Raw genomic sequence first — 453874 nt, forward strand, 5'->3', positions numbered from 1 at the left:
GGGAGATGACCCTGCTCGTCGACGAGGCCGGCTGGACCCTCGACGACCTGCGCACGGTCACCGTCAACGCCCTCAAGAGCGCCTTCGTCCCGTTCGACGAGCGCAACGCCCTCATCGAGGACGTCGTCCTGCCGGGCTACGCCTCCGCCTCCTAGAGGCCTCCGGAGGTCCTCGGAGGTCTCCGGACGGGTTCCTGACCGCCCTCGCGCCGGACCAGCCCTCGTACGTACGCCGCCTGGCCGACATGCTGAAGGTCGTCGGCCAGGACACTGACCAGGCGTACGCCGAGGGTGACGGCCGGCGTCCACCGCTCGTCCACGATCCGGTCGAGGGCGTCGGCATCGACGCCGCGCACGAACTCCCCCGTCTGTTCGTGCACGGCGTCGAGGTATCCGGTGAGCAGGTCACCCGAGCCGACCCGTACCTGCGCCACCTGCGCCGGGCTGTGCCCGTAGCCCGTGTCCCGGGCCGGCAGGGCCAGCCCGAAACGCTTCTCCCAGCCCTGGGACAGCCAGACCTGCTCCCGTCCGGCGGCGTCGGCCACATGGTCGTCCTGGATCCGGGTGAGGTGCCACACCAGCCAGGCGACGGAGTTGGCGTCGGGGGCGGGCCGGGCGTGGAGGTCGGCCTGGGCCAGTCCGTCCACGACGGCGTGGACCTCCTCCCTGATCCGGCCGAACGCGTCGATGAGAACGTCCTTCACATCCATACGTCCACCATCGAGCATCCGGGCCGCGCCCGCACCGCCCCCGCCGTTCACGGTGCCGTGGTCGGTGACCTTCCACCGCACGGGGACGGCGCGTGTCCGGTCGTGCTCAGTAGAGCTTGTTGACGGCGGTGGTGGTCGTCTTCTTGAACGCCTTCACCGGCGCGTCCTTGAAGCCGCCCATCTGGCCCCAGTCCACGACGGTGACGGTCCGGCCGTCCCGGCCCACCGACAGCAGCCGGATGTCCATGGCCCCCCAGGACGTGACGGTGGCGACGCCGTGGACATGGGCGCCCTCCTCGACGGGCAGCGTCCCGAGGTCCCGGTACTCGGCCTCGACGTCCGGGTCGGAGGACTCGCTGACACAGTCCCGGAAGTCCTTGTCCAGCCGGGCGGCGAGCGCCTTGGCCTTGCCGGCGCTGCCGGCGACGACGACGAGCTGCCGGGCACTGGTCTCCAGGTCCGTCCGGAAGGAGCGGTGGTTGACGTCGTAGGCCAGGAGCGCGTCGCCCAGGCAGTACCGCAGCTCCTCGGGGACGCCGTCCTCGATCTTGCCCGCCGTCCACGAGGAGGAGGGGTGCGGCGGGAGCTGGGACGCCGACAGGTACTTCGGTGCGCCGCTCGCCTGGGCCGCGGCCGCCGGGAAGGCGCCGGCGGCCAGTGCGGAGCCCGCGGTGAGACCCGCGACGAGGAGTGCGGTGAGCATGTTCGCTCGGGTGCGCTTGGGCATGGGTGTCCCCCGTGAACGTGTACCTCGACGGGTACGTGGATGTGGGTGTGGTGCCGTCGCGCCGACGACGCCGGATGGTCCGTCCGGCCCTGGTCGGTGCGACACCAGGAGCATCGGCCGTCACGGGGTGCGGGCGCAACGGCCGACGAACCCTCGGCGCCCATGGAACCATCCCAGCCCTTCTGACGTGCACGTATAGGGAGTGCCTGGGATACCGCCCGGGTCGGGGAGAACACGGGGGAACAGTGTCGGCAGCACGGGACGACGTCCAGGCGTTCGCGGCGTCGCTCACGCGTCTCAAGGAACGCACGGACCGCAGCTACGGGCAGCTCGCCCGGCGCCTCAACATGAACACCTCCACGCTGCACCGCTACTGCGCGGGCGACACCGTGCCGCTCGACTTCGCACCCGTCGAGCGCTTCGCCGTCCTGTGCGGGGCGACGGGGGAGGAGCGGCTGGAACTTCACCGGCTGTGGCTGTCGGCGATGGTGACACGCCAGCGGGTGCGGGGGGCCGGGTCGGACGCTGCCGGGGCCGGGGCGGCGGGGCCGGAGGCTGGCCGGCCGGGGGTGTCTGAGCCCGGAGCGACCGCGTCAGGAACGGCCGCGTCGGGGGTCGGCGCGCCGACGCCGGAAGCAGGCGCGCCGGTCGAGGCGGCGGGGTTGACCGAGGCCGCCGGGGGGTCGGTCGCGGCCGCGGGGCCGTCCCGAGCTGGGGGGACCGGCTCTGGCGCCGGGCCGTCCGCAGCCGACGGGGCGTCCGAGTCCGTCCAGCCGTCCGCAGCCGGCGGGGCGTCCGAGCCCGTCGAGGCATCAGATTCGTCCGACCTGTCCGACCCGTCCGACCCGTCCGAACCCGCCGAACCGTCCGGGGCCGCAGAGTCGCCCGATTCCGCGCAGGCGGCGGACCCGGGACGGTCCGACACCCCCGCCGGGGCGGGGCAGACGCCCCCGGAGCAGGAGGGAGCCTCGCTGACCCCACCGGACGTGCTCTCGGCCCCGGCCCCCGATCCGGCCCGCCGCCCCTGGCACCGTCGTCGACGTACGCTCGTCAGCGGGGCCGTCGTCGCGGTGCTCCTCGTGACCCTGGGCGGCATCGCCGCCCTGCCGTCCGGGCGTCCCCCGGCGGACAGCGCCGCCCCGGGCGGCGGCCCGGCACCCGGGCGTACGACATCGGGTGCCCAGCGCCCGTCGACCGCGCCCACGAGCCCGTCGCCTTCCCCGCAGGGCACCAGGAGCCCTTCCGGCACGGCCTCGCCCACCCCCACCGAGCCCCGGAGCAGCCCCACCAAGGGCGGCGAGACCGGCAAGGCGCGGCCCCGGGCCACCGGGGTGCCGCTGACCTGGACGGCCGACTCACAGGTCTGGAACCTCGGCTGCGGGCACGACTACGTCATCGCCAAGCCGCCGAAGGAAGTTCCCCCGCCCCCGCCGCCGCAGGACGCGGGCGCCTGGGCCGCGACGCAGGGGGCCGTGCACGGGCGGAACACCATCGTGGACATCACCGTGCAGGGGCGGAAGTCCGCGGCCGTCGTCCTGACGGCGTTGCGGGTGCGCGTCGTCGGACGCACCGCTCCCGCCGCGGGCACCGCCTACGCGATGGACCAGGGCTGCGGAGGCCGGGTCAGCCCCCGGTACTTCGACGTCGACCTGGACAAGAACCGGCCGATCGCCCGCCCGGTCGACGGCGCCGACCTGGACATCCCGCTGCCCGCCGTGCGATTTCCGTACAGCGTGTCCGCCGATGATCCGGAGGTCCTGATGGTCAGCGCTCAGACGGAGACCTGTGACTGCCAGTGGTACCTGGAGCTGGAGTGGTCCTCCGAGGGCCGTACCGGCACGGTCCGGATCGACGACGGCGGCCGGCCGTTCCGCACGACCGCGATCAAGGGACTGCCGCGCTACACGTACGCCACCGAGAACCACCGGTGGGTGCCCCTCACGGACTGATCCGGGCGCAGTCGACCGGCGGGTCCAGCAGTTCCAGCAGGGCCCGCGCCGCCGGACTCGTGGCCTGCGCGGGCGGCAGCAGGGCCACCGTCTCGTACACGCTCTCGCCGGTGCCCTTGACGGGGAGGGCGACGAGCGAGTCGCGTTTGTGGCGGAAGTGGCGCGGGACGACGGCGACGCCGAGGTTCTCGTCGACGAGGTCCAGCAGGCTGTGCACGTCGTTGACCTCCAGGGCGACGGACCGGCGGACACGCGCGGCGGCGAACACCGCGTCGGTGGCGCGGCGCGGGCCCCAGTCCGGGTGGAAGTCGACGAAGACCTCGCCGCCAAGGTCCTCCGGGCTCACGGCGGCGCCGACGGCCGCGAGGCGGTGACCGGGATGGCACAGGACGGTCATCGGCTCGCTGGACAGCGGGACGACTCGCAGCTGGTCGGTGTCCTCCTGCGCCGTCCGCACGGCGAACGCCAGATCCAGGCGTCCGCTCGCCACCTCCTCCGCGAGCGCGCCCGAGCCCGCCTGCCGCAGACAGATCTCCACATCCGGGTGCAGCCGCCGGAAGGAGGCGAGCAGTCCCGCCACATGCAGGCCGGCCACACACTGTTCCGACCCGAGCGCGAGCATGCCCCGCAGGACGCCCTGCACGGCGGCCACCGCCTCCCGGGCCGACCGCACCTGCGCCAGGATCCGCTCCGCCTCGGTCAGCAGCGCCCGCCCGGCCGGGGTGAGCGTCACCCGGCGGGTCGTCCGGACGAACAGCGGCGTCTGCAGCTCGCGCTCCAGGGACCGTACGGAGGCGGACAGACCCGACTGGGAGACCAGCAGCCGCTCGGCGGCCCGGGTGAAGTGCTCCTCCTCGGCCACCGCGACGAAATGCTGGAGGTGACGCAGTTCCATGACTGAGAAGCGTAGACGCTGAATCCCATCGGATTCTTCTGTTGGACCAATGCCCCCAGGTCGCGAAAGAGTGGGCCCCGGTTCTCAGGGACTCCGCTCCCACCGTGCCGACCTCTGGAGTCGCGTTGTACACCGCACACCCCGACCGCTACGCGGACATGCCCTACCGGCGCACCGGACGCAGCGGTCTGAAACTTCCCGCGCTGTCGCTCGGCCTGTGGCACAACTTCGGCCCCGACCGTTCCGTGCAGACGCAGCGCGCGATCCTGCGCCGCGCCTTCGACCTGGGCGTCACCCACTTCGACCTGGCCAACAACTACGGCCCGCCGCCCGGCTCCGCCGAGTCCGCCCTCGGCGAGGCCCTGCGGTCCGACTTCGCGCCGTACCGCGACGAGCTGGTCATCTCCACCAAGGCGGGTTACCTGATGTGGCCCGGCCCGTACGGCGAGTGGGGCTCCCGCAAGTACGTGCTCTCCTCGCTGGACCAGAGCCTGAAGCGCATGGGCCTGGACTACGTCGACATCTTCTACTCGCACCGCCCCGACCCGCAGACTCCGCTGGAGGAGACGATGGGTGCGCTGCACACGGCGGTCCAGCAGGGCAAGGCGCTGTACGTCGGCGTCTCGAACTACTCGGCCGAGCAGACCCGGGAGGCCGCCCGCATCCTGGGCGAGCTGGGGACCCCGCTCCTCATCCACCAGCCCCGCTACTCGATGCTCGACCGGCGCCCGGAGAGCGAGGGCCTGCTCGACGCCCTCGACGAGCTCCAGGTCGGTTCCATCGTCTTCTCCCCGCTGGAACAGGGCCTGCTCACCTCCCGCTACCTCGACGGCATCCCGGAGGACTCGCGCGCCGCGAGCGACAGCCCGTTCCTGCGGTCGGACGCCGTCACCGAGGACCTGGTGGGCAGGCTCCGCGCCCTGGACGAGGTCGCCAAGTCCCGCGGCCAGACACTGGCGCAGCTCGCCCTCGCCTGGACGCTGCGCGGCGGCCGGGTCACCTCCGCCCTCGTCGGCGCGAGCAGCGCCCGCCAGATCGAGGACAGCGTCGGCGCCATCGCCAACCTCGACTTCGAGGCGGACGAACTGGCCCGTATCGACGCGATCATCGAGGGCGAGGGCTGACCTCGCTGGTGCCGCGGACCTTCACCGGACCGCGCGTACCGAAGAAGGCGGCGGACCGGGGCCGTACGAGGTAGGTCCAGCCGCCTTCGACGGGGCTCCTGCGCAGCCCGCGGTTCGGGGGCTACGCCACCGATCGCCGGGGCTACGCCGCCGGCACCCGGTCCAGGAAGCCGTACACGCTCCGGATGCGGTCCTGCGCGTCGAGCGTGATCACGTCGAAGCCGGCGACCGGCGCCCCGCCGCCCGCCTCGTCCACCAGTTCCCAGGCGAAGCGGGCGGTGTCGTGGTGTCCGTCCACGGCCGTGGACGGACGGAAGGCGAGGCCGGGGAACTGTTTCCGGGCCGCCGTGATCAGTGCGGCGATATCCTCGTGGCCGCGCACGTCGGCCAGCGGATCGGTGTAGCCGCCGTCGGCGGCCCAGGCGGCGGTGACCGCCCGTGTCCGGTCCTCCTCGCCGTCCGCGTTCCAGGCCTCGAAGTAGCGGGCGACGGCGGCCTCGTAGCGGTCCGGGCTCTGCTGATTCGCGGGCATGATCATTGAACCCTCCATCGGGGATCTGCGTAGGAAACGGTGACCGGATCCGCGGCTGTCCGCGGCCTCCTCGGGATCCGGCACCGCACACGATGCCCCGGACGTGCCGCAGGCGTCGATTACCTCGGAGGTCATCCCGAGGAAGGCCCGGTCGGAGGGCCCTGCGCATCGTTTCGGCCACGCGCGCGCTCGCATATGCCAAGAGACTGGCCGAATTGGCATGGTGACAGAGTGTCAGCCGTGGCGATACTCGACTGACAGGGCGATTGAGTCATGAACGAACGCGCACCCGTGCGCGTACATCGCGTCACTGTGCGTGACTCTCGGATCGCCGGATGTGTACGGCCGGCAAATCTGTGAGGCGGGAGCAAGTCCGCGCGGCGAGCGAGGTCGGGCGGAACGGCATGCGATCGGGGGAGCGAAGCGTGCACGACGAATTCCTGTGCCATGTCACCGCGTACGGGTGGTGCGGCGGCCGGCGTGTCGGCGTGCCCCTCGGAACCTACCGCGCCCCCACGTTGGCGCTGGCGCTGTGGTGGATGCGCGACCGCGCGTTATGGATCGCCGAACGCCTCGATCCGCGCCCCGAGAACCCGAACTTCCCCCCGAACGCGGTCGTTCCGGTCGCCGACACCGTGCCGGACGTACCGGCCCTGCTGCGTGCCTGGTCCACCGACGAAGCGCAACAGGGCCTGGTGGCCGACGAGTTGGCGGCCGGGAACCTGGTCCGGATCGCGACCAACGACGACACCACGGAGTACGAACTGCTCGCGGAGTCCGTCGACGCCGTGCGCATGCAGCGCATCGCCCAGCGCATCGCCGCTCCCGCCGCCTGACCCCGGGACCGCCCGGCGATCGCGCCCCGGAGTCGAGATTCACCGCCGTCACCCGGCCCCGCTGCGGCGGCCGGGCGCATATCCGGGTGAATCGGTAGAATTTCCTGCATGGCAGAGCGGTCCATCGCACCGACCGCGCCCGAACTCGTTCTGGAAACCGAGTCGGGCTCCACGGTGATGACCCCGAACCACGCGTACCACGTGGGACGCGACCCGCTCAGCGACGTCGTGCTCGACGACGACCGGGTCTCGTGGCACCACGCGGTGCTGCGGGCCGAGGCCGGTCACTGGACGATCGAGGACGAGCACAGCACCAACGGCACGTACGCCGACGGCCACCGCGTCCGCGAGTGGGACGTCGGCCCCGGCACCGTCATCCACTTCGGGAGCCTGCCCGACGGCCCCCGAGCGGTGCTCACCGGTCTCGCCCCCGAGCGCCCCTCCGGCATCTTCCGACCCGCCTCCACCGGCACGTTCCGTCGGCCCACCAGCGTCCGTCCGCTGCCCGAGCGGACCGTCCGAATCGGCCGCGCCTCCGACAACGACCTGGTCATCGACGACCTCATCGTCTCCCGCCGGCACGCGGAACTGCGGGCGCGGCCGGAGGGCACGTACGAGATCGTCGACCTCGGCAGCCACAACGGCACCTTTCTCAACGGAACGCCCGTTGACCAGGCCATGGTCACTCCCGGTGACATCGTTGGCATCGGGCACTCCGCGTTCTGCCTGGTCGGGGACCAACTGCAGGAGTACGTAGACACCGGCGAGGTCTCCCTCGATGTCCAGGAACTCACCGTGGCCGTCGACCGCGGCCGCAAGACGCTCCTGGACAAGGTGTCGTTTCCGGTCGGCGAGAAATGCCTTTTGGCCGTGGTCGGCCCCAGCGGCGCCGGCAAGTCCACGCTCCTGAACGCCCTGACCGGGCAGCGCCCGGCCGACAGCGGCACGGTCCTCTACGACGGGCGCGACCTCTACCGCGACTACGCCGAACTGCGCCAGCGCATCGGCCTGGTCCCGCAGGACGACATCCTGCACGCGCAGCTGACCGTCCGCAGGGCCCTGTCCTACGCCGCCGAACTCCGCTTCCCGCAGGACACCGCGAAGGCCGAGCGACAGGCCCGGGTCGACGAGGTGATCCGCGAACTGGGCCTCGAACAGCGGGCCGGCCAGCCCATCCACAGCCTCTCCGGCGGCCAGCGCAAACGGGTCAGCGTCGCCCTGGAACTGCTGACCAAGCCCTCCCTGCTGTTCCTCGACGAACCGACCTCCGGTCTCGACCCGGGCATGGACCGCTCGGTGATGCACATGCTGCGCGGCCTCGCCGACGACGGCCGCACGGTCATCGTCGTCACCCACAGCGTCCTCAGCCTCGACGTCTGCGACCGGCTCCTCGTCCTCGCGCCCGGCGGCAAGGTCGCCTACTACGGCCCGCCGGACGACACCCTCGCCTTCTTCGGGTTCGAACAGTGGCCGGAGGCCTTCGAGGCCTTCGAACGCGACCAGGAGCGGGACTGGGCGGGGGAGTACCGGGACTCGCCCTTCCAGCGCCAGTACGTCACCGCCTCCATGGGCCGGCCGTATCTGCCCGACGACCCCGAGCCCGTCGCCGTGGCACCGCCGCCCAAACCGCAGAGCTGGGGCGCCCAACTGGGCACGCTGGTACGCCGGTACGCGGCCGCGCTCGGCGCCGACCGCACCTTCCTCGCCATCATGATCGCGCTGCCGTTCGTGATGGGCGCGATGGCCAGGGCACTCGCGGGGAGCACGCTGGACCGGGAGACCGCCATGAACGCGCTGCTCATCCTGTGTGTGGGCGGGGTTCTGACGGGTGCGGCGAACGCCGTGCGGGAACTGGTCAAGGAACGGGTGATCTACCGGCGAGAACGGGCCGTCGGCCTGTCCAGATCCGCGTACCTGATGTCCAAGGTCGTCGTCCTCGGCACGATCACCGTCCTCCAGGCGGTCGTCCTCACCCTGGTCGCCCTGCTCGGCGTCGATCTCAACGCCCCGGGCGGCGAAGGGGTGCTGATGCCGCCCCTGGTCGAGATCACGGTCGCCGTGGCGCTGCTCTCCTTCACCGCGATGATGCTCGGCCTGGTGGTCTCCGCACTGGTGCGCAAGGAGGAGGTCACCATGCCGCTGCTGGTGCTCCTCGCGATCGTCCAGGTCGTGTTCTGCGGCGCGCTGCTGGACGTCAACGGCACGATCGTCCTCGAACAGCTGGCCTGGCTGGTGCCGTCGCGGTGGGCGTTCGCCGCGATGGCCGGCACGATCGACCTCGAACGGATCGTCCCCGACACGACGGACCCGCTGTTCGCGCACTCGGCGGGCGTGTGGCTGCTCGACGTGGGGATGCTCGTCGTCCTGTCGCTGCTCTGCGGCTGGCTCGTCGCCCGGCTGCTGCGCCGCCGCGAACCCGCGGTGATGCGGAAGTAGCCGCGATGACGACCACCGGTTTCCTTCCCACCCATGTCGTCCCGCCGGGCGGGCTGCCCGCCTGGGAACTCCCCGATCCCTCCCGCCCCACCGCGGCCCTCGACGCGCTGCTGCCCGTCCAACTGCTGGAGCGGCGCGGCGACTGGGGTCACGCCCTGTGCGCCAACGGCTGGTCCGCCTGGATCGACGCCCGTCTCCTCGTCGCCGTACCCCAGGACCCGCCCGCGGCCGGCGCGGACGTCGCCCGCACCGCCGACCCGCGTCCGCTGCTGGCCCGGGCCGAGGAGGCCCTGTCGCGTTACCGGACCGAGGCGGAGGCGCTGGCCGCGGGACATCGCGACGGGGAGGCCTTCCGCGACCGTACGAAGGGGCTGCGGATCGGCGTGGTCGTCGACGGCGAGTCGCTGTGGCTGTTCGACGCCGCGCACGAGCGGTGGGTGTACTGCGACGGGACCCGGCTGAGCACCTTCGCCGTGGGCGACACCCCGCAGGCGACGCCGGCCGCCCCGCACCCCCCGCCCACCGCCGCTCCCGCCCCCGAGGCGACGCGCGTCGTCGCGGAACCCGGTCCCGGGCCTGCGCCCGACCGCGCGACCGACCGGCCGCACGATCACGAACCCACCCGGCTGGTCCCGCCGGTGACCCGCGATGAGTGAGACACAGCCGTACGCGGGGCGCCCCTCCGAGCTGGTCGGACGGCAGATCGCCGGCTACCGCATCGAACGCGAGATCGGCCGGGGCGGTATGGCCGTCGTCTACCAGGCGCTGGACCTGCGCCTGGAACGGACGGTCGCGCTGAAGCTGCTCGCCCCGGAACTGGCCCGGAACGACACCTTCCGGCGCCGTTTCACGCACGAGTCACGGGTGGCCGCGGCGATCGACCACCCGCACATCGTGCCGGTCTTCGAGGCGGGCGAGACGGACGGGGTCCTCTACATCGCCATGCGGTACGTCGCGGGCAGCGATCTGCGGCATCTGCTGGACCGAGAGGGCCCCTTGCCGGTCACGACCGCCACCCGGATCGCCGCCCAGGTCGCCTCCGCGCTCGACGCGGCGCACGACCACGGGCTGGTGCACCGGGACGTGAAGCCCGGCAACATCCTGGTCGCGCAGGGCACCGACAGCGACCATCCCGAGCACGTCTACCTCACCGACTTCGGTCTGACGAAGAAATCCCTGTCCCTGACCGGGTTCACCAGCGTCGGCCAGTTCGTGGGCACCCTGGACTACGTGGCCCCGGAGCAGATCTCCGGCAAGCCCGTCGACGGCCGCTGCGACGTCTACAGCCTCGCCTGCGTCGTCCACGAGACGCTCTGTGGCCGGCCGCCGTTCCAACGGGACGACGACATGGCCCTGTTGTGGGCCCACCAGTACGACGAGCCGCCCCCGCTGACCGCCGAGCGCCCCGATCTGCCGCCGGCCGTGGACGGGGTGCTGGCGACGGCGCTGGCCAAGTCCCCGGACGACCGCTACGACTCCTGTCTGTCCTTCGTGGCCGCGCTCCGGGCCGCCGACGCCGCACGCGGCTTCCCGGCGGGGCACGCGCCGACCCGGTCGGTCGCGCCGAAGGCCTCCGGGCCGCCCGAGGCCCCGCCGCGACCGCCGCCGTGGGCCGCGCCCGTCTTCATCCGCTCCGGCCGGTACCCCGGCTGACGTCGAGACGCTCGACGAGGGCCACGTTCTCCCGGTCGTCGGCGTCCTGTCCGGCCTCGGCGGCGAACCAGGCGTCGAGGATCTCCCTCAGCAGCGGCTCGGAGGTCAGCCGCAGCCCGATCGCCAGGACGTTGGCGTCGTTCCAGCGCCGGGCGCCGTCGGCCGTGTAGGCGTCCGCGCACAGGGCGGCCCGTACCCCGGGCACCTTGTTCGCGGCGATGGACGCGCCGGTGCCCGTCCAGCAGCACACGACGGCCTGGTCCGCCCTCCCGGCGGCGACATCGCGCGCCGCCGCCTCCGAGCAGGCCGCCCACCTGGGGTCGTCCCCCACGCGCAGCGCGCCGTGGGTCAGCACCTCATGGCCCCGGTCGCGCAACTCCGTGAGAAGGAGGCGGGCGACGGGCTCGTCCATGTCCGAGGAGACGGAGATCCGCATGCCCCCGAGGCTACCCGGCCCCCGGCTACGGGCGCGGCCATGCCTTTCCGTGCAGCCGCTCGATGCTGGTGTTGAACCGCTGGAGGTAGTCGGCGAATCCGGCGATGTCCTCCTCGGACCAGCCCTCCAGCACCAGGGCGAGGCTGCGGACGTTGCCCTCACGCTCCTCGTCCAGCCGGCGCCCGCCCTCCTCGGTGATACGGAACTTCCGCGCCACGCCGCCCTCCGGGTCGAGGGCGTACTCGACCAGTCCGGCCCGCAGGGCGGCGGCGGTCTGCCGGCGCAGGGTGGAGGCGTCGAGACCGAAGGCGTCGCTCAGCTCGCTGATCGACATCGGCCCCTCGACGCGGATGCGGCTGAGCAGGATGTACGCGCTGCGCTCCAGCGTGGAGTCCTTGCGGCGCCCCTTGCTCTGGCTCAGATGCTGGTAACGCCCGAGCAGCATGTTCTCGTACTCGACCCGGCGCGTCGGCTCTTCCACGGTCGCCCACCTTCTCGTTGCGGATACCGCCACGGCGATCTTTCCATCCCGGCGGCGGGGCCCGCCCGGACGGACGTCGGCTTCGCGATGTGCATCATGCATGAGGCGTGCATCGAGCATGCTACGTGAGCAATGCATAGAACGTGTGCCATGCACGTGACAGGTATGCTGCACGCCAGGTGCATGACGTATGCCCCGTCGTCGGTACATCGCACGGAGGAATCCCTTGACGGCCAACCCCCCGCCCGCCACCCGTCCGGGCGGTGTCATCGCGACGCTGGCGCTGGCCGGCATCGTCGCCGCGATCATGCAGACCCTGGTGACCCCGCTCCTCACCGACCTGCCCACGATCCTCGACACCAGCGCCGCCAACGCCTCCTGGGTCATCACCGCGACTCTGCTGACGGGAGCCGTCTTCGGTCCGATCGGCGGACGCCTCGGCGACCTTCACGGCAAGCGCCGCATGCTGCTCGTCTGCTGCGCCCCGCTGATCCTCGGCTCCGTGGTGTGCGCGCTGTCCTCGACCGTCGTGCCGATGGTCGTGGGCCGGGGGTTGCAGGGCATCGGCATGGGCGTGGTGCCGCTCGGCATCAGCCTGTTGCGTGACGTCATCGCGCCGGAGAAGCTCAGTGGCTCCATCGCCCTGGTCAGCGCATCCCTGGGCATCGGTGCCGGTCTCGGCCTGCCGATCGCCGCCGCGGTCGCCCAGTACGCCAGCTGGCGCGTGCTGTTCTGGGGCGCCGCCGGGCTGGCCGTCGCCGTCACCGCCATGATCTGGTTCCTGGTTCCCGAGACCCCCGCCGGGGCCCGGGGGCAGCGCTTCGACTTCGTCGGCGCCCTCGCCCTCGGCGGCGGTGTGGTGTGCCTGCTGCTCGCGGTGTCCAAGGGGGCGGACTGGGGCTGGGGCTCCGCGACCACTCTCGGTCTGTTCGCCGGAGCAGTCGCCCTGCTGGTCTTCTGGGGCGTGTGGGAACTGCGCACCCGCGAGCCGCTGGTCGACCTGCGGACCACCGCCCACCCACGCGTGCTGCTCACCAATGTCGCCTCCGTCCTCGTCGGCTTCGGCATGTACGCGCAGTCGCTGATCACTCCGCAGCTGCTGCGACTGCCCGAGGCCACCGGCTACGGTCTGGGCCAGTCGATGCTGGCCATGGCGCTGTGGATGGCCCCGGCCGGGCTGATGATGATGGCGCTCTCTCCGCTCGGCGGAAAACTCACCAACGCCCGCGGGCCCAAGTTCACGCTGGTCACCGGGTCCTTGGTGATCGGCACTGGCTACGGCCTCACGCTCGTGCTGATGGGCTCCACCTGGGGTCTGCTGATCGTCTCCCTCGTCGTCAGCTCCGGCGTCGGCCTCGCGTACGGCGCCATGCCCGCGCTGATCATGAGCGCGGTGCCGTTGTCCGGGACGGCCTCCGCCAACAGCTTCAACACCCTGATGCGCGCCCTCGGCACCTCCACCGCGGCCGCCGTGGTCGGTGTGGTCCTTGCCCAGATGACCACCACGCTCGGCGGCTTCAGCCTCCCCTCGGAGGACGGCTTCCGCACCGGCCTGCTGATCGGCTGCGGCGCCGCGCTGCTCGCCGCCGCGGTCGCCGCGTTCATTCCCGCCGCCCGGGTGACCACCACCGACCCGGGCCCCGAGGAGCGGGAACCGAACGCGGCGCAGGCTCCGGCTCCGGCCGCGTAGCACCTCCGCGGAAGCCCTCGGCTCGACCGGGTGGGACCATGCGCCTCCCGAGGCGGGCGATGAGGTCATGCCCGGAACGCGTAACCGATGAGTTACGCTTCTGGGGTGGATGAACTCAGCGAGGTGGCCCAGGCCGTCGCCGATCCGGTGCGCCGGGAGATCCTGCTCATGTTGCGCCACACCCCACTGACGGCGGGCGAGATCGCGAGCAGATTCCCCATCAGCAGGCCGGCGGTGAGCCGTCACCTGCGCGTGCTGCGTGAGGCCGGTCTGGCCGTGGACGAGCAGATCGGGCGCCACCGCCGGTACTCGCTCGTGCGCGCCCCGCTGGGCCCACTCGCGGCGTGGCTCGCCCTGTTCGACAGCCGGCAGCCCGGCTGGTCGCAGCGTCTCGCGGCACTGGAGACCGAGGTCCACCGGACCCGCAGGGACCGCAGACGTGCCGAGCCGGGCCCCGCATCGCCCACCGCGCCCCACCCCAGGGAGGAAACGGCATGACCCTCGAACCGACCGGGCAGCTCGTGCCCACGCCGTCCGGACACGACCTCGTCCTCACCCGCACCTACTCCGCCCCCGCGCGCGACGTCTGGGCGAGCGTCACCGAACCGGAGCGCACCGCCCGTTGGTTCGGCCCCTGGCGCGGCGAAGCCGCGCCGGGCCGCACCGTCGAGGTGCAGATGGCCTTCGAGGAGTCGGCGCCCTGGTGCCCGATCCGCATCGAAGCCTGCGAGCCGCCGCACCGTCTCGCCGTCTCGATGGACGACGAGGCAGGCTCCTGGTCGCTGGAGCTGCTGCTGACCGAGACGGAAGGCGCCACCGAACTCCGGCTGATCCACCATCTCGCCTCCCCGGAGGCCGTCGGCTCGATCGGCCCCGGATGGGACTACTACCTGGACATGCTCACCGCCGCACGCCGGGGCGGGCCCCGGCCCGACTTCGAGGACTACTACCCGGCGCAGAAGGCGTACTACGAGTCCCTCGCCTGAGACGTCGTCGGCATCATCGACCCCACTGCTCCAGCGGCCGGACGGTGATCGACCACGGGCCGTCGGAGCGGGCGTGGATGAGGCAGGGGCCGGCCAGGGGGGCCTCGCCGTGCCAGGGGCCCACGTGGTTGGCCAGTTCGTCGAGGAAGGCGGTGCCGTCGGGCTCGAAGGTGTCGACGAGGAAGTAGCCGCCGTCCTCGGACCGCGGATCGCCCTCGTACCGGAGGGTGGCGATCCCCGGGCCACCGGTGTGGCGCAGTACGTCCGAGGCGGGACGTACGGTGCGGCCCTCGCAGGGGAGCGCGCTCGACACCGGGCTCACGTCGACCGCCCACGGTCCGTCCGCCTGGATCCGCAGCGCCCGCACCGGCCGGTCGTCGGCGTTCACCAGGGCACGGCACGAGAAGGGCCCGTCGGTGTAGACGAGTTGGCTCTGGGAGTGCAGCCGCCCGTCCAGCGCGTCCACGACGAAGTGCCCGGCCCCCGTGTGCGTGATGTCGAGGATGACCGGGCCCCTCCCGGTGGTCAGCCGGGTGACCTGGTCGCCCACGCCGCCGATCCGCTGGAGCGGCGGGCCGCCCGCGGTGAGCGGCGGGGGTGCTTGCCGAGGGGGTTCGTCGCTCTTGCCGGGCCCGGTCGACAGCGGTGCCACGACTGCCTGTTGTCCGGCACGCTCGCGCTGGAACCACTTCATCTCGCGCCCCCTGACGACGTCTGCGCACAGTATTGGGCGTCCGACTCTCCGCGTACACAACTCCGGTGACTTCCCGTGCGGCCCGGGGCCCCGACCACACATGGCGGGAGCCTGGGGGCTCGGTGGGGGAAATCCGGGTGCGCTCGTCTTCGACCTGAGGCCACCCTTGCCCGGTGCCCGAGCTGCGGTGGGATGACGTGAAGGCCTTCTTCGACCTTGAGTGGGAGGGATATCTGCCGGACGTGTGGGTCACGGGAACCACGGTCCAGGACTGGCAGACGGTGCTCGATCTGATCGTTTCGAGTGGCTGGCGGAGTGAGTACTCCGCAGGCGGGGTGATCATGCCGCTGCCACGGGCCGAAGAGGTGTTCTCGCGGCCCGCTGATGCCGGGTGCGCGGATCTGTGGGTCTGGCCGGTGCCGGATGTCCTGGCGATCTTCCGGTTGGAGTCGGCGGACGAGATCGGTTTCGACGTGGACCTGCGGGAGTTGCGAGGGCAGGAACGACTGGAGCTCCTGAGCGGACTTCTCTGTGCGATCGGGCGCCGACTGGGCAAGCCGGTGGTGCTGATGTCCGAGGGCGACCGAGACCAGGGGCATCCGGTACTGGGCTTCGACGTCGCGTCCGACCGGGTGCTGTTGCTGGCAGAACCGCGGATCGGCTGACGAGTTGCGGGCGCGGGCGATCCGATTGAGCCGGACAAGGCGACGGGGCACGACCTGCCCCGAGCACGCCGCGCCGAAGCAGCCGTACGGGCCGGCGACGACGGCGCCGCCGACCCTCGAACCGGCTGTCCGTCAGTGGCCGCCGTTCGCTCTTCCCCGGACCGATGGGCCGCGATCCCGTAGCCCAAGCCCCCTCACCCCGTCAGTACGTGTCCTCACCCTCGACGAACGTCCGCACTACCTCGATCTCCCCGATGCGTGACACCTCCACCCGGCGTGGATCGTCGCCCAGCACCACGAGGTCGGCCCGCTTGCCGGGGGTGAGGGTGCCGGCGTCGCTCTCCCAGCGGCAGGCGCGTGCCGCCTCGATCGTGTACGCGCGCAGGGCCTCCTCGACGGTGACCGCCTCGTCCGCGCCGATGAGGCGGCCGGACTCCGAGGCCCGCTCCACCATGAACCGGATCGCCCGCAGCGGGGCGCCGTCCGCGACCGGGCGGTCCGAGCTGCCGGCGACCCGGACGCCGTGGTCGAGGAAGCCCCGGCCCCGGTACAGCCAGCCGGCCCGGTCCTCGCCCATGATCGTGGCGTAGTCGTCGCCGTAGTGGCGCAGGAAGTTCGGCTGGATGACGACGGTGACGCCGAGCGCGGCCAGGCGGGGGAGCTGGTCGGGGCGGACCAGGCCCGCGTGCTCGACACGGTGGCGTGCCTCCGGGCGGGGGCTCAGCTTCTGTGCCTTCTCCAGCGCGTCCAGGGCCACGTCGAGGGCCCGGTCGCCGATCGCGTGCACCGCGAGCTGCCAGCCGGCGAGATGGCCCTCCACGATCGTGCTCTCCAGCACCTCGGGCTCGTGCATGAGCTGCCCGGAACCCTCGGTGCCCAGATAGGGGCTGGTGAGCGCCGCCGTACGGGCCATCATGCCGCCGTCGGTGAAGATCTTGAGTGCGCCCAGGGAGAGCGCGCCGTCCCCGAAGCCCGTGCGCAGACCGAGGTCGATCGCCCGGCTCGTGGTGTCCTCGGCGGCCGCGCCGACCGGCCGCAGCGCGTCGGCGGCCACCATCAGCCGTACCCGCACCGGCAGTCGGCCCGACTCGTGGGCCAGCTGGTAGGCGGCGCCCTCGATGGGGCTGTGTCCGAACAGCCGGGCCCCGACCCCCGCCTCGGCGCACCCCGTGATGCCCTCGGAGCGGCAGGCGCGCGCCGCGTGCTCGACCGCCGAGGCCAGTTCGGTGAGCGAGTGCGGTGGCCGGGTCGCGAGCGCGGCCCCCATGGCGCCCTCCGCGAGGAAACCGTCGGGCCGCGCGACCTGCGCGGGCAGACCGTTCAGCACCGCCGAGTTGACCAGGCAGGCGTGTCCGGACAGATGGCCCAGGGACACCCTGCGCCCGGCGCTGACGGCGTCCAGATCGCTCGCCGTCAGCGGGCGGTCGAGGGTGCGCTGGTCGTAGCCGCCGAAGTCCACCCAGCCGCCGACGGGGGCCGCGGCGACCGCGTCCGCCACCACGCGGAGCACGTCGTCGACGCGACGGCTCGGCGCGACACTGGGCGCCGCCGCCTTCAGGCCCGTCCATGCCAGGTGCACATGGGCGTCGATGAAGCCGGGAAGCAGCGTGGCGCCGTCCAGGTCCAGCGCGCGCCGCGCCGGGAGCCCCGCCACGTCCTCGTCCAGGCCGACGATCCGCCCCCGCCAGATGCCGAGTTCCCGGGCGGCGGGGCGGTCCGGGTCCATCGTGATGATGTGGGCGTTGGTGATCCGGGTGCTGAGCACGGACAGGTCCTTCCGGTCGGGGCGGTCGCCCGGTTCGTGGTCTCGTCTCGGTGAACTGGCCCGCAGAGTGAGCAAGTCGGCGTGTCAGTCGGATGACGCACGGGCCTCGGGGAAGCGCGTTCAGGTCTCGAAGACGTCTCGGGGCTGGTCACGGGAAGGCACATGTAGTTAGCCTTACCTAAGTTTCTTGTACTTCTTCTGTGTAGGCGAAACCGGTCCGGAGGGGCACGTGAGGAAGGCGGACCCGCCGGGACGGAACGTCCTGTGGCGCGCGGTCGGCGGACAGCGTCGGGATGTCCTGGTGGGCGCGGTCCTCGGGATGGGCCACCAGACGGGCGAGGCCCTGGTGCCGGTGCTCATCGGACTGGCCATCGAGCGCGGAGTCGTGGACGGCGACGTCCCCGGACTGTTGCTGTGGCTCGCCGTTCTCGCCGTCGTGTACGTCGGACTCTCCTTCAGCTTCCGCTTCAGCGCGAGGGCGGGTGAGCGCGCCGCCGTCACGGCCGCCCACCACCTCAGGACCGAACTCGTCGGCCGCGTCCTGGCCTCCGAGGGCGGTGCCGAGGAGGGGCGGCTGCCGGGCGAGCTGACGAACATCGCCACCGAGGACGCCAAACGCGTCGGTGCCGTCGCCATGGCCCTCATTGTCGCCTTCGCGGCCACCGCGGGTCTCGTGGTCGGCGCGGTCGCGCTGCTGCGGGTCTCCCTCGCCCTGGGACTGCTCGTCCTCCTCGGCACCCCGCTGCTGCTGTGGCTGGGACATCTGCTGAGCAAGCCCCTGGAACGGCGCAGCGAGACCGAACAGGAACGTGCCGCGCAGGCCTCCGGCGTCGCCGCCGACCTGGTGGCCGGACTGCGCGTCCTCAAAGGCATCGGAGCCGAGCGGGCGGCTGTCTCCCGTTACCGGCGTGTCAGCCAGGACTCCCTCGCCGCGACCCTGCGCGCCGCCCGCGCCGAGGCCTGGCAGAACGGTGTCGTCACCATCCTCACCGGCGCCTTCATCGCCCTGGTCGCCCTCGTCGGCGGACGCCTCGCCGCGCGCGGTGACATCGGCCTCGGCGAACTCGTCTCCTCCGTCGGGCTCGCCCTGTTCCTCGTCGGCCCGCTCGGCGAATTCGCCTGGGTCAACGCCGAACTGGCCCAGGGCCGCGCCTCCGCCGCCCGGATCGCGGAGGTGCTCGAAGCCCCCGGTGACGTGTCCGACGCCCCCTCCGCCGACGGCCTCCCCGCGGACGGCGTCGAGGGACGGCTGACGCTGCGCGCCCTCACGTACGGCACCCTGCGCGGCCTCGACCTCGACATCGCCCCCGGCGAGATCGTCGGCATCGCCACCACCGACCCCGCCGACGCCGCCGCCCTGCTCCGCGTCCTCGGCCGCCGCGTCGACCCCGTCGAGGGCGCCGTGGAACTCGACGGCACGGCACTGTCCTCGCTGGGCCTGGCCGACGTACGCGCGGCGATCCTCGTCGCCGAGCACGACGCGGACCTGTTCGAGGGGACGGTCCTCGACAACATCACGGCGGCGGTCGGCGCCCCCGCACCGGCCGCACCGGCGACGCTTCCTTCGGCGCGGGCCACCGCCGACTCACCCCGCGTCACCGCCGTGATGGTGGCCTCCGGCACCGACGAGGTCGCCCGCGCGCTGCCCCACGGCGTGGACACGCCCGTCACCGCACGCGGCCGTTCGCTCTCCGGCGGCCAGCGTCAGCGCGTCGCCCTGGCCCGCGCCCTGGCCGCCGACGCGCCCGTCCTCGTCGTGCACGAGCCCGCGACCGCCGTCGACGCCGTCACCGAGTCCCGGATCGCCGCCGGGATCAGGGACGTCCGCGGCGCACGCACCACGCTCCTGGTGACCAACAGCCCGGCCCTGCTCGCCGTCACCGACCGCGCGGTCCTCCTCCGCGACGGCCGGATCACCGCGACCGGCCACCACGAGCGCCTCGTCCACGCGTGCGCCGACTACCGTACGGCGGTACTCACATGACCGAGCCATCCGACGACGTCGAAGCCTCTCCCCGCGACGACGACCGCACCGGACCCGAACTGCTGCCCGTCGCCACACCCGCCCGCACCCGCGCCGCCGTCGCCGAACTGCTGCGCCCGCAACGGCGACTGGCGCTGTCCGCCTTCACCGTCATGCTCGCCTCCACCGCCGTCGGCCTGCTCGTCCAGCCCCTGCTGGGCCGGATCGTCGACCTGGCCGCCGACCGCGGGTCCGCCGACGCCATCACGGTCACGGCCACTCTCCTGGTGGCCGTCGCCGTGGTCCAGGGCGTCACCGTCGGGTTCGGGCTGTCGCAGATCGCCCGGCTGGGCGAGACGACCCTGGCCCGGCTGCGCGAACGCTTCGTCGAACGGGCCCTCGCGCTCCCGCTGGAGCGCGTCGAGAAGGCCGGCGCCGGCGACCTGACCGCCCGGGTCACCGCCGACGTCTCCCTCATCGCCGACGCCGTCCGCAACGCGCTGCCCGCGCTGGGCGGGTCCCTGCTCACCATCGTCCTCACCCTCGGCGCCATGGCCCTGCTCGACTGGCGGTTCCTGCTGGCCGCGCTGCTCGCGGTCCCCGTCCAGGCGGCCACCGCACGCTGGTACGTCAGCCGCGCCATCCCGCTCTACGCAGAGCAGCGGGTGGCCGCCGGCGCCCAACAACAGCAGATGCTGGACACCCTCGGCGGCAGCTCCACCGTGCGGGCGTTCCGGCTGGACCGCGAGCACACCGAGCGGGTCACCGAACGCTCCTTGTCCGTGGTGGCGCTGACGATGCGGGGCGTACGGCTCGTCCTCGGCTTCTACAGCCGACTGCACATCGCCGAGTACATCGGTCTCGCCGCCGTCCTGGTCACCGGCTACTGGCTGGTCCGCGACGGCTCGGCCAGCATCGGTACGGCGACCGCCGCGGCCCTGTACTTCCACAACCTCTTCGGCCCCGTCAACGCGGCTCTGGCCCTCCTCGACGACGCCCAGTCGGCCACGGCGGGCCTCGCCCGGCTCGTCGGCGTCACCGACGAGCCCGTGCCCCCGGCGCCGGCGCACACCGTGCGGACCGGCGGCGCCGACGTCACCGTCCGCGGTCTCGGCCACGCCTACCGGCCCGGCCACCCCGTCCTGCACGACATCGACCTGACCATCCGCCACGGCGAACGCGTGGCCCTCGTCGGCGCCAGCGGAGCCGGCAAGACCACCCTGGCCAAGCTCGTCGCGGGCATCCAGCCCCCCACCACCGGCAGCGTCCTGGTCGGCGGCATCCCACCCACCGAACTCGGCTCCGCGGCCTCCCGCACGATCGCCCTGATCACCCAGGAGACCCATGTCTTCGCGGGCCCTCTCGCCGACGACCTGCGGCTCGCCAAACCCGACGCCGGCGACGACGAACTGCGTGCCGCCCTCGACCGCGTCGACGCCCTCGCCTGGGCCGAGGCGCTGCCCGACGGGCTCGCCACGGTCGTCGGCGACGGCGGCCACCGGCTCAGCGGCGAACGGACCCAGGCCCTCGCCCTGGCCCGGCTGATCCTCGCCGACCCGCCGCTGGTGATCCTCGACGAGGCCACCGCCGAGGCAGGCAGCGCCGGCGCGCGCACGCTGGAGAAGGCGGTCGCCCGCGCGGTGGACGGCCGGACCGCGCTGATCGTCGCCCACCGCCTCAGCCAGGCCGCCACCGCCGACCGGGTCGTCGTCATGGAGGCCGGCCGGGTGGTCGAGAGCGGCACCCACGACGAACTCCACGCCGCGCGGGGCCCCTACGCCGCCCTCTGGTCGGCCTGGTCCGACGCCCGCGACACCGGCCCCCGGCCGGCCTCCGAGACCCCCACACGTACCGCTCCGCAGAACCCCGAACCGAAGGACCTCTGATGTTCCGCTCCCGCAGAGCGCCACGGCTCGCCGTCGTGCTCGCCTCCGCCACCCTGCTCCTCGCCACCGCGTGCGGTGGCGGCGATTCGGACTCCGACACCTCGGGCACCGGCGCGGAGGCGAGCACGTCCTCCGGCGGGTCCGCCTTCCCGGTCTCCATCGACCACAAGTACGGCAGTACGACCATCGAGTCCGAGCCCGAGCGGATCGTCACCGTCGGCCTCACCGACCAGGACGCGGTCCTCGCCCTCGGCAAGGTCCCCGTCGGCACCACCGAGTGGCTCGGCGGCTACAAGGGCGCCATCGGCCCCTGGGCCGAGGACGGGCTCGGTTCCGCGAAGGCCCCGACCGTCCTCAAGGACACGGGCACCGGCCCGCAGGTGGAGAAGATCGCCGCCCTCAAGCCCGATCTGATCCTCGCGGTGTACGGCGGACTCACCAAGGACCAGTACGAGTCGCTGTCCAAGTTCGCGCCCGTGGTCGCCCAGCCGAAGGCGTACAACGACTACGGCGTGCCGTGGCAGGAGCAGACCGAGACGATCGGCAAGGCGCTCGGCAAGGAGAAGGAGGCCACCGAGGCGGTCGCCGACACCGAGGCGAAGATCAAGGCCGCCGCCGACGAGTACCCGGCGTTCAAGGGCGCGACGGCCGTCATGGCCACCCCGTACGAGGGCATGTTCGTCTTCGGCAGCGAGGACGCCCGCTCACGGCTCCTGACCGGCCTCGGCTTCTCCCTGCCGGCGGACCTGGACAAGGCGATCGGCGACCGGTTCGGGGCGAACATCAGCAAGGAGCGCACCGACCTGCTGGACCAGGACGTCATCGTGTGGATCGTCGGCGACCCGGCCAAGGACGCCGCGAAGCTGCACAAGGACGCCTCGTACAAGGACCTGGGGGTCGTGAAGGAGGGCCGCGAGGTCTTCGTGAACGAGAGCAGCGACTACGGCAACGCCACGTCCTTCGTCTCCGTCCTCAGCCTGCCCTACGTGGTCGAGCGGCTGGCCCCGCAGCTGGCGGCGGCCGTCGACGGCAAGACGGACACCGAGGTGGAGCAGCCCGCGTCCTGACGCGGCGGAAGGTACGGGAAGGGGGGCCGGTCGCCGACCGGCCCCCCTTCCGTGTCCCTCGTGTCAGCCGTCCATCGACTCGGCCAGGCTCCGCGGCCGCATGTCGGTCCAGTGGGTCTCGACGTGGTCCAGGCAGGACTGCCGCGAGTCGGGTCCGTGCACCACCCGCCAGCCGGCCGGCACCTCCACGAAGTCCGGCCACAGGCTGTGCTGGTTCTCGTCGTTGACCAGCACCAGGTAGGTGCCCGCGGGGTCCTCGAACGGATTGCTCATCGCATTCCTCTTTCTCGCTTCGGGTGCTTACTCACTTCGGGTTCCGCTCCGCCCACGCGACGAGCCCCTTCAGGGCCCGGAACCAGGTCTCGGCGAGATCCTGGACCGTGTCGCGCGGCAGCAGTCCTTCCAGGTACGACCAGTGCGCGGCCAGCACGGGCCCGTCCGCCCGGTCCTCGGTCACCACGTTGATCTCCAGCGCGTGGCCCTCCCGCATCGAGCCCTCCGACCCGATGTCCGCCGCGTCCTCCTCCGGCGCGTACGACCAGTCCGTCTCCTCCGGGATGCCGAACCGGCCCAGGTAGTTGAACTCCACGCGCGGCGGCTCGTGGGCCGCCAGCACCTCACGGGTACGGGGGTTGAGGTGCCGCAGCAGCCCGTACCCGACGCCGTTGGCGGGCAGCGCCGCCAGATGCCCGCGCACCCGCCGTACGGCCTCCTCGGCGGCCGGACCGCCGGCGAAGGCGTCGGCGGGGTCGGCCGGGCCCGCGTCGAGACGGACCGGGTGGACGCTGGTGAACCAGCCGACCGTACGGGAGAGGTCGACGCCGTCGCCGCCCAGCTCCTCCTCGCGGCCGTGGCCTTCGAGGTCGACCAGCACCGAGGTGTCCGTGCCGCTCTCGCGCCGCCGCCGGTCGGCGAAGGCGAGGGCGAGTCCGGTGAGCAGCACGTCGTTGACGGCGGCGCCGAACGCGGCGGGCACGGCCGACAGCAGCGGTCCGGTGTGCTCGGCGGGCAGCCGGAGCACGACCTCGCGCTGGGTGGCGGTGGTGTCGCGGTCGGGATCGCGCTCCCGGGTGAGCGGCAGCGACTCCGCGCCGCCGTCGAGGATCGCCTCCCACACGGGCAGTTCGGCCTCCCGTTCCGGTGCCTGGGCGAGGTCGCTGAGCAGCCGGGACCAGCGGGCGAACGACGTCTCGACGGGCAGCAGGCCGACGGGCCGGCCGGCCGAGACGTCCCGCCAGGCCGCTTCGAGGTCGGGCAGCAGCACCCGCCAGGACACCCCGTCCACGACGAGGTGGTGGCCCATCAGCAGCAGCCGGCCGGGCGCGTCGCCCGCGTCGAACCACACGGCCCTGACCATGATCCCGGCGTCCGGGTCGAGCGAGGTCCGTGCCGCGGTGGTGTGCCGCCGTACGGTCTCGCCGAGCGCGGCGGCGTCCAGACCGGAGACGTCGACCCGGTCGATCCAGCCGGCCGCGTCGACCGCGCCGACGGGCGGCACGTGCAGCGACCAGTTCTCGGTGTCCTCGCGGGAGGGCCGGACCAGGGCGGCGCGGAGCAGGTCGTGGCGGTCGGCGAGCGCCTGGAGCACGGTCGTCAGACCGGGCAGGTCCAGCTCCGCCGGGGTGCGGACCAGGGCCGCCTGGTGGTAGGCGGCGAAGGGGCCGCCCAGTTCGCGCAGCCAGTGCATGACCGGGGTGAGCGGCACGCTGCCGGTGCCGTCGTCCGCCGGGCGCGGCGCGCCGACCTCGGCCGCCTCCGCGACGGTACCGAGCGCGGCCACCGTGCGGTGCCGGAACACCAGCCTCGGGCTGATCCGCAGACCGGCCGCGCGGGCCCGGCCCACGAGCTGCATGGCGACGATGCTGTCACCGCCCAGGGCGAAGAAGTCGTCGTCCACACCGACCTGTTCGAGCCCCAGCACCTCCGCGAAGACCGTGCACAGCAGCTCCTCCATGGGGGTCGCGGGCGCCCGTCCCAAGGACAGGGCGGAGAAGTCGGGCGCGGGCAGCGCGGACCGGTCCACCTTGCCGTTGGCCAGCTGCGGGAACCGCTCCAGGGCGACGACGGCCGCCGGGACCATGTGGTCCGGGAGGAGGCCGCCGACATGGGCGCGCAGCCGTGCCGGGTCGGGCGCGGTGTCCGGGGCCGGTACGACGTAGGCCACGAGCAGCTTGCGCGGGCCGTCCTGGTGGACGGTCACCAGGGCCTGTCCGACCTCCGTATGGGAGGTGAGCGCCGCCTCGATCTCGGCGGGCTCGATACGGAACCCGCGGATCTTGACCTGGTCGTCGGCGCGGCCCAGGTAGTCGATCCGGCCGTCGGCGGTCCAGCGGGCCAGGTCGCCCGTGCGGTACAGCCGGGACCCGGCGGGACCGAACGGGTCGGCGACGAACCGCTCGGCCGTCAGGGCGGGGCCGCCCAGGTAGCCGCGGGCGAGACCGCCGCCCGCGAGGTACAGCTCGCCGGGGACAGCGGGTGGCAGCGGCTGCAGGCGGTCGTCGAGGACGTACGCCCGGGTGCCGGCCACCGGCCGTCCCACGAGCGGGCGTTCGCTGTCGCGGACGCGTCCCACGAGGGCGTCCACGGTCGACTCGGTCGGCCCGTACAGGTTGAACGCCTCGGTGCCGGGCAGCTCGGCCAGCCGCTTCCACAGGGCGACGGGGACGGCCTCGCCGCCCACGCCGACCACCGCGAGCGGGCAGTCGCCGCCCCGCAGCAGACCGCTGTCGGCCATCTGCGTGAGGAACGACGGCGTGACCTCCAGGAAGTCGAAGCGGTGCCGGAGCACGGCCTCGGTGACCAGTTCGGGATCGCGGCGGACCTCTTCGGACAGCACATGGACGCAGTGCCCGTCCAGCAGCCACAACTGCGGCTGCCAGGAGGCGTCGAAGAAGAACGACCAGGCGTGGCCGACCCGCAGATGCCGCCGCCCGGCCGCCTCGATCGCGGGCGCGTGGAGCGTCTCGCGGTGACTGTGGAACAGGGTGCCGAGGGTCTCGTGGGTGATCACGACGCCCTTGGGGCGGCCGGTGGAGCCCGAGGTGTAGATGACGTACGCCGGGTGCCGTGGCGTCAGCGGGGCGTCGCGGTCGGCGTCGGTGAGGTCGGCGGGGTCCTGGGCCGCGAGGCGGTCCCGGGTGCCGGGGTCGTCCAGCAGCAGGGGCGTCGTGCCGGGCGGCAGCGTGGCCGCCAGGGCGCGGGTGGTCAGGGTGAGGACCGGTCCGGCGTCGGCGAGGACGCCGGCGGTGCGCTCGACCGGGGCGTCCGGGTCGAGCGGCAGATAGCCGGCGCCCGCCTTGTGGACCGCGAGGACGGCCGTGAGGAAGTGCGCGGTGCGGGGCAGCGCGAGCGCCACGAACCGTTCCGGGCCGGCGCCCGCCTCCACCAGCAGCCGCGCCAGCCGGTTGGCGGCCGCGTTGAGTTCGGCGAACGTCAGTTCCACCCCGTCGGACGCGGCGGCGGGCAGGTCACCGTGGAGGCGCACCCGCTCCTCGAACAGCGCGGGCACCGTGGTCGGCGCGCCGGCCGCGGGCCTGCTGTGCCAGCCGCCGACCAGACGGGCCCGCTCGTCCGCGCCGAGGATGTCGACGCGGGTGAGCGCCGTGTCCGGGTCGGCGGTCACGGCCCGCAGGACGCGCAGCAGCCGGTCCGCGAACGACTGCGCGGTGGCGTGGTCGAACAGGTCGGCGCTGTACTCCAGTACGCCGTCCACCCCGCTGCCGTCGCCGCGTTCGACGAAGTCGAAGGACAGGTCGAACTTGGCGGTCGTCTGCGCCACGTCGTCGCGGCGGGTGTCCAGTCCGGGCAGTCCGGTGTCGTCGCCGCCCGACGCCAGGTACACGACCATCACCTGGAACAGCGGGTGCCGGGCGAGCGACCGGGCCGGGTTGACCACCTCCACCAGCCGCTCGAAGGGCACGTCCTGGTGGTCGAACGCGGCCAGGTCGGCCTCCCTGACCCGGCCGAGCAGTTCCCGGAACGTCGGGTCGCCGGAGGTGTCGGTGCGCAGCACCAGCGTGTTGAGGAAGAACCCGACCAGGTCGTCCAGCCCGGCGTCGGTGCGCCCGGAGATCGGGCTGCCGATCGGGATGTCGTGCCCCGCACCGAGCCGCGAGAGAAGGGTGGCCACGGCCGCCTGGAGCACCATGAACACACTGACCCCGTTGTCGCGGGCCAACGCGTGCAGGGCGGCGGCGAGTTCGGCGTCCAGCGACAGGTCGGCGGAGCCGCCGCGGTAGGTCGCCTCCAGCGGGCGGGCCCGGTCCACGGGCAGTGCCAGCTCCTCCGGCAGTCCGGCCAGGGCCTGCTTCCAGTAGGCGAGCTGGCGGGCGGCGAGGCTGTCCCCGTCCCTCTCGTCGCCCAGGACCTCCCGCTGCCACAGCGTGTAGTCGGCGTACTGCACCGGCAGCGGCTCCCACTCGGGGGCGTGTCCGGCCGTGCGGGCGGCGTAGGCGAGCGCGAGGTCCCGGTGGAGCGGTCCCTCCGACCACTCGTCCCCGGCGATGTGGTGCAGCAGCAGCAGGACGGTCCAGTCCTCCTCGCCGGTACGGAACACCTGTACCCGCAACGGGAGTTCACGGTCCAGCGCGAAGCCGTACGCACCGGCCTCCGCGAGCAGGTCCGGCAGCAGTTCGTCGTCGGTGTCGACGACCTCGAACGGGACGCGGACCTGCTCGGGCGTCAGCACCACCTGGTGGGCCCGGCCCTCGTCGTCGGGGAAGACCGTGCGCAGTGTCTCGTGCCGGACGACCACGTCGTGCACGGCGGCCCGCAGCGCCGCCACGTCCAGCGCGCCCGTCAGCCGCCAGGCCGAGGGGATGTTGTACGTCGCGCTGGGGCCCTCCACCTGGTAGAGCACCCACAGGCGCTGCTGGGCGGAGGACAGCGGCAGCCGCTCGGGACGCGCCCGGACCGTCAGGGCCGGTCGGGTGGTGCCCGTGGCGTCGGCGGTGTCGGCGAGGTGCCGGGCCAGCCGGGCGGGAGTCGGCGCGTCGAAGACGGTGCGCAGCGACACCTCGACGCCGAGCGCCGTCCGGACGCGCGCGGTCAGGCGCATCGCGAGCAGCGAGTGGCCGCCGAGCGCGAAGAAGTCGTCGTCGACGCCCATCTCGGGCACGGCCAGGACGGCGGCGAACGCCTCGCACAGCAGGTCCTCGCGCGGGGTGCGGGGCTTGCGGCCGGAGAGGGGCGCGGCGAGGTCGGGCGCGGGGAGCGCCTTCTCGTCGAGCTTGCCCGCGACCGTGCGCGGCAGGGCCGCGACCGTGACGAAGGCGGACGGCACCATGTGCGCGGGCAGGGCGCCGCCCGTGTGGCCGCGCAGCTCCGCCGGGTCCGGGACGCGCCCGGCGGCCGGGAGGACGTAGGCGACGAGCCTGCGCACGCCCGGGGTGTCCTCGCGGACCACCACGGCGGCCGTGGCCACGTCGGGGTGGCCGGCGAGCAGCGCCTCGATCTCCCCGAGTTCGATGCGGAAGCCGCGCAGCTTGACCTGTCCGTCGGCGCGGCCCAGGAACTCCAGGGAGCCGTCGCGGCGGCGTCGTACGAGGTCGCCGGTGCGGTACATCCGGGTGCCGGGCGCGCCGAACGGGTCCGCCGTGAACCGCTCGGCGGTCAGTCCCGGTCGGTTGAGGTAACCCCGCGCCAGGCCCTCGCCGGCGAGGTACAGCTCACCGGTGACACCCACGGGGACGGGCCGCAGCAGCTCGTCCAGGACGTGGGCGCGGATGTTGTCCAGGGGCGCGGCCCAGCGGCCGGCGCTGTCGTCGTGCCAGCCGTAGGCGTCGACCGCGCTCTCTGTGGGTCCGTACAGGTCGTGGACCTGGGTGCCGGGCAGGGCGCACAGGCGCTCCCAGAGCGGGGCCGGGGTCGCCTCGCCGCCCACCGCGATCACACCGGGGAGGTGGGCGCCGGGCTCCAGGAAGCCGTGGTGGATCAGCTCGCGCAGGTAGGTCGGGGTGACGTCGAGGAAGTCGATGTCCTCCCGGCCGAGGTAGGTGAGCAGGGCGGCCGGGTCGGCCATCACGGCCTCGTCGGTGACGTGCAGTTCGTGGCCGGCGAGCAGCCAGATCAGCGGCTCCCAGGAACCGTCGAAGCTGAACGAGGCCGCGTGCACGGCCCTCAGCCGGTCGCGGCCGAGGGACCGCTCGGCGGGCCGGATCAGGTCGTCGCGGTGGGCGGCGAAGAAGTTGCTCAGGCCGCGGTGGGTGCCGACGACGCCCTTGGGAGCACCGGTGGAACCGGAGGTGAAGATGAGATAGGCGGAGCCGGCGGGGGCGGGCGGCAGGGCCGTCGGCGCCTCCTCCACGTCCGGGATCCGGTCGTCGATCAGGACGACCGGGCACCCCGGCGGCAGCTTCGCCGCCAGCTCCGCCGTGGTGAGCACGCACAGCGGGGCCGCGTCGCGGAGCATGAACTCCAGCCGTTCGGCGGGATGTTCGGGGTCGAGCGGCAGATAGGCGGCGCCGGACTTCAGCACGCCGAGGAGCGCCGGGACCATCAGGTGCCGGGGCAGGGCGAGCCCCACCACGCGTTCGGCGGCGGCGCCCCGGCGCAGGAGCAGCCGCGCGACCGCGTCCACCCGCTCGCCCAGCTCCCGGAAGGTGAGCCGGGACGCCCCCGTGACGAGGGCGGGCGCGTCGGGCCGGGCGCGGACGACGTCGTCGAGGATCTCCGGGACGGACCGGGTCTCCAGGGGCCGGGCGGTGTCGTTCCAGACGCCCGCGACGGCCGTCTCCTCCGCGTCGGTGAGGACGTCGAGGGAGCGCAGCGGCCGGGACGGCTCCGCGACGACCCGCTCCAGCAGCCGCAGCAGCCGCTCGGCGAGCCCGGCGGCGGTCTCCTCGTCGGTGAGATCGGTGGCGTACTCCAGCAGCAGGGCCATGTCCTGGCCGGGGCCGTGGTCGACGAAGGTGAAGTCCAGGTCGAACTTCGCCATGCCGTTGTCCATGTCGAACCACTCGGTGGGCAGCCCGAAGAGGTCCGGGTCGCCGTCGGGCCGGTGGTGGTAGCCGAGCATGACCTGGAAGAGCGGGTTGCGGTCGGCGCTCCGGACCGGGTTGACGGCCTCGACGACCCGGTCGAACGGCACGTCCTGGTGCTCGAACGCGGCCAGGGCCACCTCCCGCACCCGGCCGAGGAGCCCCTCGAAGGAGGGGGTGCCGGACAGATCGGTGCGCAGCACCAGCGTGTTGACGAAGAAGCCGACCAGATCGTCCACCGCGCTGTCGGTGCGGCCCGCGATGGGCGCGCCGAGCGGGATGTCGTCCCCGGCGCCCAGCCGGTGCAGCAGCGCCGCCGTGGCGGCCTGGAACAGCATGAACATACTGACCTGGTGGGTGCCGGCGAGGTCGCGCAGCGCGTCCCCGGTGGTGCCCGGGAGCGTGGCGCGGACGACCGCCCCGCGGCCGGTGGCGCGGGCCGCCCCCGGCCGGTCCAGAGGCAGCGGGATCTCCTCCGGGAGCCCGCTCAAAGCCTGCTTCCAGTAGGCGAGCTGTCCCTCCTCCACCTCGGCGAGCAGCCGCTCCTGCCAGAGGGTGTGGTCGGCGTACTGCACCGGCAGCGGAGCCCACTGGGGCCTCCCGCCCGCGGCGCGGGCCGCGTACGCGCGGTGCAGGTCGGCGAGGAAGGGACGGTCGGACCACTCGTCGGTGGTGATGTGGTGCAGGACGACGGCCACCACGTGGTCGTCGTCGGCCAGCCGCAGCACCTCGGCCCGCACCGGGAGATCGCGGCCCAGGTCGAACGGGCGGCGCTGGGCCTCCTCGATCCACCCCGCGAGTCCTGCCTCGGTGCCTTCGGAGAACAGGAACGCGGGCTCGGCCTCACCGGGCGCCGCGATCCACTGGTACGGCTCACCGTCCGCCTCCACGAACCGCGTCCGCAAGGTTTCGTGACGGTCCGTCACATCACGCAGGGCGGCGCGCAGGGCACCGAGGTCGAGTGCGCCGCGAAGCCGGAACACGAGCGGGAAGTTGTACGCGACACCGTCGCCGGTGATCCGCTCCACGAGCCACAGCCGGCGCTGGGCGGCCGACAGCGGGATACGGGCGGGCCGTTCGGCGGCCGGCTCCAGCGCGGGCCGGGCCGGCTGCCCGGAGGCCGCCCGCAGCGCCAGCGTCTCCGGCGTCGGTGCCTCGAACAGGTCGCGGATGGCCAGTTCGGCGCCCAGCTCGGTGCGGGCGCGGCTGATCAGCCGGGTCGCGAGCAGCGAATGACCGCCCAGGTCGAAGAAGTTGTCCTCCGCTCCGGTGCGGGGCAGGCCCAGCACCTCGGCGAAGAGGCGGCACAGCACCTCCTCGACGGGGGTGCGCGGGCCGCGCCCGGCCGACAGGGCGACCGCGGGCTCGGCGTCCGGCAGGGCGCGGACGTCGAGCTTGCCGTTGTCGTTCATCGGCAGCCCGGGCAGGACCACGAAGGCGGCGGGCACCATGTAGCCGGGCAGCCGTTGTCCGAGGTCGTCGCGGAGCCGCCTGACGAGCGCGGTGTGACCGCGCCCGGCGGCCGGGGTGTTGGCGTACGGGGCGTCGTCGCCCCGGTCGGCGCGCGGCCGGTACAGGCCCGCCGTGCGCGCGGTGTCGGCGCCGGGGTCCAGATTGCCGGACACGAAGACGGCCTCGTAGGAACCCGGCTCGGCGGACCAGGTGGTGAGCAGCCGGTAGCCGCGCGCCTCGGCGGTCTCCCGCAGGTCCTCCGGTTCCACGCCCGTCGCCGCGACGGCCGTCGGCCGGCCGGTGTCCAGGGCACGCAGCCCGGCCAGGTCACCGGCCGTGCGGGCGTCCGGGACACCCCGCACCCGCAGCGGCGTCGTGCCGTCGAGGCGGGCGAGGAGCGCGTCCCGTCCGGTCCAGACGACGGCCGGGACGCCGTCCAGGCAGAGCCCGGCGTCCCCCTCGTACAGCACCACGTCGTACCGGTAGCGGGTCAGCTCGTTGTGGTGGCGGCCCGCCTTGGTCCGCAGGTCGACGCCGACACCGAGGGTGGTGAACCAGTCCGGGTCGACGAGGAGTTCCTTCTCCAGCGCGAGGCCCCGCTCCACGGCCCGGCGCAGACTCTCCGGCTCCGTGTGCGCGTCGGCGCGGGCGGCCTGGATGCCGGCCTGGAAGACCCGAGCCTGCCGCAGGTCCCGGATGTCGCCGAGGAACAGGGCACCGCCGGGCGCGAGCAGGTCCAGAGCGCCCCGGACGACCTGGTGGAGGTGGTCCAGGCTCGGGAAGTACTGGACGACGGAGTTGATGACGACCGTGTCGAAGTAACCGGTGGGCAGGCCGTCGGTCACCTCGGCGGGCTGGCAGCGCAGTTCGACCTTCCCGGCCAGCGCGGGGTCGCTCCTCACGCCCTCGGTGAGCTTGCGGATCACGGGCGCGGCGAAGTCGGTGGCCCAGTACGCCTCGGCGTCCGGGGCGAGCTTCGACAGCAGCAGGCCCGAGCCGACGCCGATCTCCAGGATGCGGCGGGGGCCCAGTTCGCGGATGCGCTCCACGGTGGCCTCACGCCACTCCCGCATGTGCTCCACCGGGATGGGGGAGCCGTCGTAGGAGCTGTCCCAGCCTGCGAAGTCCTCGGTGAACAGGGCGGTGCCGATCTCGGTGTACTCGGCGGAGTAGATCTCCCGCCACTCACCGATCTGCTCCCGCTCGGCCGACTCGCGTGCCTCGGCGTCCGGTTCGGCCGGGACGACGTAGCCGACCAGGCGCTTGGTGCCGGGGGCATGGAGGTCGTCGCGGGCGACGACGGCTGCCCGGGACACCTCGGGGTGCTGGACGAGCGCGGTCTCGATCTCACCCAGCTCCACCCGGTAGCCCCGGATCTTGACCTGGTCGTCGGTACGGCCGAGGAAGTCCAGATTGCCGTCCGGGCGGCGGCGTACGAGGTCACCGGTGCGGTACATCCGCTCGCCCGGCCGCCCGTGCGGGTCGGCCACGAAGCGCTCGGCGGTCAGGCCGGGCCGGTCGAGATAACCGCGCGCCAGACCGACGCCCGCGGTGTACAGCTCACCGGCCACACCGTCCAGCACCGGCCTCAGCCAGGTGTCGAGGACGCGGGCCCGGGTGGCGCGGATGGGCTTGCCGACGGTCGGGGTGGCGCTGTCCTCGGTGCCACCGCCGAGCGTGTTGATCGTGTACTCGGTCGGGCCGTACAGGTTGTAACCGTACGTCCCTTCCGTGTCCCGCAGCGTGTTCCACACCGTCTCGGTGACGGCCTCGCCGCCGAGCAGCACCAGCGGCGGCCGGTGGCCCTCCAACAGGCCCTCCTCCAGCAGGAGATGGGCGTAGGTCGGGGTCACGTTGACGACGTCGACGCGGTGTTCCTCGCAGTACGCCACCAGCGCGGTCGCGTCCCGCCGCAGCTCCTCGTCGCAGACGTGCACCTCGTGCCCCTCGACGAGCCACAGCAGCTCCTCCCAGGACATGTCGAACGCGAACGACACCGTGTGCGCGATGCGCAGCCGCCGTCCGCCCGCCGACGCGATCGCCGGGGCGAAGATCTCCTTCTGGTGGTTGAGCTGCATGTTCGTCAGACCGAGGTACGGCGTGACGACGCCCTTGGGGCGGCCCGTCGACCCCGAGGTGTAGATCACGTACGCCGGGTGGTCCAGGCTGAAGGACACCGACACCGGACCGGCCGGGAAGGACGCCAGTTCGGCCGTCACCGCCGGGTCGTCGAGGAGCACGCGGGGTGTGTCGCCCGTCAGCGTCGCCGACACGCCCGCCGTGGACAGCAGGAGCAGCGGGCGGGCGTCGGCCAGCATCAGCGACAGCCGGTCGGCCGGGTGGTCCAGCTCCAGCGGCAGATACGCCGACCCCGTCCGCAGTACGGCGAACAGTGCCACCACCATGTCGATCGAGCGCGGCAGCCCGAGCGCGATCACCTTCTCGGGACCGGCGCCCCGCGCGAGCAGCAGCCGGGCCATCCGGTCGCAGCGCTCGTCGAGTTCGGCATAGGTGAGGCTCTGCGCGCCGAAGACGAGAGCGGTCTCGTCCGGGGTCCGGGCGGCCTGCGCGGCCAGCATGTCCGCCACCGTCTCGTGCGGCACGGGCTGCCGCTGCTCCGCCTCCTCGCGGGCGAGTGCGACGGCCTCGGCGGGCAGCAGGGAGTCCAGCGAGCCGACAGGCGCGTGCGGGTCGGCCACCAGACGGCCGACCAGCAGCACGAAGCGGTCCAACAGGCTCTGCGCGTAGGCGCCGTCCAGCAGGTCGGGCCGGTAGGCGAGGGTGGCCCGCACGCGGTCGCCGGGCGTGACGACCAGGTTCGCCGGGTAGTGCGTGGCGTCCACGTTGGCCACGGCCGTCGCACCGTGCCGTTCGCGCAGTTCGGCCAGCCGCTCGTCGGTGTCGGCGTTGCGCAGCACGAACAGTGTGTCGAACAGGCGCCGATGACCCGACTCGGCCTGGAGCACACCGAGGCCCATGTGCTCGTACGGCATGACCTCCAGCCGCTCGCCCTGGATGCGGCGCAGCAGAGCGAGGACCGGCTCGCGCGGGTCGAAGGCGATGCGCGCGGGCACGGTGTTGAGGAACATGCCGATGACGTTCTCGACGTCCGGCACCTCGCTGGGCCGCCCGGCGACCGTGGTACCGAACGCGATGTCGGTACGGCCCGTGGCGCCGGCCAGGACCAGTCCCCAGGCCGCGTTGAGCACGGTGTTGAGGGTCAGACCGTGGGTGCGTGCGGTGTCCCGCAGCCGCTCCGCGACCGTCACGTCCAGGACCGCGTCCAACTGCTCCGGGATCACGGGCTCCCGCCCCCGGTCCTCGGCGGCCGGCACCAGCAGCGTGGGCTCCTCGAAACCGGACAGGGCCGCCCGCCACGCCCGGGTGGCCTCGGTGTCGTCCTGCCGTTCCAGCCAGGTCAGGTAGTCGCGGTAGGAGCCGGGGCGGGCGAGGCCCGCCGGGTCGCCGCCGCTCTCGTACAGCGCGAACAGCTGCTCCAGGAACAGCCAGGCCGACCAGCCGTCCCACAGGATCAGATGACGGCCGACGACCAGCCGGTCGCCGCGCTCCTCGCCGAGCCGTACCAGCAGCATCCGCAAGAGCAGGGGGCGGGTGAGGTCGAAGCGCCGGGCGCGTGAGTCGTCCAGCAACTCCCGCATCCTGCGGTCCTGTTCGGCGGCCGGGAGCCCGGTGAGATCCACCTCGGTCAGCGGGTCGGCGGCGTCCCGCACGATGAACTGCACCGGCCGGCGCAGCCCTTCGCTGGTGAACCCGGCCCGCAGGCTGGGGTTGCGGGCCAGCAGGGTGCGCACGGCCGCCGACAGCCGCTCGGCGTCCACGCGGTCGGCGAAGTCGAAGGACTCGTGGACCGTGTAGACGTCCAGGGAGCTGTCGTCGAAGTTCGAGTGGAAGAACAGGCCCTCCTGGAGCGGGGCGAGGGGCCACACGTCCTCGATCCGGCCCGGCGCGAGCCGCTCGACGCGCTCCCGCTCCTCCTCGGTCAGCGCGAACGCGGACGCCGCGGGGGTGCCGTCCGCGGTCGTCTCGTCGAGGGCGGCCGTCGCCGCGAGCGCCGCCGGGGTGCGGTGCTCGAACACCTCGCGCGGGCCGATCACCAGCCCCGCGCGGCGGGCCCGGCTGGACACGGCGATCGAGCTGATGCTGTCGCCGCCCAGCAGGAAGAAGTCGTCGTCGACGCCGACATCGGAGAGCTTCAGCACGGCCGCGAAGATCTCGACGAGCACCTGCTCCCGGGGGTTGCCCGGGGCGCGGGTGACGGTACCGCGTACGGCCTGCGGGGCGGGCAGCGCGGCCCGGTCCAGCTTGCCGCTCGGGGTGAGCGGCAGGGTGTCGAGGAGCACCCAGGCACCCGGAACCATGGGGGCGGGGAGCGCGTCGGCCAGGGCCTCGCGGAGGCCGCTCGCGTCGGTGGTGCCTGCGGTGGTGCCTGTGGTGGTGCCTCCGAACGGGACGACGTAGGCGACCAGCGCGTCCTCGCGTACCGTCACGGCGGCCTGCGCGACCTCCGGCAGCCGGACGAGGGCCGCCTCGATCTCGCCGAGTTCGATCCGGTTGCCGCGCAGCTTGACCTGCCGGTCCGTGCGGCCCAGGTACTCGATCACCCCGTCCGCGCGCCGCCGGACCAGGTCACCGGTGCGGTACATCCGGCTGCCGGGCGGTCCGTACGGGTCGGCGGTGAAGCGCTCGGCGGTCAGCGCCGGGCGGGCGTGGTAGCCGCGCGCGAGCTGGACGCCGGTCAGGTACAGCTCACCCGGGACGCCGTCGGGGGCGGGCCGCAGACAGGCGTCCAGGACCCGCAGGCCGGTGTTCCACACGGGGCGCCCGATGGGCACCGCGGCGCCCCGGTCCTCGTCGGGGGCGTACGGGTGGTACGTGACGTCCACGGCCGCCTCGGTCGGCCCGTACAGGTTGTGCAGCGGAACGCCGGTGAGCGCGTGCCAGCGGCTCGCGGCGGCGATCGGGAGCGCCTCGCCGCTGCTCAGCACACGGCGCAGGGACGCGGACCAGGTGGGGTCGGCGGTGACCTCGTCGTGCCGGAGGAAGGCCTCCAGCATCGACGGCACGAAGTGCAGGGTCGTCACGGCCTGTTCGCGGACGAGTCCCGCCAGGTAGGCGGGGTCGCGGTGGCCGTCCGGGCGGGCGAGCACCACGGTCGCGCCCGCGAGGAGCGGCCAGAAGAACTCCCACACGGACACGTCGAAGCTGGACGGCGTCTTCTGCAGCACCCGGTCGTCGGCCCCGAGCCCGTACTCGCCCTGCGTCCAGGCGAGCCGGTTCACGACGGCGCGGTGGGTGACGACGACGCCCTTGGGCAGGCCGGTCGAGCCGGAGGTGTAGATGAGGTAGGCGGGGTCGTCGGGGCGTGCGGGGACCGGAGGCTGCCCGGCGGGCGGTTCGTGGTCGGGGACGTCGAGCAGCAGCACGGCAGGAGCCCGCTCGGGCAGCCAGCCGGCCGTGGCCGACAGCGTGATGACGGTCGTGGCGCCCGAGTCGGTGAGCATGTGGGTCACCCGGTCCGCCGGATAGTCCAGGTCCACCGGCAGATAGGCGGCGCCCGACTTCAGCACGCCCAGCAGCGCCACCATCAGCTCCGCCGAACGCGGCACGGCGACCGCCACGAAGGTGCCCGGCCGGGCGCCCCGACCGCGCAGCCGTACGGCCAACTTCTCTGCTCGGGCGTCGAGTTCGGCGTAGCTCAGCCGCTCGCCCTCGAAGACGACGGCCGTCGCGTCGGGCGTCCTGGCGACCTGCGCCGCGAAGCCCTCCGCCAGGGTGTGTTCCGCGACGAGGCGCTCCTCGCCGGCGGGGTGGGCGCGCAGGGCCTCGTCGGGGGAGAGGAGTTCGACGGAGGCGGCCGCGCGGTCCGGTGCCTCGGCGATGGCCTCCAGGACACGGGCCAGACGGTCGCCCAGCGCGCGCACGGTGTCCCCGTCGAGACGCTCCGCGTGGTGCTTGAGCCGCAGGTCGAGCCGTCGGCCGGGCTTCACGACGAGGGCGAGGGGGTAGTGCACGGCGTCGTGGAAGGCGTCGCCGGTGATGCGCACGGTGCCCGAGGCGTCCTGGAGGTCGGTCTCGGCGGGGTAGTTCTCGAACACCACCAGGGTGTCGAAGAGTTCCCCGGAGCCCGCGTGCCCGGTGAGCCGCTGGATCTCGGCGAGACCGAGATGCTGGTGGTCCAGCAGCCGGGCCTGCTCCTCCTGGAGCCGGACGAGCAGCGCCCCCAGGGACTCCCGGGAGGTCCAACGGAAGCGGGTCGGCAGGGTGTTGATGAACAGGCCCACCATGGACGCGATGCCCTCGACCTCGCCGTCGCGACCGGAGACCGTGGTGCCGAACACGACGTCGTCGCGGCCGGTCAGTCTGCCGAGCAGCAGACCCCAGGCGCCCTGGACGACCGTGCCGAGGGTGACCCCGCGCTCCCGGGCCCGCTCGGCGAGCCGCGCGGTGGTCCGCTCGGACAGCTCCACCCGTACGTGCTCCGGTCGCACGGGAGCCGTGTCGGCCGGGGTGCCGACCAGCCGCGTCGGCTCCTCCAGCCCGGCGAGCGCGTCGAGCCAGGCGCCACGGGCCGCGTCGCGGTCCTGCGCGGCGAGGCGGCGCAGGAAGCCCCGGTAGGGGGCGACATCGGCAAGCGGGGGCGCGTCGGTGCCGTAGAACGCCATCAGTTCGCGGTGCAGCACCGGCAACGACCAGCCGTCGGACACGATGTGATGGAACGTCAGCACGAGGCGGCTGCGTTCCTCGCCGAGGCGGACCAGGGCGCAGCGCAGCAGGGGCGGCGCGGCCAGGTCGAAGCCCCGGGCCCGCTCGTCGGCTGCCACCGCGTCGCCGAGCGCCTCGCGGACCGCGCCGTCCTGCGCCGACAGGTCGACCTCCCGCCACGGAAGCTCGGCGTCCCGCGTGATGATCTGCACCGGGGTACCATCCGGGCGCTGCCGGAACGCGGCCCGCAGCGGCGCGTGCCGGTTCAGCAGGCCCTGCGCGGCCCGGCGCAGCACCGTGCCGTCGACGGGCCCGGCGAGGTCCAGGACCTGCTGGACGACATAGGTGTCCCCGTCGGCGCCGCCGGTCAGGGAGTGGAAGAAGAAACCCTGCTGGAGCGGGGTGAGCGGCAGCAGTTCCTCGACCGGCAGCGGGCGCGTGCCCTGGATCTCGGCGAGTTCGGTGTCGTCGACCTGCACGAGCGGTGCGTCGGCGGTGTGTTCGGTGACCCGCTCGACGGCGGCCTCGGCCAGCGCCTCGACCGTGCGGTGCCGGAACACGTCACGGGTGGTGAGCCTCAGGCCCGACTCCCGTGCGCGGATGAGGAGTTGGATGGCACTGATGCTGTCGCCGCCGAGTGCGAGGAAGTCGTCCTCGGCCGTCACGGCCTCCAGCCCGAGCACCTCCGCGTACAGCGCGCACAACAGCTTCTCGCGGGGGGTGCGCGGGGCGCGGCCGGCGCTCATGGCGGCGTGGTCCGGGGCCGGCAGCGCCCTCGCGTCGATCTTGCCGCTGGGGGTGACCGGCAGGGCGTGCAGCGGGACGAAGGCCGAGGGGACCATGTAGTCGGGCAGCCACTCGGCGGCGTGACCGCGCAGGGTCCGCATGAGGGCGGCTACGTCACGGAAGGGCGCCGGCCGGTTGGCGTGCGGATGCGCGCCGGCCGTCCGGTACAGCGGCCCGAAGGGCCCGTCGAGGACGAACACGGCGTCGAACGCGCCGTCGTCGGCGCTGCCGTTCCAGGTGAGCGCGGCCCGGTAGCCGTGCTCCGCCGCCAGCGCGTGCACGTCCTCCGGATCGACCCCCGAGGCCGCCTCCCTGCTGCTGCCGTCCAGCCGCCGCAGGTCCGCCAGGTCGTCCGCGAGGCGCGCGTTGGGCACACCGGCGAGGCGTATCCCGATCGGCCGCCCGGCCAGCAGCTCACCGAGTCCGGCGAGTCCGCCGACGGCCGCCCAGTCGGTCTGCGGCAGCTCCCGGGCCGCCGCCGGAGTTCCCGGGCGCAGCACGACGTCGTACCGGTACCGGCTCAGTTCGTTGTGGTGCGTGGCCCGCTTGATCCGGATCTCCGCATCGAAGCCGTCGAGAGCGGCGAAGAAGTCCGGGTCGAGGAGGAGTTCGCCCTCCCAGCGCACGGACCGCTCGACGGCCGTCCGCAGCGCGCTCTTGTCCTCGTTCTCGCCCTCGGCGCCGGTCGCCCGCCGGGTCTCCACGGCCGCGCGCAGGGTGCGCAGCAGCCGCAGGTTGCGGACGTCGCCGACGAAGATCCGGCCGCCGGGGGCCAGCAGGCCCGCCACCTGGCGCAGTACGTCGGCGAGATAGTCGCCGCCGGGGAAGTACTGGGCGACGGAGTTGATGACGACCGTGTCGAAGTACCCGGTGGGAAGACCGGTGGTGTCGTGGGCGGGCTGGGCCCGCAGCTCGACCTTCGCAGCCAGTTCCGGATCGGTGTCGACCTGGGCGCGCAGGGCCGCGACGGCACGCGCCGAGAGGTCGGTGCCCCAGTACGCCTCGCAGTCGGGTGCGATCCGGGACAGGATCAGGCCGCTGCCGACGCCGATCTCCAGCACCCGCCGGGCCGGGCCGAGTCCGCGGATGCGCTCGACGGTCGCCGCCCGCCACTCCCGCATCTCCTCGACGGGGATCGGCGTGCCGTCGTACATGCTGTTCCAGCCGGCGTAGTTCTCCCGCAGAGCGGAACCGGCGGGATCCGTGCCGGGATCGTCCGCCGGCGCCGCGTCCCGCGCGTCGCCCGCGTCCTCGGAACCGGCCGCCCCGTACAGGAGTTCGTGCAGTTCCTTCCACTCCTCGACCCGCGTGTCCGGGTCCGCGTCGCGCGGCGCGTCGAGGGCGGGGACGACATAGGCGGCCAGGCGGCGGTCGCCGGGCCGGTCCTCGCGGACGACCACCGTGACCTGGTCGACGGCCGGGTGGCCGCGCAGCACCGACTCGATCTCGCCCGGCTCGATCCGGAACCCGCGGATCTTCACCTGGGAGTCGGCGCGCCCGAGGAACTCCAGTCGTCCGTCGGCCCTTCGGCGGACCAGGTCACCGGTGCGGTAGAGCCGCTCGCCGGGCTCCCCGAACGGGTCGGCGACGAACCGCTCGGCGGTCAGGTCCGGCCGCCCGAGATAGCCCCGGGCCAGACCCGCGCCGCCGAGGTACAGCTCGCCCGTGACGCCGGCGGGCGCCGGCCGCAGGTAGGCGTCCAGGACGTACGCCCGGGTCCCCGGGTCGGGCACGCCGATGGGGACGATCGCCCCGGCCGGGATGTCCGGATCGCACAGTCCGAGCGTGGAGTTGGTGGTGGCCTCGGTCGGACCGTACGCGTTGAACATCATCCGTCCGCGCGCGAACCGTCCCACCAGCTCGGGCGAGACGCGCTCGGTGCCCGCCAGCAGCGTGGCGGCCGGGGGGAGATGGACGTCGTCGGGCAGGGCGGCGAGCAGCGCGGGCGGCAGGATCATGAACGTGATGCCGTGCGTGTGCGCGTAGTCGGCGAGCGGGGCGCCGGGCACCCGCAGTTCCGCCGGGACGACGACGAGCCGGCCGCCGGACAGCAGTCCGAGGCACAGGTCCCAGAAGGCGACGTCGAAGCTCGGCGAGGCGAACTGCAGCACCCGGCTGTGCGGGCCGATGCCGAACCGCTCGCTCTGCGTGGCCACCAGCTTCGCCACACCGGAGTGCGCGAGGGCGACGCCCTTGGGGCGGCCGGTCGAGCCCGAGGTGTAGATCACGTAGGCGGCGTTCAGGACCGTGAGCGGCCCTCCGCGGTCCGCCTCGGTGGGATCGTGGGCGGGCCGCTCGGCCAACTCGGCAGCGACGGCGGGGGAGTCCAGCTCCAGGACGGTCATGCCGTCGGCCGGGCCGGGCAGGTCCCGTGCGGTCTCCCCGGTGGTCACCATGCAGACGGGCCGCGCGTCGCCCAGCATGTACGCGATGCGGTCCGCCGGGTAGTCGTGGTCGATCGGCAGATAGGCGGCGCCCGACTTCAGGACGGCCACCTCCGCCACGATCAGCTCGGCGGAGCGCGGCAGGGCCAGGGCGACGATCCGCTCCGGGCCGGCGCCCCGCGCGAGCAGCGCGTGCGCGAGGCGGTTGGCGCGCGAGTCCAGCTCGGCGTAGGTGAGTTCCTCGCCTTCGAAGACCAGCGCCACGGCGTCCGGCCGCTGCCGCACCTGTTCGGCGAACATCGCGGGCCAGGTGTCCGCCGGCACCGTGTGCGTGGTGTCGTTCCAGTCGAGGACGACCTGGCGGTACTCCTCGGGGCTCATCAGCTCCAGCCGGGCGACCGGGGTCTCCGGCCGGTCCAACGCGTCGGCGAGGAGCGTGCGGTAGTGGCCGAGGAGGCGGTCGATCGTGGTGGCGTCGAAGATGCCGGGGTGGTACGCGGCCCGTGCCGAGCCCTCGGCCACCTCCAGCAGCACGTCGACGGGGGCGGGCAGGTCGGTGGCGGGCCGGGCGGCCGTGGCGAGGGCCGTGTTGAAGAACAGCCCGCCGCCGCGTGTGGGCCGGGGCCGCAGCTCCTCGATCAGGAGCCCGACCGGCACCCGGTGGGTCTGCGCCTCCTCGTGCGCCTGCGTCACCCGCCGCACCAGCTCGGCGAAGGAGGGGGCGTGGTCGACGGACACCCGCAGCGGGAGCCCGTCGTGGCCCACGGTCAGGTCCGTCGCCCCGGTGTAGCGGTGCAGCAGGGCGACGAAGGCGGCGAGACGTACGGCGTCGGGGGCGTCCGGGACGTCCGCGAGCACGCGCGTGTCGCGTTCGAGCAGAGGCTGTGGCGGGTGAGGCCGATCGGCGGGCAGCGAGATCTCGAGCGGCAGCGATGTCAGCAGCCGCCGCCAATAGGCCAGGACTTCCTCGGTACCGCACACAGCAGTGAGCCTTCCCACCAGGTCGGGGCCCGGTTCTGAGCCGGGTCGCCGACATACTAAGGTAAGGGTTACCTAATTCACAGCGTGCTCCTAGTGATGCCCAGAGGTCGGGACGGCAATCCATGAGGGATCTACAGTTCGACCCGCACTCGCCCTACAGTTAAGGCAAGCCTCATCAAAGAAAGTTGAAGACGTGGGGACCTCTACGGTCCGGGCGGCGAAAGGCCCCCGCGCGGCACTGCTGCTGACACTCTCGGCCCTGGCCCTGCTCACCCTGTGCGCCCTGTCGATGGCGTTCGGCGCGCTCGGCGTCCCCCTCGACCAGGTGTGGCACACCCTGCTCGGTGACGCCCCCGACTCCCGTGTCGACAGCGTCATCTGGTCCGTACGCCTGCCACGCACCGTCCTCGGGCTCGCCACCGGCGCCGCCCTCGGTCTCTCGGGCGCGCTGATGCAGGCGCTGACCCGCAATCCGCTCGCCGACCCCGGCATCCTCGGCGTCAGCGCGGGCGCCGCTTTCGCGGTCGTCCTCTCGGTCGGCGTGCTCGGCATCTCCTCGGTCTACGGCTACATCTGGTTCGCCTTCGGCGGCGCGTTCGCCGCCAGCGTCCTGGTGTACCTGCTGGGCGGGCTCGGCCGGTCCGGCTCCACGCCGGTCAAACTCGCCCTGGCCGGGGTCGCGGTGACCTCCCTGCTGTTCTCGCTGACCAGCGCCATCGCGCTCACCGACCCGGACGCCCTCAACCGGTACCGGTTCTGGAGCGCGGGCTCGCTCGCCGACCAGGACGAGGGGGTCCTGCTGCGCGTCCTGCCGTTCCTGGCCGTCGGCGCGCTCCTCGCCCTCGCCTGCGCCCCGGCCCTCAACAGCCTCGCCCTCGGCGACGACGTGGCGAAGTCGCTCGGCCTCAAGCTCGGCCTGGTCCGCGTCCAGGGGGTCCTCGCCGTCACCCTCCTCACCGGCGGAGCGGTCGCCGTCATCGGGCCCGTGGTCTTCGTCGGCCTGGTCGTCCCGCACATCGCCCGCGTCCTCGCCCAACTGGCCGGCCTCGGCCCGGACCACCGCTGGCTGCTCCCCCTGTCGGCCGTCCTCGCCCCCTGCCTGCTGCTGGCCGCCGACATCGCCGGCCGCCTGATCGCCCGCCCCACCGAGATCCAGGCGGGCATCCTCGTCGCCTTCCTCGGCGGCCCCTTCTTCATCGCCCTGGTCCGCCGCCGACGCCTCGCGGAGCTGTGACATGACGTCTCGTCGACGGAGTCATGAGCCCCGGGTGGACACACGCCTGCCCTCCGGGGTTCGGGCACCGGCCCCGACCGGCCCCCGCGTCCGAACGGCGCCCGGGGCCCTACGAAGAGAGGGCCCCGCCGCGATCACCGACCTCCCGCCTCGGCGAGCCGCGATCGCCGACACCTCCCTTCGCCAACTCCCCGCCTACGAAACCGTGGTGACGACGCCCCACGAAGACCAGACCCATGGAGTGGTGAGCCGATGACGACCGATCTCGTGCCCGTGCCGCCCGCGAAGGGCGTCGCGGAGACGGCCGGCCGACGCCGCACGGCCGACCGTCTCGCCTTCCGGCTTCCCGTGCCGCCCGTGTCCGGTGTCGTACGGCCCAGGCTGCTGGGCGTCTCCCTGCTGCTCGCGGCCGCCGCGTTCCTGGCGTTCGCCGTGGAGACCTCGGTCGGGGACATCGACCTCCCGCTCACCGACGTGCTGAAGGCCCTCGCGGGCACGGGAGATCCCGGCACCGAGCTGATCGTCCACGAACTGCGGCTGCCGCGCGCCCTGGCCGGGCTGCTCGTCGGCATCGCGTTCGGCATCTCCGGGGCCCTGCTCCAGACCGTGACGCTCAACCCGCTCGCCAGCCCCGACATGATCGGCATCACCCAGGGCGCGGGCGCGGTGGTCGTCGCCGGCATCGTCCTCGGCTGGGACGGCGGCCTCGGCACCCAGGCCCTGGGCCTGCTGGGCGCGTCGACCGCAGGACTGCTGGTCTACCTCCTGGCCTGGAAACGCGGCACCACCGGCTACCGCATCGTCCTCGTCGGCATCGGTGTCGCCTGGATCTGCACCAGCTTCACGGACTACCTCCTGGCCCGCGGCCAGCGCTTCCAGGCGCAGGCCGCCCTCGGCTGGCTCGTCGGCAACCTCAACGGCCGCACCTGGGACCAGATCGGCCCGCTCGCCGTCACCCTGGCCGTGCTCGTGCCCCCGGCGGTCCTGCTCGGCCGCCAGATCCGCGTCCTGCAACTCGGGGACGACGTCGCCAAGGGCCTCGGCACCCGGGTCCACACCGTCCGGGTCGCCGTCCTGCTCATCGCGGTCGGGCTCGTCGCCTTCGGCACGGCGACCGCCGGACCCATCGCGTTCGTGGCGCTCGCCGCACCCCAGGTCGCCCAGCGCCTGGCCGGCACCCCGTTCCCGCCACCCGTCGCGGCGGGGCTCACCGGTGCCGTGATGGTGCTCGTGTCCGACCTCGCCGCACGCAAGATCGTCCCGGACACGGAACTCCCGGTCGGGATCGTCACCGGGGTGCTCGGCGCCCCCGTCCTGCTGTGGCTGCTCATCCGCGCCAACCGCGCCGGTTCAGGAGGCTGAAGACGTGTCATCGAAGTACGAACCGGCATCGAAGTACGAACCGGCATCGAAGTACGAACCGGCAACGAAGCGCGAACCGGCAACGAAGCGCGAAGCCCGCGCCGAAGCTCCGGTCGCAGGCCCCGCCGAGGGCCGCGCCGAGGGTCCCGAGCTGCGCGCCGAGGGCCTGCGCCTGGCCTACGACGACCGCATCGTCGTCGAGGACCTCGACCTGGTCGTCCCCACGGGCCGTGTCACCGCCATCGTCGGCGCCAACGCCTGCGGCAAGTCCACCCTGTTGCGTGCCCTGGCCCGGCTGCTGACGCCCAGGGCGGGCGCCGTGCACCTCGACGGCCGAGCGGTGCACTCCATCCCGACCCGGACCCTCGCCCAGAAGCTCGGCATCCTCCCGCAGACGCCCGTCGCCCCCGAGGGGCTGACGGTCATCGACCTGGTGGGGCGCGGGCGTTCACCGCACCAGACGTGGTGGCGGCAGTGGTCGCGCGTCGACGAGGAGGCCGTGCACGAGGCGCTGCGGGCGACCGCGATGACCGACCTCGCGCACCGGCCCGTCGACGAACTCTCCGGCGGGCAGCGCCAACGCGCCTGGATCGCCATGGCCGTGGCCCAGGGCACCCCCGTGATGCTGCTGGACGAGCCGACGACGTACCTCGACCTCGCCCACCAGATCGACGTCCTCGACCTGGTCACCGACCTCAACCGGCACCAGGGCCGCACCGTCGTCATGGTTCTGCACGACCTCAACCAGGCCTGCCGGTACGCCGACCACATCATCGCCATGAAGGGCGGCCGCATAGCGGGCGAGGGCGCCCCCGCCGACGTCATCACCGCCCCCATGGTCGAGGACGTCTTCGGGTTGCGCTGCGTCGTCGGCGAGGACCCCGTCAGCCGTACCCCCATGGTCATCCCCATGGGCCGCCACCACGAGGGCACCGACGCCGACACGGGCGCCGACTCGGACGGGGCCACGGCGGCGGTACCCGTGTCGGGCGCCGCCGGCTGACCCGCCGACGGTGCCCCCGTCCCTCACGCCTGTCCCTCACGCCCGTCCCTCACCTCCGGACCGTCACGGGCGGGCCGTCAGGTAACCCCCCATCGTGCGGAAGTAGTCCGTCGCCGCGTGCTCGGTGCCGTCCTCCGTCCGCACCCGCTCGACCACCAGCCCCGGCAGCCGTCCGGAGCGGGCGTCGGCACCCGCCACGATGACGACACCGTCGCCCTCCCGGATGAAGATCCGCCCCGGCGTGCCGCCGTAGCGTCCCTCGGAGACGGAGGCCGAGACGATCCGGATCCGTTCGCCCCGGTGATGGGTGAAGGCGTTGGGGTACGGGTCGGACTGGGCCCGTACGAAACGCTCCAGGTCCTCGGCGGGCCAGGTCCAGTCGATCCGGCTGTCCTCCAGCGACCGCTTGTGGAAGAAACTCGACCGGGAGCGGTCCTGCGGCGTCCACACGGCCTCGCCGGAGGCGATGAGTGCGAGCGAGTCGGTCACGAGCGGGCCGATCAGGTCGACCGTGCGGTGGAACAGGTCCGTCGCCGTGTCCTTCGGTCCGACCGGCACCGAACGCTGCAACAGCACGTCACCCATGTCGAGTTCGCCGTCCATGCGGTGGGCGGTGACACCGACCTCCTGCTCGCCGTTGATGAGCGCCCAGATGAGCGGGGAGAACCCCGCGTACGTCGGCAGCAGCGAGTCATGGATGTTGAGCGTGCCGTGCGCCGGCAGATCGAAGATCTCGGGCGGCAGCCAGGTGCGCCAGTTGTTGGCCACGATGAGGTCCGGATCGGCCTCCTTGAGCGCGCGCAACAGTTCCTCGTCGTCCGGCCGGTTGCGCAACAGCACCGGCACACCGTGCTGTTCGGCGAGATCGGCGACCGAGTCGTTCCAGATCTTCTCGTACGCGTGATCGCTCTTGGGATGCGTGACGACGAGTACCACATCGTGTCCGGAATCCAGCAGCGCACGCAGCGTCCGGTGTCCCCACGTCTGGTATCCGAACATGGCGATCCGCATATGAGCCCTCCTCAACCGTTGCTAGGTAAGGCTTACCTTATCTAACATGTCTCTGCTGGGGGAGGCGGTGTTCCTGCTGGGGCGACTGTGTGGACCCCTTTTCTCGATGAAAGGCGATGACGCGGTGACGATGCTGCACACCGGGCCGGATTCCATCTACGACGTACTGGGGATCGGATTCGGCCCGTCGAATCTCGCACTCGCCATCGCGCTCCACGAACACTCCACCGGGACCGGCGCAGAGGGCGGGCTCCGGGTCGGGTTCCTGGAGAGACAACCCCGGTTCGGCTGGCACCGCGGCATGCTCATCGACGACGCCACCATGCAGGTGTCCTTCCTGAAGGACCTGGTGACGATGCGTGATCCCACCAGCGACTTCAGCTTTCTGTGCTACCTGCGCGAGCAGGGCCGGCTCGTCGACTTCCTCAATCTGAAGACCCTGTTCCCGCTGCGCATCGAGTTCCACGACTACTTCGAGTGGGCCGCCGCCCGCGTCTCCCACCTCGTCGAGTACTCCGCCGAGGTCGTCTCCGTGCGCCCCGTCACCCGGGACGGCGAGATCCGTTACTTCGACGTCACCAGCCGCACCCCCGGGGATCCGGACCGGTTCACCGTCCGCCGCGCCCGCAGCATCTGCGTGGCCGCCGGCCTGGAACCGCACCTCCCGCCCGACGCCGCCCTGTCCGACCGCGTCTGGCACACCAGCGAGTTGCTGCCCCGCGTCGAGCAGGCCCAGCGCACGGGACGGCCGATACGCCGTGCGGTCGTCCTCGGCGCCGGTCAGAGCGCGGCGGAGGCCGTCGACTACCTCCACCGCAGCTTCCCGGAGGCCGAGATCTGCTCCGTCTTCGCCAAGTACGGCTACACACCCGCCGACGACAGCCCCTTCGCCAACAAGATCTTCGACCCCGAGGCCGTCGACCTGTACTACGGCTCGCCCCGCGACGTGAAGCAGTCGCTGTTCGACTACCACCGCAGCACCAACTACTCCGTGGTGGACATGGATCTGATCGAGTCGCTGTCCCGGTCCATGTACCGGGAGAAGGTCCAGGGCCGCGAACGGCTGCGGATGATGAACGTCTCCCGCCTGCGTGAGGTCGAGGAGGGCACGGACGACGTCAGGGTGACCGTGGAATTCCTGCCGACGGGAGAGCGCGAGACCCTCTCCTGCGACCTCCTCGTCCACGCCACCGGCTACCGGCCGCGCGGTGTGAGCGACAACCTCGGGGAGATCGGCAAGCTCTGCCTGCGTGACGACGAGGACGCCCTCCGGGTCGGCCGGGACCACCGGGTGGCCACCGCCCCCGACGTCAGCGCGGACATCTACCTCCAGGGCGGCACCGAGCACACCCACGGCCTCACCTCGACGCTGCTCTCCACCACCGCCGTCCGCGCCGGGGAGATCTGCGCCTCGCTTCTCTCGCGCCGCGCGAGGGACCTGACGACGACGGAGGTCTGACAGGCGGATGCGGGGCCCCCGGAGTCGCTGACACCGGGGCGAGCCCGGTCGGTACGTGCCCGGCCCCAAAAAATCGGGCGTCCGAGACGGCCGCGCCCCGCCCACGCCTACCGCCGGCCGGCGTCCTCGTCGACCGCGCCCCGGCGGCGCACACCCCGGGCCAGCGCCCCGCCCAGGAACCCGGTCACGAGTCCCCACAGCACGGCGAGCCCGAGCGCGGTCCACAGATGGGGCCGCAGGAACAGTTCCCCGCCCAGGTCGCCGCCGAGGTCGCCGATGCCGATGACCGACAGTCCGTAGTGCGCGGAGATCCGTGCCACGAGACAGACCATGAGGACGGTCAGCGCGAGAGCGGCCGCCATGTGCACGGCGTGCTGCCACAGCCGTACCCGGGCGGGGGAGCGGGCGGCCATCACGAACGCGGCGGCGACCAGCAGGACGGCGTTCACGGCGAGCAGCCACCACACCCGGCTGTCGTACTCGGCGAGCGAGCCCAGGTTCAGGGTGGACACGTCGGGCCCGCGCATCACCTCGTCCAGGACCTTCGGCATCGGCAGTCCGAACGGCCCCTCCACCTGGCTGTCCCAGGTGGCGCCCAGGCCGATCGTGAAAGCCAGCCAGGTCACGTTCGGCAGGCCCAGCAGGATCACCGCGGCCGTCTCCGCGGCGTGCCCCCGGGTCAGCGCCACCACGACCGCGATCACCAGCCCGAGGCCGACGAACGCCAGCAGCAGCCCGACCATGGCGTACGCGGCCGGGCGCACCGACTCCTGGAACCGCAGCAGCCGCGGCGGAAGCGGCGCCCCGCGCGAGACCAGCAGCGCCAGGACGAGGACACCGGCGAGCCAGAGCAGACCGAAGAACAGGGTCGGCGCCATGGCCGTCTCGAACCCCACGTCGGCGGAGGTGCCGAGGAAGTCACCCACGTCGCCGAGCGGGATGTCGAAGGTCTGACGGGCGGCCAGGGCGAGGCCGATCAGTGCCGCCAGCCACAGGACGGCGATCCGGGCGGCCCAGCCGGCGAGTTCGCGGGCCCCCGCGACCGCCCGGTGGCGCAGGGGCCGCAGGAACCCGGCGGCGATCACCAGCGCGCCCACGAGGGTCACCGACAGCGGGATCACGGTCAGGCCCGCCCGGGTCTCGGCGATGGACCCGGCGCCGCCGGAGAGCTCGATCGTGCCGCCCACCGCCGTCACCACGGTGGCCGCGACGACCCGGGGGAACGCGCCGTCCGGGAGGTCCGCCGCGCCCGCCGCCCACAGCCCGAGCGACGCCACCACGATCATCGCGATCAGCCCGGCGAGCACGGCCGCCAGGGCCTGGAGCCAGCCATGGCGGGCGACCGCCCGCTCGGGAGCGGTCGCTTGCCGGGGAGGCAGGGTCCGGTGACTCACTCTTGCCACGCTAAGCACGGTGGAGACACTCCGCGCGCCGGGAGGTCCGCCGCCCGCTCGGCTTGCGGGCTGCACGGGGCCAGGGCACACAATGGCCCTGTTGTACAACAAAGCGGCGCTAAATAGATGAAAATCACACAAACACCACGTCGATCTATGCGAACCATGTGTGCCGCCGCGAAGTCCTGACGCGAAGTCCCTACGCCGGGAGAAGACCCGTGAGTTCCGAACAGCCGTCCTCCGGCCGCCCGACAGGACCGCCCTCCGGCCCGTTGTCCGGGCCCCAGCAGCCCAGCCCCACGCCGCCCAGCCCCACGCGGCCGAGCGGTCAGGTGCCCCCGGAGCCGCCGGGCGACGCCTCGGGCCCCGGCGGCACCGGCGGAACGGGAGGCTCGGGCGGTTCCGGCGGCGGACCGAGCGGCCCGGCGGGAGCAGGCGGCCGGGGAGGTCCCGGTCAGCCGTGGTGGCGGTCCGCCCCTCGCATCGCCCTCATGGTCACCGCGGCCGTCGTCGCGGTGGTCCTGGTCGTCGTCCTCACCCGCTCCGACGACTCCGGCGACTCGGCCGGCGGCGAGGTCTTCCTCCAGGCCGCGGGAAAGTCGGGCCCCGACCCCTTCACCGAGTCGACGGCCACCGACAGCTCCACCCCGCCCGAGACCCCCACGGCCACACCGAGCAGCTCGGAACCCGCCAACGTGACGCGTGCCGTGGACGGTTCGTCCCCCGGCCTCTACGGCGGCACCCGCAAGGTCTCCAGCTGTGACGTGGAGAAGCAGATCAAGGTCCTCGGGGCGAACCCCGCGAAGAACGACGCGTTCGCCTCCGTCGCCGGAGTCGAGCCCTCCGGCGTACCCGCCTACCTGCGTTCACTCACCCCGGTGCAGCTGCGCATGGACACCCGCGTCACCAACCACGGCTACCGCGACGGCGCCGCCACCAGCTACCAGGCCGTCCTCCAGTCCGGCACCGCCGTCCTCGTCGACGACCGGGGCGTGCCCCGGGTGCGCTGCGCCTGCGGCAACCCGCTGAAGCCGCCGGTCGCGCTGAAGACCACGCCGGAGCCCAAGGGCGACTCCTGGCCGTCGTACCGGCCGCAGAACGTCGTGGTCGTCGAACCCTCGACGACGGTCATCAACGTCTTCGTCCTCTACGACCCCGAGCACGACGACTGGTTCACCCGGCCCGCCGGCGACACGGGCGGGAAGGACAAGAAGACCACCCCGCCCGTCAACCAGCCCTCCCCGTCGACGTCGACGTCGTTCTCCGAGGAACCGCCCTCGAAGTCGCCCAAGCCGTGCCCCTCGGGCGGCGCGACGCAGACCGAGAAGAACAGGGACGCCGACCACGGCGCGAGCCCCTGCCCCTCCTCGTCCTCGGTGACCCCGTCCACCTCGCCCCCGTCGGCGCCGGAGACTCCGTCCACCTCGCCGCCGTCGGCGCCGCAGAGTCCCGAGACGGCCGAGGTGCCGCCGGAGGACACCACGACCTCCGGGTCGGCGTCCCTCGACAGCGTCCCGGCGCCGGTCGCCCCGGGTTCCTGACGGGCCGGCGGCGCCGACGGGGCCCTACCGCCTCACTCGTCGATCGCCGCGCCGAACAGGGCGTCCACATGGGGCGCCCCGAGGGAAGCGGCGTTGTACGTCCACGACCCGGCCGCCGTGACGCCGCCCGAGCCCGCCGAGAGCACCCAGACGTGACCGTCGCCGGTGTTCTCGCCCGGCGAGGCGGCCAGCAGTCCGAAGCGGCCGTCGCTGTTCGGGTCGGTCAGCCGGACCTGGGCGCCCCACTTGTCGCCCTTCTCGGCGGCGCCCGGCACGTCCGTGGAGTTCTGGTCCCAGGACCTGGCGCCCACCGAGGTCAGCCCGGCGGCGGAGCCGCGCAGCACCCACACGGCGCCCGCGTCCTCGACCGTGCCGATGTCCTCGCCCGCCGCGCCGATCGCCACGTCCGCGTGACCGTCCCCGTCGGTGTCCGCGACCGACAGGTCCGAGCCCCAGCCGTCACCGGCCTCGGCGACCCCCGGCACACCGGGGGAGTCCTGCACCCACCAGTCCGGATCCGCCGCCGGGCCGTCCGGACCACCGAGACGCACGCCCACCAGCCCGCCGGTCTGTGTCTCACCCGGCTGGTCGTCCGGGGAGTGCGGCTCACCGGTCACCAGGTCGTCGTACCCGTCGTTGTCGATGTCCCCGGACGCCGCGACCGGACCGCCGCGCAGATCGCGCTCGTACTTCAGTCCGTCCGCGTTGCCCGACAGGTACGCGGACCAGCCGTACCCGGGTTCGTCGCCCAGGCTCAGCCCGGACACGACGAGGTCGGCGAAGCCGTTCCTGTCGTAGTCGCCGGTGGTCATGGACACGGGCCGGATGTCGCGGGCCTCGGCCTTCGCGCCGAACCGCTGGGTGGACTCCCGGCGCATCGAACCGCGCGCCGCGTCGTCGTAGGCGAACAGTTCCACGCCGTACGGGTCGAGGACGGCGAGAAGGTCGCCGTCCGTCTCGGCGGTGAAGCGGCCGGCGGCCAGGCCGGTGCCGAACTGCTCGCCGGCGGCGGGCTCCTCGGTCTCCAGCCAGTCGCTCGCGGCGCCCGTCAGCCCGGCCTTCGAGCCCCACAGGACGGCCACGCCACCGGCGTCCTTGACGGTGCCGAGGTCCTCGCCGGGGATGCCGACCACCGCGTCGTCGAACCCGTCGCCGTCCAGGTCGCCCGTGGCGACCGCCCGGCCGAACCCGTCGCCCGGCTCGGCCGCGCCCGCGACCCCGGACGTCGACTGGCTGAATCTGGCGACATTGCTCGTGCCGATGCCCTTGGCCGAGCCGTACTGCACGGTCACCAGACCCGCGCCGCTCCTGCCGCTCACGGTGGCACCCGGCGCGCCGATCAGGACGTCCTCGTAACCGTCGCCGTTGAAGTCGCTGTTGCGGTCACTGGCCCGCGTACTGCCGGGCGAGCCGGCGTACGCGGACGGCGCGGTGGCGATCGCCGCGCCGGAGACAAGAAGAAATGTGGCAGCGGCCAGCGCTGCCGAACGGTTCTTGCGCATGTTCGGCTCCTCGAAACAACAACGGCCGGGCAGCGCGGGGGTGTCCGGAAAGGGCCCGTTCCTTGTCCGGCGTCCTGTTCGACACCGCGTGGTGAACAAGGGTTGTACGGGAGTACACGGCCGCTTCAGGAGGGCAGGGGTGCGGATTCGGCCGCGGCGGTGTGGCGGTCCGGGGTCCTCGCAGGCCGGACGGAGGGGGTGACCGGCGGAAATGGAGTGGCGGAGCGGCACGGTGACCGCCGATGCTCCTCCGTATGAGTGACCATGGTGCGACCCGTCCCGACGACCGGCCCCTGCCCGAGAGGAAGCCCGGCTGGGGCGACCGGTTCGTCGGCCCCGAAGGGGACCCGCGCGGCGACGGAGGGTTCGAGGGGGAGCGGGCCACGCTCGTCGGGTATCTGCGCAACCAGCGGCTGACCCTGGAGCTGAAGTGCGCGGATCTGGACGCCGAGGCCCTGGCCCGCCGTGCGGTGCCGCCGTCGAACATCTCGCTGCTCGGCCTCGTGCGCCACCTGGCCGGCGTGGAACAGTACTGGTTCCGCCAGGCGTTGGCGGGCGAGCCGCCGTCGCCGCGCCACTATCGCGCGGGGGACGACCCGGACGGGGACTTCAACGACGCCGTCGCGGACCCCGAGGCCGTCGCCGACGCCTGGAGGACCTGGCGGCACGAGGTCGACTTCGCCGAACGCTTCGTGGCGGCGGCCCCCGATCTCGCCCTCACCGGCCGCCACGACGGCGAGCCCATCGCCCTGCGCGAGGTCCTCGTCCACATGATCGAGGAGTACGCCCGCCACAACGGTCACGCGGACTTCCTGCGCGAACGCATCGACGGCCGCGTCGGAGAATGACGCCCAGGAGCGGGTTCCCGACGATGCGGGTTCCCGACGATTTCCCTGAGGGCGGAACGCCGACCCCTTCCCCTCCCGCCCGTGATTCCTAGGCTGGAGAAGTGAGCCAACACGCCTCGAACGAAGCCCGCGTCATCCCCCTTCGCCCGGCTACGGCCCGTCCGGCGGGGGTCCGCCCGGCGACCTCCCGTCCGTCCGGCCCACCCGCCAGGGAACCTCTCTGGCGTGACCTCGTCGGTGACGTACTGCGCCGCGAACGGCTGGCCCAGGAACGCACCTTGAAGGACGTCGCCGACGAGGCCCGCATCTCGATGCCGTACCTCTCCGAAGTGGAACGGGGCCGCAAGGAGGCCTCGTCGGAAGTCCTCGCGGCAGCCGCCCAGGCCCTGGGGCTGAACCTCGGAGACCTGCTGTCCCTGGCGCAGACGGAGCTGACCCGTCACACACCCCGCAGCGCCCCCCGCGGCACGCCCGGGGCCCCCTACAACGGCCTGTGCCTCGTGGCCTGATGTTCGCGCGAGCGGCCCTCAGACCCCCACCAGCCGCCGGTTCAACACCTCGTCCGCCAGCCCGTACGCCACCGCCTCCTCCGCCGTGAACACCTTGTCGCGATCCATGTCGGCCCGCAGACCGGACATCTCGCGCCCGGTGTGACGCGCGAGCACGTCCTCGACCTGGGCCCGGATCCGCACCATCTCCTTGGCCTGCAGGGCGAGATCGGAGACCGTGCCCTGACGGCCTCCGCTCGCCGGCTGCCCCAGCAGCACCCGCGCGTGCTCCAGCACGAAGCGCCGCCCGGGGTCCCCGCCCGCCAGCAGCACCGCCGCCGTCGAGGCCGCCTGCCCGACGCAGAACGTCGAGATCGGCGCGCGTACGTAGGACATCGTGTCGTAGATCGCCATCAGCGAGGTGAACGATCCCCCGGGCGAGTTGATGTAGATCGCGATCTCGCTCTCCGGCGCCGACGACTCCAGGTGCAGCAGCTGCGCGATGACGACGTTGGCCACCCCGTCGTCGATCTCCGTACCGAGGAAGATGATCCGCTCGGACAGCAGCCGGCTGAACACGTCGTACGACCGCTCCCCTTGCGGAGTCCGCTCGACCACGTTCGGAATCGTGTACGTCCCCATCACTGCAGTCCCATCCGTCGGCGTGACGAGGCCGGCCGCACGTCGTCGAGCGCCTCGACGACCCGGTCGACCATCCCGTACTCCCTGGCCTGTTCGGCCGTGAACCAGCGGTCGCGGTCGCCGTCCCGGGAGATCGTCTCCTCGGTCTGGCCGGTGTGCTCCGCGGTGATCCGCTCGATGGCCCGCTTGGTGAACTCCAGGTTCTCCGCCTGGATCTCGATGTCGGCGGTGGTGCCGCCGATGCCCGCCGACGGCTGGTGCATCATGATGCGCGCGTTGGGCAGCGCGTAGCGCTTGCCGTGGGCGCCCACGCTCAGCAGGAACTGACCCATGCTCGCCGCGAAGCCCATCGCCAGCGTCGAGACGTCGTTCGGGATCAGCCGCATCGTGTCGTAGATGGCGAGGCCCGCGGTCACCGAACCGCCGGGGCTGTTGATGTAGAGGCTGATGTCGGTGCGCGGGTCCTCCGCCGACAGCAGCAGCAGCTGGGCACAGACCCGGTTGGCGGAGACCTCGTCGACCTGGGTGCCGAGGAGGACGATCCGCTGGGCGAGGAGCTGCGCGGCGAGATGGTCGTCGAAGCGCGACGGCGGGGTGTCGCCCTCCTCGGCGCGCGGGGCGAGCGTCGGGGCCCGGCCGGTGGTCAGTGGAGCCACGGTTCCTCCCTGGGGGTGAACACGACCGCGGTGGCCGCTGTCTCCACTCTCCCCACGAACCGCCCCTCACCTGGCCTTTCTCTGCCCACGGCAGATTCGCCGACAGCAGAGCGGCGACCGCCCGCCGTGATCCGCCGCAGCGGACGCCCGCGCCACCGATGAGTTTCGGAAGCAGGATCGGTCGATACAGAGACGACACACCCCCGCCCGAGGAGGCACTCATGTCCAGCGACGGATTCACCATCTGCCTGTGGTTCGACGGCCGGGCCGAGGAGGCCGCCACCCACTACGTCTCGATCTTCAAGAACTCACGGCTCGGCCGCGTCACCCACTACGGGGAGGGCGCGTTCCAGCCGGCCGGCACGGTGCTCACCGTGGACTTCGAGGCCAACGGCCAGCGGTTCGTCGCGCTGAACGGCGGCCCGCAGTTCACGTTCACCGAAGCCGTCTCCTTCCAGATCCTCTGCGCCGACCAGGACGAGATCGACTACTACTGGAACAGCCTCACCGAGGGCGGCGAGCCGGGCCCCTGCGGCTGGCTCAAGGACAGGTTCGGGGTGTCCTGGCAGGTCGTGCCCACCGCCCTCATCGAGATGATCAACGACTCGGACGCGCAGAAGGCGGCCCGCGCGACGGCGGCGATGATGTCGATGGGCAAGCTCGACCTCGCCGCGCTGGAGAAGGCGTACGCGGGCGAATAGCCGTTGCGCACATCCTCGTTCCGGTGGGCGGCCCCCGTGGCCGGGCCTCCCACCAGGGCGGCACCGCGATGTCGGCGATTCTTTACCTGAGCCGGGTAGCGGCCGCAAAGGACTCCGGTGAGGCTTGGCCGTGCATCACCTGTTACCCGGAGGAACCTTGAACGTCTCCCTGGCCACCTGGCTGCTCACGATCGTCGCCCTGGGCCTCCTGGTGGCCGTCGACTTCTTCATCGGCCGAAAACCCCACGACGTGTCGATCAAGGAGGCCGGCATCTGGTCGGCCGTCTGGATCGCCCTGGCCATCGCGTTCGGCCTGGGGGTGTGGGCCGTCGGCGGGGGCAAGCCCGCGGGAGAGTTCTTCGCCGGCTTCATCACCGAGAAGTCCCTCAGCGTCGACAACCTCTTCGTCTTCGTCCTGATCATGGCGAAGTTCGCGGTGCCCTCGCAGTACCAGCAGCGCGTCCTGATGGTCGGCGTCCTCATGGCGCTGGTGCTCCGCGCGATCTTCATCGCGGCCGGCGCCGCGATCATCTCCAGCTTCTCCTGGGTCTTCTACATCTTCGGCGCGTTCCTGATCTACACCGCCTGGAAGCTGGTGGAGGACGCCCGCAAGGGCACCCACGAGGAGGAGTACGAGGAGAACAAGCTCCTCCAGGCCGTGGAGAAGCGCTTCGGGGTGGCCGACCGGTACCACGGCACCAAGCTGTGGATCGAGGAGAACGGCAAGCGCGTCATGACGCCGATGCTCGTCGTGATGCTCGCCATCGGCTCCACCGACGTCCTCTTCGCGCTCGACTCCATCCCCGCGATCTACGGCCTCACCCAGGACCCGTACATCGTCTTCACCGCCAACGCCTTCGCCCTGATGGGCCTGCGGCAGCTGTACTTCCTCATCGGCGGCCTGCTGAAGAAGCTGGTCCACCTCTCCTACGGCCTGTCGATCATCCTCGGCTTCATCGGCGTCAAGCTCGTCCTCCACGCCCTGCACGAGTCCGGGGTCCACGTCCCCGAGATCTCCATCCCCTTCTCCCTCGGCTTCATCGTCCTGGTCCTGGCCGTGACGACGGTGACGAGCCTGTGGGCCTCGAAGCGGCAGCAGCAGCGGGACCAGCGGGACCAGCGGGACGCGGCGGGCGCGGGGGACGACGAACAGGACGACGAACACACGTCGCAGCCGGTCTAGGGGCCCTGGGAGACCTCGTCGGCGATGGCCCGCGTGATCTCGCGGGCCATCCGCGTGATGCCGGGCGACACCACCGGGCACGGCCTCGGCGTGGAGGTCGTCGGGGCCAGGCAGAAGTGCAGGTAGTCCTTGTCGTGGTGGAGGGCGGTGCGGGCCCGTCCCGGCTGGGTGCAGTAGCCGTCGTGCGCACGCTCGTACGGGGTGCACGGCAGGTACTGGGTCCAGGCGTAGCGGTCGGAGGCCGGGCTCACGGCCCGGCCGGCGTCGGCGGTGATGTCCCCGGAGGCCCTGGCCCGCTTCTCGTAGAGGGCGTTCACCCGGCGCACCCGGTCCGGGGTCATCGGGTCCGGGCCCTGGAGCACCCACACGATCGTCGGCCGGTGCTCGCCGCCCGCGTTCGCGATCTGCTCGGTGAGCTGCTCGGCGGCGGCCTCGTACCGCCGGAAGTACTCCGTACGGGCCTTGCCGTAGGTGACCCCGTCCATGCAGGGCGTGTAGTCCCAGGAGTTGCCCCAGAACTGCACAACCACGTAGTCCGGGCTCAGCCGCCGCACCAGCGCGGCCGCCTTGTCCCGGGGCGGGACGAGCGACCGGTCGGCCGTGCCCTCCAGGTAGTCGCACAGGGTGGTACCCCCGTACGGCACGCTCGTGTAGACGGCTGCGAGGTCCTCCTTCAGCTGGGCGCCGAGGACCTTCTGATTCTCCATGGCGAGCGAGTCCCCGAGGTAGAGCACCTTGGGCGCCGGCTTCGCCGTACCGGCGTCCCCGCCGCTGTCCGGGGGCGCGGTGGCGGCCCGCTGACGCGTGGTCGGTGACGGGTCGGGCGCTGTCGCCGACGGAGGCGTCCCCTGCGGAGCGGACTCCGGATCCCCGCACGCGCCCAGCGACAGCGCGGCGAGCACCGCCCCGGCCACTCCCACGATCCACGCCCTGCGCATACGGCGACTCCCGCCCCGGCCGTCGAAACGGTTCCCCAGGCAAGCACAGCCCGGGTCGGGGCGGAAGACATGTGTCGGCCACGCGTGGGGGACCGGCCGAGGCACGGCCACCGCACGGGCGCCGGAGCCGAGGCGATCTTGCTCCGGCGCCGACCCCACGGGGGGCGCCCGGTTCGGCCGGACGCCCCACCCGGCCGGGTCAGGGGGTCATACCGCCGCTGCACGCGGCACCCGGCTCCGGCGTCTGCTCGCCCTGGACGTACTTGGTGAGGAACTTCCGCACCCGGGGGTCGGACGCCTTCTCCACCTTGAGCTGGTGCTCCCAGGCGCTCAGCACGATGGGTGAGGACTGGTCCTCGTAGGGGCTCATGAAGGTGTACGTCGTCTTCTTCACCAGCCCGGTCAGCGACTCGACGTCGGCCTCGGCCGCCTTGTCGTTGTAGGTGACCCAGACCGCGCCGTGCTCCAGCGCGTGCACCGCGTTCTCGTTCGGCACGGCCTTGGTGTACACCTGCTTGTCGCAGTTGACCCACACCTGGTTGTGGTCGCCGCCCACCGGCGGGCTCATCTTGTACGTGACGGGCTCGGACACGTGGTTCTGGGTGAGCTTCGACCAGCTCTTCACACCGTCGACCGGCGCGGCCTTCGCCGCCGCCTCCGCCGCCTCCTTCTCCTGCGCGGAGTCGATGAGGTACCAGCCGCCGCCGACGAGGCCGGCCAGAATGGCGGTGGTGACGCCGATCATGAGCAAGCGCGAGCGCCGCTCACGGGCCTGCTCGGCCTTGCGTATCTCCTCGACGCGGGCCCGCCGCGCCGCCTCCCTGGCCTTGGGGCTGTTCTTCCCGCCCTTGGGGCCGCCGCTGTTGGTCTTCGCCTTGGATGAAGCCATGGGGTGTCCTTCTCCCCGCCGTGACCCCGTACGGGCCCGGCGGTGCTGCTGGTCGTCCGGAATCTGTCGCGCGGGCCGGTGCCGGCCTAGACGCGGAGCAACTGCAGTTCGTGGAGATCGGGAGGGCGGGAGAGCCCCGGCTCACCCGAGCCGTCGAGCGCCGCCGGGGCCGTGGCCGTCGCGGGCTGCCAGGAGACGGCGGTGGGAGCGCCGGGCAACGGCGCCTGGCCCAGCACCGCGGCCGGGTCGGGGGAGTGGCAGGCGTGTCCGCCGGGACTGTGCTCACAGGGGTCCCGGTCCACCTGGCCCGCACGCGCGACGGCGGGTCCCTCCGCCACGGGTACTGCCGACACCGTGTGCGGGCGCTGCGCCGGCGCCTCACCGGGAGGCGCGCCCGCGCAGAACATCAGGAACGTGGTCAGGGCCGAGGCGACCACCAGCAGTACGCGCGCCGACCGGCCCCGGGCGCACGGCAGCACCGAACGTCTGAACGGCCGGCCGGGCATGGAGCCACCTCACGAGTCGAGGCGAACGGGAGTGCGAGCGTCGCTGAAATTATCAGACGGCGCACAGCCGTGGTCCCGACCCGGGGATCCCGTGCCGGTTTCACGCGGTCCGTCCCCTTCGGCGCGCGTCCGCGAGCAGCCCTGGTTAGCGTGAGAGCCGGGAGACCACCTGTCGGACCGAGGAGAGACGCGCGATGGCCGCACACCCCGAGGGAACGCCCTGTTGGGTCGACGCGATGTTCAGTGACGTCGAGGGGGCGAAGAGTTTCTACGGAGACGTACTGGGCTGGACGTTCGGCGAGTCGTCGTCCGAGTACGGCAACTACACCCAGGCGTACGCGGACGGCAAGGCGGTGGCCGCCGTCGTTCCGCCGATGCCCGGCCAGGAGGGCCAGTCGGCCTGGTGCCTGTACTTCGCCTCGCCGGACGTGAACGCCACGGCGGCCAGGATCCGTGACAACGGCGGCGAGGTGCTGATGGAGCCGATGCGGGTCGGCGAGTTCGGCTCCATGCTGCTGGCCCGTTCCCCCGACGGCGTCGTCTTCGGGGCCTGGCAGGCGGGCGCCCACGAGGGTTTCGAGGTGATGGGCGTGCCCGGCGCGTACGTGTGGGCCGAGGTCTTCACCCGCGAACCCGAGAAGTCCGACGCGTTCTTCCCGGCCGTCTTCTCCTTCCGGGCCAAGCGGATGGACGACCCCGACAACCCGCAGATGGACTTCCGGGTCTTCGAGCTGGGGCAGGGCCCGCTGCTCGGCAGGATGAAGATGACGGCGGAGGACTTCCCGCCCGAGGTGCCCTCGTACATCAACGTGTACTTCACCGTCGCCGACTGCGACGCCGCGGTCGCCCGGGCCACCGAGCGGGGCGGGATCCTGCGCTTCGGACCGATGGACACCCCCTTCGGCCGTTTCGCGGCGCTCAGCGACCCGCAGGGCGCGTCGTTCTCGGTCATCGACGTCAGCCACACGAAGGGCGAGATGCCGGAGCTCACCGACGTCGGCTGAGGGGCCCGGCCGGACACGTGGGGGCAGGGGGCCCATGGGCGGTCCCCTGCCCCCACCCATGGCATGATCGAGCGCATGCCGGAACGTGTTGTGGCCGCCTGTGACGGAGCCTCCAAAGGAAACCCCGGACCAGCGGGCTGGGCCTGGGTGGTCGCCGAGGACGCTGAGATCCCCACCCGGTGGGAGGCCGGCCCGCTGGGCAGAGCCACCAACAACATCGCCGAACTCACCGCACTGGAACGGCTGTTGACGGCCACCGACCCGGCCGTCCCGATCGAGATCCGCATGGACTCCCAGTACGCGATGAAGGCGGTCACCACCTGGTTGCCGGGCTGGAAGCGCAACGGCTGGCGCACGGCCGCCGGCAAGCCGGTCGCGAACCGGGAACTCGTGGTCCGCATCGACGAGTTGCTCACCGGCCGTACCGTGGACTTCCGCTACGTGCCCGCGCACCAGGTCGACGGCGATCCCCTCAACGACTTCGCCGACCGCGCGGCGAGCCAGGCGGCCGTCGCCCAGGAACCGGCCGGCACCGAGCTGGGCTCCCCGGAACCGCCGGCCGCGCCCGACGCCGTCCCGTCGCGCTGGAGCGCGGCGAAGAAATCAGGAAAGTCCGGGAAGCCCGCCAGGTCCGGCACCCGGACCGGCTCGGCCTCGGCGTCGTCCCGCACCATCAAGGCGAAGTTCCCCGGCCGCTGTCTGTGCGGCCGCCCCTACGCCGCGGGTGAGCCCATCGCCAAGAACGACCAGGGCTGGGGCCACCCGGAGTGCCGTACGGCGGCGTCGGCCGGAGCCGAGTAGCCGCCGCACGGCACAGTGCTCTCGCGGGAGGGCGCGGGCGTCACACGACGGCGCCGCGCCACTCCCCGCTCTCCCGGCCGCGCTTCTCGATGAACGTCTTGAAGCGCTCCAGGTCGCCCTTGGTCTGCCGCTTCACGACCCCCAGCTTGTCGGCCACCTTCTCGGCGGTGCCCGTGGGCTCGAAGTCCATCTGCAGCATGACCTTCGTGCGCTCCTCGGAGAGGTGGTGGAAGGTGACGACGCCGGCCTGACGGGCCTCGCCGCCCACCGTCGTCCACGCCACCCGCTCGTCCGGGATCTGCTCGGTGATCTCCGCGTCGAACTCCCGCCGCACGCCGTCCACCTTGGTCACCCAGTGCGTGAGTGTGCCCGAACGCTGCTCGATCCGCTCGACCCCGCTCATGAACTCGGGAAACGTCTCGAACTGCGTCCACTGGTTGTAGGCGGTCCGGACGGGGACGTGGACCTCGACGGACTCCTCGATCTGGGTCATCGGTCGCCTCCTCACATCGGTTGCGTGTCGATCGCGTCCGGGTCGCCCCGGGCGCGTCCGGAGCGGGTACCCAACTCCCCGAGGATCAACGCGCCAACACGGTCAGGCCGCGTCGAACGTGTAGTGGGCGGTGTGGTCCAGCAGCGCCGCCGGAGTGGTGTCGTTCCACGGCTTCATCGGCTCGTTCAGATCGACGACGTTCGCGGTCCCGGCGGCCGGCACGTACGCGGCGCCGGGGTGCAGGCGCTGCCAGTCCGCCCACAGCTTGTCGACGAACGCGTGGTGCAGCCAGAAGACGGGGTCGTTGGGGGAGACCCCGGTGCCCATCTGGCCGCCCACCCAGACATGCACCCGGTTGTGCAGGTTGACGCCCCGCCAGCCCTCCAGGTGGTTGCGGAAGCCGTCCGAGGCGCTGTTCCAGGGCGCCATGTCGTACGTCGGCATCGCGAGCACCGAGTCCACCTCGGCTCGGGTCGGCAGCTGCCGCACCCCGGCGCCGAGGGAGCGGCGCAGGTAGGTACGGCCGTCGATCCGTACGTTGATCGGCCAGTTCCCGGTGGCCGCCGCGAAGGGCCCGTCCATCACCTGTCCGTCGCGGCTGCGCCCGGTGCCGCCGAGGAAGTCGGGTGCCCACAGGGACGCGCGGGTCGTGCGGTCGGCCGTCCAGTCCCAGTAGGGCAGGGCGACGGCCGGGTCCACGGACTGCAGGGCCCGCTCGAACTCCAGCAGGAATCTGCGGTGCCAGGGGAGGAAGGACGGCGAACGGTGGCCCGTGCGTTCGCCGTTGTCGGTGTCGCCGAGGATGAACGCGTTGTGCGTCGTGACGAACTCGTCGTAGCGGCCGGAACGCTTCAGCGCGATCAGCGCGTCGACGAGGCGCCGCTTCTCTTCGGCGGTCAGGGTCGCCTGGTTCTTGCGTACGGTCATGGCTCTGCGGCTCCTTGCGGTGGTCCGGTGGTGCGGGTGCGGGTCAGTTGAAGGGGACGAGACGGGCGCCCTGGAGTTCGTCGACCGCCGCGCGGGCGGCGGCGCGTGGGGTCGGCACGGGGGAGTAGTGGCTGACGACGCTGATCCAGCTGCCGTCGGCGTTCCGCATGACGTGCAGTTCGGCCCCGTCGACGAACACGGCGTACCCGGCGCCGTGATGGTGGCCGCCGCCGTCGGTCGCGTGCCCCTGTATCCGGCGGCCCCGGTACACCTCGTCGAAGGTCTGCGGGGCCTTGCGGTCCTGGTGGGTGGCGTGGTCGTCCGCGGCGGCGGCGGTGAGCGGGGCGCCGACGGTCACGGCGAGGGCGGCCGCGGCGCCGAGGGCGTGGCGGCGGGTGATGTCGGGCATGCGAGATCCTCCTGGACATGGGGGGATTGATGACTCGTCATGCCTATCGATCAGGTGGGGAACGGGAGAAATCCCCGGAAGCCGGTTGGCCGTGATCAGGACAATCACGTACATGTCGTGCAAGGTTGAACAAAGATGATCTTGCTGTTGTGGATCTTCGAGTAGGGGTGGAGGGGGAAATTCCGCCCGGCGGTGAGGTCGCGGCCGATGATCTTGCGGTGGGTCTGCGGATCCTGTGGCCGGTGTCACGCGCGCAAAGTGGCGTGAATCCCGGGAGCGTCCGCGCTGCTACTCTTCGTGGTCAATTGATCGCTTTGCGCAGCGAAATGGGAGTGTGCGTGAAGATCGCGTGCGTCGGCGGAGGACCCGCAAGCCTGTACTTCTCGATCCTGATGAAGCGGCAGGACCCGTCCCACGACATCACCGTCCATGAACGGAACCCGGCCGGATCGACGTACGGCTGGGGCGTGACCTACTGGTCGGAGCTACTGGACAAGCTCCGCGAGCAGGACCCCGAGACGGCCCTCGCCATCAGCGAGAACTCCGTCACCTGGGACCGCGGGGTGGCGCATGTCCGCGCCCGCAGGACGGTCCAGCCGGGCGACGAGGGCTTCGGCATCGGCCGACGCCGGCTGCTCGAACTGCTCGCCGAACGCGCGCGGGCCCTGGGTGTCCGCGTCGAGTACGAGGACGCGATCACGGCCGACGACCTGCCGGACGCCGATCTCGTCGTCGCGGGCGACGGGGTCAACAGCACCGTGCGCGAGCGGTACGCCGGCCGGTTCGGCAGCGACATCACGCTCGGCCGCAACACCTACATCTGGCTCGGCACCACCAAGGTCCACGACGCCTTCACCTTCTCCTTCCAGGAGACCGACCACGGCTGGATCTGGGCCTACGCCTACCCCTTCAGCGACGAGCAGAGCACCTGTGTCATCGAGTGCTCCCCGCGGACGCTGAACGGCCTGGGCCTGGACCGCCTCAGCGAGGCCGACGGGCTGGCCCTGCTGGAGAAGCTGTTCGCCGACATCCTGGACGGCCACCCCCTCCTCGGACGCGCCCAGGACGACGGCACCGCCCAGTGGCTCACCTTCCGCACCCTGACCAACCGCACCTGGCACCACGGCAACCTCGTCCTGCTGGGCGACGCCGCCCACACCACCCACTACTCCATCGGCGCCGGCACGACGCTCGCCCTGGAGGACGCGATCTGCCTGGCCGAATCGCTCGGCGCCCACCCGGACACGGAGGCGGCGCTCGACGCGTACGAGCGGCGGCGCAAGTCCGAGCTGCTGCGGCTGCAGAGCGCGGCACGCCACAGCGCGCAGTGGTACGAGAACATCCAGCGGTACATCGACCTGCCCCCGGAGCAGATGTTCGCGCTCCTCGGCCAGCGCCACTCGCCGCTGCTGCCGTACGTGCCGCCGCAGCTCTACTACCGCCTCGACCGCGCGGCCGGCCGTCTGGAGGCCCTGCGCCGCCTCAAGCGCTGGCTGGGCCCGAAGCTGGCCCGGTCGTCACAGGCGCGTGCCCTCGCCGACGCCGACCGGAGGTAACGCGCCCCCGGCCCCCCGGGGCCGTACGGCTAACGCACGCCGCGCGGCCGGAACTGGACGCTGATGCGCGGCCCCACCGCCCGCGTCGACTTGGGGACCGCGTGGTCCCAGGTGCGCTGGCAGGAGCCGCCCATCACGATCAGGTCGCCGTGCCCCTGCGGAAACCTCAGGGTCTCCCCGCCGCCGTGCGGGCGCAGGGCAAGATCGCGGGGGTCGCCCAGGGACAGGATGGCCACCATCGTGTCCTCCCGGGCGCCCCGCCCGATCCGGTCGCCGTGCCAGGCCACGCTGTCCCGGCCGTCGCGGTAGAAGCACAGCCCCGCCGTGGCGAACGGTTCGCCCAGCTCGGAGCCGTAGTGCGCGGACAGTGCCTCCCGGGCCTCGTCCAGGACGGGGTCGGGGAGGGCGTCCTCGGCGCCGTAGTACGCGAGCAGTCGCGGTACGTCCACGACCTGCTCGTACATCTGGCGCCGCTCCGCCTTCCAGGGCACCTCCTCGGCGAGCCGCGTGAAGAGGGAGTCGGCGCCGGTGAGCCATCCCGGCAGCAGGTCGATCCAGGCCCCGGCGCCCAGCTCGCGCCGGCGCAGCCCGTCGAGGGGGCCGAGGCGGAGGTCGTCGGACTGGTCGAAGAGGGAGCCCTGGAGGTGCGTGGCCATACGGCCAGCGTACTCCCAAATTCGAAAGCATGTTCGCTCGCGAGGTGGGGGCCGTCGAAGGGCCCGGGGACCTCTGCTCCCTCCTCCGCCGTCGATCAGTGCTGCTGGGCCTTCTGCGGCGTCACCTCGCTCGGTCGTACGACCACGAAGCCCTCGCCCTCCAGCTTCAGCTGCACGGCCTCCCCGGAGCCGCCCCGGATCATCGAGCCGAAGGACTGGGAGCGGTGCAGCGAGGTGCTCAGATGCGCCGTCCAGCCCACGACCGCGTCGGTGTCGACGAACACGGGCAGCTGCGGGGAGACCGGGATGACCAGCGGGTTACCGTCACACACGAGGCCGAGTCTGCCCTGCCCGGTGAACACGCTGTTGAACAGGCCGCCGCCGGTCATGCCGGCGCCCTTCACGGTCTTGATCTCGTAGGACAGCGAGGCGTCGAAACAGAGCACGTTGCGGCCGTTGACGGTGAACACGTCGCCCGGCTCGACGTCGACGACGAAACAGTTCTGCGCCTCGTGCGCGAACCAGGCCTCGCCCTGACCGCGCACGGCCATCAGCGGCAGCCCCTCCCCGGTGACCGCGCGCTTGAGCATGCCGCCCACGCCCTGGCCCTTGCGTTCGAACTGCAGGTTTCCCCGGTAGGCGATCATCGCGCCCTGCCGGGCGAGCATCTCGCCGTTGACGGCGTACTTGATGGACTTGGCGTTCTGGACGGTCATCCCGGGCGCGTGCGCCGGCTGGACCATGTTCTCGTGGGAGAAAAGATCACTCTTCATACGGGCATGCTGTCCCGGAGTGCCCGATTCCGCCAAGCGACGCGCGGAGCAGGCGAATTGGGGCGCCTGACAACGCCGTGATCGGGATGGTAGAAGCGGACACATGAACAACAAGACCGTCGGCGTCGACCTCCCGGACCGCCGGGGCCGCACCGGACTCGACCGCACCGGCCGGGACCTGACCGGCAACCCCCGCGTCAAGGTGCGGGACGTGCGACTGCTGTCCAGCCACTGGTACGTGGAGCGCACCACCACCTTCGACTTCCGGCACGCCGACGGCACCTGGAGCACCCAGGAGCGCGAGACGCACGACCGGGGCAACGGCGCCACCGTCCTGCTCTACGACGCCGCCCGCGAAACCGTCCTGCTCACCCGGCAGTTCCGCTACCCGGCCTACGTCAACGGGCACCCCGACGGGATGCTCGTCGAGACCCCCGGCGGCCTGCTCGACAAGGAGGACGAGCACCCCGAGGTCGCCGTGCGGCGCGAGGTGATCGAGGAGACCGGCCACACCATCGGCGAGATCCAGCACGTCTTCGACATCTACATGAGCCCCGGCTCGGTCACCGAACGCGTCAGCTTCTACGCCGCCTCCTACGGCCCGTCGACCCGGACCCACGAGGGTGGCGGCCTCGACGAGGAGGGCGAGGACATCGAACTCGTCGAACTGCCCTTCCGTCAGGCCCTGCGGATGATCCGCGGCGGCGAGATCGCCGACGCCAAGACCATCATGTTGCTCCAGTGGGCGGCGCTGGAGGGGCCGTTCGCGGCCGGGGACCGGGAGTAGCGGGAGCGGCTCACGGGTCGAGCGCCTCGGCGGCCTCGGCGGCGACCGCTTCCGCCACGGCCGTCAGTGTCGGGGAGTCGAGCTTCCACTGCTGCCAGAACAGCGGGGTGTCCACGGGCCGCTCCGGCGCCAGGTTGACGAGCCGTCCGGCGGCGAGCAGCGGCTCGGCCTGCGCCGCCGGCACCATGCCCCAGCCCATCCCGGCGGCCACGGCGTGGGCGAAGCCCTCGGACGTCGGCACGTAGTGCCGTCGCGCCCCGGCCGGACGGCCCCGCGTCAGCCGGCGGACGAAGGCGTTCTGGAAGTCGTCCCGCCGGTCGAAGAACACCACCGGCGCGTCCCCGATCACGTCCTTGAGCGGCACACCCGAACCGACGCCGAGCCGGCGCTCCGCGAACGCGGGCGAGGCACACGGCACGTACCGCATGCGGCCGAGCGGCCGGACCGAACACCCGGCCACCGCCTCCGGTGCCGAGGTGACCGCGGCCGTCACCAGGCCCTCGCGCAGCAGCCGGGCCGTGTGCTGCTCGTCCTCGCGCCGCAGTTCGTAGCAGGGGCGCAGCTCCTCGGGCACGCGGGTGAGGGCGGGCAGGAACCAGGTGGCCAGGGAGTCGGCGTTCACCGCGATGGACACCCGCGTGGTCTCGCCGGCGCCGGTCATGCCGAGCGCGGTGTGCGCGTCGTGTTCGAGGCGGGCCAGCTGACGCGCGAACCGGACGATCACCTCGCCGGACTCGGTCGTCCGCACCGGCTTCGCTCGGACCAGCAGGACCCGTCCGACCCGCTGCTCCAGCGCCTTGACCCGCTGACTCACCGCCGACGGCGTCACGTGCAGGGCGGCGGCCGCCGCGTCGAACGTGCCCTCGTCCACCACCGCGAGCAGGGTGCGTACCAGATCGGCCGGAAGCTGAGACATCACGAACGCTAATGATACGTAAGAATCATTAGCTGTACGCATGGGTGCCGCGTTTCCTAGCGTGAGGGGTGTGTTCAGCGAAATGACCGCCCTCGCGGCCGGATTCGGCACCGGCCTGTCCCTCATCGTCGCCATCGGCGCCCAGAACGCCTTCGTCCTGCGCCAGGGGCTGCACCGCGACGCCGTGCTCCCCGTCGTGGCCATCTGCGCCCTCTCCGACGCGGTGCTGATCGCCCTCGGGGTCGCCGGGGTCGGTGCGGTGGTCGTCGCCTGGCCCGGCGCGCTCAAGGTGGTCGCCCTGGTCGGCGGCGGCTTCCTCCTGGTCTACGGCGCCCTGGCCGCCCGCCGCGTCCTGTGGCCCGGCGACGCCGCCCTGCGCGCGGACAGCGGCTCCGCGGGCTCACGGCGCCGGGCCGTCCTCACCTGTCTGGCCCTGACCTGGCTCAACCCCCACGTCTACCTCGACACCGTGTTCCTGCTCGGCTCCATCGCCTCCGACCGCGGCCCCCTGCGCTGGACCTTCGGCCTCGGCGCCGGCCTCGCCAGCCTCTGCTGGTTCGCCGCCCTCGGCTTCGGCGCCCGGCTGCTCAGCCGCTTCCTGGCCCGCCCGTCGGCCTGGCGGGTCCTGGACGGCCTGGTCGCGGTGACGATGCTCGCGCTCGGCGGCATGCTGATCGCCGGAGCGTGACCCCCCCGGCGGGCACGGGTCCGCGGCCGCCGGCGGCGCGGGTCGCGGCGACGGCATGTGAGACGGACGCCCGACCGCCTGTCCCGGCGGTGGCGATCTCCGCGATAGTGGTGCCCGAATCGAAAGATGTATCGAGCATCAGGATGCCCGTGGACACCACCCAGAGCAGCGCAGGCGACGAGACCACACCGGAGGACGACGCCCCGACGCCACCCCGCCGGGGCCGGCGCCGCTGGGCGATGGACACCCGCCCCCTGCGCCGCCCCGCCTACCGGCGCCTGTGGTCGTCCACCGTCGTCACGGCGGTCGGCAGCCAGCTGACCGCCGTGGCCGTACCCAAGCAGATCTACGACATCACCGGCTCCTCCGCCTGGGTGGGCTACGCGAGCCTCGCCGGCCTGCTGCCCCTGGTGGTGTTCGCGCTGTGGGGCGGCGCGGTCGCCGACAGCGTGGACCGCCGCACCCTGCTGCTGGTCACCAACACCGGTATCGCCGTCACCTCGGTGCTGTTCTGGGTGCAGGCCGTCACCGGCCTCGAATCGGTGTGGACGCTGATGGCACTGCTCGCCCTCCAGCAGGCGTTCTTCGGCCTCAACGCACCCGCCCGCAACGCCTCCGTGGCCCGGCTGGTCCCCGCCGACGAACTGGCCGCGGCCGCCGCCCTCGGCTCGACCGTGATGCAACTCGGTCTGGTGGCAGGCCCCTTGCTCGCCGGCGCCCTCATCCCGATCATCGGCCTGGCCGAGCTGTACCTGATCGACGCTCTGGCCCTGTGCGTCACCCTCTGGGCGGTCCACAGACTGCCGTCCCTGCCGCCCCTGGACGACACGACGACCCGGCGCGCCGGCTGGCGGGAGGTCCTCGCGGGCCTCCGCTACATCGCCCTGCACAAGGTGCTCCTGCTGTCCTTCCTCGCCGACATCATCGCGATGGTCCTGGGCATGCCCCGCGCCCTCTTCCCCCAGCTCGCCGACACCACGTACGCCCCCTACGACGAGGGCCTCGCCCTCGGCCTGCTGTTCGCCGCCATCCCCATCGGCGCCGTCCTCGGCGGTCTGCTGTCGGGCACCTTCTCCCGCTCCCGCCGGCACGGCCTGATGGTGATCGCGGCGGTCATGGGCTGGGGCGCGGCCATCACGGGCTTCGGGCTCAGCACCAGTCTCTGGTTCGCCGTGCTCTTCCTCGCCGCCGCCGGTGTCGCGGACATGGTCTCCATGATCTTCCGCGGTGCCATCCTGCTGTCCGCCGCGACCGACGAGATGCGCGGCCGGATGCAGGGCGTCTTCACGGTGGTCGTCGCCGGCGGGCCCCGCCTCGCCGACGTCCTGCACGGCACCGCCGGCGCGGCCTTCGGCGCCCGGACGGCCGTGGTCGGCGGCGGCCTGCTCGTCATCGCCGCGATGCTGCTCCTGGCGACCGTGTCACCGGCACTGAGGCGGTACCGGATCTGACCGATCGGCACCTCCGTCCCCATCCGTCCCACATCCGTCCCACCTCCGTTCCCCATCCTTCCCTCCTGTCCGCGTCCGGTCCGCCACCGCCGTTTCGTACGCTGGGCAGCCGCACCCCCCACAGGCAGGAGTCGCAACGATGCGGTACGTGAAGCTCGGCTCGACAGGTCTGGACGTGTCCCGGATCTGTGTGGGCTGCATGAGTTTCGGGATCCCCGACCGGGGCCCGCACGAGTGGACCCTGGACGAGGAGGCGTCACGTCCGCTGATCCGGCAGGCGCTGGACGCCGGGATCAACTTCTTCGACACGGCGAACGTCTACTCCGACGGCACCAGCGAGGAGATCGTCGGCCGTGTGCTGGCGGAGTTCGCGCGGCGCGAGGAGATCGTCCTCGCGACGAAGGTGAACGGCGCCATGCACCAGGGCCCCAACGCCCTGGGCCTGTCCCGCAAGGCGATCATGACGGAGATCGACGCCAGCCTGCGGCGCCTCGGCACCGACTACGTGGACCTCTACCAGATCCACCGCTTCGACGCGCACACCCCGGTCGAGGAGACGATGGAGGCCCTGCACGACGTCGTGAAGGCGGGCAAGGCCCGCTACATCGGCGCGAGTTCGATGTACGCCTGGCAGTTCGCGAAGATGCAGCACACCGCCCGCCTGCACGGCTGGACGCGGTTCGTGTCCATGCAGAACCACTACAACCTCCTCTACCGCGAGGAGGAGCGCGAGATGCTGCCGCTGTGCGAGGACCAGAGCGTCGCCACCCTGCCCTGGAGCCCGCTCGCCCGCGGCCGGCTCACCCGCGACTGGGACACCGTCACCGCACGCGCCGAGAGCGACACCTTCGGCAAGACCCTCTACCAGGAGGGCGACCGCGAGATCGTCGACGCCGTCACCCGGATCGCCGGCGAGCGCGACGTGCCCCGCGCCCGGGTCGCCCTGGCCTGGCTGCTGAGCCGTCCGACCGTCACCGCGCCCATCGTCGGCGCGACCGAATCCCACCACCTCGACGACGCCGTGGCCGCGCTCGACGTCACCCTGACGGAGAAGGAGATCGAGGAACTGGAGCGGCCCTACACGCCCCGCGCGATCAGCGGCCACTGAGCCGAGGCGGCGCCCGGCTCCCCCGGGGCGGGCGCTTGTCGCGCCGGGAGCGCCGGCGTCACAGTCGGGAGTACTCCAGGCGCACGGTGGTGGCGAGGCGGGCCAGCGCCTCCTCGGCGCCCTCGCGGTCGGTCTTGTCGAGGCGGGCCAGGGCGTCCGCGGCGGCCACACGGACCTTCTGGGGCACCTCGTCGAGGGCCGCCATGCGGTAGGCGATGGTGCGCCGGGCCGCGCGCTCCTCGGCGCTGACGCCGTGCGGCCCGGTGCGGGGGAAGACGGCGGCCTCGTAAGCGGTGACGTGGATGAGCACGCCGTGCGCGATGCCCTCGGCGTAGCCCCGCTGCCCGGCCTGCCGCTGGGCCATGGCGAAGTGCGCCATGGCCCGTCGCCGCACGATCAGCGAGCCCACCATGCCGACGAGCCCGGCGCACACCGCCGCCCCCAGGGCCACGGGGCCGCCGCCGATCAGCGCGCCTATGAGGGCGCCGACCGCCATCAGCAGACAGGTCAGCCCGGTGGTGAGCATCAGCAGGGCGCGCGCGGGTGTGAAGGTGGCCATGACGTGCAGTGTCTCAGCCCCGCGCGGGGGCGGGCGCGGTGGCCCGGTGGGGGAGGGGGCGACGCGGGCCATGCCGAACGGTCGGTCCGTGCCCGGACGGCGGGCCGCCCGGCGCCGGAGCGCCCCGGGCGCCGCCTGCGTGCCGCTCACGCCGTGAGCACCGTTTCGAGTGACCCGGCGGTACTCGCCCCGGGTCGGCCCGCCTCCCACGGGGAAGCGGAACGACCACCGCCGCGGGGACCACGGAGCCCGCCTGGCGCTCCCCGTTTCGTCGTCAACTACCCGCCGCCGTACGAAGATCAGGTGTCTGCATAGGGTGGGGCCTGTGACAACCAGCGACACCGGTGAGGCCGTCGCGTACCAGAGCGCGACCGAGGGGGAGACCGCCGTCCGATGAACCAGATCCTGTTTGCCGGGGCCATCGGCCTGTTCCTGACGCTGATCGGCACCCCGCTGCTGATCAAGCTGCTGGCACGGAAGGGCTATGGGCAGTACATCCGCGACGACGGCCCGCGCGGCCACGCCGGCAAGCGCGGCACCCCCACGATGGGCGGTATCGCCTTCATCCTGGCCACGGTCGTCGCCTACGTCGCGACCAAGGTCATCACCGGGGAGAGCCCGACGTACCCCGGTTTCCTGGTGCTGTTCCTGATGGCGGGCATGGGTGTGGTCGGGTTCCTCGACGACTACATCAAGATCGTGAAGCGGCGTTCGCTGGGGCTGCGGGCCGGGGCGAAGATGGCCGGTCAGCTGATCGTGGGCATCGTGTTCGCCCTTCTCGCCATCCGGTTCGCCGACGAGCGGGGCCAGACGCCGGCGTCCCTGAAGCTGTCGTTCGTCACCGACTTCGGCTGGACCATCGGGCCGGTGCTGTTCGTGGTGTGGGCCCTGTTCATGATCCTGGCCATGTCGAACGGGGTGAACCTGACCGACGGTCTGGACGGCCTCGCCACCGGGGCGTCGGTGATGGTCTTCGGCGGCTACACCTTCATCGGCCTGTGGCAGTTCCAGAACTCGTGCGCCAACGCCATGGAACTCACCGACCCCGCCTCGTGCATCGAGGTGCGCGACCCGCTCGACCTCGCGGTCGTCGCGGCCGCCCTGATGGGGGCCTGCTTCGGGTTCCTGTGGTGGAACACCTCGCCGGCCAAGATATTCATGGGGGACACCGGGTCCCTCGCCCTCGGCGGCGCCCTCGCCGGCCTCGCGATCTGCTCCCGCACCGAACTGCTCCTCGCCGTCCTCGGCGGGCTGTTCGTCCTGATCACCCTGTCGGTGGTCATCCAGGTGGGCTCGTTCAAGCTGACCGGCAAGCGGGTCTTCCGCATGGCCCCGCTCCAGCACCACTTCGAACTCAAGGGCTGGTCCGAAGTCCTGGTCGTGGTCCGCTTCTGGACCATCCAGGGCATCTGCGTGATCGCCGGCCTCGGCCTGTTCTACGCGGCGTGGGCCGCGGGCTGAGAGGAACGAGCGACGGGGTCCGGGCGGAGGCCACCGCCCCGGCCCACCCCGTGTCCTCCGGGACGCCGGCCGTCAGCCGGAGCACCATGCCCCGTCGCAACGGCCCCTCCGGCACGCTCGGGTCCTCGAAGTCGTCGGACGGCTCCCGGGCCATGCCGAGACGCCGCATCACCGCCTGGGAACGGAGGTCGCCGGCGGTGGTCACGCGACGAGGGCCTCCGGCAGACGCAGACGCAGGCAGGCACGTGAGGCCGACGTCCACCACGGCCCGCCCGGCCTCGGTGGCACAACCCTGGCCCCAGGCCGTACGCGCCGGCCGCCGGCCCGCCTCCACGCCTGAGAACGGCATGTTCTCGTCCACCGGATCCAGCCCGGCGAAGCCGACGGACTCGCCCGTGGCGCGCGCCTCGGGATCGGCGTTCAGGGCCACCCGGGGGGCCAGGTCGGACTCCCGCCAGGCGCGCAGGAGCAGGCAGTCGGGTCGAGGTTCGGTTGCCGCTACGGTTCCCTCGGCGTCGGACGGCCGCGGTATCGCCACCCGCTCACGTCGCAGGCTCCGCCGCCGTGGCACCCGCCGCCTACAGCCCTCCGCCCGCCCCCAGCCCGCACCGCACCGCCCGAAGGTGGTCGGTCAGCGGGCCGAGGCCCACGTCGTGACGGCGTTCGTCGACCGTCTCGGGGTGGCGGATGGGATACGGGAAGAGGGTGCCGGGGTCGATCCGGGTGCCGTAGAACTGGGGCTGGCTCAGGGCCACGGCACAGTGGTCGGCGATGTAGGCGTGGTGCACGGCGGGACAGCTGCCGTCCGCGACCGCCTCGGCGATCAGATCGCGGCAGGTGAGCTGGAAGCCGAGGTCGGGAGAGTTCAGGAGGAGCATCAGGGCCGCCGTGGAGGCGGTTTCGCCCACCGACTCGGCCGTGGGCCAGCCGTGGCGGGCGACGATCGCGCGGAGTGCGTCCCCGTTGCCGGCCCGGCACTCGGCGATACGGTCCCGGGCCCGCGCGGTGGGCGCGGACCGGGCCTCGTGGGCCAGTCGCCGCTCGTCCTCGGCCCTGCGCACCAGTTCGGCCGCGACCACCCCGCGACGCGGTGATGCCGTGCCGGGCGTCGGCTCCGTCGTGTTCTCCATGGCCGGGGCGCCCCTCACATCGGCCCCCGGAAGGCGTGCGAGAACCGCTCCTCGCGCGGGGTCACGGCAGCCTCACCGAGTCCCGGGGGCGGCCTGCCCCGCCGTACGGGGCCTCATGGACGCTCCGCCGGGGGCCGTGCGCTGTCGCGGCAGGGATCCGTCGGCGGGGCGCGCCGACCCTGACTGCCGTCATCGGGTTCCTCCGTGTCCTCATGGTGGCGGGGGCGACCGGCGTGGCGGGCCGCCGGTGCTGTTGTCGCAGACAACAGCACCGGGCCCACGAAACGCCAGGTGGTGGAGGGGTTGTGCAGGTGCGAGCGGGGAGTGGCGCGCGCTGTACGGGTTCCCGACCATGGCGAACGTCGACGAGAACCGCTGGAACCGCCGGATTCGACGGCGTCGTCGCCCGCGTCGGCGGTTCGCGCGGCGGCACCTTCGAGCAGGCGGACGGTGCCGACCGGGCGGCCACCTGGGAACTGGACGTCGGACACACCGCCCGCCGCGTCCGGTCCGCCCTGCCGTTTCTGCGCGCGGCCGACGGCGGCTCGGTCGTGCTGGTCGGCTCGATCTCGGGCTGGAAACCGGGACGACCCGCGCTGTACGGGGCGGCGAAGAGGGCCCTCATCCATCTGGCCGCCTCCCTGGCCCGCGAGCTGGGTCCGGACCGTATCCGCGTCGACGCCGTGTCACCGGGTTCGATGCTGATCCCCGGCCGCCGCCGGGACCGTATGCGCCGTGAAGATCCACCGGCGTACGAGAACTTCGCCGCGGCGGAGCTGCCGACCGGTGCCCCCCGTCACTCCGCACGAGGTGGCGCGCACGGTGGTGTTCCTGCTCTCCGACTGGGCGACAGGTGTCTTTGGCGCCCACCTGCCCGTGGACCGGGCCCAGAACGCGCCCTCGCCTGACGGCCACTGAACCGCGCAACCCTCAGGCGGCCGCCCCCAGCACCACCCGCGACCGGCGTTCGAAGTCCTGTACGAGGGGCTCGTCGCGGCGGGACGTCAGCCGGCCGCGGAAGTCGCGCAGGGCCTGGATGGACCGTTCGCTGTGCACACCGCTGAGCGCGTCGAGCGCGACGGTGGCAGTGGCGATCGCCTCGTCCAGACGGTTCTGCTGGAGGTGGGCCGTCGCGAGGACGGACCGGCTGATGGCCTGGCGGCGGCGGCGGTCGGCGTGCGCGCGCACCGACTCGCCCGCCGTGTGCTCGGCCTGCGCGGCGAGACCCAGATCGCGGAAGCAGAGGGCGGACTCGGCCTGGAGGTAGTGGTGGTCGAGGAACCGTACCCACGGCGACTCCTGGGCGGCGCCCCGGCTCGCGTCGAGCTGCTTCTCGGCGGCGCGCAACGCCTCGGCCGTCTCGCGGGGGCGGCCCAGTGCCGCGTGGCCGCGCGCGGACATGGCGTGCAGGCGCATCAGACCGAGGGGGCTGCCCGAGTCCCTGGCGGTGGCCACCCCGGCCCGGGCCAGGGCCACACCCTCGTCGGGGCGGCCGAGGCTGGTCGCCAGATGGGACAGCCCGGCCAGGATCTGGCCGCCCAGTACGTGGTCGCGGCCCTCCGCGCAGAGCCTGAGGCCCTGCGTCATGTACCGCTGGGCCAGGCCGTACTCGCCGGCGTCGTAGGAACTCCAGCCCGCCATGGCCGCGAGCCGGGCGGCGGCGGCGAACAGCTCGCGCCGGTGGTGCGGGGGAATGCCGCGCTGCTGGAGCAGCGGGACGACCTCGGTGGTGAGGTACTGCACGATGCTCGTGCGGATACCGCCGCCGCCGTAGTGGTTGTCCATCTCGTCGAACATGCGGAGCATCGCGTGGACCTGCTCCACCGGCCCGCCGCCCGACGCCGGAGCGAGCGTCGGCGCGTCCCGGCTCTCCACCAGCCACAGCAGCCAGGCCCGTTGCGGGTTCGTCAGCGCGCCCGGCACGAAGGGCACCGACCCGAGCAGACTGCGCCGGGAGATGTCGGTGGAGCCCAGCTCCGCCAGGGTGTGCAGGGTCTCCGCCACGTTCTCGACGTACATCAGCGCCCGCCCCGTCACCGGTCGTCCGCGGTCGAGCGGGAAACCGAGATCGGCCGGAGTGAGCGCGCGGCCCAGCCGTTCGCCGAGGACCGCGGCGATCAACTCCGGTGTGTTGCCCCGTGGTTGCTGGCCCTGGAGCCAGCGGGTGACGGAGGCCTTGTCGTAGTTGGTGTCCGCGCCCTGGCAGCGGCCCAGGTCGTTGACCCGCAGGGCGAGGGAGGCGTACGAGCAGCCGGCCTCCTTCAGCGCCGCCGCCAGTGGCTTGTTGGGCCCACCGGTTCCCTTGGCCGGGTTCCTCGGTAATCCCTGTGATCCGTTCGTCACGGCGGCCATCCAGGTTGTCGCATCGTGTCGGCGCGCGGCTTGACCCCTGCCCGCCGTGGCGCCAACTCCTGGGCGGGCCGGAGGAGTTCGAGGACGCTGCCGGTGATGTGCGGCAGGTCACTCGGTCACTATGGTGGCCGAACGACGCAGCCCGCAACCTGCGTTCTGATAATTTCAGAATGAACCGCGAAGACCTGTCGGTGTCAACGGATCGCATGGCACACTGCACGCTGTGAATCCCGCCCCGGGAGGTTGCACGTGAGTGAGACCCGCGTCGGAGGGAGCGCTCCCGCGGCGCCCACGGTCCTGCGCATGGTCCTCGGTAAACGGCTCCGCCAACTGCGGGAGCAGGCCGGCGTCTCCTTCGACGACGCCGCCCGCGCCATCGAGGTCACCGCGCTGACGGTCCGCCGTATGGAGAAGGCCGAGGTCGGTCTCCGCATCCCCTACGTGAAGGAGCTGCTGCGCACCTACGGGGTCTCCGGCGGCGAGATCGAGGACTTCCTCGCCCTCGCCCGCGAGGCCAACCAGCCGGGCTGGTGGCACAAGTTCCGTGATGTGCTGCCCGAGTGGTTCAGCGCGTACGTGAGCCTGGAGAGCGAAGCCGCCGTCATCCGTCTCTACGAACCCCAGTACGTACCCGGTCTGTTGCAGACCCACGACTACGCCGCCGCGCTGATGCGGGTCGGCTTCCCGAACGCGACCCGCGAGGACGTCGACCGCCGGGTCGCCCTGCGCCTTCGACGCCAGGACCTGCTGGCCAAACCCGAGGCGCCGGCCGTCTGGGCCATCCTCGACGAGACCGTGCTGCGCCGGCCGGTGGGCGGCCCCGAGGTGATGCGGGCCCAGATCGACCGGCTCGCCGAGGCGACGGACCGGCCCAAGGTCAGGATCCAGATCATGCGGTTCGCGGCCGGACCCCACCCCGGGGCGTACGGCCCCTTCCACTACTTCCGCTTCGGCTTCTCCGAACTCCCCGACATCGTCTACACCGAGGGCCTCGCGGGCGCCCAGTACGTCGACCAGCCCGCGGACGTCGTGACCTATCTGGAGGTACTGGACCGGATGTCCGTGCAGGCGGAACCGGTCGCTCGTACCAGGGACATCCTGGCGGCACTACGCAAGGAGTTGTGACCATGGCAAGGACACCCGACAGCCCCGTCCACAGCGGCATGCCCGCTCCCGAACTCGGCGCCGAGGGCTGGCGCAAGCCCTGGAGCGGCACGAACGGCGGTTCCTGCGTCGAGGCCAAACGCCTGGCCGACGGCCGCGTGGCCTTCCGCCAGTCCACCGACCCCGACGGCCCCGCCCTCGTCTACTCCCGGGAGGAGGTGGTGGCGTTCCTGAACGGCGCCAAGGCCGGCGAGGCGGACTTCCTCATCGCCTGACCACCCGCCCACACGGCGGGTCACTACGCGCGCACAACCGGACACCCGGTGCGCGCACTCCCCTCGTCCGCCGGCCGTGGTCAGACTGGGTGCTCCTCCAGGCCGTGTACGGACCGTCGGGCCGGCGCCCGTGGCCCACCACCCGAAGGGAGCGGCATGGTCGTGCCGTCTCGTGTTCCGGGCCGAGACCGGCCGGCCGCTCCCGAGGAGCTCGGGATGATCCCGCCGCCCGTGCTCACCCGGTACCGGACCCTGATCGTCGAGGGGCACGACGGGCCCGGCCGTGACCGTCTCCTCGGCGACCTGGCGGACCTCGGCTTCGAGATCAGGCGCATGCCGCCCGCCCTGCACCACCTGGACCCGGCCCTGCCCTACCGCGAACTCCTCGACGGGCCCGGCCGACTTGCCGTCGACGGGCACCTCATCGCGGAACTCGTGCACGGACCACTGCGCCGGGGCCGCTCCCGGGTGACCTGGATCCAGGCCCTGGACCTCGCCGACGCCGTGGCCGAACGTGACGGGGCCATGCTCCACCTGACCACGCCCGAGGCCACGGAGGCGGCAACCGCCTACACCCGGGTCTTCCGCACCCTCGCCCAGCACGTACCCGTCGTCACCCTCGACGTCGGCGAGCCGGCCGGCCCCATCCGTGCCCCCGTTGCCCGTCCGTCCCAACTCTGGCAAAACGCAGAACAGTTGACGATAGGTTAGCGACGACCACGCGATGTGAGGCAGGAGAGTACCCATGGCAGAAGGCCACCCCACTCCCGACCAGGAAGCCCTGTCGAAGATCGACACCACGGTGCCGCACTCGGCCCGCATCTGGAACTACTGGATGGGCGGCAAGGACAACTACGAGGTCGACCGCGAGGCGGGCGACGCCTACCGCGAGATCGCCCCCAACATCGAGACGATGGCCCGCGCCTCCCGCGTGTACCTCATCCGCACGGTCACCTTCGTGGCCCGGGAGCGCGGCATCCGTCAGTTCCTGGACATCGGCACCGGCCTTCCGACGTACGACAACACCCATCAGGTCGCCCAGCAGGTCGCCCCGGAGTCCCGCATCGTCTACGTCGACAACGACCCCCTGGTGCTGCGGCACGCGCAGGCTCTGCTCACCAGCACCCCGGAAGGCGTCACCGACTACGTCGACGCCGACCTGCGCGACCCGGACACCATCCTCGAAGCCGCCGGGAAGGTCCTCGACTTCGACAAGCCGGTCGCCCTGATGCTGATGGGCATCCTCGGCCACATCCAGGACTACGAGCAGGCGCAGGACATCGTCCGCCGTCTCCAGGCCGCCCTCCCGTCGGGGAGCTACTTCGTCCACTACGACAGCACGGACACCGACGCCGAACTCAAGCGCGCCCAGGACGGCTACGACGACACCGGCGCCGTCCCCTACGTGCTGCGCAGCCCCCGCCAGCTGCACGCGTACTACGAAGGCCTGGAGCTGCTGGAGCCCGGCATCGTGTCCTGCCCCCTGTGGCGCCCGGAGCCGGGTACGAATCCGCAGCCGACGGACGTGTACGGGGGAGTGGCCCACAAGGCGTAGCGGCACCGGCCAGGCGCGGGCGGATCGGGGGCGCGGGAGACGCGGGGAGGAGGCCTGTGTACTCCCGGACACTTCGGGTAGGCCCCCCGCATGACGGGCCCCCACGACATCGACCGGCAGCTCCTCGACGCCGTGGAGGACCTGGTGCCGCTGTGGTTCTCGGCCGTCGGCGACGTCTCCCCCCGGCTGTCCCCGAGACAGATACTGGCGCTGCGCGCGGTACGCGGGCAGCCCGAGCTGAACCTGACCGCCCTGGCCGAGCAGCTCGCGGTCGGCCTGCCCACGGCCAGCCGGCTCTGCGACCGGCTCGAAGCGGCGGGCCTGCTCCGCCGGGGCGTCCGTCTCGACGACCGGCGCGAGGTGCACCTGATGGTCACCGAGCGCGGACACGGTTTCCTCACCGACCTCACCGGGCGGCTGTCGGCGCGTCTGGCCGACGTCCTGGCCGCGATGCCGGCCGCCGAGCGTGCCCGGGTCGAGCAGACGCTGCGGGCCCTGGGGGGATCCGTCAGCTGACCCGCGCCGCGATCCGCCCGCCGTCACTGTGCACATGGCAGAGCAGCAGACACACGTCGTCCTCGTGCTCGTCGTCCAGCAGCGGCTGGAGCAACCGGTCGGCCGATTCCGCGACATCGTCGTCGAGCATCGCCGACGGAAGGCCTTCGAGGGTGCTCGCCAGCCGCTCGATGCCCGGGTCGATGCCCTGGGCACGGCGCTCCACCAGCCCGTCCGTGTAGAGGGCCAGGGTCGAGCCGGGCGGCAGCGGCACGGTGTGGTCGGGGATCTCCTGGTGGAGAGGGATGCCGAGCATCGCACCGGGTTTGGCGTCCAGGATCCGCACCCGTCCGTCGGGCGAGCGCAGCACCGGCGGCGGATGCCCCGCCGCGGCCCAGGTGAGGGTGGGCTCGCTCGGATGGAACCGGGCGATGACGGCGGTGGCGTACAGGTCGGGCTGCAGATGGTGCAGGAACAGATGGAGACGGGTCAGGAGCTGTCCGGGGGTCTTGCCGTCGACGGCGTAGGCGCGCAGCGCGGTGCGCAGCTGGCTCATCATCACCGCGGCGCGCAGACCGTGCCCGGTGACGTCGCCGATGACGGTGATCAGGCTGCCGTCGGGCTGACGGAAGGCGTCGTACCAGTCGCCGCCGATGTTCAGGCCCCGGGTGGCCGGCAGATAGCGGGCGGCCAGCCGCAGCCCCGGGGTGGTGGGCAGCTCGGTGAGCAGGGCGCGCTGCAGCGTCTCGGCGATGTCACGGTTGTGCTCGAAGCGGCGGGCGTTCTCCAGCGCCACACCGGCGCGCCGGGCCAGCTCGATCAGCATCACGGCGTCGTGGGCGTCCCACCGCTGGTCGTCCGGCGGGGACAGCGTCAGCACCCCGAGGGGTGCGCCCCGGGTCACCAGCGGCACGCACAGCAGGGGCCGGGCGGGGGCGAGCGCCGAGGGCGGATGGTCGTCGACGCCGGGCAGCCCGCCGGGGTGGTCGGCGGCGTACTGGGGGCGCCCGCGGCGGGCCGCGACGACGGCGGCGGCCGGTCGCGGGCCGCCCCGGGCCAGGTCGCCCTCCCCGTCGAACAGCCATACGTCGGCGGTGTGCGCGTACCGGGGGACCAGGAGGGTGGGCAGCAGCCGCACGATCGCGTCGGGGTTGAGGGAGGCGGTCAGAGCGGCGCTGGCGTCGGCGAGGAAGGTGAGCCGGCCGCGCGCGTTCTCGGCCTCCTCACGGGCCTTCTGCTCGGCGGCGAACAGTTCGCGCTGCGCGATGCCGGCCGCGTCCAGCTCGGCGTGCAGGGCGAGGACACCCTGGTTGGTCTGGTGGAGCTCCTCACGGTGGAAGGCGACCAGCGCCTCCTGCTCGTCGAGTTTCTCCAGCAGCAGCGCGGCGTCCTCGTCGGCCCCGAACAGGGCCTCCGCGAGCGTCTCCGGATCAGCCGACACATGCCCGCTGTCCGGCAGGCGTCCCTCCTGTGAACAGGCGACCGTGAGCCGCCACGGCTGCCGGAACTCGCCCGGCCGCCGGTTCGCCGACGTCACCTCGACCAGGAACCGGCTGCCGCCGGGCCCCGCCGTCGTGACCCGCGCGGTCAGCAGCCACGCGCCCCCCTTGGTGAGGCACTGCCGCAGCTGCGCGGAGAGCACCGACACCAGCCGCGCCCGGTCGGTCGCGGAGACCCCGTGCGCGGTGGCCAGCCGCGCGGTGGCGATACGGGCCCGGGCGGCGTCGGTGACGGAGCTGACATGCCAGGTACGGGTCATGGAAAGCGGTCCGGCGGGGAGGGGCTCAGCACGGCGACGGTGGTGTCGTCGCGTACCGGCCGGGCGGGGCTGCTCGCGTCGCGCACGATCACGGCGGCGATCACAGCGGGGTCGAGGGAGGGACTGTGGGCGGCGGGTCCGGGACTCCAGCGGCTGGGCAGACCGTCGCTGTGCAGCACGAGCAGGCAGTCGTCCCCCCACTGAGCCGTGTGCTGCGGGAGGTGGGCGGCCCGGTGGGCGCCGACTATGCCGGGGCGTGACAGCAGCGGCTGCCAGTTCGCACCGGTGCGCAGCCGCGCCCCGATGTTGCCGATGCCGGAGAACAGCAGCCTGCCCTCGGCGACGTCGAGTTGGGCGACGGCGACGGCGGCGCCCCGGGTGTCGCGCAGCGCGCCCTCCAGCCGCCGCAGCAGCTGGGCGGGGGGCAGCCCGGGCGCCCGGTACAGCTGCTCCACGGCCGCCGAGGAGGCGCGGGCGGCCGCCACGCCGTGACCCAGACCGTCGGCCAGCATCAGTGTGACGAGGTCGCCCTCCCGGACCCACGCCCAGGCGTCGCCGGAGAACTCCGCCCCGGCGAAGGGAACGTTGACGCCTCCGGCGCGCACGGCCGGGGCGGGGGAGCGGGCAGGGCCGCCGCCGCGGCGTCCGGATCGGGCGCCGAGCCGGGCCAGGGCGACGGTGCCCCGGCCGACCGTGCTGTGCAGGTCGAAGTCGTCGGCGACCCGGTGGCAGGTGCCGAGGCCCGCGCCGAGCGAGGACGTCGTCGAGTAACCGTCGCGCAGCGCGCCCGCCACGTCGCGCACCCCCGGACCGTGGTCGATCGCCACGATCTGCACCAGGGGGGCCGCGCCGTCCGCCCGCTCCGGCGCGGGGCGGGAGACGACTTCCAGCAGTATCAGCCCGCCACCGGCGTGCTTGAGCAGGTTGGTCGCCAGCTCGGTGGCCACCAGCGCGCAGCCGGCGGTACGGTCCGCGTCCAGCCCGGCCCGGGCCGCCGCGGCCTCGGCGGCCACCCGGGCGTCACGCACCCGGGTCGAGTCGTGCACCGGCACCTCCCAGACGCGCGGCATCACCGCTCCTCGCGCGGGCGCGGCGCCCCCGCCATCCAGGACGTCACCGTGACCGCGGTGCCCGAGCCGGGACGGCTGTCGATCGCGAACTCGTGGACCAGCCGCCGCGCGCCGCCGAGGCCCATGCCCAGGCCTTCGCCGGAGGTGTAGCCGTCGACGAGGGCCTGGTCGAGGTCCGGGATGCCGGGTCCCTCGTCGCTGAAGACCAGCCGCAGCCCGCGTGCGCCGCCCTTGTCCACGGGCTCGCACTCCATCTGTCCCCCGCCGCCGTGGACCAGGGTGTTGCGGGCCAGTTCGCTGGCCGCGGTGACGAGTTTGGTCTGCTCGACCAGACCGAAGCCGAGCTGGGCGGCCGCCTGCCGTACATGCTGACGTACCCACACCAGATCCAGGTCCGAGTGGATCGGCAGGCAGGCGGAGATGCCGCCGGCGGTCTGCATCACGGACTCTCCTGGCGGGCGTGCCCTCGGTGGGGGAAGGTCGGGTCCGGTTCTCCGAGGAGGCGCAGCGCGTCCTCGGTGCTGAGCGCGGTACGCAGTCCCGGGAGGGTGAGCCCCAGTTCCACCAGCGTGATCGCCACGGCCGGACGCATGCCCGCCACCACCGTCCCGGCGGCCTGCAGACTCGTCTGGGCGGCGATGTCGCCGAGGACCCGGCCCAGGAACGAGTCCACCATCTCCACACCGGAGAGGTCGATGACCACGCCCTTGGCGCCGCTGCGCGCGACGGTGGCGCTGATGTCCTGCTGGAGCTGTTCCGCCGCGCCGTCGTGCAGATCGCCCTGGAGAGACACCAGGAGTACGTTGCCGAGCTTGAGCACCGGTACAGGTGCCCCGTACGAGGACGGACCGCCGTACGCGGCGAAGAGTTCGCCGCTCACCTGTGCCCCGAACCGCCGCCGTCGCGGGACACGATGTCCGTGCCCAGCTTGTGCAGCGCGTAGGCGAGGGCGTCCGCGAGGCTGGTGCGGGTGAGTACCGAGCTGAGGTCGATGCCCAGGTGGACGATGGTCTGCGCGATCGGCGGCCGGATACCCGAGACGATGCACTCGGCTCCCATCAGCCGTGCCGCCGCCACGGTCTTCATGAGGTGCTGGGCCACCAGGGAGTCGACGGTCGGGACCCCGGTGATGTCGAGGATGGCGAACCGGGCGTGCTGTTCGACGATCGAGTCGAGGAGCCGCTCCATCACCACCTGGCTGCGTGCGCTGTCCAGGGTGCCGATCAGGGGGACGGCGACGATGCCCTCCCACAGGCTGATCACCGGCGTGGCGACCTCCATCAGCTGCAGCCGCTGCCGGTGGATGAGCTCCTCGCCCTCGTTGAGCGCCGTCTCCAGCACCACCAGACGCAGGGTGCCCATCAGGACCGTCAGTGTCGTGGTGCACTCCCGCAGGTGCGTGGCCGGTGCGGCGGCGAACTCGGCGATCAGCAGTTCGGTGACGGGCGGCCGCAGCGCGTCGACCTCGGTGGAGATCTGGGTGACGGTGGAGCCGGCCCGCGCCCGGGCGGCGGCCGTCCGCGCGAGCTGCTCGCGCACGACGTGGAAGCCGCCGGACTCCGCGTCCTCGACGCTCTCCGTGGCGGCAACGGCGGCGAGCGCGTCCACGACGGCGCGGCCCGCCTCCACCGCCTCGTCCCGCGAGTGGGTGAAGACGGTGCGGAACAGCGCCGCGTCGGCCCAGCGCTGCGCGATCTGCTCCTGGCGCTTGCGCAGGAACTCCGCCACCTCCTGTGCCGGGGTCAACTGCCGGTCTGCCGTGTCCTGTTCCGGCACGGATCTCTCCTCACATACTGGCGCGCATCCCCTCTGCGGGAAACGGCGATCGGTCCAACTCATGGGCGGGTGCGGCCGGGCTCCCCTCGACCGAACCAGTCGAGGCAGACCACGAGCGCGTCGTCGTCCGCCACGGGCGTGCCGCGGTGACCGGAGAGCTCCCGGAGCACCGCGCCGGGGACATCCGCGGCGGGCAGCAGCCGCGTGGCGTTGACCGCGCGGGCCAGGGCACGTTCGCCGTACTCCTCGCCGCCGGGGGTGGCGACGGAGTACACCCCGTCGCTGACGAAGACGAGCCGGTCTCCCGGCTCGACGATCAGCTCCTGGGCGGTGTACTCCGTCTCCTCGAACATGCCCAGCGGCAGTTGGGCTTCCAGGGCGACCGCGGAGACGTTCCCTTCGCGCAGCAGCAGCATCCGCGGGGAGCCCGCGTCGACGATCTGCAGCCGCCCGGTGGTCAGGTCCAGGTCCAGCAGCAGCACCGACAGATGCTGGGCCCCGCCGTACTGTGCGTGGAGGGCCTGGTCGGCCAGGGCCGCCTGCTCGGAGATGGGGACGCCGGCCCGCCGGGCGTTGCGCAGCGCGTTGATCCCCAGGTTGGTCAGCAGGGAGGCCTCGATGCCCTCGCCCATGCCGTTGGTGACGTACAGCATCAGATGGTCGGCGTCGGCGGACCAGTCGTAGTTGTCGCCGAAGATCGCGTAGGCGGGTTCCAGCTGACCGCCGAGCGCGTACTCCGCGGTGGTGGCGGAACGGCCCGGCAGCAACTGCCACTGCATCTCCGCCGCCAGGGTCAGCCGGCTGGAGCGACGCGCACGGACATACAGGTCCGTGTCGCGCTCCGCGACGACCAGCTCGTGGGCCAGGACCTCGGTCAGTTCGGTCAGTTCGGCCAGGCCCTCCTCGGCGTGCGCGGCGGACGGCAGCGTCAGACGCAGCACGCCCAGCCGGTCGCCGCGCACGGTCACCGGCAGATGCGCCCGGACCTGGCCGTCACCGCGCTTCTCCAGGTACGGCTCCTGCGACCCGAAGGCGCGGCCGGTCGGGCCGCCGTGCATCGGCAGCCGTTCCGGCGCGTCGTGTGTCGAGACTTGCCGCAGCGCGGTGAGCGAGTAGTCGGCCAGGTACAGCTCGACCTCCCGCGCGGACCAGGCGTCCTCGCCCAGTACCTCGCGCAGTGCGTCCAGCAGGTGGTGCGGAGCAGCGGAGCGAAGTGCCCGTTCGGCTGCCACGAATCTGTTCACGATGTCGGATACGCCATTCTTTCCAGAGCTGACAGTGTTCGGGATGCCTGGAAGAGTGGGCCCGTGACTTCCTCCTCCAACCCGCGGCCGGACGAGGTGGCTCGTGTGACCTCCGAGGCGGCCGAGCTGCTGGAGGTCCTGTGGGGGCGCGCCTCGACGGCTCCGGTGTCCGCCTCCCAGCTCCGCGTGCTCTTCATCCTGGAGCACAACGACGGCATCAACCTGCGGATGCTCGCCGACGCCCTCGGCTCCACCCCTCCCTCCACCAGCAGACTCTGTGACCGGCTGGAAGCGGTGGGCTTCGTCGAGCGCCATGCCAGTACGGCGAGCAGGCGCGAGCTGTGTCTGCGGCTGAGCCGGCGCGGACAGGCGTTCCTGGTGGACCTGCGCGCCCGTCGCGAACGGGCTCTGCGGTCCGTGCTGGAGCAGATGCCCGCCGTGAAGCGGACAGCGTTGCTGGAGGGGCTGGAGGCGTTCTGCGCCGCCGCGGCGGCGGAGATCCACGAGGGCGACGCCGACGCCGCCGTCCGGAGCGCCTGACCACCGAAGACCTGGTCCGACAGCCTCATCCCAACCCTTCCCACACTCTTGGCCCGGCCTCACTTTCTTGCCTTCCGGCCATAGTTGTCAAACGACAACTGTTGGCCATGGATGCGCCCTGACGCATCGACGGAAAAGGCCGATCGGCGGGGCCCGTCGGTGCGTCGACGCCTCGTCAACGGCTATTCCTTTGTCGGTTGTTCGTCCGGCAGCGTGGCGACCTGTCCGGAGTCCACGGCGGCCAGCGCCTCGTCCACGCTGTCCACCGTGGCGACGGTGAGACTGACCCCGGTCAGGTCGAGTATGCGCCGCACGGCCGGTGTCGGGGCGATGACATAGACACCACCCGGGATCCGCCGCACCTCCTGGTACGTCCGCAGGATGATGTTCATGCCCGACGAGTCCATGAAGGGGACGGCCGACACGTCGAGCAGGAAATGCCGCCGGCCGTGGCGCAGCTGGTTCGCCAGATGATGTTGCAGCTCGGTCGCCGTGTCGATGTCCAGCTCCCCCTCGATCGTGAGCAGCACGGCGTCGTCCCGAGGAAGGTCGACCTTGATCGACAGCGGGTTCTGGGCAACGGACACAGGAGCCTCCAAGGCACTAGCCGATCGGGACGGGTGCCCCGATTCACGGATTCGACGCATCGCCCGGCGATGCGCCCGTGCGCATACCCGCGAATCGTCCGGACACACCGCCCCGATCAGGCGACACCGGGTTCCAGGAGCCCCGTGCGCAGCCGCTTGATGATCCGGCTGATCAGCCGGGACACATGCATCTGCGACACCCCCAGCTGTTCGGCGATCTGCGACTGGGTCTGCTCCTCCACGAACCGCAGGTGCAGGATGCGCCGCTCACGGTCGTCGAGCTGGGCGATCAGCGGAGCCAGCGAGTGGAAGTCCTCGACGAGTTGCAGCGAGTGGTCCTCCTCGCCGATGAGGTCGCCCAGTACGGCGTCGCCGTCCTCGCCGCCGTCGGAGGTGAGGGCCGCGTCGAGCGAGGAGGTGTTGTAGCCGTTGGACGCCTTGCGCGCCTCGATGACCTCCTCCTCCGACAGCGACATCAGCTCGGACAGCTCACGCGTCGTCGGCATCCGGCCCAGCCGGGACTGCAGTTCGTCCGTCGCGCGGGCCAGCTCCACCCGCGCCTCCTGCAGCCGCCGCGGTACGTGCACCGCCCAGCTCGTGTCCCGGAAGAACCGCTTGATCTCGCCGACGATGTACGGCACGGCGAACGTGGTGAACTCCACCTCCCGGGACAGCTCGAACCGGTCGATGGCCTTGATCAGGCCGATCGTCCCCACCTGGACGATGTCCTCCAGGGAGTCCTCGCGTCCGCGGAAGCGCGAGGCCGCGTACCGCACGAGGGACAGGTTCATCTCGATGAGCGTGTTGCGCACGTACTGATACGCGTGCGTGCCCTCCTCCAGCACGGCCAGCCGGTCGAAGAACTGCCGCGACATCGCCCGCGCGTCCTTGGGCCTGACCTGTGACGGGTCCTCGATCAGCGGGAGGTCCACTTCCTCCGACATGACCCTCCCCCGTGCCGTGGCCGTAGTAAGTGCCGTCACGGCTGCCATGCTGTCCACCCCTCTCGCCCAGAGCCTCGTTGCCAACCCACGCTTGCCCCCAAAGCCGCGACTCAGTCCCCCTCGGACCCGAAAGGGACCGTGTCGCTCCCCACTCTGGCCAAAAGTCGCCGTCGGCCCCGAAGGCGGGCGGATCCGGAGTCGAGCCGCTCCGTCACCATGAATACGCGAACCGTTGTTTGTCCACGGAATCGCGGGGCAATCGGAGTTCCACGCCTCCGGATCGGAGGTCGGTCGGCGGGAGCGGTCGTTCGCGCACGGGCCTGGTCGCCCATTCACCGTTCCCCGCCGCGAAGTCCCTGAAAGCGTCGTTCAGGAGCGATTTCCCATGCTGGTCAATGTGTCCGCAAACGGTTCAGGCACCCCCGTACGTCCCGGCACGCCCGACAGGAGGACGCACGACGACGCCCCCGACACCGCCACCGCCTTCGCCCGTCTCGCCGCCATGGACCCGGGGCCCGAACGCGACCACGTCCGGGACGAACTCGTCCGCGCCTGGCTGCCCATGGCCCACCGCATCGCGAGCCGCTTCCGCAACCGCGGCGAGTCCCTGGAGGACCTGCGCCAGGTGGCCGCCATGGGCCTGGTCAAGGCGGTGGACCGCTACGAGCCCGAGCGGGGGGCGTTCGAGAGCTACGCCGTGCCCACCATCACCGGCGAGATCAAGAGGCACTTCCGCGACCGGATGTGGACGCTGCGCGTCCCCCGGCGGGTCCAGGACCTCCGCAACAAGGTACGTGTGGCGCGCCGCGAACTCAGCCAGACCTCCGGCGGAGCCACCGAGCCCTCGGTCGCCGACATCGCCGCCCTGGCGGGACTCACGGAGGAGGAGGTCCACGCGGGGATGGAGGCGCTCGACAGCTTCAGCGCCCTGTCGCTGGACGCCGAGATGTCCTCCGGCGACGACGGCTACAACCTCGCCGACACCCTCGGCGCACCGGACGCCGCGTACGACGTGGTGGTGGACCGCGAGGCGGTCAAGCAGGGGCTGCGCCGACTGCCCGAGCGCGAGCGCGCCATCCTCTACATGCGCTTCTTCGAGGACATGACGCAGAACCGCATCGCCGACCGCCTGGGCATCTCCCAGATGCACGTCTCCCGCCTCATCAGCCGCAGCTGCGCCCGCGTCCGCGAGGAGGCCCTCGGCCGCACCACGCCTTCTTCCTGACCTTCTCCGCCCCACCGTGTCCCCCTGCCGTCATCGGATCACCCAGGAGCGAAACAGATGCTGATGCCCCACCCCGCGACCCTGCGCAGGCTCGTCGAGGAGTACGAGTCACTGGCGGCCCACGAGGGTGAGCAGAGCGATCCCCAGACCACGCGGCGCGCGCAGGACCTGGCCTACACGCTCTGCGTGTCCACGGGCACCCGCGACATACGCCAGGCCCTCGAAGTGGCACGCAGGCAGCTCGCCGCAGCCCAGGCCACCGCGACGGCGGAGCTGTGCGGGAAGCGGGTGATCCTCTCCCCGGAGGCAGACAGCCATGGTTCGCGCGCGAGCGGGTACGCGGCGCTGCATGAGCAGTGACCGGCCGGGCCCTTGCGAGTCGTCGACCCCGCACGTCCCGTGATGTCGGGGGAAGGCGACCGCCTCACCGACCACGACACCGGCCCCGCGGAGGAACCGCCCGGCCGGCCGGTAGGGCCGCCGGGCGCGATCACCACCGCCGGGGCGGCCCGCCGCCATGTGCGGGCGTTCGTGGGGGAGCGGTGGCGTTCCCCGGCCGGTCCGCCGATCGAGGCGGCCATGATCGATCTCCTGCTCGTCGTGTCGGAACTGGTCACGAACGCGGTCCGGCACGGCGGCGGGATCGCCGGTTTCGACGTCGGCCTCACCCCTGAGGGCGTGTGGCTGAGCGTGCGGGACAACAGCGCCGCCCTGCCCGTGGACCTCCATGGACAGGGCGCGCTGGCGCGTGTCCACGCGGGCAACGGCTACGGATGGCCGCTGATCAACCGGCTGTCGCGCGAGGTCCGCGTCGAGCGCCTCGCGGCCGGCGGCAAGACGATCAGTGTGCTGGTGCCGCTGACCTGACGCGGCACCTCGCCCATATCCCTGTCCTCTCTCCGGCCTTTTCGCGTGTCTTTCTCGCGCCGCCTCACCAGGGCAGGAAGACGTGCACGTCCTTGCCGTGGTCGTGCACCACCACGCTCACCTCGTCGCACAATGTGTGGATCAGGTACCAGCCGATACCGCCGGCGCCCTTGCTGGGACTGAAGGGGCGCGGCGCCGGCGACGTCGTGCTGGTGTCCGCGAGCGTCACATGGACCCCGTCGATGGTGCGGCGCATCGTCAGCTCGAAGCGCCCCGGAGCGTACTGCACCGCGTTGGCGGCCAGCTCCGTGACCACCAGCAGGATGTCGTCCCAGTGCTCGACCGCCGCCGGCGGCGAGGTGCGGGAGAGAACGCCCAGGAACCCTTCGGCGGCCGTACGGGCGCCCGTCACGTCGCCCAACTCTCCGTCGAAGGCGGCGTGTCCGTCGTAGATCTCCTCGGCAGGCAGTTTGTCGTCCCTACGTGGCTCTGTTGCCAACTTGTCTTCCCCCGCTCGGCTTCTTGAGGCGGACGCGATGTCGTGTCCCCCTCCGACGCTCGTGTTTCCCGTGAGCGGAGTGGCTACGCGTGCGAAAGCGTAGGGATGTGTGGGGCCTTGGGGAAGAGAGTGGCTCTCCGGTGCCCCTGGTGAGCGTCGGCGCACTAGCGGTCACCGGTCTCACCGTCCCCTGCCGGTGTCCGCAGGACCAGCAGGGCCACGTCGTCGTCGTTGTCGACGGGTCGGGCGCGCTCCAGCAGCAGGTCGCAGAAGACGTGCAGGGGCCGGTGCGCGAGGGCCGCGGCGTGCTGGCGCAGCCGGGCCAGGCCCCGGTCGAGCGTCTGCCCCGGCGACTCGATCAGGCCGTCCGTGTACAGCACGAGCGTGGACAGCGGCGGCAGCCGCGTGAGGGTGTCGGAGCGCCCCCGGACCAGGCCCGTGCCGAGCAGGTGGTCGTGCTCCTCGTCCAGGAACCGGGACCGGCCGTCGTGCGTGATCAGCAGCGGCGGCGGATGCCCGGCGTTGGTCCACCGCAGGGTCCAGCCCTCGTCGCCGCGCTCCACGCGGCCGAATATCAGGGTCGCCATGGACGCCTCGGCCACGTTCACCACGGCCTGGTCCAGCCGTTCCACGATGGCGCTCGGCGGCTCGTGCAGGGCCCAGGCGTAGGCCCGGAGCATGTTGCGGACCTGCGCCATGCCCGCCGCGGCGTCGATGTTGTGCCCGACGACGTCGCCGATAGCCACCGCCGTGGCACCGTCGGACAACGAGAACACGTCGTACCAGTCGCCGCCGACCTGGGAGGACTCCGACGCCGACTCGTAGCGGGCGGCCATCTTCAGGCCCGGCACCTCCGGCATCTGGGGCAGTAGATGGCGCTGCATGGTCTCCACGATGTGCCGCTGGCGCTGGTACAGGCGCGCGTTCTCCAGTGCCAGCCCGGCCCGGCGTGCGATGTCCTCCAGCAGGGACAGCTCGGCTTCGGTGAAGGCCCCCGGCCGGTCGCTGAGGCCCAGGGTGAGAGCGCCGAGCACCGCGCGCGGCCCGCGGATGGGCGCGATCGCCGCCGAGCGCAGCCCCGTGACCTGGAACAGCTTCTGCTGTGCGACCGTGATCCCGGAATCGGGCGGCCCCTGGTAGGTCTCCGGCCCGGCGAGGGCCGACGCCGCCCCGCGCAGGGCCCGGGACAGCGGCATGAACGACTCCTCGTGCACCGGCGGCAGCGGGCCCTCCAGCTCCTCACGCCGCACCACGGCACCGTTGAGGTGGGTCGCCACCGTGTCCCGCCAGACGTCGTCGCTCTCGGTGATCAGGTCCACGACGGCCCAGTCCGCCAGCCGCGGTACGACCAGCCGGACCAGTCGCGCGATGGCCTCGTCGGAGTCCAGCGTCGAGGTCAGCCGGGTCGTCGTCTCGGCGAGCAGCGCCAGCCGGTCCAGCTGGGACAGCGTCGTCGACTCGACGGACCGGAGCGACTCGTCACCCGCAGCGCACTCGTAGAAGAGCACGGCGGAGCCGGCCGCCCCGTCGTTAACCCGGCACGGGGTCACCAGCCAGGTCACCGGCAGCAGTGTGCCGTCGCCGCGCTCGAACCACTCGCGGTCCCCGCCGCCCGTACGGCCGCTGAGGAAGACCCGCATCATCGTGCACGACGACCGGGCCATCGTCTGTCCGAGGTGGTCGCGGTGCAGCAGGTCGTGGGCGTCACGGCCGAGGAGTTCGTCGGCCGTGCGGCCGAGAAGTTCCTCCGCGCGGGCGTTCACCGAGACGATGGAGCCGTTGTCGTGGACCAGATACATGCCCGCGTCCGAGAGATCGGGCAGCCCGTCCGGGGACCGCACGGCCGGGCCGGGCGGCTGCCGGCCGACGTGATCCGGACTCCACGCGCTCATGTTCGGGCTCCTCCTGCTTCGGTCGCGGACGGGACTGTAGTACGCCTCGGCGGCCGTGTCCGTCCTACGTGCCTCACGCAGTACCCCGCTCCCCGGCCCCCTACGCGCAAAAGGCCCGAGACGGCAGGTCAGTGCCTGTCCCGCACAGCGCACACACCGCGCACCGCCGCAGCAGCCGTCGGCGACAGTAGGCGTCGGCCCCGTCGCCCACGGCCCGCCGCCTCAGGCCTGGGTGTGCCGTACGCACGCCGAGACGACCTCGCGCAGGCTCCCCGTGCGCTCCATCACCTCACGCTGCACCCGGGCCCCGTTGCCGCGCGCCATCAGTTCCGCGACGGACGCGCGGGCCGACTCGGCGTCACCGTGGTCGACGAGGGCCTCCTCGACATGGTCGAGGAGCGCGTGGATCACCTCGGCGGCGGGCCGGGGCCGCATCGTCGCGGGGTCCAGGAGGGTCTCCGACATACCGGAACGGGCGGCCCGCCAGGCGGCCAGCCGCAGCAGCCCGGCACTGTGCGGGAGAGGTTCCTGACCGGCCCGCCACTCGCGGGCCGCGGTCTCCACGAGCCCCCGGGCGAGGGTCGCGATCAGGACCGCGGTGTCGGGGTGCAGACAGACGTCCGCGACCCGGATCTCGACGGTCGGATAGCGCTGGGACAGCCGTGCGTCGAAGTAGATCATGCCCCGGTCGCGTACGACCTCCGTGGAGATCAGATCCTCGACGCAGCGGTGGTACCGCTCCGCCGAACCGAAGAGGTCGGCGGGCCCGGCCATCGGCCACATGTCCCACACCTGGGTGCGGTAGCTGGCGTACCGGCTGTCGCGGCCCTGCCAGAACGGGGAGTTCGCGCTCAGGGCCGTCAGGACCGACAGCCACGGCCGCATACGGTCCAGGACGGCGACGCCCTCCTCGTCGGACTCGACCGACACATGGACATGGCAGCCGCACACGAGCTGCACCTGGGTGGGCAGGCCGAACTCCCGCGCCATCCACAGATACCGGCTGTTCATGGTGATCGTCGGGCTCACCGGCAACGGCGACGAGGCCAGCGCCACGACCGCGCTGCCGAGCCCCTCCGCATGGCGCGCCGCGTCCTTGCGGCAGCGGATGATCTCGGCCCCCAGATCGGCCATCGACGACTGCGGATGGGTGGCGAACTCCACCTGCTCGTCGTGCAGCTCCTTCTCGAACACGTCCTGGCCGGTGCCCTCCTGCGCGGCCCGCGCGAGCACCGCCGCGGCCTGTGCCCGCGGCTCGCCGGTCTCGGGGTCGACCAGCAGGAGTTCCTCTTCCACTCCGACGGTACGCACGTCATCTGGCCCTTTCGCGCTAGGTGGTGACAGCCGTGTGCCCTCGGACGACGCCGGAACACCTCACCGGCCGACGCCCTGGCCGGATCCGTGTACGCGGTGTCGCTGCGGGTACCCGGGCGGAGCTTTGGGGGTCGTGCCGGGCAGGCACGGCGCCCTGTCCGCCGCGACAGGAGGAGGAGAACGTGACCAGCACCACCGAGACCGGCCGAGTGACCGGTACCGCCGACAAGGACTACAACCTGATCTGGTACGTCGAGGCCTGTCTGAACAACGCGCTGCGCCTGGAGACGTACATCGAGGACGCGGAGCGGCAGAAGGACACCGAGGTGGCCGAGCTGTTCCGCAAGGCACAGGCCGACAGCCGCAAGGGCGCCGACCTCGGCAAGCAGCTCCTGCACCGACGCCTGAGCGACTGACGACCCGACCCGGGCCGCCCGCGGTTCGGGAGACCATCGGACAGTCCGTTCCCGGCATGCGCCATTGTGGGCACGGCCGGGGCCGTCACGCGAACCGGCCGGAGCGGTGGCCGCCGGGAACGTACGTCCGCCACCGCGGGCCGCGGCTTCACCGGGCAGAGAGATCGGAAGCGGAAGGGCGCGGAGAGTCCGGAAACGACAAAGGCAAGGAGTCCACCACTCCTTGCCACTCTCAACTTATAGCGCACCGGGGGGCTTGCGGCAAGACCCCGCCCGTGCCGCAGAATCGCCGACCGAAACGCGAATCCGCGCACATGGGGGTAGTGATGATCGACGTGATCGTCGTCGGCGGCGGACCGACCGGGCTGATGCTGGCGAGCGAACTGCGGCTGGCCAAAGTGGGCACGGTGGTGCTGGAGAAGCTGACCGGACCGACCGGCGAGTCCCGCGGGCAGGGACTGCACGCGCGCAGTGTCGAGATCATGGACCAGCGCGGACTGCTGGACCGCTTCCTGGCGGTCAGCGAGACCTTCCGGGTGGGCGGCCTCTTCGGCGGGATCATGAAACCCTGGCCCGACACCCTGGACACGGCCCACGCGTACGGCGTGGCCACCCCGCAGCCGGTCACCGAGCGTCTGCTCCACGAGCGCGCCGTCGAACTCGGCGCCGACATCCGGCGGGGCAGCGAACTGGTCGGACTGAGCCAGGACCCGGACGGCGTGAGCGCCGAGCTGGCCGACGGCACACGGCTGCGCGCCCGCTATCTCGTCGGCTGCGACGGCGGCCGCAGCGCGGTGCGCAAGCTCCTCGGTGTCGCCTTCCCCGGCGAGTCCGCCACGGTGGAGACGCTGCTGGGCGACATGGCCGCGACCGAGGATCCGGCGACGATCACCGCTGTCGTCGAGGAGGTCCGCAAGGCCGAGCTGCGGTTCGGTCTCGCCCCTCTCGAAGACGGGCACTACCGCGTTCTCGTGCCGGCCGAGGGGGTGGCGGAGGACCGGACGGCCCCGCCGACCCTCGACGAGTTCAAAAAGCAACTGTGGGCGTTCGCGGGCACCGACTTCGGGGTGCACTCACCGCGCTGGCTCTCCCGGTTCGGCGACGCCACCCGGCAGGCCGAGCGTTACCGCGTCGGCCGGGTGCTGCTGGCCGGCGACGCGGCGCACATCCATCCGCCGACCGGCGGACAGGGGCTCAACCTCGGAGTGCAGGACGCGTTCAACCTCGGTTGGAAACTTGCCGCCGCGGTCCACGGCTGGGCGCCGGAGGACCTGCTGGACAGCTACCACGCCGAGCGGCATCCGGTGGCCGCCCGCGTGCTGGTCAACACCCGCGCGCAGATCACCCTGCTGGGATCCGACCCGGGCCCGACCGCGCTGCGGCAGCTGCTGTCGGAGCTGATGGACTTCGAGGAGGTGAACCGGTACATCACCGGGATGATCACCGCGGTCGACGTCCGCTACGACTTCGGCGAGGGCCATGACCTCCTCGGCCGGCGCATGCGGGACGTGCGGCTGAAGCGGGGCCGCCTGTACGAGCTGACGCGCGAGGGCCGCGGCCTGCTGCTCGACCCGACCGGCACCCTCTCGGTCGAGGGCTGGGCGGACCGGGTCGACCACGTCGTCGACACCGCCGAGGACCTGGACGTCCCCGCGGTGCTGCTGCGCCCCGACGGCCATGTGGCATGGGCCGGTGAGGACGGCCGGGAACTCCTCGACCGGCTCCCGCGGTGGTTCGGCGCCGCCACCGGCTGAGCCCGGTCGCGCGGGAGGCGAGGCCGTACGGGTGCCGAAGGGGCGGGCCGCACGACCGCCCGCCCCGGACCGTCGTCGGGACGGACCGTCCCGCACCGCGCAGGATGCCGCGATGACCTCACCTCCCGCCGTACGCCCGTACCGCCCGGGACGCCGACGCCCTCCACCAGATCTGTCTCCTGACTCCGGTCCCGCGCGGCTCACCGCACGGCGGCTAGAACGTGGCTGGGACCCACCTGCCAGACCGCTCCGACGTGCTCGAAGCCCGCCTCGCGCAACAACGTGACATGGCCGGACAGGGTCAGATCGTTGCCCTCGCAGCGGGGACGCCCGCCGTCGTCGCCGCGCGCGAGGAAGGGGGCCAGCTCCGGATCGCCGGCCGCGCCGGACCACCAGGAGTCCCAGTCCTCGGCGAGGGAGGCGGTGCTCCGGGCGGCCCGGCGGCGGCCGAGGTCGACCGCGAGTTCGGACACCTTCGTCGAGTCAGGGCTGATGTGGTCGCCGTTGACCAGGATGCCGCCGGGGCGCAGCAGCCCGGCCAGCTCCCCGTACACCCGCCGCAGCGTGTCCGTGCCCAGGTAGTGCAGGGCGGTGGTCGACACCACCGCGTCCGCGGGGCGTGCCAGGCCGAGCGCGTCGAGCCAGCCGGGGGCGCCGATCAGGGTTCTGACGTACCGCAGGGCGTTGCCGTAGTGGGCGCTGCCGAGTTCCAGCAGGAGCGGGTCCGCGTCCACGGCGAGCACCTCGGCCCCGGGCAGCCGGCCGGCGAGCCGCGCCGCCAGGCATCCGGGGCCGCTGCCGAGGTCCAGGACGAGGGGCGCGGGGCACTCGCGCGTCACATGCTCGACCAGGTCCGCGATGACCTCGAAGCGCTCCTCGCGGTCGACCGCGTACCGCTGCTGCTGACGTTCCCAGCGCTCCACCCATCGCGCCGCCGTCGCCGTGCTCACATCCATACCGGTCGCACTGCCTCCGTCCCGTACCCTATCTGCTCATGGAAATCATTGCAGATTAGCGAGGGTGGAGAGCAACGCGTCGATCTCCTGCGGGGTGTTGTGCACGTGCAGACTGACCCGTACCGAGCCCTCCTCCTCCTCCGCCCGGCCTGCCTGGCAGTGGCCGTCCGTGCGCACCATGAACCCTTTGCTGAAGAGGATGAAGCCGAGATCCCGTGAGCCGATCTCGCGATGCCGGAAGGTGACCAGACTCCGGCGCCGCTGCACCTCGGTGCCGGCGGTGAGGCTGGACCGGCAGCCGAGCACCTCATAGGCGTCCATCCGCGCCAGTCCGTCCGTGAGCCGGGAGGTCAGGGCCACCGTCCAGCGTTCGATCCGGTCGGTGCCGGCGGCGTCCAGCCAGTCGAGCGCCGCCGTCAGGGAGACCACGCCGACCGTGTTGGGCGTACCGCTCCAGCCGCCGGGCCGGAACACCGGTCCGCGGAGGTTCCGGGACCAGACGGCACCGGTACCGGGCAGCGCCATCGCCTTGTGACCGGAGAACACCACGATGTCGACGTCCAGGGCGGCCGTGGAGAGCGGCAGATGGCCGATGCTCTGCGCCGCGTCCAGACAGATCGGCACCTCCGGCCCGACGACCTGCCGGATGCGGTGCACGTTCATGTCGACGCCGTAGACGTGATGGACGTGGGTCGCGGCCACGAAGCGGGTGCGGGGACCCACGACCCGGGCGAGCGCCTGCGGATCGTAGTCACCCGAACTCTCCTGGTACGGCAGCCGGCGCACCCGGACGCGCACCCCGCGCAGGGCCAGCAGCTCCTGGGCCTCCAGCCACGGCGACAGGTTCGCCCGGTGGTCGGCGAAGGGCACGACGATCTCGTCGCCGTCGCCGAGAAGGGCGGGCAGCCAGTCCCGGGCGACGCTCCGCAGCCCCTCGGTGGTCCCGCTGGTGAAGTGGACCGAGGACCGCCCGGGGGCCGGGTCGTCCAGGAACGCCTTGATCCGGTCCCGGGCGTTCTCCACCAGCGCCGTGGTGGCGTTGGCCCAGGGGTACGAGCCCCGCCCGGCGTTGGCGTTCGACGTCGTCAGATACGTCTGTACGGCGTCCAGGACGGCCCGCGGCTTCTGGCTGGTGGCAGCGCTGTCCAGGTAGACGAGGTCCGGATGCCCGACGACGATCGGGAACTGGGCGCGCAACGACCGCTGCCAGGAGGCCGGTTCACCTGCTTCCCCCGGCTCCGCCGGGTGTGCGACGCGGTCGGCCACGTCAGTCACGCACCAGTGGGGCGCCGGCGTCCCGCCAGGCGATGATGCCGCCGGCCAGGCTGCGCACGTCGGGGTGGCCCATGCGGGTGAGCAGGGCCGCGTACCGGGCCGACTTCTCGCCGACCGGGCACGCGAGCAGCACGGGCTGCCGTCTGCCGAAGGGCAGCCCGCCCCGCAGGAGTTCGTCGAACAGCTCGTCGACGATGTTGACCGAGCCGTCGATGTGGAGTGCCGCGTACGCGAAGGGGCCGCGCAGGTCGATCACGAGAGGTCGTTGCGCGGCGATCCACTTCTGGGCGTCCTCGACGTCGACGACGGCCGCCGAGCGGACCTCGTCGTCGGTCACCGTGGTGACCGAGTTCTTCACGGGCGGGCGGCCCAGCAGGTCAGGGCGGCGCCGGCGGACGTAGTCGAGGTAGCTCTCCACCCGGTCGCAGACGATGAAGACGGCCGTCCGCCGCTGCGTCAAATCGGCGTCCAGCGCCCTCAGATGACGGACACCGCCGTAGTACGCCGCTCCTCCGGTGGGGCCGGCGAGCAGGCCGCAGCGGCGGAGCAGGGTGAGCATCCCCTCGATGGCCTCGTCGGCGCCCACCGCCTCCAGGGTGTCGTAGGTGTCCGGGTCGAAGATGCCGACCTCCCGCACCTCGTCGACGGTGCGGATGCCCGGGATGAAGTCCGTCTTCTCCCCGACCAGTCCGACGACACGCACCGCCGGGTCGTGCGCGCGCAGCGCCCGGGCCACGCCGGTGGAGGAGCCGGCCGTGCCCACGCAGGCGATGAACCAGTCGGGGGCCCGGCCGTCCAGGTCGGCGATGATCTCCGGGCCCGTCCCGGTGGCGTGCGCTTCGGTGTTGAGGGCGTTGAAGTACTGGTCCGTGTGCAGATGGGTGCCGCCCGGGCGGTTCAGCCGCTGGTGGAAGAGGGTCAGCGGATCGTCGGTGTCGGTCGGGTCGAGACATTCGGTCCGGCCGGGCAGCTCCTCGATCTCGGCGCCGAGCAGCAGGAGCAGGTCCTTGATCTCGGGGACGCGCATCCGGTTGGTGACACTCTTGAACGGCAGTCCGTGCAGGCCGGCGATGAGCGCCAGGGCCTTGGCGGTGTTCCCGCTGGACAACTCCACGATCGTCTCGCCGCGCTCCTTGGCGCCGGCGATCTCCGGGCGGGTCATGCTCCACGCGGCCCGGTCCTTCAGCGAGCCGAACGGGTTGAGCATCTCCAGCTTGGCGTACAGGTCGATGTTGCGCAGGCCGTGCACGGCCGGGTCGATACGGACCAGTGGCGTGTCGCCGATGGCGTCGGTGATGTTGTCGTACCTCATCCTTGCTGATCCCCCGTACGGTCGAACGGCCAGTACTCCTCGTCCAGGCACCACCGCGCTCGGCCGTTCTCCTCGTGGACGGCCACCTTGCGTGCCATGGGCTGCTGTTGGGCGTGCGTGGCGGTGAAGTCCATGCAGTAGGCGGCCGTGTTGACGAAGGCGAGGAGGTCGCCGGCGCGCGGCAGCCGGGGCAGGAACACGGTGCGGCGGGTGAGGAGATCCGACTCCAGGCAGAGGTTGCCCACGAGATGGACCGCCACCGGGTCCGCCGGGCCGGGCGGGCCCGGGGCGCGGGGCAGGACCACGGGGTCCAGCAGTACGCCGTGGTCCTCCAGGCCGACATCACCGGCGTTCATCGCCAGGCGCACCAGGGGCCCTCCCGCGTCCGTGGGCCGCACCTCCAGGACCTTGCCGAGCGTGAGCCCGCACTGGTCGGCCAGGGCGCGGCCGGGCTCGACGTAGAGGTCGTACATGCTTTCCAGCAGCAGGGTGCCGAGAGGCCGGCCGAGGCTCGGCGCCGGGTGGGAGAGCAGGTCGTCGAGGTACGCGGCGCCGGCCGTGGGCCGATGGGCCGGGTAGAGGCTCAGGGCGCCCTTGAGGGTGCCGTTCTCGACCCGGAGGCCGTAGCCGTGGCCGCCCCAGGTCAGGGGTGGTCGGCCGCCCAGGACGGCCGAGGTCAGTTCGGTGGTCCAGCGCTCCCACTGGGCCGCGTGCGCCAGATAGGAGACGCCGAAGCCGCCGCCGACGTCGATCGCGTGTGGCTGGAAGCCGCGGATCCGCAGCTCCTCCATGGCCTGGAGGCATCCTTCGAGTGCGGCCGCCTTCTCTTCGAGGCTCGTGGTGTCGAGGTGGTAGCCGACGCCGATCGGCTCCAGCTCGTCCCGGTGCCGTTCGAGGACGTCCAGCAGGTGATGCAGGGACTTCACCGGCGTACCGAAGCGGCTTCTGCGCGACAGCCTTCTGGCTCCGGCCGTCTCGAAGCCGCTGAGGCGCAACAGGACGCGGACGCGCGGCAGTCCATGGGCGCGCACGAGGCCCGCCGCCCGCTCCAGCTCGGCGGGACCGTCGGCGTTGAGGCACGCCCCGCTGTACGCGGCGAGCCAGAGGAACTCCGGGTCCTTGGGGCCGGTCGCCATGATCCGGGAGCCCGCGAAGCCGGAGCCGAGAGCGTGCCGCAGCTCGCCGAGCGACGCGGCGTCCAGGGCCGCGTCCGTCGTGGTGAGCCGGCGCACCAGGGAGGCCGCACGGTTCGCCTTGTGGGCGAAGTAGATCCGCCCGGTCAGCCGGTGACGGTCGAGAACCGCACGGAAGCGCCGTACGTTCTCGGCGATCTGGTCCGGCAGGAGGACGTTCAGCGGGGAGCCCAGGGCGTCCACCAGATCGTGCAGCAGCGGTGCCGAGTCCAGGAGGGCCGCTGTGCGCGGCTCCAGCCGGGGTTCCAGGTACAACGGGTCGTCGTCGCGCATCCCAGATGTTCCTCCCCACCGAGGAAGACGTACCGGTGTCGGCAAACGGCCATAACGACCGTAACCCTCCCCTCGCCGGGCCTTCCGGAACCGGGCACGGTGGGGGAGGGGCTGTTTCCCGACGTCCGACGGCTGGAACGGGACGGTCGGAGCGCTGGAACGGGACGGTCGAGCGGATGAGCGGGGTGCCGGGTGCCGGGAGAACGAACGGTGGCCCGGGTGGGGCCGTTGGGTTCGGAAGGCCGACGAGGGGCGGACGGTCAGCCGGCGCGCAGGGCGAGGCTCATCAGGATCGCGTCCCGGTCGTCACCGGGGGCGATCCGCAGCGCGCCGGGCCAGCGGCCGACCTCCACCCAGCCGACCTTGCGGTAGAACTCCTCCAGGCCGACGCCGCCCCGGGTGGACAGGGAGAGCCGCTCCAGGCCCATCTCGTCCCGGGCGATGCCGTGGACGCGGTGCATCAGCGCGACGCCGATGCCCCGGCCGCGGAAGCGCGGATGGGTCTGGACGTGGTTGACGGTGCCGCAGTGCGCGCCCAGCGGATGCGGCTCCCGGCGGACGATCAGCCAGCCGGCGAGCGAGTCCCCGACGACGGCGACGAGCAGTCTGCCGCGCGCGGGATGCAGCCCGTGGACGAGCGAGTCGACCACCGGGGCGACGTCGTGGGCGCTCAACGGAAGAGGAGGGAACTCGGTCGCGAGGACCGCGCCACCGGCGTTCGCCACGACCTCCCAGCAGTCGGCGATCTCCCCTCTGAGTTCCGGGGTGACCTCCTCCGGGCTGGTCAACTGCAGGACCGTGGAGACTTGATGCACCGTCATGTCCCTCAGCCTGGCACAGGCGCCGCCGGCCGCCGGGCTTCTGCCTGCTCCAGGGGGTGGGTCGTACTCCTCCAGCTCCTCCAGGCGGACGGCTTCGGCGCCGCCGTCGCATGCCGCCGCGACACCACCGCCCGAGCGTGGGTCCTACGGGGCTCCGTGCGCACCCCGGGCCCCGCCCACGCCCCGGGCCGTGCGTCGCGCTCCCAGCAGCGTCCGTGCCGTGGCCGGCACGGACGGGGACGCCGAACCGCGCAGCAGCCTCGCCCCCCGCGCGAACGCCGCGTCCGCGGTGAGCAGTTCGATGTCGACGACCGTCCGCAGGAGCACTCCACCGGGGCCCTGCGTGAGCACCGGCAGAGCCCTCGCCGCCCGCAGGCGGACACGGGACGCCTCGATCTGATCCTCCACCAACTCCCGTACGCCCGACGACTCGCGGCCCTCCGCGAGATCCTCCGCCGTGACCGAGAAGCGCTTCAGCGTCTCGGCCGGGATGCCCAGGCGTCCTTCCGGGAGGTCCTCGGCCAGGTCGTTGACGAAGTCCAGCCGCTGGCTGCCCTCCATGAGCGTCCGGCAGGCCGCGCGGAACCGTCCGTCGTCGCCCTCGGGGCCCAGCAGCGACGCGACCAGCATGAACGCGGGCAGCGAGTAGGCGTCCACATAGGCCTGGTAGTCGGCCTCGGTGGCGAAACCGGTGAACTCCAGGTCGGCGGTCGCGGTGTCCAGATACCGCTCCACCGCCACGCGCAGTCCCGGACGGGCCGCCGCACTGTTCAGCAGCGCGCGGATCAACGGATCGGTGCTCACTCCCGTCTCCAGCGCGCCGCGCACCTCCCGCTCCCACGACGCCCACGCCGAGACCCGCGACTGCTTCGGGCCGGTGTCCAAGAGGTCGTCGCTGTGGTGCATCATCGCCGTCGCCGCCACGACGTGCGGCAACAGCGCCCGCGGCAACAGCAACCGGGCGGCGAGGTAGGAGGTGCGCCGGGCCCGCGCCACCAGGTCCCGCTGTCGGTCGTAGTCCCGCCGCGATTCCGGATCGCGCACGCCTGCTGCGTCCAGGCTCCGCTTCCACGTGCTCATACGCCGATCGTAGGCGGCACGCCGAGGCGCCTGCGATGCCCGCGGACCTGCCCCTTCGGCTCTTGCGCGAGCCGGTGCGCGGGGGCGGACGCGCCGCGACCGAGGTGATCCGCGCGTGTAAGGATGTCGGCGCGAAGGCCCGGCGGGGACATCGGAGATGGGACGCAATGATCGGGACCGTGTTCCGCAGTGCGGACGTGCCGGCGGAGGACAGATTCGACTTCTGGCGGGAACTGCTCGGCACGACACGGGCGAGCGAGGCGATCAGCCCTCATTCGGCGGACTTCTGGGGGGAGTTGCGCCTGATGGAGCTGGGCCCGGTGACCGTGTGGCCGGCGTCGTTCCTGCCCTCGCGCTACCGGCGTGACCAGCGGATGGTGCGCCGGTCCGACCCTGAGCTGTACCACCTGACACTGCTGCTGGACGGGGGCCTGGCCCTCGACCACGCCGACCGGTGCGACACGTTCGGCCCGCGCGATCTGCACCTGGCCGACAGTTCGCGGCCGTACGACATCCGGTCGGCGGACGGCGGGGGGACCGGGGTCATCAAGGGGGTGGGCGTCGACTTCCCCAAGGCACGGTTCCCGCTGCCGCCGCACCAGGTCCGGGAGTTGCTCGGCCGAGGGCTGTCCGGCCGGGAGGGCATGGGCGCCCTGCTGGCGGACTTCCTCATCGGCCTGGAGCGGCAGGCCGACTCCCTCCAGCCGTCCGACGCGCCACGGCTGGGCACGGTCGTCCTCGATCTGCTGTCGGCCTGGTTCGCCCACGCGCTGGAGGCCGAGGCGGCCCTGTCCCCGGAGACGCGTCTGCACGCGCTGATGCGTCGCATCCAGGCGTTCATCCGGCAGAACCTGCACGACCCGGAACTGACGCCTCCGGTGATCGCCGCCGCACACCACATCTCTCTCAGCTACCTCCACCGCGTCTTCCAGCAGCAGACGGGCGGCGAGACCGTGGCCGCCTGGATCCGCGCCCGGCGTCTGGAGGGCGCGGGCCGCGACCTGGCGGACCCGTCCCTGCGCGCCACACCGATCCATGTCATCGCCGCCCGCTGGGGCATGCCCCGTGCCTCCGACTTCACCCGCGCCTTCCGCACCGCCCATGGAATCGCACCCAGCGAGTTCCGGCTGCGGGCGTTGTCCGAACGTCGATGAGCGCGGACGCTAGGTTGGGTCCATGTACGTGACGCGGGTCTCCAGACATGTGAACGCCGCACGTGCGGACGTGTACCGGGCGCTGGTGGACGCGGACGCGATCGCGCGATGGCGGGTCCCGGACGGCATGAGCGCCGAGGTGCACGAGTTCGACGCCCGTGAGGGAGGCAGGTTCCGTGTCTCCCTCACCTACGACACGCCGGCCGGGACCGGCAAGTCGGCCTCCCACACCGACACCTACCACGGCCACTTCGCGCGACTCGTGTCCGACGAGGAGGTGGTCGAGGTCCTCCGGTTCGAGTCGGACGACCCCGCGCTGCGCGGCGCGATGACGATGACCACCCGGCTCACCGACGCGGACGGCGGCACCGAGGTCCTCGTCGTGCACGAAGGCATCCCCGACGCCGTGCCGACCGCCGACAACGAGACGGGCACCCGCATGGCACTGGAGAACCTGGCCCGGCTGGTCGAGGGTTCCTGGTCGCCCGCCGGGCCGGTTCGCCGCCTGCGCGGCGAAGGGTCGTCACCGGCCGGACCCGGGCGGGACATCGCTCCGGAGCGCTGAGCGGGACGTTCGCGGCCGGTGCGCGACAGTGGCGGTGAGCGGAGGGTCGTGTCGCTGTGCCGGCTGTTCTGCGCCCGCGATCGCCACGACGAGGTCGGCCGGACCGGACCGCCGTGCCGCCCCAGCTCGGACACACCGCCGGCCCTGCCCCCGCGTGCGATCGCGAGCGGCGCTCCCCTCAGACGGGGGTAGTGGATCGAAAGACTCCGGTTCAGGGTGAGGGGCATGACAGAACTGCAGACCTTCGTACTGCCCCCGGTGGTTGACGGCAGTGACGTGGACAAGGCACTGGGCCAGGCGCTGATCGCCGCCTGGCAGGCGGACGGCATCTTCCAGATCCAGGCGACCCCGGAACAGGAAGCCGCCACCGAGCGGGCCCTCGAAGCCTCCCGGGGCTTCTTCGGCCGCCCGTTCGAGGAGAAGGCCGGGCACGTGTCCGACCTCACCTACAGCGGCTACGTCGCCTCGGGCGAGGAGGAGACGGCCGGGGAGAAGGACGGCTCGGAGATCTACACCGTCTGCCCCGACATCCCCGAGGACGACGCCCGGGTCGTCGACAAGTGGCCGTGTCACGGCCCCGCCCCCTGGCCTTCGGAGCAGTACGCCGATGCCATGAAGGGCTACATGGGCGCCGTGGGCGACATCGGCGAGAGACTGCTCCGCCTGGTCGCCCTGGGCCTCGGTCTGGACGACATGGACCACTTCACGAAGCTCACCGAGGACGGCTGGCACCACATGCGGGTCCTGCGCTTCCCGCGGGCGGACGCCACCTCCGAGCGGGGCATCGGCTCGCACACCGACTACGGTCTGCTGGTCATCGCGGTCCAGGACGACGTGGGCGGCCTCTACATCCGCCCGCCGGTACCGGGCGAGACCCGCGGCCGCAACTGGCTGGCCGACGAGTCCATGGCCGGGCGGTACGAGAACGAGGAGCCCTGGACCTTCGTCACCCCGGTCTCCGCGGTCTTCACCGTCTTCCCCGGTGACATCATGCAGTTCATCACCGGCGGCACCCTGCTCTCCACCCCGCACAAGGTGCGCCTGGCCGACCGCGAGCGGTACACCATCGCGTACTTCCACGAGCCGTCCTTCCAGGCGGTCGCGCGGCCCCTGGACGGGGGCGGCCAGGACGAGTTCATCCACTACGGGACGCACTTCACCAACATGTTCATGCGCTGCTACCCCGACCGCGCCGCCACCGCGCGCATCGAGAACGAGGAGCGGCTCGCCGTCCTCGAACGCCTCCGCAAGGAGGCCCTCAACTCCTGACCGGCTTCCACGGGTGTCCGTGCCGGTTTCCCCGCCGTCAGGGCAGCAGGCCCAGACGGCGGGCCGTCATGACCGTCTCCATCCGGGTGTGGCAGCCGAGCCGGCGCATCGCGCTGCGCAGATAACTCTTCACCGTCTCGGCGCGAAGGCCGAGTTCGTCCGCCACGTCGGCATTGGTCCGCCCCAGCGCGACGCAGGACAGCACGTCGAGTTCGCGTGCCGAGAGAGCGCTCAGGGGGTGGGAGGCGGGGGCCCCGGTGCCGGCGCCGGCCAGTTTGTCGCACACACCGACGACCCGGTCGCGCGCCTCGTCGTCCGGGAGCCGCTGGGCGAGGATGCGCAGTTCGGCGTAGGCCTCACGGATCGTCTCCCACCGGGGGGACGTGGGACGCTCGGACCCCTCGGCACGCTCCGAGGAAGCACGCAGGCTGTCGAGGCGACGCGTCACCTCGTCCCGCACCGCCAGGCTCTGCTCCAGGTCGCGGGCGGCCCGCATGACCGAGTCGACGGTCCGGTCGCCGAGGGCCACGGACCGGCGGACCGCGCCGTACATGACCGCGCGCACCGTCCGGTTCACCACGACGGGCGCGGCCACGACGGCGTGGATGCCCTCCGCCGCGACCATGAGGTCGTAATGGTGGCTGATCTGCCTGCAGTTCGCGTAGTCGTTGACGGCGATGGGGCGGTGCAGGGCCACCACCTTGCCGCCGAGCCCCATGCCGAATCCGAGAGTCAGTCCGGACAGGGCGTTGGTGTCGTTCCCCGTGAACTCGGTGAGCTGCGCGTGCCGGCCCCTGACGACGACGCCGCCGAAGGCGAGGTCCACTCCGGCGGTGTCCCGTAACGCCTGGACACCGCGTTTGACTTGGCGGTCGTCGTCCGGAACGGGGGGTGATGTCCGTGTCATTGCGGCTACCTCGATCTGCCCGGGGGCAGAAGTGCGCCCCCTGCCCGGGTCGTGCGCGGGCCTCGTGCGGGAGTGGAGCGGTGTGGCGACTGATGTGAGCTTGTACCTGGGCGCTGTCCAAGAAAAGGGAGCGGACAACGGCCCCGCGTACACAGGGCCTTGAGCCACCATGGAGGAGAGCTACCCCGTGCAGCTACCCCCGTGTGAGGGGGGTGCGCCGGCGGCATACCGACGTGTACCGGATCGAAGCGGAGTCAGGAGCGACTCGGCCCGGCAGGGTCGCGGCGGTCCCGGGTGTGCGTGCACGTGTCACCACCGGTCTGCTCTGACGCTCCGTCAACTACGTTTTTGTTGACGGCTCTTGACGTACTTGAGACTTCTACAGAACTGTTCTTCCGACGACGGGGGAGTCGGCGCGTTCCCCACTGTCGGTCAGATTAAGGAGTCGACCCGGTCGTGCTACCGGCGGAAGACAGCGAAGAGGCGGCGGCCGCCCGCGCCGCGGTCCTGGCTCTGCGCAGGGAGAGCGGGATGTCCGTCGCCGGGGTGGCCTGGGTCGTCGGGCCGGGGCAGCTCCGGATCAGCGAGACGAGCGGAGTGAGATCACGGGACCGCCGGGGGCTGTCCGTGCCGGCGGGGGCCGGACTGATCGGCAAGGTGCTGACGACCGGCCGGCCGGCGGCGGTGAGCGACTACCGGTCGGCTCGGCGGATCAGCCATGAGTACGACTCCTTCGTCCGGGTCGAGGGGGTGCGGGCGATGGCGGCGGCACCCGTGATCGTGGGAACCACGGTCCGGGCGGTGCTCTTCGTGGGATCGCGCGACGCGGTACGTCTCGGTGACCGGGTGCTGACGGCGATGACGCGGGCGGCGCGCGATCTGGAGCAGTTCCTCGCGTGCCAGGAACAGGTCCACCGGCTGCTGTCGGAGGCCAGGGCCGGCCGCGTCGGCACCGCGCCCCGCGACGACGCCGCCTGGGAGCGCGTCCACGAGGCCCATGCCGACCTCCTGGAACTCACCGCGGCCCTCGACGACGGACACCTCAAGGAGCGTTTCCACGAGGTGTGCCGTCTGCTGGAGCGGGGCTGCTGCTCCGAGGGGCCCGGGGAATCGGTGCCGGAGCGGCCGGCGCGGCTGTCTCCCCGGGAACTCGACGTCCTCACCGCGGTCGCCGCGGGCTGCACCAACCTCGACATCTCCGCCCGGCTCGCCATCGGCCTGGAGACCGTGAAGGGCCATCTGCGTTCGGTCATGCGCAAACTGGGCACCACCACCCGCTTCGAAGCGGTCACCGCGGCGCGGCGCGCGGGACTGCTGCCGTGACCCGGGCGGGTCCGCCGCTCAGTTGGCCGCGGTTTCCCCGGCAGGACGCCGAGCCCCGGCAAGGCCCGTCGCTCCCGTCAGCTCCGGTGCGTGACGGCGACCCGCACGATCAGCGTGCCCCTGTTGTCCTCGGAGCAGGAGCCGGCGGCGTCGTTCATGACCAGGGGCTTTTGAGGAGGCGAGCGGACGCGCGCAGGTCCGGGTCCGGGCGCACCGGGGCGCCCGGACCCGGACGGGTCAGCGGGGCTGTCGTGCCGCCGCTACTTCTTCCACGCCCAGTGCAGACGGTCGAGTCCGCTCTGGTTGTTGACCTTCAGGCTGAGGCGGGTGCCCGTGCCCTGGAGGGTGGTCAGCGAGTAGGTGTCGCCGTTGCGCAGGCCGGGCCAGTAGACCGAGCCGAGGCGCAGTTCCCGGATGACGTCGGTGGCGGCCTGGATGTAGGCGACCTCGTTGGAGCCGTTGACCGGGCCGTTGTAGTCCAGGCCGGTCGTCATGGAGGCGCCGAACTCGTCCAGGATCGTGCGCGAGGCGCAGGTGCCGATGCGCTCCTTGAAGTCCGCCTTCCACTGATCCACGCTGGTCCAGTCGGTGTGCCAGAAGCCGTAGTTGTGCAGAGCGATCCGGGTGCCGTCGAGCCGCTTGTCGGCGCAGACCGGCTTGACGTCCTCGCTGTACTTGTAGCCGCCGATGAGGACCCGGTCGCGGGGAATGGAGCGGTGCTTGTCCAGCCAGCGGGCGGCCACGTCGCGCCACTCCTGGGAGGTGTAGCCGAACGGCTCGTTCATCGGCTCGAAGTACACCTTGCCGTTGTGGCCGTAGGCGGAGGTGATCCGCCGCCACATCCGGTCCCAGGTCGCCTGGTCGTCGATCTTGCCGTCCTTGGCGTTGTCGGCCTCCCAGTAGCCGAGGACGACCTTGAAGCCCTTGGCGGTGGCGGCGTCGATCGCGCCCCGGTACGACTTCCAGAAGGGACCGTTCACGGACGTGGGGTTGACCGGGAGGCGCACCGTGTTGGCGCCGAGCTTGGAGAACCCGCCGATGATCGCCTTGGACTTGGCGTAGGTCGTGGCGTAGCCGTCGGTGGTGGACAGGCCCGAGGGTACGACCGCGTCGTCGGCGTAGTTGTCACGCGGGTCGGCCCAGTTGACGCCGCGGAACTCGCTGACGGGTGGCGGCGAGGCGTGGTGGGGGGCGGCGGGAGCGGCGGACGCGGGGGAGGCGACGAGTCCGCCGAACGCGGTGACGCCGGCCAGCGACGCCGCGAGGCAGGCTGTCCCGCGATGGTTCTTTAGTGGCACCGGATCCCTTTCTGGGCAGTTGCGTCCGCGAAACCTGGAAGGGCAGGCCGGCGGATCTGTAACTCCCGCAAAGTAGAAGAGATCTCGAACAGAGGTCAACACATCTGCACACCAAATTTCATCAAGAACACAGAACTAAGGGCCGCCCACGGCCAGTTCCGACCCGGTGAGCCGCACCCGGATGCCGTCCTCCTCCACGCGGACGTCCCGCAGCCGCATGCTCCCGCGCTCCGGCTCGGGCAGTTCGAAGGACAGGGACAGCTGGTCGGCGAGGACGGGCCGGGTGAGCCGGGACAGAGCGTTCAGGAGGCTGGGGTCCAGGCCCAGGTCGCGCAGCAGAGCGGGGTTGTCCAGGGCGAGATCGATGAGGTTGAGGCTCCGGGCCTGGCGTGCGAACCGCGGTGAGCCGGTGAGTTCGGCGAGTTCGCCGTCGTCGCTCAGGGCGGCGCGCGCGGTCGCGTCGGACACCCCCAGCCGCTTCACGATCGCCGGGACCGACAGCAGAGCCTTCGCCCTGCGGGTCTCACGGGCGAGGCCGGCGGCCGCCTTCGGCGTCAGGTGCAGACCGTCCGAGGCGCGCGTGCCGGGGCGGTAGGTGGCCAGGTCCCCGATGTCCAGGCGCATGCCGCCGATCCGTGTGGCGATACCCCGCTCACCCTCCCGCTGGATCGTGGCCTCGGCGCGCAGCCGCAGATCACGTCCGGCGACCGGCAGGGTGCCGCGCGCTCGGACCCGGTCCCGGCCGTCACCGGTGAACGTCACCTGGGACGCGCCGAGTTCACGATTGAGGTCGGCGAACGACAGCAGCACATCGCCGTCGAGTCGCGGGACGCGGGCGCCGCGCACGGAGGTGAGGCCGTCGGCGTCCAGTCGTACGTCGTGGGCCGTGGCCGACACCTTCGCCAGCGACACCCGGTCGGCCGCCACGTCCGGCACGGTCACCCGCACCGAGTCCAGCCGCTTGCCGGCGAGTTGGGTGAGGAAGGGGAATCCGCCGATCTCCACCTCGGGTGCGGCGGCCAGGTCCAGCCGGTCCTCCAGGGTGTCCGCTGCCCGGTGTTCGGCGTACAACACGGCCCAGCGGTCGGCGAGGGTCACGAAGGAGGCGAGGACGACCATGCCCACCACCGCCTTCACCGCGAGGGGCAGCCCCGCCAATCGCCCGCGCCCGCGTCGGCGCCGGCCGCCGCGACGGTGAACGGGCGGAGTCCACTCCGGCTCCTGCTCGTCCCCCTGCCCGGTGGCCGCTCGGGTGGTGTCCTCGTCGAAGAAGTCCTCCAGCGAAGTCGCTTCCAGCGGGCCGTCGTCGAGGGTGCCGAGTTCGTCGTACGGGTTGCGGGGCGCGGTGGAGCGGTCGAGGGCCGGTTCGTGCGGATCTGTGCGGTGGGGGGAGCGCATCGTCTCATCCGAACATGTGCACCACCCCTGCCCGCAACTCGAACCCGGGGTATGCGATCTAGTTCACGATTGCGACGCGGCGTCGGCGCGGGCCCGCCACAGGTCGCGCAGCGGGGCGATCTCGGCCATGTGGTGGATGAATTCGAGGTTGCTCCCCGACAGGACGCCCACGAACGGGTCGTGCGGGGCGGAGCCGTACGGGTACTGCGAGAAGCCGATCGTGTCGAGTTGGTCGTCGGTGACGTCGGCGACGCTTGCGCGCCACCGGTCGACGGTGGGCCGGAACCGGTCGCGTGCCGAGGCGGCGGACGGCTGGAAATCGACCGCGCGTGGAGACTGGCGCACCTGCACGTCCAGTTCGCGGGCGGCTGGGAGTGGATCTTCGGCGGACGTCGGCAGGATCCGAGGCCGACCCTGGGTCTCCATCGGCGGCTCCCTTTCCCGATGGCGCCCTTCGCTGTCACGCGCAGAGGGAAGCCAACGGCCTCCCTCGTGAAGGGCGACCGCTTTTTCCGGGGCACCCTGCGGCCGACTGTCACGCGATGTGCCTGTTCCCGTACAGTCCGTGCCGTACGTTCAGTCCGTGCCGTACGTCCTCGACGGTTCAGGGCCGGCTCAGCGGTCGATCAGGGGGAAGTCAGATGGACACCGACGCCGGTCTCGGCGCTCTTCCGTACACTCCCGGGGCGGCAAAGCCGATCCCCGAGGCCGAGCCGGGGCTCGTGGAGCGGTGGCGGGCGGACGGAGGCGAACTGGTCGCGCTGCTGACCCAGGTGCGCGAACGGCACGGAGGTGTCGCCGCGTTCCGTCTGGGCCCGGCACCCACCGTCCTCGTCACGGACCCGGCCGCGGTGCAGCACGTCCTCGCCCGGCGGCCGGAGCGGTACGTCAAGCGTTCGCACCGCGCCCGGCTGCTGATCGGCGACGGAGTCCTGGCCGCCACCGGCGCGGCGTGGCAACGGCAACGCCGCTTGCTGCAGGCACAGTTCACCGGCACCGGGATGCGCCGCCACGAAGAGCGGATCACCGCCGCCGCCCGGACCACCGCGGAACGCTGGGACGCGTACGCCCGCACAGGGCGGACCTTCGACGTGGGTCAGGAGATGCGCCGCTTCGCCCTGGACACCATCTGGCGCTCACTCACCGGCCACCCGCTCGACGACGCGACCGAGCGCGAACTGGCAGCCGTGGAAACCGTGGGCGCCGCCCTGCCGACCCTGCCCGCCGACACCGACGAGGCCCGCGAAGCCGTCGCCGCCGATCTCGCCCGGATCGACGCGGTCGCCCGGCACGCCATCGAGGCCGCCCGCGGCGGGGCGGCAGGCCCGCACGGCCCCGGCCTGCTGCACCTTCTGACCGATGCCGCCACCGAGCGCCCCGAGTACACCGACCGGCTGATCCGCGACGAGTTCGTCACCCTGCTCGCGGCCGGACACGAGACCACCGCGACCACCCTGACCTGGCTCCACCTGCTCCTCGACCGGCACCCCGAGGCCCGCGAACAGGCCCTCGCCGCCGGTGCCGAGGGCTCGACCGAGCGCCGCCGGGCCATCCAGGCCCTGATCCACGAGACGCTCCGGCTCTACCCGCCCGCCTGGATCCTGCCCCGCCACGCCGCCGAGGACGACATCCTCGCCGGCCACGCCGTCGAGGCGGGCACCGACCTCCTGGTCTGCCCTTATCTCACCCACCGCGATCCCGAACCATGGCCCGACCCGGAGCGCTTCGACCCCCGGCGCTTCACCACCCCGAACGGCCGCCCGACCCACCCGGGCGCCTACTTCCCCTTCGGCATCGGCCCTCGCGCCTGCCTCGGTCTGCAGTTCGCGCTGCGCGAGTCGACCGTCCTGCTGGAACATCTTTTGCCGGCCCACGTCCCGGCCTTCCGCTCCACCCCCACCACCGCCGTGTTCGGCATCACCGTCCGCCCCGACGGAACCAGCCCCGCGACTCTGGGCCCGTCCCTGGGTGAAACCCCGGGCTGACATCTCGGGCCATCAGCGACGACGGGCACACGGCGCGGGGCGCGCCCGCCGAGCGCCCCGGTGCACTTCGCGGCGGCGACATGGCCCCCGGCCCCGGGCCGCGCGTTCTCGGCTCGGTAGTGCCGAAGCGCGCCGACACGCCGCTGCCGCCGCTGCCGCCGACCATGACCACTCGCGACGCCCGACCCCTGACGCTCGATGAGGAGCCGCTCGTGACCACCCCTGAAGCGACGAGACCGCACCCGCGCAACTCGGGTCTGCGGGTCGACCTCAACCCGGCCGCGGCCGTCGCGTACAACGCCCGCCACCACGGCGACTCGGTCGTCATCCGCTACGCGGGCGGCGATCTGACCTACGCCGAACTCGACGACAGGGCCGCCCGGCTGGCCACCGTCCTGGCCGACGGCGGCATCGGCGACGGGGACCGGGTCGCCTACCTCGGCCTCAACAGCGGCTCCTTCGTCGTCACGCTGCTGGCCGCCCACCGGCTGGGGGCCGTCTACGTCCCGGTCAACTTCCGCCTGGCGGCAGCCGAGTTGGAGGCCGTCCTCGTCCGCAGCGGCGCCACCGCCCTCGTCTGCGAGGAGGGGCACCGAAAGAGCGTGGACGCGGTACGCGAGCGGACCGCCCTCACACGCTTCCTCCTGGTGGACGACGACCCCGAGGTGCCGGCCGGGAGCGCGGCGGGCTGGGAGCCGTGGGCGCCCCTTCTCGCCGCCGCCGCGCCCACGTCCTCCGTCGCGGCCAAGTACGCCGACGACCCGGCGATCCTGATGTTCACCTCCGGCACCACCGGCACACCCAAGGGCGTGGTCCTCACTCACGGCAACGTCTTCTGGAACGCCGTGAACGTCGACCTCCGACTCGACACCCGCCGCGGGGATGTCACGTACGCCGTCGCTCCGCTGTTCCACATCGGCACCCTGAACAGCTTCGTGCTCCGCACCCTGGTGCGCGGGGGGACCGTGGTCGTCAGACGCGCCTTCGACCCGCGGACGTGCCTCGACGACCTGGTCGCCCACCGGGTCAACTCCCTGTTCGCCGTCCCCCAGATGTTCGCCGCCCTGGCCAGGCAGCCCGGCCTGTTCGACCAGGATCTGAGTCGTCTGCGGTCGATCGTGGTCGCCGGCGCCCCGGTGCCGCCCGCGCTCATCGAGCAGTACGCCGACCACGGGGTGGTGCTGCAGCAGGCGTGGGGCCTGACCGAGACCGCCCCCTTCGCCACGCATCTGCCGGCCGAGCGGACCCGGGACAAGCTCGGCTCCGCCGGTATCCCCATGCCGTTCACCGAGGTCCGGGTCGTGGACATCGTCACCCACGCGCCGCTGCGACCGGGGGAGTCCGGGGAGATCGTCGTACGTGGCCCGAACGTCACGCCGGGCTACTGGAACGACCCGGAGGCCGACCGGGCGGCCTTCGACGACGAGGGGTGGTTCCATTCGGGCGACATCGGCCACCTCGACGAGGACGGCTGTCTGTACATCGTCGACCGGCTCAAGGACATGATCATCAGTGGTGGCGAGAACATCTATCCGGCGGAGGTCGAGCGGGCGCTGGCCCCCATGCCGGGTGTGGTCGACATCGCGGTCGTCGGGGTCCCCGACGAGGAGTGGGGCGAGACCGTACAGGCCGTCATGAGCGTGGACGGCACGACGGACGTCACCCTGGAGGCCGTCCACGCGTACGCCGCGAAGACGCTGGCCGGCTACAAACTGCCCCAGCACCTGACCATCGTCCCGGCCGTTCCGAGGAACGCCTCCGGGAAGCTGGACCGGACCGGCGTGCGGCGACTGCTCGACGAGGCGGACTGACGTCACTCGGGGAGGACGGTGAGCAGCGCGTCGTCACCGAAGGGCTCGTACGCCTCCTCCCCGCCCCTGCCGCGCCGCGCTCTCTGCCCGAGCCCGCACCGCGTCCACGTCCACGTCCACAGCCTCGGCCGCTGTCGTCGACGTCGAGCAGACAACCCACGGCGAATTGCACGGCGATGGCCCGTGCGGGCCGTCGCGCAGAGGGGAGGACAGTCCCTCACGTGCCCCATCGGCGGACGTGCGCCCACCTCGACACGGGGGAGCCGGCCCGTGGGTGCGGTGCCATGTACCGGTGGGCCGGGCTCCCGTCGCGCTTTCGTACGGGTCAGAAGTCGTCCGGAGTCCTGACGCGTTCGCGGACCCAGACGCCCGCGGGCTTGAGGGAGGACGTGCCGGTCCACGGACCGTTCGCGGCGCAGGTGCCCTGCTTGAAGACGGCACCGGAGCGTTCGTCGTCGGAGTAGTTCCAGTTGACCCAGCTGATCTTCTTGGCCGCCATCAGATCGAGGTACCGCTGCGACATGGCGAAGTCGTTCGCGCCCTCGCCCGCGTAGTTCTGGGTGCCGAACTCCGTGACGAACACGGGTATGCGGTCGGCCGCGCGGGAGAGGGTCTGGAGGTACTCGTCGCGGTGCGAGGACGCGTAGAAGTGGAAGGTGTACATGATGTTGGCCGCGTTCACCGGGTTGTTGACCACCTCGGACTCGTTCGCGTCCTCCGACACGCCGAGTGAGGACCAGGCGCGGGTGCCGACCAGGATCGGGGTGTTCGGGTCCTTGGCCCTGATGACGGGGATCAACTGCTCGGCGTAGCTCTTGATGCGGGACCAGCTCACCCCGCTGGGCTCGTTCGCGATCTCGTACAGCACGTTGTTCTTGTCGCGGTGGCGCTGGGCGATCTCGGAGAAGAAGGTCTTGGCGCGGGCGAGGTTGTGGTGCGGGTCGCCCGGGTCGAGCATGTGCCAGTCGACGATGGCGTACATGCCGCGGGCCGTGGCCTGTTCGATGGCGGCGTGGACCAGGTCCGTGAAGCGGCGCGGATCGGTCTCGTAGCCGCCCTCCTGGACGTACATGGAGACGCGCAGTACGTCGGCCCGCCAGTCGGTGGCGAGGGCGTTGAGCGACCCGTTGGTGACGCACTGGCTGTACCACTGCAGGCCGTGCGTGCTCATCCCTCGGAGCTGGATCGTTTTTCCTTGCTGGTTGCAGAGCTTGGTACCGCACACCTTGAGCTGTCCGTTGGCGGCGACGGGGGTGACTGCCTTCGGGGCTGTGGGGCCGGCCTGCGCGGTGCTGGGGGTCAGAACGAGGCCGAGAAGGAGCAGCACGGCGACGAGCGGAAGATGTCGTGCCGGTCTCATGGGGGACTCCTGGCGGTCTGTGGCCGACCGGCGGTCACCGATCGGTCAGTCGGGGAAACACAACTGGTAGGAAACTTTCCTAACAGAAAGGGAATTATCAGTTGGTCCGGACCTTTGCAAGAGATCTGACAAGACCGCCGCACGCGCATCGACGTCGGTGACGCATGCGAATTCGGCAACGGTCGGGCGGATGGGCGCCGGTCCGCGGCGCTGAGCTGCGGTCTTTGCTGACGCGCCGACGCGGGCCTGGGAAGGGACGTCGTGCGTCGACAGGCGCGCTCGGGTGAGGGGTGTTCGCGGCCGTGCGGTGTGTGCCGTCGGTCGGGGGCGGTGCTAGGCCGTGTCGGCGTCGAGGCCGTTGACCAGGCCGCGTAGGAGGGGGCCGTACTCCGGGTGGGAGAGGGCGAAGGCCATCTGGGCGACCAGGTAGTCGGCGGGGTTGCCGGTGTCGTACCAGCGGCCCTTGATGACCTGACCGTAGACCGCGCGGGTGGTGGCGTAGGCGTTGATGGCGTCGGTCAGGTAGACCTCGCCGGTGCGGTGCTCGTACCAGCGGCGGGTCTGCTCGCGCAGTTCGTCGATGATGCCGGGGGTGACGACGTAGCCGCCGATGGCCGCGTACGCGGAGGGCGCGGCGGCGGGCTCGGGCTTCTCCACCAGGCCGGTGATGCGCAGCTGGCCGTCGCCGAGATCCTCCTTGACTATGGGTACGCCGTAGCGCTGGGACTCGGTGGGGTCCATCGGCAGGAGGGCCAGCACCGGGCAGCCGGTCTGTTCGTAGGCGCGGATCAGCTGCTGGGCGCGGGGGGTCTCGGCCACGAAGACGTCGTCGGGCCAGAGCACGAGCACCGGTTCGTCGCCGAAGGCCCGGGCGGCGTTGAGCACCGGGGTGCCGTTGCCGTACGGGCCGTACTGGTCCAGGTAGGTGATGTGGCCGCGCCGGGCCAGCTCCGCGACCTCCTCCACGGCGTCGGCGTAGGCCGTCTTGCCGTCCTCGCGCAGTTGCTCGACCAGGGCGGGGTTGGGGCGGAAGTGGTCCTGGATGAGGCTCTTGCCGCCGGAGACGACGATGGTGATGTCGGTGATGCCGGAGTCGACCAGTTCACGGACCGTGTGCTCGATGACCGGCTTGTCGCCGACGGGGAGCATCTCCTTGGGCGTCGCCTTCGTCAGCGGCAGCAGACGGGAGCCGAGGCCGGCGGCGGGGATCACGGCCCTGCGAATCGTCGGGGACATCATGTCTCTCTCCGTCGAGCGGCACACCGCGCCGGTTGGCAGGGCGACCAGGGCGCACACGGTCGCGCGGCTCCGGGAGAAAGCCTACCCAGGCCCTTCCGGGGCGCCACGTGCGCCGTCCCCCGCCGCGCGGCGGGGACACGGCCACACCCGCGCTCGCCGCGCCGTCGACGAGGTGCTCAGCTCCGTGGTGCGGGTGGCGGGCGTCTCGTCGGTGGTTCGAGGTCGACGACGACCGGGCCGGGCACCGCGGGAGGCCGTCCGTCACCGGCCGTGTTGTGCAGCAGTGCCCCGGCCACGGCCCGCGCCTTGGTGACCGCCCGGTCGGCCACCGGCCCCGCGTGACGCCCGCGTACGGCGACGGTCCACAGGTCCAGCCAGCGATCGAAATGCTCGGCGCGCAGCGGGCTCTTGGCGTGCAGGTCGCGGTGTGCGCGCAGGGCGTTGCGGCGGTAGACACCGGGGGTGAGCAGGGCGCTCTCCCAGAAGTCGGCCATGACGGGCAGATGGGTGGCCATGTCGATGCGGGCCACCTCCGTGAAGAGCCGTCCGATCAGCGGGTCGTCCAGGACCACGTCGTAGAACGCCCGCACCAGGCGCTCCACGTCCTCGCGGCCCGCGATGTCGGGGAGCCGCTCCTGCGGGCCGTCGGCCGGCCGCCGCCGGTCGTCGTGGGTCATGTGGTTCCTCCGGGGGCGCGTACGGCCACGGCCGGCGCCGGCTGCTTTCCGGCGTGTGCGAGGCGGGCGCGGGGTGTGCGGGGTGCGAGGGGCCGCCGTGGGGCTGCCATGCCTACCGGCCGAGCCAGAGGTCGGGGCCGAAGACCTCGTAATGGACGGCGGACGGGTGCAGTCCCTTGGCGAGCAACTCGCCCCGCGTCAGGCGCATGAAGGGCAGCGGGCCGCAGAGGTAGGCGGTGGTGTCGGGGGCCAGGGTCAGGTGGTCGAGCGTGGCGCGGCCGGCGTGGACGTGGGCGCCGGGGGCGAGGTGGGCGTCGTTCTCGTACCACAGGTGCAGATCGGCGCCGGTCAGACGGCTGACAAGGTCCGCCTGTTCGTCACGGTGGACGTGGTCGAGGGGGCTGCGGTCGGCGTGGACGACGGTGACCGGGCGCGAGGAGGAGGTGAGGGCGAGATGGCCGAGCATCGACAGCATCGGGGTGATGCCGATGCCGGCGGAGGCGAGGAACAGGGGCGTGCCGGCCTCGGGCAGTACAAGGTCACCGGCGGGCAGTGAGACGTCCAGGAGGTCGCCCACCTCGGCGTGGGCGTGCAGCCACGACGAGACCTCGCCGTCGGGTACGGAGCCGTGGGCGGCCCGCTCGCGCTTGACGGTGATGCGCCAGGTCTTGTGGTCGGGTGCCGTGGACAGGCTGTACTGGCGTATCTGGTGGGCGCCGTCGGGCAGTTCCACCCGCACACCGACGTACTGGCCGGGGCGGAACGGCGCGGTGGGGCGGCCGTCGGTCCGGCGCAGGACCAGGGAGACGGCGTCAGGGGTCTCCTGGTGCCGCTCGGCGATCTCCATACGCCGCCACACGTCGCCGTCCTCCACACCGGCCTCGGCGTACAGGCGGGCCTCGATGGCGATCAGGGCGTTGGCCATCAGCCAGTAGACCTCGTCCCAGGCGGCCGCGACCTCGGGGGTGACGGCGTCACCGAGAACCTCGGCGACCGCGCCGAGCAGGTGACGTCCGACCAGCGGGTACTGGTCGGCGGTGATGCCGAGCGAGACGTGCTTGTGCGCGATGCGCGCGAGGACGGCGTCCGGGCGTTCCCCGGGCCGCTCGACCAGCAGGGTGGCGAAGGCCGCCACCGAGCCGGCCAGTGCCTCGCGCTGGGCGCCGGTCGCCTGGTTGGTCCGGTTGAACAGATGCCGCAGCAGCTCCGGACGCTCCTCGAACATCCGCCGGTAGAACAGCTCCGTGACGGTGGTCAGCGAGGCCCCCACCACGGGAAGCGTCGCCCTGACGACGGGGGCCGACTGCGAGGAAAGCATCAGACACACTCCTGGACCTGATCGAGGTTCGATCGAATGGGTTTGAATTGGTAGGCGGGATGCATATTTTCGACCGCGCGCGGCCTACGCCGTGCGCCACACGTGCTGCTCGGCGGCCGGTCAGCCCGGTGGGGCGCCCAGCGCCAGCAGTATCGGCCCCGTCGGTGACGCCACCAGATCGCCGACGGTCACGCCGTTGAGCGAGGAGTAGAACGCCTCCTGTGCCTCGCGCAGCGCTCGGCGCAGCCGGCAGGCGCCCGACAGGGGGCAGGGGGTCTCGCCTTCGCACACCACGGCTTCCCGGTCCCCCTCCAGGGTCCTGACCAGATTCCCCACCGGGGTGCACCGGCCCGCGGCGGTGAGGGACAGTCCACCGTTGCGTCCGCGCCGCGCCTCGATCACCCCGAGGTGCTGCAACTGCGCGATGGCCTTCGCCATGTGGGTGTAGGGGACGTTCATGGAGTCGGCGATCTGCCTCGTGGTCAGCAAGTCCTCGCTACCCACGACGGCCAGGCGCATCACTGCCCGCAGTGCGAGATCCGTGTATCTGGTCAGCCTCACGGCAGCACTCTAACAATGTTGCATGTGAAATACCTATTTGAGCGGGAGTGGTCTGCGTCTCCTCGGCCGTGCGCGCTCGTGCCCGGCATCGGAGGTCCGAACTCCGGCCTTGCGGACAGAAGTTGACCTCAAGGCTCCGTACGGTCGTGTCATGACTCAGGCGCAGAAGCTCCTTGTGACCGGCGCCACCGGGACCGTCGGCCGTCAGGTCGTCGCCGAACTCCTCGCCCGCGGCCACGCCGTCCGCGCCCTCACCCGGGACGCGTCCAGGGCCGACTTCCCGGCCGAGGTCGAGGTCGTCCAGGGGGACCTCGCCGAACCGGACAGCCTGATCCCGGCCCTGGACGGCGTCACCGGCGTCCATCTGATCACCTTCGGCGGTGCCTACTTCGCTCCGCTGGAGACCGGCCCGCGGATCCTGGAGCTGGCCCGCGCGGCCGGCGTACGCCGGATCACCGTGCTGCACGGCGGCGGGCCGACCCCGCTGGAGGACGCGGTGCGTGCCGACGACGGTGTGGACCGGACCGTGCTCATGCCGGTCGAGTTCATGGCGAACGCCCTGGAGTGGGCGGACGGGATCGTGGCCTCCGACGAGGTTCGCGAGCCGTTCGTCTCCAGGCTGAGTGCCATGGTCCATGAAGGCGACATCGGCGCCGTCGCCGCGGTCGCGCTGACCGAGGAGGGCCACGCCGGCCAGGAATACGTCATCACCGGCCCCGAGCTGCTGACCGTCGGCGACAAGGTGGCCGCGATCGCCGCCGCCCGGGGCCGGGAGATCGTCCTGACCGAACTCACCGAGGAGCAGGCCGTCGCCCAATGGCGAGCGGTGGGCCACCCGGACGAGGTGATCGGCTTCCTGGTCGAGGCGTACGGCAACACCCCGGAGGTGGGCCGCACGGTCGTCGACACCGTGGAGAAGGTCACCGGCAACCCGGCCCGCACCTTCGCCCAGTGGGCGGCGCGGCACGCGGACGTGTTCAGGCCTGCGGCGTCCGCGTGACCCGACACGCGCACGGCGGCCGGTCGCGGGTGCGCCGAGCCGGCGTGGGCGCGCCCCCGATGGTGAGCGCGGGCGTTCCCCCATGAGGCGCCCGCGCTCACGGGGCGACGACCGTGCTCACCAGCACGACGTGGGTGGCGGTGCCGCCGAGGATGCCCGGCGGGGCGTTGCGGCGCCACGGACACAGGCCGACGGTCACGGCCAGGGCCACCGCGGGGGCGAGGGCGCGTGGCTCGGTCAGGGGCAGGTCCCGCAGGCAGTACACGAGCGGGATGAGCATGACCCCGGCCGGCATACGGGTGCTTCGGCTGAGCAGCGGACGGACGATCTCGCTGGACCGCAGCGGGGCGAGAACGGCGAACGGCAGGGCGCGCAGTGCCCAGGTGACGGCGGCGGAGACGGTGACCGCGGCCAAGGAGGTAGGGCGTGTCAGGCATGGCGCGGCCTCCCGCCGGTGGAGAGGCGACGGACCAGCGGCCCGGCGGTGAACAGGGCGAAGGCGGCCGGGAGCCGTTGCCCCGGGAAGAGGAGCCTGGCCGCCACCGCCGCCGGCAGGGCTCAAGGCGGTCGGCTGGGTGCGGCCCCACAGCGCCCTCCCGCCGGATGCCGGACGGGAGCCGCGCTATCTGACGGACCGCCCGGACAGGCGTTTCACCTCACGGGCGGCCTCGCGGGCCGCACGCTCGGCCCGGGACACCTCGTCGGCAGCCACCGCACAGCGCTCCTCCGCCTCCTGCCGGTCGTGGTCCGCCCGTTGCCGGTCCTCCTGAGCCTGCCGCAGCCGCCGCTCGGCGGCGGACACGTCGTCCCCCGCCCGGTCGTGCCGTTCACGAGCCCGTTCCAGCAGTGCTTCGGCCTCCGTCCGTGCGGTGCGCAGATCGCGCAGCCGGCGGTCGGCGGCCTCGGCCGCCTCACGGGCCCGGCCGAGCTCCTCCTCCTTCTGGCGGCGCCGCTCGGCGACCTCGTCCTTCGCCCGGGACCGCGCGGGAGCGGGCGGATCCACCGCTCGGGCCGGTGCGCGAGGTGGGGCGGCCGGCGCGGGCGCGGAGGCCCGCCCGGGAAAGTCCGTCGGCGGGGTGAGGGCGCTCTCCAGCCGTCCGGTGGCCCACCGGTCGGCTGCCTCCTGGTCGGCGAGCACGGCACGCAGGGTGGCCTCGACATCCCGCCGTACCGGCTCCGACAGCCGGTGACCGGCCTCGGCGGCCAGGGCGGAGGCCTGCCCGGACATGGCCGCGACGATGCTCCGGCGCTGCTCGGACAGTGCCTTGATCCCGTCGGCGTCCAGGCTCTGGTAGGCCTCGCGCAGCGCACGCCCCAGCTCCAGGAACCGCCTGCACTCCTCCGGTTCGGAGCGCCGCAGCAGGTTCACCGTCCAGGCGGCGAGGGAGGGGCGCCGGGCGGCTTGGAGGCGACGCGCGTCCTGCGCGCGTCCGTCGGTCCTGGCCTCCAGCGCCAGCTCCTCGCGGCGGGAGACGAAGCGCGGGGGCGGCGTGGCGTACAGCTCGTCGAGCGCCTTCTCCACGTCGTGGCCCTCGCCACCCCGCCCACCCTTACGCGGCATGGTCGCCGAGGGCGCCGTCGGGGAGTGCCGCGCGCACCCGCCGGGCCTCCTGGAACAAACGGTTCGTGCGGCCCGCCAGAACTCCGCCCAGGGGCGGCTCCGGAGTGGAGAGAGGCGCCGGGACTCCCGCCGCCACCGCTTCCCGCCCGCCGAGATGTCGCCGCCTGCCCGCGTCCATGCGCCTCTCCTAGCCCGGTGTCATCGCGCCGTGTCGTCGATTCCGCAGAGTATCCGAACCGACACGTCCGGTCACCGCTCGTGACCGCGGCAGCTCAGCCGCCCGCCCGCGCGGCGCCGTCGGCGCGGCCGCCCGGGCCCAGCAGGCCGGTGGGGTGGAGGGGCTGCTCCGCTTCGAGACGGGGGAGGGCGCGGCGGGTGGCGCGCAGGACGACGGGCGGGATCGCGGCTCGGGTCAGCTGCGTCAGACGCAGCCAGCGGGGGACGTACACGGCGGTCCGCCGCTGTTCCACCGCGTGGGTGAGGCGGGCGGCGACCGTCTCGGTGGGGTGGACACGCCGGGCCGGCGGCGGCATGTGGGCGCGTAGCTCCCGCATGGTCACGTAGTGGTCGGCGTCGCGGATCAGCTCGGTGTCGGTCCAGCCGAGATAGGCGATGCCCACGGCCACACCGTGCTGGGCCGTCTCGGCGCGCAGGGTGTGGGCGAAGGCCTCGACGCCGGACTTGGAGGCGCAGTACGCGCTCATCATCGGGGCGGCACCGATCGAGGCCAGCGAGGCGATCTGCAGGTGGTAGCCGGCGGTCCGTATCAGGTCCGGCAGGAAGGCCCGGGCGGTCTGGGCGCTGCCGACCAGGTTGACGTCGATCACTCGGCGCCAGGTGCCGGGGTCGGACCGGGCGAAGGGGCCGCCCTCGGCGATGCCCGCGTTCGCCACCACGACCGAGGGCGGCCCCAGGCGGCTACGGACGGCTTCGGCCGCGTCGTCGAGGGCGGCGTCGTCGCAGACGTCGGCGCGGATGGCCAGCGCCTCGCCGGGAAGGGCGGCGGCGGTCGCCCTCAGCGCCGGTTCGTCGAGGTCGAGGAGGGCCAGCCGCGCGCCTCGCCGGGCGAGCGCGTTGGCCAGTGCCGCTCCGATGCCGCGTGCCGCGCCGGTCACCACGACCGTGCGGTCCTTGAGGGGGCTGTCGTTCACGGCTGGTCCTTTCCTGTCCGGCCCTGCCTGCGGCCGGTGCGGTCCCGGTGGGCCAGGACGCGCTGGGCGCGGGTGAGCCCGGGCAGCCGGTGCCGGCGCAGTGCCGCACGGGCGGCGTTGGCGCCGGGCGCGCCATGCACCCCGCCGCCCGGGTGGGCGGAGGCGGAGGCGAGATAAAGGCTGTCCACGGGAGTCTCCGGGCGACCGGTACCGGGGGCAGGGCGGAAGAACAGCTGCTGGTGCAGTGCCGCGGTGCCGCCGTTGATGGCGCCGCCGTGCAGATTGCGGTCGAGTGCCTGGAGGGTGGGCGGCGCCAGCACCCGGCGGGCGCGGATCAGCGAGCGGAACCCCGGCGCGAACCGTTCCACCTGACGTTCGACGCGGTCGGCCATCACCTCCTGCTCCGCACTGCTCCAGCTGCCCGTCAGTCCCTCGTCGCCCGCGTCGGACTTGATGACGTGCGGCACGTGGGTGTACGCCCAGGCGGCCTCGGTGCCCCGGGGCGAGCGGGAGGGGTCGGCGGTCGTCATCTGGCCGAACAGGGCGAAGGGGCGGTCGGGGACCTGGCCCATGGCGATCTGCGCGGCGCAGCGGGTGAGCTCGTCGACGCCGTCGGCGAGGTGGACCGTCCCGGCCCGTGCCGCCTCCTCGGCCCGCCAGGGCACCGGCCCGTCGCAGGCCCAGTCGACCTTGAAGGTGGCGAAGTCCCACTGGAAGCGCTTCAGGTCGGCCATCAGCTGGGCCGGGAGGTGTTCCGCGTCGACGAGCTCGCCGTAGAGAGCCGGCGCGGACACGTCCGCCAGCACGGCGCGGCGCGCGGCGACCTTGTCGCCGTCGGTGGTGAGGACCCCGGCGGCCCGTCCGTTCCGTACCAGGACGCGGCTGACCCGATGCCCGCAGCGGACGCTGCCGCCACGCGCCCGCAGCCGGCTGACGAGGGCCGCCGTCAGGGCGCCCGCGCCCCCGGCCGGCACGGGAAAGCCGTAGGTCTGTCCGAGCATGCACAGCAACCAGCCGTAGCCGCCGCTGCCCGCGGCCTCCGGCGCGAGGTCGGCGTGCAGGGCGTTGCCGGCCAGCAGCAGTCTGCCGCCCTCGCCGCGGAATTCCTCCTCCCCCATGCGGCGGACCGGCGCGACCAGGGTGCGGGCCATCCGCAGGCCGCCGGCCGCCTTCAGCCTGACGGCGAGACGGGCGGTGGCGCGCACCGGCGGGAAAGGCGTGAACAGCGCGTCGACGATGTCGGGGCCGAGGTCCTGCCAAGTGGCGTGCAAGCGCCTCCAGGCGTCGCCGTCGCCCGGGTGGAAGGCGTCGAGGGAGGCGGCGGTGGTGTCGATGTCCCGGGAGAGCACCGCGCACCTGCCGTCGCCGAGGGGGTGCGCCAGGACGTGCGGCGCGTGGCTCCAGCGCAGGCCGTGTTCGTGGAGGCCGAGCCGGGCCAGGACCGAGGAGGCGGCGGCGAGGGGATAGAACGAGCTGAACAGGTCGCTCGCGAAGTCGGGGTCGACCCCCCTGTCGTGGCGCACCGCGCCGCCGGGTTCCGGCTGTTCCTCCAGGACCTCGACACTCCATCCGGCGTCGGCGAGCAGGTTTGCGGCCACGAGCCCGTTGGGGCCGGCTCCGATCACCACCGCGTCAGGCATGGCCGCCGGTGCCGTGGCCCGCGGCCCTGCGCCGCGCGTGGAGTTTCGTGGGCTGTTCGGCCTCGCTGCGCGCCTCGGCGTCGCCGTCCTCGGCGCGCGCCTCGCAGAGCCCGGCGAGCCGGGCGAGCATCGCGCGGTGCCGGAGCTGGATCAGTGCCTCCACGCCGACGTTGTGGAGCGCTCCGCCCACTCCCTGCAGCGGGTGTTCGTCCGCGATCACCAGGCAGTGCGGTCCCCAGGGGCGGAGCCGGAGAGAGATCCGCGCCGTCCCCAGCACACCCGCCCGCGCCTCCAGCCCCAGTTCGGAACCCTCTTCGCAGTACCGGACGACGGTCTCGTTGCTCAGGCGCAGCGGGCCCACCCGGATCTCGTACTCGATCGCCGAGCCCACCTGCGGCCATTGCCCCCGCACCGGTTCGGAGGCCGACGTTCCCACCACCCACTGCGCGTACCGGGTGCCGTCCGCGAGGACGGCCCAGACGATCTGCGGACTCACCTTGATCAGACGATGCCGTACCGCCATGACACACCTCCAGCCGGTCCCACCCCGGTCGACGGCCGAGTGCCCGGCCCGAGGGGATCCACACCAGGTCAAGGAGCGGGCGCTCCGATACCGAATCCGGTTCCGTCACCGAATTCGACCGGTCCCGTTGCCCGATCGGATGCCGAGGTCTGCCCCGAGGGACCTTCTCGAACGCGTCGGCGCCGGTGTATCAAGAAAGATCCAGTCGTTGATCATGGAAGAGGGCTGTCGGTGCGGACACGCGGTAGCGACAAGGCAGGCGACGAGGCGAAGGCCGTCCGGGTCCCCGCCGTCACGACGACGCAAGCGCCCGCGCGGCGGCGGCCGGACCTGTCGTCGCCGCAGGGGCTGCTCGCGCTCCAGGGCACCACGGGCAACGCCGCGGTCGTCCAGTTGCTGCGCGGGGCCGGCCATTCCTGGGCCCAGGAGGAGCACCGGCACGGTGCCGACTGCGGACACCGCGGTGCCGCGGAGCCCACCGTGCAGCGCTCGGCCGTTCACGACGTGCAGCGTTCGGCCGTCCACGAGGTGCTGCGCGCCCCCGGCCAGCCCCTGGACAGCGCCACCCGCACGGACATGGAGGCGCGGCTCGGCGCCGACTTCTCCGACGTCCGCATCCACGACGACAGCGCGGCGAAGGCGTCCGCCGCCGAGGTCGGCGCCCGCGCCTACACCTCCGGCAGCCATGTGGTCATCGGCGACGGCGGCGCGGACAAGCACACCCTCGCCCATGAGCTGACCCATGTCATCCAGCAGCGTCAGGGTCCCGTAGCCGGCACCGACGACGGCGGCGGGCTGAGGGTCTCCGACCCCTCCGACCGGTTCGAACAGGCCGCCGAGGCCAACGCGCGCAAGGTGATGTCCGGCCCGGCACAGCCCGCCGTGCAGCGTGCGGCCGACTCTTCCCCGGCGCCGGAGGAATCGCGCGGCGCTCACGGGGCGCCCTCCGGAGCCTTTGTTCAACGGGTACTCGGCGATCCGCAGGAACTATTCCAGGAGGATCACTGGAAGAACAAGATGACGGAGGCGGGGCACTCGCTGCTTCCGCCCAAGGCGCCGAAGAAGAAGGGCAAGGGTGCCGCGCCCGCGAAGCGGAAGCTGGAGGATGTTCTGCACACCGTGGGGCCGGCTCTCCTGGCTGAATTGGCCGAGCGGAGCGGAAAGGGAGAGACCGGGCGCCTGAAGCTCTACAGGTCGATGTTCACGAGCGAGGCCCTCGCCATCATGGAGTGGAAGGCACGGGGAAAGGCGGCCGAGACGGAAGAATGGATGAAGACCGAGAGCAAGAACCCCGCCGGGATCGCGAAACGCTATCGCGAGACGGAGGCGGGGGGCAGCGGCCCGATCGGCGCCATGCCCGTGAAGAATCACCTCGGTGACGTCGGCCAGGCCGACGAATACTTCAAGGACGAGGACCAACAGGTGATGATGGAGTTCACCCTCAAGGAGGGCGCGCATGAACTCCTGTTCCACCCGAATTACATGGCGATATCCGGAGACAAGGGCACTCCCTATCACATCAGGAAGACCCGTGAAGAGGAGACCGGGAGCACCTTCCCGCAGGCCGCGGCCGGCGAAGGGGCACTTCCGGGCTATATCGGCCTGAAGCCCGAGAAGAAAGAGCCGTTCAGTCTCTCCCTCGGGGACACCGACATCACGCGCCTGCTCTTCCAGTTGTTCGTCGAGGACGTGCAGCCGGTGAAGGGCGGCCAGAACCTGTAGCCGACCGGCCGGGAACGGCCGGGTGACGGATGCCTCATGGATCACACGCGCGTGGTGGTGGACCCGCCACCGCACGGGAGTCGATCGTGGACGGCATGAGTGGTCATCCCAGTGACGTGCCCGTGGGCGAGGAGGTCGGAGAGATCCGCCGGTTCGCCGAGGCACTCGGTCTGCCCGGTCTGATCGACGTCCATACGCACTTCATGCCCGAGCGCGTGCTGCGCAAGGTGTGGGAGTACTTCGACGCGCTCGGACCGCTGACCGGCGGAATGGAGTGGCCGATCACCTACCGCCAGAAGGAGACGGAACGGGCGGACCTGCTCCGGGCCTTCGGCGTGCGGGCCTTCACCTCGATGCTCTACCCGCACAAGCCGGGCATGGCCCGCTGGTTGAACGGCTGGGCGGCCGGCTTCGCCCGCCGCACCCCCGACTGTCTGCACACCGCCACCCTCTACCCCGAGCCGGACACCGCCGCGTACGTCCGGGAGGCCGTCGAGGCGGGAGCGCGCGTCTTCAAGGCGCACGTACAGGTGGGGGCGTACGACCCGGCCGACCAACTCCTCGACCAGGCATGGGGGTTGCTGGCCGAGGCCGGTGTCCCCGTGGTCATCCACTGTGGCTCCGGGCCCGCGCCCGGCACGTACACCGGTCCCGGGCCCATCACGCGCGTACTGGCGCGCCATCCCCGGCTCCGGCTGGTCGTCGCGCACATGGGGATGCCCGAGTACGAGGAGTTCTTCGGCCTCGCCGAGCGGTACGGGGAGGTGCGGTTCGACACGACGATGGCGTTCACCGACTTCAGCGAGGGGTTCATGCCGTTCCCCCGCCGGGCCCTGCCACGGCTGGCCGCCCTCGGTGACCGGGTCCTGCTCGGCTCCGACTTCCCCAACATCCCCTACCCGTACCTCCACCAGCTGCACGCCCTGGAGCGCCTGGGCCTGGGGGAGCAGTGGCTGCGGGCGGTGTGCCACGACAACGCGGCAGAGCTGTTCGGGCTGTGACCGGCACGGCGGCGGGTCCGCGCGGAGAGCGGCTGCGGGCCCCCACGGAAGAGGTGCACGGTCGGACTTGATAGGCAAGTGCTTACTTGCCTATGGTGGGGGTGTGGCCGACGACCTGTTCAAAGCCCTGGCCGACCCCACCCGCCGGACCATCCTCGACGAGCTGACCGAGAAGTCCGGACAGACACTGTTCGAGATCTGTTCGCGGCTGACCATGAAGCACGGGCTCAACAGCTCGCGCCAGGCGATCTCCCAGCACCTCGCCGTGCTGGAGGCCGCCGGGCTCGTCGAGACCAGGCGGGAGGGCCGCTACAAGTTCCACGACCTGAACACCGCCCCGCTGCGGCAGATCACCGAGCGGTGGCTCATGCCCGACCCCTCCGGACCGCAGGAGAGCACCTCATGAAGATCCGTCTGACCAGTGTCTTCGTCGACGACCAGGCCAAGGCCGAGCACTTCTACACCGAGATCCTCGGCTTCGTGAAGAAGCACGACGTCCCGCTGGGGGAGAAGGACCGCTGGCTGACCGTCGTCTCGCCGGACGAGCCCGACGGCACCGAACTGCTCCTGGAGCCCGCCGGGCATCCGGCCGTGAGGCCCTACCGCGACGCACTCGTCGGGGACGGCATCCCGCTCGCCCAGTTCGCCGTCGACGACGTGCGGGCGGAGTACGAGCGCCTGCGTGGCCTGGGTGTGCGTTTCACCCAGGAGCCGCTGGAGATGGGCCCCGTCACCACCGCCGTCCTCGACGACACCTGCGGCAACCTCATCCAGATCGCGACCCAGCCGCAGTAGGAACCGGCAGGGTGCGGGCGCGACAGCCCGGCGCGCCGCGGCCCTACGTCGCTTGCCGCCGCCGCACCATCTCGGCGATCCAGGTCGGCGCGAACGGCGACGTGCAGCCCGGGGAGGTCGGATGGTCCCTGAGCACCTCCAGGCGTTCGCCGATGTCGATCGCACGGGCTCGGTGCTCGGCGTGTTCGATGCCGATCTGCGCGAGGCAGTGGTTCATCGCCCATTGCAGGCGGCCCGGGGCGGCCTTCATCCGTGCCTCGATGACGTCGAGCAGCCCGGGGAGGTCGAGGCCCTCGGGCCTCTTCGCCACCCGTTCGGTGGTGAGCGCCCAGCCGGCGCTCGCGACCACGGGGTCCGGATCGGCACACCACGCCAGGCGGAGTTCCTCGGCGTGCGGGCTCTTCTTCACCACGTAGTTCACGAGCCAGTCGTGCACCTTGGGGGTGCGCGCCTCGCGCAGCATGGAGTCCAGCTCGTCCCGCCCGAACGCCTTCGGGCGGCAGATCAGGAGCGCCAGCAGCCTCGCCGCGCCGTCCCCCGTCGCCCACAGCCGGCACGCGAGGTCCTGTTGCGTCCTGAGCCGCTTCGCGAGGGCCCGCAGACTGCCGAGGTTCACACCGTGGTCGTCGCCGTGCCGCTCGTTGACCACGCGCGCCTTCGGGTCGTCGAGCGTGGCCAGCTCGGCCATCACCTCGGCGACCGTCGTACCGGTCCGTGCCGTCTCGGTCACCTCGGTCTCCTGTCTCTCACATGGCGGATGCACCCTACCCGTGCCGCCGCCGCGCGGCCGGGCCCGAGCCGCGCGGCGGCGGGCGTCAGGCGGGCGAACCGGTCACGGCTGCCCGACCTGGTGACGAGGTACGTCACCTTGGTGCGGCTCCAGAATCCCACTGCTGGAACGAGGTCCGGCTCGCCGGGCCCGCGTTGCTCCCGTCGTACCTGGCCTCCATGGTGGCGAGCTGGTCATCCCGGAACCGGGCCGGGACGGACGGGCCGTCGGTGCCGCCCGAGGCGTTCGACAGGACCGGGCCGTCGTAGCTGATCAGATCGATCCGCCACGGCACACCACGGGCGTGAGCCGGTTGCCGCTGACGGTGTAGTCCCTGCCTCTGGCGAGGTTGCGGGAGCCGTGGCGCAGTCCCTGGAAGTCGGTGCCGCACGTGCACCTTCGGACTGGGGGTGTGCGACGCGAGCGTCGGCCGGTAGACCGACAGAGATACAACTCCGGCATGGAGAGTTTCGCTGTGTGCGGCGGAGAAATTGCCGTGCGGATGCGTCAGAGGCCGCAGGTGCCGCGGTATCGGGATGCCAGAATGGGCGCGCACATCCACGGAGAGGGGCGGACGGCCTTGGCGGACCACACGGCTGACGGGCCGCCCAGCGGCGACGACGCGCCGGGCGACACGCCCCGGCCGGTCACGATCGCGTTCATCGCCGAGTCGGCGGGGGTCTCGGTGCCCACCGTGTCCAAGGTGATCAACGGCAAGTCCGGTGTCTCCGCCGACACCCGCGCCCGCGTCGAGGAACTGGTCAACCGGTACGGCTACCGCAAGCCGACCGGCGCCCACCGGAACAACGTGGTGGAGCTGGTCTTCCGCGAGCTGAAGCACATGTGGGCCGTGGAGATCATCCGGGGCGTCGAGCGGGTGGCCCGCCAACACCGTGTGGGCGTCATGGTGTCCGAGTTCGGGCTGCACGACACGCACCCGGTCACCTGGGACGACACCGTCTCGCGGCGGCCGAACTGCGTGCTGTCGGTGGCCCAGCTCTCCGAGGCCGAGCGGGAGCAGCTGAGGGCGAAGGGCATCCCGTTCGTCGTCGTCGACCCGGCGACCGAACTGCCGGACGACGTCCCGTTCGTGGGGGCCACCAACTGGTCCGGCGGCCGGGCCGCCACCCGCCACCTCACCCAGCTCGGACACCGCCGCATCGCCATGATCAGCGGCCCGCGGGACCAGCTGTACTGCAGCGCCCGTCTGGACGGATACCGCTCCGCGATGGGGGCCGCCGGCCTGCAGGTCGAGCCGGAACTCATCGTGTACGCGCCGCTCACCAGCGCGGACGGCTACGAGGCGGCCCGGACCCTGCTGGAACTGTCGGAGCGCCCGACCGCGGTCTTCGCCTCCAACGACCTCCAGGCACTCGGCGTCTACCAGGCCGCCCGGGAGGCCGGCCTGCGGATTCCCGACGACCTGAGCGTCGTCGGTTTCGACGACCTTCCGGTCGTGGCCTGGGTGGACCCGCCGCTGACCACCGTTCACCAGCCCCTGACCGAGATGGCCGTGGCCGCGACCGAACTGGCGCTGACCCTCGGCCGGGGCGAGCCGGCGCCCCAGGCCGGCCTGGAGATCGCGACGACCCTGACGGTCCGGGCCAGTACGGCTCCCCCCAAGAGCTGACACACGGGCTCATTGACCGTCGATAGGTCCCCGCCTAGCCTGATCGAGAAAGTATCTGTCATTGCGAGAGAAACTTTCGAAACGGCGAAAGGACCCGATGAGGGTGACGAGCGTGCCCGAGGCGGCGGGAACCACCATCAGCAATCCGGTGATCCCCGGCTTCCACCCCGACCCGTCCATCTGCCGGGCGGGCGACGACTACTACCTCGCCTGCTCCAGCTTCGAGTACTTCCCCGGCATCCCCCTCTTCCACAGCCGCGACCTCGTGCACTGGACCCAGATCGGCAACGCGCTCGACCGACCGAGCCAACTGCGTCTGCCGCCGGACACCGCCTCCTCCGGTGGGATCTACGCCCCAACGCTGCGCCACCACGACGGCCGGTTCTGGCTGATCGTCACCAACGTCAGCGCCGACGGCAACCTGCTGTTCACGGCCACCGACCCGGCCGGCCGCTGGTCCGACCCGATCCGGCTGCCCGGAGTGCACGGCATCGACCCGGACATCGCCTGGGACGAGGACGGCACCTGCTGGTGCACCACCGCCGGAGTCGGACAGATCCGCCTCGACCCCCACACCGGGGAGACGTTCGGCGAGCGCCGGCAGCTGTGGTCCGGCGCGCCCGGCGCCAAGGCCCCCGAAGCACCCCACCTGTACCGCATCGGCGAGTACTGGTACCTGCTCATCGCCGAAGGCGGCACCGAGCGGGGCCACGGCGTCTCGATCGCCCGCGGAAACGCACCCACCGGCCCGTTCGAACCCTGCCCCGACAACCCGATCCTGACCCACCGCGGCACCGACCACCCCATCCAGAACACCGGCCACGCCGACCTGGTGCAGGGACCCGACGGCTCCTGGTGGATGGTGCTGCTCGGGGTGCGGCCGGGCGGCGGCACCCCCGGCTGGCACGTACTCGGCCGGGAGACCTGCCTGGCGCCGGTCGAATGGGTCGACGGCTGGCCCGTCGTCGGCGACCTGTCGACCGACATGCCCGCACCGCCCTGGCCCCTCGATCCACCCGCCGTCGCACCGGAGCGCCGTGACGACTTCGACGCCACCGAACTGGCCCCGCAGTGGATCTCGTTGCGCCGGCGTACCCCGGAGGAGTGCACCACGAAGGAACGGCCCGGCCGGCTGACCCTGCGCGCCCGTGGCACGTCCCTCGACGACGCCGAGGTGACGTTCGTGGGCCGACGTCAGCAGCACCGTGCGTGCCGCGTGCGTACCTCGGCCGATGTGGCGCAGGGGCAGGGCGGCGGCCTGGCCGTGCGTCTCGACGAGAGCCACCACTACTCCGTCGAGGTCGCGTCCGGGCAGGTCCGGGTCCGGGCCCGCATCGGCCCGCTCAACACCGTGGTGGCGTCCCGGCCGGTGCCCCCGGGACCTGTGGTGCTCCGGGTGGAGACCGTTCCGGTGCGGACCATGAACGACGCGCGCACCGGACCCGACTTCGTCTCGCTCGGGTTCGAGGAGCGGGACGGCACCTTCGTCGAACTGGCCTCGCTGGACGGCCGTTACCTGTCCACGGAGGTGGCCGGTGGCTTCACGGGCCGGGTCATCGGCCTGTTCGCCACCGCCGGCACGGTGCACTTCGACTGGTTCGACCACGAGCCGCTGGAAGACTGAGACACCGGGCCCGAACCGGCGCTCACGCCGTCGCCGACACCTCCGACCGCCGCTGCCGCCGGACGCGTTGGAGGTCGGGGTCGGGGACGGGGGCGGCCGCAGCCACCAGCCGTCGGGTGTACGCGTGCCGGGGCCGGTCGCAACGTCGACGCTGGGTCCCTCCTCCACGATGCGCCCGTGCTGCAGGGCCAGGGTGCGGGCCGCGAACTCCTTGACGACGGCGAGGTCGTGGGTGATGAACAGACAGGCGCGCCCGAGGGTGTCCTGGAGTTCGGAGAGGAGGCTCAGCGCGGCCGCCTGGGTGGTGACGTCGAGGGCGCTGGTCGGCTCGTCGCAGATGATGAGCCTCGGCTTGCGGGCGACCGCCCGGGCGATGGCGATGCGCTGGCGCCGGCCCCCGCTGAACTGCCCTGGACCGGGCGGAGGAACTGGGCCTGGTCGTGGTGTCGGTGGAGTACCGCCTCGCCCCCGAGCACCCGCACCCGGCACCGATCGAGGACTGCTACGGGGGACTGCTGTGGACGGTGGCGCACGCCGAGAAGATCGGCGGCGATCCGGACCGCGTCATCCTGGCCGGGGGCAGCGCGGGCGGCGGACTCGCCGCGGCTCTCGCCCTCCTCGGACGCGACCGCCGGGGTCCGCGGCTGCTGGGCCAACTGCTGATGTGTCCGATGCTCGACGACCGCAACGACACCGTGTCCGCCCATCAGATGGCCGGACTCGGCGTATGGGACCGCACCGCCGACGAGACGGGCTGGAGCGCTCTGCGGGGGAGCGGCGCGGCACCGACGACGTCGAGCCGTACGCCGCCCCTGCCCGAGCGGCCGACCTGTCCGGTCTGCCCCCCCGCCTTCATCGACGTGGGTTCCGCGGAGACCTTCCGGGACGAGGACGTCACCTACGCCTCCAGGATCTGGCAGGCCGGGGGAAGCGCCGAACTCCCCGTGTGGCCGGGCGGTTCCACGGCTTCGACGGTCTGGTGCCTCAGGCGGCCCTCTCCGTCGACGCCCGGGAGGCCCGGCTGCGGCGGCTGGTGGGGGAGTGAGGGAACGCGGCCGATCCGGACGGCGACGGTCAGGAGGTACGGGTGGCCCCGAGGGTCGCCAGTCGCCGGTCGACCTCGTCCGCGGTGGCGCGACCGTAGGCCAGGGGGGCCACGGAGTCGCCGTCGACGGCCAGCAGGGTGGGGAAGCCGGTGACACCCAGTTCGGCCGCGCGTCGGAAGTCGGCCATGGCGGCGGCCCGCACCTCGGGCGAGGCGAACGCGGTCACGACGGCGTCGGCGTCCAGTCCGGCCGCCTCGGCGACCAGGCCGTACGTCACCGGGTCGGACAGGCTGCGGCCGTCGGCGTAGAAGGCGTGCTGTACGTCCATGGCCAGGGCCGCGGCGCGGTCGGGGGCCGCCAGGCGCAGGGCGGCCACACCGCGGGCGGCGGCCTCGGAGTCCATGACGAACGAGCCGTCGGCTGTCAGCTTCTCGTACGCTTCGCCGAACTCGGCACCGGTCAGCTCCGCGATCTGGGCGTTCGCGCCCTGGACGTAGCCGAACTCGCGGATCGGCACCCGGCGCGATCCGGTGAACAGACCGCCGGAGACCACCTCCACCGGCAGTTCGGGGTGGTGGGAGACCACCTCGCGGAGGGTCCCGGAGAAACCGTGGGACCAGCCGCAGTAGGCGTCGAACACGTAGACCAGCTTCATGGTGACCTCAACAGCGTGTGACGGGTCGCCCGGTATGGGCGGTCACCTGACAGAACAGTGACTGACGTGTCAGATATTTCACCGGGGCTCTGTGAAGGAGGTCACAGAGCCCCGGTCGACGTCAGGATGTCAGCAGCGGGGCTTCTTGCCGCCGCCCTCGGCCGCCGCTTCGGTGTGCGGTCAGGGCAGCCGGGGCAGGACGTCCCGAGCCGTGTGGCTGAGGATCCGCAGATCCTCGGCGAAGCGCTCGCGGTCCGCCTCCGGGAGCGGGGCGACGAAGTACCGCTTGATGTTCTCCACATGGACCTGGGCCGCGCGCACCGTCGTTTCCTCGCCCAGCGTGGTCAGCCGCACCAACTTGCCGCGCCGGTCGGAGGGGGACTCGGCCCGGGCCACCAGCCCCGCCGCCTCCATGCGGTCCACCAGGCGGGTGGCGCCGCCGGTGGTGAGGACCTGCTCCTGGGCGATGGCCCGCATCGGCAGTCCCGGCTCGCCCGCCCGGCCGAGGATCAGCAGCACCTCGAACATCAGGTGGCTGATCCCGCACTCGACTTCGAGCGACCGCCCGAGGATGTACTCCAGCCGGTTGGCCGCCCCCTGCAGCCGCCCGAAGGCGAGCACGAGTTCGTGGTCGGCGGCCTCCTTGGCCGTACTGATCCCTGCCTGCTCGCTCACGGCCGTGCCGCCCCTCTCCTGGTCCCGTCAGCCACCGTACCGATCCTGCCGTGACCGAGTGGGACGGCCCCCGACCGAGCGCGGTCGCTACGCCCCTGGGTTGAGCCCGAGCCAACCCGGCGTCGGCTCGCCCCGCACCTCGCCGAAGTACAGGGCGAAGGTCTGCTTCCAGCGCTCGACGGCGGCCCGGTCCGCCATGAAGCGGGGGAAGCCGTCGACATGGGCGTCAGGGGCCCGCACCGGAGTGAACGTCATCGGAAGCTCGCTGGCCGCCGCTCGTCCTGGCCAGGGCTCTGGTGCGCCGGGTCCGGGACGGTGGCGGAGCCGCGCCGGGAGAGTGAGCGGCGCCTGCGCGACTCCATCGTGCGCGGCGAACTCGTCCCCGGCGAGAAGGTCAGGGACGGTGAGCTCGCCGAGTGCCTCGGCCTCAGCCGCACCCCGGTGCGCGAGGCGCTCGCCCGGCTCGCCGACATCGGCCTGGTGGAGGCCAAGCCCGGCGTCCACACCCGCATCACCACTCTCAACCCCCGCGACGCGGCGAAGACCCTCGCCGTCCTGCGCTCCCTGGACCGACTCGCCATCGAGACAGCCGTCCCGGTCATGACCGAGCACGACTTCCGGCGCATGCGCGAGGCCAACCGCGAGTTCGAACGGGCAGTCGCCGCCAACGACATCGGTGCGGCCCTCGACGCCGACGACCGCTTCCACGCCGTCCCCATCGAGGCCGCCGACAACCCCGTCCTCAGCAGGATCGTCGAGCAGCTCCACCCGCAGATCCACCGCATCCTCCACCGCAAGTTCGCCACCCTGCTCGGCGGCCGCAACACCATCGAACACCACGACGAACTCATCGACGTGTGTGCAGACGGAAACGCCCGTTCCGGCGCCGAACTCTCCGGACGCCACTGGTCCGAACTGGGCGAACACATCAACCAGCCGTTCGGCACCGACCAGTTCGCCGAGACGGCCACCGACTAGGACATCGGCGGACGACCCGGACCACCTCGACGGCGACGACGCCGGCCTCTGAACAGTCGGCTCAGGCGTTCGCCGGTGCGGGCTCGGCTTCGGCCTGGGACGGCGCGGCCGACTGCTCCGGCGCGTCGGGAGCGGTGTAGTAGACGGACGAGCCCTGCCTGCTGCGCTGGGCGTTGCTCTTGGCAACGAGCCCCTCCAGCGTCGTGCGGACGACATTGGTCTGGATACGGCGGTCGGGGTGGGCCTGGGTGAGCGCGGCGGCGACCTCGGCGGCGGAGCGCGGTTCGCTCTGCTCGGTGAGGTGCCGGCGGATGAGCTCGACGAGGGTGGGCTGGTCCTTCTTCGGGGCCGCGGACTTGGAAGCCGTCGACTTGGAAGCTGCGGACTTGGAAGTCGCCGACTTGGGAGCCGCGGTCTTGGCAGCGGCCGTCTTGGTTGCGGCCGTCTTGGGAGCCGCGGTCTTCGCGACGGCGGGCTTCTTGGCCTGCTTGGCACTCGGTGCGGGAGCGGCCTTCTCGACCTTCTCGGCCTTCTCGGCTGCCTTCTTCGCCCGCGTGCGCTTGGTGGCCGGCGGGGTGGGGGCGGTCTTCTGCCGCGGAACGGGGGCTGTGATGACCTCCTCGGCCGCAGGAGCGGTCTCAGGTGTCACGAAGCCCAGCGCCTGCTGCATGTTCGCCAGCACACTGTGGTCGTGCTGCAGATTGCGGAGTTGCTCCTGCAGAGCGTCGATCTCTCCGTGGAGGCGCTCCTGTTCCTTGGCGTTCCGTTCGAGGTCGGCGGCGACCTGAGCGGTGTACTGCGCCTTGAGATCAGTCGTCTCCGAAGGTGTTTCGGTCATGGCAGTCCCTCCCGACAAATGAATGTGCTGTGTGCGGATGTTACTCACCCTTCCCAGTCCGCAACCCTGCTGTCTGCATTGATTCCTACGAAGAGGGGGTGCTCGCCGACGAGAACGAGGTGTGTGAGCCGTCCCGGCAGGCGTTTGCACATGCTCGCGCAGGACGTCCGGAGCAGGGCCCGGGGCGTCAGGGGGCAGGCGAGCACCACCTTGCGTTGTCGCAGGTCACAGCCGTGCATGAGTGGCATGCGGCAGGCGCACCCACCGTCTGGCTGCGTGGTCCGGTGATGAGTGACAGGCTTGTGCTGTGTCCCGGCAACCAGCGGGGTGGCGAGTATGTCTGTGTGCCGGCGATGAACGGTTTCGAACACGGCAACGGACATCACCTGTCGGAAGGCGGCAGACAGTGAGCACAAAGCCCTTCTCGGAGGACGACCCGCGCGTCACGCCGTATCTCAGTGTCGACGGCGCGGCGGCCGGGATCGACTTCTACATAGCTGTCCTGGGTGCCACGGAGCGCATGCGGATGGCGTCACCGGACGGCAAGGTCCACCATGCCGAACTGCAGATCGGCAACTCGGTCGTCATGGTCGCGGACGAGTTCCCGGAGCTGGGGTTCCGCGGACCCAGGTCACTCGGCGGCACACCGGTGCACCTGTATGTGTACGTCGAGGACGTGGACGCGGTCTTCGCCGAGGCCCTCGCCCGAGGAGCCACCGAGGTGAACGCGGTCAAGGACGAGTTCTACGGCGACCGGGTCGGGCAGTTCGAGGACCCCTACGGTCACCGGTGGCATGTCGCCACGCACGTGGAGGACGTCCCGCCCGAGGAGATGGCGAAGCGGGTCAGCAAGGCCATGCCCGACTGAATCTCCGTTGCCGAGGTGACGCGCACAGCGCGATCCTGAGGCCATGAGGTTCTCCATATGCGGCTGAGGCTGCGCCAGTTCAGGCCCCGGACCGGGCCCCGTCAGCACCGTGTCGTCCAACCCGGACAGCCCCTTCGCCACACCACACTGCGCGCTCCCGAGCCCATCGGCATGCTGCTCGGCGACCACGACGGGCTGAACCGGCTCGCGGGACTGTTCTCCTTCGCCGCCTATTCCCGGCACACGATCGTGCACGTACCACTGCGCGACAGCCTGCCGCCCGACGAGGGTGTGGGCGAGCTGGTCGACCTCGTCCTGGCCCACCACACACTCGGGCTGCGCCCCAGCGCATGGCCCGAGCTGCGCCGCAAGCTGACCGACGGCACCCCACTGACCGTCCACACCGACGAGGCACGCACCGACCGGGACTCCACCGCCTGGCGCGAACGTCACGAACGGACCGACAACCGTGACGAGTTGCGGCACGCCACCCACGCCCGGACGTTCTTCCTGTTCGGCAGCCGGGACGTCTTCGCAGGAACCGCCATGTCCTTCGCCCATGCGGCGGGCTGGGGCCCGCTGCAGAAGGGTGTCGCCAAGGGCTGCTCGACACTCATGACGGCACTCCCGGCCCTGGTCCAGCCACCCGGCGGCGGACACCCTCTGGAGGTGCTGGTCTGCTTCAAGCCGTATCCGCCCTATGCCCACTTCCGACGGCCGGGGCGATGACCTGATCCGGTGGTCGCCGCGAGCCGCGTGGTCGCCGCGAGCCGGGACGGTCAGTTCCTCGGCCTGGGAAACCGGTTCGGACAGTCGGTGACACTCCTAGGGACGCGGTGTCGGCGAACCCTGCCGAGTTCGTTCACCGGGCTGCTCTGGTTGACGGTCTTTCCGAGGCACACCGACCTGGAGTTCCCCCCGACCCCCGACGAGTCGCGCGACCAACTGCCCAGGCCGGCGGAGGAAGTACGCAGGTTCATGTGCGCCGCCACGTTGTAGAGGTTGGGTCGGTCGTTGCGCATGATCACAGCCCCTGCACGCCGGTTCCACCGGACGATCCGATCGCACAGGCTTGCGCGAACACGTCGACGGCGATCTTGTCGGTGCTGGCGCAACGCCATGTGCTGGTGCTGGACGTGATCGGATTCGTGTTGCCATAGGCACGCCAGTTGCCCTCCGGCGATGCGGCGGGACCCGCGGTAGCCGGTCGCGGACAAAGCAATGATCATCACAGGCAGTGGTCATGACAGGCAGCCAAGTTTCGGGCAACGTCAGGAGACGCACCGCGTGGCCTTCGTCGACGTGGCCGAGGCGCATGGGTCACGTCGTCGCCGGACGCACGACCTCCTTCTCCGGTCTCCACCCCCAGACGGTGAGCATGCCGGCCGACAACGCGGCGCACTCGTCCGAGCCCAGGTACCGGACCGCCGCGTCGACGGCCCGGTCGTCGACCAGGCCGGTGGCGAGCATGGCGTCCCGGCTCCGCTCCCACGTGTCCGCCCAGAAGCGGCTGAGGGGACCGCCCGGCAACAGGGGCGGCACATGGATCTCGGCCGCGACGGAGGTGAGGCCCGCCGCCCGCAGCAGGTGCGGGTAGGACGGCACCCAGGAGACATCGGTGCCGATGCTCGCCCGCAGCCCTTGCCACATCGCTCGCATGACCGTGGTGTACGGCGTCACGGGCGTCCGGTCGCTGGTCAGGTCGACCGCGTCGCTGAGCACCAGCACACCGCCGGGCACGAGGAGTTCGGCCAAGGTCGCAATCAGTCGGTCGCGCTCGGCGAGGTGCATGAGCACGAAGCGCGCATGGACGAGCCGGAACCGGCCGGGGGCGAAGCCCGGTGCGGTGATGTCGGCCTCCAGCACGTCCAGCCCCGGCACGGGCTGGGTGCGCAGGAAGCGTACGTCGCGGTCCACGGCGAGGACGCTCGTCACCCGGGCCTCCTCCAGCAGCCGGCGCGAGACCGTGCCCGTACCGGCACCCACGTCGAGACAGCGCCATCCGGGTCCCGCCCCGAGTGCCCGCAGCCGAGCCATGGTGATGTCGTCGTAGGCGAGGGCGCCGAGGTCGATCCGCTCACCCTCACCCGTCTGTTCCGGACGGAAGACGGCTTCGCCGTAGCGGCCGTCGCCCGTGGCGCGTTCGTCCATGTGCTCAGCCTCTTCACGCGGTGGGGTGTGCCGGGCGACCGTACCGAGGTCACCACCCCACCGATCCTCCACCGGCGCCCGCCCGCACGGCCGAGGCGCGCCGTGCCTGGGCCGTTCGGCCCTCAAGGGCCAGGGCTCACGACCACGGGCCTTCCAGCCAGATCCACGAGGCGGCGTACTCCGACGTGGTGTCGGTGTACGCCGCCTCGGGCGGGGCGGGCTGTAGGAGGCGATCGGCGTGGCCGTGGCGGCTACTTGGGGCCGCGGTTGAACACCGACTTCGACCAGAAGTAGCCGAGGGCGGACAGGCCCAGGCACCAGGCGAGGGCGAGCCAGCCGTTGTGGCCGATCTCGGTGCCGAGGAGCAGGCCGCGTACGGTCTCGATGGCCGGGGTGAAGGGCTGGTACTCGGCGATCGGCTGGAACCAGCCCGGCATCGCGTCGATCGGCACGAAGGTGCTGGAGATGAGCGGCAGGAAGATGAGCGGCAGCGCGTTGTTGCTGGCCGCTTCGACGTTCGGGCTCACCAGGCCCATGCCGACCGCGATCCAGGTGAGCGCCACGGCGAACAGCGCGAGCAGTCCGAACGCCGCCAGCCACTCCAGGGGCGTCGCGTCCGTGGACCTGAAGCCGATGGCCACGCCGACCACACCCACGAGGACCACGCTGGCGACACATTGCAGCACGCTGCCGACGACGTGCCCGATGAGGAAGGAGCCGCGGTGGATCGACATGGTGCGGAAGCGGGCGATGATGCCCTCCGTCATGTCCATCGACACGGACACCGCGGCGCCGATCGTGCTGCTGCCGATGGTCATCAGCAGGACGCCCGGGACGATGTAGGCGATGTAGTCGGAGCGGTCGCTGCCTCCGATGCCGGCGCTCATCACGTCGCCGAAGATGTAGACGAAGAGCAGGAGCAGCATGATCGGGGTGAGCAGCAGGTTCAGGGTGAGCGACGGGTAGCGGCGCGCGTGCAGGAGGTTGCGGCGCAGCATCGTGGAGGAGTCGCGGACGGCGAGGGCGAGGGGACTCATCGGACGGTCTCCTTGGTCTGGGTGGCCTGCGCGGTCTGGTGGGGGAGGGTGGTGTCGGCGGTGAGGGCGAAGAAGACGTCGTCGAGGTCGGGGGTGTGGACGGTGAGTTCGTCGGCCTCGATGCCGGCGGTGTCCAGCTGGTCGAGGATGGCGCGCAGTTCGCGCTGGGTGCCGTCGCTGGGCAGGTGCAGGGCGAGGGCGTCGTCGTCGCGGGTGGCGTGGGGTTGTGTGCCGGCGGCGGTGCGGTAGGCGGTGGGGTCGGTGAAGCGCAGGCGTACGTGTCCGCCGGGGACGAGGCGTTTGAGTTGTTCGGGGGTGCCTTCGGCGGCGATGTGGCCGTTGTGCAGGACGGCGATGCGGTCGGCGAGCTGGTCGGCTTCTTCGAGGTACTGGGTGGTGAGCAGGACGGTGACGCCGGTGGTGACGAGTTCGCGGATGATCTGCCACATGGTGTGGCGGGAGCGGGGGTCCAGGCCGGTGGTGGGTTCGTCGAGGAAGATGATGCGGGGGTCGCCGACGAGGGTCATGGCGATGTCGAGGCGGCGTCTCATGCCGCCGGAGTAGGTGGAGGCGGGTTTCTTCGCGGCGTCGGTGAGGTCGAAGCGGTCCAGGAGTTCGGCGGCGACGCGTCGTCCTTCGGCCTTGGTCAGGTGGTGCAGGTCGGCCATGAGGAGCATGTTCTCCTCGCCGGTGATCAGGCCGTCGACGGCGGAGAACTGCCCGGTGACACCGATGGCCGCGCGTACGGCCTGGGGGTCGGCGGTGAGGTCGTGGCCCGCGACCTGGGCCTGGCCGCCGTCGGCGGGGACGAGGGTCGAGAGGATCTTGACGGCGGTGGTCTTGCCGGCACCGTTCTGCCCCAGCAGGGCGAACACGGACCCGGTCGGGATACGCAGATCGATGCCGTCGAGGACGGTCTTGTCGCCGTAGGACTTGCGCAGACCGAGGGCGGAGACGGCCGTGGAGGCGGCGGTGGACGTCCGGGAACCGTCCCGGCCGTCCCCGCTTTTGGATGTGGGCATGACAGATGAAGGCATGGTGCCCTCCGATTCGAAGGCTGAAGTGGTGTGGGGAGTGCGTGGGCCGCGGCCGAAGCCGCCGAGGTCAGACCTTGGCGCGGCGGATGTCGATGTTTCCGTACCGGGTGCGGGCGCGGACCTCGACGGTGTCCCCCGTCCCGTCCGGGGTCTCGGACGCGGTGAGGGTGTTGCGTACCTGGCCGGAGTTCGAGCTGACGTCGAGCCAGGCGGCGGTGCCCTCGCGGATGCCGACCTCGATGGCGCCGTAGGAGGTCTCCAACTGGACGGTGCCGCGTGCCACGTCACCTACGCGCAGGGTGCCGTGGGCGGTGGCGGCGGTGACCGAGTCCTCGGCGCGCGCGATGTCGATGTCGCCGTTGGCCCCGCGCACCCGCAGTTCGCCGGTCGCGGCGCCTACGGTCGTGGTGCCGTGCGAGTTCTTCAGGACGGCGGGACCGTCGACGATGCCGACGCGCATGCTGCCGGAACTGGTGGTGATCTCGGCCCTGCCCTCCACCCGGTCCACGGTGATCGAGCCGTGCGAGGCGGTCAGGTGCAGAGGGCCGGTCGTGTCGAGGCGGACGTCGCCGGAGGACGTCTTCACGCGGACCTCGCCGAGCCGGCCTTCACCGAGCACCTGGACCCAGGCGCCGGTCATGTCGACGCGTGAGCCCGTGGGAAGTTCGACCGTCACGTCCACGGTACCGGTACGGCCGATGCCGAGACCGAGCAGACTGGGCTTCGGTGTCCGGACGGTCAGTACACCGCTCGCGTAGGTGGCCTCGGTCTGGTCGGCCGTCCGCACGTCCAGGTCCTTCTTCGGGTCACGGGGCCGCACCTCGACGACGGTGTCGAGGCGGTCGCCCGCGGTGAACTGGATGGAACCGGCCTCCACGTGCGCCGTGGCCGCGATCGGTTCGGGAGTGTCGAAAGAAGGCATGGCTGTCCCGTCCTCATGGGTTCTTGGGTCGTCCCCGCTGGTGGGACGTGGTGTGGGTGAAGTGACGCGGGTGAAGTGGTGCGGGCGGAGGGCGCGGTCAGCGCACCCAGCCCGTGAAGCTCTGTCCGACGGTCCGGGCCCGCTCGGTCGTACGCGTCGGCCGGGCGCCGCCCTCGACCGCGGCGGACACGGTGCGCACCAGCCACGCGTTGACCGACAGCCCCTCGCGGTTCGCGGCCTCCTCGGCGCGGGCCTTGAGCTGGGTGGGCAGACGCAGATTGACGCGAGCGGTGCCGCCCTCGTCGCCGTCGGCCGGGTACGCGGCGGGCAGCGGTTCCACGGGGGCGGCCGGTTCGGCGGGCTCGCCGCGGTGGACGGGCGGCGGTGTCACGACGAAGTCGGGGTCGAGCCCGCGCAGCCGTACGTCGACCGAGCCGGGGGCGAGTTCGCGGGTGATCTCGTCCATCGCGGCGGAGAGCACGTTGAGCATGGTCAGCCGGGTCGCCGACTCCAGGGGGGCGGTGAGCCGCTCGGCCAGCTCGCGTGCTTCTTCGCCGCCGGCTTCGGCGGCCACCGCGAGTTCGCGGCGGAGGGTGTCGACATACGGCGTGAGGTCCATGACGCCATCATGGCGCCATAGTGGCTCCATGTGCAAGTCTCCTCGCGACTTTTCTCTCTCGACGGAGGTGAATGGGGCTCTGATCTGCGAAAACGTGATGGCGTCGGCGAGGGTCGCTGTGGTGTCACGTCCCCGTAGGCGCCTGCTGTGGCCCGAGATGGCGCCAAGTGGCGCCAGGGAGTGCCATGCCTGGCGCAATCCGCCGCCGGCCGAGCACCAGGCTGGAAAGCTTTGCGGTGGTTCGCAACGCGGGCGTCGAGCAATCCTGCCAGCGGCGGCGGCCCGCTGCCCGTGGCCCGCCCGCCCCGGCAGGTGGGCGGCGGTCGGGCGAGCCGAGCCGGATCCCTGCCGAGCCGGATCCCAGCCGACCCGGCTTCCTGGCACAGGCGCCAGGCGCCAGGCGCCAGGCGCACAGGCGCACAGGCGCACAGGCCGCGCGCCGGCGGCCCACTGTGGCACCTGTGGCGCCTGTGGCGCCGCAACCCCCTGCGGCACCGCCATCCGCCTGCCGCGAGAACCCGCCCCCGCCCCGAGCCCGAACGCGGTCAGCGCCCGCGGTCGACCTCGGAGGGCGCCGGCGCCGGCCGCCGCAGCAGGTAGATGCCCGCGATCGACACCAGAAGCGCCATGCACGCGATGAACACCAGCCCGGCATCCTCCAGGCCCAGCGGTTCCGCCAGCAGTCCCACGCCGATGACCGGCACCGAGATACCCGTGTAGGCCACCACGAACAGTGCCGAGATCACTGCAGCGCGCCGGTCCGCCTCGGAGGCGGCGGCCACGGCGGAGAGCGCTCCACGAAACGTCAGCCCCTGGCCTACCCCGCCGACGACGGCGCTCAGCACCACCAGCGGCAGCAGGTCCCAGCGCAGAGCGCCGGCCAGCAGTGCCAGCCCGGCGAGGAGCCCGGCGCAGCCGAGGGGCAGTGACCGGCTCATGCCGACCCGGCCGACGGCCAGCTGTCCGGCGGTCGAGGAGAAGAAGGCCAGCGCGACGACCAGCCCGCTCACCGCGTGGTTGTGGACGTCCAGGGACTGGGCCAGGAAGGCCGGGCTGACCGAGGTGAACACCCCGAACAGGGCGAAGCCGACGAAGGAGGCGGCCGCAGCCGGCCCGAAGACCGCCCGTACCCGAGGGGGCAGGCTGGGCCGTTGCGGCCGTACGGTGCTCAGCGGCCGGATCTCCCGTACGGTCTCCGGAAGCCGCAGCAGGACGACGGCCGAGCAGGCGACCAGCGCGAGGTGGACGGCGAACGGCAGATACAGCGGGTGGTCGGCGTACTGCGCCAGCACCCCGGCGAGCAGCGGGCCGCAGCCGAGCCCGCCCATGTTCGCGGCGGTGGCCACGAACGTGGCCCGCGAGGCCCCGCCGGGCGGCGCCAACTCCATGACGTACGCCGTGGCGGCCCCGGTGAACAGGCCGGCGGACAGCCCCGACAGCAGGCGCCCGGCGTACAGCCAGCCCAACGCGGTCGCGCAGAGGAAGCAGACGGCGCTCGCGGCCGCGAATCCCAGGCCCCACAGCAGCACCGGACGCCTGCCCACGGAGTCCGAGGCGTTGCCCGCCAGCAGCAGCACCCCGATGACCCCGAAGGCGTAGACGGCGTAGACCACGGTGACCGTCAGCTCGGAGAAGCCGAACTTCTCCTGGTAGAGGCCGTAGAGGGGGGTCGGCAGGGTCGTGCCGGCCATGCAGACGGCGAACACGGCCCCGCCGAGCAGGCACCGGCGCCAGCGTCCGACATCACCGTCCATACCGCCGAAGGTAACCGCGCCCGCCGCCGAGACTCACCCGGCGCGCCAACTCGGTGCACGCGCCCCGACGCTTCCGGCACAGGGCCCACCCGCCCGTATGCCGCCTCACACGGGATAGGCGTGCGTCTGCATCGCTTTCACCGCCGCCCACACCTCCGCGCCCGGGTGGAGGCCGAGTTCGGCGGCGGCGACCGTGGTCAGGTCCGCGGCGAGCGGCAGCTCTCCCGTGAGGTCGGCGCGGATCCGGTCGCCGTGGGTCTCCAGGCCCGCGACCGCGCAGCGCCAGAGGTTGCGGGCGCTGGCGCCGGTCGGGCGGTCCCGGTACAGCGTGACCGCGCTCGGTGGGAACACCACGAAGGCCGGGCCGGACAGCACTTCCGTGGTGGTGATGGAGGGGCCGGAGCCGAGGCGGACGGTGTGACCGTCGGCCTCGCCCCGGTAGAGGTTCAGGCCGACCAATTGGGCGACGTAGTCCGTGCGGGGGTGACGGGCGATGTGGGACGGGGTGCCCTCCTGGACGACCCGACCCTCCTCGACGACGACCAGCCGGTCCGCGAGCACCATCGCGTCGAGCGGGTCGTGCGTGACCAGGACGGCGACGGCCTCGAACTCGGCCAGATGCCGCCGGAGTCGGGAGCGGACCTCCAGACGGGTGCGCGCGTCCAGCGCCGCCAGCGGCTCGTCCAGCAGCAGCAGACGGGGGCGGGTGGCCAGCGCGCGGGCCAGGGCGACACGCTGGGCCTGGCCGCCGGACAGCCTGCGTGGCCTGGTGCCGGCGTGGTCGGCGAGCCCCAGGCGGTCCAGCCACGCGGCGGCGGTGGCCCGGGCCGCCGCCTTGCCGGCGCCCCGGCAGCGCGGCCCGAAGGCCACGTTGTCCAGCGCGGTCAGGTGGGGGAACAGCAGGTAGTCCTGGAAGACGACGCCGACCGGCCGGGATTCCGGCGGCGTACGCTCCAGCGGCGTGCCGTCCAGTCGCAGACGGCCGTCGGTGAGCGGGGTGAGGCCGGCCAGGGCGCGCAGGGCGGTGGTCTTCCCGGCGCCGTTCGGGCCCAGCAGCGCGACGACCTCACCGGGCGCGACACGCAGCGCGATGTCGAGGCGGAACGCTCCGCGCTCGACGACGAGGTGGGCGTCCAGGCCCTGTCCGCAGGCGTCGGCCCGTGGGCCGTGGGCGGGGGAGTCCGGCATGGGACGGGGCTCGGTCACCTCGCTGTCATCCAGCGGTCGCGCAGGCCCGCCAGCACCGCGACGGAGACGGCGAGCAGGACCAGACTGAGGGCGATGGCGGCCTCCGGGTCGCTCTGCAGGGCCAGGTACACGGCCAGCGACATGGTCTGGGTACGGCCGGGGAAGTTGCCGGCGAAGGTGATCGTCGCGCCGAACTCGCCCAGCGCCCGCGCCCAGGCCAGCACGGCGCCCGCCGCGATGCCCGGCGCGATCAGCGGCAGCGTGACCCGGCGGAAGGCCGTGAAGCGGGAGGCGCCGAGCGTGGCGGCCGCCTCCTCGAAACGTGGGTCGGCGGCCCGCAGGGTGCCCTCGACGCTGATGACGAGGAAGGGCATCGCGACGAACGCCTCCGCGACCACCACCCCCGCCGTGGTGAACGGCAGCGTGATCCCGAACCAGGAGTCCAGCCACCGCCCGACGATGCCGTTACGGCCGAGCGCCATCAGCAGCGCCACGCCGCCGACCACCGGCGGCAGCACGAGCGGCAGGGTGACGAGCGCCCGGACGAGGCCGCGTCCCGGGAACTCGACGCGGGCCAGCAGCCAGGCCAGCGGCACACCGATGACCAGGCTGACCACGGTGGCGGCGGTGGCGCACACCAGGGACAGCCGCAGCGCCTGCCACACCTCCGCGCTGGTCAGCAGCTCGGGCAGGCTGCGCCACGGGGCCCGTACGAGCAACGCGACCAGAGGCACGATCAGAAAGGCCAGGCCGATCAGCGCGGGCACCAGCAGCGGCAGGGGCACGCCTCGGCCGCCTTCGCCGGTGCGGACGCGCCGACGCCGCGGCCCGTCCCGAAGGGTGTCGGCCGCGGCGTCGGACCTGCCGGTCGGGAGGGTCACGGCTTGAGGAACCCCGCCCCGGTCAGGACCCGTCGGCCCTCGGCGGACCGCACCAGCGCGATGAACGCCTCGGCGGCCTCGGCGTTCGGGGCGTCCTTGAGCCGGACGATGGGGTAGTCGTTGACGGCGTCGGCGGATTCGGGGAACTCCACGCCCTCCACCTTGCCATCTGCCGCGCGTACATCGGTCTTGTAGACGACGGCGGCGTCGGCCTCCTTCAGCTCGACCTTCGTCAGCGCGGCCTTGACGTCCTGTTCGTAGGAGACGGGGGTGAGCTTCAGCCCGGCGGCGTCCAGAGCCTTCTGGGCGGCGGCACCGCAGGGCACCGCCTTGTCGCAGAGCACGACCTTCAGGCCCGACCCGGTGAGGTCCTTGAGGGAGTCGATCCCGTCGGGGTTGCCCGGCGTGATGGCGATCTCCAGCTGGTTGCGGACGAAGGTCGTGGGCGTCCCCGACACGTCCCCCGCGTCCGTCACGATCGCCATCGTCTTCGGGCTGGCCGAGGCGAACACGTCAGCCGGAGCACCGCCGGTGATGCTCGCGGCGAGGGAGTCACTGCCGCCGAAGCTGAAGGTGACCTTGGTGCCCGGGTGCTCCTCCTCGAACCGTTTCCCCAGTGTCGTGAAGCTCTCCTTCAGCGACGCGGCCGCGAACACGGTCACCGTCCCGCTCACCTCGTCCGACGACGAGGCGGACGAGGAGGATCCCGATGTCGCGGTGGTGGAGTCGTCGGACGACGAGCATGCGCCGAGCGTGAGCAGAGCGGTCGCCCCCAGGGCGGCCGCCCGCATCGATCGGCGGGTCCGGCGCGCGGTTCGGGTCATCACGGGTCCATTTCCTCAACTCCAGGCGGACTTCTTATTCTGCCGCAGATGCGATGCTGATCGCGCCTGTAGCTTCGCATGAGCGAGATATGAGATGCGCTGAGGTGGCATGTGCGTATGCCTGAATCGGGACGCCGATGGTGCCGGGTACGGCCATGCGGGAGGTGCGCGGCCATGCGCCCTGCCTGTCCGCGGCCGTCAAAAATTCTTGGCAGACCCGGGGCAACCATCCGTCCCGCCCGAGGGTCACATCAAGTGGGAGCAAAGGGCTCCCAAGGACCCAAGGGGGAAATATGCGAAAGATGCGTCATGTCGCGACTGTCGGTGCCTTAGCGGCACTGGCGGTCGGCGCCGGGACCGCGTTCAGCACGACCGCGTCCGCCGCACCCAACGTCACCCCGCAGGGCGTCTGCGGCAGCGCCTACAAGACGGTCAACTCCGCGCCCGTCGGAACGCTGGGCACCGTCTACCTGACGTACAACGCCAAGAACGGCAAGAACTGCGTGGCGACGATCCGCGCCAACCCGGGCACGGCCAAGAACATGTCCACGTACATCTATGTCCCCGCCACCGACGAGTACGACGACGACTTCGGCAGCTACACGTCGTTCGCCGGACCGGCCTACGTCTACGGCAAGGGCTACTGCGTGAGCTGGGGCGGCAACATCGCCAACGTGTACGTGAACGTGGAGAACTCCAACTGCGCGTCCCTGAAGGAGCACCGGACCACCGAGGTCCGCTGATCCGGCAGCTCGACCGCTCAGACTCCCCGCACCGCCGCTTCCCGTGGTCCGACGTCGCCCGGGAAGGTGCTCAGAGCCGCCGGCGGTGCGGGGAGTCGCCGGGTGGAATATCGGATGCGCGGCCGTCGGCGTACGCAGGAGACTCCTTGGCATGGTCGACATGCGCATGTTCCGGGACGAGGTCGCGAGCTGGGCTGCCGGTGGTCCCGGCGGGCAGGCGAGGGAGCTGGCGGAACTGCTGGGGGTGCACACGGCGGTTCTGCTGGAAGGGCTGAGCGACCTCGCGGCCGTCGAGGCACTGGCCGACCGCCGGGGTCGTGACCTGGCCGGCGAGGGAGTGAGCGTGGTGTCGATGGGCGGGGCGATGAGCGTCGGACGCTATGCGGGGCTCCTCGGAGAGCCGGGCCTCGGCCTGCGTCTGATCGGGCTGTGCGACGAGCGCGAGAAACCCTTCTACGACCGGGGCCTCGACCCGGCCTGGACACCCCGCCCGAGCGTCCACGTCTGCGCGGCGGACCTGGAGGACGAGCTGATCCGTGCGCTGGGCGCCGCGCGCGTCGAGCAGATCGTCGAGGCCGAGGGCGAACTGCGTGCCTGGCAGACCTTCGTCCGGCAGCCGGCCCAGCACGGCCGTTCCCGGCACCGGCAACTGCGCCGCTTCCTCGGCACGAAGAAGGGCCGCAAGATCCGCTACGGCCGCCTCCTCGTCGAAGCCCTCACCCCCGACCAGGTGCCCGCCCCACTGGACGGCCTCTTCGCCGACCTGTGACTTCTCCCACCTGCTCTTGCCGGGGCCGGGGCCGCTTACCTACGTTCGGTCGCATGTCCCACCACGGCCGCGCCCTTCCCGGCGAACCGGACGAACCCGTCGCAGCGAACGAACCCGTCGCAGCGAACGACCCCGCCGCGGAACGCCCCCACGCCCGCCCGACGACCGATCTGGTCATCGACCTGAGCGCACACGAGATGCTGCGGCGCGCGCACGTCCTGGACGCACTCGGCGCCGACTGGGACCCCGTCGCCGCGCTGCGCGGCGAGGAAGCGGCGTACGCACTGCTGTACTCGGGTCTCGACGCTGAGCAGCAGCGCGTGTACGACGACCTGGTCGCGGCCGGTGTCCTGCCGCGGAGAGGCGATGGCCATGCTGCCGCTTGACCCGCAGGCCGACATCGGCCGGCGCGCCTGGGTGGCCTGCCCCAACTGCGACGACCGGCGCGGATGCGACACCTGTGAGCAGGGCCGCACCTGCTCCGAGCACTGGCGCTATCTGCTGTCGAACGTCGGCAGCCTGCTCCATCTGCAGTGCCGTTCGTGCACCCACATCTGGACCCACGAGACTCATTTCGGCGCCACCCGCTCCCCGTGGGAGCGCATCACCAGCGGCCTGCGCCGAGACTGACCATGAACGGGCGGCGGCCGGCTCGGTGAGGCCGGCCCACCGAGCCGTCGCGGGCGGGTGCCGGTGAGGCCGGACGGCCGATGGGCGCCCGCTTTTCGGATGACCTCACCGTCTGTCGCCGGGGGCGGCGGGCAGCCAGGGCCGAGGATCTCGGTCGGCGGTCATCCCTGCTGCCGCTCGTCCGCCCGGAGGCAGCCGTGCACATCCTGCTCCTAGCCAGCGCGTTCAACAGCCTCACCCAGCGCACCCACGCCGAACTGCGCGACCGCGGCCACACCGTGACCGTCGAACTCGCCCTGCCGGACAGCCCGTTGGCCGACGTCGTGCGACGGCACGCGCCGCGGCTCATCATCGCGCCGATGCTGAGAACGGCGATCCCCGAGGAGGTGTGGTCGGCCCACACCTGCCTGATCGTCCACCCCGGACCCGTGGGCGACCGGGGACCGTCCTCCCTGGACTGGGCCATCCACGACGGCGTGGGCGAGTGGGGTGTCACCGTCCTACAGGCCGACGGGGAGATGGACGCCGGTGACGTGTGGGCCAGCGTGGCGTGCCGCGTTCCGCAGGTGTCCAAGAGCGAGCTGTACCGGGGCGAGATCGCCGATGCCGCGATCGAGGCCGTCGTGCTCGCGGTGGAGCGCTTCGCCGAGGGCACCTACATGCCGCGCGCCCAGGACGCGGCCGACCCGACCGCCGCCCGCCCCGAGGCGCCCGGCGCCCGCTCACGGCCACGCACACGCCCCTACCTCGACCAGAGCGTCCGGCGGATCGACTGGGCCGAGGAATCCACCCGGGACGTCCTGCGCAAGCTGCGCGCGGCCGACTCGCAGCCCGGGGTGCTGGACGACCTGCTCGGCGGCGAGTGGTATCTGCACGGCGGTCACCCCGAGGGCGAGCTGCGCGGCCGTCCGGGCGAGCTGCTGGCCACCCGGTCCGGGGCGGTCTGCCGGGCCACCACGGACGGCGCGGTGTGGATCCCCGAGCTGCGGCCCCGGCGCGGGCCGGGACAGCCGCCCACCTTCAAACTCCCCGCCGTGTCGGCGCTGGGCGACCGGCTGCCGCCGCTGCCCGAACACGCCCTGCCCCGGCTCCCCGAGGTACGGGACCTGACCTGGGCGGACATCCGCTACCGGGAGGAGGGGCACGTCGGCTTCCTGTCGTTCTCCTTCCCCGGCGGGGCCATGAGCACGCAGCAGTGCCGCCGGCTGCTGGACGCCTATCGGGAAGCGTGTGCGCGGCCCACGTCGGTGCTGGTGCTGGGCGGTGAGCGGGACTTCTTCTCCAACGGGATCCACCTGAACGTCATCGAGGCCGCCGACGACCCCGCCGCCGAGTCCTGGGCGAACATCAACGCCATCGACGACCTGGTCGAGGCGGTCCTGACCACGACCGACCGCCTGGTGGTCGCGGCCGTCGCGGGCAACGCCGCGGCGGGCGGCGTGCTGCTCGCCCTGGCCGCCGACGAGGTGTGGTGCCGCGCGGGAACCGTGCTGAACCCGCACTACCGGCTGATGGGCCTGTACGGCTCGGAGTACTGGACGTACACACTGCCGCGCCGGGTGGGTTCCGCGACGGCCGAACGGCTCATGCGGGAGGCGCTGCCGGTCGGCTCGGCGAGCGCGCTGCGTCTCGGGCTCGTCGACCGGGTCGTCGACAGCGATCCCGGCGGATTCGCGGGGGAGGTGGCCGCGCTGTCGGCGCGTCTGGCGTCGCTTCCGGCCACGGCGTCCCGGATCACCCTGAAGAAGACGGAGCTGGACCGGCTGGAGAGCACGACCCCGCTGGCCGGGTTCCGCGCACAGGAGCTGGCACGGATGCGCCGGACCTTCGACGACCCGGACGCCCCGTACCACGCGCTGCGCCGCGCCTTCGTCCACAAGGTGCGGCCGGCCCGCACCCCGCCGCACCTCGGTCCCGTCCCGGTTGCGTGAACGGGCCCGGTCGGCAGGGGCGCCGGTGTCACCGGAACGGCCCCCGTCGGCATCCCATCGCGGCCGCATGGCTGCTACGAAGAAGAGCGAAGGCCGAAAAGCAGGCTTTCATCCCTTACCTCCCCGGGAGGCGGTCCCATGACTGAGGCGACGCCGGCAACGGTCGATGCCACGAACGCGGGCGGCGCGCCCGCCGACGAGGCGCCCACGATCCACATTCTCTGGATCAACGCGGGCCTGAGCTGCGACGGTGACTCGGTCGCGCTGACGGCGGCCATGCAGCCCAGCATCGAGGAGATCGTGCTCGGTGTGCTGCCAGGGCTGCCGAAGATCGCCGTCCACTGGCCGCTCATCGACTTCGAGTGCGGTCCGATCGGCGGCTCGGACACGTTCATCGAGTGGTTCTTCAAGGGGGAACGGGGCGAGATCGACCCGTTCGTCCTGGTCGTCGAGGGTTCCATCCCCAACGAGGCGATCAAGCCCGAGGGCTACTGGTGCGGCTTCGGCGACAACCCGGAGACCGGCCAGCCGATCACCACCAGCGAGTGGATCGACCGGCTCGCCCCGAAGGCGCTCGCGGTCGTCGCCATCGGCACCTGCGCCACCTACGGCGGCATCCACGCCATGGCCGGCAACCCGACCGGCGCGATGGGCCTGCCGGACTACCTCGGATGGGACTGGAAGTCCCACGCCGGCATCCCCATCGTGTGCGTCCCGGGCTGCCCCATCCAGCCCGACAACTTCTCCGAGACGCTCACCTACCTGCTCTACCAGGCGGCCGGCTCCGCCCCGATGATTCCGCTGGACGACAAACTGCGCCCCACCTGGCTGTTCGGGGCCACCGTGCACGAGGGCTGCGACCGCGCGGGGTACTACGAACAGGGCCAGTTCGCCCTGTCGTACGACTCGCCGACGTGTCTGGTCAAGCTCGGCTGCTGGGGCCCCGTCGTCAAGTGCAACGTGCCCAAGCGCGGCTGGATGAACGGGATCGGCGGCTGCCCGAACGTCGGCGGCATCTGCATCGCCTGCACCATGCCCGGATTCCCCGACAAGTTCATGCCGTTCATGGACGAACCTCCCGGCGCCAAGGTGTCGAGCGGCGCCAGCGGGGCCTACGGCGCCGTCGTGCGCAAGCTGCGCTCCATCACCGCCAAGACCGTGGACAAGGAGCCCAAGTGGCGCCGTACCGGAGACCGGATCACCACCGGATACCGGCCCCCGTGGTGAGCCGCCGAAGCCGAGGCGCTCGCGCGTAGTCCACTCCCCGTTCCGTGCACCCCCCACCCCAACCGCGCAGTGACGCAACGAAGGGCACCCACCCAGATGGCACCGAAGACGAAGACGGCCGGCGACGGCAGTGGCCTGGTGGAGATGGCCTGGGACCCGATCACCCGGATCGTGGGCTCCCTGGGCATCCACACGAAGATCGACTTCAAGCAGAAGCGGGTCGCGGAGTGCTACAGCACGTCGTCGGTCTTCCGCGGCTACAGCGTCTTCATGCGCGGCAAGGACCCCCGCGACGCCCACTTCATCACCAGCCGCATCTGCGGCATCTGCGGCGACAACCACGCCACCTGCTCGGTGTACGCGCAGAACATGGCGTACGGCGTGAAGCCCCCGCACCTCGGCGAGTGGATCATCAACCTCGGTGAGTCCGCGGAGTACATGTTCGACCACAACATCTTCCAGGAGAACCTGGTCGGGGTCGACTACTGCGAGAAAATGGTCAAGGAGACCAACCCCGGTGTCCTCGAACTCGCCGAACGCACCGAGGCCCCGCACGCCGCCGAGCACGGCTACCGCACGATCGCCGACATCATGCGCTCGCTCAACCCCCTGGAGGGCGAGTTCTATCGCGAGGCCCTCCAGGTCAGCCGCTACACGCGCGAGATGTTCTGCCTGATGGAGGGCCGCCATGTGCACCCCTCCACGCTCTACCCGGGCGGCGTCGGCACCATCGCCTCCGTGCAGCTCTTCACGGACTACATGAGCCGCCTGATGCGGTACGTGGAGTTCATGAAGCGCGTCGTGCCCCTGCACGACGACCTCTTCGACTTCTTCTACGAGGCCCTGCCCGGGTACGAGGAAGTGGGCCGCCGCCGGGTCATGCTCGGTTGCTGGGGCGCGCTCAACGACCCCGAGTACTGCGACTTCACCTACGCCAACATGACCGACTGGGGACGGAAGATGTTCGTCACCCCGGGCATCGTCGTCGACGGCAAACTCGTCACCAACGACCTCACCGAGATCAACCTCGGCATCCGCATCCTGCTGGGCAGTTCCTACTACGAGGACTGGCAGGGCCAGGAGCAGTTCGTCACCCACGACCCGCTCGGCAACCCGGTGGACCCGCGCCACCCGTGGAACCAGCACACCATCCCCGCCCCGCAGAAGCGGAACTTCGACGACAAGTACAGCTGGGTCATGTCCCCGCGCTGGTTCGACGGCAAGGACCACCTCGCCCTGGACACCGGCGGCGGCCCCATCGCCCGCCTGTGGTCCACCGCCCTGTCCGGCCTCGTCGACATCGGCTACATCAAGGCCACCGGCCACAGCGTGGTCATCAACCTGCCCCGCACCATGACCAAGCCGGAGACCACCTTCGAGTGGAAGATCCCGAAGTGGTCCAACGCCCTGGAACGCAACCGCGCCCGCACCTACTTCCAGGCCTACGCCGCCGCCGTCGCCCTGCATTGCGCGGAGAAGGGCCTCGCGGAGGTCCGCGCCGGACGCACGCAGACCTGGGAGAAGTTCGAGGTCCCGGACCAGGGCATCGGCGTCGGCTTCACCGAGGCCGTCCGAGGCGTCCTCTCCCACCACATGGTGATCCGCGACGGCAAGATCGCCAACTACCACCCGTATCCGCCGACCCCGTGGAACGCCAGTACCCGGGACACCTTCGGCACACCGGGTCCGTACGAGGACGCCGTGCAGAACACGCCCATCTTCGAGGAGAACACCCCGGAGAACTTCAAGGGCATCGACATCATGCGCGCCGTCCGCAGCTTCGACCCCTGTCTGCCCTGCGGCGTCCACATGTACGTCGGCGGCGGCAGGACCGTGAAGTCGATGCACGTGCCCACCGGCCTGAGCGGACTGGGCGGATGAGCGCGCCGACGACGGCCCGGCCCGTCGACGCCGAGCGGACCGGACGCCGCGTCGAGGAGGTGCTGGACCGGCTCACCTCAGGCGGCGACCAGGCCGCCGCCGCGGCCGCCGAGGAACTCGTGCGCTCCCTCATGGACTTCTACGGCGCCGGACTGGCCCGCATCCTCCACCTGCTGTCCTCCGCGCCCGGTGAACCGTCGAAGGGACTCCTCGGCGACGAGGTGGTCGCGAGCCTGCTGGTCCTGCACGACCTGCACCCCGAGGACCGCGACACCCGCATCGCCCGCGCCCTCGACAGCGTCCGCGAACACACCCTGGACGTCGTGGACTTCGACGAGGACAGCGGCACCCTGCGGGTGCGCGCACGGGCGGGCGGCGGCTGCGGTTGCGGATCCGGCGCGGACGCCCGGCAGGCCGCCGAGGCGGCACTCGCCTGCTTCGCACCCGAGGTCAGGGCCGTCGAGGTCCGGACCGCACCCGCCGGCCCCACCCTCCTGCAGATCAGCACGGCACCTACGGGGTCCCGATGACGGCGACCGCCACCGGTCTGAAGAGGTTCCTGGCGGAACGCCCACCGCGGGCAGAGCGGTGCGAACTGTGCGCGGTGGAGGTGCCCGGCGACCATCGTCACCTCGTCGACACCGAGAAACGCGCCCTCGTCTGCGCCTGCGCCCCCTGCGCCCTGCTGATGGAACAGCCGGGCGCCGCCGCGGGCCGCTTCCGCACGGTCCCGGCCCGCTACCTCACCGACCCCGGCCACCGCCTCGACGACAACGCGTGGGAGGCGTTGCAGATCCCGGTCGGCGTCGCCTTCCTCTTCCGCAACGCCGCGCTCGACCGGCTGGTCGCCCTCTACCCGAGTCCGGCCGGAGCCACCGAGAGCGAACTCGAACCGGACACCTGGGCGGCCGTCCTCGGCGAGAGCCGTCTCGCGGCCCTCCTCGAACCCGACGTGGAGGCACTGCTGCTGCGCCGCACGGACGGCCGCTGCGAGACCCACCTCGTCCCGATCGACATCTGCTACCGACTCGTCGGCCGTATGCGCCTGTCGTGGCAGGGCTTCGACGGCGGAGCCGAGGCCCGCACCGCCCTGGAGGCGTTCTTCGCGGACGTCACCCGCCGCGCCCGGCCCGTGGACGACCTGCGGGACGTGGACCGCGAGCCGCCGCGTCCGGCGGGGACGGGGGTGCGGCCGTGACGGAGTTCTCCTTCGCCTGCACCGGAGTCCGTGCCGACCGGTACGCCGCCGGCCCCACCCTCGTCTTCCGGCTGCGCGTCACCGCCGCCGGCAACGCCCCCGTGCACGCGGTCGCCCTGCGCTGCCAGATCCGCATCGAACCCGCCCGCCGCGGCTACGAGCCCGCCGAGGCCGACGGTCTGACGGACCTCTTCGGCGATCGCTCCCGCTGGGGCAGCACCCTCCAGCCCGTGCAGTTCGCCCAGGTGTCGGTCATGGTCCCCAGCTTCACCGGAGAGACCGAGACCGACGTCGTCGTGCCCTGCACCTACGACATGGAGATCGCCGCCACCCGCTACCTCACCGCCCTCACCGAGGGCGAGGTCCCCCTGCTCATGCTCTTCTCCGGAACGGCGTTCACCGGAGCGGGCGGCTTCCGCGTCGAACCCGTCCCCTGGGACCGGGAGGCGGCCTTCCGGATGCCGGTCGCCGTCTGGCGGGAGATGGTCGAGCAGCACTTCCCCGGCTGCGGCTGGATCCGGCTGCCCCGCGACACGATGGACGCCCTCCTCGCCTACCGCTCCCGGCACGCGCTGGCCTCCTGGGAGGCGACCCTCAAGCTCCTCCTCGACGACGCCGCCGAGCCACCCGCGCGCGACCCGTTCCGCGCGCTCACCGGCACCACCGGAAGGACCGACCCGTGACCCTGACCGCGTTCGCCGCCGAGACCGAGGAGCGGTTCGCCCTCGCGCGCCAGGTGGCCGACGCCGTCCTCTTCGAGGGCTATGTCCTCTACCCGTACCGCGCCTCGTCGGCCAAGAACCGGCTGCGCTGGCAGTTCGGTGTGCTCGTGCCACCCGGCTGGGGCGCCGAGTGCGAGGAGCACGACTTCCAGCACACCGAGTGCCTGATGGAACCGAAGGCGGGCGCGACCCTCTCGGTCGAGGTGCGTTTCCTGCACGCCCGACGGCGCACGGTACAGCGGGTCCGCCCGGACGGCGACTTCGACACCGTCACCGAACTCGCCCTCGACGACCGGGTGCTGGTGCCCTGGGACGAGGGGTTCGAGGAACGCGTCGAGGTGATCGCGCCGGTGGACGCACTCCTCGGCGACGGCGTCACCCACCCCTTCCGCCTCCCGGCCAGGGAGGACACCGCCCCGGTCCTCGACGCGGCCGGCCGTACCGTCGGCCGGCTGCTGCGGCGGTGCGAGGCGGTCAGCGGGACGGTGCGGCTGTCCGCCCGCGAACTCGACGGCCCCTACCGGACCCTGCGGCTGACCGCCGTCGTCGAGAACACCAGCGACTGGACACCGCCCGAGGGCCACGCCGCCGACCGGGACGCGGCGCTGCCGCACTCCCTGGTGGCCACCCACCTCCTCATGGCCCTCAGCGCCGGATCGTTCCTGTCGATGACCGATCCCCCCGAGTGGGCGAAGGGCGCGGTCGCCGCCTGCCGCAACCTCCACACCTGGCCCGTGCTCGCCGGCGAACCCGGCCGGGCCGACCTGGTGCTGTCCTCGCCGATCATCCTGGAGGACCACCCGGCCATCGCCCCGGAGAGCCCCGGCGCGCTCTACGACGCCACGGAGATCGACGAGATCCTCGCGCTGCGCACCGCCGCCCTCACCGACGAGGAGAAACGCGAGGCCAGAGGAACCGACGAACGCGCGGCCGCCGTGATCGAGCTGGCGGAGTCGATGCCGGCCGAGGTGCTGGAGCGGCTGCACGGGGCGGTACGCAGTCTGCGCGAGGTGACGGCCGGCCCCGGCCCCGCCGATCCGGGCGTCGGCTTCCCCGACGAGTTCGGGGTGGCGCGGCCCGACACCCCCTGGTGGGATCCGGCGAGCGACGCGGGATTCGACCCGGCGCGGGACCGGGTGGTCGTCGGCGGCCGCTCGGTGGGCCAGGGCAGCCGGGTCGAACTGCACCCGGGCCTGCGGCGCACCGACGCTCAGGACATCTTCCTGCGGGGCCGCACCGCCGTGGTCGAGGCCGTGCTGCACGACGTCGACGGCGGCGTCCACCTGGCGGTCACGGTGGAGGGCGACCCGGGCGCCGACATCCGCCGCGAGCAGGGCCGCTTCCTGTACTTCCAGCCCGACGAGGTCACACCGCTGGAGGACGGCGCATGAACCCTCCGGCCGCGTCGCCCCCCAGGACCCTCGTCGCCGGGATCGGCAACATCTTCCTCGGCGACGACGGCTTCGGCGTGGAGACCGCACGCCGGCTCGCCGGACGCGAGCTGCCCGCCCACGTGGAGATCGTGGACATCGGCGTGCGGGGGGTGCACCTCGCCTACCAGCTTCTGGACGGCTACGACATCCTCGTCCTCGTGGACGCCACGGCACGCGGCGAAGCCCCCGGCACGCTGTACGTGATCGAACACGAGGCCGACGCCCCGGGCCCGGCGCAGGAGACCCCGCCCCTGGACGGCCACCGGATGACCCCCGACACCGTCCTGGCGCTGCTGGCCACGCTCTGCGCCGGCACGGGCGCCGACCCACCGCGCCGCGTCCTGGTCGTGGGCTGCGAACCGGCCTCGGTGGACGAGCACATGGGACTCAGCGCGCCGGTGGCGGACGCCGTACCGGAGGCGGTCCGGCTGATCGAAGAGCTGCTGCGGGACGGCGATCCGTCCGTGGCGCCGGTCTCGACCGCTGAGGCCACGACATGAGGAGAGACGGAATGAAGAAGATCGTCATCGGTGGAGCGGCACTGGCCGCCGTGGTCGTGCTCGCCGCCGAGGTACTGCCGGACGTCAGGCGCTACTTGCGGATCCGACGCATGTGAGGCCGCGGGCTCCCGCGCGGTTGGGTCGAACGGTGTACCCGCCGCCCGGTCACGGCGTGCCGGACCGTACGCCACGGTCCCGCGCGCCTCTAATGAACCCCGGCGGGAGGCAGGCAGCGGAAGGACGAGATCCCCATGCACGAGATGTCCGTCGCGCTGGCCGTCGTCGACCAGGTCGTTCAGGCCGCCGACCGGGCCGGAGACGTCACGGCGGTGCGATCGGTACGGCTCCAGGTGGGCGAACTCGCCGGTGTCGTACCCGACGCGCTCGCCTTCAGCTTCGAACTGGCCTGTGCCGGAACGCTGTTGGAAGGCGCCGAACTGGTCACCGAGGAGGTGCCGGGGCGGGCACGCTGCACCTCCTGCGCACACGCCTGGGACGTCGGCATGCCGCCCCGGCTGACCTGCCCCGCGTGCGGCGGGACGCGGACCGACCTGCTCGCGGGCCGGGAACTGCAGATCGTCGACGTGCGCTGGGAGGACGGTGGCCCCGCGCACCCGTCCACCCGCGAACCCATCTCCGAGGAGCGCTGAACCATGTGCCGTGTCGCCGACCTGCGCCAGGCCGTACTGGCGAAGAACGACGAGAGCGCCCGCGAACTGCGTACGCGTCTCACCGCCCGAGGCACGGCGGTCGTCAACCTGCTGTCCAGTCCGGGCAGCGGCAAGACCGCGCTGCTGGAGCAGGAACTGCTGCGGGCACGTGAGCGGTCCGTACCCGTCGCCGCGCTGAGCGCCGATCTCGCCACCGAGAACGACGCGATCCGCCTGGCACGTTCGGGTGTACCGGTCAAGCAGGTGCTCACCGACGGACTGTGCCATCTGGAGGCGGGCATGCTCGCCCGGCACCTCGACGGATGGCTGCCCGACGGCACCCGGCTGCTGTTCGTGGAGAACGTCGGCAACCTCGTCTGCCCCGCCTCCTACGACCTGGGGGAGACGCTGAGGGTCGCCCTCGCCTCGGTGACGGAGGGCGAGGACAAGCCGCTCAAGTACCCCACCGCCTTCGGGCTCGCGCACCTGGTCGTGGTGACCAAGACCGACCTCGCGGAGGCGGTCGAGTTCGACGAGGTCGCGTTCCGCGCGAACCTGGAACAGGTCAACCCGGGGGTCGAGGTGGTCATGACCTCCGCACGCCGGGGACGGGGGGTCGGCGCCCTGCTCGACCGGGCGATGGCGGCCGCGGACGGCGCCCCCGTCCACGCGCCGGTCATGGCCGGCCAGCCCCACCACCACGGTCACGTCCACGCTCCTGTGCACGCCCACGACGGTCACGTCCCCACGCATGACGGTCATACGCACGCGCGTCCGGAGACCGACGGCGCCATGGCCCACACCCACCCGTGAGCGGTCCGCAGGCCCCGGCCGCCGTCGCCGAGTCCGCTCCGCTGCGCCGCCGGATCGTCGTGCGGGGAGTGGTGCAGGGGGTGGGCTTCCGGCCCTACCTGTACGGCCTCGCCACCGAACTCGCCCTGGCCGGCCATGTGACCAACACCGCCGAGGGCGTCGTCGTGGAGATCGAGGGCGCCGCCTCGGCCGTGGCCGTGTTCTGCGAGCGGATCGCCGCCCAGGCGCCGCCGCTGGCCCGCGTCGAGTCCGTCGAGCACCACGAGCTGCCCGCCGTCGGCGACGGCACCGCGTTCACCATCCACACCTCGCACTCCGGCGGACCGGCCCGCACCCTGGTCTCCCCGGACTCCGCGACCTGCGCCGACTGCCTCGCCGAGCTGGCCGACCCGGCGGACCGGCGCCACCGCCACCCCTTCGTCAACTGCACCAACTGCGGCCCGCGCTTCACGATCGTCACCGCAGTGCCCTACGACCGGGCCGCCACGACCATGGCCGGCTTCGCGATGTGCCCCGACTGCGCCCGCGAGTACGCGGACCCGGCGGACCGGCGCTTCCACGCGCAGCCCGTCGCCTGCCCGGCCTGCGGGCCGCGCCTGCGGCTGGTCCTCCGACCGAGCCCAGGGGCCGGGAGCGTCGAGGGGGCCGACCCCGTGGGCGAGGCGCGCGCCCTGCTCGCACGGGGCGCGATCCTCGCCGTGAAGGGGCTGGGCGGCTACCACCTGGCCTGCGACGCCACGAACGAGGCAGCCGTCGCCCTGCTGCGGCGCCGGAAGGCCCGCGGGGACAAGCCCTTCGCCGTCATGGCCAGGACGGCGGACGACGTCCGGCACCTCGTGCGGCTGAGTCCCGAGGAGCGCGGGCTGCTCGAAGACGTCGCCAGACCGGTGGTCCTGGTCAGACGGCGCCGTCCGGACACCGCCGGCGGTCCGCGGCCCGCCGAGGCGGTCGCGCCCGGCAGCCCCGACCTCGGCCTGATGCTGCCCTATACGCCCCTGCACCATCTGCTGCTCGGACTGTCCGGCGACGCGGACGGCCCCCGCCTGCTCGTCATGACCAGCGGCAACGTGTCCGGTGAACCCATCGTCACCGACGACACCGAGGCACTGGAGCGGCTCGCGCACCTGGCCGACGCCTGGCTCACCCACGACCGCCCGATCCACGTCCCCTGCGACGACTCCGTGGTCCGGGTCTGCGACGGACGGCCCCTGGTGATCCGCCGCTCGCGTGGCTACGCACCGCTGCCGCTCACCCTTCCCCTGCCCGTGCGGCCCGCCCTCGCCGTCGGCGGAGACCTGAAGAACACGTTCTGCCTGGGGTCGGACCGCCGCGCCTGGCTCTCCGCGCACATCGGCGACATGGACGACGTCGCCACGCAGCGGGCGTTCGAGCGCGCGGCGCGGCAGCTGACGTCCCTCACCGGGGTACGGCCCGAAACGCTGGTGTCCGACCGGCATCCCGGCTACCGCTCCGCCCGGTGGGCCGACCGGAACGCGGCGGACCGGCCCGTCGTACGCGTCCAGCACCATCACGCGCACATCGCCGCCACGATGGCCGAACACGGGCTGGACGGCACCCGGCGGGTGATCGGCGTCGCCTTCGACGGAACGGGCCACGGCGACGACGGCGCCGTCTGGGGCGGCGAGTTCCTGCTCGCCGACTACGACCGCTTCACCCGGTTCGGTCACCTCGCCTACGTCCCGCTGCCCGGCGGCGACACCGCGGTGCGCCGCCCGTACCGCATGGCACTGGCCCACCTGTGGGCGGCCGGCCTGCCCTGGACCGACGACCTCCCCTGTGCGGCCGCCTGCCCGCCCGACGAACTCCGCGCCCTGAGGACGCAGTTGCAGCGGAGCCTGAACTGTGTTCCCACGTCCAGCATGGGCCGGCTCTTCGACGCGGTGTCCTCGCTGGCCGGTGTGTGCCACCGTGCCGGATACGAGGCGCAGGCCGCCGTCGAGCTGGAGGGCGCGGCGCTGCTCGCGCCCACCGGGGACGGTGAGGCGTACGCCTTCGCCCTGCACGCGTCGCAGGAGAGCGGGACGGGCCCGGTACGGGCCGATCCGGCGCCCGTCCTCGCGGCGGTCGTCGACGACCTGCGCGCGGGCGTCGCGCCGGCGCTGATCGCGGCCCGGTTCCACCGGGGCGTGGCCGCTGTGGTGCGCGCGATGTGCGTGCGGGCGCGCGAGCGGCACGGGCTGGACACGGTGGCCCTGACGGGGGGCGTGTTCGCCAACACGCTGCTCTCCTCGGCCTGCGCCGCCGGCCTGCGCGAGGACGGCTTCACGGTCCTGCGGCACCACCTGGTGCCGCCGGGCGACGGCGGCCTGGCGCTGGGGCAGCTGATGGTGGCCGCCCGGACCACGACCGCCGTCCTCACGCCCACCGACTGAGCGACGCGCGACCCCCACAGTGAGGAGAGGCTCATGTGCCTGGCGGTACCCGGCAGAGTGCTGGACATCGAGGAACGGGAGGGCACTCGGATGGCCACCGTCGACTTCGGCGGAGTGGTCAAGGAGGTGTGCCTGGAGTATCTGCCCGACCTTCAGGTCGGCGAGTACGCCATCGTGCACGTCGGTTTCGCCCTGCAACGGCTGGACGAGGAGTCGGCGCGACAGACGCTCGAACTCTTCGCCGAACTCGGCTTGCTGCAGGAGGAGTTCGGAGATCCGTGGGAGACGGCGGCGGCGGAGGCGGGCATGGACCCGGTGGAAGAGGTGCGCAACCCGTGAAGTACATCGACGAGTTCCAGGACCCGGAGCTGGCGCGTCGGCTGCTCGACGACATCCATGCCACGGTGACCAGGCCGTGGGCGCTGATGGAGGTGTGCGGAGGGCAGACGCACAGCATCATCCGGCACGGCATCGACCAACTCCTGCCGGAACAGGTGGAGTTGATTCATGGGCCGGGCTGTCCGGTGTGCGTGACCCCGCTGGAGGTCATCGACAAGGCGCTGGAGATCGCCTCCCGGCCGGAGGTGATCTTCTGTTCCTTCGGGGACATGCTGCGCGTGCCGGGCACCGGCCGGGACCTGTTCCAGGTCCGCGGCGAGGGCGGTGACGTACGGGTCGTCTACTCGCCGCTCGACGCCCTGCGCATCGCCCAGCAGAACCCCGACCGCGAGGTGGTGTTCTTCGGCATCGGCTTCGAGACGACGGCACCCCCCAACGCGATGACGGTCCATCAGGCCCGGAAGCTGGGCATCGGGAACTTCAGCATGCTGGTCTCCCACGTCCGCGTCCCACCGGCCATCGAGGCGATCATGTCCTCGCCGAAGTGCCGGGTGCAGGGCTTCCTCGCCGCCGGGCACGTCTGCAGCGTGATGGGTGTGGGGGAGTACCCGGAGCTGGCGGAGCGCTTCCGCGTGCCGATCGTGGTGACGGGCTTCGAGCCGCTGGACATCCTCGAAGGGGTGCGCCGGGCCGTCCGCCAGCTGGAACGCGGTGAGCACAGGGTCGACAACGCCTACGCCCGTGCCGTCCGGCCGGAGGGCAACGCGGCCGCCCGCGCGATGCTGGAGGACGTCTTCGAGGTCACCGACCGGGCCTGGCGCGGGATCGGAGTGATCCCCGACAGCGGCTGGCGGCTGGCGGCGAAGTACCGCGACCACGACGCCGAGCACCGGTTCGCGGTCGACGGCATCAGGACGGCCGAGCCCGCCGCGTGCCGCAGCGGGGAGGTCCTCCAAGGGCTGCTCAAGCCGCACGAGTGCGAGGCCTTCGGCACGCTGTGCACCCCGCGCACCCCCCTGGGGGCCACCATGGTCTCCAGCGAGGGCGCCTGTGCGGCGTACTACCTCTACCGGCGCCTGGACATGCCCGCCACCACCGAGGTTCGGGAGGCGAGCCCCGTTGTCTGACACCACCGCCACCGGTCTGCCCGTCCACGCCGCGCCGGACATCGAGGCGTGGACCTGTCCGGCGCCCGTACGTGACCGCCCCCGGGTCGTCATGGGCCATGGCGGCGGGGGAGTCCTCTCCGCCGAGCTGGTCCAGCAGATCTTCGCGCCCGCCTTCGGTGGCGAGGTGCTGGCCCAGATGGGTGACGCGGCAGTCCTCTCCCTGGGCGGAGCCCGGCTGGCGTTCTCCACCGACACCTACGTCGTACGGCCGCTGTTCTTCCCCGGCGGCAGCATCGGGGACCTGGCGGTCAACGGGACCGTCAACGACCTCGCCATGAGCGGCGCCCGCGCCGCCTACCTCTCCTGCGGATTCGTCCTGGAGGAGGGCGTGGAGCTGGACGTGGTCACGCGGGTCTCCCAGGCGCTCGGTGCCGCCGCGCGCACGGCAGGCGTGGAGGTGGCCACCGGCGACACCAAGGTGGTGGAGGCCGGCCACGGCGACGGGATCTTCATCAACACGGCGGGCATCGGCCTGGTGCCGGCGGGCGTGGACCTGCGGCCCCAGCGGGTCGTCCCCGGCGACGTGGTCATCGTCAGCGGCGCCATCGGCGTCCACGGGGTCGCGATCATGAGCGTGCGCGAGGGTCTGGAGTTCGGCGTGGAGATCAAGAGCGACTGCGCGGCGCTCGGCGGTCTCGTCGACGCCATGCTCGCCGTCACCCCTGATCTGCACGTCCTGCGCGATCCCACCCGGGGCGGCCTGGCCGCGACCCTCAACGAGATCGCGGCGGCCTCCGGAACCGGTGTCGTCATCCAAGAACGCGACGTACCGGTCCCGGCGGCCGTGGCCAACGCCTGCGCCATTCTCGGCCTGGACCCCATGTACATCGCCAACGAGGGCAAGCTCGTGGCCTTCGTCCCGCGCGAGCACGCCGACGCCGTCCTGGAGGCGATGCGGGCCCATCCGCTGGGCGCGGACTCGGTGATCATCGGCGAGACCGTCGAGGCGCATCCCGGCATGGTCGTGGCACGAACCGGACTGGGCGGGACCCGCGTGGTCGATCTGCCGATCGGGGAGCAGCTGCCGCGGATCTGCTGACGGGAGCCTCGCGGCTCCCCGTCGAGGATGCCGTCGTCCGGACGCCCGGTGGGCCGGTGCCTACCGGTGGCTGGACGGCGGTGAGTCCTGGGGGTCCACGCCGGTCGAGGAAGAGGCGTCCCTGGCGCCGCTGGGGCGCTGGGAGCGGCCCTTGGGCCCGGTGTCGCGGCGGCCCTTCTCGTCCGCGTCGCCGTACTCCTCGCCGCGTGTCCCGTGACTCTTCGCGGTGTCCCCCGGGACGGGCTTCCTCTCCTCCGCCGACTTCGTCCGGCCCCGGCCCCTCTCCTCGGCGTGCTCGGCCGTACGGAAGGAGCGGGGAGCGCTCGGGTTGTCCTGCTGGCGCGTCTCGTCCACATCGGGCGACCAGCCGTGCTGCCCGGTGCCCTCGTGGCGGCTGGGGCCCTTCCCGTGCGGGGGCTCGGACGCTCGTGATTTCTTCGACATGGGCCGACCTGCCTCTTCCTGGTCGAGGGGACGCCGGTGGTGGCATCGCCGCGCTGGGTGGAGTACCCCTTCTCATTGCATTTAAGTACTATCAGTGCATTTCCGGCACTGGCGCGAGTCGATGCTGCGGCGAAGCGGAGTGCGCCGTGTCAGCCGCGCAGGCGGGTGTTGAGCCGGGCCGCCTGACGGGTCAGGTGGTCGCGCTCGGCGAGGTCGGGCGCCTTGCGGGCCGCCTCGGCGTACAGCCGGGCGGCCGTGGCCAGGTCACCGTCGCGCTCGTGGAGATACGCCGCCACCGCGGTGTGACGCGGCAGCGAGTCCTCCAGCGCGGCGAGCGCCGCCAGCCCGGTACGGGGACCGTCGGCCTCACCGACGGCCACCGCGCGGTTGAGCCGGACGACCGGGCTGTCGGTCAGGCGCACGAGTTCGTCGTACCACTCGACGATCTGTACCCAGTCGGTCTCCTCGGCCGCGAGCGCGTCGGCGTGCAGCGCGGCGATGGCGGCCTGGGCCTGGAACTCGCCCAGCCGGTCGCGGGCGAGAGCCGTCTGCAGAATCCCGACGCCCTCGGCGATGGACGTGGTGTCCCACCGGTCGCGGTCCTGCTCGGCGAGCGGCACCAGGCTCCCGTCGGGTGCGGTCCGGGCGGCGCGCCGGGCGTGGTGCAGCAGCATGAGGGCGAGCAGTCCCGCCACCTCGGGGTGGTCGATCGCGGCCGCGAGCTGCCGGGTGAGCCGGATGGCCTCGGCTGCGAGGTCGACGTCGCCGGAGTAGCCCTCGTTGAAGACCAGGTAGAGGACGCGCAGCACGGTGGCGACGTCGCCGGGCCGGTCCAACCGCACGCCGGAGACGGTGCGCTTGGCCCGGCTGATGCGCTGCGCCATGGTCGCCTCGGGCACCAGGTAGGCCTGCGCGATCTGGCGGGTGGTGAGCCCGCCGACGGCGCGCAGCGTGAGCGCGACCGCCGACGACGGCGTCAGGGAGGGGTGGGCGCACAGGAAGTAGAGCCGGAGCGTGTCGTCCGCGCCGGGCGCGGGGCCGGGCGCGGGCTCCTCCTCCACGCGGTCCTCGCGCCGGCGCCGGGCGGCGTCCGCGCGGGTCGCGTCGAGGAACCGGCGCCAGGCCACGGTGACCAGCCAGCCCTTCGCGTCCCGCGGCGGGTCGGCCGGCCACACGCGGACCGCCTCGACCAGCGCGTCCTGCACGGCGTCCTCGGCCGCCGCGAAGTCGGCTCCACGGCGGACGAGGACGGCGAGCACACCAGGGGTGAGGCTGCGGAGCAGTGCCTCGTCCATCGACGAGGTCACTCCGTGATGGTGGGGTGCGCGGTCAGGAAGGGGCGCAGCTCCAGCCACTCGTGGATCGGCTTCCCGCCCGCCCCGGGGGCGGCCGACAGCTCACCGGCCAGTTCGACGGCACGTTCGTAGGTGTCGACGTCGATCACCATCCAGCCGGCGATGAGGTCCTTCGTCTCGGCGAACGGGCCGTCGGTGACCGGCGGGCGCCCCTCACCGTCGTACCGCACCCACGTCCCCTCGGGAGCCAGCGCCTGACCGTCGACGAACTCGCCGGTCTTCTCCAGCCGGGCCGCGAAGTCGTTCATGTACTGGATGTGCGCGGAGATCTCCTGCGGTGTCCACTGGTCCATCTGCACGTCGTTCACCGCGGCCGGTGCGCCTCGGTAGTGCTTGAGCAGCAGGTACTTGGCCATCGTGCTTCTCCTCGGTACTGGTGCGGCCCATTGTGGTCGCGTTCACAGCGGGGACGGAGCGGGTTGCGGGTTCTCGACAGGGTCGGCCAAGATTTTTCTCGGGATCGTGTGAGCGGCTCGTGGAGGGGCCCGCGGAGGGGGGAGTCGGGAGGTCGGGCCGGGGCCGCGCGGGGGCCTTGCCCAACCCCGCCGGGTGCCCCGCCTTCGGTCATGCATTCCCCTCCGGGCGGTATCTTTTCGGGGCGGTCGGGATGCCTGCACCAGGCTTTGGTTGTCGGGCGACAACTGAGTTAACCTTCACCGGATTTTCTCATCGGGCCGATTCGTGAACTGCGGAAATCCGGGCGGTGAGCGGGCCGGCCACGGCCCGGCGCGGGTTCCGAGTCCTCGGCGCGAGGGCTCTTGGGGAGCGGAACGAGGGTGCGCATGAGCAGCAAGACGATCGAGGCCGTCGACCGGGCCCCGGGCGAGCAGGAGCTACGCCAGCTTCTGGCCGGACTGACCGCCGTACGCGACGGCGACTTCGGTACCCGGCTGCCGTCCGACGGTGAGGGCCTGCTCGGCGACATCGCCACGGTTTTCAACGGCATGGTGGACCAGCTGTCCGTGTTCACGTCGGAAGTGACGCGGGTGGCCCGGGAGGTGGGTACCGAGGGCACGCTGGGCGGTCAGGCCGAGGTGCCGGGCGTCTCGGGCACCTGGGCCGACCTGACCGACTCGGTCAACGCCATGGCGGGCAATCTGACCACGCAGGTGCGCGACATCGCGCAGGTCGCGACCGCGGTCGCCAAGGGCGACCTGTCGCAGAAGATCGACGTACCCGCGCGCGGCGAGATCCTCCAGCTGAAGGAGACCGTCAACACGATGGTCGACCAGCTCTCCGCGTTCGCCGACGAGGTCACGCGCGTCGCCCGTGAGGTCGGCAGCGAGGGACGGCTCGGCGGTCAGGCCCAGGTGCCCGGCGTCGGCGGCGTCTGGCGAGACCTGACCGATTCGGTCAACTTCATGGCGGGGAACCTCACTTCGCAGGTCCGCAACATCGCTCAGGTGACCACGGCGGTGGCCGAGGGCGATCTGTCGCAGAAGATCACCGTGGATGCCCGTGGTGAGATCCTGGAGTTGAAGAACACCATCAACACGATGGTGGACCAGCTCTCCGCGTTCGCCGACGAGGTCACGCGCGTCGCCCGTGAGGTCGGCACCGAGGGGCGGCTCGGCGGGCAGGCGGACGTCAAGGGGGTGAAGGGCACCTGGCGGGACCTCACGGACTCCGTGAACTTCATGGGGGCCAACCTCACCTCCCAGGTCCGCAACATCGCCCAGGTGGCCACGGCGGTGGCTCAGGGCGACCTTTCCCAGAAGATCACCGTGGACGCCCGCGGGGAGATCCTGCAGCTCAAGGACACCATCAACACGATGGTGGACCAGCTGTCCGGTTTCGCCGACGAGGTCACCCGCGTGGCCCGCGAGGTCGGCACGGAGGGCAACCTGGGCGGACAGGCCATCGTCCGGGGCGCGTCGGGGACCTGGAAGGACCTGACGGACAACGTCAACGTGATGGCGTCGAACCTGACCGGCCAGGTCCGCTCGATCGCCCAGGTCGCCACCGCCGTCGCCCGCGGCGACCTCTCCCAGAAGATCACGGTCGAGGCCAAGGGCGAGGTCGCGGCCCTCGCGGACGTCATCAACACCATGGTCGACACGCTCTCCGCGTTCGCCGACGAGGTCACCCGTGTCGCCCGTGAGGTCGGCACCGAGGGACGGCTCGGCGGCCAGGCGCACGTGCCGAACGTCGCGGGCACGTGGAAGGACCTCACCGACAACGTCAACTCGATGGCCAACAACCTGACCGGCCAGGTCCGCAACATCGCCCTGGTGACGACGGCGGTGGCCAACGGCGACCTGTCGAAGAAGATCGACGTCGACGCCCGCGGCGAGATCCTGGAACTGAAGACCACCATCAACACGATGGTCGACCAGCTGTCGTCGTTCGCCGCCGAGGTCACCCGCGTAGCGCGCGAGGTCGGCAGCGAGGGACGGCTCGGCGGCCAGGCCGAGGTCGAGGGCGTCGAGGGCACCTGGAAGCGGCTCACCGAGAACGTCAACGAACTCGCCGGGAACCTCACCCGCCAGGTCCGCGCGATCGCCGAGGTCACCAGCGCCGTCGCCGAGGGCGACCTGACCCGCTCCATCACCGTGGAGGCGTCCGGCGAGGTCGCCGACCTCAAGGACAACATCAACTCCATGGTGGAGTCCCTGCGGGAGACCACACGGGCCAACCAGGAGCAGGACTGGCTGAAGACCAACCTCGCCCGGATCTCCGGCCTGATGCAGGGCCACCGCGAACTGCCCGTCGTCGCCGAACTCATCATGGACGAACTCGCGCCCCTGGCCTCCGCCCAGTACGGCGCCTTCTTCCTCGCCGAGGACACCGAACGCGGCCCCGAGCTGCGGCTGGTGGGCTCGTACGGCTACCCCGACGACACCGACCGGCCCGAGCGCATCCCCGTCGGCCGCTCCCTGGTCGGACAGGCCGCCCGCAACCGCCGCACCATCAGCGTCGAGGAACTGCCGCCGAACTACGTGACGATCTCCTCCGGTCTCGGGGAGGCCGTGCCCAGCGCCCTGGTGGTGCTGCCCATCGTGGTCGAGGACCAGGTCCTCGGTGTCATCGAACTGGGCTCCGTCACCCCCTTCACCCAGATCCACCAGGACTTCCTCTCCCAGCTGATGCCGACCATCGGCGTCAACCTCAACACCATCGTGGCCAACGCGCGCACCGACGAGCTGCTGGGGGAGTCCCAGCGGCTGACCGCCGAACTCCAGGCACGCTCCGAGGAGTTGCAGGTGCAGCAGGAGGAACTGCAGCGCTCCAACGCCGAGCTGGAGGAGAAGGCCTCCCTGCTGGCCTCGCAGAACAGCGACATCGAGGCCAAGAACCTGGAGATCGAACAGGCCAGGCAGGAACTGGAGACCCGCGCACAGCAGCTGGCGCTGGCCTCGAAGTACAAGTCCGAGTTCCTGGCCAACATGAGCCACGAACTGCGCACCCCGCTCAACAGCCTGCTGATCCTCGCCCAGTTGCTCGCCCAGAACCCCTCACGCAACCTGACGCCCAAGCAGGTCGAGTACGCCGGCATCATCCACTCGGCGGGCTCTGACCTGCTGCAGCTGATCAACGACATCCTCGACCTGTCGAAGGTCGAGGCGGGCAAGATGGACGTCACCCCCGAACGGGTGCCGCTGCGCAAGCTGCTGGAGTACGTCGAGGCGACGTTCCGGCCGATGACGACGCAGAAGAGTCTGGACTTCACGGTGGCCACCGCGCCGGGCACGCCCGTGGACCTGCTCACCGACGACTCCCGGCTGCGTCAGATCCTGCGCAACCTGCTGTCGAACGCGGTGAAGTTCACCGAACAGGGCGGTGTCACCCTGCGCATCGAGCCCGCCGCGGACCGGGAGGTGCCCACGGGCGTCCTGCGCGGCGGCGCCGTGGTGGCCTTCCGGGTGGAGGACACCGGTATCGGCATCCCCCAGCAGCAGCTGGAGACGATCTTCGGGGCCTTCCAGCAGGCGGACGGCACCACCAGCCGCAAGTACGGCGGCACCGGCCTCGGCCTGTCGATCACCCGGGAGATCGCCCATCTGCTCGGCGGCGCCGTCACCGTCGACAGCACACCCGGCCAGGGCAGCACCTTCACCCTCTACCTGCCGGTGGCACGCGCCGACTTCGAGGAAGTGCTCGACGGCAGCGCCCTGTTGACCGAGCACCCCCGCCCCGCCGGCCGCGAACTGACCCCGGCCGCCCGGCCGGACGCCGCCTCCCCAGCGGCGCCCGAGCAGCGCCGGCGCCGCCTGCTGGTCGTCGAGGACCGCCCGCGCGGACTGCTGACCCTCGTCGCCGAACGCGCGGTCGCCGACCTCACGCCCGGCGACGACCCGCTCGGCGCGATCGACATCATCACCGCGATCGGCGCCCAGGAGGCCGCGAGCACACTGGCCGCCGAACCCTGCCACTGCGTGGTCCTCGAAATCGGCACGCCCGACGGCGAGGGCGCCCGGCTGCTGGAGGCCATGGAGGGCGACTCCGCGCTCGCCAGCGTGCCCGTCCTCGTGCACACCGGTCACCGCGTGGACCTGGCGCACGAGCAGAGCTTGCGCTCCCGCGCGGAGAACCGTCCGCTGGACTTCCTCTCCAGCCTGGACGAACTGCGCGAACGGATCACCCTGCACCTGTCCGCCGAGGAGCCGGGCGACGTGCTGTCCCTGGTGCGCGCCGAGGAGTCCCAGCGCCCCGCCGCGCAGGTCGTCGACGGCGCCTTCCTCGGCCGTACGGTGCTCGTGGTCGACGACGACGCGCGCAACCTCTTCGCACTGAGCGGGATGCTGGAGCTCCACGGCTTCCAGGTCCTGCACGCCGACAACGGCCGCAGGGGGATCGAGATGCTGCTGGCCCACCCGGACATCTCGCTGGTGCTGATGGACGTGATGATGCCCGAGATGGACGGGTACTCGGCCACCGCGGAGATCCGGGCGATGCCCCAGTACGCCGAACTGCCCATCATCGCCGTCACCGCGAAGGCCATGCCCGGCGACCAGGAGAAGAGTCTCGCGTCGGGCGCGAACGACTACGTCACCAAGCCGGTCGACACCAACGACCTCATCGGCCGCGTCCGGCGCTGGCTGTCCGTATGACGGGGACACCCGCCGCCCCGCGTACCAGCCGACCGTGCGGTGTCCCCGGACACCCGAGCCGAGGAACAGGTCGAACGTGAGCAATCCCCACCAGCCGGCCGAGCCGCAGGACGCCGGGGCGCCGACGGACCAGTCGGCCGTCGGCGGCCCGGCGGCCGACACCGGCCTGCTGTCCGACGACTATTTCGGCATGCTGTCCGTGCCCCGTGACGACGTTCCCGCCGTGCCGGTCCGCCAGAAGGCGGACGAGGAGGAGACCGACGGAAGGGAAGGGGACGGCAAGGGGGTGTCGACCCCCGTGGGCCGGCTCGCCGCGACCGTGGAGCGGTTGCGCCGCGAGGTGCAGGAGGCGCAGGCCGAGGCGGACGGACGTGCCCTGGTCGAGCTGGCCAAGGGCATCCTCGTCGAGCGGCTCGGGTGCGGGCCGTCGCAGGCGGCACGCCAGCTCGCCGAGCTGACCGAGCAGGCGGGCGTGACCCCCCTCGAATTCGCCGTCGACGTCATCAACCAGGCCGCGCGCGACCGGCTCTCCGAGGTCACCACCACTTTCCTCGCGATCACGGAGGGCCGCCACGAGGCCTCCGAGGCGCCGGGGGGCGACTCCCCGGCCGTACGGCTGCGGACCGCCGAGAGCGGCGCGCTGGCCGCCCACGACGCCCAGGCCGTGGCCGACTCCCTGCTGGAACACGCTCTGACACCGCTCGGCGCCGAAGCGGTGGCCATCTGGGCGCTGGGCGCCGACGGCTCCCTCACCCTGGCCGGCAGCGCGGGCTTCCCCGCCGCGGAGGCCGCCCGCTGGCGGTACGTGCCTCCGGGGGTCGCCACGGTGGCACGCCATGGGCTCGGCGAGCGAAGGGGCCACTGGATCGGCTGTCTGTCGGAGACCGGCCTGCCCTCCATCGGCCGGCACCACCACCCCGACGGCGGCCGCGTCGCCGTACCCGCGGGCACCGGCGGCCGCATCCACGGTGTGCTGGAGATCGTCTGGCCCACGCCGCTGCAGGACCAGCCCCCGCAGATCGTCCGCCAGATCGAGGCACTGGCCGAGCTGTGCGCGCACGCCCTGGAGACCAACGTCCCGGACCGCACCGACGAGGAGACGCGGGCCGCGATCCTGCCCGACGTCGCCGAGCTGATCAACCTGGCCGACGGCCTGCACGACCCCGCGCTGGTGCTCGTCCCGTACCTGGACGCCACCGGACAACTCGTCGACTTCCGCATCCAGCACGTCAACAGCCGCTTCCTCGACCCGGCCGGCCGGCCGCGCGGAGTCGTCAACGGAGCCCTGCTCCTGGAGACGTATCCGATGGCCGCCGGCGAGCGCGAGCTGTTCGGGCAGGTCGAGCGGGTCTACGCCACCGGTGAGCCGTTCCGGGCCCGGCGCATGCGACTCACGTCCCTGGTGGACGAGGTCCCGCTGGCGGCGGTGGCCGACGTCAACATCAGCCGGCACGGCGGCAGCGTGCTGCTCATCTGGCGCATCGAGGACGAGACCGCCCGGCTGGCGAGCCTGTTGCAGCACGCCCAGCGCCTCGGCCGCATCGGCGGCTTCGAGGAGAACCTCCTCACCGGCGAGATCACCTGGAACGGTCAGCTCTACAGCCTCTACGGCAAGCCGTCCGTCAGCGGCCCGGTCCCGCTGGAGGACCTGCCCGCCCATGCCCACCCCGACGACGCCGTCGCCATCGGCAGGTTCCTGCGCACGCTGCTCCACCACCGTCGCCCCGCCTCCGCGGCCTTCCGGCTCCAGCGGCCCGACGGTGTCACCCGGCACATCCGCGTCGTGGCCGAGCCGGTCCTCGACTCCGACGGCCGGCTGTTCGTCGTCCGCGGCGCCTACCAGGACATCTCCGCCCACCACTGGACGGAGGTCGCCCTCGCCGCCACCCGCGACCAGCTCGCCCACTCCGAGCAGCAGGCGAGCGAACGCGACCGGCTCACCCTCCAGCTACAGCACGCGATCATGCCGCCCGCGCAGGCCCCGCTGGAGGCCCCCGGACTGCGCGTGGCCGTGCGCTACCGGCCCGCCGAGACCCAGAACCTGGTCGGTGGCGACTGGTACGACGCGGTGGTCCTGCCGTCCGGGCTGGTACTGCTGTGCGTGGGAGACGTCGCCGGGCACGGCATAGAGGCCGCCACCAGCATGGTCGTCCTGCGCAACGCGCTGCGCGGGCTCGCCGTGACCGGCGCGGGGCCGGGCCAGTTGCTGTCCTGGCTCAACATGGTGGCCCACCACCTGACCGGCGCCGTCACCGCCACCGCGGTCTGTGGCCTGTACGACCCCGACCGCCACACCCTGCGCTGGGCCAGGGCGGGCCATCTGCCGCCCGTTCTGGTGCGCGCCGGTGAGGCGACCCCCCTGCCCCTGGTCAAGGGGCTGCTGCTGGGTGCGCTGCCCGATGCGACGTACGAGGAGAACGAGACCCAACTGGCCGTCGACGACACCCTGTTGATGTACACGGACGGCTTGATCGAACGCCGTGACCGGTCCGTGGAGGAATCACTGGCCCAGCTGCTGACGGCCGCGCGCACGGTCCCGCCGACGCTCGACCAGCAGCTGGACCGTCTGCTCACCCACAGCAAGTCCGACACGGACGACGACACCTGCCTCGTGGGCGTCCAGGTGACCTAGGACCCTGACGGAGCCCTGAGGGCTCGGAACCGGACGACGGGATCTCATCGGCCGACGGGACGTCTGTGAACGCCGTCGGCGGGCACACGAGGGGTACGAGGTCGGTTCCGAGGACAGAACGGGGAAGCCGGTGACGATCAAGGCGAAGGGCTGGGCACATTCGTTTCCCGTGTCCGGGGGTGTGCGGGCCGGCCGACGGTGGACACGGAGGCAGGTGGAGTCCCTGCCGTGGACCGCCGCCGAGCCGCAGACGGTGGACGCCATCGTCCTGGCCGTGTCCGAACTGCTCACCAACGCACATGTCCACGCGCACAGCGACGCGCATCTGATCCTCACCTGGGACGGCGAATGCCTCCAGGTGAGTGTCCATGACGAGGACCCCACCCTGCCGCGCCAGCGCAATCCGCAGGCCGGGGAGGTCTCCGGCCGCGGCGTGGGCATCGTACGGATGCTCGCCGACGAGCTGGAGATGAAGTGCCAGCGGCACGGCAAGACGGTGTCGGCGTGCTTCCGTCCGGCCGGTACCGGCCGGACGGGCGACGACCGCTGAGCCCCGGTGACGACCGCCCGGGACGGACGGCCGGCCGCCGGGACGCCGCTGGGTTCAGTTCGTGCTCAGCATGCCCCGGCGCAGGCGGGCCAGGGTGCGCGAGAGCAGACGGGAGACGTGCATCTGCGAGCAGCCGAGGTGTTCGGCGATCTGGACCTGGGTGAGTTCTTCGACGAACCGCATGTGGATGATCCGCCGGTCGCGTTCGTCCAGCTCGGCGAGGAGCGGGGCGAGGGCGTGGAAGTCCTCGACCAGCTCCATGCCGGCGTCCTCGCTGCCGATGAAGTCCGCGAGCGCCGCCTCCCCGGTCTCGTCACCGCCGATGGCGGCGTCGAGGGAGGAGGAGTTGTAGCCGTTGGCGGCCAGACGTGCCTCGATGACCTCCTCCTCGGAGAGGTTCATCAGCTCGGCCAGCTCCTTGACCGTCGGGCCGCGGCCGAGGCGACTGCTGAGTTCGTCGGTGGCGCGGGCGAGTTCGACGCGGGCCTCCTTCAGGCGACGGGGCACGTGCACGGCCCAGGAGGTGTCGCGGAAGAACCGCCTGATCTCTCCGACGATGTAGGGGACGGCGAAGGTGGTGAACTCCACCTCGCGCGAGAGTTCGAACCGGTCGATCGCCTTGATCAGGCCGATCATGCCGACCTGGACGATGTCCTCCATCTCGTCCGCGCCCCGGCTGCGGAACCGGCCGGCCGCGTAGCGGACGAGGGAGATGTTCATCTCGATCAGTGTGTTGCGCGCGTACTGGTATGCGTGGGTGCCCTCTTCGAGGACGGCCAACTGCTCGAAGAACAGCTTCGACAGCGATCGCGCGTCCCTGGGTGCCACCTTCTGCGGATCGGAGATCTCCGGCAGCTGAACGGTGGTGTGGTCGACGCTCGTCCCAAGACTCGTTGTCGCCGTCATCCTTGCTTTCCTCCCTCGCTGGCCAGCCGGCCTCCGTCCGTGGACTCGGGGCCGCCGGCGTGCCGCCTACCCCGTCTGCCCGCAGTCATGCGTGCGTATTCACGAACGGATCCGAGCGCCGACGAAGTTATACCGAAGTTATACGATGACGTGTCCGTGGCCCGCTGGGGCAGCCAGAGGCAGGGGGAGAGGGCGTGGACGTCTCTGATGGTGCGCACAGGACGGTGCCGGGGTCGCCGCGTGGCGGCGCGGTGCTGGAGATCCGCTCTCTGCCCGGTCGTCCTGGTATTCGTGCTGCAGGAGAAATCAACGTGATCACCCGCTTGTTCTGGGAACAAGGACTGGAGGACCTGGCGCGCCTCCATACGGAGGTCTCCTTCGTGGAACTGTCCGATCTGATGTCCATCGATGTGGGTGGCACCGCGGCGCTGGCGGTCACCGCGCAGCGACTGGGCAGCGGCCGGATCGTCGTGGACCGTCCGCCGCCGGAGCTGGAGCGCATCCTGCACATCTTCTGGCCCGGCCATACGGGGATCGAGGTGGCAGGACGATGAGTACGGCCCTCCCCGTCGAACCTTTTGTGCACCCCGCGCTGTTCTACCGGGGCGAGGAGCAGTACACGGCGGGCACGGTGCCGTTCCTGGCGGAGGGCCTGGCCGCCGGAGAGGCTGTCGCCGTCGCCGTTCCCGGCCCCAACCTCGAACTGATCAAGGCCGGGATGGGAGCGAGCGCCGCCGAGGTCGAGTTCCTCGACATGACCCGGGTGGGCCGCAACCCGGGGCGGATCATCCCCGGTGTCCTGCGGGCCTTTGCCGACGCGCACCCGGCGGGCCGGGTGCGGATCATCGGCGAGCCGATCTGGGCCGGCCGTTCGGCCGTGGAGTACCCGGCGTGCGTCCAGCACGAGGCGCTCATCAACGCGGCCTTCCAGGGCCGCGAGGTGACGATCCTGTGTCCCTACGACGCGGACGCGCTGGAACCGGAGGTGCTCACCGACGCGTACGCCACGCATCCCGTCGTCATCGACACCGGTGTCGAACTGACCAGCGACGCCTACGATCCCGACCACGTCGTCGCCCGTTACAACCAGCCGCTCGTCTGCCCGCCCGGAGCCGCGTCGCTGCCGTTCGACGCGGAGGCACTTCCCGAGGCGCGCGCCTTCGCGGTGCGGGAGGCCCGGCAGCTGGGCCTCGCCGAGGACCGGCGACAGGATCTGATGCTCGCGGTGGCGGAACTGACCACCAACAGCGTGGTGCACGGCGGTGGCACGGGAACCCTGCGGATCTGGGCGGACGGCGAGCAGATCGTCTGCGAGGTCCACGACCGTGGTCGGCTGACCGACCAGATGGCCGGCCGCCGGCCGCCGGCCCGTGACCAGTTGGGCGGGCGGGGCCTGATGCTGGTCCACTACGTCTCCGACCTCGTACGCCTGCACACCGCCCCGGACAGCACCACCGTCCGCTTCTACCTCCACCGCTGACGGCCCCCGCCCCGCCCGCGACGAGCGGGGTAGGGTGCGCCGATGTCAACGATCAGGAAGTTCCAGGTCACCTTCGACTGCGCGGAACCCGAGCGCCTCGCCCGCTTCTGGTGCGAGGTCCTGGGGTACGCCGTACCGTCACCGCCGAAGGGCTTCGACACCTGGGACGACTTCAACGCCTCCCGGCCCCCGGAGGAACGGGGTTCGTGGTTCGCCTGCGGTGATCCCTCGGGTGTCGGCCCGCGCCTGTACTTTCAGCGCGTCCCCGAGGGCAAAGCCGCCAAGAACAGGGTGCATCTCGACGTGCGGGTCGGCACCGGACTCGTGGGCGAGGAGCGGCTGGCCACGCTGGAGGCCGAATGCACCCGCCTGCTCGCGCTCGGCGCGGTACGTGTGCGGCTCCTGTACGACGGCAGCGATTCCTGCATCGTGATGCAGGACATCGAGGGCAACGAGTTCTGTCTCGACTGAACGGGCCGTCCTCATCCGGCCGTCCACTCCGCCAGGGGGGCCTCCCAGGGCCGGGCGCCGGTGCCGTCCGTCCATGTCCGCAGTGTCTCCCGGTCCACGCACACGATCCCGCACCGGTCGGCGTACTCCAGTGCCGGAGCGGTGAAGTCGCTGGTGGTGACCAGCACGGCGACATCAGCCTCGTGGACGGTGAAGCAGGTGCCGCCGAAGCGCTGCAGATCCTGGGAGCCGACGCGGTGGGAGTCGCCGTACTGCTTGCACTGGATGACGACCCGGCACCCGTCGGGGGCCACGGCGACGACATCGGCGCCCAGGTCCCCGGCCCCTCCCACGACGTCGACCGCCGTGCAGCCGTCGCGTGCGCAGAGGGCTGCGATCGCCTCCTCGAACTCGTCCGGCGTCAGGGCGTCGTAGTCGACGTCGACGGTGGCCTCGGCGGCCGGACGCGGACGGGGAATCGCCAGTACTTCAGCCTCAGCCTCTGCCTCCGCCTCTGCCTCCGCCTCTGCCTCAGTTTCAGCCTCAGTTTCAGCCTCGGCCTCGGCCTCGCTCTCGGCCTCCAGACGGGCGGCCGCCTCCCGCGCCGCCTCGTCGAGCGCCGCCGCCGCTCGGCGGGCCGCTCTCGCCACGTGCCACCGGCGACGCAGCCCCACGGAACCCGCGACACCCACGACCACCAGGACGAACACCCAGGCGGGGCGCCGCTCGACAGCGCCGGCCATCGTGTGGACCGCGAAGCCCAACGCGCACACGACCACGGCGAGAAGGACGAAGAACAAGGCGGTGGCGCGAAGGTCGAACCCTCGTCGGCGGTGCGCGGGCGGTGTACGGCGCGCGGATGTGGTCACGGCATGCCCCCTCATGAGACCGGTAAGAAGATCAACTGATCGTGTGCCCAAGATCGGGAACTTCACCGTCCGGCTGCCGCAGCGGGGCCACGTGGGAGGATGCGGCCATGGTGCGGCTCAGGGAACGCGGGTGGCGGGCGGCCGAGTTGGTGGCCGCGGTGGGTACGGCGGTGGCGCTCGGCGCCTGTGGACCCGCGGGCGCCGGGGGCTCCGCCGCGAGCGATCCCGACGGGGGGCGGGGCGGCGGCGGCCGGGAGGCGAGATACCAGCGCGTCATCGACGACCCCCATCCGCGTCCCGCCGATGTCGTCGAGGCGGCCGGCGCACCGTCCGGTGTCGCCCGCTCGGGTGACGGCTCACTGCTGCTGACGTACGACGCAGGCAACGTCGAGGACGACGAGGGGCCGGCCGCCACCGCCTGGCGCATCCTCGACCCGGCGGGCCGTACCGTCGCCGAGCACGCGGAACACGCGAACGCGGAGGCGGTGCGGACCGCGTTCGAGGGGGTGCCCGGGGGCTTCGTGAAGGTGCCTTCGGGGGAGGGAGGCGCAGAAGCGTACGGCCTCGACGTACGCGGCGAGCGGCACGAGGTCGTCGTCACCGACACCCCGCTGCGCACCCGCCCCGGCGACATCCTGCTCGCCGCACCGGAGCCGACCCTTGTCTACCGCCCCGCCACACGCACGATGGCGCCCCCGGCCGAAGTGCCGGACGAGGCCATCGACTTCGCCGTCGACGAGCAGGGCACGATCTGGAGCCTGGAGCAGTCCCTCACCGACGACCCCCACCGGGTCGTACGGCAGCGCGACGGCCGCACCCTGGGCTCCGAGGCCGTCCCGCAGCCCTACGCGGGGACCGGCCTCGCCGCGCGGGGCGGCACCGCGGCGCTGGCCCTCACCCTGGACGAGGGTGTGCGCGGCCTGTTGGCGACGACGGACGACGGCGCGCACTGGCGCACGGTCCTCGACGGCGGCATTCCCTGGAAGGACCTGAAGCGGGGCGAGGAGTCGCTGGTCCTGGAGGTGCTCACGGACGGCCGGCTGCTCGTCGGCGAGGAAGGCGGCCGCTACTGGCTCGCCGACGACCGCGGCGACAGCACCTTCCACGAGCTGAGGACACCGGTGCCCTTCACGTCGTTCGCCGTCCACGGCACGACGCTCTACGGCATCGCGGACGCGGCGACGGCGACGTACGACCTGGTGAAGGGCGAAGGAGTGTGGACCTCTCGCGACGGCGGACGTCAGTGGCGGCGATTGGCGCAGCGCGGGTAGCACGCGGGCCACGGGTGGGCCCGGCCCCGTACCCCGGTCGTCACAGGCTCCAGACGCGCAAGGTGTCACCCGCCTCGGAGACCGTGTACCAGGTGCCGTCGCCGAGCGCCCTCGGCGGGCCGGACACCGGTTCGGGGTAGGCGATGCGGTCGCCCAGACCCATCAGGGACAGGTCGACGAGCCAGTGCCGGCCCTCCCCGTACTCCTCGTCGCTCTCGACCGTGCCGACGATGCCGGTCCTTTCGTCGAGGAAGCCTCCCTCGTAGTCCCAGAAGGCCTCGGTCGCGTCCTCGTCCTCGTCGTCCGCGTCCGCCTCGGGATGCGCCGGAACCGTGTCGGCGCCCAGCTCGGCCTCCACCGCACCGTCGGTCACCGCGTGCGCGGCCAGGGTGTCCTGATCGTGGGTGACTGTCAGGAGACGGTCGCCGGACGGGCTCACCGCCATGAGTATCCGGTCCTCGTCGTCGAAGTACGAGACGGAGAGCGTCCGGCCGTCCCAGCGTCCCCACCGCAGCAGGGCGCCCTCCTGGCCCTCCCCGATGGACAGGCCCATCTGGCTCGGATCCGGGTGGGGTACGTGGACCGATCCGGCGGCCGCCGCCCGCGCGTCCGCCCGTGCGAGCACATGCCCCTCGGCGGCGTCGACGACCAGCCATTCCTCCTTGGCAGGCTCGGCGGCCTCTCGTTCCCGCCCCTCCTCGGCGACGGGCCCTGGGACATGCGCCCACACCACGGTTCCGTCGGACGAGAATCCCGCCGATCCGCTGCTCGCGTAGCGATGGTCCCTGTCGTCGGCGTACTCGTCGTACGATCCGTGCGTCTCGTGCGGCTCGCGGCCCGTGCCGGCCCAGCAGTGGTGCCGAATCTCCCACCGCACCGCGCCGGTTCGGTCCACCGCCCGTACCGAGTGGACCCCGGCGAAGACGGCCAGGTCCAGGGTCGGTGCCACCGCGCACGTGCCGAAGCGGCGTGGCCAGGGCGCCGGGAAGCGGATCGGCTCGGACTCGCCCGATCCGTCCGTCGGCCGCTCCAGCACCCGCACCACCAGTTCGGTGTCGCCGCGCTGCACCAACAGCCGCTTCCCCGGCCCGTGCTCCGCGTACGGGGCGTCGGCCTCGGACGAGGAGAGGGGGGCGGGGTGCGTGGCGACGAGGCGAGCCGATGCGGTCACGGGTTCTCCGGCGTACGAAGGGATCTTGCGGACACCCTACGAGGGGGCACCGACAACGCGGTCGACCGGGCCGAGGGGAGGGACAGACGGCCGTTCGGCCCGTGAGAGCCTTGCCGTGACCGTGATCGACGTCGAACCCCGGAGTGTGGGACATGACCGTCAACCGGCCGGGGCTGCCCGGGGACCTGCCGTCGGCGGAGGTCCTGTGGGCGCGTTGGGCGCTCGTCGCCGTGCTGGAGGCCACCACGGCGGACGAGCGGGCGGGGCACCACCGCACGGGAACCTGGGTGGACGACGAAGGACTTCATCTGGACGACGCCGGCTGCACCTGGTGGGCCTTCGCACAGCGGGGCGCCGGCCGGTACGTCCTCTACGGCGAGGACGAGTCGAGTCAGGTCAAGTGGCACGAGCCGCCGGTCGACATGCTCGCCGGTGCCCCCGCGTGGCTCCCGCACGAGCGACTGCGGGACCTGCTGGAGGGCTGCGAACTCGGCTGCGTCTACTGGTACGAGAACGGCACCTGGGCCCGGGCCCCGTACCCGTCCACCCTGAAGGACGACGGCCTCGACTGCGGTGTGAGCCGCTTCGTCGACAGGACGGACGTCCTCCAGGTGATCGCCGACGAGGACCACGGCGCCCTGCCGGCCCACGACGCCGCGACGCTGCTGGACCATGCCGAGAGCTACCGGCTGACGCAGGACCTCCTGTTCTCCCTCGCCACGGGACTCGACCGGCGGGCACCGGAACGGCCCGCCATGGTCAGGGCGTGGGAACGGGCGGGCCTGCAACGGCCGTAGACCTGCCGGCGAGCAGCGTGAAGAACCCGCCGCACGCGGCGTCGACGTGCACCCGGACGCCGTGGCGCTCCGCGAGAGGGACGATCTCATGGACGGGTCGACGGCTCCCAGGCCGGTGGTTCCGGTGGTGACGACGACTGTGCCGACCTGCCCGGTGCGCAGGACGTCCTCCAGTGCCGCGAGGTCCATGCGGCCGCGTCGGCCGCCGTCGAATACACCCGGCTGACCAGTGCTCTCCGCGAGATCGACAAGGCGCTGCGCCAGGCCGCCGAATGACAGTCGCCCGCACCTGACAGCAACCGCCCTCCGGGAGCCGGTTCCCGAGCGCTCGGCCGGCACGGTCAGGCGGTATACGCCGTTGATCCACTCGTCGTCCGCCGCGTAGGTTCCCTCGTATGACGAACCTACGGATCGGTGTGATGCACGACCGCGACCGGGCCCCGGAGGGACTGCCCGAGTTCGCGCGGCGGGCCGAGGCGCTCGGTGTGGACGACCTGTGGGTGGTGGAGGATCTCGGCTGGAACGGTGGCGTGTCGGCGGCGGCCGTCGCCCTGGGCGCGACGGACCGCCTGCGGGTGGGCATCGGCATCGCCCCGGCCCCGCTGCGCAGCCCGGCGCTGCTGGCGATGGAACTCGCCACGCTGGCCCGGGTGTTCCCCGGGCGGCTGGTCGCCGGCATCGGGCACGGCGTGCGGGAGTGGATGGTCCAGGTCGGTGCCGCTCCCCGCTCCCCGCTGGCCCTCCTGGAGGAGACCATCACCTCCGTGCGCGCACTGCTGCGCGGCGAGCGGGTCGAGCTGACGGGACGTGAAGTACGGCTCGACGGAGTCAAGTTGGTGCATCCGCCGACCGAGGTGCCGCCGGTCGTCGCGGGTGTGGTGCGCCCTCGTTCCCTCGAACTGTCCGGCCGGGTCGCCGACGGCACACTGATCGCCGAGGGCCATGGTCCGCGCGATCTGGAACAGATCCGCGAGCTGACCTCCAAGGGCGCCGCCGGCGACCACACCCTGACCGTCTTCGCCTTCGCGTGCGTCGGTGACGACCCCGACGAGGTGGCCCGCACCCTCCACCCCCACACGGAGGGCCACGGCGCCTGGCTGGGCCGCCCCCAGGAGGAGGTCTTCACCGTCTCCGGCGACGCCGCGCGGGCCGCCGACGGCATCCGCGAACTCGCGGCGGCCGGCGCGGACACGGTCGTCCTGCGCTTCGTGGGCGAGGACCCGCTCGGGCAGCTGGAGGCCGTGCTCGCGGCCCGGTGAGCATCCCCGGCCTACGTCGCGAGGGGTCGCGACGGGGGCCTGACATCCCACGACCGAGTGAACTGCCCTGCCCCGCAAGGGTGCGCAGGCGTACGGGACGCCGATGGTGAGGCGTGGGCCGGCCCGGTGCCCCGGGACGGCCCCCGGCGCCGACCGGTCAGTGCTCGGGGCCGGCCGGAGGGGTGTCCGTGTTCTCCCGGCTCTCGTTCTCCCCGTTCCCCCGGCCCTGGTTGTCCGGGTCCCGGTCCTGGGGCCGGGCGGCGGGGCGCAGGGTCTTGGCACCGCCCTTGAAACGCTCCAGTGTGCGCGTCAGTTGCTGGAACGCGGACGTCGCCGGCGCCCCGGACGGCGGCAGCGCGGCGGGAGCGGCCTCGGCGGCCTCGCGATAGGCGGCGAGGGCCTCGTGGGCGCGCTCGGTCGCCTCCCGGTACAGGTCCCGGGACTCCGTCATGGCCTTCAGCGCCTCGGCGTACGCGGCGACACGTTGCCGTTCCCGCACGAGTTCCTCCTCCAGCGTGAGAAGGTGCCAGTCCTTGCGCAGCGCGGTCAGGTGGTCGTCGGCACCGTCCGGCAACGGCCGGAGCAGGGTGTCGAACCGCGTCACCGCCGCGACGAGGTCGACCGGCTCGGAACCGTCGAGGAACACCGTCCGTACGGTGAAGTCCTCCGCGGCGTACCCGGACGGGGCCGGGGCTCCGGGTAGCACCGCCGCACCACCGCGCGGCACCTCCACGTCGAACTCCCGCAGCGCCCAGTTCATGACCCGCAGCTGATGCGGTGCGGCCCGGTGCTCGACGATCCGGTGACGCAGGCTCGGCGGCAGCCAGCGTGCCAGCGGCAGGCGGCCGCGCTCGTCCGTGGTCATGGCCTCGTGGACGACGACGTGCACGCCCCATCCGCTGCGCCCGGAGTCCCTGAGCACACGCCGTACGTCCTTGTCGTCCTCGGGCAGGGCGTTGATCCTGCTCAGCGACAGGCCTGCGGCGGCGTCGTGGTCCCAGTCGCCGTACTCCGGCCAGAAACGGGTGACGGGGGACGGCCACGCCGGGTCCCACGGCTGTTCCGCCTCCGCGAGCAGGGTCCACTCCCGTCCGCCGCCCAGATCGGGCGCGAGACTGAGCCGGGCGCGTACGGTCACCTCGCCGGCGACCCGCCACCGGGCCTCGAAGACCCGCTCCGGCGAGTCGCCGCCGGCGTCCGGCACCTCCAGGAAGTCGTCGATGGCCTGGCTGTCCTTCAGCCGGCGCAGGGTGCGGCGGAGTACGTCCTCCGCGTCGGGCCCTACGTGGCGGCCGCGAGCCGGCCACACCGTGGAAGGAGTCGTGGGACGAACTGGGGAAGTCGGCATGAGTCCATCGGGGAGCAGGGGCACACGTGCGCATACCAGTATCGCCGCCGTGGCCCGGAGGAGATCACCCGGGGTCCCGCCCGGCCGCGCGTCCCTGCCGCGAAACCGTCCCGGAGAGGTCCAGCGCTGCCCTCGTCTGCCCGGTAGGGGCACATACCGCGACAGGGCAGCCGCGTTCCGGGGACGGCGTCGACCGTGGCCGCTTCGGCCACCAGTTCGTCCTCTCCGACAGAGTGGAGTGTGGCTGCCGGGTTGACCGGCTCCTGTTTCCTGCGGACGTCCGGCCAGCGGCATAAGGTGCGAGGGCACCGTCCTCACCTCCGCTCTGTCGGGTGAGGCCGACTCCGAGCCGACCGGAAGGCACGCTGCACATGACCGGGGAACGCGACCGTTGGGCGGAACTGACCGGCGGACAAGCCGGAGAGGAGTACTCCCGGCGCTTCGCTCGGCTCGCCGAGTCGGGCCACGACGTCCACGGTGAGGCGACCTTCTGCGCCGAACTGCTGGAGGCTCCCGCCCGGGTACTCGACGCCGGCTGCGGCACCGGCCGGATCGCGATCCGGCTCGCCGAACTGGGGCACGAGTGCGTCGGCGTGGACGTGGACCCCTCGATGCTCGCCGTCGCCCGCCGCGACGCCCCCGCTCAGGAGTGGCTCCTCGGCGACCTGGCCCACCTCGACACCCTCGGCCCGAAGCCGGACTTCGACCTGGTGCTCGCCGCCGGAAACGTCATCCCCCTCCTGGCCCCCGGCACCGAACCGGCCGTCGTCCGGCAGTTGGCCGCCGCGCTGCGCCCCGGTGGACTGCTGGTCACGGGCATGGGACTGGATGCGGCGCACCTGCCGCTGTCCGAACCAACCCTGACTTTGCGGGAGTTCAACCACTGGTGCGCCGAGGCCGGGCTCACCCTGCGGCAGCGTTACGCGACGTGGAGCGGCGACCCCTACGAGGACGGCTGCGGCTACGCCGTGAGCGTGCACTCCCGACCCACCACCTGAGTACGCGCCTGCCCGCCTGAGTACGCGCCTGCCCACGACCGTCCTCCACGCCCGCGCACAGCGGCGGACGCCCCGCGCCCCCGGGGACCTTGGCGCGCGCCGACTGGATACCTTGGCGCGTTCGCGTCATCGGCAGGGCGACGGGCGGCAGTAAGGTGCGACGGTGACCACCCTGCCGGAGGACCGGACGCCACCGATCGGCGACGAGGACCGCGACACCGCCGTGCGGCGCGTGCAGGAGGCGTACGCCGAAGGGCACATCGCGCACGACGACCTGGACCAGCGACTGCACCTGGTCCTGACGGTGGCGACGCAGGGCGAACTCGTCGCGGTCCTGGCAGACCTCCCAGAGGGGAACGGGGCGGTCACGTCCACGATTGCCGCCGCGAGTGGACGAATCCGGCGGCGGGGCGGATGGCGGGTACCTCGGTTCTTGAAGGTCGAGTCCGCATGCGCGAAGGTGCGCCTGGATCTGTCGCGGGCCGTCATCGAGCACGCGGTGATCGACATCGAACTGCGACTCGGTACCGGCGGGGCCAGGATCACGGTGCCTCGCGACGCGGTCGTCGACATCGAGGGCCTGCGTACCGGATGGAAGGATTCGCGCTACAGAACTCCGCGTCGCCGCAACGCCGTTGGGCCGAAGATCCGGATCTCCGGGGTGATGGGGTTCGGGCGGTTGCGGATCCGCCACGCGCGACAGCTGACCCCCTTCCGTCGCTCCAGGAGCCGCCGCGCTGCCTGAACGGGCTGTCGAGCCCGGGCCCACGCGCATGAGCGTTGACAGCTTCCTCCCCTACCCTCGTGCGTGAACGTGGAGACGTCGGATGCCACGGGACCCACATCGAGGAGGCGGCGGTGTTCGGAAGAGGCACGCGGCTGTTCGCGGGTGTCGTGGTGGTGGCCTGCGTGGCGCTCGTCGGCCCCAGCGCACCGGGCGATGCCCTGTTCGCCAGGACACTGCCCGTGGACGCCATCAAGGATGTCGACCCGAACCGTGTCATGACGTGGAACATCTGCAACCCCTGCGACGAGAGCAACGTCGACCGGGCCGCCGAGATCGCCGCGGTGGCGCCCCAGGTCATCGGCCTGCAAGAGGCGTGCGTGCGTGACGTGGAGAGGATCCGGGAGTACCTGGAGACTTTCCACGGGCTGGTCTATCACGTCGAGTACGGCTCCGTTTTGCGGAGTTGGAGCCGGTGCGGGGGAGTGCCGTGGAGTCCGGGGGGCTTCGGGCAGGCCATTCTCTCGGCGGTGCCGCTGACGGACCGGGTCGGCGTGGAGTACCCCGACGGCGGGTCGGAGGACCGTGGATACACGGCGGTCACCGCGACAGTGGGTGGCCGGCAGGTGCGGGTCTTCAACACGCACCTCGCCCAGCGGCGCCAGGAGGCGATCCGGGCGGACCAGATCGAGGTGCTCGCCGCGGACGTCGCCCGGTACGACCGCGCGATCGTTCTCGGTGACTTCAACGCGGTGCCCGACTCCGCCGAGATCGCCCCGATGTGGGACGTGGCCACGGACGCGGACTCCGCCTGCAGACCCCCGTCCACGGGGGCCTGCGGGCTGACCACCGACTGGCAGAGCAAGTTCGACTACATCTTCCTGCGGGGCATCTCCCCGCTGGGGCAAGGGGTGGAGCTCTCCGAGTCCTCGGACCATAATCTGGTGCACGCCGACCTGGACCTGACCTGAGCTGACCAGCGGTGGTCCTGGGGGCTGCGCGGGCGTGGGGGACGTCGGGTCGTTGGCGTCTCAGAGGCTTTGCGGGCGGCCGCCGCAGGTGAGTACCCGTATTTACGGAGGCAGGCGGAGGCAGGCGGAAGCCGTACCGGGGCGGCCGCGCGTGCCACCACTGCCGTCACCGTCCACATCAAGCCGCGGTGGGCCCTCTGAAGCTCAGTGGCGCCCGATCCACGACCATCGCGACTCCAGCCACCCCGAGTTGCGACATCGCATCAAGTCCCTGCGCGTAGAAGCGGACACCTGATCAGCAGGAACAGCGAAACGATGCCGGAGTGTCAGGAGGGGGCGACCGGACGGCCTCCCCCTCGCGGCTGGTTCCGGCGTACCACCGACTGGGCACGCGCGTCCGCCGGCGCTCCCGCTCCTCCTGTCGATGGCACGGACCCGCCAGATATGCCCGGCGTGGCTGTCCAGCCGTACCCCCGTGCGCGGCCGGTTCGCGACAGCCACGGGTGCGGCGGCCGTCTCACCCACCGATACCGGCCGGGCTCGGAGTGAAGCCGGCCCCGACTTCCGCCCGCTGCGAGACGGCCGCGCCACGGGCCGAGCCGGCGCACACGACGGACAGTCCGCGAAACAAGCGGTAATTCCGGACCGGCCGAAAAAGAAGGACACGGTAAAGCGCAGAACAGAGCGGCTGATCCGAGGCTGTTTCGCGCGTTCCCGGCCCGCCTAGGTTCGCTGTGCTCCGCACCCTGATCGGTCATGCCGTCAGAAATACGCACTCCAACGATTATCGAAGGAGAAGTTCGTGCGCAGTCTCAGACACTCCATACTTCCGCTGGCCGCGGCCACCGTACTCGCCCTGATCGGTGCCGGAACGGCCGAGGCGGCGCCCGCCCTGGGCCAGGCCAGAGCCGAGAGCAGCGCAGGTGCCGTCACCGCCGCCGGCAACGACACGACCAGCGTCGACCGGACCGCGCGGCTGTCGAACGGGGCCCCCGTCGACTCGGCCAAGGATGCCGCGGCACTGGCGCGCTTCTGGACACCGGAACGGATGGCGAAGGCCATCTCGCTCGACAACGTGGCCACCTCGTCGCGGAAGGACCTCGCCAAGCCGGCCGGGCCCACCGGGACGCCCGGAACCATTCCGTCAGCCCCCGCGCGCACGCACACCGCATCCGTGCGCATCAATGAATCCGCCGCGGTGGGCAAGGTGTTCTTCACCAACCCCGGCAACGGCGGCACCTACGCGTGTTCGGCGAGTGCGCTCAACAGCGGATCCAAACAGATGGTCGTCACGGCCGGGCACTGCGTCCACGGCGGCAGTGGCGGCACATGGATGACAAACTGGGTCTATGTGCCGCGCTACCGTTCCGGAGCCCGTCCGTTCGGCACTTTCGCCGCCAAGCAGATGCGTACGTTCAACGCCTGGATCAACAGCAGCGATCTCCGGCGGGACGTCGCCATGGTGACCACGTGGCCGCTCAACGGCAACAAGATCGTCAACGTCACCGGCGGACACGGGATGAGCTGGAACTTCTCGCGCACGCAGCCCATCACCATCATGGGCTACCCCGGGAACTTCGACAGCGGGGAACTCCAGTGGGCGTGCACGGGCACCACACGGGCGGCCGGTGACGGCGGCATCGAGCTGCAGTGCAACTTCGGCGGCGGCTCCAGCGGTGGACCGTGGCTTCGGGAGTTCAACGACTCCAACGGTCTCGGATCGGTCAACGGGGTGATGAGCACCGTCACTTCGACCGGCTGGAACGAGGCCGCCTACTTCGACGACGCGGTCAAGGCGATGTACGACGCCCAGGGCAACGTCACCTGACGGACCCGGGGACCGGCCACCCGACATCGCACCCGGAGATCGGGCACAGGACAAGGAGACCCTTCCATGCGTCGCAGCAGCCTGAGTCGCTGGGCGGCAGCCGCCGGCCTCGTCGCCGTGGTCGTGGCGGTGGCGGCCTGGCGCACCGCGGCCACCGCCTCGGACTCCGAGGCACAGCCGGAGCCGGGAAGCACGGTCAACGAGGTACGGCAGGACCCGAAGACGGTCCGGGACCACTGGACGCCTGAGCGCATGCGCGAAGCACAGGACGCGCCCATGCCGAAGCGCGACTGACGGCGGACGGGTCGCAACGAGCAGGGCACCAGGGCGCGGGGCGGCGAGTCACTCTCGCCGCCCCGCGATCCTGTACGGACAGGCGCCGTGCCCGGGCCGTGCGCCGGGCGCGCCCCGGACCACCAGGGTGCCTTCCGCCGGACGGCCACGTACCACCGTGGACGACGCTCGACCGCCTGAAGACGACCAGAGTGCTGCGGCGGGCGAGTTCCTCGGCCGGTGGACAGACCCCAACCCCAGAGCCCAACCCCGGCTAGCGTTGGCCCACATGACAGTGACGGAGTTGGACATCACCGAGGACCTGATCCGGGATCTGCTGCGCGAGCAGTACCCCGATCTGGCGGATCTGCCCCTGAAGCTCGGAGCGCGTGGCTGGGACAACCAGGTGTGGAGGCTCGGCGACGACCTCGCCGTCCGATTGCCCTGGGCGACGGAGTCCGCGGACGCGCTCCTGTACAAGGAACACATGTGGCTGCCGACCCTCGCTCCGCACCTTCCTCTGCCAACTCCCGTGCCACAGCACCTCGGTGAGCCCTCCGAACGGTTTCCCCGGCCCTGGCTCGTCACCACCTGAGTGCCCGGCGAACCCGCCGACCACGCCCCCGCCACGCGCACCGAGGAGGCGGCCGTCACCCTGGCCCACTTCCTCACCGCCCTCCACCGCCCCGCCCCCGACGGAGCGCCCACCGGCCGGGACCGCGGTGGTTCACTCGCCGACACCGCCGACCGCCTCACCCAAGGGCTCACCTCGGCCACCGAGTTGGGGCTCATCCGTGACCCGGAGGCCGTCCGCGCGGTCTGGGAGGACGCCGCGGCCGCACCCGAATGGACCGGCCCGAGACTCTGGCTCCACGGTGATCTGCACCCGGCCAACATCGTGACCAGGAACGGCACCTTCTGCGGCGTGATCGACTTCGGCGATCTCTTCGCCGGCGACCCGGCCTGCGACCTCTCCGGCGCCTGGAGCCTGCTGCCGGACGGCGCCGTCGACCTCTTCCACGAGACCTACCAGCCGAACCCGGACCCCGCGACCCTGCGCCGCGCTCGCGGCTGGGCGGTCCTGCGCGCCCTCGGCGGCATCCATATCGGACACGCCGGCCTCCACGGTCGTCCCGGCGGCAAGGCCACCTGGGGCCCACCCGCCCATGCCGCGCTGCGACGCCTCACGGCATCGGCCTGAGCCGGCGCGTACCACCGGCCAACGCAGAGGACACGGACGGCACATGGCGGCGAAGTGCCATGGACAGTCCGATGTCTGTCGCGCCGATACGGGGGCACACGGACCTCACCCATACGAAAGGAACCGCTCCATGCTGGGTATCGCCGCGGCAGTACTGTTCTTCTTCGCCTTCCTGATCAACGCCGCCGAGATCACGACGAACGACGTCTTCTCCTCCACGAACGTCATGCTCCTCGGCCTGATGCTCCTGGCCCTGCATGTCGCGGGAATCGGGAGTGGCTGGTCCGGCCGCAGACGCTGACGGATCGTCGACCGGGGTGGGAGCAAGGCGTGACGGCGTCTCGCTCCCACCCCGCCGTCTGCCCGCGCGGATGGTCAGGAGAAGAGGCACCGGAATTTCTTGTGGGCGCGGGGCCGGTGAATCGGTGAGAGATGGGGGTACACGGGCGGCATGGCACCGACAAATGATCACCTCCTGCCCGTGCGGGCCGTGCGACAGCTGCGCCGGATCCGCGCCTTCTACGCGACGGCCGTCTGTCTGTGGGCGTCATTGGCGGCTTGGGAGGGGTGGGAGCATCCCGGTAGTCGGCCCATGTGGGTGGCGGTGGTCCTGCTGGTGGTCTTCAGCGGGCTGTTCTCCGTGACGTCCCTGTGGTTGTGGCGTCATCGGACCGCTGCCGCGGGTGAACCCGCACACCGTTCCGCTCCGAGGAGGATCGCTCCCGTCCAGAGGACCGCCTGAGTCACCGAGTCGCTTCGGCGACGAAGGACGAGGTGATCACGGGGCCGGGATCCCAATCCATGACACTCCAGCGCGCTCGGCCCACACCTTGGCCGCCTCCGGGCGGCCGGTGAGCAGCAGGAGCAGGGCCGCGATCGGACCGCGGACCTCCTGGCCGTCTCCGCGCGTCCACTCGATGTCGGTGGCGACGAGCCGGCCCTTGGGCAGGGTCCAGGGGCGGGGCGGCATCCGCATGGTCCACACACGGTCGGCGGCGTCACGGGCGGCGGCCGGGGGCATCTCCCTCGTTCGGCCGAGCGCCAGCGCGATGTCCTGGCCGTGGACGAGGAGGTCGAGGAGCGGCTCGCGAGGAGAGGTGGTGGGTGCCAGTCGGCGGGAGCCGACGATCGAGCGGAGATTGCCGACGATCTCGGTCACGGGGAGCGCCGCCTCGCGTACGGCCGAGTCGTGGATGAGGCGGTTCCAGTTCCCGCGGGCCCGGAGCATCTCTCGTACGACCTGCCCGTACGAGAAGCGCGCCGCGATGGTCAGATGTGCGGCCACGTCCCGCACTCGCCAGTCCCCGCACCGGGTGCGCGTCTCCCACTCCTCGGGGCTCAGGCTCTCCAACAGGTCGGCCAGGCTCGTCCGTTCCTCGTCGACGATCCGCCAGAGCTCGTCGGTGTCCAGTGCTGCACCCACGGTCATCACCCACTCAAGTGGTAAGCTTCCCTGACTAAAGTAGTCAGGGAAGCTTACCAATGTCAAGAAAGAGCGGGCGGGTGTCGACGATGCTGCCGGAGGTGAGCCGACGATGGTGACGGCCGACGAGCCCAACACGGGCGTACTTCTGTTCCTGCCGTACCGAGCTCTGGAGAACCGGGTCTTCGCCGCTCTCGCCGAGGCCGGGTTCGACGACTTCACGCCGGCCCAGGCCCGGGTCATGCAGCGCATCGGCCCCCACGGCACCCGCCTCACCGAGCTGGCCGAGCAGGCCCAGATCACCAAACAGACCGCGGGCTTCCTCGTCGACCAGCTGGAGAAGGCGGGCTACGTCACCCGCGTCGCCGATCCGACCGACAGGCGGGCCCGCCTGGTGTGCGGCGCGGCCAAGGCCCGGGCGGCCAAGCGGGTCGCCGACGCGGTGGTCGCCGAGGTGGAGAAGGAGTGGGAGGAGCACCTGGGCAAGCGGCGGACGAAGCAGCTCCGGGAGGCGTTGCTGCTACTGAGGGAGATCACCGACCCGTGGCGTTAGGGTCCGTCGCCCGACCGACCTCCGCATGGCGGGGAAAGGAGGCCCGTCGGGCCGGCACGGCCGCGCGCCGGTCGAGGGACGCGTCGGTCGGTCCGAAGGCGGCAGAATGGTGCGATGGATCATCACTTCGTCGGCATCCCGGAGTTGACCGGCGTTCCCCGCGTCGCGGTCGTCATCGACGTCATGCGCGCCTTCACCGTGGCGGCCTGGGCTTTCTCGCGTGGCGTGGAGAAGATCGTCCTGGCCTCGACGGAGGGCGAGGCGCTCGCCCTGAAGGAAGCCCACCCGGGCTGGCTGGCCTTGAAGGACGGGCCGCCGGCGGAGGGCTTCGACGCGGTCAACTCGCCCGGCCTGCTCAGGTCACGCGACTTCACCGGGCGCACGCTGGTACAGAAGACGACGGCTGGAACCGTGGGCGCGCTGGCCGTCGCGAACGCACCGCTGGTCCTGTGCGCGAGCTTCGCCGTGGCCGGCCCGACCGCACGGTTTCTTCGGGCCAGGGAGGCGGGCCCCGTGACCTTCGTGGTCACCGGCGACGGTGGCCGGGCCGACGAGGACCTGGCCTGCGCCGAGTACATCGGCCGACGTATGGCCGGAGGTGATGTCGAGGCGGCTCCCTATCTCTCCCGCGCGAGGACGTCTCGTGCCGCGGCGGACCTCGCCGGTGGCCTGCGGAGCGGGTGGCACCCGGACGATGTCGATCTCTGCCTGGAGCTCGACAGGTTTCCGTTCGCCATGACCGCCGCTCAGGAAGGGCCGCTGATGGTGCTCCGACCCGTCGCGGTCCCCGCTGTCGTGCCCGACGCCCGCTGACTTGCCGGAACTTCGTCACTGCGAGGCCGGTGACGCGCGTCGTCCGATCCGGGTGAGGCCCGCCGTCCGCACCGGCCGTCAGGGTCCTCTGCGGAGCGCGTGGCGCGGACGGGGACGGGGGCCGCGTGCGAGACGGGAGCAGACGGCGGGCGACAGCGCGACGGTCACGGGAGCCGATAGACGGCTTCTCCCGGGTCCGGTCGCACGATGACCCTGTCCTCGGCCAAGGCTCGGAGATGGGTGCGGGCCGCCTTCCCCGCGGCCTCGTGGTCCTTCGGCTCGTGCCCGGCGACCCGCAGAGCCAGCACGGCGCGCTGCGTGTCCCACGTGCCCCCCAGGGCCTGAATCACCGCAGCGAGCGCCTGCTTGTGCGTCAGCGACGTATCGGTCATCGCATCCTCCCCCATCAGAATCCGCCACAGCATGCCACGCGCTGCCGCCCTCCCGGATCTGCCGCCTTCCCGGCCGCATCGCGGTAACAGCTGTTACCATGCTGGCATGGCGAAGAAGCAGTTGGGCGCGCGCGTGGATGAGGATGTGGCGGATCTCGCGAAGCGGCGTGCCGCGGACCTGGGGTTGAGCATCGGGGACTACCTCGCCCGGCTGGTGCAGGAAGACGCCAGCGGTCTGCGGGCCCGTGGGGTGGAGGCGGCCGCCCGCTTCCTGGCCGAACACCAGGCGGTCTTCGACGAGGCCGAGGACGCGCAGCAGACGCCTCGGGGAGCGCGCGCCGCCTGATGGACCTGCATATCGACGTCCCCTGGATTCTGCAGGTCGCCGAGGCCGCCGGGGCGAACGATCCGGCGCCTGACGACTACGGCGTCCCGATCTCGGCGGTGGCGCGCCACCGGGCCGAGCTGTTCGAGCAGCCCGTCTATGACGGCCGCTACGCCAAGGCCGCCGCTCTGGTGCACACGCTCGGCCGGTGCCGCTGGCTGGAGCGTTCGAACATGGCTGTCGCCGCCGCCACCGGCGTCATGTACCTCGAAGCGGCCGGGACGACCGTCAAGCCGACCCGCGAGGATGCCGTCGCCCTCAAGGATCTGCTCCTCGACCCCGCCTGTACGGCCGGGAAGATCGCCGCCCTGCTGCGAACCTGGCCCACCGCCACCTGACACGGCGGCGACGGCGTAGCCGCTCTGCCTGCGCCTACCGCGCCGCCGGGTGCGGGAAGCAGCCGACGGACCCCCGCGGGTCGGCGGGGGTCCGTCCAGGGGGTGTCGTTCGTCAGTGCCGGAAGACGTCCTTCGCCTTCTCCTTGGCCTGGCGGGCGTCGCCTTTCGCCTGGCCGCCGCGGCCTTCGGTCTCCATCTTCTCGTTGCCCAGGGCGCGGCCCGTCGCTTCCTTGGCCTTGCCCTTGACCTCTTCCTTCTTCGCCTTGGCCTTCTGGTCTCGTGCCACCGTTCATCACTCCCTGACAGCTCGGACCTCGGTGTCACTGCGGCAAGTAGCCCTCAGCGGGGCACCCAAACACGGCTCGGCGCGAGCACGGTTCCCGAAGCCCCGATGCGGACCGCGAACAGGGAGTCGCCGCCCAGCTCGAAGCAGTCGTCGCCGGGGCCGACACGAACGTCCCTCACGAGGTCGCCGGCCGGCTGAAGGAGGTCATGGAGACCACCGGGGAGACGGCCCAGGAAGGGGTGCCGGTCGCGGGTACCCGGGCCGGCCGATCGGGGCCGGACGGCATCCCGGGCCCGAACGGCCGATCGAGGTGCCGGGGCAGCCGCGGCGGCCGGACCCCGGTGAGCGGCGACTTCCTGGCCCGGCGGGCCTCGCCGTGCGGGCGCCGACGGTCTGACCCATAGCTGTGACGTGGCTCACACCAATGACCTGTCACGTCCGGCGCGGGTCGCCTGTCCCATGGGCGTCACCGGCACCGAAGCCGGTGCCCGACCTTGGGAGACCGAGATGAGCAAGGGCCATCACATCGTCGTCCTCGGCGCCGGCTACACGGGCATGTTCAGCGCCATCCGGCTGGCCCGCCGCACCCGCCGGGCCGGGGTGAAGATCACCCTGGTCAATCCGTCGAGCCGGTTCGTCGAGCGGCTGCGGATGCACCAGATCGCCGCCGGGCAGGAACTGGCCGAGCATCGGATCCCCGACCTGCTCGCCGGGACCGGCGTCTCGTTCGTCCAGGGCACGGTCACCGCCATCGCCCCCGAGGCCCGGCGGATCACCCTCGACGGCGCCGAGACCCTCGGATACGACACGCTCGTCTACGCGCTGGGCAGCTCCACCGACACCGGCACGGTCCCGGGCGTCGACACCCACGCCTTCACCCTCAACAACCCGGAGATCGCCGGCCGGTTCGCCGCACGCCTCACCGAGGTCGCCGCCTCCGCCGGCACGGTCACCGTCTGCGGCGGCGGCCTGACCGGCATCGAGGCCGCCACCGAGATCGCCGAGAGCCACCCCGGCCTGCACGTCACGCTGATCAGCCTCGACGAGCCCGGCGGCATGATGGGCGCCAAGGCCCGCGCCTACCTGTACAGCGCCCTGGACCGCCTCGGCGTCACCTTGGAGACCGGCGCCCGGGTGACCAAGGTGCTCCCCGACGCCGTAGGGCTGGACGACGGCCGGCTCGTCCGCTCCGACGCCTGTCTGTGGACCACCGGCGTCAAGGTGCCGGCGCTCGCCGCCGACGCCGGGATCGCCACGGACGACCGCGGCCTCGTCCTCGTCGACGCCACCCTGCGGTCGGTGTCCCACCCGGAGATCCACGCCATCGGCGACGCGGCCGCCGTACGCCTGGCCTGGGGGCAGCTCCACGGCACCTGCCAGAGCGGTCTGCCCACCGCCCAGTACACCGCCGACACCATCGCACGGCTGGTGCGCGGCCGGGCCGTCAAGCCGTTCCGCTTCGGCTACTTCCACCAGCCGGTCAGCCTCGGCCGCCGCGACGCGGTCATCCAGTTCACCAAGGCCGACGAGACACCGCGCCGCATCCACCTCACAGGCCGCGGCGCCGTCGCCTACAAGGAGATGGTCAGCGGCAGCCCGCTCACGACGTACCGGCTGAGCAAGCGCATGAACGTCACCACCGTCGTCTCCAGGGGCGGCCGCGCCACCCGCGACCCCGCGGTATGACGGGCCCGGCCGCCGGCGCCGTGGTCGTGGCCTTGCGACCGGATCATGGCGCTGGCAGCATGCACGGGTGATCGAGGCCAGGGCCGAGAAGGACCCGTACACCGAGCACCGGCGACTGCTGTTCGCCACCGCCTACCGCATGCTGGGCAGCGTCACGGACGCCGAGGACGTCCTCCAGGACACCTGGCTGAGCTGGAACAGCGCGGACCGTGACGCGGTCCGCCACCCCAAGGCGTATCTGGTGCGCACGGTCACCAATCTCTCGTTGAACCGTCTCACCTCCGCACGGGCCACCCGCGAGACCTACGTCGGCCCCTGGCTCCCCGAGCCCTTGCTGACCTCTCCCGACATCGCCGTGGAGAGTGAACTGGCCGACACCATCTCCACCGCGATGATGGTCGTCCTGGAAACCCTCAGTCCCGTCGAACGCGCCGTCTTCCTGCTCCGCGAGGTCTTCGGCTACTCACACGCGGAGATCGCCGAGACCCTCGACCGACCCGAACCGGCGGTCCGTCAGATCGCCCACCGCGCCCGCCGGCACGTACAGGACCGACGTCCCCGCTTCGACGCCGACCAGGCCCGACGCCGACAGGTGACCACCCAGTTCCTGAAGGCGTGCGCGGGCGGGGACCTGAACGCCGTCATGGAGCTGCTCGCCCCCGAGGTCACCGCCTGGTCCGACGGCGGTGGCAAGGTCACCGCCGCGCGTCGGCCCGTCAACGGCGTCGACCGCGTCGCGCGCTGGCTCGTGGGTTTCCTGGCCAAACCCGAACTGGCCGCTCTGGTCATGGAGCCGACCGTCATCAACGGCGAACTCGGTGTGCTCGCCACCCTCGACGGAGCCACCGTCGGAGCCCTCACCTTCGACCTCGTCGACGGCCGCATCCAGAACCTGCGGTTCCAGGTCAACCCCGACAAGCTCGGCGGGCTGACTCCCGACAACGGACTGGCGGCCCCCTGAAGCGTCCGCACGCGGAGGCGCGGCCGAACGCGCGGACGCCGGGCCGACTTGCCGCCGGGACCTGACGGGCCTCAGGCGGAGGGCGACGGGCTGTTCTGACGCGGACCGGCGTCGTCCTCCCGCTCCCAGGCGGACGCGTCCACGCCGCCCCCGGGGCAGTGGGTCAGGGGCTCGCGGTGTCTTCGGCCTCCCAGCGCAGCAGGTCGCCCGGCTGGCAGTCGAGTACCTCGCACAGTGCGGCGAGTGTCGCGAAGCGCACGGCCTTGGCGCGGCCGTTCTTGAGCACCGCCAGGTTGGCGGGCGTGATCCCTACGCGGTCCGCGAGTTCGCCCACGGACATCTTCCGCCTGGCCAGCATCACGTCGATGTCGACGGTGATCGGCATCAGATCACCTCGTCCAGCTCGGCCTGCATTCGCGTCGCCGCGACGTCGCGCGCGACGGCCTGGGCGAGCAGCATCCGCAGCAGGAGCACGAGGAGCGCGACACCGAGGATGCCCACGCCGATTCCGGCCATGATGACGGTGACGCCCGGGTCGTCGCGCTGGCCCGGCGCGTTGAGGGCCGTGACCGCGAACCACATGAGCGCGGCCGCCACGATCGCGCCGATCACGGCGTCCACGTACCGGAAGGCGGCGTCGGAGAAGACGGTCCCCCGTCGCACCATCGTCACCAGGCGCCACACGCAGACCAGGACGACCTGGGCGGCCACCATGCCCAGGATCGTGATCACGCGCAGCGGGGTCAGCGGGAGCGAGCCGTCCTCCGGGTCGTTCCCGCCGACCAGCGTCCACACCATCGACACCTGTACGAACACGGTGCCGACGAGCACCACCACGAGCACGGCGCGCAGCGCACCCACGGTCAGCTTTCCCATGACCTGCCCTCCCATCGAGTTACGATGGGAATCTATCGAATCTCGATAGGTGAAGCAAGGGGGTACGGCGTCCGCTCACCACTCCGTCGACGCCGGCTGGGGCGACGCGTACATCCGGGGGCTTGCCGCAGCCGGGATCGGCGAGGGGGACCGGCGAGCCATGTCTGGAACAGTCACTCGCTCATCCGACCGGAAGCCCCTGACGGTCAGCGCAGTGTCTTGAGTGTGCGGATGACGTCGTCGGCATCGGTGTCCGGGTTGACGAAGGCCAGACGCAGGACAGTGGCGCCGTTCCACTGGGTCGGCACGCACAGGATGGTGCCCGCTTCGGCGGCCCGCGCCGACCAGTCCGCGTAGTCCCGCGGGCTCCAACCGGGCCGTTCGAAGAGGACGACGGACAACTCGGGCTCGATGATCAGCCGTAGGTGGCCGCTCCGGCGTATGGCGTCGGTGACCAGTCGGCTGGTCGTCAGCGTCCGTTCCACCGCGTGCGCGTACCGGTCGGTTCCGTGAACGGCCAGGCTGAACCAGAACGGCAGGCCGCGGGCACGGCGGCTCAGGTGCAGGGCCAGGTCCGCCGGATTGTGGGCATCGCGGTCGATGGCGTCGAGATAGTGCGCCGACTGACTGTGCGCGGCGCGCGCCGAGGCCGGATCCCGGTAGAGGAGTGCGCAGCAGTCGTAGGGCGCGAAAAGCCATTTGTGCGGATCGACGATGAAACTGTCGGCTCGTTCGATGCCCGTGTAGAGATGCCGCACGCTGGGCGCTGCCAGGCCCGCTCCGCCGTAGGCGCCGTCCACGTGCAGCCACACGTGGTGGCGTGCGCACGCGTCTGCGATGGCGTCGAGGTCGTCGATCAGGCCGGCGTTCGTGGTCCCGGCCGTGGCCACCACGGCGAAGACGCCGGGGGTGGACTCCAGGACCGCGTTCACGGCGGAGCCGGTGAGATGGCCCCGCTGGTCCACGGGAGCGGTGACGATCTCCACGTCCATGGCGCGGGCGGCGGACCCGATGGAGGAATGCGCGCTGTCGGCGCACAGGATCTTCCAGCCGTCCGCCGGCCGGCCCCGCGAGGCGTGGGCGGCGGCGCGGGCCGTGATGAGGGCGGAGAGGTTGCCCATGGTGCCACCGCTGACGAAGCATCCCGCCGCGGTGCCGGGCCATCCGATGAGCTGGGTGAGCCAGTTCAACGCCTCGTTCTCGGCGTGGATGGCCCCGGCTCCCGATTCCCAGGTTCCCGCGAAGATGTTCGCCGCACCGGTGACCGCTTCGAAGGCGAGTGCGGCGCGCGTGGGCGCCGCGGGGACGTACGCGAGGTTCGTCGGCCCGTTCTGGGCGCGGGTGGCGGGTGCCAGGACCTGGTCGAACAGTCTGAGGGCCGCGGATCCGCCCATCCCCAGCGGGGTGATGGCCGTACCGGCCGCGACGGCGAGGTCCTCGGCGGGGCGGGCACTCGCCACCTGGTCGGGAGCCTGCATGATGCGCCGCCACGCGTAGCCCATGGCGGTCGCCACGACCTCGTCCTCGTCACCCCACAGCCGTTGGCCGACGTGCGAGGCGTCCCTTGCCGAGCTGCTTGAACTCTGAGCGTTTTGCATGGGCTGAACCTAGAAAGGCCTGTCGAACTGCGCAATAGGAGGGAAGAAAGATGAGCATAATGCTCAATGTGGGCCGAGCGCGATGTGTGAAGATGGGCATCATGCGAAACATCGACGGCCTCGACACTCTCGACGCCCGTATCCTCCTGGCGCTCGACGCGGATCCGCGGGCCACCACGATTGCCCTGGCCGACCGGCTGGGCCTGGCCCGTAACACCGTGCAGGCCCGCCTGAAGCGCCTTGAGGAGAGCGGACGGCTGCGGGAGCCCAGTCGGCGCGTGGACCCCGCGGCCCTCGGCTATCCCTTGCTGGCCCTGATCACGATGTCGATCAGCCAGCGCGTGGGGGCACCCACCCAGGAGGCGATCCTGCGCATCCCCGAGGTGGTCGAGCTGCTCGTCACCACCGGCGACGGCGACCTCCTCGCCCGCGTCGTCGCCCGCGACACCGAGGACCTGCACCGCATCACGAACCTGCTGCTCGAAGCGCCCGGTGTCGTCCGTTCCAACACCACCATCGTCCTGCTGGAGGTGCAGCCGTTCAGTGTCCGATCCCTGCTGCGGCGGCACGCCGGCTCCTGACCGGGCCGGCGGCGGCCTCGATGTCGGCCGACGGAACACGCTCCAGCGGGCGACGCGGAACCTCATCTCCGGGCGCGCCGAAATCTATGTCGACAACAGTAGACTTTGGGTGGCGGTGTGGTTAAGGTTTCTCTCGTAGCTGAGATCGAGCGAGGCCCGGCAGACATGAACTGGCGGGCAGCAGTACGGAAGTTGCAGTTCGCAGGACGGTGCGGTGGTGGAGTTTCGAAGCCAGAGCGGTTGCAGGACGGCGACGGGACTGACGACCGGACCGGGTGGCCCGCGGTGATCAGGGGCCGCCGAGAGCAGTGGCGTAGTACCAGCAGGTCGCAGTACCCGTAAGTGAGTAGTTGCTCAAGAGGGAAGAACGGAGGAGCCCACGCCATCAGGATCGCCCGGGAGGCAGTACCGGACCCGGGTACCGCAGGACATCGATAGTGAGGTGGTCTTCGGTCAGGCAATCGCGATCCCCGCGCCCCCGACGGCAAGCAGGTCGGGTCCGCGGAAACAGAGCGCCGGTGCATCAGGACCGGCGGATGGTGTAGCAGTTCCTTCGGGGCCCTGGTGCCACAGGCGCCAGGGCCCCTCCACGTGTCCACAGCGAGGTGCGACGACAGCGCACGTCTCGTACGACGGGCTCGATGACGACGATGTGCCCGTCCGCGTCGGAGGGCACCCGCGCACGGTCTCTGGGTGTGGCGTGATCGCTTCCTATGGTGACGCGGCGTGCGGACGTGTAGCGTCAGCGTCAGCTGTCGTGGTTCGGAATTACTTCCTGCCTGCGCCTTCTCGGCGTAGGCGTTTTGCTGTGCTGTGCCGCAGGGACCAGGGCGATCACCTCCGTCTTCCACATGGAGTGGGAGGCGTTCATCGACCGGAAGGCATCAGACATGGCAACGGGAACTGTGAAGTGGTTCAACGCGGAGAAGGGCTTCGGCTTCATCGCCCAGGACGGCGGCGGTCCGGACGTCTTCGCGCACTACTCCGCGATCAACTCCTCGGGCTACCGTGAGCTCCAGGAGGGCCAGAGCGTGACGTTCGACGTCACCCAGGGCCAGAAGGGCCCGCAGGCCGAGAACATCACCCCGGCCTGACCTCCCGGCCCGACCGGCCGACGTCGTCCGGGGCATCGGCTCCGCACCAACAGATCAGGGGCCGCACAGCGATCGCTGTGCGGCCCCTGATCCTGTGCAGGGTCAGGCGTCGATGATGATGGGGATGATGAGGGGCTTGCGGCGGTGGGTGCGGAACGCCCAGTTCGCCACGGCGCGGGCGAGGAGCTGTTCGAGTTGGCGGGCGTCCCCGACGCCCTCCTCGGCCGCGGTGGCCAGGGTCTTCTCGATCACGGGGATGACCGGCTCGAAGGTGGTGTCGTCGTGGACGAAGCCGCGGGCCAGGAAGTCGGGGGCCTCGGCGAGAGCGCCGGTGTCCGCGTCGACGATCGCCACCACCGTGACCACGCCTTCCTCCGCGAGCGTGAGACGGTCCTTGAGGGAGGCCTCGGTGGCCCCGCCCACTTCCATGCCGTCCACGTAGACGTTGCCGGCGGGCACCTTGCCGGTGATGGACGCGCGCCCGTCGACGAGGTCGACGACGACGCCGTCCTCGGCGATGACGACCCGGTCGGGGTCGACGCCGGTCCGGATGGCGAGGTCGCCGTTGGCCCGCAGATGGCGCCATTCGCCGTGCACGGGCATGACGTGCCGGGGCTTGACGATGTTGTAGCAGTAGACGAGTTCGCCGGCGCTGGCGTGCCCGGAGACGTGCACCTTGGCGTTGCCCTTGTGGACCACGTGGGCGCCCCACCGGGTGAGGCCGTTGATCACCCGGTAGATGGCGTTCTCGTTGCCGGGGATGAGCGAGCTGGCGAGCAGGACGGTGTCGCCCTTGCCGATGCGGATCATGTGGTCGCGGTTGGCCATGCGTGACAGCGCGGCCATCGGTTCGCCCTGGGAGCCGGTGCACACCATGGTGATCTTGTGGTCCGGGAGCTTCTCCAGCTCCTTCGTGCTCACGACCAGACCGGAGGGGACCTTCAGATAGCCGAGGTCACGGGCGATGCCCATGTTGCGGACCATGGACCGGCCCACGAAGGCCACCTTGCGGCCGTGCTGGTGGGCGGCGTCCAGAACCTGCTGGATGCGGTGCACGTGACTGGCGAAGCTGGAGACGATGACACGGCGCGGCGCGGTGCGCATCACCTGCTCGATCGCCGGGTTCAGCTCACGCTCGGAGGTGGTGAAGCCGGGCACTTCGGCGTTGGTGGAGTCGGTGAGGAACAGGTCCACACCCTCCTCGCCGAGCCGGGCGAAGGCGCGCAGATCGGTGATGCGGTCGTCGAGCGGGAACTGGTCCATCTTGAAGTCGCCGGTGTGCAGCACCATCCCGGCGCCGGTGCGGATCGCGACCGCGAGACTGTCCGGGATGGAGTGGTTGACCGCCACGAACTCGCAGTCGAAGGGCCCGAAGCGGCGCCGGTCGCCCTCCCGTACCCGCACCGTGCGCGGGCGGATGCCGTGCTCCTTGAGCTTGGCCTCCACGAACGCCAGCGTCAGCTTGGAGCCGACGAGGGGGATGTCGGACCGCTCGCGCAGCAGGTACGGCACGGCGCCGATGTGGTCCTCGTGCCCGTGGGTGAGGACGACGGCGACGATGTCGTCCAGCCGGTTCCGGATCGAAGTGAAGTCCGGCAGGATCACGTCCACGCCGGGCTGGTTCTCCTCGGGGAACAGCACGCCACAGTCGACGATGAGCAGTTTGCCAAGGTGCTCGAAGACCGTCATGTTGCGGCCGATCTCACCCAGGCCGCCCAAGGCGGTGACCCGCAGTCCTCCTTCGGGAAGGGGCGGGGCGGCTTTCAGGTCGGGATGCGGATGACTCATACCCCGACGTTACCGGAGACCGGGACGGGGATGATCCACTGCCTCCGTGTTCTCCGCTTCCGACGCGGCGGAGGAAGCCGCTTCCGCCGTGAGCGCTCTCCGACAGGCCGGGCGTGGCATCGGCCTGTCGGGGGCGCCTTCGGCCGGGCGAGGTTGTCGGTGAAGAACGTAACGAGCCTGTCGAAGGGGGTGAGGTCCTTGCGGTCGTGCAGGTCGACGTGGTCCGGGCCCGGGACGATCACGACTTCGATGCTCTCGGGCGCCGTCTTCTGGACGTCCTCGGAGTAGAAGCGGGAGTGCGCGTCGGCAAAGAGACCCGAGGACTGTTCCTTGACCGCGCCGAACGGGCCGCTGACCACCAGGGCGGGCAGCTTGGCTCTGGCGTTCTTCGGCACGTAGAGGTTTGCGGCGGCCTCGACGCCGTAGCGGTTCGTGAACCGCACCGAGGTCCGCCTGACGTTCCCATCGGATTCCTGGCCCCCGCGCCGTGTTGGTCCCCTGATCTGCGGGGGACGGCGGTCTGCAGTCCGGCTCTGACGACCGCCGCGTCCGGCATTCGGGGCGTCGGGGCCGCTTCCACCGGACGGCCCCCGGGCAGCAGCGGCCCGTCCCTGGCCGCTGTGGTCCCCTCTGTGGCCGCAGGAGTCAGTTCCCGCGGCCCGCGCGGTGCATAGGTTCCCGAACCAGAAGCATCGGAGAAGGGAGCGGACCGGTGAGTGAGCATCAGTACGACACATGTGTGATCGGCGCGGGACCCGCGGGACTGGCGGTCGCGAGGGCGCTGGCCGAGCGGGACCTGCCGTACACGCACATCGAGCGTCACACGGGCCCCGGCGGGCTGTGGGACATCGACAATCCGGGCAGCCCGATGTACGAGTCGGCCCACTTCATCTCCAGCAAGACCCTGTCCGGTTTCGGCGGCTATCCGATGCCGGACCACTTCGCCGACTACCCGCCGCACCGGCAGATCCTGTCCTACCTGACGTCGTTCGCCGAGGCCTATGGGCTCGCCGACCGGATCGAGTTCGGCACCGAGGTCCGCAGCGTCGAGAAGAACCCGGACGGCACCTGGACGGTCACGCGGGCCGACGGCCGGACCGGTACGCACCGGCGGGTCGTCGTGTGCACGGGAGCGCAGTGGCACCCCAACGTCCCCGATCTGCCCGGCGACTTCAGCGGAGAGATCCGGCACACGGTCACCTACCGCAGCGGCGCCGAACTGCGAGGCAAGCGGGTGCTGGTGGTGGGCGCGGGGAACTCCGGGCTGGACATCGCCTGCGACGCGGCGCGCTCCGCCGACCACGCGGCGATCAGCATGCGCCGTGGTTACTGGTTCATCCCCAAGCACCTCTTCGGCCGGCCGGTGGACACCATCGCCACAGGAGGGCCCCACCTGCCGATGTGGCTGCAGCAGAAGCTGTTCGGCGGCCTGCTGCGGCTGCTCAACGGCGACCCGCGCAGGCTCGGTCTGCAAAAGCCCGACCACAAGCTGTTCGAGACCCACCCGGCCCTCAACTCGCTGCTGATCCACCACCTTCAGCACGGAGACATCACGGCCCGGCCCGGCATCGCGCGCACCGAGGGCCGGACGGTCCACTTCACCGACGGCTCCAGCGACGACTTCGACCTGATCCTGCTGGCCACGGGATACGTCCACACCGTCCCGGTCGCGCAGAAGTACTTCGGCGACGAGCAGCACCCCGACCTCTACCTGTCCTCCTTCTCCCGCGAGCACGAGGGCCTGTTCGGCGTCGGCTTCGTGGAGACCAACTCCGGTGCTTATCAACTCTTCGACAGCCAGGCCCAGTTGATCGCCTCCTACATCCGGGACGCGGGGGCCGGAGTGCCGACCGCCGAGCGGTTCGCCCGCAGGATCCGCAGCGACCGGCCGGACCTGTCGGGCGGACTGCGGTTCGTCGACTCGCCCCGCCACGCCGGCTACGTCCACAGCGAGGCCTTCGTGAAGTACCTCGGCAAGGTGGCCGAGGACATGGGCTGGCGCACCGCGGGCCGACCGCCCCGGGCGACCTCTGCTCGGCAGGAGGCGGTGGCGTCATGACGTACGACTTCCATGACAAGGTCATCCTGGTGACGGGCGGCGCCGGCGGCATCGGCAGCGCCCTGTGCCACCACTTCGCGGCAGGCGGGGCCCGCCTCCTCGTCGTCGACATCGACGAGGTGCGGGCCGAACGGACCGCCGCCGAGCTGCCCGGGAGCGGGCATGCCGGGCTGGGCTGCGACCTGCTGGACGGCGCTGCCCTGCAGCGACTGCTCGACGGCGTCACGGCCACCCACGGCCGTATCGACGTGCTCGTGAACAACGTGGGCATGACCAGCGCCGAACGGTTCGACGTACGCAGCGTCGAGAGCATCGAACGGGAGATCGACGTCAACCTGACCGCTCCGCTCGTCACGACCCGGCTCGCCGTGCCGCTGCTGCGGGCCTCCGCCGACCCCCGGGTGGTCACGACCGTGTCCCTCGGCGGGATCTTCCCGCTGGGTGAGACGCCGATCTACACGGCCTCGAAGTTCGGGCTGCGCGGCGCGATGCTCGCCATCGGGCTCGACCTGCGGGGCAAGGGCATCCAGGCCGGTTCGGTACTGCCGTCGGCGACCGACACACGGATGCTCCGTCAGGAGGCCGTCGAGGGCGGCAACTCGATGCAGTTCCAGGACCCGCCGCAGCAGCCCTCCGATGTCGTCAGGGCGGTCGTGAGCCTGCTGGACCGGCCCCGCCTGGAGTCGTACGTCCGACCGGGCGAGTCCCGGCTGGTGCGGTTCGCGATGCTCGCGCCGAACCTGCTGCCCAGACTCTTCCCGCTGTTCCGCAGGCGGGGCGAGCGGGGCATGGCCCGCTATCTGGAGGACCTGCGCCGCAGAGGGCTGGCCCGCCGGGCCGCCGGTGGCCACTGGGAACTGGTGGAGGAGGCATGAGCGGCACCGACATCACCGGTGGCGGCGGCAGCGCTCGGCTCCACCGGAACCGGTCGCGTCTCGACATCGTCAACCCCGCCACAGGCGAACTGATCACGACCGTGCCGGCGGCGAGCGAGCAGGACGTCGTGCTCGCGGCCGAGCGGGCGCACAAGGTCTTCGAGAGCGGCGTCTGGGCCGGCCGGTCCCCGCGGGAGCGGGCCGCCGTACTCCTGCGTCTGGCGGACCTCATGGAGCGTGACGCCGAGATCCTGGCCCGGCTGGACTGTGAGGACGCGGGCAAGCCGATCACCGAGTGCCGTACGGGCGACGTGCCGGCGGCGATCGAGTCGATCCGCTGGTTCGCCGAGGCGGCCGACAAGGTCTTCGGCCGCATCGCCCCCACCGGCCACGCCGGCCTGGGTCTGGTGAGCCGGGAACCGGTCGGGGTGGCCGCCGCGATCCTGCCCTGGAACTATCCGCTGACCATGGCCGCCTGGAAGGTCGGTCCCGCGCTCACCGCGGGCAACTCCCTGCTGCTCAAGCCCGCCGAGGCCACCCCGCGCTCCACCCTGCACCTGGCCGCCCTGGCTGCCGAGGCGGGCCTGCCCGAGGGCGTGCTCACCGTCCTGCCCGGCCACGGCTCCGTCACCGGTACGGCGCTCGCCCGCAACCCGTTGGTGCGCGCACTGTCGTTCACCGGATCCACCGCCACCGGACGCCGCGTCCTGACCGACGCGGCGGAGACCAACTTCAAGCGGGTCTCCCTGGAGATGGGCGGCAAGAGCCCCCAGATCCTCATGCCGGACGCGCTCGAGTACGGCGACGAACTGATCGACCACATGATCGAGGCCGCGTTCCTGACCATGGGGCAGAACTGCACCGCCGGCTCCCGCGTCCTGGTCCACCACAGCATTGCCGAGGAGGTGCTGGACCGGTTCACCGCCGCCGCGCGGGACCTCACCATCGGTGACCCCGCCGACGCGGGCACCCGGATGGGGCCACTCATCAGCAGGGCCGCCTTCGACCGGGTCGCGGCGGCGGTCGACGCGGCCCGCTCCGCCGGAGCCCAGATCCACACCGGCGGCCTGCCGCACGGTCTGCCGTCGCGAGGTGCGTACTACCCGCCCACCGTGGTCGGCCGGCCCCCGGCGGGCAGCGACGTGCTCACCCAGGAACTGTTCGGCCCTGTCGTCACCGTCGAGACCTTCACCTCGGAGAACGAGGCGGTGGGGCTCGCGAATGCCACGGAGTACGGGCTCGCCGCCTCGGTGTGGACCCGCGACCTCGACGCCGCGTTCCGGCTCGCACGGGGGATCGAGGCCGGGGTGGTCTCCGTCAACGCGTACAGCGAGGGCGACATCACCACCCCCTTCGGAGGGTGGAAACAGTCCGGGTTCGGTGGCGCGGAGAAGTCCACCGACGCCTTCGCGCAGTGGACCAGGGAGAAGACCGTCTGGATCCGTACACGTTGAGGAGACACGGCGGATCCGCACGCATCAAAGAGGGAGGACCGTCCGGACCACCCGTGTCGACGAGTACGGGCCTCAGTCGCCCTGCCGTTCCGGGGCCGCTCCGCGCAGGTGGGCCGGGGTGACTCCGTGCCAGCGGCGCACCGCGCGCCGCAGTGCGCGCACGTCGGAGAAACCGGCCTGCCGGGCGACGTCCCGCAAGGTCGGTTCGGGGCGGCGCAGCAACTGCTCGACCCGCTCGCGGCGCACCCCGTCGACGACCGCCTCGTACGTCGTGCCGCACTCGGCCAGCCGACGGCGCAGGGTGCGCTCGCTGGAGGCGTGCCGTCGGGCCTGTTCGACGAAGGAGGGCACATCGGGCAGGCTCTGCGCGATCGAGATCTCCAGTACCTCCAGCAGGTCCTGCTGATCGCGCCGCGCCGCCGCCTGCTCGCCCAGGAGTTCCACGACGGCGGCGTAGGTGACCCGGTCGTGACCCGGCATCGGCCGCCCGGCCCATGCCGTGGGGAACACCAGACGGTTCCCCGCGGCGCCGAAACGCATCGGGCAGCGGAACAGCTCATTGAACGGTCCGGTGTCACCTGGGGCGGGAAAGGTGAACTCGACGCTCTGCGGGGCGAATTCCTCCCCCGAACTCAGCCGGGTGACGGCGACGACGCTGCCGAAGGCCTCCTCGGCCAGGAAGACCGCGACCGTCGGATCGAGGGCGGGATCGGGCAGTTCGGCGCGCAGTACATAGCCCGCTTCCTCCGCCCCGGCCGACCAGACCACCATCGCCCCGGACAGGTTCTGGAAACGCACGCCCGTCTCGATGGCCTCCCGCAGCGTGTCGGCGGCCATCTGGGCGAACCCCAGCAGCCCCCAGGAGGTCAGATGCTGCGCGGCACCGACCCGCAGCCCCAGATGCGCGTCACCGGTGAGCTCCAGCGCACGCCGGATGACGGCACTGCCCTGCCGGTAGGAGACCCGCAGCGCCGCCGACCGCATCATCTGCTCGTCCAGCCCGACCCGGTTCAGCTCGGGCCGCAGATCGACCCCGAACCCGTCGGCGACCGGGATGAGGCAGCGCAGGATGTTCGGCGGAATGGTCGCTGAGGTACTGCGGCTGGTTCCCGACGACGCGGCCGGGGCGGGGCTCGGGGGCATGGAGTTCCTTGGGACCGGGTGTCGCTCGCTGAGCACACAGTAGACCGGCACCGCCGCGATGATCTCCGCGCCGGAATCCGGTCTTCCGCCGGCTCGGCCGCAGCGGGCCCGTTCGCCACCCCGACTGTGGCTCGGCGGCGAAGCCCCCGCCGAGCGGTGAATCCATGGACCGGCGGGCCGCCCTGCGCCTAGGGTCTTGATCATGTTCAAGTCAGGGGTGGGGTTTCTCGCGCTGTTCGGGCTCGGCTGGTGGTTGCTGGGGTCGAGTGCGTTCGAGGGGCAGGTGCGGCTGGTTGCGATGGTCGTCGGCGGTGTCGTCGCGGTGGGGCTGATGCTGGCCGCGCGGCGCTTTCTTCCGGCCTCGGCCGGGGGACCGTTCCCCGCCGACCGGCGCCGGCGGTTCAACCAGATCAACGGGCTGCAGTGGCTGCTGATCATCGCCATCGCCGTGGTCTGCCGTCAGGCCGGGGCACCGGTGCTCGTTCCCGCGCTGGGCGCGGTGGTCGTCGGGCTCCACTTCCTGCCACTGGCGGTGGTGTTCGAGCAGCCACGACTGCGCGTGCCGGCCGCTCTGCTGGTCGCCTCCGGGGCAGCGGGTGCGACCGTCTGGCTCACGGACGGTCCGGACGAGACCGTGCGGCTCGTCGTGGGCCTCGCGTCCGCGCTCTCCCTGTGGGCCACGGCGGTATGGACCGTCGCGGGGACGGCGCCCGCCACTGAGCAAGGAGCGGGAGGGGAGACGCCCGGCGGCGCTTGAGCACTTTCCCGCGGCCCGATTGTCGCCCGCGCTTGGGCCTGACGCTCACGACCGCGGGCGGGCGCCAGGTCCCAACCGGGCGGTGACGTCCGCGGGGGTGAGGGTGGAGTGATCCGCGCCGCACTCGACGACGACGCGGACCGGGGCGTCGCAGGCGGTGTGGCGGACGTCCAGTACCGGCCCGTCGGGGCCCACGGCGTGCAGCTCGCCCCACTGGCTCAGTGCCATGAGGACCGGCCACAGGTCCCAGCCCTTGCGGGTCAGGCGGTACTCGTTGCGGGACCGGCTGCCCGGCTCGCGGTAGGGGACGGTCTTGAGAACGCCTGCCGAGATCAGCTTCCTCAGGCGATCGCTGAGGACCGCCTCGGACAGGCCGATGTGGCGGTGGAAGTCGTCGAAGCGCCGGACTCCGTTGACGGCGTCACGAAGGATCAGCAGTGTCCACTTCTCGCCGACCACATCGAGCGTGCGCTGGACGGGGCAGTTGTCGGTGCTCGCCTCAAGCCACTCCATCCCGTCATCGTAGACGGCTGGCTTCGTCATTGACAGCCAGGTGAGGCCGCAGCTAGCTTCACTTGGAAAAGTCAGAGGAAGGGCGCTGGTCGTGGGACGCACACGTACGTATCAATGGGAAGACCCCGCGGTCCTGGCGGAGGCGGCCGGTGGCATGGCCGGCATTGACTTCCTGCGCGAGCTGCAGGCGGGGCGGCTGCCGGCGCCGCCCATCAACCACGCCATCGACTTCGCCCTGGACGAGGTGGAGCCCGGCCGCGCGGTGTTCTCGCTGACGCCGGGGGAGGAGCACTACAACCCGATCGGCAGCGTGCACGGCGGTATCTTCGCCACCCTGCTCGACTCGGCGGCGGGCTGCGCCGTCCAGTCCGTCCTTCCGCAGGGCATGGCGTACACCTCGCTCGACCTGTCGGTGAAGTTCCTGCGGCGGATCACCGTGGACACGGGCACGGTGCGGGCCATCGGTACGGTGGTCAGCAAGGGGCGGCAAACCGCTCTCGCCCACGCGCAGTTGGTCGACGGCTCGGACCGGCTGCTCGCCCATGCCACCAGCAGCTGCATGCTCTTCGCGGTGCCTTCCGCGTAGGGGTGGGCGCGCCCTCCTCAAAGGCGTGAGCCGCGACGGCGACCGGTGACGCCGGGCCCTGCCCGCTGCCGAGGCCCGTCTGCGCGGTGTCCGGTGCCCTCTCGTGCCCCCTCGCCGACGGCGCCCTCGTCCGCCGGGCGTCGCCTACGCCCACACGCTCGGCCCCCTCCCGGGCGGGACATCGGCAGCGGGATCGACCGCATCCGCCCCGGCCCCGAGTGCGGTGCGGGTGCGGGTGCCTCTCAGGGGAGCTGCGGGTAGAGCGCCCGGACGCCCCCGGACAGGGCTGCCTGAGCCTGGCGGGCGGCGTCGTCGGCGAGGATCTCGTAGGCGCCGGCGGCGATACCGTCCACGGCGATGCGCGCGATGTCGGCCGGGTGGGACTTGGGCGCGTCGACGTCCCGGACCATGTCGGTGTCCATGTAGCCGACATGCAGGCCCGCCACTCGGATGCCCTGGGCGGCGAGCTGTACGCGCAGGGTGTTGGTGAGCGACCACTCGGCGGACTTGGCGGCGCAGTAGGCCCCGAACTCCGGGAAGCTGACCCAGGACAGGCCGGACAGGATGTTCAGGATCGCGCCCCCGCCGTTCGCCGATATTTGGGGAGCGAACGCACGGGTCACCGCAAGGGTGCCGAAGTAGTGCGTGTCCATCTCCAGGCGGATGTCGTCAGGGTCGGCGGTGAGCAGGTCGGCGCCGGTGGACGACCCCGCGTTGTTCACCAGCACCGTCACCTCGCCGAGGGACTCGGCGGCGGCCGCGACGGAGGTGGGGTCGGTGACGTCGAGCGCGATCGGTTTCGCACCGGGCAGGTCGACCTGGTCGGGATTGCGGGCGCCGGCGTAGACGGTGGCACCGCGGCCGAGCAGCTCGGCCGCGAGAGCCCGGCCGAAGCCTCGGTTGGCTCCGGTGACGAGGGCGGTGCTGGTGGAGAGGTCCATGAGTTTCCCGACGTGGTGGGGATGGTGGGGTCGCACTGGCTGAACCCGATGGGCAGGTACACCAGGGCGCATGTGATTATGATCGTAATATTAAGTGGATGCAATCGGTGATCGCAACCAACCCGGTCGGTGGTCGCATCCGATGTCCCAGCGAGGACCGTGCGCGCGGGCTGCCCTGCCCCACACGCCTCCTGAACGGCACGGGCATACAGGAAGCCGCCGGAGTGCTGTAGTCCACGTCCCGGACATCGCTGCCGAGGTGGTGAACCACAGGCGCCTCCTCGTCCTCCACCGGCACCCAGGCGCTACGCGGCGGTCGACACGGCCGCCGTCGAGTATTGATGAACAGGTTCTTCGATCGGGAGCGGGCCGGCCCTTCGCGGGGGTCGGCCGCCCCAGCGGAAAGGAAGCCGTCCATGGACGAGCAGAGTGAGCGCTTCGACGTCGTCGTACTCGGGGCGGGCCCCGGCGGATATGTTGCCGCCGTCCGGGCCGCCCAACTGGGCAAGCGCGTCGCGGTCGTCGAGGAGAAGTACTGGGGCGGCGTCTGCCTGAACGTGGGCTGTATCCCCACGAAGGCGCTGCTGCGCAACGCCGAGCTGGCGCACCTCTTCACGCGCGAGGCGAAGACCTTCGGCATCAAGGTCGAGGGTGAGATCTCCTTCGACTACGGGGAGGCTTTCCGGCGCAGCCGGAAGGTCGCGGACGGCCGGGTCAAGGGCGTCCACTACCTGATGAAGAAGAACAAGATCACGGAAATCAGCGGTCGTGGCACCTTCCTCGACCCGCACACACTCCAGGTGGCCGACTACGACGGCAACACCCGCACGGTCGGCTTCGATCACTGCGTCATCGCCGCCGGGGCAACTCCCAAGCTGCTGCCCGGCACCCGCCGTACCTCGCGGGTGGTGACGTACGAGGAGCAGATCCTCGCCGAGGACCTGCCGCGGTCGATCGTCATCGCGGGCGCCGGAGCCATCGGCGTCGAGTTCGCCTATGTGCTGCACAACTACGGCGTCAAGGTCACCATCGTCGAGTTCCTGGACCGGATCGCCCCACTGGAGGACGCCGAGGTCTCCGCCGAACTGGCCAAGCAGTACCGGAGGTTGGGCATCGACGTCCTCACCTCGACCCGCGTCGAGTCGATCGACGAGTCCGGCCCGCAGGTCCGGGTCACCGTCACCGGCAAGGACGGCGCCCAGCAGGTCCTGGAGGCCGACAAGGTCCTGCAGGCGATCGGCTTCGCGCCGAACGTCACCGGCTACGGCCTGGAGAACACCGGCGTGAGGGTCACCGAGCGCGGCGCGATCGACGTCGACGGCCGCTGCCGCACCTCGGTCCCGCACATCTACGCCATCGGTGACGTCACCGCGAAGCTGATGCTCGCGCACGCCGCCGAGGCGATGGGTGTTCTCGCCGCCGAGACGATCGCGGACGCGGAGACCATGGAGCTGGACTACGTGATGATCCCGCGGTCCACGTTCTGCCAGCCGCAGATCGCCAGTTTCGGCTACACCGAGGCACAGGCGCGGGAGAAGGGATTCGATGTCCAGGTCGCCAGGTTCCCGTTCACCGCGAACGCCAAGGCGCACGGTCTGGGCGACGCGACCGGCTTCGTGAAGCTGATCAGCGACGCCACGTACGGCGAGCTGCTCGGCGCCCACCTCATCGGCCCCGATGTCACCGAACTCCTGCCCGAGCTGACCCTGGCCCAGCAGTGGGACCTCACCGTTCACGAGATCGCCCGCAACGTCCATGCCCACCCCACCCTCGGGGAAGCGGTGAAGGAAGCCGTCCACGGCCTTGCGGGCCACATGATCAATATGTAGCGGAGTGTGTTCGGCGCGACAGCGGGCAGGGCCTCGCCGGCACCCGGATCGGTTCGCGACCTCCGGCTGCCGAGCGGCCCTGTCTCCTGTCGCGGCGGATGAGTCAGCGGCACGCGACCCCCGCGCGGCTCGGCCACGGAAGAACTCCCTGCCCGACCGTCGCAAGCGACCTCGCAGCGGGCCCGGGCCGCGCTGCCCTCACAGCTGAGGGAGTCCGCCGCGGCCTGGAGCCGCGGCGGACGTCCGGTCAGGAGGTGAACGGTGTGGAGCCGTCCTCGGCGACGAGTCTCCACAGGTGGTCGGCGGTGCCGGTGTCGTCCCACTGCAGGGCCTGGGCTCCGGACGAGGTGGACATGTTCTGGATGCCGAGGACCATGCCGCTGTTCTTGTTGACGATCTTGGCGTAACCGCCGCCCGCGTCGACGATCGACCAGAGATGGTCGGCGGTCAGGGTGTCGCCCCACTGCAGCGCGGTGGCGCCGGCCGTCTTGGAGGCGTCCTTGATGCCGAGGACCTGCCCGCTGTTGGTGTTGAAGATCTTGTAGTAGCCGTTCTCGGCGGGGACGATCTTCCACCAGTGGTTGGCGGCGCTACTGGCGGACTGCTGCTGGACGGCGCCTCCGGCGGCGATCGAGGAGCCGGAGACACCCAGCTCCAGGCTGCTGTTCTTGTTGGTGATCTTGACGGACGGAGTCTCCGGGTACCAGGACTCCAGCTCGGTGACACCGACGAACTTGCCTGCCTGCGGGGTGAGGACGACCCGGAACTGCGAGGTCGTGATCGTCGGGAAGGTCACCTCGTTGGCGTTGTTCGCGACCGGCGCGGCCGGGGTCTTCGTCTGGCTCGGGACGGTCACCCACGCGCCGTCCTTGAGGTACTGGACGGAGTAGCTCGCCGGGACGCGGATGTTCGCGCCGTCGTCGTACGTGTAGAACTTCACCTCGTTGATCTTGCGTGGCGCGCCGAAGTCGACGCCGAGGTGGTCGGTGGCGTTGGGGGAGCCGGAGTTGGTCCACCTGTTGTCGGGGATCTTGTCGTAGCGGATCCATCCGTCGGTGGCCCGAAGCGGGGCGTCGAAGGTGGTCGGCTTGCAGGTCTGGCCGCTGTGGCAGTGCGGGCCGTTGGAGACGGTGTTGGTGTAGGAGGCGAACGCCTTCGGGTACGGCTGGGTGACGGTCCGGCCCAGCCAGTCCTGCTCGGCCGTCAGCGGGTTGGCCGCCACGTTCATCATCCGCACGGGCTGCGCCGGAGTCACGGGGGCGGCCACGTCCACCGTGATGTTGCCGACCGTGGACGACTGGTGGATGCGCCGGCCGTCCTGGAAGATCTGCAGGCCGCTGCCCTTGCCGTAGTGCGAACCGTCCCGGTCCCAGCGGATCGAGTACGTGTGCCCGTGGTACGGCAGGCTCTCCACCGCGAAGTAGTCCCAGCCCGAGGGGACCAGCGGCTTGAGCACCAGCGTGTTGTTCGCCTGCGGCTTGATGCCCAGCAGACCGTTCAGCACCAGGTCGTTGAAGCTGGAGTGGTTGTAGTGCTCGCTGAAGTTGAATCCGTCGTAGATCCATGTGCCGGTGTCACCGTTGGCGGCCTCGGCGACGTAGGGCTTGCCGTCCTTGTGCTGGAGGTCGGCGAACTGGGCCAGCATCGTCTGGTAGTCGGCCTTGGTGACGAAGCTCTGCGCGGGGTAGTCCTGCAGCAGGTTCGCGAGGCCGGTCAGGATCTGGCTGGTCTGGTACGGCCAGCTCGGACCGTTCCAGTGGCAGCAGTTGGCGTCGTCGCGCTTCTGCTCGGCGGGTATGGCCTGGTAGTTGAAGTAGGGGTTCGTCGCGATCCGGTCGAGCTCGGCGAAGCCGGTTCCCTTGGTGAACTTCAGGGTGTTGGCCCCGGTCTTCATCGGGACCTGCACGGTGACGGACTTCGACTCCGAGAAGCTGCCCCAGCCGCCGGTGGGCGCGTAGCTGACGGTGATCGGGTTCGCGGTGTCGCCGTTGGCGACGAGCTTGTGCGTCGAGGTGCCGGCGGTGCCGTTGGCGTAGTGGACCGTCACCGGGTACGTGCCGTTGCCGGGCGCGTCCACGGTGAACCCGACCGCGCTGTCGTCGAAGTCGATCTGCCCCACGTACTTGCCGTTGGAGGCGGTCGTCGCACTGTGGGTGTTCGCGTGGGTGACGGCGGCCTGCTCGGCCTCGAAGTCGTGCACCCGCTCCAGCGTCGTGGGCCCGAACGGCGCCTTGAACCGCTTGGCATCCGTCAGGTACTTCCACGCGGACGAGTACTGCGCGTCGGGCAGGTTGAACGCCCAGGGGGCGAAGCCCATCGCCTCACGCCAGGTCGTCCTGGTCTGCTTCAGGGTCCCGTTGGTGTTGTCCGTGTTGTAGACCTGCATGAAGAACTCGCGCTGTGGATCCCACAGCGAGTTCTGCACGGCGGCCTTGAGCGAGGCGGCCTTGCCGTCGTACTCGGTGGCGGTCGCCGTGTCGCCGTTCATCGTGGCGATCTTGCTGATCGCCTGGGCGGCGCTGAACATGTACGCGTTGATCGTGGGCCGGTAGCCCCGGCCGCCGCCGAACCAGTCGCTGCTGTGCATCGACGTCTCGGTGTACTCCGTGGCGTCGGACAGCGGGGTCTGGTGGAACAGATCGCTGGCGGACTGCGTACCGTTCACCGTGACGTCGGTGTCGAAGTTGGAGTCCCATCGCTTGTACAGCGCGATGAGGTGGGGGAGATCGGCCTTGATCCCGGCGGCGTCCCCGGTGACCAGGAACCGCTGGTACGCGGCGCTCGTGATCCACTCGCTGAAGTTCCGGGCGCCGGAGTTGCCCGCGCCGCGCAGCCAGAAGTCGAGGTAGTCGCCCGCGTAGTCGCGGTTGTGCAGCCAGCGCCCGTCCAGCAGGTGGTATCCGGTCGCGTCCGGCAGCGCGGTGTACGGGTTGCCGGCGTACCCGATCGGCACGTCGTACTCGGTCGACACGTACCCGGTGCCCGGCACCGTGTAGCGCAACGCCCGCTTGAAGGTGCTCCAGCGGTAGTAGTAGACCTCGTCGATGTCGTTGTCGGGGGTGTCGAGGAACGGGATGTTGTCCTTGTACCACTGCCGCTCGTCGAGCTGGTTGGCGGCGAGGATGGCGTCCTTGTCCAGCGCGACCGCGTCGGGGTCGTCGGCGGCCCGGGCCGCGGGCGCGCCGGGTCCTGCCGACAGGAGGCTGATGGTCAGCACGGAGCCGCACAGGGCGGCCAGGGCGCGACTGCTGCGTCTGGGGCGGAAACGCATCGAGGTGTCCTCCGTTGGGCACTCATGCGGCGGTTCGATATGTTCGATATTGCGAACAGTGTTCGAAATTCTGCGCGACGGTAGTGTCCGACGAGGGAGGAGGTCAAGACATTCGACCGGACCGGTTCCCCTTCGGCCGCAGATTCGACCGGGCCGGTGCCCCTGCGGCCACGTCTCGACCCGATCGGCCTGCCCGGGAAACGCGTTGCCGTGACACTGCGTTGCCCGGCATGCTCACGGGCGTGATCACTGCACATGGCTCAACCGATGCCGCCATCGTCGTACCTCTCGGCGTGCGCGACCTGCTTCCCGGAGACCTGCCGGCCTGCACCTGGTCGGGTTCGGCCACCCATCTGCGCCATGTGGAGCGGGAGTTGGCGCGTGCAGCGGTCGGCGAAGTGGACTACCTGGCCGTATGCACGTCGGCAGACCTGCCGGTGGCGATCGGCGGGGTCGACTACACGGTCTCCGAGGGAGCCGGAACCCTCTGGCAGCTTGCCGTCCTCCCGGCACTGCGGTCTCACGGCCTGGGGACACTGTTGGTCCGAGCCGCCGAGCAGAGGATCGGGGACCGCCGTCTGCGCAGGGCCGAACTCGCCGTGGAGGAGGAGAACGTGCGGGCGCGCGCCCTGTACGAGCGTCTCGGCTACGTCGCGTACGGCCGTGAGGCCGACGCCTGGGACGAGGAAGCACCCGATGGGTCCGTCCGCCGCCACGAGACGATGTGCGTCCTCATGCGAAGGGATCTCGGCGCACCGGCCCGACGGTGAAGGTCCGGTCAGGGCGCCGTTCCGCCGTGGGGCCGCGGGGTGGCTCCCTCGGCTCATCGGTCGAACGGAGGGAGCCTCGGGTTGATGGGCTCCCGAGAACCGATTTCCGCGTATCCGCGAGGCCACTACTGTCCCGGCAGGCCGCGCGGGCACGAGAGCCGAGGCGTCGTGGGCCGCTGCGCGGTCGGCGCCGCCGCGCCACCGAGGCGACCTGCGCGGTGGCCCCTGCCGCAAAGAGTCACGCCTGGTCAGGGGCTGGTTGCGGACATGCGGGCCACGGCACACCGAGAGGGATGCCGACGGAGCGGGTTTGTGGGTAAGAGTGGTGGTGTCGTCGGCGCGTTCGGACGGGCGTTGCGTCCGGGCGGCGCCGCAAGCCGCCGCAAGGGGAGCGTGATATCGATGGGTGTCCCGCACAACAGCCGTCCCGAGTCGGCTGAAGTGCGCCATCCGCAGGGGCCGGACGACTCCGCTGCCAAGATCATCGATCTTCAGCGGCACAATGACCACCTGCAAACGGCCATCACGTCCCATGCGGTGATCGATCAGGCGATCGGAGTGGTCATCGCCCTCGGTGCACTACGCCCTCAGCAGGGTTTCGACGTTCTTAAGGACGTCTCCCAGCACACCAACGTCAAACTGCGCGAGATCGCCGGTCTCATCGTCGACTGGGTGCTCACCCACCACCTGCCCGACGACGTCCAGGAAGCCCTCGACGCAGCGCTGCAGAAGGCGCAGTCCGCCCCCTCGCACGGGATCGCGCCGGACCCGCACGCCGCCGGCGGAAGTGAGCGGACGACGGACGACGGCGAGCACCGGCCGGGTCCCCCACCGCGCGGGTGAGGGCGGGGGCCGTCACGTTCCCCGTCCTCACATCTCCCACGCTACGCCTTGTGCGAAGGCCCGCCAGTGGTGCCGGTGCCAGTGCCGCCGTCGACGTCGCCGCCGGGGATCCTTCGCCTTCTTCCTGATCGGCGGGCCGTTGGCCATGGCGGTCCGGGCTGAGCTGGCCCGGCCGGGAATGCAGTTCCTGTCCGCCGAGCAGTACAACCAGTCGTTCACGATGCACGGCACGATCATGCTGCTGCTCTTCGCCACCCCGACCTTCGCGGGCTTCGCCAATGCGATCATGCCGCTGCAGATCGGCTCACCGGACGTGGCCTTCCCGCGGCTGAACATGCTGTCGTACTGGCTTTTCCTCCTCGGCGGGCTGATCGTGCTCAGCAGTTTCTTCACCACCCAGGGCGCCGCCGACTTCGGCTGGATCGCCTACACCCCGCTCAGCGGGGGCGAGCGCACACCGTATGTCGGCGGCGACATGTGGATCATGGGGCTGGCGCTCGCCGGGTTCGGGACCATTCTGGGCGCGGTCAACTTCATCTCGACGATCATTTGAATCCATTTCTGGACCCTCTTCGTCGGCTTCCACACCACGTTCCTCGTGCAACACTGGCTCGGCGCCGAAGGCAGCATGCCCCGCCGCTATGCCGACTACCTCGCCGCCGACGGTTTCACCGCCCTCAACACCCTCTCCAGTATCGGCGCGTTCCTGCTCGGGCTGTCCACCCTGCCGTTCCTCTGCAACGTCTGGAAGGCCGCCAAGATCGGCAAGAAGATCGACGTCGACTACCCCTGGGGGTACGGCCGGTCCCTGGAATGGGCCACCTCGTGTCCGCCTCCGCGCCACAACTTCATCACGCTGCCCAGGGTCAGGTCCGAATTCCCCGCCTTCGATCTGCACCACCCGCACATCGCCAAGCAGGAGCACGCGGCGAATGTCGGACGGCGTGACGTCATCGAGGCCGAAGGACACCCGGGCGACCGCTCATGAGCAAGGGCCGGAGCGACCGTGCGCACGCCGACCGGAACACGGCACTCGTCGGCGAGGTCGAATGGGCTACCTCAGGGCCCGGATCCACCACCTCCAGGCGCGCGAGGAAGCGGAGGCGCTGTGCTCGCGACTGCCGTGGGCGACCACCGCACAGGCCGAAGAGATCACACGTCACTACATCGAGCAGCGCCTCACTCGCACGCGGCACACACTGGCCCATCACATCGACGAACTGCGTGACCAGTACGAGAACCGCTACCAGGAACTACGACGTGACCTGCTCAAACGCCATGCCGCCAGTGCCTGTGTCGTCCTGGCCGGGTGCGTCGACATCACTGCCGTGGTCGACGCCCTGGGGCACTAGAGGTTGCCCCGTCAACTGCGAACCGGGTCTGGTGTCAGCCGTAGGTCGTGATCAGCCGTCAGGCGTCGAAGCGGTGGCGGGCTGCCTCGATGTGCCCGAAGTAGCGGTGCGTCCAGTCGCACATCGCGTCGACGGTCGAGCGCAGGCCCTGGCCCGGCTCGGTGAGGGTGTACTCGACACGCGGAGGGACGGTGGGGTGCACGTCTCTCACGACCAGGCCGTTGCGCTCCAGCATGCGCAGGTTCTGGGTGAGCATCTTGTGGCTGATGCCCTCGATCTGGTTCCGCAGTTCGCTGAAGCGCAGCGTGCGTTCACCGAGAGTCTCCATGATCAGTAACGCCCACTTGTTGGCGACGTCGGAGAAGATCTCTCGCGCCAACGAGTCCGCGCGCCTGAAGTCCGCTTCCTCGGACGGGCCCTTGCTCTGTTTGGTCACCATCGGGTTCCTCAGTCACTGAAAAGTGCGTTCTTCCATGTCAGCGCACACTCTCCTACGGTTCCTGAGTAACCACAAGAGACCGAAGGTGCCTGGTCGGGTGTACATGAGCCCACAGGCGCTACGGACGAGGAGGCAGGCAGCATGGCCATCAACCTGGTGAACCCGAGTGGATTGCCCAAGATCGACGTCTACCGGCAGGTGTCGATCGCGACTGGATCGAAGCTGGTCTTCATCGCCGGCCAGGTCGCCTGGGACGCCGAGGGAACCACGGTCGGCGAAGGCGACCTGGCCGCCCAGGTCGAGCAGTGCTACCTCAACATCGACACCGCCCTGGCCGAGGCCGGCGGCTCCTTCGACGACGTGGCGAAACTGACCTTCTACGTCGTCGACTGGACCCCCGACAAGATGCCCTCGCTCCTGGAGGGTGTCTCCCGGGCGTCCGCCAAGCTGGGCATCACCCCGGTCCCGCCGGCGACGCTGCTGGGTGTCGCGGCCCTGGACGTCCCCGACCACCTGGTCGAGATCGAAGCCACCGCGATCCTCGACTGAACAGACGAACTGAACCGATGAACTGAACCGATGAACTGAAGAGTTGGACTGAATAGATGCACTTCGCCCACTGGGAGCAGCCCAGCCAGTGGGCGGCGTGACCGTTCGCCGGGGGCCCGGGTGCCCGGTCGGACAACCCCATCAGGCCGGGGCCTGGATGATCGCCTTGCCTTGGGTCATCAGCCGGCAGAACACCGAGGTGTTCGACGGCACCCAGGTGACCGACGTCGTCGTGGGCACCGTCCTGGTGGTGCTGTCAGGCCTGTCCCTGCTGCTTCTCAAGCTGTCGGAGCGTCACGACCCCGACAGGGGGCGCAAGGGGCGAGCGAGTCCGGAACCGGGCAGGGGCAGTCTCCACGGGTGCGATAGGGAGTCCCAGGAGAGCCGCGGGGTGGAGCGCCTGACCACGGGCCCGATCCATCACGGTCGGTCGGGCACGATCGTCGCCGCGCAGTCCGTCTCGTGAGGTGGTGCGGTACCAGTGGGTACAAAGACGACTTGCCGCAGTGCAGGCTGATCATCGGCGATCTGTCGTCGAATTCCCCAAAGGGTTGAGCGTTTGTCGCGCTATCTCCACCATTTCCCTGTCACAAGTGCCCGGAGGCGCGGCCCCGGGCCTCACCACCGCAGAAGCGAGTCGAGCATGGTGCGTGTCCGTTCCTCCCTGGCGGAGCTGCCCTCCTACGTCCCGGGTCGCAAACTCCCCGGTGCGATCGTCCTGGCCAGCAACGAAACCCCGTACGGGCTGCTGCCGGGCGTCGCCGGAAGGCTCGCCGAACTGGCGGGCGGCGTGTCGCGCTATCCCGACCTGAGCGCCACCCGCCTCGTGCAGGCCATCGCCGACCACCACGGAGTCGACCCCGAGCGGATCGCGGTGGGCGCGGGCTCCTCCGAGGTCTGCGGCCAGCTGCTGCACGCGGTCGTCGCAGCGGGCGACGAGGTCGTCTTCGGCTGGCGCTCCTTCGAGGCGTACCCGATCCTCACGGCCGTGGCGGGCGGTTCGGCGGTCCGGGTGCCGCTGCGCGACCACGCGCTGGACCTTGACGCGATGGCGGCGGCGATCACCGCCCGGACCCGGCTGGTCTTCGTCTGCAACCCCAACAACCCCACCTCCACCGCGGTCGGCGACAAGGCCCTGCGTGACTTCGTCGACCGTGTGCCCGGGGACGTACTGGTGGTCGTCGACGAGGCCTACCGGGAGTACGCCGACCCGGCGCTGGTCCCCGACGGCCTGGCCCTGCTCGGCGACCGGCCCAACGTCGTGGTGCTGCGCACGTTCTCCAAGGCGTACGGCCTGGCGGGCCTGCGCGCCGGTTACTGCGTCGCGCCCCCGGAGATCGCCGCCCATGTGCGCAAGACCCAGGTGCCGTTCAGCGTCAGCGCACTCGCGCAGGAAGCCGCCGTCGTCGCCCTCGGCGAGCACGCTGAGGTCGCCCGCCGGGCCGCGCTGACCACCGCGGAGCGGGAGCGGATGACCGGGAGACTGCGCGCACTCGGCTTCGAGGTCCCCGCGTCCCAGGCCAACTTCGTGTGGCTGCCGCTCGCGGACGACAGCGCCGACTTCGCCCTGCACTGCCTGGACGGACGGGTCGTGGTCCGTCCGTTCCCGGGTGAGGGGGTCCGGGTGACGATCGGCCTGCCGGAGGAGAACGACACCCTCCTCGCCCTCGCCGCGGCGTGGAGAGGCTGACGGCCGTGGGCCCCACCGCCTACGAGCGGCACCGGGCGCTGCTCCACGACGTCGTACGGGCCATGGCGGCCGGTGAGTGCCGTATGCCCTTCACGGCGGCGACCGGGCAGGACGCCGCGGATGCGGGCATGCGATCGACCCGGACGGCCGCGAAGGTCTTCGCCTCCCTGCTGGGACGGCCCTTCGACCTCGACCAGCCGGGCGAACTGGGCCGGGTGGCCACCGAGTTCTCCCCGTACGGGATAGCCATGGGCATCGGCTATCCGCACTGCGATCCCGCGGCGCTGGTGACCGCGGCCACGCGGGCGACGGCCGGATGGCGTGCCGCGGGCCCGTCCGAACGCGCCGGTCTGGCCGTGGAGATCCTGCGCCGGCTCAACACCCGAAGTCACGAACTGGCCCTCGCGGTGCACCACACCACCGGCCAGCCGCCGACGGCGGCGCTCCGGGCCGCCGGACCGCGCGCCCAGGACCGCGCGCTGGAGGCGGTGGCCCAGGCCTTCGCCGAGTCCGAGCGCGTTCCGGCCGACCTGCGCTGGGAGAGCGTCCGGGGGCGGGGACGGCCGCTGGAGATGCGGGGCACCTGCACCCTGGTGCCCCGCGGGGTGTCCCTGCTCATCGGCTGCGCCGACTATCCGCTCTGGAACGGCTACCCGGGCCTGTTCGCCAGCCTCGTCACCGGCAATCCCGTGATCGTGGCTCCGCACCCGAGGGCCGTACTGCCGCTGGCGATCACCGTGCGCGTGGCCCGGCAGGTGCTGGCGGAGGCCGGTCACTGCCCGGACATCGTGACGCTCGCGGTGGCCCCGCCGGAGGAGCGGCTGCACCGGCGGCTGGCCACGGACCCGGCCGTGCGCATCGTCGACTTCACCGGGTCGGCGCGGTTCGCCGACTGGCTGGAGCAGAACGCCCGGCAGGCCGTCGTGTTCGCCCAACGGACCGGCCTGAACACGGTGATCGTCGACTCCACCGACGACTACCGCTCTCTCGTGCGCGGCCTCGCGGCCTCCCTGTGCCGGTGCAACGGCAGGCTCCGCACCACCCCGCAGAACCTCCTGGCGCCGGCGGCGGGCATCGCGACGGACGAAGGACGCAAGAGTCTGCGGGACCTCGGCGCCGACCTCGGCGAGGCGGTGGACCGGCTGCTCGGGCACCCCGCCCGGGTGGCAAGGCTGGTGGGAGCGATCACCGACGACACGGTCGCGGCGGAACTCGCGCGGGCCACGCGGTGCGGCACGGTGGTGCACCCCTCGCAGGCGCTGCGTCATCCGGACCATCCCCACGCCGACGTGCGCAGCCCGCTGCTCGTCCGCCTGGACGCACGGGACGAACGGATCTACGCCCGGGAGTGGCCGGGACCGGTGGCCTTCCTGATCGGCACCGACTCGACCGCGCACAGCCTTGAACTGTTCCGCCGTACCGTGGGCCGCCACGGCGCGCTGTACGCGGCGGTCCACTCGACCGATCCGCTGGTGCTGGCGGTCGCCGAGGCGGCGGCGCTGGACGCCGGAACGCACCTGGTGCAGAACCTCGCGGACGACCTCCCAGCCGACCCCTCCTCGGCCGGATCGGACCTCCCGGCCGGGGGCGCCCATTTCGTCACCGGCCGGTTCCGGGTCGTACGGTCCCGCCGGCACGTCGCCGCGGCGGCGTGAACGGCGCGCTCAGGCGCTCCAGTCGGCTCCTCGCCCCCGCACCTCGTCGAAGACCAGCCAGGTGCGGGTCGACCGCACGCCCGGAATCGCCTGGATGTTCTCCAGCACCACGCGGCGCAGCAGTGCGTTGTCGGGCGTGCGGACCAGGGCGAGGACGTCGACGTCCCCCGTGACGAGGGCGACGTGCTCGATGTAGGGGATCTCGCGCAGCTCGCGCGAGATGTCCCGCCACGCGTTCTGCTCGATGGACATCGTGACGTACGCGCTGGTGCCGAGGCCCGCCCGTTGCGGGTTCAGCTGGGCGGTGAAGCCGGTGACGACCTCGTCGGCCAGCAGCCTGCCGATCCGCGTGTAGGCGTTGGCGCGTGAGATGTGCACCTGGTCGGCCAGGGCCCGGACCGACACCCGGCCGTCCTTCAGCAGCCGGGCCAGGATCTGCCGGTCGATGGCGTCGAGCGGGACGGGGACGGCAGTTCGTCCGGTCTCCTGGACCGGCGCGGGGAATTCCTCGGACACATTGCTCTCCCGGGACGCGGGATCCGGCAGTTCATCGCCGGTTCCGCCGAAGTATTGAACACATATTCCGCAGTAGCGACCATTCTCCCGTCAAGTGTCCAGAGAAAGCGAGCGCCCTCCATGTCCGTGAAGAGCCTCCGACAGACGGTCCAGGGCCTCCTGCCGTCGCTCACGCCGGTGCGGTTCGTGGCCGAGGACGGCACGCCGGTGGCCAGGCCGCCGGCCGCGTACGCCGAGCCCCCGGCCGAGGTCCTGCGCGAGGCCCACCGGCGGATGGTGCTGGGGCGCCGGTTCGACACCCAGGCGACCGCCCTCACCAAGCAGGGGCGGCTCGCGGTCTACCCCTCCAGCCGGGGGCAGGAAGCCTGCCAGGTCGGCGCCGCGCTGGCGCTGCGCCCTGACGACTGGCTCTTCCCGACCTACCGGGACTCCGTCGCCCTGGTCACCCGCGGCATCGATCCCGTCGAGGTGCTGACACTGCTGCGCGGCGACTGGCACTGCGGCTACGACCCCGCCGCGACCCGCACCGCGCCCCAGTGCACCCCCCTGGCCACCCAGGTCCTGCATGCCACCGGCATGGCGGAGTCCTTGCGCCGCAAGGGCGAGGACGGCGTGGCGATGGCTCTCGTCGGTGACGGCGCCACCAGCGAGGGCGACTTCCACGAGGCACTGAACTTCGCGGCGGTCTTCCGCGCGCCGGTCGTCTTCTTCGTCCAGAACAACAAGTACGCGATCTCCGTTCCGCTGGCCCGGCAGACCGCGGCGCCCGCCCTCGCCTACAAGGGCGTCGGCTACGGGGTGCGCTCCGAACAGGTCGACGGCAACGACCCGGTCGCCGTCCTGGCCGTGCTGACCGGGGCCGTGGCCCACGCCCGCGCCGGCCACGGCCCCGTCCTCGTCGAGGCGCACACCTACCGCATGGACGCCCACACCAACGCCGACGACGCCACCCGCTACCGGGACGCGGACGAGGTCGAGCAGTGGCGGGCCGCCGACCCGCTCACCCGCCTGGAGACGTATCTGCGGGCGCGCGGCGCGCTCACCGACCAGGACATCGCAGCCGTGGGGGAGGAGGCGGAGGCACTGGCCGCGGAGCTGCGCGCCGGGATGAACGCCGAGACCGTCGGCGACCCGCTGGAGCTGTTCGACCACGTCTACGCCGAGCCGACCCCGCAACTGCGCGAACAGCGCGCCCTGCTGGCGGCCGAACTGGCCGAGGCGGTCGAGACCGCCGAGACGGCCCGGTCCGCCGCGCCCGCCGACATCGCCACGCCGTACGCCCAGGAGGACTGACCACCATGACCAAAGTGACGATGGCGCAGGCGCTGAACACCGCGCTGCGCGACGCGCTGAGCGAGGACGAGCGGGTGCTGGTCTTCGGCGAGGACGTCGGCCCGCTCGGCGGTGTCTTCCGGATCACCGACGGGCTGACCCGTGACTTCGGCGAGGAGCGCTGCTTCGACACCCCGCTGGCCGAGGCCGGCATCGTGGGTCTGGCCGTCGGCATGGCGATGGGCGGCTTCCGGCCCGTCGTCGAGATGCAGTTCGACGCCTTCGCCTACCCCGCGTTCGAGCAGATCGCCTCGCACGTCGCCAAGCTGCGCAACCGCACCCGTGGACGGCTGACCCTGCCGATGGTCATCCGCATCCCCTACGCCGGCGGCATCGGCGGAGTCGAGCACCACTGCGACTCCAGCGAGGCGTACTACGCGCACACCCCCGGGCTGAAGGTCGTCACCCCCGCGACCGCTCAGGACGCGTACTGGCTGCTGCGGGACGCCGTCGCCGACCCCGACCCGGTGGTCTTCCTGGAGCCCAAGAAGCTGTACTGGTCGAAGGAGGACACCGACCTCCGGCACCGCGGCGCCCTGCCCTTCGGCCGGGCGGCGATCCGGCGGGAGGGCCGCGACGCCACACTCGTCGCCTACGGCCCGTCGGTCCCGGTCGCCCTGGCCGCGGCCGAGGCTGCGGCGGCCGAGGGCATCGACCTGGAGGTCGTCGACCTGCGCACCCTCGTGCCCTTCGACGACGAGACGGTCACCGCGTCCGTACACCGCACCGGCCGCTGCGTGGTCGTCCAGGAGGCCCAGGGCTTCGCCGGCGTCGGAGCGGAGATCGCCGCACGCGTCCAGGAACGCTGCTTCCACTCCCTGGCCGCGCCCGTCCTGCGGGTGACCGGCTTCGACATCCCCTACCCGCCGCCCAAGCTGGAGCACGCCCACCTGCCCGGCGTCGACCGGATCCTCGACGCCGTCGACCGTCTCCAGTTCGCCGACGACCCGGACGTCCGGCACCTCGGCCTGCCGAAGGGAGCAGCCGCATGACCACCGCGACACACGCCGAACAACTGTTCCGGCTCCCCGACCTCGGTGAGGGCCTCACCGACGCCGAGATCGTCGAGTGGAAGGTCGCGGTCGGCGACACGGTCACGATCGACCAGATCGTCGTCGAGGTCGAGACCGCCAAGGCGGCGGTGGAGGTGCCGGTCCCGTACGCGGGCACGGTGCTGCGCCTGCACGCGGAGGCGGGCACGCCACTGGCGGTGGGAGAGCCGCTGATCACGGTGGGTGCGGCCACCTCCGGCGGGAACGGCGACCGGGGCGCGGGCCCGATCGGCCCGTCCCTCGCCGGGTCCGCCGGGGAAGCCGCTCGACCGGACACCGCGGCGGAACGGTACCGGGAGGAGGAGCAGGCCGGCTCCGGCAACGTCCTGATCGGCTACGGCACCGGCCACGGCCCGGCCCCGCGCCGCCGGCGCAGACACCCCGGCGCGTCGTCGGCCACCGGCGCGCCCCTGGTCGTCGGCCACACGCCTGCCGGAGGCGGCGCCACGGCGGCCGATCGCCCGGTACCGCCGGCGCCCTCCGCACGGCAGACGGCGCCGACGCCGGTCGACGGACCCACGCGGCTCACCGCGCCCCGCGCCATCTCGCCGCTGGTCCGCAGGATGGCCCGGGACCACGGGATCGACCTCGCCGCTCTGACGCCCTCCGGCCCGGCCGGCATCGTGCTGCGCCGTGACGTGGAGCGGGCCGTCGAGCTGGCCCGGCAGACCGTGTCGCGGCCCGCGCCCGCGCCGGCTCCGCGACCGCAGCGGGACCCCGCACCGGCGGGCCCCGAACGCATCCCGCTGCGCGGACTGCGCCGCGCGGTCGCCGACAAGCTCTCCCGCAGCCGCACCGAGATCCCCGACGCCACCACCTGGGTCGACGTGGACGCCACGGGCCTGCTGCGGGCGAAGAGGGAACTGAACGCCGCCGCACCGGGCGGCCGCGTCGGGCTGCTCGCCCTGCTGGCCCGCATCTGTGTCGCCGGACTGGCCCGCTTCCCGGAGCTGAACTCCACCGTCGACACCGAGCGTCGCGAGATCGTCCGCTTCGACGAGGTGCATCTGGGTTTCGCCGCCCAGACCGACCGCGGCCTGATGGTCCCCGTCGTCCGTGACGCCCACCGTCTGACGACGGCCCAACTGGCCGCGGAACTTGCCCGGTTGACCGAACTCGCCCGAGGCGGCAACCTCCCGCCGGCGGCGCTGACCGGCGGCACGTTCACCCTCAACAACTACGGGGTGTTCGGTGTCGACGGATCGACACCCATCATCAACCACCCCGAGGCCGCCCTCCTCGGTGTGGGCCGCATCGTCGACAAGCCGTGGGTGGTGGACGGGGAGCTGACCGTCCGCAAGGTCACCCAGCTGTCGTTCAGCTTCGACCACCGCGTGTGTGACGGCGGCGTGGCCGGCGGCTTCCTGCGCTACGTCGCCGACTGCGTGGAACGCCCGTCGATCCTGCTCGCCGACGTCTGACGGGACTCTCCACCGTCTCTGCTCGCCACTGCGCCCAGGACGCAGTGCACCCCTCGATCGACCGAACGTTCGGCCTGGAGTTCCCCCTTGCCCACCGCCTTTCACTCCGCCGTCACCCACTTGGCCGCCGTGACCGGACCGGCCGCGGTCGCCCGGTCCCCCCGCCATGCCCCCGCGAAGGAGCCCACCCATGCCTGACGAGGTCTATCTGATCGACGGCGCCCGCACCCCCCTGGGCCGCCACCGAGGGGCGCTGGCCTCCGTACGCCCCGACGACCTGGCCGCCCTCGTCGTCCGGGAGGCGGTGGAGCGCTCCGCGATCCCGGGCGAGGCCGTCGACGAGGTGATCCTCGGCTCCGCCAACCAGGCCGGCGAGGACAACCGCAACGTGGCCCGCATGGCGGCGCTGCTGGCCGGACTGCCGCACACCGTGCCCGGATACACCGTCAACCGGCTGTGCGCGTCCGGCCTGACGGCCGTGGCCTCCGCCGCCCAGACCGTACGGGCGGGCGAGGCCGACCTGGTCGTGGCGGGCGGCGTGGAGTCGATGACCCGCGCGCCCTGGGTGATGGCCAAGCCCGGCACCCCCTGGGCCCGCCCCGGCGAGGTGCACGACACCCCCCTCGGCTGGCGGTTCACCAACCCGCGCTTCTCCGCCGACACCACCCTGTCGATGGGCGAGACCACCGAGGAACTCGCCGCCCTGGACGGCATCACCCGCCTGGAGGCGGACTCCTTCGCGCTGCGCAGCCACCGCCGGGCCGTCGCCGCCCAGCAGGCCGGCCGGTTCGCCCGGGAGATCGTCCCGGTGCCGGTCGAGGACGGCGAGGTCACCCAGGACGAAGGGCCCCGGTCGGCCACCTCACTGGAGCGGCTGAGCGGGCTGCGCACCTCCTTCCGCGGCGACGGGATCGTCACCGCGGGCAATTCCTCGCCACTGTCCGACGGGGCGGCCGCCGTGGTGGTGGCGAGCGGGGCGGCGGTCGAACGGTACGGCCTCACGCCACGGGCCCGTGTCGTCACCGCCGCCTCGGCCGGGGTCGAACCCCGTCTCATGGGGCTCGGCCCCGTGCCGGCCACCGCCAAGGCGCTGGACCGGGCGGGCTGGAGCATCGACGACCTGGACGCCATCGAGGTGAACGAGGCGTTCGCCTCCCAGGTGCTGACGGTGGTGCGCCGACTGAAGCTCGACGAGGACCGGGTCAACGCCGACGGCGGCGCGATCGCCCTGGGTCACCCGCTCGGCTGCTCGGGCACCCGCATCGTGCTCGCCCTGCTCGGCCGACTGGAGCGCGAGGACGGCCGCCGGGGCCTGGCGACCATGTGCGTGGGCGTCGGGCTGGGCGTGTCGCTCCTGGTGGAGCGCGTATGAGCACGGCTGCTTCATCCTCGTACGACACCCTCCTCGTCGACGAACACGCGGACCGGGTCGTGGTCACCCTGCACCGGCCCGAGGCCCGCAACGCCATCGACGCCCGTATGATCACCGAACTCCACCACCTGTGCGAGGAGTTGGAGCGCACCCCGCGCCTCATGCTGCTCACCGGGCACGGCGGGGTCTTCGCCGGCGGCGCCGACATCGCCGAACTGCGCGCACGGGGCCGCGACGAAGCCCTGCGGGGCATCAACAGCCGCCTCTTCGAACGGGTCCGCCGACTGCCCCTGCCCACCGTGGCCGCCGTCGACGGCTGGGCCCTCGGCGGGGGTGCCGAGCTGGCGTACGCCTGTGACATTCGGATCGCCGGTCCCGACGCGGTGTTCGGCAACCCCGAGCCGGGCCTCGGCATCCTCGCCGCCGCCGGGGGCTGCTGGCGGCTGAGGGAACTCGTCGGCGAGTCGGTGGCCAAGCAGGTGCTGCTGGCCGGCCGGAACCTCGACGCGGCCGCCGCGCTCGCCTGCGGGCTGGTCATGGACGTCGTACCGGCGCAGCGGCTGACCGCCGAGGCGCATGCCCTGCTCGACCGCATGGCCCGCGCCTCGGCGCTCGCCCTGCGCCTCACCAAGCTCGTCACGGACGCCCCCGGCGCCCACCCGGTCGCCGACGACCTCGCCCAGGCCGTGTTGTTCGAGGGCCGCGACAAGCAGGAGCGCATGACGCGCTTCCTGGACAGGAACGGAGGCCGGGCATGACCTCGGCAGCAGCAGGAGCGGCAGCAGCCGCAGAAGCAGAAGGACAGCAAGCGGCACCGCCCGCGGTCGTGGGGGTGATCGGTGGCGGCCGGATGGGCGCCGGTATCGCGCAGTCCTTCGCGGCCGTCGGGTCCTCGGTGGTGGTCGTGGAACAGGACGCCGAAGCCGCGGACGCCGCCGTCGAGCGCATCGCCGCCGCCCTGCGCCGGGGCGGGGCCGAGGACGACGCGTTCCGGCTCACCGTGGTGGCTTCGGTGTCCGAACTGCCCCGCGACGCCGATCTCGTCGTCGAGGCGGTGCCGGAGGACGCGGCGCTCAAGGCCCGCCTGCTCGCCGCGGCCGAACAGGCCGTGGGGGAGCGGTGCGTGCTCGCCAGCAACACCAGCTCCCTGTCGGTGACCGACCTCGCGGCGGCCCTGCGGCGCCCCGGCCGGTTCCTGGGCATGCACTTCTTCAACCCCGTGCCGGTCTCCGCCCTGATCGAGGTGGTCCTGGCGCCCGGCACCACCGGCGACACCCTGGAATCGGCCGTCGGCTGGACCCGCGCCCTCGGCAAACAGGAGGTGGTCGTCGGCGACTCGCCCGGCTTCGCCAGCAGCCGCCTGGGTCTCGCCCTCGGACTGGAGGCGATCCGCATGGTGGAGGAGGGCGTCGCCGCCCCCGACGCCATCGACACCGCCATGTCCCTGGGCTACAAGCACCCCATCGGGCCGCTGCGCCTGACCGACCTGGTCGGACTCGACGTACGCCTCGCCATCGCCGACCACCTGCACACCACCCTCGGCGAACGGTTCGCACCGCCCCGACTGCTGCGGGAGATGGTCGCCCGCGGCGAACTCGGCCGCAAGAGCGGACAGGGGTTCTACGCATGGCCGTGACCGACACCCCCGCTTCCCACGGTGTGTCGTACGAGGTCACCGACGCCGTCGCCGTCATCGAACTGCGCGGGGGCGCCGGCGGCAACGCTCTCGACGCACACCTGCGCAGCGCGCTCCTGACGGCGGCCCGTCGGCTCACCACGGACGCCGGCCGGCACGTACGGGCAGCCCTGATCACCGCCCGCGGACGGCACTTCTGCGTCGGCCAGGACCTCAAGGAGCACGCCCGGCTGCTGAAGGACGCACCGGGCGCCGCCTTCGCCAACATCCCCGAGCACTACAACCCGCTGGTCAAGGAACTCCAGGCGCTGCCCATCCCGGTGGTCGCCGCCGTCGAGGGCGCCTGCGTCGGGGCCGGCCTCGGCATCGCGCTCTGTGCCGACGTGCGGGTCGCCGCCGAGAGCGCCCGGTTCGCCACCGCCTTCACCGGTGTCGCCCTGGCCTCCGACTCCGGTGTCGCTCGCGCCCTCGCCCGCCAGCTGGGCCCCTCACGGGCGGCCGGGCTCATGCTCCTCGGGGACGCGTTCTCCGCGCGGGACGCGGAGCAATGGGGCCTGGTGCACCGCGTCGTGGTGGACGGCTCGGCCGCCGCCGAGGGGCTGGCTGTGGCCCGTGCGCTGGCCGCCGGGCCCACCGCGGCCCACCGGGAGACCAAGGCGCTGCTGCGGTCCGCGGCCGCCGCGAGCCTGCCGGCCGCGCTGGACCGCGAGTCCGTCGTCCAGCGGCGGCTCGGCTCCACCGCCGACCACCGCGAGGCCGTCGAGGCCTTCCTCGAACGGCGCGCTCCGGTCTTCCGGGGCCACTGACCGCCGCCTGTGCAACCGTCTCCGCATCCGCATCCGCATCCGTGTCCGTGTCCGCGTCCTCATCCGCGGCACGGTCTCGGCACGGAAGGGGGCACGCACCGATGGTTCCTCGGTCCGTGCCCCCTTCGCGTCGCGGGCATGTGGCCTACGGCGCGTCCACGACCGTCCCCGTCACCACCGGCCGGCCGGGTACCGGTTCGCCGTCCTCGCCGGTCAGCGCCAGGCGCAACGACTCGGCCGGTTCGGCCACCCTGTCCTTCACCGTGGGCACCGTGATGTCGCCGGTCGTGCTCCCGGCGGGGATGTCGGTCAACAGCCACAGGCCCGCCTGCGACAGCGGGCGCTCCGGATCGGGCTCCTCACCGGTGTTGTCCCTCAACCACCGCGGATCCACGTCCTTGGTGGACAACTCGACGCCGTCGGTGACCGGTAGCACCCGGAGATCCCGCACGAGCTCCACCTCGGCCGGCGACGAGAGCGACACCCGCCAGGTCAGCTTTCCGCCCTCGGTCACCCGGTCGGCGACCGGCGTCAGCGTCATCTCGGGCTCGGGGTCGTCGTTCACCGCGGTGACGCCGCCCAGATACGTGCCGACGACCGCGCCGCGCACGGCCTTGGCCACCAGATCCTGGCTCTGGTCGTAACCGAAGCGGGTGTCGCCCTCGACCACGACCGGCACCTTGATCGGGCTCACCCCGGGCCTTACCGTGATCAGCTTGTCCACGGCGCGGCCGGTCTCCGGGTCCAGGACCGAGAAGCGGACCTTGCCGCTGCCGTGGCCGGAGACCTTGACCGGTATCTGGTACGTGCGGGTGCCGGAGTCACCCTCCTGGACCGTGAGCCGGCCGATGTCGACGCGCGGAAGGGCGGCGGCGGTGACCGCCGGAGTACCCGGTGACCAGCCCCAGGCATCCATCACCCAGGCTCGCCCGGACCGTGAACGCGACGTCAGCTCAAGGGACTTGACATGCTTGAGGTCGAACCGGCCACGGGTGGCGGCGGTCAGCGGGACCCGTACCTCGCGCGCCCAGTACGAAGCGGTGCGCTCGGTGCCGGGCAGCCCCGCGACCTTCACACGACCGAGCTCGGCCCTGCGGCCGGCGGAGTCGGTCAGGGACACGTCCAGCTTGGTACCGGCGGTGTTCGGCGGCACGATCACCCGCAGAGCCAGATCCTTGGCGCCGGTCAGGGAGAGCGGCTCGGCCGGCGTGACCTTCGTCGCCCTGCCGGCCGCGGACCACTTCAGTGCGACGGCGCTGCGGCCCGCCTCCTTCTCCGTCTGCCACCAGGCGAAGTGCGGGGACGCCCCCCGGACGCCCTTGCCCAGGCACGCCCTGGCCGGCGCGGGGTCGACCGCCGCGCACAGCCTGCCTCCGCCGGTCACCTTCACTCCGCCGTCGGGCAGGAATCCGCCGGTGCGGCGGGCGCCGACGGCGTGGGTCAGCACCCGGGCCGGGTCGGCCGACGGGGCGCGCCGGTCCGAGCCGTCCAGCAGCGGGCGCACGCGGTCGTCGCCCGCCACGAACAGCCGGGCCGCCGCGGCTATGTAGGTGGCGCCGGCCTTGTGCTGCTGGTCGGCGGTGAGCCGGGTACGGGCGCCCGGGGAGCACACCGCGTCCCGCTCGTCGCTCTCGGGGTCGTCCGAGAAGTCGTCGAAGGCGGGCGCCTCGGCCTGGCCCGGCGTCCACTCGGTGTTGAAGAAGTTGTGGTTGGCGCCGACCATGTACACGGCGCTGTGCAGGGCCTTGCCCTTGCTGACGCCGCGCGTGCCGTCCACGTACACCTGGCCCTGGAGGTCGGAGACGTCGCCGTCACAGCCGGGCAGGATGGTCGCGGACGGGACGTCGGGCACGGGGTTCTGGCCGAAGATCGTGGGTCCGATGAGCACGGTCCCGCGGATCTTCCAGCGGACCGGGCCGCGGTAGCCGTCCTGCGCGGCGGGCGCCGGGTAGAGGCTGTCCATCGCGGCCCGGTCGACTCCCTCGCCGCCGCGCGAGTGACCGACGAGCAGGACGCGGGAGAGGTCGGCCGGGGGCGCGTCGCGCACCACGGGCGGGGCGTCGGCCCGGTCGGCGCTCCAGCCGGCCCAGCGCGCGAGGTGCTGCCGCACCAGCGAGGAACGGGCCTGCGCGCCGCCGTCCTCGGCCTGCCAGTCCTGGCCGTTGATGCCGTTCGCCGAGATCGACACCGTCATATAGCCCTGGGACGCCAGCAGTTTCTGGTCCCGCAGATAACCCCTGTGGCTGGGGATCGCCTTCTGCCCGGCCGGGCAGGGCCATTCACCGGTGACGTCCTCGCCGCCCGGCTTGTGACAGGTGCTGTGCCGGCCGTGCAGGAACAGCGCGAGGGGCCGCTTGCCGGTGGCGCCCTTCGGCGCGACGACGACGGCCCGCATCTCGACGGGCTCGGGGAATCCGGGCAACCGCACCGGGGGAAGGCCGTACTCGCCGGAGACCGTGCGGTACGCGCCGGGCCTGCCGGGGTCGACGGAGTTCGCCGGCGGCTGTGCCGAGGGCCGCATGGTGTCCGGGGAACGGTCCTCGCTCCCGCCGGAGTCGCCGGCCGCCGCGTCCAGTCGGCGTCCGGCCGCCATGACCCTGAGGTCCTTCAGCGGGATGTCCTGGTCGAGCGCGAGCCGGAACGTACGCCCGTCCTTGGCCGCCTTCGGGACGCCGAGCAGCCGGCCACCGGTGTGGAACTCGACCCGGGCGTCCCCCATGGGCACATTCCGCCCGGACCGCCAGACCAGCTTCCGTACCAGTCCTTGGTCGGTGACGCTCCATCCCTTCGGCAGGTCGTCGTCCGACGCCGCCGATACCGCCGCCGGTGCGCCGGACGGCTGTTGGGCCTGGGCCAGTCCGGGTGATCCCGCCAGTGCCGCGAGCACGGCAACGGCGATGACACCTGTTCGCCGGGTACGGATCAAGGGTCCCTCCTCACGCTTCGAGCGCGGGCGCCCCGTACGTACCGGGAGCGCCTCACGCCACGAAGGAGGTGAAACGGGACCTGTGGGTTGCCTGTGTCGGTCGAACTCACTTGCGCATTAGCGGAAGTGAGCCACCGACGACTCGCGCCCGGCCCGCGCGTGTCCCGCCCTGCGGGACCGCAGGACGGTCAGGAGCTGCGCTGGAGCGCCCTGGTGTCGTCCGACCGCTCGGCCGCCTTCGGCTGCGTGGACCAGTAGGGAGCGGCGTGGGCCAGCGCCCTGCCCTCCAGCAGGGTGACCATCCGTTCGAAGAGCCGGACGGCGGCCGGGCCGCTCCAGTCCTCGGCCAGCACCTCGCGCGGCAGCCCGGGGTCGCGGAAGGGCAGTTTGCGCCAGTGGTCGACGACAGCGAGGTAGGTGACGAAGGCGTGCTGCCCGTCGATGACCGCGGCCTCGCCGAGGAGGTCCGCCTCCCCGTCGTACTCGCCGATGAACTCGCGGTAGCGCCGGTCGATCTCGTCGAGGTCCCAGCCGCCCCGGACCATGGCCGTCAGGTTCTGCCCGGCGACGTAGTCGCCGACGAAGACGGCGCACTGCTCAGTGAGGTCCAGTTCGGCGATGGCGCGCTGCGCGGCCGGGAGCATTCTCGCCGGCGCGATCCAGACCGCCGATCCGATGTTGCCGAAACCGAGCGAGGTGAGGTGCGCGGTCAGCTGGTGTCGCAGGGCACGAGCGGACTCGGGGACGGAGAAGTTCACGAAGCACCAGCCGTCCCCGAGATCGGCCGGCTGCCGGGCGTGCCAGATGATCTCGTCGCCCGCGGCGAGTGCCTCCAGCGCGGTCGGCGTCAGTGTGTAGCCACGCATCCCCGCGCGGCTCTCCGACTCCAGCCAGCCGCGCTTCTTGAGCCGGAAGACCGCCGTCCGCACGCTGGGCGCGTCCAGACCCAGCTCGGTCAGCAGTTCGACTGTGCCGGCGATGGGCATCCAGTTGCCCATCTTGCGGACGATGGCGCCGAGGAAGCTCACGAGCACTGTCCGGGAACGACGCCCGGCCGCCGTGGGCCGGTCGCCTTTGATCGTACTCATTCCAGTGAGTATGCCGGACGGGCATCCGACGACCGGACCGGCCCGGTCAGCGCGGCGACCCACTCCTCGGGCCATGGGGCACTCGCGGCACCCTCGCGGTGGTCCCCTCCGATATGGACGGTCACATAACGGCCGCGTGCGGCCCGGCCACGCGGACGGCCGCGGAACTCCTCGCCCCAGACCTCGAAGGCGAAGGTCATGGAACTGGTGCCGACCCGCACCGGTTCCACGACCGCGCACACGTCCTGGCCGAAGAAGAGCGGCGCGTCGAAGTCCACCTCGTAGCGCACGCGCGGTGCGACCGGGAAGTAGCCGTGCAGGCCGAGCTCCCGCATGAGCGAGGCCTCCGCGGCCTCCACGAACCGTACGACCGTGCTGTTGTGGTAGATACCGGCCGCGTCGGTGTCGATCCACTCGATCCGTGTGCGGTGCACGCCGACCGGGTTCCCGGCGCTGGGAAGGGCGGTCACGTGGACGCCGCGTCGGAAGCGGGGGTCCACCGCAGGTGCACGTCGTCGACGGCTCCCGCCCGCAGCAGCGACAGACGCGGCGAGACCTTGTCGGTGCGGGAGGAGGGCGGTCTGCGGCTGCCCGCCGCCCACTGCACCGGCCACTGCGCGCCGGACCCGGCGTACTCCTGCTCCGCGGCGGCCTGCAAGGTCCACTGCGGGTTGTAGAGATGGGTGCGCCCCAGGGCGCACACGTCGGCCCGTCCGGCGAGCAGGATCGAGTTCACGTCGTCGTACGAGGAGATGGCACCGACCGCGATCACCGGAACCCCCGCCGGCGCGGCCACCAGGTGCCGGATCTTGTCGGCGAACGGCGTCTGGTAGGAGCGGCCGTAGGCCGGCCTCTCGTCCTGGGAGACCTGACCGGAGGAGACGTCGATGGCGGCCGCACCGTGCTCGATGAACGCGCGCGCGATGTCCACGGCGTCGTCCTCGGTGTTGCCGTCCGGCATCCAGTCGGTCGCCGAGATGCGGACCGTGACCGGGACGGCGGACGGGACGGCGCGGCGCACCGCGTCGAAGACCTCCAGGGGGAAGCGCAGCCGGTTCTCCAGGGAGCCGCCGTACTCGTCGGTGCGCCTGTTGGCGACGGGGGAGAGGAAGGAGGAGAGCAGGTAGCCGTGGGCGGCGTGCACCTCGATGAGGTCGAAGCCCGCCTCCACCCCGCGCAGGGCGGCGCCGGTGAAGTCCGCGACCACCTTGTCCAGGTCCGCGCGGGTGGCTTCCCGGGGGACGTGGCAGCCGGCGCCGTACGGAAGCGCCGAGGGACCGATCACCTCCCAGTTGCCCTCGTCCAGCGGCTGGTCGATGCCCTCCCACATGAGTCTGGTCGAGCCCTTGCGGCCCGAGTGACCGAGCTGCAGGCCGATCCTCCCGCTCGTGCGCTCGTGCACGAAGTCGGTGACCCGGCGCCAGGCGTCGCGCTGCTCGTCCGTCCACAGCCCCGGGCAGCCCGGGGTGATCCGCCCCTCGGGCGACACACAGACCATCTCGCTCATCACCAGACCGGCCCCGCCCAGCGCCTTGGAGCCCAGATGCACCAGATGGAAGTCACCGGGGACGCCGGCGTCGCAGGAGTACATGTCCATCGGGGAGACGATCACGCGGTTCTGCAGTTCGAGCGGACCGATCCGGACCGGCTGGAACATCGCCGGGGCCACTGTGGGCGCCCGCTGGTGCCTGGCGAACTCGGCCTCCATCAGCGCGGCGAACTCGCCGTCGCGTTCCCTGAGGTTGTCGAAGGTGATGCGCCGCGAGCGGGTGAGCAGGTTGAAGACGAACTGAGCCGGTTCCTGACCCGCGTACATACCGATGTTCTCGAACCACTCCAGCGACGCCTGGGCGGCCCGCTGGGTCGACTCGACGACGGGCTTGCGTTCGCTCTGGTAGGCGGCGAGCGACTCGGCCACCGTCGGATGCTCGTGCAGGCAGGCCGCCAGGGCGAGCGCGTCCTCCATGGCGAGCTTGGTGCCCGAACCGATCGAGAAGTGGGCGGTGTGGGCGGCGTCGCCGAGCAGGACCACGTTGCCGTCGTACCAGCGCTCGTTGCGGACGGTCGTGAAGTTCAGCCACTTGGAGTTGTTGGTGAGGACCCGGCGGCCCTTCAGCTCGTCGGCGAAGATCTCCCCGATCCTCGCGACCGCGTGGTCGTCGGAGACACCCGGTGGGAACACCTGGTCCGCGGTCCGGTCGAAGCCGGCGCGCCGCCAGACGTCCTCGTGCATCTCGACGATGAAGGTCGAGCCCGTGTCGGAGAAGGGGTAGCCGTGGATCTGCATGGTGCCCCACCGCGTCTCCTTGACGAAGAACTGGAACGCCTCGAAGACCAGATCGGTGCCCAGCCAGATGTACTTGTTGCGCCGCGTGTCCAGCGACGGCCGGAAGACGTCGGCGTACTTCGTGCGGACGGCGGAGTTGAGGCCGTCGGCGGCCAGCACCAGGTCGTGGGACGCCCGCAGTTCGTCCAGGTCCGGCGCCTCGGTGCGGTAGTGGACGGTGACGTCGAGTTCGGCGGCCCGCCGCTGCAGGATCTGCAGCAGCTCCTTGCGGCTCATCGCCGCGAAACCCTGGCCGCCGACGGTGAAGCGGTGGCCGTGGAACTCGATGTCGATGTCCGTCCAGCGGGCGAACCGGCTCTCCATGGCGGCGTGGACGGTTTCGTCGGCGTTGTCGATGCCGCCCAACGTCTCGTCGGAGAAGACCACCCCGAACCCGAAGGTGTCGTCGGGCGCGTTGCGTTCCCAGACGGTGACCTCGTGTGCCGGGTCGAGCTGCTTCATCAGCGCGGCGAAGTACAGCCCTCCCGGGCCGCCGCCGACGATGGCGATCCTCATGCTTGCTCCTCCAGGAGCCGACGGAGCTTGAAATGCTGCAGTTTGCCGCTGGGATTGCGCGGCAGCGCTTCGACGAAGCGCACTTCGCGCGGGTACTTGTATGGCGCGATCTGCTGTTTGACGTGGTCCTGGATGTCCTTGGCCCGCACGGCGTCGCCGACGACTCCCTCGCGCAGCACGACGAACGCGCAGACGATCGCGCCGCGTTCGGCGTCGGGCGCGCCGACGACCGCCGCTTCGACGACGTCCGGATGGGTGTCGATGGCGGCCTCGACCTCGGGTCCGGCGATGTTGTAGCCCGACGACACGATCAGGCTGTCGTTGCGCGCCCGGTACCAGAAGTAGCCGTCCTCGTCGCGGAGGAAGGTGTCGCCGGTGACGTTCCAGCCGTTGACGACGTAACCGGCCTGCCGTTCGTCGTCGAGGTAGCGGCAGCCCACCGGGCCGATCACCCCGAGCAGGCCCTCGGCACCCGGGCCCAGCTCCTCGCCGTCCGGTCCGAGGATCGCCGCGCGGTAGCCCGGCACGGGTCTGCCGGTCGCCCCGGGGCGGATGTCGTCGCCGTCCGCCGAGATGAAGATGTGCAGCATCTCGGTGGCGCCGATCCCGTCGATGACCTTGATGCCGAGCCGGTCGCGCAGTTCCTCCCACAGGCCCTGCGGGATGTGCTCTCCCGCACTGATCGCGCGGCGCAGTCCGGCCAGCCGTGTCACCTTCCCGGCCGTGACGATCTGCTTGTACGCGGTCGGGGCGGTGGCCAGGACGGTCACCCCGTGCTCGGCCACGAGGTCGGCGAGCCGCGGCGGCGGCACGGGCTCGGTGAGGAAGGCGCAGGCACCCGCCCGCAGGGCGAACACGACCAGCATGCCGAGGCCGAAGGTGAAGGCGAGCGGTGCGGTGCACGCCACCAGGTCGTCGGATCGCAGCCGGAGCGTGTTCTTGCCGAAGGTGTTGTCGATCGACAGGATGTCGCGGTGGAAATGGGTGGTGATCTTCGGGACGCCGGTGGTGCCCGAGGTCGGCCCGAACAGCGCGACGTCGTCCGCGGCGGTGTCGACCGCCGCGAATCGCCCCGACTTCCGCGCGGCCCGGTTGCTCAGGTCGTCGGCCGCGTCGCCGCCGTACGGCACGACGACCAGCTTCGGCGCGATCGTGTCCCGCACCGCGAACACGTCGTCGAGGAAGTGGTGGTCGACCAGCGCGACGGCCGGCCGCGTCTTCGCCACGATCGGCGCCAGCTCGCGGGCCCGCAGCGCGGCCATGGTGGCGACGGCTATCCCGCCCGCTCTGAGCACGCCCAGCCAGGCGGCGACGGCCCAAGGGGTGTTGGGGGAGCGCAGCAGCACCCGGTTGCCGGGCACCAGACCGAGATCCTCGGTGAGTACCTGGGCGACCTGGGCGGCCCGCCGCCGCAACTCGCCGTAGCTCCACACCTCACCCGCGGGTGTACGCAGCGCGGGCCGGTCGGGCCCGAAGGCGGCGGCCGGACGGTCGATCAACTCGACGGCAGCGTTGAGGCGTTCGGGGTACCGGAGCAGGTCGGTCGTGAACTCCAGCACCGGCCACTGCCCGGGTCCGGGGAGGTGGTCACGGGCGAAGGTGTCGACGTGTCCCGAGGGTGAGAAGGTCATGCCGGCCTCCCCTCGGAGGCACGGATCATTCCCTCCTGGACGACCGTCGCCAGGTGGGTGCCGTCCGGGGTGAAGAACCGGCCGGAGCCCAGCCCGCGTCCGCCGTCCGCCGCGACCGCCTGCTGGGTGTAGAGCAACCAGCCGTCCGTCACACCCGGACGCGGAGCGCGGTGGAACCACATCGCGTGGTCGAGACTCGCCGTGACCAGGCCCTCCTGGGCCCAGGGCAGGCCGAGGACGCGCAGCACGGGCTCCAGGATGGTGTAGTCGCAGACGTAGGCGAGGGCAGCCGCGTCGCGCTGGCCGTCGGTGAGCCCGTCGACCGGCCGGAGCGCGTCGAACGGCTTGACCCAGACCGCCTGGTGCGGCTCCCGGGCACCCTCGATGTCGAGATAGACCGGGCCCGGCACATGACGCATGTCGAAGCCCCGGCCCTCCGACCAGTAGCCCTGGGAGACCTCGGTCATCGTCCCACCGGCTCGCCCCGCGAGGCACTCCGCGGAGCTGGGCAGCTCCTCGGGGTCGGGCAGGTCCGTGACCAGCCAGTCGGGGACGGCGCAGGTGTAGCTGCCGCCGGGCTCGCCCGCCGCGAAATTGGCCAGGCAGACGTAGAGCGGTTTGCCGTTCTGATAGCCGCGCACCTGCCGGGTCGCGTACCCGCGGCCGTCGCGCAGCAGCTCGACCTCGTAGCGCACGTCGGCGCCGATGTCGGCGGGGCGCATGAAGTAGGAGTGCATGGAGTGCAGCGTCTTGCCGTCGTCGACGGACCTCATCGCCGCCGCGGCGGCTGCGGCGACGAGGTCACCCCCGTACGCCTTGGGCCATGGGCAGGGCTGGGTGACCGCGGTGAAGGCGAGGTCGAACCGCTCGGCCTCGGCCGGGGTCAGGGTGACGGCGGCCGTGAAGATGTCTGAGGTGGTGTCGGTCATCAGGGCCGGTCCGTCCAGTCGCGCAGGTCCGTGTCCTCGACCTGGGGGAGATTGACCACGATGTTCTCCGGTGTCCGGGTCGTCATCCAGGTCAGCGGCCTGTTGCGGTCGAGATTGCACTCGACGTGGGGCAGGAACGGGGGCACGAAGACCCAGTCGCCCTCCGACATGTCGATGTAGTCCTCGAACTTCGCGCCGAAGTAGATCCGCGCCCGGCCGGAGAGCACGTAGCCCCCGGTCTCGGCCTCACCGTGGTGGTGGGGCACGGACCGGTAGCCACCGTCGTTGTGGACCTTGCCGAACCAGATCCGGGTCGCCGGGGTGTGCTGGATGCTGACCCCCGAGATCCGGGTGGCCCCGGCGGACTGCCCGGTGTCCCCGGGCTCCGCACCGGCCCGCGTGACGACCGGTACGACCAGGCCGCTCGCGGTGGCGTACATCGAGTTGTCCCCGTCCAGGACGAACTGGCCTTGGGCGGACTGGCCCGGGGAGGGCTGACCGGGGGCGTATTGACCGGGGGCGTGCTGACCTGGGACGTACTGATCGGGATCGGGGTTCACGCGGTCTCCTGATCGGTTGCGGCGCGGCTGTGGCTCTGGCCGCGGGGGCGAGGGGCGGGGGCGAGGAGCGGTTCGCGGGGGCGGGGAGGGGGCGGGCGTCAGTCGGTGAGGCGCACGGTGTTGCGCAGCGTGCCGATGCCGGCGATCTCGGTCTCCACGACGTCTCCGTCGGAGAGGAAACGCTGGGGCGTCCGGGCCACCCCGACGCCGCCGGGCGTGCCGGTGAGCACGAGGTCGCCGGGGCGCAGCACGGTGAAGGTGGAGATGTACGCGAGCAGGTCGGCGGCGTCGAACACCAGCGTCTTGGTGTTGTCACGCTGGACCTGCTCGCCGTTGACCCGGCAGATCACCTCCAGGCTCGCGGTGGGGTCGATCTCGTCCGGCGTCACGACCACGGGACCGAGGGGAGTGGACGCGTCCCATGCCTTGCCCTGGAACCACTCCAGGGTGCGGTACTGCCAGTCGCGGACGGACATGTCGTTCGCCACCGTGTAGCCGGCGATTCCGGCGAGCGCGGTCTCCCGGTCCGCCCGGCGCAGGGTCGCACCGACCACGACGGCGAGTTCGGCCTCCCAGTCGACCTGGAGGCCCCTCGGCAGCACGATCTCGGCATCGGGACCGGTGAGGGTGTCGGCGTACTTGGGAAAGAGCGTGGGGTACGCGGGCAGCTCCCGGCCCGTCTCCCGGATGTGATCGGCGTAGTTCAGCCCGCAACAGACCACTTTGGCCGGAGCGGGGAGCGGCAGCACCGGTACGGCATCGACGAGTGCCTCACCGGCCAGGTCCGCGACCCGCTGGGGTGGCGTGGCCGTCAGCAGGGCCGACAGGTCGGCGGCCGGGAGCGCTCGCCAGGTGCCTCCAAGGAGGACGGCGGCACTGATGCCCGCCGCGTGGGAGACGGTCGAAAGACGCATGGGTGTTCCCTCTCCTGGTCGCTCTCCGACCCTCGGGGTATTTCATTATTTCTACGACCGTCAGACGTCTGTCAATAGATGCTACGGTGAGGCGGCAGACAGCCAGCCCCGGCAACGTCCCGCAGGAGCTTTCCATGGCGACCCACTCGGCCCCGGTCCCGATCAACCCCGCGTCCCTGCCCACACCCAGCGGCTACTCGCACGGGACGCTCAGCGGCAACACGCTCCACCTCGGCGGCCAGACCGCTCTCGACCGGGACATGAAGATCGTCCCCGGCGGCATCGTGGAACAGTTCCGGCAGGCTTTCGCCAACGTCCTCGCCACGCTGTCGGAAGCGGGCGGCATCCCGCAGGACCTGGTGAGCATCACGCTCTACCTGACCGACATCCCCGACTACCAGGCGCACGGGAAGGAGATCGGCAAGGCGTGGCGTGAGCTGGCCGGGCCGGTCTATCCCGCGATGGCCGGCATCGGCACGACGGCACTGTGGCAGCCGGAGGCGCTGATCGAGATCGTCGGCGTCGCGGTCATCCCGGACGAGCGACTGGTCCGGCCCGCAACCTCTGGAAACGCGGCCTGACGTCGCGCGCGACGCGGGCCGCACGTCCGGCTGTGATCCCGGACGGGCGGACGGATCGGCGGTGGTGACGCCGTGTCACTGACGACGGCGACGCACCCCCAGACGTTTTGCCCGCCGGGCGCCGAGAACCCAGGTGCACCCCCTGCCCCGTAGAGGCGTGCGTCCACGGCGGTCGCCGTCGTGGCCAGTGCGACATGCCATGATCGGAGCCTGCGCGCGATGTACAGCCGGGGAGGACGCCGTGGCCGTCTACGAACTCGAGAACCGCCTGGTCGTCGGTGTCGCCTCCAGCGCACTGTTCGACCTGGCGGAGGCGGATGCCGTCTTCCGTGATCAGGGAGAGGAGGACTACCGCGGCTACCAGGAGGAGCACCTGGACGACACGCTGGAGAAAGGGGCCGCCTTCCCTTTCATCCGCAGGCTGCTGTCCCTGAACCACCTCTCACCGGACGACCCTCTGGTCGAGGTCATCATCCTGTCCCGCAACGATCCCGAGACCGGGCTGCGGGTCATGCGGTCGATCCAGCGCCACGGTCTGCCGATCAGCCGGGCCATCTTCATGCAGGGCCGCTCGCCCTACCGCTTCATGCCCGCGCTGAACATGTCCCTGTTCCTGTCAGCGAACGAGGACGACGTCCGCGAGGCCGTCGCGCTCGGTCTGCCCGCCGGCCGCGTGCTCGGCCCAGCCGTGGCCGACGAGGACGACGACCAGGACCTGCGGATCGCCTTCGACTTCGACGGAGTCCTCGCCGACGACGCTTCGGAACAGGTCTACCAGGCCGACGGCATCGAGGGCTTCCGCTCCCACGAGACGACGAACGCCGCCACACCGCACGACCCGGGCCCCCTGCGTGACTTCCTCGCAGGCGTCAACCGGCTCCAGCGGCGCGAGGAAGAACGGCGGGCGGACGACGCCGACTACAGGATGCGCGTCCACGTCTCCCTCGTCACCGCCCGCGACGCACCGGCTCACGAGCGCGCGGTGCGCAGCCTGCAGAACTGGGGCGTGACCGTCAACGGCGCCTTCTTCCTCGGCGGCATAGACAAGAGCACGATCATGGAGGTCCTCAGGCCCCACATCTTCTTCGACGACCAGGTCGGCCACCTGACCGGCACGGCCCGCAGCACGCCCAGCGTGCACGTCCCCTTCGGGAAGATCAACGAGCCGGACGGCTCGGTGCCCGAGCAAGCTCGACGATGAGCTTCCTCCGGACCGACAGCGCGGACAAGGGAGCGCGTCGGCCGGGTGCGTGTCAATGGCTGCCACGACTTGGCCGGCGGCTTCATGGCACGCCCCGAAGGGCAGTTCACGAAGCCGCCACCAGACGGACGCTCTACTCGGCGGGCCTGCCGAACCAGCGGGAGAGGTGATCGTCCAGGTCCTGCCGGCGGTCGCCGACCCAGGCGACATGGCCGTCGGGACGCAGCAGGACGCACGGCACATCCAGTGCCGCGGTGGGATCCGCGAGGAGATCGACCCTGTCCGACCAGCCGCCGACAGTCAGACGGTCGGTGCGGTCCAGCAGCAGGCCCCGGCCGCGATGCAGCAGACCGTAGAGGCGGCCCTGCTTCACGTCGATGTCACGCAGGCGGCGGCCGAGCAGATCGGGGCCTTCGCCGAAGTCGTAGCGGATCCCGATCGCGGTGATCTTCTCGATCAGACGGCGGTTCACCTCGTCGAAGTCCATCAGTTCGGTGAGCAGTCTGCGCAGGGCCTGTGGGCCCGGTTCGGTGGAGTGCAGTTCCATCTGGGCGCGGGTGTTGTCCAGCACGTCCTCGGCGACCGGATGGCGTTCGGCGTGGTAGGTGTCCAGCAGTGTTTCCGGTGCCCAGCCGCGGATCTGTGCGGCCAGCTTCCAGCCGAGGTTGACCGCGTCCTGAACGCCCAGGTTGAGGCCCTGACCTCCGGTGGGCGGATGGATGTGCGCCGCGTCGCCGGCCAACAGCACCCGCCCGACCCGATAACGCTCGGCCAGCCGGGTGGCGTCCCCGAAGCGGGACAGCCAGCGCGGGGAGTGCACACCGAAGTCGGTTCCGGCGATGGCGCGCAGCTGTTGTCTGAAGTCCTCAAGGGTGGGCGGTTCCGCACGGTCGCCGACCCCCGCGGCCGGGACTACGACGCTGTATGCCCCTGCGCCGAAGGGCCTGAGCCACAAGCGCTTGTCGGTCTTGCCGATCTCGGTCACCTTGGCGGCGATCTCCTCCTGCGGCACACTCACTTCCATCTCGCCCATCAGCGTCTCGGTCCGAGAGGCCTCACCGGGGAAGCCGACGCCGAGCAGTTTGCGCACCGCACTGCGGCCGCCGTCGCAGCCCACGAGATAGCGTGAGCGAAGCTGTTCGCCGTCGGACAGCTCGACGGTCACACCCTCCTCGTCCTGCTCAAGATCGACCACCTCACAACCGTGCCGGACGCGCGCACCCAGCTGGGTCGCGTGCTCTTCGAGCAGCTGAACGATGACCGGCTGCGGGATGCCCAGCAGATAGGCATGCGCGGAATCCAGACCCTGAGGCGCCGGTTTGTCGATGCCGGCGAAGAATCCGGCGGCCGGGCGCTGTCGCCCGTGCCGACGAATGCGGTCCAGCAGGCCGCGCATGGCCATCAGCTCAAGGCTGCGGATGTGCAGACCGACGATGCGGACGAACGAAACGGGTTCGGTTTCCCTCTCCAGAACGAGGACCCGCACATCGTGCAGCCGCAGTTCGGCGGCCAGCATCGCGCCGGTCGGCCCGCACCCGGCGATGATCACGTCGTACACGAAGGGCGCGCGACCGGCGCCTGAGGCCGACGCTCGGAGTCCGGGGGCGTCGCCCCCGGTGCGGTCGTGCTCGGCCGTACCGTTCGGCGACGGCTCGGTGGTGAACTGCGGAGAGTTCATAGGTGTGGCCTTTCGGGAGTGCCTGGTTGTCGAGGCACTCCCGGCGACACCTACGTCGATCGCCCGACCATGACGGCAAGGGGGAGCACCCACAGCGATACAGCGTTCATGGGTCTCACCTCCTCGGACGGCGTCACAGCCGACTCAAGCTACAAGCCGCCACGTCACGCCGTCCAACTCTTTACGTCACGTGCTCTTGGCCCGGGACAGAGCCAGACCTCGCGACACCGAAGCCGACCGTCAGAGCATCAGCAACAGGCGCGTGTTCGGTACGAGCTTGCGGTTCACGCTGGTGCTCTGTACGAAGATCGTGAAGTCGTCGTTGTGGTCCGGCTTGACGCGGACTTCCGTGTTCGGCAGGCCGAGCAGGGCTCGGGCCTCCGGCCCGGTGTACACCCGGTCCGTCTTCTTCTCCAGCACCGCGATCTGCTTCCTCGCCTGGACCTTCTCCGACTTGCTCAGCTGGTAGAACGCACCACCGGTGCGGTAGGCGTGCCCGCACTCGACGACCCAGTCCCGGATCGCCGCGTCGCGGGCCACCGGGATCAGCTGGTACTGCGAGGGGTCCACCGGGGTGAGCCCGGCCGCCTCTATGGTGTCCTTGTTGACCGCCTCCGCACCGGTGGAGAACACCGCTCGCGATCCCCGGATGCCCTGGGTACGGCCGACCATGAAGTTCTCGGTGGCCTGCCGGATGACCTGTCCGGCTTCCTCCAGCCCCTGGGTGCTCGTGGCGTCCCAGATGGCGATGTTGTCCTTCGGGAAACCGCACTGCATGGCTTCGCGCTTGCCCATCTGGTCCGGCACCAGGACGGCCAGCGTCCAGTTGTCCTGCTGTGTCGCGATCATCTCGGACACCGCCTTGACCAGGTCGCGGGGATCCCTGGCAGAGACATCCGGGCAGCGATGGCTCGCGTTCTCCTGGCCGTCGGTCAGTACGAACGTCAGGAAGCTGTGGTCGCCGTACAGTTGAGCCGTCTGCGCCAGCTCCCCCTGCGACTTCAGCGCGGCCGCCAGCAGGGCGGTCATTCCACCGGCCCGGTACAACTGCTTCAAGGACGGCATCCTCAGCACGTCCTTGTCATAGATGACGCACTCGACCTTGTCCGCGAAGACGTAGACCGTGACGCGGGTTTCCTGGTCCAACTCCCCCGACCGGCGGGCGAGGTAGGCGATCTGCTGGTCGGCGACCTCCACGACCTTGCGGCTCAGGTGCGACATGGACGAGCTGGCGTCCAGCACAAGAGCGACGTGATTGATGTAGTTCTGGCTTCCGGACATGGTGGCTCCCCCTCGTTCCGACCCGATGCTTCTACTCTCTCACCCACCACTGACAATCGATCTTGGTTCCGTGGGCGGGACCGACTGTCCGCGACCAGCGGTCCGATCGCATCGACGGTAGCCAGCCGGTGTGGCCACACCACGGCACTGCGAGGATGCTGAGATCGGGGCCGCCCGCCCACGACAGTCACATGGCCCGGTCCCGCACCCGGTCCGACACCGTCTCCGACGGCGCGGTCATGTGGCGCCGTCGGCCCCCGGACGTCAGGACGGTGTGGGCGCGGGCGGCGCGGCGGTCTCCCAGGCGCGTACACCGGCTGGAGCGGTTCCCTGAGCTTCAGCCGAACGAGGAGGGGACCACGGATGTCGCCGATACCTACGCCTTCTTCGGTGTCCTCTGCCTGCGGTATGCGCTGCTGGCCCACGGGTCCGGAAACGCTGATGAGGCGGCGTCCTGCGGTCATGCGGCGCTCACCGCGATGGGGTTGCTGGACCGGAACGTGTCGAGTGCCGACCTCCTCGCCGAGGAACAACGGCTGCAGTCGCTCTCGCTGAGCGGTGACGCCTCGGGCCTGTGGGACGCGAGCGTCACGGCAGGGCGGGAGAGGTTGCGTGTGGTGCTGGGCCGCCTGCCCCGATAGGCGTGTTCCTGCCTCTGTGAGGCGTGCGGCATCGTACCCGCACGACCGTCCTGCCGTATGTGGATTCGGTCCAGGCAGCCTGTCCCGCGTACGTTTCGTCGGGGCGCGGCGTAGGCGTCCTGGGCGGCGGGTGCGAGAGGGGTGGGGAGCGGATGACTGATCAGCCGGTGTTCGTCCTGGGTGAGGAACTGCAGGCGCTGGAGCTTGCCGGGTTCGAGACGGAGGAGGAGTTCCAGGAGTTGCTGGCGCGTCATCCTCGGGTGCTGGACTTCGGGTCGCTGGCCGATGGGCGACCGCTGCGGCTGGTGCTGGTGGCCCGGGAGATGGGGGTGGCGACCCACACGGAGAGCGGGGCGGCGTACTGGCTGGACCATCTCTTCGTCGACGCCGACGGTGTGCCGACGCTGGTGGAGGTCAAGCGGGCCACGGACACGCGTATCCGCCGTGAGGTCGTCGGCCAGATGCTGGACTACGCGGCGAACGCCGCCCGTTACTGGCCGGCGGCGCTGCTCCGGCGTTCGTTCGAGGAGACCTGCGTCAAGGACGGGCGACCGCTGGACGAGGCGTACGGTGAGCTTCTGGGGGAGCGCTCCCCGGACGAGTTCTGGACGACGGTGGAGGAGCGGTTGGCCGCGGGGCAGATGCGGCTGCTGTTCGTCGCCGACCGGATTCCGCTGGAACTGCGGGCGATCGTGGAGTTCCTGAACCGGCAGATGCGGCAGACCGACGTGTACGCGGTGGAGCTGACCCAGTATCGCGGCGGGGGAGACCTGCGGGTCCTCGTTCCGCGTATTCACGGGGAGGTCGCCACGGCGGCGAAATCCCCCTCCGGCCGCCGCACCACCCAGCGGACCACGCGGGCCGACATGGACGCGTCCATCGGCTCCCGCCGCGATCCCGAGGTACGGCGGATCGCCGCCGCCCTGCTCGATCACGCGGCGGCGTGGGGACGGCCGGAGGGTGGCACGGCCAAGTACCGCAGCATGTCCGCCTACTACCCCGTCTCCGGGCGGCACGTGCCGCTGTGGACTCTGTCCTTGCAGGACGGACCGACGAGGGACGATCTCTCCTTCGCCTTCGGGTCGATCACCTATCACCTCGGCCGCGAGCGCGCGGCAGCGTTCGCGGCGTCGCTGCCGGCCGTTCCCGAACTGGCGGCGAGGCTGCAGGTGTTGCCGTCGAAGGAGTACAACGCCTGGCCCTCCGTCTCCCTGCCCGCCCTCGCCTCGGCGCCCGGCGCTCTGGAGGCCGTCCTGTCCGCGATCCAGGGCCTCATGGACGGTCAGGGATCCGCTGCTTGATCGTGTCATCGCGGGGCCGGACGCGGCGTCGCAGCGAATCGCGTCGCCGCGGGGGCTGCTTCTGGACGGCCTGCTCGCTGACGTGTGGGTCTCGGTCGGCACAGGGACGTCCGCCCCGACGGAGGGCGGCACCTGGGCGCCAGAACTGCGCGAGAAGGCACGTGAGGTGGTCCGCCGCATGCCGCTGATCGGCGCCCCCGCACGACGGAACCGGTCGCCTGGCGCCCACCCGAGCAACTCGGCGCTGAGACGGCCACGCGAGGACGGGCCGCGACGAAGGCCGGACCCGGCGGTGCATGCCGTGGTGACGGCCGCACCCGGTTGCCGACGACCGGCGCGACCTGTCGAGCCGCCGCGACCGCGTCGCCGACCGCGGTGCCGTGTGAGCTCCGTACGCCCGTCCGCCACGCATGCTCAAGCGCTCGGCCCGCGCGGCGAGGCACGGCTTCGACACGCGGGCCGCTGTTACCCGACCACCATCTCCAAGGGGGCTCGGAACGACAACAGGCCGAGCATCGGCGGTTCCCCGGCCCGGACCGCCGGTCGGGCATCCGGAAGCCCGCGGGCCGCGGCCCGCAGGGCGACCGCTGCCTCCGTGCGTGCCAGCGAGGCGCCCGGGCAGCGGTGACGGCCGACGCCGAACGCCAGATGGTGGCGGACGTTCTCCCGGTGCGGGCACATGCGTTCCGGGGACGGGAAGACCTCCGGATCGGATCCGCTGCCCAGGAGCATCACCAGCAACTGTGCGCCCGCCGGCAGGTCCACCCCGTTCAGTTGGGTGGGCCGAGCCGTCACCCGGCGCCAGGTGGTCACGGGCGGCTCACGTCGCAGGACCTCCTCCACCCATGCCTCGGCCAGGCCCGCCTCCCCGGGCACACGCGACCACATACCGGACTCGGCCAACGCGCGTCGCAGTACGGTGGTGATGAGCTGCCCGGTCGTGGACTGGCCGGCGATGAAGACGAAGAAACACACGCCGACCGCGGTCTCCACGTCCAACGGCCTGCCATCGGGCAGCCGGTGACGGGCGAGCGCCCCGATGAACGAGTCGGCCGAGGCGGTGCCGCCGCGCACGGTCGCGGTGAGCCACTGGTGGAAGTCCACGACGAGGCTCGCCAGTTCCAGTTGCCGTTCCCTCGTGGGCCTGCCCCAGAACAACTCCAGCGACGCGTCGCTCCAGCGGATCAGGGTGGACGGTTCGACGCCCCGTATGCCAAGCAGTTCCATCAGCACCCGGCAGGGGAGGACCTGGGCGAACGAGGTGAACAGATCGCAGCTGCCCGTCGCGTCGATCCGCGACCGCACCTCGTCGAGCAGTTCGTCGGCGATGCGCTCGATCACCGGTACGGCGTCCGCGACACGGTTCGCGTGGAAGAACCGGGTGACCACGCGACGCAGCCCGGGGTGGGACGGGGTGCCGTTGTTGGCGAGCGCGGGCGGAAGGGCGAAGCCGCCACGGGCGAGGACCCGCAGCACGGCGACGGGCAGGGGAGTGACGGTGTGCTGGGCGTTGTCGGGAAGAAAGACGTCCGGGTCCAGCAGTACTCGGCGCACGTCGTGGTGGCGGCTGACCAACCAGAGCCCTGTCACCGGGTCGTGGTGCACGGGATCCTCGGACCGCAGCAGGTCCAGCCAGGGATAGGGATCGCGGACGAAGGGCTCGCCGAACAGGTCGAGCAGGCCGAGCGGGTCACGGGTGCCGGGCGAACCGTCAACCGGGCCGTGCCCTGTCGCTCCGTCCGCGGGCGCGTATCCGTCCATAGCTGGGGAAATCACGGCCGGAAGCTAACACGCACGAGAGGGCGTACCTGTCCGTATGTGCGCGGCATCACCCGGCGATCGCCGGCTCCATCGGCCCACCCCGAGTCCCCGGCTCACTGCCCGGGTTCTCCCTCGACGAGACGCCGCAGTTCGGGGAGCAGGGCGTCGAGGTCGTGACCGGTCCGGAACGCGACGACGGTGGTACCGCGCCCGTCGTCCTGCGGGGAACTGGGTGCCGGGAAGAGCGCGAGGACCTCGCGCATGGCTTCGTCGATCTCCGCGACCGGATCGGTCGACTCGCCGCGCAGCCATCGGCGGAGCACATGGTTGTGGGCCGCGACGACGGATGCCGCCATGAGTTCGGCGCGCAGCGACGCCGACTCCGTCGGGTCACCCATCCAGTCCGCGATGAACTCACGGAACAGCCGTTGGTATCGCGCCACGCTGGCGATCTCCCGGTCGCGCAGGGCAGGAACTTTGCTGGTCAGCGCGTACCGTCGCCGGGCGAGATCGCCTTCGTCGATGTAGTGCAGCAGCACCAGGCGGACCGCGTCGGACACGGAGACCAGTGCGGTGCGATGACTCGACGTCGTCAGCCGGTCTTTGATCAGCTCCAGCAACCGGTCGTGGTCGGGGAAGATGACCCCTTCCTTGGACCGGTAGTGCCGGAAGAACGTCGTGCGCCCCACCCCGGCCCGCTCGGCGATGTCGTCCACGGTGGTCTGCTCGTAGCCGCACTCGTCGAAGAGGGCGAACGCGGCATCCGCGAGTCGCATCCGCGCAGATGGCTTGCTCATGACCACCCATCCTCTCCCGTCACCGTCACCGTCACCGTCACCGTCACCGTCGCCCTTGTCGACCCCGACCCCGACCCCGACCCCGTGTCCGGTGTCTCTTGCCCTCGCCCATGGTACTGAGTACCGTCTGAGTGAAATCGAGTACCGAAGGGTTCGGTGGGCATTCCGTCGCGGACAGCGATGACGTCCTGCCGGTACGGCGTCACGCAGGGGTCGACACGGAACCGTAGGAACCCCGGCGCGCGGCCGACAGCCCGCGACGACATCGGCAAGAAGGGATCCATCCGGTGAGCGCCGAGCCCACGGATACGTCCGCAACCGACATCCACACGACCGCGGGGAAGCTCGCGGACCTGCAGCGTCGTATCGACGAGGCGACGCACGCCGGCTCCGAGCGCGCGGTGGAGAAGCAGCACGCGAAGGGCAAACTGACGGCCCGTGAGCGCATCGAACTGCTCCTGGACGAGGACTCCTTCGTGGAGTTCGACGAGTTCGCCCGGCACCGCTCCACCGATTTCGGGATGGAACGAAGCCGCCCCTACGGCGATGGTGTCGTCACCGGCTACGGCACGGTCGAGGGCCGTCCGGTGGCCGTGTTCTCGCAGGACTTCACGGTGCTGGGCGGGTCTCTGGGCGAGGTGTTCGGCCAGAAGATCATGAAGGTGATGGACTTCGCGCTGAAGACCGGCTGTCCGGTCATCGGTATCAACGACTCCGGCGGCGCCCGCATCCAGGAAGGGGTGATGGCGCTGGGCATGTACGGCGAGATCTTCCGCCGCAACACCCACGCCTCCGGCGTCATCCCGCAGATCTCCCTGGTGGTCGGCCCGTGCGCGGGCGGCGCGGTGTACTCGCCCGCGATCACCGACTTCACCGTCATGGTCGACCGGACCTCGCACATGTTCATCACCGGCCCCGACGTCATCAAGACCGTCACCGGCGAGGACGTCGGTTTCGAGGAGCTGGGCGGCGCCCGCACCCACAACGCCACCTCCGGCGTGGCCCATCACATGGCGGGCGACGAGAAGGACGCCATCGACTACGTCCGGCAGCTGCTGTCCTACCTGCCCTCCAACAACCTCAGCGAGCCCCCGGTCTTCCCCGAGCAGGCCGACCTCGCCGTCACCGGCGAGGACCTGGAGCTGGACACACTCGTCCCCGACAGCGCCAACCAGCCCTACGACATGCACACCGTCATCGAACACGTCCTGGACGACGCCGAGTTCTTCGAGACCCAGGCACTGTTCGCCCCCAACATCCTCACCGGCTTCGGCCGCGTCGAGGGCCACCCCGTCGGGATCGTCGCCAACCAGCCGATGCGGTTCGCCGGCTGCCTGGACATCGACGCCTCCGAGAAGGCCGCCCGTTTCGTGCGCACCTGCGACGCCTTCAACGTCCCCGTCCTGACCTTCGTCGACGTCCCCGGCTTCCTGCCCGGCGTGGGCCAGGAACACGAGGGGATCATCCGCCGCGGCGCCAAACTCATCTACGCCTACGCCGAGGCCACCGTCCCCCTCATCACCGTCATCACCCGCAAGGCCTTCGGCGGCGCCTACGACGTCATGGGCTCCAAACACCTCGGCGCCGACCTCAACCTCGCCTGGCCCACCGCCCAGATCGCCGTCATGGGCGCCCAGGGCGCGGTCAACATCCTGCACCGCCGCACCATCGCCGCCGCCCCCGAGGCCGAACGCGAAGACGTCCGCGCCCGCCTCATCCAGGAGTACGAGGACACCCTCCTCAACCCCTACACCGCGGCCGAACGCGGCTACGTCGACGCCGTGATCACCCCCTCCGAAACCCGCCGCCACCTCATCCGCGGCCTGCGCCAACTGCGCACCAAACGCGAGAGTCTCCCCCCGAAGAAGCACGGAAACATCCCCCTCTGACCCCCTAACCCCTTCAACCCCCTCCACGGAGCCGACATGACCATCAAGGTCGTCCGGGGAAACCCCACCCCCGAGGAACTCGCCGCCGCACTCGCCGTCGTCCGCGCCCGCACCGCAGCAGCAGCCGTAGCCGTCCCTGAAGCGCCTGTGCAGCCGAACGAGTGGGCGGACAAGAAGCGCGCCATCCTCCGCGACGTCCTCGGACAGCCGGGACCGACGGCCTGGCGCAGCTCCTATCGGCTCCGCTGAACCCGTCGGGGTACGTTGCGTGGTGCGCCAGTACCTTTTTGTCAAGCTCGGGACGGGCTGGGCGATCGCCCGCCGGTCCCGGGGGAGACATGCATGGGAGACTGCTGCGGTGACGGCCCCCACTGACTCGCGCGACCGGCGCCCGCGCAAAACGGCGCGCAGGCGCGTCGTCGACACGCGCCGGCGAGACGAACTGCTGCGCCAGGCCGAGGCGATCATTCTGGCCGAGGGCTTCACCGCGGTGACCATGGATGAGCTCACCCAGCGGCTCGGGTGCTCCAAGGCGACGCTGTACAGCCTGGCCTCGACGAAAGAGCAGTTGGTGCTGGCGGTCACCCGCGCCTTCTTCCGGGACGCGACCGCCGAGATCGAGCAGGCCGTCCTGGCCGAGCCCGGCCCCCGTCGGCGCATCCGGGTCTACCTCGCCGGCGTCGGCACGGCCATGCGACGGCACTCCCACGCGTTCTACGACGACATGGTCGGGTACGAGCCGACGGCACAGATCTACCGCGAGAACTCCGCCGCCGCCGCGCACCGGGTCCACGAGTTGATCGAGGAGGGCGTGCGGGCCGGCGTTTTCCGCGAGCTCGACGGGCATTTCGCCGCCCAGGTCGTGGCCGTGACCATCGACGCGGTCCAGTCGGGGGTCCTCCTGGAGAGCACGGGCCTGACGGCCGGCGACGCCTTCTCCGAACTCGGCGATCTCCTGCTGGACGGCCTCAGTTCGGGGCAGGCCCCCTCCGCGGAAGAGGCACACGCCCCGGATCGCCCCTGACCGGGCGCCCGGCTTTCATCCGCAACGCGCTCATGGTGTCGGGCTGTTCACCGATGTCCTCGTGCGTGCGTACCTACGTGGGAGTCGTCGGCGATCGGCAGACATACGTCCCCGGCGGGACCGGTCGCATCGGTTGAGGCCGGTCCGTCTACAGCGTGCCCGTCCGGAAGTCGGCGCTGCTCTTGAGGATCGCGGATTCCATGGTCCAGTTCTCCGGCTGCACTCGCTCCCAGAGGCTTCCCTTGCCGAGTTCCCTCCCCAACCGGTCCTCTCGGCGGAACCATTCCTCGGCGCTTCTGATCCTGTTGGGGTGGATCTCGTCGAGGAGGGCGTAGTCCCTGGTGATGATGCCGTGCTTCCACACGTTCCAGAAGCCCGTAAAATTGTCACGGAAGCTCATCGTGCTCTTGTCGCCGGGGTCGGCGTTGTATCCGGCGGGGTCATCGGCGATCCCCTTCAGGTCCGGATGGTTTCAATACGTTTCCAGGTCGGTGTCGATGTACTGCGCCGGACGGCCGGTCACCTTCTCGAACGCCGCGGCCAAATCGGCGTAGGTCATGTGCTCGACGGCGACTTCGAGATCCATGCCGTTGGCGCGTTCCGGATGGTCGAAGAGCCAGCGGACGTAGAATCCGCAGTCGTCGAGTGCCACGTGCGGGACGGCTCCCTCGCCGAGCGGGACGCGCCACGTGACGACGCCGTCCTCGATGCCGGGGGTCATCGGCGTGAGCGGGGAGATCACCATCTTGATGTAGGGACCCGAGGTGAAGACCGCCGCCCCCATTCGGTCCCTGTTCCTCTCGTTCTGGAACAGAATCCATTCGGCCATGCGGCCTTTTCCGTCGAAGTGCCCGGTGCGGAACCTGGAGTCGTAGACCGACTTCTTGAGGGCGTAGTCGAGGTTTCCGTAGACGTAGAACTTGATTCCCTCTTCGATCGCGATCTCGTAGCTGCGGAAGGCCCAGTAGGTCTCCGTCTTCTCGCCGGTGTTGAATCCGTCGATGTTGATGAACGCCCCGTCACAGCCGCGGAATCCTTCGCGCAGTACGTCCTCGTCGGCGAACGAACCTTCGAGGATCGAGACGTTTCCGAGCGCGAGGAGTTCCTGGGCACGGGGGGAGGTGGCATCGCGGGTCAGGAGCCGGACGGAGTACTTCTTGTCGGCGACCAGGGCGCGGACGACAGGAATTCCTTGGGCGCCTGTACCGCCGATGACGAAGATGGTTGAGGTGGCGTGGGGAGACATGGGTCGCGGCTCCGGGAGGCGTAGGAAGTCGTAAGAAAACCGATCGGTTTCCTCTTTGGTACACCGATCGGCTTTCCGGCGGCGAGGGGCCCGGCCGTGCCGCGGCCCGGATCCATGCCCGCGCGGGCAACCCGCCGATCCGGGGCAGAGTGCGAGTTCGAGGCCGGCACGTTCCCGCCGGCCGACCGGGTGCCGGTTTCCTCCGGCCGGGCGGCGGCCAGGCGTCCCACCGCAGACCAACGCTCCCGGCGGGACGCCTGCCGCCTCTCGCCTGTCAGCCCGGGACCACCGGCAGGACGATGCGGGAGGGCCGGTCGGGGTCGTGGAAGATCTGTTGGCGGGCCACTCGGGCCGTGGCCGCGCTTTCCTCGGGTTCGCCCGTGTTGAGGTTGCGGTCCCAGCGCGGGAAGTTGCTGGAGGTGATCTGGACCCGTATCCGGTGACCGGCCCGGAAGACGATGCTGGTCGACCACAGGTCCACCACGTGCTCGGCCGGCTCGCCGGGCGTCGCCGCGCGCACCCGCACGATGCCGTCGGTCACGTTGCGGGAGACACCGTTCGCGTCGACGTCACACAGTCGTGCCACCCAGTCGGTCGAGGGCCCGTCCGTGGCGGCGAAGAGCACGGCCTTGACACGGCCGGTCACCTCGACGTCCTCGGCGAGAGGTTCGGTGGTGAAGACCAGAACGTCCTCGCGCGCCTCCACATCCCTCTGGTCGAGGGGCCCGGGACGGAACTCGTCGGTCATCAGCACCGCGCCGCCGGTGGTGCGCACGGGATCCGCCGGATCGTAGGTGAACTGTTCGGCCTGTTCGGCCTGTTCGGCCTGTTCGGCCTGTTCGGCCTGTTCGGCCTGTTCAGCGGCGGACCAGGGGTCCGCGCATGCCCATGAAGGCGGAGTTCGCGCCGAACCCGAAGTTGACGTCGCCGATGACGTGTTGCTGGTTGGCGTGACTCCACGGACCCATGATCAGCGTGGCGGAACGGCGGGCGCGGCGCATGGCCGTGAAGTTGTCGAGCGTGCCCTGGGCGAAGATGTCGTACCAGCCGCCGACCTGGAAGGTGGGCAGGTCCACCTCGTCGTGCCGGCCCGCGACGCGGGAGGAACGCGCCCACTCGGGTTCGCGCCGGGACCGCTCGTAGCCCAGCTCGGGAAGGTCGTGCCGGGCGAACGCGGGGAACCGTCCGGCGGGCAGTTCGCCGTAGCAGTCGTGGGACAGGCCGTCGAGATCCTGAACGAGACCGACGAGGCTGCCGCCGAGCGCGGCCGGGTCGGTGCTGTGCCGGCGCGTCAGCGCGTCGGCGCCCATCATGAGGGACCAGGGCGCGGTGATGCCGAGTTCGATCGCGCCGCCGCGCGTCCACAGCCCGTCGTCCGGGTCGGACCAGGTGACCATCGGCGCGATCGCCTTCAGCTCCGGCGGCTTGGACAGCGCCGCCATCCACTGCGTGTTGCCGAAGTAGCTGGCGCCGATCATGCCGACGGAGCCGTTCGCGCCGTGAAGGGCGGCGGCCCACCGTACGGTGTCGTACCCGTCGCTCTCCTCGTGCGTCCACGGGTCCCACTCACCCTCGGAGGCGAACCGGCCACGGGTGTCCTGAAGGACGACCATGAAGCCACGCCGAGCCGCCGTCAGGGGATCGAGGACCGCGATCGCCAGGGGCATCTGCTTCCCGTACGGCAGTCGGCTCAGCAACACCGGCCACGGCCCTGTGCCCCCGGGCGGTAGACATCGGCGCAGTACGGTGCCGTCCCGCATCTCGGCCGGAACGTCGAACTCGATCTGGATCTCTGCCATGTAACGCTCCTCCGCGTGTGACGACGCTGTCGCGCGACATGGTCGAACCCGGCCACCCTCTCGCACTACACCCGAACGGGGGTGGCCACGGCGCTCGCGGCTTCGTCACGCCACAGCGGTCAGCAGGTCGGCCAGTACGTCGGGCCGTTCCAGGGCGATGAAGTGGCCCGCTTTCGCCACCTGCGTGAAGTCGGCGGCCGGCAGCAGCTTCTTGTTGGCCTGCCGGTCCGAGGGCCGGGACCAGTCGTTCTCCCCGTAGACGAGATGGATGGGGGCCTTGACCGCGGAGTAGAGCGAGCGGGCCGCGATGAGGCTGGGCAGGCTCTGGTACACAGCCCGCGCGACGGTCGGGTAGCCGCGGCGGCCGCCCACCTGGAGGAGCTCGTCCACGTAGTCCTCCCGCAGCGCGCTCTTGTCGTTGAGGCCACCCTGAAGGATCTTGCTGAGAGCGGGCTTGGGCTCCACCCCGGCGAGCACCGGGCCCACTCCCGGAGTGAGGACACCGCTCACCACCACGCGGGCGAGGAGACCGGACCGGGCGATCCCGCCGCTGAAGTCGTACGCGTTCACCGCGACGACGCGCCGTACCCGCTCCGGCAGTGCGGCCGCGGTGGTCAGGGCGAGCACCGCTCCCATGGACTCCCCGACCAGCGTCACGTCGCGGAGGTCGAGTTCGGTCAGCAGCCTCTCCACGCCCGCGCGCATCGCCGGCTCGTCGTACGACGCGCCGGGCACGATCTCGGAGTAACCCATCCCCGGCAGATCGAGGGCGTACACGGTGTACCGGTCCGAGATCATCGGGATGAGGAGGCGGAAGTGTTCGGCCTGCGTGCGCACGGTGTGCAGCAGGACCAGCGGAGCGCCGGTGCCCGCCTTGAGGTAGCGCAGCGTTCCCTCGTGGCCTTCGCGTCCCGCGCGCGGGGCGATGGTGTGCGTGGTGGTTCCCGGGATGTGGATCGTGGGACGTGGATCCTGGCTGGGCATCTCGTCGGCTCCTCTTCCTGCTCGGTTACGGCTGTCGGCTGATCGGTCGGCTACTGCTACTGCTACTTGGCCAGCTGGGCGTACAGGCCCGCGAGGTCTCCGGCGAGGCCCGCCTTGACCTGCCGGGTGATGTCGTCGGCGAGCACCTCGTACGCTCCGGTCTCGATGCCGTCGAGGGCCAGAGCGGCGACATCACGAGGAGTGGACTTGGGTGCCTCGACGCCCGCCGTCAGGTCCGTGTCCACGTAGGCGACGTGCAGTCCGGTGACGCCGATGCCGCGCGGCTGCAGTTCCAGGCGAAGGGAGTTCGTCTGCGACCACAGTGCGGCCTTGGACGCGCTGTAGGAGCCGCCGAGGGCCAGCCAGGAGAGCACGGAGTGCACGTTGAGGATGTGTCCGCCACCGTTGCGCTCGATGACCGGCACGAAGGCCCGGGTGACCAGCAGAGGGCCGTAGAAGTTGGTCTCGAACTCCCGGCGCACGTCCTCGACCGGGGAGTGCAGGAAGGACGCGCCGACCGAGGCGCCGGCGTTGTTGATCAGTACGGTGACGTCGTCCGCCTGCGCGGCGGCCGCGGCTACGGCCGTGGGGTCGGTGACCTCCAGAGCCACCGGCACGGCGTCGGGGTGCGTCACGGTGAGCGGGTCGCGGGCCGTGGCGTAGACCTTGCCGGCGCCGCGGGCGTACAGCTCCTCCACCAGGGCCTTGCCTATGCCGCGGCTGCCGCCGGTGACGAGGACGTTTGCGCCCTTGAGAGCGGTCATGACTACCTCCACAGAGTGAGAAACCGATCGGTTTCAGCAACAGTAAACCGATCGGTTTCCGGGTGCAAGTCCAAGGAGGCGGCCGTGCTGCGCCGCGCGGTGCGGAGGCGGGGGCGGGGGTGGGGTCTGCGGCGGCGGAGACAGTGACGCGACTCGGGCTTGCGTGCGGAAACTGATCATTTTACGGTGCGGAAACTGTTCGGTTTCTCGCTGCGCGAGCGGGCGAGTTCCAGACCCGAGTCACTGGGAGTACGGATGGCTGCCGCGCGTGACGCCGAGGGGTGATCGCCGAGTCCGAGCCCCAGGCTTCCGCCGAAACTGGCCGCCCACCCGTCGGTCCAGGCCGTACTCGCCCGGCGCGGTGCCGGCGAAGCGGCGCGCCCGCCGGCGGTGATCCGGCCGGCAGTCCCCGGCGAAACGCTCCGCACCCACCGAACGAGAGACGTGTAGGCCATGGGCGCCAGTCACCCCTTCCGCGTCCTGCGCGCCAGACCTCTGTGGATCGCCGACGGTGTGATCACGGGCGTCCCGTACGCCGCCATGAAACCGATCGGTTTATATTCGGTCGGAATCGAGCTAACCTCGCAGCATGACCACCGAGACGAAATCAAGCCCGAGGGAGCGGCTGCTGGAGGCGGCGGCCACACTCACCTACCGAGACGGCGTCGGCATCGGCGTCGAGGCCCTGTGCAAAGCGGCAGGGGTGTCGAAGCGCTCGATGTACCAGCTGTTCGCGAGCAAGGACGAACTGCTCGCGGCGAGCCTGGAGCGGCGCACTGCCGCCTACGTGGCGGCACTTCTGCCCGCGGCGGATGACGACCGTTCCCCCAGAGAGCGGATCCTGCATGTCTTCGCGCAGGTGGAATCGCAATCCGGTGGGCCCGAGTTCTACGGCTGCCCCTACCTGGACGCGCAGATCGAGCTGAAGGACCAGAACCACCCTGCGAGCCGGGTCGCCCGTCAGGTCAAGGAGAACCTGACCGCCTTCTTCCGTGGCGAGGCGGAGCGGGGCGGGGCGAGTGATCCCGGTCTGCTGGCCCGGCAGCTCAGCCTGGTCTTCGACGGCGCCAGCGCCCGCGCGGGCATCGGGGCGGACACGCTGACCGGGCTCGTCGCCCCCACGGTGATCACCCTGCTCGACGCGGCGGGCGCGCGCTGACGCCTCGCCCCTCCAGGTGTTTCCCTGTCGCCGGCGTACCCCGGTACACGGGGGAGCTCCGTGTGCCCGAAAGGGTGTTGCCGGGCGCGCCGCAGGTGGGGAGCTTGCGGCCCGGTCGGCAACGGCGCCGGTGAGACGGTAGGCGCGCGATCTGCTGGATCCTCGTCGGGCGGCGACCGGGCGAGGCGCCGATCGGGCTTTGCCGCGGGGTGGAGATCGGCCGCGCGTAGGCCTTCACCATTGCGCCGCCTGCCCGCCTGCCCGCCTCGACCCCGTCGTCGGAGCGCGGGGTGCCTTCTTGTCCGGGATGCGCCGCAAGGGAAGGGGGTGATGTCGTGACTCTCTCCCGCGAGCTGACCCTCCCCGTGTGCCACTGCCCTCACAGCCTGCGGTCGTCTTCCTCGCTTCGGCTTGCAAATGAAAACCGATCGGTTTACGGTGGGGGAAACCGATCGGTTTTCTATGGGCGTGGGAGTCATGATGACGACGACAGATCGAACAGATCGACCGGTGGCGCTCGTCACCGGTGCCTCATCCGGCATCGGCAGGGAAACCGCGCGGGCACTGGTCGCAGAAGGGTTCGACGTGATCGGCACGAGCCGCGACACCTCTCGTGTCACCCCACTCGACGGCGTGACGTTTGTGGGCCTCGATGTCGTCAGTGACGCCTCGGTCGCGGCGGCGGTCCAGGAAGTGAACGAGCGGTTCGGCCGGATCGACGTCCTGGTCAACAACGCCGGCGTCGGCTCGACGGGTGCGGCGGAGGAGACCTCCGTCGCGCAGGCCCAGTCCGTCTTCGACACCAACGTCTTCGGCGTCATGCGCATGGTGACGGAAGTTCTGCCTCACATGCGCGCCCAGCGAAGGGGTCGCATCGTCAACATCTCGTCCGTACTCGGGTTCATGCCCCAGCCGTACATGGCCGTCTACGCCGCCTCCAAGCATGCGATCGAGGGCTACACCGAGTCCCTGGACCACGAGGTCCGGGAGTACGGCGTTCGGGCACTGCTCGTCGAACCCGCGTACACCAGGACCGGCTTCGAGACGAACAGTGCGAAGCCGGACACCCCCCTGCCCGCCTACGCCGTGCAGCGTCAGACCGTCGACCGCCTGCTGGCGGAGGCCGTCAGGGACGGTGACGCGCCCGCCGTCGTCGCCAAGGCGATCGTCGCGGCGGCGACCGACGCCAGGCCGAAGCTGCGCTACACCGCCGGCTCCACGGCCGGACGCGTCAGCATCCTGCGCCGTTTCGTGCCCGCCGGGGCCTTCGACAAGCAGATCCGCAAGATCAACCGCCTGGCCGGATGACGAGCCGATTCGCGCGGAGACGGCCCCTCACCGCGACGGCCGTCGCCCACCCGCCCCACCTTCCGCATCGCTGACCCACCCCGACCAGACGGAGGTCACTTCGATGTCAGAGCGCAATCCCATGCTGATCACCGGTGCCGCCGGCGAAATCGGTGGTGTGAGCCGAACGATGGTCGACACGTTGCTCGAACAAGGGCAGCCTGTGCGGGCGTTCGTGCGGCAGGACGACGAACGCGCCCACTCGCTCCGCCAGGCCGGCGCCGAGGTCTTCGTCGGTGACCTGCTCACCATCGCCGACGTGACCGCGGCGCTGAAGGGCGTTCGGCGCGTCTACTTCAGCATGAGCCTGTCGCCGTACTACACCGACGCGGTGAGCCTGATGGCCGCGGCGGCGCGGGCCCAGGGCGACATTGAGGTGTTCGTCAACATCTCCGAGTACGAGCAGTCGTTCATGACCTTCGACAAGATGACCGCGCCGGAGGAAGAGCGCCTCGCGTGGCTCGGCGGACTCGTCGCCAACTGGTCGCCGCAGCAACGGGCCCACTGGGTCGCCGAGCAGGTGCTGGAGTGGTCCGGCGTCCCGACCGTCAACATCCAGGCGGCCTTCTTCGTCGAGAACCCCATCATGACCTGGCTGGCTCTGGGCAAACTGGCCGACGGCGAACTGCGCCTGCCCTTCGGCGACCACCGGCTCGCCCCCATCGCCGGGTACGACGTCGCCGAACTGTGCGCGAAGATCCTGACCGACCCGGCGCCGCACATCTCCCGGTCCTACGCGTTCACCGGCCCGGAGCTGAAGGACATGCACGGAATCGCGGAGGACTTCGCGGCCGTGCTGGGACGCCCGGTCACGTATGTTCCCGAGGACATCGAAACCTGGAACGAGACCTACGTGGACACCCACATGTCCGCGTACCCGCACATCGCGGAGCACCTGAAGACCCTGACCCGGATCATCGGCCGCGGAGGCTACGGCGGTCTCACGGACGAACTGGAAACCCTGCTCGGGCGCCCGCCGAAGACCGTGCGGTGGGCTCTGGAGAACCACCCGCGCAGCCAAAAGCTGACGACTGCCTAGTCCGGGTGGCAGTCCCCAGCACTCCCCAGCAGTCCCTAGCAGTCCTCAGAGTACCCAGCAGTCCCTGACAATCCCCGGCAGTGCTCGCGCCCGTTCAGGGCGTGGCGGCTTCGTGAGGGATGAAAGGTTCGTCGGCCACATCGCACCGCACCGCATCGCATTTCGGCCGTGGAGCAGGAGCAGTACGGCGGTACTCATCCGCGGACTAGGGTCTGGCCGTGACCTATCCGCTTCCCTCCCAAGCCCTGCGCGCCTTCCTCATGACGCTCCACCCAGGTGACGTCGTTACCGGGGTCGTTACCGGGGTCGAGAACTTCGGAGTGTTCGTTGATCTCGACGGAGCTCCAGAAGCGGCGGCGGGGTTCATCCCTCCGCCGGAGGTGTCATGGAGATGGATCACTTCATGTCATGAGGCCGTGGCGCCGGGGCAGCGCGTGACCGCCCAGATCCTTTCCCAGGATACGGAGTTGCGTGGGCAGGCGGTGCTGTCCCTGGTAGCCCTGCAACCGAATCCATGGAGCCTTTGGTCCGATCGCGTCGGCAGTGTCGTTCGCGGCCGGGTCACGAAGCTGGTCTCGTTCGGGATCTTCGTAGGTCTCGATGCTGGGACAGCAGGGCTGGTGCACTGCTCCGAGCTACCACCAGTGGGCCCCGAACGTGCAGTTCGTATCGGTGATGAGATGACCGTGCGCATCACTGAGGTCGACGTACCTATGCGCCGCATCCGCCTGGCACGCGCAGGGACGGGCGACTGAGAGCCGCGCGACGTGACTGTGCGGGCCTCGGTCACCCCTCGGCACCGTGCCCACTCGCTGGGAGCAACATGCCACCTTTCGTCTATCGGATCACCAAGTACGACCCTGCCGACCGCGACGAACACGGCGGTTACACCGGCACCGAGGACACGGTCAGCGACCACGGCGCGGTCGAAGCGGCGTATCTGGACGCGATCGCCGCCTTCGCGGAGGCCTCGGGCATCGACCGGCTGGAGATCCGCGAGCCCGCGGTCGCCGGGCACGTCCACTTCGGCGTGGAGCCGCCGGTCGGGGGACACGGTCTCGATGGGCTCTTCCCGCCTGACCTGTCCGGTTACCACGACGGTGCCGAGATCTCCCTACCGGTAGCTCTGGAACTGGTCCGGGCCATGCTCCGCGACCAAGGCGCCTGGTGTCGGCTGGAGGCGGGGGACGCGTTCACCGTGCACGTCGGGTGGGACCAGTACGTCTACGTGGGCAGCGACAGGCGCTGTGCGGGCGCCCTTGCCCGCACACGGGAACTCGGCCTCTTCCCGGAACCGATGAACGCCTCCCCCTACGCCGTGGACCTGGAGGAATCTGAAGTGACCGAGGCGGCCGACGAAAACTTCTGGGAGCGCGTGCGAGCGGAGCTCGACACGCGGAGGGCAGCGCTCCTGGAGGAAACCAGTATCCGGAACGCCACGCGCTGGCACCGCCTCACAGCGGCGAACCTCGACGGGGTGCGCGCCGGTCTCGGCCCCCGCGCCCTGGTGTCCGTCTGGCCCGACCTGGACCCCGACGTCGGCGCGGTCCTCGCCGCGTTGCCCCAGGAGGAGTCCGTGGAGTTCGTCTGGGAGGCGCAGGACGAGACGATCAGCCACGTGATCGTCGACGACACCGAGTACGAGGGACTCGCCGTTCTGGTGGCCGGCGCCCGGGCAGCCTGCGTACTGACCCTGGACGCCGAAGCACAGCATCCCTTGTTCCACGCGGCCCTGCCCGACAGCGACGGGGTGCTGCGCGCGCGATGGTGAACCGGATCGGCCCGGACGCGGTCCCGGTCGGCGCTGTGCGTGCCGTGCATGGCGAAGCCGGGCACCGTTCGTTGCGGCAGGGTGCGGATCCGGGCGGCCGGCGAACCCGATGCGCGGACCGGCGTTCTCAGGCGACCAACGGGCCGGCGACGTCCAGTTCGCCGTGCTCGATCAGCCAGCGTACTGATTCGAGCACGGCGATTTCCGGCTCGTAGCGTGGCGTGTAGCGCAGGAGGGTCCTGGCCTTCTCGATCGTGAGGCAGTGGCTGCGGTGGAGGTGGTCCCAACTCTGTTCGGCGTGCTGTGGGGATGTGGTCTGGCGAAACTGGTCCCAGGTGACCGGTTCGAGTGTCGCGGTCTGCCCGAACCAGGCGGCCGCGATGTGGGCGAAGCCGCGGACGTTCAGGGCGGTGGGGGCGACGATGTTGAAGTCCTCTCCCGCGGCCGTGTCCCGGTGCGGTTCCCACCCTCTACGTCTGGGGCACCGAGGACATCGCACTCGGGTCCACTGCGGCTCACGCCACGGAGAAATGGGTGCACGGCCCCTACCCGTTCCACGAGCTGCAGGGCGTGAGTCACCGGATCCCCGAGGAGGCTTCCCCGACCCTCACACGCCTGATCATCGAGCCCCTGAACGAACATGAGTGACATGAGTGAGAGCCTCGCGCAGTGCGGTCGCGGGGCGGCCGTCGTCATCCGTGCGCGTGATCGTCGTAGCGCGTGTGGAGAGCCGAGGCGGCGCGTCCCATGCGGGTGACCGCCTCGGTGAGGATGGACCGGGAGGTGGCGAAGTTCAGGCGGACGTGCCCGGCTCCTCCCGTACCGAAGATGTGCCCAGAGGACAGGGCGACTCCGGCGTGGTCGAGGAACAGCCGTGCCGGGCCAGCCAGGTCGCTGACGACCGCGAGGTCCGTCGCGCCCTGTTCGGCGTCGAGGCCGAGGGAGCGGCAGTCGAGCCACGCCAGGTAGGTGCCCTCCGGCTCGGTGTACCCGATCCCGGGCAGGTGTTCGGCGACGAGGTCGGCCAGCAGGGCACGGTTCGCGTCGAGCCCCGCCAGCAACGCGTCGAGCCACCTGTCACCGTGACGGTAGGCCGCCGCGTGGGCGATGACGCCGAGGTAGCTCGCGCCGTGGTGCACCTCCTCGGGCATCCTCCGCAGATCACCGGCCGCCTCGGGTCCCGCGAGAGCGAGCGCGGCCTTGATTCCGGCGAGATTCCAGCCCTTGGTCGCCGACATGAGCGAGAAGGCGTCCTCGGCGCCCGGCACGCTCAGGTAGGGCGTGAACCTCGCGCCCCGAAGGACGAGCGGCGCGTGGATCTCGTCGGCCACGACACGGACTCCGTACCGGCGGGCCAACTCCGCCACGGCGCACAGCTCCTCGGAGGTGTGGACCGTGCCGGTGGGGTTGTGCGGATTGCTGAGGAGGTACGCGATCGCGCCCCTGCCGCTCCGCTCCCGGGTCCGGCGGAACGTGTCCTCGAGCGTATCCAGGTCGATACGGAGGTCCCGCCCGAGGGGGGCTTCGACGACGCGGCGGTCGTCATGGGCGATGAAGGCGTAGAAGGGCGCGTACACGGGGGAGTTGACGACGACGGGGTCGCCGGGCTCGGTGATCAGCCGCAGTACCTGGACCGCGCCCATCATCACGTCCGGGATCAGCGCGGAGCGGTCGATCGCCACGCCGTCCCAGTTCCAGCGCCGTACGGCGAAACCGGCCAGCGATTCGGCGAAGTCGGTTCCGGCGGGATACCCGGTGTCGCCCGAGGCGATGGCCTCGCGCAGTGCGTCGGCGACCGCCTCGGCGAGCGGGACGTCCATCTCCGCCACCCACAGCGGCAGGACGTCGGTGGGGTGGGTACGCCACTTCATGCTCTTGCGCTCACGGAGCTGTTCGAGCGACAGCACCTCGAGAGGGTTCGCGAGCTCGGCTCCGGTGTCTGCGGGGCCGTGCCCATCAGTGGCAGTCATCTTCAGCATTGGACCGCGATCTCGATCTCCATGCAAGCGCCCAGGCGCAGGGACGGCACCCCGGGCGGCGGCAGCGGAAGCGTCACGGCACCGAGACGTCCTCCGGGTCCGCCGTACGACCGTGGTCCCAGGACCTGCGTCTGATCGGCAATCATCCGTAAATGCTGTTAGCATGCACTTGCGTATCATTTGCAATTACGTCGCGGAGGACGTTGGACATGGCGGTTTACACGCTCCCGGAGCTTCCCTACGACTACGCGGCACTCGAACCGGTCATCAACCCGCAGATCGTCGAGCTGCACCACGACAAGCACCACGCGGCGTACGTCAAGGGCGCGAACGACACCTTGGAGCAGCTGGCGGAGGCGCGGGACAAGGAACAGTGGGGCTCGATCAGCGGCCTGGAGAAGAACCTGGCCTTCCACCTCTCCGGACACATCCTGCACTCCATCTACTGGCACAACATGACCGGCGACGGCGGTGGCGAGCCCCTGGCCGCGGACGGCGTGGGCGAGTTGGCCGACGCCCTCGCCGAGTCCTTCGGCTCCTTCGCGGGGTTCAAGGCCCAGCTCACCAAGGCGTCGGCCACCACGCAGGGTTCAGGCTGGGGGGTCCTCGCCTACGAGCCGCTGAGCGGTCGCCTGATCGTGGAGCAGGTCTACGACCACCAGGGCAACGTCGGCCAGGGCTCGACCCCGATCCTGGTCTTCGACGCCTGGGAGCACGCCTTCTACCTGCAGTACAAGAACCAGAAGGTCGACTTCATCGACGCCATGTGGGCCGTCGTCAACTGGCAGGACGTGGCGAAGCGTTACGCCGCCGCCAAGGAGCGCGGCGACAGCCTGCTGCTCACCCCCTGAGCGCTGACGCCGTGACCGTGACGGCGTCCGCACCGACGTCCTGCTCGTGATCGTCTTCTCAACCTTCACCGGGCAGGCGGCAAGGCGAAGGGCCCTCGCAAGGACGTGACTTGTGAGGGCCCTTCTCCATCCGCTCGACCCGCCGTCCGTGTCCGGGGTCCGGGCCCTGCTCTGCGGGCCCCGGTGCACCGCAGCAACCCTGTGCCGCGCGCGCTGCGGATCGCCTCGCGGACGACGGCGTGCTGCATCAGTACGTGAGCACCTCCGCCCCGTGTCCCGTGTCCCGTGCCCCGTGCCCCGTGCCCCGTGTCCAATGTCCCGTGTCCCAATTCCCGTGACCGATCGCACGACCCGACGACGCGGCGATCTTGATAGCCTCGGGGAGCCAGTCGAGCCACATCCGAGGCCAGGGAATCCGGTGCGAATCCGGAACTGACGCGCAGCGGTGAGGGGGACGGGCGGGGCACGCATGTCACTGGGAGACCGGGAAGGCGCCTCGTCCGGACGAACCCGAGTCCGAAGACCTGCTGGCACCTCCGCACCCGTGCGCGGAGGACGTCCGTAGGCCAGGCTCCGCGAACGAGCCCCGACCACCGAGGTACGCCCGTGCTCCGCACCGCCCTTCGTCCCGCTGCCTTCCTCCTTGCTCCCGCGCTGCTGCTCACCGCCTGCGGCGGTTCCGCAGGCGACACCGAGGGCACCCAGCCGTCCGCCGGCGCGGACTACCCGCGCACCATCGACAACTGTGGCCGGAAGGCCACCCTGAAGTCGGCTCCGCAGAGGGCCGTCTCGCTCAATCAGGGCACCACGGAGATCCTGCTCTCCCTCGGCCTCGCCGACCGCATGGCAGGCACCGCCACCTGGACCGACCCGGTCATGAAGGGCCTGGACAAGGCCAACGCGTCCGTGCCCCGACTCGCCGACAACGCGCCCTCCTTCGAGAAGGTCCTGGACGCCGAACCCGACTTCGTCACCGCCTCCTTCGTCTCCACCCTCGGCAAGGGCGGCGTCGCCACCCGCGAGCAGTTCGAGAAGCTGGGCGTGCCCACGTACGTCTCGCCCTCCGACTGCTCGGCCGGCAAGGACAACGACAGCGGCGGCGACGGATCGCGCAGCAAGCCCCTCACCCTGGACGCCGTCTACGGCGAGATACACGACCTGGCTCGCGCGTTCGACGTCGACGCCCGCGGCGACAAGCTCGTCGCCGAGCTGAAGGAGCGGGTGCGCAAGGCGACCGAAGGGCTGGACGCCTCCGGCGTCTCGCTCATGTACTGGTTCGCCAACTCCCAGTCGCCCTACCTCGCCGGCTGCTGCGGTGCCCCTGGTGCCATCAGCCGGGCCGTCGGCGCGAAGAACGCCTTCGCCGACACCCATGACGAGTGGCCCCAGATCGGCTGGGAGACCGTCGCCGAGCGTGACCCCGACGTCATCGTGATCGGCGACCTCACCCGCAGGCAGCAGACCGCCGAAACCGCCGAGGCCAAGATCCGCTTCCTGGAGACCCACCCCGCCACCCGCAACCTGACCGCCGTAAAGAAGAAGCGGTACGTCCTGCTCAGCGGGCAGGCGATGAACCCCTCCATCCGCACCGTCGAAGGGATCGAGAAGGTCACCGCCGGCCTGCGCGACTTCGGGCTCGTCAAGTGAGCCTGCGCGCACTGCTGTTGACCGGCGGCGGCTCCGCCGCGCTGCTCGCGTCGGTCGCCGTCGCGGTGACGATCGGACCCGCCGACATCTCCGCCGACGACGTCTGGGCCTCCGTCGCCGCCCATCTCGGCCTCGGCGAAGGCACGTTGGCGCCGCTGCGGGACGGCATCGTGTGGAACCTGCGCATGCCCCGCACCCTGCTCGCCGCGGTGTGCGGAGCCGGACTCGCGGTCTGCGGGGCGGTCATGCAGTCCCTGCTGCGCAACCCTCTCGCCGACCCGTTCGTCCTCGGCGTCTCCTCCGGCGCCTCCACCGGAGCGGTCGCCGTCGTCGTCCTGGGCGTGGGCGGGGGAGTGGTGTCCCTGTCGGCGGGGGCGTTCCTCGGCGCTCTGCTCTCCTTCGCCCTGGTGCTGCTGCTCAGCCACACCCTCGGCGGCAGCACCGACCGCGTCGTCCTGTCCGGCGTCGCCGTCATGCAACTCTTCTCCGCCCTGACCTCGTTCATCGTCCTGACCTCCGCCGACGCCGAGACCACCCGTGGCGTGCTGTTCTGGCTGCTCGGCTCGCTCACCGGCGCCGACTGGGGCCAGGTGGTGCTCTGCGCGGTCGTCCTGGCCGTGGTCCTGCTGGTCTGCCTCGCGCACGCCCGCACCCTGGACGCGTTCGCGTTCGGTGAGGAGGCGGCGGCATCGCTGGGCGTCCACGTGGCCCGTACCCGGCTGATCCTGCTCTGCGCCACCGCGCTGCTCACCGCCGCCCTGGTCAGCTGCGCCGGAGCGATCGGGTTCGTCGGACTGGTCCTGCCCCATGCCACCCGCGCTCTCACCGGCGCAGGCCACGCCCGTCTGCTGCCGATCACGGCGCTGACCGGAGCCGTCTTCCTGGTGTGGGTGGACACCCTCGCCCGAACCGTTCTCGACCCCCAGGAGGTCCCGGTGGGCGTACTGACGTCCCTCATCGGGGTACCGGCGTTCGTGGCCGTGCTCTACCGCGGACGGAGAAGGACATGACCAGCCTGCACGCGAACCGTGTCGTGCGGCGCATCGGCGACAAGGTCGTCGTCGACGGCGTCACCCTCGCCCTCCGCTCCGGTGAGACCGTCGGTCTGCTCGGCCCCAACGGTTCGGGAAAGTCGACGCTGCTCAGGCTGCTGGCCGGGGTTCTCGCGCCGACCGGCGGAGTCGTCACCCTGGACGGGCGTCCGCTCACCGAGGTCGGCCGCCGTGCCATCGCCCGCCGCGTCGCCACCGTCGAACAACACGCCCACACCCAGACCGAACTGACCGTCCGCGAGGTCGTCGCCCTCGGCCGCATCCCGCATCGCCGCGCCTGGACACCGCCCACGGTGGCCGACGCGGAGGCCGTCACCGAGGCCCTGGCACGCACCGGACTGACCGACCGGTCCGACCAGTCCTGGCACACCCTGTCCGGCGGCGAGCGCCAGCGCGCCCAGATCGCCCGCGCCCTCGCGCAGAAGCCTCGCGAACTCCTGCTCGACGAACCGACCAACCACCTCGACATCCAGCACCAACTCGACCTGCTGGACCTCGTCGCCGACCTGCCGGTCACCACCGTGATCGCCCTGCACGACCTCAACCTCGCCGCGATGTACTGCGACCGCCTGCTCGTCCTGCGCGACGGCCGCGCCGTCACGCAGGGCATCCCGACCGAGGTCCTGACCCCAAGCCTCATCGAACAGGTCTACGGCGTCCGCGCCGAGGTCACCCACGCCCCCGGCCACCCCGTGATCCGCTTCCTGCGCCCCACGGCCCAGGACGGATCCGCCCGCGAGAGGAGCACGACGAGCGATGTCTCGACAGCGACGTGAAGCAGCACAAAGGAAGCACGGCCGGGCCGAACCGGCGCCGTGCCGCATCGTGGTCTGCCGGGACTGCTGCTGCGGAACCCCGAAGGTCACCGGAGTCGATCACACCCGGCAGGTCGAGTGGCTGTCCGAGAACGCTCCCGTGCGCGTCGCGGCCTGTCTCGACGTCTGCGAGCACGCGAACGTCATCGTCGTCCAGCCCTCCACCGCCGCCCGCGCGGCAGGAGCCCGCCCGGTCTGGCTCGGCCTCGTCAACGACTCCGACGCCACCGAGGACATCGCCGCCTGGGTACGGGCCGGTGGTCCTGGTGTCGCTCCCTGCCCCGACATCCTTGACCTGTATGTGTTCACCCCGCCCCGAAGGGCGCGGCGTGATGGCGATCGCTGAAGCCCATGCCCCGCCCCGCCAGCCACGCCGCATCGACGCCACAGCACGCGCACCGCACTCGCACCCCTTACCTCCACAGAAGTGTCCGCCGGCAATTCGGTTGCCCGGAGGCCGTAGTGCGGGGATAGGTTCGCGAGCGTGGATGAAATGGACCTGCTCAGGCGATCCGGCGGTCCCGTGACCCGGAGCCGGATCAGCCATGACCTGGCCGAACTCGGCCTCGGCGACGGCGATCTCGTGATGTTCCATACCCGCATGTCCGCCATCGGCTACGTGGCCGGCGGACCGGAGACGGTCATCGAGGCCCTGCGTGACGTGGTGGGATCGCGGGGGACCTTGATGGTGACCTGCGGTTGGAACGACGCGCCGCCGTACGACTTCGTGACCTGGCCGCAAGCCTGGCAGGATGCCCTGCGCGAGGAACACCCCGTCTACGACCCGGACTTCAGCGAAGCCGATCACAGCAACGGCCGACTCCCCGAAGCGCTGCGCCGCCGACCCGGAGCGATCCGCAGCCGCCACCCGGATGTCAGCTTCGCGGCCCTGGGGTCCGCGGCAGCCGACCTGATGGCCGACCATCCCTGGGACGACCCCCACGGCCCCGGCAGCCCCCTGGCACGGTTGACCGCGGGCAGTGGCCGGGTACTCCTGCTGGGAGCACCGCTGGACACCATGACGCTCCTGCACCACGCCGAGGCTCTCGCCGACGCCCCCGGCAAGCGGTTCGTGGACTACGAACAGCCCATCCTCGTGGACGGCCGACGGGTCTGGCGCCGCTTCCACGACATCGACTCGGAAGAAGGCGCCTTCGACTACTCCTCCGCGGTGGCCCAAGGACGGGAGCCGTTCGAAGTCATCGTCCAGGACATGCTCGCTGCGGGAATCGGCCGCCAAGGCAGGGTCGGCGCCGCCGAGAGCCATCTGTTCGAGGCCGCACAGGTCGTCGACTTCGCCACCACCTGGATCGAGGACGCACTGAGCGGGTAGAGGCGTGGCCGCCGCGTGGGCGGCTGCGTGTTCGTGTCGGTTCCCCGGCGTTCCGGTGTGCAGCAGCGAGAGGAAGTCTTCGCGTGGTCACCTTCCGGACGAAAGGCGGCTCGGTGCAAGGCTTTCGGGCCTCTGCCGATGTCGTCGCCGTCCTGGGCATCCCCTATGCCGCCCCGCCGTTCGGAGCGGGCCGGTTCCGGGAACCACTTCCGGCACCGTCGTGGGCCGGTGTGCGGGCGTGCACGGAGTACGGCCCGATCGCCCCGCAGTCGGCACAGTTGCCCGGGGCGCCCCTGTGGTCGCCCGACGAGGAGGACATCCTCACCGTCAACATCTGGACGCCGGCACCCGAGGGCGGCCACCTGCCCGTCCTGGTCTGGATCCACGGCGGCGCCTACACCTTCGGATCCTCCGCCCAACCCGACTTCGACGGCACGGCGCTGGCCCGCGCCGGTCTGGTCGTGGTCACCCTCAACTACCGGCTCGGCTTCGAGGGCTTCGGCCATGTCCCCCGAGCCGAAGGACCGGTTCACCCGGACAACCGGGGCCTGCTCGACCAGGTCGCGGCCCTGCGCTGGGTACATGAGAACATCGCCGCCTTCGGTGGCGACCCGGGCAACGTGACGGTCGCCGGCCAGTCCTCCGGGGCCGCCTCGGTCGCCTGCCTGATGGTGATGGATCGTGCCCGCGGGCTGTTCCACCGTGCCATCGCCCACAGCGCCGCCAGTCCCTGCTACACACGCGAGATCGCTGCCGCGACCACCCGTGAGGTCGCCGCGGCGGCGGGCTGTCCCGCAACGGCCGACGGCCTGACGTCCGCGACTGCGCAGGCGCTCGTCGCCGCCTCCGACAGGGTGGCCGACGGCTACCGTCGCGACCCCGCCTCCGGATCCCGCCACTACGACCCCGTGCTCTACGCGCCCGTCCTCGACGGCGACGTCCTGCCCACCGACCCCCTCACCGGGATGGCGGCCGGTGCGGCCCGGGGGGTGGACCTGCTGGTCTGCCACACCACGCAGGAGTACTGGCTGCTCGATGCCGTCGGCAGCAGCGCGAAGATCACCACCGATGCGCAGCTCGCGCGCTTCGCCGAGGACTTCGGCCTCCCCGACGGCCTGGTGGCCGGCTACCGCGCCGCGCTGCCCCAGGCCCCCGTGCTCGACGTCTACCTCAGCGTCTTCGGTGATCTGCTGTTCGGCGAGTACAGCAACCGACTCGCGGAGCAGCATGCCCGAGCAGGCGGCCGGGCGTTCCTGTCGCGTTTCGACCGTCGTCGTGCCGGGCCCCCGAACGCGGTGGTGCGGGCGTGGCACTGCGCGGACATCCCCTTCGCCTTCGGAAACCTCGACGCTGACAGCGTGTCCTTCCTCATCGGCGGGGCACCCACGTCCGCGGACCATGGACTTTCACGCCGCATGGTGCGCGCGTGGGTCGATTTCGCCGCCACCGGGAATCCTGGCTGGCCATCCGTCGACAGCTCCACCCACGACAGGGTCTGGAGCACCGAGGACACCCCCGCCGACGAGGGACCCGCCGGTGTCCGTGCCCTGTGGGCCCGGGCCGACTTTCCCCTCCTGCGCCCGTGACCTGGAAGCTCCTCGGCGCCGGGCAGAGACCGTAGATCTGTGGCCCCGTGCCCCGACGTGCCACCTCTCGCACGTCGGTCGGCACCGAGACGAAGCGCCGACTTGCCTGACAGGAAAGTCGAAGACAACTTTCCCGGTGGGCAAGTAACGCGGGGAGCGGAGGGGCCGGGGACGTGAGTACGCCGATGGACGCCGAACAGGCATGGAGAGATCTGCAGCGCATCCGCGTGCCGCAGGAGCGGGTGTACGACGAGGTCGAGCGGTCCGCCGCGAGCGGTTCGGGGAACCCCTGGGCCACGGCCGCGCTCATGTGGCTCTTCCTGGCCGGTCTGGGGTTCGACCTGCCCGGATGGGGCGTGGGTCTGGCCGCCGCCGTGTACATGGCGCTGCTGGGCGCGCTGGCCGTGCTCCACAACCGCCGCAGCCGCGTGCGCCTGCACCGCACCCGGTGCACCCGGCCGATGCTCGCCACCTTCGTCGCGGGGGCGGTGGTGACCGGTGGGACGGTCCTGCTGTCCGGTCGGCTGGTCGACGCGCTGGAGCCGATGCCGGCCAGTCTGATCCAGGCGACGGTCTCGGCGGCGGTGTTCGTGCTGTTCGTCGGGCCGACGAGCCGCTGGGCGGCCAGGTCGGCGCGGCGCAGCGGCGCACAGGTGGCAGAAACCGGAGCGGTCGGCACGGGGGAGGACCGATGAGTACCCCCTCCGGCTTCGACGAACTGATCCACCCTGCCACCCGGCTGTCGGTGGTCGCGCTGCTCGCGGCCACCGAATGGGCGGACTTCGCGTTCGTCCGCGACAGCCTCTCGCTCAGTGACTCGGCGCTCTCCAAGCAACTGCACACCCTGGAGGAGGCGGGATATCTGGAGCTCCACAAAGAGGGCGGCGGACGCAAACGGCGCACCACGGTACGGCTGACGGACCGCGGACGCGGCGCCTTCGAGGGGCACGTAGCAGCGCTCCGGGCGATCGTCGAGGGCGCCGGTCCTCCCGCGTCGACCGGATCACCGCTACCACCGCGACACCCCTCGGGGGCGGGACGATGACGCCGAAGCCCACCTCCGGCCAACCCGTCGTCCATGCGCGCGGCGTGACGATGACGTACGGCGACATCGATGTCCTCCACGGTGTCGACCTGGACATCCATCGCGGCGAGGTCTTCGCGCTTCTCGGGCCCAACGGCGCGGGGAAGACCACCACCGTCGAGATCCTGGAGGGTTTTCGACGCCGCTCCGCGGGCGAGGTGAGCGTCCTCGGTACGGACCCGGAGCGCGGCGGCGACGCGTGGCGCGGCAGGATCGGACTGGTCCTGCAGTCCTGGCGCGACCACCGCCGCTGGCGGGTCGCCGAGCTGCTGACACACTTCGCCACGTACTACCCCGACCCGCGTGACCCGGCCGAACTGCTGGCCCTGGTCGGCCTCACCGACCAGGCGGGTCGGCGGGTGGACCGGCTGTCCGGCGGCCAGCGCCGACGGCTGGACGTCGCGCTCGGCATCGTCGGCCGCCCCGAACTCCTCTTCCTAACCGAGCCGACCACCGGCTTCGACCCTCAGGCGCGGCACGAGTTCCATGTCCTGGTCGAACGGCTGGCCCGCGACGACGGCGTCACCGTCCTGCTCACCACCCACGACCTGGTGGAGGCCGAGCGCCTGGCCGACCGGATCGCCGTGCTGGTCGGTGGCCGGATCCGAGCCTGCGGCACCCCCGCCGAACTGGCCCGGCGGGCCGCCGCCCGGGCCGAGGTCCGCTGGACGGCCGACGACGGAACGATGCGCCGCGAACGCACCGAGGACCCCTCACGGCTGGTCTGGGAACTCCACCGGCACGCGGACCGCCCGATCGCCGGCCTGGAGGTCCGCCGCCCGACGCTGGAGGACACCTACCTGCACATGGTGCACCGGGACGCCGACGGCAGGGACAGGCACACGGACGAGGAGGCGCGGACAGCGTGAACAGGACAGTCATGACGAACAGTTGGCGTGCCGGGATCCAGCGCGGCGGCATCGAACTGCGTCACCTCCTGCGCAACGGCAAGGAGATGTTCGGCCACCTGACCAACGTGGTCGTCGCGCTGGTCGTCGCCGCCTGGCTCAGCGACGACGTGCCCGGCACCCGTACCCCGATGGCCCATCTGGTGCTGGCGGGCTTCGCCGCCTACCTGCTGTTCCAGATCGGACTGATCAACCTGCCCCAGATACTCGTGACCGAGCGGGAGGAGGGTGCCCTGCTGCGGCTGCGCGCCACGCCCGGCGGGATACCCGCCTACCTCGTCGCCAAGTGCCTGCTGGTGGTCGTCGTGGCGGTCGGCACCCTGGCCCTGCTCCTGGCGGCCGCGGCGCTGCTGGTGGACGGGCCGCTGCCCCGGGGGCCAGGCGACTGGCTGACACTGCTGTGGGTCACCACGCTCGGGCTGCTCGCCGTCGTGCCCCTGGGCGCGGCCATCGGCGCCGTACTGCCCAATCCCCGGGAGGCGCTGGCGTTGATCATGCTGCCGACGATGGGGCTCCTCCTCATCTCCGGAACGGTGTTCCCGATCACCTCGCTGCCCGTGCCGGTCCAGCATGTCGCCGCCGTCTTTCCGCTCAAGTGGATGGCACAGGGCCTGCGTTCGGCGCTGCTCCCCGACGCGGCACGGTCCGCCGAAGCGGCCGGCTCCTGGGAACTGCCCATGGTGGCCCTGGTGTTGACAGCCTGGGCGGTGCTCGGATTCCTCCTCGCGGTACCCCTCCTGCGGCGCGCCGCCCGGCGCGAGTCCGGCTCCCGCCTGTCCGCGCGCCACCACAAGGCGGCACAGAGCGGCGCGCTGTCCGCGTAGGCGAGCCGGGCAAGAGGGCAGCGCGTCCAGCAGGCGCTCGCCATCAGCCCGAAGGCCGCCTGGACTGTGGCTCGGACCGGCCGTGCCCGTGGCTCCCACGGGCCACTGACCTCGGGGTTCTCAGCCGCCCACGACAGGCCTGGATCCGATGGCCGCGCAGGCCGCCTCGTCCGTGGGGTGCCCGTCCGCCGGGTAGATCACCGGGGCGCCCAGGGCGCCCGGGGTGCCGGTGTCCGAGGACTCGCCGTTGTCGGGCTGCGCGTTCGGGTGGTAGCAGGCCACGAACCGGGTCGGCCTGGCGGTGCCCGGCCCCGTGCCGGCTGCGGACTCGCCCCACATCCGCTTCCAGGCTGCCGCGCAGGAACGGGCGGCGTCCCGCGGATCGAACGTGGTCTTGAGCGGCAGCTGGCTCAGGTCCGCCTCGGCCGACAGGGTGCGGGCGCACATGACGTCGCGCCCTTTCTCGTCCCACGGCCCGAGAGTGGCGACGGCCGTGGCCGTGGCACCTGCCAGGAGTGCGGCCGTGGCCGCGCCCACCAGGACCAGACGCCGACGCCTCCTCAAACCGACCGGGGCGGGCGGCTGTTCGGTACGCCGCAGGATGTCCCGCAGTACGGCCCGGCCGTCGGCGGACGTCGCCCACTCCTCGTCGTCGGGTCGCAGCGCGCGGATGGCGACGAGGTCGGGCGCTTGGCTCTGCTGGGTGGTGGCCGTCCGCTTCATGCTGACTCCTGCTCGGCGAAGCTCGGGTGGGGGTGGGGGTGGGGGTGGGGGTGAGAGTGAGCGACGTGGACGGGTTCTGCCCGGTCCGCGCGGCTCAGCGCCGCCCTGAAGCGTTTGCGGGCCCGGTGCAGGCGCACCGCGAAGGCGGTGGTGCTGCACCCCATGACCACGGCCGCCTGTCTGGCCGTCAGGCCGTACCAGGCGCTCAGCAGCAGCGTCTCCCGGTCCTGCTCGGACAGCGCCGACAGCGCGGCGGCCACCTCGGTACGCGTCCCGATCTCGTCACCGATCTCCGCCGCCCCTGCCCGGTCGGCCATGGCCGCCATGCGCTCGGACAGTGCCCGGTGGCGCTGATCCGAGCGCACACGGTTGGCGAGCAGCCGCCGTGCAGAGGCGAGCAGCCACGGCAGGGCGTCGTCGGGCACGGAGTCGGACTTGCGCCAGGCCAGTACGAAGGTCTCGGACAGGATGTCCTGCGCCGTCTCCCGGTCCGTGCGGTGCAGGAGATACGCGTGGACCCGGTCGGCATGAGCCGTGTAGAGGGCTTCCAGTGCCCTGTGCCCGTCGGGGTCCGCGTGCTCATCGGCGGTATCTCGTCGTCGTGTCACAACACCTCCATGGTTCCGGTCGCGACCGCCATCAGGCCGTCAACCGGGAGATGTGCGGCAGAGCCGGATTCCTTACAACCTCCGCATCCGTCACCGAGATCGGCCGCACGCGTACGACGCGGAACAGGCCTGTCCTGCCCTCCGGGGGCGATCAGTCGACGGGCTCCAACCGGACACAGCACCGATCCGGGCCGGGCGACAGACAGGCCGTATACCCGCGCTCGCCCAGCCCGTGCAGGACACCGCGCAGCAGATGCAGGTTCATGCCGCACACCGTCTGGGTGTACTCACGGGCCAGGGCGTGGAAGGGGCAGTTGCCGAGCACGACGGCGCCTTCCTCGTGTCGCGGCTCGAAGCCGTACCGCTCTAGCAGGTCGAGGAGGCTTCCGCCGGCCGGCTCTCCCAGCTGCGTACCGAGTTCGTCCGCCTTGCGGTGCAGCACCTCCCGCACCGGCTCGCCGGTCGCCGCGGATTCCTCGACGGACTGTGCGAGGAGTCGCCCGGCGAGCTCGTAGCGCCGGTCCGGCAGGCTGACCGCGATCTGTGTCGTCGACCGCCGGTAGAGCTTCGCCGGCCGTCCCGCACCCGGTCCGGCCCGCCCGCTGCGTCGCTCGTAGACGACGTCGAGCAGCGACTCGTCGGCCAGGCGGTCGAGGTGGAAGGCCGCGGTCTGGCGCGCCAGACCCAGCGCCGCGGCCGCTTCGTCCCGGCTGACGGGGCCGGGCCGACGCACCACGTGGTCGTACAGCCTCCTGCGCGTCGGCTCGTCGAGAGCCGCGATGGCGGAGACATCGGCGTCGCGTACATCGTTCGAGGCGTCCACGATCACCAGTGTAAAACCAACGGCCATTGACTAAAGAAAGGATCCGAGCTTCTATAAGTAATGAGAGCCATCTATAGAAGGGGGGCCATGCCCTCCCTAACCTCACGCACCTCACGCACCACGTCCGCCACTCCGCGGCGTGCGCTGCTCGCCGATCCCGCCTACCTCGCGCCGTGGATTGACGATCTCGTACCCGGCAGTGCCCAGGCGGCCATGTACGCCGTGGGCGTGATCGAGATCGTGGCAGGCATCACCGTGGCCTTCGTTCCCCGGTTCGGAGCCTGGCTGGTGGCCGGCTGGCTGACCGGCGTCATCGTCAACCTGCTGACCACCCCCGACCACTACGACATCGCGCTGCGCGACTTCGGCCTCCTGCTCGCCGCTGTCGCCCTCGCCCGCCTGGCGACGCGCTACCACGGCGAACGGCGGCACGGAACCGGCGCGGGTCACGCCGGGTGACCGCCCGACTCGCCGAGACGGCAGCGAGCGCCCCCGCCTGTCTGCGGGGGCGCTCGCGTACTCCGCTGCTACTTCACTTTCACTGCGTGCGGCTGTTCTCCCGGTCACGCCTCCTTGGACCGTCAGGCGTGAGCGTGCCCGCGCCGGTGTCCACGGTTCGTGAACAGCCGGTACAGCGCGAGGAGGATGACGGACCCGATGATGGCTGCGATCCAGGTGGACAGATCGAAGAAGCCGTCGATCGAGTCGACTCCGAAGATCACCTTGCCGAGGAAGCCTCCGAGAAGGCCACCAGCGATACCGATGAGCATGGTGACGATGATTCCGCCCGGGTCTTTACCCGGCATGAGCGCCTTGGCAATGGCCCCGGCGAGCAGACCGATAGCTATCCACGCGATGATGCCCATGGCAGTGATTCTCCCTTGCGTTCGATTCGCCAGTCGTGTTTCCAAGGAACACGTCGCCAAACTGCAGACAGCGCCGGAGACTCGGACGCACCGCCTGGGAAGGGGCCGGAGAGCGGTCGGAGAGCGGTCCATGGGCATGCCGATCAAGCCGCGCGCACGGCCTTCCCGTAGCCCCGAGCGAGGTGTCCGTTCGAATGTCGTACGGCTGCGCCGGCGGGCGTTCCGCGGGCGTTGGTGCGGCCGCCCCTGCGGTCGCTATGCGAGGCCGCCGTTGCTCATCAGCAGCTGACCGTTGATCCACTCGCCCTCCCCGGAGCACAGGAAGTCCACGAGGTGCGCGGTGTCCTGCGGAGTGCCCACGCGCCCGAGCGGGGTGCTGCGGATGCAGTGATCCCGGATCTCCTCGGACATCCAGCCGGTGTCGATCGGCCCGGGGTTGATCGCGTTGGCGGTCACGCCGAGGTGGGCGAGTTCGCGGGCGGCAGCCAGGGTGATGCGGTCCAGGGCTCCCTTGCTCGCCCCGTAGGGCAGGTTCCCCACGGTGTGATCACTGGTGAGGCTGACGATCCGGCCGGTACCCGGAACGGAGGCGAAACGGCTCCCGAATTCGCGGATGAGCAGCCACGTGGCACGCGCGTTGACGGCGAAGTGCCGGTCGAAACTCTCGACCGTGGTGTCGAGGAGGCCTGAGTCGACCGACTCGCAGTGGCACATGACCAGCGCGGTGACCTTGCCGAGGCGTTCCTCGACTTCGTCGAAGACACGTGCCGGGGTGGACGGGTCGGCGAGATCCGCCTCGACGGTGGCGGTGGACGCACCGCGCTGGGCAAGAGCGTGACGGATCGCTTGTGTCGCGCCGGGCTCCCTGCCCCAGGGCATGCGGTCGTCGTAGGGGGTCCAGTAGGTGAAGGCGATGTCCCAGCCCGACGCGGCCAGCCTACGAGCGATGCCGGCGCCGATGCCGACGGTGCGACCTACGCCGGTGACCAGAGCGATCGGGCGGGCGGGCGGAGTGTCCCCTCCGTGGGCGGGCTGATCCTGATCCTTGCTCGTCGTCACGGTCCGAGATCGTTCACGACCCACACCGGAGCGTCAATCACATTTCCCTGCGGCAACTCGCCTGCGCCGCCCCATGGTGGGGTACATGCCAGCCAGTGGTACGGCCGACGGCGTCGCGGCCGAAACCCGCTGAACCGCCGAGCACCGCCGAGGAGGTCTCCGTCCTGCTCGACGACTACGAGCTGATCGGCGTCGGCGGCCCCAACGCCGCCCACTCCGCCGCGGAACTCTCCGCCGCCAACGACCGCGGCCGACTGCGCGGCATCGTCGCGGCCCACGGCGAGTTCGAGCACGGCGTCACCGAGTACGCCGTTCCCGTGCGCGATGCCGGCGGACACATCCGCGCCGCCGTGTCGGTCGTCGGCAGGCAGCAGGACCTGCTCTCCGTGAGCGGACGCTGCGCACGGCCCTCACCATGGCTGCCGCCGCACTGGCCCCGTCCATCGAGGACGACGCCACGAACCGGTAGGGCGCGGCGCACCCTCAGTCTTGCTGTCCGAGCAATTGCGTCTGAGTAAATTATCAAGTCAGATGCTTGCATTTGATGTTAAGTGAGGACCTCCCTAACGTTCTCGGCATGAACCTCACCGTCCTCGCGGCCTCCGGCCAGACCGGAATCGCCCTCACTCGCCAGGCACTTCGACGTGGTCACACCGTGACCGCCATCGCGCGTGATCCCGACCGGATCGCCCTGCCCGACTCCCCGACCCTGCGCAAGGTGGCGGGCGACGTGCACGACGCGGCGAGCATCGCCGCCGTCGTGGACGGGAGTTGCGTGGTCCTCTCCGCACTCGGCACGGACCGTGCCGGGACGCTGCTGACCGGCGCCCGGGCCGTCGTCGCCGCCGGCCCGCGGCGTGTCATCTGGCTCGGTGCCTACGGCACGGGCAAGTCGGCCGAAGTGGCGGGGGAGGGCGCGGACATGCTCGCCAAGGTGCTGGGCGACCGGCTCGCCGACAAGGTCGACGCCGACAACACCGTCCTCGCGGCCGGTGGCACCGTCTTCCATGCCGGGATGCTCGCGGACGGGCCGGAAAGCCCTCGTCGGCGCACGATCGGCCTGGAAGCCGGGCCCCCCTTCGACCTCGGTGCGAAGGTCAGCCGGGAAACCGTCGCCGCGGCGATGCTCGACGAAGCGGAGACACCTGCCTTCCCCGGCGCCGTCGCCCTGCCGTTGGCGCGGTAGGCAGAGCGGTAGGCAGAGCGGTTGGCGCGCGCGGAGGGGCGCGGTCAGCGGGCGGTGATCTCCGCGAGCGACGCCCGGACCTGCTCGCGGAGCCAGGCGTGGGCGGGGTCGGAATCGAAGCGCTGGTGCCAGTTGCAGTTGATCGTCGCCGCCGGGGACTCGATGGGCAGGGGCCGGGCGAGGAGCCCGAACGCCTCGATGAGCGGGCGGCTGTGGATCGCCGTGCAGGTGACCAGCGCGTCACCGCGAGCGGCGATCTGCAGGGCCGTGGACACCGTCGCCACCGCCGCGACCACCCGGCGCCGCAGCCCTTCGGCGGCCAGCACGTCGTCGATCGGCGCGGTGAGACGGCCACGCCGGGAGATCACCACATGCGGCTGCGCCGCGTAGGAGGCCAGGTCGAGTCCGGCGGCACAAGGGTGGTCCGCGCGCATCGCCACCACGAGAGGATCGTCGCCGAGCGACTCGGACCGGAACTCGGGCAGGCCGGGCCTGCCACCGCCGAGTTCCAGATCGACACGGCCGTGCCGCAGGTCGTCGGTGTCGACGGGGCTCTCCGCCAGCACCCGCAGCTGCACCCCGGAAGCCCGCTGCTGGATCCTCTCGACCAGGACCGGCAGCAGTGACGCGGCTACCGCGTCATGGCACTGGATCGTGAAGGTGCGCTCCATCTCGGCCGGGTTCAGCTCACGGACCGGCGAGAGCACCTCGTGCGCCTGCCTGACCAGCCGGTGCACGTCCTCCCGCACCGACACCGCGTACGGAGTGGGAGTCATCGAGTGGCCGGTACGCACCAGGATGTCGTCCCCCGTGACGGCGCGAAGCCGGCCGAGGGTCCGGCTGACCGCGGGCGAGGACAGGTGGAGCCGCTCGGCAGCGCCCATCACGCTGCCCTCTTCGAGCAGGGCATCCAGCACGGTCAGCAGATTCAAGTCCAGTTGCATACAGGTAAATCCTCACAAGACACAGATTCACTTCTATCAACTCCAGGAGCATGCCATGGCCCAGGAACTTCTCGCCGCCACCGTCGCCGCCGTCCGCCACGCCGGGGCCCGCATGATGACGCGTTACTCCACCGAGTCGCGTCAGCCCGGGCTCCCCGAACTGCTCGCGAGCCTCCAGGCCAATGACGCGGCCGTCGTCGAAACGCTGCGTCCCGCGCTGGCCGCGGCCCGGCCGGGCGCGGGCTGGCTCAACGACGAGCACGGCTCGGGACCGCTGGCCACGGGGGAGTGGTGGCTGATCGACCCGGTCGGCGGCAACGTCAACGCCGTGCACGGCATGCCCGACTGGAACATCGGCGTGAGCCTCGTGCGCGACGGCCGCCCGGTACTGGCCGTGGTCTACTTCCCGGTCCTCGACGAGATGTTCACCGCGACCGAGGGCGGTGGGGCGTTCCTCAACGGGATACGGCTGCGGGTGTCGGCCAAGACGTCGTTGGACGGCGCACTGGCCGGAACCGGCCAGGCGCAGCCGGGTCACGACCCCGAGCTCGCGACCCGGATGGGCTCCGCCTTCGCCGCGATGACGAACGCCGCACTCCATGTACGGGTCTCCGTTCCCGTGACCCACCAGCTCGCCCAGGTCGCCGCGGGCCGGATGGACTTGCACTGGCAGTTCGACAACGTCCGGTCCCACGCGGCAGGAGTGCTGCTGGTCCAGGAGGCCGGAGGCGCCGTCACCGACTTCGAGGGCAAGCCCTGGGAGCTGGCGGGTGAGAGCTACCTCGCCGCCGCGCCGGGTGTGCACGCCGCCGCGCTGGACGTCCTCACGGCCTGACGAAAGGCCGGATCCGTCCGCAAGCCGGCGCCGGTACGTCGTCCGGGGCGGATGAGCGGAATGTCGCGGCCGGGAGCGTCCTCCTGCAAGGGGAGTGTGCCGAGATGCTCGGCGGGACGACGCTCCCCGAGGCACGCGGCGGGGGCACGCGGCGGGACACCGCCCGACGCCGCTCACCGCTCGCGTCCGGGAGCTTCCGGGTACCCCCGAGCGGTTCCGGGGGTGCGCACACCGGGACGGCGGGTCGTCGCGGTGTCGGTGTGCGGCACACCGCGATCCAGGCCCCGTAGGCCGCCGCACACCTGCGCCTCACCGTCCACCCGCCGCCGCACGCCCCGGCCTTCTCGTCGAGCCCGAACTCCATAGCGAAGGACACTCATGAGCACCCTCACACACCCCGAATCACCCCGCCGGCACGGGGGAACAGAGTCCGCTGGCGCACTCCGGCCCGGCTGCGCAAAAGCATCCTCGTCACGCATGTCGGGGCCGCGGGAGCCTGGATCGGCATCGATGTCATCTCGGCCGTTCTGGTGGCCGTCGGCTGGATGCGCGAGGGCGACGACCGTACCGCCGTATACGGGGTACTCGCGGACTTCGTCGTCGTTCCCCTACTGCTGTCTGCTCTCGTAGCGGGTTCGATCTGCCTCGGCACCGGTGTCCTGCTGGGAATGGCGACCAAGTGGGGACTCGTTCGCTACCGGTCGGTCGCGGTGAAGCTGGTCCTGAACGTGATCGCGTGCGTGATGCTGCCGGTGTTCCTCGGCCCGATCACCGAACTGGCCACGGGCGAACAACCGGTGCAGGACATTTGGTTCGTCGTGTTCCTCGCCGCTACCGCCGTGGTGTTGCTGAGTTTCGCGATGGTGCATGATGAACCACATCTACTTCACCGCGTTGCGCGACGGCGCGGGACTTGCCGCCGAACTCGCCGCCGGTGACGGGGCGCCGCGCGTGTATGTCGTCGAACCGACCGGGGAGTTCGAGAACGACCCCAACGTCACCGACAGGAAGTTCCCGGGCAATCCCACCCGCTCCTATCGCAGCAAGGAGCCACTCCGGGTCGTCGACGAGGTCACCGACTGGACGCGACAGACACCCGAAGCCCTCCGGATGTGGCAGGACCGGCTTGCCGCGATCCGCGTGGATGATCGCGCCGAAATCATCAACTAGGAGGCGGCCGTGCGGTTCGCGCCGGACACGGGACGGCGAGCGGAATGCCTGCCTGGGCATCCGGTCCGCCTCGCCCCGAGTTCGTCCAGCACCGCCCGGTGCAGCCGCTGGCCAGTGCGTACACCACTGTCGTGCACACGGCCCGCTCGTCACGCGGAGCGGTCCCCCACCTTGCGGACGAGCAGCGGACGATGGCAGCAACGGGGCGGCCAGGTACCGGAGTTCAGCAAGAACCGGACGCTTCGACAGATCATCACCCGAGGACCCGCACTATGCCGCACGAACATCAAGGCGCCTGAGGCAAACTCTGTGCCTTGATCGGTGCGGCCGACCTGGCGGTCTGCTCGATCTTCGCCCAGTGGGCCGCACGGGCTTCCTCGTCGATCTGCTTCTCGAGTTCGGCGCGCAACCCGGTCCGGCCGTCGAGGCCCTCGCGCAGGATGTCGGCGTGCCCGGTATGCCGGATGGACTCGCCGAGGACATGGACCATGATGGCGAACAGGTTGGTGTCGGCGTACTGCTCCGACCACCACGGCACGTGGCCGGGGGCGTCGAGGGGAAGCTCGTTGATCGTCGCGTCCGAGTGTTCCCACGTACGCCGGTAGAACCCGATGATCTGCTCGCGGGTCTCGTCCTCGGCCGCCCACAGATCGCTGCCGTCGGAGTCCTGCCACCGGGGCAGCCCTTGCGGGAAAGGGCGGTCGAAGACCTCGCCGAAGTACCTGGCCTCGACCGTGGCCACGTGTTTGACCAGGCCGAGGAGGTTGGTCCCGGTCGCTGTCAGAGGCCGGCGGGCGTCGTATTCGGACAGGCCGTCGAGTTTCCAGAGCAGCGCCTCGCGGTCGCGCCGCAGCCTCCCGTGCAGGTTGCCTTTCGCGAATTCGTCGATCATGCGGCATGAGCCTGCCATGGGCTGCTCGTGGTCTCAAGATCCCGTAAGTGGTCCGCAAGGACAGGCGGAGCCGAGACCCGGCCGTGGCCGCCGCCCTGACCTGCCACAAAAAGCTTGCGAAAGGTGCCAGTTGGGACCACCTCTCAGGGTGTACCGGACCTCCGGGTCACGGTGAGAATGGGGGAAACCGGTTCACGCCGACCTGGGTGCTCAGCCCGTGAAGCATGCAGCGGTAGTACCAGTCCGGTCGCGGCCGGCGGCACCAGAACGGGCGCGACGCCGAGCGCGGCGGGCGGTATGAGGCCCGCCGAAGCCAGGAGTTCGACGGCGCCGATGGTCTTGAGGGCGCCCGGGCTGAAGTCATCGACCTGTCGAGGACCCGTCGAGTGGCGGTGCCGCCCGTGGCAGCCGGCTTCGCCTTGGGCACGAACATTCTGGAGCTGCCGGTCAGGCAGACGGCGGCCATCAGCCCGGCGACGATCCAGTGCGCGCGGTTCATCATCGGCTCCCTGATCGAGGATTGCCTGCTTCCCCTTGGGACGAGACACCCTTCCCGCCTGTGTCATCTCCGGACATCCGAGTTCGGGGAGACGTGGATCACATGCTTTCGTGTCACAGGGTCTCGGGCTGTCTCGTCCCAGGGGACGTAGCTACCTACGAGCACCGAGGAGTACGCAATGGACGCGCGACTGAACTACTTCGCCAGCCCGACCGCCGCCAAGGCCCTCAAGCACTTCATGTCGGCGGGCAAAGCGCTCAAGGAGTCGCCGCTGCCGATCGCGACACAGGAGCTTGTGGCCCTGCGCGTGAGCCAGATCAACGGCTGCGCCGTCTGCGTCGACATGCACACCAAGGAGGCCGCCGCGGCAGGCGAGACATCGGTGCGGCTGCATCTGGTCACGGCGTGGCGGGAGGCAACCGTCTTCACCGAGGCCGAGCGCGCCGCGCTGGAGCTGGCGGAGCAGGGGACCCGGGTCGCGGACGCCGCCGGCGGGGTCGGCGACGACGTCTGGGCACGTGCCGCGAAGCACTACGACGAGGAACAGCTCACCGCCCTGGTGGTCCTGATCTCCTTCATGAACACAGCGAACCGGCTGAACATCATCGCCCAGCAGCCGGCCGGCGACTACGAGGTCGGACAGTTCCACTGAACGGCCATCGATGACCCACCTGGCGCGCTGCCGCAGACCCCGGGTACGGGGGCGTGACGCTGCCCCGCCGAACAACCACAAGATCACCAGAGCGGGCCCGCACCGCGCGACACGGCCGGGTGGGAAGCATGCGAAGACTCAAGGAGGATGCGGAGTGAATAAAGTCGGGGAGTTCGAGGAGCTGCGGCCCCTGTTGTTCTCGATCGCCTACCGGATTCTGGGCAGTGTGAGCGAGGCCGAGGACGCGGTGCAGGAGACATGGCTGCGCTTCGACGGCTCGGCGACCATTCCCACGTCGGTCAAGGCGTTCCTGTCCGCCACGGTGACGCGGATCTCGATCGACGTGCTGCGCTCCGCGCGGGTGCGGCGGGAGGCGTACGTGGGCCCGTGGTTCCCCGAGCCACTGTTGAGCGATCCGTACCAGGACCCGTCGCGCGCGGCCGAGCTGGCCGACTCGGTGTCGATGGCGGCGCTGCTGCTGCTGGAGCGGCTCAGTCCTCTGGAGCGGTCGGTGTTCGTGCTGCGGGAGGTGTTCGGCTTCGGGTTCGACGACATCGCCTCGGCGGTGGGGCGTTCGGAGGCGGCGTGCCGACAGCTGCTGGTACGGGCACGTCGGCACATGGAGGCCGGGCGGCCGCGGTTCGAAGCGGACCGCCAGCACCGGCAGGAGCTGGCGACACGGTTCTTCGACGCCCTCAGCGAAGGCGATGTCGCCGGCCTACGGGATCTACTGGCCGCCGACGTGCAGTTGGTGGGGGACGGCGGCGGCAAGGCCCCGCAGCTGGCCAGGGCCGTCGTCGGCGCCGAGAACGTCGCACGGTTGCTGGCTTCCGTTTTCCCGCTGCTGGCCCGGATCGATGTGACGTTCACGGCGCACGAGGTCAACAGCCAGCCCGGCGCCATCTTCCGTGACCGGGACGGCAGGGTCCTCCACGCCCTCGCCCTCGACGTGCTCGACGGGCAGATCCAGACCATTCGTTCGGTGATCAACCCCGACAAGCTCGGCCACCTCGGACCGGTTGCCGACGCCTGGGCCATCGACGGCGAGGTCAAACAGGCCCGTCGGCAGATGTAGTGACCCCGGGAACGGAGCGGCTCGGCGTTCGCCCATCCGGCGATGCTGAGGTTGTGCGGGCGAACGATGCCGTGCATGGGGTGGTCGGTGATCGGCCCGCTACCGACTTCGCCACCCCGCACAACGGTGGCGGCTGACTCAGCGTCAGGTCGGTGCGCCCGCACGAGGCCACCGGCAGCGCCCCCGTCCCGAAGCGGCAGCTTGCCGGGTCGTCGGCCATGACCCGGCGCGTCGGCACCCTCTCGGCACGACTGGGTCACCAACTCGCCCGAACGTACGCGGGCTCGGCCCGGTCACACAGCGGGATCACCACGGGGCAGTTGATCACCACGGGGCAGTCCGGAGGGCGCCGAGCCCGGGAGGCATGATGTCCTCTGGGTCGAACAGCGCGGAACTGCATTCTGACCGGATACCGGGATGCGACGGCGGCGCTCTCACCGACCAGGCCGGGCTTCTGGACGTGCCCCTGTTCTGGCTGGGGCACCTCTACTCGTGTGCCCAGAGCGAGGAGGCCGAGGAACTGCTGTTCGGCGCGGACTATGACGCGGCCGACGACTTCCAGCGACGCCTGGGGGAGCGCGCCGAGTGGCCGACATTCACCGTCCCACTCGCCGACGATCACCGTCTCCACATCGTCGTCCGCACGTGCGTGGACGACACCGGTACCGACTATCTCCTCCACCACCCCGACTGGGACCGGGCCGAACTCCTCGCCCGGGACGACGGGCACTTCATGGGACCGGGCCTGTCCTGGACCGAGTTGGTGGCGGCCGCGGACAATGTGCTGCCCGGAGGCAGCACCACCGATCCCCACGCCCGCCTGCTGCTCCTGCTGCCCGCGCTGGGCGACGACGAGCTACCCGACGACGCCGTTGACCGCTTGGCGGTCGCGCTCCGTTTACGCCTCCGCACCCGACCTGGCCCGTCTGGCCAAGGTCCCCTGGTGCGTTGAGCCGAGCCGGACCACCGCGAACTCCGACGAGGCCTGGGCCTGGACCGGTCTGGGGATGCTCCCGAAGCGACCCCACCCGTCAAGCGGACTGACCACTCACGCAAGGCCTGACCACTCACGGGCGGCAGGGCAACTGCTCCGGTCCGTCGAGTCCACCAGGCGCCGAACCCGCCGAACCCGCCGAACGCTCCGGGGCCGTTCGGGCTGTTCCATCTCAGACGGGCATCTCAGGCTCAGTTGTCCCTGCAGGTCGGAGGGGGTGGGATCGCCCCACCGTTGCAGATTGCGGGCAGCTGTTGCCCCGCGCTCACCGGTCGTCCGACGCTATTGCTGTCGCACCGGCCGAAGTGGCCGATCGCACGGCATCGCTACAACACACCACGACTCCCGACTCGTACCGGCGCAGGACGCGGACGCTCCGAAGGGCGCCCGACGGCGCGGCGGCCCATGGGTCGGCGCCTTCGTCCCCGCTACCGCCGGCCGAGGCGGAGCCGGGTGGTGCGGCGCGAACAGCCCAGTACGCGACCTCATACCGACCAGAAGAGAGTCCACGCATATGAACATCAAGTCCCTCCCGGTCCACCGTGTTGCCGTGGCCGCAGGTCTCGTCCTGGCTCTCGGGTGTGGTGTGTCGGCACAGGCCTCCGCCACCGGGCCGCGGACGATCAGCGGGAAGACCCAGGACGCGGCGACGCACCGCTCCGGCGGCAACGTCGCCAAGGCCACCGTCGCCACCTGCTCCGACAAGGTTCTCGGTGTCTCCGCCGTGAAGGAGCCCGCAGACAGCAAGGACGCCCGACACCTCCTCCTGACCGTCCAGAACGCCGGGGACAAGAAGTGCAACCTCTACCGTTACCCTCTCGTGCGCCTCGGTGCCGGTCGGACCACGGCCCCCGTCATCAAGGAGAGCGACCCGAACCCGGGGGTGCCCGTCACCCTCGCTCCGGGTGAGGAGGCGTACGCGGGTCTGCTCGTCAATGGCCCCATGGATGAGTATGAGGCGAAGAGCATCACCCTCGGTCTCCAGGGCCAGAAGCCCGGCAGCAGCGCGGGCAAGCCGATCGACGTCCCCATGCCCGTCCCCACGTTGTACGCCAACGACGGCCAGCGCGTCACCTACTGGACGACAGCTCCCGGCTTGGCCCTGGACTTCATCATGTCCAAGTGACGGAACTCGACTGGAACCGCTTCCCCAGCCGTTGACCGGAAAATGAGTCGAGTCGGGTGAGGGTGTGACGAGGCGGACCGCGGGCGTGCTTGACCGGCGCGCCTGCGGTCCGCCTGCCGGAGTGACCTCGGCTGAGCTACGCGCAGGCTCCGGCGCGGGCTCCCTGGTCGTCGGCTGAGCGACGGGCACCGGACGCCGAGCGGACAGGACTGGGAGGCCTTCTAGGTGGCCGCCGGCTGGTGCGTCCTGGTGAGTTCCGGATCCCGGCCAAGAAGGGGCACGTACGACCGCAGGGGCAGGTCCACTCCCGTCCACGTCAAGGTCGAGAACTTCGGCACCGCCTACGTCCGCGATCAGTCCACCACCGTCTGTCTCTGATGCCCCCTCCGCCGCGTAGCGGCTGCCCGTGCCGGGGCGTTGTGGACCGCCGGGGGCCGGGGGCCGATGCACGCGCGTGCGATCGGCACCAGCGAAAGTTTCGAGGCGTCCCCTCGTCGTGATACCTCACCTTGCCGCGTTCGAGTCGTCTGGTGTAGGCAGCGGACTGTACGGACCGCCGCACCCGATGGCAGGCCGTTGCGAGGAGGTACCGATGGGGTTCCAAGAGCGGTGGCAGAGCAGGCAGGGCGAGCTTGCGGCTCGGGCAGAGGACCGGGAGACCGCAGAGGTCGAACGGTGGAACGAGTACGTGGAACGGTTCCAGGACCCCATCCTCGACCACGCCCGTCTGGCGTTCGAGCGTGGTGACGGGTGGTTCGAGACCGAGATCGACCAGCGCAGTCGATCAAAGGGAAGATCGTCGGAATGTACCTGTTCGAGAGAGCCACGGCCTCTCAGGACGAGACTTCTTGAACAACGGTGTGGAGAGGGCCGATCGACAGGCCTGATGGCAGACGGTGGGGCGGGCGGCCCTGATGTGGATAAGAAGCACTGCCGACGAGTGGGGTAGGTGTCCACGCGCCGGCCTTCCCTCGATCTTCAGGACGTCCGGGCTGCCACTGACCCCCGACGCCACGATGCCGCGGAGCGGCTGACTCGCGCGCATGTCGGTCACGCGCCGCCCGGCTACGACGGCCACATCACCGCACCGTCACACACGACCAGAGGCTCGGGCCGAGGATCTTCGTAGAAACGGGTCCACCCCAAGGTGACCTCGCCGTCCGGGTTTCGGTGTCGGCTGTCGGCCTTGGTGGCGAGCCAGGTGAGGAGCTGTCCGACGCGTTCGAAGTCGTCGGGGTGGATCTCCTGTCGGCTGGTCAGGCTCCACGCGTCGGCCTCGGAGTGCTGCCTGCGTACCAGGGCCGAGGCCGGCGAGCCGTCCACCTTGGAGGCCTGGTCGTGTCGGCCCAGGAGCGGCCCGGGATGATTCTCGATCATGGGCCGTCCGCGCTCGTCCTCCACCACGACGGGAAAGTCGGTGACGATGCTGAGCACGTCCGGCTCGCTGTCCAGTCCGAGGTGCCAGCGAAGCTCGGCGAGTTCCCTCTCCGCTATGTCGTGGCGCAAATCAATCGTGACAGTGAGTTCGAAGACGTCCGCCATGACCCCACACGATAGTGGGACACGCAGGTGTCCTGACCAGCGGCATCGGTCTGCACCGACTCGATCGTGAGCCGCTCGCGGACCGTGGGCGCACCGTCGCGCCCCTGAGTGAGTTCGGGCCAACGGCCTCGCGCCCCCTTCCCGGTGAACTCGTGCCGGAGGATGCGATCCAGGCTGGTTCGTTCCATCATCGAAAAATTCGGCAATGCTCACGAATCTTGCGAGAAGTATTGACGTTACTTCCCGGCCCCCTATGATCCGATTGATCGACACTTCGCCCCTTGTTCGAAATTGCGCACACGCCAGGACTGCTTCACTCGCAGAGGGGGGCATCCTGGTCGCGCTCACGAATGGGCCGAGCCGCAAGGAGTGCGTCGCTCATGCATATGTCATGTCCTTGTCATGTCCGTATTGGTGATTGTGCGCGATCTCGGTCGCCCCAGGAGCGGCTCGCGGCGCACCTGGCGGTCGCGGTGCGGTGGGCTCGCGCCATCACGAGCAACAACCGGCAGGGTCACAGGCGTTGCGCGGAGGTGCCGGGCCGCCGTTCCCGGTCACCGCCGGTGTGTCAGGAGGCCGCGTAGAGCCGGGCCGACCAAACCCCCGTACGACCCGAACCTGCACCCCCCAACCCCTCACTCAAGAATCAAGAGGTCGACATGCGCAAAGTAGGTTTCAGCCGCAAACGTCTGTCCATGGTTCTGGCCGCCTCGGTTGCGGCCCTGGTTTCGACGGCGGCGTCACTCGTCGCCAACCCCGCTCAGGCGGCCACCAGTGCGTGCTCGCTTCCGTCGACGTACCGGTGGACCTCGACAGGTGCGTTGGCGCAGCCCGCGAACGGGTGGGCCTCGCTGAAGGACTTCACCACCGTGACGTACAACGGCAAGCACCTGGTCTACGCGACGAACTTCGGGGGATCGTCGTGGGGCTCGCTGACGTTCAGCCCCTTCACCAACTGGTCGGACATGGGCTCGGCCCGCCAGACCGGCATGAACCAGTCGGCGGTGGCGCCCACGCTGTTCTACTTCGCGCCCAAGAGGATCTGGGTGCTCGCGTACCAGTGGGGTCAGTGGCCCTTCATCTACCGCACATCCAGCGACCCCACCAACCCCAACGGCTGGTCCGCGCCGCAGCCACTGTTCACCGGCAGCATCTCCGGTTCCAGCACCGGACCGATCGACCAGACGCTGATCGCCGACGGCCAGAACATGTACCTGTTCTTCGCCGGTGACAACGGCAAGATCTACCGGGCGAGCATGCCGATCGGGAACTTTCCGGGCAACTTCGGCTCCTCGTACACCACGATCATGAGCGACACGACAGCCAACCTCTTCGAGGCGCCGCAGGTCTACAAGCTCCAGGACCAGAACCAGTACCTCATGATCGTCGAGGCGATGGGGGCGAACGGGCGCTACTTCCGCTCGTTCACCTCCTCCAGCCTGAGCGGTTCCTGGACCCCGCAGGCCGCCACCGAGAGCAGGCCCTTCGCGGGCAAGGCCAACAGCGGGGCCACCTGGACCAACGACATCAGTCACGGCGACCTGGTCCGCAACAACCCCGACCAGACCATGACCGTCGACCCCTGCAACCTGCAGTTCCTCTACCAGGGCAAGTCCCCCTCCGCGAACGGCCCCTACAACCAACTCCCGTACCGGCCGGGTGTCCTGACCCTGCAGCGCTGACCCGCCTGGGCCCAGCAGCCGATGAAGGGGTGCCTGACCGACGCTCTCCCACGTCAGGCACCCTCTCCCTCGCCTCGCTCGCCTCGGGCCCACGTGAGCACGGAACGGCGTCACATCGAAGCTTCGCCCCCGGGGCCTGCTCGCCCGGCGAACGGCTTGCTCGGAGGCGGTGAAGGCGCCCGGGCGCCGGCCGGTGAACGGGGACAGCAACTGTGCGCCGAGCTGAGGCCGGTGCCGCCGCGTCAGGGGCCGTTCGTCTCGCCGCCGGTGATGACGAGGCGGCCCCGGGGCATGAGGGCCCGGCGCGGAGCCCGCAGGTGCCCGCGATATCGATGATGACGTCGTAGCGTCGCGGGCCGGCGAGGAAGTCCTCGTAGGTGTGGCCGATCACGCGGTGGGCGCCCAGCGCCCGCACCTGCGGGCTGGGCAGTGCTCGCGACGGCCGGGAGTGCGGTCAGCGCGCTGGCTGGTACCGTCGCCGGCTCCTCGAAGGTGAGTCGGGCCGGCTTGGGCGGACCTCTCGGGACGGGCGGCGGCGTACTTGGCGAACGCGGCGACTGCCGTGCCGTAGACCGTGTCGCCGGGCGCGAACCCGGTCACCTCGGAACCGACCGCCTCGACGACACCGGCGATGGTGCGGCCGGGATTGGGGTGCTTGGGCTGATGCCATGGCGCGCCGATGGGTGATTCGATCGCTATGTGCTTGATGTCACCTTATGTGGCCTTTAGTGTTCGCCGGGAGGAAATCCGCGGGGTCCGGCTCCCGTGCCATCGTCCGGAAGCGAGGTGTGGAGCGCGTGCAGGCGAGGTGCGGCCACCGGCCGGTTTCGGGCCAGATGAGGCGTCACAGGGACACACGCTGGTTGCGGGCGCTCGCCGTACTGCCGTTGCTGGCGTCGATGCTCGCCGCCTGTGGCAGTGACGAGGGCTCCGGTCGGCCCACCCTCAACTGGTACAACTTCCCCGACGACTCCGGCGCCCTTCAGAAGGCGGCCGACCGGTGCGCGCAGGCGTCGGGCGGACGCTACAGGATCAGCTACAACAAGCTCCCGCGTGCCGCGGACGGACAGCGCCAGCAGCTCGTCCGCAGACTCGCCGCCGAGGACGACTCGCTCGACATCCTGGGCCTGGACGTCACCTGGGCGGCGGAGTTCGCCGAGGCGCGCTGGATCCGGGAATGGACGGGAGCGGCGAAGCAGCGGGCCGTCACGGGCACCCTGCGTGTGCCTCTGCAGACCTCGACCTGGAAGGGCCGGCTGTACGCCGTCCCGTACAACACCAACACCCAACTCCTCTGGTACCGCAAGGACCTGGTGCCCACCCCGCCCAAGACCTGGGCTGAGATGCTGGACGCGGCCGAGGCGCTCGCCCGGCAGGGCAAACCCCACTTCGTGGAGATCCAGGGCGCCCAGTACGAGGGCCTGACCGTCTGGTTCAACTCGCTGATCAACAGCGCGGGCGGCTCCATCCTCAACGCGCGTGCGACCGAACCCTCCCTCGGCGCTCCCGCCGTACGGGCCGCCGGGATCATGCGTGATCTGGCGAAGTCCCCGGCCGCGGACCCTTCCCTGCCCAACCAGATGGAGGACCAGAACCGGCTCGCCATGGAGTCGGGAGTGGCGGCGTTCGAGATCAACTACCCGTTCGTCTATCCGTCGATGAAGGCGAACAACCCCGACCTGTTCAAGAACTTCCGCTGGGCGCCGTACCCGAGAGTCGACGCGAACCGTCCGGCGCGGCCCACCATCGGCGGCATCGATCTGGCGGTGAGCGCGTATTCGCGCCACCCCGGCCTGGCCTTCGAGGCGGCGCTGTGCCTGCGCAACCGCGAGAACCAGCTATCCGCCGCGCTCGAGGGCGGTCTGCCGCCCACCCTGCGCGCCCTGTACGACGAGCCCGCGTTCATGAAGGAGTACCCGTTCTCCCGCGAGGTGCTGGCCGCCCTGGAATCGGCGAGCGTGCGCCCGCTCACTCCCGCCTACCAGAACGTGTCGATCGCGGTCTCCCACACGCTGTCCCCGCCGTCGGGGATCCGACCGGTGAGCTCCGTCAACACCATCAGGGAGCAGATCGACGATGCCCTGCGATCCGAGGGTGTGATCCCGTGAACCACCTCCTACCGCCCGACTCCGGCAGCCGGCACCGGGGTGCGCGGGCCTCCTCCCAGGACGGCCCGAGATGAGCACGCGGGCGCAACCGCCCGGAACCCCGCCACCCCCGGGGGCGGACACCAAGCAGGCGGGGCCGGACCGGTCGGCACTCTCGGCGGGCGCCAGGCAGGAGCGGCGGCTCGGCTGGCTGCTCTGTGCGCCCGCGGTCGTCGTCATGATCGCGGTGACCGCCTACCCCATCGGGTACGCCGTGTATCTCTCCCTCCAACGGTACGACCTGCGCTTTCCCGGACGGGCCGAGTTCGTGGGACTGAGCAACTACGGGGCGGTTCTCTCCTCCCCGTTCTGGTGGGACGCCTTCTGGGTCACCCTGTTCATCACCGCCGTGTCCGTGACGATCGAACTCGTCCTCGGCATGGGGCTCGCCCTGATCATGCACCGCACGATCTTCTGGCGCGGTGTCGTCCGCACGTCGGTCCTCGTTCCGTACGGGATCGTCACCGTCGTCGCCGCCTTCTCCTGGCAGTACGCCTGGACGCCCGACCTCGGATACCTCGCCGAACTGCTGCCCAGTGGAGACGCTCCACTGACCGAGAGGTGGCCCGCGCTCTGGCTGATCATCCTCGCCGAGGTGTGGAAGACGACGCCGTTCATGGCGCTGCTGCTGCTCGCGGGCCTGGCGCTGGTGCCTGAGGAGACCTTGAAGGCGGCCATGGTGGACGGTGCCACTGCCTGGCAGCGCTTCACCAAGATCATGGTGCCGCTGATGAAGCCGGCGATCCTGGTGGCGCTGCTGTTCCGTACCTTGGACGCGTTCCGGATCTTCGACAACATCTATGTCCTGACCGCGGGAGCCCAGGGGACAGGCTCTCTGTCGATCCTCGGGTACGACAACCTGTTCACCTCGCTGAACCTGGGCATCGGGTCGGCGATCTCGGTCCTGATCTTCCTCTGTGTCGGGATCATCGCCTTCACGTTCGTCAAGTTGTTCGGCGCCGCCGCGCCCGGCGCGGAGGTGAAGCGCTGATGGCCGAAGTAGGCAAGACGCATGCCGCCCGATGGGGTGTCATCAACGTGGTGGTGGTGCTGTACGCCCTGTTCCCGGTGTGGTGGATCGCCGCGTTGTCCTTCAAGGACCCCTCCACCCTGACCGACGGCAACTACATCCCCACGGACTGGACCTGGGCGAACTACCGGGGCATCTTCGAGACCGCCGAGTTCACCCGCGCGCTGATCAACTCGATCGGCATCGCCCTCATCGCCACGGTGATCGCGGTGGCGCTGGGCACCATGGCCGCCTACGCGGTGGCGAGACTGCGCTTCCCCGGCAAGCGGGTGCTCATCGGCATGTCCCTGCTGATCGCCATGTTCCCGCCGATCTCCCTGGTGTCCCCGCTGTTCAACATCGAGCGGATCATCGGGATCTTCGACACCTGGATCGGCCTGATCATCCCGTACATGACCTTCTCACTGCCGCTGGCCATCTACACCCTGTCGGCCTTCTTCCGGGAGATCCCCTGGGACCTGGAGAAGGCCGCCAAGGTCGACGGGGCGACACCCGCGCAGGCCTTCCGGATGGTCATCGTGCCACTCGCCGCGCCGGGCGTGTTCACCACCGCGATTCTGGTGTTCATCTTCTGCTGGAACGACTTCCTGTTCGCGATCTCGCTGACGTCCACAGAGTCCGCGCGCACGGTGCCCGCCGCGATCGCGTTCTTCACCGGAAGCTCCCAGTTCCAGCAGCCCACCGGGTCGATCGCCGCCGCCGCTGTGGTCATCACCATCCCGATCATCATTTTCGTTCTGTTCTTCCAGCGGCGCATCGTCGCCGGACTGACCTCCGGGGCAGTCAAGGGCTGAACGGGCAAGGCAAGGAGGCACCATCCATGGCCGAGATCATCCTCGAGGGAGTCACCAAGCGTTTTCCCGACGGGGCCCTCGCCGTCAAGGACGTGAACCTTGAGATCGCCGACGGCGAGTTCGTGATCCTCGTCGGTCCGTCGGGATGCGGCAAGTCCACCACCCTGAACATGATCGCCGGACTGGAGGACATCACCGAGGGCACACTGCGCATCGGCGACCGAGTCGTCAACGACCTCGCCCCCAAGGAACGCGACGTCGCCATGGTGTTCCAGAGCTACGCCCTGTACCCGCACATGAACGTCCGCGAGAACATGGGCTTCCCGTTGCGCCTGGCCAAGGTCGACAAGGGCACGATCGACGCCAAGGTGACGGAAGCCGCGCGGATCCTCGACCTGACCGAGCATCTGGACCGCAAGCCCGCCAACCTCTCCGGCGGGCAGCGCCAGCGGGTGGCCATGGGACGGGCGATCGTCCGTGATCCCAAGGCGTTCCTGATGGACGAGCCACTGTCCAACCTGGACGCCAAGCTCCGGGTCCAGATGCGCACCCAGATCTCCCGGCTGCAGCGGCGCCTCGGCACGACCACCGTGTACGTCACCCACGACCAGACCGAGGCGATGACGCTCGGCGACCGAGTCGTGGTCATGAGGCAGGGTCTGGTCCAGCAGATCGGCACCCCCGCCGAGTTGTACGACCTGCCGCGCAACATCTTCGTCGCCGGCTTCATCGGCTCCCCGGCCATGAACTTCGTGAACGCCACGATGGGGGACGGAGTCCTGCACTCCCCCCTGGGCGACTTGGCCCTCGACGACCGTACGAGGCAGGCGCTGGAACGCCAGAACGCGCCCCGCGAGGTCATCGTGGGGCTGCGACCGGAGGCGTTCCAGGACGCCGCCCTGGCGCACGACCGGGCCCGGACGGGCCCGGTCTTCACCGCCACCGTGGAGGTGCTGGAGTCCCTCGGCTCCGATGTGTACGTCTACTTCAGCGCGGAGGGTGGACCCGCGACGACCACCGAACTGGAGGAACTGGCCAAGGACTCCGGCCTGCGCGACACGGGCGCCGACACCGGTCACATCGTGGCCCGCCTGGACGCCGCCACGCGCGCCCGCGAGGGCGAGCCGGTCGAACTGCGGGTCGACATGGCCAAGGCGCACGTGTTCGACCCGGCGACCGGCGCGAACCTCACCCATCCGGTGATGGCGGACTGACGACGCGCCGCACGGGGTGCTCCACTCCGAGTCGCGCGCCTTCGTGCCGGGCACGCGCGGCGACGGAGAGGGCCGCATGGGCTGGTCGTCCCACCCTGGCGGGCATGGCGGTGCGGGTGCTGTCGTGGAAGACGTACGGGAAGACGTACGGAAGGTGCTCCCCGCCACCGTGTTCCCGGAGCAGCCCGGACAGGTGCAGGTCAGCCGCCCTCCGACGCCCCGGCGGCCAAGCGCGCCACACCGAACACCTGGTCATCTCGGTCCTGGAACGCCGAAGGGACGTCGGGCTCCGCCGGGCGCTCGGTGCGACCCGTGGTCAGATACGCGTCCAGTTCCTCACCGAGTCCGCGGGACTGTCGCTGCTCGGCACGCCTTCCTCCTACGGAGGCGCTGGCATCGACGTGAGCCGGGCCCCCGGACGACCGGGAGCCAGGCTCCCGGCGGCCCCCCCAGGCCGCGGGACCGCCGCCTGGGGAGGGGCCGTTCGAGACCGGCTAGAGCCCCAGCACCTCGCCGTACTTGATGGCGCCGTAGGGCAGTGCGAAGCCGAAGGGGGTCAGAGACTTGCCGGGCGGGTATGTCTCCTCGGTGCTGCTCGGTACGAACCAGACGCCACCCGACCTGGGCTCACCGTCGTTCTCCCCGGGCGCGCTGACCGCGGTGTCCCACAGGCCGTCGCGGTTGTAGTCGCCGACGGCCACCTGGGCACCGAAGCGGTCGCCGGCCTCGGCCGCGCCGGGCATGTTCGGGGTGCTCTGGCTGCGGGCCAGACCGCCGTGGAGGCCCTGACCCGTGTTGTTCATGACGACGTATCCGCCCGCGTCCTTCAAGGTGCCCACGTCCTCACCGGGCACGCCGACTACGAGTTCGGGGCGGCTGTCGGCGTTCAGGTCACCGGCCGCCAGCGCGGCGCCGAAGTCGTCGCCCTCCTCGGCGTTTCCGCCGACCTCCTGGCTCGACTGGGTGATGCATTCGTTCTCGGTGCCGAACGACGTGGTCTTCGAGCCCTTGAGCAGGAGCACCGCACCGCCGAGCCGGTCCTCGCAATGCGTCGTCTCCGTCTCGGGATTGGGCTGTACGAGGCCGACCGCGAGGTCGTCGGTGCCGTCCTGGTCGAAGTCGGCGGCGGCCAGCGTGCTGCCGCGGTCGGCGTCGGCCCACCACTGGGCGGGCTTGCCCTGGTCGTCCCAGCGGGTGACGAAGGTGCTGGAGTCCTCCAAGCCCTTCCAGGTGGCGGCGAGATCGTCCCGGCCGTCGCCGTCGAAGTCGCCGGTGGCCAGGGCGCGGGTGCTGCCGCCCATGCTGTACCTGCGCACCGTGGTGGTGGTCACCGGATCGGCGGTGAGCGGGCCCGGGCGGAACCGGAGCGCGCCGTGCTCCTCGCCGTTCTCGCCGTACGCGAGGTCGGTGTCGCCGTCGCCGTCGTAGTCACCCGTGGCGATGGTGCGGCCGATGCTGCTGTACTCGGACGTGCCCCGGGCCACGGTGGTGCCCTTGATGTGCCACTCCGAGCCGTCCAGGACGGTGATGGTGCCCTCGTCCTTGAGCTGGTCGGAGGTGAGCGACTCGCCGCTCGCGCCGACGACGAGTTCGAAGACGCCGTCGCCGTTCACGTCGACGGGCGCCACGGAGGAGCCGAAACGGTCACCCGCCTCGGGCGTGCCGGGTATGCCGGTCTCGGCCTGGCTGATGACACCGGTGGACTGGTACGGGCTCTGCGCGCCACCGTAGATCACGCTGACGTAGCCGGCCTTGGCCTTGCCGTTCACCGTGGCGTCGGGCATGCCGACCGCGATGTCCGCGTATCCGTCACCGTTGAAGTCGAACCGCGCCGTCGTCGCGGCCGCGGCGCTCCCGGCGAGCGGCAGGGTCAGGCCGGTGGCGGTGAGGGCCGCGACGGCGGCGGTGGCGGCCAGGGTGCGTGCGCGCACGGTGAACTCCCATGGTCGAAGCAGGAAATGACGTGATGGCTTACGGGGGTGTGACGCACGAGGTGTACGAACGGTTGTGTGAAAGTGGCCGCCCGGTGGCCACGACCTTCCCGCACACCCCGCTCCTTCACCCGCACACCGAGCGGCCGACGATGTCACCTCGCCGGACGGCGAGGCGCGCCACTGCTCGGTGAGCGGCGCACGTGCCGTCACACCCCTTCGATCTGCCATTCCTGGTTCGTGCCGGAGCCGACGGGCCACTGGACGACTCGGGCGCCGTCGGCCGTCGGCCCGCCGTCGGCGTCCACGCACCAGACGGGGTTGCGGACGTTGACGAGGCGGTAGTGGCCGTCGCCCGCGGCGACGAGCTTCCACCACTGGTTGTCGCTGGCCGTGTCCTGCCACTGGTCGAGCTGGGTGCCCGGGCTGGAGTCGCCGGGGCTGTCCAGGAGCCGTCCGCTGTGGCGGGCGGCGATGCGGAAGGAACCGTCGGGGTTGGGGAGGAAGCGCCACTGCTGGTTGACGGCGCCGGACCAGCCCCACTGGATGACCTTCGCTCCGTTGGTGGTGCCGGCGCCGCTGACGTCGAGGACCTTGCCGCTGCGCCGGTTGACCAGCTTGAACCAGCCGGTCAGCAGGGAGACGGTGATGTCGGTGCGGCGTCCGGCGACGAGGGTCACCTCGCGGGCGTGGGCGCCGAGCGGGGAGGAGGCCACGGTCGCGGAGGTGGCCACCGATGTCATGCCGCGGCGGCTGATGAGGCTGATGGTCTGGTCGACGGCGGACGTGACGGAGAGGGTGGCGGTGCGGGCGGACAGGTCCCAGCTGAAGGTGTGGACACGGATCCGGCCGCGGGCCCTTACACCGGTGAGTGAGCCCTTGGCGAGTTGGTCGGGCAGAGCGGGAAGGATCTCCAGGACGCCGGGGCGGGTGTAGAGCAGGGCCTCGGCGAGTACGCCCGGGAAGGCGTTGGCCGCGTCGGCGTTGTAGATGTCGAGGTTGGGATTGTGGGAGGTCATGAGCGACTTGAAGAGCATGTTGTTGCCGATGATCTTCTTGAGGTTGTCGTAGACCTTCGCGCCGTCCTTCAGCCGCGCGCCGGCCAGGGCGCGGTGCAGGCTGCCATGGGCTGAGATGTTCTGGTCGCCGCGCTTCTCCAGGGCCTTGAGGGCCGGGGGAACGAGCTTCGGTTCATCCTCGGGATTGATCTCGTGCAGTGGCCAGGCGCCGTACAGGTGCTGGATGTGCCGGTGGTTGTAGCGGTCGCTCAGCGTGGGCCAGGACCACTCGGCGAGCGCGCCGTCGCCGTTGACGCGGTAGTCGGGGATCTTCCGCAGCAGCGCCGTCCAGCGTGCCACTCCCTGACCGCTGCCTTGCTCCACGTCCAGGGTGTCGGCCGCGTCGACGGCGGCCTGCAGGGCGTGTTTGCCGGCCATGATGTCGCCGGTGGCGTTGACCGACAGACACACACCGGTGTTGCCGGGGGAGTTCTCCATGGAGAAGGACGGCACGAAAACCGCCTTGCCGTCGGAGTCCGTACGGGTGAGGAAGTCCTCGTAGAACAGGGCCAGTTCCATCAGGGCGGGGGCCAGCTTGGTGCGATAGAAGTCGCTGTCCCCGGTGACCTCGTAGTACTCCAGCAACGGGTAGAGCAGCCAGTCCGCGCCGCCGGTCCAGCACTGACCCGGGAAGCCGTTGTTGTCGAAGTGGAGCATGTGGCCGTACTCGCCGTCGGTCCGGGAGGGGGCGAGGAAGCCACGCGCGCCGTAGAGGTGGGTGGCGTTGGTCCGCCAGTCGTCGAGCTGGTCGAGGATCAGGTCGAAGTAGCCCTCCATGACGTCGGTGAGATCCAGGATGTTGCTGCCGGCGACCTGGAGGTTGATGTTGGCGTCGGTGGTGAAGTCGTCGGCCCAGGCACCGTTCCAGGACCCCGTCCAGATGCCCGTGAGCCGGGGCGGGAGTACGCCGCTGGAACTGATGAAGAGATAGCGGCCCGAGTCGTAGAGGCGCTCCAGAAGGGCGGTGTCGATGACGCTCCGGTTGGCGTTCTGGCGGGCTATCAGCTCGCTGACGGAGAGCTTGCGGTCGGCGTCGGAGACGTTCAGGTCGAGGCGGGAGCGGTCGTACAACTCGGTGTGGACGGCGGAGTGCGCGGACCGCAGTGCCGTGTAGTCGGTGCCCAGCCCGGCCAGCTCGGCGTGCAACGGCTCGGAGTTCCAGGCGGTGGAGGACTCGTAGCGGTCCAGCTTGGTCAGCAGGATCACCTTGGTCGCCTTGGCCACCACGATGGTGGAACCACTGGCACTGACGGAGGAGCCCGATCCCGTGGCGACGACGCGGGTGACGCCCTCGTAGCCGAAGGCGCCCTGTCCGGCGGGATAGGTGCCGCGCAGGTTCAGATAGCCGGAGCCGCTGCTCGTGGTGGCGCGGGTGGTGAAGCTCAGACTGCCGGGCAGCCCGTCGAGCGCGGTGTGGACGCTGAGCGTGGTGTCGACGGTACGGCCGGGCGCGGGCGTCAGCTCGTGGACGATCACGTTGTCGGCGCGGGAGACGAAGGCCCGGCGGGTCCAGGTGCCGTACTGGTCGGTCCAGCTGGAACTGACCTCGCCGGTACGGAAGTCGTTGACCCGGCCGTAGTCGCCGACGGTCGTCATGCCCGGCGTGGCGATACGCAGTTCGTACGCGGGATGGTAGGTCTGCGTCCAGCGCAGCGACCATCCGGAGGCGAAGTCGCTGTTGGCACCGGCGTAGTTTCCGGCCAGCGCCTTGTCCCGTACGCCCTCCAGTCGGCCGGAGAGAACGGGAGGCTTCACGGTGCGGGTGCCGTTCGGGAGCACCAGGCGGTGGTAGTTGAAGACCACCTTCTCCAGCGCGGCGGCCCCGTGGAGGATGGCGCCGTACTCCCCGTTGCCGGTGAGGAAGCCGTCGGCCCAGGAGGAGGCGGGGGAGGTGTCGTAGATGCCGCGGTCGGGGACGGTGATCTGTGACGGTACGGCCGCCGCGGCCGTACCGGAGAGGAGCCCGCCGGGGAGCGCGGCTGCTCCGGCGGTCAGTGCGGCGCCGGTGAGGAAGTGTCTGCGGTCCAGGGGGTGGGGGTGTTCCATGACGCGGATTCCTTGGTCTGTCGGGCGGTGTGGGGTGCGGGTGCGGATGTTTGGGTGGCTAGCCGGCACGTACGTACGTGGTGACGGTCCCGCTGCCGCGCGGTTCGGCGCGTGACGGGGACAGGCGGCAAGGGAGGCGATGGGGAGCCTCGACCCTGCCTCGCGTGACGTGGGAGAGCGCTAGGGGAGTCGGCGACGGCCTCCTCGGGCAGTCGCGCCGGCTTCTCGCCGACGCCGCTTGTTCGGGCGGTGCCTGTTCGGAGTCGCGGCAGGGCGAGGAGCGGACATGGGATGGATTTAAGGATGAGTTCGCTGACCATGTCCAGAGCCGGAGCGAGGAATCTTGCCGTCACGTCCGGTCTAAAGGGGAGGTTGTGTATCATAAGGCGTGATATGGGATGAGGTGGAGGTGCTCGGCTGACTCGCTGGTCATGGGATGTATCGTGATGATGCGGCTGTGCATCGGGTCGGCCGGACTCGGCGTACTCGGGATCGAGCCTCGGCGGGGAGCGGCGATCGCGGTCGACTGACGACCGCGCCCTGAGGGAGCCGTGGGTGCCGTAGCTTCAGGCCGTGTCCACGCCCTCGCCGCCGGCAACCTCTGCCGTCCCAGCCGTACCTCCCGCCGCCGCCTTCCCTTCCCCAGGCCCTGCTCGACGGTGAGTACGAACCGGAGCAGAACTCTCCAACGCCCCGCAGGACTTCCGTCTCTCCGGCGCGGACGTCGGCGTCATCTGTCAGGCGGTCGCCAAGGAGGACCTGAACATGCGGGTCATCATGTCGATGTGCGCCCGGAGCGACGGCAACACCCGGCGCGCTCGTCGGCGAGATCGACCCCGCGGTCTCCTCCAAGGACGCCGGTGAGGTGGACCTGGCGGGCCTCGCCGAGCGAACCGTCCGGAGCCGGGCCGAGCTTCGGCAGCCGATCGACTGAACGAGGCCGGCCGTGACGGGGAGGAGGGCGGTCCCCGTAGCGTGGCACGCTGTCGTGGGACCGCCCTCCTCCGGTCGGGCGCTTGCCTGCGTGGCGGGAGGCGCGGGCTACCGGAGAGTGGTCCACTTCTGGTTGTTCTGGCCGTTACAGGTCCACAGGACGGCCGGGGTTCCGTTGGCGGTTCCCCCCTGCTGGGCGTCCAGGCACAGTCCGGCGTGGACGTTGCGGATCGACCCGTCGGCCTGCGTCGTCCACTTCTGGTTGTTCTGGCCGTTGCAGGACCAGATGATGACGCGTGTGCCGTTGGTGGTGCCCTGGTTGTAGGCGTCCAGGCACTTGTCGCCGTAGACGCGGATCTCGCCTCCGGCCCAGGTGGTCCAGAGCTGGTTGGCGGCGGTGTGGCAGTCCCAGATCAGCGCCGTCGACCCGGCCGCGGTGGAGGCGCGGTCCACGTCCAGGCAGCGGCCGGAGCCGGTACCGCGCAGGCGTGCGGTGGTGGAGGCCACGGGGCTGCCGCCGGTCATCTTGAACACGGCCACACCATGCGCCGGAACGCTCACGGAGATCTGGCCCGAGGTGTTCGACGTAGCACCGGTCCACAGGTCGGTGAGGGTGAACGATCCGCCGGTGAGGCCGAGTTGCGCGGCCGTGGAGGTGAGGGTCGCGGTGCTGTTCCGCCGGTTGAACAGACCCACCGCGACCGAGCCGTCGGACAGGGGCTTGGCGAACACCTCGGTGTCTCCGTCGTCGCGCACCCTGCGTCCGCCCGCGCCCAGCGGATCCTGGTTCACCGCGAGCAGACGGGGGTTGCGCAGGATCGCGCTCACGTCACTGGACATGGTGCGGATGTCGTTGCCCGCGATGAGGGGGGCCGAGAGCAGCGCCCACAGGGCGAAGTGGGAGCGGGACTCGGTCAGCGACAGACCGGGACGGCCGACGACCAGCATGTCGGGGTCGTTCCAGTTGCCCGGACCCGACTGCGCGGCCAGCGGTGCGGTGATGTCCAGGACGTTGCCCACGCCCATGGGGTAGCTGTTGGTGTTGCCGTTCTGCCAGATGTCGAGCAGGTCCTCGGTCGTCCGCCACAGGTCGGCCACCTGGCCCCAGTCGTAGGTGGCGCCGGTGGGGGAGTGGAAGCTGTTGGGGTTGATGCTGTAGATGATCGGGCGGCCGGTGGCGCGCAGGGCGTCGCGCATGATGGTGAACTGGGCGATCTGTTCGTTGAGGGTGCCGCTGCCGGAGCACCAGTCGTACTTGAGGTAGTCCACGCCCCACGAGGCGAACGTGGCGGCGTCCTGGGCCTCGTGGCCCTTGCTGCCGGTGGAGCCGGGATAGGTGCCCACGCCCTGGGCGCACGTGCGCTCGTTGGGTGCCTGGTAGATGCCGAACTTCAGGCCCTTGCCGTGGATGTAGTCGCCGAGCGCCTTCATGCCGCTGGGGAAGGTGGTCGGGTTGGCCCGGAGGTTGCCCGCGCTGTCACGCTGTGGGTTGAACCAGCAGTCGTCGACGACGACGTACTGGTAACCCGCGTCCTTCATCCCCGAGGACACCATCGCGTCGGCGGCCTGGCGGACCTGAGCCTCGGTGATCCCGCATCCGAAGCTGTTCCAGCTGTTCCAGCCCAGCGGCGGGGTGAGCGCGGGGCTGCCCGGCGCGGCCTGGGCGGGCGTGCCGACGGAGGCGGTGACGCAGGCGGTGAGCGTCAGGGCGGTGGCCGCGATGAGACGCAGTATTCGTTTGTGCAGGGGAACCATGGAGGGGGGTCCTTCCCGGCCCGCGAGGCGGAAGCCGTTCTGCGGGCCTGAGAGCACGGTCATGGGAGCACGGTCATGAACTGGTGATCGCGAGCGGGAGGATCAGCGCTGCAGGGTGAGCACGCCGGGCCGGTAGGGCCACTTCTCGTAGGGGGTGTTCGGCGGCATGGTGCCTCTGCCCTGGTAGAGGAACTGCAGGTTGCAGGGGCCGACGGTCATGGTCTGGTCGGGGTTGTTGCGGACCAGGTCGCCGTGGCTGATGTCGTTGGTCCAGGTGGCCCCGCTGTTGGCCTTGCCCGCGAAGGGCCTGCTCTCGGTGGCGGCCTGCGGGGTCCAGGAACCGCTCAGGCTGGAGGAGGTGAACGAGCGGAAGTAGCGCCCATTGGCACCCCGTGCCTCGACGATCATGAGGTACTGGTTCTGGCCCTGGACCTTGTACACCTGCGGGGCTTCGAACAGGTTGTCCGCCGTGTCGCTCATGATCGTGGTGTACGAGGAGCCGAAGCTGCGTTGACCCTTCCGCTCGGATGCACGGCGGACGGGTCGCGTGCTTGCGCGCGGCCGACAGGGCGCCGTACGGCTGGCCGACGGCATCACGGCGAAGCCGTGGACGGCGACCACCGTCCTGGCGACCTCTGTTCCGGCCGCCATGCCGACGGGAAACTCAAGCGCGTGGGACTCATCCGGCACAGTGGTTCGTCCTGTTCGATCGTCGGAACTCCGCCTGATTCGTCGATCGTGGGCGAGGCGGCGGCACGGCTCGACGAAGACGCCCGGGGCCCGCAGGGGGCTCGGACCATCGGTCCACGCTGCTGCTACATGGGATGGATTAAGGGATATGAATGTTGCCTGTGTCTAGTCCCGCGACACAAAAGGCTGAATTGCTGGCCCGGTGAGCGGCTGGTCGTGACGGACGGATGAGTCAGACATTGGATGTGTAGTGCGGGTGGCCAGAGGGTTCGACAGTCCGCCGTTGTCGTCAGGGTGCCAGGGAGGCGGCTGACGGCGATGCCCCGGAAGGCGTGGACGATCTGTTGACTTCCGCGCGGCCGGAGCCCTTGGTTCAGCGCGTCGAGCCGTTCGGCATGACGGGCGCCTCGGGGGGCGACCTCCGCGGTGACGCGGGCAGGGTGGCCGCGACTCCTGCCTCCCAGCCAAGTTGTTGGATCGGATCCCCCAACTCCTCGTCTGTAAAGGGGACTTTCGGCAGCCCATGCGGTCCAGCTCCGCGCCCCATCTCGACCAGGTCTCCTTCGCGTCGGCGAGCGTGCGCATCGGCGCCCCGGTACCAGCAGAGACCGGCACGACCGACACCTACGCCGTCGTCAACCAGTTCAGCGGCAAGTGCCTGGGCGTCGCGAACGTCTCCACGGCCGACGGCGCCGCTGTCCAGCCAAGAACCGGATCTGGCGCCTCTCCGGCGAGGACTGACCTGACCCACGCCACCCCTCGCCAGGGGACCGCGGGCTCCGCAGTCGCCGTGGTTCGCTTGCGCGCACAGAAATTTCGCAGCGCAGATCAGTCGGTCCCATTGACGTGCCCTTACCCGAAACTTATCTTCTGTCGAAGTTACGTACAGTGATCGAAATTTCGAACGCTAGGCCGTCAAAGGAGACAGCCGGTGCATCCCACCTGTCACTGGTCCACTCTCGTGGCTCCTGAGTCGGCCCGGCCGGCCTCACCCGCCCTCACCCCGCCCCCGTGTCGGCTCCGCCTCCGGCGGCCGCCGACACGCTGAGGCGCTGAGAAACCGGCACCCGATCATGGCACCCGTAGCACGACAGGAGACGCGCATGGCCAGGCTCATCAGCCGGCTGGCGGCGATATTGGTCGCCGCCTGTCTACTCTTCACCTCCCAAGCCCTGACCGCACCCGAACGGGCCGCCGCCGCCGACCCGGGTTACCTGATGGTGCACTTCACGGGGGAGGGGTCGGCCAAGCAGCAGATGTACCTCTCGCACAGTACGGACGGGGTGCACTGGAACGACCTCAACGGCGGGGGCATGGTCCTGCGCTCCCCGGTCGGCACGAAGGGGGTGCGCGACCCCGCGCTGGTGAGATCCCCCGACGGCAGCAAGTACTGGATCATCGCGACCGACCTGTGCATCGACTGCGGGCAGACGTGGAGCCAGTCCATCAACAACGGCAGCCGTAACCTCGTGGTGTGGGAGTCGAGCGACCTGGTCACCTGGTCCCAGCCGTGGCTGCTCAACGTCGCCGGAGCCATCCCCGACGGACGCAACGCGTGGGCACCGGAGGCGATCTGGAACCCCGAGACCGACGACTACGTCCTGTACTGGGCGACCAACGTGCCCCTCAACGGCGTGACGAAGCACCGCATCTACTACGCCCGCACCACGGACTTCCGTACCATCACCACCCCGCAGACCTACATCGAGCGTCCCGGCACCCAGGAGATCATCGACACCCAGATCATCGAGGTGCCCTCGGGTGTCGGCGACTACCGCTACGTGCGAGCCTCCGGCGACGGCCAGATCACCCTCGAAGGCAGCAACTCGATCCTGGGGACCTGGACCAACCTCGGCAACCTCTCCGGCATCGGCCTCACCGGGTCCATGGTGGAGGGCCCGATGTGGATGAAGTTCAACGGCACCAACAAGTGGGGCCTCTACCTCGACCAGTACGCCACCAGCGGCGGCTACATGCCGGTCCTGACGACCGACCCCTCCAACCCCGCCGCGTACCAGAAGCAGACGTCGAGCAGCTACAACATGGGCGGCACGAAGAAGCGCCACGGCTGGATCCTGAACCTGACGGCCGCCGAGGAGAGTCGCGTGCTGGCACGCTGGCCCAACACCGCGATCAACCGTCTCCAGTCGTACAACTTCCAGGACCGGTACGTGCGTCACACCAACTTCGACGTGCGCATCGACCCGACCGTCAGCCCCGTCGACGACTCCCAGTTCCGGATGCGAACAGGCCTGGCGGGCACCGGTACCGTCTCCTTCGAGTCGGTGAACTTCCCCGGTCACTTCCTGCGGCATTCGGGATTCGACTTCCAGCTGGCCTACTACGACGGCACGAGCGGGTTCGCCGCGGACGCCACCTTCCGCCAGGTCGCCGGGCTCGCCGACGCGACATGGTCGTCGTTCCAGTCATACAACTATCCCGACCGGTACATCCGCCACTACGCGTACCAACTCAGGCTCGACCCGATCACCACCGCCACGGGGCGCAGCGACGCCACCTTCCGCGTGACGAGCTGACCCGACCCGACCCGGCCGGGATGCCGGCGCCCTCACGGCGACCTCCCGTCCCCTGCCCGCCCTCCGCTCGGGCGGGTAGGCGCCGGCATCCCCTCCCATTCCGGGCACCAAGTCCCATTAGTGCGGGCCGACTTTGGCCTTCTACGGGGGGTCTGCGGCCTCGGGGCTCCGGTCGGCCACGACGGCGCGGCCAACTCCCAGGCACGGCATGCCGGATGATGCCGGGGACCTCGCCGACCTCCGCGACCGGCTTGCCGCCGGGCGTGCCCCAGATCCTGGACGCGACCCGGTGCGGCGCTTCCCGCTCACGGACCCGCCGCTCCTCCAACGTGTCGGGCGCGCTTGACCTTTCGCGATTCAACCGTTGTCGTTTTGACGGGTCAGCAGGCTCCTTCCGTCCCTCCATCGGCTGAACGGGTGGGGGGAGACCTTTCGTGCGATATTTGTGTATTGCGGGTAATTCCAACCCGCGGCGCGCGGCGGGCGACATCGAACAGCAGGACGCAGAGCCTCCCACGCCGGCCGCTGTGCGGCATGGATACCCAGGCGGAACGAGGTGGCAGAGATGAACGCGCCCTACCCGAACGGCAGCCAGAGGTTCCTCAGCAAGCCGAAGATGCCGAAGCTCGACAACGGCCTGCCCAGCATCGTCTACGCACAGGCCTCACCCCGTTCGATCGGAGGCACCTCGCTCTTCGAGACCGGTGCCGTCACCGCGCGAACGGCCCAGGCGGTCCAGTCCGAGCCCCGCGTGGTGGAGCAGGCAGCGCAGCAACTGCGTGACGCCGGGTTCACGGTGTTCCGCGACGCCGAGCGTGGCCGAGGCGGCGCCGGCGAACTCGCGCGGGAGGCGACGCTCAACATCTCCGGTCCTCCCGACCTCTACGAGCGTGCCTTCCGCTGCTCGCTGGAGTCCCAGGAGCGGCCGGTGCTCAAGGAGCACCAGAGGGAGGATCTCGCCACGTTCGTGGAATGCCCGCAGACCGAGATGCCCGGTCTCATCGACACGGCCGACACCGACTTCTCGAACGTCCTGGAGGGCGTCGCCCTGGAGGAGCCCCGCTACTTCTTCGCCACCGCGATGGCGCCGACCACGGATTACTGGCACCTGGACGTCCCGGGCGACGTCTCGCTCGGCTGCAACGCCGACAAGGTGCACCGCGCCGGCGTCACCGGCAAGAACATCAAAGTCGTCATGACCGACTCGGGCCACTTCCGGCACCCGTTCTTCTCGGCGCGCGGCTACCGGGTGCGACCCGTGGAGCTGGGGCCGGGTGCCACCGCGCCGACCGACGACGAGAGCGGGCACGGGACCGCCGAATCCGCGAACATCTTCGCCGTCGCGCCCGACGTGGACTTCACGATGGTCAAGATGAGCTTCTTCAACACCATCGGGGCGTTCAACAGAGCCGTCACGCTGAACCCGCAGGTCATCAGTAACAGCTGGGGGTCGAGCACGCGGCGTCCCAGTGAGTTCAGCGCGGCGGACCAGGCGCTGGCCGCAGCGATCGCCGTGGCCGTCGCCGGCGGCATCATCGTGGTGTTCTCCGCGGGCAACGGCCATTTCGGCTTCCCGGGCCAGCACCCCGACGTCATCTCCGCGGGCGGGGTCTTCATGTCCCCCGACGGGGCCCTGCGCGCGTCGGACTACTCCAGCGGATTCCCCAGCGAGATCTTCCCCGGCCGCAACGTCCCCGATCTGTGCGGTCTGGTCGGCATGCGGCCCAAGGCGGCCTACATCATGCTTCCGGTCCAGCCGAACGACGACATCGACCGCGGCCTGGCCGGGAACAACCACCCCGACGGCGACGAGACCCTGGCCGACGACGGCTGGGCGGCCATCAGCGGCACCTCCGCCGCCGCTCCCCAGCTCGCCGGTGTCTGCGCTCTGGTGAAGGAGGCCGCCCCCCAGCTGAATCCGGCCCAGGTCCGAGACGTCCTGCGCCGAACAGCCCGAGACGTGGCAGCGGGCCGTTGCTCCGTCCAGGACGGTATGGGGCACTTCGCTGTCCCCGGCCCCGACCTGGCGACCGGAACGGGACTGGTCGACGCCCACGCGGCCGTCACCGCCGCCCGTCAGCTGTAGCACCGTCAGCCGTGCCCCTGCCCGACGACCGCCGGCGACTCCTGTCAGCGCTGGTCGTCCTCCGCCCGTCAGGGGAAGGGCCGGTCATGGACCGGCTCACCGCCGACCGCGTCCACCGGCTCGTCCCCTCCCCGGACGTGGTGCGGACCGTCAGGCAATGGTTCACCTCACGCGGCTTCGAGGTGGGGGACGCGGTCGGTATTTCCTTCGCGCTCACCGGACCGCCCTTCCTGTTCGACGCGACCTTCGCTCGCCCGGAGGATCAGGGCGTCCCTCGACACGAGGCGCTGAGCGTCGACGCCCTACCCCGCGACGTGGCCCGGCACATCAGCGAGATCGCCTTCACCACGCCCCCCGACTTCGGCCCCGCCCATCCATGAGCATCCCGATACGCGCCCAGTCCCACCGTTGCCCCACCGCTGCCCGGCGGAACGGCAAGCGGGTCCCGCCCTCGCCCCACGCGGCGACGTGACCGGCTTTCACGTATCCCGCCCACGGTGAACCAAGGAGGAACCTGTGACACCGATACGGATAGCCACGTTCAACCTGGAGAACTTCGACGAGCCCACCCCGGAGGTCCCGCGGCCGTTGCTGAAGGAACGCATCGCCCTGATGAAGCCGCAGATCACGAGGCTGAGGGCGGACATCGCCTGCTTCCAGGAAGTCCACGGTCAGGAACGCCCCGGACAGCCGCGCGACCTGCTCGCGCTGAAGGAACTGCTTGCGGGCACCAACCTCGACGGCGCGTCCCTGACCAGCACCAAGCCCGCGAACGACGCGGTCTTCGACCTGCGCAACCTGGTCATCGCCACCCACATGCCGGTCATCAAGCGCCAGCAGCTCAAGAACGACCTGGTCAACGAGCCCCGCTACCAGCGGCTCACCGCCGACCCGCCCGACGCCGCGCCGGTCGCGATCGGAATCGAACGGCCCATCCTGCACGCGCAGATCGACATCGACCACGCGGCCCCCGGCCGTCTGCTCCACGTCATCAACCTGCACCTCAAATCCAAGATCCCCAGCGACATACCCGGCCGGCTGATCGGCCCCCGGCACGACATCTGGAGCAGCGCCGACAGCTGGGCCGAAGGCAGTTTCCTGTCGTCGATGAAACGAATGAGCCAGGCCCTGGAGGTCAGGCGCCTCATCGACCAGATCCTCGACGACGACCCCGACGCGCGCATCATCGTCGCCGGTGACTTCAACGCCGAGCCGGAGGAGGTGCCGGTCCTGGCCATCTGCGGCAACGTCGAGGACACCAACAACGGCGACCTCGCCACCCGCGTCCTGGTCCCCATCGAGCACACCATCCCCAGCGAGGCCCGCTACACCCTCTTCCACCACGGTCGCGGCCAGATGATCGACCACATGCTCGTCACCCGCAACCTCCTCGCCCACTACCGGGGCTCAGAGATCCACAACGAGATCCTCCACGACGACTCCATCGCCTTCGCCACCGACATCAAGTACCCCGAGTCCGACCACGCCCCCGTCGTGGCCAGCTTCGACTTCGACTGACCTCACAGCCGCCTCGCGCCCCTCACCCCGTGGCGTCGCCGGTGTCCGGGCGTTCCAGATGGGAGGCCAGGACCGCGGCCTGGACGCGGCGCTGGACGCCGAGTTTGGCCAGGAGGCGCGAGATGTGGTTCTTGACGGTCTTCTCCGACAGGTAGAGCTTCTTGCCGATCTCGCGGTTGGTCAGGCCGTCGCCGATGAGGGCGAGGATGTCGCGCTCGCGGGGGGTCAGGCTCGCCAGCTCGGGGGCGACCGCGGGTGTCTCGGCGGGGTCGGCGCGCAGGGAGCGCATCAGACGGGCCGTGGTCGCGGGGTCCAGCATGGACTGGCCGGCGGCGACCGTGCGCACCGCCGAGACCAGGTCGGAGCCCCTGATCTGCTTCAGTACGTACCCCGAGGCGCCCGCCATGATGGCGTCGAGGAGGGCCTCCTCGTCGTCGAACGAGGTCAGCATCAGACAGGCCAGCTCCGGCATCCGGTTGCGCAGCTCCCTGCAGACCGTGATGCCGTCCCCGTCCGGGAGACGCACGTCGAGGACGGCGACGTGGGGGCGCAGGGCCGGGCCACGGGCCAGGGCGTGCTCCACGGTGTCCGCGTCGCCGACCACGGAGATGTCCGGTTCGGCGTCGAGCAGGTCGATGATGCCGCGGCGTACGACCTCGTGGTCGTCCAGCAGGAAGACACGGATCGGATCCTGCTCCGTGAAGGTGCGTGTTCCGGTCATGACGGCCCCTTGTCCCCGATGTCCGTGGCGGCGGCCCGCGACGGCGGACGGACGGTGAGCCGTCCGTGGTGACGATCATCGCTCGCGGGGGCCGGATGTACCAGGGCCATCCGGCCCTACCCGCCCCGCCATCCGGCCCACCGGGCCGTGGTTCACGGCCGGGCGGCCCTGTGCCGTGGACCATCGGCCGTGTCGTCGGCGGCGCGTCGTGCCCGTCAGGGGCGCGGCGGAACGGAGCCCTCTGTGGCCGTCGCCTCGGACGAGCCGCGCCCCTCCAGGTCGAAGTCCACGTCCACCACGCCTTCCACGGCGCGGACCAGGCGGGCGGCCACGGGGATCAGGGAGGTGTCCCGGACGCGTCCGGCGAGCCTGGCGACCCCGTCGTGGACCTCGACCCGGATCGTCGACCCGGGCGGTGGGAACAGGGGGGCCACGACCTCGCGCCGCACCTCCTCGGCGATCTCGTCGTCGGCGCGCAGGAACACCTTCAGCAGGTCGGCTCTGCTGACGATGCCCTCCAGCATGCCCTGCTCGTTCACCACCGGCAGCCGTTTGACCCTGGCGTGCGCCATGATGCGGGCGGCCTGGGCCGACGTCGCGTCCGGTCGGGTGGTGAGTGCCGGGGAGGTCATCAGGTCCGCCGCGGTCGAGCCACCGGCCTTCGCTAGATCCGACAGACGGCGCAGCTGGGTGTACCGGTCGGGGTCGCTGTCGCGGAACTCCTCCTTGGGCAGCAGATCGGCTTCGGAGACGACACCGACGACGCGTCCCTCGCCGTCGAGGACGGGCAGGGCGCTGACCCTCCGGTCCTGCAGCAGCCGCACGATCTCCTTGAAGCCCGCCTCGCGTCCCACGGCGGCGACCGGGTACGTCATGACGTCGCTGACGGTGTGCGGGGTGCCGTTCACGGGAGTGGCCCCTTCCTGTCTCGGATCCCGCTGTGCTCAGACGAGGCTGCCGCCGGCACCGTAGGGGGCGTACAGGTCGAGCAGTCGTGTCCGGGCGGAGTGCAGGCGGTGGGCGAGCACGTCTCCCACCCACTGGGTGACGGACCGCCCCAGAGCGGGGTCCTCCTGGCACATGAGGCGGACGGCCGTGGCGTCGAACTCGTACGCCCGCACGGGGGTCGTCGTCTCGGCGCCCAGATGCCAGGCATGCGGGGAGAAGAGCCAGGACCAGCCGATGAGTTCGTTGTGCCGGAGGGTCTCGATGACGGCCGGACGGCGGCCGGGAACACGCATGTCGAGATCGATGCTGCCGGTGCGGATGATCCAGAACCGGTCGGCCCGGCCACCCTCCTCGAACAGACGCGTTCCCTGGGGGAAGGACACCTCTCGGGCGACGCGCATCAGCCGCTGCCGGTGGTCGGCGGGCAGGGCGCGCAGCATGCTGGGAGTGGGCGTGGCGATCATGGCGTGCCTCCCGGCGGGGGGTAGGGGTACTGCCAGGGCCAGCATGAGCCGGACGCGCGGGGCCGGGCCATGGGCCATCCGGTCCCCTGCCCGGGCCACTCGGCCCGGGCGCACGGAGCCTTCCGACTCGCCCCGCGCCCCCCGGGGCAGTGTGGCGAGTCCACGCGCTCGTCACCCCTTTGGAGCGTCTGGAGCGCTGGGTGGACCGCACCGGGCCTGCGATCATCGCATCCGCCGGCGCCTCACCGGACTGCAGTCGTCCCGGATCTCGCTCAGGGCTTGCCAGGGTGGGTGTAGCGGCCGGGGGCACCGACGGCGAGCGGGGTGACGGCGGTCGCCGTCACCAGCGCGTCGGGGCCTCGGGGCCGGCCGGGGTCACCCCTGAGCCGGCGCGCGCCGGTGGCGGAGGAGGACGCCGCCCCCTGCGGACAGGGCTGTTCGGCCCCTCGGCCACCGATCTTCGGCATCCGGTGGCTGTCGCCCCCCGACCGCCGGGGCGGCGCCGCGGTTCGTGGCCGTCGGGGGCTCCCGAGCCGTCGTCCTCGCCGCCCCGGCCACCGCCCACCGCCGCCCGCGCCCGTGCCGGAAAGAGGGCCGTTCGGCCCGTGGCAGGGACCTGCGGCCCCTGCCACGGGCGCTGTCCGAGAACAAGGATCGAAGCGGGTTCCCGATGCGCGGACATAGGAGAGAGATCATGACCCGTACCGTCACCGTCGGTCTCGACGGCTCACGTGAGAGCCGCGCGGCGGCCGAATGGGCCGCCCGCGAGGCGCGGCTGTCCGACCTGCCGCTGAAGCTGGTGCACGTCTATGAGCCCGCGCCGGATCCCCTCGCCCAGGCACCGCTCCTCGGCGCCGAGACCCGGCGGCACTGGACCGAGCGGATTCCGCGTGAGTCGGCCGAAGGGCTCCGGCTGCGGCACCCCGGTCTCCGCGTGAGCACCGAGCAGCTGTCCGGCCGCCCCTCCGAACTGCTGGTGAGCGCCGCGAAGGACGCCGAGCTGCTGGTTCTCGGCTCACGCGGGCTCAGCGGGATCGGCGGTTTCCTGGTCGGCTCGGTCGGTCTCGCCGTCATCGCACACGCCGAGCGTCCCGTGGTCGTGGTCCGGGCCGGTGAACAGGCCGCGGACGAGCACGAGATGGACCCCGCCGGCATACCGTCCGCCGGGTCCCCGTTCCGCCCCGTCGTCCTCGGTCTCGACATCGAGAGCCCGGACGAGGAGCTGATCGCCTTCGCGTTCGAGGCAGCCGCCCGCCGGGGCACGTCGCTTCGGGTCGTCCACGGCTGGAACCCCCCTCCGTACTACGCCTACGGCCTCGCCGTCGACCTGGAACTCCACGCCTCCCTCGCCCTGCGCGAGAACACCGTCCTCACCGAGGTCGTGCGGCCGTGGCGCAAGAAGTTCCCGCACGTCGAGGTCACCGAGGAGTCCCACTACGGCACCCCCGGCAACCACCTCGTCGACGCCTCCCGCGAGGCCTCGCTCGTCGTCGTGGGCCGCCGGATCCGCCGCAACCCCTTCGGCGCCCACATCGGGCCCGTCACCCACGCCGTTCTGCACCACTGCACCGCCCCCGTCGCTGTCGTCCCCCACAACTGACGTGCCACGTGAAGGAGTTGTCACCATGAAGGCAGCGGTCGTACGAGCCTTCGGCGAGCCCCTGGTCATCGAGGAGCTTCCCGACCCCGAACCTGGCCCCGGCCAGGTCCGTGTCCGTGTCGAGGCGTCCGGGCTGTGCCACACCGACATCCACGCCGCCCACGGTGACTGGCCCGTCAGGCCGCACCCGCCGTTCGTCCCGGGGCACGAGGGTGTCGGCCTCGTGGAGAGGCTCGGTGAGGGGGTCACCCACCTGTCCGTCGGGCAGCGGGTCGCCGTGCCCTGGCTGGGCCGCGCCTGCGGACGGTGCGAGCACTGCCTGTCCGGCTGGGAGACGCTGTGCGAGGAGCAGGTCAACACCGGCTACGGCTGCGACGGCGGCTACGCCGAGAAGATGCTGGCCTGGGCCGACTTCGCGCAGCCGGTGCCCGACGGCGTCACCGCCATCGACGCCGCTCCGCTGACCTGCGCCGGCGTGACCACGTACAAGGCGCTCAAGGTCGCCGACGTGCGGCCCGCGCAGCTCGTCGCGATCTCCGGAGTCGGCGGGCTCGGTCACCTGGCCGTGCAGTACGCCAAGATCGCCGGAGCCACCGTCGCGGCGATCGACGTCACCGACGAGAAGCTGGAACTCGCCGCCGAGCTCGGTGCCGACCTCGTCGTCGACGCCCGCAAGGAGAACGTCGGCGAGGTGCTCAGGCGGCACGGGGGAGCCCACGCGGCCCTCGCGCTCGCGGTGGACGACGCGGCCTTCGCAGCCGTCCACGCGGGCCTCAGACGCCGCGGCAAGCTCGTCATGGTCGCCCTGCCCGCGCACGGCACCGTCCAGGTCCCGATCTTCGACACCGTCCTGAACGGCACCAGCGTGATCGGTTCGATCGTGGGTACCCGGCAGGACCTCGCCGAGGTGTTCCAGCTGCACGCGGCGGGCCGGACCAGGGTCATCTGCGAGACCCGCCCGCTGACGGCCGTCAACGAGTGCATCGCCGAGGTGCTGCGCGGCCAGGTCAGGGCAAGGATCGTCTTCGATCTCGACGCGGGACGGTGAGTGCGGTGGCCATCACGGAGGACCAGCCGATCGTCGTCGGCGTCGACGGCTCCGAACCGAGTCTGCGGGCCGTGGACTGGGCGGCCGACGAGGCCTCCCTGCGCGGGGTGCCGCTGCGCGTCGTGTACGCCTCGCTGTGGGAGCGCTACGAGGGCGCCCGGCTCGCAGAGGAGCTGGAGGAGTCGTCCGAGCGCGTGCGGGCCGGCGACATCGTGGAGACCGCGGCCCGGCGCGCCCGGCGGCGCCGGGCCGACGTGAAGATCTCCACCGACGTGCTGCCCGAGGAACCCGAGTACACGCTGCTGAGGGAGAGCCGCGACGCCTCGCTGCTGGTGACGGGCACCCGCGGCCGCAGCGCCCTCACCGAGGCGCTGCTGGGCTCGGTGAGCCTGACGGTGGCCGCGCACGCGCACTGCCCGATGGTCGTCGTGCGCGGCAGCCACGACAACCGGGCCCTGCCCGCGACCCACGGCCGCGTCGTCGTCGGCGTCGGCGGCGGGACCGGCCCGGCCCACGGGGCCGAGCGGAGGCCCGTCACGAACCCGGCAGCGGTGCGCTTCGCCTTCGAGGAGGCGCGCCGGCGCGGGGCGCAGGTCGAGGCGGTACGCGCCTGGCGGTGCCCCGCGCACGAGAGCACCGACCATCCGCTGTTGGCCGGGGACCCCGCCGGTCCGCACGAGCGGCAGGCCGCCGAGGCCCTGGAGGCCGCGCTGCGGGACGCCCCCGCCGATGTGCGGCTACGGCGCCGTACGGCCGAGGGGTACGCCCGGAACGTGCTGGTCGACGCCTCGTACGACGCCGACCTCCTGGTCGTGGGGGCCAGGCGCCGGGAGCGGCACTTCGGGCTCCAGCTCGGCCGGGTGGCGCACGGCGTGCTGCACCACTCGGCCTGCCCGGTCGTGATCGTCCCCGAGAGCGGGTGACCGTGGTGACCGGCCGCTCAGAGGCTCGCCGCGTGATCGGGGACGTAGGTCTGCAGATCACGCGGCGGACGCTCGTAGCCGGTCGACGGCGGTCGGGACGGCAGCTCCAGGACGGGCGGCGGGACCTCGTGGTACGGCACGGAGCCCAGCAGATGGGCGATCATGTTCAGCCGCGCCCGACGCTTGTCGTCGCTCTCGACGACGTACCAGGGCGCCTCGGAGACGTCGGTGTGCACGAGCATCTCGTCCTTGGCCCGGGAGTACGCCTCCCAGCGGGCGAGCGACTCCAGGTCCATCGGCGACAGCTTCCAACGCCGCAGCGGGTCCTCCAGCCGCTTGCGGAACCGCTCCTGCTGCTCACCGTCGCTCACCGAGAACCAGTACTTGCGCAGCAGGATCCCGTCCTCGACCAGCATCCGCTCGAAGATCGGGCACTGCCGAAGGAAGATCTGGTACTCCTCCTTCGTACAGAAGCCCATCACATGCTCGACCCCGGCCCGGTTGTACCAGGACCGGTCGAACAGCACGATCTCCCCGGCGGCCGGCAGATGCTCCACGTACCGTTGGAAATACCACTGGGTGCGCTCGCGCTCCGTCGGCTTGGGCAGCGCGGCGATCCGGGCGACACGCGGGTTGAGATGCTCGGCCACCCGCTTGATCGTGCCGCCCTTGCCCGCCGCGTCCCGCCCCTCGAAGATCACCACGAGCCGGGCGCCCTCCGTCCGTACCCACTCCTGGAGTTTCACCAACTCCGTCTGCAGGCGCAGCAGTTCTTCCTCGTACGCCGCGCGCGGCACCTTCGTCGCCCTCTTGCCAGCCATGCCGCCTCCACCACCCGACGACCCGTCGATGAGTTCCGGAGTCACCCATGACCAAGGTCGAACACCAGAACGTCACCGTACTGACCGACGACGAACTGCGCACCCTGGACGCCCACTGGCGGGCCGCCAACTACCTGACCGCCGGGCAGATCTACCTGATGGCGAATCCGTTGCTGACCGAGCCCCTGGCGCCCGAGCACATCAAGCCCCGGCTGCTCGGTCACTGGGGCACCTCACCCGGCCTCAACCTCGTGTACACCCACCTGAACCGGGTGGTCAGGCGGCGCGGGCTGGACGCGCTGTGCGTCTGGGGGCCCGGCCACGGCGGACCGTCCGTGCTGGCCAACGCCTGGCTGGAGGGCAGCTACAGCGAGACGTACCCGGACGTGCCGCGCGACGCGGCGGGCATGGAGCGGCTGTTCCGGCAGTTCTCCTTCCCCGGGGGAGTGCCCAGCCACGTCGCCCCGGAGGTCCCCGGTTCGATCCACGAGGGCGGCGAACTCGGCTACTCGCTCGCCCACGCCTACGGGGCCGCCTTCGACAACCCCGGCCTGCTGGTCGCCTGTGTGATCGGGGACGGCGAGGCGGAGACCGGCCCCCTGGCCGCCTCCTGGCACTCGAACAAGTTCCTCGACCCGGTCCACGACGGTGCCGTCCTGCCGATCCTGCACCTCAACGGCTACAAGATCGCCAACCCGACCGTGCTCTCCCGCGTGCCGGAGGCCGAACTCGACGAACTCCTGCGCGGCTACGGCCATGTACCCATCCACGTCACCGGCGACGACCCGGCGGCCGTCCACCGGGCGATGGCCCGCGCCTTCGACGAGGCCCTCGACCTCATCGCCCTTCAGCAGCGGGCGGCCCGTGAGGACGGTGCCACGCAGCGGGTGCACTGGCCGATGATCGTCCTGCGTACGCCGAAGGGCTGGACGGGCCCCGCGGAGGTCGACGGCCAGCCCGTCGAGGGCACCTGGCGCGCCCACCAGGTGCCCCTGGCGCACGTCCGCGAGAACCCCGAGCACCTGCGGCAGCTGGAGGCGTGGCTGCGGTCGTACCGGCCCGAGGAACTGTTCGACCGGGGCGGCCGCCCCGTCGCCGACGTCCTCGCCTGCGTGCCCTCCGGTACCGGGCGACTGGGCGCCACCCCGCACGCCAACGGCGGGCTCCTCGTGCGTGACCTGCCCATCCGCTCCCTGGACGACTTCGCCGTACCGGTCGAGAAACCGGGTACGACCATCCACGAGCCGACCCGTGTCCTGGGCGGTCTCCTTGAGCAGATCATGAACGACACCCGCCAGCGGCGGGACTTCCGGGTCGTCGGACCGGACGAGACGGCGTCCAACCGCCTCCAGGCCGTCTTCGAGGCCAGCGGCAAGGCCTGGCAGGCCGAGCGTCTGCCGGTCGACGAGCACCTCGACCGGCACGGCCGGGTGATGGAGATCCTCTCCGAGCACCTGTGCCAGGGCTGGCTGGAGGGATATCTGCTGACCGGGCGGCACGGGCTGTTCTCCTGCTACGAGGCGTTCGTGCACATCGTGGACTCGATGGTCAACCAGCACATCAAGTGGCTGAAGACCTCGCGGGAGCTGCCCTGGCGGGCCCCGATCGCCTCCCTCAACTACCTGCTCACCTCGCACGTCTGGCGGCAGGACCACAACGGCTTCTCGCATCAGGACCCCGGTTTCGTCGACCACGTCCTCAACAAGAGCCCCCAGGTCGTCCGCGTCTATCTGCCGCCGGACACCAACACCCTCCTCTGCGTCGCCGACCACGTCCTGCGCAGCCGCGACCACGTCAACGTCGTCGTGGCCGGCAAGCAGCCCTGCTTCGACTGGCTCTCCATGGACCAGGCCCGCGCCCACTGCGCGCGCGGCGCCGGCATCTGGGACTGGGCCGGCACGGAGAACGGCGGCGAACCGGACGTGGTGCTCGCCTGCGCGGGTGACGTGCCCACCCAGGAGGTGCTCGCCGCCGCCCAGTTGCTCCGCCGCCACCTGCCCGACCTGGCCGTCCGGGTCGTGAACGTCGTCGACATGACCCGGCTGCTGCCCCACGAGGAACACCCGCACGGGATGAGCGACTTCGAGTACGACGGCCTCTTCACCACCGACAAGCCGGTGATCTTCGCCTACCACGGCTACCCGTGGCTGATCCACCGCCTCGCCTACCGCCGCACCGGCCACAAGAACCTGCATGTGCGCGGCTACAAGGAGTCCGGCACCACGACGACACCGTTCGACATGGTCGTCCGCAACGACCTCGACCGCTACCGCCTGGTCATGGACGTCATCGACCGCGTCCCCGGCCTCGCCGTCCGCGCCGCCACCGTACGCCAGCGCATGGCCGACGCCCGCACCCGCCACCACGCCTGGATCCGCGCACACGGCACCGACCTGCCCGAGATCGCCGACTGGACCTGGCACAGCTGAGATCCGGAGGGGCCGGTGCCGTCGAGTACACCGGCCCCCTCCGCGCACCGGGGCCCCGGCCGAGGCGCCTACGAGGGCACCAGGGCCAACCGGGCACCGTGAATCCTCGTCCTCCCCACCGGTTCGCCACAGCCCATGACTCGGCTCCTCCTTCCTCTCGCAGCACCACCGAATTCCCGGCCGGGGGCGGGCCGTTCAGCCCACCGATGCGGACGGGGCCGAGGCGGACGTCGCGCGGTCCAGCGCTCCGGACAGACACGGACGCACCTCGAAGACCCCGCCCAGACCGGCACCGCGGAGCACCCGTCGAAAATGGTCACTTTCCGTGACCAGCTGGAGTCGGCCGCCACGTGCCCGGACCCTGTTCAGTGCCCGGCACAGGACGCCGAGGCCCGCGCAGTCGATGAAGGACACCGGTCGAAGGTCGAGCACCAGGTCGGGCCGCGGACCGGAGGTGAGGGCGTCGAGGAGTGCCGACAGCGGGATCGCCGCCGCGAGGTCGATCTCGCCGCGCAGCGTCACGACTCTGTGCCCGCCGACGGTGCGTACCGTGGGCGGTGGTGCGGAACCTGGATGGTTCTCTGACATGGTGCGATGAAACCCCGCCGAGCCACCGCGCGGAAGGGCCGAAGGGCCCCTACCGGCCGGGCCGGTGGGTCCGAGGAACGCCAGGGTCCGGGGGAGGGGGCCGAGCGGCCCAGGCGATGCGGCCGGACCCGGTCCAAGCTGGAGTTGCGGGGCCATTCCGGCTCTGTCGCCGGGTCCGGGCCCCGCCAGGTGACCGGCCGCCGACACCGGAGCGCTGAAGGTGGTGCTCGGCGAGCGGACCCACGACGAGGTCGTACCGGTGGTGTGAGGGACGGCCGCGACGGTCCCACGCCCGGGCGTCTCCCTGGACCGGGACGGCGCCGTGCTGGTGCGCACCTCGGCCTTCTCGGACCTGGTGGCCGCGGTCGACGGTGCGGTCGTCGCGTTCGAGGCCGACGAGGTCGCCGCGGCCACCCGTTCCGGCTGGAGCGTCGTCGTCACCGGTACGGCCACCGTCGTGTCCGACCCCACCGAGCACGCCCGGCTGTTGCGCACCGGACCACGCTCCTGGGTCCCGGCGTCGCAGGAGGTCTTCATACGGATCGACCCGGACCTGGTCACCGGACGCGAACCCGCCGCCGGACGGCCCCTGTACGGCCTGCACCGGCCCGTCTGAACCCCGGTCGCATCCCGCGCCATGGGCACCGACGGGGTTCAGCCGGACGACGCAGGGGCCTCGTCGGTGAGACGGAGACCGGTGACCAGATCGGGGCGGATACGGACCGCGTGATCCATCCGCTGCGTCTCCCAGGGGCGCAACAGAGCCCGATAGCGGGCCAGTTCGCGTGGGTCGGTGACCAGCCGTGCGTACCCGGTGACCACCACGCTCCACCCGAGGTGGGTGTCGGGGTCGAGGGCGTCGGCCTCGTAGGCGACGACGGCGCCCTCGCCACCGGTCCGGCGGGTGTACCGGGTCAGCGCGGCGTCGCCGTGGGTGCGGATGACGATCTCGCCGTCGACCAGGACATGGTTCACCGGACGGATCGTCGGCAGCGCGTTCCGGGTGAAGACGATCCGCCCCAGGGACACGGTGCCCAACAGCCGCAGTGCCTCGGCACGGTCCAGCTCGACACTCCGGTGCACACCCGCGAGGGGTGTCGGGACGTCGTCGCCGGCCATGGCAGGTATCCGTATCGTCGTCGGGTCGTTCGGCCGCTGTCTCCGCCGCCACGCGTGAACGTGTCCGGGCCGTCCGGGCCATTCGAACGCGCGGAGATCGCGCACGCCAGGGCCGTTCGGCCCCAACGGGGGGGACCGGTGGTCCCTCCGCCGGGGCCGAACGGCGTCGCGGCTGCTGTGTCGGCCCCGGCCCGGACCACGCCGGTGGAGCGCCTGCCACCTGGAGCGACTCGCTACCGCGCTCCCCGGCCGGGTACTACCGTGGCACACGACCGGACCGACGGAGGTCCGTGCGTTGTCAGGGGGCCTTGAGGAGCGCTGGTGGGAAGTCCCGAGGAAGCCCGGATCCGGCTGCCGCAGCTGAGGCTGGATGAGCTTCTGGAGGAGTTGCAGGCCCGGCTGGACGCCGCCCGCGGCACCCGGGACCGGGTTCACAGCCTGCTCGAAGCGGTGCTGTCGGTCGGCCGGGAGCTGGATCTGGAGCAGGCCCTTCGCAGCATCGTCGAAGCCGCCGCGGTTCTCGTCAACGCGGAGTACGCCGCCCTCGGCGTGATCGGTCCCGACGGCAGGCGACTGTCCGCCTTCCACACGGTTGGCGTCAGCGCGGAGCGGATCGCCCGCATCGGCCCGTACCCGGAGGGGCACGGCATCCTCGGCGAGCTGATCCACCACCCCGAGCCGCTGCGCCTGGCGAAGATCTCCGAGCACCCGTCCTCGTACGGCTTCCCACCCCACCATCCGCCGATGAACACCTTCCTCGGAGTCCCGATCCGAGTGCGTGAGCAGGTCTTCGGGAACCTGTATCTGACCGAGAAGCGGGGTGGCGCCCACTTCGACGAGGAGGACGTCTCGGTCACGCTCACCCTGGCGGTGGCGGCCGGAGTCGCGATCGACAACGCCCGGTTGTACGCGGAGTCCCGGCTGAGGGAGCGCTGGCTGCGGGCGAACGCCGAGATCACGCACCGGCTGATGTCCGGGGGCGAGCGGGCCGAGGTGCTCGGTCTGATCGCCGACCGGGCACGGGAGATCACCGGAGCGGCCCTCACGGTGGTGGCGATGCCCTTGGGCGACACGGACTCGCTCGCGGTGGAGCTGGCTCTGGGCAAGGAGGCGGAGGTCTTCCAGGGCCTCGTCCTGCCTGTGGACGGCACTTTGATGGGTGAGGCGTTCTCCGGGGTCACCGCTGTCACCAGCGCGGATGTCACCCACGACAAGCGCGTCCCGGTCGAGGCACCGAGGATCGCCGGGCTCGGAGCGGCCGTCGCCGTGCCCGTCGGCACGGGCGAGAGCGGCGTACGTGGTGTTCTCCTCCTGGTCAGGGAGTCCGGGCAGACGCCGTTCACGGAGAAGGAGATCGATCCGCTGCGGGGTTTCGCCGCGCAGGCGGCGATCGCGATGGAGCTGGCGGAACGCCGTCTTGAGGCCGAGGAGGTCGCGGTGCTCAAGGACCGCGACCGGATCGCCCGTGACCTGCATGACCTGGCGATCCAGCGGCTGTTCGCCACCGGGATGACCCTCCAGAGCGCGGGCCGCTTCATCGAGCACGCGGAGGCGTCGGAACGTGTCGTGCGGGCGGTGGACGACCTCGACGAGACCATCAAGATCATACGATCGACGATCTTCGGTCTGCGGACCCGCGAGGGAGCGGCGGAGGCAGGCCTGCGGGCCCGTGCCGTGCGACTCGTCGGCGAGACGGCCCCCGTACTCGGCTTCGCCCCCAGCGTGCGCATGGAGGGCCTGCTGGACACCGATGTGCCGAAGGAGATCGCCGACCACGTGGTCGCGGTGCTCTCCGAGGCCCTGACCAACGTCGGCCGGCACGCCCACGCGGACCGGACCGAGGTGGCGCTCTTCACCGACGGCCGGGACGTCAGGCTCTCGGTCGTCGACAACGGAGTCGGCCTCCCGGCCGACGGCCGCCGCAGCGGACTGCGGAACATGGCGGAGCGCGCCGAACAGATGGGCGGCCGACTGGAGTTGGGCGAGACCGACGGCGGCGGCACCACGCTGGTGTGGCGGGTGCCGTTGCGGAAGAGGTAGGAGCCCAGGGTGCTTCGCCACCGGCCCCGGACGGCGAAGCCCGACGGTGCCGGAGCGTCGACCGGGTGACAGCCCGTCCGGCGCGGCGCACCTCCGGCGGCTGGACGAGGCAGCTCCGGCCGCCCCCGTCGTCACGGTGTGGAGAACGGTCCGGGCCCCGAAGGCGAGGAGCGGTCGGAGTGGACTGTTCGGGGTGTCGTCCGCCTCGACGAGCTGCCCGGAGCGACTGGTCGCTGCCCCGCGCACCCCCCGGCTCGCTGCGCGTGGACGCACGGGAGGGGGTTACCCGCTGAGCGCGGCGCGGATGATCTTGGTCTTCTCCTCGGTGAACACCCCGCTGTCGAGGAGGGAGAGGACGGACAGCACGCCACCGCTGGAGCCCCAGCTGCCCTCGTCGATGACACGGAAGTCGACCCACCAGGTGGGCGACGGCTCCGACAGGCCGCAGGCGTCGGCCAGTGCGGCCAGGACACGCTCGATGACCTCGGTCCTGACCTCCTGCCGCCAGTCTCCGTCCATCACCGCCACGTCGATCGCCATGACATCGACGGGCAGGGGAGAGGTGCTGGTAGTGCCGGGACAGGTTCGGCGCGACGGGCGGGCAGCCGGCCTCAGCCGTGGGGGACGACGGCCACCGGGCACCGCACATGATGGAGGGCTGCCTGCACCACGTGGCCCAGGTGGGCCCCCAGGCCGTGGCGGTGCGCACTGCGGCCCACCACCAGGAGCGAGGCGCCCTCGGCGGCGTGCACGACCGCCTTGGCGTGGCCGTCCAGACGCACACTGTCGTCCACTTCCACCTGCGGGTACTTCTCGCGCCAGGGCTGCAGCGCCTTGTCCAGCAGCTTTCGCGCGTCCCCGGTCAGTTCCTCGGTGACCTCGTGGTCCACACCCCAGGGCAAGCGTGCGTGGAGCGGCACGCTCCGTCCGTGGACGGCCAGCAGCGGGACGCCCCTCGCGGCGGCGGAGTGGAAGGCGAAGTCCAGCAGTTCGTCGGAGGAGTGGTGCAGTTTCAGAGCCACGACCACGCGGCTCGCGGCTGCCTGAACGGGTTTCTGGTCCCCGGCCCGCCCCTGGCGGGCGTCGGCGCGGACGAGGATGACCGGCCGCTGGGCCCGTGCGACGACGGGCAGACTGATGTCTCCGAGGAAGTAGCTCTCCACCGACTCGAGCCTGTGCGAGCCGAGCACGGTCATCTCGGACTCGCTAGCCGCCTGGAGCAGGGCGTTCCGGGCGTCGTCGGAGACCAGGCTCCCGACGACCAGCAGTCCCGGATGGCGGGTCTGGAGCTCCGCCCGCGCGGTGTGGACGAGACGCTTCGCCCAGTAGTTCTGATCGACCTCCGAGGGAACGCGGGCCGGTTCCGGCACCAGCAGCGGCCACGCATGCAGCAGTCGCAGGGTCAGCTTGCGCTTCTCGGCCTCGTCAGCGGCCCAGCGGGCGGCGGCAAGGCTCTCGGGTGAGCCGTCCAGGCCCACGGTGACAACGGGTTGCATGGCGGCGGCCTCCGTCTCGTACGAAGCTGGAAACGACGGTGCATGTGGTGACGGTGAGCGAGTCCGATACGGGGAGGTCCGGATGCCGCCGGCGTGCCGAGTGAGATGCGTCGTCTCCTTCGAGAATCACCCCTTTCCCTCCCCGGCGCATGTGCACCCGGCGGACCAGCGAAAACGGACTTTTCGATCACGTGATGTGTGCCGGCGGGGCGGGACCACGGCCGGTGGTGTCGGCCGACACGGGGGACACGCCACCCCGTACCGAGGCGCTCCCTGCCGTCCTACGGCCTGCCGCTTTCCCGGGCGGGCGATCACAGCTTGAGCGTGAACCAGGTGGTCTTCCCCTGGTCCGTGGGGCGTACCCCCCAGCTGTCGGCCAGGGCACGCACCAGGAGCAGCCCTCGGCCGGACTCCTCGTCTTCGGCGGCGAGACGGGGCTGGGGGAGGTGGGGACTGCGGTCGCTGACCTCGACCGTCAGATCCGTCGCGGTACAGCACACCTGCAGCCCGATGGGGCCCTCGGCGTGCTGGACGGCGTTCGTCAGGGTCTCGGAGAGCAGCAGCAGCGCGTGCTCCCCCGAACCGGCACAGTCCCAGGAGGCGAGAAGCTTGGAGAGGAACTCCCGGCCCTCGGGCACCGAGGACGGCACCGCGGGCAGATCGGTGGTGAGGGCGGCGAGCGGAGCGGCCGGCAACTGCGCGAGGAGCAGCGTGACGTCGTCGTTGTGGCTCTCGGCGTCGGGAAGCAGTCGGGCGAGCACATGGTCGGCGGCGGTCTCCAGGCACGAGTCGTGGGCGAAGAAACCGTCGAGGGACCGGATCAGTTCACCGATGTGGTCGTCGATGTCGCTGCCGGGCGTCTCGACCAGGCCGTCCGTGTACAGGACGAGCGTGGAACCGGGCGCGATCTCCTCGCACGATTGCTGGTAGAGGATGCCGCCGACCCCGAGAGGCGCGTTCACCGGTGTGGTGAGCCGTCGGACGGGGGCACCGGGAGAGGTGATCAGCGTCGGCAGATGGCCGGCCGAGCACACGGTCACGGTTCCGGTGTCGGGGGCGATGACCAGGTAGCAGCAGGTGACGAGCTGGTCGGGGACGTCGAGGTCGGCGACACAGGTGTCGAGGGCCTGCATCAGCTGGCGTGGCTGCATCCCGGTCTTGGCGAGCGCGTGCGCGGCGGCACGCAACTGGCCCATCACGGCGGCGGCTTCGAGGCCGCGGCCCATGACGTCCCCGATCAGCACGCCGACCCGGCCCGCGCCCAGCGGGACGAGGTCGAACCAGTCGCCGCCCACGCCGGCCCCCTGGGTGGCGGGCCGGTAGCGGCTCGCGGTGGCCAGGCCGGGGATGGCGGGCGGGGTGCCCATCAGGCTGCGCTGCAGGGTGAGCGCGATGTGCCGTTGCTGCTCGTACAGGGCGGTGAGCTCGGCCTCAGCGCGCTTGCGGTCGCTGATGTCCCGGACGATGGCGCAGGCGCCGACGACCGTGCCGCCGGTGTCCCTGGTCGGCCACAGCGTGACGTCGACGTCGAGCAGGGCTCCGGTCCGGGTCACGCGCAGTGTCTCGAAGTGCTCGACCTTCTCGCCGCGACGCAGCCCCTCCATGAGCGCGCTGATCTCGTCGGCACGATCCACCGGGGCCAGGAAGGACATGTGGCGGCCGATGGCCTGCTCGGCGGTGTACCCGTACAACCGCTGGGCGGCGGCGTTCCAGTAGGTGATGTGCCCGTCGAGGGTCTTGGCGAGGATCGCGTCCTGTGACGACTCCACGAGCGCCGCCAGTTCGTTGATACGCCGCTCGGCGGCCTTGCGGTCGCTGACGTCTCGGACGGCGGCGGACACCAGCAGTCCGTCCGCGGTCTCCAGGGGACTGAGGCTGATCTCGACGGGGAACTCCGTCCCGTCCTTGCGCAGTCCGTGCAGCTCCAGTCCGGCGCCCATCGGGCGCACCTGGCGGTTGGCGGCGTAGCCGTCCCGATGCCGGGTGTGGTGGTCACGGAAGCGATGGGGGATGAGCAGCTCGACCGGGCGGCCCAGCAGGTCCTCGCGCCGGTAGCCGAAGAGGGCTTCCGTCTGTGCGTTCACGAGCCGGATGGTCCCGGTGTCGTCGACGATGACCATGGCGTCCGGGGCGGCTTCCAGGAGCCCTCGGAAGCGCTCCTCGACCACCCCCGCCGCACCGTCGTGTTCCTCTTGCGCACCGCAGCGGCAGCGCCCTCCGTCGGCGGCACCGGCATGCCGCGCCGGCGCCACCGGGACGAAATCGTTCATGCCCGCCCCCACCCCGCCTTCCCTGACGATCGGGCCATCCCATCGCCCCGGTGCCGGACCCACCCCCGTTTGTCGCTGATTGTCCAGCCGGTGAACGAACTTGTCCCGGTTCGCGTCTCGGATGCCCGGCCCGACACCGGACCGGACCGTGCTTCGAGGCGCCGTCGCCGATACCGGGCGATCAGGTCCGCGTCTCCCGAGTGGTCTCCTCCGCGCCGCCCAGGTCCAGGCGGAACGGCGGGTACGCGTCCGTCATCAGAGCGGCGTAGGCCGAGACCCGCAGGACCCACCTGTTGAGGCCGATGATCAGGTCGAACAGGTCCTTCGGATACTTCTCGGTGAAGGCCAGGATCACGACCGCGATGACCGTCAGCAGGCCGATCAGGCCGCCTGACCACCAGCCGACGTGGGCGCCGCCGAGGAAGAACCCGACGACCAGGTAGTGCGGGATCGCCAGCAGCCACCACTTCACCAGCACCAGGCCGCGCGAGAGCCGCTCCGGGTAGGCGATGTCCAGCCGGGCCGGGTAGTCCGGTTCCTCGCCCAGGCTGAAAGGCGGGTACCGATCGGTGCCGAGGGCGTCGTGCGCGTAGTAGGCGACCCGCCAACTCCAGCGCATCACCCCCACGTTGAAGTCGAACAACGTGCGAGGGTAACGCTCGGTGAACAGGATGGCGAAGAACGCGATCACCGTCACCACGCCGAAGGCGATCCACAGGAAGAACAGCACGATGTAGTGCGGGACGGCGAGGATCCATTTCACGAGCCACAGCCATCGGGACAGTGGCGCGTCGATACGCGCGTTCACCTGGACCGGTCGGACCGGAGGGACCGAGAATGTCACCTGGTTCGTCATGGCGATCAGCTCCTTCGCCCGGCGGAAGTCCGCCGGTGTGGGCTCATGACCAGCGTGGCCGCTTCGGCCGGACGCCGCGAGGGCAGGACGAATCCTGTCCTGCCCTCGCGGCTGCCCGCGCCGGCCGTTGTCGGCCACCGCTCCCGCGGCCGAGCCCACCTTTGACTCAGTACGCCTCCCGCTTGCCGCCGGTGATCCGGCCGCGGGCCTCGCCGAAGCCGAGACGGGTTCCGTCGGCGCCCGGCGCGGTGGCGGCCAGGACGATCTCGTCCCCGTCCTCCAGGAACGTGCGCTGCCGACCGTTGACGGTGATCGGTTCCTTGCCGCCCCAGGTCAGCTCGATGAAGGCACCGCGCTGATCCTTCTGCGGACCGGAAACGGTGCCGGAGGCGAACAGGTCACCGGTGCGCGAGGGCGCCCCGTTGACGGTCTGGTGGGCCAGCATCTGGGCGGGGGACCAGTACATCGCGGCGTACGGCGGCCGGGAGACCGTCTGGCCGTTCCAGGAGACCGTGAGATCGATGTCGAGGCCCCACGGCCGCTCCATCCGCAGATACGGCAGCACGGCCGGCTCCTGGGCCGGGACCGGGACCCGGGCGGCGTCCAGGGCGAGCAGCGGCACCACCCACGGGGAGATCGTGGAGGCGAACGACTTCCCCAGGTTGGGACCGAGCGGGACGTACTCCCAGGCCTGGATGTCACGCGCGGACCAGTCGTTGAACAGCACCACCCCGAAGATGTGGCGCTCCGCGTCCTCGGCGGCGATGCGGGAGCCCATGGCGCTGCCGGTCCCGAGGACGAAGCCGAGCTCGGCCTCGATGTCGAGACGGGTCGAGGGTCCGAAGACCGGCGCCGGGTCCTGAGGGCCCTTGCGCTGCCCGCAGGGCCGGACGATGTCGGTGCCCGAGACGACGACCGAGGCCGCGCGGCCGTGGTAGCCGACCGGAAGGTGCTTCCAGTTCGGCATCAGCGGGTCGGGGTTGTCGGGCCGGAAGAGCCTCCCCAGGTTGGAGGCGTGGTGCTCGGAGGCGTAGAAGTCGACGTAGTCGGCGACCTCGAACGGCAGGTGCAGTGTCACCGCGCCCAGGTCGTGGACTGCCTCGGCGGGAACCTCGCCCCGAAGCCGCTCGGTGATCGCGGCCCGGACCTCGACCCAGCGGGTGTGGCCTTGCGCCATGAAGGCGTTCAGGCTCGGGCGGGCGAAGACGTCGTCGCCCAGCAGGACGGCCAGGTCCACGACGTGGTCGCCGTAGCGGGTCGCCACGCGCGGCTCCCGCCCGGGCAGCGAGTAGACGCCGTAGGGCAGGTTGGTCAGGCCGAACAGCGACTCGGCCGGAACGGTCAACGGGGTGGTGCTGGTCATGCGGACACCTCGGTCAGGTCGGCGATCGTCGTGGCGGGCAGGAGTCCCAGCGCGGCCGACTCGGCGGCGGGTTCGGCCACGGAGCAGGTGCCGAAGGAGCGGAACAGATCACGGACTCGGGGCGACAGGCCGCGCACCCGCGCGGCGATCCGGTCGCCGTCACGGTCGGCCAGCAGCTGGACCAACTCCTCCTCCTCGGCACCTCGGACGGCCGCGTCGGTGGCCACCAGCAGGTTGAGGAACCCGTGCTGCTCGAATCCGGTCTCCGGGTCGGTGGTGCGCAGGGCGTGGTGCAGTCCAGCCGTCGCCTTGAACGCCACCCCGGCCCGCACCGCGGCCAGGACGGTCGCGGCGAGTTCGCACTCGTCGGGGTAGAGGTCGGCGCGTACGCCTCCGGTCCGGAACTTGGCCAGGTAAGGAGTCCCGGCGAGCGCGGCGAGCAACGGCTCGCGCCGGGCGTCGCGCGGCACCTCGACATAGACGGTGAGGCCGGTGTCGTCGTCGATCGACTCCGCCAGCGCGGGCACGACCGTGTCGGCGCCGACGCCGTCCGGTACGGCCACCTCCAGGCCGACCAGTCGCACGGCCGGGATCCGGCGCGCCGCAGCGAGGGCGTGGGAGACATCCGGGAGCGCGACGGTCACCGAGAGGCCGAAGGAGTGCTCGGGGAGGGCGGCGGTCAGCTCGGCTAGCCGGGCGATGTCCCGGGCGGCCAGGACGAACGCGCCGACCAGCTCCGCGTGCGCGCTGCGGGTGTGCCGTACATGGGCGGGGACGGCCTGTTCAAGGGGCAGGCTGCCGGGCGGGAAGACCGCCGCGTCGTCGAACAGGCCGGCGAGCACCGGGAGGACCGGCGCCCCGGGGTCATGTGGGGCGTTCATCGGTTCTGCTCCCAGGAGTAGGCGTACGTCGCGTCGTCCGCCGCGCGAGCGGCCTCGCCGAGTTGGAGGGGACGGAAGGTGTCGACCATGACCGCGAGCTCGTCGAAGAACTCCGCCCCGATGGACCGCTCCATGGCACCCGGCTGGGGACCGTGGGGATGGCCGCCCGGGTGCAGGGAGAGGGAGCCCGGGCCGATTCCTGAGCCCTTGCGCGCCTCGTAGTCCCCGCCGCAGTAGAACATCACCTCGTCGGAGTCGACGTTGGAGTGGTAGTACGGCACCGGGACGGACAGCGGGTGGTAGTCCACCTTGCGCGGCACGAAGTTGCAGATCACGAAGTTGTGGCCCTCGAAGACCTGGTGTGCCGGCGGCGGCTGGTGGACCCGGCCCGTGATCGGCTCGAAGTCACGGATGTTGAACACGTACGGGTAGAGACAGCCGTCCCAGCCGACGACGTCGAAGGGGTGGTGCGGCAGGGTGTGGACCGTCCCTACGACGCTGCCCGGCCCGCGGTGCTTGATGTACACCTCGACGTTCTCGCCGTCGACGAGCCTCGGCCCGTCAGGGAGCCGGAAGTCGCGCTCGCAGAACGGCGCGTGCTCCAGGAGCTGGCCGCGCCGGGACAGGTAGCGGCGCGCGGGCCCGATGTGCGAGTTCGCCTCGGTCACGTAGATTCGTACGACCCCGTCGGGCACGATCCGGTGCGTGGTCGCCCTCGGGACGATCACATAGTCTCCGTCGCCGACCTCCAGATCCCCGAAGACCGTCTCCACGCGCGCTCGCCCGTCCTCGACGTACAGGCACTCGTCGCCGATCGCGTTGCGGTAGTACGGGCTGACCGCGTCGGCCACGACATACGCCAGGCGTACGTCCTCGTTGCCCAGCAGCAGCCTGCGACCGGTCACCGCGTCGATGCCGGACGCGCCCTCGGTGAACAGCTTGTGCGTGGCGAGGTGACGGGGCAGCAGGGGATGGTTCGGCACCAGGGTCTGGTCCCCCACGTCCCACACCCGGTACTCCCGCACCGCGGAGGGAATGTGCCGGTGGTAGAGCAGTGAGGAGTCCGAGGAGAAGCCCTCCTCGCCCATCAGCTCTTCGTAGTAGAGGTTCCCGTCCGGGTCCCGGTGCTGGGTGTGACGCTTCGGCGGAACCGCGCCCGCCCGGTGGTAGTAGGGCATGTCTCTCTCCTCGGGTTCGCGGAGTGGCGGTGCCGCGCATTGTGTGCGCTCAGCGCACATTTTTGTGCATTGGGGGAAACGATGTGAACGTAGGGTCCTGGCGGCGACTCAGTCAAGGCCGGTCTGCGGGACGGGGCCGCCCATCGTTGTGACGTGGCCTAGCGTGGCGCCCGAAGAAGATCTGTCGACTTCCGCGCGTGCGTGTGCCGCCGCGGCATTGAGGAGGTGCTGATGGCCACCCTGCAAGGTCTGGATCGCGGGCTTCGGGCTCTGGATCTGATCTCCCTGGCGGCCGACGGCCTGACGGTGGCGGACCTGGCGGCGCGACTGGAGATCGATCGAGCCGTCGCGTACCGGATCGTGCAGACACTGGAGGAGCACGCGCTGGTCTCCCGGCAGGGCAAGCGGGGGCGGCTCCGCGCGGGCGCCGCCATTCTGGCGGGGCGCTTCCAGCATCAGCTGGTACCGGCGGCCCAGCCGGTTCTGCAGGAACTCGCCGACGCCACCGGCGCCTCGGCCTTTCTGACGCTGGCGCACGGCGCGGGGGAGTGCGTTCCGGTGGCGGGAGCGCAGCCGACCGTCCAGCAGGGCCCGGTCCAGGTGGGCTACCGCATCGGTGTACGGCATCCACTGGAAAGGGGGGCGAACGGCGTCGCCATCCTCGCGCTGCGGCAGCCCCTGCCGGACGAGTCCGAGGAGATCGTGCGGGCCCGGGAGCTGGGCTACAGCATCACCTCGGGACAACTCCAGCAGGGCGCCACCGGGATCGCGGTGGGGTTCGGGGTCCCGGGCGCGGTGGGTGCCTCGGTCGGCGTGGTGGCCATGCACGAGTTCGACATCGAGTCCGTCGCCGCTCGGGTGCGGGCGGCGGCCTCGCGGCTGGCGTCGCTGAGCACGGCCTGACCGCGTCGGGGGGCGGAGGGGGCGGGACGGGCGGGGGGTCGCCCGCCCAGCGCGCCACCCCCGCGATCATGACGATCATCCGCTCGCGACTAGGCAGATTGTATAGAGGGAACCCCAGGGAGGGAGGCAAACTGAGCAGCTTGAACAGCTCGGAGAGCCACTCTTGTGCAGAGCATGAGGTCCGGTGTCTTCTACCGTCAGGCGCTGGAAACACGCACACCGAAAGGGATGACGCATGAGCATCGAGCAGACCCTCACTAGCCAGGAGCGGCTGGCGGAGCTCGACCTTGAGCAGCTCAAGCAGCTGGTCGGACTCGTGGAGTACGACGCCGAGGGCGACCCCTTCCCGGTGACGGGGTGGGACGCGGTGGTCTGGTCGGTGGGCAACGCGACGCAGGCGGCGCTGTACTTCCAGACGGTCTTCGGGATGGAGCTGGTCGCCTACTCCGGTCCGGAGACCGGCAACCGTGACCACCACGCGTTCGTGCTCCGCTCCGGAGCGATCCGGTTCGTGCTCAAGGGCGGCGTCAGCCCGGACAGCCCGCTGCTCGACCACCACCGCCGGCACGGCGACGGCGTGATCGACATCGCCCTCGAAGTACCCGACGTCGACAGGTGCGTCGCGCACGCCCGCAAGCAGGGCGCGACCGTGCTGGAGGAACCGCACGACACCACCGACGAACACGGCACCGTCCGCACCGCGGCCATCGCGACCTACGGCGAGACCCGCCACACCCTGGTGGACCGCTCCCGTTACACCGGCCCCTATCTGCCCGGGTACGTGGCCCGCAGCTCCGGATACGTGAAGCCGGAGGGCGAGCCCAAGCGCATTTTCCAGGCACTCGACCACGTCGTGGGCAACGTGGAACTCGGCAACATGGACGAGTGGGTCGACTTCTACAACCGTGTCATGGGCTTCACCAACATGGCCGAGTTCATCGGCGACGACATCGCCACCGAGTACTCGGCGCTCATGAGCAAGGTCGTCGCCAGTGGCAACCACCGGGTGAAGTTCCCCCTCAACGAGCCGGCGATCGCGAAGAAGCGTTCGCAGATCGACGAGTACCTCGACTTCTACCGCGGCCCCGGCGCCCAGCACCTCGCCCTCGCCACCAACGACATCATCAGGACCGTCGACGTGCTGCGGTCCAAGGGCATCGAGTTCCTCGCCACGCCGGCCAGTTACTACACCGACCCGGAACTGCGCGCCCGGATCGGCAACGTGCGTGTGCCCATCGAGGAACTGGCCTCCCGCGGCATCCTCGTCGACCGCGACGAGGACGGCTACCTGCTGCAGATCTTCACCAAGCCGATCGGCGACCGGCCCACGGTGTTCTTCGAGTTCATCGAGCGCCACGGCTCTCTCGGCTTCGGCAAGGGCAACTTCCAGGCGCTGTTCGAGGCGATCGAGCGCGAGCAGGAGAGGCGCGGCAACTTCTAGGGCACCATACGGAGCGTCAGCATGTGGAGGGGCGAGGGCTGCGCAGCCGGACACCCCGCCACGCGCCGGCCGCGCGGTGGCAGCGACCTGCCCCTCCGACGGCTGCCGCTCCGATGCCTGCCCTCCGGCGACTGTCGCTCCGGTGCAGGGCGTGTTGCTGATGTGCGCGGCGCTGGCGGGTGCCCCGCGGTCCTGGCCCAGGGTGCCGTACCGGGTGGTGGCCGCCGTGGCCCGGACGGCGTCGGTACTCGGGATCTTCCTGGTGGTTCTGGACACCGCCCTGACGAACGACAGCGACTACTGCACGGGGAATGCGCCCGTGGATGCGATCTCGGGGAACGTGGTGGCACCGTGCCTTCTGATCGCGCCGGCCGCCGGATCGTCGGCCGCGTGGATTCGTGGGTGATCTCGCGTCGCCGGGCGGGGCCCGCAGCGCTGTACGCGGTGTGGCTCGCCACGGTCGCCGTCACCGTCGTGCTCTCCTTGGGTGTGCCGCTCCACGCGGCCCGGACCTGCGGTCCGTCCGGGATCGGCTGAGGACCGCCGCCCACCTCGGAGACCGTGTGTCAGACGATGTCCAGCTCCTGGTGCGGGCCGGCCGGCAGGCCGATGTCCACCGGGTCCCCGGGGTGCACCACGCCGCCCGTCACCACGATGCCCATGATCCCGGACCGGAACCGGGGCCGGCCGTGCTCGTCCCGTCCCACGACCTGTTTCATCAGACCCTTCCGGAATCCGTCGATCTGCGCGCAGGGATTGCGCAGCCCGGTCACCTCGACGACGGCGGTCTCCCCGAGCCGCAGCCGCGTCCCCCGGGGCAGCGCGAGCAGGTCGACCCCCCGCGTGGTGACATTCTCCCCGAGTTCCCCCGCCGACACCTCGAACCCGGCCCGCCGCACCTCCTCGAACAGTTCCTCGTGCAGGAGGTGCACCTGCCGGAGATTGGGCTGGGCAGGGTCCTTCCTCATCCGGAAACGGTGCTTCACCGTCGCCCCGCTGTGAACATCCCCCTCCACCCCGAACCCGGCGAGCAAGGTGATGCTCTCCCGGTTCGGCTTGCTGAATGAATACGTTCCGTTGCTGCTGACCGCAGCGATCGTCCCACCCATGGGGTAAGCCTACGAGCGCGGCGCCGGTCAGGCGTTCGCGGCCCATGTGCGCAGCGCCGTCCTACTCGCGAAGTCGGCGACGTTCTTGTCCAGCGGGTCGTCGGTGTACTGGTGGAAGCGCCACTTGGCCTTGATGCGGGGCCTGCCCGCCGAGACGTAGTCGGCGATCCAGAGGCCGTCACCGGCGTACGACGTCGTGTCGAGCGTCAGCCAGTAGTGCCGGTTCGCGTACAGCACGACCCGGTTGTTCGGGCGCAGCCGCTTGACCTTGCGGATGAACTGGTCCTTCTCCGCGTTCGACGCGTGCGTGCCCTCGCCGGTGGTCTCCCAGTCCACGGCGAGGATGTCGCCCTCCTTCTCGGGGGCGTGTCTGACGAAGTACTCGGCCTGGGCGGTGAGGTTCCCGGGCCACAGGAAGTGGTAGAAGCCGACGACCAGGCCGGCGTCACGGGCGTGCTTGGTCTGGGCCGCGAGTTTCGGGTTGATGTAGGAGCGGCCCTCCGTCGCCTTGATGAAGACGAAGGAGTATCCGTCCGTGTCGTAGGACGAGGACTGGTAGGCGCTGACATCGATGCCACGGAGCATGTGGGGGCTCCCTGAAGTGCGAGTGGGGAATCGGAGTTGATGATGCCCCATATGCCCGGACGGGAACCTCTGCGCCTCCTGGTCACCGCGTCGGGTTCCGCCGCCCACCGCCCCGCGGGGAGCGCCGCGCACGCACCCCCGTCCCGCCTGGGCTCGGCCCCTGGCGTCCGGGACCCGTTCATGCATGATGACGGGATGAACCAGAGTGACCAGCGCTTCCACGTCATCGTGCTGTCGAACTTCGCGAAGGGCTTCGACAAGTACGCCTACGCGTACGGCAAGGCCGGAATTCCGGAAAGCACCTATCCCGACCGGTTCCACCTGCTGACCCGCGCGGAGTTGGGAATCGGCATCGGCAAGGCGACACGTTTGCTGGACCGTCTGGCCATCCCCGGCGACCGGCTGTTGGTGCTGGAAACGATGGTGGACCCCGACACGCTGGTGCCCAACGTGTCGACCGGTCTCGGCATGGAACTGCACGAGGCACGCATCCGGTTGTCGGCAGTCCATGAACTCGACCAGCCGGGCGACGAGGTCACTCTGCGCCCTACGACCGTCGAGGACGCCATGGCGGCCTCCCTGCACCTGCACGGATCGGCACTGCGTCACTACGCCGACACACGGCCGCGCTCGGTCTCGGTTCTGCCGGTGGCCTCCGCCTGCCAGGCGCGGTGCTCGTTCTGCTTCTCCGCAGCCTCGATCTCCAGCGACCAGGCGCCGGCACGGGTGCCGTGGGACGCGGTCACCCAGTGGCTGGAGCGTGCCCGCGCGGCGGGGGCCGAGCGTGCGGTGATCACCGGCGGCGGGGAACCCACGCTCATACCCTTCGAACAGCAGCTGCGACTGGTGACCGCCTGCTCGGCGGCCTTCCCGAAGGTCGTCCTGATCACCAACGCGCACACCCTGGCGAAAGGCGAGCACGCTGACCGGACCGGCCGCCTCGCAGCCCTGAGCGGCGCGGGCCTGAGCGTGCTGGCGGTCTCCCGGCATCATCAGGACGACGCCGTCAGCGAGCGGCTGATGATGCTGCGCACCCCGGTGAGCGCGGTGATCGACACCTGGCGCGCGGAACGTGACCGCTGGCCGGGGCTGCGGATGAGGCTGATCTGCGTGCTCCAGCACGGCGGCGTCGCCGACGCGGCCGGGGTCGCCGACTACCTGTCGTGGGCCGCGGGTCTCGGCGTCGAGGAAGTCTGCTTCAAAGAGCTCTACGTATCCACCAGCACCGAGTCGCTCTACTTCGACCGTGCCGCCAATGTCTGGAGCCGAGAACACCAGGTGTCGCTGTCCGTCGTCACCCGGTTCGCTGAGCGGCACGGCTTCGCACTGGCGGACCGCCTGCCCTGGGGCGCGCCGGTCTACCACGGCAGCTGGGACGGACGGCCGATGCGGATCGCCGCCTACACCGAGCCCAGCCTGCTCTGGGAACGCACCAGCGGGATCGCACGCAGCTGGAACGTCATGGCCGACGGACGCTGCTACGCCTCCCTGGAGGACCGGGCCAGCGAGATCGTGACGGAAGGTGCGGCTGCATGAGGTTCGACGAGTTCCAGGACTTCCGGCAGCGGCAACTCAGCGCTTCCACGTCACTTCTGGACGCCGCCGAGACCAACGTGTACGGGGCGCTCGCTCCGCTGCGACCGGAAACGCCGACCGACGCGCGTACGGTGCACCGCTGCGATCTCGCCCGTGCCTGGCTGCGGCGCTTCGAGCTGCCGGAAGAGTGGTCCGGCCGCGCCATGGTCTGCCGAGGGGTTCGCCACGGGCTCGGTACGGTCTTCCGGGGACTGCGCGCCGAGCGAGCGCGGTTGTGGCTGCCCAGCGACGTGTACCCGGTCTATTTCGAGCTGGCCCACGCCGCGGGCCTGGTGCCCGAGGCGTACCCGACACTGCCGGCGCCGGCCCTGCCGCAGGCGCCGGCGGACCACCGGCCCGCATACCTGCTCCTCGCCAACCCCACCAAGCCGCTCGGCCGATACCTGTCCGATGCCGAATGCGCCGCGGTGATCTCGTGGTTGCGGGAGTCACCTCGCCGCCGCGTGCTGATCGACAGCGTCTACGACCTCGGGGCCCCGTTCGCCTCCGGCACACGGCGACTGCTGGACACCGGCCGTGCGGTCCTGCTGCATTCGGTCACCAAGGGATGGCTGTGGCCACGCACGTTCGGCGTGGTCCTGCTGGGGCCGGAGCAAGCCGGATGGGCCGAAGCGTTCCGGGCGGACCCGCCGGCAGCGGCACAGCTGAGGCTCGCCGACCGCTTGCTGACCGAGCACAGCGGAGTACCCGGCCAGGTCGTCGACGAACTGGCCGCACGAGCTGAGCGCCTGTTCGAACAGCTGCCGGACGAAGTGCTCGGCGCGATCCCCACCGCGAGCCGTACCTCCCCCGGCAACTACTTCTTCCCGGTCGACATCCCATCGGAAACGCTCCGACGCGAGTGCGGCGTACTCGCCATGCCGGCCAGCGTGTTCGGAGCGAACAACTGGCCGGGCTCCATCCTGACCAGCCTTGCCGACACCTTCGGCCCGACGCCGACGGTGGCACGCCGAAACCACTGAACAACCTGTCTGGACCGGGGGCCCGAGCGAACGGCCGGGTCCTGGACGTGACGTGCGAACCAGGGCGCATGCCCCTGCCGTTCGCGCGGGCGCGGATGCCACAGGGTTTGCCGTCCGGCCACCGCCCTCGGTAGCACTAGAGGCGAGTACGTCTTGAAGTTGGAAATGTAAATACAGGCGCTGGCAGACGACCTGGTCGAGGAGTACGTCGAGCACTGCCGGATGCCCGGCAACTCGTGGCAGGCGGCGGTGCACCACCGCAACAACTGCATCGGCAGCTTCGGGCTAAGGCCGGTCGGAGGCCGGCCGTAGGGCGTCGGAGATGGACTTGGCGCCGCCGTGTGCGGTGAAGCCGCCGTCTACGGGGATCTCGGCGCCGGTGATGAAGGAGGCGTCGTCGGAGAGGAGGAAGACCACCAGCGGGGTGATCTCGTCGACGGTGCCGGTGCGGGCCAGCGGCGTCTCACGGATGTTCGCCTCGCGGAAGGCCGGCGCGGCGGAGGCGGTCATCTCGGTCTCGATGAAGCCGGGGTGGACGGTGTTCACGCGGATGCCCCGCGGGCCCAGCTCGACACAGGCCGCCTTCGACAGGCCGCGCAGCGCCCACTTGCTGGCCGTGTAGGCGACCGGGTAGTGCCCGGTGAGCCCGGCGGACGAGCCGACGTTGACGATCGACGAGCCCGGCGGCATCAGCGGAGCCAGGTGCTGGATGGCAAGGAGCGGGCCGGTGACGTTGACGGCGTGGACGCGGGCGAAGTCCTCGGGCGTGACCTCCTGCAACCGCGCGCGCCAGGTGATGCCGGCGTTGTTGACCAGGCCGTGGACCTCTCCGTACCTGCGACGCAGCTTTTCGGCGAGTGCCGCCCACTCCTTCGGCTCGGTGACGTCCAGGCACAGACAACCCGGAGCCTGCGTCACATCGGTGGCGACGACCACCGCCCCCGCCCGGGTCAGCGCCTCGGCCTCGGCCGCGCCCTGCCCGCGCGCGGCTCCGGTGACGACGACGACCTTGCCGTCCAGCCTGCTCGCGGCCCCGCGGTTCACGGGCGCGTCCGCGTGCGCTTGCGGGCCCGGGGGACCGGTACCGGTCCGGTGCCGGGCACCACGGTGTTGGACACGGTGCCGATGCCCTCGACGGTGAGGGTGACGGTGTCGCCGGGTTTCAGGGGTGGCGGGTCCTGGCGTCCGCGTACGCCCCACAGCTCGGCCAGGCAGCCGCCGTTGCCGCAGGTGCCGGAGCCGAGCAGATCGCCGGGACGGACGTACGTGCCGCGCGAGGCGTAGGCGACCATCTCCTCGAAGGTCCAGCTCATGTGGGACAGCAGGTCCTCGCCGACCACCTCGCCGTTCACCGAGGCGGTCAGCGCCAGCCGCAGGAAACCGTCGGTGTCCCGATACGGCTCCAGCTCGTCGGCGGTGACCAGGTAGGGGCCGAGGGTGGCGGCGGTGTCCTTGCCCTTGCAGGGGCCCAACCCCACCCTCATCTCGGCGGATTGGAGGTCACGGGCGGACCAGTCGTTGAAGATCGTGTAGCCGATGATGTGGTCACGGGCCTGCTCGGGTGTGAGGTCGTGGCCCTCGCGGCCGATGACGGCGGCGACTTCGAGTTCGAAGTCCAGGACCGAGGAGCCGGGCGGCACGGGCACGTCGTCGTGGGCGCCTATGACGGCGTACGGATTGGTGAAGTAGAAGGTCGGCGCGTCGTACCAGGCGTCGGGGACACCGGCCGTGTTGTCGATGCTGCGCCGTACGCCCTCGACGTGCTCCTCGAAGGTGACGAAGTCCCGTACGGACGGCGGCTGGAGAGGCGGCAGCAGCCGTACCTGCGAGACGTGCGGGCCCCCCGACGCGGCCCGCGCGGCGTCGCCCGCCTCGCGCAGCGCCGCGGGGCCCGCCCGGAGCAGGTCCAGCAGCGAGGCGTGGCCGGGGAAGGGGTGGAGGGTGCCGTCGTCATCCACGGTGGCGACGTCGCGGCGGCCGTGGTGTTCGTACGTGGCGAAGCGCATGGCGATCCTGGGGTGTGGTGGAGGGGTGGACCGGGGGCGAGTCGGGGCGTGGATCACGGACCGTTCCGTGCCCCCCGGACCCGTGGGGGGTCAGACCGGTGGGGCGACGAAGACGCCGGGATCGACGTCGTTGAAGGACTCCTTGGCGACCAGCTCGTTCATCGGGTTCGCCGTGCCCCACTGGTCGGTGACCTCGGGCCGGGAGAAGTCGTAGACGTGCGGATGCCAGGTGTCCTCGTCGAGCTCCTCCAACTCCGTTGTGTACTCGACGGTGTTGCCGTGCGGGTCGAGGAAGTACGTGAAGGTGTTGTCGCCCGCCATGTGCCGGCCCGGCCCCCAGATCTTGCGGGCGCCGGAGCGGATCACGCGCCCCGAGCCGCGCATGTACTCGTCCAGGCCGCGCATCTCGAACGAGACGTGGTGCAGGGAGGTGTGCGGCCCCTTGGCGAGGGCCATCGAGTGGTGCTGGTTGCTGATCCGCATGAAGTGCATGACCTCGCCCATGTGTGGGGAGCTGAGCGTGTCGGACAGCCGGAAGCCGAGATGGCGTTCGTACCAGGCGCGGGTGGCGTCGAGGTCGGGGGAGTTGAGGACGACGTGGGAGAGGCGGACCGGGATGGCTTCCTTCTCCTCGATACGCCGGTGCCGCCGGGCCTCGACTTCCGCCGAGACCTCGACGGTGCGGCCGTCGCCGTCGAAGAAGCGGAAGCCATAGCCTCCGCCGGGGGTGTCGACCTTGCCCGGCTGCGAGATCAACTGCGCTCCTGTCGAGAGGAGTTGCTCGGCGAGCGTGTCCACGTCCGCGGCCGACGCGGCGCCGTAGGACACGAGGTCGAGCCGCTTCTCGTCCGCCTTGCGGAGCCGCACGACGTACTGCTCGGGGCTGCCCTCGGCGGCCAGGAAGGAGATGCCCGAGTCCTCGGCGACCTTGGTCAGGCCCCAGACTCCGGCGTAGAAGTCGAGCTGCTTGTCGTAGTCGGGCACGGCGAGGTCGACGTGCCGCAGGTGGGTGAGCAGGCGGTTGTGCGGCCGGTCGGGGAGGGCGTCGGTCATCTCGGGGCTCCTCAGGAGAGGTGCAGCAGCGCTGCCGCGTTGCCGCCGCGTACGGCGTGGAAGTGGGAGTCGGGCAGGTCCGTGGCGGCGCGCAGCGCGCCGACCGGGTCCTCGGTGCCCATGTCGAAGGGGAAGTCCGAGCCGAGCAGGACCCGGTCGGGGCCGGCCACCCGGATCAGTTCGCGCAGGACGTGCGGGTCGTGGACGAGCGAGTCGAAGTACAGCCGTTTGAGGTAGCTGCTCGGCTCGGACGCGCAGCCGCGCGTGTCCGTTCTGGCCCGCCAGGCGTGGTCGGAGCGGCCGATGTGGGTGGGCAGGTAGCCGCCGCCGTGCGCGGCGATCACCTTCAGGCCGGGGTGGCGGTCCAGCACGCCGGAGAAGATCAGGTGGGAGAGCGCGACGGCGTTCTCGGTGGGCTGGCCGACGGTGTTGGACAGGTACCAGCGGTCCAGGCGCTCGTCGAGCGTGCAGCCGAAGGGGTGCAGGAAGAGCACGGCGCCGGTCTCCTCGACGCGCGTCCAGAAGGGGGCGTACGCCGGATCCGACAGCTCCAGGCCGGGCGCGTGCGAGGAGATCTCCACGCCCCGCAGCCCCTGCGCGAGGGCGTGGTCCAGCGCCTCCACGGCCAGCGCCGGATGCTGGAGCGGCACCAGACCGAGGCCGAGGAGCCGGTCGGGGGCCTGGGCGACGTGCGCGGCGGTCCCGGCGTTGGCCAGCTCCCACACCGTGCGGGCGAGGTCCCCGTCGGCCCAGTAGTGGTAGTGCGACGGGGAGGGCGAGACCAGTTGGACGTCGATGCCGGAGGCGTCCATCGCGGTGAGCCGGGCCTTGACGTCGGTCAGCCGAGGGATACGGTCGCGGACCATGGGGCCGTTGACGGCCAGCGCCTCGGGGCCGTTGCGGCGGGCGTCGAGACTGCGCGCGGCGGTCAGCCCGGGGTGTCCGGCCACGGCCTCCTCGACCTGCGGAAGCAGGAGGTGCGCGTGGACGTCGATGGTGGGGGCTGCCGTGGTGGCCAGGGTGTCCGGGGTGTCCAGGGCCGTCACGGGGTCTCCTTCAGGGCGGACATCGTGCGGCCGATCAGGCCGGGGACATCGGCGTCACGGACGCCGTCCAGCTGCCACTGGCCCAGCTGCACCGAGGCCTCGACGACCATGCGCACACGGTCGATGCGGCGCTGGTGGTAGCGGGTCAGCAGGTCGTCGAGGGAGTCGGGGGAGTCCCACGACTCCTGGTCGCTCAGCAGTTCGGCCAGGACGGAGGCGTCCTCCAGCGACATGGCCGCGCCCTGCGCGAGGGTGGGCGGGCAGGCATGGGCGGCGTCGCCGACCAGCACGACCCGGCCGCGGTGCCAGGAACCCTCGACGAGCAGCCGGTCGAACCAGGTGTAGTTGACCTTGGCGGGGTCGGTGATGCTCGCGGCGATCTCGGGCCAGGCGCCGCCGTACGGCGCTGCCAGGCGCCGCATCTCGTCCGCGAACGAGGCCGGGTCGAGGGAGGCACGGTCGCGGTTGGCCTCGACGAGATAGGCGTAGATGGTGTTCTCGCTGGTGGGGCAGTAGCCGGCGATGTAGCAGGGCCCGCCGAAGGCCAGGTCCGTACGCTCCACGCTCGCCGGGCGGGGCGCCGCGACGCGCCAGATGGCCATGCCGGTCGGTTCGGGCTTCTCGCCGATGCCGATCATCGCGCGGGTCAGGGAGTTGAGACCGTCGGCGGCGACGACGAGGTCGTAGCGGCCCTCGCTGCCGTCGCTGAAGCGTGCGGTGACGCCCCTTTCGTCCTGCGCCAGCACGTCGGCGGTGGTACCGAGGCGGACCGTCGCACCACTGGCCCGGACCGCCTCGCACAGGATCTCCTGGAGCCGGGGCCGCTGCATGCCGATGGTCGCGGGCAGATCCTCTCCGCCGGTACGGATGTCCCGCTGGACGTGGAACACGTGCCCGTCGGGCGCGGCCAGGCCCACGGAGTCGAAGGCGTAGCCGCTCTCCCGGACCTTGTCCCACACGCCCAACTCGTGCAGCACGCGCAGCGCGTTGCCCTGGAGGGTGATGCCGGAGCCGAGCACGTTCCAGTCGGGCTTGGCCTCGATCAGGTCCACGGTGATGCCCGCGCGCCGCAGCAGCACGGTCACGGCGTTGCCGGAGGCGCCGCCGCCGATGACGAGGACGGTGCGGGGGCGGGGGTCGGTCATGAGGTCTCCCTGCGGTGGTGCCGCGCCGCTTCGAGCGGCAGGGGTGGTGGTACGGCCGGCTGGCTGAGGCCTGGATGGGTGTGGCTGTCGGGGCGGCCCACTCGGCCGGTACCGGGCGTTACTTGACGGCGATCGGGTTCACGGGGGAGCCGACGGCTCCGGTGATGGGCAGCGGCGCGGCGGTGAGCCAGAACTCGTACCGCCCGTCGGCCGCGCAGTGGTCGGCGAGGGCGTCGAGGTCCCACATCTCGCCGATGAGCAGACCCATGTTGGGGATGGCGACCTGGTGCAGCGGCTGGAAGGCATGGTCGAACTCGTTGGGTCGGACCTCGAAGCCCCAGGTGTCGGTGGCGATACCGGCGATCTCGCTGCGGTGCAGCCAGCCCGCGGTGGTGAAGCTCAGTCCGGGCGAGGCGCCGCCCGCGTACTCGCCCCAGCCGTCGCGCCTGGCGCGTGCCAGCCGTCCGGTGCGGACGAGGACGAGGTCGCCGCGGCCGACGGCGACGCCGTGCGCCTCGGCGGTGGCGGTCAGGTGGTGCTCGGTGATGGCGAAGCCGTCGGGCAGTTCGCCGTCCTTGCCGACGACCAGGCCCACATCGAGGAGGACGCCCCTCCCGGCCACGTACGGCGCCATGTGCTCGATGCCGGTGACGAGGTCGCCGTCGGAGGTGACGACCTTCTCGGCGGCCCGCCCGTTCCATGCCTTGCCATGGTCGAAGATGTGGCCGAGGCCGTCCCACTGGGTGGAGCACTGCAGCGGCATCGCGATCACGTCGTCGGCACCGCCGATGCCGTGCGGGAAGCCCTGGTTGCCCAGGGCGGCGTCGGTGCCGGTGTCGAGCATGGTGTGCACCGGATTCGTACGCCGCCGCCAGCCCTTCTGCGGGCCGTCCATGTCGAAGCGCTGGGAGAGCGAGAAGCTGACGCCGTCACGGACGAGCGCCGCGCCCTCGCGGCGTTTCCCGGCGTCCAGGAAGTTGAGCGTGCCGAGGACGTCGTCCTCACCCCAACGGCCCCAGTTCGAGTATGCCTTGGCAGCCGCGGCGATCGCACCCTCGGCGTCCTTCGCGTCAGGCACGGTCGTGTGGTCGATCATGATGCCTCCCGCGTGACACAGCGGGTGCGCTGGGCACCGAGTCCCGTGACAGAGCCGTCCATCACGTCGCCGTCGCGCAGCAGCCGGCCCCAGTGCATGCCGTTTCCGGCGGGGCTGCCGGTCAACACCAGGTCACCGGGCAGGAGTTGGGCGGTCTCGGAGATGTAGGAGACCATCCGCGCCACGCCGAAGATCATGTCCTTGGTGGATTCGTCCTGCATGGTCTCGCCGTTGAGCTTCAGGGTGACCCGCAGGTCGGACGGGTCGGCGATGGATTCGGACGGAACGATCCAGGGGCCGAGCGGGGTGAAGCCGGGCGCGTTCTTGCAGCGCAGCCAGTCGGTGCCGATGGCGGGCATGTCCCGGCGGAAGACGGTGGACCGGTCGGTGAGGTCGTTGGCGATGGTGTAGCCCGCGACGTGTTCCAACGCCTCCTCCGCCGTGACCCGGTGGGTGGGACGGGAGATCACCGCGGCCAGCTCCAGCTCCCAGTCGGGCTTCCTGGCCCAGGAGGGCAGTACGACGTCGTCGTACGGGCCGGTGATCGCCGTCGGCAGTCCGATGAAGACGTACGGGAGGTCCTCGGCGGCCCGCCGGTCCATGATCGCCGCGATCTCCGCGCGGGCCTCCTCGACGGTGCGCGGGTCGTCGGGTGCGCGGTGCGCGACCTCCAGGTCGATGACGTGCTGCCGGTAGTTGGCGCCGGACTGGAAGATCTGTCGGGGCGCGACGGGCGCGTGCACGTTCAGGTCGTCGAGCGAGCGCCAGTCACCGGCCGGATCGCCCGCGAGACCGTGCAGGCGCGGCAGTTCCTCGTCCCAGCGCTCCAGGAGCGCGAGGACGGTCGTACGCAGGTCCAACACCCTGCCGTCCGGGAGCACCAGTCCTGCGGACGGGGCCCGGCCCGGGGCGGAGAAGGTGCCGAGGGCGAAGGGGCCGGTGAAGAGGGGCGCCGAGGTGGCTGCGGGTTTCACGGAGATGTCCTCCCGATTGCGGTGCCACCAATCTGGCGGGTAAGTTGCGATCGGGGAAATCGATTCCTCGGATGATCCACATCCAGGTGGCGAATGCCTCGGCTCCGTTCTCCACTCCGCACCGGGGGCATCTCGTGAACCTGGCCAGCCTCGACCTCAACCTCGTCGTCGCCCTGCGCGCCCTCCTGGAGGAGCGCAACGTCACCAGAGCCGGCCGACGCATCGGCCTCAGTCAGCCCGCGATGAGCGCCGCCCTGGCACGGCTGCGCCGCCACTTCGACGACGACCTGCTCTCCCGGGTCGGCGGAGGCTACGAACTGACCGCCCTCGGCCTGGCCCTCCTCGACCGCACCGCCGCCGCCTGTGACCTGCTCGAACGTGTCTTCACCAGCCAGGCCGACTTCGACCCCGCCCACGAGGAGCATGAATTCACGCTGATCGCTTCCGACTACGCGGTGGCCGTCTTCGGCGCCGAACTCGCCCGTATGGTGCACGCCGAGGCACCAGGCATTCGGCTCCGGTTCAAGCAGGCCCCGACGGACATCACGGAGAACATCACCACGCTGCTCAGCACCGCCGACGGACTGCTGCTGCCGCACGGCATCATCAGCGACTTCCCCACCGTCGAGCTCTACCGCGACCGCTGGGTCTACCTCGTCGCCGACGACAATCCCGAGGTCGGCGAGCACCTCACCCTCGACGACCTGGCCCGCCTGCCGTGGGTGACGTACCAGCGCACGTACGACGCACCCGCCGCCCGCCAGATCGGCATGCTCGGCATCGAGCCGCGCGTCGAAGTCTCCGTCGACAATTTCCAGCTGATGCCCCTTCTGGTTGCCGGGACGCGCCGCGTCGCCCTCATCCAGGGGCGTCTCGCCGACCGGCTCGACGGCCTCGTCCCGGTACGGGTCGTGGAACCGCCCTACGACGCCGTCCCCCTCCGGGAAGCCCTGTGGTGGCACCCGGTCCACACGCACGACGCGGCGCACATGTGGCTGCGGGAGACGGCGGCACGGGTCGCGGAGACCATCCACGACAAGGATGGCCGCGATCCGGTAGATCGATCGGACAGAGGCTAGGCAGGGCCGGGTCCCTCACCCATAGTCGACCGCAGTTCCTGCGCACGCTCCTTTTCTCGGGGTGTCTGTTCCCCGGTGGCGTGCCCGCCTCTCCCTCGCCCCATGGAGTTCCCGCATGCCCCCTTCCGTGCCAGCGCCGTCGCCGTCGCCGTCGCCGTCGCCGTCGTCCCCGCCCGTGGACGCGAATCCGGTGCCGTCGCCCGGTGCGATCCTTCCGCCGTCCGGTGCCGCGCACCGACTGCGCGTCTCCCTCCTCATGGCCGGCAGCTGTCTGCCGATCCTCGGGGCCGTCCTGATCGCCCCCGTGCTGCCCAAGATGCAGGACCACTTCGCCACCGTGCCCGGCGCGGGCGCCCTGGTCCCGATGGCCCTCACCGTCCCGGCCCTGGCGCTGGGCCTGCTGGCACCCTTCGCGGGCGTCATCGTCGACCGGCTCGGCCGCAAGCGCCTGCTGATCGCCGCGACCGTCCTGTACGCCCTCTTCGGCACCGCCCCGCTGTGGCTGGAGTCGCTGGGCGCCATCGTGGCCAGCCGCGCCCTGGTCGGTGTCGCCGAGGCAGCCATCATGACCTGCTGCACCACGCTCATCGGCGACTACTACAGCGGTCGGGTACGGGACCGCTACCTCGCCCTCCAGACCATGTGCGCCTCCGCCTCCGCGACCGCCTTCTTCGTCATCGGCGGTGCCGCCGGGTCGGCCGGCTGGCGGACCCCGTTCTGGATCTACGCCGTCAGCCTGCTCATCGCCCCGCTCATGGCCATCGGGCTGCCGAAGCCGACCGCGGCCACCGGTACCGAGGCCGGGGCCGAGGCCGGGGAGAGCACGGGCACCGGGGTCGCCCCGAAGCGTCCGTTCCCCTTCCGGCAGTTGGCCGGGATCTGCGGGCTCACCGTGTTCGGGGCTCTCGTCTTCTACACCGTCCCGGTGGAGATGTCCTACCTGCTGGACGACCTCGACGTGACGGCGACCAGCGTGATCGGGCTGGCCACAGCGATCGCCAGCGCCGCCACCGTGGCCGGTGCGGTCACCTTCGCCAAGCTGCGCGGGGCCCCGGGGCCGCGGCTGCCACTCGTTTTTGCCCTGTGCGCGGCCGGGTTCGCGGTGATGTGGCTCGCCGACAGCGCGCCGCTGCTGATCGTCGGCGCCGTACTCAACTGCCTCGGCACCGGTCTCCTGCTGCCCTCCCTGCTCACCATCGCCATGTCCAAGCTGGACTTCGCCGACCGCGGCCGGGGCACCGGCCTGTGGACCGCGTCCTTCTTCATCGGCCAGTTCATCTGCCCCCTGGTGCTGATCGCGGCCAAGTCCGCCCTCGGCACCCTGGCCGCCGCCGTGGGCCTGCTCGGCCTCGCCTCGGCCGTCGTGGCGGCAGGCCTCTTCCTGACGGCCCGGCGCAGGGCCGCGGCCGTCGCATTGTTGCCCCAGTAGGCCGGGCCGCCCGCGTCGGGCGAGTCGAGGTGACGCTGTCCGAGAGGGAGGGTCCAGGCACCGGTGCAGGTGCAGGCAGTCGCGGATGCGGATGCGCTTCGGCTCGTACTACCGAGGCGTTCCGCACACCAGCTTTCGACTTCGAGGCGACCGTCCTCGTCGCGGCCGTCAACGCATGGCGGTGATCAGGACGTGTCGCTACAGCTCCTGGTCCCGGGCCAGTTCTTCCCAGCGAATGCCGCGAAGAGCATGATCAGCGTCCTCGCCCGACGGTACCTGCGGGGCGGGCTGGAACCAGGCCACGCTGAGAACGGAGTGATGCAGCACCGGATCGAGCTCAGGATCGATCGCTGTCGAGCTGAAAACGCCGATGCAAGCCACTGAGGGCAGCACCTCGACAGGGCCGAAGGGGCCGGCGGTCGCATCCGGATACTCGCGGGGAGGCGCGACAAGATGGACCGGCGCGGAGGGAAACGCGCGTTCGGCCTCCCGTTGGAGGCCACCGACCTTCCAGTCGTTGACGCGCTTGCACGGGTAGCCCTCCAGCATCCCCCCATAGGTCGAGGACATCCGCAGTTCGGTGAGCTCGATCGAGCGACCGGACGAGAGGACTATGTGGCTCAGCGACATGCCGACACCCTATGCGCTCGATGCACTTCCGATTCACTGCCGCATCACGCCCGAGAAGGGGGCGCTCGTCGACGGCGTGAAGGGGAAGCGCAACCGCACGCACCGCAGCGACCAGGATCGGTGTTCTTCCAGAGCAGTCCGCTTCTGCCGCGTATGCGACGACACCATGTGTATGAGAGACCTCGACATGACGATGCCTCAGTAGGCTGGTGCGCCGAACAAAGGAGCACGGCGCATGAGCTATCGCCTGAAGGCGATCACCCGCGAGGAACATCTGGCCTTCGTCATGGCCCGGCCCTCGGTGAGTCACATGCAGGTTCCCTCGTGGGGTGATGTGAAGCCGGACTGGCGGGCGGAGAGCCTGGGCTGGTTCGACGGGGACGACCGTCTCGTCGGGGCCGGGCTGGTGCTGCTGCGGCCGCTGCCGAAACTGAGGCGGTACCTCGCCTATCTGCCCGAGGGACCGGTCATCGACTGGGCTGCGGCAGATCTGGAGCGATGGCTCGACCCGATGCTCGCGTACTTGAAGAAGCAGAGGGCGTTCTCGGTGAAGATGGGGCCGCCCGTCGTCGCCCGCCGCTGGAGCGCCGACGCGGTCAAGGCCGCGATCGCCGACCCACAGGCCCGGCGACTGCGGGACGTCGAGGCCACCGTCCAGGAGGAAGGGGCCTTCGACATCGCGGAACGGCTGCGCCGGTCGGGCTGGCGGCAGACCGAGCCCGGTGGCGAGGACGGCTTCGCCGCGGGCCAGCCGCACTATGTGTTCCAGGTTCCCTTCGCCGGGCGGTCGCTGGAGGAAATCCAACGAGGCTTCAATCAGCAGTGGCGGCGCAACATCAAGAAGGCGGAGAAGGCCGGTGTCAAGGTCGTCCAAGGTGGTTACGAGGACCTGCCTGCCTTCTACGACATCTACGTCGAGACCGCCGAACGGGACCGGTTCATCCCGCGTCCCCTGGCCTACTTCCAGCGGATGTGGACCGCGCTGCGGGCCGAGGACGACAACCGGATGCGCCTCTACCTCGCCCATCACGACGGCGAGGTGCTCGCGGCCGCCACGATGCTGACCGTCGGCGAGCACGTCTGGTACTCCTACGGCGCCTCCACCAACCGTAAGCGCGAGGTCCAGCCGAACAACGCCATCCAGTGGCGGATGATGACCGACGCTCACGCGCTCGGAGCCAGTGTCTACGACTTCCGCGGCATCACCGACACGCTGGAAGAGGACAACCACCTGCTGGGCCTGCTCCGCTTCAAGGCCGGCGCCGGCGGCCAGGCCGTCGAATACCTCGGCGAGTGGGACTACCCCCTCAGCAGGGTCCTGCGCAAGGCCCTGGAGCTCTACATGTCCCGCCGCTGACACGACACCAGCCTCGCGGCGGACTCGCCGAATATACGGTCGACTTCAGCCGGGACGTCACCCTCCACTGGACCCGCCCCGACGGCTTCGAGCGTTGACCTAGAGGTCTCGCCCCGAGCTCCCGAGTGGCGCCGGCCGGGCAGGTGCGGAAGGGCGCCTCGATGGCCGTCTCTCGGCGCGGACGCACATCGCCGTACGCCTGCGCTGCCGCCGAGCCCCACACCACTCCATCCCCCACGGTCGATCGGCGTCCACGAGCCGACAGCGGGCGCACTCAGTGCGGGGACGCAGGAAGGTGAGGAGTGGCGGTGCCCGGGGTGGTCGAGGACTGAGGGAAGTTGACGAAGGGGCGCGGCGGCTGGCGTACGCCATTCACGACGTAGGTGGCGAGGAAGCCGCTGGGCGTGCGGGACGTGCCGAATCGTGGCAGCTCCACGGTGAGGTGGACCTCCTGGCCGTTCCTGATGCGACCGCCCAGTTCCTGCTCGAAGCGCCTCCAGTTCTCCAGGAAATTCCGCACCGGTCGTTCCGGGGTCTTCACCGCCTGGTTCAGGTTCTGCATCTCCGGAACGAGATTGATGTTCTCGCCCGGTCCACCGAACTCCGCCGCGAAGAGGTGCCCGCCATTGAATGTGACCTCCGGGAACTCCTGATTTCCCTGATGCCCGACAGCTGTCTGTGTGTCGTAGCGGGCTGCGCCCCCGTGCTTCACCGTTCCGGTGGCCAGCACCGTTCGTCCGCGGGCGTCCGTGACAAAGGTGAAGCGATCATCGACGTGGTAAACACAGTTCGGCCGTGGGGCCTGCAGTTCGGGATTGGGCACCACCCTCGTTCCTGGAGCCGCTCCCGCATGGATCTGGTGCCCGGAAGGAGTCCAGATCTCTGCGATCTCTCCCTGCATATCGGTCCGATAGACGGCCTGATAGCTCTGACCGTCGCCGTGCTCGTGCCGGGCCTGATAGTCGGTGTCGGGATCCAGAGCGCCGTGCGGTGCGAAGCTCTCCCCGAAGGCCAATACTTCGGACACCTCCTCCACCCGGCGGAGCGGATTAGCCTCGGGGCGTGGCGGTGGGCCCGGTGCCACCATGGCTCGGGCCTGTTCCAGGCCGGCCCGGCCACCGCGGGCCGCCCGGAGGAAACGTGCGGCTTCCATGGAACCCGAACCGATGCGCGGGACCTGGCCGGCGACATTGAGGAGCTCGAAACCAAGTTCGCGCGCGAGCGAGTTCACCGCGTCGTGAGACGTCGCGCCGAACATTCCCTGTCTCTCGGCCGACGGCGGGATGAGATGGGCAACTTGGGCAGCCGTCCGGACGACGTCGCTCGCGGTGCGTTGAAGATCGTGTGCACTCTTCCGTACCCGTTCGCCGGTGCCCTGTCGGATCACGTCGCTCTGCTCGGTCATCGCCCTGGTCCCCTGCGCCAGGCTTCCCGCCGCCGCTTCGAGTTCTGCGGACGGCGAGCCGACGGCGCGGTATTGCACTGCTGCCTGGGTTGCCGTGTACGCGAGTTCGTGGGCTCGGGCGGTCGCGTTGCGAGCCGCGTCGAAGGCGGGGATGCGGTCCGGTAGGTGAATCTTCGCTGCCGCGTCCGCGGCCTCCGCCAAGATGGTGTCGCGGGCGGCCGACGAGAAGGCGTCTGTTGCGCCGGCGTGTTGCTGCATCGGCTCCAGGGCTGTCGCCGCTCGTGCCTGTGCGGTGAGATGGTCGGCCAGCGCCAGGCGGTCACGCACGGCGGATGCCAGGGTGAGGGCCTCCACCGATTGCTGTGCGGCGGTGCTGAGCTGGTGGGTCACGGCACGTACGGTGGGCGGAAGGCTCGCCGCCTCAGCCGGAGCACTGCCGGTTGCGGCGGTCGCTGCGGAGCGAAGCATGACAGCGACTCGGGCGACTTCCTGGTGGTGTGCGTTTGCCTGTTGCTGGGCCCGCTCTGCCTCGGTCAGTGTGGCGCCCGCCTCGGCGAGGGCGCCTCGTGCCGACTTCAGCAGCGCTTCGGCAACCTCGGCCTGCTCACGAGCCTGGGCTGCTTCGGCCCCGGTGGGAGACATTGCCGCAGCCCGCACTGCTGCGATGTCTGGATCAGCCTCGCTCAGGGACGTCTTGGCGTTGTCCACGGCCTGGCCGGCGGAGCTCAAGGCCTGCGCCGTCCGACTGATGGGCTCCTGAAGCCGCGCGGCGACCTCCTCGGCGGCTTCGGCTGCCTCTGTGGCCCGCCCGGCCTGGCTGTGCGCGGCTGCCCGGCCAGCCAACTCCTCAAGCCTTCGACTCTGTAGGAGCGCAGGTGCGAGGGGTTCGCCGGTCGCATCCGCGCGCCCCAGCGCCGACCACAGTTCTTGGGTCTGCAGAGCATTGAGACAGTTCCGTAGATCCTCCGCGGACATGGCTCCGAGCAGGAAACTGCGTATGGCCACGACAACCGCCGCGACCCCCGCCGCCACCATGACGGCAGCCGCACCCACCGCGACTGCCGTTTCGCCGCAGCCCTCAGCGGGCGACGGGGTTCCACCTTCATAACTGATGCCGCAGGCCGTGGCGGAGTCCGGCGAGACCATCAGGAGGACCAGTGCGGTGCTGAGCACGGCCGCGTGACGAGTGATCATTCTCTTGATCATGCTCGTGCCTCCACCGATTTCCGCTCGACATCCGGGATGAGGACGGCGCCCTTCAGATCCAGAATGCGACGGCGCAGAACCTGCTCGTCGGGAGCCCACCGATCCGCCTGCCCGCGGGACCGGTGCCACAGATCGGTGGCGAGGTCGAGTTGGGCGGCGTGCAGCGCGGTGATCTTTCTGTACGCGGCGATTCCGTACCGCCGCAATACCGTGATCTTCAGCCAGAGCCGGCGGGCGGGGCTCAGCAGAACAGACGCCTCGACGTCGGTGATCGCCCCACCCCCCGACGCCGTTTCCACGGCGAGTACGTCGGCGAGTCCGGCGGCCTGCTCTCGTAGGCCGCGGCGCAGCATCATCAAGTACAGAGCGACGAACGGTCCCTGGAAGACGAGCAGCACAAGGGGCTGCAACAAGAGGGCGTCGCCGACGGGGTCCGCGTCGATGTCCTGCTTCAACCGTCCGGCCCAGCGGAAGAAGACATTGCTGGCGGCATGCGCACCCGAGGCGGCCACGAAGCCGCAGAGGACAGCGATGCGCCGCGAGCGGGCATCGTTCAGTTGTCTGGCCAGGCCAAGGCCGGCACCGAAGATCGCCGCGAACGCCGTGTGCGCGGCCATCAGACCGACGGTCTGCCGCATCCAGTACTGGAACTCGGGAGCGGCGCTCGCTGCTCCCATGTACTCGACCGTCTCAGCGAAGTTGAACCCCAGCCCGGTCGCCGCACCCAGGACGACGCCGGAGACCACGCCGTCGACGTGGCGCCGGAACAGGATGCAGACGATCGCGACCCCGGCGCCCTTCCCGAGTTCCTCGAAGACACCTGCGTGGAAGAACGCCCCCGTCATGACCTGGTGCCGGATCTCCAGAACGTTCCCCGCGTCCCCGAAGTAATAGGGCGCGTAGTCCATGTACCAGATGTTCATGCTGCTGCCGAACCCGCAGGCGACGAACACGCCCCAGGTGAACGTCGCGAGCAACAACCGGCCGGGCACGCGCCGGTAGCGCTGCATACGGTGGACGGCCCACAGGGCTGAGCCGGTGCTGGGCACGCAGACCAGCAGCGCGGTCGTGTTGTCGAGCATGGTCCATGCGGGGAAGACGCTGAAGGGGAGCAAAAGTGCGGCGAGCACGACCAGTTGTACGCCGCGGGTACGCCGTTCCCGCGTCCGGGGGGTGTTCTTGGTGACGTGCTGGAGGGCCATGGCCGCTCCGGCAAGGAGCACCACGGCCCAGCCGGCCACGACGCTCCACAGCACCACGCGCGGCAGGGTTGGAATCAGGGGCGAGAACAGTCCGATCGCCGGGTCGGAATCGTCGATCTTCGGCCGGGCGAGGTCGATGAGGAGTTCCACCCCGTAGGCGGCAGACATCAGTGCGGCGATCACGAGTGCGCTGCGCATTCTGTGGTCGCGGTCGGCGGCTCTGGGCATTGCTTCGACGGCTGGGCTCATCGTCATCGCACACCACCCGGTGCCGACGAGGCGGCTGGGGCAGCCTGCGGCAGACCCGGCAGTTCCGGGGCCCCCGGCGGCGCACTGGGCAGCGGGCTGCCGGTCGGTAGGCCGGGAAGGGTGGGAAAGCCGGGGCTGTCGGGAATCCGGACACTCTGGTCGGCGTCCGCGGTGGCTGCCACGAGCGTCGCCGTGGCGGCCATCAGGACGCCCAGCACCCCGCACACGAGCAGGGACTTCAACTGCTGCTCGGGCGCCGCGTCATGTGGGCCGGGGTCCGTGCGGGGAGTGACCGGCAGCCTGGTGGGGGGCGGGTGCGCGTCCGAGGCCGGAGGAGCGCCTGCCGCCACCGTGGCGAAGGCGCCGGCGAGGAGGTAGCCGGCGCCAGGAAGCCATGCGAACACCGTCAGATGCACATCGGAGGTCAGACCGGGCGCGATGATGCCGAACGCGCAGAGATGCAGTAGGCCGAGTCCGATGAGGAAGAGGGCGACGAACCAGCGGTAGAACCGGTACGCACGGCAGAGCAGAGCGACCACGGCGGCGAGGATCAGGGTCAGCAGCACGGCGATCACCGTCGCGTAGATCCTGGCTCGCTGTGTCTCGTACGGCTCACCGAAGGCCGCTTCGTCGAAGGCTTCCGTGATCAGGACGGTGCCCAGTACCGCAGTGGGCAGCAGCACGCCGACAGCGGCCACGAACCGGGTCCAGCGGCCCTGTACCGCCAGCGTCGTCGCGAGAACGAAGGCAATGTAGGACCACAAGGGAGCTGCGATCAGGTAGAACCCCGCGACCGGATTGATCACGCCCTCGACGTGCTGCTCCAGGCCCTTTCCTCCCAAGAACGCGCGCTCCTGAGGGGTGCCCTCCCGGAGGGTCGCCCATGGCGGAAGCACGCTGAGTATCGTGGCCAGCGACGCCCACACCGCACCGACCAGACCTGCCCACCGCGTCCCCCGAATCGACACGCGCGCAACGGTATCCACGCGATGCGTTTGTGAACAGAGTTGAACGAGTCATTGTTGTCGTGCAGGGAACCGCAACTTCGAGTGGCAGAAGGTGGGTTGCTGGACGCCCCGGACAGCGCAGCAAGGTTCGCGTGATCGTGCGCCGCGTACGCGAAGAGGAGGGGAGCGAGGCCCGAGGGGCTCAAGGGTGGAGGTCCGTACTGCTGTCGACCCACGTAGGCTCAACCTCATTGCGACACGCGGGGGTTGGGGAGGCGGGGCGTGGGGCGTGACGGGCTGATCCGGGCGTTGCCGGAGTTGTTGAGGGAGCATGCGGAGTCGGCGGGGGAGCGGGTCGCGTACTCCGATCCGTCGCGCAGCGTCAGCTATGCCGAACTGGAGCGGCGTACCCGTTCGCTGGCCGGTCATCTCACCCGGACGGGACTGCGCGCCGGTGACCGCGTCGCCATCTGTCTCGGCAACCGCGTGGAGACGGTGGAGAGTTGCCTCGCCGTCCTGCGCGCCGGGATGGTCGGTGTCCTGCTCAACCCGCGCTCCTCGGACGCCGAGCTGGCCCACTTCCTCCAGGACAGTGGCGCCGCCTTCGTCATCACGGACGTCGCGCACCTCGCACAACTGACGCGCCTGGGGCCGCCGTACGACCGCTTGGGCGTCCTGATCACGGAGTCGGGCCCGGGCCCGACTCCGGGCGGCTTACCGCTGTTCAGTAACGCCGCCGAGAGCGGCGAGAGTGGCGAGGACGCGGAGATCGACCTGCTCGGCCTCGACGATCCGGCCTGGATGCTCTACACCTCCGGCACCACGCACCGGCCCAAGGGCGTGCTGTCGACGCAGCGGACGGCGTTGTGGTCCGTGGCTGCCTGCTACGCCCCGATCTTCGGTCTCTCCCCTGACGACCGGCTGCTCTGGCCGTTGCCGCTGTTCCACAGCTTCGGCCACTCGCTGGCGATCCTGGGCGTGACGGCCGTGGGCGCGACCGCCCGAATCGCCGGTGAGCTGTCGGCGCCGGGCGGTCTGCGGCAGGAACTGCTCACGGCGCGCGAGGAGCTCGGCGGGCCCATCACCGTCCTGGCCGGCGTACCGGCGACGTACCACCGGCTCGTCGACTCCGACGGTGAGGCGCCTCACGCGCTAAGAATGTGTGTCGTGGCCGGCGCGCCGAGCGGTCCCGTACTGCGCGCGGCCGTGGAGGAGAGGCTGGGCGCGCCGCTGCTGGACGCCTACGGCAGTACCGAGACCTGCGGCATGATCGCGGTGAACCGTCCGGAAGGGCCCAGGGTGGAGGGTTCCTGCGGGCCGCCCGTACCGGGCATGGACGTGCGTGTCGTCGACCCGGGCAGCGGCGCGGACGTTTCGGACGGGGCCGAGGGCGAGGTCTGGGTACGGGGGCCGAGCCTGATGGCCGGGTACCACGGGCAGCCCGAGGCGACTGCCGCCGCGCTGCGGGACGGCTGGTACCGCACCGGCGACCTCGGCCGCCGTGTCGAGCACGGCCATCTCAGGCTCACCGGCAGGGTCAGCGAGCTGATCATCCGGGGCGGGGAGAACATCCACCCGACGGAGATCGAGCAGGCGCTCCTGCGGTGTCCCGGCGTCTCCGACGCCGTGGCCGTGGGAGTGCCGCACGAGGTGCTGGGCGAGGTGCCGGTCGCCTTCGTCGTACCGGGCCCGGACGGGGTCGACACACGGCGGGTGCTCGCCGAGTGCCGGACCTTGCTCGCCGACTACAAAGTGCCGACCAGCATCCGCGAGATCCCCGCCGTCCCGCGCACCGCCTCCGGGAAGATCGCCCGACACCAGCTGCACGATCTGCGCGAGCTGCGTGAACCGGCCGCCACCGCCCCGCCGTCGGCGACTCCGGCAACCTCGATCGCGGACCTCCCGGTCGAGGCCGAGGGCGGGCATGCGGCCCATGTTGCCCAAACCGCTCGTGCCGCCCGCCGCACCCGCACCGCCCTGCGCGAGCGACTCCGTCCTCTCCCGCGCGAGGCCCAGGAGCGCGCGCTCCGCGCGGTGGTGCTCACCGAGACCGCCGAGATCTGCCGGCACACGCCGGACGATCCGTCCGATGCGGACAGCCCGTTCGCCGATCTCGGAATGACGTCCGCCGGCGCGGTCGAACTGCTGGACCGGCTGGACACCCTCACCGGGCTCAGCCTGCCGACGACTCTGGTCTTCGACCGCCCGACGCCGACCGACGTGGCACGGTACCTGCGCGACGCGCTGTTCGGGGACGAGCCCGGGAGCCACCCCCTGCCGGACGCAACACAGGACCGGTCGTCCGAGGACGACCCCGTTGTGATCGTCGCCATGGGCTGCCGCTATCCCGGCGACGTCAACTCCCCTGATGACCTATGGGACTTGGTGGCGCGGGGCGGGGACGCCATCTCGGGGTTCCCCGCCGACCGAGGGTGGGACCTCGACGCCCTGTACGACCCCGATCCCGACCGGATCGGAACGACATACACGCGACACGGCGGATTCCTGCACCACGCCGCCGAGTTCGATGCCGGGCTGTTCGGGATCGCGCCCCGCGAGGCGCTCGCGATGGACCCTCAGCAGCGGCTGCTCCTGGAGACCTCCTGGGAGGTGTGGGAGCGGGCCGGCATCGCCCCGGCGTCGCTGCGGGAGAGCGAGACGGGGGTGTTCGTCGGTGTGATGCACGGCGACTACGCCGGCCGCTTCACCCGCCACCACGAGCTTGAGGCGCACCTGGGCCTGGGTTCGACGGGCAGCGTGGCCTCCGGCCGGATCTCGTACACCTACGGACTGCGCGGGCCCGCGATCACCATCGACACCGCCTGCTCGTCCTCACTGGTGGCACTGCACTGGGCGGCGCGGGCGCTGCGCTCGGGCGAATGCTCGCTGGCGCTGGCCGGCGGGGTCACGGTGATGTCGACGCCCAAGCCGTTCCTCGCCTTCAGCCGGCAGCGCGGGCTGTCCCCGGAGGGACGTTGCAAGTCGTTCGCGGCGCAGGCCGACGGGACGGCCTGGGGCGAGGGCGTGGGCCTCGTCCTCCTGGAGCGGTTGTCCGACGCACGCCGCCACGGCCATCCGGTCCTGGCCGTGCTCCGTGGCTCCGCCGTCAACTCCGACGGCCCCTCCAACGGGCTCACCGCGCCCCACGGCCCCGCACAGCGACGTCTGATCACGCGCGCGCTGACGGACGCGGGGCTGCGCGCCGCCGACGTGGACGCGGTGGAGGCCCACGGCACCGGCACCAGGCTGGGCGACCCCATCGAGGCGCAGGCGCTCCTGGCCACGTACGGACAGGACCGCGAGCAGCCCCTGTGGCTCGGCTCGCTCAAGTCCAACCTCGGGCACACCCAGGCGGCGGCCGGAGTCGCCGGCGTCATCAAGATGGTGCAGGCCATGCGCCGCGGGGAACTGCCGAGAACCCTGCACGCCGACTCGCCCACTCCGCACGTCGACTGGTCCTCGGGCCGAGTGCAACTGCTGACCGCCGCCCGGCCCTGGCCGGCCTCGGACCGTCCGAGGCGTGCGGGGGTTTCGGCCTTCGGGATCGGCGGGACCAACGCGCACGTGATCCTGGAGGAGGCGCCGGAGAGCGGTGACACGGCGACGCACCGGGAGGCGGCTGTGGCCCCGCCGGTTCCGTGGCTGCTCTCCGCCGCCGACGACACCGCCCTGCGCGCCCAGGCACGACGGCTCGCGGCCGACGTGGCGGACCGGCGGAGCCTGTCGCACGGCGACGTCGGTTACTCGCTGGCGGTCGGGCGGGGAGCCCTCGCGCACCGGGCGGTCGTGCCGACCGGTGACCCGGCCCGGATCGCGGACGCGCTGCACGCCCTCGCGGAGGGCCGGGACACACCGGGGGTCGTGCGAGGGGTGGCGGACTCGCAGACGCGTACGGCCTTCCTGTTCACCGGACAGGGCGCCCAGCGCCCGGGCATGGGCAGGGAACTGCGAGCCGCCTTCCCCGTCTTCGCCGAGGTTTTCGACGAGGTCTGCCGGCATCTGGACGACCGTCTCCCGCAGCCGCTCAGCACGGTGCTGTCCGCCGAGCCCGGCTCGGCGTCGGCGGCTCTGATGGACCGCACGGACTTCGCACAAGCCGGACTGTTCGCCTTCGAGGTGGCGCTGTTCCGGCTGCTGGAGTCGTGGGGCGTCGGAGCCGATCGTCTCGTCGGCCACTCCGTCGGCGAGCTGGCGGCCGCGCACGTCGCCGGTGTCCTCGATCTGGCCGATTCGGCGACCCTCGTCGCCGCTCGCGGCCGGCTGATGCAGGCGTTGCCCGAAGGCGGCGCGATGGTGGCTCTGGACGCGACCGAGGAGGAGGCGCTCGCGGCGCTGTCCACGTCCGGGCCACGCGCGGCGATCGCCTCCGCCCATGAGCCGCCCCCGGCAGCGATCGCAGCCGTCAACGGGCCCCGCTCGGTGGTGATCTCGGGCGCGGAGGATGCCGTACTCGCCGTCGCGGCCGACTTCGAGGCGCGTGGACGCAGAGCCGTACGGCTACGAGTGAGCCACGCCTTCCACTCACCCCTGGTGGAACCCATGCTCGACGAATTCCTCCACGTCGCACGGCAGTTGACTTTCCACCAGCCGCGCATTCCGATCGTCTCCACGGTGACGGGACGGCTCGCCGAGGGCGCTGACCTCTGCTCGCCCGAGTACTGGGCGCGGCACGTCCGGCAGCCCGTGCGCTTCGCCGACGCGGTGCGCCACCTCGCGGACGACGGTGTCTCCGCCTACCTGGAACTCGGTCCGGGGCCGATTCTCACCGCGGCGACAGCCGATGCTCTGGCCGACACGTTCGCCACCGCCACCGACACAGCTGACCCCACCCCCACCCCCACCTCCGGCACCGTCCTTGCCGTGGCGACCCGTGGTGGCGAACACGAACCGGAGACCCTCCTCTCCGCCGTTGCCCGACTGCATGTCGCCGGCGCCCCGGTCGACTGGGCGGCGGTGTACGCGGGCTCCGGAGCACGACGCGTCGACCTGCCGACGTACGCCTTCCAACGGCAGCGGTACTGGCTGGACGCGCCGCACCCGACGGCGGCCGACCCCCAGACGCTCCTGGGGCCGGCCTTCCCCGTACCGGACACCGAACGGACCGTGCTGAGCGGGCTGTTGTCCCTCGCCATCCACCCGTGGCTCGCGGACCATGTGATCGCCGGCAGGGTGCTCGTGCCGGCGACGGTCTTCGTGGAGATGGCCGTACGGGCGGGTGACGAGACGGGCTGCGGCGCGGTCGAGGACCTCGTGATGCTGTCACCGCTCACCCTGCCCGAATCGGCGGGGGCGCTCGTCCAGGTCGTGGTCGGTGCGCCGGACGACGCGGGCCGACGGCCGGTCGACATCTACTCCCGACCGGAGCGGTCCGCCGAGGACGCCCCCTGGGTGAGGCACGTCTCCGGGCGGCTGGGCCGGGTCGGGGTCGTGCCGGACGAGCTCACCCGATGGCCGCCGAAAGATGCCGAGGCACTCGATCTCACCGGAGCGTATGCCGCCCTCGCCGACGCCGGGCTCGCCTACGGGCCCGCCTTCCAGGGGGTCGCTGCCCTCTGGCGGCGCGACGGCGACGTCTTCGCGGAGGTCCGGCTGCCGGTGTCGCATGCCTCGGAAGCGGGCCTTTTCGGGCTCCACCCGGCACTGCTCGACGCGGCGTCGCACGCGCCGCTGCTCGCCGAGCCCACCGGCCCGAGCACGGTCCGGGTGCCGTTCGCCTGGAGCGGAGTGAGCCTCCACGCCACCGGGGCGACGGACGTGCGGGTCCGGGTGCGGAAGACAGGAACCCACACGGTCTCGCTCACCCTCGCCGACCCGGCTGGCCGACTCGTGGCGCACGTGGACTCCCTGGCCACCAGGGAACTCCCGGTCCATCAGGCGGACATGGCGGACGACCTCGCCCGAAGGGCTCTGCTGCGCCCGGACTGGATCGCTCTCGAACGCCCCGGCGACACGGGCACGGACACAGACGCCGACACCGATGAGCACATGTGGAGGGTGATCGGCCCGGACCCGCTGAACCTCACCGCATTCCTGCCGGCCGCCCCGAGCCGGGAGCCCGCCGCCCCGCAGAGCAGAGCGCGTACACCTGCCACAGCCTCTACGCCGATCACGCCGATCACGGCCATCACGGCGATCACAGCGCTCGACCGTACGGCCGACCCCGATCCGTCGGCCGCCGTGCGCGAGCTGACCAGCAGGGTGCTCCACACGCTTCAGTCCTGGCAGGACGATCCGCACTCGGCGGGCTCACGTCTGGTCGTGGTGACCAGGGATGCCACCGCGCCGACGCCGGACCTGGCGGGCGCGGCGGTCTGGGGACTGGTGCGTGCGGCCCAGTCGGAGGTGCCCGGCCGTGTGGTCGTGGTGGATGTCGACGAACGGCCCGAGTCGCTGCGGGTCCTGGCCGCGGCGGTCGCGAGCGGCGAGCCGCAACTGCGTGTGCGGGACGGCCGGGTGACGGTTCCGCGACTGGTTCCGGCCCATGATGTCGCGGCCGCGCCGAAGGCCGAGGCACCGGACTTCGGTGCCGACGGCACGGTGCTGATCACCGGCGGCACCGGTGCGCTGGGTGCGGAACTCGCCCGTCATCTGCTCACCGAACACGGCGTACGGCACCTCCTGTTGACCGGTCGCCGAGGGCCCCGGGCGCCGGGAGCCGATGAACTGCGACGCGAACTGGGGGAGCTGGGGGCACGCGTGACCGTGGTCGCCTGCGACGCGGCCGACCGGGACGCGCTGGCCGAGGTGATCAAGCACTGCGATCCGCCGCTGACCGCTGTCGTGCACGCCGCCGGGGTCCTCGACGACGGTGTGCTGGACTCGCTGACCCCCGAGCGGATGGCGACCGTGCTGCGGCCGAAGGCCGACGCGGCCTGGAATCTGCACGAACTGACCCGTGACATGCCCCTCTCGGCGTTCGTCCTGTTCTCCTCCGTCTCCGGCCTGCTGGGCCGGGCGGGCCAGGGCAACTACGCGGCCGCGAACGCGTTCCTCGACGCCCTCGCCCGCCGTCGCACGGCCGACGGCCTGCCGGCGCTCTCGCTGGGGTGGGGCCCGTGGGAGCACGCCGACGGCATGGCGGCGGGCGGGCCCCCACGGGGCGCACGCCCCGCGATGCCGGGCGACGTGTTCGTGCCGCTGACCACACAGCAGGGCCTGGCCCTGTTCGACGCCGCGCTGCGCTCGACGGAGCCGGTGCTGGCGCCGATGCTGCTCGACCGGGACGCGCTCCGTTCCGGCGCGCGACACCTGCCTCCGCCGCTCAGCGGACTCGTGCGCCACGGTCGGCCGGCCGCCGCCGCGACGCCGTCCGGCTCGCCTCCCGGCTCGGAGGAGACGCCGGAACCGGGGGCCTGGAGGAAGCCGCTGGATCGACTGCCGACGGGGGCGCGCGAGGCGGCGCTCGTACGACTGCTGCGCGCCGCCGTGGCCGCCGTACTCGGATACCCCCACGCCGGCGCGCTCCCGGCCGGCCGGACTCTCGCAGAGCTGGGTTTCGACTCCCTCACCGCCGTACAGATCCGCAACCGGCTGAGCCTGGCACTCGAACTCCAGCTGTCGGCGGCCGTGGTCTTCGAGTACCGCACGACCGAGGACCTGGCACGCCATCTCCTCGGTCTGCTGTACAGCGGATCCGCCACCCCGGGCACGAGCGCCGACGGCACGAGCACCGGAGCGGCCACCCCGGGCGCGAGCGCCGAACCGGCCGCCCTGGGTCCGACCGGCCAACCGGCAGCCCTTGAGACACCTGCCACACCGGGGACGGACCCCGAGCGGGCCGCCCCCGGGCGCGCAGGGAGCGAACGGCCCGCGTACACCCTCTCCTCACTGTTCCGGACGGTCAGCGCCTCGGGACAACCGGTGGCGGCGATGCACCTGCTCGTCACCGCGTCCTGGGCCCTGCCCACCTTCACGGCCGCCCGAGGCAGTGAGCACGCCCTGCCGCCGATCCGCCGTTCCCACGGCCGCCCGGACCCCGGTAGGCCGACCCTCGTCTACATCCCGGCCTACCACCCCTCGGTGGCGTCGGACGGCGGAGAGTTCCCTCGCTTCCACCGAGCCTTCCGGGAAGGGCCGGATGCCCTGGACGTCCTGGAGTTCCCGCACCCCGGAATCGGCGCCGGTGCCGCCGTACCGGAGGACCGCGCCGCGCTGGCCCGCACGCAGGCTGAGAACGTACTACGGCACGTCGGGGACGGTCCCTTCGTGATCGTGGGGCGCTCGGCGGGCGGCAACGCGGCACACCTGATCGCCCACCGGCTGGAGGGCATGGGCCGGGCGGCGGCCGGTCTGGTGCTGCTGGACACCTACCACATCACGCCGGACAACAGCGGCAAGGAGTGGCTGCTGTCGCTGGCCGCCCCGCCTCCGCAGGCCATCGGACGGCCCGCCGTCCCCGGCGACGACGACACCGCCCTGGCCGCCGTGGGCGCCTACAACCGGATCTTCCTCGGCTGGGACCCCGAGCCGCTGACCACCCCCACGCTCCTCGTCCGCGCGCTGCGGCCCACCCCCGCGATGGCGGCCGCGCACCAGGACGAATGGCGGACGTCGTGGCCGCCGGCCCACGACGTCGTGGACGTCCCCGGCGACCACCTGACGATGATGCGCGAGGACGCGGAGACGACCACGTCGGCGATCCGGACATGGATCGACGCGCGAACGAGGCAGCAGGAGGAGTGACGCGTCATGCCTCCCGCGCTCGGCAGGGCATCAGCGGGGAAGGCGGCTCCCGGCGGCCGCTCTACCCGCCTGGCGCCGCCCCCACCGACCAGCCATGGCGTGCGGTGCGCCGCGGGCAGAGGTATGACTGACACGTGGCCCGGCGGAACAGGCCCAGGTCCTTTCCTGCGCTGCCGCCGGAAGGAGTGTCCGGTATGCCTGAGCGAGAGAGCCGGGCCGGGAGCGGTCGGCAGGAGGACGGTGTCACCGCCGCGCCCGGCGGGCTGCTCGATCTGCTGAAGGTCGCCGCGATGGTCCTCGGCAGCGACGGGCGGATCGTGCTGTGGAGCCCGGAGGCCGAGTCACTGCTCGGCTACTCCGCGGCCGAGGCGCTGGGCCAGGACGCGGGCGCGCTGCTGGTGGCCCCGGAGAACCGGTCCCTTGCTCGCGAGCTGTTCCGGCGCGTCCGCACCGGGGCACGCTGGGCGGGAGTCTTCCCGATGCTGCACAAGCGGGGGACGACGCGCCGCGTGGAATTCCGCACCATGCAGCTGCGCGACGCAAGCGGCGACATCCACGCCCTGGGGCTCGGCATCGACGCGGACACCGTACGGAACGTGGAGCGGGATCTGGCCCTCTCCCACATTCTGATCAACCAGTCGCCGGTCGGCATCGCGGTCTTCGACCCCGACCTGCGATGGGTCCGGGTCAATCCGTCCCTGCAGCGCATCAACGGCGTTCCCGAGGAGGCCGTGCTGGGCCGCCGCGTCGCCGAGGTACTGCCGGCGCTCGACGTCCGGGCCATCGAGGCGCGGATGCGGCGGGTCCTCGACACCGGTGAGCCGTTGCTGGACCAGCAGACGATCGGCCGGACCGCCGCCGACAGCCAGGACCACGCCTACTCGGAGTCCTACCACCGGCTGGAGGACCCCAGCGGACGCGTGCTGGGCCTGGCGATGGCGATCCTCGACATCTCCGAGCGACAGCGGGCGGCCGCCGAGGTCGTACAGGCGAGGGAACGCCTGGCGGTGATCGCCGACGCCGGTGTTCGCATCGGCACCACGCTGGACCTGCGTCAGACGGCACACGAACTCGCGGACGTGACCGTTCCGCAGCTCGCCGACCTGGCGGCCGTCGACGTACTCGACTCGGTCGTCGGCCACGGCGGCACGGGCGCGGCACGGGCGGACGATCCGCCGGCCTTCCGGGCGCTGGCGCTCAAAGCAGGCCGCCCCACCACCGCCTTCGAGGCCGTGGACCCGGTCGGCGAGCCGGCGTCGTACACCTCGGCGCGGGTGATCGCCCAGTGCGTACGGGAGGGACGGCCCATCCTCCTGCGACACGTGAACGCCAAGACGCTGCGGCGGATCGCGCGGGACGCGTCCGCCGCCGACCGGCTGGGCCGGGCCGGCGTCCACTCCTACCTGGCCGCTCCTCTGGTGGCCAGGGGCGAGGTGTTGGGCACGCTCAGTCTGTACCGGACGGTCAACCACCGACCGTTCGACGACCAGGACCTCACCCTCGCGACCGAACTGGCGGCACGCGCCGCCATCTGCATCGACAACGCCCGGTTGTACGGACGTGAGCGCGCCACCGCCCTCACCCTTCAGCGCAGCATCCTCCCCGAGGAACCCCCGCGCCTCGCCGGCATGGAGGTGGCCTCCCGCTACCTGCCCGCGGTGAGCGAGGTGGGCGGGGACTGGTTCGACGTGCTGCCGCTCAAGAACGGCAAGGTCGGCCTCGTCGTCGGCGACGTCATGGGCAAAGGCGTGCACGCCGCGGCGATCATGGGGCAGCTTCGCACCGCCACCCGCGCCCTCGCCCGGCTCGACCTGCCGCCGGCGGAGCTGCTGGCCCACCTCGACGACATCGCCGCCTCGCTCGGCGACACCGACACGCTGGCCACCTGCCTCTACGTCGTCTGCGACCCCCGGAACGGCCGATGCGAGGTCGCCCGCGCCGGCCACCTCCCGCCCGTACTGGTGGACCCGGGCGGGAAGGCCGTACTCCTCGACATCGCGGCCGGAGTACCCCTTGGGGTGGGAGGGGTGCCGTTCACCGCCGCTCAGCGGGAACTCCCGGAAGGGGCACTGCTCGCCCTGTTCACCGACGGCCTCGTCGAACGCCGCACGGAACCCATCGACACCGGGCTGAACACCCTGCTCCGCCTGCTGGACGACACCCGTCTCCCTCTGGAAGAGACCTGCGACCTCCTGCTCGACACCCTGAACCGGCAACCGGACGACGACGTGGCCCTCCTCCTCGCCCGACGCGCCGGCCCGCCGAACTGAACGCCACATGCAGCAGCCAGTTCGTGTGCGGCCTCCCGGACTCAGCCGACGGGGTGGCTGACGGCCTTGAGGGAGGGGACGTACTGGTTGGTCGCCGGGTCGCTGTCCACGGTCATGGTCACGAGGTGGGGGACCGGGCCGGCCAGGGGATCAAAGCGATGAGCATCCTCCAGCCCGGCTTGCCGGTGCCGTGCAACCGGCGGACGGGGACGCTGAGCATGGGCACCATGAACGGCGGGAGGAGGGCGCTCAGCAGCGGGGTCTCGGCGGCGAAGCCGATCCACCGCGCCGATGCCCAGCAGGGCTCCGACAGCGAGATGAGGACGGACTCCAGGTGGATCATCCGCTTGGTCTGCTCGGGCCGGCACCCCACCGCGCGCAGCATCCCGGTCTCACGGGTGCGCTCGAACACGGACATCGCGAGGGTGTTGACGACTCCCAGGATCGCCGTCGCCGTCCTCGGTGTCACCGCGTCGGCGCGCGCCAGTTGTGCCCGCATGAGGCGGAGGGCTGCCCTCATGGACATGTACGGACGCCTCCCGTTGCGTCTACCGTCGAAGGCGACTGGCGGAACGGTTCGGGGCCGGGTGCTCTGCCCTGCTCCCGACCCCACTACAGGGAGCGGCGGCGTCATGGGTCTCGACCGGAAGAAAGAGAGTGGCGACCGGGAAGGGAAGCCTCTGCCCCGTCGGACCTCAGCGGTCCAGAGCGCCGATGCGGCGCGCCTCTTGGGGGACCGTCAGGTCACGCCGTCGTCCGTCCGAGCCGTGCAGCGCATGGCCGGGAACGCAGCCGCCACGGCGTATGTGCAGAGGGTCTCCGACGCGGATCGTGAAAAGGCCAACGCTCGCCGGGAACGCTGGGCCGCGCGGGACACCGGACGTGGCGGTGCGCAGCAGGCGGAGAGCTTCACCAGCCACGAGACGGCGTTCGGGCCGTACAACGAGCGCCCCGGGCGCGGCGGGGCTCCGTACATCAGCTCCAACAAGAAGCAGTATCCGGGAACCCAGGGCGACGACCGCTACGTCCGCGAGGAAGAGAACCAGTTCACCGGCCTGATCCCCACTCTCGACGCCGAGCAGTTCCTCCCCCTCGTCGAAGCGCTGAAGGGGCGGGAGTTGAGCGAGGAGGATATCGCCGGTCTGAGTGACGAACAGTGCCGGGCAGCGGCGATGCTCATGGGAATCGCCAACGCCGAGGCGGTTCGCGAGCCGGGAGCGATCAAGCACATCCGCAGTGCGCTCCGGCGGCAGGCCAACCCGTCGCACGAAGCCCCGGAGTTCCTCAACGACTATCCGCAGGGACGCATCGGCGGTGCCCAGCACGAGAGGCGCGTCCGGTCGGGCAGGGCAAGGCGGGCCACACCCGAGGTCGAAACCATTCTTGACGCATCGTCCTCGTCGGACGAGAGTGAATCCCGGCGCCGTTAGTTCCTTGCCTCCGTCGTAATAGCGCCGTCGCCGACGTGCCCGGTAGTACGACGGCGAAAGGCATCCGGGACGCCGAACGCAATCCGACCCTGATCCGGTCGTTACGGGGCCGTGAGCTGCATCTTGACGGCTTGCACCATGCGCCCCGCAGCACATGGGGTGCCGCTGGGGGCCAAGGGGCTTGGCGTACATGCCGCACGCGGTCGTGGGCGATGGACTCAGCGCGTCCCGTACCGTCGTGATCGACCGGTACGCGATCGGGCTCGGCGGCTCCCCGCAGCACGAGGGAGATCGCGGCTTCTTCGGCTGGGACCTGCGCCTCGCCGACCTCGACACCGATGGCCGCGACGAGCCGCTCATCGCCACGTCCGGCTTCGACAATCCCCGCAACGTCCGGAGCGGGCGGCAAGGTCGGGCTAGCAGCTGCTGGAGCTCTGCCGCACGATGTGGGCGTTGGCCTCGTCCCCGACTTTGACGTAGAGCGCAGACTTGCCCCTCCGGTCGTACGTCTCGTCGTCGTTGATCGGTTCGGGGATGTCGAACGACACCTTGTAGCACCACCCGGCGTCGACTCGGAAAGCGTCCCAGTCCTGGTCCCACGGGGAGCTGCACGTTGGCTCAGTAGTCGTCGAGGTACCGGTGAGATCCCGGCTCCTGCACCAGTTGAAGCAGGCCACGGCTCCGACGCCGTTGTCATTCACGGTCGACGAGCATCCGAGATCTCCGCACGCTCGTCCTTTCCTCCTGCGCCGCAGGCGCACTCCGGCCAGGCCGATGCTCCGCATCACACAAAGCCCGGTTTTCACCAGGCAGGGCCGTACGGAGGCAGTGCATCCCGGCAGGCTGGGCCCATCACGGGTTCCGGGCGCCACCGGGCTCAGCTCACTCGGCGGGCTTGAGGCGGAAGGCGGGGCCGGGGATGCTCTCGATGTCTTCCGGCTGTACGGCGTGGCCCCGGTCGCAGCGGATCTGGGCGTCGACGTGTGCGCCGCATCCACGGTGCCGGGACAGCATGGCCGGGCCCTCCGGGTCGGCGCGGTAGCGGTCGCCCCACTGCAGGAGCCCCATCACGGCCGGGACCAGATCCACGCCCTTGGGGGTGATCACGTATTTCGGCCGGCTCCGCGAGCCAGGCTCCTTGTAGGTCTCGGTGGTCAGGATCCCCTCTTCCACGAGCATCCGAAGTCGGGCGGCGAGGAGGTTGCGAGGGCAGCCGAGGACGCGTTCGAACTCGTTGAACCGGGACGAGCCGTACCAGACCTCGCGCAGGATCAGGATCGTCCACTTCTCGCCCACGACCTCAAGGGTCCGAGCGATCGAGCAGTTCGACGTGTCCCGGGCGAGGCGGGGGTCCACGCCGGCGTCCTGTAGAGCTTCGGTCGTTGCATCCATGGGGGGAGTCTAACCTCACCTAAGTTTACTTTCCTATACTCAGCGAGTAGCGTCATGGGTGGCACATCAACCCGGCCGCACGCGAGAAACGGGCGCGCAGGGGACCCTCGGGGAGTCACACCGACCACCGAGAGACCTACGGAGAAAGGCGGCCGTCATGAAGGCATTCGTCGTCGAGAAGTACGGCAAGGACGGCGTCCGTGCCGCAGACGTACCCGAGCCCACCGTCGGGGCCCGTGACGTTCTGGTCAGAGTGAGCGCCGCCGGCATCAACCCGCTGGACAAGATGGTCCGCGACGGGGAGTTCAAGCAGCTCCTGAAGTACAAGCGCCCGTTCGTGCTCGGCCACGACGTGGCCGGCGTCGTGACACAGGTCGGCTCCGCCGTACACGGTCTCAAAGTCGGCGACGAGGTCTACGCCCGTCCGCGCGATCTGCGGGTCGGGGGCTTCGCGGAGTTCATCGCGATGGACGCGGACGATGTCGCGCCCAAACCCGCCTCCCTCACCCTTCAGGAGGCAGCCGCGGTGCCGCTGGTGGCGCTGGCCGCCTGGCAGATCCTCGTCGAGCGGGCGCACGTGAAGCCGGGGCAGAAGGTGCTCATCCACGCCGGTGCCGGCGGCCTCGGCTCCACGGTCATTCAACTCGCCAAGCACCTCGGCGCCACGGTGGCGACGACCACGAACACCAGGACCGAGGAGCTGGTCAGGAGCCTCGGCGCCGATGTCGTCGTCGACTACACCAAGGAGGACTTCTCGAAGGTGCTGTCCGGCTACGACCTCGTGCTGGACTCCGTGGGCGGGGCGAACCTCGAGAAGTCGCTGACCGTGCTGAAGCCCGGCGGCCTTGCCCTCAGCGTGGTCGGCCCGCCGGACGCCGCCTTCGCCAAGCAGCTCGGCGCTCCCTCCGTCCTGGCCCCGGTCATGGCCGCCCTCAGTCGCAAGGTCCGCAAGCGGGCCAAAGCCCTGGGCTTGCGCTACGAGTTCTTCTTCATGCGGGCCAGCGGCTCCCAGCTGCGCGAACTCGGTGCCCTCTACGACAGCGGGAAACTCCGCCCGGTCATCGACAGCACCTTCCCCTTCGACCAGACGCTCGAGGCGATGGCGTACGTCGAGCAGGGCCGCACCCAGGCCGGCAAGGTCGTGGTCTCGATGGTGTCGGACAACGGCTGAGACCGAGCCGGCCACAGACCCTCCCTCCGCACGGTCACAGGAGGGGGCGCGATTCCAGCGTGATCCGGATCCGCGTGTCAGGAGACCAGGAGCGAACACGCAGGTGTAGCCGGAGGTGAACAGGTCACGGTTGCGGTGGTCGGCGCTGTGCCCGGAGGTGAAGGCCAGGCCGAGGTCGCCCCCGCCGCGGTCGAGCATGTGGGCGACGGTGTTGCGGCTCGCCTGCCGTACGGCGGGCCGGATGCCGGGCAGTTGGACCGTCGCGGCCAACAGACGAGGCAACAGGGCGGCTCCGACGTCGTCGGACATCGTGATGATTGGTCTGCTCGATGCGTGTCGCGGGTTCTCCCGTCGACGGCATGACCTCTCCTGTATCCCGCCGCACCATGACAGTCGCCGTCGCCCAGGCGGCTGCCCCGTTGTTCGACACCGTCGTCCTCATCGAAACGCTGCACCGGATGCTTCCACGGGGCTGCGGGGGCGTGCAGATCAACAAGGCACGGGCGAAGTGGAAATGGCGACTCGGCCGCTTCCCTGATTCAGGGAGACGGTCAGGGGCAGACCCGCCGGTACGGCCGGTCCGGAACGTAGGTGCGCCACTGCGCCCGGGTCAGCTCCGCGTTCCCGGCCCGGGCGCAGACGAGGGACACCGCTCGGTCGGGATCCACGACGTACCGCTGGAGCGGTACGCGCTTGCCGCCCGCGTACAGCAGGGTGCTGTCCGGGCTGAAGGCGAGGGTGTCGATGCTGCCACCGGGCGTGGGCAGAGGCGGACCGAGAGGTTGCTGGGTCGCGATGTCCCAGAGTTGGAGGGTGCCCGCGTCGCCGCCCACGGCGAGTGTGCCGCCGTCCGGACTGAAGGCGAGAGCCGTGATCGACTCGCCTGAGCCGGAGGCCGGATCGACGGGCCCCGGGAAGACATTCCTCAGAATGCCCGCCTGGTGCCGGAGGCCGCCGTCCCAGAGGACCACTCGACCTGTCCCGGCGCCGGCCGCCAGTGCGGAGCCGTCGGGCGCGAAGGCGATGTCGTCGATGCTGTCGCGCTGGACGAGGTCATGGGCCTGGGACCGGCCCGCTCGTACGACACGGTTGTCGGTCACGAGGAGCCTGCCGTTGCGGCTGACGGCCAGACGATTGCCGCCCGGGCCGGGGAGCAGCGCCGTCCTCCGCTGCCGCTTGGTGTCCCATACTTCGTTGGAGTAGACGCCCTCGGTCGAGCGTGCGGTGAGGAGCGTACGGCCGCCCGGTCCCAGGGCGATCTCCTCCACGGCCGCCCCGGACGCCGTCGCCAGATCCACGGTGGTCTTCGTGCGTCCGGCGGTCACGTCCCACACCGCCAGGGGCTGGTTCTCCGCGTCCCAGAGGGGGATGGAGATTCCGTAGGCGAATATGCGTCCGTCGGGGCTGAAGGACAGCAACGGCTCGGCGATCTCTACGGGGACCGTCGACTCACCGGAGCGGAAGACGGGACGGGGCGGGGCAGGCAGGGTTCGCAGGAGTCGGCCGTCGCGCGTGTTTCGCAGCTGGAAGGTGTAGCGGTCACCGGTGCGTTCGGCGGTGGCGAGTGTCCTGCCGTCGGGGCTGAGCCGGACCCCGGCGAGCGGACTCGTGCGCCAGTCGCGGGTGAGCGTCGACGTGAGGTCGAGGGTGTGGACCGTGCCTCCTTCGAGGTACCGCAGCACGGGCCGCCTGGAGTCCCAGGCGAGGCGGACGGGCGAAGCGCCGGGCAAGGGGTGTCGAAGAACCGGGGCGCCGCCGGTCGGCAGGCGCCACACCCTGATCTCCTGGCTGCCGCTGGTCGCCAGATACGAGCCGTCCGCGCTCACGACGGTGTCACCCGGGTCGGCGACGTCGGCGAGTTCTCGTCCTGACGTGGTGTCCCATACACGCGCCCGGTCCTCGGTGCGAGCGAGGAGCCGACCGCCGGTGAAGCCCAGGAAGCCGTCACCGCAGACGCCGCGGGCGTTGGCCCAGGCACCGCGCCGCACGGTGCGCGTGGAGGTGTCCCAGACCTGCGGGGACCGGCCGCGCGGGCAGACCGCCAGCAGCCGGTCGTCGTCGGCCGCAGCGTGGACGAGCTCTCCCCGGCCGGCCGACGGGGTCCGGAAGACGAGATGGCCGTCGGTGAGGGAGTAGAGCCGAGCCCGGTCGTCGTCCCGGCTCCTCACCACATAATGACGGCCCCTCGCCCCGAAGCCCACGGTGGACCCGAACGGCAACGGGTCCCCGACCCAGCGCCCCGTTCGGGTGTCCCACAGCCGCTGGGTCCTGGCAGCGGTCCAAATGAGGAGCACCCGGCCGTCCGGACTCGCCCTGACTACCGTCCCGCGAGGTACCGGCCCCGAGGCGATACGGCGGTGGGTGTCCACATCCCACCTCCGCCAGGTGGTGTTGTCGCTGGTGCTGAGCAAGGTGCGCCCGGAGCTGTCGAGGAACCGGGCCGGTTCGTCACCGGGCGCCGGGTCGGTGAAGTCGCCCAGTTCGCGCTGGGCCAGCGCGCCCAGCAGGGCCCGGCGGGACTCCGGCAGGGGAGAGAGGCGCCATGCGGCGACGCCGAGCAGCATCGCGGTGCGCGGGTCGGTGGTCCGCAGCGCGTCGGCGACCGCGGCCACCCGGCGGGCCGCCGTGTCGGTGGTCTGCTTCTCGCTGTCCTGACGCAGTCGTACGGCGGTCAGACCGACGACCAGGGCCACCGCCAGCACAGCGCAGAGTGAGGCCGTGAGCGTACGGCTCCGGCGCCGGGCCCGGGTGGCGGCCCGCTCCTCCGCCGCCCGCTGCTCCGTCGCGGTGACCAGGAAGGCCCTCTCCTCGGCCGTCAGCCCGTCGTAGCCGCGGTCGTCGCCCGCGAACAGTTCCTCGGCCCGCGCCAGGCGGGTGCCCCGGTAGAGCGTGCCCGGGTCGCGGTCATGCTCCAGCCAGGTGCGGGCGGCGTCGGTCAGCTGCCGGTGGTGGCGCAACCGCTCCCGGTCCGCTTCGATCCACTCGCGCAGCCGCGGCCAGCAGGTGATGAGCGCCTCGTGGGCGAGCTGCACACCGTCGTCATCGGTGGTCAGCAGCCGCGCGTGGGTCAGCCGCCCGGCGACGGCCCGTACTTCAGGGTCCTCCCACCCGGCCATTTCCTCCCAGCTGAGCGGGCGGCGCGTGTCGGAATTGCCCTGGCCGGGCTCGACCATCCGCAGGAGCAGGTGCCGGGCGGCGTGCGCCTGTGCGGGTGAGAGTTCCCCGTACACCTCCTCGGCGCTCACCGCGATCGCGCCGCGCACCCCGCCGGCCGCTTCGTACGCGGCCAGGGTCAGCATCCGTCCCTTGCGCCGCCGCCAGGTCTCCAACAGGGCGTGGGACAGCATCGGCAGCCCGCCGGGCTCGTCGAGAACATCATCGACGATCCGTGCGGTCAGTGTCCGCTCCACGATGAGCCCGGCCGCCTGCGCGGGACCGACCACCGCTTCACGAAGTTCGTCGGCAGTCATGGACCTGACCAGGAGCCCGCTCCCGTGCAGCGCCTCCGCCAGGCGCGGGTGCTCGGCGCACCGCGCATAGAAGTCGGACCGTACGGCGATGAGCACGCGCAGTCGGCTTCCCGGGTCGCGCGCGGCGAGCAGAAGGTCGAGGAAGCGGTCCCGCTCGGCGCGTTCGCGGCAGAGGGTGAAGACCTCCTCGAACTGATCCACCACCACCCAGCTCTCCGGATCATCGGCCTTCGGCGCCAGCAGGTGTCCGTAGGTGGTGGCGGGCCGGGCTCCCGGAGTGAAAATCCGAAGCACCGCCTTACGTCCCTGCTGCGCGGCCTTCTCCCGCAACAGGGGAATCAGACCGGCCCGCAGCAGGGAGGACTTGCCGCTGCCGGATGCCCCGAACACCACGGCGAACGGGGACCCGCACCCCAGCTCGCTCAGCTCCTCGACCATGCGGTCCCGGCCGAAGAACAGCTCACGGTCGTCCGGCTCGAAACGCGCGAGACCACGGTAGGGCGGTGCGACGTCGGCATCCTCCCGCTTCCCCTCCCGAGCGAGCGCCTCGGCCTCCGCCCACCGTGCCTCCCACGGAGCGGGGTCCTCCCCGCATGCCCGGACGTACGCCTGGAGCACGGCCAACGACGGCAGTCGCTCGCCGCTCGCCGCTTTCGCCAGGGTCGTCACCGAGAAGCCGGCCTTCTTCGCCATGGTCCGGTACGACACGCCCCCCGCCGAGCAGCGCAGCTCCCGAAGATCGTGGGCCAGTCGCTGCACGGGACCGGCCGCCGGGTCGACCGGTAGTTCGGGACGTCCCATCGCGAAGCCTCTTTCACCTACAGTCAAAACACGCTGATCAGCGGTCCAAGGTACTTTTCGTCCTCCCCGGGCGAGAACCCGTTCCGGTTGTGATGTTCACCAGTGGGCTCGCGGAGGCGGCGCGATCTCGACGTCAAGGCCAAGGCCGGTGTCTTGGTCGACGACCTCCTGCAGCCCTGGTCGACGGGGTCCTTCGCGGACGGTGTCGCCGGTGTTCTGGCGACTTGGTCCAGCGGGACGATGCCCACGGCCCAGTCGTCGATCGCGTAGCGATGGCGATCTCGATGACCAGGAGGAGGAACGTCCACAGCCGGCTCCGCGCCCGGCACCCGGCGGCCGATCGGCCGGATCGTAGCCGGTCGCCACGGCGAGGAAGCCGACAGCCTTCGCCAGCCGCTTGGGACCGCACGGACCCGCGACCCGTTCAACGCCCCGCGCACCCGCGGGGTCCCCCTTCCGCCGGCTCCGATCGCCTCCTGGAGCGACTCGACAGTGCAGCTCAGGGCGTGGCTGCTCCTGCTGGTCGGCGGTGCGCTCTGGCTGGGATTCCGACCCCCTGGCTGCGGATCCCTCCACGTGGTCCCACGAACGCAATCACCGCCCGCCTCCGGAACTGTGCGAGGTGAGCGCGCGGGCGAGGGCATCAGCCGCCGGTGTGCAGAGTCGGGCGGGGCGCAGAGCAGGTCACCGGGCAGCCGCCGTATGCCGGCGGTGTCCTGCACCAGGTCGGCATCGCCTCCGGCCGCGTCCACGGTGGTGCCGTCGGGGCTGAAGGCCTGTGAGGCAGAGGCGTGAGGCAACGACGGCTTATATACAAACAAAGTGGTATAGGGCCCGGCTTCTGGAATTGTATGCGGTGGCGAAAGAGGCCTGCCAAACAACCTTCCGGTTGTGAGTGTCGGTCGTGACATTCCAGAGCGTCGAACAACCCGGAGCACACCATGCCCACCAGCGTCCTCATCGTGGTCGCCTTGTCCGTCCTTCTCGGATTGCTGGTGATGGTGCTGCCCACCGGAGACGCCGAGACATCCGGGTCGGCGGAGGCGGACCATGTGCCGATCAACGCCGAGACCGTCGCCGGTAAGGAGCACGTCGACTTCCCACAGGTGCACTGGAACATCGACCACGGCTCGGGTGCCTATCTGCATATGGTCGGCCGACTGCGGAACCTCGCGGAGACCTCGGCCGATCGCATCATGCGCGACGACGGCGCCGAGGTGAACGTGGACATCGCGAACGAAACGGATACCCAGAGTTTCGCCGACATCGTGATCAGCAGCGGCGACACCTCCCCGACGCTGCATGCGATCGTGCGGCTCAGTGACTTCTACGTCGTGCGGTTCCTCTCCAACGACATCCCGCACAACTTCGTCCTGAACCTCGTCTCCGACGTCCCCGGCAAGGAGGACGCCACCGACGACAACTGGTTTCTCGGCAAGGAGGGCTACGATGCCCTCGCCCGGGTCGTCAACCAGTCGCTGACCGCTGTCGACCTAAGCGAGTCCAGCCTTGAGGAGAGCCTCAGGGACCTCAGCATCCGCGGTACCGACCGCACTGCCCAGGCGCGCGGTTTGCTGCGCTACATCATCGCCATCACCGAGGCATCCCGGTTCCACCCCATCGCCAGCCGCATCGCGAATGGCATGGACAACGGGTCCAACGTGTTCGTCACCGCACAGCAGGTCGACTTGATGCGTATCCACTGACGCTGGTGCCACCGTCGTCACCGACAGGCTCAGCCCTCTCTTCGGGCACAACAGTCGTGCGCGCTCGCGTGGTGTCGTGTTCCTTGTCGCCACGCGGGTGAGCATGGCGGAACAGTGTTCTTCCCGCCGTCGAGGGGATGCGATGCCCGACCGCGCCGACCGTGTCCGCCCCGAGGGCGTCGCAGCAAGCAGGATCCTGCGGCGGCAGCCGCCGGAGCAGTGGCTGTTCAGCGGCATCTATGGACTGGTCTTGGCCAGTGCCATGGTGGCCGCGCTGGACGCGACGGGAGAGGAGGCCGATCCCGGTGGGGACGCGCTGTGGGTACTGATCACCGCACTGGCGTCCAGTGCCGCCCACGGGTACGCGCACGTCATCGCCCAGCGTGCGTCCGCCGACGGGGCAGCCACCACCGGCAGACTGCGGTCGGTGCTCGCCGAGTGGCCCCTGGTCGCCGCCGTGCTGCCCACGGTGGGGGTGCTGCTCCCCGCGGTAGCTGGGTGGTGGGCAGAGGCCACCGCGGTGGACGTGGCCCTGCTGTTCAACACCGTCGCCTTGTTCGGTTTGGGCACCTGGGCCGCCCGCAGGGCTGGGCAGGGATGGCCGTCCTCTTGCCGGGCAGGGGGCCTCGATATGCTGATCGGCCTAGTGATCATCATGTTGAATACTCTGATCCACTAGCTCTTCTCGTCCGTGACGCCCTTCGTGTCACGCCGCTGTCGACGTCGACACCCCGCATCGCCTCCTCTTCACCCGGACCGCAGCTCGGCCGGACACGATGAGGACGCTCGCAAAGGCCATGAGTGCCACAGGCCGTCGGCTGACGGGGCGGGTGGTGTCCGTTCCCTGCCTCTGGTCCACATTCTGCGGCACGCACGGCCGTGCCCACGCGCCCGCCCCGGGGTAGGCGTCGGGCAGGGCCTGGTCGAAGGCCTACGTGTTATCGGCGCTTAGGCCGGCGGCCGAGCCGTAGGTGATGTGGGCCTTGCCGCCGCCGGATCCGGCCACCAGGTCGGCGGCGGCGTCAACAAGCCGTGAGACGTCTTCGGGGGAGGTGCCTGGGCCGCGGGGGACACCGGCCCGCTCGGCGTCGGTGCACTGGACGTGCCGTCGGCTCCCACTCCACGCGATGCGCGGGTGGGAGCCGGGCAGTGGACCCGCCTTGTTACGGCCCCGAGGGCTCAGATCAGCGCGTTCTTGTAGAAGATACTGGAGCGCCGGTCGCCCTCCACGCCGGTGGCGAAACCGATGAAGAGGCGGGCCTCACCGGCGTCGGTGCGGTAGATCGCCAGACCCTCGGGCTCGCGGTGGTGCAGGGTGGAGCCGGCCTTGGTGAGGACGGGCCCCTGCTTCACGGTGCCTGTGTTGATGTCGATGCTGGTGACGTAGGTGTTGCCGTCACCGGTGGGGCTGCCGTCGCCGGGGTACGCGTCACCCGTCAGGTAGTACATGTACGAGCCGTACAACGTGTAGCCCTGCGGTGTGCCGGAGATCGCCGGCTGCTTGAAGTCGACCAGCGGCGAGCCGAAGTTGCCCGTCTCGAAGGCGGAGAGGGGGTATACGGCGATGCGCTTGCCGGAGCTGGTGTGGTAGCGCACGATCATGCGCTGGTAGACCGGGTCGACGGAACAGGTGTACTCGGTGGCCCCCGCGATGGGCCGGTAGGCGGCCGAGCCGGCCGGCGAGCCCAGCGTGGTGCCGGCGGTGTACCGGACGGGGGTGAGTGCGGTGCCGTATCCGGCGGTGTTCGCGGCGCACTCGATCCACAGCTCGGTGCCGGAACCGCTCGGCAGCGCGGCGAAGGCGACGCCGTGACCGAAGCCGTTGAGGTGCATGTACGAGATGTAGTTCCCGTCGAAGTCCATCTTGTTGATGCACAGGTCACCAGCGGACTCGGGGCTGTCACTCCGCTTGGTCGCCACGAAGAGGAACTTGTTCACCCAGTCGAAGGCGAAGCTCTGCTGTACCCGTGCCCCGTGGGTGTCCTTGGACCGGAACAGGTCGTACGACGGCTCCGTGAGATCGAACCTCTTGGTGGTGGCCACCGCCGCGGAAGCCGTCTGCGCGCCGACACCGAGCCCCAACGCGGCGAGCGAGGCGCCGGCGCCGGTGCGTATGAGGCCGCGGCGGGAGAAGGGAGAACCGTGAGGGTGGTGCATGAGGGGGCTCCAAAGCATGGTGGGGGACAGGGCGAAGTGGGTGATGCTATCTCCTGGGCCGGCCGTCGCTCCGGTTCGGGCGGAGTCCGTCACAACTGCGGCACCGGACCGGCACAAGTGCCGGCCAGGCCCCTGCGGGCAAGCTCGTGGCCTGCCGCACAACTGCCTCGACGGCTGAACTCTGAACTCGCCTTCGACGACGAACCGCCTGCGACCACTGGGCGCAGATGGATGCCTAGAGGAGTTGAAGCGCGTCGTGCGCGAGTTCATCTCGGCCCACTGGCCCCCTCGGCACAGCAGGCCCGCACGATCGTGCGGGCCTGCTGTCGCTGTCGGAACCGCGTGCGGTGTTCTGAAACCCATGAAGTGGCCCAGGCCCCGCTCCCAGTACGGATACCGCTGCGAGGGGGAGGACATCCGCGCAGCGACCGGACGGGCAGCCGAGCCACCGGGCATGCCGAGACACTGCGGATGCGACGGAAGCCGGGGATGCGGATGAGGAGGTTGTCCCCGGCGCCGTGCATGAATGCTCTGCGGGATCGCCGGCTCAAGGGCAAACGATGTTCATCAAGCGATGGGGCGTCGTCCAGCCCGACAACCTGGCCCCACGGGACAGCCTCCCGCCGGCAACCGGCACCAGCAGCCCCTCAGCGCGCGAATCTGAGGCTGCTGACCTGATCCGCACGGCGTTCGACCTGGGCTGCACCTTCTACTGCACACGGCGGATGTCGTGGTCCCATGGCGCCTATTCCAGGGCTAACCGCGCGTGAGCTCAGAAGCCATGACCCAAATCAGTGCGGCCCGATGGGCCCTCATGCCGTCATCAGCGCTGACAAGGCGCGGTCCATCGAGGCGTTGAATTCTTCCGGCGTCAGCGGCAGTCGGGACTTGACGTCCCGGCTCCACTGGTCGGCGAGGACCTCGGCCGAGCCTGCCTCGACACCGTCGAGCGCCGCGTCGGCCAGATCCGACGGCGCGATCTTGGCGACGGGCCAGCCCGCGGCCATGTCGGTGTCGGCCAGGCCGAGGTGCACCGCTGTCACGAGCGTGCCCTGCTCGGCGAGTTCCAGGCGGACGCCGTTGGTCATGGCCCAGGCGGCGGCCTTGGTCAGGTGGTAGGCGTTGGCGCCCTTGCCCCCGAACCATGACATGGCGGAGATGACGTTGACGATCGCGCCCCCGTCGTTCCTGGCGAGCGTCGGCGCGAACTCCCGGATCATTCCCAGGTGGCCGAACATGTTGGTCTCCAGCTCGTGCCGCACCGCGTCCAGCGAACCGGTCACCAGGTCGGTCCCCGTGCTGATTCCCGCGTTGTTGATGAGCAGAGAGACGTCCGGGGCGGCCTCGGCTGCAGCCCTCACGGATACGGGATCGGTGATGTCGAGAGGCAGCACCTCGACCCCGGGCAGGTCCACGGACTCGGGCCGGCGAGCCGTCGCGTAGACCTTGCGGGCGCCCCGTTCGAGCAGGCGCTGGGCGAAGGCGCGGCCCAGACCGCGGTTGGCTCCGGTGACAAGGGCAACTGAGTTGTTGATGTCCATGCCCGCTACGCTAAAACCTGACGCCAACGTCAGGGGCAAGTCCTGCTCCACAGGGCCGGGTTGAGAGGAATCACCATGACCGCCACAGAGGCCGCGGCCGAGCGGCTGATCCGCATCGGCGAGGTGGCGCGGGGTGCCGGCGTTTCTGTACGCGCGGTGCGCTACTACGAGCAGCAGGGGCTGCTCATCGCGGAGCGCAGCCCATCCGGCCAGCGCCTCTACCGGCAGGACGCCGTCACCCTGGTCCGTTTCTTCCAGCAGATGTTCGCCGCCGGCCTGACCAGCCGCAGGATCACGGAGCTGCTTCCGTGCTGGGCCTCCGGGCACACCGACGCCGAGCAACGAGCCATGCTGCGCACCGAGCGGGACCGCATCCAGGCCAAGGTCGACGACTTGCAGGCTGCCCTGGACCGCCTCGACGGGGTCATCGCGATCACGGACACGCACCCGTAGGTCACTCGACGGGCCTTCACCGTCTTGCGTGAGCAGGACGGGAGCAGGACCTGAGTGCTGTTGGCGGGCGGCCTTCGGCTAGGCCGCCTGACATGTCGAAGGACTCCGCCGTACGTCCGCTCCTTCCGGCCAAGTACGCAGAGGAGAGCGCGTCGGCCGCGGAACTCCACTTCGATGGCCGCTTCTGGGTGCTGCATGGCCGACAGACCGTATGCCAGGGCGTCTTTGCCCTTTCAGTACACGGCGGCGCCGCCGGGCGCGCGCGGCGAGCGGGCAAGTTTCTCCTCGTGCGGGGCAGGGCCACATCCTGATTCGTGGGCCTGGCCTCCCCGGCGCCCCAGGGTCTGGCGGCCGGCCGGTGCCCCTCCTCGGCTTCGTCGAAGTCCTCGTCCTCAGGGCACTGGGCCGTGATCAGCGCTGGCGCTCGACCGGTACCCGCTCGGCATCTGGCCGGAGGGTGGGGTGTGCGTCCTTGAAGTGGTCGTACGCCGCCTGTACCGCGGTGAGGACGTCGTCGTAGATCCGGTCCATGTGCGGGCCGGCGCAGACGGTCGAGGTCCAGTGGTGGTGGTAGAAGAGGTTGCTCCTGCTGGGGCGTTCGCCGATCACCTCGGCGAAGTGCCAGCCGGCGAGACGTGCGGCGTTCTTCCAAGTGGTCTCGCCGACCGTCCAGTTGGGCGCGAGCGTCGCGTTCGCCATTTCGATGCTGATCGAGCTCTGGTTGCCGAACATGTTGCCGACGGCCCAGGCATACTCGTTCACCTTGACGTATTGAGCGACGGCGCCGGCGGCGTCCACGTCGAAGTGGGCCGAAGCCGGACGTACCCTCCAGAGGTCGAGCACACCCTGGTGGGAAAGCCGGCCGGCGTTGTGGTGCAGCGTGACCGACGTCTTCCTGTACGACGTGTGGGTGACGTGGCCCGTCGCGCTGAGCTCGTCGATGAAGTCCGCGACGGGACGGTCGTAAGGGATGATGGCGCTCGCTTGGGGGCCGGCCTCCGCGTAGTCCTCGGCGAAGGCGACGAAGTCGCTCTCCGGAAGCTCGTCGAGGTTGTCGGTGCCGGGTCCGTCGCCCGTGTCGGGCCTTTCGATGGCCGCCTTCACGTCCTCGTCGTCGACGTTCCTCTCGGGCATGACGCCGTCCTTTCAGTCGCGCGACTTCGCGTAACAGATGGTCCGGGTGGCGGACGAGGCGGAGGTGCGGCTCGATGGTCAGGAGGTTGGCGGTGAATACGTCGATGCCGCGCGCCGTATCCGCGAGCCGTCTCACGCGAACCAGTGGGTCGGTCGGGATGTCAGACGCTGACCTTGATCATGGAGATCGGCTCGTCACCGGTGAGGGTTCGCACACGCCCGTGCAAGAGTCACCTCGGGCGCGACTCGGGCGCGACCGGAGACGACGAACGCAATTCTGGTTTCCGTAGGCACTTTTGAGAGGCCGGTCAGGGCGTCTGTTTCCAGGTTCGCCCCGTGGGTAAACCCTGTCAATTTCGGTCGAGGTGCGCGTCCGCGCTGCGCAGCGCCTTCGGCCGCACACCCCCCACTTCAGCAGATGTGGCAGGTGTGGCGAGGTGGTGGTCCCGCTACACAACGGCCGCGGCGAAGGCGTCACGCGTCACGAGGCGGCCTGCGGCACGGGTGTGCCGGGCCTGCCCGATGTGCCGGGGATCGGAGTGGGGGCGGCCTGCCCGTCCAGTACCGCTTCGATGTTGCGGGCGGCGAGGTCCACCATGGCCGCGCGCGTTGCCTCCGTCGCCGAGCCGACGTGCGGCAGGACCACCAGATGCGGCTCGGCGAACAGCGGGTCGGACGGGTCCGAGCGTGGTTCACCGGTCATCACGTCCAGCCCTGCCGAGTGCAGTTCGCCGCGGCGCAGCGCGGCCAACAGGGCGTCCTCGTCCACCACTCCGCCGCGTCCGGTGTTGACCAGGGTCGTGGTCGGTCTCATCAGGGAGAGTTCGGCGGCGCCGATCAGTCCTCTGGTCTCGTCCGTGAGTGGGGTGTGGACGGACAGCACGTCGCTGGTCCGCAGAAGTTCTTCGAACGGCACCCAGCGGGACAGTTCGTCGTCCTCCTTGCGGCGTGGATGGTGGTGCTGCACGCGCATGCCGAAACCCGCGGCTCTGCGAGCCACGGCGCGGGCGATCTGGCCGTAGCCGATCAGTCCGAGCGTCGCGCCGTGCACGTCGAGCCCCAGGAACGCGTCCATGCGGAAGGCGCCCCAGGCGCCGCGGCGCACACTGTCCATGCTCGCGGGCAGGCGGCGCCGGGCCATGAGGATCAGCGCCATCGCCACGTCGGCGGTGGTGTCCGCGAGTACGCCGGGGGTGTGCGTGACGACGACACCGCGCTCCATGGCGGCTGCCACGTCGATGCCGTCGTAGCCCATCGACGCGAGCGCGACGACCCGCAGGCGGGCCCCCGCCGCGTCGAGCAGCGCGGCGTCGACGTGGTCGCTGCCGAGAACCAGCAGCCCCTCGCAGTCCTGGGCCAGTTCGGCCAGTTCGGCCGGGGTCGGCGGCGCGGGTTCCGACCAGCCGGTGACGTCGAAGCGGGCGGCGAGGCGCCCGAGGCCGTCACCGGGAAGGCCGGTGCGGCTGACTGCCACGCGAGGGCGGCCGGTGGATGTGCCGGGCATGTTCGACTCCGTTGCAGGCGAAGGGGATCGGGGGCGGGTGAGGTCCCGTGTCTCAGGGCGTCTTCAGGCCTTGAAGTCCAGCAGCACCTTGCACGAGCGGGCGGGGTCGGCCGCGAGTTCGAACGCTGCCTGCGTGTCGGCCGCGGGTACTACGGAGGTGACCACCGGGTCCACCGGGAGGCTGCCGTCGCCCAGCGCTCGCAGGACGTCGGTGAGTTCGTCGTCGAAGCGGAAGGAGCCGACGAGTCGTACCTCCCGGGTGATCAACGCGTTGGCCGCCACCGGAGTGTCGCCGGGCGGCAGGAGGCCGAGGCCCACGACGAGGCCGCCGCGGTCGACCCCGTACACACAGGTGCGCAGTCCCGCCGGGCTGCCGGAGGACTCGATGGCGAGGTCCGCGGCGAGTTCGTCGAGCCCGTCGGCGCCGGCGCCGACCCGCACGGTCGAGGTGGCGCCCACCTGCTTGGCGATGGCCAGCGGAGCCTCGTGCACATCGGTCACGGTGATCTCGGCGGCGCCGGCGGCCCGGAGCGCCGCCACCACGAGACAGCCGATGGGGCCCGCTCCGGTGACCAGCACCCGCTTGCCGCGTACGTCCCAGGCCTGTCGGACGGCGTGCCAGGCGACCGCGGCCGGCTCGGCCACGGCGGCCAGCCGTAGATCCAGGCCGGGGGGCAGGGGGAGCACTCGCTCGGCGGGGACGACGATGACGTCGGCGAAGCCGCCCTGGACATGGGGGTTGCGCGCGGCGCTGCCCAGGTAGCCGGTGTCCAGGCAGGTGTTGCGCCGACCGGCCAGGCACTGGCGGCAGCTCCCGCAGGAGGCCAGCGGGTGCACGGCCACCGGTGTTCCGGGGGCCGGCGCCGCGGTGCCGGGGCCGGCCTCGCGCACCCGGCCCACGACTTCGTGGCCGAGCACCAGCGGCTCACGGATCCGGAACTCCCCGACCGCGCCGTGGCGCCAGTAGTGCAGGTCGGAGCCGCAGATGCCGCCGTACCGGATGTCGACCGCGACCTCGCCGGGGCCGGGCACCGGCACCGGGCGTTCCTCCAGGCGAAGGTCGCCCGCGCCGTGCGCCACTACGGCGCGCATCGTCGCTGAGTCCATGTTCAAGTCCCGCTCTCCGCCGAAGGCTTCGGCTGATCGGCTGCTCGGCTGCTTCGATCGGTTCGTACAGGGTGGTGATGCGTCAGACGACTGCGGTCAGTCCGCCGTCGACGGCGATCACCTGACCGTTGACGAAGTCGGACGCGGGTGCCGCGAGCCATACCAGCGTGCCGACCAGGTCCTCGACCGTGGCCCAGCGTCCGGCCGGGGTGCGGCCCCGGATCCATGAGTCGAAGGCCGGGTCGTCCACCAGCGGCTGGGTCAGCTCGGTGACCACATAGCCGGGGGCGAGGGCGTTGACGGTCAGCCCTGATCCGGCCCACTCGGCGCACATGCTGCGGGTCAGCATGGCCAGGCCGCCCTTGGAAGCCGCGTAGGCGGCGATGCCGGGCCGGGCCAGCCAGGTCTGTACGGAGCAGACGTTGACGATCTTTCCGTGGCCGCGCTCGACCATCCCGGCGGCCACCGTGCGGCCGACGAGGAAGGCGCTCGTGAGGTTGGTGTGCAGCACCCGCTCGAAGTTCTCCGCCGAGATGTCCAGCATCGGTTCGCGGTGCTGGACCCCGGTGTTGTTGACGAGGATGTCCACCGGGCCGGTGGCGTCCTCGATCTCCCGGATCGCCTGTCGTACGGCCTGCTCGTCGGTGACGTCGAAGGCCGCCGTGTGCACCTTGGCACCGGTCGTGTCGGACAGCTCCTGCCGGGCACGTTCCAGGGCTCCGGGGTCACGGCCGTTCAGGACGAGTTCCGCACCCGCCTCGGCCAGCCCGGTGGCGAGGGCGGCTCCGATGCCTTTGCTGGAGCCGGTCACCAGGGCCCGGCGGCCGGTGAGGTCGAACAGGGCGGGAGCCTTCACGGCCGTACCTCCAAGGGGGCGTAGTAGTGCATCAGTGCCGCGTTGTCGGCGTCGCCGTGGCCGGCCGCGCCGAGCCATCGATGCAGTTCGGCCACGGCGGTGGTGATCGGAAGCGGTATGCCGGCGGAACGCGCGTGGTCGCGGGCGGCGTCGAGATCCTTGACCATGTTGCCGACGCGTCCGGTGGGGGAGAGGTCGGCCTCGGCGAACTTGACGAAGAACTCCTGGAGCAGGGCCGAGTCGGCCCTGCCTCCGGTGAGGGCGGTGAGCACCTGCCGGGGCGGCAGACCGGCCCTGCGTACCAGGGTGGCTGCCTCGGCGAGTGCGGCGAATCCGCAGCCGACCAGTACCTGGTTGACGGACTTCACCAGCTGACCGGAACCGGCAGGGCCGAGATGCGTCAGCCGCGAGGCCAGCGCGCCGAGAACGGGCCGGGCGCGTTGGACGTGCTCGGCCTCGCCGCCGAGCATCAGGGTCAGTTCGCCACGCTCGGCACCCGGCGCACCGCCCGAGAGCGGGGCGTCGACCCAGCCGGCGCCCAGATGCGCGGCACGCTCGGCGAACTCTCGGGTGTGTCCGGGGTCGATGCTCGACATGTCGATCACCAGCACACCGTGCGGAGCCGTGCTCAGGACACCGTCCGGTCCGAAGACGACGTGGTCCACGATCTCCGCGGTGTTGAGGGACAGGATCACGGTGCCTGAGGGGGCAAGCGCGGCGGGGGACGGTGCCGTGGCCGCTCCGTCCCGGGCGAGTTCAGCGGCGGCCTCCGGTCGGATGTCGTACACGCGTACCGGGTGTGCGCAGGTGAGCAGTCGACGAGCGAGGGCGGAGCCCATCACCCCGAGCCCGGCGACGCCCACCTCCGTAGCTATGGACACCTGATGACCTCCTGAACAACATACTGTTATGAGAACAGCATGTTGGCTGTCATTGTGGGGCTGGTCAACCCTGCACACGGAAAGAAGAGGGAGCCTGAGGATGATATGGACAGCATATTGGCGTGATGGCCACATGCTGTTATCTTCTCGGCGTCGTGAGAAACGGAGACCTGTCATGAACGACGTCGGCGAGGTGGTGCTCGGCATCGATCTGGGCACCACGGCCACCAAGGTGGTCGCGGTGGACGCCTCCTACCGCCCGCTGTCGACCGTCGAACGCCCGGCGCTCCTGCGTACCGGGCGCGCCGGCGAAGCCGTCCATGACCCCGCGGTGGTGCTGGCCGGGGTCGCCGATGCGGTGCGCGACAGCGCGGAACACTGCGCGCGACAGGGGCTGACCGTACGAGGGCTGTCCTTCAGCGCGGCCCTCCACACCCTGCTCGCCCTCGATGGCGACGGTGACCCGCTCACACCCGCGCTGAGCTGGGCCGACACTCGGGCGGCCGACATCGCCCGACGCCTGCGGGCCGAACGCGGGGACGTTCTCCACCGCGCTACCGGCACTCCCGTGCACCCCATGGCACCGCTGGCCAAGCTCGCCTGGTTCGCCGTACACGAGCCGGAGCTGGTCCGGCGCACGAACGCCTGGTGCGGTGTGAAGGACTACGTTCTCTCCCGCTTCACCGGCCGACTGGTCACCGACCTCTCGTGCGCCTCCGCGACCGGGCTGTTGGACATCCACACCGCCGACTGGCACCCGCCCGCCCTGGAGGCCGCCGGAGTATCCGGTGGACGACTCCCCGAACTCGTCCCGCCGACTTCCGTCTTTTCGTTGCTGCCCGGACCGGCCGCCGAACTCGGCCTTCCCTCCGGACTGCCCGTGGTCGCGGGCGCCGGAGACGGTCCCCTCGCCAACCTGGCGGTCGGCGCCATCTCCCCCGCGACGGCCGCGCTCTCCCTGGGCACCAGCGGCGCGCTGCGCGTCGTACGCGAGCGGCCGGGCGTGGACGACGGATGCCGCGTCTTCTGCTACCACCTCGCCGACGGCCTGTGGGTCCTCGGCGGAGCGGTCAGCAACGCCGGAGTCGTCGCCCAGTGGGCCGCCGAGTCCTTCGGCGGCGTCGACGTCGCGGACCTGCTGAAGGAGGCGGCCGAGGTGGAACCGGGCTCCGAGGGCCTCATGGCACTGCCCCACCTCCTCGGCGAACGCGCCCCGTGGTGGGACCCCGATGCCCGGGGCGCCCTCGTCGGGCTGCGCCGCGGGCACGGCAGGGCCCACATGACCCGGGCCATGATCGAGGGAGTCGGACAGCAACTGGCGCTGGTCCGGGACTCGGTTCTCGCGGCCGGGGCCCCGATCACTTCGGTGCGTGCCACGGGCGGAGCGTTGCGGTCGCCGCTGTGGGCGGAGATCGTCGCGGCGGCGCTGGACATGCCGCTGGAGATCACCGACGACACGGCCGGCTCCGGGTTCGGGGCGGCCCTCCTCGGCTGGCGCGCGGTCGGCGCCGTGGACCACCTCTCCGCCCTGCCCGCCGACGTCTGGGCCCGCCCCCACCGCACCGTCCACCCGGACCCGGTCGCCGTGCGGCGCATGTCGCAGGCCCGGCCCCTGGTGGAGCGGTGCTACGAGACGCTGCGGGACCTCTGCGCGTAGCGCCCCCGTCCGGGAGCGGCGGCGATCGCCCACAGTCCGTCTGCCCACAAGTCCCACCTCCTCGTACGGCCACGGCCACGGCCCGGGTCGTCCGCCGGCCCGCCGATGAGCTGCGGGCAGACGATCAGATCGGCCGCCCGTCCCGCCCCATCCCGTCCCGTGAGGACGACCCCGACCCTGACCGGCCCCCGCGTGCTTTTCGCCGTCCCTCGCGCGCCGGACAACGGGGACGAGCCACAGGGCGACGGCCGGCGCAGCCTTGCCCAGCGGCATGTTCACCACGAGGATCCAGCGCTCGCCAGGCGAATGTGGTGAACAGCGCGCTGAACCCAGGGCGCGAGTACAGGGGGGAACACCCCCGGCCAGGTGAGCCCGGCGCCGTCCGCAGCGGGTCCCGTCGCCGCGTGGTGCACACGACGGAACCCGCTGTCGGACGGGCAGTCGGACGGGCACCGGCCCGAGGCCCCGGCGCACCCCACGATCGCCCGCATGAAGACGCGGCGGGCCCCGGCGGCTCCCCGCACCGCTGCTATCGCCAGGTCAGACCGAGCCCGCGGACGCGCCGTTCACGGCATGCACAGCGTGTCCGCCGAACTGCTGCCGCATCGCCGCCAGCGCCTTGAGCTGGGCGGCGTCCGGCTGGCGGGAGGCGAAGCGGGCGAAGAGCGCGGCGGTCATGGCGGGAGCGGAGACCGCGAGCCGCACCGCCTCCTCGACCGTCCAGCGTCCCTCGCCGGAGTCGTCGACCCGGCCGGAGAGTCCGCCCAGGGCGGAGTCCTGCTCCAGGGCGCGGACGAGGAGGTCGAGCAGCCAGGACCGTACGACCGTGCCGTGCCGCCAGGAGGCGAGCACCTTCGGCACGTCGGGGACGTACTCGCTGGCCTCCAACAACTCGTAACCCTCGGCGAGGGCCTGCATCATGCCGTACTCGATGCCGTTGTGGACCATCTTGGTGTAGTGGCCGGCGCCCACCGGGCCCGCATGGCAGATGCCGTCCTCCTCCGGCGCGAGCGCCTCCAGCAGGGGCCACACGCGGCGGACGTGTTCGTCCGCGCCGCCGCACATGACGGCGTAGCCGTTCTCCCGGCCCCAGATACCGCCGCTGACGCCGCAGTCGACGTAACCGACGCCGCGCTCGGCGAGCGTCCCGGCGTGCTCGGCGTCGTCGCTGAAGCGGGAGTTGCCGCCCTCGACCACCACGTCGCCCGGGGACAGCAGCTCGGCCAGCCGACGGATCGCCTGGCGCGTGGGGTCCCCGGCCGGGAGCATCAGCCAGATCACCCGGGGGGCGACGAGCTTGTCGACCAGTTCCTCCAGGGAGTTCACGTCACGGTCGGGGGAGGTGCGGCTGTAGCCGATCACCTCGTGGCCGCGGTCACGCCAGCGGGCCGCCATGTTGCCGCCCATGCGTCCGAGACCGACGATTCCTGTCTGCATTGCTCAGTCCTTGGAGGGGTCGTGGTGCGGATGGGCCTGGGAAGTGGGGTGCGGGCGGGAGGGAGCGTTGTCCTCGCGCAGCAGCCTGAGGACGACGCTGTTGTCGAGGTCACCGAGCCCCCGGTCGTCGACGGCCGCGTACAGGCGGGCGACGGTGGAGGACAACGGCAGCGCGACGCCCGCGTCGGTCGCGCTGTCGAGGACGAAGCCGAGGTCCTTGTGGAGGTAGCGGGCGGGCCCGGACGGCGTGAAGTCGCTCTCGGCGAGGTGGTGGCGCTTCTGCGCGAGCACCTCCGAGGAGGCGAGGCCGCCGGCCAGCACCTCCAGCAGGGCCGCCGGGTCGAGCCCGCCGCCCTCCCCGAGCACGACGGCCTCCGCGAGCGCCACCAGCGTCCCGGCGACGACCAGTTGGTTGCACGCCTTGGCGAGCGATCCGGCTCCGGTGTCGCCCATGCGGCGTACGGTCGAGCCCATGGCCCGCAGATACGGGCGGACGTCTTCGACGGCGTCCTGCGTTCCGCCCGCCATGATCGACAGGGTGGCGTCGCGGGCGCCCGTCACTCCGCCGCTCACGGGAGCGTCGACGACGCGGACGCCGTGTGGGCGGAGCTCCTCGGCCAGGGCGCGTACGGCAACGGGGGAGACGGTGCCCATCACCACGAGCGTGTCCATCGCCCGGCCCGCCGTGGCCGAGGCGGCCAGGCCCGCGAGCAATCCGTCCGGGCAGGCCCAGACATCCCGGACCTGGGGCAGGTCCGGCAGCATGGTCACGACCGTGCGGGCGCCGGCCGCCACCTCCCCCGGACTGTGCGCGGCCCGGCAGCCGCCGGCGACCGCCGCGTCGAGTGGTGCGCCGCGTCGGTTCCAGGCCAGGACGTCGAAGCCGGCCTTCGCCAGGTTGACTGCCATCGGAAGGCCCATCGCGCCGAGCCCGACGAAGCCGACGGTGTCCGAGCGGGAGGGCGGCGGGCTCACGGCCTGACCCCCGCCCGCGCGGGCCGGCTCGCGTCGTCCGCGAGCGCGCCCAGTCGTTCGGACAGGGAGGGGTGAGCGAGCACATCCCGGTTGACGACGAAACGCGGCAGTCGGCCGGTCGCCACGTCCAGCACGGCCCGGACCGCGCTGCCGCCGTTGCCCGCGGACATCTCGTCGGTCCAGGCCAGGCTGTGCGGACTGAGGACGACGTTGTCCATGTGCAGCAGCGGGTTGTCCGGCTCGGGCGGTTCGGTCTCGAAGACGTCCAGGCCGGCGCCTCTGATGCGGCCCGCCCGCAGTGCGTCGATCAGTGCCGTCTCGTCGACGATCGGGCCGCGGGCGACATTGAGGAGGACGGCATGGGGCTTCATCAGGGACAGCCGCCGGGCGTCCACGAGGTGGTGGGTCTCCTCGGTCAGCACGCACATCACGATGACCGCGTCCGACTCGGCCAGCACGGTGTCGGCGTCGGCGAGACGTACGCCCAGTTCCGCGGCGGTCTCCGACGGGCAGTAGGGGTCGTAGGCGATGATCTCGGTGTCGAACGGCCGGAGCAGCCCGACGAGGTCGCGGGCGGTGTTGCCGAGTCCGAGCAGGCCGATACGGCGGCCCGTGAGGCCGAGCCCCATCCACTGCTCCCGCTCGGCCCAGCGCCCCTGGCGTACCAGCCGGTCCTTGGCGGTCATGTTGTGCAGGAGCCCCAGCAGCATGGCGAGGGCGGCGGTGGCGACGGGCCGCCGGGCGCCGTCCGGGGTGATGGTCACGAGGGCGCCGTGGCGCGTGCAGGCGTCGAGGTCGACGGCGTCGTAGCCGACCCCGAAGCGGGCGAAGAGCACCGGGGGTGTGGTGAGGCCGGTGAAGGTGCGGGCGGTGACGGCGGGGCCCGCGAACAGGACGGCGTCGAGGCCGTCGACGTCCGGCGCGAGGAGCTCGTCGGTAGCGCGCGGCAGGTAGTGCCAGTCGATCCCGGCGGCGTCCAGCTCGCCCAGCCGGATGTCGCCCCACACATTGCGTCCGTCCGCGTCGAGGAAGTCGCGGCTGACCCCGACCGTGAAAGGGCCACCTGCCGACGGGAGGCCCGCCATCACAGCACCGCGACCGGGTTGACGGGCGAGCCCGTGCCGCCGGGGATGTTCAGCGGCGCGACCACGAGCAGGAACTCGTACCGGCCCTGCGCCGCGCAGGCGGCCGACAGCGCCTCCAGGTCGAGATTGTCCAGGAGCGGTACGCCCATCGCGGTGATGGCGAGGGCGTGCACGGGGGAGTGCAGCCCCTCGACGGGCGAGGGACGTACGTCGCTGTCGCCGTCACCGCCGAGCAGGGAGATCCCGCGTTCGGCCAGTAGGGGTACGGCGTCCACGTGGAAGCCGGCGCTCGCGTTGTCCGGGTTCCAGGGGCCGAGTTCGGCGCGCCGCCGGAAGTGGCCGGAACGCAGCAGCACCGCGTCGCCCTCGCCGACGCTCACGCCCAGCGCCTTCTCCGCGGCGACGACGTCCTCGGCGTGCACGGCGGTGCCGGGCTCCAGCCAGTCGATGCCGAGGGCGGCGGGCAGGTCGATCAGTACGCCCCTGGTGACGAGGGGGCCCAGCGCGGAGACGGCGCCGAAGTGGGCGCCGGCGGCGTCGACCACCTCGCGGGCGGTGCGGCCGTCATAGAGCTGACCGCGATAGGCGATGTGGGACAGCGCGTCGAGGTGACTGACGCCCTTGCCGTGGTAGTCGACGGCGATGAAGTCCTTGTGGCAGGACGGTTCGGGGGCCTCGACGTCGCCGAGGTCGGACATGTAGTGCAGCGCGGGCTTACCGTTGTCGGGGCCGGGCACGGTGTTCCAGGGCAGGGCCATGGGGACGGTGACGCCGCTGCGGACGAGGGCGGTGGCCCGCTGGACGTGGGCGGGGGTGACCCGGTTCCACGCGCCACGGTCGGCGGGGGTCCAACTGCCCCAGGTCCGTACGGCGGCGAAGAGGGAGTCGAACTCCTCGCGAGACAGAGGGGGGCCGTTGTCGGGCGGAGGGGGCGGGGAGTCGGGCGGGCTGCTGGTCATGAGGTGCTCAGCGCTCCAAGGCTCGGAGGGTGTCGTTGGCCGGCTTACAAGGCGCGCTACGGTCGGCGGACTCGGCGAATCCCGATGCAAAGCGCGCGGCGACGGCATTGTCGTTCGGCGACAGACGAGAGACAATAACAACATGCTGAACTTCGAACAGAATGATGGGTGGAATCGACGGTGAGCGCAAGCGACCCGGGAAGCCTCGTCCCGGCGGTGACCCGCGCGGTGGCGATTCTCGACGTGCTCGGCGAGGCGGAGGGCCGCCCGCTGTCGGTCAGCGAGATCGCGCGTGCCCTGGACCTGCCCAAGTCCTCGACGGGCAATCTCTGCGCCTCCCTGGAGGCGGCGGGCATGATCACGCGCAACGGCGCGGGCTTCGCGCTCGGGCGCAAACTGGTGGAGCTCGGCGGCCGGTACCTGTCCACGGTGGACCAGCTGCGCGACTTCTACGAGTTGTGCCGGCGCAGCTCGCACATCTCGCAGGAGACCGCCCGGGTGGCCGTTCTCGACGGCCTGGACGTGCTGTACCTGGCCAGGTACGACGGCACCCAGCCGTTGCGGCTCACCGCCAACATCGGCGACCGTTTCCCCGCGAACTGCACGGCCACCGGCAAGGCCATCCTCTCCACGCTGGATCCGGCGGTGGCGGAGGACCGGCTGCGCGGCCGTACGCTGCCCGCGCTGAGTGAACGGTCCATCACCTCGGTGCCCGCGCTGCTCCAGGACCTGGCGCAGGCCCGGGAGCGGGGTTACGCGGTCGACGACGAGGAGGCGACGGCGGGTGTGCTGTGTCTGGCCGTGCCGGTATCAGGCTTCCGCACCGACTCAGCACCCTTCGCGATCAGCGTCACCGTGCTCAAAGCGCGGCTCGACGACGAGTTCCGTGCGGCACTCCTGAAGGATCTGCGCGCCATCGCGGCGGGCATGGAGAACCCCATGCTCCCGCCGGGGGCGTCGGAGAGGGGTCGATGAGGTGAGGCGGGGCCCCCGCCTCCGCCTGAGGTGATCGTCGTCGCGGCGGCCGTACGGAAATCTCTCCGTACGGCCGCCGCAACGTTTGGGCAACTTATGACAACGGGAGTATTGACCAACATGCTGTGATGCGTTCAGGATGCTGGTCGAGCCGATGGATCGGTCCTCGGCCTGCAGATCCCGGAGAAGTCCGTGAACGACGCTCCTGACGACATGGCCGCCAGTTCTCCGTCGCCCGACGGGCGCGCGGCCTCCCGCCCGATCGTGACGATCCGCGGCCTGCGCAAGCGGTTCGGCGGCACTCTCGCGCTCGCCGATGTGGACCTCGACATCCACGCCGGCAGCGTCCTTGCCCTGTTGGGGCACAATGGTGCCGGAAAATCCACACTTATCAAGATCCTCGCCGGTGTCTATCGCGCCGACGAGGGCCAGGTCACCATCGCCGACCACCCTCTCGGCTCCGGCGCCGCGAGCGCCGAGATGTCCTTCATCCACCAGGACCTGGGCCTCGTGGAATGGATGACCGTGGCCGAGAACGTCGCCCTGGGCACCGGCTACCCCCGCCGCGCCGGGCTCGTCTCCTGGCGGCAGGTACGCCGGCGCTGCACCGAGGCCCTGGAGATAGTCGCCGGGCACCTCGACCCGGACGCCGCCGTCGCCGACCTCACCCGCGCCGAACGCTCCCTCGTCGCCATCGCCCGCGCGCTGGCCACCCGCGCCCGCCTCATCGTCCTCGACGAACCCACAGCCAGCCTCCCCGCCGCCGACTGCGCGAGGCTCTTCGACGTCCTGCACACCCTGCGCGACCGAGGCCACGCCATCGTCTACGTCAGCCACCGCCTCGACGAGGTGTACCAGGTGGCCGACCGCTACGCCGTCCTGCGCGACGGACACCTCATCAGCGAGGGCCTCCTCGCCGACCACGGCCCCGACCGGATCGTGCGCGACATCGTCGGCCACGAGCCGGAGAGCCACCGTCCGACGGCCCCGCGCACCACCTCCGCGTCCGCCTCCACCGTGCTGCGCATGTCCGGCGCCACCACCGAGGGCGCCGGCCCCGTCGATCTCGAACTGCGCGCCGGGGAAGTCCTCGGCATGGTCGGCCTCACCGGAGCCGGACACATGCACCTCGGCCGCGCCCTCGCCGGCTCCCGGCCCCTCACCGGCGGCCAGGTGCTCCTGGACGGCAGGCCCTACCGCCCCGGCTCGGTCTCCGCCGCCGTCGACGCGGGCATCGGCTTCGTCACCAGCAACCGCCAGGAGGAGGGCTGCGCCCTCGAACTCTCCGTCCGCGAGAACTTCCTGGCCAACCCCCGGGCGGACGCCCGCTCCCCGTGGCGCTGGATCAGCCCCAAGCGGGAACGCGCCCAGGCCAGGTCACTCGTCGAGCGGTTCGGCGTACGACCCGGCGATCCCGAGGCCCCCATCGCCACCCTCTCCGGCGGCAACCAGCAGAAAATCATGATCGGCCGCTGGCTGCGCCTGAGCCGCCGCGTGGTGATCCTCGAGGAACCGACCGCCGGAGTCGACGTCGGCGCCAAGGCCGAGATCTACCGCCTCCTCGACGACGCCCTCGCCGAAGGACTCGCCGTCCTGCTCATCTCCACCGACTTCGAGGAAGTCGCCGACGTCTGCCACCGCGCCCTGGTCTTCGTCCGGGGGGTGGTCACGGCCGAACTGTCCGGCGCAGCCCTCACCGTCACCGAACTCACCCACGCCGCGTCGGCCATGCCGGCGCTGACCGGAACGGGCAACCACTGATGGCCACCGAGACCACATCCTCCCGCCGCGATCAGGGAACCACGACCGGCAGCGACCCCGACAGGAGCAAGCGCACGAACACCACACCCCGTGCCCGCCGGTCCAGCGGCAGCCGCGCGCGCGGCCATCTGATCGGCACCTACGGTCTGCTCACCCTCACCGTCCTGCTCTTCCTCGTCTTCTCCTTCGCCCTGCCGGACACGTTCCCCACTCTCGACAACATCTCCTCGATCCTGTCCAACCAGTCGATCCCGGCCATGCTCGCCCTCGGCGCGATGATCCCCATCGTCACCGGCAAGTTCGACCTCTCCGTCGGCTACGGCCTCGGCCTCGCCCATGTGCTGACGATGCAGCTCATCGTCAACAACGGCTGGGCCTGGCCCATGGCCTGCCTGGTCGTCGTCATCGGCGGCGGCATCATCGGCGTGTTCAACGGACTGCTCGTCGAGTTCGCCAAGATCGACTCCTTCATCGCCACCCTCGGCACCGGCAGCGTGCTGTACGCCTGCACCGGCTGGATCACCGACGGCGCCCGCATCGTCCCCGGCCCGCAGGGACTGCCCCCGGCCTTCACCGACCTGTACGACTCCAAACTCCTCGGCCTGCCCGTCCCCGCCTTCTACGTCCTCGGCCTCGCCGTCATCCTCTGGCTGCTCCTGGAGCGGCTGCCGCTCGGCCGCTACCTGTACGTCATCGGCTCCAACGCCCGAGCCGCCGACCTGGTCGGCATCCCCACCCGGCGCTACGGCATCTACGCCTTCGCCGGCTCCGGGCTCGTGGTCGGCTGCGCGGGCGTCCTGCTCGCCGCCCAGCAGCAGATCGGCAACCCCAGCGTCGGTATGGACTACCTGCTGCCCGCCTTCGTCGGCGCCCTGCTCGGCTCCACCGCCATCAGGCCCGGCCGCGCCAACGCCGCCGGTACGGTCGTCGCCGTCGCCATCCTCGCCATCGGCCTCGCCGGCATCCAGCAGATGGGGGCCGAATTCTGGGCCACCTCCCTGTTCAACGGCGGCACCCTCCTCCTCGCCGTCGGCCTGGCCGGCTACTCCGCCCGCCGCAGGCTGCGCGCCGGCGCCAACGCCACCCGGACGTCACTGTCCGAGCCGTCGCCGTCCGCCGCACCGACCGCCTCCGTGCGGACATCCCTCGCCTCCGCGGAATCCACACCCCCGCCACCGGCCGCGACACCGGAGTGATCCGTACCGCCGCCCCCTCTCACGTCGAGGCGGCCGACCCCACCTCCATCCCCTCGATACACCCCCCGCTGCCGTCCTCCCCTCCCCGTACGCCATTCAAGGAGCCGTCCGTGTCGCACCACCACACCCGCCAGGCGACCCTGAGAACCGTGGCCGCCCTCGCCGTGGTCACCGCCTTCGCCGCAGGCTGCACCCGAGGATCCCAGTCCGGCACCGCCGGCACCGCGGCCGACACCAAGGGCGGCTGCCCCGCCGTCCTCGCCAAGGCCAAGGCAGCGGTCAAGGCGGCCGAGGACGTCAACGCTCCCTGGGACGGCCCCACCACCGGTCCCAAGGCGGTCGCCGGCAAGACCATCGTCTACGTCGCCCAGAGCATGACCAACCCGGGAGTGGCCGGCGCCGCCGAAGGGGCCAAGGAGGCCGCCAAGGCCATCGGCTGGAAGATACGGATCATCGACGGCCAGGGCACCCCGGCCGGCATCCAGGCCGCACTCAGCCAGGCCGTCGCCGTCAAGCCCGACGGCATCGTGCTCTCCGGCTTCGACCCCAAGTCGACCGCCCAGCAGGTCGCCCAGGCCGACACCGCCGGTATCCCGCTCATCGGCTGGCACGCCGTGGACGCCCCCGGCCCCAGCAAGGACCCCAAGCTCTTCAGCAACATCACCACCAAGGTGGAGGACGTCGCCAAGATCAGCGCCGACTGGATCATCGGTCAGTCCAACGGCCGGGCCGGCGTGGTGGTCTTCACCGACGCCTCCATTCCCTTCGCCAAGGGCAAGTCGGACCTGATCGAGAAGGAACTCGCCACCTGCTCCGACGTCAAGGTACTGACGACGTCCAACATCCCCATCGCCGACGCCAGCAGCCGCACCCCCCAGGAGGTGTCCGCGCTGCTGTCCCGCTTCGGCGCCAAGTGGACCAGCTCGGTCGCCATCAACGACCTCTACTTCGCCGACGCCGCCCCGGCCCTGCGCGCGGCCGGGAAGAAGGGCAACGGGGCTCCCTTCAACATCGGCGCGGGCGACGGCGACCCGTCCGCCTTCCAGCGCATCAACAGCAAGCAGTTCCAGACGGCGACGGTGCCCGAGCCGCTGACCGAGCAGGGCTGGCAGATGGTCGACGAGTTCAACCGCGCCTTCGCCGGCAAGCCCGCCAGCGGCTACGTCGCCCCGGTCCACATCACGACGGCCGACAACAGCGGCGGCAAGTCGTCCTGGGACCCCAGCGGGTACCGCGAGGCCTACCGGAAGGTCTGGGGGAAGTAACCCGGCCGACCCGAGCCGACCACACGCCACCCTTCCCGCTCGCCCCGGCGGGAAGGGCGGCGTCGTGCTCGTGTCCTTCCCCGCCCTGCCCTCCGCCTCGCACACCCAGGAGTTCGCTCGTGCACCCGTCCCCGCCCGTGGACGCATCCCGCCCTGCCTCCGTCACCCCCTCCGTCACAGACCTCGCGTGGACCGAATTGGACCAGCGGGCCGTCGACACCGCCCGGATCCTGGCCGCCGACGCCGTCCAGAAGGTCGGCAACGGCCATCCGGGGACGGCGATGAGCCTTGCGCCCGCCGCGTACACCCTTTTCCAGGGAGAGCGTTCTGCCGCCGTCCGTCAAGGCGCGTGTCGCGGTCGAGGCCGGTATCGGACTGACCTGGCACAAGTACGTCGGTGACGCCGGCCGCATCGTTTCGCTGGAGCACTTCGGCGCTTCGGCCGACGGCAAGGTCCTCTTCCAGGAGTTCGGCTTCACCGCGCAGAACGTGGCCGCGGTCGCGCAGGAATCACTCGGGTCCGAGACACCGAGAGGCACGCCTCGCGTGACTGATGATCCGCTGGAGCGACTGTCCGGCGAAGGCGTCTCGATCTGGCTGGATGATCTCTCCCGCGGCCGGATCACGTCCGGGAGCCTGGCCGGACTCGTGCACAAGCGGCACGTGGTCGGTGTCACCACCAACCCGACGATCTTCCAACAGGCGGTCGGCGACGCGAGCGGGTATGCCGAGCAGATCTACGACATGGCCCTGCGCGGGGTGACGGTCTCCGAGGCCGTTCGCGTGATCACCGCGGCGGACGTCCGCGACGCCGCCGACATCCTGCGCCCCGTCTTCGACACCACCCGGGGACGCGACGGCTGGGTCTCCATCGAGGTCGAGCCCCGGCTCGCACACGGCACGGACGCGACCGCCGCCGAAGCGAGGCACCTCTCCTGGCTCGTGGACCGCCCCAACACGCTCATCAAGATCCCGGCGACCAGAGCGGGGCTCCGGGCGATCACCGAGGTCATCGGCCTCGGAATCAGCGTCAACGTCACGCTGATCTTCTCGCTGGAGCGCCACCGCAAGGTCATGGAGGCCTACCTGGCCGGTCTGGAGAAGGCCAGGGAGCGGGGCCTCGATCTCTCCAAGATCCACTCGGTGGCTTCGTTCTTCGTCTCGCGAGTCGACACCGAGATCGACAAGAGACTGGAAGCCCTGGGCACTCCGGAGGCCGCGGCACTGCGCGGCAAAGCCGGCATCGCCAACGCCCGCCTCGCCTACCAGGCGTACGAGGAGGTGTTCGGTTCGGCCGACGGTTCGAGGCCGTCCTCGCAGCGATGGGCGGTGCTGCACCGGCTGCACGCCAACAAGCAGCGCCCGCTGTGGGCCTCGACCGGGGTGAAGGATCCGGCCTACCCCGACACCAGGTACGTCACCGAGCTGGTCGCTCCGGGCGTCGTCAACACCATGCCCGAGGCCACATTGGAGGCCACCGCCGACCATGGCGAGATCAACGGCAACTCCATCGCCGGCACCTACGAGCAGGCCCGCGCCCACCTCGATGCCCTGGAGAAGCAGGGGATCTCGTACGTCGGAGTCGTGCAGGCCCTGGAGACCGAGGGGATCCGGAAGTTCCAGCAGTCCTGGGACAGCCTGCTGGAAGCGGTCCGCGCCGCCCGGCCACTGCAACACTGAGAGTGCACGCTCACCGCACCGACGTGCGGTGGCGTCGTCGTGAAGCGAGGGGCTGCTGGTCTGGTGGCCGGACAGCAGCAGAGGCCGATCCCGGTGAGACCACTTGCGCAAGTCCCCGGGTCGTAGGCGCGTCGGCTGCTGTCGAAGATCCTTTCGAGGTGGCGCGCATGCCGACCGCGTGCAGGCCCTGGCGCGGGTGCCGGTCGGTGATTTCGGCGACGATGTGGCGGATCGCGGGCCGGTCGGGACCTCGCCGGGACTGGCCCTGGGGGCGTCCAGGAGGGTGTGGGCGGTCTGCTCGGGCCGTTGCCCGACGGGATCGTCGCCGGGCAGTACGCGGCTGAAGTCGCTGGGCCGGCTCCGTCCGGCACGCTGGGCAGGGTCCGTGAGTTACGGAACAGGGACAACTCGGTGCAACCGTCCCCCACCCGTCCGCGTCTCCGGTCCTGCCCAGCGGGAATGCCGGGCCATGGTGCGACGGGAGTGACGAGTGAACCGATCCAGAGGATGGGCGAGACGGGTGTCCCAGATGGCCGCCGCGGGGCTGATCGCGGGGCTGGTCGTGGCCTGCGGGCCGAAGGACTCGGCTGCGGGGGAAACGGCCGGGAGCGGGAAGCCGGACAAGACCTCGAAGCCGGCGACCGCCACACCGGCCAAGACGCCCGGCAGCCCGGCGAAGACACCCGGCACCCCCACCACGCCTCCGTCCCCGAAGCCGAGCAGTACGGCGGCCGACGGTGCCAAGGCCCTGACCTGCGAGCAGCTGCGGAACGCGTCTCTGGACGGCGGAGGGTTGGAGGGATACGGCATCTCGGGAGCCGCCCTCAGCGCAGGACGCTGGGAGGGCGCGGACGGTGTCGTGATCGAGTTGCAACCGCAGTGCGCGATCGGTGACATCACCGGGGACAGCGCGCCCGACGCCGTGGGAGCCCTGAAGATCTCGACCGGCGGCACCGGAAAGTTCTACACGCTGGTGACCTGGCGCAACGACGGCGGCACCCCCGTCCCCGCGGCCGCCGCCGAGCTCGGCGACCGTACGCCTGTGGTCTCCATCGACTTCCCGTCCGGCGGGGCACCACGACAGGTGACCGTCGTCCACCGCACCCGCGGCGATGACGATCCGGCAGCCGTCGTCACCCTCACCCGTACCGCTGTGTACGAGGTCAGCGAGCCCACCATGGTGGAACTGCACCACAGCGACGCCCCGTACACGCCGTAACCGGCGGCAACCTGGACCGGCGGTACCGCTCAGGGCCGGGTTTCCACGACAGAGACCCGGAAGGGGCCCGACTGGGTGCTCAGCGTGCGGATCACCGGCGGATTCGAGCTCGTGCAGCTGATCGGGGGCAGGCATGGCGCCTGCGTGCCAACGCCCCGGCGCATCGATCCGTCGGCCGGGACGGCTCGGTTCGAGGAAGGGGGCGACGCCGCTGACGTCAGGGGGACGTCAGCGGGCTGGAGGTCGTCGGGTCATGCGCGGTGCCAGCGGGCGGGGTGTCGCCACCGGCCGGAGGTGCGTGGGCGACGTCGACGCCGCCTTCAAGGCGGTGTTGCCGATGTAGTGAGGGCCCCCGCGGTCGTTGTACTGCCGTGCAGCAACGTGCGGGGGACCGGCCGGGGACCGGCGACCGAACGCCGGCGATCGCCTCGCGCGTCTCGCGGACCTTCACTCTCTCCCAGCCCCTCACCGACGGGCGGTAGTCCAGCCTCTCGAAGGCCACCTCTTCCATCCCGACTGACCCCCACGTCAGTCACTCGCGCACGACGTCGGCCTGGGTGGTCGACGGGCACAGGGCCCATGGTGCCGACAACCTCCGCGCGGCGAACACCGGTTCCAGCACGGTCACGTCCCGGCATCTGTGCGGCGCCCGGCCACGATTTCCTGGGCTGATGACCAGCGGCGCGGACGTGAAGTACCACATCGCTCCGGACGGCAAGATGCTCTCCGTCGCGGTCGTTGAATCTTCCGGCATCCGGCCGGGAGGCGGCGGGGATGCCTACCGCCGGTTCCGGGGCATCAGGCCCGCGCGGCGGGCGAGTTCGTCCTCCGGTCCGGTGCCTTGGCGCTTGCCCGGCGTGGAGCGGACGACGTAGCGGAAGGGCAGCCCGCCAGGTTCGGCGATCATGCCGCCGAACCGGGTGTCACCGGCGAACCACACCCGGTCTGCCGGGCGGGGCCCCCCGGGGCGGGGGCCGTCCCAGCCGTCCGCGGGGACGGGGAACGAGCAGTGGCTCTGGCCGTCCGGCTGGAGCAATACCACCCGTCCATCCCTTCCCCAACGGCGGCCCTGGACCCGCTCGCCCTCGGCGGCGACCACCCGGACCTCCTGCGTCCGCACGGGCCAGACCTGCCAACCGTAGGTGCACATCACCAGCCGCTCCCGGCGTCGAGCCCGGCGCCACAGCAGCGTCAGGCCTGCCGTGACGGCGATGACGGGGACCAGGAAGGCGGCGGCGACCAAGCCGGGGGCGGACCCGGGACCGGCCAGGGAGAGGACTGCCGCCAACAGCAGCACTTCGGCGGCCGATGCGAGGACGCCCCACCGGAGGCCGCGCTCACGCCGCCGCAGGACGTCATCGACGCCCGGGGTGTCCAACGCCGCTCCCGGCAGCACCTCGTAGCCGTACTCCGCAGCGATCATCACACTTCCCCTCCCGCACTGGCCGTGGTGCGGCGGTTCGCCGGCGTCGCCAAGGCCTTGGGCGGCGGCTCGCGGGTCCCACCGCGACCAGAGCCTACTGGCCGCGCCTGCGGCTCGGCCCGCGCACCGGAGTCAAGTGGTACGCCGCTGGGGGCCGCCTGACGGGGTGTACGGCGGGGAGGTGGCCAGGCCCGGGGCGTGCGGGACGCGATCGAGGGGGTCCGGGGAAGAGCACCGGCCGTCACCGGCGGCCCGGGCATCGACGATCCAAGACCCGGCTGACCAGATGGACACGAGAGCGTCGACGCCCAGCGAGTGTTCCGCGACCGCGGTACGGCGAGTGAGGCCCCGATGGGGTGTCGCGAACCGCGACGAGGCGCAGGTGCGCTGACCGGGGCGGATGCCCGGCCGCAGGGGGCCAGCTGTCTGTTGGTCGCTGTTCCGTTCGTGGGCGACTACCTCGCCGCCAGATCCATGAAAATCTGTATTGGCCAGAGTAGACATTGGGCGATGGGCCGGTTATGGTTTCTCTCGTAGCCGAGATCAAGAGGGCCCGGCAGAGATGAACTGCCTGGCAGCAGTACGTAGTTGTAAGTGCAGGACGGTGCGGCGGTGGAGTTCCGAAGCCAGGGTTGTCGCAGGACGGTGACGGGACTGACGGCCGGACCGGGTGGCCCGCAGTGATCAGGGGTCGCCACGAGCAGGACCGCAGTACCCGCAGTGCAGTTTTTCGAGTGGTACCCCGGTAAAGGCGTCTGACTGCGGGCGCGCGTACCGGGAGGTTCGGCAGTGGGGTTCTAAGCCAGAGCAGATGCAGGACGGGCGACGGGGCTGGCTGTCGAAGCGTGGCGCTGTGGCAGGCCACCAGCAGTACCGCAGTACCGGTTTGGCAAGTGAGTGACCAGAGGAAGAACGGAGGAGCCCAGCGCCATCAGGATCGCCCGGACGAACAGTGGGTCCGGGTACCGCAGGACATCGATAGTGAGGTGGTCTCCGGTCACGCATCCGCGATCCCCGTACCCCCGGCAGCGTTCAGGCCGGGCTCGCGGAAACAGAAGGCCGGCGCATTACTGGGGCCGGCAGATGGTGTAGCAGTTCCTTCGGGGCCCTGGTGCAAGATGGCACCAGGGCCCCTCCACATGTCCACAGAGAGGTGCGATGACAGCAGACGATTTCTTCGGCCGTCTTGATGACGACGACTATCCCGCCTACACCATGGGCCGGGCCGCCGAGATGCTCGGCACCACCCAGAGCTTCCTCCGCGCCATCGGCGAAGCCCGCCTCATCACCCCGCTGCGCTCCGCAGGCGGACATCGCCGCTACTCCCGCTACCAGCTGCGCATCGCCGCCCGCGCCCGCGAACTCGTCGACCAGGGCACTCCCATCGAGGCAGCCTGCCGCATCATCATCCTCGAAGATCAACTCCAAGAAGCCCAGCGCATCAACGCCGAGCACCGCCGCGCCGCCGAAGCGTCCGAACCACCCGCAGCCTGAGCCAGTGGGGTCATCGCCTCGGATGGCAGGGTTTACGGCGTGTAGCGCCTGTGTCAGTTGTCGTGGTGGGAGGGTCTCCATCACCTACGTCTTCGGCGTGGGCGTTCTGCTGTGCTGCTGGACCAGGCGGTCACCCCCGCCTTGGAGGCGACGACGCTGCGGTCCTGGTCGCCTGCGTACTGGTCGTCGGCGGCCACGGTGTGGCTCGGTAGAGACAGGCGCGCCGGGCCGGGGGAGATACTGCGAGGTCGTGGCTGCGGGCGGCGTGGCTGTTGAGGGACCGCATACCCGGTGTGGTGCGGCCGTCGTGCGGTTCGGGGCAGCAGACGTTCGGACACTCGTCCAGGCTCGGAGGAGGACTGGCCGTCCAGCAGGGTCGTCCGACCCGCGGTCTGGGCGCAGGCCGTGCCAGGCGGTGAGTTCGAGATCGCGGAGTCGCCATCTCCGATGGCCTGTGTTTTGAGGTCAGGAGATGGCCGGACTCGACGAACGCTGGACCGATCATCCCCCCGGTCGCGGCGGGTTGGGGGCCGGGTCATCTCGCCGACAGCCGTGAGGATCTGTCGGGTCGGAGGCGGTTCCTTCACCTGTCAGGCCCGCAGCACCTCGGCCTTGATGTTGGCGGGAGGCAGGTGAGCGGTGCCCGAGGATCACTGTGCACGCCTGCCGGCCTGCCCGCCGGGCCTGTCTCACCAGCGGCCAGCGGCCCGGATGTGCGGCGAGACCCGCGCACGGGCCACCAGGGTGCACGCCGGGCAGAACTCTCCACCGACAATGCGCGCTCTTTTGAGCGCTACACGGTACCGCTGTTCCTGAAACGCTGCGCTTCGGGTCGGCCAATATCTATATCCGCGACGTGAGGGTTTGGCACGTGGCGCGGAAAGTGTTTTTGCTGCTATAGGCAGGACGGGGCTGCTTACGGCACTCGGCTCGCCATCTCATGCTACTGTCGATCTCAGTTGCAGTTGTGGTTCCCAAAATCTGCGTCGGAATTTTTCGCCACTGGCGACTTTTTCGTATGGCCGGTTGTTTCCGGACGGGGCATCATCGCGGCGACCCGGTATCCGTGCATCGCGGGTCCCGGCGTACTGCCCAAGAGGAGACATGACATGGCGTCAGGCACTGTGAAGTGGTTCAACGCGGCCAAGGGATTCGGCTTTATCGAGCAGGACGGTGGGGGCGCGGACGTGTTCGCCCACTTCTCGAACATCGCCGCCCAGGGTTTCCGCGAGCTGCTCGAAGGCCAGAAGGTCACTTTCGATATCGCGGCGGGCCAGAAGGGCCCGACGGCCGAGAACATCGTCATCGCCTGACGCTGGCGCGCACTTCGTAGCTGGGGCCCGCATCCCTCGGGGTGCGGGCCCCAGCTACGGACATGTGCCGCAGTGGTGAGACCTGCGGGACGAGGAGCGTCCGTGGTCCCTCGTCAAGGGACGCGCGCCTGGTCCAAGGTGCAACCGGTAGGCATCTGGGATGTCACATCCCTGTGGTGCCAGAAATTCCGTCGATGCAATCCGCGCCAGATCTACCGCACTCCGCATTCTTTTTTGCATTCTATTCGCATTCTATTCGGTCCGTGCTTGTGATTCCCTGCGCTGCTTCTGCTGCGGGAGTTCCTTGATACGTGCCGTATCAAGGAAGGTTTTCGATGAACCCCGCACGTACGAATTCCCGTTCTTCCCGCCGCAGCCGTGGCGACGGCACCGCTTTCGGCGCCGGCGCCGGCGCCGGTTCGAGGCGGGGCGGCCGTTTCGGATCGTCCACTCCGAGCCGTTCTGGGGGTCCGAGCCGTTCGGGCGGCCACGGCCGGCGGCCCGCAGCCGTCCAGGGTGAGTTCGCCCTGCCGGAGACGATCACTCCCGCACTCCCCGCGGTCGAAACCTTCGCCGCCCTCGACATGCCCAAGCAGCTGCTGGCGGCGCTGACCGCCCAAGGCGTGAGCGTCCCGTTCCCGATCCAAGGCGCGACCCTGCCCAACACTCTCGCGGGCCGCGACGCCCTGGGACGCGGGCGCACCGGCTCCGGCAAGACCCTCGCTTTCGGTTTGGCCTTGCTGGCCCGCACCGCCGGACAGCGAGCCGAGCCCCGCCAGCCGCTGGCCCTGGTCCTCGTGCCCACGCGTGAGCTGGCCCAGCAGGTGACCGACGCGCTCACCCCCTACGCCCGCTCGGTGCAGCTGCGTCTCGCCACGGTCGTGGGAGGAATGTCGATCGGCAGGCAGGCCAATGCGCTGCGCAGTGGAGCCGAGGTCGTCGTCGCGACGCCGGGCCGTCTCAAGGACCTCATCGACCGCGGGGAATGCCGACTGAACCAGGTCGCGATCACCGTCCTGGACGAGGCGGACCAGATGGCCGACATGGGCTTCATGCCCCAGGTCACCGCGCTCCTGGACCAGGTCCGCCCCGAGGGCCAGCGCATGCTGTTCTCCGCCACCCTCGACCGTAACGTCGACCGCCTGGTTCGCCGCTATCTCGTCGACCCGGTCGTCCACTCCGTCGACCCGTCCGCGGGTGCGGTCAGCACGATGGAGCACCACGTGCTGCACGTCCACGGCGCGGACAAGCACTGGACGACGACGCAGATCGCGGCACGCGAAGGCCGGGTGATCATGTTCCTGGACACCAAGCACGCCGTCGACCGTCTGACGCAGGACCTGCTGAACAGCGGGGTGCGGGCTGCCGCCCTGCACGGCGGCAAGTCACAGCCGCAGCGCACCCGCACCCTGACCCAGTTCAAGACCGGGCACGTCACCGTGCTCGTGGCCACGAACGTCGCAGCCCGCGGCATCCACGTCGACAACCTCGACCTCGTCGTCAACGTCGACCCGCCGACCGACCACAAGGACTACCTGCACCGCGGTGGCCGCACCGCGCGCGCCGGCGAGTCCGGCAGCGTCGTCACCCTGGTCACCCCCAACCAGCGCCGCGACATGACCCGCCTCATGACCGCCGCCGGCATCTCGCCCCAGACCACCCAGGTCCGCTCCGGCGAGGAGGCACTCAGTCGGATCACCGGCGCCCGGACACCCTCCGGCATCCCGGTGACGATCACCGCGCCGGTCGCCGAGCGGCGTCAGCGCAGCACGTCGTCCTCACGCGGCCGACGCAGCACCGCCTCGGCCGCCCGGCGCAGGACCCAGCAGTCCTCGTTCGACTCGGCGGCGTAACGGCTTCGTTCGGTTCAGGAAAACCGGCCCACCTCTGTAGGAGGCACGTTTTGACGATGGTTCAGATGCAGCTTCGTTCGACGGGCGCCGCCGACCCCGTGCTCCGGACGGTGGCAGACGCCATGGAAACCGCCGGACCGCAGGCCTGCGACGACATGACCGTCGAGGTGGCCCTGTCCGTCATGGCGAGCGTCCGCTCTGGGCACCTGCTCGTCTGCGACGACGACGGCGTGTGCACCGGACTCGTCACCCGGGCCCAGCTCACCGCGGTCCGCGACAGCTCCGTGTACCCGGACCGGGTCCAGCTGCGGGACATCCTCGTCGACCCGGGGCCCTTCGCCTCCCTCGTGACCACGATGGCCGAGGCCGAGCACGCGATGCGCTACCGTCGCCTCGATGCCCTGCCCGTGGTCGACGAACACGGCAACGCCCTGGGCGTCCTTGCCCTGGCCCGCTGACCGCCTCGACCGCGGCAAAACCATTCCCTCGTTCTTCTCCCTGTGAGGCATCATGCGCTTTGTCATCGCCCGCTTCCCCTTCGACCTCACCAAGAGCGGCGTCCTGGAATCGATGAAGGGCGTCAAGCCCGAGGAAGTCATCGGGGCGTCCGTGACCATCGGTCGTCGTACCTATCCCGTCAAGCAGGTCGGGCAGGTCATCACCCGCCAGGACCGCCGCGACTTCAGCGCCGACGAGGTCCTGCGGGCCATGACCCAGCTCGGCTTCACCTGCCGCGACCTCTCCCGAGCCGCCGCACCCGCGCGCATTCTCAGTCCGCTGCAACAAGCCTCCGCCATGCTCGGGGCCCCCGCAGCGGTCTGACCGACGGGCAGGCGTGAGCCGCCACAGAAGATCGGCGTCATCAACGCCTTCTGCCGTAACCAGCCACACAACAAGTGCCACGCATCGATGAACCGGTGATCGATTCCGAAGACCGGGAAGCAGCAGGCGGCCGCCAGCCGCCTGCTGCTGTACTGCGTCGACGCGCCCCTCGCTGAGTCAGCGGCTGAGCGGCCTTCGAGCGCCGCCCTTCGTGATGCTGCAAGCACACCAGCGCCGAGCTCTCCGATCACTGCCGCGCACACCCCAACCCCGGGTACAGCAGGCTGTACCAGCCCGTGCCGCCCCCGTGCCCCGTACTACCCCCGTCGCCTCGCGTCCTGCAGGTAGTGCAGGACCGCCGCCACCCGGCGGTCCACCTGGTCGGCCGGGGACAGGTCGAGCTTGGCGAAGATACTGCGGATGTGCTTGTGGACCGCGCCGTCCGTGACCACGAGGCGCCCCGCGATCGCGCTGTTGCCGAGACCCTCGGCCATCAGGGCGAGGACGTCCCGCTCGCGCGGGCTGAGCCGTTCCAGCCGGGTGTCCTGGCGGGAGCGGGTGAACAGCTGGGCGACGACTTCGGGGTCGATGGCGGTACCGCCGGACGCCACCCGGTGCAGTGCGTCGAGGAACTCCTCGACCCGGCCGACGCGTTCCTTGAGCAGATAGCCCAGTCCCTCCACCCCGCCGGTGAGCAGGTCGGTGGCGAAGCTCTGCTCGACGTAGGCGGACAGGACGAGCACGGCGAGGTCGGGGCGGCGGCGCCGGGCCTGAACCGCCGCGCGGATGCCCTCGTCGGTGTGCGTCGGCGGCATCCGTACGTCGAGGATCGCGACGTCGGGTTTGTGCTCCTCGATGGCGTCCAGGGCCTCTTCGGCCGTCCCGGTCTTCGCCACCACGTCGTGGCCCTCGGCACCCAGCAGCAGGGCGAGACCCTCGCGCAGCAACGGGTCGTCCTCGGCCATCACTATGCGCATGTCGGTAACCAACTCATCTGTCGTGCAAGGCGGTTCGGTGGACCGGCCCCGCGGCTTTGGGAACGTCATGTGCTGCAGGGCAGGTCCACGTCGAGTACCGTCGGCCCACCCGCCGGGCTGGTCACGCGGAGCGTACCGTCATGGGCCGCCACCCTGCGGCGGATGCCGGTCAGCCCGGAGCCGCCCTCCTCGTCGGCGCCGCCCCGCCCGTCGTCCTCGATCCGCAGGTGCAGCCGCCCGCCCCGCGCCCGCACGGTGACCGCCGCCGCGTTCGCCCCGCTGTGCTTGGCGATGTTCGACAGCGCCTCCGCGACCACGAAGTACGCCATGGCCTCCACGGACGCCGCACACCGCTGCGGTGCTTCCACATCCGTCCGGCACGGCACCGCGCACTCGGCTGCCAGGCCCGACAGCGCCCCCGCCAGCCCCCGGTCGGACAGCACCGGCGGGAGGATCGAGCGGGAGACCGCGCGCAGTTCGGCCAGCGCCTGCTCGGCGGCGCTCTGGGCGCGTTCGAGGAGTTCGTCGGCGCGCTCGGGATCCCGGGCGGCCATCCGCCGGGCGGCGCCCAGCAGGACCGTCACCGTGACGATCCGGTTCTGCGTCCCGTCGTGCAACGACCGCTCGATGCGCCGCAGTTCGCTGGCGTGGGCGTCGAGCGCGGCGGCCCGGGTCGCGGTCAGCTCGGCCACCCGCAGGGACAGGTCGGTGTCCGGTCCGGCCCTCAGCAGCGTCCGTGCGGGGCGGGCCTGGAGGCGGGCCATACCGGGCGTCAGACCCAGGATGACGGCGATCCAGCCGACGCCGACCAGGCTCACCGCCAGCGCCTGTGTCCAGGTGTGCGCCACGCCGAAGCCGAAGGACGTGCTGCTGGTGTCCGGTGGCATGAACGGCCACACCAGCGGGTAGAGGGTGTCCCGGAACGCGGCCAGCGGCAGCCACACCCCGAGCAGGCCCAGCAGGAACCCGAGGCTGGCGTGGCGCAGTGCCCAGCGCAGCTCGCGCCGGGTGGTGGGGTCGGCGAGGGCGGCCCGCGGCGCGGTCGGCGGCGGGGCGGGGGCGACGATCTCGGGCCCCCAGCGGGCCAGCCGCTCCCGTTCCCGGTCGGCCAGGGCGTGCAGGGCCCGGACGGCGGTCGGCATCAGTAGCAGTCCCACCCCGGCCGGCGCGGTCACCGCGGCGACGGCCGCCAGCACCAGCACGCCCAGCGCCATCGCCGCCGTCCTGAGCCCGCCGACGAGCTGCCCGAGCGCGGCACCGGAGGTACGCAGGGCCTGGACGGCGATCTCACGTCGACGCTCGGCGGTGGGGCCGGCGTCAGCGGTGCCGGTGGGGTCCGCAGCGCCGGTGGGGTTCGCGGTGCCGGTGAGGTCCGCGTCCGCGGTGCCGGTGGGGTCGGCCGTCGTCATGCTCACTCCGCTCCTGATGTGTGCCAACGACCCTACGGCGAAGCCCACTTCGCCGTGAGGTACAGCAGGCTGTACCACCGATCCGGCGGCTGGTGGGATCGGCCGAGGGGGTCGCGGTCCGTAGCGTCGCAGACGTCAGCCGGGACGCCGGCCGAGACATCAGCCCAAGTCCCCGCCGAAGGAGCCCGCGATGGCGACCACCGACCCCTACCGACTGAGCGTCCACGACGCGCACCACGACGCCCCCGCCCCGGCCGTCACCCGCGGCGAGGTCACCCGCGTCCTGCTCTGGCTGGCCCTGGTGATCAGCGCGGTCACCAACATGGTCGCCTCCTACGCCGCCGTCGGTGTCGCCGTGAACCTCGCCAGCGGCGCGGTCACCGCCCTCGCCGCCACCGCCCTTCTCGTACGCCGTCTGAAGGGCGGCCGCCGGTGAACCTCGCGACGAGTGCCGTACGGGCCACCGCGCCAGCACCCGCCCCCGCCATCGCGCTGGAGCGCCTGACCAAGACCTACCCGGGCGAGGTGAAGGCCCTCGACGAGGTGTCTCTGACGGTCCGGCCCGGCACCTTCCTGGCCGTGATGGGCCCCTCGGGCTCCGGCAAGAGCACCCTGATGCACTGCGCGGCCGGGCTGGACTCGCCGACCTCGGGCAGTGTCCGCATCGACGGCCACGAGATCGCCGGTTTGAGCGAGACCCGCCGTACCGAACTGCGGCGCGAGCGCGTCGGGTTCGTGTTCCAGGCCTACAACCTGATCCCGTCCCTCACCATCGAGGACAACATCACGCTGCCGCTGCGGCTGGCCGGCCGAGCCCCGGACCGGGAGTGGATCGCGGCGCTGGTGGAGCGCGTCGGCCTGGCCGGTCGGCTCGGTCGACGCCCCGCCGAACTCTCCGGCGGACAGCAGCAACGCGCCGCTGTGGTGAGGGCGTTGGCGGCCCGCCCGGCCGTCGTGTTCGCCGACGAGCCGACCGGAGCGCTGGATCTGCGCAGCGCGCACGAGGTGCTGGAGCTGCTGCGCGCCCTGGTCGACGAACTGGGCCAGACGGTGGTGATGGTGACCCACGACCCGGCCGCCGCGGCCCGCGCCCACAAGGCACTGGTGATGGCCGACGGCCGGGTCGTCGAAGCCCTCGACCACCCCACCGCGCCCCAACTGGCCGAGCGGCTCGTCGCGTTGGGAGAGCACTGACCGATGTCCGAGCACTTCCGCACCCCTTCCCGCCTCCCCCTCTTCCCGATCGCCCTGCGTATGGCAGCGCACCGGATCTCCGCGCTGCTCGCCGTGGTGTGCGCGGTACTCGGCGGGGCCGCCCTGATCACCGGCACCGGTGTGCTGGCCGAGTCCGGGCTGCGCTCACAGCTGCCGCCCGGCCGCCTCGGCGGGGCGGACATCGTCGTCGCGGCCGACCAGGAGTATCACCCGGACGGCGACCTGCCGCTCGCCCTGCCCGAGCGCGCCCGCATCCCGTCGTCCCTGACCGACCGGCTCTCCAGCCTGCCCGGGGTGACGGCCGTGGTCGGCGACCTCGGCTTCCCGGCCGCGCTGGTCGACACCGGGGGAGGGGTCGTAGCGACCGCCGACGACCCTGCGGCGGCCGGACACGGCTGGTCCTCCACCCAACTGCTGGCCCGCCCGCGTGTCGCCGGCCGCGCGCCGGCCGGCGCGGACGAGATCGCCGTCCCCGCCGTGACCGGTCTGCGCACCGGGGACCGGGTGCAGGTCGTGGCGGGCGGCCGTCCCGCTGTGCGCTATCGCGTCGCCGCGGTGGTCGACGCACCGGGCGCGGGCGTGTACTTCGCCGACGCCACGGCCCTACGCCTCGCCGGCCGCGACGACGCCCGCCGCTACGACCTGATCGGCCTGCGCACCGCGCCCGGAACCGGCGAGCGGGTCGCCGACGCGGTGCGCGACCGGCTGGCCGGTACCGGGCTGACCGTCCGCACCGGCGCGGACATCGGCGAGAGCGTGGCTCCGGGCGTCGGCACGGCCCGCTCGCTGCTGATCCTGCTCGCCGGTTCGCTCGGCGGGATCGTGCTGCTGATCACCGGGTTCGTCACGGCGGGCGCGTTGGGTGTGTCGATCGCCGGGCAGCGCCGCGACCTGGCGCTGATGCGGGCGGTCGGGGCGACCCCGCGGCAGATCCGCCGGCTGGCCGCGGCGCAGTCCTCCGTGGTGGCGGCCGTGGCCCTGGCCCCCGGAGTGGCCCTCGGCTACCTCCTGGCGGGCCGCTTCCATGACATGCTCGCCGACCGAGGCGTCCTGCCCCCCGAACTCCCGCTGACCGTCGGCCCGTTGCCCGCCGCCGCCACCGTCCTCCTGCTCGTGCTGACCGTGCAGATCTCCGCCCGGGGCGCGGCCTGGCGCACCTCCCGAATGCCCGCGACGGAGGCCGTCGCGGAGTCCCGCAGCGAACCGCGCGAACCGTCGAAGGGCCGTACCCTCACCGGGGCTGTGCTGATCGCCGCCGCGTGCGCGCTGTCCGTCACCCCGCTGCTGACCCGCACGGTGGTCGGCGCGTCGGCCACCTCCATCGCCGGGATCGTCGCCGCGATCGGCCTGTCCTTGTGTGGCCCGGCCCTGGTCCGCACGGTCGGGGTGGCCGCCGTGCGTCGGCTGCGGCCCACGGCGCCCGCGCCGACCTGGCTCGCCCTCGCCAACGTACGGGCGTACGCGCTGCGGGTCGCCGCAGTGGTCAGCCCGCTGGCGATGGCGGTCGTGTTCGTCCTGACCTACGCCTTCGCGCAGACCACCGTCCTCGCGGCGACCGCGCAGGACACCGGCACCGGCACGCTTGCCCAGTACCGGCTGAGCGCACCGGCCCTCGGCGGCCTGCCGGCCGGCACGCGTGACGCCGTTCGCAAGCTGTCCGGAGTGCGGTCCGCCGCACCCGTCGGCTCGACGACCGTCGTCTGGCCGTACGAGCTGTTCGGCGAACCCGATGTGGAGTCGGTAACGGCGCTGATCGCCACGCCGGACGTGGCCGGGGTCCTCGACCCGGGGGTGCGGGAGGGAGGGCTGGCCGGCCTGACCGGCGCCACGGTCGCGGTGAGCAGCGAGGTCGCCGGTTCGCGGGGCGCCGGACTCGGCCGGCGGATCCGGCTGGTCCTCGGCGACGGCACACGTACCGAGGCGCGGGTGGCGGCCGTGTACGACCGGGGCCTCGGCTTCGGCTCACTGATCATCTCCGGGGACCTCATGGCCGGTCACACCACCTCCGGCCTCACCCAGAGCCTCCTCGTCCGCACCAACGGCACGGCGACGGCGGCACGCGCGCTGGCCGATCTGACGGCGTCACGCCCGGGCCTGGCCCTGGAGAACACGTCCGAAACGGCCTCCGACGGCAAGCAGGACACCCCGCCCGAGGTGTGGATCAACCTCGCGACGATCGTGGTACTCCTCGGCTACCTCCTCCTCAGCATCGCCAACAAGCTGGTCGCGGCCACCGCCCAGCGCCGGACCGAGATCGCGGCCCTGAGGCTGGTCGGCACGACGCCGCGGCAGATCCGGGCGATGATGCGACGCGAGGCGGCCGTGATCGCCGCGGCGGCACTCGTCTCCGGCCTGCTCCTCTCCGCACTCCCCCTCGCCCTCCTCGGCCAGGGCTTCCTCGACCGCCCCTGGCCGGCAGGCCCGGCCTGGCTGCTCCCCGCCGTCGCGGCGACGATCGTGACGACTGCCTTCCTCACGATCGAACTCCCCACCCGTCTGGCCCTGCGCACTGCCCCGGCGGACGCGATACGGGCGACGTGAGATCCAGCCGGCATCGTCACCACCGATGAATGCCGCGGCGGACAGGACGATGCCGGGTGGAGCGCCTGCCGTGGGCCAGGACGACCGGCAGGCACACCGGCGGCAGGAGCCGGGACCGCACCGCGGCCGGGAGGCCGGCCCCTGATCGCACCCGATGCCGCGCACCCGATGCCGTGGTGCACGACGACGGTGTCAGGCGTCCACTTCACGAGGTCAGGAAGTAAACGCGGCGGGCGCGCAACGGGCGGACGCAGAGGGCACCTTCACCGCGCGCTCGACCTTCGACCGCCGTCTGTCCGGCGTGGTCGTCACCGGCCACGCCGGCCACCGCCTGGTTCGCGACCGGACCATGGCCGCCCGCGCCCGCCGGGTGCTCAAGGCCGAGGTGAAGGAGATGGAGAAGACCAAGGAGATCCGGGGCCGGGGACCGACGCGGGCGCTGCTCGCCGAACACCTGCGCGCAGCGCGGGCGCCGTGCCCGGAACCGGCTGGGCATCCGGGACCGCTCCATCCGGCCGACCTGCTCTGCCATCGCCAGGGTGCGAGCATGAGGTCGCCTTCCGGCTGACTCGCTCCTCTGCCGCTCGCTCCTGCCGCTCCACTCCTGGCCTCAAGTCCTGCCTCAGGGTCTCGCGCACACGGATGCGGCGCCGTCGTGCCGGTACCGGACGGTGTCCAGCTCACGACCGTCCGGCAGAGTGTGGCGGGCTGGGCCGGGGGCAGGGACGAAGCCGGCGCGTTCCAGCGCGCGGCGGCACGCGAGGTTCGCCGTCGCCGTGCCCGCTCGTACCGTCGGCAGACCGGCGTGGGCATGGCCGAACTCCGCGCCCGCCAGGAACAGTTCGGCGCCGAGGCCCTGGCCTCGATGATCGGGGGCGAGAACACCGCCGATCTCACCCGTGTCGTGGTCGAGTTCGAGGTACCCGGCGTAGCGCCCGGTGTCGCGGCGTATACCGACCATGAACTCGGGCATCTCCTGGCTGGGTTCGAAGGGCTCGGCCAGCTCGGGGTTGGACCGGATGAACCAAGGGGTGATGGCTCCGGCGGGGCCCATGCGCAGCAGGGCCCGTCTGGTATCGGCATCCGGTACGACCTGGTCCATCTGATTGCCCTGCCAGCGCTGGGCAGCGGGGTCCGCGCCCACGGCGAAGGCCGCCAACGCGTCGAGCCTGGTCACCGGGGTGTAGAACAGCAGATGCCGGGTGGCGAGGGCGTGCCGGCCGGGCGTGCACACGTCGGGGACCGGCAGGCCCGAGGCCGCCTGGCGACGTCGTAGGAGCGACCGGATCATGTAACCCCCCGTTGTGTTCGTCCTATGCGTCCGGCGGCACGTACCGGGTGTGTGCGACCCAACGTACCGGCAGGGGAGAGCGTGATCGGCGACACGTCCCTGGACTCGGATCCTGGACGCGGTCTGTCTCGGTCAGACGGACGACGGCGCCGCAGTGACCGCCGCCCGATTGCGCGATGTCATCGAGCGGCTTTCGGGACCTGCGCGTCGGACTGGTCGGCCGTTTCCGGACGAGGATGCGCGTTCATTCCACACTGATCAGCGCCGCCGACGACCTTGCCCCCGGCCGGCGGATTCCGTCGCGCCGGGTTGGGCGGGCTTCGCACAGACGTCCTTCGGGGTCGCGGCGGTCCGGGCGTAGACATCCACATCGGCGTCCGTGATGGCGTCGGGCTGGTTGGTCAGGTTGTCGAAGAACCGGGAGTGAGCTCTTGGCCGCAGCGTCCGGCTTTCGATCGCTGCGCCGAGCGGCGGAGTGAGGCGTGTGTGCGGTTTTTGTGAATCCGTGCTGTCGTTCGGGTGTGGATGTCTATGGCCGGGATACGTGTGCTGGCGATGATGTCCGTTCGGGCTTCTCGCGACGTCTGCCGACCGGAAGAACCTCTCGGGGATAGGGCTGGTGGGGCGGCTGCGGGTGGTCCCTGGCCGACAGGCTGACGCATGGCTTCGCCCGAGGACTCGGCCGGTATGCTCCATGCGCTGCTGCGGGCGAGTCACCTGTCCGCGTTCGAGGAGCTGCCGGCCCTGGTGACCCGCCATGCGGGTGATGCCGGGTTTCGCCGGGCGCGTATCTACGTGGCGGACATCCAGGAACTGGTGCTGCGGGAGGCCACCGGGCAGGGTCTGGACGCCGGAGCGGGCGGGCGGGAGCTGCGGGTCGACGGCACGCTGGCGGGCCGGGTCTTTCGCGACGGGCAGTCGCGCTCCGGGCCGGTCGCGGGCCGCGTGCAGCACTGGCTGCCGGTGCTGGACGGCACCGAACGTCTCGGTGTCCTGCGCATCGAGACCGACGATGAACCGGACGAGCCCACGCGGACGGCGATGGAGGGCCTGGCATCCCTGGTGGGCCTGCTGCTGGTCTCCAAGCGGCACCACAGCGACTCCTACGCCCGCCTCACCCGTGTCAGTCCGATGACGGTGTCAGCGGAGATGCAGTGGACGCTGATGCCGCCGCGGACGTTCGCGAACAAGCGGGTGACCATCGCCGCGACGATGGAACCCGCCTACGCCACCGCCGGTGACGCCTTCGACTACGCTCTGGCCGGCGACACCGCTCATCTCGCGGTCTTCGACGCCATGGGCCACGACACCTCCGCCGGACTGACCGCGAATCTCGCCATGGCCACCTGCCGAAACCAGCGACGCCAAGGCCACAGCCTCACCCAAGCCCGCGACGCCATCGAAGCCACTCTGCTCGAACAGTTCGCCCACACCCGCTACGCCACCGCGGTCCTGGCCGACCTCGATCTCACCACCGGTGTCCTGACCTGGATCAACTGCGGCCACCACCCGCCCGTCCTGATCCGCGGCCGACGCTGGACCACCCACCTGGCCTGCACCCCCACCCACCCGCTCGGAACCGACCTCGGCCTTCCCAGGACCCTGTGCCGCGAGCAGTTGGAGCCCGGCGACCAGCTGCTGCTCTACACCGACGGCATCATCGAAGCCCGTGACGCCAAAGGGCGCCAGTTCGGCCGCGACCGCTTCGTCGACTTCGTCATCCGACACCAGGCCGACGGTTTGCCCGCACCGGAAACCCTGCGCCGCCTTGTGCGGGCCGTGCTCGAACATCACGACGGGCACCTCAACGACGACGCCACCGTCCTGCTGTGTGAATGGCACGGCGCACCGCAAACGGCTCCACCCGCCCATGACCACGGCACATCCGACTCGACATCACCGATGATCTGACTGAGCCGCGTGCGAGAACGATCCGAGAGATGCGCTCCTGCTGCGCCGGCACGGCCCGCTGATCAATGGAAGTTCTGTCGGTGGTGCGCACCGCCGGTCCAGATGCGTCACCCCGGTCCGGTGCCGAAAGCAGGCGTCCGAGATCAGCGGCGCCTGCCGCGAAAGCATCGACCACCTCCTTGAGGTCAGCGCCTTCTGACTCCGTCTGCGGGGTCATGAATGATGTGGCCACCTGCGGGTGCACGCTTATGCGTGGGCAGGCTGGGCACGCGTCACGGTGTACGACCCGCTCGACGTCGACCAGGCGAGGACGGTACCGCGATGGCCGAGTACGAACGTTCACGGACGATGCCCGCGCAGCCCGAGCACGTCTTCGACCAGGCTGCCCAGATCGGTCAGCTGGAGACCTGGCTGCCGCAGGTCCTGCACGTGAACGCCGGGGATCTTCCTGCCGTCACCGTGCACGAGGACCGCACCGGCGAAGACACCTCCGCCTCGCTGCGCGCCCGCCGCGACCAGATGCGGCTCGAATGGAGCACCCGCGATGGCGGCTACACCGGCTGGCTCCAAGTCGCCGGCATCGGCAGCGGAGCCAGTGAGGTGACGGTGCACCTGTCATTCTTCGACGCCAGCCACGACCCGGGTGCGCCGGCCGTAGGCGACGCTCTGGACACCAGCCTTCAGCGGCTGGAGGAACAGGTGCGACTGCGCGTCGACAACGCGGCCGGCTGAGACCGGCTGGGCACGCACGACATGGCCCGCGCCTGGGAGCCAGGCTGAACCAGACCGCCTGCGGACTGTCTCTGTCTCTCAGCCGCTCCGAGCTGATCCGCTTTCCGCACCTCACCTGGACGGACACTTTCCCGGAGTCCGGAGGCGCGGTGGAACGGGTGCGACGCCAGTGCCCGCCCTGCGCCTCCGCGACCGGACGCCGCGGCGGCGACCCACGCCCACGCCGTCAGCGCACCAGGCCGGCAGCGCACCGACCCTCGGCCCTGAAAAGCACACAATTCGGTGGGCGACGGCAGTCGGCCCCGGGGCGGGGCATGTCAGACGGGTTGCGCGGCGCCCGTGCCGTCGGCGGTGCCGCGGCGACGCCATGTGGGGGAGCGCCGGCACCGGAGAGAGGCCGGGGCGAGCACCTTGCCCGCAGCCCGGCATGGTGGCCGATGATGTCCCCGGACCAGCATGAAGGAGATGTAGCCGCCGACCGGATGCAGGTCGCAGCCACAGGACGTGCCGGCCCACGAGCCGTACGATCATGTCCTGGTCGTTGCGGAGCTCGGGCACGGGGACTTCTTCCCTCGCCCTTCCCGGCGAGACAACGCCCTGCCGAGGCGACGTCGGTGAGGGTGTGCTGAGCGTCGAGGCGCCCAAGGCCGACGGAGCCAGGCCCCGCCGTATCGAGATGACAGGCGGCAAGTGACGCCCCGGCCGGCCCTGGAGCATGTGAGGGTGCACGCTCCAGGGCCCTGCCCACCGTCGTGCCTCGTGCGCCTTCCGGCCGTCCGAGAGGCTGCTTGTAGCACCCATTGGCGGCAGCACGCTCGCCCGTTCGGCCCACCGAGCGGGGCGGCGCTTGGGCGACGGAGATGACTCTCCGGTGCCGCTGGTTGGCCGGCAACGGGCACTCGGGGAGCGGCGGTGTGGGCTGAAAGGGTGATGACGGCGGTTGTGCTGTGTCGTAAGAGTCTCGTCAGGCGTTGGTCCAGGTGTGAATCCTCGTGTAGACGACGCTGTGCCGTATGCGGCAACGCCCGGGCCTACTGGCTCCCGGCCCGGGCCAGATGACCTGAGCATCAGAGTCAGGCGTGACGGCGGGCGGAGTCGGGCCGTCATGGTCATCTGCTCAGCGGTGCTTGTCACGGCTGCTGTGGTGCTCGCCGTTGCGGGCCGGCTCGCTTGAGAGATCCACGGACGGGCGGTTGCCTGGGCAAGACGGACGGCTCGACTGTCGCGACAGCGTCAGACGCGGGTGTGTGCCTGCGCGACCAGCTGGCCCAGGCGATCGCCTCGCTCCGCTGGCAGACAGCGGTGATGCTGTCCCATGCCCCCGGCCGTAGGCCAGAAGGCGACTCGTCCCCCGGCCCGCAGCCCGGGGGGTAGGCCAGCAGATCACGCGCGCACCGCCAGCCCTTCACGGCCCGGTCGGCCATCGCCACCGTGCAGCCGCGGGTACCCGCAGGTTCCAGGTGGCGCAGGCGGTGAGGCGGCCGCCATGCGTTCGAGGCCCATGGGGGCGCGGTCCTGCGGTTGGTGATCCTGCGGTTGGTGGTCCAGTTCTGACCTGGTCCGCAGAGCTTCGGGCAGGTGGCTGAACTGCTGAGCCGGAGCTCCGGGCAGACCGATGCCATCCAGCCCGATCCGCTCATTTTGATCGCCGCCGCGGCCGTACCGCTACGCAGACGGGGCAGCGGCCGGGACCAGCAGGCACGGTGGCATAGACCTCCCGGTGCGGGGTACTTGGAGCCTGCTTGACGTACCCGGTGGTGAGCCGTGGGTGTCAGAGCCTGGAGGCAGGCAGTTCCCGTGGTGCGGCCCGCCGCACCACGGGAGGGGCTTTGAGAGAGGGGAATCAGTGTGATCATTCCGGCGGAGAAGGAGCTGCGCGCTGTGCTGGCCCGGTTCGCTCAGGCACGTATCGAACATGACGTGCGCCCCACCGGCCGCACCAGCCGGGACCTTGAGGACTCCACGTACACGCTGTGCGTGATGACCGGAGCCCGCACCGCCAAGCAGGCTCTGCTCGCGGCCGATGCACTGCTGGAACAGTACAAAGCGAGTCGTACGAGCACCTCCCAAGAGGATGAGACGCTGGCCGCGTAAGACTGATTTCACTCCTCCTGTCGCTGGGTCAGCGACAGGGTTCTGCCCGCACTGCGGCAATGGCGACGTAGACCGGCGCCGGCGATCAACGATCAACGATCAACGATCATAGAGATCGAGCCGGCGTCGGGAGCGGATTGCTCGAAGGTGAGCCGTCCTGTGGGCTCGCCGACCAGTGCGGGCGCCTTCAGCAGCTGCGCGGTACCGGCCGTGGTCTTCGGAGGACCGGCGAAGCCGGCCGGAGTGGCCCTGCCTTCGCGGTAGGCACCTCCGGCCGGCTGTGTTCGTGACAGCAGTCGCCTTACTTCGCCGATCGGCAGGATCTCAGTCCGCGGCAGTGGCCCGCCGTTGGGTGAAGCGGTGCCACCAGTGGCGGCGCCTTGGGTGTACGGCGCGACCGAGCCGACGGCCGATCAGCAGGTAGCCCAGCAAGGCGCCCGACGTGTTGAGCAGAACGTCATCGATGTCGAAGGCCCGCCCGGTGATCAGCGCACCTTGTACAAGTTCGACCAGCAGCATCACCAGAGCCGTGACCACTGCCACGCGCAGCAGCCCACGGACCTTGGGGACCAGCACCGGCAGCACCACGCCGAACGGGACGCCCAGCACGATGTTCCCGCCGAGCTGCTTGACGGTGTCACGGAAAGCGGGCTGTGCAAGATAGTTGCGGATGGAGTCCCCGGGACGCAGATTACTGTGCGTCAAGGGTACGGAGGCAGCCGACGGCTCCAAAGTCAGCCGGGCCAGCACCACGGCGAAGGCCACGGTCACCGCGAAGGCCAACAGCATGGCAAGCGCCCGGCCCCACCACGGCAAGACGGGCTTGCCACGGTCCGCCCGTCTCCCCGCCTTCTTTGCGGCTTTGTCGTACAGAGCTGTGCGCGCCATCAAGGGTCCCCACTCAGTTCGGTTGCACTTCCGCTACCCCCGATGGGAAACGGCACACAGCCGGCGGCTGACCGCCGCTCAGTTGCGGGAGGCACCTGGTGTATTCGCCTCCCCTGACCCGGACACCGAAGATCGCTCGCGCTCCCGCCCCCGCCCGTGCCGCGAAGGTTTTGGACGGGCGCGTCGAGCCGGGCGGGGAGTTCTGGGGCGCAGCGCCGTCCTTGGGGACCTCGACGGGCGCCGACCACCCTCCTGGCTGTCCACGACGTCACCGAAAACCGGGCGGAGTTGTCAGCCCGCGTCGACCAGCCGGTGGTGTCCGACGACCCGGCCCTCCAGCATGACCTCCAGCTGCCGGACTGAGGGGTTCGACGCCGCCCCGCTCTACGCCCACCCGCTGCTCCGCCGCGTTCGCGCCGCCTTCCCCGTCCCGGGCGGCCCGGCCGGCCTCGCCGCCGAAGCGACCGTGTGCGCGCAGCTGCTCCAGACCGTGGCCCGCGGCGACAACCTGGTCCTCCAGGACCGGCTCCGTCACCGGTCCGAGGAACTCCGTCGGCGCCGGGTTCTGCGACTGTGCCGGGTTGAACGTCCTGCTGGCAGCCCGCGGCCACAGTCGCGATGTCGGCATGCGCTTCCGGTGTCCGGCGGGGTGAGTGCTGCTGTCGCGCTCTTGCTGCGGCTGACCGGTGGGCGCCGTTGTCCGCAGCAGTTCACGACGTCGTGCCCGTCCCGCGTCCAGGCGCGCTACGCCGCGCCGGTGGGCGAGCGCCGGGTGGCGCGGCGTCGCAGGTACAGAGGTAGCGCATACCAGCAGAGGCCGAACCACAGCATGACCGCGCCGGCGAGTACCTCGGCGAGGACGCCGGGAATCACGACGCGCAGGATCAGCAGGAGGGTTCCGCCGATGGTCAGCGCGAGCAGGACCATGCCGCACATCATCAAGCGGCCGGCGGTCTCCACCAGTTCGTCCTTCATCCGCTGGCCGGACAGGAAGCGGTGGATGGAGACGGGGGCTATGAGCGATCCCGTGGCCGCCCCGCCGAGCACCACGGTGGTGACGTAGACGACCCGGTCGAACGTTGCCAGCTCCCGGAACAGCGGGGTGAATGCCACACTGAGCAGGAATCCGAAGAGGATCTGCACCCCCGTCTGGGTGACCCGCGTCTCCTGCAGGATCTCGTTCCAGCGGCGGTTGACCCGCTCACGCGCTGTTTCCGGCGCTTCGGTACCGGCTTGCGGGCGGTCGCTGTCGTGGCGCGCGCAGCAGGCGGTGTCCTCGCCCGCCGGCTCGACCGGCTGCTCCGTCATGGTCATGGCATCCTCCAAGGTCCAGGCAGACCGGCTGCCCCGTCCGGGCCTCTTCGATGCCTGTCCGGGGCAGGGAAGGCGGTCGAAGTTCACATGGCCTCGGCCCGGCGGCGAACGGCAACCGCACGCCGTCGGCGCACCTGTTATTCGGCAGCGTCCGGGGATACCGATGACGCGCGGTGTTGTCACGTGCCGCCGGTTGTCGTCGGGAGGCGGCCATGGAAGATTCGGTGGACCGGATCGCACGGCCGTGGGGCAGCCGTACTCCGTACGGGCACCACGAGCCGTGGCCCGTGCGCGTGGACACCTACCTGGAGGAGGGCGTCGAGCCGAGTCGGGTGCAGCGGTGGGTGCAGGCCGCGTCGATCCTGCATTCCGACGGTGATGCCATGGACATCGCCCTGGTGGCCGGGCGCATGGCGGGGGTGCGCGGCCGGGCGGTCGACCGGGTCAACCGTGGTCGGCTGGGGCCGAAGGACCTCTTCGGCTGGCAGGCGAACGCCTCAGCGGACCGTCTGACCAGGCCACTGGTGCGTCAGGGCGGGCGCCTGGTGGAGTGCGACTGGGACACCGCCATGGAGCGGATCGTCGCCCGCTCGCGGGAACTGTTGGAGGAACGCGGCCCGGGTTCGATCGGGTTCTACACCACCGGTCAGCTGTTCCTGGAGGAGTACTACACGCTCGCCGTGCTGGCCCGGGCCGGGATCGGCACCAACCACCTGGACGGCAACACCCGCCTGTGCACCTCCACCGCCGCCGAGGCGCTCAAGGAGTCCTTCGGCTGCGGCGGACAGCCAGGCAGCTACGACGACATCGACCACGCCGACGTGATCGCGTTGTTCGGCCACAACACCCGCCCCGCCTTCTGTGCGTCGACCCCCGCCCCACGCAGGTGGCCCGCCGGGCGACCGTGCACCTGGCTCCGCGCGTCGGTACGAACGTCGCCCTGCTCAACGCGCTCCTCCACGAGATCATCCGCACCGACCGCGTCGACCACGACTACCTCGCGGCGCACACGGTCGGCTTCGACGAACTCGCCTCCCGGGTACGGGACTGCACCTCCGAGTGGGCGGCCCGGATCTGCGACGTGCCGGCCGCCCTGATCCGCGAAGCCGCCGAGCTCCTGGGCACCGCCGAGCGGCTGCTGTCCACGGTGCTGCAAGGGGTCTACCAGTCCCAGCAGGCCACCGCGGCGGCTGTGCAGATCAACAACCTGCACCTGATCCGCGGCATGCTGGGGCGGCCGGGCGCCGGCGTGCTGCAGATGAACGGGCAGCCCACCGCCCAGAACACCCGCGAGTGCGGCGCCGACGGAGATTTGCCCGGATTCCGCAACTGGCAGAACGACAGCCACGTCGCCGACCTTGCACGCGTGCGGAACGTCGAACCGAAGGCCATCCCGCACTACGCGCCGCCCACCCACGCGATGCAGATGTTCCGCTACGCCGAACAGGGCTCCATCCGCATGCTCTGGATCAGCGGCACCAACCCGGCGGTCTCCTTGCCGGAGTTGTCCCGCATCCGTTCGATCCTGGCCCAGGAGCGCCTCTTCGTCGTCGCGCAGGATCTGTTCCTCACCGAGACCGCCCAACTGGCCGACGTGGTCCTGCCCGCCGCGACCTGGGGCGAGAAGACCGGTACCTTCACCAACGCCGACCGCACGGTGACCTGTCCGACAAGGCGGTCGAACCGCCCGGCGAGGCCAAACCCGATCTGGACATCTTCCTCGACTACGCCGCCCGTATGGGCTTCCGTGACAAAGACGGCGGACCGCTGATCACCTGGCACGATCCGCAGTCCGCGTTCGAGGCGTGGAAGCGGTGCAGCGAGATGGCTGAGCCCGGTGGTTGCGGGGGACCGTGCTCGTGGTGGGGGCTGAGTCCGCGGTCTGGGCGGCCAAATTTACCTATCCGTACCCCACAGGTTTACCCACATGTACGCCCCAGGTTTCCCCACACTCCCACGAGCGTGGGATGGCATCGAGCACTTGGAATGACAGGCTCTTCCCGTCGAGCCGGATCATTCAGAAGGCCGGCGACGGGACAAGGGGGACCAATGAGGTTGCACAGCGGAGCACGACGTTTTCTGGCCGCGTCCATTACCGCCGGCGTGATGACCATCGCCACCTTGGCGACAGCCGGCCCCGCCTCCGCCAGCGCAAGAGTTTGCGGAAACGGCGGGTCCAGCAGCCTGGGGTACTGGGAGGTCTGCTACGAGATCATCGGTAAGGGCCTGTATGTCGACCAGGTCACAGGAAGCGCCAGGCGAACCGACAACAACAACGCGAAGTCGATCCATATTCAATACATCAAGGCCGACGGCGTCCACTGGAAGAACGGCGGTCAGATCACCACCAACAATCTGGCGGAAGTCAGCGTCCTCAAGGGCAACGTCGCGAAGGCGGGCAACTACTGCGCCAAGCTGTGGATCAAGAGCGGCGGCACCCAACACTACGGCGGTGAGGCATGCATCTACGTCCACTGAGCCCAAGGGGCTGCCAGAGTCCTCGGCCGTTATCCGCCCGGGGTCACGAGTCCCGATTCGTACGCCATCACCACGGCCTGGGCCCTGCTGTCCAAATCCAGTTTGGTCATCGTGCGGTTGAGGTGAGTCTTGACGGTCGCCTCGCTGATGTAGAGGCGGTCGGCGATCTCCAGGTTGGACAGGCCGCGGGCGATGAGTTTCAGGACCTCCAGTTCGCGGGAGGTCAACGCGTCCAGATCGGGGGGCCGTTCGCAGGCAGTCTGCCGGGCGTACGCCTCCACCAGGCGGCGGGTGACGCTGGGCGCGAAGAGCGCGTCGCCACCGGCGACCGCGGCCACCGCGGCGAGCAGCCGCTCCGGACCGGAGTCCTTCAGCAGAAACCCGCAGGCTCCGGCGCGCAGCGCCCCGTACACGTACTCGTCGAGATCGAAGGTGGTCAGCATCAGGATCCGGGGCGGTGGGTCACCGGCCTGGGCGAGGATGCGTTCGGTGGCCTCGATGCCGCTCATGCCGGGCATCCGGACGTCCATCAGGATCACCTCGGGGGCGGTCTCGGCGGCCAGCATCACGCCCTCCGCGCCGTCGCTCGCCTCGCCGACCACCTTGATACCGGGTGCGGCGCGCAACAGCCCCACCAGGCCGGCCCGGATGAGGAACTGGTCGTCCACGACAAGCACTGTGGTCATGTGGTGGCGTCGTCCCCCTGCTGTGGGGCCCGCACGGAGGTCGGCAGGATCAGCCGCACGGCGAAGCCACCTTGGTCCTGCGGGCCGATGTCGATCTCCCCGCCGTAGAGCTTGGCCCGCTCGCGCATGCCAAGCAAGCCGTGCCCGCTGCCGGTTCGTACTCTGGCTGGAATCACCCCCTCCCCGTCATCCTTGACCGAAACAGTCACATGGTGCGGTTCATACCTCAGCCGCACCTCCACACTCGCGCCGGGCGCGTGCTTCAGGACGTTGGTGAGCGCCTCCTGCACCACCCGGTAGGCGCAGAGATCCACACCGGGGGCCAGTGGGCGCCGGGTGCCCTCGACGGTCAGGGTGACCGGGACCCCGCCGGCGCGGACGCGTTCGGTCATCTCGGCGAGGCGGGCCAGGCCCGGCATCGGGCCCGCCGGGCCGCCGTCGTCGGCTGCGCGCAGCAGCATGAGCATGCGGCGCAGCTCTTCGAGGGCCTCCTTGCCGGTGGCCTCTATGGTGCCGAGCGCGGTACGCGCGGTCTGGCGGTCGGTGTCGAAGACGAACCGGGCGAGACCGGTCTGCACGGAGATCACGGACATGTGGTGGGCGACCACGTCGTGCAGTTCGCGGGCGATCCGGCCACGTTCCTCGGCCACCTCGCGCCGGGCCCGCTCGGCCTGCTCCAGGCGCAGTTGCCGGGCCAACTCGGCCGAGCGGCGGGCAAGAAGGCCGAACCGCCACAGCACCGCCGGGTAGACCACGGCCTGTCCGACGACGGACGGCCAGGAGTCGGTGTGGTTCACCGCACCCGCGTAGATCCAGACCCCGCCCATGAGCGCGGCGCAGGGGACGGAGACGCTCGGCACCAGCAGAGAGGCGACGGTGTAGACGGCCAGCATGGGGCCGAAGCTGCACACCACCGGCCAGTAGTCGGCGGTGATGTACACCAGCCAGGTCGCGTGGACGAGGCAGCAGACCACGACAGGAGCCCGGCTACGGAGCACGAGCGGCACGTGGACCAGGATCACCAGCGCATAGGCGGTCATGTCGAGCGGCTTCTGCCCCTGGCGTGCGGCCTCCGGCCCCAGCAGTAAGGCCACGCTGGTCAGCGCCGCCGCGAGCAGCGCGTCGACGGCGAGGGGGTGGATCCGCATGGCAGCAGCGTAAGGCCGGCTACGGTGAATGAACGTCAAACTGCCGCTGTACCACGGAAGTTGCAGGAATCGTGCGCCTACCGCACCGGTTCGACCCGGAGTTACCACCAGCATGGGACGACGCCACAAGCGGCCCGCCCGTAGCGTGTTTGGGACCCGCACCACGACGAGTCGGCTCGCGCATCGCGCGGCCGGCGTTCCACCCGAGAGCCGCTCCCGGGCGCGCAACCGGCTGTTCCAGTCGCAGGGCATCACCGTGAGCACGTGGATCCGGCAGCAACGCCCGGAGCGCTGTCGCCGGGCCTCGCCACCCGCCCCGGGGGCAAGGCTGAAGACCGCCACGTGGGTCACGTACTTCTCCAGCACGAAGTGGCGCCACAGCGCGGCGAGCGGGAAAGTGCCCGCCGAGTTCGAACGGATCACCCGGCAAACGCGAGCCCGGACGGGCCATGAAGGCCGGGCCGCAGACCATCGTTCCAACACAACCAGGGGTTGACATGTCCGTGAGAATCCGATCTGTCCGGCCGAGCGCTGGGATGTGGCGCAGGGCGCTGACCACGGCGGCCGTGCTGGCCGTCACCGGCAGCGCGCTCACCGTCGCTTCGCAGCCCGCACAGGCGGCGCTGCCGCAACAGAAGATCGCCGATCCCGTCCACTACTGGAACGATGTCCTGCTCCAGGTCATCCGGCGTGAGGGTGGCGGACCGGGGCCGATGTCCCGTTCCGCGGCGATGCTGAACGCGGCGATCTACGATGCGGAGAGCTCCTACCAGCTGAAGTGGAAGGGCAAGATCACTTCAAAGCCGTACATCTCCGTGCACAAGTACGACGGCTGGATCGAGGGTCCCGACGAAGAGGAGCGGGTGATCGGGCGTACGGCGTACAACATCCTGCTGGAGCTGTACGGCAAGAACCAGGCGCACTTCCTCGACTCGAAGTTCCGTGAACGGTTCGGCACCGAACCCACCGAGTTCGATCTGCTCGACGTCACGATCGTCAACCGCATGGTCACGCAGATGACGAACGCGCGAAACGGCGACGGCTCCGGCAATGACAAGGTGTACGTCGGCGAGAACAAGCCGGGCGCCTGGCGGCCCACCAGCTACCCGGACATGCCCGATCCCTCGTGCGCACTCCACAGCCAGGCGGTCTCACCGTTCTGGGGCGAGGTGCAGCCCTTCGCCCTCACCTCCGGCTCGCAGTTCCGTCCGGCGAACCCGGGCCTGTACGGGACGTACGAGAAGCTGCTGGCCAGCGACGCCTACAAGGCTCAGGTCGAGGCGGTGCGGTCCGCTGGCGCGGACAGACCGACCGCGCGTACGCCCGTCGTCAACCGGACCCCGGACCAGGAGGCGGCGGCCTGGTTCTGGGCCAACGACGAGAACGGCACCTACAAGCCGCCGGGTCAACTGCTTCAGGCGACCCGGGAGGTCTCCGAGGCCCGCGGCCTGACCACGTACGAGAACGCCCGGCTGTTCGCGCTCGTCTCCATCGCCATGGCGGACTCCGGGATCGCGGTACGGGACGCGAAGTTCCTGACGCCGATCGACCTGTGGCGGCCGGTGTCCGCGATCCGGGAAGGCGGGCTCGACCCGGAGTGGAAGCCGCTGCTGAAAACCCGGGCGGGCGTGAACGTCACCCCGTGCTTCCCGGCCTGGGCCTCGGGGCACGCAACGTTCGGCGCGGCCTGGGCGGGGGTGATGAAGCGCTACTTCGCGAGCGACAACATCGCCTTCGACGTGACCACCGACGAGCCGCAGTCGCCGGTGAAGACCCGCCACTTCACCAGCTTCAGCGCGGCGGCCACCGAGGATGCCTACAGCAGGGTCTGGCTCGGAGTCCACTTCCCGTGGGACGCGGAGGACGGCCTCACCCTGGGTGACAAGATCGCAGGCCACGTCTTCACCACGAAGTTGGGCGAGTTCTAGGCCCAGGCTCGATGCCGGTGACGATCACCCCGATGACCAGCCTCTTCGCCCCGCACATTCAGTGATCGGGTGAAGCGGGGCCTTATCGGCGGTCTTCTCGCTTCCTCCGGATCAAGCTGATCCAGCATCAGCGTGTCCAGCATTCAGGGGGAGGCCCCCTCTGCCGGGATTCACCCACGGCCACCACGTCAGGGTGAGCGAGTTTGCCCCCGAGTTTGGCAAGGCGGCCGGCAGGCAGTAGCCGGACTGGCCGCCAAGCGCCGAGGAGGAGTTCCGCCTCGCACCCGCACCAGCGGTGCCGGCGCCGTACGGTGTGGCGGTTGAGCAGGGAGGGGGCGCCGCTGGCTGCGCCCCCTCCCGGGCGTCAGCTGAGGCTGTTCGGCCTGGCGGTGCACACAGTCGTCAAAGCGACAGTTGCGCATGGTCACGCCGCGACCGCCACGGGGCCGCCGGCCCAAGGAGCGGTCGTGACGATGACGGTCACGATGACGACGATCCGCCATCAGCGAGGCGAGACTGCGCCGACGGGCCGCCCTGTTCCCGTTGTCACCATGTGCTGTGCCCCTTCGTGAGTGTCGTCGGGGCTGGCGCCGGCAGGTTACTGACGCAGGGAGCCCAGCAGGGCACCGGAAGTGCCCGGTCCACTCGCCTCCTTCGCGGTTCGTCGTGTTCGGCTGCGGTGTCGGGTCGCTTCCAGTGCTGCGTGGCTCGGCTCGCCGGGCTGATGCCCTGGGCTGCGGCGAACGCGCTGATCACCGGTCGCCTCGACTGCCCTCGGTAAGGCGCTCCACGTACGCTTCACCTTCGGGACAGGCCACCCCGGGATCGGCCACGGCCGCCTTCATGACCTCCGTCGGGATGCTCCTCTTCCAGGGGCGCTCTGGAGGGAGAAGGGGCTCGAAGGAGACTCTGTCGCCGTATCGGCCGAGCGTCGCCTCGCTCAGCCTGGAACCGGCACCGATCCGGTGTCGCGGACCCGCCCGGATCGGACCGTCTTGGTGCGGATGCGCCGCGTCGACTGGAGCGACCGGTCCGCGCGCGGAAGTGCGTCAGCCGCGCTGCCAGCTGTCCAGCAGGGCGAGGGCGTTGTCCACGCCCTGATCGAGGAGCTCGTTGGCGAGTTGGTTGTCGGTCAAGGCGCGGGAGAGCTGCAGTGTCCCGGCCATCAGGCCGAGAAGACTGAGCGCCTTCACCCGTGCGGAGGACGGGGCCTCGGGCGCCATGCGTTCGGCAATTCCGTCGATGAGGATCAGCACACCGTCCGTGTACGCCTGCCTGGTTGTGTCGGCGCAGCGCCCGATCTCGTCGAGCAGAGCGGCGTTGGGGCAGCCGTCGCCAAGCCGTTCACGGTGCTGGGGCGAAAGGTATCCGCGCACTATCTGCTCAAGTCCGACGCGTCCAGGCGCGGCCGACGCGACGACGCTCTCGGCCTGCACCTTCAACTGGTCGGCGATTGCCGTGGTGACGAGGTCGTCCTTGGATGCGAAGTGAGCGTAGAAGGCGCCATTGGTCAGCCCGGCGTCCTTCATGAGCGTCGAGACCCCGGAGCCGTCGATACCGTCTTGCTTGAACCGGCGGCCCGCCGCCTCGATGATCCGCCTCCTCGTCTCCGACTTATGTCCTTTTCCGTACCGCACCACGGCACACGCTCCTTCGTCGGCCGGAAGGGCCGGTTGCCCTTCACCGACTCAGTCAGTCTCTGGTATTGCAAACGTCATCCAAAGAGTCGGCAGTGGCGACGGGCGAGCGAGCGTGGGGATTTCATCAGTGAAAGCAGACACCGACCCAGCATCTGCGCTTACTTTGCGCTCTCCGGACGGACGGGGAGATACGGATCAGCCGCGGCCCATGGTGCGCTCTCACACCGCGCGACTGCCGAGCGGGGACAGGGTCACCGAGCCGTCGGGGCTGACGTGATGTACTCGGGGGACCTCCACGGCGGCGTAGTCGAACGTCGCCGGGGTCGTCACGTCGGTGACCAAGGATCCGCCGCCGAAACGCCGGGTGCGTCGAAGACGGTTCGGGCGGAATCGGCGCCCTCGAAGCCGGGCCGGCGTGTCAGCCGGGCAGGCGGTTGTTCTTACGGATCTGCTTGTCGAACGTTCCGGCGGGGACGAGGCGGCGCGCCTTTGTGACGCGTGAGGCCAGCGGGCCGGCGGTGTAGCGCAGCTTGGGCTTCCTGTCGGTGGCCGCGGTGACGATCGCCTGGGCGACGACGGCGGGGTCGTCGCCCTTCTCCATCGCCTCCTTGATCATCACATCGAAGTTGCGTCGTCGCTCCGCGTACAGGGGCAGCGGGGTGTCGGGCTGTGCGGCGTTGGTTTCGAAGGGAGTCTTGGTGTAGGCGGGCTGGACGATGAGGACCCGGACGCCGTGTTCACGGACCTCGTGGTCCAGCGACTCGGAGTAGCCCTCGATGGCGTGCTTCGCCGCGACGTAGAGGGCCATGAAGGGCTGGGGGGCGACCCCGAGGACGGAGGAGATATTGATGATGCGTCCGCGGCCCTGGGTGCGCATGTGCGGCAGGACGGCCTTCGTCATACGGATGACACCGAGGACGTTGATGTTCAGGAGGCTCTGGGCCTGGGCGAGGGAGTTCTCCTCGACGGCGCCCGACGCGCCGATGCCGGCGTTGTTGACCAGGACGTCGATGCGGCCGAACCGGTCGATCACCTCTGCGACGGCGGCCGTGGCCGAGTCGTCATTGCCCACATCGAGATCGAGGTACGTCACGCCGGTGGGTGGGACGAGCCCGGACGTCTTGCGGCCGGTTCCCACCACCTCGAAACCCGCCGTGACGAAGCCGCGGGCCGTCTCCTTGCCGATCCCCGATGACGCGCCTGTCACGAGCACTACCGGTCGAGTTGTCGTCATCACGGCATCCCTTCTTTTGGCTTAGGATCGTATGTCATACGATCGTATGACCATAGAGTGGTCGCGGGCCGTTGACAAGTGGCAGGTGGCGGAGGCCGCTGTACGTCTTGCTGAGCGGTCGGACGGTCAGATCGACGAGCCTCGGCCCGGCAGCCCGGCAGCCCGGCAGCCCGGCAGCCCGGCAGCCCGGCAGCCCGGCAGCCCGGCAGCCCGGCAGCCCGGCAGCCCGGCAGCGTCGAGGCGGGCCTCGCGCTCGCTGGACCAGTGCTTGCGGCCCTGGAGCGTCTCGCGAAACCTGCGCGAGGCCAACGCAGCGGCACTGTCTTCCGCCACGCCGACTTGCGTCCGGCCGACTTGCGCGGCACCGACTTGAGCACGGCCGACCTGCTCCAAACATGCCCGACCGGCGCACTGGCCGGCGAGCGATTCGACTGCGGCGAGGGAGCCGCGGTGATCGCGAAGGATCTGCGGGTGAGTGAGCGGTCGGTGGAACGCCGGCGTCGCGCCTGGTGGGAGGGCGCTATGACCGCGCTCGCCTCGACGGGGCCGCCGAAGCTGTCCGACGGGCAGTTTGCCGCCCTGGAGCAGGAGTTCGCGCTGGGACCTGCCGCGCATGGCTGGGAGGGCCAGCGGTGGACTTCTGCCCCGGATCAGGGAGTTGATCGCCCCCTGGAGGTTCCGGCTGGACTCCTCGGTGGCGGCAGCGGCAGTGGCGGCGGCGGCTGATGCGCCGTCATGACTGGTCGTGACAGTGTCCCGGGCGCTGGAGCGCGACGAGGGCGCAGTGAGCCCGTGGAAGGAGGACGTGCGGCCGCAGGCGGAATCAGCCTTCCAGCCGTGACTCACGTCTCCTCGGGTAGCAGGCGAACGCCCGAACGGCACCGGAGCGGTGCACTGCGTCATTTGGCGACCGTCCCAAGGCCGCTCCAACGCCTTGATGGTGCGCATCGTGGCTGTCGATGAGTAATGCCTTGTTCGTCTGATGAACATGTCCTTTGAGGGTGACAGGGGTCACTTCTACGTTGTCGCTGCTCGGCGGGTCGGCCACTGCGCCGGGCGTCTGAGGCAGGTCCGGTTGAGCCGTGCGGAGGTGTTCCGTCGGCTCCTGTGGCGTTCGGCAGCGATGTTGCCGGGATCGCCGAGAAAGAAGCCCCCTTGACAAGGTCCGGCGGCGGGCGCCGGTTCCGATGGCAGCGCTTTGCGCGCGAGGAGTCGTCCATGGTTCAGATCGATACACCCAGTGCGTCAAGGGGCGAGGGTGGCAGATACACCCTGAGCCCAGGCACTCTGACGGCGGTGGTTCTCGCCGTGTGCCTTGCGCAGATAGCCCTTTCCGTCCCCTCACTCATCATCGGGCTGATCCAGCAGGACCTCGCGCCGTCCTCGGCTCAACTGACGTGGATCGCCGAGGCCTTCATGCTTCCGGTCGCCGCGTTGGGACTGGGCTTCGGCGTGTTCGGTGACCTGTTCGGCCGTAAGCGCCTGCTCATCGGGGGCGCCACGCTCATCGTCGTGGGCTCGGCTCTCGCGGTCCTGGTGCCGACTGAGGGATCCTCGGCCGACACTCGGGTGACGTTGCTGATCCTTGCCCAGGTCCTCAACGGCATCGGAGCCGCGGCCGTCTTCCCGACGAGCCTCGCCATGGTGGCGGCCGGGACGCACACCACCGCCACCCGCGCGCGTGGCGTGGCGATCTGGGCCACCGCGCTCACGGTCGGAGGCTTCCTCGGACCGCTGCTGGCAGGCGTCGCCGGCAAGATCGAACTCGGCTGGGCCGGGAACGCGAACTGGCGCTGGGCCTTCGTCGGCGTCCTTGTCATCGCTGCGGTGAGCGTGGTTGTGTCGCTGGCCCTCGCCCAGAACTCCGCCTCGCCCGAGGGCCGGTCCATCGACTGGCCGGGTCAGGTCACTGCCGCGCTCGGCCTGTTCGCTCTGATGTACGCCGTGATCCAGGGCCCCGAGAGTGGCTGGGGGACCCCGCAGATCGTCATCGCGTTCATCTTCGCGGCCGTCTTCCTCGCACTGTTCGTCTTCGCCGAGAGCCGTGCGGCCGAGCCGCTCCTTCTCGTGAGTGTGTTCAGGAACCGGGCGTTCGCCGTGAACTCGGTGGTCACCGTGATCGGAATGTTCGCGTTCCTCGTGATCATGTACAGCACCAGTATCCGCCTCACCACCATCCAGGGATTCAGCCCACTGCGGAGTTCCGTCGCCTACCTCTTCTTCGGAGGCGTCGGCTTCGTACTGCTGCCCCTCACCTACAAGCTGCTCGAGCGCTACAACCCCCGGTGGGTTCTCTTCACCAGCATGATCCTCATCGGCGCCAGCGGGCTGTGGTTCGCCGGCGTCCCGACGAGCGATCGGGCCATGGGCGCCATCGTCGGGCCTCTGCTTCTCGCCGGCGTCGGCTCGGCACTCGCCATCGCCGCCATCAGCGCGGTCGCGGTCAACACGTTGCCCAACCACCTCGCCGGTATGGCGAGCGGTGCCACGAGCACGTTCCGGGACCTCGGGTTCGCCCTCGGCCCCGCGATCGCCGGTGCTGTCGCACTGGGCCGGGCCGCCGACGAGATCGCCCGCAAGCTGGCAAGCGATCCTGAGCTGAAGCAGGCCTATGAGGCCTTCCAGGCCGCTGCCGCCAACGCTCCCGCGGATCAGAGACCGCAGCTCGAGGCGGCAGTGCACGCCGTGGAATCGGGCCCGCTCGGTGCCAACTCGGTGCCGGCCAGCATCACACTGCCGGATGGTCAGGTGGTGCCCTTCAACCCACTCAAGGACGTCGCTTTCGACGCCCTCAGCAGCAGTTACTCCATCGCATACATGCTCGGTGGCGTGGCTGCTCTCGTGGCGGCGGCGCTCATTCTCGTGGGGGTGCGCGGGGGCGCGGGCGGGGCTCATCTCGACGACGACCCGCACACTCTCGACGGCTGACCGTCTGACGAACGCGTCGGCGCCGGGACACGGGTGGCAGGCCGGCCAGGCCAACCGGAGCGCCCGCCGCGACTTTTCCTCCTCGCGAGCAGCAGTTGCGGCGGGCGGCGGCGTACAAGACACAACGATCACCAGACACACGGGCAGGAGCCGAACAATGACCACCGCGCATCCAGGGCCGAGCAGTATGAACGACGCCCGCATGTGAGGGAGGAGCGCTCAGTCGGAAGCGGGCATGGCTGGTAGCGATCACGTAGGGCCATGAGGAGCAGCGTCACCTCCTACGCCCCGACTGTGTGATCGTTCATGGCCCCGGCCCCGGTCGGGAATGTCCATGACCGCGAGCGCTTCCTCAGTAACAACGCGTCCATGGGGCACACCGAAGAGGCTGGGACCAGCGAAGTGACGTGTCTGCAACGAGGGGGCTGGGCCGGCGGGACGTACTTCCAGGAGACGGGCATTCGGCGCTTGCCCGACCTGCGGCCGTTCCTGGTTCAGGCCGTGGCTGCACGGGTGTGCTTCTCGACCGCCGAGGGATGGCCAGGCCGCATGCGGCTCTCCCGGCGGCAACCGCCGACATGACGCGCCGGGGTTTCTCGCTCTGCGAGGGTTACGAGGTGTGGATGGGAATGCCTGGCCTCCAGCCGAGACTCCTGGACATTCCCAGTCCGCTCGCGACCAGCGAGGGAACGGCCGCTTGCAGTTTGATCGAGCCCGCAGTCACCACAACAGAGAGGGCCGCGACGACTTTGCCGCGGCCGTCGACGATGCGCGTCGCGACCGACTCGGCACCTTCGGTCAACTCTTCCTTGACGACCACAGTTCCGGTCGAGCGACAAGACGCCAGTTCGCGACGCAGTTCGGCCGGCTCCACGATCGTCTTGGGAGTGAAGCGCTGCAGTCTTCCCGTCAACACCTCATCGATGAAGGCCGGGCTGCTGTGGCTCAGAAGCACTTTGCCGACCCCTGAGCAATGCAAGGGCAGAAGGCCGCCGATCTGCGAGGTGAGACCCACCGCGTTGACCGCAGACAGTCGCTCGATGATCACGGCCTTGTCGCCCTGGAGGACGGCCAGTTGTACATGCTGGCGCAGCGCCGTGTACAGGTCCTCCACGAACGGCTGCGCGGCGCTGCGGAGTGTCTCGGCGCGCGGTGCGAGGGTTCCCAGGCGCCACAGGGGCAGGCCGATCGCGAACCGGTTGTCGCTGGTGCGTTCCAGTGCGCCGGCGTCCAGAAGGTCGAGCGTGAGGCGCCTGGCGGTGGCCTGTGGCATGCCGGTACGTCGGACCAGGTCGGCGAGGCTCAGCTCGGTGTGGTTGGGGTCGAAGGAGAACAGCAGATCCCACAGTCGAGAGCTGACTGAGCGTCCTGGCTCGTGCGCGCGAGGCATGGGTCTGTCCTCCATCGTCTGTGGCTCCGGGCACTCTACCTCCCATGTTCGTTGGATGGATGAAGCTGTTCTAACAATGCGCGGTTTGCTGAAGTCTTGCTCGAAGCCAGTCACCACCTCGCTCGAAATCCCTGGGAGTGAAAGAGCATGATGAGTAAGGGAGCAGGCCCTGAGATCGCGATCCTCGGCGGCGGCATCGGGGGCCTCGCCGCTGCTGCTTTCCTTCGCGACAAGGGCTTCGACAGTGACGTCTACGAGCAGGCGACCGCCCTGACCGAAGTGGGTGCCGGCCTGGTGATCGCGCCCAACGCCGCCCGCTTGCTACGACGTCTCGGCGTGCTGGACCGGTTCGTCAAGCGCGCGGTCCGGATGGAGATCGGCTGGGAGTTCCGGCGCTGGGAGAACGGTGCCGTCCTCTCCGCGGAGACTCTTCAGGATGGGTGCATACGCCTGTACGGCGAGCACACTTATACCGCCCACCGTGCCGACCTGCTGGACGCCTTGAGGTCGGCTGTCCCCGAGCACTCGGTCCATCTCGGCAAGCGCTGCGTCTCCGTCGAGTTCGAAGGCGACCAAGCGGTTCTGCGGTTCGAGGACGGCGAGACGGTTCGCCCGGACATCCTCATCGGCGCCGACGGAGTCCACTCACGAGTGCGCAGCGCCATCGTCGGACCGACTCACGCCGGGGAGTCGGGCATCTGCGCTTTCCGGGCTCTCGTACCGACGGAGAAGGCACCCGACTTCGCCAGGCGGCGCGCCCAGACCCTCTGGATCGGTCCCGACCACCACCTCGTGCACTATCCGGTCTCCGGCGAGGAGTACGTCAACCTCGTCGCCTTCGCACCTGCCGGTGCCAACAATGTCGAGTCATGGACGGCCACCGCGACGCTCCGAGAACTGCTCGACGAGTTCGCCGGCTGGGATCCGCGTCTGGTGGAGCTGATCAGGGTGGCCGACACGCCGGGGCGCTGGGCGTTGCTCGACCGCGAGCCCCTCGACCACTGGAACCGTGGCAACGCGACCCTGCTGGGTGACGCGGCCCACCCGATGTTCCCGTTCTTCGCCCAAGGCGCCGCCCAGGCGATCGAGGACGGCGCTGTCCTGGCCCTCTGCCTCGCGGAGGCCCCGGACAATCCGACCGCGGCGCTGGGGCGCTACCAAGAGCTCCGGCGACACCGCACGGCACGCCTGCAAGAGGTGTCGCACGGAAGGTCTCACATCAACCACCTTCCGGACGGCCCCGAGCAGCAGGCGCGCGACCTGGCGTACTCGCAGGCCGACCCACTCAGGGCGAACAGTTGGATCTACGAGTACGACCCCGAGGTCGCTGTCTCGGCCTCGCTGTGAACCGGCCACGAGGCCGCGCCCCGGCCGGTCCGGTCGACGAGGTCCCGAAGTTCCCATGTCGAACAAGCCGTTGACCATCCAACGAACACGGTCATTGTCGTCACCCGGGCCACGCCGGAGACTCCGGTGCGGACGGCCTGCGACACGGCCCTGTCCTCAGTGATTTCCCTGGCAACTCCGAGCACGTCCAGAAGGGCGGATCACCGAATGGCACCCGCAACCGGTAGTGGGCTCGTCGTGCGAACGCTGCAGCGAGCCGGAGTCAACGTCGCCTTCGGTCTGCCCGGAGCGCATATCGACGGCATCCTCCAGGAGGCACTGGATGCCAAGCTCCGGATCGTCGACGTGCGCCACGAGATGAACGCCGGCCACGCGGCCGAGGGCTATGCGCGGGTCACCGGAAACCTGGGGGTCGCCGTCGTCACGGCCGGCGGCGGCTTCACCAACGTCCTGACCTCGGTCGCCAACGCCCATCTGGACCGGACCCCGGTCCTCTATGTCGTGGGCTCCGGGCCCCTGGAGACGGACCAGGTCAACGACCAGCAGGCCGGGTTCGACCAGGTGGCGATGGCAACCCCGGTGACCAAGTTCGCGCACCGCGTCACCCGTACCGAGCTGATCCCCCGTCTGGTCGCACAGGCGATCCGGATCGCCCAGTCGGAGCCCAAGGGGCCGGTGCTCCTCGACATTCCCTGGGACGTCCTGCGCCAGTCGGTGGACGTCGACGATGTCGACGACTACCGCGTCGAGGTCGACGGCACCGGCGTCTCCCCCGCCGGTGCCGTCGACCGTATCGTCGATGCGCTCAGTACCGCCCGGCGCCCGATCGCGCTGGTCGGCAAGTCCTTCGTCACCGCCGACGCACGGGCCCGGTTGCACGAGTTCGCCGCCCGTACCGGCGTGCCCCTCTTCTCCGACTGGGAGGGTCTCGGGGCGATCGTCGGCTCCGAGCGGCATGTCGGTCTCGTCCAGACGCTGGCCACCGTCCCCGAGGACGAGCGGCCCGACCTGGTCCTGCTGCTGGGGCTGCGCTTCGGGATGACCACCCAGTTCGGCACGGGCCGTCTGCTGCCGAAGAGCGCGCGGATCTTCCAGATCGACCCCGACGGCCGTGAGCTCGGCCGTCTGCAGGAGGTCGAGCTCGGCGTCCAAGCCGACCCGATCGGCACGGTCGGCCTGCTGAACGAGCGCCTGGACGACAGTCCCGTGCCCCCCGGGCGCGACGACTGGCTGGGGACCCTGCGCGACATCTCGGCCACCCGGCGCTCCGCGCTCGCCGCCGAGACCGAGGACCACGGGGCCGACGCGATCCACCCCTACCTCGCGGTCCGCACGATCGCCGAGAGCGTCCCCGAGAACGCCACCGTCGTCGTCGACGGCGCCCTGACCGAGCTGTGGCTCTCCGAGACGATCGCCCTCGCCCCGCTGGCCCACTACCTGGGTCACGGCTACCTCAGCTCGATGGGGAGCAACTTCGGCGTGGCCCTGGGAGCGCAGTACGCGACCCCCGACAAGGCGACCATCCTCGTCACCGGCGACGGCGCCGTCGGCTACAGCCTCGCCGAGTTCGACTCCCTCGTCCGCGCGGGACTCCCGGTCATCGTGATCGTCCTCAACAACCAGGCCTGGGGCGCCACCCTGCACACCCAGCAGTTCTTCTTCGGACAGGACCGCGTCACCAACAACCGCCTGCAGAACGGCTCCTACAGCGGCGTGGCACGGGCTCTGGGCGCGGACGGTGTCGACGTCACGGAACCCGACCAACTCCGCCCCGCGATCGAGGCGGCCCTCGCGGCCGGCCGGCCGACGTGCATCGACGTACGCGTGAGCCTCGCGCCCATTCCGCCGGAGGAGCGCGTCCTGAACGGCGGCGCCCCGTTCGGCGGCATCCAGATCGACGCATGAACCGTCACTCCTGATCCCCCACGAAGGAGAACCATGAACGACACGACTGACGCCGCAACCCACGCCCGGACCGGGGAGGACCGGCGTCAGCGTTTCCTCGGGAAGACCTGCCTCGTCACCGGCGGCAGCAGAGGACTGGGACTGGCAGCCGCACAGGCGTTCGCGCGCGAGGGCGCACGCGTCGTCATCATCGCGCGCGACCCCGACCAACTGAAGATCGCGAGCGGTCTGATCGGCGAGGGCACGATCGCCGTGGCAGCCGACCTCTCCTCAGTGGCCGGCATCAAGGCCGCGGTCACGGAGGTCGCCGCACAGGTCGACCACGTCGATGCCGCGTTCCTCAATGCCGGACAGGCGGGCATCAAGCGCCTCGACGACATGGACGAAGCCACCTGGGACATGGTGTTCAACACCAACGTCAAGGGCTCGTTCTTCCTCATGCAGGGTCTCAGGCCCCTGCTCGCGCCCGGCGGGGCCGTCGTCTTCTGCGGCTCGGCAGCCGGTCGCAGGGCCAGCGCGGGCACCGCCGCCTACGGGACCAGCAAGGCCGCACTGGAGCACCTGACACGCATCCTCGCCGCCGAAGTCATCGGCGAGGGAATCCGGGTCAACATCGTCATCCCGGGCGGCATGAACACCGACATCGCCGCCCGCACGACGGGCCTTCCACCCGGTGGAGCCGACGCCTTCCGGGAGCGGGTCAGGCTCAGCACCCCCATGCTCCGAGAGGGAGAACCGGACGAGCTCGCCGACGCCGTGCTCTTCCTGGCCTCGCACGAGGCCGGCTACATCACCGGTGCGGCCCTCCCGGTGGACGGCGGTGCCACCGGCTTCACCCGCCCGCAGGCATAGAGGCGCCGGCCGCTGTCGATCACCAGCCGTAGGACCCGAGCGAGGACGACCACCATGGAGTTTCCCTTCGGCCAGCCGATCGACGCCGTCATCCAGTTCGCGTACACGGTCCCCGACCTCGCTGCCGAGATGCGCTGGTGGACCGACGAACTCGGCGTCGGACCCTGGTTCGTGAGCGACAGGATCGGCGGCGAGGGCTCCACCTACCGTGGTGAGCCCGGCCGGGCCGAGTTCGCCCTCGCTCTCGCCTTCTCCGGGCACACGATGGTCGAACTCATCCAGACCCTCGACGACGAGCCGTCCATCTACAAGGAGGCCTACGAACGACACGGCTACGGCTTCCACCATGTCGCCAAGGCCGTGCCGAACGTCACCGGCGCTTGGCGGGCATCACTCGACTGGGACGGGACGCGACCTCTGCGGGACTTCGCGGAGTTGCTGCCGGCCTGACTCGACGGGCCCGCCTTCTTGCCGAAGGCCGGACGAACGCTGCGGACGACCGGTCGTCCGCAGCGTTCGCCGTCGGCGCCCGTGGACCTCTACCGGCCGTTGGTGAGTTCGATGTACGTGGCAGGTCGAACACCACTCGACGCTCCGGGCCCCGGGCGACCGAGTGGGGACTCCGCCGCGGTGCCCGCGGAGCGGGACGTCCTGCTGCGGGGCCTGGAGGCGTTCTCGGAGCTGGGATACGACCGGGCGTCGGCGCGGGAGCTCGCGCGCCGTCTCGGGGTCAGCCACAACCTGCATCAACGACCGCTACGGATCCAAGGCGGCCTTCTGGCGTGCGGTGGTGGACGCGGCGCTCGGGGACCAGCTGACGCGCATGACGCCGGCCCCGCCCGGGAGCGATGACGAGGACGTGTATGGCAGTTCGTCACGGAGTTCTACCGCGTCAACGTCGGCGAACCGTACCTGGCCTTGCCGCCGGCGGATGAACTCGCACGGGACACCGAGCGGTTGGACTACCTCTATCAGCGTTACATCGAGCCGACGCTGGCCCTCGTCGTGCCGAGCATTGAGAGGCTGACGGCATCCGGAGGCCCTGGCCGGCCCGGTGGTGGACGGCCTGCAGGCCCCGGGCGACGCGAAGCGCCGGTAGACGGTCATACGCCCTTGGGGGCGAGCACGATGTCGAAGCGCACCCGGCTCCACGTGCCCTTGATGACGCGGCCGTCGGGCGTCGGCGTGCCGGCGGGCTGTTGCTCGAACCGCTTGATCAGTGAGTCCTTCACGCCGAAGACGGTGTCCTTGCGGCCGATCGGGTCGCCCTCGGGGAAGATATGGGTCACCAGCGTGCGGGAACCCTCATGGGACACCATGAAGTGCAGATGGGCGGCGCGCAGCGGCGAGCGGCCGACCGCGTCGAGCATCTTGCCGACGGGTCCGTCGTTCGGGATGGGGTACGGCGTCGGCGTGAGCCCCCAGAAGCGGTAGCCGCCGTCGGCCGCGGAGAACAGATGCGCCCGGCCGGCGCGCCTGCCGGCCTCGTACTGCACGTCGTACATCCCGTCCTCGTCGGCCTCCCAGACCTCCATCCGCGCGCCGGCGAGTGGGGTGCCGTCGGTGTCGGTGACGGTGCCCTCGACCCAGCAGGGCTCCCCCGGGGCACCGAAGGCCAGGTCGCCGCCGAGTTCGATCGCGGGGGCGTCCTCGACGAAGAACGGCCCGAAGACGGTCGCCTCGGTGGCGCCCTGGTAGGCCTGGTTGTTGACGTTGATCGTCTGCATGCTCGCACCGAGGGTGTCGGACAGCAGGACGAACTCCTGCCGTACCTCGTCGGTGATGTGGCCGGCCCTGGTGAGGAAGGCGATCGCCGTCCCCCACTCCTCCTCGGTCAGCCGCACCTCGCGGATGAAGGAGTGCAGGTGCTTGACCAGGGAGAGCATGAGCTCCCGCAGTCGCGGGTCGCCGCAGGCGTCGAAGGAGGCCACGACGTTGTCGACGAGCTGCTGCTCGACCGCCTGCTGCTCCGGCGACACCTCACGGTAGATCGTGCCCTGGGCACCGGCCTGGGCCGAGCCGGGGTTGACATAGGTAGCCATGACGGCCTCCTTCAGTTGATCGGGGCGCCGGCCCACGCCGCCTCCAGCAGCAGGGTCAGGTTCGCGTAGGTGACGGGGGTGGGATTGTTGGCCGGGATCGCTTTCATGACCGGCCCCAGGGCCTTGGCGATGCCGTCCTGAGGCATGCCGTAGTCGCGCAACGCCCTCGGTGCGTCCAGCACCTCGCGCAGGGCGGCCAGGCCGGCGCTCGCCTTCCGGGAGCCGAAGGCCTGGGCGACACGTGCCTCCGCCTCGGAGGCGTGCGGGGCGTTGAAGGCCAGCACGTAAGGCAGCACGACCGCGTGGGTCTGGGCGTGCGGGAGGTTGAACATGCCGCCGAGGACGTGGCAGATCTTGTGATGCATCCCGGAGCCGGCGGAGGCGAACGCGACAGCGGCGAGATAGGCGCCGTACAGCGTCTGCTCGATGCCCTCGACGCTGGTCGAGTCCTCGGCCACCGTCGGCAGGCCGGTGGCCAGCGCGCGGATGCCCTCCTGTGCCAGCGCCCGGTCGATCGGGTCGGCGCGCGGCCCCCACATCGAGTCCACGCAGTGCGCCATCGCGTTCAGGCCACTGGCGACCGTCATCTCGCCGGGCAGTGTGGTCAGCAGAGCGGCGTCGTAGACGACCGACGCGGGCAGCACCTTGTCGTCCACACCGGTGGTCTTGGTCTCACCCTCGGTGAGACCCCACACGTCGGTCGCCTCGGAGCCCGCGTATGTGGTGGGTACCGCGACGATCGGCAGCCCGGTGGTCATCGCCACCGCCTTCGCCAGGCCCGTGGTCGAGCCGCCGCCGACGCTGACCAGGACGTCCGCACCCGCGTCGGCCGCGGCCCGGCGGGCGCGGCGTGCGACCTCGACCGGTACGTGCATCACGACCTCCTCGTGACGCAGTACGACCGGGATCTCCTTGGCGATCGGGTCGGCCAGCTCCTTCTCTCGGTCCGACGCGATCAGCATGACCTTGGAGCAGCCGAGTGCCTCGACCTCCGTCGCCACGGCGGCGGGCGACTCCCCGGCCGCGAAGACCACCCGCTGGGGGAGGGTCTGATGGGTGAACCTCATCCGGCTTCCGCCAGCCATTGCTTGCCTTCCGAGTAGAGCCGCTGGACTGCTGTGCCGGTGAGGCCGGGAAGCCCGTCCTTCACCGTGAAACCCGCCTTGGTCTGCAGGTAGGCCAAGTGCCGGTAGCCGGTCGGGAACCGGTCCAGGAGATCGGGGTCCAACGTCAACGAGGCAGCGGGGTCCACGACGTCGAGCCGGTCCTTCTCGTAGATCGGCTGCCGGCGCACCAGGGTCCAGCCGCCCTCGTGGCGGGAGAGGAAGTCGTAGAAGCGGCCGGTGCAGACGACGTCGACCTCGACGCCGTCGATGCTCTCGCGCTGGTTGATCGTCATCTTCGTCTGTGCGACGGCCCGGTCGCCGACGATGTCCGCGGTGTGGCCGCCCAGGAAGTGCAGGATGCTGACTCCGTTCTCGAAGCCCTCACGGCTGGCCTTGATGAAGTCGGTGGCGCTTCCCTGGAACCAGGTGGCGCTCATCCAGCCGTCGCGCGGATGCCAGACCGTGGCGAAGCGGCCCCAGTCCCCGGCGTCGCGCCACAGCGCCCAGTTCTCGATGAGCCGCCGGATCTCGTGGCGGTCGGTGTCGACCTGCGACATTGTTGACTCCTTGGAGGGGTGGAGATCCCTGATGCGGGGGCCCGAGGGCGCGGCGCACGCCATGTCACGTGCGCCGTACGACCTCGTCGCATTCTCAGATGGGGTAGTGGCGGGATCCGGACTGGATGGTGATCCAGCGCAACTCGGTGAACTCCTCCAGCGCGGCGCGGGAGCCGAAGCGGCCCCAGCCGCTGGCGCCGACACCACCGAAGGGCATCTGGGGTTCGTCGTGCACGGTGGCGCCGTTGATGTGGCAGATGCCGGACCTGATCCGGCGAGCCACGTCGAGCGCGGCGGCCGCGTCCTTGCCGAAGACGGCGGCGGAGAGCCCGTACTCGGTGTCGTTGGCGACCGCGACGGCTTCGTCGGTCGAATCCACCTCGATGATCGAGACCACCGGTCCGAAGGTCTCCTCGGTGTAGATGCGCATGTCCGGCGTGACCCCGCGCAGCACGGTGGGCCGCACGAACAGGCCGTCGGCCGTGCCGCCGGTCAGGACCTGCGCGCCCTTGGCGCGGGCGTCCTCGATCAGCGCGACCACGTGGTCCCGCGCGGTGGCGTGGACCAGCGGACCGATCTGTGAGGCGGGGTCGCTCGGGGGTCCGACGACCAGCTTGGCGGCACGCTCGGCCAGGCGGGAGGAGAGCTCGTCGGCGATCGTCCTGTCCACGATGACGCGCTCGGTGGACATGCAGATCTCGCCCTGGTTCATGAAGGCACCGAAGCTGGCCGCGGCGGCGGCCTCCTCCAGATCCGCGTCGGGAAGCACCAGGAAGGGCGCCTTGCCGCCGAGTTCGAGCACGACACGGGTGAGGTGGCGACCGCCGAGTTCGCCGATGATGCGGCCGACCCTGCTGGATCCCGTGAAGTTCACGCGGGTCACGGCACGGTGGGCGATCAGTGCCTCGACGACGCTCGGACCGTTCTCGGGCGCGTTGCTGATGAGGTTGACTGCTCCGGCGGGCACACCGGCATCGTGGAGCACCTGGACGATGGCGGCGTGGGTGAGCGGCGTCTGCTCGGAGGACTTCAGCACCACGGTGTTGCCCCACACCAGCGGCCACACGATGGAGCGTACGCCGAGGATCAACGGCGCGTTCCACGGTGCGATACCGACGACGACGCCGACCGGCTGGCGCACGCCGAGGGCGGTGAGGCCGGGCACGTCCGACGGGATGACCTCGCCGACGGCCGCGTACGCCTGGGCCGCCGCCTCGACGAGCATGCCCTTCGCGACGTGCACGTTGAAGCCACACCAGGGGAGAGTGGCACCCATCTCGCGGCTCATCGTGGCGACGATCTCGTCGGTGCGCTCGCCGAGCAGGACGGCCGCACGCTCCAGAACCGACCGGCGTGCGGCCGGCGGAAGGCCCGACCACTCCGGAAGGGCGGCCGCCGCCGCGTCCACCGCGAGATTGACATCCTCGACCGAGGCCGCGGCGACCCGTGCGATCGGTTCGCCGGTCAGGGCCTCGGTCGTCTGGAAGTAGCGGCCGTCCCTGGCCGCGAGGTGTTCACCCGCGATGAAGAGGTCACTCGTCCGGGCCGCGCCGGATGTGGGTGCCTCGGTCTCAGTGGCTGCCATGTGCTGCCTCACTTCCACAACAGCGGCGATCGCCGCACGAACCATGCTTGGCGATCGCCGCACGAACCATGTCCCACGGACTCTCCATGACCGGCGGCACGCCCTGAACCCTGTTGTCCGTTCATCGAACAGCGGCGTGAGGCCATGCCGTCGGCCTTCTTCCAGGGAGGTCAGACCGGCGGAAACCGCCTGCCCATGACCATGTGTGCCAGGCGCCAGCCCTCCGCGGTCTCCTCCCAGACCTTCGTCACCACCTCCTGCATCGGGAACGGCGGGAGGTTCTCGTCGAGGAGGGTGGACATCTCGTGGAAGCTCGTGGTGATCGCGTGGTTGCCACGCACCGTGATCTCGAGCTCCGTGGCCTTGGCGGCGACGGAGCGGCGGCGGGTCACATGGAAACGGGCCCAGGTCTCCCGGTCGTCGACCTTCCCGACCGGTCCGTGGACGACGCGGCTGTCCTCGAGCATGAGGGGGATCAACGCTTTCTCGCCCTCGACGAGGGCCACCAGCCATGCGGCCTCTGCCTGCTCGATCGCCTGGACGGCGTCGGTGGTCGCGGTGGATGTGGTTGTCATAGGTCCAGCTCCAGAATCGGTGAGTGTGCTCGGGATGAGCACGTGGTGAACATGCCGTCGGCGCGTTCACGGTCGGTCAGGATGTCGTCGCGATGGTCGGGTTCACCGGCGAGTACGCTCACGATGCACTCGCCGCAGATTCCCTGCCGGCATGAGTAGGGGGCGTCGACGCCGCCCGCGAGCAGGGCGTCGAGGACGCTCTCGCCGTCCTTGACCTCGTACTCGCCGCCGGTCTTGGTCAGCCGCACCCTGAACGTCCTGCCGGCCGTGTGCGCGGCGGCGTTCTCCACGGGTGCGAAGCGCTCCTTGTGGATCGCTTCGGCGGGCCATCCCGCTTCGAGTGCCATGGAGATCACGAAGTCCATGAAGCCCCCGGGACCACACACGTAGATGGCCGTGTCGGGGTCGGGCGGACCGAGGTCGGTGGCGATGCTGAGGCGCTGGTCGTCCGGGCCGTCGTCGAAGTGGAGCCGAACGCGGGGGTTGTGCTCCAGTTCGTCGAGGAACGCCGACTCCTTCCGGCTTCGGGCGCAGTAGTGCAACTCGTACTCCGCGCCCCTGGCTTCGAGGGCGTGCGCCATGGCCAGCAGCGGGGTGACGCCGATACCGCCGGCCACCAGCAGATGGCGGCGTGCCTCGTCCGAGACCCCGAACCTGTTGCGCGGACGGGAGATCCGCAGCGTGTCGCCCTCGCGAAGCCGGTGCATCCCCAGCGAGCCGCCACGCGATGCCGTCTCGGCCAGTACCGCCAGCCGATATCGGGTGAGGTCGTGGGGCGGCCCGCAGAGGGAGTACTGGCGGACCAGCCCGGCGGCACCGTCCACCAGTACGTCGACATGGGCGCCGGCGGCGAACTCCGGAAGCTCGACGTCGTCGGGACTGACCACTTCGAGCACCACGATCCGGGCAGTCGCGTCGCGTCGGGCGACCACGATGGTGTCGAGCCACTCGTTGCTCATGGTGCCGGCTCAGATACCGGCGGCGGTCGGGGTGTCGGCGTCCTCGCCCGCCGGGCGCTTGCCGAGGGTGAAGAGGCCGGACTCGGTGCGGTGAACCACCGACGGGTCGCGGACGATGTTGATCGGATCGCGCCCGGCCTCGACGTCGTCGGCCATCGAGAGAAGCATGCGACGCAGCATGACGACGCCGCGGTCGCCGGTGGCCAGGGTCTCCTCGGAGTCCAGGGTGATGGCTCCCTGCGAGCCCTGGGCCTCCGCGTCACCGGGGAACTTCTGGCGCTCCTCGTCGGTCAGCTCGTGGTTCTGCTTGCCGTTCTGCGTGATGCCGATGACGAAGTGGACCATGCGCTCGGGGTCGTTCGTGCGGATCGAGAAGAAGAGCCGGTGGCTGGTGTCGTCGGAGGGCACGGCCCACAGCAACTGGTCCGGCCGCTCGTCGGGGGTGACCTTCACGAAGTTCGGCAGGCCGAAGATGTTGGGAAGGTGCTGCTCGACCGCGAAGCCGTACTCGGTGACCTCGCCGTCCTCGCCCTCCATCTCGAATCGCTGGGTGTACTTCACGCCGTGGTCGGTGCGCTCGTACGTCACACGGTCGGCGATGAGGGACGCGTCGAAGAAGTTCTCGGGGTAGCCGAAGGTGCCGGTGCCCAGCATCTGGTAACCGCTGTGCGTGGAGTGGAGCCAGGTGACGTGCGTCGGGTCGGCGGAGTTCTCGTAGATGTTGAGCCAGCTGAAGTCCGTCGGCATGCCGAGGACCGCGGCATGGGGGACCGGCCAGCTGGCGAAGTACTTCTCGTCCTCGGCGGGGTTCTCCAGCGCGTCGTAGCGGGGGAGTTCGGGCTTGAGCTCGGGCGGGCCCATGTAGACGAACACCAAGCCGTAGCGCTCCGCGACGGGATACCACGGCTGACGAGCGGCGTCGCGCCTGCGCCCCAGTCCCGGCTCACACGCCTGCTCGATGCAGCGGCCCTGGACGTCGAACTTCCAGCCGTGGTAGCAGCAGCGGATGCCGTCGTCCTCGACCCGGCCGTAGAACAGGCTGGCGCCGCGGTGGGTACAGCGTTCGATCACGACACCGGGCTTGCCCTGCCCGTCCCGGAACACGACCAGGTCCTCGCCCAGTACGCGGGTCTTCTGCGGCAGGGCACCGGCGATCAGTGTCTCCGAGCTGGCGATCGGGTGCCAGTAGCGGCGCAGCGCCTCGCCCATCGGCGTGCCGGGCCCGACCTCGCGCAGACGGGCGTTGTACGAGGGCTTCGGGCGACCGTAGGCCGTGCCGGTGTCGACTTCTGAAGTGGTGGTGGTCATCGTTCTGTCTCCCGTGCGGCTCGGGCGTACAGGCGGTGGCGCGTGCAGTGCTGTGAATGATCACCGACGAGGACACCGCCTTGGCGACCCTCAGAATTAAAACGTGATTCACATTCGCATTTCTTCTCGCGATGCGTCAAGGGTCGCGCTCGGTGCTTCCTCGGCGGGGAGTGGTCGGCCGGCGGGCGGCCTCGGCCGCGAGCCGGTCGAGCGTGGTTCCATCCCCTGTGCGCGCCGCTCGCGCGCCAGCTCGGTGGCGCCACTGTCCACTGCCCGGCAGTACGAGGTAAGGGGCTGCCGGAGCGGGTGGCGACGCCATATACGCTGGGGCGGATGAGTACCGAACCGTCACTCGATCTGCCGCCGGCGCAGCAGGCACGCAGCCGGCTCACCCAGCAGCGGATCCTGGAAGCAGGTACGGCCCTCCTCGAAGAGGGCGGCACCGAGGCGCTCACTGTCGCGGCCGTCGCTTCTCGGGCGGGCGTCTCGGTGGGCAGCGTCTATCGACGGTTCGCCGGCAAGGACCGCCTGATCGCGGCTCTGCAGCACGACATGATCGAACAGTTCCGCGCTGACATCATTCGCCGCTTCGCTCCGCTGCGCACAGGCCCGACCGTGCTGGTCGCCTCGGCGGTCACCGGGCTCACCCAGACGTTTCAGGCGCACGAGCGCCTGATGCGCGTCTTCATCACCGCGGGCACCACCGATCCCGCAGTGGCTCGCATGGGGTCCGAGGCCAGCATCGATGCCGGCCAGGTCTTCCGGCGATTCTTGGAGCCGATCGCGCCGATGATCGATGCGCCGGAGCCCGAGTTGCGCCTGGATGTCGTGTTCCGCTTGGTGTTCGGGGCCTGTATGAACCGCCTGCTGCACGGCGAAAACTTCGAGTCCGCCCGACCACTGACGTGGCAGCAGCTCACCGAGGAACTCGTGGACATTGCCTGCCTGTACCTTCTCGGCACGCCGGCGCAGTAGGCCCTGAGGCTCTGATGCGAATGTGAGAACCGCTTCACATTCGGGGTCGGGCGGCGACATACTGGCGGGGCTCCTGATGCCTCCGGCACCGGCGACTGCCTGGAGCGAGGGCGCCCAGGGACTCCAGGGACTCCAGGGAAGACGGCCGATCGACCGTTCGGTCACCAAGGGAAGGAACCGCTCCATGCGAGAGCCGCTCAGCTACGAGATCGCGCACCGCGCCGCACTCGCCGCTCTGGAAGCAGGAAGGGCCGAGGGGCACAAGGTGTGCGCCGTCGTGGTCAACCGAAGTGGTATCCCGAAGGTTCTCCTCAGTGACGACGGCGTGGGACTCCTCGGCGTGGAGACCGCGCGACGCAAGGCGTACACCTCGGCCGTGAGCGGTGTCCCGACGGCCAAGTTCGCGGCCTTCGCAGCGTCCCCCCAGATGCAGGTGGCGCCTCCTCATCTGGTCGATTCCAACCTTCTGCCGGTCGCCGGCGGCGTCCCGATCGTGACGGCCGACGGGGAGGTCATCGGCGCCATCGGCGTGGGTGGGGCGGACGACACCACTGACGACCGCATCGCGCACCAGGCCCGCGATTCCGTCACGAAGATCGTTGCGTAGGCCTTCTCCCTGGTCGGCAAGGCGGTGATGCCGAGCCTCGCCTTCGTCGCCGCTGGGGGTGGCTGACGCACAGGTGCCTGTCGGCACGCCTGACCTGGCATCGCGCGACAATACGGCAGCCATTCCGCAAGTTGAGGACGATGCTGCCGGCGCGGCAGGACAAGCTGTGGTTTTCCGCCCGAGCATCAGCTCCTCGACCTCGCGGGCGACAGCGGGGAGCGGTGATACAGCCACACGCGAGGGGAGACGGCAGCGCCAGATCCCGCCCTCCGACGTCCGCGCGGACAGCGACGTGGACCTGCTCCCCCCCAGCGGCGGCAACGACGAGCACCTCGGACTCTCCGAGCCCGGCGCCTACGAGTTGTACGTCGTCCAGTACGCCCTCCCGAACGGTGTCACGAGCCAGCCGTACACCCTGCACACCTGGCTGACCGGCAAGGACACCAGGCGGACCGGCCGGCCACCACGACCCTGCCCGAGCAGCGGGTGAGCGCGGGTGACCCCGTCGAGGCCACCGTCTCCTGGCAGGACCTCGACGCCGGTCAGGCCTACCTCGGCTTGGTCGAGCACGGCGACGGCACCAGGACCGTGGGCACCACACCGCTGACGGTCACCCCGCAGCCCCGGGCACGCGCGGCTGTGCGTGCCCGGCTCGTACCGCCCGGGACGGGGCCGGTGCGATGAACGACCCGGCCGCGGACTCCCCGTCGCCACGGGAGCCCGCGGCCGGGTCTCTTCCCATCAGCCTCACCGTGGTCACAGGTGATCTCCACGGCCGTGCTTTCTCGGCCTGCGTTTTTGACTGGCCGGAGAGTTCACGGGCTCCGCGGGGCTTTCGTGGCGGGTTGCGGGGGTGGGCCCGGGGCTCTCAGATGGTGGCCTCGGGGCCGGCCGGGCTGAGGTAGTGGACGGCGGTCTGTGTGGTGTGCGGGGCGAGCAGGCCCTGCAGTTCCTCCACCGCGGCCTTGAGGAGGGCGCCGTCGCGGGTGGCGTGGAGGGTTTCGAGGACGAACGCGACGTGGGTGGAGTCCTCGGTGACGCGAGTGCGGTGGGCGTCGCGGTGGTTCCAGTGCCGGGTCAGGACGGTGTCGGCGTCCGCGTAGATGATCTCGCCGGGCTTGGGCTGCTCGACGGTGTCGGGCTCGCCGAGCGGGGTGAAGGACTCGGTGCCGTCCGCGTATCGGATGTCGACGTCGCCGGTGACGTGGGCCAGGTCGAAGGCGCCGGCGGGCAGGCCGCGGCGGACGGAGACGGCGTTGTAGGAGTCGACGGCCGGGTTGATGCGCGGCAGCGTTCCCTTCTTGGCGAGGCGGCGGCCGAGCGCGTCGACGCTGGGGCGGATGCGGCGGGGATTGGTGCCGAAGGATCGGTAGGCGGTGTGCCACGCCTCGATGCGTGGGTCGCTGTCGTCGGCAGGCTGCCAGGTGCCGTCGGCGAGTTGCTGCTCCAGGTCCTCCAGGGCTGTGGCGGTGTGGGGCCAGGGTTCGCGGGCGCGCAGGCCGGTGGCGGTGACCAGGGCGATGAGGGTGTCGGGGAAGGCGTCCGTGACGGCGGGGGCGATGCGGAAGGCGGGCATGGGCGGAGTTTCCGTTTCCTGGGTCCGGGCGTGGGCGGTCAGGGCTTCCAGGGGCCGATACGGTCCCGGCGGCGGCGCTGCTGGCGTGCGGTGGGCACGTCGAGGCCCTGGTCGCGTGCGGTGAGGCGGTCGGCGACGGCGGTGCGGTACTCGACGGGCTTGTGGTCGTCGTACTTGAACTTGGCCTGGACGTCCGTGACTTCGAGGCGCAGGCCGCGGATGCCGGGCAGCATTCGGCCGTAGGGCGGCTGGTCGACGGCGACGGAGGCGTGGTCACCGGCGGGCTGGAAGTGGGCGAGCTGGCGGCGCAGCAATTCGGCCTTGGCCTCGGGGTCGTCGA

The 453874-nt window shown here is 71.0% G+C and carries 407 protein-coding genes, 17 pseudogenes and 1 riboswitch (2 of these 425 running past the window's edge); of the genes and pseudogenes, 226 read left to right on the forward strand and 198 right to left on the reverse strand.

Features of this window, described 5'->3' with window-relative positions:
• Window positions 1-155, forward strand: the final stretch of a protein-coding gene (locus STRBO_RS0120450; protein WP_005474346.1) for an adenosine deaminase. Its footprint begins 916 nt before the window's first position; 155 of the gene's 1071 nt are visible here — the last part of the coding sequence; the start codon falls outside the window, past its left edge; its stop codon occupies window positions 153-155.
• On the opposite strand, the gene STRBO_RS40290 is transcribed toward STRBO_RS0120450, so the two are convergent.
• Both STRBO_RS40290 and STRBO_RS0120460 read right to left on the reverse strand, forming a co-directional pair.
• Window positions 152-709: a mycothiol transferase gene (locus tag STRBO_RS40290; RefSeq protein WP_051085239.1), complete on the reverse strand. Its 558-nt coding sequence runs from the start codon at window positions 707-709 to the stop codon at window positions 152-154. The two genes, STRBO_RS0120450 and STRBO_RS40290, sit on opposite strands and share 4 nt — an antisense overlap.
• Window positions 710-815: 106 nt before the next feature.
• Entirely contained in the window at window positions 816-1436 is a 621-nt protein-coding gene (locus STRBO_RS0120460) for a hypothetical protein (RefSeq protein WP_005474344.1), read from the reverse strand.
• 245 nt (window positions 1437-1681) lie between these two features.
• Between STRBO_RS0120460 and STRBO_RS0120465 the strand changes: the two genes are divergently transcribed.
• Window positions 1682-3385: a transcriptional regulator gene (locus tag STRBO_RS0120465; RefSeq protein ID WP_005474343.1), complete on the forward strand. Its 1704-nt coding sequence runs from the start codon at window positions 1682-1684 to the stop codon at window positions 3383-3385.
• Here STRBO_RS0120465 and STRBO_RS0120470 read toward each other — a convergent pair.
• Window positions 3375-4280, reverse strand: coding sequence for a LysR family transcriptional regulator (locus STRBO_RS0120470; protein WP_005474342.1), 906 nt, complete (start codon window positions 4278-4280; stop codon window positions 3375-3377). The genes STRBO_RS0120465 and STRBO_RS0120470 overlap by 11 nt on opposite strands.
• A gap of 125 nt (window positions 4281-4405) precedes the next feature.
• Between STRBO_RS0120470 and mgrA the strand changes: the two genes are divergently transcribed.
• On the forward strand, window positions 4406-5404 hold the full coding sequence (mgrA, locus tag STRBO_RS0120475) for an L-glyceraldehyde 3-phosphate reductase (protein ID WP_005474341.1): 999 nt from the start codon (window positions 4406-4408) through the stop codon (window positions 5402-5404).
• Here mgrA and STRBO_RS44720 read toward each other — a convergent pair.
• Window positions 5397-5510, reverse strand: a pseudogene (locus STRBO_RS44720) (DUF1905 domain-containing protein); the annotation flags it as partial. The gene mgrA and the pseudogene STRBO_RS44720 overlap by 8 nt on opposite strands.
• A gap of 36 nt (window positions 5511-5546) precedes the next feature.
• Window positions 5547-5942 (reverse strand): nuclear transport factor 2 family protein, encoded by a 396-nt coding sequence (locus STRBO_RS0120480; protein WP_005474340.1) that lies wholly within the window; start codon window positions 5940-5942, stop codon window positions 5547-5549.
• A 419-nt stretch (window positions 5943-6361) separates the two neighbouring features.
• Here STRBO_RS0120480 and STRBO_RS0120485 point away from each other — a divergent pair, with 419 nt between their 5' ends.
• The 4 genes from STRBO_RS0120485 (at window position 6362) to STRBO_RS0120500 (ending at window position 10861) form a co-directional block, all read left to right on the forward strand.
• Window positions 6362-6772: a hypothetical protein gene (locus tag STRBO_RS0120485; RefSeq protein ID WP_005474339.1), complete on the forward strand. Its 411-nt coding sequence runs from the start codon at window positions 6362-6364 to the stop codon at window positions 6770-6772.
• Window positions 6773-6880: 108 nt separating this feature from the next.
• Complete coding sequence (locus STRBO_RS0120490) at window positions 6881-9208, forward strand: FHA domain-containing protein (protein WP_005474334.1); 2328 nt, start codon at window positions 6881-6883, stop codon at window positions 9206-9208.
• 5 nt (window positions 9209-9213) lie between these two features.
• Window positions 9214-9864 (forward strand): hypothetical protein, encoded by a 651-nt coding sequence (locus tag STRBO_RS0120495; protein WP_005474332.1) that lies wholly within the window; start codon window positions 9214-9216, stop codon window positions 9862-9864.
• A complete protein-coding gene (locus tag STRBO_RS0120500; RefSeq protein WP_005474330.1) occupies window positions 9857-10861 on the forward strand; it encodes a serine/threonine-protein kinase in 1005 nt (334 codons plus the stop codon). Before STRBO_RS0120495 ends, STRBO_RS0120500 begins: the two co-directional genes overlap by 8 nt.
• On the opposite strand, the gene STRBO_RS0120505 is transcribed toward STRBO_RS0120500, so the two are convergent.
• Window positions 10833-11297, reverse strand: a complete 465-nt coding sequence (locus STRBO_RS0120505; RefSeq protein WP_005474328.1) for an RpiB/LacA/LacB family sugar-phosphate isomerase — start codon at window positions 11295-11297, stop codon at window positions 10833-10835. The genes STRBO_RS0120500 and STRBO_RS0120505 overlap by 29 nt on opposite strands.
• 25 nt (window positions 11298-11322) lie before the next feature.
• The gene (locus STRBO_RS0120510; RefSeq protein WP_005474326.1) at window positions 11323-11778 is read right to left on the reverse strand and encodes a MarR family winged helix-turn-helix transcriptional regulator; all 456 of its coding nucleotides are present in this window, start codon (window positions 11776-11778) and stop codon (window positions 11323-11325) included.
• Between the two features lie 190 nt (window positions 11779-11968).
• Between STRBO_RS0120510 and STRBO_RS0120515 the strand changes: the two genes are divergently transcribed.
• From STRBO_RS0120515 to STRBO_RS0120525, 3 genes are all read left to right on the forward strand, one after another.
• Window positions 11969-13468, forward strand: coding sequence for an MFS transporter (locus STRBO_RS0120515; RefSeq protein ID WP_381288556.1), 1500 nt, complete (start codon window positions 11969-11971; stop codon window positions 13466-13468).
• 105 nt (window positions 13469-13573) lie between these two features.
• Window positions 13574-13966, forward strand: coding sequence for an ArsR/SmtB family transcription factor (locus STRBO_RS0120520; RefSeq protein ID WP_005474322.1), 393 nt, complete (start codon window positions 13574-13576; stop codon window positions 13964-13966).
• Window positions 13963-14454: an SRPBCC family protein gene (locus STRBO_RS0120525; RefSeq protein ID WP_005474320.1), complete on the forward strand. Its 492-nt coding sequence runs from the start codon at window positions 13963-13965 to the stop codon at window positions 14452-14454. Before STRBO_RS0120520 ends, STRBO_RS0120525 begins: the two co-directional genes overlap by 4 nt.
• Window positions 14455-14467: 13 nt before the next feature.
• Here the strand turns inward: STRBO_RS0120525 and STRBO_RS0120530 are convergent, their stop codons facing one another.
• Entirely contained in the window at window positions 14468-15148 is a 681-nt protein-coding gene (locus STRBO_RS0120530; RefSeq protein ID WP_005474316.1) for a hypothetical protein, read from the reverse strand.
• Window positions 15149-15321: 173 nt separating this feature from the next.
• Here STRBO_RS0120530 and STRBO_RS0120535 point away from each other — a divergent pair, with 173 nt between their 5' ends.
• The gene (locus STRBO_RS0120535) at window positions 15322-15813 is read left to right on the forward strand and encodes a hypothetical protein (protein ID WP_005474314.1); all 492 of its coding nucleotides are present in this window, start codon (window positions 15322-15324) and stop codon (window positions 15811-15813) included.
• Window positions 15814-16015: 202 nt separating this feature from the next.
• On the opposite strand, the gene STRBO_RS0120540 is transcribed toward STRBO_RS0120535, so the two are convergent.
• On the reverse strand, window positions 16016-17578 hold the full coding sequence (locus STRBO_RS0120540; protein ID WP_020114697.1) for an amidohydrolase: 1563 nt from the start codon (window positions 17576-17578) through the stop codon (window positions 16016-16018).
• A gap of 229 nt (window positions 17579-17807) precedes the next feature.
• Here STRBO_RS0120540 and STRBO_RS0120545 point away from each other — a divergent pair, with 229 nt between their 5' ends.
• The 3 genes from STRBO_RS0120545 to STRBO_RS0120555 are packed head-to-tail and all read left to right on the forward strand — an operon-like array spanning window position 17808 to window position 22494.
• The gene (locus STRBO_RS0120545) at window positions 17808-19562 is read left to right on the forward strand and encodes an ABC transporter transmembrane domain-containing protein (protein WP_020114698.1); all 1755 of its coding nucleotides are present in this window, start codon (window positions 17808-17810) and stop codon (window positions 19560-19562) included.
• Window positions 19559-21427: an ABC transporter ATP-binding protein gene (locus tag STRBO_RS0120550; protein ID WP_005474307.1), complete on the forward strand. Its 1869-nt coding sequence runs from the start codon at window positions 19559-19561 to the stop codon at window positions 21425-21427. Before STRBO_RS0120545 ends, STRBO_RS0120550 begins: the two co-directional genes overlap by 4 nt.
• A complete protein-coding gene (locus STRBO_RS0120555; RefSeq protein ID WP_005474305.1) occupies window positions 21427-22494 on the forward strand; it encodes an iron-siderophore ABC transporter substrate-binding protein in 1068 nt (355 codons plus the stop codon). Before STRBO_RS0120550 ends, STRBO_RS0120555 begins: the two co-directional genes overlap by 1 nt.
• Window positions 22495-22557: 63 nt before the next feature.
• Here STRBO_RS0120555 and STRBO_RS0120560 read toward each other — a convergent pair whose 3' ends face one another.
• Both STRBO_RS0120560 and STRBO_RS0120565 read right to left on the reverse strand, forming a co-directional pair.
• Window positions 22558-22767: an MbtH family protein gene (locus STRBO_RS0120560; RefSeq protein WP_005474303.1), complete on the reverse strand. Its 210-nt coding sequence runs from the start codon at window positions 22765-22767 to the stop codon at window positions 22558-22560.
• A 31-nt stretch (window positions 22768-22798) separates the two neighbouring features.
• Entirely contained in the window at window positions 22799-41797 is an 18999-nt protein-coding gene (locus tag STRBO_RS0120565; RefSeq protein WP_005474301.1) for a non-ribosomal peptide synthetase, read from the reverse strand.
• Between the two features lie 193 nt (window positions 41798-41990).
• On the opposite strand from STRBO_RS0120565, the gene STRBO_RS0120570 reads away from it, so the two are divergent.
• From STRBO_RS0120570 to STRBO_RS0120580, 3 genes are all read left to right on the forward strand, one after another.
• Window positions 41991-43031: a FecCD family ABC transporter permease gene (locus STRBO_RS0120570; protein ID WP_005474300.1), complete on the forward strand. Its 1041-nt coding sequence runs from the start codon at window positions 41991-41993 to the stop codon at window positions 43029-43031.
• A 252-nt stretch (window positions 43032-43283) separates the two neighbouring features.
• Window positions 43284-44393, forward strand: a complete 1110-nt coding sequence (locus STRBO_RS0120575) for a FecCD family ABC transporter permease (protein ID WP_005474298.1) — start codon at window positions 43284-43286, stop codon at window positions 44391-44393.
• A gap of 4 nt (window positions 44394-44397) precedes the next feature.
• Entirely contained in the window at window positions 44398-45396 is a 999-nt protein-coding gene (locus STRBO_RS0120580; protein ID WP_005474297.1) for an ABC transporter ATP-binding protein, read from the forward strand.
• Window positions 45397-45459: 63 nt separating this feature from the next.
• Here the strand turns inward: STRBO_RS0120580 and STRBO_RS0120585 are convergent, their stop codons facing one another.
• Window positions 45460-46407 (reverse strand): methionyl-tRNA formyltransferase, encoded by a 948-nt coding sequence (locus STRBO_RS0120585; RefSeq protein WP_005474295.1) that lies wholly within the window; start codon window positions 46405-46407, stop codon window positions 45460-45462.
• A 106-nt stretch (window positions 46408-46513) separates the two neighbouring features.
• Here STRBO_RS0120585 and STRBO_RS0120590 point away from each other — a divergent pair, with 106 nt between their 5' ends.
• Window positions 46514-47866: a lysine N(6)-hydroxylase/L-ornithine N(5)-oxygenase family protein gene (locus STRBO_RS0120590; protein WP_051085227.1), complete on the forward strand. Its 1353-nt coding sequence runs from the start codon at window positions 46514-46516 to the stop codon at window positions 47864-47866.
• Between the two features lie 107 nt (window positions 47867-47973).
• Here STRBO_RS0120590 and STRBO_RS0120595 read toward each other — a convergent pair whose 3' ends face one another.
• Window positions 47974-49260: a streptophobe family protein gene (locus STRBO_RS0120595; RefSeq protein WP_005474293.1), complete on the reverse strand. Its 1287-nt coding sequence runs from the start codon at window positions 49258-49260 to the stop codon at window positions 47974-47976.
• Window positions 49261-49478: 218 nt separating this feature from the next.
• On the opposite strand from STRBO_RS0120595, the gene STRBO_RS40295 reads away from it, so the two are divergent.
• Complete coding sequence (locus STRBO_RS40295; RefSeq protein WP_028796764.1) at window positions 49479-50801, forward strand: DUF6777 domain-containing protein; 1323 nt, start codon at window positions 49479-49481, stop codon at window positions 50799-50801.
• A 32-nt stretch (window positions 50802-50833) separates the two neighbouring features.
• On the opposite strand, the gene STRBO_RS0120605 is transcribed toward STRBO_RS40295, so the two are convergent.
• On the reverse strand, window positions 50834-52303 hold the full coding sequence (locus STRBO_RS0120605) for an FG-GAP-like repeat-containing protein (protein ID WP_020114700.1): 1470 nt from the start codon (window positions 52301-52303) through the stop codon (window positions 50834-50836).
• Between the two features lie 254 nt (window positions 52304-52557).
• Between STRBO_RS0120605 and STRBO_RS0120610 the strand changes: the two genes are divergently transcribed.
• Together STRBO_RS0120610 and STRBO_RS0120615 are read left to right on the forward strand one after the other, a co-directional pair.
• Window positions 52558-53151, forward strand: coding sequence for a DinB family protein (locus tag STRBO_RS0120610; RefSeq protein WP_005474289.1), 594 nt, complete (start codon window positions 52558-52560; stop codon window positions 53149-53151).
• Between the two features lie 101 nt (window positions 53152-53252).
• Window positions 53253-53660 carry a helix-turn-helix domain-containing protein gene (locus tag STRBO_RS0120615; RefSeq protein WP_005474288.1) on the forward strand — a complete coding sequence of 136 codons (408 nt, stop codon included), beginning with the start codon at window positions 53253-53255 and terminating at the stop codon, window positions 53658-53660.
• Window positions 53661-53678: 18 nt separating this feature from the next.
• On the opposite strand, the gene STRBO_RS0120620 is transcribed toward STRBO_RS0120615, so the two are convergent.
• Entirely contained in the window at window positions 53679-54281 is a 603-nt protein-coding gene (locus tag STRBO_RS0120620) for a ClpP family protease (RefSeq protein WP_005474287.1), read from the reverse strand.
• The gene (locus tag STRBO_RS0120625) at window positions 54281-54937 is read right to left on the reverse strand and encodes an ATP-dependent Clp protease proteolytic subunit (protein WP_005474286.1); all 657 of its coding nucleotides are present in this window, start codon (window positions 54935-54937) and stop codon (window positions 54281-54283) included. The genes STRBO_RS0120620 and STRBO_RS0120625 overlap by 1 nt, the downstream gene beginning before the upstream one ends.
• A 221-nt stretch (window positions 54938-55158) precedes the next feature.
• Between STRBO_RS0120625 and STRBO_RS0120630 the strand changes: the two genes are divergently transcribed.
• On the forward strand, window positions 55159-55638 hold the full coding sequence (locus STRBO_RS0120630; RefSeq protein ID WP_020114702.1) for a VOC family protein: 480 nt from the start codon (window positions 55159-55161) through the stop codon (window positions 55636-55638).
• Between the two features lie 157 nt (window positions 55639-55795).
• Complete coding sequence (locus STRBO_RS0120635) at window positions 55796-56821, forward strand: TerC family protein (protein WP_005474284.1); 1026 nt, start codon at window positions 55796-55798, stop codon at window positions 56819-56821.
• Here the strand turns inward: STRBO_RS0120635 and STRBO_RS0120640 are convergent.
• The 3 genes from STRBO_RS0120640 to STRBO_RS0120650 form a co-directional block, all read right to left on the reverse strand.
• A complete protein-coding gene (locus STRBO_RS0120640; RefSeq protein WP_005474283.1) occupies window positions 56818-57759 on the reverse strand; it encodes an SGNH/GDSL hydrolase family protein in 942 nt (313 codons plus the stop codon). The two genes, STRBO_RS0120635 and STRBO_RS0120640, sit on opposite strands and share 4 nt — an antisense overlap.
• A gap of 199 nt (window positions 57760-57958) precedes the next feature.
• Complete coding sequence (locus STRBO_RS0120645) at window positions 57959-58648, reverse strand: thioredoxin-like domain-containing protein (protein ID WP_005474282.1); 690 nt, start codon at window positions 58646-58648, stop codon at window positions 57959-57961.
• Window positions 58649-58734: 86 nt separating this feature from the next.
• Window positions 58735-59154, reverse strand: a complete 420-nt coding sequence (locus tag STRBO_RS0120650) for a DUF6153 family protein (protein ID WP_005474280.1) — start codon at window positions 59152-59154, stop codon at window positions 58735-58737.
• 194 nt (window positions 59155-59348) lie between these two features.
• On the opposite strand from STRBO_RS0120650, the gene STRBO_RS0120655 reads away from it, so the two are divergent.
• Complete coding sequence (locus STRBO_RS0120655) at window positions 59349-60158, forward strand: VOC family protein (RefSeq protein WP_005474278.1); 810 nt, start codon at window positions 59349-59351, stop codon at window positions 60156-60158.
• 63 nt (window positions 60159-60221) lie between these two features.
• Window positions 60222-60959, forward strand: a complete 738-nt coding sequence (locus STRBO_RS0120660; protein WP_028796765.1) for a ribonuclease H family protein — start codon at window positions 60222-60224, stop codon at window positions 60957-60959.
• A gap of 40 nt (window positions 60960-60999) precedes the next feature.
• Here the strand turns inward: STRBO_RS0120660 and STRBO_RS0120665 are convergent, their stop codons facing one another.
• The 3 genes from STRBO_RS0120665 to melC1 form a co-directional block, all read right to left on the reverse strand.
• Window positions 61000-61452, reverse strand: a complete 453-nt coding sequence (locus tag STRBO_RS0120665) for an SRPBCC family protein (protein ID WP_005474275.1) — start codon at window positions 61450-61452, stop codon at window positions 61000-61002.
• A gap of 102 nt (window positions 61453-61554) precedes the next feature.
• On the reverse strand, window positions 61555-62379 hold the full coding sequence (melC2, locus tag STRBO_RS0120670; RefSeq protein ID WP_005474273.1) for a tyrosinase MelC2: 825 nt from the start codon (window positions 62377-62379) through the stop codon (window positions 61555-61557).
• A 43-nt stretch (window positions 62380-62422) separates the two neighbouring features.
• On the reverse strand, window positions 62423-62788 hold the full coding sequence (gene melC1, locus STRBO_RS0120675; RefSeq protein ID WP_005474271.1) for an apotyrosinase chaperone MelC1: 366 nt from the start codon (window positions 62786-62788) through the stop codon (window positions 62423-62425).
• A gap of 338 nt (window positions 62789-63126) precedes the next feature.
• Here melC1 and STRBO_RS0120680 point away from each other — a divergent pair, with 338 nt between their 5' ends.
• Window positions 63127-64344: an FAD-dependent monooxygenase gene (locus tag STRBO_RS0120680; protein WP_005474270.1), complete on the forward strand. Its 1218-nt coding sequence runs from the start codon at window positions 63127-63129 to the stop codon at window positions 64342-64344.
• 29 nt (window positions 64345-64373) lie between these two features.
• Here STRBO_RS0120680 and STRBO_RS0120685 read toward each other — a convergent pair whose 3' ends face one another.
• Window positions 64374-65000: an alpha-ketoglutarate-dependent dioxygenase AlkB gene (locus STRBO_RS0120685; protein WP_005474269.1), complete on the reverse strand. Its 627-nt coding sequence runs from the start codon at window positions 64998-65000 to the stop codon at window positions 64374-64376.
• Between the two features lie 95 nt (window positions 65001-65095).
• Window positions 65096-65773 carry an AIM24 family protein gene (locus STRBO_RS0120690; RefSeq protein WP_005474268.1) on the reverse strand — a complete coding sequence of 226 codons (678 nt, stop codon included), beginning with the start codon at window positions 65771-65773 and terminating at the stop codon, window positions 65096-65098.
• A gap of 103 nt (window positions 65774-65876) precedes the next feature.
• Between STRBO_RS0120690 and STRBO_RS0120695 the strand changes: the two genes are divergently transcribed.
• The gene (locus STRBO_RS0120695) at window positions 65877-66560 is read left to right on the forward strand and encodes an NUDIX domain-containing protein (RefSeq protein WP_005474267.1); all 684 of its coding nucleotides are present in this window, start codon (window positions 65877-65879) and stop codon (window positions 66558-66560) included.
• A gap of 10 nt (window positions 66561-66570) precedes the next feature.
• Here STRBO_RS0120695 and STRBO_RS0120700 read toward each other — a convergent pair whose 3' ends face one another.
• Window positions 66571-67479 carry a LysR family transcriptional regulator ArgP gene (locus STRBO_RS0120700; RefSeq protein ID WP_005474266.1) on the reverse strand — a complete coding sequence of 303 codons (909 nt, stop codon included), beginning with the start codon at window positions 67477-67479 and terminating at the stop codon, window positions 66571-66573.
• Window positions 67480-67558: 79 nt separating this feature from the next.
• On the opposite strand from STRBO_RS0120700, the gene STRBO_RS0120705 reads away from it, so the two are divergent.
• The 3 genes from STRBO_RS0120705 to STRBO_RS0120715 all read left to right on the forward strand — a co-directional run bounded on the left by STRBO_RS0120705 (window position 67559) and on the right by STRBO_RS0120715 (window position 70723).
• Window positions 67559-68164: a LysE/ArgO family amino acid transporter gene (locus STRBO_RS0120705; protein WP_020114705.1), complete on the forward strand. Its 606-nt coding sequence runs from the start codon at window positions 67559-67561 to the stop codon at window positions 68162-68164.
• Between the two features lie 149 nt (window positions 68165-68313).
• On the forward strand, window positions 68314-69615 hold the full coding sequence (locus STRBO_RS0120710; protein ID WP_020114706.1) for an MFS transporter: 1302 nt from the start codon (window positions 68314-68316) through the stop codon (window positions 69613-69615).
• A 139-nt stretch (window positions 69616-69754) separates the two neighbouring features.
• Entirely contained in the window at window positions 69755-70723 is a 969-nt protein-coding gene (locus STRBO_RS0120715) for an aldo/keto reductase (RefSeq protein ID WP_005474248.1), read from the forward strand.
• Window positions 70724-70781: 58 nt separating this feature from the next.
• Here the strand turns inward: STRBO_RS0120715 and STRBO_RS0120720 are convergent, their stop codons facing one another.
• Complete coding sequence (locus STRBO_RS0120720) at window positions 70782-71282, reverse strand: hypothetical protein (protein ID WP_005474243.1); 501 nt, start codon at window positions 71280-71282, stop codon at window positions 70782-70784.
• A gap of 393 nt (window positions 71283-71675) precedes the next feature.
• On the opposite strand from STRBO_RS0120720, the gene mraY reads away from it, so the two are divergent.
• Window positions 71676-72743 (forward strand): phospho-N-acetylmuramoyl-pentapeptide-transferase, encoded by a 1068-nt coding sequence (gene mraY, locus STRBO_RS0120725; RefSeq protein WP_005474242.1) that lies wholly within the window; start codon window positions 71676-71678, stop codon window positions 72741-72743.
• Here mraY and STRBO_RS41800 read toward each other — a convergent pair.
• Together STRBO_RS41800 and STRBO_RS0120730 are read right to left on the reverse strand one after the other, a co-directional pair.
• Window positions 72637-73092 (reverse strand): GNAT family N-acetyltransferase, encoded by a 456-nt coding sequence (locus tag STRBO_RS41800; RefSeq protein ID WP_398594678.1) that lies wholly within the window; start codon window positions 73090-73092, stop codon window positions 72637-72639. The genes mraY and STRBO_RS41800 overlap by 107 nt on opposite strands.
• 229 nt (window positions 73093-73321) lie before the next feature.
• Window positions 73322-73873 (reverse strand): DUF6624 domain-containing protein, encoded by a 552-nt coding sequence (locus tag STRBO_RS0120730; protein WP_005474241.1) that lies wholly within the window; start codon window positions 73871-73873, stop codon window positions 73322-73324.
• Between the two features lie 311 nt (window positions 73874-74184).
• Between STRBO_RS0120730 and STRBO_RS40300 the strand changes: the two genes are divergently transcribed.
• Window positions 74185-74781: an SDR family oxidoreductase gene (locus tag STRBO_RS40300; protein WP_245170594.1), complete on the forward strand. Its 597-nt coding sequence runs from the start codon at window positions 74185-74187 to the stop codon at window positions 74779-74781.
• 22 nt (window positions 74782-74803) lie between these two features.
• On the opposite strand, the gene STRBO_RS0120740 is transcribed toward STRBO_RS40300, so the two are convergent.
• Window positions 74804-76225 (reverse strand): NsdA family TPR-like regulatory protein, encoded by a 1422-nt coding sequence (locus STRBO_RS0120740; RefSeq protein WP_005474239.1) that lies wholly within the window; start codon window positions 76223-76225, stop codon window positions 74804-74806.
• 303 nt (window positions 76226-76528) lie between these two features.
• Between STRBO_RS0120740 and STRBO_RS0120745 the strand changes: the two genes are divergently transcribed.
• From STRBO_RS0120745 to STRBO_RS0120765, 5 genes are all read left to right on the forward strand, one after another.
• Window positions 76529-77350 carry a helix-turn-helix domain-containing protein gene (locus tag STRBO_RS0120745; RefSeq protein WP_005474238.1) on the forward strand — a complete coding sequence of 274 codons (822 nt, stop codon included), beginning with the start codon at window positions 76529-76531 and terminating at the stop codon, window positions 77348-77350.
• Window positions 77351-77352: 2 nt separating this feature from the next.
• Window positions 77353-77604, forward strand: a complete 252-nt coding sequence (locus STRBO_RS0120750; protein ID WP_037627440.1) for a DUF397 domain-containing protein — start codon at window positions 77353-77355, stop codon at window positions 77602-77604.
• A 216-nt stretch (window positions 77605-77820) separates the two neighbouring features.
• The gene (locus tag STRBO_RS0120755) at window positions 77821-78315 is read left to right on the forward strand and encodes a hypothetical protein (protein ID WP_005474236.1); all 495 of its coding nucleotides are present in this window, start codon (window positions 77821-77823) and stop codon (window positions 78313-78315) included.
• A gap of 34 nt (window positions 78316-78349) precedes the next feature.
• Window positions 78350-79159 (forward strand): SAM-dependent methyltransferase, encoded by an 810-nt coding sequence (locus STRBO_RS0120760; protein WP_005474234.1) that lies wholly within the window; start codon window positions 78350-78352, stop codon window positions 79157-79159.
• A gap of 90 nt (window positions 79160-79249) precedes the next feature.
• Window positions 79250-79675 (forward strand): MarR family winged helix-turn-helix transcriptional regulator, encoded by a 426-nt coding sequence (locus tag STRBO_RS0120765; RefSeq protein ID WP_005474232.1) that lies wholly within the window; start codon window positions 79250-79252, stop codon window positions 79673-79675.
• Here STRBO_RS0120765 and STRBO_RS0120770 read toward each other — a convergent pair.
• From STRBO_RS0120770 to STRBO_RS0120795, 6 genes are read right to left on the reverse strand one after another with little or no spacing between them, the layout of a single operon-like run.
• Complete coding sequence (locus STRBO_RS0120770) at window positions 79668-81413, reverse strand: PP2C family protein-serine/threonine phosphatase (RefSeq protein ID WP_005474230.1); 1746 nt, start codon at window positions 81411-81413, stop codon at window positions 79668-79670. The two genes, STRBO_RS0120765 and STRBO_RS0120770, sit on opposite strands and share 8 nt — an antisense overlap.
• Window positions 81410-82483 carry an ATP-binding SpoIIE family protein phosphatase gene (locus STRBO_RS0120775; protein WP_005474228.1) on the reverse strand — a complete coding sequence of 358 codons (1074 nt, stop codon included), beginning with the start codon at window positions 82481-82483 and terminating at the stop codon, window positions 81410-81412. The genes STRBO_RS0120770 and STRBO_RS0120775 overlap by 4 nt, the downstream gene beginning before the upstream one ends.
• The gene (locus STRBO_RS0120780) at window positions 82483-82923 is read right to left on the reverse strand and encodes an anti-sigma regulatory factor (RefSeq protein WP_020114709.1); all 441 of its coding nucleotides are present in this window, start codon (window positions 82921-82923) and stop codon (window positions 82483-82485) included. The genes STRBO_RS0120775 and STRBO_RS0120780 overlap by 1 nt, the downstream gene beginning before the upstream one ends.
• Entirely contained in the window at window positions 82923-83363 is a 441-nt protein-coding gene (locus tag STRBO_RS0120785; RefSeq protein WP_005474224.1) for an STAS domain-containing protein, read from the reverse strand. Before STRBO_RS0120785 ends, STRBO_RS0120780 begins: the two co-directional genes overlap by 1 nt.
• Window positions 83360-84259, reverse strand: coding sequence for an STAS domain-containing protein (locus STRBO_RS0120790; RefSeq protein ID WP_005474222.1), 900 nt, complete (start codon window positions 84257-84259; stop codon window positions 83360-83362). The genes STRBO_RS0120785 and STRBO_RS0120790 overlap by 4 nt, the downstream gene beginning before the upstream one ends.
• Window positions 84260-84318: 59 nt before the next feature.
• Window positions 84319-85503 carry a PP2C family protein-serine/threonine phosphatase gene (locus STRBO_RS0120795; protein ID WP_005474213.1) on the reverse strand — a complete coding sequence of 395 codons (1185 nt, stop codon included), beginning with the start codon at window positions 85501-85503 and terminating at the stop codon, window positions 84319-84321.
• A gap of 105 nt (window positions 85504-85608) precedes the next feature.
• Between STRBO_RS0120795 and STRBO_RS0120800 the strand changes: the two genes are divergently transcribed.
• The gene (locus STRBO_RS0120800; protein ID WP_005474211.1) at window positions 85609-86043 is read left to right on the forward strand and encodes a MarR family winged helix-turn-helix transcriptional regulator; all 435 of its coding nucleotides are present in this window, start codon (window positions 85609-85611) and stop codon (window positions 86041-86043) included.
• A 182-nt stretch (window positions 86044-86225) separates the two neighbouring features.
• Here the strand turns inward: STRBO_RS0120800 and STRBO_RS0120805 are convergent, their stop codons facing one another.
• Both STRBO_RS0120805 and STRBO_RS0120810 read right to left on the reverse strand, forming a co-directional pair.
• Window positions 86226-86630: an STAS domain-containing protein gene (locus tag STRBO_RS0120805; protein ID WP_005474209.1), complete on the reverse strand. Its 405-nt coding sequence runs from the start codon at window positions 86628-86630 to the stop codon at window positions 86226-86228.
• 116 nt (window positions 86631-86746) lie between these two features.
• Entirely contained in the window at window positions 86747-87574 is an 828-nt protein-coding gene (locus tag STRBO_RS0120810; protein WP_005474207.1) for an RNA polymerase sigma factor SigF, read from the reverse strand.
• Between the two features lie 385 nt (window positions 87575-87959).
• On the opposite strand from STRBO_RS0120810, the gene STRBO_RS0120815 reads away from it, so the two are divergent.
• The 3 genes from STRBO_RS0120815 to STRBO_RS0120825 are packed head-to-tail and all read left to right on the forward strand — an operon-like array spanning window position 87960 to window position 89666.
• On the forward strand, window positions 87960-88799 hold the full coding sequence (locus STRBO_RS0120815; RefSeq protein ID WP_005474205.1) for a SigB/SigF/SigG family RNA polymerase sigma factor: 840 nt from the start codon (window positions 87960-87962) through the stop codon (window positions 88797-88799).
• Window positions 88800-88856: 57 nt separating this feature from the next.
• The gene (locus tag STRBO_RS0120820) at window positions 88857-89159 is read left to right on the forward strand and encodes a DUF5133 domain-containing protein (RefSeq protein ID WP_005474203.1); all 303 of its coding nucleotides are present in this window, start codon (window positions 88857-88859) and stop codon (window positions 89157-89159) included.
• A 42-nt stretch (window positions 89160-89201) separates the two neighbouring features.
• Window positions 89202-89666 (forward strand): ATP-binding protein, encoded by a 465-nt coding sequence (locus tag STRBO_RS0120825; RefSeq protein WP_020665579.1) that lies wholly within the window; start codon window positions 89202-89204, stop codon window positions 89664-89666.
• 64 nt (window positions 89667-89730) lie between these two features.
• Here the strand turns inward: STRBO_RS0120825 and STRBO_RS0120830 are convergent, their stop codons facing one another.
• The 3 genes from STRBO_RS0120830 to STRBO_RS0120840 all read right to left on the reverse strand — a co-directional run bounded on the left by STRBO_RS0120830 (window position 89731) and on the right by STRBO_RS0120840 (window position 93368).
• A complete protein-coding gene (locus STRBO_RS0120830; RefSeq protein ID WP_005474199.1) occupies window positions 89731-90165 on the reverse strand; it encodes an ATP-binding protein in 435 nt (144 codons plus the stop codon).
• Window positions 90166-90329: 164 nt separating this feature from the next.
• Window positions 90330-92057 (reverse strand): SpoIIE family protein phosphatase, encoded by a 1728-nt coding sequence (locus tag STRBO_RS0120835; RefSeq protein WP_005474197.1) that lies wholly within the window; start codon window positions 92055-92057, stop codon window positions 90330-90332.
• A 222-nt stretch (window positions 92058-92279) separates the two neighbouring features.
• Window positions 92280-93368: a glutamate--cysteine ligase 2 gene (locus STRBO_RS0120840; protein WP_005474195.1), complete on the reverse strand. Its 1089-nt coding sequence runs from the start codon at window positions 93366-93368 to the stop codon at window positions 92280-92282.
• Window positions 93369-93553: 185 nt separating this feature from the next.
• Here STRBO_RS0120840 and STRBO_RS0120845 point away from each other — a divergent pair, with 185 nt between their 5' ends.
• Both STRBO_RS0120845 and rox (STRBO_RS0120850) read left to right on the forward strand, forming a co-directional pair.
• Window positions 93554-93787 carry a hypothetical protein gene (locus STRBO_RS0120845; RefSeq protein WP_005474193.1) on the forward strand — a complete coding sequence of 78 codons (234 nt, stop codon included), beginning with the start codon at window positions 93554-93556 and terminating at the stop codon, window positions 93785-93787.
• A 326-nt stretch (window positions 93788-94113) separates the two neighbouring features.
• Entirely contained in the window at window positions 94114-95541 is a 1428-nt protein-coding gene (rox, locus tag STRBO_RS0120850) for a rifampin monooxygenase (RefSeq protein ID WP_020114714.1), read from the forward strand.
• A gap of 200 nt (window positions 95542-95741) precedes the next feature.
• On the opposite strand, the gene STRBO_RS0120855 is transcribed toward rox (STRBO_RS0120850), so the two are convergent.
• The 6 genes from STRBO_RS0120855 to STRBO_RS0120880 form a co-directional block, all read right to left on the reverse strand.
• On the reverse strand, window positions 95742-96497 hold the full coding sequence (locus tag STRBO_RS0120855) for a class I SAM-dependent methyltransferase (protein WP_005474189.1): 756 nt from the start codon (window positions 96495-96497) through the stop codon (window positions 95742-95744).
• A gap of 45 nt (window positions 96498-96542) precedes the next feature.
• On the reverse strand, window positions 96543-97763 hold the full coding sequence (locus STRBO_RS0120860; RefSeq protein WP_005474187.1) for an aminotransferase class V-fold PLP-dependent enzyme: 1221 nt from the start codon (window positions 97761-97763) through the stop codon (window positions 96543-96545).
• Between the two features lies 1 nt (window position 97764).
• On the reverse strand, window positions 97765-99084 hold the full coding sequence (locus STRBO_RS0120865; RefSeq protein WP_005474176.1) for a pyridoxal-phosphate dependent enzyme: 1320 nt from the start codon (window positions 99082-99084) through the stop codon (window positions 97765-97767).
• Window positions 99081-100550 carry a type III PLP-dependent enzyme domain-containing protein gene (locus STRBO_RS0120870; RefSeq protein WP_005474175.1) on the reverse strand — a complete coding sequence of 490 codons (1470 nt, stop codon included), beginning with the start codon at window positions 100548-100550 and terminating at the stop codon, window positions 99081-99083. The genes STRBO_RS0120865 and STRBO_RS0120870 overlap by 4 nt, the downstream gene beginning before the upstream one ends.
• Before the next feature lie 260 nt (window positions 100551-100810).
• Window positions 100811-101371 (reverse strand): GNAT family N-acetyltransferase, encoded by a 561-nt coding sequence (locus tag STRBO_RS0120875; RefSeq protein WP_005474174.1) that lies wholly within the window; start codon window positions 101369-101371, stop codon window positions 100811-100813.
• Window positions 101372-101515: 144 nt separating this feature from the next.
• Window positions 101516-102451, reverse strand: coding sequence for a squalene/phytoene synthase family protein (locus STRBO_RS0120880; RefSeq protein ID WP_005474173.1), 936 nt, complete (start codon window positions 102449-102451; stop codon window positions 101516-101518).
• Window positions 102452-102618: 167 nt separating this feature from the next.
• On the opposite strand from STRBO_RS0120880, the gene STRBO_RS0120885 reads away from it, so the two are divergent.
• The 3 genes from STRBO_RS0120885 (at window position 102619) to STRBO_RS0120895 (ending at window position 105439) form a co-directional block, all read left to right on the forward strand.
• Window positions 102619-103605: an AraC family transcriptional regulator gene (locus tag STRBO_RS0120885; protein ID WP_005474172.1), complete on the forward strand. Its 987-nt coding sequence runs from the start codon at window positions 102619-102621 to the stop codon at window positions 103603-103605.
• 22 nt (window positions 103606-103627) lie between these two features.
• Entirely contained in the window at window positions 103628-104170 is a 543-nt protein-coding gene (locus STRBO_RS0120890) for an SRPBCC family protein (RefSeq protein ID WP_005474171.1), read from the forward strand.
• A gap of 225 nt (window positions 104171-104395) precedes the next feature.
• Complete coding sequence (locus STRBO_RS0120895; protein WP_005474170.1) at window positions 104396-105439, forward strand: 2-oxoglutarate and iron-dependent oxygenase domain-containing protein; 1044 nt, start codon at window positions 104396-104398, stop codon at window positions 105437-105439.
• Between the two features lie 37 nt (window positions 105440-105476).
• On the opposite strand, the gene STRBO_RS0120900 is transcribed toward STRBO_RS0120895, so the two are convergent.
• Window positions 105477-106346 (reverse strand): helix-turn-helix transcriptional regulator, encoded by an 870-nt coding sequence (locus STRBO_RS0120900; RefSeq protein ID WP_028796768.1) that lies wholly within the window; start codon window positions 106344-106346, stop codon window positions 105477-105479.
• A 456-nt stretch (window positions 106347-106802) separates the two neighbouring features.
• Between STRBO_RS0120900 and STRBO_RS0120905 the strand changes: the two genes are divergently transcribed.
• Window positions 106803-107669 carry a LuxR C-terminal-related transcriptional regulator gene (locus tag STRBO_RS0120905; RefSeq protein ID WP_005474167.1) on the forward strand — a complete coding sequence of 289 codons (867 nt, stop codon included), beginning with the start codon at window positions 106803-106805 and terminating at the stop codon, window positions 107667-107669.
• 260 nt (window positions 107670-107929) lie between these two features.
• Here the strand turns inward: STRBO_RS0120905 and STRBO_RS0120915 are convergent, their stop codons facing one another.
• From STRBO_RS0120915 to STRBO_RS40305, 3 genes and pseudogenes are all read right to left on the reverse strand, one after another.
• Window positions 107930-108967, reverse strand: a complete 1038-nt coding sequence (locus STRBO_RS0120915; protein WP_005474166.1) for a glycoside hydrolase family 5 protein — start codon at window positions 108965-108967, stop codon at window positions 107930-107932.
• Window positions 108968-109102: 135 nt separating this feature from the next.
• On the reverse strand, window positions 109103-110365 hold the full coding sequence (locus STRBO_RS0120920) for an LmeA family phospholipid-binding protein (RefSeq protein ID WP_005474164.1): 1263 nt from the start codon (window positions 110363-110365) through the stop codon (window positions 109103-109105).
• 63 nt (window positions 110366-110428) lie between these two features.
• Window positions 110429-110707 (reverse strand): annotated as a pseudogene (locus STRBO_RS40305) (DinB family protein); the annotation flags it as partial.
• A gap of 299 nt (window positions 110708-111006) precedes the next feature.
• Here STRBO_RS40305 and STRBO_RS0120930 point away from each other — a divergent pair.
• Window positions 111007-112350, forward strand: coding sequence for a cytochrome P450 (locus STRBO_RS0120930; protein WP_005474157.1), 1344 nt, complete (start codon window positions 111007-111009; stop codon window positions 112348-112350).
• Between the two features lie 80 nt (window positions 112351-112430).
• Window positions 112431-114161 (forward strand): acyl-CoA synthetase, encoded by a 1731-nt coding sequence (locus STRBO_RS0120935; RefSeq protein ID WP_020114716.1) that lies wholly within the window; start codon window positions 112431-112433, stop codon window positions 114159-114161.
• Window positions 114162-114486: 325 nt separating this feature from the next.
• Here STRBO_RS0120935 and STRBO_RS0120940 read toward each other — a convergent pair whose 3' ends face one another.
• The 5 genes from STRBO_RS0120940 to STRBO_RS0120960 all read right to left on the reverse strand — a co-directional run bounded on the left by STRBO_RS0120940 (window position 114487) and on the right by STRBO_RS0120960 (window position 119316).
• Window positions 114487-115521 carry a glycoside hydrolase family 5 protein gene (locus STRBO_RS0120940; RefSeq protein ID WP_005474151.1) on the reverse strand — a complete coding sequence of 345 codons (1035 nt, stop codon included), beginning with the start codon at window positions 115519-115521 and terminating at the stop codon, window positions 114487-114489.
• Between the two features lie 333 nt (window positions 115522-115854).
• Complete coding sequence (locus STRBO_RS0120945; protein WP_037627904.1) at window positions 115855-116757, reverse strand: UTP--glucose-1-phosphate uridylyltransferase; 903 nt, start codon at window positions 116755-116757, stop codon at window positions 115855-115857.
• A gap of 179 nt (window positions 116758-116936) precedes the next feature.
• Window positions 116937-117437, reverse strand: a complete 501-nt coding sequence (locus STRBO_RS0120950) for a group III truncated hemoglobin (protein WP_005474148.1) — start codon at window positions 117435-117437, stop codon at window positions 116937-116939.
• Window positions 117438-117549: 112 nt separating this feature from the next.
• Window positions 117550-118755, reverse strand: coding sequence for a globin domain-containing protein (locus STRBO_RS0120955; protein ID WP_005474147.1), 1206 nt, complete (start codon window positions 118753-118755; stop codon window positions 117550-117552).
• Between the two features lie 120 nt (window positions 118756-118875).
• Entirely contained in the window at window positions 118876-119316 is a 441-nt protein-coding gene (locus STRBO_RS0120960) for an RrF2 family transcriptional regulator (protein ID WP_028796770.1), read from the reverse strand.
• A 151-nt stretch (window positions 119317-119467) separates the two neighbouring features.
• Here STRBO_RS0120960 and STRBO_RS0120965 point away from each other — a divergent pair, with 151 nt between their 5' ends.
• A complete protein-coding gene (locus STRBO_RS0120965; protein WP_005474145.1) occupies window positions 119468-120316 on the forward strand; it encodes an SDR family oxidoreductase in 849 nt (282 codons plus the stop codon).
• 97 nt (window positions 120317-120413) lie between these two features.
• On the opposite strand, the gene STRBO_RS0120970 is transcribed toward STRBO_RS0120965, so the two are convergent.
• The 6 genes from STRBO_RS0120970 to STRBO_RS0120995 form a co-directional block, all read right to left on the reverse strand.
• The gene (locus STRBO_RS0120970) at window positions 120414-120731 is read right to left on the reverse strand and encodes a branched-chain amino acid transporter permease (RefSeq protein ID WP_005474144.1); all 318 of its coding nucleotides are present in this window, start codon (window positions 120729-120731) and stop codon (window positions 120414-120416) included.
• A gap of 207 nt (window positions 120732-120938) precedes the next feature.
• Window positions 120939-121877, reverse strand: coding sequence for a hypothetical protein (locus STRBO_RS0120975; RefSeq protein ID WP_005474137.1), 939 nt, complete (start codon window positions 121875-121877; stop codon window positions 120939-120941).
• Window positions 121867-122055, reverse strand: a complete 189-nt coding sequence (locus STRBO_RS0120980; protein WP_020114720.1) for a hypothetical protein — start codon at window positions 122053-122055, stop codon at window positions 121867-121869. Before STRBO_RS0120980 ends, STRBO_RS0120975 begins: the two co-directional genes overlap by 11 nt.
• Window positions 122056-122149: 94 nt before the next feature.
• On the reverse strand, window positions 122150-123028 hold the full coding sequence (locus STRBO_RS0120985; RefSeq protein WP_005474130.1) for an SDR family oxidoreductase: 879 nt from the start codon (window positions 123026-123028) through the stop codon (window positions 122150-122152).
• Entirely contained in the window at window positions 123025-124668 is a 1644-nt protein-coding gene (locus tag STRBO_RS0120990; protein ID WP_005474128.1) for a phytoene desaturase family protein, read from the reverse strand. Before STRBO_RS0120990 ends, STRBO_RS0120985 begins: the two co-directional genes overlap by 4 nt.
• Window positions 124661-125191, reverse strand: coding sequence for an SRPBCC family protein (locus tag STRBO_RS0120995; protein WP_005474126.1), 531 nt, complete (start codon window positions 125189-125191; stop codon window positions 124661-124663). Before STRBO_RS0120995 ends, STRBO_RS0120990 begins: the two co-directional genes overlap by 8 nt.
• A 231-nt stretch (window positions 125192-125422) precedes the next feature.
• On the opposite strand from STRBO_RS0120995, the gene STRBO_RS41805 reads away from it, so the two are divergent.
• From STRBO_RS41805 to STRBO_RS0121015, 4 genes are all read left to right on the forward strand, one after another.
• Window positions 125423-126913 (forward strand): eCIS core domain-containing protein, encoded by a 1491-nt coding sequence (locus STRBO_RS41805; RefSeq protein WP_005474125.1) that lies wholly within the window; start codon window positions 125423-125425, stop codon window positions 126911-126913.
• Window positions 126914-127008: 95 nt separating this feature from the next.
• On the forward strand, window positions 127009-127914 hold the full coding sequence (locus STRBO_RS0121005) for an amidohydrolase family protein (RefSeq protein WP_028796771.1): 906 nt from the start codon (window positions 127009-127011) through the stop codon (window positions 127912-127914).
• Between the two features lie 103 nt (window positions 127915-128017).
• Window positions 128018-128320: an ArsR/SmtB family transcription factor gene (locus STRBO_RS0121010; RefSeq protein ID WP_005474121.1), complete on the forward strand. Its 303-nt coding sequence runs from the start codon at window positions 128018-128020 to the stop codon at window positions 128318-128320.
• Entirely contained in the window at window positions 128317-128709 is a 393-nt protein-coding gene (locus tag STRBO_RS0121015; RefSeq protein WP_005474119.1) for a VOC family protein, read from the forward strand. Before STRBO_RS0121010 ends, STRBO_RS0121015 begins: the two co-directional genes overlap by 4 nt.
• Before the next feature lie 43 nt (window positions 128710-128752).
• On the opposite strand, the gene STRBO_RS0121020 is transcribed toward STRBO_RS0121015, so the two are convergent.
• Window positions 128753-129397: a DNA alkylation repair protein gene (locus tag STRBO_RS0121020; RefSeq protein ID WP_202499480.1), complete on the reverse strand. Its 645-nt coding sequence runs from the start codon at window positions 129395-129397 to the stop codon at window positions 128753-128755.
• A 175-nt stretch (window positions 129398-129572) separates the two neighbouring features.
• Complete coding sequence (locus STRBO_RS0121025) at window positions 129573-129773, reverse strand: hypothetical protein (protein ID WP_005474113.1); 201 nt, start codon at window positions 129771-129773, stop codon at window positions 129573-129575.
• Between the two features lie 249 nt (window positions 129774-130022).
• On the opposite strand from STRBO_RS0121025, the gene STRBO_RS0121030 reads away from it, so the two are divergent.
• Window positions 130023-131108, forward strand: a complete 1086-nt coding sequence (locus STRBO_RS0121030; protein ID WP_005474112.1) for a LacI family DNA-binding transcriptional regulator — start codon at window positions 130023-130025, stop codon at window positions 131106-131108.
• 97 nt (window positions 131109-131205) lie between these two features.
• Entirely contained in the window at window positions 131206-132732 is a 1527-nt protein-coding gene (locus tag STRBO_RS0121035) for a glycoside hydrolase family 43 protein (protein ID WP_005474110.1), read from the forward strand.
• Window positions 132733-133095: 363 nt separating this feature from the next.
• Here the strand turns inward: STRBO_RS0121035 and STRBO_RS45950 are convergent.
• Window positions 133096-133221, reverse strand: a pseudogene (locus tag STRBO_RS45950) (hypothetical protein); the annotation flags it as partial.
• Between STRBO_RS45950 and STRBO_RS40310 the strand changes: the two are divergent.
• Window positions 133182-133628, forward strand: a pseudogene (locus STRBO_RS40310) (alpha/beta hydrolase fold domain-containing protein); the annotation flags it as partial. The pseudogenes STRBO_RS45950 and STRBO_RS40310 sit on opposite strands and share 40 nt — an antisense overlap.
• A gap of 178 nt (window positions 133629-133806) precedes the next feature.
• On the opposite strand, the gene STRBO_RS0121050 reads toward STRBO_RS40310, so the two are convergent.
• The 3 genes and pseudogenes from STRBO_RS0121050 to STRBO_RS42900 form a co-directional block, all read right to left on the reverse strand.
• Complete coding sequence (locus tag STRBO_RS0121050; protein ID WP_005474103.1) at window positions 133807-134433, reverse strand: DsbA family protein; 627 nt, start codon at window positions 134431-134433, stop codon at window positions 133807-133809.
• 180 nt (window positions 134434-134613) lie between these two features.
• Window positions 134614-135108 carry a MarR family winged helix-turn-helix transcriptional regulator gene (locus tag STRBO_RS0121055; RefSeq protein ID WP_005474101.1) on the reverse strand — a complete coding sequence of 165 codons (495 nt, stop codon included), beginning with the start codon at window positions 135106-135108 and terminating at the stop codon, window positions 134614-134616.
• Window positions 135109-135195: 87 nt separating this feature from the next.
• Window positions 135196-135339: pseudogene (locus STRBO_RS42900) on the reverse strand (ABC transporter substrate-binding protein); the annotation flags it as partial.
• An 84-nt stretch (window positions 135340-135423) separates the two neighbouring features.
• Here STRBO_RS42900 and STRBO_RS0121065 point away from each other — a divergent pair.
• Entirely contained in the window at window positions 135424-136086 is a 663-nt protein-coding gene (locus STRBO_RS0121065; protein WP_005474099.1) for a GntR family transcriptional regulator, read from the forward strand.
• 61 nt (window positions 136087-136147) lie between these two features.
• Here the strand turns inward: STRBO_RS0121065 and STRBO_RS0121070 are convergent, their stop codons facing one another.
• Window positions 136148-136924 (reverse strand): hypothetical protein, encoded by a 777-nt coding sequence (locus STRBO_RS0121070; RefSeq protein ID WP_005474098.1) that lies wholly within the window; start codon window positions 136922-136924, stop codon window positions 136148-136150.
• A 98-nt stretch (window positions 136925-137022) separates the two neighbouring features.
• On the opposite strand from STRBO_RS0121070, the gene STRBO_RS43470 reads away from it, so the two are divergent.
• Genes STRBO_RS43470 through STRBO_RS0121085 form a run of 3 tightly spaced genes read left to right on the forward strand, consistent with a single transcriptional unit; the run spans window position 137023 to window position 138521 of the window.
• The gene (locus STRBO_RS43470; RefSeq protein ID WP_158690934.1) at window positions 137023-137334 is read left to right on the forward strand and encodes a hypothetical protein; all 312 of its coding nucleotides are present in this window, start codon (window positions 137023-137025) and stop codon (window positions 137332-137334) included.
• Window positions 137331-137792 carry a VOC family protein gene (locus tag STRBO_RS0121080; RefSeq protein WP_005474094.1) on the forward strand — a complete coding sequence of 154 codons (462 nt, stop codon included), beginning with the start codon at window positions 137331-137333 and terminating at the stop codon, window positions 137790-137792. The genes STRBO_RS43470 and STRBO_RS0121080 overlap by 4 nt, the downstream gene beginning before the upstream one ends.
• 57 nt (window positions 137793-137849) lie before the next feature.
• Window positions 137850-138521, forward strand: a complete 672-nt coding sequence (locus STRBO_RS0121085) for a hypothetical protein (protein WP_005474093.1) — start codon at window positions 137850-137852, stop codon at window positions 138519-138521.
• Between the two features lie 591 nt (window positions 138522-139112).
• On the opposite strand, the gene STRBO_RS0121095 is transcribed toward STRBO_RS0121085, so the two are convergent.
• The 10 genes and pseudogenes from STRBO_RS0121095 to STRBO_RS45955 form a co-directional block, all read right to left on the reverse strand.
• Window positions 139113-139943: a class I SAM-dependent methyltransferase gene (locus STRBO_RS0121095; RefSeq protein ID WP_020114728.1), complete on the reverse strand. Its 831-nt coding sequence runs from the start codon at window positions 139941-139943 to the stop codon at window positions 139113-139115.
• A 251-nt stretch (window positions 139944-140194) separates the two neighbouring features.
• On the reverse strand, window positions 140195-140980 hold the full coding sequence (locus STRBO_RS0121100; protein ID WP_005474085.1) for an ABC transporter permease: 786 nt from the start codon (window positions 140978-140980) through the stop codon (window positions 140195-140197).
• A complete protein-coding gene (locus STRBO_RS0121105; RefSeq protein ID WP_020114729.1) occupies window positions 140977-142002 on the reverse strand; it encodes a daunorubicin resistance protein DrrA family ABC transporter ATP-binding protein in 1026 nt (341 codons plus the stop codon). The genes STRBO_RS0121100 and STRBO_RS0121105 overlap by 4 nt, the downstream gene beginning before the upstream one ends.
• Window positions 142003-142084: 82 nt before the next feature.
• Complete coding sequence (locus STRBO_RS0121110; RefSeq protein WP_005474081.1) at window positions 142085-142939, reverse strand: DUF4097 family beta strand repeat-containing protein; 855 nt, start codon at window positions 142937-142939, stop codon at window positions 142085-142087.
• Window positions 142940-143036: 97 nt separating this feature from the next.
• The gene (locus STRBO_RS0121115) at window positions 143037-143558 is read right to left on the reverse strand and encodes a toxin-antitoxin system HicB family antitoxin (RefSeq protein ID WP_005474076.1); all 522 of its coding nucleotides are present in this window, start codon (window positions 143556-143558) and stop codon (window positions 143037-143039) included.
• Window positions 143559-144103: 545 nt separating this feature from the next.
• Window positions 144104-145312 carry an MFS transporter gene (locus tag STRBO_RS0121120; RefSeq protein WP_005474074.1) on the reverse strand — a complete coding sequence of 403 codons (1209 nt, stop codon included), beginning with the start codon at window positions 145310-145312 and terminating at the stop codon, window positions 144104-144106.
• A 105-nt stretch (window positions 145313-145417) separates the two neighbouring features.
• Window positions 145418-146500 carry an ABC transporter ATP-binding protein gene (locus STRBO_RS0121125; protein WP_005474072.1) on the reverse strand — a complete coding sequence of 361 codons (1083 nt, stop codon included), beginning with the start codon at window positions 146498-146500 and terminating at the stop codon, window positions 145418-145420.
• A gap of 14 nt (window positions 146501-146514) precedes the next feature.
• Complete coding sequence (gene modB / locus STRBO_RS0121130; protein WP_005474069.1) at window positions 146515-147381, reverse strand: molybdate ABC transporter permease subunit; 867 nt, start codon at window positions 147379-147381, stop codon at window positions 146515-146517.
• Window positions 147378-148055 carry a molybdate ABC transporter substrate-binding protein gene (gene modA, locus STRBO_RS0121135; RefSeq protein ID WP_381212881.1) on the reverse strand — a complete coding sequence of 226 codons (678 nt, stop codon included), beginning with the start codon at window positions 148053-148055 and terminating at the stop codon, window positions 147378-147380. Before modA ends, modB begins: the two co-directional genes overlap by 4 nt.
• Window positions 148056-148058: 3 nt before the next feature.
• Window positions 148059-148166: pseudogene (locus tag STRBO_RS45955) on the reverse strand (molybdate ABC transporter substrate-binding protein); the annotation flags it as partial.
• Window positions 148167-148498: 332 nt separating this feature from the next.
• Between STRBO_RS45955 and STRBO_RS0121140 the strand changes: the two are divergent.
• The 19 genes from STRBO_RS0121140 to hypE all read left to right on the forward strand — a co-directional run bounded on the left by STRBO_RS0121140 (window position 148499) and on the right by hypE (window position 165642).
• Window positions 148499-148948: a hypothetical protein gene (locus STRBO_RS0121140; protein WP_005474066.1), complete on the forward strand. Its 450-nt coding sequence runs from the start codon at window positions 148499-148501 to the stop codon at window positions 148946-148948.
• A 151-nt stretch (window positions 148949-149099) separates the two neighbouring features.
• Window positions 149100-149717, forward strand: a complete 618-nt coding sequence (locus STRBO_RS0121145; RefSeq protein ID WP_005474064.1) for a TOPRIM nucleotidyl transferase/hydrolase domain-containing protein — start codon at window positions 149100-149102, stop codon at window positions 149715-149717.
• Between the two features lie 53 nt (window positions 149718-149770).
• Complete coding sequence (locus tag STRBO_RS0121150; RefSeq protein WP_005474062.1) at window positions 149771-150103, forward strand: DUF6400 family protein; 333 nt, start codon at window positions 149771-149773, stop codon at window positions 150101-150103.
• Window positions 150090-150347: a hypothetical protein gene (locus STRBO_RS0121155; protein WP_037627905.1), complete on the forward strand. Its 258-nt coding sequence runs from the start codon at window positions 150090-150092 to the stop codon at window positions 150345-150347. The genes STRBO_RS0121150 and STRBO_RS0121155 overlap by 14 nt, the downstream gene beginning before the upstream one ends.
• Window positions 150348-150544: 197 nt before the next feature.
• Window positions 150545-152278 (forward strand): hydrogenase maturation protein, encoded by a 1734-nt coding sequence (locus tag STRBO_RS0121160; protein WP_020114734.1) that lies wholly within the window; start codon window positions 150545-150547, stop codon window positions 152276-152278.
• Between the two features lie 138 nt (window positions 152279-152416).
• Window positions 152417-153505: an NADH-quinone oxidoreductase subunit B family protein gene (locus STRBO_RS0121165; RefSeq protein ID WP_005474056.1), complete on the forward strand. Its 1089-nt coding sequence runs from the start codon at window positions 152417-152419 to the stop codon at window positions 153503-153505.
• Between the two features lie 96 nt (window positions 153506-153601).
• Window positions 153602-155386 carry a nickel-dependent hydrogenase large subunit gene (locus tag STRBO_RS0121170; RefSeq protein ID WP_005474054.1) on the forward strand — a complete coding sequence of 595 codons (1785 nt, stop codon included), beginning with the start codon at window positions 153602-153604 and terminating at the stop codon, window positions 155384-155386.
• Window positions 155383-155916, forward strand: a complete 534-nt coding sequence (locus STRBO_RS0121175; protein ID WP_005474052.1) for a hypothetical protein — start codon at window positions 155383-155385, stop codon at window positions 155914-155916. Before STRBO_RS0121170 ends, STRBO_RS0121175 begins: the two co-directional genes overlap by 4 nt.
• A complete protein-coding gene (locus STRBO_RS0121180; RefSeq protein WP_005474050.1) occupies window positions 155913-156584 on the forward strand; it encodes a DUF5947 family protein in 672 nt (223 codons plus the stop codon). The genes STRBO_RS0121175 and STRBO_RS0121180 overlap by 4 nt, the downstream gene beginning before the upstream one ends.
• A complete protein-coding gene (locus tag STRBO_RS0121185; protein ID WP_005474048.1) occupies window positions 156581-157267 on the forward strand; it encodes a DUF6084 family protein in 687 nt (228 codons plus the stop codon). Before STRBO_RS0121180 ends, STRBO_RS0121185 begins: the two co-directional genes overlap by 4 nt.
• A complete protein-coding gene (locus tag STRBO_RS0121190; protein WP_005474046.1) occupies window positions 157264-158697 on the forward strand; it encodes a hypothetical protein in 1434 nt (477 codons plus the stop codon). Before STRBO_RS0121185 ends, STRBO_RS0121190 begins: the two co-directional genes overlap by 4 nt.
• Complete coding sequence (locus STRBO_RS0121195) at window positions 158694-159239, forward strand: hydrogenase maturation protease (protein WP_005474044.1); 546 nt, start codon at window positions 158694-158696, stop codon at window positions 159237-159239. Before STRBO_RS0121190 ends, STRBO_RS0121195 begins: the two co-directional genes overlap by 4 nt.
• An 11-nt stretch (window positions 159240-159250) precedes the next feature.
• Window positions 159251-159355 (forward strand): DUF6893 family small protein, encoded by a 105-nt coding sequence (locus tag STRBO_RS45960; protein ID WP_020114735.1) that lies wholly within the window; start codon window positions 159251-159253, stop codon window positions 159353-159355.
• A 135-nt stretch (window positions 159356-159490) separates the two neighbouring features.
• Window positions 159491-159889, forward strand: coding sequence for a hydrogenase maturation nickel metallochaperone HypA (gene hypA, locus STRBO_RS0121205; RefSeq protein WP_005474038.1), 399 nt, complete (start codon window positions 159491-159493; stop codon window positions 159887-159889).
• A 3-nt stretch (window positions 159890-159892) separates the two neighbouring features.
• Entirely contained in the window at window positions 159893-160702 is an 810-nt protein-coding gene (gene hypB, locus STRBO_RS0121210) for a hydrogenase nickel incorporation protein HypB (RefSeq protein ID WP_005474036.1), read from the forward strand.
• Window positions 160699-163095, forward strand: coding sequence for a carbamoyltransferase HypF (gene hypF / locus STRBO_RS0121215; RefSeq protein WP_005474034.1), 2397 nt, complete (start codon window positions 160699-160701; stop codon window positions 163093-163095). Before hypB ends, hypF begins: the two co-directional genes overlap by 4 nt.
• 33 nt (window positions 163096-163128) lie before the next feature.
• Window positions 163129-163434 (forward strand): HypC/HybG/HupF family hydrogenase formation chaperone, encoded by a 306-nt coding sequence (locus tag STRBO_RS0121220; RefSeq protein WP_020114736.1) that lies wholly within the window; start codon window positions 163129-163131, stop codon window positions 163432-163434.
• On the forward strand, window positions 163431-164561 hold the full coding sequence (gene hypD, locus STRBO_RS0121225; protein WP_005474030.1) for a hydrogenase formation protein HypD: 1131 nt from the start codon (window positions 163431-163433) through the stop codon (window positions 164559-164561). Before STRBO_RS0121220 ends, hypD begins: the two co-directional genes overlap by 4 nt.
• The gene (hypE, locus tag STRBO_RS0121230; protein WP_005474029.1) at window positions 164554-165642 is read left to right on the forward strand and encodes a hydrogenase expression/formation protein HypE; all 1089 of its coding nucleotides are present in this window, start codon (window positions 164554-164556) and stop codon (window positions 165640-165642) included. Before hypD ends, hypE begins: the two co-directional genes overlap by 8 nt.
• A 60-nt stretch (window positions 165643-165702) precedes the next feature.
• On the opposite strand, the gene STRBO_RS0121235 is transcribed toward hypE, so the two are convergent.
• The 3 genes from STRBO_RS0121235 to STRBO_RS0121245 all read right to left on the reverse strand — a co-directional run bounded on the left by STRBO_RS0121235 (window position 165703) and on the right by STRBO_RS0121245 (window position 167797).
• Window positions 165703-166086, reverse strand: coding sequence for a hypothetical protein (locus STRBO_RS0121235; RefSeq protein ID WP_020114737.1), 384 nt, complete (start codon window positions 166084-166086; stop codon window positions 165703-165705).
• 149 nt (window positions 166087-166235) lie between these two features.
• A complete protein-coding gene (locus tag STRBO_RS0121240) occupies window positions 166236-167381 on the reverse strand; it encodes an RNA polymerase sigma factor (protein ID WP_020114738.1) in 1146 nt (381 codons plus the stop codon).
• An 8-nt stretch (window positions 167382-167389) separates the two neighbouring features.
• Window positions 167390-167797, reverse strand: coding sequence for a YciI family protein (locus STRBO_RS0121245; protein ID WP_005474026.1), 408 nt, complete (start codon window positions 167795-167797; stop codon window positions 167390-167392).
• A gap of 426 nt (window positions 167798-168223) precedes the next feature.
• Between STRBO_RS0121245 and STRBO_RS0121250 the strand changes: the two genes are divergently transcribed.
• From STRBO_RS0121250 to STRBO_RS0121260, 3 genes are all read left to right on the forward strand, one after another.
• A complete protein-coding gene (locus tag STRBO_RS0121250) occupies window positions 168224-172492 on the forward strand; it encodes a HAMP domain-containing protein (RefSeq protein WP_005474025.1) in 4269 nt (1422 codons plus the stop codon).
• 76 nt (window positions 172493-172568) lie between these two features.
• On the forward strand, window positions 172569-175124 hold the full coding sequence (locus STRBO_RS0121255) for a SpoIIE family protein phosphatase (protein ID WP_005474023.1): 2556 nt from the start codon (window positions 172569-172571) through the stop codon (window positions 175122-175124).
• A gap of 130 nt (window positions 175125-175254) precedes the next feature.
• Entirely contained in the window at window positions 175255-175674 is a 420-nt protein-coding gene (locus STRBO_RS0121260; RefSeq protein WP_028796773.1) for an ATP-binding protein, read from the forward strand.
• A gap of 54 nt (window positions 175675-175728) precedes the next feature.
• On the opposite strand, the gene STRBO_RS0121265 is transcribed toward STRBO_RS0121260, so the two are convergent.
• Complete coding sequence (locus tag STRBO_RS0121265) at window positions 175729-176580, reverse strand: RNA polymerase sigma factor SigF (RefSeq protein WP_005474021.1); 852 nt, start codon at window positions 176578-176580, stop codon at window positions 175729-175731.
• 194 nt (window positions 176581-176774) lie between these two features.
• Here STRBO_RS0121265 and STRBO_RS0121270 point away from each other — a divergent pair, with 194 nt between their 5' ends.
• From STRBO_RS0121270 to STRBO_RS0121280, 3 genes are read left to right on the forward strand one after another with little or no spacing between them, the layout of a single operon-like run.
• Window positions 176775-177134 (forward strand): hypothetical protein, encoded by a 360-nt coding sequence (locus tag STRBO_RS0121270; RefSeq protein ID WP_051085222.1) that lies wholly within the window; start codon window positions 176775-176777, stop codon window positions 177132-177134.
• Window positions 177131-178060 (forward strand): sensor histidine kinase, encoded by a 930-nt coding sequence (locus STRBO_RS0121275; protein WP_028796775.1) that lies wholly within the window; start codon window positions 177131-177133, stop codon window positions 178058-178060. The genes STRBO_RS0121270 and STRBO_RS0121275 overlap by 4 nt, the downstream gene beginning before the upstream one ends.
• Before the next feature lie 42 nt (window positions 178061-178102).
• Window positions 178103-178531 carry a VOC family protein gene (locus STRBO_RS0121280; RefSeq protein ID WP_005474016.1) on the forward strand — a complete coding sequence of 143 codons (429 nt, stop codon included), beginning with the start codon at window positions 178103-178105 and terminating at the stop codon, window positions 178529-178531.
• A gap of 11 nt (window positions 178532-178542) precedes the next feature.
• Here STRBO_RS0121280 and STRBO_RS0121285 read toward each other — a convergent pair whose 3' ends face one another.
• The gene (locus STRBO_RS0121285) at window positions 178543-179379 is read right to left on the reverse strand and encodes a restriction endonuclease (protein ID WP_037627456.1); all 837 of its coding nucleotides are present in this window, start codon (window positions 179377-179379) and stop codon (window positions 178543-178545) included.
• A 107-nt stretch (window positions 179380-179486) separates the two neighbouring features.
• On the opposite strand from STRBO_RS0121285, the gene STRBO_RS0121290 reads away from it, so the two are divergent.
• The gene (locus STRBO_RS0121290) at window positions 179487-180650 is read left to right on the forward strand and encodes a beta propeller repeat protein (RefSeq protein ID WP_005474012.1); all 1164 of its coding nucleotides are present in this window, start codon (window positions 179487-179489) and stop codon (window positions 180648-180650) included.
• Between the two features lie 40 nt (window positions 180651-180690).
• Here STRBO_RS0121290 and STRBO_RS0121295 read toward each other — a convergent pair whose 3' ends face one another.
• Window positions 180691-181821, reverse strand: coding sequence for a hypothetical protein (locus STRBO_RS0121295; RefSeq protein WP_005474010.1), 1131 nt, complete (start codon window positions 181819-181821; stop codon window positions 180691-180693).
• A 152-nt stretch (window positions 181822-181973) separates the two neighbouring features.
• Here STRBO_RS0121295 and STRBO_RS0121300 point away from each other — a divergent pair, with 152 nt between their 5' ends.
• The gene (locus STRBO_RS0121300) at window positions 181974-182618 is read left to right on the forward strand and encodes a hypothetical protein (protein WP_020114741.1); all 645 of its coding nucleotides are present in this window, start codon (window positions 181974-181976) and stop codon (window positions 182616-182618) included.
• Here STRBO_RS0121300 and STRBO_RS44735 read toward each other — a convergent pair.
• Window positions 182590-182816: pseudogene (locus STRBO_RS44735) on the reverse strand (aminotransferase class V-fold PLP-dependent enzyme); the annotation flags it as partial. The gene STRBO_RS0121300 and the pseudogene STRBO_RS44735 overlap by 29 nt on opposite strands.
• A 197-nt stretch (window positions 182817-183013) precedes the next feature.
• Here STRBO_RS44735 and STRBO_RS0121305 point away from each other — a divergent pair.
• The gene (locus tag STRBO_RS0121305) at window positions 183014-183877 is read left to right on the forward strand and encodes an LLM class flavin-dependent oxidoreductase (RefSeq protein ID WP_005474006.1); all 864 of its coding nucleotides are present in this window, start codon (window positions 183014-183016) and stop codon (window positions 183875-183877) included.
• 157 nt (window positions 183878-184034) lie between these two features.
• Here STRBO_RS0121305 and STRBO_RS0121310 read toward each other — a convergent pair whose 3' ends face one another.
• Window positions 184035-185186 carry a hypothetical protein gene (locus STRBO_RS0121310; protein ID WP_005474004.1) on the reverse strand — a complete coding sequence of 384 codons (1152 nt, stop codon included), beginning with the start codon at window positions 185184-185186 and terminating at the stop codon, window positions 184035-184037.
• A gap of 410 nt (window positions 185187-185596) precedes the next feature.
• Between STRBO_RS0121310 and STRBO_RS0121315 the strand changes: the two genes are divergently transcribed.
• The 8 genes and pseudogenes from STRBO_RS0121315 (at window position 185597) to STRBO_RS0121355 (ending at window position 191962) form a co-directional block, all read left to right on the forward strand.
• Window positions 185597-186223 (forward strand): class I SAM-dependent methyltransferase, encoded by a 627-nt coding sequence (locus tag STRBO_RS0121315; RefSeq protein ID WP_005474002.1) that lies wholly within the window; start codon window positions 185597-185599, stop codon window positions 186221-186223.
• Window positions 186224-186386: 163 nt separating this feature from the next.
• The gene (locus STRBO_RS0121320) at window positions 186387-186968 is read left to right on the forward strand and encodes a DUF1707 SHOCT-like domain-containing protein (RefSeq protein WP_005474001.1); all 582 of its coding nucleotides are present in this window, start codon (window positions 186387-186389) and stop codon (window positions 186966-186968) included.
• Window positions 186969-187027: 59 nt separating this feature from the next.
• Window positions 187028-187918, forward strand: coding sequence for an endonuclease/exonuclease/phosphatase family protein (locus STRBO_RS0121325; protein WP_005473999.1), 891 nt, complete (start codon window positions 187028-187030; stop codon window positions 187916-187918).
• 802 nt (window positions 187919-188720) lie between these two features.
• Window positions 188721-189746: a trypsin-like serine peptidase gene (locus STRBO_RS0121330; RefSeq protein ID WP_005473997.1), complete on the forward strand. Its 1026-nt coding sequence runs from the start codon at window positions 188721-188723 to the stop codon at window positions 189744-189746.
• 66 nt (window positions 189747-189812) lie between these two features.
• Window positions 189813-190040: a hypothetical protein gene (locus STRBO_RS0121335; protein WP_005473994.1), complete on the forward strand. Its 228-nt coding sequence runs from the start codon at window positions 189813-189815 to the stop codon at window positions 190038-190040.
• A gap of 268 nt (window positions 190041-190308) precedes the next feature.
• Window positions 190309-191220 (forward strand): annotated as a pseudogene (locus STRBO_RS0121345) (aminoglycoside phosphotransferase family protein).
• 130 nt (window positions 191221-191350) lie between these two features.
• On the forward strand, window positions 191351-191521 hold the full coding sequence (locus STRBO_RS43800) for a hypothetical protein (RefSeq protein ID WP_005473988.1): 171 nt from the start codon (window positions 191351-191353) through the stop codon (window positions 191519-191521).
• A gap of 150 nt (window positions 191522-191671) precedes the next feature.
• Window positions 191672-191962 carry a hypothetical protein gene (locus STRBO_RS0121355; protein ID WP_005473985.1) on the forward strand — a complete coding sequence of 97 codons (291 nt, stop codon included), beginning with the start codon at window positions 191672-191674 and terminating at the stop codon, window positions 191960-191962.
• Between the two features lie 36 nt (window positions 191963-191998).
• Here STRBO_RS0121355 and STRBO_RS0121360 read toward each other — a convergent pair whose 3' ends face one another.
• Window positions 191999-192649, reverse strand: a complete 651-nt coding sequence (locus tag STRBO_RS0121360) for a maleylpyruvate isomerase family mycothiol-dependent enzyme (protein WP_020114745.1) — start codon at window positions 192647-192649, stop codon at window positions 191999-192001.
• 106 nt (window positions 192650-192755) lie between these two features.
• Between STRBO_RS0121360 and STRBO_RS0121365 the strand changes: the two genes are divergently transcribed.
• Both STRBO_RS0121365 and STRBO_RS0121370 read left to right on the forward strand, forming a co-directional pair.
• A complete protein-coding gene (locus STRBO_RS0121365) occupies window positions 192756-193196 on the forward strand; it encodes a MarR family winged helix-turn-helix transcriptional regulator (protein ID WP_005473981.1) in 441 nt (146 codons plus the stop codon).
• Window positions 193197-193310: 114 nt separating this feature from the next.
• Complete coding sequence (locus tag STRBO_RS0121370; RefSeq protein ID WP_005473979.1) at window positions 193311-194009, forward strand: 2-phosphosulfolactate phosphatase; 699 nt, start codon at window positions 193311-193313, stop codon at window positions 194007-194009.
• A 164-nt stretch (window positions 194010-194173) separates the two neighbouring features.
• Here the strand turns inward: STRBO_RS0121370 and STRBO_RS0121375 are convergent, their stop codons facing one another.
• Window positions 194174-194401: a hypothetical protein gene (locus tag STRBO_RS0121375; RefSeq protein WP_237547495.1), complete on the reverse strand. Its 228-nt coding sequence runs from the start codon at window positions 194399-194401 to the stop codon at window positions 194174-194176.
• A gap of 106 nt (window positions 194402-194507) precedes the next feature.
• Between STRBO_RS0121375 and STRBO_RS0121380 the strand changes: the two genes are divergently transcribed.
• Window positions 194508-194747 carry a hypothetical protein gene (locus STRBO_RS0121380; RefSeq protein WP_005473974.1) on the forward strand — a complete coding sequence of 80 codons (240 nt, stop codon included), beginning with the start codon at window positions 194508-194510 and terminating at the stop codon, window positions 194745-194747.
• Window positions 194747-195124 carry a hypothetical protein gene (locus tag STRBO_RS0121385; protein WP_005473972.1) on the forward strand — a complete coding sequence of 126 codons (378 nt, stop codon included), beginning with the start codon at window positions 194747-194749 and terminating at the stop codon, window positions 195122-195124. The genes STRBO_RS0121380 and STRBO_RS0121385 overlap by 1 nt, the downstream gene beginning before the upstream one ends.
• A 112-nt stretch (window positions 195125-195236) precedes the next feature.
• On the opposite strand, the gene STRBO_RS41820 is transcribed toward STRBO_RS0121385, so the two are convergent.
• On the reverse strand, window positions 195237-195410 hold the full coding sequence (locus STRBO_RS41820) for a CsbD family protein (RefSeq protein WP_005473970.1): 174 nt from the start codon (window positions 195408-195410) through the stop codon (window positions 195237-195239).
• A 507-nt stretch (window positions 195411-195917) separates the two neighbouring features.
• On the opposite strand from STRBO_RS41820, the gene STRBO_RS0121395 reads away from it, so the two are divergent.
• Window positions 195918-197096, forward strand: a complete 1179-nt coding sequence (locus tag STRBO_RS0121395) for an NAD(P)/FAD-dependent oxidoreductase (protein WP_028796777.1) — start codon at window positions 195918-195920, stop codon at window positions 197094-197096.
• 67 nt (window positions 197097-197163) lie between these two features.
• A complete protein-coding gene (locus STRBO_RS0121400) occupies window positions 197164-198057 on the forward strand; it encodes an RNA polymerase sigma-70 factor (RefSeq protein WP_005473964.1) in 894 nt (297 codons plus the stop codon).
• 163 nt (window positions 198058-198220) lie between these two features.
• Here the strand turns inward: STRBO_RS0121400 and STRBO_RS0121405 are convergent, their stop codons facing one another.
• The 3 genes from STRBO_RS0121405 to STRBO_RS0121415 form a co-directional block, all read right to left on the reverse strand.
• Window positions 198221-198442, reverse strand: coding sequence for a helix-turn-helix domain-containing protein (locus STRBO_RS0121405; protein WP_005473962.1), 222 nt, complete (start codon window positions 198440-198442; stop codon window positions 198221-198223).
• Window positions 198442-198933 carry a DUF2975 domain-containing protein gene (locus STRBO_RS0121410; protein WP_020114746.1) on the reverse strand — a complete coding sequence of 164 codons (492 nt, stop codon included), beginning with the start codon at window positions 198931-198933 and terminating at the stop codon, window positions 198442-198444. The genes STRBO_RS0121405 and STRBO_RS0121410 overlap by 1 nt, the downstream gene beginning before the upstream one ends.
• A 206-nt stretch (window positions 198934-199139) precedes the next feature.
• Window positions 199140-200531, reverse strand: a complete 1392-nt coding sequence (locus tag STRBO_RS0121415; protein WP_005473956.1) for a pyridoxal phosphate-dependent decarboxylase family protein — start codon at window positions 200529-200531, stop codon at window positions 199140-199142.
• 101 nt (window positions 200532-200632) lie between these two features.
• On the opposite strand from STRBO_RS0121415, the gene STRBO_RS0121420 reads away from it, so the two are divergent.
• Both STRBO_RS0121420 and STRBO_RS0121425 read left to right on the forward strand, forming a co-directional pair.
• Window positions 200633-201112: an Lrp/AsnC family transcriptional regulator gene (locus STRBO_RS0121420; protein WP_237547494.1), complete on the forward strand. Its 480-nt coding sequence runs from the start codon at window positions 200633-200635 to the stop codon at window positions 201110-201112.
• A gap of 890 nt (window positions 201113-202002) precedes the next feature.
• Window positions 202003-202206 carry a cold-shock protein gene (locus STRBO_RS0121425; protein WP_028796778.1) on the forward strand — a complete coding sequence of 68 codons (204 nt, stop codon included), beginning with the start codon at window positions 202003-202005 and terminating at the stop codon, window positions 202204-202206.
• Between the two features lie 102 nt (window positions 202207-202308).
• On the opposite strand, the gene STRBO_RS0121430 is transcribed toward STRBO_RS0121425, so the two are convergent.
• Both STRBO_RS0121430 and STRBO_RS0121435 read right to left on the reverse strand, forming a co-directional pair.
• Window positions 202309-203994 carry a ribonuclease J gene (locus tag STRBO_RS0121430; protein ID WP_005473948.1) on the reverse strand — a complete coding sequence of 562 codons (1686 nt, stop codon included), beginning with the start codon at window positions 203992-203994 and terminating at the stop codon, window positions 202309-202311.
• Window positions 203991-204437 (reverse strand): alpha/beta hydrolase family protein, encoded by a 447-nt coding sequence (locus STRBO_RS0121435; RefSeq protein ID WP_005473946.1) that lies wholly within the window; start codon window positions 204435-204437, stop codon window positions 203991-203993. The genes STRBO_RS0121430 and STRBO_RS0121435 overlap by 4 nt, the downstream gene beginning before the upstream one ends.
• Window positions 204438-204706: 269 nt before the next feature.
• On the opposite strand from STRBO_RS0121435, the gene STRBO_RS0121440 reads away from it, so the two are divergent.
• Genes STRBO_RS0121440 through STRBO_RS40315 form a run of 3 tightly spaced genes read left to right on the forward strand, consistent with a single transcriptional unit; the run spans window position 204707 to window position 208382 of the window.
• Window positions 204707-206053, forward strand: a complete 1347-nt coding sequence (locus STRBO_RS0121440) for a flavin-containing monooxygenase (RefSeq protein ID WP_020114750.1) — start codon at window positions 204707-204709, stop codon at window positions 206051-206053.
• On the forward strand, window positions 206050-206928 hold the full coding sequence (locus tag STRBO_RS0121445; RefSeq protein ID WP_005473942.1) for an SDR family NAD(P)-dependent oxidoreductase: 879 nt from the start codon (window positions 206050-206052) through the stop codon (window positions 206926-206928). The genes STRBO_RS0121440 and STRBO_RS0121445 overlap by 4 nt, the downstream gene beginning before the upstream one ends.
• On the forward strand, window positions 206925-208382 hold the full coding sequence (locus STRBO_RS40315) for an aldehyde dehydrogenase family protein (protein ID WP_005473940.1): 1458 nt from the start codon (window positions 206925-206927) through the stop codon (window positions 208380-208382). Before STRBO_RS0121445 ends, STRBO_RS40315 begins: the two co-directional genes overlap by 4 nt.
• Window positions 208383-208454: 72 nt before the next feature.
• Here STRBO_RS40315 and STRBO_RS0121455 read toward each other — a convergent pair whose 3' ends face one another.
• Complete coding sequence (locus STRBO_RS0121455) at window positions 208455-209525, reverse strand: AraC family transcriptional regulator (RefSeq protein WP_020114751.1); 1071 nt, start codon at window positions 209523-209525, stop codon at window positions 208455-208457.
• Between the two features lie 202 nt (window positions 209526-209727).
• On the opposite strand from STRBO_RS0121455, the gene STRBO_RS0121460 reads away from it, so the two are divergent.
• A complete protein-coding gene (locus STRBO_RS0121460; protein WP_005473937.1) occupies window positions 209728-210282 on the forward strand; it encodes a hypothetical protein in 555 nt (184 codons plus the stop codon).
• A gap of 45 nt (window positions 210283-210327) precedes the next feature.
• Here STRBO_RS0121460 and STRBO_RS0121465 read toward each other — a convergent pair whose 3' ends face one another.
• Entirely contained in the window at window positions 210328-210795 is a 468-nt protein-coding gene (locus STRBO_RS0121465) for a winged helix-turn-helix transcriptional regulator (RefSeq protein WP_005473935.1), read from the reverse strand.
• A 91-nt stretch (window positions 210796-210886) separates the two neighbouring features.
• Between STRBO_RS0121465 and STRBO_RS0121470 the strand changes: the two genes are divergently transcribed.
• The gene (locus tag STRBO_RS0121470) at window positions 210887-211381 is read left to right on the forward strand and encodes a PaaI family thioesterase (protein ID WP_005473933.1); all 495 of its coding nucleotides are present in this window, start codon (window positions 210887-210889) and stop codon (window positions 211379-211381) included.
• A gap of 242 nt (window positions 211382-211623) precedes the next feature.
• On the opposite strand, the gene STRBO_RS0121475 is transcribed toward STRBO_RS0121470, so the two are convergent.
• Window positions 211624-212322 carry an SDR family oxidoreductase gene (locus STRBO_RS0121475; protein WP_005473931.1) on the reverse strand — a complete coding sequence of 233 codons (699 nt, stop codon included), beginning with the start codon at window positions 212320-212322 and terminating at the stop codon, window positions 211624-211626.
• 416 nt (window positions 212323-212738) lie between these two features.
• Here STRBO_RS0121475 and lpdA point away from each other — a divergent pair, with 416 nt between their 5' ends.
• Window positions 212739-214151: a dihydrolipoyl dehydrogenase gene (gene lpdA / locus STRBO_RS0121480; protein WP_005473929.1), complete on the forward strand. Its 1413-nt coding sequence runs from the start codon at window positions 212739-212741 to the stop codon at window positions 214149-214151.
• 247 nt (window positions 214152-214398) lie between these two features.
• On the opposite strand, the gene STRBO_RS0121485 is transcribed toward lpdA, so the two are convergent.
• Window positions 214399-217422: an MGH1-like glycoside hydrolase domain-containing protein gene (locus STRBO_RS0121485; protein WP_005473927.1), complete on the reverse strand. Its 3024-nt coding sequence runs from the start codon at window positions 217420-217422 to the stop codon at window positions 214399-214401.
• A gap of 230 nt (window positions 217423-217652) precedes the next feature.
• Here STRBO_RS0121485 and STRBO_RS0121490 point away from each other — a divergent pair, with 230 nt between their 5' ends.
• The 4 genes and pseudogenes from STRBO_RS0121490 to STRBO_RS0121510 all read left to right on the forward strand — a co-directional run bounded on the left by STRBO_RS0121490 (window position 217653) and on the right by STRBO_RS0121510 (window position 220387).
• On the forward strand, window positions 217653-218192 hold the full coding sequence (locus tag STRBO_RS0121490) for a GNAT family N-acetyltransferase (RefSeq protein ID WP_005473925.1): 540 nt from the start codon (window positions 217653-217655) through the stop codon (window positions 218190-218192).
• A gap of 402 nt (window positions 218193-218594) precedes the next feature.
• The gene (locus STRBO_RS0121495) at window positions 218595-219035 is read left to right on the forward strand and encodes an ANTAR domain-containing protein (protein WP_005473923.1); all 441 of its coding nucleotides are present in this window, start codon (window positions 218595-218597) and stop codon (window positions 219033-219035) included.
• 109 nt (window positions 219036-219144) lie between these two features.
• A pseudogene (locus STRBO_RS44740) lies at window positions 219145-220023 on the forward strand (cbb3-type cytochrome c oxidase subunit I); the annotation flags it as partial.
• Window positions 220024-220084: 61 nt separating this feature from the next.
• Window positions 220085-220387 carry a hypothetical protein gene (locus tag STRBO_RS0121510; RefSeq protein WP_005473918.1) on the forward strand — a complete coding sequence of 101 codons (303 nt, stop codon included), beginning with the start codon at window positions 220085-220087 and terminating at the stop codon, window positions 220385-220387.
• Between the two features lie 58 nt (window positions 220388-220445).
• On the opposite strand, the gene STRBO_RS0121515 is transcribed toward STRBO_RS0121510, so the two are convergent.
• Window positions 220446-220826: a winged helix-turn-helix transcriptional regulator gene (locus STRBO_RS0121515; RefSeq protein ID WP_020114754.1), complete on the reverse strand. Its 381-nt coding sequence runs from the start codon at window positions 220824-220826 to the stop codon at window positions 220446-220448.
• A gap of 141 nt (window positions 220827-220967) precedes the next feature.
• On the opposite strand from STRBO_RS0121515, the gene STRBO_RS0121520 reads away from it, so the two are divergent.
• The 4 genes from STRBO_RS0121520 (at window position 220968) to paaN (ending at window position 224720) form a co-directional block, all read left to right on the forward strand.
• The gene (locus STRBO_RS0121520; RefSeq protein WP_005473914.1) at window positions 220968-221375 is read left to right on the forward strand and encodes a RidA family protein; all 408 of its coding nucleotides are present in this window, start codon (window positions 220968-220970) and stop codon (window positions 221373-221375) included.
• A gap of 157 nt (window positions 221376-221532) precedes the next feature.
• Window positions 221533-221841 carry a hypothetical protein gene (locus STRBO_RS0121525; RefSeq protein WP_005473912.1) on the forward strand — a complete coding sequence of 103 codons (309 nt, stop codon included), beginning with the start codon at window positions 221533-221535 and terminating at the stop codon, window positions 221839-221841.
• Window positions 221842-222018: 177 nt separating this feature from the next.
• On the forward strand, window positions 222019-223065 hold the full coding sequence (gene hisC, locus STRBO_RS0121530) for a histidinol-phosphate transaminase (protein ID WP_005473910.1): 1047 nt from the start codon (window positions 222019-222021) through the stop codon (window positions 223063-223065).
• Window positions 223053-224720, forward strand: a complete 1668-nt coding sequence (gene paaN / locus STRBO_RS0121535; protein ID WP_005473908.1) for a phenylacetic acid degradation protein PaaN — start codon at window positions 223053-223055, stop codon at window positions 224718-224720. Before hisC ends, paaN begins: the two co-directional genes overlap by 13 nt.
• A gap of 9 nt (window positions 224721-224729) precedes the next feature.
• On the opposite strand, the gene STRBO_RS0121540 is transcribed toward paaN, so the two are convergent.
• Window positions 224730-225236 (reverse strand): Lrp/AsnC family transcriptional regulator, encoded by a 507-nt coding sequence (locus tag STRBO_RS0121540; protein WP_005473906.1) that lies wholly within the window; start codon window positions 225234-225236, stop codon window positions 224730-224732.
• 120 nt (window positions 225237-225356) lie between these two features.
• Between STRBO_RS0121540 and pdhA the strand changes: the two genes are divergently transcribed.
• The 7 genes from pdhA to STRBO_RS0121575 all read left to right on the forward strand — a co-directional run bounded on the left by pdhA (window position 225357) and on the right by STRBO_RS0121575 (window position 232855).
• The gene (pdhA, locus tag STRBO_RS0121545) at window positions 225357-226529 is read left to right on the forward strand and encodes a pyruvate dehydrogenase (acetyl-transferring) E1 component subunit alpha (protein ID WP_005473904.1); all 1173 of its coding nucleotides are present in this window, start codon (window positions 225357-225359) and stop codon (window positions 226527-226529) included.
• A 5-nt stretch (window positions 226530-226534) separates the two neighbouring features.
• Window positions 226535-227560, forward strand: a complete 1026-nt coding sequence (locus STRBO_RS0121550; RefSeq protein ID WP_005473902.1) for an alpha-ketoacid dehydrogenase subunit beta — start codon at window positions 226535-226537, stop codon at window positions 227558-227560.
• Window positions 227557-229041 carry a dihydrolipoamide acetyltransferase family protein gene (locus STRBO_RS0121555; RefSeq protein WP_005473900.1) on the forward strand — a complete coding sequence of 495 codons (1485 nt, stop codon included), beginning with the start codon at window positions 227557-227559 and terminating at the stop codon, window positions 229039-229041. The genes STRBO_RS0121550 and STRBO_RS0121555 overlap by 4 nt, the downstream gene beginning before the upstream one ends.
• A 190-nt stretch (window positions 229042-229231) precedes the next feature.
• A complete protein-coding gene (locus STRBO_RS0121560; protein WP_005473898.1) occupies window positions 229232-230413 on the forward strand; it encodes a thiolase family protein in 1182 nt (393 codons plus the stop codon).
• Window positions 230410-231171, forward strand: a complete 762-nt coding sequence (locus STRBO_RS0121565) for an enoyl-CoA hydratase/isomerase family protein (RefSeq protein ID WP_005473896.1) — start codon at window positions 230410-230412, stop codon at window positions 231169-231171. The genes STRBO_RS0121560 and STRBO_RS0121565 overlap by 4 nt, the downstream gene beginning before the upstream one ends.
• A 92-nt stretch (window positions 231172-231263) precedes the next feature.
• Entirely contained in the window at window positions 231264-232049 is a 786-nt protein-coding gene (locus tag STRBO_RS0121570; RefSeq protein WP_237547526.1) for a 3-hydroxyacyl-CoA dehydrogenase family protein, read from the forward strand.
• On the forward strand, window positions 232040-232855 hold the full coding sequence (locus STRBO_RS0121575; protein ID WP_005473892.1) for an enoyl-CoA hydratase/isomerase family protein: 816 nt from the start codon (window positions 232040-232042) through the stop codon (window positions 232853-232855). The genes STRBO_RS0121570 and STRBO_RS0121575 overlap by 10 nt, the downstream gene beginning before the upstream one ends.
• Before the next feature lie 145 nt (window positions 232856-233000).
• On the opposite strand, the gene STRBO_RS0121580 is transcribed toward STRBO_RS0121575, so the two are convergent.
• The 8 genes from STRBO_RS0121580 to STRBO_RS0121615 all read right to left on the reverse strand — a co-directional run bounded on the left by STRBO_RS0121580 (window position 233001) and on the right by STRBO_RS0121615 (window position 243745).
• Entirely contained in the window at window positions 233001-235781 is a 2781-nt protein-coding gene (locus tag STRBO_RS0121580) for an alpha/beta hydrolase (protein WP_005473890.1), read from the reverse strand.
• A 188-nt stretch (window positions 235782-235969) separates the two neighbouring features.
• A complete protein-coding gene (locus STRBO_RS0121585; protein WP_202499394.1) occupies window positions 235970-236869 on the reverse strand; it encodes a PaaX family transcriptional regulator in 900 nt (299 codons plus the stop codon).
• Window positions 236866-237339: an acyl-CoA thioesterase gene (locus tag STRBO_RS0121590; protein ID WP_245170597.1), complete on the reverse strand. Its 474-nt coding sequence runs from the start codon at window positions 237337-237339 to the stop codon at window positions 236866-236868. Before STRBO_RS0121590 ends, STRBO_RS0121585 begins: the two co-directional genes overlap by 4 nt.
• Window positions 237336-239711 (reverse strand): bifunctional salicylyl-CoA 5-hydroxylase/oxidoreductase, encoded by a 2376-nt coding sequence (locus tag STRBO_RS0121595; protein ID WP_005473884.1) that lies wholly within the window; start codon window positions 239709-239711, stop codon window positions 237336-237338. Before STRBO_RS0121595 ends, STRBO_RS0121590 begins: the two co-directional genes overlap by 4 nt.
• Window positions 239708-241342: an AMP-binding protein gene (locus tag STRBO_RS0121600; RefSeq protein ID WP_005473882.1), complete on the reverse strand. Its 1635-nt coding sequence runs from the start codon at window positions 241340-241342 to the stop codon at window positions 239708-239710. The genes STRBO_RS0121595 and STRBO_RS0121600 overlap by 4 nt, the downstream gene beginning before the upstream one ends.
• Entirely contained in the window at window positions 241339-242271 is a 933-nt protein-coding gene (locus tag STRBO_RS0121605) for an acyl-CoA thioesterase (RefSeq protein WP_005473880.1), read from the reverse strand. Before STRBO_RS0121605 ends, STRBO_RS0121600 begins: the two co-directional genes overlap by 4 nt.
• Window positions 242271-242831, reverse strand: coding sequence for a cupin domain-containing protein (locus tag STRBO_RS0121610; protein ID WP_005473878.1), 561 nt, complete (start codon window positions 242829-242831; stop codon window positions 242271-242273). The genes STRBO_RS0121605 and STRBO_RS0121610 overlap by 1 nt, the downstream gene beginning before the upstream one ends.
• Window positions 242832-242929: 98 nt before the next feature.
• Window positions 242930-243745 carry a fumarylacetoacetate hydrolase family protein gene (locus tag STRBO_RS0121615; RefSeq protein ID WP_005473876.1) on the reverse strand — a complete coding sequence of 272 codons (816 nt, stop codon included), beginning with the start codon at window positions 243743-243745 and terminating at the stop codon, window positions 242930-242932.
• Between the two features lie 134 nt (window positions 243746-243879).
• Between STRBO_RS0121615 and STRBO_RS0121620 the strand changes: the two genes are divergently transcribed.
• Both STRBO_RS0121620 and STRBO_RS0121625 read left to right on the forward strand, forming a co-directional pair.
• A complete protein-coding gene (locus STRBO_RS0121620) occupies window positions 243880-244326 on the forward strand; it encodes a RidA family protein (protein WP_005473875.1) in 447 nt (148 codons plus the stop codon).
• A gap of 241 nt (window positions 244327-244567) precedes the next feature.
• Window positions 244568-245527, forward strand: coding sequence for a 5'-nucleotidase (locus STRBO_RS0121625; RefSeq protein ID WP_005473873.1), 960 nt, complete (start codon window positions 244568-244570; stop codon window positions 245525-245527).
• Window positions 245528-245660: 133 nt separating this feature from the next.
• On the opposite strand, the gene rox (STRBO_RS0121630) is transcribed toward STRBO_RS0121625, so the two are convergent.
• Together rox (STRBO_RS0121630) and STRBO_RS0121635 are read right to left on the reverse strand one after the other, a co-directional pair.
• Window positions 245661-247205, reverse strand: a complete 1545-nt coding sequence (gene rox / locus STRBO_RS0121630; protein ID WP_005473871.1) for a rifampin monooxygenase — start codon at window positions 247203-247205, stop codon at window positions 245661-245663.
• 240 nt (window positions 247206-247445) lie between these two features.
• Window positions 247446-248486 (reverse strand): vWA domain-containing protein, encoded by a 1041-nt coding sequence (locus STRBO_RS0121635; protein ID WP_005473869.1) that lies wholly within the window; start codon window positions 248484-248486, stop codon window positions 247446-247448.
• 191 nt (window positions 248487-248677) lie between these two features.
• Here STRBO_RS0121635 and STRBO_RS0121640 point away from each other — a divergent pair, with 191 nt between their 5' ends.
• Both STRBO_RS0121640 and STRBO_RS0121645 read left to right on the forward strand, forming a co-directional pair.
• Complete coding sequence (locus tag STRBO_RS0121640; protein ID WP_005473868.1) at window positions 248678-249127, forward strand: hypothetical protein; 450 nt, start codon at window positions 248678-248680, stop codon at window positions 249125-249127.
• 152 nt (window positions 249128-249279) lie between these two features.
• Window positions 249280-250428, forward strand: a complete 1149-nt coding sequence (locus tag STRBO_RS0121645) for a PDDEXK family nuclease (protein WP_037627471.1) — start codon at window positions 249280-249282, stop codon at window positions 250426-250428.
• A gap of 465 nt (window positions 250429-250893) precedes the next feature.
• On the opposite strand, the gene STRBO_RS0121650 is transcribed toward STRBO_RS0121645, so the two are convergent.
• Complete coding sequence (locus STRBO_RS0121650; protein ID WP_005473866.1) at window positions 250894-252189, reverse strand: cytochrome P450; 1296 nt, start codon at window positions 252187-252189, stop codon at window positions 250894-250896.
• Window positions 252190-252302: 113 nt separating this feature from the next.
• Window positions 252303-252986, reverse strand: a complete 684-nt coding sequence (locus STRBO_RS0121655) for a TetR/AcrR family transcriptional regulator (protein ID WP_028796781.1) — start codon at window positions 252984-252986, stop codon at window positions 252303-252305.
• Between the two features lie 287 nt (window positions 252987-253273).
• Between STRBO_RS0121655 and STRBO_RS0121660 the strand changes: the two genes are divergently transcribed.
• The 3 genes from STRBO_RS0121660 (at window position 253274) to STRBO_RS0121670 (ending at window position 255899) form a co-directional block, all read left to right on the forward strand.
• Window positions 253274-254875: an acyl-CoA carboxylase subunit beta gene (locus tag STRBO_RS0121660; RefSeq protein WP_005473863.1), complete on the forward strand. Its 1602-nt coding sequence runs from the start codon at window positions 253274-253276 to the stop codon at window positions 254873-254875.
• 36 nt (window positions 254876-254911) lie between these two features.
• A complete protein-coding gene (locus STRBO_RS0121665; protein ID WP_005473862.1) occupies window positions 254912-255124 on the forward strand; it encodes an acyl-CoA carboxylase epsilon subunit in 213 nt (70 codons plus the stop codon).
• A gap of 109 nt (window positions 255125-255233) precedes the next feature.
• Complete coding sequence (locus STRBO_RS0121670) at window positions 255234-255899, forward strand: TetR/AcrR family transcriptional regulator (RefSeq protein WP_005473861.1); 666 nt, start codon at window positions 255234-255236, stop codon at window positions 255897-255899.
• A gap of 148 nt (window positions 255900-256047) precedes the next feature.
• Here STRBO_RS0121670 and STRBO_RS0121675 read toward each other — a convergent pair whose 3' ends face one another.
• The 6 genes and pseudogenes from STRBO_RS0121675 to STRBO_RS0121695 all read right to left on the reverse strand — a co-directional run bounded on the left by STRBO_RS0121675 (window position 256048) and on the right by STRBO_RS0121695 (window position 260692).
• Window positions 256048-256299, reverse strand: a complete 252-nt coding sequence (locus STRBO_RS0121675; RefSeq protein ID WP_005473860.1) for a hypothetical protein — start codon at window positions 256297-256299, stop codon at window positions 256048-256050.
• A 72-nt stretch (window positions 256300-256371) separates the two neighbouring features.
• Complete coding sequence (locus STRBO_RS0121680) at window positions 256372-257145, reverse strand: NmrA family NAD(P)-binding protein (protein ID WP_005473859.1); 774 nt, start codon at window positions 257143-257145, stop codon at window positions 256372-256374.
• 274 nt (window positions 257146-257419) lie between these two features.
• Window positions 257420-257941, reverse strand: a pseudogene (locus STRBO_RS44745) (CocE/NonD family hydrolase); the annotation flags it as partial.
• Between the two features lie 61 nt (window positions 257942-258002).
• On the reverse strand, window positions 258003-258944 hold the full coding sequence (locus tag STRBO_RS44750) for a CocE/NonD family hydrolase (protein WP_005473857.1): 942 nt from the start codon (window positions 258942-258944) through the stop codon (window positions 258003-258005).
• A gap of 105 nt (window positions 258945-259049) precedes the next feature.
• Complete coding sequence (locus tag STRBO_RS0121690) at window positions 259050-259928, reverse strand: alpha/beta fold hydrolase (protein WP_005473856.1); 879 nt, start codon at window positions 259926-259928, stop codon at window positions 259050-259052.
• 62 nt (window positions 259929-259990) lie between these two features.
• Complete coding sequence (locus STRBO_RS0121695; protein ID WP_005473854.1) at window positions 259991-260692, reverse strand: SDR family oxidoreductase; 702 nt, start codon at window positions 260690-260692, stop codon at window positions 259991-259993.
• Between the two features lie 589 nt (window positions 260693-261281).
• Here STRBO_RS0121695 and STRBO_RS0121700 point away from each other — a divergent pair.
• The 5 genes from STRBO_RS0121700 (at window position 261282) to STRBO_RS0121715 (ending at window position 266008) form a co-directional block, all read left to right on the forward strand.
• Window positions 261282-261851: a TetR/AcrR family transcriptional regulator gene (locus STRBO_RS0121700; RefSeq protein ID WP_005473850.1), complete on the forward strand. Its 570-nt coding sequence runs from the start codon at window positions 261282-261284 to the stop codon at window positions 261849-261851.
• 462 nt (window positions 261852-262313) lie between these two features.
• The gene (locus STRBO_RS0121705) at window positions 262314-263159 is read left to right on the forward strand and encodes an oxidoreductase (protein WP_005473848.1); all 846 of its coding nucleotides are present in this window, start codon (window positions 262314-262316) and stop codon (window positions 263157-263159) included.
• A 103-nt stretch (window positions 263160-263262) separates the two neighbouring features.
• The gene (locus STRBO_RS0121710) at window positions 263263-264237 is read left to right on the forward strand and encodes an NmrA family NAD(P)-binding protein (protein WP_028796783.1); all 975 of its coding nucleotides are present in this window, start codon (window positions 263263-263265) and stop codon (window positions 264235-264237) included.
• Between the two features lie 218 nt (window positions 264238-264455).
• Window positions 264456-264992, forward strand: coding sequence for a S1 RNA-binding domain-containing protein (locus tag STRBO_RS41830; protein ID WP_005473844.1), 537 nt, complete (start codon window positions 264456-264458; stop codon window positions 264990-264992).
• Between the two features lie 68 nt (window positions 264993-265060).
• The gene (locus STRBO_RS0121715) at window positions 265061-266008 is read left to right on the forward strand and encodes a hypothetical protein (protein ID WP_005473842.1); all 948 of its coding nucleotides are present in this window, start codon (window positions 265061-265063) and stop codon (window positions 266006-266008) included.
• A 127-nt stretch (window positions 266009-266135) separates the two neighbouring features.
• Here STRBO_RS0121715 and STRBO_RS0121720 read toward each other — a convergent pair whose 3' ends face one another.
• Both STRBO_RS0121720 and STRBO_RS0121730 read right to left on the reverse strand, forming a co-directional pair.
• Complete coding sequence (locus tag STRBO_RS0121720; RefSeq protein ID WP_005473840.1) at window positions 266136-266507, reverse strand: NAD-dependent epimerase/dehydratase family protein; 372 nt, start codon at window positions 266505-266507, stop codon at window positions 266136-266138.
• 193 nt (window positions 266508-266700) lie between these two features.
• Window positions 266701-267987, reverse strand: coding sequence for a MalY/PatB family protein (locus STRBO_RS0121730; protein WP_005473836.1), 1287 nt, complete (start codon window positions 267985-267987; stop codon window positions 266701-266703).
• A 209-nt stretch (window positions 267988-268196) separates the two neighbouring features.
• Between STRBO_RS0121730 and STRBO_RS0121735 the strand changes: the two genes are divergently transcribed.
• The 11 genes from STRBO_RS0121735 (at window position 268197) to STRBO_RS0121785 (ending at window position 278087) form a co-directional block, all read left to right on the forward strand.
• The gene (locus STRBO_RS0121735; protein WP_005473829.1) at window positions 268197-268838 is read left to right on the forward strand and encodes a superoxide dismutase; all 642 of its coding nucleotides are present in this window, start codon (window positions 268197-268199) and stop codon (window positions 268836-268838) included.
• Window positions 268839-269207: 369 nt separating this feature from the next.
• Window positions 269208-269384, forward strand: a riboswitch (cobalamin riboswitch).
• Between the two features lie 60 nt (window positions 269385-269444).
• Entirely contained in the window at window positions 269445-270485 is a 1041-nt protein-coding gene (locus tag STRBO_RS0121740) for an ABC transporter substrate-binding protein (RefSeq protein WP_005473828.1), read from the forward strand.
• The gene (locus STRBO_RS0121745) at window positions 270482-271495 is read left to right on the forward strand and encodes a FecCD family ABC transporter permease (RefSeq protein WP_005473827.1); all 1014 of its coding nucleotides are present in this window, start codon (window positions 270482-270484) and stop codon (window positions 271493-271495) included. The genes STRBO_RS0121740 and STRBO_RS0121745 overlap by 4 nt, the downstream gene beginning before the upstream one ends.
• Window positions 271492-272313: an ABC transporter ATP-binding protein gene (locus tag STRBO_RS0121750; RefSeq protein ID WP_005473826.1), complete on the forward strand. Its 822-nt coding sequence runs from the start codon at window positions 271492-271494 to the stop codon at window positions 272311-272313. Before STRBO_RS0121745 ends, STRBO_RS0121750 begins: the two co-directional genes overlap by 4 nt.
• Window positions 272294-272698 (forward strand): hypothetical protein, encoded by a 405-nt coding sequence (locus tag STRBO_RS0121755; protein ID WP_005473825.1) that lies wholly within the window; start codon window positions 272294-272296, stop codon window positions 272696-272698. The genes STRBO_RS0121750 and STRBO_RS0121755 overlap by 20 nt, the downstream gene beginning before the upstream one ends.
• A gap of 138 nt (window positions 272699-272836) precedes the next feature.
• Window positions 272837-273685 carry an aminoglycoside 3-N-acetyltransferase gene (gene aac(3), locus STRBO_RS0121760; RefSeq protein ID WP_028796785.1) on the forward strand — a complete coding sequence of 283 codons (849 nt, stop codon included), beginning with the start codon at window positions 272837-272839 and terminating at the stop codon, window positions 273683-273685.
• A gap of 83 nt (window positions 273686-273768) precedes the next feature.
• Window positions 273769-275271 (forward strand): carboxylesterase/lipase family protein, encoded by a 1503-nt coding sequence (locus STRBO_RS0121765; RefSeq protein WP_005473823.1) that lies wholly within the window; start codon window positions 273769-273771, stop codon window positions 275269-275271.
• A gap of 185 nt (window positions 275272-275456) precedes the next feature.
• A complete protein-coding gene (locus STRBO_RS0121770) occupies window positions 275457-275966 on the forward strand; it encodes a hypothetical protein (protein WP_005473822.1) in 510 nt (169 codons plus the stop codon).
• A complete protein-coding gene (locus tag STRBO_RS0121775; RefSeq protein ID WP_005473810.1) occupies window positions 275963-276316 on the forward strand; it encodes a transcriptional regulator in 354 nt (117 codons plus the stop codon). The genes STRBO_RS0121770 and STRBO_RS0121775 overlap by 4 nt, the downstream gene beginning before the upstream one ends.
• The gene (locus tag STRBO_RS0121780) at window positions 276313-277224 is read left to right on the forward strand and encodes an ABC transporter ATP-binding protein (protein ID WP_020114759.1); all 912 of its coding nucleotides are present in this window, start codon (window positions 276313-276315) and stop codon (window positions 277222-277224) included. Before STRBO_RS0121775 ends, STRBO_RS0121780 begins: the two co-directional genes overlap by 4 nt.
• A gap of 11 nt (window positions 277225-277235) precedes the next feature.
• Window positions 277236-278087, forward strand: coding sequence for an ABC transporter permease (locus STRBO_RS0121785; RefSeq protein WP_005473807.1), 852 nt, complete (start codon window positions 277236-277238; stop codon window positions 278085-278087).
• A gap of 120 nt (window positions 278088-278207) precedes the next feature.
• Here the strand turns inward: STRBO_RS0121785 and STRBO_RS0121790 are convergent, their stop codons facing one another.
• The 3 genes from STRBO_RS0121790 to STRBO_RS0121800 form a co-directional block, all read right to left on the reverse strand.
• Window positions 278208-278810: a hypothetical protein gene (locus tag STRBO_RS0121790; RefSeq protein ID WP_005473806.1), complete on the reverse strand. Its 603-nt coding sequence runs from the start codon at window positions 278808-278810 to the stop codon at window positions 278208-278210.
• Complete coding sequence (locus STRBO_RS0121795; RefSeq protein WP_005473805.1) at window positions 278807-279418, reverse strand: RNA polymerase sigma factor; 612 nt, start codon at window positions 279416-279418, stop codon at window positions 278807-278809. Before STRBO_RS0121795 ends, STRBO_RS0121790 begins: the two co-directional genes overlap by 4 nt.
• A 151-nt stretch (window positions 279419-279569) precedes the next feature.
• Window positions 279570-280268 carry a helix-turn-helix transcriptional regulator gene (locus STRBO_RS0121800; protein ID WP_202499392.1) on the reverse strand — a complete coding sequence of 233 codons (699 nt, stop codon included), beginning with the start codon at window positions 280266-280268 and terminating at the stop codon, window positions 279570-279572.
• 60 nt (window positions 280269-280328) lie between these two features.
• Between STRBO_RS0121800 and STRBO_RS0121805 the strand changes: the two genes are divergently transcribed.
• Window positions 280329-280700: a hypothetical protein gene (locus STRBO_RS0121805; protein ID WP_005473801.1), complete on the forward strand. Its 372-nt coding sequence runs from the start codon at window positions 280329-280331 to the stop codon at window positions 280698-280700.
• A 122-nt stretch (window positions 280701-280822) separates the two neighbouring features.
• Here STRBO_RS0121805 and STRBO_RS0121810 read toward each other — a convergent pair whose 3' ends face one another.
• On the reverse strand, window positions 280823-281107 hold the full coding sequence (locus STRBO_RS0121810) for a GlsB/YeaQ/YmgE family stress response membrane protein (RefSeq protein ID WP_005473800.1): 285 nt from the start codon (window positions 281105-281107) through the stop codon (window positions 280823-280825).
• Window positions 281108-281362: 255 nt separating this feature from the next.
• Complete coding sequence (locus STRBO_RS0121815) at window positions 281363-282166, reverse strand: SDR family oxidoreductase (RefSeq protein ID WP_020114760.1); 804 nt, start codon at window positions 282164-282166, stop codon at window positions 281363-281365.
• A 95-nt stretch (window positions 282167-282261) separates the two neighbouring features.
• On the opposite strand from STRBO_RS0121815, the gene STRBO_RS0121820 reads away from it, so the two are divergent.
• Entirely contained in the window at window positions 282262-282684 is a 423-nt protein-coding gene (locus STRBO_RS0121820) for an IclR family transcriptional regulator (protein ID WP_005473795.1), read from the forward strand.
• 59 nt (window positions 282685-282743) lie between these two features.
• Entirely contained in the window at window positions 282744-283352 is a 609-nt protein-coding gene (locus tag STRBO_RS0121825; RefSeq protein ID WP_005473793.1) for an NAD(P)-dependent oxidoreductase, read from the forward strand.
• A 44-nt stretch (window positions 283353-283396) separates the two neighbouring features.
• On the opposite strand, the gene STRBO_RS0121830 is transcribed toward STRBO_RS0121825, so the two are convergent.
• Window positions 283397-284296: a LysR family transcriptional regulator gene (locus tag STRBO_RS0121830; protein ID WP_005473791.1), complete on the reverse strand. Its 900-nt coding sequence runs from the start codon at window positions 284294-284296 to the stop codon at window positions 283397-283399.
• A 55-nt stretch (window positions 284297-284351) separates the two neighbouring features.
• Between STRBO_RS0121830 and STRBO_RS0121835 the strand changes: the two genes are divergently transcribed.
• From STRBO_RS0121835 to STRBO_RS40325, 3 genes are all read left to right on the forward strand, one after another.
• Window positions 284352-285131 (forward strand): inositol monophosphatase family protein, encoded by a 780-nt coding sequence (locus tag STRBO_RS0121835; RefSeq protein ID WP_005473789.1) that lies wholly within the window; start codon window positions 284352-284354, stop codon window positions 285129-285131.
• Window positions 285132-285676: 545 nt separating this feature from the next.
• Window positions 285677-286069 carry a hypothetical protein gene (locus STRBO_RS0121840; RefSeq protein WP_202499456.1) on the forward strand — a complete coding sequence of 131 codons (393 nt, stop codon included), beginning with the start codon at window positions 285677-285679 and terminating at the stop codon, window positions 286067-286069.
• A complete protein-coding gene (locus STRBO_RS40325) occupies window positions 286026-286301 on the forward strand; it encodes an NAD(+)--rifampin ADP-ribosyltransferase (RefSeq protein ID WP_020114761.1) in 276 nt (91 codons plus the stop codon). Before STRBO_RS0121840 ends, STRBO_RS40325 begins: the two co-directional genes overlap by 44 nt.
• 286 nt (window positions 286302-286587) lie before the next feature.
• Here the strand turns inward: STRBO_RS40325 and STRBO_RS0121850 are convergent, their stop codons facing one another.
• Together STRBO_RS0121850 and STRBO_RS42920 are read right to left on the reverse strand one after the other, a co-directional pair.
• Window positions 286588-287193, reverse strand: a complete 606-nt coding sequence (locus STRBO_RS0121850) for a DinB family protein (RefSeq protein ID WP_005473783.1) — start codon at window positions 287191-287193, stop codon at window positions 286588-286590.
• Window positions 287194-287336: 143 nt separating this feature from the next.
• Window positions 287337-287759, reverse strand: coding sequence for a DoxX family protein (locus STRBO_RS42920; protein ID WP_106961094.1), 423 nt, complete (start codon window positions 287757-287759; stop codon window positions 287337-287339).
• A gap of 111 nt (window positions 287760-287870) precedes the next feature.
• Here STRBO_RS42920 and STRBO_RS0121860 point away from each other — a divergent pair, with 111 nt between their 5' ends.
• The 4 genes from STRBO_RS0121860 to STRBO_RS0121875 all read left to right on the forward strand — a co-directional run bounded on the left by STRBO_RS0121860 (window position 287871) and on the right by STRBO_RS0121875 (window position 291539).
• A complete protein-coding gene (locus STRBO_RS0121860; RefSeq protein ID WP_005473780.1) occupies window positions 287871-288344 on the forward strand; it encodes a carboxymuconolactone decarboxylase family protein in 474 nt (157 codons plus the stop codon).
• Window positions 288345-288498: 154 nt separating this feature from the next.
• The gene (locus tag STRBO_RS0121865; RefSeq protein WP_020114763.1) at window positions 288499-289419 is read left to right on the forward strand and encodes an RNA polymerase sigma-70 factor; all 921 of its coding nucleotides are present in this window, start codon (window positions 288499-288501) and stop codon (window positions 289417-289419) included.
• A 364-nt stretch (window positions 289420-289783) separates the two neighbouring features.
• Window positions 289784-290371 (forward strand): hypothetical protein, encoded by a 588-nt coding sequence (locus STRBO_RS0121870; protein WP_005473776.1) that lies wholly within the window; start codon window positions 289784-289786, stop codon window positions 290369-290371.
• 592 nt (window positions 290372-290963) lie between these two features.
• A complete protein-coding gene (locus STRBO_RS0121875) occupies window positions 290964-291539 on the forward strand; it encodes a DUF4232 domain-containing protein (protein WP_245170599.1) in 576 nt (191 codons plus the stop codon).
• A 1065-nt stretch (window positions 291540-292604) separates the two neighbouring features.
• Here STRBO_RS0121875 and STRBO_RS0121885 read toward each other — a convergent pair.
• On the reverse strand, window positions 292605-293081 hold the full coding sequence (locus STRBO_RS0121885) for a hypothetical protein (protein ID WP_005473770.1): 477 nt from the start codon (window positions 293079-293081) through the stop codon (window positions 292605-292607).
• 779 nt (window positions 293082-293860) lie between these two features.
• Between STRBO_RS0121885 and STRBO_RS40330 the strand changes: the two are divergent.
• A pseudogene (locus tag STRBO_RS40330) lies at window positions 293861-294763 on the forward strand (non-reducing end alpha-L-arabinofuranosidase family hydrolase); the annotation flags it as partial.
• A gap of 387 nt (window positions 294764-295150) precedes the next feature.
• Here the strand turns inward: STRBO_RS40330 and STRBO_RS45965 are convergent.
• On the reverse strand, window positions 295151-295471 hold the full coding sequence (locus STRBO_RS45965; RefSeq protein ID WP_398595756.1) for an alcohol dehydrogenase catalytic domain-containing protein: 321 nt from the start codon (window positions 295469-295471) through the stop codon (window positions 295151-295153).
• Window positions 295472-295599: 128 nt separating this feature from the next.
• Here STRBO_RS45965 and STRBO_RS0121895 point away from each other — a divergent pair, with 128 nt between their 5' ends.
• The 5 genes and pseudogenes from STRBO_RS0121895 to STRBO_RS44755 form a co-directional block, all read left to right on the forward strand.
• On the forward strand, window positions 295600-296871 hold the full coding sequence (locus tag STRBO_RS0121895; protein ID WP_202499391.1) for an ABC transporter substrate-binding protein: 1272 nt from the start codon (window positions 295600-295602) through the stop codon (window positions 296869-296871).
• A gap of 70 nt (window positions 296872-296941) precedes the next feature.
• Window positions 296942-297901 carry a carbohydrate ABC transporter permease gene (locus STRBO_RS0121900; protein ID WP_005473758.1) on the forward strand — a complete coding sequence of 320 codons (960 nt, stop codon included), beginning with the start codon at window positions 296942-296944 and terminating at the stop codon, window positions 297899-297901.
• On the forward strand, window positions 297901-298734 hold the full coding sequence (locus STRBO_RS0121905) for a carbohydrate ABC transporter permease (protein WP_005473757.1): 834 nt from the start codon (window positions 297901-297903) through the stop codon (window positions 298732-298734). Before STRBO_RS0121900 ends, STRBO_RS0121905 begins: the two co-directional genes overlap by 1 nt.
• A gap of 26 nt (window positions 298735-298760) precedes the next feature.
• Window positions 298761-299948: an ABC transporter ATP-binding protein gene (locus STRBO_RS0121910; RefSeq protein ID WP_005473756.1), complete on the forward strand. Its 1188-nt coding sequence runs from the start codon at window positions 298761-298763 to the stop codon at window positions 299946-299948.
• Window positions 299949-300087: 139 nt separating this feature from the next.
• Window positions 300088-300316, forward strand: a pseudogene (locus STRBO_RS44755) (FtsX-like permease family protein); the annotation flags it as partial.
• Between the two features lie 126 nt (window positions 300317-300442).
• On the opposite strand, the gene STRBO_RS0121915 reads toward STRBO_RS44755, so the two are convergent.
• The 4 genes and pseudogenes from STRBO_RS0121915 to STRBO_RS0121935 all read right to left on the reverse strand — a co-directional run.
• Entirely contained in the window at window positions 300443-301879 is a 1437-nt protein-coding gene (locus STRBO_RS0121915; protein ID WP_005473751.1) for an FG-GAP and VCBS repeat-containing protein, read from the reverse strand.
• A gap of 209 nt (window positions 301880-302088) precedes the next feature.
• Complete coding sequence (locus tag STRBO_RS0121920) at window positions 302089-304983, reverse strand: glycosyl hydrolase family 95 catalytic domain-containing protein (protein ID WP_005473747.1); 2895 nt, start codon at window positions 304981-304983, stop codon at window positions 302089-302091.
• A gap of 1041 nt (window positions 304984-306024) precedes the next feature.
• Complete coding sequence (locus tag STRBO_RS0121930) at window positions 306025-307671, reverse strand: glycoside hydrolase family 27 protein (protein ID WP_005473737.1); 1647 nt, start codon at window positions 307669-307671, stop codon at window positions 306025-306027.
• A 102-nt stretch (window positions 307672-307773) separates the two neighbouring features.
• Window positions 307774-308178: pseudogene (locus tag STRBO_RS0121935) on the reverse strand (non-reducing end alpha-L-arabinofuranosidase family hydrolase); the annotation flags it as partial.
• A 706-nt stretch (window positions 308179-308884) separates the two neighbouring features.
• Here STRBO_RS0121935 and STRBO_RS45970 point away from each other — a divergent pair.
• From STRBO_RS45970 to STRBO_RS0121955, 5 genes are all read left to right on the forward strand, one after another.
• Window positions 308885-309253, forward strand: coding sequence for an RICIN domain-containing protein (locus STRBO_RS45970; protein WP_106438143.1), 369 nt, complete (start codon window positions 308885-308887; stop codon window positions 309251-309253).
• 211 nt (window positions 309254-309464) lie between these two features.
• Complete coding sequence (locus STRBO_RS0121940; RefSeq protein WP_020114768.1) at window positions 309465-310898, forward strand: glycoside hydrolase family 43 protein; 1434 nt, start codon at window positions 309465-309467, stop codon at window positions 310896-310898.
• Window positions 310899-311463: 565 nt separating this feature from the next.
• Complete coding sequence (locus STRBO_RS0121945; RefSeq protein WP_005473729.1) at window positions 311464-312984, forward strand: S8 family serine peptidase; 1521 nt, start codon at window positions 311464-311466, stop codon at window positions 312982-312984.
• 86 nt (window positions 312985-313070) lie between these two features.
• On the forward strand, window positions 313071-313364 hold the full coding sequence (locus STRBO_RS40335) for a hypothetical protein (RefSeq protein WP_020114769.1): 294 nt from the start codon (window positions 313071-313073) through the stop codon (window positions 313362-313364).
• A 136-nt stretch (window positions 313365-313500) separates the two neighbouring features.
• Window positions 313501-314502 (forward strand): endonuclease/exonuclease/phosphatase family protein, encoded by a 1002-nt coding sequence (locus tag STRBO_RS0121955; RefSeq protein WP_005473725.1) that lies wholly within the window; start codon window positions 313501-313503, stop codon window positions 314500-314502.
• A 22-nt stretch (window positions 314503-314524) separates the two neighbouring features.
• Here STRBO_RS0121955 and STRBO_RS0121960 read toward each other — a convergent pair whose 3' ends face one another.
• The 4 genes from STRBO_RS0121960 to STRBO_RS41840 form a co-directional block, all read right to left on the reverse strand.
• Window positions 314525-315223, reverse strand: a complete 699-nt coding sequence (locus tag STRBO_RS0121960) for a response regulator (RefSeq protein WP_005473724.1) — start codon at window positions 315221-315223, stop codon at window positions 314525-314527.
• Between the two features lie 215 nt (window positions 315224-315438).
• The gene (locus STRBO_RS0121965; protein ID WP_005473722.1) at window positions 315439-316131 is read right to left on the reverse strand and encodes a CBS domain-containing protein; all 693 of its coding nucleotides are present in this window, start codon (window positions 316129-316131) and stop codon (window positions 315439-315441) included.
• 36 nt (window positions 316132-316167) lie between these two features.
• Window positions 316168-316635, reverse strand: a complete 468-nt coding sequence (locus STRBO_RS0121970; RefSeq protein ID WP_005473721.1) for a cyclic nucleotide-binding domain-containing protein — start codon at window positions 316633-316635, stop codon at window positions 316168-316170.
• Window positions 316636-316907: 272 nt separating this feature from the next.
• Window positions 316908-317102, reverse strand: a complete 195-nt coding sequence (locus STRBO_RS41840; protein ID WP_005473720.1) for a hypothetical protein — start codon at window positions 317100-317102, stop codon at window positions 316908-316910.
• Window positions 317103-317329: 227 nt separating this feature from the next.
• Here STRBO_RS41840 and STRBO_RS0121980 point away from each other — a divergent pair, with 227 nt between their 5' ends.
• The 3 genes from STRBO_RS0121980 to STRBO_RS0121990 are packed head-to-tail and all read left to right on the forward strand — an operon-like array spanning window position 317330 to window position 320206.
• Complete coding sequence (locus STRBO_RS0121980; protein WP_020114770.1) at window positions 317330-318235, forward strand: universal stress protein; 906 nt, start codon at window positions 317330-317332, stop codon at window positions 318233-318235.
• Window positions 318236-318260: 25 nt separating this feature from the next.
• A complete protein-coding gene (locus STRBO_RS0121985; protein WP_020114771.1) occupies window positions 318261-319283 on the forward strand; it encodes a zinc-dependent alcohol dehydrogenase in 1023 nt (340 codons plus the stop codon).
• A gap of 5 nt (window positions 319284-319288) precedes the next feature.
• On the forward strand, window positions 319289-320206 hold the full coding sequence (locus STRBO_RS0121990; protein WP_005473717.1) for a universal stress protein: 918 nt from the start codon (window positions 319289-319291) through the stop codon (window positions 320204-320206).
• Window positions 320207-320223: 17 nt separating this feature from the next.
• Here the strand turns inward: STRBO_RS0121990 and ppk2 are convergent, their stop codons facing one another.
• Window positions 320224-321027, reverse strand: coding sequence for a polyphosphate kinase 2 (ppk2, locus tag STRBO_RS0121995; protein WP_020114772.1), 804 nt, complete (start codon window positions 321025-321027; stop codon window positions 320224-320226).
• A gap of 47 nt (window positions 321028-321074) precedes the next feature.
• On the opposite strand from ppk2, the gene STRBO_RS0122000 reads away from it, so the two are divergent.
• A complete protein-coding gene (locus STRBO_RS0122000) occupies window positions 321075-323456 on the forward strand; it encodes a phosphoketolase family protein (RefSeq protein ID WP_005473713.1) in 2382 nt (793 codons plus the stop codon).
• A gap of 195 nt (window positions 323457-323651) precedes the next feature.
• Here STRBO_RS0122000 and STRBO_RS0122005 read toward each other — a convergent pair whose 3' ends face one another.
• A complete protein-coding gene (locus STRBO_RS0122005; RefSeq protein WP_078531344.1) occupies window positions 323652-324044 on the reverse strand; it encodes an STAS domain-containing protein in 393 nt (130 codons plus the stop codon).
• A gap of 304 nt (window positions 324045-324348) precedes the next feature.
• Here STRBO_RS0122005 and STRBO_RS0122010 point away from each other — a divergent pair.
• Window positions 324349-324660: pseudogene (locus tag STRBO_RS0122010) on the forward strand (pyridoxamine 5'-phosphate oxidase family protein); the annotation flags it as partial.
• 38 nt (window positions 324661-324698) lie between these two features.
• Here STRBO_RS0122010 and STRBO_RS0122015 read toward each other — a convergent pair.
• The gene (locus STRBO_RS0122015; RefSeq protein WP_020114773.1) at window positions 324699-325163 is read right to left on the reverse strand and encodes a pyridoxamine 5'-phosphate oxidase family protein; all 465 of its coding nucleotides are present in this window, start codon (window positions 325161-325163) and stop codon (window positions 324699-324701) included.
• Between the two features lie 321 nt (window positions 325164-325484).
• Between STRBO_RS0122015 and STRBO_RS0122020 the strand changes: the two genes are divergently transcribed.
• Window positions 325485-327203 (forward strand): sensor histidine kinase, encoded by a 1719-nt coding sequence (locus tag STRBO_RS0122020; RefSeq protein ID WP_005473706.1) that lies wholly within the window; start codon window positions 325485-325487, stop codon window positions 327201-327203.
• Window positions 327204-327485: 282 nt separating this feature from the next.
• Here the strand turns inward: STRBO_RS0122020 and STRBO_RS0122025 are convergent, their stop codons facing one another.
• From STRBO_RS0122025 to STRBO_RS0122060, 7 genes are all read right to left on the reverse strand, one after another.
• The gene (locus STRBO_RS0122025; protein ID WP_005473704.1) at window positions 327486-327743 is read right to left on the reverse strand and encodes a hypothetical protein; all 258 of its coding nucleotides are present in this window, start codon (window positions 327741-327743) and stop codon (window positions 327486-327488) included.
• Between the two features lie 71 nt (window positions 327744-327814).
• Window positions 327815-328699: a universal stress protein gene (locus STRBO_RS0122030; RefSeq protein WP_005473702.1), complete on the reverse strand. Its 885-nt coding sequence runs from the start codon at window positions 328697-328699 to the stop codon at window positions 327815-327817.
• Between the two features lie 311 nt (window positions 328700-329010).
• Complete coding sequence (locus tag STRBO_RS43810; protein WP_167336827.1) at window positions 329011-330969, reverse strand: PAS domain S-box protein; 1959 nt, start codon at window positions 330967-330969, stop codon at window positions 329011-329013.
• 181 nt (window positions 330970-331150) lie between these two features.
• Window positions 331151-331825 (reverse strand): DUF4389 domain-containing protein, encoded by a 675-nt coding sequence (locus STRBO_RS0122045; protein ID WP_020114774.1) that lies wholly within the window; start codon window positions 331823-331825, stop codon window positions 331151-331153.
• Window positions 331826-331991: 166 nt separating this feature from the next.
• Window positions 331992-333188 carry a fumarylacetoacetase gene (fahA, locus tag STRBO_RS0122050; protein ID WP_005473699.1) on the reverse strand — a complete coding sequence of 399 codons (1197 nt, stop codon included), beginning with the start codon at window positions 333186-333188 and terminating at the stop codon, window positions 331992-331994.
• Window positions 333185-334069: a hypothetical protein gene (locus tag STRBO_RS0122055; protein WP_020114775.1), complete on the reverse strand. Its 885-nt coding sequence runs from the start codon at window positions 334067-334069 to the stop codon at window positions 333185-333187. Before STRBO_RS0122055 ends, fahA begins: the two co-directional genes overlap by 4 nt.
• Window positions 334066-335247 (reverse strand): homogentisate 1,2-dioxygenase, encoded by a 1182-nt coding sequence (locus tag STRBO_RS0122060; protein ID WP_005473697.1) that lies wholly within the window; start codon window positions 335245-335247, stop codon window positions 334066-334068. The genes STRBO_RS0122055 and STRBO_RS0122060 overlap by 4 nt, the downstream gene beginning before the upstream one ends.
• A gap of 231 nt (window positions 335248-335478) precedes the next feature.
• Between STRBO_RS0122060 and STRBO_RS0122065 the strand changes: the two genes are divergently transcribed.
• The 4 genes from STRBO_RS0122065 (at window position 335479) to STRBO_RS45455 (ending at window position 338128) form a co-directional block, all read left to right on the forward strand.
• Window positions 335479-336150 (forward strand): IclR family transcriptional regulator, encoded by a 672-nt coding sequence (locus tag STRBO_RS0122065; protein ID WP_020114776.1) that lies wholly within the window; start codon window positions 335479-335481, stop codon window positions 336148-336150.
• A 235-nt stretch (window positions 336151-336385) separates the two neighbouring features.
• The gene (gene hppD, locus STRBO_RS0122070) at window positions 336386-337591 is read left to right on the forward strand and encodes a 4-hydroxyphenylpyruvate dioxygenase (RefSeq protein WP_005473694.1); all 1206 of its coding nucleotides are present in this window, start codon (window positions 336386-336388) and stop codon (window positions 337589-337591) included.
• 142 nt (window positions 337592-337733) lie between these two features.
• Complete coding sequence (locus STRBO_RS0122075) at window positions 337734-337997, forward strand: hypothetical protein (RefSeq protein ID WP_005473691.1); 264 nt, start codon at window positions 337734-337736, stop codon at window positions 337995-337997.
• Window positions 337994-338128 (forward strand): hypothetical protein, encoded by a 135-nt coding sequence (locus tag STRBO_RS45455; protein ID WP_020114777.1) that lies wholly within the window; start codon window positions 337994-337996, stop codon window positions 338126-338128. Before STRBO_RS0122075 ends, STRBO_RS45455 begins: the two co-directional genes overlap by 4 nt.
• A gap of 29 nt (window positions 338129-338157) precedes the next feature.
• Here STRBO_RS45455 and STRBO_RS0122085 read toward each other — a convergent pair whose 3' ends face one another.
• A complete protein-coding gene (locus STRBO_RS0122085; RefSeq protein WP_005473687.1) occupies window positions 338158-338700 on the reverse strand; it encodes an MOSC domain-containing protein in 543 nt (180 codons plus the stop codon).
• A gap of 27 nt (window positions 338701-338727) precedes the next feature.
• On the reverse strand, window positions 338728-339285 hold the full coding sequence (locus STRBO_RS0122090; RefSeq protein WP_005473685.1) for a glycoside hydrolase family 25 protein: 558 nt from the start codon (window positions 339283-339285) through the stop codon (window positions 338728-338730).
• 195 nt (window positions 339286-339480) lie between these two features.
• Between STRBO_RS0122090 and STRBO_RS0122095 the strand changes: the two genes are divergently transcribed.
• Both STRBO_RS0122095 and STRBO_RS0122100 read left to right on the forward strand, forming a co-directional pair.
• Window positions 339481-340821 (forward strand): radical SAM family protein, encoded by a 1341-nt coding sequence (locus tag STRBO_RS0122095; RefSeq protein ID WP_028796789.1) that lies wholly within the window; start codon window positions 339481-339483, stop codon window positions 340819-340821.
• Complete coding sequence (locus STRBO_RS0122100; protein WP_005473672.1) at window positions 340818-341843, forward strand: aminotransferase class I/II-fold pyridoxal phosphate-dependent enzyme; 1026 nt, start codon at window positions 340818-340820, stop codon at window positions 341841-341843. Before STRBO_RS0122095 ends, STRBO_RS0122100 begins: the two co-directional genes overlap by 4 nt.
• A gap of 285 nt (window positions 341844-342128) precedes the next feature.
• Here the strand turns inward: STRBO_RS0122100 and STRBO_RS0122105 are convergent, their stop codons facing one another.
• The 7 genes from STRBO_RS0122105 to STRBO_RS0122135 form a co-directional block, all read right to left on the reverse strand.
• Window positions 342129-342887 carry an SDR family NAD(P)-dependent oxidoreductase gene (locus STRBO_RS0122105; RefSeq protein ID WP_005473671.1) on the reverse strand — a complete coding sequence of 253 codons (759 nt, stop codon included), beginning with the start codon at window positions 342885-342887 and terminating at the stop codon, window positions 342129-342131.
• Window positions 342884-343849 (reverse strand): fumarylacetoacetate hydrolase family protein, encoded by a 966-nt coding sequence (locus tag STRBO_RS0122110; RefSeq protein ID WP_005473670.1) that lies wholly within the window; start codon window positions 343847-343849, stop codon window positions 342884-342886. The genes STRBO_RS0122105 and STRBO_RS0122110 overlap by 4 nt, the downstream gene beginning before the upstream one ends.
• 90 nt (window positions 343850-343939) lie before the next feature.
• Window positions 343940-344902 (reverse strand): VOC family protein, encoded by a 963-nt coding sequence (locus STRBO_RS0122115; protein ID WP_005473668.1) that lies wholly within the window; start codon window positions 344900-344902, stop codon window positions 343940-343942.
• A gap of 11 nt (window positions 344903-344913) precedes the next feature.
• On the reverse strand, window positions 344914-345948 hold the full coding sequence (locus tag STRBO_RS0122120) for an amidohydrolase family protein (protein WP_005473667.1): 1035 nt from the start codon (window positions 345946-345948) through the stop codon (window positions 344914-344916).
• Complete coding sequence (locus STRBO_RS0122125) at window positions 345945-347093, reverse strand: FAD-dependent oxidoreductase (protein WP_005473666.1); 1149 nt, start codon at window positions 347091-347093, stop codon at window positions 345945-345947. The genes STRBO_RS0122120 and STRBO_RS0122125 overlap by 4 nt, the downstream gene beginning before the upstream one ends.
• A 118-nt stretch (window positions 347094-347211) precedes the next feature.
• Window positions 347212-348189, reverse strand: a complete 978-nt coding sequence (locus STRBO_RS0122130) for a cyclase family protein (RefSeq protein WP_005473665.1) — start codon at window positions 348187-348189, stop codon at window positions 347212-347214.
• Window positions 348186-349163, reverse strand: coding sequence for a fumarylacetoacetate hydrolase family protein (locus STRBO_RS0122135; RefSeq protein WP_005473664.1), 978 nt, complete (start codon window positions 349161-349163; stop codon window positions 348186-348188). Before STRBO_RS0122135 ends, STRBO_RS0122130 begins: the two co-directional genes overlap by 4 nt.
• Window positions 349164-349297: 134 nt before the next feature.
• On the opposite strand from STRBO_RS0122135, the gene STRBO_RS0122140 reads away from it, so the two are divergent.
• Complete coding sequence (locus STRBO_RS0122140) at window positions 349298-350242, forward strand: LysR family transcriptional regulator (protein WP_037627912.1); 945 nt, start codon at window positions 349298-349300, stop codon at window positions 350240-350242.
• 115 nt (window positions 350243-350357) lie between these two features.
• Window positions 350358-351671 (forward strand): MFS transporter, encoded by a 1314-nt coding sequence (locus STRBO_RS0122145; RefSeq protein WP_005473661.1) that lies wholly within the window; start codon window positions 350358-350360, stop codon window positions 351669-351671.
• 198 nt (window positions 351672-351869) lie between these two features.
• Here STRBO_RS0122145 and STRBO_RS0122150 read toward each other — a convergent pair whose 3' ends face one another.
• On the reverse strand, window positions 351870-352301 hold the full coding sequence (locus tag STRBO_RS0122150) for a hypothetical protein (protein ID WP_020114781.1): 432 nt from the start codon (window positions 352299-352301) through the stop codon (window positions 351870-351872).
• Window positions 352302-352536: 235 nt separating this feature from the next.
• Here STRBO_RS0122150 and STRBO_RS0122160 point away from each other — a divergent pair, with 235 nt between their 5' ends.
• Window positions 352537-353658, forward strand: coding sequence for a lipid II:glycine glycyltransferase FemX (locus STRBO_RS0122160; RefSeq protein ID WP_005473650.1), 1122 nt, complete (start codon window positions 352537-352539; stop codon window positions 353656-353658).
• Between the two features lie 274 nt (window positions 353659-353932).
• Here the strand turns inward: STRBO_RS0122160 and STRBO_RS0122165 are convergent, their stop codons facing one another.
• Genes STRBO_RS0122165 through STRBO_RS0122175 form a run of 3 tightly spaced genes read right to left on the reverse strand, consistent with a single transcriptional unit; the run spans window position 353933 to window position 358562 of the window.
• Window positions 353933-356269 (reverse strand): DNA/RNA non-specific endonuclease, encoded by a 2337-nt coding sequence (locus tag STRBO_RS0122165; protein WP_005473648.1) that lies wholly within the window; start codon window positions 356267-356269, stop codon window positions 353933-353935.
• Window positions 356266-357726, reverse strand: a complete 1461-nt coding sequence (locus tag STRBO_RS0122170; protein ID WP_237547490.1) for a PrsW family intramembrane metalloprotease — start codon at window positions 357724-357726, stop codon at window positions 356266-356268. Before STRBO_RS0122170 ends, STRBO_RS0122165 begins: the two co-directional genes overlap by 4 nt.
• Entirely contained in the window at window positions 357723-358562 is an 840-nt protein-coding gene (locus STRBO_RS0122175; protein ID WP_005473644.1) for a hypothetical protein, read from the reverse strand. The genes STRBO_RS0122170 and STRBO_RS0122175 overlap by 4 nt, the downstream gene beginning before the upstream one ends.
• A gap of 387 nt (window positions 358563-358949) precedes the next feature.
• Here STRBO_RS0122175 and STRBO_RS0122180 point away from each other — a divergent pair, with 387 nt between their 5' ends.
• Together STRBO_RS0122180 and STRBO_RS0122185 are read left to right on the forward strand one after the other, a co-directional pair.
• On the forward strand, window positions 358950-367349 hold the full coding sequence (locus STRBO_RS0122180; RefSeq protein WP_005473642.1) for a type I polyketide synthase: 8400 nt from the start codon (window positions 358950-358952) through the stop codon (window positions 367347-367349).
• Window positions 367350-367543: 194 nt separating this feature from the next.
• Window positions 367544-369619: a SpoIIE family protein phosphatase gene (locus STRBO_RS0122185; protein ID WP_005473640.1), complete on the forward strand. Its 2076-nt coding sequence runs from the start codon at window positions 367544-367546 to the stop codon at window positions 369617-369619.
• Between the two features lie 287 nt (window positions 369620-369906).
• Here the strand turns inward: STRBO_RS0122185 and STRBO_RS43475 are convergent.
• A pseudogene (locus STRBO_RS43475) lies at window positions 369907-370067 on the reverse strand (FtsX-like permease family protein); the annotation flags it as partial.
• Window positions 370068-370251: 184 nt separating this feature from the next.
• Between STRBO_RS43475 and STRBO_RS0122200 the strand changes: the two are divergent.
• A complete protein-coding gene (locus STRBO_RS0122200; protein WP_020114784.1) occupies window positions 370252-371049 on the forward strand; it encodes a hypothetical protein in 798 nt (265 codons plus the stop codon).
• Between the two features lie 416 nt (window positions 371050-371465).
• Here STRBO_RS0122200 and STRBO_RS45460 read toward each other — a convergent pair whose 3' ends face one another.
• Window positions 371466-371597: a hypothetical protein gene (locus tag STRBO_RS45460; RefSeq protein ID WP_005473634.1), complete on the reverse strand. Its 132-nt coding sequence runs from the start codon at window positions 371595-371597 to the stop codon at window positions 371466-371468.
• Window positions 371598-371931: 334 nt separating this feature from the next.
• Window positions 371932-372441: a winged helix-turn-helix transcriptional regulator gene (locus tag STRBO_RS0122210; protein WP_202499389.1), complete on the reverse strand. Its 510-nt coding sequence runs from the start codon at window positions 372439-372441 to the stop codon at window positions 371932-371934.
• Window positions 372442-372598: 157 nt separating this feature from the next.
• Between STRBO_RS0122210 and STRBO_RS0122215 the strand changes: the two genes are divergently transcribed.
• Window positions 372599-373612, forward strand: a complete 1014-nt coding sequence (locus tag STRBO_RS0122215) for an NADP-dependent oxidoreductase (RefSeq protein WP_005473629.1) — start codon at window positions 372599-372601, stop codon at window positions 373610-373612.
• A gap of 551 nt (window positions 373613-374163) precedes the next feature.
• On the opposite strand, the gene STRBO_RS0122220 is transcribed toward STRBO_RS0122215, so the two are convergent.
• Window positions 374164-377883, reverse strand: coding sequence for an nSTAND1 domain-containing NTPase (locus tag STRBO_RS0122220; protein ID WP_005473626.1), 3720 nt, complete (start codon window positions 377881-377883; stop codon window positions 374164-374166).
• Window positions 377884-377985: 102 nt separating this feature from the next.
• Between STRBO_RS0122220 and STRBO_RS43480 the strand changes: the two genes are divergently transcribed.
• The 3 genes from STRBO_RS43480 (at window position 377986) to STRBO_RS0122235 (ending at window position 380268) form a co-directional block, all read left to right on the forward strand.
• Window positions 377986-378153, forward strand: a complete 168-nt coding sequence (locus STRBO_RS43480) for a hypothetical protein (protein WP_020114786.1) — start codon at window positions 377986-377988, stop codon at window positions 378151-378153.
• Window positions 378154-378824: 671 nt separating this feature from the next.
• Window positions 378825-379589, forward strand: a complete 765-nt coding sequence (locus STRBO_RS0122230; protein ID WP_005473622.1) for a ribosome-inactivating family protein — start codon at window positions 378825-378827, stop codon at window positions 379587-379589.
• A gap of 142 nt (window positions 379590-379731) precedes the next feature.
• The gene (locus tag STRBO_RS0122235; RefSeq protein WP_005473620.1) at window positions 379732-380268 is read left to right on the forward strand and encodes a hypothetical protein; all 537 of its coding nucleotides are present in this window, start codon (window positions 379732-379734) and stop codon (window positions 380266-380268) included.
• A gap of 500 nt (window positions 380269-380768) precedes the next feature.
• Here STRBO_RS0122235 and STRBO_RS0122240 read toward each other — a convergent pair whose 3' ends face one another.
• The gene (locus STRBO_RS0122240) at window positions 380769-381746 is read right to left on the reverse strand and encodes a phage baseplate protein (RefSeq protein WP_020114787.1); all 978 of its coding nucleotides are present in this window, start codon (window positions 381744-381746) and stop codon (window positions 380769-380771) included.
• Window positions 381747-382558: 812 nt separating this feature from the next.
• On the reverse strand, window positions 382559-383287 hold the full coding sequence (locus tag STRBO_RS0122245) for an SDR family oxidoreductase (protein ID WP_005473615.1): 729 nt from the start codon (window positions 383285-383287) through the stop codon (window positions 382559-382561).
• A 75-nt stretch (window positions 383288-383362) separates the two neighbouring features.
• On the opposite strand from STRBO_RS0122245, the gene STRBO_RS0122250 reads away from it, so the two are divergent.
• Window positions 383363-383740, forward strand: a complete 378-nt coding sequence (locus tag STRBO_RS0122250) for a MerR family transcriptional regulator (protein WP_005473611.1) — start codon at window positions 383363-383365, stop codon at window positions 383738-383740.
• Between the two features lie 411 nt (window positions 383741-384151).
• On the opposite strand, the gene STRBO_RS0122255 is transcribed toward STRBO_RS0122250, so the two are convergent.
• The 5 genes from STRBO_RS0122255 to STRBO_RS0122275 all read right to left on the reverse strand — a co-directional run bounded on the left by STRBO_RS0122255 (window position 384152) and on the right by STRBO_RS0122275 (window position 389222).
• Window positions 384152-384874: a peptidoglycan recognition protein family protein gene (locus tag STRBO_RS0122255; RefSeq protein ID WP_005473610.1), complete on the reverse strand. Its 723-nt coding sequence runs from the start codon at window positions 384872-384874 to the stop codon at window positions 384152-384154.
• A 481-nt stretch (window positions 384875-385355) separates the two neighbouring features.
• Window positions 385356-386378, reverse strand: coding sequence for a 2-hydroxyacid dehydrogenase (locus STRBO_RS0122260; protein ID WP_020114788.1), 1023 nt, complete (start codon window positions 386376-386378; stop codon window positions 385356-385358).
• Between the two features lie 63 nt (window positions 386379-386441).
• A complete protein-coding gene (locus tag STRBO_RS0122265; RefSeq protein WP_020665584.1) occupies window positions 386442-387485 on the reverse strand; it encodes an L-idonate 5-dehydrogenase in 1044 nt (347 codons plus the stop codon).
• An 82-nt stretch (window positions 387486-387567) separates the two neighbouring features.
• Window positions 387568-388341: an SDR family oxidoreductase gene (locus STRBO_RS0122270; protein ID WP_005473602.1), complete on the reverse strand. Its 774-nt coding sequence runs from the start codon at window positions 388339-388341 to the stop codon at window positions 387568-387570.
• The gene (locus STRBO_RS0122275) at window positions 388338-389222 is read right to left on the reverse strand and encodes an NAD(P)-dependent oxidoreductase (RefSeq protein WP_245170600.1); all 885 of its coding nucleotides are present in this window, start codon (window positions 389220-389222) and stop codon (window positions 388338-388340) included. The genes STRBO_RS0122270 and STRBO_RS0122275 overlap by 4 nt, the downstream gene beginning before the upstream one ends.
• Window positions 389223-389397: 175 nt before the next feature.
• Here STRBO_RS0122275 and STRBO_RS0122280 point away from each other — a divergent pair, with 175 nt between their 5' ends.
• Window positions 389398-390879 carry a gluconokinase gene (locus STRBO_RS0122280; protein ID WP_005473594.1) on the forward strand — a complete coding sequence of 494 codons (1482 nt, stop codon included), beginning with the start codon at window positions 389398-389400 and terminating at the stop codon, window positions 390877-390879.
• A gap of 540 nt (window positions 390880-391419) precedes the next feature.
• Here the strand turns inward: STRBO_RS0122280 and gnd are convergent.
• The 4 genes from gnd to STRBO_RS0122300 are packed head-to-tail and all read right to left on the reverse strand — an operon-like array spanning window position 391420 to window position 395335.
• On the reverse strand, window positions 391420-392316 hold the full coding sequence (gene gnd / locus STRBO_RS0122285; RefSeq protein ID WP_005473587.1) for a phosphogluconate dehydrogenase (NAD(+)-dependent, decarboxylating): 897 nt from the start codon (window positions 392314-392316) through the stop codon (window positions 391420-391422).
• A gap of 3 nt (window positions 392317-392319) precedes the next feature.
• Complete coding sequence (locus tag STRBO_RS0122290; protein WP_005473586.1) at window positions 392320-393291, reverse strand: NAD(P)-dependent oxidoreductase; 972 nt, start codon at window positions 393289-393291, stop codon at window positions 392320-392322.
• On the reverse strand, window positions 393288-394376 hold the full coding sequence (locus STRBO_RS0122295) for an NAD(P)-dependent oxidoreductase (RefSeq protein ID WP_020114790.1): 1089 nt from the start codon (window positions 394374-394376) through the stop codon (window positions 393288-393290). The genes STRBO_RS0122290 and STRBO_RS0122295 overlap by 4 nt, the downstream gene beginning before the upstream one ends.
• On the reverse strand, window positions 394376-395335 hold the full coding sequence (locus STRBO_RS0122300) for a cyclase family protein (RefSeq protein ID WP_005473580.1): 960 nt from the start codon (window positions 395333-395335) through the stop codon (window positions 394376-394378). The genes STRBO_RS0122295 and STRBO_RS0122300 overlap by 1 nt, the downstream gene beginning before the upstream one ends.
• Before the next feature lie 180 nt (window positions 395336-395515).
• Here STRBO_RS0122300 and STRBO_RS0122305 point away from each other — a divergent pair, with 180 nt between their 5' ends.
• From STRBO_RS0122305 to STRBO_RS0122335, 7 genes are all read left to right on the forward strand, one after another.
• Window positions 395516-396310, forward strand: coding sequence for an IclR family transcriptional regulator (locus tag STRBO_RS0122305; protein WP_028796792.1), 795 nt, complete (start codon window positions 395516-395518; stop codon window positions 396308-396310).
• Between the two features lie 213 nt (window positions 396311-396523).
• Window positions 396524-398071, forward strand: coding sequence for a sugar ABC transporter ATP-binding protein (locus STRBO_RS0122310; protein ID WP_020665586.1), 1548 nt, complete (start codon window positions 396524-396526; stop codon window positions 398069-398071).
• On the forward strand, window positions 398071-399267 hold the full coding sequence (locus STRBO_RS0122315) for an ABC transporter permease (RefSeq protein ID WP_005473573.1): 1197 nt from the start codon (window positions 398071-398073) through the stop codon (window positions 399265-399267). Before STRBO_RS0122310 ends, STRBO_RS0122315 begins: the two co-directional genes overlap by 1 nt.
• A gap of 149 nt (window positions 399268-399416) precedes the next feature.
• A complete protein-coding gene (locus STRBO_RS0122325; RefSeq protein WP_005473571.1) occupies window positions 399417-400532 on the forward strand; it encodes a substrate-binding domain-containing protein in 1116 nt (371 codons plus the stop codon).
• A 137-nt stretch (window positions 400533-400669) separates the two neighbouring features.
• Window positions 400670-400933: a hypothetical protein gene (locus STRBO_RS45975; protein WP_158690932.1), complete on the forward strand. Its 264-nt coding sequence runs from the start codon at window positions 400670-400672 to the stop codon at window positions 400931-400933.
• The gene (gene tal / locus STRBO_RS0122330; protein ID WP_005473569.1) at window positions 400821-402212 is read left to right on the forward strand and encodes a transaldolase; all 1392 of its coding nucleotides are present in this window, start codon (window positions 400821-400823) and stop codon (window positions 402210-402212) included. Before STRBO_RS45975 ends, tal begins: the two co-directional genes overlap by 113 nt.
• Before the next feature lie 529 nt (window positions 402213-402741).
• A complete protein-coding gene (locus STRBO_RS0122335; protein ID WP_202499438.1) occupies window positions 402742-403431 on the forward strand; it encodes a hypothetical protein in 690 nt (229 codons plus the stop codon).
• Window positions 403432-404209: 778 nt separating this feature from the next.
• On the opposite strand, the gene STRBO_RS0122350 is transcribed toward STRBO_RS0122335, so the two are convergent.
• The gene (locus STRBO_RS0122350) at window positions 404210-404854 is read right to left on the reverse strand and encodes a hypothetical protein (RefSeq protein ID WP_020114794.1); all 645 of its coding nucleotides are present in this window, start codon (window positions 404852-404854) and stop codon (window positions 404210-404212) included.
• Between the two features lie 1158 nt (window positions 404855-406012).
• Between STRBO_RS0122350 and STRBO_RS0122355 the strand changes: the two genes are divergently transcribed.
• The 5 genes from STRBO_RS0122355 (at window position 406013) to STRBO_RS0122375 (ending at window position 410336) form a co-directional block, all read left to right on the forward strand.
• On the forward strand, window positions 406013-406348 hold the full coding sequence (locus STRBO_RS0122355; protein ID WP_005473566.1) for a helix-turn-helix domain-containing protein: 336 nt from the start codon (window positions 406013-406015) through the stop codon (window positions 406346-406348).
• 1109 nt (window positions 406349-407457) lie between these two features.
• A complete protein-coding gene (locus STRBO_RS0122360; RefSeq protein WP_020114795.1) occupies window positions 407458-407661 on the forward strand; it encodes a cold-shock protein in 204 nt (67 codons plus the stop codon).
• 335 nt (window positions 407662-407996) lie between these two features.
• Window positions 407997-409514, forward strand: coding sequence for a DEAD/DEAH box helicase (locus STRBO_RS0122365; RefSeq protein ID WP_005473557.1), 1518 nt, complete (start codon window positions 407997-407999; stop codon window positions 409512-409514).
• Between the two features lie 50 nt (window positions 409515-409564).
• Window positions 409565-409972: a CBS domain-containing protein gene (locus STRBO_RS0122370; protein WP_028796794.1), complete on the forward strand. Its 408-nt coding sequence runs from the start codon at window positions 409565-409567 to the stop codon at window positions 409970-409972.
• A 52-nt stretch (window positions 409973-410024) separates the two neighbouring features.
• On the forward strand, window positions 410025-410336 hold the full coding sequence (locus STRBO_RS0122375; RefSeq protein WP_005473554.1) for an SCO5918 family protein: 312 nt from the start codon (window positions 410025-410027) through the stop codon (window positions 410334-410336).
• A 317-nt stretch (window positions 410337-410653) separates the two neighbouring features.
• Here the strand turns inward: STRBO_RS0122375 and STRBO_RS0122380 are convergent, their stop codons facing one another.
• Window positions 410654-411313: a response regulator transcription factor gene (locus STRBO_RS0122380; RefSeq protein WP_028796795.1), complete on the reverse strand. Its 660-nt coding sequence runs from the start codon at window positions 411311-411313 to the stop codon at window positions 410654-410656.
• Between the two features lie 65 nt (window positions 411314-411378).
• Window positions 411379-412722 carry a sensor histidine kinase gene (locus tag STRBO_RS0122385; RefSeq protein ID WP_020114797.1) on the reverse strand — a complete coding sequence of 448 codons (1344 nt, stop codon included), beginning with the start codon at window positions 412720-412722 and terminating at the stop codon, window positions 411379-411381.
• 190 nt (window positions 412723-412912) lie between these two features.
• On the opposite strand from STRBO_RS0122385, the gene STRBO_RS0122390 reads away from it, so the two are divergent.
• From STRBO_RS0122390 to STRBO_RS0122405, 4 genes are all read left to right on the forward strand, one after another.
• The gene (locus tag STRBO_RS0122390; protein WP_005473549.1) at window positions 412913-413158 is read left to right on the forward strand and encodes a hypothetical protein; all 246 of its coding nucleotides are present in this window, start codon (window positions 412913-412915) and stop codon (window positions 413156-413158) included.
• Window positions 413155-413916: an ABC transporter ATP-binding protein gene (locus STRBO_RS0122395; protein ID WP_005473548.1), complete on the forward strand. Its 762-nt coding sequence runs from the start codon at window positions 413155-413157 to the stop codon at window positions 413914-413916. The genes STRBO_RS0122390 and STRBO_RS0122395 overlap by 4 nt, the downstream gene beginning before the upstream one ends.
• Before the next feature lie 3 nt (window positions 413917-413919).
• Complete coding sequence (locus STRBO_RS0122400) at window positions 413920-416478, forward strand: FtsX-like permease family protein (protein WP_005473546.1); 2559 nt, start codon at window positions 413920-413922, stop codon at window positions 416476-416478.
• Window positions 416479-416779: 301 nt separating this feature from the next.
• Complete coding sequence (locus STRBO_RS0122405; RefSeq protein ID WP_020114798.1) at window positions 416780-417046, forward strand: hypothetical protein; 267 nt, start codon at window positions 416780-416782, stop codon at window positions 417044-417046.
• 54 nt (window positions 417047-417100) lie between these two features.
• On the opposite strand, the gene STRBO_RS0122410 is transcribed toward STRBO_RS0122405, so the two are convergent.
• On the reverse strand, window positions 417101-417769 hold the full coding sequence (locus STRBO_RS0122410; protein WP_005473539.1) for a GNAT family N-acetyltransferase: 669 nt from the start codon (window positions 417767-417769) through the stop codon (window positions 417101-417103).
• A gap of 660 nt (window positions 417770-418429) precedes the next feature.
• Here STRBO_RS0122410 and STRBO_RS0122415 point away from each other — a divergent pair.
• From STRBO_RS0122415 to STRBO_RS0122425, 3 genes are all read left to right on the forward strand, one after another.
• Window positions 418430-419680: a PP2C family protein-serine/threonine phosphatase gene (locus STRBO_RS0122415; RefSeq protein ID WP_005473538.1), complete on the forward strand. Its 1251-nt coding sequence runs from the start codon at window positions 418430-418432 to the stop codon at window positions 419678-419680.
• Between the two features lie 321 nt (window positions 419681-420001).
• Entirely contained in the window at window positions 420002-420412 is a 411-nt protein-coding gene (locus STRBO_RS0122420) for an SRPBCC family protein (protein WP_020114800.1), read from the forward strand.
• Between the two features lie 1848 nt (window positions 420413-422260).
• Complete coding sequence (locus STRBO_RS0122425; protein WP_005473534.1) at window positions 422261-422506, forward strand: DUF5133 domain-containing protein; 246 nt, start codon at window positions 422261-422263, stop codon at window positions 422504-422506.
• Between the two features lie 324 nt (window positions 422507-422830).
• Here the strand turns inward: STRBO_RS0122425 and STRBO_RS0122430 are convergent, their stop codons facing one another.
• Both STRBO_RS0122430 and STRBO_RS0122435 read right to left on the reverse strand, forming a co-directional pair.
• On the reverse strand, window positions 422831-423394 hold the full coding sequence (locus STRBO_RS0122430; protein ID WP_237547489.1) for a VanZ family protein: 564 nt from the start codon (window positions 423392-423394) through the stop codon (window positions 422831-422833).
• Between the two features lie 744 nt (window positions 423395-424138).
• Window positions 424139-424708, reverse strand: coding sequence for a DUF6328 family protein (locus tag STRBO_RS0122435; protein ID WP_005473530.1), 570 nt, complete (start codon window positions 424706-424708; stop codon window positions 424139-424141).
• 212 nt (window positions 424709-424920) lie between these two features.
• On the opposite strand from STRBO_RS0122435, the pseudogene STRBO_RS40345 reads away from it, so the two are divergent.
• Together STRBO_RS40345 and STRBO_RS0122450 are read left to right on the forward strand one after the other, a co-directional pair.
• Window positions 424921-426622, forward strand: a pseudogene (locus STRBO_RS40345) (molybdopterin-dependent oxidoreductase); the annotation flags it as partial.
• Window positions 426623-426814: 192 nt separating this feature from the next.
• On the forward strand, window positions 426815-427186 hold the full coding sequence (locus STRBO_RS0122450) for a hypothetical protein (protein ID WP_020114801.1): 372 nt from the start codon (window positions 426815-426817) through the stop codon (window positions 427184-427186).
• A 29-nt stretch (window positions 427187-427215) separates the two neighbouring features.
• Here STRBO_RS0122450 and STRBO_RS0122455 read toward each other — a convergent pair whose 3' ends face one another.
• Together STRBO_RS0122455 and STRBO_RS0122460 are read right to left on the reverse strand one after the other, a co-directional pair.
• Window positions 427216-427872 (reverse strand): response regulator, encoded by a 657-nt coding sequence (locus STRBO_RS0122455; RefSeq protein WP_005473526.1) that lies wholly within the window; start codon window positions 427870-427872, stop codon window positions 427216-427218.
• Entirely contained in the window at window positions 427869-429020 is a 1152-nt protein-coding gene (locus STRBO_RS0122460; RefSeq protein ID WP_005473525.1) for a sensor histidine kinase, read from the reverse strand. The genes STRBO_RS0122455 and STRBO_RS0122460 overlap by 4 nt, the downstream gene beginning before the upstream one ends.
• A gap of 497 nt (window positions 429021-429517) precedes the next feature.
• Here STRBO_RS0122460 and STRBO_RS0122465 point away from each other — a divergent pair, with 497 nt between their 5' ends.
• Window positions 429518-430948, forward strand: a complete 1431-nt coding sequence (locus STRBO_RS0122465; protein WP_237547488.1) for a vanadium-dependent haloperoxidase — start codon at window positions 429518-429520, stop codon at window positions 430946-430948.
• Between the two features lie 1049 nt (window positions 430949-431997).
• Here the strand turns inward: STRBO_RS0122465 and STRBO_RS0122470 are convergent.
• From STRBO_RS0122470 to STRBO_RS44140, 4 genes are all read right to left on the reverse strand, one after another.
• The gene (locus STRBO_RS0122470) at window positions 431998-432588 is read right to left on the reverse strand and encodes a TetR/AcrR family transcriptional regulator (protein ID WP_005473520.1); all 591 of its coding nucleotides are present in this window, start codon (window positions 432586-432588) and stop codon (window positions 431998-432000) included.
• A gap of 219 nt (window positions 432589-432807) precedes the next feature.
• A complete protein-coding gene (locus STRBO_RS45465; RefSeq protein WP_005473517.1) occupies window positions 432808-432930 on the reverse strand; it encodes a hypothetical protein in 123 nt (40 codons plus the stop codon).
• Between the two features lie 76 nt (window positions 432931-433006).
• Window positions 433007-433822, reverse strand: coding sequence for an oxidoreductase (locus tag STRBO_RS0122480; protein WP_028796799.1), 816 nt, complete (start codon window positions 433820-433822; stop codon window positions 433007-433009).
• Window positions 433823-433948: 126 nt separating this feature from the next.
• Window positions 433949-434155: a hypothetical protein gene (locus tag STRBO_RS44140; RefSeq protein WP_209442952.1), complete on the reverse strand. Its 207-nt coding sequence runs from the start codon at window positions 434153-434155 to the stop codon at window positions 433949-433951.
• An 81-nt stretch (window positions 434156-434236) separates the two neighbouring features.
• Here STRBO_RS44140 and STRBO_RS44145 point away from each other — a divergent pair.
• Together STRBO_RS44145 and STRBO_RS0122490 are read left to right on the forward strand one after the other, a co-directional pair.
• Window positions 434237-434461, forward strand: a pseudogene (locus tag STRBO_RS44145) (IS630 family transposase); the annotation flags it as partial.
• Between the two features lie 579 nt (window positions 434462-435040).
• Window positions 435041-436750, forward strand: a complete 1710-nt coding sequence (locus STRBO_RS0122490; RefSeq protein ID WP_063743165.1) for an MFS transporter — start codon at window positions 435041-435043, stop codon at window positions 436748-436750.
• A 610-nt stretch (window positions 436751-437360) separates the two neighbouring features.
• Here the strand turns inward: STRBO_RS0122490 and STRBO_RS0122495 are convergent.
• The gene (locus STRBO_RS0122495) at window positions 437361-438140 is read right to left on the reverse strand and encodes an IclR family transcriptional regulator (protein WP_020114803.1); all 780 of its coding nucleotides are present in this window, start codon (window positions 438138-438140) and stop codon (window positions 437361-437363) included.
• 147 nt (window positions 438141-438287) lie between these two features.
• Here STRBO_RS0122495 and STRBO_RS0122500 point away from each other — a divergent pair, with 147 nt between their 5' ends.
• The 4 genes from STRBO_RS0122500 to STRBO_RS0122515 all read left to right on the forward strand — a co-directional run bounded on the left by STRBO_RS0122500 (window position 438288) and on the right by STRBO_RS0122515 (window position 442694).
• On the forward strand, window positions 438288-439487 hold the full coding sequence (locus STRBO_RS0122500; protein ID WP_005473509.1) for an FAD-dependent monooxygenase: 1200 nt from the start codon (window positions 438288-438290) through the stop codon (window positions 439485-439487).
• 207 nt (window positions 439488-439694) lie between these two features.
• Window positions 439695-441392 (forward strand): thiamine pyrophosphate-binding protein, encoded by a 1698-nt coding sequence (locus STRBO_RS0122505; RefSeq protein WP_078531340.1) that lies wholly within the window; start codon window positions 439695-439697, stop codon window positions 441390-441392.
• Window positions 441393-441425: 33 nt separating this feature from the next.
• Window positions 441426-442244: an SDR family NAD(P)-dependent oxidoreductase gene (locus STRBO_RS0122510; RefSeq protein WP_005473495.1), complete on the forward strand. Its 819-nt coding sequence runs from the start codon at window positions 441426-441428 to the stop codon at window positions 442242-442244.
• 54 nt (window positions 442245-442298) lie between these two features.
• Window positions 442299-442694, forward strand: coding sequence for a VOC family protein (locus STRBO_RS0122515; protein ID WP_005473494.1), 396 nt, complete (start codon window positions 442299-442301; stop codon window positions 442692-442694).
• Between the two features lie 653 nt (window positions 442695-443347).
• Here STRBO_RS0122515 and STRBO_RS0122520 read toward each other — a convergent pair.
• From STRBO_RS0122520 to STRBO_RS0122550, 7 genes are all read right to left on the reverse strand, one after another.
• Complete coding sequence (locus STRBO_RS0122520) at window positions 443348-444286, reverse strand: dioxygenase family protein (protein WP_028796800.1); 939 nt, start codon at window positions 444284-444286, stop codon at window positions 443348-443350.
• An 11-nt stretch (window positions 444287-444297) separates the two neighbouring features.
• A complete protein-coding gene (locus STRBO_RS0122525; protein WP_005473491.1) occupies window positions 444298-445353 on the reverse strand; it encodes a maleylacetate reductase in 1056 nt (351 codons plus the stop codon).
• A complete protein-coding gene (locus STRBO_RS0122530) occupies window positions 445350-445949 on the reverse strand; it encodes a nuclear transport factor 2 family protein (RefSeq protein ID WP_005473482.1) in 600 nt (199 codons plus the stop codon). Before STRBO_RS0122530 ends, STRBO_RS0122525 begins: the two co-directional genes overlap by 4 nt.
• Window positions 445950-446043: 94 nt before the next feature.
• Entirely contained in the window at window positions 446044-447534 is a 1491-nt protein-coding gene (locus STRBO_RS0122535; protein ID WP_005473480.1) for an aldehyde dehydrogenase, read from the reverse strand.
• Between the two features lie 170 nt (window positions 447535-447704).
• A complete protein-coding gene (locus STRBO_RS0122540; RefSeq protein WP_005473478.1) occupies window positions 447705-448109 on the reverse strand; it encodes a nuclear transport factor 2 family protein in 405 nt (134 codons plus the stop codon).
• A complete protein-coding gene (locus STRBO_RS0122545) occupies window positions 448106-449068 on the reverse strand; it encodes a PDR/VanB family oxidoreductase (protein WP_005473477.1) in 963 nt (320 codons plus the stop codon). The genes STRBO_RS0122540 and STRBO_RS0122545 overlap by 4 nt, the downstream gene beginning before the upstream one ends.
• A gap of 9 nt (window positions 449069-449077) precedes the next feature.
• Complete coding sequence (locus STRBO_RS0122550) at window positions 449078-450376, reverse strand: Rieske 2Fe-2S domain-containing protein (RefSeq protein WP_005473476.1); 1299 nt, start codon at window positions 450374-450376, stop codon at window positions 449078-449080.
• Between the two features lie 333 nt (window positions 450377-450709).
• On the opposite strand from STRBO_RS0122550, the gene STRBO_RS0122555 reads away from it, so the two are divergent.
• The 4 genes from STRBO_RS0122555 to STRBO_RS0122570 all read left to right on the forward strand — a co-directional run bounded on the left by STRBO_RS0122555 (window position 450710) and on the right by STRBO_RS0122570 (window position 452642).
• A complete protein-coding gene (locus STRBO_RS0122555; RefSeq protein WP_005473474.1) occupies window positions 450710-451351 on the forward strand; it encodes a TetR/AcrR family transcriptional regulator in 642 nt (213 codons plus the stop codon).
• Window positions 451352-451535: 184 nt separating this feature from the next.
• A complete protein-coding gene (locus tag STRBO_RS0122560) occupies window positions 451536-451958 on the forward strand; it encodes a GlcG/HbpS family heme-binding protein (protein WP_020114804.1) in 423 nt (140 codons plus the stop codon).
• A 292-nt stretch (window positions 451959-452250) separates the two neighbouring features.
• Complete coding sequence (locus STRBO_RS0122565) at window positions 452251-452448, forward strand: hypothetical protein (RefSeq protein ID WP_005473470.1); 198 nt, start codon at window positions 452251-452253, stop codon at window positions 452446-452448.
• The gene (locus tag STRBO_RS0122570; RefSeq protein WP_005473469.1) at window positions 452445-452642 is read left to right on the forward strand and encodes a hypothetical protein; all 198 of its coding nucleotides are present in this window, start codon (window positions 452445-452447) and stop codon (window positions 452640-452642) included. Before STRBO_RS0122565 ends, STRBO_RS0122570 begins: the two co-directional genes overlap by 4 nt.
• A gap of 184 nt (window positions 452643-452826) precedes the next feature.
• Here the strand turns inward: STRBO_RS0122570 and STRBO_RS0122575 are convergent, their stop codons facing one another.
• Both STRBO_RS0122575 and STRBO_RS0122580 read right to left on the reverse strand, forming a co-directional pair.
• The gene (locus STRBO_RS0122575) at window positions 452827-453534 is read right to left on the reverse strand and encodes a B3/B4 domain-containing protein (protein ID WP_005473467.1); all 708 of its coding nucleotides are present in this window, start codon (window positions 453532-453534) and stop codon (window positions 452827-452829) included.
• 38 nt (window positions 453535-453572) lie between these two features.
• A protein-coding gene (locus STRBO_RS0122580; protein ID WP_005473466.1) for an FMN-binding negative transcriptional regulator crosses the window boundary here: on the reverse strand, window positions 453573-453874 show its end. Its footprint extends 346 nt past the window's final position; 302 of the gene's 648 nt are visible here — the last part of the coding sequence; its start codon lies off the right edge, out of view; it ends in the stop codon at window positions 453573-453575.

This window comes from Streptomyces bottropensis ATCC 25435, assembly GCF_000383595.1.
Lineage (GTDB): Bacteria > Actinomycetota > Actinomycetes > Streptomycetales > Streptomycetaceae > Streptomyces > Streptomyces bottropensis.

Bases quoted from the DNA above. Each gene is read 5' to 3' on its own strand.
- STRBO_RS40290 (WP_051085239.1), bottom strand. From the start codon at position 709: ATGGATGTGAAGGACGTTCTCATCGACGCGTTCGGCCGGATCAGGGAG.
- STRBO_RS0120460 (WP_005474344.1), bottom strand. From the start codon at position 1,436: ATGCCCAAGCGCACCCGAGCGAACATGCTCACCGCACTCCTCGTCGCG.
- STRBO_RS0120470 (WP_005474342.1), bottom strand. From the start codon at position 4,280: ATGGAACTGCGTCACCTCCAGCATTTCGTCGCGGTGGCCGAGGAGGAG.
- STRBO_RS0120480 (WP_005474340.1), bottom strand. From the start codon at position 5,942: ATGATCATGCCCGCGAATCAGCAGAGCCCGGACCGCTACGAGGCCGCC.
- STRBO_RS0120490 (WP_005474334.1), top strand. From the start codon at position 6,881: ATGGCAGAGCGGTCCATCGCACCGACCGCGCCCGAACTCGTTCTGGAA.
- STRBO_RS0120495 (WP_005474332.1), top strand. From the start codon at position 9,214: ATGACGACCACCGGTTTCCTTCCCACCCATGTCGTCCCGCCGGGCGGG.
- STRBO_RS0120500 (WP_005474330.1), top strand. From the start codon at position 9,857: ATGAGTGAGACACAGCCGTACGCGGGGCGCCCCTCCGAGCTGGTCGGA.
- STRBO_RS0120505 (WP_005474328.1), bottom strand. From the start codon at position 11,297: ATGCGGATCTCCGTCTCCTCGGACATGGACGAGCCCGTCGCCCGCCTC.
- STRBO_RS0120515 (WP_381288556.1), top strand. From the start codon at position 11,969: ATGCCCCGTCGTCGGTACATCGCACGGAGGAATCCCTTGACGGCCAAC.
- STRBO_RS0120525 (WP_005474320.1), top strand. From the start codon at position 13,963: ATGACCCTCGAACCGACCGGGCAGCTCGTGCCCACGCCGTCCGGACAC.
- STRBO_RS0120530 (WP_005474316.1), bottom strand. From the start codon at position 15,148: ATGAAGTGGTTCCAGCGCGAGCGTGCCGGACAACAGGCAGTCGTGGCA.
- STRBO_RS0120550 (WP_005474307.1), top strand. From the start codon at position 19,559: ATGACCGAGCCATCCGACGACGTCGAAGCCTCTCCCCGCGACGACGAC.
- STRBO_RS0120555 (WP_005474305.1), top strand. From the start codon at position 21,427: ATGTTCCGCTCCCGCAGAGCGCCACGGCTCGCCGTCGTGCTCGCCTCC.
- STRBO_RS0120560 (WP_005474303.1), bottom strand. From the start codon at position 22,767: ATGAGCAATCCGTTCGAGGACCCCGCGGGCACCTACCTGGTGCTGGTC.
- STRBO_RS0120575 (WP_005474298.1), top strand. From the start codon at position 43,284: ATGACGACCGATCTCGTGCCCGTGCCGCCCGCGAAGGGCGTCGCGGAG.
- STRBO_RS0120585 (WP_005474295.1), bottom strand. From the start codon at position 46,407: ATGCGGATCGCCATGTTCGGATACCAGACGTGGGGACACCGGACGCTG.
- STRBO_RS0120590 (WP_051085227.1), top strand. From the start codon at position 46,514: ATGAAAGGCGATGACGCGGTGACGATGCTGCACACCGGGCCGGATTCC.
- STRBO_RS0120605 (WP_020114700.1), bottom strand. From the start codon at position 52,303: ATGCGCAAGAACCGTTCGGCAGCGCTGGCCGCTGCCACATTTCTTCTT.
- STRBO_RS0120610 (WP_005474289.1), top strand. From the start codon at position 52,558: ATGAGTGACCATGGTGCGACCCGTCCCGACGACCGGCCCCTGCCCGAG.
- STRBO_RS0120620 (WP_005474287.1), bottom strand. From the start codon at position 54,281: ATGGGGACGTACACGATTCCGAACGTGGTCGAGCGGACTCCGCAAGGG.
- STRBO_RS0120630 (WP_020114702.1), top strand. From the start codon at position 55,159: ATGTCCAGCGACGGATTCACCATCTGCCTGTGGTTCGACGGCCGGGCC.
- STRBO_RS0120640 (WP_005474283.1), bottom strand. From the start codon at position 57,759: ATGCGCAGGGCGTGGATCGTGGGAGTGGCCGGGGCGGTGCTCGCCGCG.
- STRBO_RS0120645 (WP_005474282.1), bottom strand. From the start codon at position 58,648: ATGGCTTCATCCAAGGCGAAGACCAACAGCGGCGGCCCCAAGGGCGGG.
- STRBO_RS0120650 (WP_005474280.1), bottom strand. From the start codon at position 59,154: ATGCCCGGCCGGCCGTTCAGACGTTCGGTGCTGCCGTGCGCCCGGGGC.
- STRBO_RS0120655 (WP_005474278.1), top strand. From the start codon at position 59,349: ATGGCCGCACACCCCGAGGGAACGCCCTGTTGGGTCGACGCGATGTTC.
- STRBO_RS0120660 (WP_028796765.1), top strand. From the start codon at position 60,222: ATGATCGAGCGCATGCCGGAACGTGTTGTGGCCGCCTGTGACGGAGCC.
- STRBO_RS0120665 (WP_005474275.1), bottom strand. From the start codon at position 61,452: ATGACCCAGATCGAGGAGTCCGTCGAGGTCCACGTCCCCGTCCGGACC.
- melC2 (WP_005474273.1), bottom strand. From the start codon at position 62,379: ATGACCGTACGCAAGAACCAGGCGACCCTGACCGCCGAAGAGAAGCGG.
- melC1 (WP_005474271.1), bottom strand. From the start codon at position 62,788: ATGCCCGACATCACCCGCCGCCACGCCCTCGGCGCCGCGGCCGCCCTC.
- STRBO_RS0120685 (WP_005474269.1), bottom strand. From the start codon at position 65,000: ATGGCCACGCACCTCCAGGGCTCCCTCTTCGACCAGTCCGACGACCTC.
- STRBO_RS0120690 (WP_005474268.1), bottom strand. From the start codon at position 65,773: ATGAAGAGTGATCTTTTCTCCCACGAGAACATGGTCCAGCCGGCGCAC.
- STRBO_RS0120695 (WP_005474267.1), top strand. From the start codon at position 65,877: ATGAACAACAAGACCGTCGGCGTCGACCTCCCGGACCGCCGGGGCCGC.
- STRBO_RS0120705 (WP_020114705.1), top strand. From the start codon at position 67,559: ATGACCGCCCTCGCGGCCGGATTCGGCACCGGCCTGTCCCTCATCGTC.
- STRBO_RS0120715 (WP_005474248.1), top strand. From the start codon at position 69,755: ATGCGGTACGTGAAGCTCGGCTCGACAGGTCTGGACGTGTCCCGGATC.
- STRBO_RS0120720 (WP_005474243.1), bottom strand. From the start codon at position 71,282: ATGGCCACCTTCACACCCGCGCGCGCCCTGCTGATGCTCACCACCGGG.
- mraY (WP_005474242.1), top strand. From the start codon at position 71,676: ATGAACCAGATCCTGTTTGCCGGGGCCATCGGCCTGTTCCTGACGCTG.
- STRBO_RS41800 (WP_398594678.1), bottom strand. From the start codon at position 73,092: ATGCCGTTCTCAGGCGTGGAGGCGGGCCGGCGGCCGGCGCGTACGGCC.
- STRBO_RS0120730 (WP_005474241.1), bottom strand. From the start codon at position 73,873: ATGGAGAACACGACGGAGCCGACGCCCGGCACGGCATCACCGCGTCGC.
- STRBO_RS0120740 (WP_005474239.1), bottom strand. From the start codon at position 76,225: ATGGCCGCCGTGACGAACGGATCACAGGGATTACCGAGGAACCCGGCC.
- STRBO_RS0120745 (WP_005474238.1), top strand. From the start codon at position 76,529: ATGGTCCTCGGTAAACGGCTCCGCCAACTGCGGGAGCAGGCCGGCGTC.
- STRBO_RS0120750 (WP_037627440.1), top strand. From the start codon at position 77,353: ATGGCAAGGACACCCGACAGCCCCGTCCACAGCGGCATGCCCGCTCCC.
- STRBO_RS0120755 (WP_005474236.1), top strand. From the start codon at position 77,821: ATGATCCCGCCGCCCGTGCTCACCCGGTACCGGACCCTGATCGTCGAG.
- STRBO_RS0120760 (WP_005474234.1), top strand. From the start codon at position 78,350: ATGGCAGAAGGCCACCCCACTCCCGACCAGGAAGCCCTGTCGAAGATC.
- STRBO_RS0120765 (WP_005474232.1), top strand. From the start codon at position 79,250: ATGACGGGCCCCCACGACATCGACCGGCAGCTCCTCGACGCCGTGGAG.
- STRBO_RS0120770 (WP_005474230.1), bottom strand. From the start codon at position 81,413: ATGACCCGTACCTGGCATGTCAGCTCCGTCACCGACGCCGCCCGGGCC.
- STRBO_RS0120775 (WP_005474228.1), bottom strand. From the start codon at position 82,483: ATGCCGCGCGTCTGGGAGGTGCCGGTGCACGACTCGACCCGGGTGCGT.
- STRBO_RS0120780 (WP_020114709.1), bottom strand. From the start codon at position 82,923: ATGCAGACCGCCGGCGGCATCTCCGCCTGCCTGCCGATCCACTCGGAC.
- STRBO_RS0120810 (WP_005474207.1), bottom strand. From the start codon at position 87,574: ATGTCGGAGGAAGTGGACCTCCCGCTGATCGAGGACCCGTCACAGGTC.
- STRBO_RS0120815 (WP_005474205.1), top strand. From the start codon at position 87,960: ATGCTGGTCAATGTGTCCGCAAACGGTTCAGGCACCCCCGTACGTCCC.
- STRBO_RS0120820 (WP_005474203.1), top strand. From the start codon at position 88,857: ATGCTGATGCCCCACCCCGCGACCCTGCGCAGGCTCGTCGAGGAGTAC.
- STRBO_RS0120825 (WP_020665579.1), top strand. From the start codon at position 89,202: ATGTCGGGGGAAGGCGACCGCCTCACCGACCACGACACCGGCCCCGCG.
- STRBO_RS0120835 (WP_005474197.1), bottom strand. From the start codon at position 92,057: ATGAGCGCGTGGAGTCCGGATCACGTCGGCCGGCAGCCGCCCGGCCCG.
- rox (WP_020114714.1), top strand. From the start codon at position 94,114: ATGATCGACGTGATCGTCGTCGGCGGCGGACCGACCGGGCTGATGCTG.
- STRBO_RS0120855 (WP_005474189.1), bottom strand. From the start codon at position 96,497: ATGGATGTGAGCACGGCGACGGCGGCGCGATGGGTGGAGCGCTGGGAA.
- STRBO_RS0120865 (WP_005474176.1), bottom strand. From the start codon at position 99,084: ATGAGGTACGACAACATCACCGACGCCATCGGCGACACGCCACTGGTC.
- STRBO_RS0120870 (WP_005474175.1), bottom strand. From the start codon at position 100,550: ATGCGCGACGACGACCCGTTGTACCTGGAACCCCGGCTGGAGCCGCGC.
- STRBO_RS0120875 (WP_005474174.1), bottom strand. From the start codon at position 101,371: ATGACGGTGCATCAAGTCTCCACGGTCCTGCAGTTGACCAGCCCGGAG.
- STRBO_RS0120880 (WP_005474173.1), bottom strand. From the start codon at position 102,451: ATGAGCACGTGGAAGCGGAGCCTGGACGCAGCAGGCGTGCGCGATCCG.
- STRBO_RS0120885 (WP_005474172.1), top strand. From the start codon at position 102,619: ATGATCGGGACCGTGTTCCGCAGTGCGGACGTGCCGGCGGAGGACAGA.
- STRBO_RS0120890 (WP_005474171.1), top strand. From the start codon at position 103,628: ATGTACGTGACGCGGGTCTCCAGACATGTGAACGCCGCACGTGCGGAC.
- STRBO_RS0120895 (WP_005474170.1), top strand. From the start codon at position 104,396: ATGACAGAACTGCAGACCTTCGTACTGCCCCCGGTGGTTGACGGCAGT.
- STRBO_RS0120900 (WP_028796768.1), bottom strand. From the start codon at position 106,346: ATGACACGGACATCACCCCCCGTTCCGGACGACGACCGCCAAGTCAAA.
- STRBO_RS0120920 (WP_005474164.1), bottom strand. From the start codon at position 110,365: ATGCGCTCCCCCCACCGCACAGATCCGCACGAACCGGCCCTCGACCGC.
- STRBO_RS0120930 (WP_005474157.1), top strand. From the start codon at position 111,007: ATGGACACCGACGCCGGTCTCGGCGCTCTTCCGTACACTCCCGGGGCG.
- STRBO_RS0120935 (WP_020114716.1), top strand. From the start codon at position 112,431: ATGGCCCCCGGCCCCGGGCCGCGCGTTCTCGGCTCGGTAGTGCCGAAG.
- STRBO_RS0120940 (WP_005474151.1), bottom strand. From the start codon at position 115,521: ATGAGACCGGCACGACATCTTCCGCTCGTCGCCGTGCTGCTCCTTCTC.
- STRBO_RS0120945 (WP_037627904.1), bottom strand. From the start codon at position 116,757: ATGTCCCCGACGATTCGCAGGGCCGTGATCCCCGCCGCCGGCCTCGGC.
- STRBO_RS0120950 (WP_005474148.1), bottom strand. From the start codon at position 117,437: ATGACCCACGACGACCGGCGGCGGCCGGCCGACGGCCCGCAGGAGCGG.
- STRBO_RS0120955 (WP_005474147.1), bottom strand. From the start codon at position 118,755: ATGCTTTCCTCGCAGTCGGCCCCCGTCGTCAGGGCGACGCTTCCCGTG.
- STRBO_RS0120965 (WP_005474145.1), top strand. From the start codon at position 119,468: ATGACTCAGGCGCAGAAGCTCCTTGTGACCGGCGCCACCGGGACCGTC.
- STRBO_RS0120975 (WP_005474137.1), bottom strand. From the start codon at position 121,877: ATGCCGCGTAAGGGTGGGCGGGGTGGCGAGGGCCACGACGTGGAGAAG.
- STRBO_RS0120980 (WP_020114720.1), bottom strand. From the start codon at position 122,055: ATGGACGCGGGCAGGCGGCGACATCTCGGCGGGCGGGAAGCGGTGGCG.
- STRBO_RS0120990 (WP_005474128.1), bottom strand. From the start codon at position 124,668: ATGCCTGACGCGGTGGTGATCGGAGCCGGCCCCAACGGGCTCGTGGCC.
- STRBO_RS0120995 (WP_005474126.1), bottom strand. From the start codon at position 125,191: ATGGCGGTACGGCATCGTCTGATCAAGGTGAGTCCGCAGATCGTCTGG.
- STRBO_RS0121005 (WP_028796771.1), top strand. From the start codon at position 127,009: ATGAGTGGTCATCCCAGTGACGTGCCCGTGGGCGAGGAGGTCGGAGAG.
- STRBO_RS0121015 (WP_005474119.1), top strand. From the start codon at position 128,317: ATGAAGATCCGTCTGACCAGTGTCTTCGTCGACGACCAGGCCAAGGCC.
- STRBO_RS0121020 (WP_202499480.1), bottom strand. From the start codon at position 129,397: ATGGCCGAGCTGGCCACGCTCGACGACCCGAAGGCGCGCGTGGTCAAC.
- STRBO_RS0121030 (WP_005474112.1), top strand. From the start codon at position 130,023: ATGGGCGCGCACATCCACGGAGAGGGGCGGACGGCCTTGGCGGACCAC.
- STRBO_RS0121035 (WP_005474110.1), top strand. From the start codon at position 131,206: ATGAGGGTGACGAGCGTGCCCGAGGCGGCGGGAACCACCATCAGCAAT.
- STRBO_RS0121050 (WP_005474103.1), bottom strand. From the start codon at position 134,433: ATGAAGCTGGTCTACGTGTTCGACGCCTACTGCGGCTGGTCCCACGGT.
- STRBO_RS0121070 (WP_005474098.1), bottom strand. From the start codon at position 136,924: ATGACCGAAACACCTTCGGAGACGACTGATCTCAAGGCGCAGTACACC.
- STRBO_RS0121085 (WP_005474093.1), top strand. From the start codon at position 137,850: ATGCGGCTGAGGCTGCGCCAGTTCAGGCCCCGGACCGGGCCCCGTCAG.
- STRBO_RS0121095 (WP_020114728.1), bottom strand. From the start codon at position 139,943: ATGGACGAACGCGCCACGGGCGACGGCCGCTACGGCGAAGCCGTCTTC.
- STRBO_RS0121100 (WP_005474085.1), bottom strand. From the start codon at position 140,980: ATGAGTCCCCTCGCCCTCGCCGTCCGCGACTCCTCCACGATGCTGCGC.
- STRBO_RS0121105 (WP_020114729.1), bottom strand. From the start codon at position 142,002: ATGCCCACATCCAAAAGCGGGGACGGCCGGGACGGTTCCCGGACGTCC.
- STRBO_RS0121110 (WP_005474081.1), bottom strand. From the start codon at position 142,939: ATGCCTTCTTTCGACACTCCCGAACCGATCGCGGCCACGGCGCACGTG.
- STRBO_RS0121115 (WP_005474076.1), bottom strand. From the start codon at position 143,558: ATGGACCTCACGCCGTATGTCGACACCCTCCGCCGCGAACTCGCGGTG.
- STRBO_RS0121120 (WP_005474074.1), bottom strand. From the start codon at position 145,312: ATGGACGGTGATGTCGGACGCTGGCGCCGGTGCCTGCTCGGCGGGGCC.
- STRBO_RS0121125 (WP_005474072.1), bottom strand. From the start codon at position 146,500: ATGCCGGACTCCCCCGCCCACGGCCCACGGGCCGACGCCTGCGGACAG.
- STRBO_RS0121140 (WP_005474066.1), top strand. From the start codon at position 148,499: ATGCGAAAGATGCGTCATGTCGCGACTGTCGGTGCCTTAGCGGCACTG.
- STRBO_RS0121145 (WP_005474064.1), top strand. From the start codon at position 149,100: ATGGTCGACATGCGCATGTTCCGGGACGAGGTCGCGAGCTGGGCTGCC.
- STRBO_RS0121150 (WP_005474062.1), top strand. From the start codon at position 149,771: ATGTCCCACCACGGCCGCGCCCTTCCCGGCGAACCGGACGAACCCGTC.
- STRBO_RS0121155 (WP_037627905.1), top strand. From the start codon at position 150,090: ATGCTGCCGCTTGACCCGCAGGCCGACATCGGCCGGCGCGCCTGGGTG.
- STRBO_RS0121165 (WP_005474056.1), top strand. From the start codon at position 152,417: ATGACTGAGGCGACGCCGGCAACGGTCGATGCCACGAACGCGGGCGGC.
- STRBO_RS0121170 (WP_005474054.1), top strand. From the start codon at position 153,602: ATGGCACCGAAGACGAAGACGGCCGGCGACGGCAGTGGCCTGGTGGAG.
- STRBO_RS0121175 (WP_005474052.1), top strand. From the start codon at position 155,383: ATGAGCGCGCCGACGACGGCCCGGCCCGTCGACGCCGAGCGGACCGGA.
- STRBO_RS0121180 (WP_005474050.1), top strand. From the start codon at position 155,913: ATGACGGCGACCGCCACCGGTCTGAAGAGGTTCCTGGCGGAACGCCCA.
- STRBO_RS0121195 (WP_005474044.1), top strand. From the start codon at position 158,694: ATGAACCCTCCGGCCGCGTCGCCCCCCAGGACCCTCGTCGCCGGGATC.
- STRBO_RS45960 (WP_020114735.1), top strand. From the start codon at position 159,251: ATGAAGAAGATCGTCATCGGTGGAGCGGCACTGGCCGCCGTGGTCGTG.
- hypA (WP_005474038.1), top strand. From the start codon at position 159,491: ATGCACGAGATGTCCGTCGCGCTGGCCGTCGTCGACCAGGTCGTTCAG.
- hypB (WP_005474036.1), top strand. From the start codon at position 159,893: ATGTGCCGTGTCGCCGACCTGCGCCAGGCCGTACTGGCGAAGAACGAC.
- STRBO_RS0121220 (WP_020114736.1), top strand. From the start codon at position 163,129: ATGTGCCTGGCGGTACCCGGCAGAGTGCTGGACATCGAGGAACGGGAG.
- STRBO_RS0121235 (WP_020114737.1), bottom strand. From the start codon at position 166,086: ATGTCGAAGAAATCACGAGCGTCCGAGCCCCCGCACGGGAAGGGCCCC.
- STRBO_RS0121240 (WP_020114738.1), bottom strand. From the start codon at position 167,381: ATGGACGAGGCACTGCTCCGCAGCCTCACCCCTGGTGTGCTCGCCGTC.
- STRBO_RS0121245 (WP_005474026.1), bottom strand. From the start codon at position 167,797: ATGGCCAAGTACCTGCTGCTCAAGCACTACCGAGGCGCACCGGCCGCG.
- STRBO_RS0121250 (WP_005474025.1), top strand. From the start codon at position 168,224: ATGAGCAGCAAGACGATCGAGGCCGTCGACCGGGCCCCGGGCGAGCAG.
- STRBO_RS0121265 (WP_005474021.1), bottom strand. From the start codon at position 176,580: ATGACGGCGACAACGAGTCTTGGGACGAGCGTCGACCACACCACCGTT.
- STRBO_RS0121275 (WP_028796775.1), top strand. From the start codon at position 177,131: ATGAGTACGGCCCTCCCCGTCGAACCTTTTGTGCACCCCGCGCTGTTC.
- STRBO_RS0121280 (WP_005474016.1), top strand. From the start codon at position 178,103: ATGTCAACGATCAGGAAGTTCCAGGTCACCTTCGACTGCGCGGAACCC.
- STRBO_RS0121290 (WP_005474012.1), top strand. From the start codon at position 179,487: ATGGTGCGGCTCAGGGAACGCGGGTGGCGGGCGGCCGAGTTGGTGGCC.
- STRBO_RS0121300 (WP_020114741.1), top strand. From the start codon at position 181,974: ATGACCGTCAACCGGCCGGGGCTGCCCGGGGACCTGCCGTCGGCGGAG.
- STRBO_RS0121305 (WP_005474006.1), top strand. From the start codon at position 183,014: ATGACGAACCTACGGATCGGTGTGATGCACGACCGCGACCGGGCCCCG.
- STRBO_RS0121315 (WP_005474002.1), top strand. From the start codon at position 185,597: ATGACCGGGGAACGCGACCGTTGGGCGGAACTGACCGGCGGACAAGCC.
- STRBO_RS0121335 (WP_005473994.1), top strand. From the start codon at position 189,813: ATGCGTCGCAGCAGCCTGAGTCGCTGGGCGGCAGCCGCCGGCCTCGTC.
- STRBO_RS43800 (WP_005473988.1), top strand. From the start codon at position 191,351: ATGCTGGGTATCGCCGCGGCAGTACTGTTCTTCTTCGCCTTCCTGATC.
- STRBO_RS0121355 (WP_005473985.1), top strand. From the start codon at position 191,672: ATGGCACCGACAAATGATCACCTCCTGCCCGTGCGGGCCGTGCGACAG.
- STRBO_RS0121360 (WP_020114745.1), bottom strand. From the start codon at position 192,649: ATGACCGTGGGTGCAGCACTGGACACCGACGAGCTCTGGCGGATCGTC.
- STRBO_RS0121365 (WP_005473981.1), top strand. From the start codon at position 192,756: ATGGTGACGGCCGACGAGCCCAACACGGGCGTACTTCTGTTCCTGCCG.
- STRBO_RS0121370 (WP_005473979.1), top strand. From the start codon at position 193,311: ATGGATCATCACTTCGTCGGCATCCCGGAGTTGACCGGCGTTCCCCGC.
- STRBO_RS0121375 (WP_237547495.1), bottom strand. From the start codon at position 194,401: ATGACCGATACGTCGCTGACGCACAAGCAGGCGCTCGCTGCGGTGATT.
- STRBO_RS0121380 (WP_005473974.1), top strand. From the start codon at position 194,508: ATGGCGAAGAAGCAGTTGGGCGCGCGCGTGGATGAGGATGTGGCGGAT.
- STRBO_RS0121385 (WP_005473972.1), top strand. From the start codon at position 194,747: ATGGACCTGCATATCGACGTCCCCTGGATTCTGCAGGTCGCCGAGGCC.
- STRBO_RS0121395 (WP_028796777.1), top strand. From the start codon at position 195,918: ATGAGCAAGGGCCATCACATCGTCGTCCTCGGCGCCGGCTACACGGGC.
- STRBO_RS0121405 (WP_005473962.1), bottom strand. From the start codon at position 198,442: ATGCCGATCACCGTCGACATCGACGTGATGCTGGCCAGGCGGAAGATG.
- STRBO_RS0121410 (WP_020114746.1), bottom strand. From the start codon at position 198,933: ATGGGAAAGCTGACCGTGGGTGCGCTGCGCGCCGTGCTCGTGGTGGTG.
- STRBO_RS0121415 (WP_005473956.1), bottom strand. From the start codon at position 200,531: ATGCAAAACGCTCAGAGTTCAAGCAGCTCGGCAAGGGACGCCTCGCAC.
- STRBO_RS0121420 (WP_237547494.1), top strand. From the start codon at position 200,633: ATGCGAAACATCGACGGCCTCGACACTCTCGACGCCCGTATCCTCCTG.
- STRBO_RS0121425 (WP_028796778.1), top strand. From the start codon at position 202,003: ATGGCAACGGGAACTGTGAAGTGGTTCAACGCGGAGAAGGGCTTCGGC.
- STRBO_RS0121430 (WP_005473948.1), bottom strand. From the start codon at position 203,994: ATGAGTCATCCGCATCCCGACCTGAAAGCCGCCCCGCCCCTTCCCGAA.
- STRBO_RS0121445 (WP_005473942.1), top strand. From the start codon at position 206,050: ATGACGTACGACTTCCATGACAAGGTCATCCTGGTGACGGGCGGCGCC.
- STRBO_RS40315 (WP_005473940.1), top strand. From the start codon at position 206,925: ATGAGCGGCACCGACATCACCGGTGGCGGCGGCAGCGCTCGGCTCCAC.
- STRBO_RS0121455 (WP_020114751.1), bottom strand. From the start codon at position 209,525: ATGCCCCCGAGCCCCGCCCCGGCCGCGTCGTCGGGAACCAGCCGCAGT.
- STRBO_RS0121460 (WP_005473937.1), top strand. From the start codon at position 209,728: ATGTTCAAGTCAGGGGTGGGGTTTCTCGCGCTGTTCGGGCTCGGCTGG.
- STRBO_RS0121465 (WP_005473935.1), bottom strand. From the start codon at position 210,795: ATGGAGTGGCTTGAGGCGAGCACCGACAACTGCCCCGTCCAGCGCACG.
- STRBO_RS0121475 (WP_005473931.1), bottom strand. From the start codon at position 212,322: ATGGACCTCTCCACCAGCACCGCCCTCGTCACCGGAGCCAACCGAGGC.
- lpdA (WP_005473929.1), top strand. From the start codon at position 212,739: ATGGACGAGCAGAGTGAGCGCTTCGACGTCGTCGTACTCGGGGCGGGC.
- STRBO_RS0121485 (WP_005473927.1), bottom strand. From the start codon at position 217,422: ATGCGTTTCCGCCCCAGACGCAGCAGTCGCGCCCTGGCCGCCCTGTGC.
- STRBO_RS0121490 (WP_005473925.1), top strand. From the start codon at position 217,653: ATGCTCACGGGCGTGATCACTGCACATGGCTCAACCGATGCCGCCATC.
- STRBO_RS0121495 (WP_005473923.1), top strand. From the start codon at position 218,595: ATGGGTGTCCCGCACAACAGCCGTCCCGAGTCGGCTGAAGTGCGCCAT.
- STRBO_RS0121510 (WP_005473918.1), top strand. From the start codon at position 220,085: ATGGGCTACCTCAGGGCCCGGATCCACCACCTCCAGGCGCGCGAGGAA.
- STRBO_RS0121515 (WP_020114754.1), bottom strand. From the start codon at position 220,826: ATGGTGACCAAACAGAGCAAGGGCCCGTCCGAGGAAGCGGACTTCAGG.
- STRBO_RS0121520 (WP_005473914.1), top strand. From the start codon at position 220,968: ATGGCCATCAACCTGGTGAACCCGAGTGGATTGCCCAAGATCGACGTC.
- STRBO_RS0121525 (WP_005473912.1), top strand. From the start codon at position 221,533: ATGATCGCCTTGCCTTGGGTCATCAGCCGGCAGAACACCGAGGTGTTC.
- hisC (WP_005473910.1), top strand. From the start codon at position 222,019: ATGGTGCGTGTCCGTTCCTCCCTGGCGGAGCTGCCCTCCTACGTCCCG.
- pdhA (WP_005473904.1), top strand. From the start codon at position 225,357: ATGTCCGTGAAGAGCCTCCGACAGACGGTCCAGGGCCTCCTGCCGTCG.
- STRBO_RS0121550 (WP_005473902.1), top strand. From the start codon at position 226,535: ATGACCAAAGTGACGATGGCGCAGGCGCTGAACACCGCGCTGCGCGAC.
- STRBO_RS0121555 (WP_005473900.1), top strand. From the start codon at position 227,557: ATGACCACCGCGACACACGCCGAACAACTGTTCCGGCTCCCCGACCTC.
- STRBO_RS0121560 (WP_005473898.1), top strand. From the start codon at position 229,232: ATGCCTGACGAGGTCTATCTGATCGACGGCGCCCGCACCCCCCTGGGC.
- STRBO_RS0121565 (WP_005473896.1), top strand. From the start codon at position 230,410: ATGAGCACGGCTGCTTCATCCTCGTACGACACCCTCCTCGTCGACGAA.
- STRBO_RS0121570 (WP_237547526.1), top strand. From the start codon at position 231,264: ATGGGCGCCGGTATCGCGCAGTCCTTCGCGGCCGTCGGGTCCTCGGTG.
- STRBO_RS0121575 (WP_005473892.1), top strand. From the start codon at position 232,040: ATGGCCGTGACCGACACCCCCGCTTCCCACGGTGTGTCGTACGAGGTC.
- STRBO_RS0121585 (WP_202499394.1), bottom strand. From the start codon at position 236,869: ATGAGTACGATCAAAGGCGACCGGCCCACGGCGGCCGGGCGTCGTTCC.
- STRBO_RS0121595 (WP_005473884.1), bottom strand. From the start codon at position 239,711: ATGAGGATCGCCATCGTCGGCGGCGGCCCGGGAGGGCTGTACTTCGCC.
- STRBO_RS0121600 (WP_005473882.1), bottom strand. From the start codon at position 241,342: ATGACCTTCTCACCCTCGGGACACGTCGACACCTTCGCCCGTGACCAC.
- STRBO_RS0121605 (WP_005473880.1), bottom strand. From the start codon at position 242,271: ATGACCGACACCACCTCAGACATCTTCACGGCCGCCGTCACCCTGACC.
- STRBO_RS0121615 (WP_005473876.1), bottom strand. From the start codon at position 243,745: ATGCGTCTTTCGACCGTCTCCCACGCGGCGGGCATCAGTGCCGCCGTC.
- STRBO_RS0121620 (WP_005473875.1), top strand. From the start codon at position 243,880: ATGGCGACCCACTCGGCCCCGGTCCCGATCAACCCCGCGTCCCTGCCC.
- rox (WP_005473871.1), bottom strand. From the start codon at position 247,205: ATGAACTCTCCGCAGTTCACCACCGAGCCGTCGCCGAACGGTACGGCC.
- STRBO_RS0121635 (WP_005473869.1), bottom strand. From the start codon at position 248,486: ATGTCCGGAAGCCAGAACTACATCAATCACGTCGCTCTTGTGCTGGAC.
- STRBO_RS0121640 (WP_005473868.1), top strand. From the start codon at position 248,678: ATGGCCCGGTCCCGCACCCGGTCCGACACCGTCTCCGACGGCGCGGTC.
- STRBO_RS0121645 (WP_037627471.1), top strand. From the start codon at position 249,280: ATGACTGATCAGCCGGTGTTCGTCCTGGGTGAGGAACTGCAGGCGCTG.
- STRBO_RS0121650 (WP_005473866.1), bottom strand. From the start codon at position 252,189: ATGGACGGATACGCGCCCGCGGACGGAGCGACAGGGCACGGCCCGGTT.
- STRBO_RS0121655 (WP_028796781.1), bottom strand. From the start codon at position 252,986: ATGAGCAAGCCATCTGCGCGGATGCGACTCGCGGATGCCGCGTTCGCC.
- STRBO_RS0121665 (WP_005473862.1), top strand. From the start codon at position 254,912: ATGACCATCAAGGTCGTCCGGGGAAACCCCACCCCCGAGGAACTCGCC.
- STRBO_RS0121675 (WP_005473860.1), bottom strand. From the start codon at position 256,299: ATGAGCTTCCGTGACAATTTTACGGGCTTCTGGAACGTGTGGAAGCAC.
- STRBO_RS0121680 (WP_005473859.1), bottom strand. From the start codon at position 257,145: ATGTCTCCCCACGCCACCTCAACCATCTTCGTCATCGGCGGTACAGGC.
- STRBO_RS44750 (WP_005473857.1), bottom strand. From the start codon at position 258,944: ATGGCAGAGATCCAGATCGAGTTCGACGTTCCGGCCGAGATGCGGGAC.
- STRBO_RS0121690 (WP_005473856.1), bottom strand. From the start codon at position 259,928: ATGCCCAGCCAGGATCCACGTCCCACGATCCACATCCCGGGAACCACC.
- STRBO_RS0121695 (WP_005473854.1), bottom strand. From the start codon at position 260,692: ATGACCGCTCTCAAGGGCGCAAACGTCCTCGTCACCGGCGGCAGCCGC.
- STRBO_RS0121700 (WP_005473850.1), top strand. From the start codon at position 261,282: ATGACCACCGAGACGAAATCAAGCCCGAGGGAGCGGCTGCTGGAGGCG.
- STRBO_RS0121705 (WP_005473848.1), top strand. From the start codon at position 262,314: ATGGGCGTGGGAGTCATGATGACGACGACAGATCGAACAGATCGACCG.
- STRBO_RS0121710 (WP_028796783.1), top strand. From the start codon at position 263,263: ATGTCAGAGCGCAATCCCATGCTGATCACCGGTGCCGCCGGCGAAATC.
- STRBO_RS0121715 (WP_005473842.1), top strand. From the start codon at position 265,061: ATGCCACCTTTCGTCTATCGGATCACCAAGTACGACCCTGCCGACCGC.
- STRBO_RS0121730 (WP_005473836.1), bottom strand. From the start codon at position 267,987: ATGCTGAAGATGACTGCCACTGATGGGCACGGCCCCGCAGACACCGGA.
- STRBO_RS0121735 (WP_005473829.1), top strand. From the start codon at position 268,197: ATGGCGGTTTACACGCTCCCGGAGCTTCCCTACGACTACGCGGCACTC.
- STRBO_RS0121750 (WP_005473826.1), top strand. From the start codon at position 271,492: ATGACCAGCCTGCACGCGAACCGTGTCGTGCGGCGCATCGGCGACAAG.
- STRBO_RS0121755 (WP_005473825.1), top strand. From the start codon at position 272,294: ATGTCTCGACAGCGACGTGAAGCAGCACAAAGGAAGCACGGCCGGGCC.
- STRBO_RS0121770 (WP_005473822.1), top strand. From the start codon at position 275,457: ATGGACGCCGAACAGGCATGGAGAGATCTGCAGCGCATCCGCGTGCCG.
- STRBO_RS0121775 (WP_005473810.1), top strand. From the start codon at position 275,963: ATGAGTACCCCCTCCGGCTTCGACGAACTGATCCACCCTGCCACCCGG.
- STRBO_RS0121780 (WP_020114759.1), top strand. From the start codon at position 276,313: ATGACGCCGAAGCCCACCTCCGGCCAACCCGTCGTCCATGCGCGCGGC.
- STRBO_RS0121785 (WP_005473807.1), top strand. From the start codon at position 277,236: ATGACGAACAGTTGGCGTGCCGGGATCCAGCGCGGCGGCATCGAACTG.
- STRBO_RS0121790 (WP_005473806.1), bottom strand. From the start codon at position 278,810: ATGAAGCGGACGGCCACCACCCAGCAGAGCCAAGCGCCCGACCTCGTC.
- STRBO_RS0121800 (WP_202499392.1), bottom strand. From the start codon at position 280,268: ATGGCCGTTGGTTTTACACTGGTGATCGTGGACGCCTCGAACGATGTA.
- STRBO_RS0121805 (WP_005473801.1), top strand. From the start codon at position 280,329: ATGCCCTCCCTAACCTCACGCACCTCACGCACCACGTCCGCCACTCCG.
- STRBO_RS0121810 (WP_005473800.1), bottom strand. From the start codon at position 281,107: ATGGGCATCATCGCGTGGATAGCTATCGGTCTGCTCGCCGGGGCCATT.
- STRBO_RS0121825 (WP_005473793.1), top strand. From the start codon at position 282,744: ATGAACCTCACCGTCCTCGCGGCCTCCGGCCAGACCGGAATCGCCCTC.
- STRBO_RS0121830 (WP_005473791.1), bottom strand. From the start codon at position 284,296: ATGCAACTGGACTTGAATCTGCTGACCGTGCTGGATGCCCTGCTCGAA.
- STRBO_RS0121835 (WP_005473789.1), top strand. From the start codon at position 284,352: ATGGCCCAGGAACTTCTCGCCGCCACCGTCGCCGCCGTCCGCCACGCC.
- STRBO_RS0121840 (WP_202499456.1), top strand. From the start codon at position 285,677: ATGCGCGAGGGCGACGACCGTACCGCCGTATACGGGGTACTCGCGGAC.
- STRBO_RS0121850 (WP_005473783.1), bottom strand. From the start codon at position 287,193: ATGATCGACGAATTCGCGAAAGGCAACCTGCACGGGAGGCTGCGGCGC.
- STRBO_RS42920 (WP_106961094.1), bottom strand. From the start codon at position 287,759: ATGACACAGGCGGGAAGGGTGTCTCGTCCCAAGGGGAAGCAGGCAATC.
- STRBO_RS0121860 (WP_005473780.1), top strand. From the start codon at position 287,871: ATGGACGCGCGACTGAACTACTTCGCCAGCCCGACCGCCGCCAAGGCC.
- STRBO_RS0121870 (WP_005473776.1), top strand. From the start codon at position 289,784: ATGATGTCCTCTGGGTCGAACAGCGCGGAACTGCATTCTGACCGGATA.
- STRBO_RS0121885 (WP_005473770.1), bottom strand. From the start codon at position 293,081: ATGGCGGACGTCTTCGAACTCACTGTCACGATTGATTTGCGCCACGAC.
- STRBO_RS0121895 (WP_202499391.1), top strand. From the start codon at position 295,600: ATGAGGCGTCACAGGGACACACGCTGGTTGCGGGCGCTCGCCGTACTG.
- STRBO_RS0121900 (WP_005473758.1), top strand. From the start codon at position 296,942: ATGAGCACGCGGGCGCAACCGCCCGGAACCCCGCCACCCCCGGGGGCG.
- STRBO_RS0121905 (WP_005473757.1), top strand. From the start codon at position 297,901: ATGGCCGAAGTAGGCAAGACGCATGCCGCCCGATGGGGTGTCATCAAC.
- STRBO_RS0121910 (WP_005473756.1), top strand. From the start codon at position 298,761: ATGGCCGAGATCATCCTCGAGGGAGTCACCAAGCGTTTTCCCGACGGG.
- STRBO_RS0121920 (WP_005473747.1), bottom strand. From the start codon at position 304,983: ATGGAACACCCCCACCCCCTGGACCGCAGACACTTCCTCACCGGCGCC.
- STRBO_RS0121930 (WP_005473737.1), bottom strand. From the start codon at position 307,671: ATGGTTCCCCTGCACAAACGAATACTGCGTCTCATCGCGGCCACCGCC.
- STRBO_RS45970 (WP_106438143.1), top strand. From the start codon at position 308,885: ATGCGGTCCAGCTCCGCGCCCCATCTCGACCAGGTCTCCTTCGCGTCG.
- STRBO_RS0121940 (WP_020114768.1), top strand. From the start codon at position 309,465: ATGGCCAGGCTCATCAGCCGGCTGGCGGCGATATTGGTCGCCGCCTGT.
- STRBO_RS0121945 (WP_005473729.1), top strand. From the start codon at position 311,464: ATGAACGCGCCCTACCCGAACGGCAGCCAGAGGTTCCTCAGCAAGCCG.
- STRBO_RS40335 (WP_020114769.1), top strand. From the start codon at position 313,071: ATGGACCGGCTCACCGCCGACCGCGTCCACCGGCTCGTCCCCTCCCCG.
- STRBO_RS0121960 (WP_005473724.1), bottom strand. From the start codon at position 315,223: ATGACCGGAACACGCACCTTCACGGAGCAGGATCCGATCCGTGTCTTC.
- STRBO_RS0121970 (WP_005473721.1), bottom strand. From the start codon at position 316,635: ATGATCGCCACGCCCACTCCCAGCATGCTGCGCGCCCTGCCCGCCGAC.
- STRBO_RS41840 (WP_005473720.1), bottom strand. From the start codon at position 317,102: ATGCCGAAGATCGGTGGCCGAGGGGCCGAACAGCCCTGTCCGCAGGGG.
- STRBO_RS0121980 (WP_020114770.1), top strand. From the start codon at position 317,330: ATGACCCGTACCGTCACCGTCGGTCTCGACGGCTCACGTGAGAGCCGC.
- STRBO_RS0121985 (WP_020114771.1), top strand. From the start codon at position 318,261: ATGAAGGCAGCGGTCGTACGAGCCTTCGGCGAGCCCCTGGTCATCGAG.
- ppk2 (WP_020114772.1), bottom strand. From the start codon at position 321,027: ATGGCTGGCAAGAGGGCGACGAAGGTGCCGCGCGCGGCGTACGAGGAA.
- STRBO_RS0122000 (WP_005473713.1), top strand. From the start codon at position 321,075: ATGACCAAGGTCGAACACCAGAACGTCACCGTACTGACCGACGACGAA.
- STRBO_RS0122005 (WP_078531344.1), bottom strand. From the start codon at position 324,044: ATGTCAGAGAACCATCCAGGTTCCGCACCACCGCCCACGGTACGCACC.
- STRBO_RS0122015 (WP_020114773.1), bottom strand. From the start codon at position 325,163: ATGGCCGGCGACGACGTCCCGACACCCCTCGCGGGTGTGCACCGGAGT.
- STRBO_RS0122025 (WP_005473704.1), bottom strand. From the start codon at position 327,743: ATGGCGATCGACGTGGCGGTGATGGACGGAGACTGGCGGCAGGAGGTC.
- STRBO_RS0122030 (WP_005473702.1), bottom strand. From the start codon at position 328,699: ATGCAACCCGTTGTCACCGTGGGCCTGGACGGCTCACCCGAGAGCCTT.
- STRBO_RS43810 (WP_167336827.1), bottom strand. From the start codon at position 330,969: ATGAACGATTTCGTCCCGGTGGCGCCGGCGCGGCATGCCGGTGCCGCC.
- STRBO_RS0122045 (WP_020114774.1), bottom strand. From the start codon at position 331,825: ATGACGAACCAGGTGACATTCTCGGTCCCTCCGGTCCGACCGGTCCAG.
- fahA (WP_005473699.1), bottom strand. From the start codon at position 333,188: ATGACCAGCACCACCCCGTTGACCGTTCCGGCCGAGTCGCTGTTCGGC.
- STRBO_RS0122055 (WP_020114775.1), bottom strand. From the start codon at position 334,069: ATGAACGCCCCACATGACCCCGGGGCGCCGGTCCTCCCGGTGCTCGCC.
- STRBO_RS0122060 (WP_005473697.1), bottom strand. From the start codon at position 335,247: ATGCCCTACTACCACCGGGCGGGCGCGGTTCCGCCGAAGCGTCACACC.
- STRBO_RS0122065 (WP_020114776.1), top strand. From the start codon at position 335,479: ATGGCCACCCTGCAAGGTCTGGATCGCGGGCTTCGGGCTCTGGATCTG.
- hppD (WP_005473694.1), top strand. From the start codon at position 336,386: ATGAGCATCGAGCAGACCCTCACTAGCCAGGAGCGGCTGGCGGAGCTC.
- STRBO_RS0122085 (WP_005473687.1), bottom strand. From the start codon at position 338,700: ATGGGTGGGACGATCGCTGCGGTCAGCAGCAACGGAACGTATTCATTC.
- STRBO_RS0122090 (WP_005473685.1), bottom strand. From the start codon at position 339,285: ATGCTCCGTGGCATCGATGTCAGCGCCTACCAGTCCTCGTCCTACGAC.
- STRBO_RS0122095 (WP_028796789.1), top strand. From the start codon at position 339,481: ATGAACCAGAGTGACCAGCGCTTCCACGTCATCGTGCTGTCGAACTTC.
- STRBO_RS0122100 (WP_005473672.1), top strand. From the start codon at position 340,818: ATGAGGTTCGACGAGTTCCAGGACTTCCGGCAGCGGCAACTCAGCGCT.
- STRBO_RS0122110 (WP_005473670.1), bottom strand. From the start codon at position 343,849: ATGCGCTTCGCCACGTACGAACACCACGGCCGCCGCGACGTCGCCACC.
- STRBO_RS0122115 (WP_005473668.1), bottom strand. From the start codon at position 344,902: ATGACCGACGCCCTCCCCGACCGGCCGCACAACCGCCTGCTCACCCAC.
- STRBO_RS0122125 (WP_005473666.1), bottom strand. From the start codon at position 347,093: ATGACCGACCCCCGCCCCCGCACCGTCCTCGTCATCGGCGGCGGCGCC.
- STRBO_RS0122130 (WP_005473665.1), bottom strand. From the start codon at position 348,189: ATGATCGACCACACGACCGTGCCTGACGCGAAGGACGCCGAGGGTGCG.
- STRBO_RS0122145 (WP_005473661.1), top strand. From the start codon at position 350,358: ATGCCCCCTTCCGTGCCAGCGCCGTCGCCGTCGCCGTCGCCGTCGCCG.
- STRBO_RS0122150 (WP_020114781.1), bottom strand. From the start codon at position 352,301: ATGTCGCTGAGCCACATAGTCCTCTCGTCCGGTCGCTCGATCGAGCTC.
- STRBO_RS0122160 (WP_005473650.1), top strand. From the start codon at position 352,537: ATGAGCTATCGCCTGAAGGCGATCACCCGCGAGGAACATCTGGCCTTC.
- STRBO_RS0122165 (WP_005473648.1), bottom strand. From the start codon at position 356,269: ATGATCAAGAGAATGATCACTCGTCACGCGGCCGTGCTCAGCACCGCA.
- STRBO_RS0122170 (WP_237547490.1), bottom strand. From the start codon at position 357,726: ATGACGATGAGCCCAGCCGTCGAAGCAATGCCCAGAGCCGCCGACCGC.
- STRBO_RS0122185 (WP_005473640.1), top strand. From the start codon at position 367,544: ATGCCTGAGCGAGAGAGCCGGGCCGGGAGCGGTCGGCAGGAGGACGGT.
- STRBO_RS0122200 (WP_020114784.1), top strand. From the start codon at position 370,252: ATGGGTCTCGACCGGAAGAAAGAGAGTGGCGACCGGGAAGGGAAGCCT.
- STRBO_RS0122210 (WP_202499389.1), bottom strand. From the start codon at position 372,441: ATGGATGCAACGACCGAAGCTCTACAGGACGCCGGCGTGGACCCCCGC.
- STRBO_RS0122215 (WP_005473629.1), top strand. From the start codon at position 372,599: ATGAAGGCATTCGTCGTCGAGAAGTACGGCAAGGACGGCGTCCGTGCC.
- STRBO_RS0122220 (WP_005473626.1), bottom strand. From the start codon at position 377,883: ATGGGACGTCCCGAACTACCGGTCGACCCGGCGGCCGGTCCCGTGCAG.
- STRBO_RS0122230 (WP_005473622.1), top strand. From the start codon at position 378,825: ATGCCCACCAGCGTCCTCATCGTGGTCGCCTTGTCCGTCCTTCTCGGA.
- STRBO_RS0122235 (WP_005473620.1), top strand. From the start codon at position 379,732: ATGCCCGACCGCGCCGACCGTGTCCGCCCCGAGGGCGTCGCAGCAAGC.
- STRBO_RS0122240 (WP_020114787.1), bottom strand. From the start codon at position 381,746: ATGCACCACCCTCACGGTTCTCCCTTCTCCCGCCGCGGCCTCATACGC.
- STRBO_RS0122245 (WP_005473615.1), bottom strand. From the start codon at position 383,287: ATGGACATCAACAACTCAGTTGCCCTTGTCACCGGAGCCAACCGCGGT.
- STRBO_RS0122250 (WP_005473611.1), top strand. From the start codon at position 383,363: ATGACCGCCACAGAGGCCGCGGCCGAGCGGCTGATCCGCATCGGCGAG.
- STRBO_RS0122255 (WP_005473610.1), bottom strand. From the start codon at position 384,874: ATGCCCGAGAGGAACGTCGACGACGAGGACGTGAAGGCGGCCATCGAA.
- STRBO_RS0122260 (WP_020114788.1), bottom strand. From the start codon at position 386,378: ATGCCCGGCACATCCACCGGCCGCCCTCGCGTGGCAGTCAGCCGCACC.
- STRBO_RS0122265 (WP_020665584.1), bottom strand. From the start codon at position 387,485: ATGGACTCAGCGACGATGCGCGCCGTAGTGGCGCACGGCGCGGGCGAC.
- STRBO_RS0122280 (WP_005473594.1), top strand. From the start codon at position 389,398: ATGAACGACGTCGGCGAGGTGGTGCTCGGCATCGATCTGGGCACCACG.
- gnd (WP_005473587.1), bottom strand. From the start codon at position 392,316: ATGCAGACAGGAATCGTCGGTCTCGGACGCATGGGCGGCAACATGGCG.
- STRBO_RS0122295 (WP_020114790.1), bottom strand. From the start codon at position 394,376: ATGGCGGGCCTCCCGTCGGCAGGTGGCCCTTTCACGGTCGGGGTCAGC.
- STRBO_RS0122300 (WP_005473580.1), bottom strand. From the start codon at position 395,335: ATGACCAGCAGCCCGCCCGACTCCCCGCCCCCTCCGCCCGACAACGGC.
- STRBO_RS0122310 (WP_020665586.1), top strand. From the start codon at position 396,524: ATGGCCGCCAGTTCTCCGTCGCCCGACGGGCGCGCGGCCTCCCGCCCG.
- STRBO_RS0122315 (WP_005473573.1), top strand. From the start codon at position 398,071: ATGGCCACCGAGACCACATCCTCCCGCCGCGATCAGGGAACCACGACC.
- STRBO_RS0122335 (WP_202499438.1), top strand. From the start codon at position 402,742: ATGGCCGCCGCGGGGCTGATCGCGGGGCTGGTCGTGGCCTGCGGGCCG.
- STRBO_RS0122350 (WP_020114794.1), bottom strand. From the start codon at position 404,854: ATGATCGCTGCGGAGTACGGCTACGAGGTGCTGCCGGGAGCGGCGTTG.
- STRBO_RS0122355 (WP_005473566.1), top strand. From the start codon at position 406,013: ATGACAGCAGACGATTTCTTCGGCCGTCTTGATGACGACGACTATCCC.
- STRBO_RS0122360 (WP_020114795.1), top strand. From the start codon at position 407,458: ATGGCGTCAGGCACTGTGAAGTGGTTCAACGCGGCCAAGGGATTCGGC.
- STRBO_RS0122365 (WP_005473557.1), top strand. From the start codon at position 407,997: ATGAACCCCGCACGTACGAATTCCCGTTCTTCCCGCCGCAGCCGTGGC.
- STRBO_RS0122375 (WP_005473554.1), top strand. From the start codon at position 410,025: ATGCGCTTTGTCATCGCCCGCTTCCCCTTCGACCTCACCAAGAGCGGC.
- STRBO_RS0122380 (WP_028796795.1), bottom strand. From the start codon at position 411,313: ATGCGCATAGTGATGGCCGAGGACGACCCGTTGCTGCGCGAGGGTCTC.
- STRBO_RS0122385 (WP_020114797.1), bottom strand. From the start codon at position 412,722: ATGACGACGGCCGACCCCACCGGCACCGCGGACGCGGACCTCACCGGC.
- STRBO_RS0122390 (WP_005473549.1), top strand. From the start codon at position 412,913: ATGGCGACCACCGACCCCTACCGACTGAGCGTCCACGACGCGCACCAC.
- STRBO_RS0122400 (WP_005473546.1), top strand. From the start codon at position 413,920: ATGTCCGAGCACTTCCGCACCCCTTCCCGCCTCCCCCTCTTCCCGATC.
- STRBO_RS0122410 (WP_005473539.1), bottom strand. From the start codon at position 417,769: ATGATCCGGTCGCTCCTACGACGTCGCCAGGCGGCCTCGGGCCTGCCG.
- STRBO_RS0122415 (WP_005473538.1), top strand. From the start codon at position 418,430: ATGGCTTCGCCCGAGGACTCGGCCGGTATGCTCCATGCGCTGCTGCGG.
- STRBO_RS0122420 (WP_020114800.1), top strand. From the start codon at position 420,002: ATGGCCGAGTACGAACGTTCACGGACGATGCCCGCGCAGCCCGAGCAC.
- STRBO_RS0122430 (WP_237547489.1), bottom strand. From the start codon at position 423,394: ATGGCGCGCACAGCTCTGTACGACAAAGCCGCAAAGAAGGCGGGGAGA.
- STRBO_RS0122435 (WP_005473530.1), bottom strand. From the start codon at position 424,708: ATGACCATGACGGAGCAGCCGGTCGAGCCGGCGGGCGAGGACACCGCC.
- STRBO_RS0122450 (WP_020114801.1), top strand. From the start codon at position 426,815: ATGACCATCGCCACCTTGGCGACAGCCGGCCCCGCCTCCGCCAGCGCA.
- STRBO_RS0122455 (WP_005473526.1), bottom strand. From the start codon at position 427,872: ATGACCACAGTGCTTGTCGTGGACGACCAGTTCCTCATCCGGGCCGGC.
- STRBO_RS0122460 (WP_005473525.1), bottom strand. From the start codon at position 429,020: ATGCGGATCCACCCCCTCGCCGTCGACGCGCTGCTCGCGGCGGCGCTG.
- STRBO_RS0122465 (WP_237547488.1), top strand. From the start codon at position 429,518: ATGTCCGTGAGAATCCGATCTGTCCGGCCGAGCGCTGGGATGTGGCGC.
- STRBO_RS0122480 (WP_028796799.1), bottom strand. From the start codon at position 433,822: ATGACGACAACTCGACCGGTAGTGCTCGTGACAGGCGCGTCATCGGGG.
- STRBO_RS0122490 (WP_063743165.1), top strand. From the start codon at position 435,041: ATGGTTCAGATCGATACACCCAGTGCGTCAAGGGGCGAGGGTGGCAGA.
- STRBO_RS0122495 (WP_020114803.1), bottom strand. From the start codon at position 438,140: ATGCCTCGCGCGCACGAGCCAGGACGCTCAGTCAGCTCTCGACTGTGG.
- STRBO_RS0122500 (WP_005473509.1), top strand. From the start codon at position 438,288: ATGATGAGTAAGGGAGCAGGCCCTGAGATCGCGATCCTCGGCGGCGGC.
- STRBO_RS0122505 (WP_078531340.1), top strand. From the start codon at position 439,695: ATGGCACCCGCAACCGGTAGTGGGCTCGTCGTGCGAACGCTGCAGCGA.
- STRBO_RS0122510 (WP_005473495.1), top strand. From the start codon at position 441,426: ATGAACGACACGACTGACGCCGCAACCCACGCCCGGACCGGGGAGGAC.
- STRBO_RS0122515 (WP_005473494.1), top strand. From the start codon at position 442,299: ATGGAGTTTCCCTTCGGCCAGCCGATCGACGCCGTCATCCAGTTCGCG.
- STRBO_RS0122520 (WP_028796800.1), bottom strand. From the start codon at position 444,286: ATGGCTACCTATGTCAACCCCGGCTCGGCCCAGGCCGGTGCCCAGGGC.
- STRBO_RS0122525 (WP_005473491.1), bottom strand. From the start codon at position 445,353: ATGAGGTTCACCCATCAGACCCTCCCCCAGCGGGTGGTCTTCGCGGCC.
- STRBO_RS0122530 (WP_005473482.1), bottom strand. From the start codon at position 445,949: ATGTCGCAGGTCGACACCGACCGCCACGAGATCCGGCGGCTCATCGAG.
- STRBO_RS0122535 (WP_005473480.1), bottom strand. From the start codon at position 447,534: ATGGCAGCCACTGAGACCGAGGCACCCACATCCGGCGCGGCCCGGACG.
- STRBO_RS0122540 (WP_005473478.1), bottom strand. From the start codon at position 448,109: ATGACAACCACATCCACCGCGACCACCGACGCCGTCCAGGCGATCGAG.
- STRBO_RS0122545 (WP_005473477.1), bottom strand. From the start codon at position 449,068: ATGAGCAACGAGTGGCTCGACACCATCGTGGTCGCCCGACGCGACGCG.
- STRBO_RS0122550 (WP_005473476.1), bottom strand. From the start codon at position 450,376: ATGACCACCACCACTTCAGAAGTCGACACCGGCACGGCCTACGGTCGC.
- STRBO_RS0122555 (WP_005473474.1), top strand. From the start codon at position 450,710: ATGAGTACCGAACCGTCACTCGATCTGCCGCCGGCGCAGCAGGCACGC.
- STRBO_RS0122560 (WP_020114804.1), top strand. From the start codon at position 451,536: ATGCGAGAGCCGCTCAGCTACGAGATCGCGCACCGCGCCGCACTCGCC.
- STRBO_RS0122575 (WP_005473467.1), bottom strand. From the start codon at position 453,534: ATGCCCGCCTTCCGCATCGCCCCCGCCGTCACGGACGCCTTCCCCGAC.